This is a genomic window from Pseudomonas sp. LY-1 (genome assembly GCF_053502595.1).
Map to the genome: position 1 here is coordinate 4,911,270 of NZ_CP094353.1, position 461,373 is coordinate 5,372,642.

The following is a 461,373-nucleotide window of genomic DNA, read 5'->3' on the forward strand; positions in this document are numbered from 1 at the left end:
GCCCGCCGTGCCGCCGGGAAATGCCGGTACTGGAACGCGCCCAACGCCAACGCCCCGACGTGACCTTCCTGTTCGTCAACCAGGCCGAAAGCATGCAAAGCGTCAGCACCTACCTGGCCACCCAGGGCCTGACCCTGGACAACGTATTGTTCGACGCCAGCGGCCGCCTCGGCCAGGCCGTGGGCTCCATGGCCTTGCCGACCACGCTGTTCTACCAAGCCGATGGACGCCTGATCAACAGCCACCTCGGTGAACTGTCCCAGGCCAGCCTGGCCCGCGCCATGGAACCCTTCGACATCGCCACTGAAAGGAAACCGACATGCCTCGCCTCCGCCACTTGCTGACCCTGCTGCCACTCACGCTGGCCGCCACCCTGGCCCAGGCCGAAGACTGGCCGGCACCGATCAAACAGATCGAAGCCAAGGGCGCCAAGATCCTCGGCAAGTTCGACGCTCCCAGCGGCCTCACCGGCTACGCCGCGCAGTACCAGAACCGCGGCATGGCGCTGTACCTGAGCGCCGACGGCAAAAGCGTGCTCGCCGGCACCCTGTATGACGCCCAGGGTAATGACCTGAGCAACGCGCCCCTGGAAAAACTGGTGTACGCGCCGATGGCCAAGGAAGTCTGGGCCAAGATGGAAAAAAGCAGCTGGATCCAGGACGGCGACACCAACGCGCCGCGCACGGTCTACCTGTTCAGCGACCCCAACTGCCCGTACTGCAACATGTTCTGGGAACAGGCGCGGCCATGGGTCAAGGCCGGCAAGGTGCAGTTGCGTCATATCATGGTCGGCATCATCCGCGAAGACAGCCCAGGCAAATCCGCCGCCCTGCTGGCCAGCCAAGACCCGCAAAAAGCCCTGCAAGCACACGAAGCCGCCGGCAAGGGCAGCAAGTTGCAGGCGCTGGACAAAATCCCTGCCAATATTGAAGCCAAGCTCGATGCCAACATGAAGTTGATGGAGGAACTGGAGTTGTCGGCGACGCCGGCGATTTTCTATCTGGATGACAAGGGCGGGTTGCAGCAACAGCAAGGGGCGCCGTCGCCGGATAAGTTGGTGAAAATATTGGGTGTCAAAGAATAACGCATCGCCCTGTATTAAACGAATACCCGCAAAAATGCGGGTATTCACTTTGGGGATATTTAAACTTCCTCAACCAAAAAATCATCCATATAGTAGTCATTCCCTGACAGTTCTGCAGCGGCTTCATGGCTGTAAATATCCAGTAACACAGTCGCAGAGGCAGCCACGAAAGTGAAACTGAGCGTGTGCCATGCCTGATCGACCAACTCTGTGACGCCGGTTTTTTGCACAGAATCTTGACGCAAGGACAACTTCGGCCAAGGATTATTATGGTTAATTCGGCGGGCCTTGACTGAAAAACGATAGGCACGCCCCGTTTCAAGATCCCTAAACGTCCTTTGCAAGATAGGGCCGATATTATTCGTTGAATACGTGTAGTTTTTCACAACAAAGCCATTACCCGCCGGCTCCAGGCTAATATCCCTTGGGTCCGGAGCCCCTGTCCCGACTTCCCAACCGCGAAAATCTCTATCATTGAAGTCAGTTAAATCCCGGTACTCTCTCCCAACCCTAAGACTCAACGTTGGAAAAACCACCGCATCAGTCTCAAGTGAACCTTCATCTGTCGCCACTTTGAAAGTAATAGTCAACGTAGAATTTATAAGCAACTTCTCCAATTCAACGCGAGGCAAAATCCGCGATACTCCGTTCAAGTCGTCTCTTTTTATCGGTTCCCGGGTCATGACTTTTATTGTGTATGGCGAACCGTCCGTTTTGGTCCCCGAACACTGTAACCAGCCATTCTGCCCAAGCAGAATGAACCACCACGGATCGATAGTGATATCAACATCCCCAGGGAAATTACGCAGATCCAACATAGCGCCTTGAACGGCGGGAGGTGTAGCCTGCGGCACAACCGGCATCGGCAGACGCACCGGAACCGGAACGCTGACGTGCAAGTTCAAATCAGCCGAGGTCTGCATCTGGCAGACGCGGGTCACGGTGTAATTGATCTTCACCGTTTTGCCGATGCTCTCGATCACCGCTTCGCGCGGCACGAAGAAGATGACCGCGCCCGCCGTGCTGCCAGGCTCGGCGGCCAACGGCCAGCGACTGCCGTCGGGTCGGGTCCAGTCCACGCTGATGCTCTGGCTGGGGTGGCTGCCGACATAATCCACCGCCACATGTACACCGTCGCGTCCGTTCCAGGCGGTCAAGTCGCTGCCCACCGCCTCGATGACGGTGGGCGCCAGCAACACCATGTATTCCGGAACAAGCTTGAAAGACTTCGGTGTAAATTCGAGGGCCGTCGCCCGATTGCACACGCCATCAAAGCTCGCGGCAAAGTGCAGGACGAACTCGCCGCAGTCCGCCAGTTTTTTCAGTTCTGCCCGTGGGATGGACGCATCAACCCCACCCCTGAGCCACTGCGCCGTCAGGGGTTCATCCCTCAGGATGTCGAACTGGTAAGGACTGTCGTCGGCACTCATACCGCTCACCCACATCCAGCAACATTGCCCCTGCACGGCATAATCCCAGATCGGCACCAGCCCCGTGGCGTTACCCTCAAACGTGGTGAGGTCGACTTCGCCCGCCGTTGCCTCTTCGATACTCGGGGTGGTCAGTTGAGGCGACAGTACTTTGATCGCACGGTCAGGAGAAAACCGAGGCAGGTTATTGTTGAATTGGACGCTGTAGTTCAGCGTCATCGTCTGATTGAACAGGGCTGCGATGATATCGGGAGCCAAATCAAATGACAGGCTCGAATCTTCCGCCGTCACGTCCTGGCAACCCAGGGATACAGGCCCATAACTCGGCCCATAAGCGTGAGCACAAACATGATCACCTTCGGTCATACCTTCATAGGTGATGAATACGTGCCCCCCACTGACCGTATTGATCGGATTGACCTGCCAGTCATCAGGATGCACCTCCACCGACTCGCGCAGGTGAGGCGCAGACAAATCGAGCTGCGGATCAACACGCAGCAACGTCGTCGAGCGCTGGTGGAAATCCTGAGCGTTTTCAGGCAACGGGTTATCAGTCGACACCGGGGCAGCCGGCCCGGTGCCGTCCCAGATAACCCCACAATGGCAGGTCAGGGACGAGTAATCTTCCAGGCGTGAGAGCCAGTCACGCAACAAACTGAACTCGAACACAAACCCCAGATGCGCTTCCGCCTCGGTCACAAGGTGGTCATAGGCCGCCCAGGTAAATCTGAACGGCACCTGATGCTGATTGCCGGCAACCACCACAAACAAACGCTGCCCGGCCTGGATCATCGGCCAGGCTTTGATCCGGATGGTTTCATCGCCCTCGAAGGTGAACATGTTCAGCCACAACGTACTCCACTCCAACTTGGCATGCGCAAACTCAGGCATTGACTCACGCAGATCCTCTTCGCGAACTTGCTGAATCTCAAGCTCAAGCACCAGCGATTCTTTGCGCACGCCACCGACGACGGCCTCGTACCAGATCAACACCGTATGCCCGATGCAGGTACTGATCCATTGCCAGGGAATTTCGGCCACGTCGCCGCTCGCCACATTGATCGGCGGGAATGTCGGGCTGGCCTGGTCTTTGATCGCGAAATGCACAACGACCTGTGTGCTGCCGGCCGGCAGCGTCAGCGTCGCGGTCGTACCTTGGGCCGCCTCCAGGGGATAAAGCACACTGTTGTTCTGGGCGAATTCGATTGTCGCAACGGGCAACTCCGCAGCGGCTGCGTTGGCTGTCGGAGGAGACGCAACCCTCGCCGTTTGCGCGGAAGGTGTAGTTTTAGGGATCGGTTTTTTAGCCACAATAAGACTCCTGTCCAGCGTTATATAAGCATCGGGGCCGGCCCTCGCGGGCCAGAAACTCTGTTTATCTAACGCTTGGATCAAGCACCTTGCCTACTGTCAGAATTGACAGTTGTGCCGCTGACCCACGGTCTTGCCGACAGACGGCTGCTTCAAAATCCCTCCAGCCCCACCATCAAATCACTCAACCAATCCGCTTATTGGATTAAATTCCCATTTGACAATAATTATCATTCATCATAATTTACTGCCCGATGTGTAGGAGGCCTCAGCAAGGACGCCCTCCCCTAAGCTCTTTTTGGCAAGGTGATTTCCATGACGGAACAAGTATCCACAGGCAGGTGCGACTCACCGCTGCTCCAGGCATTCGTCGATAATCGGCTGATTCTGGTGAAGATCGCAGCACGTATTACCGGCTGCCGCTCCCGGGCCGAAGACGTCGTGCAGGACGCCTACTTCCGGCTGCAAGCGGCGCCGACGATCACCTCATCGTTCAAGGCCCAATTGAGTTATCTGTTCCAGATCGTGCGCAACCTGGCGATCGATCACTATCGCAAACAGGCCCTGGAGCTCAAATATTCGGGGACAGAAGAGGAAGGCTTGAATGTGGTGATTCAGGGCGCGTCACCGGAAACTTCGCACATCAATTTCAACACCCTGGAGAACATCGCCGACGCCCTGACGGAACTGCCCCAGCGCACCCGCTATGCGTTCGAGATGTACCGCCTGCACGGCGTGCCGCAAAAGGACATCGCCAAGGAACTCGGCGTCTCACCGACCCTGGTCAACTTCATGATTCGCGATGCGCTGGTGCATTGCCGCAAGGTGTCGGGCAGTCACAGCGATACGTTTGCGCGGCGGATCTGAAGCGCGCCCTTGCACATTTTGATCGCCTGCAACCTCAGGGCACTGCGGTCACATCGATGCGGTAGGGCTCGAATATCTTCAGCAACTCGCCGTCATCGCGCAAACGTTTGAGTAATTCGGCAAACGCCGGCCCGCTGATCGGCGCCTTGGGCCGTAGCAAGGCGTAATGGTGGTACACCTGGTCGACGCGCTGCGAGATCAGGAACTGTGCAGCCATATCGGCGTTGCGCACCAGAAAATCACTCAGGTACGAGCGGGTCACCAGGGCGATATCGGCGCGGCCGCGAGCGACCATCAGCAGGTTGCTGTCATGGGAATAGGTCAACGTCGCGTTGAAGTGCTCGGCCATGAACTTGGGGTCGGCATTGAAGTGGGCGAAGGCGTAGTGATAACCGCTGAACACCGCCAGGCGCTTGCCGCCAAGGCTGGCGAAATAACTCTGGTCGCGATCGGGCTCCCGCTGGGCGACGAAGATTTCGGCATCTTCCAGGCCCATGTCGACCGCAGTGTGGGGGATTTTCTGCCAGCCCCAGTCGGGGTTTTCGAAAATCGCCACGTCGACCCGACCCTGCTCAAAATCGCGAAAGCGTCGTGGGATCGAGGTCGGCACCAGCACGAACTGATAGTCGGTTTGCGAGGCGTTCAAGGCTTCGACCAACTGCGGCAGCAACCCGGTGTCGGCGCCCTGTTCGGGGCGCACGGTGTAGGGTGGAAAATGCGCAGCGCCGATCCTCACCAATTGCGCAGCCGAAGCCGGCATCCACGCCGCCGTGCCCAGTGCCCATAAAGTAAGTCCTGCAGCCAATCGCAATGGCGAAAACATTAAGGCACACACCGTTTAACATGCTGATGGCAGTAAGCTAGGCGTTTTCGCCGGTCGAGACAACTTTCCACCGCCAAATTAACAGCCTGCGCCTCAATCAGCCTTCAAAACCATCAACAACGCCTCTTCGGCCAACTGTTCCAGGGTCAGGCTGCCCTCGGCGCGGAACCAAGTGGTGGTCCAGGACAAGGCGCCGGTGAGGAAGCGCCGGGTGATAAACACGTCCCCCTTGATGTAGCCGGCGGCCTTGGCCTCGCCCAGCACCTGCAGCCAGATCGTCTCATACACATCACGCAAGGCGAGCACCTGGGCCTGGCCTTCGGCCGACAGCGAACGCCACTCGTACACCAGCACCGCCATGGCTTCGCCGCTGCCGCCCATAATCGACTGCAATTCGCAGCGAATCAGCGCCAGCACCCGTTCGCGCACGGTGTTCGCTTCTTCCAGCGAAGCGCGCATCAGCGCGGTGTTGTAGTGGATGGTTTCTTCCATGACCGCACGCAGGATCTCGTCCTTGCTCTTGAAGTGATGAAAGATGCTGCCGGACTGGATGCCTACGGCGCCGGCCAGGTCGCGCACGGTGGTACGTTCGAAGCCCTTGTTGCGAAACAGGTGAGCCGCGGTTTGCAGCAACTTGCCCCGGGCACTCTCGGGGTCGGTCAATTGGCCGCCGTCGACCATGGTGCGCATCACCCGCAGGGCTTTTTGCTCATCCATGCTGCTCTCCTCTACTTCTACTGACGTCTTGGGCGGCAATTTAGGCCGTGACTGCCAGCCAAGCAAGCGCTTGGCCGAAAACTGTGCCTGGAGTTTACAAACCAAGCGCTTGCTTGGTAGTCTCGTCACCTGCCATTCGAGGAAGGATTTCTCATGAGCAAGACGGTTCGTATCGGCTGCGCCAGCGCCTTCTGGGGCGACACCTGCACCGCCGCCGCCCAGTTGGTGCATGGCGGCAAGCTGGACTACCTGGTGTTCGACTACCTGGCGGAAGTCACCATGTCGATCCTCGCCGCTGCGCGGATGAAAGATCCCCAGGCCGGCTACGCCACGGACTTTGTCGACGTGCTGACGCCGCTGCTGGCCGAGATCCAGCGCCAGGGCATCCGCGTGATCAGCAACGCGGGGGGCATCCACCCCCAGGCCTGCGCCGCCGCCCTGCAAGCGGCCTGCGATGCGGCGCAACTGCCGCTGAAAATCGCCGTGCTGCTGGGCGATGACCTGCAACCCCAACTCAAACACCTGCGCGGCACCGTCGACATGTTCAACGGCGCGCCGCTGCCGCCGCTGTGCGTGTCCGCCAATGCTTACCTCGGCGCGCCGGGCATTGTCCGCGCCCTTGAGCTGGGCGCCGATATCGTCATCACCGGGCGGGTGGTCGACAGCGCGGTGGTCAGCGCCGCGTTGGTACACGCATTCAACTGGTCGTGGCAGGACTACGACCGCCTCGCCCAGGCGGCCCTGGCCGGGCATATCATCGAATGCGGCGCGCAGTGTACCGGCGGCAACTTCACCGATTGGCGCGACGTGCCAGACTACGAACACATCGGGTTTCCCATCGTCGACGTCAGCGCCGACGGCCAGTTCAGCGTGAATAAAGTCGCGGGCAGCGGCGGGTTGATCAGCGAGCTGAGCGTGGCCGAACAACTGCTCTACGAAATCGGCGACCCGCGTGCCTACTTGCTGCCCGATGTGATCTGCGATTTCAGCCAGGTCAAATTGCAGCAGCAAGGCAAACACAGTGTGCGTCTGCACGGGGCCAAGGGTTTGCCGCCGACCGACCATTACAAGGTCAGTGCCACCTACCCGGATGGCTTTCGCTGCACCGCCAGTTGCCTGATTGCCGGGATCGATGCGGTGGCCAAGGCCGAGCGGGTCAGCCAGGCGATTATCAACAAGACCTCGGAACTGTTCAGCCTGCGCGGCTGGGCGCCCTACACCGAGGTGAATATCGAACAGCTCGGCAGCGAAGCCACCTACGGTGCCCATGCCCAACGCCAGGACTGCCGCGAGGTGGTGGTGAAGCTGGCGGTGCGCCACCCGAGCAAGCCGGCGCTGCTGCTGTTCGCCCGCGAAATCGCCCAGGCCGCGACCGGCATGGCGCCGGGGCTGACCGGTATCGTCGGCGGGCGGCCGACGGTGTATCCGTTGATTCGGCTGTTTTCGTTTCTGATCGATAAATCGTCTTGCGAGCTGGCGATTGATTTCCAGGGTGAGCGTCACCCTTGCGCCCTCCCGGCCACCCACGTACTGGGCACGCTGGCGGCCGCCATCGATCCGCCCAAACCCCAAGGCCGCGCCGACGCCAACGTGCCGCTGGTGAAACTCGCGGTGGCCCGCTCCGGCGACAAGGGCAACCACAGCAATATCGGGGTGATTGCCCGCGACCCGGCATACCTGCCGTGGATTGCCGAAGCCCTGACCCCTGAAGTGGTCGTCGACTGGATGCGCCACGTGCTCGATCCGATCCACGGTCGCGTCGAGCGCTGGTACCTGCCCGGCAGCCACAGCCTCAACTTCCTGCTGGAAAACGCCCTGGGCGGTGGCGGCATCGCCAGCCTGCGCATCGACCCGCAAGGCAAGGCCTTCGCCCAGCAGTTGCTGGAGATCCCTATCGCCGTGCCGCAACACATCGCCGATCAACTCACCTAAAGGAGCGTTGCCGTGGCCTTCGACTCGATCTTCAAAGCCGACCTGCCGGATGTCCTCAAAGGGGAGTCATAAACCATGCCGGTGATCGAAACCCTGATCGACGCCCACAGCCCCGACTTCGCCCGCAACCGCGACGCGCTGCTGGCGAGCCTGCAGCACCTGCGCCTGTTGGAGCAGAACCTGTTGAGCAAGGCGCAGCAAGCCAAACCCAAGTTCGACAAACGCGGGCAATTGCTGCCGCGCGAACGCCTCAACCTGCTGCTGGACCCTGGCGCACCGTTCCTGGAACTGGCCAGCCTGGCCGGCTACAAACTGCATGATGACAAGGACGGCAGCGCCGCCGGCGGCGGGTTGATCGCCGGCATCGGTTACGTCAGCGGCGTGCGCGTGCTGGTGGTGGCGAATAACAGCGCGATCAAGGGTGGCACCCTCTCCCCCACAGGCCTGAAAAAATCCCTGCGCCTGCAACAGATCGCCATGGAAAACCACCTGCCGGTGGTGACCCTCGCCGAAAGCGGTGGCGCGAACCTCAACTACGCGGCGGAGATTTTCGTCGAAGGCGCGCGCAGCTTCGCCAACCAGGCGCGCATGTCGGCCATGGGCTTGCCACAGATCACCGTGGTCCACGGTTCGGCCACGGCGGGCGGCGCGTATCAGCCGGGGCTGTCGGATTACGTGGTGGTGGTACGCGGCAAGGCCAAGCTGTTCCTGGCCGGCCCGCCGCTGCTCAAGGCCGCGACCGGCGAAGTCGCCACCGATGAAGCTCTGGGCGGCGCCGAGATGCACGCGCAAACCGCTGGCACCGCCGAATACCTGGCGGAAAACGACGCCGACGGGGTGCGCATCGTGCGCGAGATCCTCAGCCTGCTGCCGTGGAACGAGCGCCTGCCGCTCATCCCGAAACGCACGTATGCCGAGCCGCTGTACCCCATCGACGAACTGCTCGGGCTGATCCCCGACGACCCGAAAAAACCCTACGACGTCCGCGAAATCCTCGCGCGCCTGGCCGACGGTTCGAACGTCCTCGAGTTCAAGGGCGAGTTCGACGCGCATACCGTCTGCGGCCACCTGCACATCCAGGGCCGCGCCGTCGGCGTGATCGGCAATAACGGCCCGATCACGCCCAAGGGTGCGAGCAAGGCCGCGCAATTCATCCAACTGTGCGACCAGAGCCGCACGCCGCTGCTGTTCCTGCACAACACCACCGGCTTCATGGTCGGCACCGAGGCGGAACAGCAAGGCGTGATCAAGCACGGCGCGAAGATGATCCAGGCGGTGGCCAATGCCCGCGTGCCTAAACTCACCGTGGTGGTCGGCGGCTCCTACGGCGCCGGCAACTACGCCATGTGCGGCCGCGGCCTCGACCCGCGCTTCATCTTCGCCTGGCCCAACAGCCGCACCGCCGTGATGGGCGGCGCCCAGGCCGGCAAGGTGCTGCGCATCGTCACCGAAGCCAAACAACTGAAGGACGGCCTGGTACCCGACCCCAAGATGCTGGACATGCTGGAACAGGTCACCGCACAGAAACTCGACAGCCAATCCACCGCGCTGTACGGCAGTGCGAACCTATGGGATGACGGCCTGATCGACCCACGGGATACCCGCACATTGCTGGGATTCCTGCTGGATATCTGCCATGAAGCCGACATGCGCGCGTTGCAGCCGAACAGCTTTGGCGTAGCGCGGTTCTAAAGTAATCAAGACAACGAAACACTGCGTTTGCTCTGCTGTTGCTCTGCTTTTGATTTTGATCTTAGGCGCCCCGTTAAACCACGCTGGCCGAACGCAGGCTTGAATCCGTGGGCAACCCGGCAGGACGCCGGGTTAGCCGTCCTGGGCCAAGGATGGCCCATGACGGCGGCCCACGGATTCAAGCCGGAGTGAGGGCACACCGAGCACTAGCGAGGTGCCGAGTGGTGGGGCAAGAGCCCTAATGAGATGGTCAGCCCGGCGAGAACCTCAGGTCTACACTACTGAGGTTCTCACTTTTCCTGAGGAGGTTTTCTCATGAACAGCGTAACGCTTCTAGGCATCGACATTGGCAAGAACAGCTTCCACTTACACGGCCAGGACGCACAAGGCCATCAGGTACTGCGCAAGAAGCTCAATCGAAGCCAGTTGCTGCCATTACTTGCACAAATGCCCCCCCTGCAAAGTCGCCATGGAATCCTGTGGCGGGTCACAGTTTCTTGCCAGAGAAATCACCAAGCTCGGTCATCAGGTCCAACTGATAGCGCCGCAGCATGTGAAGGCTTACGTCACCGGCAACAAGAACGACTTCATTGATGCCGAGGCTATCTGTGAGGCCGCATCACGTCCCAGAACGCGCTCTGTACAGGTCAAGTCGGTTGATCAGCAGGTGTTGTCGACCGTGCATAAACTGCGTAAATCACTGGTGAGTCGGCGCACTGGAGTGATCAACCAGGTGCACGGGTTCTTACTGGAGTTTGGCGTTATCTTTCCCGCTGGCTATGCCGCGCTGGATCGGGTTCCTGCATTGATGGAAGAGCACAATCTACCGCTGCGCCTGCGGCAGGCTATTAGTCGGATGCTTGATGACATTCGTCAATTGACCAGCGAAATCAAAGCACTGGATATCGAGATCAAGCAGCAGGTGAACGGGAGTGACGCTGGCAAAAGATTACAGAGCATCCCCGGCATAGGCCCCCTCATCGCTAGCGCGCTGGTGGCCGATGTCGGGGACGCTTCGATATATAAATCGTCCCGAGATTTTTCGGCTTCGTTGGGGCTGGTGCCACGGCAATACTCAACCGGAGGGCAAACCACGCTCCTGGGTATCAGCAAGCGCGGGGATCGGTATTTGAGAACCTTGCTGATGCAGGGCGCCCAAACCCTGCTTTATCGAATCGATAAGCGAAACGACGCCCTTGGAGTCTGGGCCAGAAACCTACTGGCTCGGAAACCGCTTAACAAAGTTGCCTGTGCGCTGGCTAATAAAATGGCCAGGATTGTCTGGGCGCTGCTGACCAAAGGTGGCACCTACAACGGGCATTTCACCGTGTGACCCAGCTTTACCACCGGCTTTTGCGACGTCAGTAATTGATGGCGATAAACGGCAGATACCCTGGCTGAGAACCTGATAAGCAAAATAGCTTTCGAAGCTGAAGCGCTTTTAAGGACAGGCAGGAGCGAATACTCATCAAGGGCCGAACGCGTAACCGCGCTCACAAGGAGCCCGGATACATTAGCGCAAGCCTGATTTACCGTTCATCGTGACTGGATAGCAAAAGGTGGGCTGACCATACATTTGGTTACTTTTGGGGCTCTTTTCCAAAAGTGACCCGCTGTAAGAGCGGAACCTATAGCAGCCGTTACCGCAGCAATGGATATGTACTCAACTCAACCCAAAAAAATGGTTCTTCACGGAATCCCGGGAAACACAGAAACAAGAACGCCGATTTGATGGATGATGTTCGTGCGAGCAAACACATCTAAAAAACCGGCGTTCTTATGCGCAATATTAATACTTTCCTTCCTTTTTGGGAGGGCTTTTCTGTCGTTGCGATCAAACCTGACGGCGATGCCCTTCAAATCGATCTGATCCCCCAGGCCACGCGATTTCCCACCTGTGGTGGCTGCCAAAAGCTCTGTTCAACAACTCATGAGTACTGCGATCGAGTCGTGCGTGACTTGCCGATTCTCGGTCGTGCAGTCCGCCTCAACGTGCAGCTCAGGCGTGTTAGTTGCCGTGATTGTGGCAAGCGCATGGAGGTCGTCAGTTGGCTGGATCGCTATGCCCGCATGACGCGCCGGCTGGCAGAGGCCGTTATTCAAGCCTGCGAACGCCTTCCTACACTGCATGTTGCGCAAATGTTCGGGCTGCACTGGGACACCGTTCGGTTGCTGGAGCGGCGCGCTCTGCAAGCGGCGTTGAGTGCCTTACCCAAGGCCCAACCACGGCGCTTGATAATGGACGAGTTCGCGTTATTCAAAGGTCATCGCTACGCCAGCGTGGTGTTGGACGCTGATACTCGGCGAGTGCTTTGGATCGGCGAAGGCCGTAGCCGAGCGGCAGTCAGACCGTTTTTCGAAGAGCTGGGGCCAGAAGGGTGCGCCCGAATTGAAGCGGTAGCGATGGACATGAACACGGCTTATGACCTGGAGGTTCGCCAACACTGCCCAAAAGCACGGGTGATTTATGACCTTTTCCATGTGGTCGCCAAATATGGCCGAGAAGTGATTGATCGTGTTCGCGTTGACGAGGCGAACCGATTGCGCCATGACAAGCCCGCTCGAAAGATCATAAAGCAAGCGCGATGGTTGCTATTGCGTAACCCGGAGAACCTGAAAAAGCCGGAACAGCAGGTTCATTTACAGGATCTGCTGGCCGCTAACCAATCGTTAATGACGGTCTACTTGATGAAGGCCGAGCTCAAAATGCTCTGGGCGCCGAGCGATGCCTGGGACTGGAGATCAGCCTGGAAGCAGTGGCTGCGTCATGCTCAAGAAAGCGAAATACCCGCACTGATCCAGTTCGCAAAGCGACTAAAAGGCTACTGGCGGGGCATCGTGAGCCGGGTACGCTGGCCAATGCACACCGGTCAGTTGGAAGGAATAAACAATCGAATAAAGGTCATCAAACGAATGGCGTACGGTTACCGGGACAGCGAATTCTTTTTCATGAAGATCAAGAGCGTCTTTCCCGGCAATCCGTGAAGAACCAAAAAAATGGTCGGCCCAGAGGCCGCCATCGGGGGCAAGCCCCCTCCCACATTTGGAGCGAGGTGAGCCCAATTTCGAGCGAGGTGAGCCCATTGGATATCTACCCGCTGTAAGACCGTCAGCAAACCAGCTCCCGCAGATGGAGCCATGCACACCCGAAGAACGCCCACAGGGAGAACAATAAAAATGATCTTCACCCAAGAACACCAGGCACTGCGCCGCACCGTCCGCGCCTTCGTCGACCGCGAGATCAACCCCCACGTCGACGCATGGGAAAAAGCCGGCCGCTTCCCCATCCACGACCTCTTCCGCAAGGCCGGCGACCTCGGCCTACTGGGCATCTCCAAACCCGAACAATTCGGCGGTATGGGCCTGGACTACAGCTACTCAATCGTCGCCGCCGAAGAATTCGGCAGCATCCACTGCGGCGGCATCCCCATGTCCATCGGCGTACAGACCGACATGTGCACCCCCGCCCTCGCCCGCTTCGGCTGCGACGCACTGCGCGAAGAATTCCTGCGCCCGGCCATCAGCGGCGAGCAAGTCGGTTGCATCGGCGTCTCGGAAGCCGGCGCCGGGTCCGATGTGGCCGGGCTGAAAACCCAGGCACGCAAAAATGGCGACGACTACGTGATCAACGGCAGCAAAATGTGGATCACCAACTCGCCGAGCGCCGACTTCATGTGCCTGCTGGCCAACACCTCCGACGACAAGCCGCACATCAACAAGTCGCTGATCATGGTGCCGATGAACACGCCGGGGATCAGCGTCAGCCCGCCCTTGGAAAAACTCGGCATGCACAGCTCCGAGACCGCCCAGGTGTTCTTCGACGACGTGCGCGTGCCGCAACGCAACCGCATCGGCCACGAAGGCGCCGGTTTCATGATGCAGATGCTGCAATTCCAGGAAGAACGCCTGTTTGGCGCGGCCAATATGATCAAGGGCCTGGAGTCCTGCATCGACAGCACGATCGAATACTGCAAAGAGCGCCAGACCTTCGGCAAAGCACTGATCGACAATCAGGTGATTCACTTTCGCCTGGCCGAACTGGCCACCGAAATCGAATGCCTGCGCGCCCTAGTCTACCAGGCCACCGAGCAATACATCAAGGGCCAGGACGTCACGCGCCTGGCCTCCATGGCCAAGCTCAAGGCCGGGCGGCTGGGCCGCGAAGTCAGCGACAGTTGCCTGCAATACTGGGGCGGCATGGGCTTTATGTGGGACAACCCGGTGGCCCGCGCCTATCGCGATGTGCGCCTGGTGTCGATTGGCGGCGGCGCCGACGAAATCATGCTGGGCATTATCTGCAAACTGATGGGCACCCTGCCGGGGAAAAAACCATGAACACCCTGCTGCTCGAACCCCATAACGGTGTGCTGCACATCACCCTCAACCGGCCGCAAAGCCGCAACGCGATGAGCCTGGAGATGGTCAATGAACTGCGTGCGGTGCTGGCGCAGTTGGACGATCAGGTCCGCGCCCTGGTGATCAGCGGCGCGGCCGGGCATTTCTGTGCCGGGGCGGACGTCAAAGACCTGCTCAGCGCTGACGACAAGGCGCAATTGCAGGCGTTGAACCGCGCATTCGGCACCTTGCTGCAGGAAGTTGAAGCCGTGCCCCAAGTGGTGATCGTGGTGCTGCAAGGCGCGGTGCTGGGCGGCGGCTTTGGCTTGGCGTGCGTCAGTGATATCGCGCTGGCCGATCACCAGGCGCAGTTCGGTTTGCCGGAGACCAGCCTGGGCTTGCTGCCCGCGCAGATCGCGCCGTTTGTGGTCAAGCGCATCGGTTTGACGCACGCACGCCGGCTGGCGCTGACGGCGGCGCGGTTTGATGGGGTCGAGGCTGAACGGTTGGGGGTGGTGCATTTTGTCGAGCGCGATCCGCAGGCGTTGGCCGAACGCCTGGATGAAGTACTGGGCCAGGTGTTGCGCTGCGCGCCGGAGGCCAATGGGCGGACCAAGGCGTTGTTGCTGGCCAGCGTGGAGCAACCAACGGGGGCGTTGTTGGACCAGGCCGCCGCGTGGTTCGCTGAAGCGGTGATGGGCGAAGAAGGGCTCGAAGGCACCCAGGCCTTTGTGCAAAAGCGCAAGCCACGGTGGGCCGAATGAACAAGATCCTGATCGCCAACCGCGGCGAAATCGCCTGCCGCATCCAGCGCACCGCCCAGGCATTGGGCTACCGAACCGTGGCGGTCTACAGCGACGCCGACGCCCAGGCCGCGCACGTGCAGATGGCCGACGAAGCCGTGAATATCGGCCCGGCGCCGGTGCAGCAGTCCTACCTGAATATTCCAGCGATCCTCAGCGCGGCCCACCGCACGGGCGCCGACGCGGTCCACCCCGGCTACGGCTTTCTCTCTGAAAACCCCGATTTCGCCCGCGCCTGCACAAGCGCCGGGCTGACCTTTATCGGCCCCAGCGTCGAGGCCATTGAGCTGATGGGCAGCAAACGCCTGTCCAAACTCGCCATGCTCGAGGCCGGCGTCCCGTGCATCGCCGGCTATCAAGGCCGCGCCCAGGACGACGCCACGTTGCAAAATGAAGCCGAACGCATTGGCTACCCGCTGATGATCAAGGCCAGCGCCGGTGGCGGCGGTCGCGGAATGCGCCTGGTGCATCAGCGCGAACATTTGCATGAGCAACTGCGCACCGCCCGCTCCGAAGCCCTGAATGCGTTCGGCAGTGACGAACTGATCCTGGAACAGGCGCTGATCGAGCCGCGCCACGTCGAAATCCAGCTATTCGGCGACAGCCACGGCAACCTGATCTACCTCGGCGAACGCGACTGCTCGGTCCAGCGCCGCCATCAAAAAATCATTGAAGAAGCGCCCTGCCCGGTGATGACCTCAGCCCTGCGCCAGGCCATGGGCGACGCGGCGCTCAAGGCCGGGCGTGCGGTGAATTACGTCGGCGCCGGCACGGTGGAGTTCCTGCTCGACCGCGACGGCCGGTTCTACTTCCTGGAAATGAACACGCGCCTGCAAGTCGAACACCCGGTCACCGAGTTGATCAGCGGCCTCGACTTGGTCGACTGGCAACTGCAAATTGCCGCCGGGCAACCGCTGCCGTTAACGCAATCTGAGGTCAGCCTCAGCGGCCACGCCATGGAAGTGCGCCTGTACGCCGAAGACCCGGCCCAGGGCTTTTTACCGCAGACCGGCACGGTGTTGCGCTGGGAACCCGCCGCAGGTGTGCGGATTGACCATGGTGTTCTGGAAGGTCAGCGCATCAGCCCGTTCTATGACCCGATGCTCGGCAAGATCATCGCCCATGGCGCCACCCGCGAGGAGGCGCGGCGCAAGCTGCTGCGCGCCGTGGAGGACAGCGTGCTGCTGGGCGTGACGACCAACCAGCAGCTATTGGCCGACCTGCTCAAGCACCCGCAGTTTATCCAAGGCGATTTCAGCACCGCGTTGATCGCCGAGCACTTCAGCGACATTCGCCGCACGAACGCAACCGCCGAACAGTTGGCCCTGGCGGCCGCGCTGTTTTATCAACACAGCGCTCAGGCCCATGCCCCGGCTCTATCGGGGTGGCGTAACAGCGCTGACGTGCCGTGGACCTATCAGTTGGCCGTCGACGATGAGGTCCAGGACATCACGGTCAGCGTCCTGGCCGACCATCGTCTGCAAGCCAACGGCATCGAGATCCGCCACCTCAGCAGCGACGGCCGCTGGGCCACCGCGGTGATCGACGGCATCCGCCGCCGCAGCGCCTACCACCTCGACGGCGCCCAGCTGTGGCTACCCGGCGTGAGCGTGACCAACCGCACCCAACACGTCGCCAGCCGCCAGCCGCCGGCCAGCGGCGGCATGGTCAAGGCACCGATGGACGGGGCCATCGTCGAGGTGCGCGTGCGTGCCGGTGAACGCGTGACCCAGGGGCAACTGCTGCTGGTACTCGAAGCGATGAAAATGGAGCATCCGCTGAAGGCCGGCATCGACGGCGTGATCAAGGCCGTGCTGGTCATGACCGGCGATCAGGTGCGCAATCGCCAGGTGTTGCTGGAGATCGAATAAAGCCTGGGCGGAACTACACGGCCGGGCTACGCTCTATCCCCATCAGGACGGGAAGAGTACGGGAACCTGCACGATGCCTCATTGGCTGATTATTGACCTTGAAGCCACAACGGATGAAGGCGGCTGGCCCGTGACAGAGATGGAAGTCATCGAGATCGGCGCGAGCCTGGTCAACCGCCAGGGTCGCGAGCGCGATCATTTCCAGCGCTTTGTGCGGCCGCAGCGTCGGCCATTGCTGACGCCCTTTTGCCGCAAGCTGACCCATATCACCCAGGCGAATATGGACGGCGCTGCGCCCTTCAGCGAAGTGTGGGCGCTGTTCGAGCGCTGGCTGGGCCAGCATCAGGCGCGCCTGGAAGGCTGGGCCAGTTGGGGCGACTACGATCGCCAGCAGCTCGAACTGGAGTGGCAGCGCCATGGCCTGAGCAGCGCGCTGGCCCAAACCCCCCATGTCAACCTCAAGCAACGCTTCGCCAAGGCCCGGCGCCTGGACAAGCCACCGGGGCTCAATGGCGCCCTGCAATTGGCGGGGATGCAGTTCCAAGGCCAGCAACATCGGGCGCTGGAGGATGCGCGCAACACCGCACGCCTGTTGCCGCTGATTTTGCCGGTCTAGGCAGCTCCCCTGCCCTTGGGCATACTGGCTGACCTTTCCAGACCCTTTTCCGAGGATTCGCCCATGTTTAAAGTCAACGAGTACTTCGACGGCACCGTCAAGTCGATCGCTTTCGGCACCGCAGAAGGTCCGGCGACCATCGGCGTCATGGCCCCGGGCGAATACGAATTCGGCACCGCCCAGCGTGAAATCATGCACGTAGTGTCCGGCGCCCTGAGCGTCAAACTGCCCGACAGCAGCACCTGGGAAACCTTTGCCGCCGGCAGCCTGTTCCACGTTCCGGCCAACAGCAAGTTCCAGTTGAAGGTCGCCGTCGACACTGCTTACCTGTGCGAATACCGCGGCTAAGCGGTTCCCCCGCGAAAAAAAAATGCCCGTCTCCTGCGAGACGGGCATTTTTTTGGCAGGCGAATTACTCGAGGACAGTCACCGGCATGCCCACTTCGAGGCGGCCCACGCCATCGTTGACCAGGTTCTGGCCGAACATCGCGCCGTCTTCGGTCTTGCGATAGGCCTCCAGCGTCACGAAGGGTTCGCGGTCGGCACTGCGCTCGCCGGTGTGCGGGTCGATGGTGGTGAGAATGCAGCGTGAGCACGGTTTGACCACGCGAAACTCAACATCGCCGATACGCAGGCGTTTCCAGCCGTCTTCGGCGAACGCGTCGGCGCCGTCAATCACCAGGTTGGGGCGAAAACGCAGCATGTCCATAGGCCGGCCGACATGCCGGGACAGGTCGTCCAGGGAGGCCTGGCCGATCAACAGCAACGGGTAACCGTCGGCAAATGCGACCTGATCATCGTCCTTGCCATAACCGGCTTGTGTGGTGCGAGCGCGCTCCAGCGGGACGTGTACCAGCCGCGTCGGCTTGCCGATAAAGTCGCTGACCCAGGCGCCGGCTGCATCGCCCGCATCCGGCACGCGCAAGGTGTCGCGCCAGATGGTCACACCGCGCAGCTCGGCCTCGCTGCCGGGCAGCGCCACGTCCAGCGCCGCGTAGCCAGGCGAACTGAGGGTCAGGCCACCGCTGCGGTTCCACAGCGTCGACAACTGGCTCATCTTCGCCACGGCGCGCTGCGTCAAAAAGCGCCCGCTGGCCTCGTCCACCAGCATCCAGCGTCGATCACCGTCCAGGCCGAGTTTATCCAGGCCGATCTGCTGCAAGATTTCAGCCTTGCCGGATTTCAAGGGGTAACGGTACAGCGCGCTGAGACGAAGCATGGGCCTGCATTCCTGAGGGGGCAAAACCGTCACCCTAAGGTCAAGCCGATACGACGTCCAGCATCAGTCGCTCGCGCACCACATCTACCAGCTTGTCCGGCTGGAATTTGGACAGGAAATTGTCGCACCCGACCTTCTTCACCATCGACTCGTTGAAGCTGCCCGACAGCGAGGTGTGCAGCACCACGTACAGCCCACGCAGGCGCGCGTCGCTGCGGATTTCGGTGGTCAGGCGGTAGCCGTCCATCTCGGGCATTTCGGCGTCGGTGAAGATCATCAGCAATTTGTCGGTCATCACCTGGCCGGTGTCGGCCCAGGCCTTGAGCATGTTCAGCGCCTTGAGGCCGTCGCTGGCGATGTGCATTTTCACCCCCAACTGGCCCAGGGTGTCGCGTAACTGCGACAGCGCAACATTGGAGTCGTCCACCAGCAGCACTTCACGGCCACGGGCGCGTTCCAGTATCGGGTCATCGAGTTTTTCGCGGGAGACCTTGGCGTTGTACGGCACGATCTCGGCCAGGACTTTTTCCACGTCGATGATTTCCACCAACTGGTCATCGACCTTGCTGATGGCGGTGAGGTAGTGCTGGCGCCCGGCGCTGGTCGGCGGCGGCAGGATGGCTTCCCAGTTCATGTTGACGATGCGGTCGACGCCGCCCACCAGGAACGCCTGCACCGAGCGGTTGTACTCGGTGACGATGATGGTGCTGTTAGGCCCCGGCACCAACGGGCGCATGCCGATGGCCTGGGACAGGTCGATCACCGGCAGGGTCTGGCCTCGCAGGTTGACCACGCCGCACACAAACGGGTGGCGCTGGGGCATCAAGGTCAGCTTGGGCAGTTGCAAGACTTCCTGCACCTTGAATACGTTGATCGCGAACAGCTGCCGCCCGGCCAGGCGAAACATGAGAATCTCCAGGCGATTCTCACCCACCAGTTGCGTGCGTTGATCTACCGTGTCGAGAATGCCGGCCATTAAAAGCTCCTGATATGCGCGCAGGTCGCGCTAAGGGATTATGCGGTTCACTAAGCTTGTTATCGGCGGCAAGCGCCAGACCTTGACCCCTGTAAAGTGCCACGCAAATCGATTGATGTCACACTGACATCATGCTTTACTGCGCAGGCCTCATTATTTGGCAAAACGGCAATATTGCGCGACATTTAAATCGACGCGAGGTTCCGCCGTGTAAGGGATTCCCCTATGCGCAATCAGGTCCAACCTGATATTCGCGATATCTAATAGCCATTAATGTGACGCCATTCTCATTGCATGAATGGAGTCAGGCTTTTGTTTGCCATCGCAAGCCCACGGCCCACCGGTCTTACAGACACTCACGTGTCGGCAATCGAAGTTGTGCAATCGACCCGGATGACGAGGACGGTTCGCGCCTCGCACGATCATTCAAATAAACGTCCTACTAAAATCTCAGAAGCGACCTACAGATTTCAGTCATCTTTCAGCGGTAGTTTTACGCCATTCACGCGGTGCGACATCTCATCACCCGACCTTACGTTGTGGAGACTTGCCTGATGAATAGCGCGAACGAGTGGCAAACTGCACTTCCCGAGTTCCTGCTGGAGGCCGAAAAGCTGCTGAGCAAGTCGGAAGAGTGCCTGAGCCATCTGCATTTGATTCGTAATGACAGCGATGCCATCGACTGCATGAATTACAGCCTGACGAAGCTCGCCGAAAAAGCCGACGACCTCGCCTTGCAGGCGATCAGCGAGTTCTCGCGGCATATCCAGTACCTGATTGCCAACGCAGAGAGCCCTTTGCAACTGCACGACCAGGCTCTCGATGCCTTGCACAATTGCCTGACATTACTGGCGTGGCAACTGGAGCTGATCGACACCCGCACCGGTGAACTGCGTTTGGACGAAAGCGAACAAACCTCACTGATTGCGACGGTCACTCTCCAGATCCCGCAAAAGGACTTCGCCAATAAGCCACAGCAGCGCCTGCTCCATGTCCCATGAAAGGCTGCACCGTTAACCGCTAAGGTGTCGCTTTTATCCAGCGTCTTGCCCAAAAACGACAAGAATAACTAATGTGCCCTGCAATAAGTTGCAGGCAACCAAGTTGCCTGCGCTATAAAGACAATCGATACAAAACAACCGCCGATAGACAACTTTTCTGAATAGGCATGCGCCCCACACTGTACGAATGACGCCTGGCGACCAACGGTAAGCAAAGTGGTACCATGCCGCCCTCGAAGTGACCCAACTTCATGATGCATAAAACGTGAAAAGCATCCGCTATGTACGCCAGCCTCAAGTCACTCCTCGCCAAATCCGCCTCCCGCAGCAATGCCCGTCGACTGGTTCTCGTGTTGTGCCTGTGCTCGCTGTTGCTGGGGCTGTGGGCCTACGCCCGCTCCGCCCCCTTGCCGTTGACGGTGCTGCTACTCAACCTGGCCACCCTGGTGGTGTTGGGCCTGCGGCATTGGAATTCACGTAAATCGATCAAGTTCCAGCCCCAGGAACTGGCCGACCGCCTGTTGCAGGTCCAGGAAAACGAGCGGCACCGCCTCAGCCGTGAGCTACACGACGATATCGGCCAATTGCTCACCGCCGCCAAGCTGCAAAGCGAATGGCTCAAGCGCCGCCTGCCGGAAGACCTGCAGGGCCAATGCACGGTGCTGTGCAACACCCTGAACGAGACGCTGGCCAAGGTGCGCGACGTGTCCGCCATTCTCAACCCACGCCAGTTGGCCAGCCTGGGTCTGGAAGCCAGCCTGCGCGCGCACCTGCTCAAGACCCTGGAAAACACGCCGATTCACTGGAGCCTGGAATGTCAGCAGCGGCTGACCGGCATTCCCGAAGAAATGGCCGTGGCCGCTTTTCGCATCACCCAGGAAGCGGTAACCAACATGCTGCGCCATGCCCAGGCGCAAAACCTGCTGGTACGCCTGCAACGCCTGCCCCAGGGCCTGTCGCTGTTTATCAGTGATGACGGCCTGGGCTTTTCGCCCGCCATCAACCCAGGCCTGGAAGGCCAACGGGGCATGGCCGGCATGTCCGAGCGGATTGATCAACTGGGGGGCTCGTTGTCCGTCAGCAGCCAGCCAGGCAAAGGCACGCGGATCGAGGCGCTTTTCCCCTGGGCGCCGCGCGCCCTCGAACGGGCCAGTTCCCGGAAGGTTCTCGAGTGACCCGCACTTTACTCCTGGTGGATGACCACGCACTGATCAGGGCCGGCGTACGCGCACTGGTCCAGGATATTCCCGGCTACACCGTGATTGGCGAAGCCAGCGATGGTGCACAGGTGCTGGAAACATTCAGCGCCCTATTGCCGGATATCGTGCTGCTGGACCTGTCGATGAAACACACCGGTGGCCTGGATGCGTTGCGTCAACTCAAGACGGCCTATCCCAAGAGCAAGGTGCTGATCCTGTCGATGCACACCGACCCAGAGCTGATCATGCGTGCGCTGGAGTCCGGCGCCCACGGCTACCTGCTCAAGGACACCACCGCCAACGAGCTGGAGCAAGCACTGCTGGCGCTGAGCAACGACGAGCGCTACCTGAGCCCGGCGATTGCCCACACCGTGATCAAACAGGCGCTGGTGCGCAACCAGGCCCCGGCCTCTGCGGTCGCCCACAACCATAATCTCACCGCTCGCCAACTGGAAATCCTGCGCCTGATCGTGCGCGGCAAATCCACCCGGGAAATCGCCCACGGCCTGGGGCTGAGCATCAAGACCGTAGAAGCCCACCGCTCGCAAATCATGAAGCGCCTGCAGATTTTTGATGTGGCGGGCCTGGTGTTATTTGCCGTGCGCGAGCAGATCATCAGCCTGGACGACTAGCGGCGAGCCCGGCGGCAAGTGCACGCGCAGGGCCTTGGGCACGATCTCGAAGTGCAGGTCATCGCCCTCCAGCGGTTCGCCATCAAGGTTGATGTACAAGCCTTGCGCGACCTTGATGTTGACCCACGGCAGGCGCGCGCGGACAAACATGGTGTCCAGGCCCCAGCCATTGTTCATCAGTTCACGCAAGGTGCCGACCACTTCCTGGGGCGCCGGCAAAATGCTGATATCCAGCAACCCATCGTCCACCAGTGCGCCAGGGCACAGCACATGCCCACCGCCTGCCTGGCGGCCGTTGCCGATACCCAGCGCGAGCAGCTCGCCTTTCCAATGGAAACCCGGGCCTTCCAGCTCGCCATACGCCGCTTTCAACTCGCTGAAGCGCGACAAACCGGTGAACAAATAGGCCGCGCCGCCCAGCACTTTCTTCAGCTCTTCGGAGGTGTTGGCGGTGACCTGGCTGCCAAAACCACCGGTGGCCATGTTGAGGAAGACTTGCCCACCGACGCGGCCGAGGTCGATCGCCCTGGCCGGCACGTCCAGCAGCGCCAGGGCCTGGTCGGGCTGCAGCGGTACACCGGCGGCGCGCGCAAAATCATTGGCGGTGCCCAAAGGCATCAGCACCAGGCTGGCGTCGGTCTCGGCCTGGGCCATCGCCTCGGCCACATCACGCAAGGTGCCGTCACCACCGCCGGCAATGATGCGCGTGTACCCGCCGTCGAGGGCCTCTTTGACCAACCGCTGTGCGTCGCCGCCCTCCCACGTCACCCGCACCGCCAGCTCCCAGCCCTGCTCACGCCGAGCCAGCACGGCGGCGCGCACCTCCTCGTTGAGGGCTTGCTTGCCGTGGAGGATCAACAGGGCTTTGTGGGCGGTCATGGGGGAACTCTCCTGGGGTCAAAGGTACTTGAAGGATGTTGACCTTTGAGGAGATGAAAAAAGCCATCGGGTTTGGAATTTAATTGGCCGCGGGCAACACCCAGCGCCTACCGTTGGATAGGTATAAACCTGCCAGGCCGCAATCAGCTTTTGTGCAACTTGCTCATCAACTGCGCCTCAGCCTGGGTCAACCCACACGACTGCGTCAGTTCATCCACGGTCGCGCCCATGCCCACCAGCTTCGCCGCCTGGGCAAAAGACAGGTTCGCGGGATCACGCTGTTCCAACTGCTCCAACTTATCCGGCATGGGTGCGAGGATCGCGCGCAATTCATGCACCTCATCCCCGACCCGCACGGCACTTTGCTGGAAGTGATCAACGCGCTTGGCCAACTCGACCACGCGCCGATCACGCACGGCGTCGCGTTCGGCCTGTTGCGCCACCCACTCGCGTTGCTGGCGCACTGAGCGCAGCAAAAACGCCAATGTCCCGGCCCACAACAGGGCCAGGACGATCACCGCTGCTTCAAGGAACAATCAGATGCTCTCCAGATCCGACCATTCTTCTTCGCTCATCATCTTGTCCAGCTCGACCAGAATCAGCAGTTCGCCGTTCTTGTTGCAGACGCCCTGGATGAACTTGGCCGACTCTTCGTTACCCACGTTCGGCGCGGTTTCCACTTCCGATTGGCGCAGGTAAACCACTTCGGCCACGCTGTCGACCATGATCCCGACCACTTGCTTGTCGGCCTCGATGATGACGATACGGGTGTTGTCGTTGACTTCGGTCGGTATCAGGCCGAAACGCTGGCGGGTGTCGATCACGGTCACCACGTTGCCGCGCAGGTTGATGATGCCCAGCACGTAGCTTGGCGCCCCCGGAACCGGAGCGATTTCGGTGTAGCGCAGCACTTCCTGCACGCGCATGACGTTGATGCCGTAGGACTCGTTGTCCAGTTTGAAGGTAACCCATTGCAGGATCGGATCATCCAAACCTTGTGCGGACGCTGACTTATTCATACCCCTGACCCCTTCAAATGCCGTTGGACACGGCGTGTGTGCTTCTTCGCTGTGGCCGCACAACCGTGCGGCCGATCTTGTTCAATTAACTGCGTTGCTGGCCCGGCATCGACTTGACGGCGCCGCTGGCGATCAGCTCGGCCAGTTCGGCGACGTCGAGCAACGCGCACATGTGTTCGATCACGGTGCCCGCCAACCAGGGGCGCTGGCCCCGGTGGCTGCGCCATTTGATTTCATTCGGGTCCAGGCGCAACGAGCGGCTGACTTGATGCACCGCCAGCCCCCACTCGTAGCCCTGCACCGAGATCACGTATTGCAAGCCCTGGCGGAAGTCATCGCGGTAGCGATCGGGCATCACCCAGCGCGCGGTGTCCAGCACCTTGAGGTTGCCGGCCTGGCTGGGCAGGATGCCGAGGAACCATTCCGGTTGCCCGAACAGCGGCGTCAACTCCTGACCTTCCAGCGAGTAGATCGAGCCCAGGCACACCAGCGGCACCGCCAGGGTCAACCCGGCGACGTCAAACAGCAGGCATTCGAACGGCTCTGCGGCCCACGCCGGACGGCCGTCACCGGTGACCGGCGGCGGTGTGATGCTCGGCGGCATGTGAACTTCAACCACCGGCTCGACCACCACAGGCGCAACCACAACAGGTGCAATCGTCGGTACCACAACTTGCGCATCACGCGCCTGTTCTTCCAGCACCGCCAACTGGAATTCATCCAGTGTGCTTGGCGCTTCGACGACGGGTTCGAGAGCCAGGATCGGTTCCGGCAGGTCTTCGGCGGTCGCTTCCTGCAGCAAGGCATCCAGGTAGGATTCCAGTGCCAGTTGCGGCCGGGTCTTGACCTTGAGTTCGACGGGACGGTTCATCACGCCACCTGCGCCACAAGTTGTTGCGACAGCAGGTGCTTGAGCAGCGCGCGATACGCCAACACGCCGCGACTTTTACCGTCGAACTGCGAAGGGGTCAGGCCCGCACGGCTGGCGTCGCGCAGGCGCGTGTCCACCGGAATGTAGCCTTCCCAGATGGTGTCCGGGTAGGCATCGCGCAGTACGCGCAAGGTGCCGAGGGACGCCTGGGTGCGGCGGTCGAACAACGTCGGCACGATGCTGAACGGCAGCGCCTGTTTGCGTGAGCGATTGATCATCGCCAGGGTGCTGACCATACGCTCCAGGCCTTTGACCGCGAGGTGCTCGGTCTGTACCGGGATCACCAATTGCTGGCTGGCCGCCAAGGCGTTGACCATCAGCACACCGAGCAACGGCGGGCTGTCGATGATCGCGTAGTCGAAGTCCTGCCACAGTTGCGCCAGGGTCTTGGCGATCACCAGGCCCAGGCCGCTCTGCCCCGGCGACTGGCGTTCAAGGGTGGCCAGGGCGGTACTCGACGGCAGCAGGGAAATGCTTTCATTGCTGGTGGGCAGCAGCAGTTGCCCGGGCAGATCGCTCGGCACGTTGCCCTTGTGCAGGAACAAGTCATAGCTGCTGTGCTCCAGCGCGTCCGGGTCGTAGCCGAAATAGCTGGTCATCGAGCCGTGGGGATCCAGGTCGACCACGACCACGCGCTTGCCCGCATCAGCCAGCAAGCCGGCTAAGGCGATGGAGGTGGTGGTCTTGCCGACTCCACCTTTTTGATTGGCAACTGCCCAGACTCTCATTCGGTTGGTTCCTCCCGGTGGGCACAGGCGCGACCGAGACAGTGCATAAGTTATTGAGCCGGTGACGGAGAATTGACGGAGCTTTGCCGTACCGGCGGCGTTGCAGAGGCCGGTGCAGTTTGTGTGCCAGCCCGCTTCAATGCTGCGTCCGGGCTCGCATTTGCCGTGCCGGTGCCGGTCAGGCTGCGGCGGACATCCAGGTTGCGCGAGACCACCAGCACCACCCGGCGGTTGCGGGCGCGACCTTCGACCGTGGCGTTATTGGCCACCGGCTGGAACTCGCCGTAGCCGACCGACGCCAGGCGACTGGGGTTCACACCCTGCATCGCGAGCATCCGCACGATGCTCGCCGCCCGGGCCGACGACAGCTCCCAGTTGGTCGGGTACTGCGCGGTACTGATCGGGAAATTGTCGGTAAAGCCTTCCACGTGGATCGGGTTTTCAAACGGTTTGAGGATCGCCGCCACCTTGTCGATGATGGTGAACGCCTGGTCGCTGGGCATGGCATCGGCGCTGGCAAACAGCAGGCTCGAATTGAGCTCGATCTCCACCCACAACTCATTGCCGCGCACGGTCATCTGGTTGGAGCTGATCAGGTCGCCAAACGCGGCACTGATATCGTCGGCGATGCTTTTCAGCGGGTCGCCGGTGCCGCCCATGCCGGCGGAGGTCTCATCGCTGTCGTTGACCAGCGGCTTGGCCGGGGTCACGGTCTTGGGCCGCTCTTCGCCGATAGGGATCGGCTTGAGCGAACGGTCGGCGTCGTTGAACACGCCGATCAGGGCTTGGGAAATGACTTTGTACTTGCCTTCGTTGATCGACGAGATGGAGTACATCACCACGAAAAACGCAAACAGCAAGGTGATGAAGTCCGCGTAGGACACCAGCCAGCGTTCATGGTTGACGTGTTCTTCAGGCTCGCGACGGCGACGGCTCACAACCAATACCTCCCATCAGTCCATGAAGCCCTGGAGCTTCAATTCGATGGAGCGCGGGTTCTCGCCCTCGGCAATCGACAGGATGCCTTCGAGCAGCATTTCACGGTAACGCGACTGGCGCGTGGCAATCGACTTGAGCTTGCTGGCGACCGGCAACAACACCAGGTTGGCACTCGCCACACCGTAGATGGTGGCGACAAACGCCACAGCAATGCCGCTGCCCAGTTGCGACGGATCGGCCAGGTTGCCCATCACGTGGATCAGGCCCATCACCGCACCGATGATGCCGATGGTCGGCGCGTAGCCGCCCATGCTTTCAAAGACTTTGGCGGCATTGATATCGCGGCTTTCCTGGGTGTAGAAATCCACTTCCAGGATGCTGCGAATCGCCTCCGGCTCGGCGCCGTCCACCAGCAATTGCAGGCCTTTGCGCGCGTAGCTGTCGGGCTCGGCGTCGGCCACGCCTTCCAGGCCCAGCAGGCCTTCCTTGCGTGCGGTGAGGCTCCAGTTGACCACGCGGTCGATACCACCGGCCAGGTCGACACGCGGCGGGAAAATGATCCAGATCAGGATCTGCATGGCTCGCTTGAACGAACTCAAGGGCGACTGCAGCAACGCCGCGCCGACGGTGCCACCGATCACGATCAGCGCCGCCGGGCCGTTGGCCAGGGCACCGAGGTGCCCGCCTTCGAGGTAGTTGCCGCCGATGATCGCGACAAATGCCATGGTGATGCCGATCAGGCTCAGTACATCCATCAGAGGCAGGCCTCCACCAAATGCTTGCCGATATCGTCCAGGCTGTAGACGGCGTCGGCCAGGTCAGCCTTGACGATAGCCATCGGCATGCCATAGATCACGCAACTGGCTTCGTCCTGGGCCCAGATTGCACTGCCGCCCTGTTTGAGCAGGCGCGCGCCTTCACGACCGTCGGCGCCCATGCCGGTGAGCACCACCGCCAGAACTTTGTCGCCGTAGGACTTGGCTGCCGAACCGAAGGTGATGTCCACGCAGGGCTTGTAGTTGAGGCGCTCATCGCCTGGCAGGATTTTGATCGCACCACGGCCATCGACCATCATCTGCTTGCCCCCAGGGGCCAGCAGCGCCAGGCCTGGACGCAGAATGTCGCCATCCTCGGCTTCCTTGACGCTGATGCGGCACAGCTTGTCCAGGCGCTCGGCAAAGGCCTTGGTGAACGCGGCGGGCATGTGCTGGATCAGTACGATCGGCGCCGGAAAGTTGGCCGGCAGTTGGGTCAATACCCGTTGCAGGGCGACCGGGCCGCCGGTCGAGGTGCCGATGGCGACCAGTTTATACGCCTTGCGTTTCGGCGCCGGCGAATGGGCGCTGGGCGCAGGAGTGCGCGCAGGTGCTACGGCAGCCCGGGCCACAGGCGCCGGAGCCGTGCGACCAAACGCGGTGCCGGTGGGTGCGGCCGGGGCTGCGACCGGCGCGGGCGCCGGGGCGCTGAACAGGCTGCGACGGTTGCTGCGCGAAATGCTGTGGACCTTCTCGCACAGCATCTGCTTGACCTTCTCGGGGTTGCGCGAGATGTCTTCGAAATTCTTCGGCAGGAAGTCCACTGCGCCGGCGTCCAACGCATCCAGGGTGACCCGGGCGCCTTCATGGGTCAGCGAGGAGAACATCAACACCGGGGTCGGGCAGCGCTGCATGATGTGCCGGACTGCGGTGATGCCATCCATCATCGGCATCTCGTAGTCCATGGTGATCACGTCCGGCTTCAACGCTATGGCTTGATCAATCGCCTCTTTGCCGTTGGTGGCCGTACCGACCACCTGGATCGTTGGATCGGCGGAAAGAATTTCCGAGACGCGGCGGCGGAAGAAACCTGAATCGTCCACCACCAGGACCTTGACTACCATAAACACTCCGTTAGGCGGGGCGGGCAATACCGCCCTGCCCCACCAGAATCAAATACGCCGTGCGGCGTAACGCTTGAGCATGCTCGGAACATCGAGAATCAATGCGATGCGACCGTCACCGGTGATGGTCGCACCCGACATGCCCGGGGTTCCCTGCAGCATTTTGCCCAAAGGCTTGATGACGACCTCTTCCTGGCCGACCAGTTGATCGACGACAAAGCCGATGCGCTGGGTGCCCACGGAGAGAATCACCACATGGCCTTCGCGCTGCTCTTCATGGGCAGCCGAGGCGACCAGCCAGCGCTTGAGGTAGAACAGGGGCAACGCCTTGTCGCGCACGATCACCACTTCCTGGCCGTCCACCACGTTGGTGCGCGACAGGTCGAGGTGGAAGATTTCGTTGACGTTGACCAGCGGGAAGGCGAAGGCCTGGTTGCCCAGCATCACCATCAGGGTCGGCATGATCGCCAGGGTCAACGGCACCTTGATGACGATCTTCGAGCCCAGGCCCTTGGTCGAGTAGATATTGATCGAACCGTTGAGCTGGCTGATCTTGGTTTTCACCACGTCCATGCCCACGCCACGGCCCGACACGTCGGAAATCTCGGTCTTGGTCGAGAAGCCCGGGGCGAAGATCAGGTTGTAGCACTCGGTGTCGGTCAGGCGGTCGGCGGCGTCTTTGTCCATCACGCCACGCTTGACCGCGATACCCCGCAGGATCGCCGGGTCCATGCCTTTGCCGTCATCGGTGATCGACAGCAGGATATGGTCGCCCTCTTGCTCCGCCGCCAGAATCACCTTGCCGCCACGGGACTTGCCCGCGGCTTCGCGTTCTTCCGGGGTTTCTACGCCGTGGTCGACGGCGTTGCGCACCAAGTGGACCAGCGGGTCGGCCAGGGCCTCGACAAGGTTTTTGTCGAGGTCGGTTTCTTCACCCACCAGTTCCAGGTTGATCTCTTTCTTGAGCTGACGTGCCAGGTCGCGAACCAGGCGCGGGAAGCGGCCGAAGACTTTCTTGATCGGCTGCATCCGCGTCTTCATCACTGCGGTCTGCAGGTCGGCGGTGACCACATCGAGGTTCGACACGGCCTTCTGCATGGCTTCGTCGCCGCTGCTCAAGCCCAGGCGCACCAGGCGGTTACGCACCAGCACCAGTTCGCCGACCATGTTCATGATGTCGTCCAGCCGCGCGGTATCCACGCGCACGGTGGTTTCGGCTTCACTGGCGGGCTTGTCGGCCACGGCCGCCGCTGGGGCTCGCGCGGATGCGGGAGCAGCAGCTGGGGCCGGCGCCGGCTTGGCGGCAGCAGCAGGTGCTGCGGCTTTGGCCGGCGCTGGTTTGGCGGCTACCGGAGCGGCCGTCGCCGCTGCGGCCGGGGCCACTTCGGTGAACTTGCCCTTGCCGTGCAATTCGTCGAGCAACGCTTCGAATTCGTGATCGGAAATCAGCCCGTCGCCGGCAGGTGCTGCACTGGCAGCAGGTGCGGCGGCAGTCGCAGCGACTTCCGGCAAGGCATCGGCAGCAAAGGCGCCCTTGCCATGCAACTGGTCGAGCAAGGCTTCGAATTCGTCGTCGGTAATGTCGGTGCCGGCGGTGGCCGCCGGCGCTTGCGGCGCAGCGGTGGGGGCAACGGCGTCGGCGGCGAACTGGCCTTTGCCGTGCAACTGATCGAGCAGGGATTCAAATTCTGCGTCGGTAATATCTTCGCTGGTCGGCGCGGCGGGCGCAGCGACTGCTGCAACTGCTGCAACTGCTTGCGGCGCTTCGGCTTCGGCCTTGACCGCATTGAGGGAGTCGAGCAGTTGCTCGAACTCGCTGTCGGTGACATCCACTTCGGCTTCGACCACAGGCTCCGGAGCCGCTTCCACCACCGGCGCGGCCGAGGTGTCGGCAGGTTCAGCCAGGCGCGCCAGGGCGGCCAGCAGTTCCGGAGTGGCGGCGGTGATCGGGGCACGTTCGCGGACTTCGCTGAACATGCCGTTGACCGCATCCAGTGCTTCGAGAATCACGTCCATCAGCTCCGAATCAACGTGACGCTCACCCTTGCGCAGGATGTCGAACACGTTCTCGGCGATGTGGCAGCACTCCACCAGCTCATGGAGCTGGAGGAAGCCGGCGCCCCCTTTTACAGTGTGAAAACCGCGAAAAATTGCATTGAGCAGGTTCGCATCATCCGGGCGGCTTTCCAGCTCGACCAGTTGTTCGGACAGTTGCTCTAAAATTTCGCCGGCCTCTACAAGGAAATCCTGAAGGATTTCTTCATCGGCGCCGAAGCTCATGGGTGTGCTCCTTAGAAGCCTAAACTGGATAACAGGTCATCTACGTCATCCTGACCTGACATAACGTCTTCACGTTTATCGGCATGAATCTGCGGACCTTCACCCTTGGCGAGATGTTTTTGTGGATCTTTTTCCGAGAGGATCGCTTCGCGGTCATGTTCGATGCCGGCGAAACGATCGACTTGGCCTGCCATAAGCACCAATTTGAGCAAGTTGCTTTCCACTTCGGTGACCAATTGGGTCACGCGCTTGATCACCTGACCGGTGAGGTCCTGATAATCCTGGGCGAGCAGAATGTCATTGAGGTTGCTGGACACCGTGTGGTTGTCCTGTTCGCTGCGCGACAGGAAACCCTCGACCCGACGGGCCAACTCACGAAACTCCTCAGCCCCCACTTCCCGACGCATGAAGCGGCCCCAGTCAACGCTGAGGGCCTGGGCTTCATTGGCCATGCCGTTGACCAGGGGCGTGGCGTTTTCCACCAGATCCATGGTGCGGTTAGCCGCCGCTTCAGTCAGCCTGACCACATAGGACAGGCGTTCAGTAGCATCGGTGATTTGCGAAATCTCTTCGGCCTGGGGCATGTGCGGGTCAATCTGAAAATTGACGATCGCACTGTGCAGCTCGCGCGTGAGCTTGCCCACTTCCTGATACAGGCCGCGGTCACGGGTCTGGTTAAGCTCATGGATTAACTGCACCGCGTCGCCGAACTGGCCTTTTTCAAGGCTCTCGACGAGCTGGTGAGCATGCTTTTTCAGGGTCGACTCAAAGTCCCCCTGTGACGTTTCTTTATGCTCCATAGCTCCCCCGCGATGGCATTAGCCGTGGATGCGTTCGAAGATTTTTTCGATCTTCTCTTTCAAGGCCAATGCAGTGAATGGCTTGACCACGTAGCCGTTAACCCCGGCCTGGGCGGCTTCGATGATCTGCTCACGCTTGGCTTCGGCGGTCACCATCAACACGGGAAGAGTGCGCAGTTTTTCATCGGCGCGCACATGACGTAGCAAGTCGATACCGGTCATGCCGGGCATGTTCCAGTCGGTTACCAGAAAGTCGATGCTCCCGCTGTTGAGGATCGGAATCGCCGTAAGGCCGTCATCCGCCTCGACCGTGTTGGTGAACCCAAGGTCACGCAACAGGTTTTTTATGATCCGCCGCATCGTTGAGAAGTCATCAACGATGAGGATTTTCATGTTCTTGTCCAATTCGACCTCCAAGCAGTCTTAAACGCGCCCAGCACCTGGACGCGCCATTTCAATCAACAGGCGTTACACAAAAAGGACTGCCCAGGGCACCACGAAACTCACCCGCGAAGACCAGGGCCCTCACGGTAGTGTTTGCAGTGTCCCCACACTGCCTGTCAGCGCGCGCGCCATTCTCCCAGGCGTCCCCGCAAGCGGGCTGCGCACTGGCTGTGCAGTTGGCTGACACGCGATTCGCTGACCCCCAGGACCTCACCGATTTCCTTGAGGTTCAGCTCTTCGTCGTAGTACAGCGCCAACACCAGTCGCTCACGCTCCGGCAAATTGGCAATCGCGTCCGCCAGCGCCCCCTGAAAGCGTTCATCTTCCAGGTCACGCGACGGCTCGAGATGAGTACTCGCGCCATCCTCGTGCAGCCCTTCGTGTTCGCCGTCCTGCAACAGGTCGTCGAAACTGAACAGGCGGCTGCCCAAGGTATCGTTCAAAATCCCGTAATAATCGTCGAGACTCAATTGGAGTTCGGCCGCAACCTCGTGATCTTTAGCGTCGCGACCGGTTTTTGCTTCAATTGCACGAATTGCGTCACTGACCATGCGCGTATTGCGGTGTACCGAACGCGGCGCCCAATCCCCTTTACGCACTTCATCGAGCATCGCGCCACGGATACGGATACCCGCATACGTCTCGAAACTCGCACCTTTGCTCGCGTCGTATTTGGTCGACACTTCGAGCAGGCCGATCATGCCGGCCTGGATCAAGTCTTCGACCTGGACGCTGGCGGGCAGGCGTGCCAGCAAGTGATAAGCAATGCGCTTGACCAGGGGCGCATAGCGCTCGATCAATTCACCTTGGCAGTCACGTGCCGATTTCTTGTAAAGGTTATAGCCGCTGGCTGTCATAGCACCGGTCCTGCGCTCGTCTGATGCACCAATCGCTCGACGAAAAACTCCAGATGCCCCCGTGGGTTGGCGGGCAATGGCCAGGTATCGACCTTCTGAGCAATAGCCTTGAACGCCAAGGCGCATTTCGAACGAGGGAACGCTTCGTAGACTGCACGCTGCTTTTGCACAGCCTTGCGTACACACTCGTCATAGGGAACTGCGCCGACGTATTGTAAGGCGACATCGAGAAAGCGATCTGTGACCTTGGTCAACTTGGCGAACAGGTTGCGCCCTTCCTGCGGGCTCTGGGCCATATTGGCCAGCACGCGGAAGCGGTTCATGCCGTAGTCACGATTCAGTAGTTTGATCAGGGCGTAGGCGTCGGTGATCGAGGTGGGTTCATCGCAGACCACCAGCAGGACTTCTTGCGCGGCGCGCACGAAGCTGACCACGGACTCGCCGATCCCGGCGGCGGTGTCGATCACCAGCACGTCGAGGTTGTCGCCGATATCGCTGAACGCCTGAATCAGGCCGGCATGCTGCGCCGGGCTCAGGTGGACCATGCTCTGAGTGCCCGAGGCGGCCGGCACGATGCGGATGCCTCCAGGGCCCTGCAGCAGCACATCGCGCAGCTCACAGCGGCCCTCGATCACATCGGCGAGGGTATGTTTGGGCGTGAGCCCCAGCAAAACGTCGACGTTCGCCAATCCCAGGTCAGCATCCAGCAGCATGACACGACGGCCAAGCTCTGCCAGGGCCAGGGACAAATTCACTGACACGTTAGTTTTCCCGACGCCACCTTTGCCGCCGGTCACCGCGATCACCTGTACGGGATGCATGCTGCCCATTTTATTTCTTTACCTTGTCTTGCTTAGACGCAGGCTACATGGGTTGGCCGCGTGAATCGCTGCAGACCATCGATGTAGATACAATTCAGGGTGTTCATGCTGACCTCAACCCACCCGTTTTGCCGGGTTGTGGTAAAGGTCAGCGAACATATCGGCCATCGCTTCCTCGCTAGGCTCTTCTTGCATTTGCACGCTGACGGCACGGCTGACCAACTGATGACGGCGCGGCAGATGCAAATCATCTGGAATCCGCGGCCCGTCGGTCAGGTAGGCGACCGGAAGTTCATGACTGATCGCCAGGCTCAACACCTCACCCAGGCTCGCGGTTTCATCGAGCTTGGTGAGGATGCATCCGGCCAGGCCACAGCGCTTGTAGCTATGGTACGCAGCGGTAAGAACTTGTTTTTGGCTGGTGGTTGCAAGCACCAGGTAATTTTTCGACTTGATACCACGCCCGGCCAGGCTTTCCAGTTGCAGGCGCAACGCCGGGTCGCTGGCTTGCAGGCCGGCGGTATCGATCAACACCACACGCTTGCGCAGCAACGGATCGAGGGCGTTGGCCAGGGACTGGCCCGGGTCAACGTGGGTCACCGACACATTGAGGATACGGCCCAGGGTCTTGAGCTGCTCCTGGGCACCGATGCGGTAGCTGTCCATGCTCACCAGCGCGATATTCTGGGCGCCGTACTTGAGCACGTAACGCGCGGCCAGCTTGGCCAGGGTGGTGGTCTTGCCCATGCCGGCAGGGCCGACCATGGCGATCACGCCACCCTCTTCCAGGGGTTCGATTTCCGGGGTCACGATCATCCGCGCCAGGTGGGCCAGCAACATGCGCCAGGCCTGGCGAGGTTCTTCGATTTCGGTGGTCAGCGCCAGCAGGTCGCGGGACAACGGGCCGGACAGGCCGATGCGTTGCAGGCGACGCCACAGGTTGGCCTGTTGCGGTTTGCTGCCTTGCAGTTGGGTCCACGCCAGCGAACCAAGCTGCACTTCCAGCAGCTCACGCAGGCCGTTGAGTTCAAAACGCATCGAATCGAACACACGCTGGTCGACTGCGGCGGCCGGGGCTGGCGCGGCAGGACGCGGCGGTTCGATGAACGTCGGCTCGATCAACGGCTCGGCGGCGGTCAGCGGCAGGCCGGCGAACAACTGGCGATTGGTGGTCGCATCACTGTCGCCACGCATGCTCAGTTCGGCCTGGGCCGAGACAATGCGCGAGGCCGTCTTGCGCAGCTCGTCTTCAAGCTCCATGTTCGGGACACGCGGGGCCAGCGCCGAAGGGGTGTAATCCAGGGCAGCCGTCAGCTCGACACCGCCGGCAATACGACGGTTACCGATAATCGCAGCGTCGGCGCCCAGCTCGTCACGTACCAGTTTCATGGCCTGACGCATATCGGCGGCGAAAAAACGCTTTACTTGCATAACCCACTACCTCAGCCGTTGGGCCCTACTGTCGCGACGATAGTCACTTGCTTGTTGTCAGGGATTTCCTGATAAGCCAAAACGTGCAAATTCGGCACTGCCAGGCGTCCAAACCGCGACAACATCGCTCGGACCGGACCTGCCACCAGCAGAATCACCGGTTGGCCCTGCATTTCCTGGCGCTGTGCGGCGTCGATCAACGAACGCTGCAGTTTTTCAGCCATGCTTGGCTCCAGCAGAACGCCCTCTTCCTGACCTTGTCCTGCCTTCTGAATACTATTGAGCAATATTTGTTCCAACCTTGGCTCCAAGGTGATCACAGGCAGCTCAGACTCAACCCCTACAATGCTTTGCACGATAGCGCGGGACAATCCGACGCGCACCGCAGCCACCAGGGCGGCGGTATCTTGACTCTTGGCGGCATTGTTGGCGATGGCCTCGGCGATGCTGCGAATGTCGCGCACCGGCACTTGTTCGGACAGCAGCGCCTGCAACACTTTGAGCAATTGCGACAGCGACAGCACGCCCGGCACCAGCTCTTCGGCGAGTTTTGGCGACGCCTTGGCCAGCAAACCCATTAATTGCTGGACTTCTTCGTGGCCGATCAGCTCGTGGGAGTGCTTGTACAGAATCTGGTTGAGGTGCGTGGCGACCACGGTGCTGGCGTCCACCACGGTGTACCCGAGGGACTGCGCCTGGCTACGCTGGCTGACTTCGATCCAGACCGCCTCCAGACCAAAAGCCGGATCTTTGGCGGTTATACCGTTCAGCGTGCCGAACACCTGGCCTGGGTTGATCGCCAGCTCGCGGTCAGGGTAGATCTCGGCTTCGGCGAGGATCACGCCCATCAGGGTCAGGCGGTAGGCGCTGGGGGCCAGGTCGAGGTTGTCGCGGATATGCACGGTGGGCATCAGGAAGCCCAGGTCCTGGGACAGCTTCTTGCGCACACCCTTGATCCGCGCGAGCAATTGGCCGCCCTGGTTGCGGTCGACCAACGGAATCAGGCGGTAGCCGACTTCCAGGCCGATCATGTCGATCGGGGTCACATCGTCCCAGCCCAACTCCTTGGTTTCCTGGGCGCGGGCCGGCGACGGCAGCAGTTCCTGCTGGCGCGCGATTTCTTGCTGGGCAGTCACTTTGATCACGTTCTGCTTTTTCCAGAACAGGTAGGCGCCGCCGCCGGCCAAAGCCGCCATGCTCAAGAACGAGACGTGGGGCATGCCGGGCACAAGGCCCATGATCGCCATGATGCCTGCCGCCACGGCCAGGGCCTTGGGCGAGGCAAACATCTGCCGGCTGATCTGCTTGCCCATGTCTTCGGAGCCCGACGCACGGGTCACCATGATCGCCGCAGCTGTGGATAACAACAGTGATGGCAATTGCGCCACTAAACCGTCACCGATGGTCAGCAAGGCGTAGACCTTGCCCGCATCGCCAAAGGTCATGCCGTGCTGGAAGATCCCGACCGCCATGCCGCCGATCAGGTTGATGAACAGAATCAACAGGCCGGCGATGGCATCGCCGCGCACGAATTTGCTGGCACCGTCCATGGAACCGTAGAACTCGGCTTCCTGAGCCACTTCCAAGCGGCGCGACTTGGCCTGGTTCTGGTCGATCAGGCCGGCGTTGAGGTCGGCGTCGATGGCCATCTGTTTGCCGGGCATGGCATCGAGGGTAAAGCGCGCGCTCACCTCGGAAATCCGCCCGGCGCCCTTGGTCACCACCACGAAGTTGATGATCATCAGGATCGCGAACACCACGATACCGACCACGTAGTTACCGCCGATCACCACCTCACCGAAGGCCTGGATCACCTTACCCGCGGCGGCGTGACCGTCCTGGCCGTTGAGCATCACCACCCGCGTGGACGCCACGTTCAGCGCCAACCGCAGCAGCGTGGCGATCAGCAGGATGGTCGGAAAGACCGCAAAGTCGAGCGGCCGCAGGGCATAGACGCAGACCAGCAACACGACGACGGACAAGGCAATGTTGAAGGTGAAGAACACGTCGAGCAGGAACGGCGGTATTGGCAACATCATCATTGCCAGCATCACCAGCAACAACAACGGCACACCCAGATTGCCCCGCGACAAATCAGTCAGGGTGCCACGGGCCGTGTTGAGCATTTGAGAGCGATCTACCACCGGTATTCCTCGCGTTCCTTGAAGCAAAGTTTTGACGCCAGAGGGCGTCCTGAAGGCGGTATTGCAAGAAGCCTTCCAACTTTTGCGTGAGGTCGCAGATCCCTTATGACGAGGACTGACTGACGGACGAGCAGGTCGGGGATCAACTGATTCAAATGACCGAAGACCTGCTGGCAGGCCTCAGCGAAACACTTGCTTGAGCCAATGGATTGCTCAATGACTTTTCGTTTGAGCAGGAAGGGATTCGACGCGAGGGGGCACGAGGAATTGCACAATTAGTCGAACTGGCCCAGTTACTGGCAGAGCGGGCGCTCAATAGCACCACCGGTGGAACGATCGCGGGCACTTAACGACCTGATGGTGGATCGCTCCGACGCTCTGCGTGGGAACGATCAAACCAGCCGACGTTATTTAGAGAGGGTTTTCACGCTCGTGGCCTGATCGCCCTTAGGCCCTTTTTCGACGAGAAACTCCACTTTCTGGCCCTCTTCAAGAGACTTGAAACCCTCTGCCTGGATGGCGGAAAAATGGACGAACACATCGCCGCCGCCATCCTGGCTGATAAACCCAAACCCCTTCTCCGCGTTAAACCATTTCACAGTGCCCGTTGCCATGGCCGTTCTCCGTACACTTCAATCAAGGACTTACACAGGTGCCGTCAGATCAGTTCGATATCGCATGCATAGATGCCATCGGGTCGATGGATCATCCGGAAGGCCACTTTCTGGCCTTGCGAAAGCAGACGTCTATCCGAACTGCACAGATCTACCGACACCTCCTCTCCCCCACTATCCAGCGCAATCGAACCCAATCCGGTCTGCTGGTCATAAGACTTAACCCAGCCTGTGAATAGCTGCATCGCTCCACTCCCGGCATTTTGCTGCGCAGTACCTGAGGCAATAGAACCGCGAGCAAGCGATGCTGGCTACTGTCAAAGTTGACAGGTCAGGAAGGTTTTACGACGAATGGCACAGTGCCAATTTGAACGACCCGTCAAGAATCGCGGCGCAAGTCCGGCGGAATCGGCAGGTCTTTAAGCGGATCAGGCCGCTTGCCTTTGCCCGCACGGTACTGGCGAATCTGATAGACATACGCCAACACCTGCGCCACCGCCAGGTATAGCCCGGCAGGGATTTCCTGGTCGAGGTCGGTGGAGTAGAAGATCGACCGCGCCAGTTCCGGCGATTCCAGCAACAGAATGTCGTTGGCCACGGCGATTTCGCGGATCTTCAGCGCGGTGAAGTCGCTGCCCTTGGCCAGCAGCATCGGCGCGCCGCCCTTCTCCGGGTCGTACTTGAGGGCCACCGCGTAGTGGGTCGGGTTGGTGATCACCACGTCGGCGTCGGGCACCGAAGCCATCATCTTGCGCTGAGACATTTCGCGCTGCAGTTGGCGAATGCGCTGTTTGACCTCGGGGCGACCTTCCTGGTCCTTGTGTTCGTCGCGCACTTCCTGCTTGGTCATCAGCAGTTTCTTGTGGCTTTCCCACAGCTGGATCGGTGCATCCACGGCGGCGATCAGGATCAGCCCGGCAGCCAGCCATAACGCACTCCAGCCCACCACTTGCACGCTGTGGATGATCGCTGACTCCAGCGGTTCATGGGCGATGCGCAGCAGGTCATCGATGTCGGAGGACAATACCGCCAGCGCCACGAACAGAATCAGGATGAACTTGGCCAACGCCTTTAGCAGTTCCACCAACGCCTTGGCGGAAAACATGCGCTTGAGCCCGGCGGCGGGGTTCATGCGGCTGAATTTTGGCGCCATGCTGCTCGCAGCGAACAGCCATCCGCCAAGGGCGACGGGGCCGATCAGCGCAGCCAGGAGCAAGGTGATCAAAATCGGCTGCACCGCCAGTATGGCGATTTTTCCCGAATGCAGCAGGTACTGCCCCATGGCGCCGGGGTTGAGCAACACTTCGCGGGGCAAGGTGAAGTTGTGTTTCATCAACTCCATCAGGTCGAGCGCCAGGCCGCCGCCGTAGATCAGCAAGGCGCCGGAACCGGCCATCATTGTCGCAACGGTGTTGAGCTCTTTGGAGCGGGCAATCTCACCCTTTTCCCTGGAGTCCTTTTTACGCTTATCCGTGGGGTCTTCTGTTTTGTCCTGACCACTCTCGCTCTCGGCCATGGCTCAGCGCGCCCGTGCCAGATCACGTAGGAACTGCAAGGCGTCGGTCGCCAGCGGTTGATACTGATTGAGAATGTCGGCCATGCCGATCCAGAAAATCCCCATGCCCAACACCAGGGTCAACGGGAAACCGATAGAGAAGATATTCAGTTGCGGCGCCGCGCGGGTCATCACGCCAAAGGCGATGTTGACCACCAACAGCGCAGTGATCGCCGGCAGCACCAGCAACAGTGACGCGCCCAACACCCAACTGAGGCGCCCCACCAGTTCCCAGAAGTGATTGACCACCAGCCCCGAGCCGACCGGCAAGGTGGTGAAACTTTCGGTCAGCACCTCGAACACCACCAGGTGGCCGTTCATGGCCAGGAACAGCAAGGTCACCAGCATGGTCAGGAACTGTCCGATCACTGCTGCCGACACGCCGTTGGTGGGGTCGACCATGGACGCAAAGCCCATGCCCATCTGGATCGAGATGATTTGCCCGGCAATCACGAAGGCCTGAAAGAATAGCTGCAGGGAGAAGCCCAGCAGCGAGCCGATGAGGATCTGCTCGGCAATCAGCATCAGCGCACTGAGGTCCAGTGCGTTGACGGGCGGCATCGGCGGCAAGCCCGGCACCAGGACCACGGTGATCGCCACCGCGAAATACAGGCGGATGCGCCGTGGTACCAGGGTGGTGCCGAACACCGGCATGCTCATCAGCACCGCCGTGACCCGGAACAGCGGCAGGATAAACGAAGCCACCCAGGTACTGATCTGGGTGTCGGTCAACGCCAGCAGCGATTGCATGCGGTCAGCCGATCAACTGCGGAATACTGCCGTACAACTGCAGGATGTATTCCATGAAGGTCTGCACCAGCCACGGGCCGGCGACAATCAACGTGACCAGCATCACCAGCAGGCGCGGCAGGAAGCTCAGGGTTTGTTCGTTGATCTGGGTCGCGGCCTGGAACATCGCCACCAGCAGGCCGACCAACAGGCTCGGCACCACCAGCACGGCGACCATCATGGTGGTCAGCCACAACGCTTCACGGAACAGGTCGACGGCAACTTCTGGGGTCATAGCCCTACACTCCGCCGAAACTGCTGGCCAACGTGCCGATAATCAGCGCCCAACCGTCCACCAGCACAAACAGCATGATCTTGAACGGCAACGAGATGATCAGCGGCGACAGCATCATCATCCCCATGGCCATCAGCACGCTCGCCACCACCAGGTCGATGATCAGGAACGGGATAAAGATCATGAAACCGATCTGGAACGCCGTCTTCAATTCCGAGGTGACAAACGCCGGCACCAGGATCGTCAGCGGTGCCTGATCCGGGGTGGCAATGTCGGTGCGCTTGGACAGACGCACAAACAGCTCAAGGTCGCTGGAGCGGGTCTGCGACAGCATGAAGTCCTTGATCGGGCCCTGGGCCTTGTCGATGGCGTCTTGCGCCGTGAGCTTTTCCGCAAGGTAAGGCTGCAGGGCTTGCTGGTTCACCTTGTCGAATACCGGCGCCATGATGAACATCGTCAAGAACAGCGCCATGCCGGTGAGGATCTGGTTCGATGGTGTCTGTTGCAGGCCCAGGGCCTGACGCAGGATCGAGAATACGATGATGATCCGGGTGAAGCTGGTCATCAGCATGACAAACGCCGGGATAAAACTCAGCGCCGTCATGATCAGCAGGATCTGCAGGCTGACCGAATACTCCTGGGCCCCGGCCGCGTTGGTGCCCAGGGTAATCGCCGGGATCGACAACGGGTCGGCGGCGAACGCCAATGGCGCGGCCAGCCACAGCATGAGCGTCAATAAAACGCGCATTACTTCTTATCCTTCTGATCCTTGCCCAGCAACTCCATCAGGCGCTGGGCGAATTCTGGCGTGGCGGCCTGGGTCGGGGCGACGCTGACCGGGGTCTTGAGCACGTGCAGCGGGGTGATGCGGCCAGGCGTGATGCCCAGCAGGATCTGTTCCTCGCCGACCTGCACCAGCACCAGCCGATCACGCGGGCCGAGGGCGCGCGAACCGATCATCTCGATGACCTGGGCGTTGCCCGGACCGATGCTCTGCACACGGCGCATCAGCCAGGCCAGCACGAAAATCAGCCCGACCACCAGCAACAGGCCCAGCACCAACTGGGTCAGTTGGCCACCGATGCCGCTGCTCACCACGGGGGCGGCGGCCGCTTGCGCGACCGGCTCGGCCGCCAGGGCGCTCAATGGCAGCGCCAGATACAGTCCCGCCATCGAATACTTCATGTCAGCGCAGCTTCTTGATGCGTTCGCTCGGGCTGATCACGTCGGTCAGGCGAATGCCGAACTTTTCGTTGACCACCACCACTTCGCCATGGGCGATCAGCGTGCCGTTGACCAACACGTCCAGCGGCTCGCCAGCCAGGCGATCCAGCTCGATCACCGAGCCCTGGTTGAGCTGCAGCAGGTTGCGGATGTTGATGTCGGTGCTGCCGACTTCCATCGAGATCGACACCGGGATGTCGAGAATCACGTCCAGGTTCGGGCCGTCGAGGGTCACCGGGTCGTTGTTCTTCGGCACGCTGCCGAATTCTTCCAGAGGCAGGCGGTTACTGGCCGGCGCGGTGGAGGCATCGGCCGCCAGCAGCGCGTCGATATCGTCCTGGCCAACATCGCCGGTTTCTTCCAGGGCCGCAGCCCATTCGTCGGCCAGGGCCTGGTCTTCGGCGGAAGTGTTTTCGTGTTCGGTAGCCATTACATGTCCTCGGCGGAGCAAACATTCATAAATAGGGGTGCATCAATACGGGTGACTCAGCGCCGGTTGATCGGCTCCACCACTTGCAGTGCCAGGTTGCCCTTGTGCGAACCGAGCTTGACCTTGAACGACGGCACGCCGCTGGCGCGCATGATCAGTTCTTCCGGCAACTCGACGGGAATCACGTCGCCCGGCTGCATGTGCAAAATATCCCGCAGGCGCAACTGACGACGGGCCACGGTGGCGCTCAGGGGCACGTCGACGTCCAGCAGGTCTTCGCGCAGGGCCTTGACCCAGCGTTCGTCCTGATCGTCGAGGTCGGACTGGAAGCCGGCGTCGAGCATTTCGCGCACCGGTTCGATCATCGAGTACGGCATAGTCACGTGCAGGTCGCCGCCACCGCCATCGAGTTCGATGTGGAAGGTGGACACCACAATGGCTTCGCTGGGGCCGACGATGTTGGCCATGGCCGGGTTCACTTCCGAGTTGATGTACTCGAAATTGACCTCCATGATCGCCTGCCAGGCTTCCTTCAAGTCGATGAAGGCCTGCTCCAGCACCATGCGTACCACGCGCAGCTCAGTAGGGGTGAACTCGCGGCCTTCGATCTTGGCGTGACGGCCGTCGCCGCCGAAGAAGTTGTCCACCAGTTTGAACACCAGCTTGGCGTCGAGGATGAACAACGCAGTGCCGCGCAATGGCTTGATCTTGACCAGATTGAGGCTGGTAGGCACGTACAGCGAGTGTACATATTCGCCGAACTTCATCACCTGCACGCCGCCCACCGCCACGTCTGCCGAGCGGCGCAGCATGTTGAACATGCTGATGCGGGTGTAACGGGCAAAACGCTCATTGATCATTTCCAGGGTCGGCATGCGTCCACGGACGATGCGATCCTGGCTGGTCAGGTCATAACTTTTGACGCTGCCGGGCTCGGCAGCCATTTCGGTCTGTACCAGACCATCGTCCACGCCATGCAGCAGCGCATCGATTTCATCCTGGGACAGCAGGTCTTGCACGGCCATGTCGTGATCCTACTGCAATACGAAATTAGTGAAGAGCGCCTGCTCGACCACCACTTTGCCGAGCTCTTTCTGGGCCACTTCCTGCACGCTGGCAGTGACCTTCTGGCGCAACATTTCCTGGCCCACCGGGGTGGCCAGGCTGTCGAAACTTTGCGCGGAAAACAGCATCACCAGGTTGTTGCGGATCATCGGCATATGCACCTTGAGCGCCTCAAGGTCCGCCTGGTTGCGCGCCAGTAAGGTGATGCTCACCTGCAGGTAGCGTTGACGACCGTTCTGATTGAAGTTGGCGACAAAGGCCGGAAGCATCGGCTCGAAGATTGCCGGTTGCTTGACGTTACTGGCAGTTTCGGCGGCGGGTGCCGGTTTGCTCGCACTGCTGTGCATGATGTACCAAGTGCCGCCCACGGACGCGCCGATCGCCAGGACCAGGCCCAGGACAATCAACAGGATAAGCTTGAGCTTGCCCTTGCCCTTACCTGCGGGTGCTTGTGCTGCGTCTTCGCTCTTCGCCATGCCAATAATCCGTCACTATTTGGGGATTCATAGATCTACGGAAAGGCAAGAGCAAGTGTTATGCCAGAGTTGTCAGCCACAGCAGGACAGCGGCCACGCCACAGGTCCATTGTGGGAGGGGGCTTGCTCCCGATGGCGGTGTGCCCGTCAACGGATCGGTCGACTGGAACTCCGCTATCGGGGGCAAGCCCCCTCCCACACTCAGGCCGGTGTTGAGCCTGAATCAGGCGTAATAGTCGACGGCGCTGGAGCCGATCACGGTGGCCGTCACCGGCGCGACGGCCGCGGCCACTTCGGCATGATCGGCAACGTCGCCGCTGTCACCCCGACCGCCACGGCCACTGACACCGTTCGCCTGGCTCTGGTTCTGTTGCTGTTGGCCCTGGCCCTGCCAGCCACGGGACTGGTCGGACACATTGACGTCGACCTGCCCCATGCCCTGCTGGGCAAACATCTCGCGCAAACGGCCGGACTGGGTTTCCAGTGCTTCACGCACCACCGCGTGACCACTCATGAAGGTGACTTGGGCCTGCTGGTCGGCCGTCATGTTGACCTTGATATCCAGGCGCCCGAGTTCGGCCGGCTGTAGCTGGATCTCTGCCGACTTGAGGTTGGCGCTGGACAGGTACATCACGCGGTTGACGACTTCCTCGGTCCAGCCGCTCTGATGCATGGCCAGCGGTGCGTTGGTCACCGGCGGCAAAGCGTTGGCGGTTTTCGGCGTGGCGGCCTGGGTCAGTGCGGCCAGGCGGTTGGCAAAGTCATCGACACGGGTGTCGCTGCTCGCGCTCTTCAAATCCTTGAGGCCGTCTTCGATCAGCCCGCTGAAGGCTTTGTCACCACCCTGGTCGGTGCTGTCCTTGCTGGCTTGCTGGTCCACCATGTTAGCCATGCCGGTGGCGAAGTTCTGCGCGGCGGTCGGCTGGTCCTGGGACGTCGGTGCGGCGCTCTGCGGGGTCTGACTGCTGGCGGACACATGGCCGCCCTGCTCCATCGCCAGGCGTACCGCTGGCATGGCGTCCAGAGGGTCTGCCGTGGGATCGAAGGCCGGCTTGGCCACATCGGTCGCTGCCAGCGGTGCCGTGACCACCGGCTGGGCCTTGCTATCCTTGGTGGCGTCAGCCGAGGCTGGCGTTTCCACCGGCACCGGCACAGCAACCGGCGTGACCGTGACAATCAGCGCCGGATCAGCCACCGGGTCTGCCGCAGGCTGCTGCGCCAGGGCCGGGTCGGCGGGCGGGTTTTGATCACTGCTGGCGCTGTCGGCGGGGTTGGCCGGCGGGTCGGCAGGCAAGGGTTTGCCGCTATCGGCAACCGCTGGCGTACCGGCGGCAGGTTTATCGTTGTTCGCGACAGGCTTATCGTTGCCGGCAACAGGCTTGGCACTCGCGCCAGCAGGCTTGTCGCGCGTGGGTTTGGCCGCGTTGTCGTCGGCCTTGGCCGAGGGCTTCGAACCCTGGCTGGCGAACACCTGAGCAAAGCCAGGGCCCTTGTCCCGCGGCTCCGCGGCCGCCGCCGGTGGATTGGCGGCAGGTGCTTGAGGCTTGGCCGCAGGGGCAGCCTGAAGGAGCGAATTAGGGGCGACTGGCATAGGTAAGGTCTCCACTGCATGGGAATCGGGGATGCAGTATCAGGAGATAGAGCAAGAGTCGGGCCAGCTCTTCGGAAAAGCCCTGCCACGCCTGAAATTAAAGCTGGAAGCGCTGGCGCTCCGACTCATACAGCGGCTTGACCAGCGCAAACTCATGGTCGATCTGATCGACCAAGGCCCCCAGGTCCGCTGCAGCCTCGACGGACTCAGACTCCAAGCGCTGGCACAAGTGCGCCAACCGCACCGCACCGAGGTTACCACTGCTGCCCTTGAAACTATGGGCGATGCGCGCCAACGCCTTGGCATCGTCACGAGCCTTGCGCAGCGCTTCGACGCGCTTTTGCGAATCATCGAGAAAGGTATCGAGCAATTTGGGGTACTCGCCTTCCATGACTTCCTGCAAACCCGATAACACGTCCGGGTCCAGATGAACCTCAACCACTTGTTCGCTCCTTGATCAAGAATCGGCGGATTATGCCAGAGCCTCCCAGCAAAACTCCACGCAGACACTGCGCCCGCCGTCGGACCAGCGTACATCGCTGCTCAGTTGACGCACCAGGCCCAAGCCGCGACCAGACAGACGGTCAACATCCAGCGGGCGAGCCAGTACCCGTTCCACATCGAATCCGGGGCCGCTGTCTTCGATGCGCAAGGTCATCCTGCCGCCCGTAGCGGTGGGCTCTACCTGCACATGCACGCGCACATAACCGCTGTTGAGTTGCACCAGCCGCTCATTGCGCTGGCGGTAATATTGCGCAAAACCTTCAGCATTGCGCTTGAGCCGCGAGTCCAGGCCCAGCACGCCATGCTCCAGGGCGTTGGAATACAGTTCGGCCATCACGCTGTAGAGCGCCCCGCTCTGCTCGCGCAGGCCGTGGATCTCCAGCAGCAGTTGCAACAGATAGGGCAACGGGTTGTAACGCCTGAGGGTCTCGGCGCGAAATTCGAAACTCACCGACCAATCCAACGGGCACGACTGGCCGCTGTCGGCATACAGCGGCCCCGTGGCACGTATCGACTGGCCGGCCTGCAAGGTGATCTCAACCATGCTCACGTCATCCCGCGCCTCACCGCGAAACGCCGCCAGGGCCTGCTCGATATCCTCGAACAAGCGGTCAGGCTCACGATTGGCGGCAAACACCTGCTGCAAGCGCTCGGCGCCGAACAATTGTTCGTTGGCATCGGCGGTATCCAGCACGCCATCGGAGAGCAGAAATACGCGGTCGCCCAGGGCCATCGGCCAGACTTCCGTGCGATCATCGAACGCCTGCGCCGACAGCACGCCCAACGGCAAGTGCCGTGATATCAGCGGCGTGCGCTTAGCCGTGGCGACTTCATGCACATAGCCCTCGGGCATGCCGCCATTCCAGACTTCCACCGCACGCCGTTGCGCACTCAGGCACAACAGCGTCGCGCAGCAGAACATGTCCACCGGCAGGATGCGTTTGAGCTTGGCGTTCATCTCCCGCAGGATCTGCGTCAGCCCGTAGCCCTTGGCCGTCATGCCATAGAACACTTCGGCCAACGGCATGGCGCCGACCGCCGCTGGCAGGCCGTGCCCGGTGAAGTCACCGAGCAGCACATGCATGTCACCCGCCGGCGTGTAGGCCGCCAGCAACAAGTCGCCGTTGAACAGCGCATAGGGCGATTGCAGGTAGCGAATGTTCGGCGCCGCGTTGATGCAACCCGAATGGGCGACCTTGTCGAACACCGCTTTGGCCACGCGCTGCTCATGCAGCAGGTAGTCATGGTGCTTGGCGATCAGGTCACGCTGCTGCAACACCGTGGCCTGCAGGCGGCGCAGGCGGTCCATCGCATTGATCTTGGCCGCGAGGATCAGCGGGTTATAGGGTTTGGGCAAGAAGTCATCGCCACCGGCATCCAGGCATTGGGCCAGGGCTTCGCTTTGGCGCAGGGAGGTGAGGAAGATGATCGGCACCAGGGTCTCGCCCGCCAGTTGCTTGATCCGCCGCGCGGCCTCAAAGCCATCCATCACCGGCATCAGGGCGTCCATCAGCACCAGTTGCGGGCGTTCGCGGGCAAACAGCTCGACGGCTTGTGCGCCGTTGCTGGCAGTGAGCACCTGGTGGCCCTGGCGCCGGACGATGGTCGACAGCAACAGCAGGTCGGCGGCGCTGTCTTCGGCGATCAGGATGGTCAGCGGTTCGAGGACCGGGGCCAGCGCGCTCAATGGATATCGAACAGTTTGTCGAAGTTGGAAATCGCGAGGATCTTGCGCACATCGGCGCTGCTGTTGATCACCCGGACTTCCGCATCATCCCCCCCGGCATGATCGCGCAGCAGCAGGAGCATGCCCAGGGCGGAACTGTCCATGTAGGTGGCGTCTTTCAGGTCGACGATATAAACCTGCGGCACCTTGTAGAAACGCTCGTAGGCGTCGCGAAAGAGTTGATGGCTGCCGAAATCGAACCGACCCTTGATTGCGATCGTCAACTTCTTCCCATCCAGGGATACTTCTGACTCGATTGACATGTGACTGCTTCCTTGTCATAGGCCTAGATACAAGGTGTAGCAGGCTAACCGGATGTGGGCAACACATTGAGTAGAGGGCTTGGCGCTAGTAGGGATTCTGGCGCGGCAGGCGCTGGGACAACTCATCGAGCAGTTTTTGCTCGCGCTTATCCTCAAGCGCCCGCGCCTCGTCGATATAGCGCTGCACCAGCTTGCGCAACCCTTCGACCCGGGCATACGCCTGCTGCCAGCTCTCGCGGGCCTTGTCGAGGTTGTTCTGGTGCCAGGCCAGGCTCTCGCGCTGCTGGCCGACAGCGGTTTCAAGCTGGTTGAGAAAGCCCTGGTAGCCCATCAGCCACTGGCCGGACACGCCTTTGGTGCCGCGCTCGATCCACTGCTGCTGGTACTCGCCGCGAAAGCGCTCCAGGTCGCCGAGCTTACTTTGTGCCAGGCGCACCTGGCCCTGAAAGTAACCCAGGCGCTGGACCGCGGTTTTTTCGGCCTTTTCGGCCATGTCCACCACCGGGGCCAAGCGTGAGGAGCGGCTGCTGGCCATGGCTTAGCCGCCTGGCGCGGGGGCGAAGATGGACTGCAGGTGCGCTTCGCTTTCGCCCATGCTGATGTTGTCGTTGAGGCCTTGGCGCAGGTAGGTGACCAATTGCGGTTGCAGGGCAATCGCCAGGTCGGTCTCACGATCGCCGCCGGCCACATAGGCGCCAACGCTGATCAGGTCGCGACTTTGCTGGTAGCGCGACCACAACTGCTTGAACTGCTGGGCACGGGCCATGTGCTCCGGCGTGACCACCGACGGCATCACCCGGCTGATGGACGCTTCGATGTCGATCGCCGGGTAGTGCCCCTCTTCCGCCAGGCGCCGCGACAGCACGATGTGACCGTCGAGCACGCCCCGCGCCGAGTCGGCAATCGGGTCTTGCTGGTCATCGCCTTCAGACAACACGGTGTAGAACGCGGTGATCGAGCCGCCCCCCGCCTCGGCATTACCGGCGCGCTCCACCAGCTTGGGCAGCTTGGCGAACACCGACGGCGGATAGCCCTTGGTGGCCGGCGGCTCGCCGATGGCCAGGGCGATTTCCCGCTGGGCCTGGGCGAAACGCGTGAGGGAGTCCATCAGCAACAGGACGTTCTTGCCCTTGTCGCGAAAATATTCGGCGATGCGCGTGCAGTACATGGCGGCGCGCAAACGCATCAGCGGCGCATCGTCGGCCGGGGACGCAACGACGACCGAACGCTTGAGGCCTTCTTCACCGAGGCTGTGCTCGATGAACTCCTTCACTTCCCGGCCCCGTTCGCCGATCAGCCCCACCACAATGATGTCGGCCTCGGTAAAGCGGGTCATCATGCCCAGCAACACCGACTTACCCACGCCGGTACCGGCGAACAGGCCCAGCCGCTGACCGCGACCGACCGTCAATAAACCGTTGATGCTGCGAATGCCCACGTCCAGCGGCTGGCTGATGGGGTTGCGCTTGAGCGGGTTGATGGTGGGGCCATCCATCGGCACCCAGTCTTCGGCTTTCATGCCGCCCTTGCCGTCCAGCGCACGACCGGCACCGTCCAGCACGCGACCGAGCATGCTCATGCCCATGGGCAATCGGCCGGTATCGGCCAGCGGCACCACGCGGGCGCCGGGGGCGATGCCCGCCAGGCTGCCCACGGGCATCAGGAAAATCTTGCTGCCGGAAAAGCCCATGACCTCGGCTTCGACCTGCACCGGGTGGTAGCTGTCGTCGTTGATCACCAGGCAGCGACTGCCCATGGCGGCGCGCATGCCTTCGGCTTCGAGGGTCAGGCCAACCATGCGCAGCAAGCGCCCTTCGAGGATCGGCTGGCCGGGCAACTCGGTGGCCTCGACATACCCGCTCAGGCGCTTGGCGAAGCTGGTGCGATCAAGGCGCATCGGGGGCGTCCAGGTCCACGCTCATGTCAGGTTCGGCCGGGTTCAGGACCTGCTCGTGCACCTGATCCAGCAACTGCGCCATGATCTGGCTGATGCGGGTTTCCACCGTGGCATCGATGCGGCTGTATTCGGTCTCGACGCGGCAACCACCGGGCTGCAGCGCGGCATCTTCGACGATGCGCCAGGTTTCTTCATGGCGCTCGCGCAGGGCTTTGACCTGTTGGAAATCCTGCGGATTGATGTGCAGCCGCACATTGCCGACGCCCAGGGGCAGCAGCTTGAGGGCTTCACGCATGACGCTTTCGATCTGACTGGAGTCCAGCACCAGCTCGCGCTGGATCACCTGGCGGGCGATGTGCTCGACCAGCCCGACCATGGCTTTCTCGATCTGCGAGTCCTGCTCGGCGATGGGCTCGAACAGGCTGCCCATCAGGCGTTCGAGGCTGGCCAGCTTGACGTTCAAGGCGGCCTCGGCTTCCTGGCGCACCTTGAGCGTGGTGCTGCGAAAACCATCTTTTTCGCCGGCGGCGAAGCCTTCGTTGTAGGCCTCCTGGCGGATGCTTTCCAACTCTTCAAGGGTCAGCGGCTGGACTTCATCCAGCGGCACTTCTTCCATTTCCACCGGTGTTTCCACCACTGGCTCTGGCTCGGGTTCAGGCCGATGCGGGTCGAAGCTGGGCAACGACCAGATGTCGAACCCGCCCACGTCCCGCGCGCGAATCAGGTCGCTGGGCGTCTCATCTTTGTTCGACATGGAAAGCGCCTTAGATCATTTCTTCGCCGCCCTTCCCGCCGAGAACGATTTCTCCGGCTTCGGCCATACGGCGGGCAATCGTGAGGATTTCCTTCTGAGCGGTTTCCACGTCGCTGACGCGTACCGGGCCTTTGGCTTCCAGGTCGTCGCGCAACAGTTCGGAGGCGCGCTTGGACATGTTCTTGAAGATCTTCTCCTTGACGCCTTCGTCCGAACCCTTGAGGGCCAGTACCAGCACGTCGGAGGAAACTTCGCGCAGCAGCGCCTGGATGCCACGGTCGTCGACATCGGAGAGGTTGTTGAACACGAACATGAGGTCTTCGATCTGGCTGGACAGGCTATCGTCGATCTCGCGGATCGAGTCCATCAACTGGCCTTCGACCGAGCTGTCGAGGAAGTTCATGATATCGGCTGCGCGCTTGATACCGCCCAAGGTGGTGCGCGCAGCATTCGAGTTGCCCGAGAACTGCTTCTCGAGAATCGTGTTGAGTTCTTTCAGGGCCGCTGGCTGCACGGTGTTCAACGACGACACGCGCAAAATGATGTCCAGGCGCACTTTGTGGTCGAAGTGGCCGAGCACTTCGCCGGCCTGGTCGGGGTCGAGGTACGCCACCACGATCGCCTGGATCTGCGGGTGCTCGAAGCGGATCACGTCGGCGACGGCACGCGGCTCCATCCATTTCAGGCTGTCGAGGCCGCTGGTGTTGCCGCCCAGCAGGATGCGGTCGATCAGGCCGTTGGCTTTGTCTTCGCCGAGGGCCGAGGTGAGCATCTTGCGGATGTAGCTGTCGGAGCCGACGCCCAGACTGGTCTGGTCGCCGACGATCTCGACGAACTCGCTCATCACCTGCTCGACCTGCTCACGGTGAACGTTGCGCATCTGCGCCATGGCCACGCCCACGCGCTGGACCTCTTTGGGGCCCATGTGGCGCAGCACTTGTGCGGCGTCGGTTTCACCCAGGGACAGCAGCAGGACTGCGGCTTTGTCGACCTTGGTGAGTTTGGCAACAGCGGCTCGACTATCACTCATCTGCGTTAATCCACTCTTTCACGACCTGGGCCACACGGCCCGGGTCTTCTGCCACCAGACTCTTGATTGCGTTCAACTGAGCGTCATAGCCTTCGCTCGGGCTTGGCAACAGGATGCTTTGCGGGCCGCCGAGGCTGACGCGGTCGTTGGCCAGTTCGCCGTCCAGGCCGCCCATGCCACCCAACTCGACATCGCTGCCACCGAAGGTTGCCAGTTGTTTCTTGCCATTGCCGGTAATGTTGTTGAGCACCGGGCGCAGCACGCCGAACACCAGCACTACGATGAACAACACGCCCAGCACTTGCTTGACGATGTCCCAGAACCACGGCTGGGTGTAGAACGCCGCTTCAGCGATCACTTCGCCACGCTCGGCGGAGAACGGCATGTTGATCACGCTGACGCTGTCACCACGGCTGGCGTCGAAACCGACGGCATCCTGCACCAGGCGAGTGAAGCGCGCCAATTCGTCGGCGCTCCACGGGGCGCGTGTGACGGCGCCATCAGCGGCGGCGATCTTGACCTGATCATCGACCACCACCGACACCGACAGGCGATTGATCCGGCCCTGTTGCTGCTTGGTGTGGCTGATGGAGCGGTCGAGCTCGAAGTTCTTGGTCGACTGGTTACGCTTGTCCGCCGGGTAGGGGGCGAGCATCGGCTGGCCGGTGGCCGGGTCCATGATCTGCTGACCGTTGGCGTCCAGCAGTGGCTGGCCAGCGGCAATGGCGCCAGCGGTCGCGGCGGCACCGCCGGTGGTCTGCGGGGCTGAAGCCGGGGCTGGCGGCTGATTGCTCAGCGCACCCGGCACACCTTGCGGACCGCTGCTGGCGGTGCGTTGTTCGCTGGTCGATTGCTCGCTGCGCAGGGCCGGCTGGTCCGGGTTGAACTGCTCGGAGGTCGACTCGACGGCGCTGAAATCCACATCGGCGGACACTTCGGCCTTGTAGCGATCGCTACCCAACACCGGTTGCAGGATGTTGTGGACACGCTGGGTCAGCATGCTTTCCATGCGGCGGCTGTAGTCGAACTGCTTGCCGGCCTGGGTCAGCGCAGAGTTTTCCGCCATGTCGGACAGCAGGTTGCCCTTCTGGTCGACCACGGTAATTTGCGACTTGCTCAATTCGGGAACGCTGGTGGCCACCAGGTTGATGATCGCCAGCACTTGGCCAGGCTCCAGGGAGCGGCCGGAAAACAGTTCGACCAATACCGAGGCACTTGGCTTGCGCTCATCGCGCACAAACACCGAGCTCTTCGGAATCGCCAGGTGGACGCGGGCGCCCTTGACGTTGTTGAGGCTGGAGATGGTGCGCGCCAGTTCGCCTTCCAGGCCACGACGGTAGCGGGTGGCTTCCATGAACTGGCTGGTGCCCAGGCCCTGGTCCTTGTCGAGGATCTCAAAACCGATATTGCTGTCGGACGGGGTCACGCCGGCGGCGGCCAGCTTCATGCGGGCACGGGCGACATCATCGGCCTTGACCAGCAGCGCCCCGGAGTTGGGCTCCACGGTGTAGGCGATGTCGGCGGCGGCCAGGGTTTCCATGATCTGTTTGGAATCCATACCGGCCAGGCTGCCGTACAGCGGCCGGTAATCGGGTTGCTGCGACCACAGCACCACGGCAAAACCAATCGCCACGCTGGCAGCCAGGCCGACCATCAGGCCCACCTGACGCAGCATGGTCATTTCCGAGAGGTTTTCCAGGAACGACAGGCCAAACAGCGGCGGCTTGCCGTCTGTCTTGGCGGGTACGTTGTCCACGACTGCTTCTGCCATGACTTAAATCTCGCCCTTAAACCGGCATCTGCATGATGTCTTGATAAGCCTGAACCAGTTTGTTGCGCACCTGGGTCAAGGCTTGAAAGGACACCGTGGCTTTCTGCGAAGCGACCATTACGTCGGTCAGGTCCACGCCGCTCTTGCCGATCTCGAAGGCGGTCGCCAACTGGCTGGAGGCTTGTTGGGTGTCACTGACTTTGTTGACTGCCTGGCCGAGCATGTCGGCGAAACTGCTTTGGCCCAACTCCGGCGCTTGTGCGACGGATTTCGGTTGAGCCATGGCGTCCATTTGCATGGAGCGCATATCCAACATCAACCGATTGAACTCAATACCCTGGCTCATGACCTTCTCTCTCCGACGACCCGCAATTTTTTGACACTACGCAGCAGTTACTAGGGGAGGTAGCAACAAGGGTGCCAGCTCTGTAGCAACTTGTAAGAAAAGGCGACAAATCTTGTCGACCTTGTTACCGATCAGGTGGCGAAAAGGTAGCCTTCCACGTCCATCCCAGCGTCGCGCATCTGCGCCAGCTTGTAGCGCAAGGTGCGCGGGCTGATGCCCAGACGCTCGGCCGCTTCTTTGCGGCGGCCGCGTTCGGCGCGCAGGGTGTCGATGATCATCTGGAATTCGCGGCGGCGCAGGTCGTCGCCCAGGGCCCCTGCGGATTCGGCTTCTGCGACCAACGGCGCGGGCGCCAGGCTCGGTAACGGCGCGGCACCGCTGCCCATAGCCAGGCAGAAGTCCTGGGGCTGGATCAAGCCGCCCTGCTGCAAAATCAACGCGCGCTGAATCGCGTTGTCCAGTTCCCGCACGTTGCCGGGCCATGGGTAGCTGATCAGGCAGGCCTGGGCGTCGGCCGACAGCCGCGCCTGGGCGTGTTTCATTTTTTTGACGTGGTTGTTCAGCAGACGCTCGGCCAACGGGATGATGTCCGCCGGGCGCTCGCGCAGTGGGCGCCAGGCCAGGGGGAATACCGAGAGACGGTAGAACAAGTCTTCCCGAAAGCGCCCCGCCGCCACTTCGCCCGCCAGATCGCGGTTAGTGGTGGCGACCACGCGGATATCCAGTTGGATCGGCTTGCGCGCACCGACACGCTCCACTTCACGCTCCTGCAACACCCGCAGCAACTTGGCTTGCAGGCCCAAGGGCATTTCCGAAATTTCGTCAAGCAGGATGGTGCCGCCGTCGGCCTGTTCGAACTTGCCCGCCTGGGCCGCGATGGCGCCGGTGAACGAGCCCTTTTCGTGGCCGAACAACGTGGCTTCGAGCATGTTGTCGGGGATCGCCGCGCAATTGATCGCGATGAAGGGCTGTTGGGCGCGGCCCGACTGCTGGTGGATATAGCGCGCCAGCACTTCCTTGCCGGTGCCCGACTCGCCGGAAATCAACACGGTGGAGTCACTGCGCGCCACGCGGGCCGCAAGGTCCAGCAATTGTGCGCTGGCGGGCTCGAAGGCAATCGGGCCGTCGCCTTCACCGACCGGAATCACCCCCAGGGCATGCCGCGCCACCAGTTCGATCAACGCCTTGGGCTCGAACGGCTTGACCAGATAATCCGCCGCGCCCTGGCGCATCGCGTCCACCGCGCGCTCGACGGCGCCATGGGCGGTCATCAGCAATACCGGCAGTTGCGGCTGGCGCGCACGTAGCAGGCCGAGCAACTGGTGGCCGTCCATGCCCGGCATGTTCACGTCGCTGACCACCAGGCTGAAGGACTCCTGCTCCACTGCCTCCAAGGCTTCCTCGGCAGAACCGACCGCCCGATAGTCATGGCCCGCCAGCAACAGCGTGTCAGCCAATGCCTCACGCAGGGCACGATCGTCTTCCACCAACAAAACCTTGATAGCCATAGCCTTTTACTCCGCGCTTGCCGCGCATGAAAACAGCGGCAAGGTCATCAATGCACAGGTGCCACACCCCAAGCGGGAACGCAGTTGCAATTCGCCCTGATGGGCACGTGCCACTGCCTTGACCACCGTCAGGCCCAGGCCCGTACCGTTGGTCTTAGTGGTAAAAAACGGTTCGCCGAGGCGCTGCAGCACCCCCGGCTCGATGCCGCTGCCGCTATCGCTGATGCACAGGCGCAGGGTTTGCGCGCGGGCGTAAAGATGCACCTTGAGCTGCGCGCCGGGGCCGCTGGCCTGGGTCGCGTTTTCGATCAGGTTGAGCAGCGCGCCCACCAGCGTGTCACGGTTGCACAACAATTCGCCTTGGTGGCTGTCGCACTGCCAGCGCACATTGGCGTCCTGGACGTGGGTGGCGGCCGCCGCTTGCAGCGCCTGCATCAGGCCGGACGGCGTGAGGCGGTCGGTCAGCGGCAATTCGCCGCGAGCAAACACCAGCATGTCGCGCACCTGATGCTCCAACTCATGCAGACGCTCCTTGAGTCTGCCGGCAAAACGCTGCTGGGTTTCGGCGGGCAATTGCTCATCAGTCAAATGGCTGGCGTAGATCAACGCCGCCGACAACGGCGTGCGGATCTGATGCGCCAAAGAAGCGACCATCCTTCCCAACGACGACAAGCGTTCATGGCGCGCCAGTTGGTCTTGCAGGTGACGGGTTTCAGTCAGGTCGTTGAGCAGCACCAGTTGGCCGGGTTCGGCATCCAGGGAGCGCGTGGCGATAGACAGGCGGCGCCCGTCCTTGAGCGAGATTTCATGGCCATCATCGTCACGCGGTGCGAAGCAGCGGGTGATGACATGGCGCCATAGCTCGCCCTCCAACGGCAGCCCGAGCAGGTCGCAGGCGGCCGGGTTGGCTTCGCGCACGCGGCCCTGGTCGTCGATGACGATCACCCCGCCGGGCAACAGGTCGAGGAGGTTCTGCAGACGGTTGGCCAGGCGCTCTTTCTCGGCCAGCTCTTCCATGCGCTGGGCACTGACCACTGCCAGTTCGCCCTTGAGCTCGGAGACCCGCGCTTCCAACAGGCTATAGGAGTCAGTCAGTTGGCTGGACATCTGGCTGAACAGCGAGAACGCCTGCTCAAGACCGTGTCGGCTGAGCTGTTCGGCGGTCGGGACAGGCCCCTGGAGCTCAGGGGCCGAAGATAGTTGGGCGGCGTGGGGCATCATGCTCTCTCGCTTGGCTGACCGTCAGTTAAACGGAACGTTGCGAGGGCTGTAGCAATACCCGTGCCTAAAAAAAACTACCTATAAAACAGTGGCTTGAAAAACAGGCGTCAATCATCTGCCTGTTCATCACCCTCTCAACGACTCATCCCGTACTTGCGCATCTTCTCCACCAGGGTGGTTCGACGGATTCGCAGGCGCTCGGCCGCACGGGCGACAATGCCGTTGGCGTCGTCCAGGGCTTGCTGGATAAGCCCTTGTTCGAGGTTGCCGAGATAGTCTTTGAGGTCAAGGCCTTCCGGGGGCAGCATGGCGTTGGCACCGAAGTCCGGGGTATGGCCGTTGATGGCGATCCGCTCTTCCATGTCACTGCGCAGGCTGTCCACCAGATGCTCGTCTTCTTCATCGACGTAGCGGAATTTCTTCGGCAGCTCGACCACGCCGATCACACCGTAGGGATGCATGATCGCCATGCGCTCCACCAGGTTGGCCAGCTCGCGGACGTTGCCCGGCCAGGCGTGGCGGCACAGGGACATGATCGCCGCCGAATTGAAGCGAATCGAGCCGCGCTTTTCGTGCTCCATGCGTGAGATCAGTTCGTTCATCAGCAGCGGGATGTCTTCCACGCGCTCACGCAGCGGGGCCATCTCGATAGGGAACACGTTGAGGCGGTAGTAGAGGTCTTCGCGGAAGCTGCCGACCTCGATCATGCTTTCGAGGTTCTTGTGGGTCGCCGCAATGATGCGCACATCCACGCTCTGGGTTTTGTTGCTGCCCACGCGCTCGAAGGTGCGCTCCTGCAACACGCGCAGCAGCTTGACCTGCATCGGTAGCGGCATGTCGCCGATTTCGTCGAGGAACAGGGTGCCGCCGTTGGCCAGCTCGAAACGCCCGGCACGGCTGGTGATCGCCCCGGTAAAGGCGCCCTTCTCGTGGCCGAACAATTCGCTTTCCAGCAGCTCCGCCGGGATCGCCCCGCAGTTGACCGGCACAAACGGCCCGTCGCGGCGCTTGGAGTGATAGTGCAGGTTGCGCGCAACCACCTCCTTGCCGGTGCCCGACTCGCCAAGGATCAGCACGCTGGCGTCGGTATCGGCCACTTGCTGCATCATCTGGCGCACGTGCTGGATCGCCCGGCTGGTGCCGACGAGGCTGCGGAACAGGTTGGGTTCGCGGTGGCGGCCACGCTCGCGGGCCTGGTCGTACATTTCGCGATAGACCTGGGCGCGGTGCAGGGAGTCGAACAATTTGCTGTAGCTGGGCGGCATTTCCAGGGAGGACAACACGCGGCGGCGCTGGTCTTCCGGCAGGTCGAGCGAAGAAATATCGCCGATCAGCAACACCGGAAGGAACTCATCCCAAGTAGAGAGTGTCTTTAACAAGCCCAGAACTGCGCCAGGAGCGTTTACCGTCCCGATCAGCACACAAAGGATTTCACGGCTCGACGACAACGAGCTGACCGCCTGCTGCCAATCGTGGCTACCGCAGGGGAAATTTTCTTCGCCGAGAAAATTCAAAATCACCGCTAAATCGCGGCGGCGGACGCTATCGTCATCAATCAGCAGAATTTTGGTTTCACGCCACATGCAATAGCAACTTCCCTAGTAAAACGCTCCGCCCAGAGTGTGGGCTATCTAGATGCCTGTAAGACTTCTTACCTTACTAGACGTCTGAAATCTGAAAACAGCACTAGTTAAGTCAAAAATGCTGGCACAGTCAAATATATGACGCGCCATTCGGATTAACTGCGCCCGGTCAACCGAACAGATGGTAAACCTTTGACGCATTTTTCGCTTGGTTGATCTGCGACATCTCTTCGAAAATCGCCTGGCGCTCGCCCATCGTTACTTCGAGCAATTGCTGGTAAACCGCCAGCAGGCTCTCCAGCTTCTCCCGCAGCGCATCTTCGTCCACCGGCGCTTCGCTGAGCACTTCATCAATGACTGCGCGGCAACCCAGGTCCAGCTCGCCGACAGCCTCCCAGTTGCGCTCGGCCAGTGCGCCGATCAGAGCTTCGCGGGTTTCATCGATGCGTTGCAGTGCGTGGCTCATTGTGTGTACCTCAAGGCTATCGGCCTTATTGTGTTGCGATGGCATCCCAGCCTTCTTTTACGGTAATCAGCAGACGAGCGACTTCGTCGATGATTTCCGGGTCGCTGCTCACGTTGGCTTGCGCCAGGCGTGTATTCATATAGTCGTACAGGCTGGCGAGGCGCTGGATTGTGGCCGGGTCTTCAGCCTTCTCTTCATCCAGGCCCTGCCGCAGGCCGGTAATGATGTCGATGGCTTTGGAAATCAGTAGGCACTTTTGCGGGATATCGCCACGCGCCATTGCCCCCTTGGCCTGGGCCAGACGCTCCATGCCGCCTTCCATCAGCATCTGGATCAGGCGATGAGGACTGGCCTCAGACACTTGGGCATGGGAATTGACCTTCTGGTATTGGCGAAGGGCTCTCATAGGGTTCATTTTGCTACCTCGTTACAGGCCACAGTCGAATAGGTTTGCTTAACTAGTTTTTCGACTGCACCGCAAAAAACTTTAATCCAGACCTCAAGACCCGGACCACCGGCATATGCTTTTTCGGGGCGCTAAATGCCTCGAAAAATCAGCTCGACTTCGGATTGTTCAGCGAGTTGAGGGTGGTCATGATGCTGGAGCTGCTGGCGTTGATCTGGGCGATCATTGTGTCCATCGCCGTGTACTTGGCGGTCAGGGACTTCTGCAAGGCCTCCATGCGCCGATCCAGGTCGGCCTTCTGGGTAGTCAGGTCGGTTAGCTTGGTGTTGAGATCCGTTACCCGCGATGCCAGAGTGCCGGTGGTGCCGACATAGCTAGCAGTTGTCTTGCTCATACGGGAAATTAAACCGGTATCACCGGTAAACAGACTGGCAATATCGCCAGCACCCTTAACGACGGCCTTGTCCCAAGTTTTGTCTTCCAGGCTCAGCAACCCGGTTTTCTGGTCGGTAGTGATACCCATCTGGGCCAGACTGCTGATGCTGCCCGCCCCCGATCCGTTGACCAGCTCACTGCGCAGACTGGCAACCAGCTGACGCATCGACGCATCGCCAGTCAAGGCGCCCGCCGTGGTGGTGGCGGCATCGCCCGTGGCGGTGACCTTGGTCTGGGTGTTGATGGAGGTCATCAGCGCATTGTAAGCGGTGACGAACGACTGCACCGAAGTCTTCAGCGTGTCGGTGTTGCTGGCCACAGTGATGGTGGTCGGCTTGTCCTTTTCAACAGTCACCAGATCCAGGGTCACGCCACTGATGGCGGATGTCACCTTGTTGCTGGTGGACTCCATCGCGATGTCGTCAATGGTGTACTTGGCGTTCTGCGCCGGCTTACCCGCGTCGTAACCAGTGGCCAGGTCCGAGTCGCCGCTGAGGGTGATGTCGGTGCCTACGCCACTGGTGTTGGAACCGATGACCAGACGTGCGCCATTGGCGTCACTCAGCACGTTGGCGCTGATGCCCTGGGCGGAAAGCTGTGTATTGATGGATTCGCGCAACTGCTGCAGCGTCGCACCACCCGGAACCAGCACATCGTAACTTTTACCCGACTGGTTAATGGTCAGCGTCTGAGTTTCATCGCTGGCATTGGCCTTGCCCGAAGCACCACCCTCGACCATCTTGCTGGTGACTTTAGAAGAGGTCGCCAGATCCGTGACCTGCACGACATATTTACCGCTGGACGCGCCTTCACCCAGGGTGACCTTGACGTTTTTTTCTTCAGAGGTAGTAGCCGTCAGCCCGTTGAACGAGGCCACGTTGTTCAACTTGGTAATCGCCGCCCGGTACGTTTCCAGCGCGCTTTTCACCGAACCGACAGCCGACAGCTGGATGGTCGTGTCTTTTTGCTGAGCGGTGATCTGGGCCAGCTTGGGTGCCTGTTCAGCACCCACCAACGCCTTGACGATGGCTTGCGTATCGTAGCCCGAGCCTGGGCCGGAAATCGTTGAACTAGCCATTTGCTATTCTCCTTGCCATGCGGCTGCCGCTTTATTGGCGTACTAACGCCATAGCAGCAATCAGAAACATGTTTCGTGCCAACTCAAGCCTTTGCTTCAAACAGCAGGCTGCTGGCATCGCTCAGGTTCTGCGCCAGCTTCAGCGCGGTCTCCGATGGAATCTGTCGAATTACTTCGCCACTGTCGGTGGCAATCACCTTGACGACCACTTTGCCGGTGGTGTCATCGATGGAGAAGTCCAGGTTACGTTGGGTCGCCTGCACAAACTCACGAATATCGGTTACAGCCTTTTCCAGTGCCATGCGCTGCGGCTCCTCGACGGAGGCCGGCTCCGTCTCAACTGCAGTCTTGGCCTGAGCAGTAGAGACACTATTGGCCTGACTGGCCTGGGTTGCGCCAGCCGGGTAAGACGCGTTCAGCTTGATGCTCATGTCCATTTCATCACCTCCAAACTGAAAAAACGGAAGGGCACGTATACGCGCCCTTCCGTTAGTTAACCGCTAGCCGATATTACTGAAGCAGCTTCAGAACAGCGGATGGCAGTTGGTTGGCCTGGGACAGGATCGCGGTGGAAGCCTGTTGCAGGGTTTGTTGCTTGGTCAGTTCAGCGGCTTCAGAAGCGAAGTCAGCGTCTTCTACGCGGCCTTTGGCGGCAGTGGAGTTCTGCGAAATGCTCTGCAGGTTGGCCACGGTGCTGGCAAAACGGTTTTGCACCGCACCCAGCTGCGAACGCTGGCTGTCAATCTGCTGCATGGCATCGTCCAGAGCCTGAACTGCTTGCTGCGAAGTGGCAGCCGACAGGATGCTCAAGTCAGAAACGGTGGTTTCCATGGTCACAGCAGCTTTGGTGCCAGCAGCGGAGACAACTTTCAAGCCCAATGCTTCTAGACCGGTACCAGCGCTGCCGTCCTTGACGGTGATGTCTTTGTCAGCGAACAGGTTCAGAGTACCGTCAGCGTTTTTGCTGGCGTTTACACCGGTGCTGGCGCTGTTGATCGAAGCCACGATCGCATCGGAGGTATCGCCCTTCTTGAACTTGACTTCAACACCGTTGACATCAATGGAGGTGTCGTCTTTCAACTTGGCTTGGGAAGTGCCAGCCGACAGGCCCAGCTGAGACAGCGAGCCGCTGGAAGTGTTGGCCAGCTTGATGTCTTTACCGTCGCCCGAAGTGAGGGTCACACGACCTTCTTTAACGCTTGCAGTAGCGCCTGTGCCTGCTGAAGCCGCGAGATCAGACAGTACGGTTTTCATTGTGGAAGTTGCAGTCCACGATACATCCTTGCCGTTAACAGTGATGGCACCGATGCTTCCCATTACCTCTTTATCCCATGTACCAGTGGTCGAAGCCGTCAAGCCAACCTTAGTAGCTACGTCAGCGCCACCAATGGTGATGTCTTTCGCCGAGGTCAGGGTCAGAACACCTGCAGAATCGGTTGAAGCTTTAACGCCGGTCTGAGCCGATTTGCTGTTGATCGCGACAGCTGCTGCTAAACCGGCAGCAGCACCAGCACCAGCAGTAGTCAGAGTGATGTCTGTGCCGTTGATGTTGATGATTTCGCCAGCAGTTGTCGCCAAAGCGGCAGTGCCGGTTACTGTAGCTTTTGGTTCAGCAGCAACAGCAGCAGTAGTGCCCGCGGTCAAGCCCGCTTTGGCCAGACTACCAGCAACGTTGTCCCCTAAAACGATGTCGTTGCTCGAAGACAGGGTTAGAGCACCGGTTGTAGGATCGGAAAGTGCAGTAACCTTAGTAATCGCGGTTTGAGCGTTGATCGCTGCTGCAGCGGAGATACCAGAAGCGCTACCTGCAGCAGCGACACCAAAGGTGATTACTGTTCCGTTGATAGTAATCTTGTCGGCAGCGGTAGTCGCAAGTGCCGCACCACCCGTTACGCTAGCCCCTTTAGGCAGAGGGAGAGTCGAACCAGTCGCCGTAGCGCTCAAACCAGCCAACGCAGTGCTGTTGACAGTAGCTTCGCTGAAGTTACCCTTCAGGCCAGTAGCGCTGATGTCAGTCATACCGAACGAGATGGTTTCGTTGGCGTTGGCGCCGATCTGGAAGCCAACGTTGTTGAACGAGCCATCCAGCAGGTTACGACCACCGAAAGTAGTGGTGTTGGAGATACGGGTCAACTCACCCACTTTAGCGGTGAATTCCTGCTGCAGGGAAGTACGGTCAGCGTCGCTTTTATCACCGTTCGCAGACTGCAGGGCGAGTTCACGCAGACGTTGCAGCAGGTTGGTGGATTCTTGCATCGCGCCTTCAGCGGTCTGCGCGATGGAAACACCGTTGTTGGCGTTGGCGATGGCTACGTTCAAGCCTTTGACCTGGTTGCCCAGACGGTTGGCGATCTGCATGCCGGCGGCGTCGTCTTTGGCGCTGTTAATTTTCAGGCCGGAGGACAGACGGTTCATCGAAGTGCTCAGAGCGTCGGAAGCTTTGTTCAGGTTCTTCTGGACACCCAAGGAAGTGATGTTGGTGTTTACTGATAATGCCATGACGAAATCCTCGTTGATTGGATACTGCGGCTTCCGGCCCTGGCAACCGCCGGGTGTGGCCTAGAGAACCTACGTAATAGTTATCGTCGTGGTAGCCAGTTGCTTGAGGAGTTTTTTGAAATTTTTTACTAGCACCGTGCCACCCCTTGTAATTCAAGGGCTTATGCAGGCAAAAAGGCCCGACTTCATTGGCTTTTCTGGCGCCAAATAAAAAACGCCGATGATCGTTCGATCATCGGCGTCTTCATGTTTGAAGCGCGTGCAGCCTATCTAAGTGTCACGGCCGATAGAGAATCGCCGAGCCCCAGGACAGACCTACACCAAAACCGCTAATTGCCACGCGTTTCCAGGTGGAGTCCATCGCGTGCTTTTCCAGCAGCAACGGAATGCTCGATGACACGGTGTTGCCGGTCTCGACCATGTCCTTGATGAACTTGTCCACCGGCGCATCTTCAAAACGCCGCGCTACGGCGTCGACAATCGCCGCACTGCCCTGGTGAATGCAGAAGGCATCGATGTCGTCGGCCTTGAGGTCCGACTCATCGAGCAGCGCGTGCAAGTGCGCCGGCACTTTGAGCAAGGCGAAGTTGAACACCTGGCGGCCATTCATGAAGAACACGCCGTTGCTGACCTTCAAGTGCGGTGCGCCGGAGCCGTCGGTGCCGAACTTGGCTTTGCCGAGCAGCCATGGGGCATCTTCGCCCATCCAGGTCGCAGTGGCGGCATCGCCGAACAGCATGGTGGTGTTGCGGTCTTCCGGGTCGACGATCTTCGAATACGGGTCGGAGGTGATCAGCAGGCCGTTTTTCAGACCGGCAGCCTCCATGAAGCCCTTCATCGCGTAGATGCCGTAGACGTAACCCGAGCAGCCCAGGGAGAGGTCAAAGGCGGCGACGTGAGTCGGCAGGCCCAGCTTGTCCTGGACGATGGCGGCGGTGTGGGGCAGGCCCTCTTCATCGCCGTTCTGGGTGACGACGATCAGCGCGTCGATGGACTCGCGCTTCAACTGCGGGTTGTTGGCAAACAACGCGTTGGCCGCTTCGACACACAGATCAGAGGTTTCCTGCGTGGTTTCCTTGCGCGGCAGGAATGCCGACCCGATCTTGCCAATGATGAACTCTTCATCCTTGGCAAATTTGGCACCCTGGGCGTAGTTATCGATCCCGTCGGCCGGCACGTAACTGGCGATGCTTTTTATGCCAATCATTGTGGCTTCCCAATACTAAATAGCTGGAGAACACCCCGCGAACTGCCTCGCCGGGTGCTGACAATAAAGGGGATAACCCCGCAAAAACTCGCTGAAAGCCGCCACGCAAAGACCCTGCGACGACTTATCCTTTTCACACGATACAGTGAAGATGCGCTTTATGACTCACAGGTCACTCAATTTTCTGTGGTTTGTGCAAAACCTTTGAACAATTGAGTGCCAAAAACGGCAACGGCCCAGCCTGTTTCCAGGGTGAGCCGCTGCGTGACCGCCAGCTGATTACATCTTATTGAACAGACTCAACTGGGAGATTTTCACGAACGCCAGTTGCGATGCCTGCAACATGGTTTGCTGCAAGCTCAGATTGATCGCGGCGTCAGCGAAGTCAACGTTACCCAACGCGTTCATGGTCGTGGAATTTGCCAGGCTCAGGCTGGTGTTCTCCTGAGTCTGGATATCCAGACCGTTCAGACGTGCGCCAATGGAACCACGCACTTGGTCAACCTGGCCGTAGGCATTGGCCAGGTTGCCGATGGAGCGGGCGACCACATCCTTGAGTTCCTTCTGCGCAGCCGGATTACCGTCCGACGGTGCTTCAAGGGTTCTGCGCAAATGGCTGAGGGTGTCGAGCACGTTTTCGTTCTTGTTGCTGGTGGCCCCGATCGTAAACTGGTCGCCATCATCTGGCGCCGGCGCGGTGGTCACGTCAAACGTCACGCCTGCGGCCGTAATCGAGGTATCGCCAACGGCCAAGGTGCCGCTGGCGATGGACTTGCTGTCCGCCGTATACGGTTGTGCATAGACATCGTAGGCACCTGCCGCACCAAACTTGACGACCGCACCAGCGTTGGGAAAGGTGCTGGCGTAAGCCGTCTGGTTGGTCACCTGGCCGCCGCTCAATTGCGCCGTGGTCGGATTGCTTGGGGTACGCGAAACACTGAAGGTGTCCGGTTTGACCGACAGGCTGAACTCGCGATCCTTGACCAGCGCATCCGAGGGCGCACCCGGCGCCACGCCTTTGCCCAGGTCCAAGCCGATGTCGAACTTGACCCCGCGCAAGTTGATGGTCGAAGCACCTTCCTTGGTCGAGTCAAAAGTACCGTTGCCCGGAATCTCGGAGGTGATGTCGTTACCGGCGCTGTCGCTCACGGTGTACTGGGTGCTGCTGGTGAACGTCAGCTTATATGGCTGGCCATCGGCAAAGCTGCTGTTGTAGGTGGCCCCGGAAGCAACCAGACCCGCCGACACCGTCACCTTGTTGTCATCGACCGCAGGCGGCACAAGCACGCGCGTCGACTGGGTACGACCGGTGTTCGCCGAGCTTTCGAGCATGGTTTTCGCGGTATCCCCCATCGATATCGACAGGTTTTCCGCCACTTTCAGGCTCAAGGGCGTGTCATCACCCTGGTAACTGTAGGTGCCATCGTTGTTGCGCAAATAAGGCGGCGTATCGGTCTTGCTCCCGGAAAACATGTAGTTACCGTTGGCATCCTTGGTATTGAGCAGACCCAGCACCTGGTCTTCAATCGAGCCAACCTCGGCGGCAATCGATTTGCGGTCGGCATCACTGATCCCGACGTTACCGGCCTTCAGCGCCAACTCACTGGCCTTTTGCAGCGCAGTGTTAATATTTTCCAGTACGCCGTCTTCAGTGTTCAGCGAATTCTTCAACGTATCGATATTGCCATTGAACTGCCCCAGCATGTCTTTCTGCTGCTGCAGCATCAACAGCCGCGCCGCTGCCACCGGATCATCCGCTGCCGTTTGCACACGCACGCCGGAGCTTGCCTGGTCCTGCGCCTTGACCACACTGGAATAGTTATCCTGGTACTTGGCGGAGCTGGTCTCAAAATATTGCTGTGTAGAAATACGCATCGTCCCAGCCTCCTTTAAATGGCATTAATCAGTGTGGTAAAGGTCTCTTGCGCAACCTTGATGATCTGCGACGACGCGGTGTAGTACTGCTGAAACCTGATCATGTCGCCGGCCTCATCATCCAGGTTAACCCCGGACACCGAGTTGCGCGCTTCCTTGTTGGCACTGAGCAACGCGCCGGTGGCCGTTGTGTCGACGCCAGCCTGGCTCGCTTTGGAACCGACCTGCGACACGAGGCGACTGTTCGCCGCGACCAGACTCACGCCCGTGTTTCCGTCACCCATACCGACACTGGCCTTGGTCTGCAGGTCGAGCAGGGCCTGGGCGTTACGGCCGTCGGACTTACCACCACTGTTGAAGGCAAAGGTGGTGCTATCACCCTCAGCCGGAGAACCGTTGACCGTCGTGTCGAACTTGAAGCTCTTGCCCGGGATCGCAGCACCGGCGGCGTCACGCATCGGCACATCCACGGTGATCTTGTTACCCTGCCCCGGAATGATGATGCCGGTGCCAATTGAATTGCCCTGCGCGTCATTCAGGGTATAAGGCTGAGTGCCATCGGCGGCCGCCTTGCCGAAGACCATTTTCACCGGCATCGAGTTCTCGATACCTGCACGCAACTGCGCCGTGTCGGCGCCGCCATGAATATCCAGCGGTACGGTCAAGGCGGGCTGGGTAAACGTACCCGTGCCGCTGTTGGTGTTGCTGCTGGTGCCCGCCAGTGGCCCGGCAAAGGCCAGCTTGTTCGCGTCGGTGAGCGCCACGCCAATGCCGCTTGCGCCAGTGGCGGTCGGGCTGACCTTGAAACTGTCTCCCAATGCCATCGGGCCCTTGCCGTCCAGCGACAGGGTGAAACCATCGATCGGTGTCGGCGGCGTGGCGGTGAGATCGACGACCCCCATGGACTTGCCATCCGAGCGCAGCACCGTCACCTTGTTGAGGTTGGTGCTGTCGCTGAAGGTGACCTTGTAATCGAAGGTCGAGAGCTTGCTGCTGTCGCTGATCGACACATTCAGGTTACCTGAACCCGCACTATTCCCCGCAGCGCCCTGGCTGCGCGAAGCAACGGCGACTGCGCTGTTGACGTCATTGAACAATGACACCCCAAAGTCACCGTTCAAATCCAGGCCTTGGCCCAGTTGATTGTTGAGGGTGTCCGCAGTCGCGATGGCGATACGTCCCAGGTCATTGATGGCCGGCATCAAGGCATCACTGCGATACCGCAGCAGGCCACCGATGCTTCCGCCGCTGACCACTGAACCCAGGTCCATGGCGGTGCCGCTCACATTCAGCTGGATGGTGTACTGACTGTTATCAGTGCTACTCGGCACAGCCGAAATAGTGTTGGAAATCCCCCCCTCCACCAACGACTGGCCGCTGCCGGTGGTCACGCTGAACTGGCCGTTCTTCTCGGTGACCGTTACCCCGATCAACTCATTCAGCGAGCGAACCGCCTCGTTGCGCGAATCCAGCAGGTTGGCCGGCGCATTACCCGACGCACCCTGAACCTGGAAGATCTGTTTGTTGAGCGAGGCAATCGATGAGGTCAGTTGATTGACCTGATCACTCATGGTGCTCAACTGGCTGTTGATGGTTTCTTTCTGCTGAGTCAACTGGGTAGAGATTGAGTTGAAGCGATTGCTCAAGGTCTGGGCATTGCTGACCAGCAGTTGCCGGGCGGAAAGATCGTTGGGGTTGGACGATGCCGTCTGCAGGGTCGCAAAAAAGGAGCTGAGCACCGACGACAGGCCAGTGCTTTTGTCCGACAGGACCTTATCCACGGCACCGATCTGGTCCTGATAAGCCTTGGCGTCATTATTCAGCGCAGTACTGTTCTGGTAAGCCGTGTCCAGGTACTCGTTGTACACGCGCCGCACATCCGCCAGCGTGGTACCACTGCCGATGAATACGCCGCCAAACGCGTTCGAGGCGCTGGAGTTCTGAAGGGTCTGCTGACGTGAGTAGCCCGCGGTGTTAGCGTTGGCGATGTTGTTACTTAAGACCGACAACGATCCCTGAGCGGCGTTCAGCCCCGACATCCCGATATTGAGCAAACTCATGGTTCAGACCTTATAAATGTATGGTTGCGCCCGCGACAGCGTAGTTCTGGTAGCTGTTCATCGTTTTGGCAATCTGCGAAATCTTGCTGGCGTAATCCGGATCGGTGGCATAACCGGCTTTTTGCAACTCGCGCACAAACTGTTCCGGGTTGTCGGCTGACTTCACAACTTCTTTATAGCGATCATTGCTTTGCAACAACGTCACCAGGTCATGGAAGCTGTCCTGGTAGGAATCGTAGGAACGGAACTGCGCCGTTTCCTTGACCATCGCCCCATCGCGAAACTCGCTGGTGATCGCGCGGGCCTGGCCGCCCTGCCAGCTCTGGCCGGCCTTGATACCGAACAGGTTGTGACTGCTGCTACCATCGCCGGCGCGCATTACCGATTTGCCCCAACCGGTTTCCAGGGCGGCCTGGGCCACCAGGTACTTCGGATCGACACCGATACGCGCCGCTGCGGCCTTGGCCATCGGCAACATGGTGGCGACAAATTCATCCTGGGAGCTGAAGGCTTTCTTCGCCGGCGCCAGCGGCGGCTGGGCCACGGCGCGGCCGTAGACCTGCATGCGGCCGCTGGACACGGCCAAGCTGCGTGCGCTGCTGTTGATCACGCCGTCATCCGCGGCGCTGTTACGCAGTGGCGCGCGGTTGGCATCGATAGCGACCGGCGCAGTCGGCACGATGCCGGCGAGCAGTCGATCGGTCAGCTTGCTCGGCAAGGCGATACGGCGCTGGTTCATCAGCGCCACGTCGTTGGTGTGAGCGCTGGCGCCTTCGGCGACGGCCACACGGTAGGCCCACAGCGGTCGCTGGCCATTGGAGCGGCCCAACGGCCCAGCCGCTTGAGTGCCGGCGGCGATTTCAGTCGGCACATCGACTTTTTTCACCGGCTCAGCCGCCGCCGGCCCCTGCAAGGTGGCCGCCTGGGCGTCCACCGGCTTGTTCTTCTGCATCTGGCGCATCAGCACGTCGGCCAGGCCGATACCACCGCCTTCGCGGGACATCGAGACGGCCAACTGCTGGTCGTACATTTCCTGGTACTGCTTGGCGGCCGGGGTGTTCAGCGGGTTGTCCTTGCCCAGGGCATCGGTGGCCGAGCGCATGGACTTGAGCATCTCGCTCAGAAACAGCGACTCGAACTCCTGCGCCACTTTGCGCATGTTGCCGTCGCTGTTCTTGTCGGCACCGACCTTGAGCTGGTTAAGCCGGTTCAAGTCGGAATAAGACCCCGAGTCCGCCGTGCTGCTGATCCCGCTGTTGCGCATATCCATGGCCATGACCTCAGATCACGATCAGGTCGGCTTGCAAGGCGCCGGCCTGTTTCAAGGCTTCGAGGATCGCCATCAAGTCGCCGGGCGCTGCGCCCACCTGGTTCACCGCGCGGACAATCTCGTCCAGGGTGGTGCCGGGGCCGAACTTGAACATCGGCTTGGCTTCTTGCTGGGCATTCACCCGCGAACGCGGCACCACGGCGGTCTGGCCATTGGACAACGGCCCAGGCTGGCTGACGATCGGGTCTTCGGTGATGGTCACGGTCAGGCTGCCGTGAGTCACAGCGGCTGGCGAGACCTTGACGTTCTGGCCGATCACAATGGTGCCGGTGCGCGAGTTGATGATGACCTTGGCCACCGCCTGGCCTGGGTCGACTTCGAGGTTTTCCAGGATCGACAGGTAGTCCACACGCTGGCTCGGGTCCAGCGGCGCGGTAACCCGGATCGAGCCGCCGTCGATGGCCTGGGCCACGCCAGGGCCGAGCATGTCGTTGATCTTGTCGACCACACGCTTGGCGGTGGTGAAGTCGGAACGGTTGAGGTTCAGGGTCAGGCTGTTGCCCTGGTTGAAGCCGCTGGGCACGGTGCGTTCAACCGTGGCGCCGCCGGGGATGCGACCGGCCGAGGGCACGTTCACCGTAATCTTCGAACCGTCGCGACCTTCGGCATCAAACCCGCCCACCACCAGGTTGCCCTGGGCGATGGCGTAGACGTTGCCGTCGATACCTTTGAGCGGCGTCATCAACAGGGTGCCGCCGCGCAGGCTTTTCGAGTTACCGATGGACGACACGGTAATGTCCACCACCTGACCCGGCTTGGAGAACGCCGGCAAGTCGGCACTGATGGACACGGCCGCGACGTTTTTCAGCTGCACGGTGCCCGAGCCCGACGGCACCTTGATGCCGAACTGCGAGAGCATGTTGTTGAAGGTCTGCAGGGTGAACGGGGTCTGGGTGGTCTGGTCACCCGTACCGTTGAGCCCGACCACCAGGCCATAGCCGATCAACTGGTTGGAACGCACGCCGGAAATGCTGGCGATGTCTTTCAGGCGTTCGGCCTGGGCGACTGCGCTCAGGGACAGCAACAGTGCCGCCGCCATCAGCTGTTTGAATTTCAAAGTGGCCACCTAGAAAGGGAACAGCGGGCTAAGGAAGAAACGGTCGAACCAGCCCGGCTGACTCGCATCAGCAAACGAACCCGTACCCGAGTAGGTAATGCGCGCATCGGCAATGCGCGTCGACGATACGGTGTTGTCGGTGGCAATGTCGTCGGCACGGACCATGCCGGCGATGCGCACCAGTTCATCACCACTGTTGAGGGTCATCCACTTCTCACCGCGCACGGCGATGATGCCGTTGGGCAATACATCGGCCACCGTCACGGTGATCGAACCGGTCAGGCTGTTGTTCTGTCCAGCGGAGCTCTTGCCGTTGGTGGCACGGTCACCGCTGTAGCCTGCGCTCAAGCTCAAGTCACCACTGCCCAAGGGGTTGTTGGTGTTCGGCACGGCACCAAACAACGAGGTCAGGCCAATACCGGTCTTGCTGGTCTTGTCCACTTGGGAGTTGGCGTTCTTGCTGGCCGTGGTTTTCTCGTTGAGGGTGATGGTGATGATGTCACCGACCCGGAACGCCTTGCGGTCGCTGTACAGGTTCTGTTCGAAACCGGCCTGATAGATCGAGCCATTGTTGGCCGCCGCCGGCAACGGCGTGCGCGGCAACACCGGCGCGTAGTACGGGTCATTGGGTTTTGGCGTCGGGGCGACACAGCCCGCGAGCACGGCAATCCCACTCAATGCCAGAACGGAAACATAGCGATTCATGACCCTAACCTCACGGTGTTGCAGGCGCCCTAAGGAGCGCCCCATAGACTTGATTACAGATTCTGCGTAACGAACGAAAGCATCTGATCGGCAGTGGAAATCACCTTGGAGTTCATCTCGTAGGCGCGCTGAGTGGTGATCATGTTGACCATCTCTTCCACGGTGCTGACGTTGGAGGTTTCCAGGGTGCTTTGCAGCGTGGTGCCGAAGCCGTTCAGGCCAGGGGTGCCGATTTGCGGTGCACCACTGGAGGCGGTTTCCAGGAACAGGTTGCCACCTATGGCTTGCAGGCCGGCCGGGTTGATGAAGTCGGCGGTTTGCAGGTTGCCGATCACTTGCGACGCCGGGTTGCCAGCCACGGTGATGGACACGGTGCCATCGTTGCCGACGGTGAAGGTCTGGGCATTGGCAGGCACGATGATGGCCGGCTCCAGGGCAAAACCGCTGGCCGTGACGACCTGGCCGTTGGAGTCCAGGTGGAAAGTTCCATCACGACTGTAAGACGTAGTCCCGTCTGGTTGCAGGATCTGGAAGAACCCTTTGCCGTTGATCGCCATGTCCAGAGGCTGACCGGTTTGCTGCAGGTTACCGGCCGTGAAATTTTTCTGGGTACCGACGATCTGCACACCGGTACCCAATTGCAGGCCCGACGGCAGTTCGCTGTCCTGGGTCGACTGGGCACCTGGCTGGCGCTTGATCTGATAGAGCAAGTCCTGGAACTCGGCGCGATCACGTTTGAAACCCGTGGTCGAAACGTTCGCCAGGTTGTTGGAAATAGTGGTCAGGTTGGTGTCCTGGGCGGACAGACCTGTTTTGGCAACCCATAGAGCCGGAAGCATGCTGTTCTCCTTCGTGCGCCTGTTTGTTGGCGCTGCGCCGCAAAATTAGTATTCAGTGAAACCGCAATCAGCTCATCGCCAGAACGCGGGTCATGGCCTGGTCGTCTTCTTTAGCGCTGTTCATCATCTTGATGTGCAGCTCGAACTGCTTGGAAAGCGCCAGCACCGCGGTCATTTCTTCCACCGCATTGACGTTGCTCGCCTGCAGGAAACCCGAGGTCAGCTTGACGTTCGCGTCGACCTGGGCCGGCTGGCCGTCCTTGGTATGGATGGTGCCGTCCAGGCCTTTGGTCATGTTCTTGAGGTCGGGCTGGACCAGCTTGATCCGATCCACTTCAGCCATCACCCGTGGGCCTTCACCCATCGCACGGATGCTGACGGTGCCGTCGGCGCCCACCTCGATCTTCTGCTGCGGCGGCACGGCGATCGGGCCACCGTTGCCCATGATCGGCATACCATTGCCGGCCCGCAGCACGCCGAGCGCATCCACATTCATACTGGCGCTGCGCACGTAGGCTTCGCCGCCATCTGGGGTTTGCACGGCCATCCAGCCGTCACCGCTGACCGCCACATCGAGGTCACGACCGGTTTCGATCATGGCGCCCGGAGAGAAATCGGTGGCGGGCCGCTCGGTCAGGGCAAAGGCCCGCGCCGGAAAGCTGTCGCCGAACACCGGCATCGAGCGCGCCTGCTCCAGATCGCGCTGGAAGCCGTTGGTGGAAATGTTCGCCAGATTGTTGGCATGGGCCTTCTGCGCCAGAGCATTCTGGCTGGCGCCGGTCATTGCCACGTAAAGGTACTTGTCCACGCTCTATCCTCTTTCTGACGGACGCTTGCCGCCCACCGCTGTACTGATGAGACTTAAGCAATTTGCGAACCAACTTTCCAAAAGCGCAGAAAGTCCAGGCGGGGCAAGGGTTTGCGCCAAGGCGTCGAAAAAGGCCGGCCCAGGAGGAGTCGAAAAAACGGCGGAGTTATGCCGCTGACGGCAAAGGTTGGAATCCTGCGGTCGTTTCCAAGCGCTCAAGCGCTACGGCATTGGATGGTCGCGGACGAAGCCGAACCGCTGAAACACTTGGCAAGCCACTGGGCACTTGCCCTCCCCCTTGGCCATCTCGAAACGACTGGCCCGAAGTTTTATTGTCCACTCATTACAACCCCCAAAAAAGCCGCATACCTGACGGCACCGCAAATGAGTGAGCGCATATGTAATTCTCTTGTTTTTTATAACCATCAGACAAACCCAACCCCAAACAAGAATACTCCGATAGCCTTTTACATTTACTGATCAAAACCCGCTTGGCGATTGAATGCAGCCCTCGTAACTTCACTCCATCGCAAAGCAGTCATGACTACTTTCCGATCATTCGTGCCCTACCAACTAATTAACGCTTAAGGATATTTAAATGTCTGGCATTTGTAACTCTCCCTGCATGCAAGAAGCGACAAACTGGCAAGCACACTTTTCTTATAACAACCTTCTCGATATATTTGAGCCGCTAAGCGCCCGTCCTTCCGAACAACGGCGCCAATTTGAGACGGCCCCAGACTTAACCCCAAACAATTACGCGAAAAACACGGATTGGGAAAATAAGTTTGGCGCACAACTGCCCTGCTGCGACGTCAACCCAACGGTCTTCGCACTACAAAAACTGCTGCAGAGCCTCCCGAGCAGGACCTTTGAGATCGACTTTGGCGTGTCCGCTAATGATGTGCGCAGCGGCAAGTTCGGCCCCTTGTCGCGCAGCGCACTCAATGAACTGGAAAAACTGGATAAAAACCAGGATTACCGAATGGTCTCAATCTCTAAAGAAGAGAATGAAATGATGAGTGGCGGAGTATTTTGGGTCCCGCAAAAAGGTGGCGCCGCCATCGAAATCGAAAGTCGCAAAGAAGGTAGATTATTTCCACCCCATGGTGCGGCGTTGCTCGAACACATCGACCTGTTAATGCTCGAACCCAAAAGCACCAATGAAGGGATATCTACCGACGAACTGAGATCCGGAAAGTACGGAGCGCTGTCCCCTGACATTACTAAGAGCCTTGAGGGACTGCCGAAAAACAAGAACTACAACCTGGGCGTACTCTTCCCCGAGACTCCGAATCAAGAACCTAATCTGGCCTGGATAGAAAAGGAGACGGGTAGCTCCGTCGTCATAGGTCCGGACAGGGGTTTCCTGGTGTTTTAACGCTGTCGGCCACCGCAGAACAACCTGAACATAGCGCCTTTCAAGTGCCGTGTTCAGGACTTTTGCCAGCACTTTCCTTGCTCATGCCATAGTCCCGCAGCTTATTCGCAATCGTTGTATGGGAAACGCCCAGGCGCTTACCCAACTGCCGACTGCTGGGATGTTCGGCATACAGACTTTCCAGCACGGCCTTTTCAAAACGGCCGACGATGGCTTCCAGGCCGCCCTCCAGGGAAAAATCGCCAAGGGGCTGACGCACGCCATAGTCCGGCAGGCGAATGTGTTCAGCCTTGACCGTCCCGCCCTCACATAACGACACCGCCTGAAACAGCACGTTTTCCAATTGCCGTACATTGCCCGGCCAGTGGTAATGGCTGAGCCGATCCATCGCCGCCGGGGCCAGTTTGGGCAACGGGCAACCGATCTGTCGGCTGGCCTGGTCGAGAAAGTGCTCCACCAGTGGCCCCAGACCATCGAGGCATTCGCGCAGAGGCGGGATATGCAGCGACAGCACGTTCAGGCGGTGATAAAGGTCCTGGCGGAATTCACCCCGCGCGCAGAGTTCCGAAAGGTCCACCTGGGTTGCGCAGATCACCCGCACGTCCAGGTACACCTCTTCATCACTGCCGACTCGGCGAAAGCAACCGTCTTGCAGGAAGCGCAGCAACTTCACCTGCAACCGCGCGCTCATTTCCCCGACACCATCAAGAAACAACGTACCGCCCGCTGTCAGCTCCAGCAGCCCCAGCTTGCCTTCGGCCCGCGCGCCCTCAAAGGCGCCGGGGCCGTAGCCAAACAGTTCGGTCTCGGCCATCGACTCCGGCAGGCCGGCACAATTGAGGGCCATCAACGGTGATTGGCCACGGGGGCTGGCCAGGTGACAGGCGCGGGCAAGCAGCTCCTTGCCGGTGCCGGTTTCGCCTTCTATTAATAGCGGCGCATCCAATGGCGCCATGCGCCGCGCTTCACGAACCACCGCAGCCATGACCTTGGAACTCTGGAAGATACTGTCGAAGCCACGCAGTTCCTGCTTGCGCACATTATAAATACGCTCACCGACGCGGTCGGCACGGTGCAAGGTCAACACCGCGCCGGCCATGGCTTCACTGTCGTCGTGTTCGGCCGACTGCAGCGGCGCGATGTCCGCCAGGAACACGTCACCCTTGACCTTGACCCGCAGGCCATTGATCCGCGATTTGCTCGCGCGCACCAGCTCCGGCAAGTCAAAATCCTCGGCGTAGCGCGACAGCGGAATGCCCGGCACCTCGTCCACCCGCACCCCGAGCAACTGCGCGGCCGCGCGGTTGGCGGCGACGATCGAGCCGCCCATATCAATGGACAGCACCGGAAACTCCAGGGCACCGAGCAGCGCATTGAGCTCCATGTGCCGACGCTCGCTTGGCATCAGCCCTACACGCTTTACACCAAACACCCCGGCAATCGCCTCGAACTGCGGGCGCAACGCCTGGAATTGCATGTTCACCAGGTTCGGGCAAAACAGGTAAATGGCGTTGCCATGCTCACCGCCGACCTCGCCCCTGGCGACGTTGACGCCGTACTCCACCAACAGGTTGAGAATGTCCCGCAGGATGCCAATGCGGTTCTGGCAATGCACTTTGATACGCATGAAAAGGCCCGAAGAAGGGTAGGCGCCGCGTCTTTTTGTCGCTGGCCGCAGATAGTCGTCAAGATTATGTGACACCTGGCGACCTTTTCACAGCCCAACCCATCGATTAGCGGCCCATCCGTAACGAATACTTTACGAATAGCAGTAAATTTTCCTACAACCTCCTCGCGTAGGCGGATGGAATCTCGCTCCAGCCGGGTTATCAATACGTACATCGCAGGACATAACAAGAACGAATGCCTAGCAGGAGAGCCGTATGAAGCAGACGCACTACGTGGCCCGCGAGCCCGATGCGCAAGGTTTTATCCACTACCCGCCGGAAGAACATGCGGTGTGGAACACCCTGATCACGCGCCAGTTGAAAGTGCTTGAGGGACGCGCCTGCCAGGAATACCTGGACGGCATCGACAAGCTCGGCCTGCCCCTGGATCGCATCCCGCAACTCAGCGAAATCAACACGGTGCTGGCCGAGACCACCGGCTGGCAAGTCACCCGCGTGCCAGCGCTGATTCCCTTCCAGACGTTTTTCGAATTACTCGCCAACAAGCAGTTTCCGGTGGCGACTTTTATTCGCACCCACGAAGAACTGGACTACCTGCAAGAGCCGGATATTTTCCACGAGATCTTCGGCCACTGCCCGCTGCTGACCAATCCCTGGTTCGCCGAATTCACCCACATCTACGGCAAGCTCGGCCTCGCGGCCACCAAGGAGCAGCGGGTGTACCTGGCGCGCCTGTATTGGATGACCATCGAATTTGGCCTGGTGGACACGCCCGCCGGTCGGCGCATCTATGGTGGCGGTATTTTGTCGTCGCCCAAGGAGACGGTGTACAGCCTGTCGTCCGAGCCCAAACATCAAGCCTTCGATCCGCTGGAAGCGATGCGCACGCCGTATCGCATCGACATCCTGCAACCGCTATATTTTGTCTTGCCCGAGCTCAAGCGCCTGTTCGACGTAGCGCAGGAAGACATCATGGGCATGGTCGAGCGTGGGATGCAGCTGGGTCTGCACGCACCGCTCTTCGCCCCCAAACCCAAAGCGGCGTGAACCGTAGGTTTTGATACCAGGTGAATCTGTTCCCTGGTCCCGCGTTGCTTTAGGGTGACGCCACTGACGACCGTTTTCCAAACACTCGAATTCAGGACACCCCACATGACGACCTTGAACCAAGCCCACTGCGAAGCCTGCCGCGCCGATGCCCCGCAAGTCAGCGATGAGGAACTACCGGTGCTGCTCAAACAGATCCCCGACTGGAACATTGAAGTGCGCGATGGCGTCATGCAGTTGGAGAAGGTTTTCCTGTTCAAGAACTTCAGGTTCGCCCTGGCCTTTACCAATTCCATGGGGGCAATCTCCGAAGCTGAAGGCCACCACCCAGGCCTGCTCACCGAGTGGGGCAAGGTCACGGTGACCTGGTGGAGCCACTCCATCAAAGGCCTGCACCGCAACGACTTCATCATGGCCGCGCGCACCGACGAAGTGGCCAAGGATGCCGAGGGCCGCAAGTAATGCATTTCGATGCGATTGGCCGCGTGCCCGGCGACCCGATCCTCGGGCTGATGGACCTGTATGCCCAGGATGCCAACCCGAACAAGTTCGACCTCGGCGTGGGCGTATACAAGGACGACCAGGGGCTGACACCGATTCCGCCTTCCGTGAAGCGCGCCGAGCAGCGCCTGGTGGAACGGCAAACCACCAAGACCTACATTGGCGGCCACGGCGACGCCGCGTTCGGCAGGTTGATCAGCGAGCTGGTGCTCGGCGCCGAGTCCGCGCTGCTGCGTGAACACCGCGCCGGCGCGACCCAGACCCCAGGCGGCACCGGGGCCCTGCGCCTGAGCGCCGACTTTATCGCCCACAGCCTGCCTGGCCGTGGCGTATGGCTGAGCAACCCAACCTGGCCGATCCACGAAAGCATCTTCGCCAAGGCCGGGATCAAGGTCAGTCACTACCCTTACGTCGGCGCGGACAATCGGCTGGATGTGAGCGCAATGCTGGCGACCTTGTCCACGGTGCCCGAGGGCGACGTGGTGCTGCTGCATGCCTGCTGCCATAACCCGACCGGTTTCGACCTGTCCCAGGAGGACTGGCGCCAGGTCTTGCAGATCGTGCGCGAGCGCCACCTGCTGCCGCTGATCGACTTCGCCTACCAGGGCTTTGGCGACGGCCTGGAGCAGGACGCCTGGGCGGTGCGGCTGTTCGCGGCCGAGCTACCGGAAGTGCTGATCACCAGCTCCTGCTCGAAGAACTTCGGCCTGTATAGCGACCGTGTCGGCGCGCTGATCGTGTGTGCGGCGAATGCCGAGAAACTCACGGATGTACGCAGCCAGTTGGCGAATATCGCGCGCAACCTGTGGTCAACCCCACCGGATCACGGCGCGGCAGTCGTCGCGACGATCCTCGGTGACGCCGAGCTGAAGGCACAGTGGAGCGGCGAAGTCGAAGCGATGCGCGCGCGCATTGCGCAGTTGCGCTCCGGACTGGTCGAGGCCCTCGCGCCACACGGGCTGGCCGAGCAGTTTGCGCATATCGGCGCGCAACGTGGGATGTTTTCCTATACCGGCTTGAGTGCCGAGCAGGTCAAGCAACTGCGCGAGACGCACAGCGTGTATATGGTCAGCTCGGGGCGGGCGAATGTGGCGGGGATCGACGCAACGCGATTGACCCTGCTGGCGCAAGCGATTGCCGATGTCTGCAAAGACTGACTGACGAAATCGGCCCCCCATGTGAGAGCGGGCTTGCTCGCGCCCACTTGTTGGGCCGAGCAAGGCCTTAACCCGCGACCCTCTCCAATTTCAGCTGCGCCTCTTTGGCCTGCGCATCCGCCAACCGATACAACTCGATACTCCCATCCCAGTGCTCGATCAACGCCGTACACGACTCCACCCAATCCCCGCAGTTGAGGTAGTCCACCTCGCCTACCTTGCGAATCTCCGCGTGGTGAATATGCCCGCACACCACCCCATGCAATTCGCGCCGGGTCACTTCATGGGCGATGGCTTCTTCGAAATCGCTGATAAAGCTCACCGCGGTCTTCACCTTGTGCTTCAGATACGCCGAGAGCGACCAGTAGCCGTAGCCATACCGCGCACGCCAGTGATTCAACCAACGGTTCAACGTCAGGGTGAACTCGTAGGCCGAGTCACCGAGGAACGCCAACCAACGGTGATAGCGCGTGATCACATCGAACTGGTCGCCGTGGATCACCAGGAGATGGCGACCATCGGCGGTGACGTGAATGGCTTCGTCCACCAACTGGATGTTGCCCAGGATCAGCTTGGAGTAGCGGCGCAGGAATTCGTCGTGGTTGCCGGTGACGTAGATCACCTCCGTGCCGCGCTTGGCCATGGTCAACAGGCGGCGGATCACATTGGTGTGGGCCTGGGGCCAATACATGCCGCCGCGCAGTTTCCAGCCATCGATGATGTCGCCGACCAAGTACACCTTATCGGCGTGGTAGCCCTTGAGGAATTGCGACAAGTGTTCGGCCTGGCAATCCCGGGTGCCCAGATGCACATCGGAAATCCACAGGGTACGAACCCGTTGCTTGCGGCTGGGTGTGGCGAATTCGGCACGGGTCATGGGCATCCCTCGACGGTGTTTTCGCGAGCTTGCGCCCTGGCGATTAATAGCCCATGACAGCTATGCGTCAGTCTGATGACAGCGCCCGCCGACGGCGAAGCGTTGTAGACTGGCAACCTGCTGCCCAGGAGAACGCAATGAGCGCGTCCCTCACGCTACGCCATTACATCGAAGCGCCGATTGCCCACAGCCATGACCATGCGCAGTTGGTCTTCGGCCTGTCCGGGCACCTGGACCTTGAAGTGGATGGGCACGGCAGCCAGGTCCGCGAGAGCAGTGTGATGGTGCTGCCCTTCTCGGCCCACCACACCTGCGGCAGTCGCGACGGCAGCCGATGCCTGGTGCTGGATGTGCCCACCGAACACTGGGTGCTGCAATCGTTGGGCGAGCATGCCGATGCCAGCCGCCGTCTGCTCGACCAACCGACGCGTCTGGCCCTGGATTCGCGGCAAAACCAGTTGGTGCAATGGCTGGCGCACAGCCCGGTGGATGACCCGCTGATCGTCCAGCAAGGCGCGGTGCTGCTGCTGGCCAGCCTCAATCATCCGCTGGCCCCCAGCGTGCCGGGCCGCCGCCTGCCCTACACCGCGTTCAATGCGCATATCGAACAGCATGTCGCCCACCCCCTGCAAGTCGCTGACCTGGCACGCATCGCCGACTTGTCCGTCGCACGCCTGCATGCGCGGTTTGTTGCCGAGTGTGGGCAGACGCCCATGGACTACATCCGCAGTCGCCGCCTGCATAAGGCCTTGGGCCTGTTGCGGGAAACGCCACTGCCCATCGGCGAGATTGCCGAGCGCGTCGGCTATGCCTCGCAAAGTGCGTTTGCCGCTGCAATGCTGCGCGAATTCGGCGCCGCGCCGAGCGCCCTGCGGCGCACGACAAAATAGCGAGTCCTGCGCTAAAAATCGCGAGCCAGGCGACAGACACTCACGCACCCAGTCTCTAGACTGCAAGCCTGTCACCCCGTTGGTACAAGGATCGCAATGACTCCCCGCTCAGCCCTCGGCGCCCTGCATATCGGCGCATTGATGTTTGGCCTCACCGGCGTATTCGGCAAGCTGGCGGCCGCCTCACCGGCCATCATCGTGTTCGGCCGCGCCGCGTTTGCGGTGATTGCCCTGGCGATCTTTGCGCGCTTCGCCAGCAACGCCCCCTGGAAACCGCTGCAAATGCGCGACTGGCGTCGGCTGGTGATCAGCGGCGTGTTGCTGGCGGCGCATTGGGTCACATTCTTCATTGCGGTCAAAGTCGCCGGCGTGGCCGTCGCCACCCTGGGGTTTACCGCGTTCCCGGCATTTACCGTGATCCTCGAAGGCTTGATCTTCCGCGAGCGCATTCGCGCCAATGAAGTGTTGCTGGTGGCTCTGGTCACGGTCGGCCTGGTGCTGGTGACACCGGACTTCAACCTCGCCAGCCAAGCCACGGGCGGCCTGCTCTGGGGCATCGCCTCGGGGTTGCTGTTCTCCCTGCTGTCACTGAATAACCGCGCCAGCTCCGGGCGGATTCCAGCAGTGCAGGCGGCGTTGTGCCAGAACGTGGTGGTCGCGCTGTGCCTGTTGCCCGTGGCCGCGCCGGGGCTGGCGGACGTGCGCGCGCTCGACTGGCTGTGGATCGGCCTGCTCGGCGTGTTCTGTACCGGCCTGGCCCACAGCCTGTTTGTCGCCAGCCTCGCAGTGATCAAGGCCCGCACCGCTTCGGTGGTGTTCGCCATGGAACCGGTCTACGGCATCAGCGTCGCCTGGCTGTTGTTTGCCGAAACCCCAACCTTGCGCATGCTGCTGGGCGGCGCGCTGATCATCGTCGCCATCGTGCTGTCCGGCCTGATGGGCAGCGCCAGCCAGGCCAAACAGCCGGCTGCAGCGGCCTGATCTATACTCTGCCCATCCGCAACAGTGTGTCGTCGTCTACGGATAAAGACTCCTCGACGACAGCCAGGATGTATGAAGTTGCTGCAAGCGAGTGGTCACTCCATTAACGCTATGCAGGAGTTGCATCATGGAAATGTTTATCAGCTTGCTCGTTCAGATCATCAGCGGTGCCGTCGGCGGTAATTTGGCGGGGATGACCAAACAGAGCCTGGGCACCGGGCTCAATACCCTCCTCGGCGGCGTCGGTGGCCTGGTGTTGGGCCAGCTCGTCTCGGCGCTGACGGGCACGCCCGGTGGCGAAGCGCTGGATGTCGCGACGGTCGGCAGCAATATTGTCGGCGGTGGCGTCGGCGGCCTGGTGCTGACGTGGGTCATCGGCTTCATCAAGAGCAAGATGGCCGCCAAGTAAGCACGCACCAACCGGTCACCGCCCTTGTGCGGCGGTGGCCTTCATTACTTACGATCGTTGTGCCCCAGGTCGCGCTGCGGGTCGATCTGGTCGCGCACACGTTGCTTGAGCACTTTGGCCTCCGGGAAACCGCCATCAGCCTTGCGCTCCCAGATCTGCACGCCGTCGCAGGTAATGCGAAAAGCGCCGCCGGTAGCCGGTTCCAGCGCCACTTTGCCCAGGTCTTCAGCGAAGGTACTCAACAGTTCCTGGGCCAGCCACGCGGCGCGCAACAGCCACTGGCACTGCGTGCAATAGGTGATGACGATCTCGGGTTTATTCGGCGACATAATTTGACAGGTTCCTGGCGTAACGGGCTGGGAGGGTCGGGTGGCTATAATACCGGCCTTTATCGTCCAGCCCCGAGATTCATGATGCACCGCCTGCTGTCCTGCCTGTTGCTCTGCCTGCTGCCCCTCCTTGCCGAGGCGGTTGAAACGCCACGCCCGAAAATCGGCCTGGTGCTGTCTGGCGGCGCCGCGCGCGGGCTGGCCCACATCGGCGTGCTCAAGGCCCTGGAGGAACAGGGGATTCATATCGATGCGATTGCCGGCACCAGCATGGGCGCGGTGATCGGCGGGTTGTACGCGTCGGGCTACAAGATCGATGAGTTGGAAAAGCTCGCGCTGGGTATCGATTGGCAGCGGGCGCTCTCCGATGCGCCTCCTCGGGAAGATGTGCCGTTTCGACGCAAGCAGGATGACCGCGATTTCCTGGTCAAGCAGAAACTCAGTATCCGCGACGATGGCAGCCTCGGCCTGCCGCTGGGCGTCATCCAGGGCCAGAACCTGGCGCTGCTGCTGGAAAGCATGTTCGCCCACAGCAGCAACACGCGAAATTTCGACAAGCTGCCGATCCCCTTTCGCGCCGTCGCAACCGATATCACCACCGGCGAAAAAGTAGTCTTCAGCAAAGGCCACCTGCCCCAGGTAATCCGCGCGAGCATGTCGATCCCTGCCGTATTCGCGCCGGTGGAACTCGACGGCCGGCTGCTGGTGGACGGCGGGATGACCGATAACATCCCGCTGGACGTGGCGCGGGAGATGGGTGTCGACATTGCCATCGTGGTGGACATCGGCACGCCGCTGCGCTCACGCAAGCAACTGGCCACGGTGGTGGACGTGCTCAACCAGTCCATCACCCTGATGACCCGGCGCAATTCCGAAGAACAACTCAAGGCCCTGAACCCTAAAGATGTGCTGATCCAGCCGCCGCTGGCCGCCTATGGCGTCACGGACTTCGGCCGCGCCAAGGACATGATCGACGCCGGCTACCGCGCCACCCGCGCCCTCGACGTGCGCCTGGCCCACTTGCGCCCCGCCGAACCGATCGACCCGGAACTGGTGGCCGCGCGCACCCCGGGCGAACGGACCCCGATCATTACCGCGATCAGCGTGGAGAACGACTCGAAAGTCAGCGACGACGTGATCCGCTACTACATCCGCCAAACCCTGGGCGAGCCGCTGAACCTGGATCGCCTGCAAGTGGACATGGGCACCTTGTATGGCCTGGATTACTTCGAACAGGTGCAATACCGCGTGGTGAAAAAAGGCCACGACAACACCCTGGTGATCAGTGCCCGCGGCAAACGCAGCGGCACCGACTACCTGCGCCTGGGCCTGAACCTGTCGGACGATATGCGTGGCGACAGCGCCTTCAACCTCGGCGCGAGCTACCGCATGAATGGCATCAACCGCCTCGGCGCGGAATGGCTGACGCGGGTGCAGATCGGCGATCGGCAGGAGCTGTACAGCGAGTTCTACCAACCGATGGACACCGGCTCGCGCTACTTCGTCGCACCTTACCTCAAGGCCCAGGCGCAGAATGTGGAACTGATTCTGGACAACGACCCCATCTCCGAATACCGCCTGGAACGCTACGGTTTCGGCCTGAACGTGGGGCGCCAGATCGGCACCAGCGGCGAGATCCGCTTCGGCGTCGGCGAGGCCTGGGGCAAGGCCGATGTGCGCATCGGCGACCGTGACCTGCCAAGCGTGAGCTTCAGCGAAGGCTTCTACGAACTGAAGTACTCCTTCGACTCCCTGGACAACGTGTACTTCCCCCACACAGGCGAAGACATCGGCCTGGCTTTGCGCGAATTCGAACCGGGGTTGGGTTCGGATCAACGCTACCGACAATGGGAGTTCAAGCTGGACAAGGCCATGAGCCACGGTCCGGACACGCTCGTACTGGGCGGCCGTTACGGGCGCACCATGGATAATTCGGACGTGGTGATATCCAGCTTCCTGCTGGGCGGCGCACGGCAGCTGTCGGGTTTTCGCCAGGATGCGATCTCGGGGCAGAACGTCAGCTTGATGCGCGCCGTGTACTACCGCCGGCTGACGCCACGCTCGTACCTGCCATTGGATTTCCCGCTGTACCTGGGCGCGTCATTGGAACGCGGACGGGCGTGGAACAACGACAATGAGTTCCACAGCGGCTATATCAACGCCGCGAGCATTTTCCTGGGGTTTGACACACCGTTGGGACCGCTGAATTTCAGCTATGGGTTCAATGATGACAATCAGCAAGCGGTGTACCTGAACCTCGGCCAGACCTTCTAAAACGCCGACCGTAAAACCCAATGTGGGAGCTGGCTTGCAGTGGCAAGCCGGCTCCCACATGTTGATCTGCCGTGTACTTGAGGTCAGGACTTTTCCAGATTCGCCAGAATGTGCCCATGCACACGCATGCACACCCGCAGGTCCTCTTCATCCACGCCCACGAACAACTCATGGCGCAACGCAGTGGCGATGGTTTCAATCTGCTCGATCAACGGTCGGGCGGTGTCGCACAGCAGGATGCGCTTGGCCCGGCGATCTTCCACCACGGCCTGACGTTGAACCAGTCCTTGGCCTTCCAGGCTGTCGAGCAACCGCGCCAGGGTCGGCCCTTCAACGCCGACACTTTGTGCCAGTTCGCGCTGAGTCGGCGCTTCTTCGAAACGAGCCAGGTGCAGCAGCACCAGCCAGCGTGCCTGGGACAAGCCTAGCCCCGCCAAACGGCGGTCCAGTTCGGCGCGCCAACCTCGGGACATTTGCGCCAACTGCATGCCAAAACGGTGTTGATCGGTTAACGGCATAAAAAACTCATGGTTTAGACTGAAAACAAAGTATGGCTAATTATTAGTCAGCTAAGCATGAGCCATGTCAGTAGGCAAGCGCTCGTCTGTACTGATTCGTTACATTGTCGCAATTGGCACACTAAATTTCGAACTCAGACTGCAACGCAGCACGCACGCAATACAAAACCCCCTCGGGAACCCGCCCGGTGAACAGCGGTGCGATCTCCGCAACTGGTGGCAATTCGCCCTCACCGTCCAGGAAGGCATCCTGGATTTCGCTGAGCAAATCTTCCGGTAAATCAAGAGCCTGCTCTAACGACAACTGTTGCTGACCGATGGATTCGGCCAACAGCGTATAGACGTTTTTCTCCGAGCATTGCAACTGGCCGGCGATCTGGATCGGGGTCATGCCGGCCCGCGCCAGGCTGATCAATTCGTGGCGAATATCGGCGATCTCCTTCGGCGCTTCGGCCTGGCCACCGAGCACTTCGAGGAAGGCCTGGCCATAACGCTCCAGCTTGCGCGCCCCCACACCACTGACCCGGCCCATTTCGGCCAGGGTGGTCGGCTGCTCGCGCAACATCTCCAGCAAGGTCGAGTCGGGAAAAATAACGTAAGGCGGCACGCTGTGTTCCTGCGCCAGTTTGCGCCGCAGGGTACGCAGGGCTTCCCACTGTTCACGCTCCTCAAAGCGCACCAGTTGGCTGGCCTGGCTGGTACTGCTCTTGGCGGTGGTCTGCGGCTTGAGGTCGCGGCGCAGTTCCAGGCTGACTTCGCCCTTGAGCAACGGCCGGCAACTGTCGTTCAGGCGCAGGCCACCGTAGCCTTCAATGTCGATGTCTACCAAGCCGCGCGCGACCATCTGGCGGAACAGCGATCGCCATTCGCCTTCGGCACGGGCCTTGCCCACCCCGTAGACCGAGAGTTTCTCGTGGCCGAAGCTGCGCACCTTCTCGTTGTCCTTGCCCAGCAACACATCCACCAGATGGCCGACGCCATAACGCTGACCGGTGCGGTAGATCGCAGACAAGCCCTGGCGCGCCGGCTCAGTGGCATCCCAGGTTTGCACGCCGTCCACGCAGTTGTCGCAATGGCCGCAGGGTTCGGGCATGTCTTCGTCGAAATACGCCAGCAGGGTCTGGCGGCGGCAACGCGTCTCTTCGCAGAGTGACAGCATGGCGTCGAGCTTGTGCTGCTCCAGGCGTTTATGGCGCTCGTCACCTTCGGAGTTCTGCAGCATTTGCTTGAGCATCACCACGTCTTGCAGGCCGTAGACCATCCACGCATCGGCCGGCAGGCCATCACGGCCGGCACGCCCGGTTTCCTGGTAATAAGCCTCGAGGGACTTGGGCAGGTCCATATGAGCCACGAAGCGCACGTTGGACTTGTCGATGCCCATGCCGAACGCGATGGTTGCCACCATGATCAGGCCTTCCTCGTTGAGGAAGCGCTTCTGATGATAAGCACGCAATTCGTTGGGCAAGCCCGCGTGATAGGGCAACGCCGGATAACCCTGCTCGCACAGGAAGGCGGCCACTTCGTCGACCTTCTTGCGCGACAGGCAATAGACGATGCCTGCATCGCTGCGCCGCTCGGACAGGAACGCCAGCAACTGCTTGCGCGGCTGTTCTTTAGGCACGATGCGGTAAAAAATATTCGGCCGGTCAAAGCTCGACAGGAAGCGCTCGGCGTTCTGCAAATGCAGGCGCTCGACGATTTCTTCGCGGGTACGCTTGTCGGCGGTGGCCGTCAGGGCGATACGCGGAACGTCGGGGAACAGTTCCGCCAACTGCCCCAACTGCAGGTATTCACGGCGGAAATCGTGACCCCATTGCGATACACAGTGAGCTTCATCGATGGCGAACAGGGCGATTTCCAGGCTCTGCAGGAAGGCCAGCATGCGCGGCTGCACCAGGCGCTCGGGGGCCAGGTAGAGCATTTTCACTTCGCCGCGCTTGATACGCGCGGCCAGGTCGCGCTGCTGTTCGGCGCTGAGCGTGGAGTTCAACGCGGCGGCGGCAACACCAAGCTCTTCGAGGGTCGCCACCTGGTCGTCCATCAGCGCGATCAACGGCGACACCACCACGGCGAGACCGTTACGCAGCAACGCCGGCACCTGGAAACACAACGACTTGCCACCACCGGTGGGCATCAGGACGAGGGCATCACCGCCATTGGCCACGCGCTCAATGATCGCACCCTGGCGGCCACGAAAACTGTCGTAGCCGAAGATGTCCTTGAGGACGCGTTGAGCCTGCTCGAGCATGTAAAACTCCAAATATCGCCGAAATCCCTCTCTACAGGCTGGCCGAAAAAACGCTGTTCTACGGAAAATAATCCGTAAGCGAAGTTTTCTCGGGTTGGCACTGGCCTGCAGGGGCATCACAAAACGCGGCAGTATACCCGAGCGTCGGCCGGCAAAGGGCGCGGCTGACGAACAGCGGCCGCTATCGAAAACCGGCCAAATATGCAGTGTGGCTGGCCGGGGCGCTCAAGAAAGCCTAGAATTCAGCATCGTTTATTCCCAAGGTAGTCCTTCAATGTCCTTCGCTGAGCAACTAACCCGCCTGCAAGCCTTCCTCGACGCCGATGAGCTGCATGACGAGGCGCTGGACTACGTGGCCGCCCACGGCTACCTGACCGCCCTGTCGATTTCTTCCGACATCGTGCCGGACCGTGAGTGGATCGACGCCTTGTTCGCCGAAGAACCTCACTACGCTGACGCCGCCCAGCGCGAAGAGATCGAAGCCACCCTGCTCGCCCTCAAGGCCCACATCGGTCGCCAACTGGCCTCCGATGAGGAGTTCGAGCTGCCGTGCGACCTGGACCTGGGCGAAGATCCGGACGACTCCGACCTGCGCGGCTGGTGCATCGGCTTCATGGAAGGCGTGTTCCTGCGCGAAGCCGCCTGGTTCGAAACCGCCGAAGAAGAAGTCAGCGAAATGCTGCTGCCAATCATGGTCGGTTCAGGCCTGTTCGACGACCAGCCGGAGTTCTCCGACATCGCCACCGACGCCAACCTGATGGACGACATGATCGTACAGATCCCGGAAGCCCTGACCGCCCTGTACCTGCTGTGCAACGCCCCTGACGAAAAACCGGCGCTCCTCAAGCCCCGTCACCACTGAGTCGCCTGCCCGTGATACCCATGGGCAAGCGCTCGCCGCTCCTGCGTTATGCACTACTGGCCATCGGCTGGCTGAGCGTAGCGCTGGGAGTGATCGGTATTTTCCTGCCGGTATTGCCTACCACCCCCTTCCTGCTTCTTGCCGCCGCCTGCTTCGCGCGAAGCTCCCCACGTTTCTACGACTGGCTGGTGGAACATCCGCGCCTGGGCCCATGGATTCGTGACTACCTGGACGGCAATGGCATCCCGCTCAAGGGCAAGGTCTACGCCATCGGCCTGATGTGGCTGAGCATCGGTTTTTCCTGCTACCTGGTGCCTCTACCCTGGGCGCGGGGCTTCATGCTGACCAGTGCGGTGCTGGTGACGATCTACATCCTGCGCCAGAAAACCCTGCCGCCGCGCTGAGCCTCTTTAACACCAGCCCCTGCGACATTAGTGCTCACGAGACCTTGGTCGACACTGACTAATCCCCAGGCATCATGCGAGACTGTCCGACCGGGCTCGAAACGCCTGGGTGTGTTTATGTCCGGAGTTACCATGACGCTGTCCAGCGGGCTGATCGCCGCCGTTGCCTTGGCCTATATGGCCACTATGTTTGCCATCGCCTTTTACGGTGACCGCCGCCATGCGCCGCTGCCGCCGCGTATGCGTGCCTGGGTGTACAGCCTGTCGCTGGCCGTTTATTGCACCAGTTGGACCTTCTTCGGCGCCGTAGGCCAGGCGGCCGAACAACTGTGGGCGTTTATACCGATCTACCTGGGACCGGTGCTGTTGCTGGTATTGGCCCCTTGGGTCCTGCAAAAGATGATTCTGATCAGCAAGCAGGAAAACATCACCTCTATCGCTGACTTTATCGCCGCACGCTACGGCAAATCCCAATCGTTGGCGGTGGTGGTCGCGCTGATCTGCATGGTCGGCGTGCTGCCTTACATCGCCCTGCAACTCAAGGGCATCGTACTTGGGGTGAACCTGCTGATCGGCGCTGGCGCGGATGCTACCGGCACCCGAGCTCAGGACACGGCGCTGATCGTGTCGCTGGTGCTGGCGTTGTTCACCATTGTCTTCGGTACGCGCAACCTCGACGCCACCGAACACCACCGCGGCATGGTGCTGGCGATTGCCTTTGAATCGATCGTCAAGCTGTTCGCGTTTCTCGCGGTCGGTGCGTTTGTGACCTACGGCCTCTACGACGGTTTCGGCGATTTGTTCAGCCAGGCGATGCTGGCGCCACGGCTGGAGGAATACTGGAAAGAAACCGTCAACTGGCCAACGATGGTGGTACAGACCGGCGTCGCGATGATGGCGATCATCTGCCTGCCCCGGCAGTTTCACGTCACCGTCGTGGAAAACATCGACCCCCAGGATTTGCGCCTGGCCAAATGGGTGTTCCCTGCGTACCTGATCCTCGCAGCACTGTTTGTCGTGCCGATCGCCCTCGGCGGCAAAATGCTCTTGCCCGGCTCGGTGCCGCCCGATTCCTACGTGATCAGCCTGCCCTTGGCCGAGGCCCATCCGGCCCTCGCCTTGCTGGCGTTCATTGGTGGCGCATCGGCCGCCACCGGCATGGTGATTGTTGCGAGCATTGCGTTGTCGACCATGGTTTCCAACGACATGGTGCTGCCTTGGTTGTTGCGCCGTTCCAGCGCGGAACGGCCGTTTGAAGTGTTCCGCCATTGGTTGCTGTCGGTACGCCGCGTCAGCATCGTGATCATCCTGCTGCTGGCTTATGTCAGCTACCGATTGCTGGGCTCCAGCGCGAGCCTGGCGACTATCGGCCAGATCGCTTTCGCCGCAGTGACCCAACTGGCACCCGCCATGCTTGGCGCGCTGTATTGGAAACCGGCGAATCGGCGCGGCGTGTTTGCCGGCTTGGCGGCGGGCACGTTCCTGTGGTTCTACACCTTGGTCCTACCGGTTACCGCGAAAAGCCTGGGCTGGTCGCTCAGCCTTTTCCCGGGCCTGACCTGGTTGCATTCCCACCCGCTCGGCTTGCCCCTCACCTCGCTGACCCTGGGCACCGTGTTCTCCCTGGCGGGCAACTTCACGCTGTTCGTCTGGGTTTCGATGCTCTCGCGTACCCGGGTGTCCGAACACTGGCAGGCCGGGCGCTTCATCGGCCAGGAAACCAGCCAACGCGCCAGCACTCGCTCCATGTTGTCGGTCCAGATCAGCGACCTGCTGAGCCTGGCCGCGCGCTTTGTCGGGGAAGAACGCGCCCAGCAAAGTTTTATCCGCTTCGCCTATCGCCAAGGCAAAGGCTTCAACCCCAACCAGAATGCCGATAACGATTGGATCGCGCATACCGAACGCCTGCTGGCGGGCGTACTCGGCGCCTCCTCGACTCGCGCCGTCGTAAAGGCCGCGATTGAAGGTAGGGACATGCTGCTGGAGGACGTAGTACGGATCGCCGACGAAGCCTCCGAAGTGCTGCAATTCAATCGAGCCCTGCTACAAGGCGCCATCGAAAACATCACCCAGGGCATCAGCGTGGTGGATCAGTCTCTCAAGTTAGTGGCGTGGAACCGCCGTTACCTGGAGCTGTTCAACTACCCCGAAGGCTTGATCAGCGTCGGCCGGCCGATTGCCGACATCATTCGCTACAACGCCGAGCGCGGCTTGTGCGGTCCGGGCGAGGCCGAAGTGCATGTGGCGCGACGCCTGCACTGGATGCGCCAAGGCCGCGCGCACACCTCCGAACGCCTGTTCCCGAATGGACGGGTGATCGAACTGATCGGCAACCCGATGCCCGGCGGCGGTTTCGTCATGAGCTTCACCGACATCACCGCGTTCCGCGAGGCCGAACACGCACTGACCGAGGCGAACGAGGGCTTGGAACGACGGGTCACCGAGCGTACACACGAGCTGTCGCAGCTCAACGTGGCGCTCACCGATGCCAAGGGCGTGGCCGAGTCCGCGAACCAATCGAAGACCCGCTTTCTCGCAGCGGTCAGCCATGACCTGATGCAACCGCTGAACGCTGCACGCCTGTTCTCCGCCGCCCTCTCCCACCAGAACGATGGCCTGTCGAGCGAAGCCCGGCAACTGGTGCAACACCTGGACAGCTCGCTGCGTTCCGCCGAAGACCTGATCAGCGACCTGCTGGACATCTCGCGCCTGGAAAACGGCAAGATCAACCCGCAACGCCAGCCGTTCGTGCTCAACGAACTGTTCGACACACTCGGTGCCGAATTCAAGGCACTGGCCCAGGAACAAGGCTTGCGCTTCCGCTTGCGCGGCAGTCATTTGCGGGTCGACAGTGACATCAAGTTGCTGCGGCGCATTTTGCAGAACTTTCTGACGAATGCATTCCGCTATGCCGACGGCCCGGTGCTGCTGGGCGTACGCCGACACGAGGGCGAGCTGAGCCTGGAAGTATGGGATCGCGGTCCTGGCATCCCGCAGGATAAACAGAAGGTGATTTTCGAGGAGTTCAAGCGTCTGGACAGCCACCAGACCCGCGCTGAAAAAGGCCTCGGCCTCGGCCTGGCGATCGCCGATGGCCTGTGCCGCGTATTGGACCATCACCTGAGCGTGCGTTCATGGCCGGGCAAGGGCAGCGTGTTCAGCGTGCGCGTGCCGCTGGCTCGCAACCAGACCAGCCCGCCGATCAAGACCGTGCAGGAAAATGGTCTGCCCCTGAGTGGCGCGCAGGTGCTGTGTGTGGATAACGAAGAAAGCATCCTGATAGGCATGCGCAGCCTGCTGACGCGTTGGGGCTGCGAAGTATGGACCGCCACCGACCAGGCGCAGTGCGCCGCGCTGCTGGCCGACGGCGTGCGCCCACAACTGGCGCTGGTGGATTACCACCTGGACCACGGCGAAACCGGCACGGAGCTGATGGCTTGGCTGCGCACGCAGTTGGCTGAGCCGATCCCCGGCGTGGTCATCAGCGCCGACGGCCGTCCGGAGATGGTGGCGCAAGTGCATGCCGCGGGGCTGGATTATCTGGCCAAGCCGGTTAAGCCGGCGGCGTTGCGGGCGTTGCTCAGTCGGCATCTACCGCTTTAATCAGGCTGAACTCAATCCATTGCCGAGGCTCGATAGCTCCGACATTGACCCGACTCTATTCGGGTAAGTGCGCCACACCGTCGGCATCGGTCATTGCCCGCTCCAGCAGATCGGCGGGCAGGCTCTTGCTGGCGCGGGCGCCGAGCAACCTTAATTGTTCGGTGCGGCTGACCAGATTACCGCGACCATCTGTCAGCTTATTCCGCGCGGCGCTGTAAGCCTTATCCAACTGCTGCAGACGGTTGCCCACTTCATCCAGATCCTGGATAAACAGCACGAACTTGTCGTACAGCCAGCCGGCGCGCTCGGCGATTTCCCGGGCGTTCTGGCTCTGACGCTCCTGTTTCCAAAGACTGTCGATGACCCGCAGGGTGGCGAGCAAGGTGGTGGGGCTGACAATGACGATATGGCGGTCGAACGCTTCCTGGAACAGATTGGGCTCGGCCTGCAAGGCTGCGGAAAAAGCGGCTTCAATCGGCACGAACAGCAACACGAAATCCAGGCTGTGCAAGCCCTCCAGGCGCTTGTAGTCCTTACCGGCCAGGCCCTTGACGTGATTGCGCAGGGACAGCACGTGCTGTTTGAGCGCGGCCTGGCCGATCACATCATCGTCCGCCGCCACATACTGTTGATAGGCGGTCAGGCTGACTTTGGAGTCCACCACCACCTGTTTGTCATCGGGCAACATAATCAGCACGTCCGGCTGGAAGCGCTCACCGTCCGGGCCTTTCAGGCTGACCTGGGTTTGGTACTCGCGGCCCTTCTCCAGGCCGGCGTGTTCCAGCACACGCTCAAGGATCAGCTCGCCCCAGTTGCCCTGGGTCTTCTGGCCCTTGAGCGCGCGGGTCAAGTTCGTGGCTTCGTCCGACAGACGCAGGTTCAGTTGCTGCAGGCGTTCAAGCTCCTTGCCCAGGGAAAAGCGTTCGCGGGCTTCGTTCTGATAGCTTTCTTCGACACGCTTTTCAAAAGACTGGATGCGTTCTTTCAAGGGATCAAGCAACTGCCCGAGGCGCTCCTGGCTGGTTTCGGCAAAGCGCTGTTCGCGCTCGTCGAAAATCTTCCCGGCCAGTTCGGCGAACTGCGCCCGCAACTCGTCCCGCGCGCCCTGCAGGTCAGCGAGGCGTTGTTGATGGCTTTCCTGTTGCTCGCGCAGCTCCGCACGCAAGGCCGCCGACAACGCGTCAAGGCGGCGCAGTTCGGCTTCCTTGGCGCTGCGGTCGAGGTTCCAGGCGTGGGCCGCGTCGCGGGCGTTGTCGCGATCGATCTGCAGCAATTCGACTTCGCGACGCACGGCGGCCAAGTCAGCCTGCTTGGCGGCATTGGCCTGGCTGAGGTCGCTGATCTCGTCACGACTGGCGTCCAGTTGGGCAGCCAAACCTTCCTGGGCCAGTTGCGCAGTGGCCAGGCGCTCTTCAAGCAACTCCCAGCCGGCCATGCGCGCGGCCAAGCGCCGCTGAAGCTGCCAGCACACGGCCAATAACGGCACTGCCGCGCCAGCAAGTCCCAGGGCAATACTGGTCCAGTCAAAAGCCATAGCCATGTCTGCCATCACCGAAAAAGAGCAAGGTTAACCAAGCAAGGGAGTTGAGGACAGCTCAGTCTTCGACCTGGCCCAATTCACGCTGGGCGCGACGGTCGCCAGCGCGAGCGGCCAGGCGCAGGAGGTCGTGGCCGATGCGGCGGTCGCGGGCATTACCACATTCGCGGCACATCAATTGGCCAAGTCGGCTTTGCGCGGCGACGACGCCGTCACGGGCCGGCTGTTTGAGCAAGCACCCGGCAAAATGTTTGACGCTGGTGCTGTGGCCTAGGCGCGGGCTGTCGAGCAACCACAATGCGACTTTCAAGGAGAAGCGCTTGGGTGGGGTAACAGCCGGAGGGGTGTCGGTAGCAGAAGGTGACACTGAGCGAAACTTCATAAAGCACTGCGGGACAGAACGGAAGGCGCGCCACTCTACTCTTTTTTTCGTACAGGTAAAGCCGAAAAAAACCTGCACGCCCGTGCTAGAGCAAGCGCTTGGGACAATCCACAGAAGCTGTGGATAACTCAGTGGACAACCCACCTTTAACTCGCGCAAAGCCCCATGGAATGGGGGCCGCAGTCAAACTGACGATTTTTTCACCAATAAAAAAAAGCGATATTTTTCATTGACTTAAATTTTCATTGCAGGCAAACGGAGCCAGTTCGAAACACTTGACAGGCCGGTGACACATACTGTGAACAATGTGTACAAGCCCCTCTTCCCTGGTTATATCGCCGGTGTTTTTTGATCCGACACTGCTTGAATATGTTACCGGCACGGCCAGGCAGGGACTTTTCAAATTCAGTACAGGTCGCCACACTGCCCCACCTACAACGCAACCATGTGCGGGTCGATGAAAGGAATTCTGTTATTCACTGTGTTGCTGCTGGCTATCTGCGCGACCTCCCTGGGAATCAATGCCGCACTACCCTCACCCGACGGCGCATTGTTCGCCATCGCGATCCTGCTTTCTGCGGCATTCACCGCCATCAGCCTGAGCATTGAGTTGGGCGAAGGCAGGATCAACGACATGGGCGATGTGATGAAAGTGGTCGAGACCGGCCAGTCCCTGCGACTGACCCTGGCCGCGTATGCACTGGGCTGTTCATTGGCGGCAGCCGTCACGGTACTGGTGTATCACGGGCTGCTGGACGGCTGATTGAAGTTTTTTTGTTAGCACGCTTTCATTCATCGCTTCAATCCGTTATCATCGGCAGTGTTAGTACCAAGCTGAAAGTCAATTCTGGTCGAACAACTCCCCTGAACAACACGGGATCGACCACCTCGATGGTTTCCAGGTATCACTTGCGACGACACAGCCTTTGAACAAGCAAAGGGTGTCGCGAAGTATCAATACTCTGACCGAACCAACCTGCCAATTGATCAGGATCTTCACCCTGGGCCCAGAACCTTTGCCCCTGTTGTGTTGCCTGCCCTCCTAAGTACCTACCTGCCAGCCCAAGCGCGCCTAAACTATTAGCGCTTCAAACTGGCTGCTTTGTTCCAGTCGGGTTCTTCGTTCGATCAATGGTGATCAACGTCACTGGAACGTTTTAACGTTGCGCGGTTCTTAACCGTGTTATTTGTAGGAACACCAATAATATGTCCACTCAAATCCATACTCAGGATGCCATTCGCACCCTCACCAACGCTTTTGCACCAATGAACTGTCTGATCATGGCCGCTCGCAAAGGCTGCTTCAGCTTCACCCTGGTCAACGAACACGGTATCGCTCGTCACAGCGAACGCCTGTACCCCGATCAATACTCCAGCGCAGAACCGCTGCAGGCCGTGATCGAGCGTACCCGTCAGGCACTGGTTGCCTGATCGACCCGAGCTGCTGAAACACAAAAACCCTGTTTAAAACGCAGGGTTTTTTATTGCCTGACATTCAGGATTTGAATGTTTTCACTCAGCACAAATAGATATAAACGTTATAACTGATTAAAGAAGATGTTTTAAAAACAGTCCTTTACACCACAAATATGACACTACACTTCAACTCAAGCGGCTTGATCCGCTTACGACGGGCCTGAGATCCGATCCACCGCTGCCAAGCCCCCACCCGCTCAGGCTTCGTCGACCACTTTCACGGATTGAGGCGAGTATGGGTATCGCTGCCAGCGAATTGTGTCGTTATGTGATCAAGCCGACGCTTATTTACCTCGGGCGCCACGACCAGACGGCTGAATCTCTGTTGCTGGGCATTGCCGCCAGCCAGTCGGAACTCGGCTCCGCCTTGCACGACCGTCGCGGCCACGGCCTGTATAGCATCACCGAACTACGCCACCGCGCCCTATGGGACACCTACCTGGCGCTGGACCCGGAACGCGCCAGCCTGGTGCGTGGCCTGGCCAGCCAGCATGCTTTCCTCAGCGCGCCCCAGCTTGAACTGACCGTTAACCTGCGTTACGCCACGGCCATCGCCTGGCTGCTGGTGGAACAACAGCGCCTCGTCTTGCCCGCACCGGGAGATGTATTGGCCATGGCGCGTATCTGGAAAGAAATATTTCACCCTCAAGGCCGCCTTCGCGATTTCACCCATGCCTGGAAATCCTGTATTTCATCCATGAATCAGGTGGCTTGCTGATCGGGAAATTTGCAATATTCGCTAAAAAGCCGCGATTTTGGTAGGATTGTCCTACAAAACCGCTCTATCTCCAGTGTTACAGCCTATAGCGTGATGTGTAATTTGTTGATACTTTCCGCTGCGGTGATCACACGGAGTTCTAATAATGAAAAAAGTAATGCTCAAGACCACACTTAGCCTCGCCGTTGCCATGGCATCCTCCCAACTGTTCGCAAGCGGTTTTGCACTCAACGAACAGAGCGTCAGCGGGATGGGTACGGGTTTCGCAGGTCGCTCCTCCTCTGCCGATGATGCAAGCACTGTCTACGGTAACCCTGCCGGCATGTCTCGCCTGAACGGCCAGCAAATCACTGGTGGCGTTGCAGCCATTGATGCATCGACCGATATCAAAGACACCAGCGGCACCGCGCGCGGAACCAACAAAGGCGACATGGTTCCATTTATCGCCGTTCCGTTCGGCTTCTACACCAACAAACTCAACGATCAGTGGTCAGTCGGCTTCGGTGTCTACGCACCGTTCGGCCTGGTGACCGATTATGAACGCGGCTATCAGGGCAAGGGCTACGGCAGCAAAAGCGAAGTCAAGGTCATGACCTTCCAGCCGACTGTCAGCTATGCGTTCAATGACAAGGTGTCCATCGGTTTCGGCCCGACCATCAACCGGATTTCCGGTGTGCTTGAGTCGGACAAAACCCTCAACCCGAATGTTGCAGACACCAACGTCAAGATCAAGGGTGACGACACCGCGCTGGGCTTCAACGTCGGCGTGTTGGTCCAGGCGACCGATACCACCCGAGTCGGCTTGACCTACCACTCGAAGGTCAACTACAAGCTCGAAGGCCACACCACAATCAGCGGCCCGGCCCAGACCCAAGCGGTCCTGCGCAACAACCGTTACGACGCTTCGCTGAAGATCGAGACGCCTGAGTCCTACGACCTGTCGGTGACTCAGGACCTGACCGATGCCTGGAAACTCTACGGCGGTGCCACCTGGACACGCTGGAGTCGCCTGAAAGAAATCACCGTCAACAACCAAGGCGTGACCAGTGCCGGCGGCATCGCCGCGCCGAGCCAACTCACCAGCATCAGCGAGCCGCAAAACTGGCACGACACCTGGGCTTACGCTGTGGGCACCTCGTATCAGTTGACCAAGCAGGTCGTGCTGCGTACCGGCCTGTCCTTCGACCAGTCGCCGACCAACAACACCGATCGTTCGCCACGTATCCCGACCGGTGACCGCACGATCTTCAGTATGGGCTTGGGCTACAAAGTCATGGATAACATGACCGTCGACCTGGCTTACTCCTACCTGAAGGAAGAGAAGGTCAATATTGATCGCAGCACCGCGCCGAGCTACCACGCCAAATACGACAACAGTGCCAACGGTTTCGGCCTGGGCATGACTTACACCTTCTGATTCAGACCGGTGAAAAAAAGCCCCGCTCTCCTGCAAAGGAGGCGGGGCTTTTCAATGGGTAACGATCAGGGTTTCGACGCTAACGCCTCTTCCACCGCTTTGAGCAAGTCCGGGCTGTCCGGCTTGGTCAGGCTGGAAAAATTGGCGATCACCTTGCCCTGGCGATCCACCACGTACTTGTAGAAATTCCACTTTGGCGCGCTGCTCTGCTGCGCCAGTATCTTGAACAGATGCACGGCATCCGGCCCCTTGACCGTCTGCGGCTCGGTCATGGTGAAGGTAACGCCATAATTCACGTAGCAAACCTTGGCGGTTTCCTCACCGGTCTTGGCTTCCTGCTTGAAGTCATCGGAAGGCACGCCAATCACTTCCAGGCCCTGGCCCTTGTAGCGCTGGTATAACGCCTCGAGGCCTTTGAATTGCGGCGCAAACCCACAGAAGCTGGCGGTATTGACGATCACCAGAGGCTTACCGGCAAAGCGCTGGCACAGGTCGATGGATTCCTTGGCGCGCAACTTGGGCAACTGCCCCTCCAGCAACGGCGGGCAACTGGCGGCCATGGCCGCACCGCCAAAAGCAGCCATCAGGACGGGTACTGCAAGCCAGCGCATCTGCATATCGTGTGTCCTTCAAAGGAGTCAGACCACGAACTTAACAGATCGACATACCCAGTTGCATCAACGCCAGCCCACCGCGCTGCCAGCCCCACCACGCCAGAAGCAGCAGAAGCGTTGCCGCCCCTGCCCCAACCAGCCAATAGCCATTGGAACTCATGCTACCTCCATCTGCGTCTGCAACCGCGCCACCGGCCGCTCACGCACCGGCCAGTTCAGGGCGGCGGCGAGCAGGCTCAAGAGAATCGCCACTTGCCAGATCAAATCGTAGTTGCCGGTTCGATCATAGACCACCCCACCCAACCAGCCGCCGAGGAACGAACCGAGCTGGTGGAACAGGAACACGATCCCACCGAGCATCGAGAGGTTTCGCACACCAAACAGCGTCGCGACCGTACCATTGGTCAGCGGTACTGTGGACAACCACAAGAAGCCCATCGCCATACCGAACAGGTAGGCCGAGACTTCAGTCACCGGCGCCCACAGGAACAGCCCGATCACCACCGCCCGCAACAGGTACAGGCCGGTCAGCAGGCGCGGCTTGGACATGCGCCCGCCGAGCCAGCCGGCGGTGTAGGTGCCGGCGATATTAAACAGGCCAATCAAGGCCAAGACGGTGGTGCCGGTAGTCGCCGGCAAATGCTGATCGATCAGGTAAGCCGGCAGATGCACGCCGATAAACACCACTTGGAAACCGCAGACGAAAAAACCGAACGCCAGTAGCCAGAACCCGGAGTGGGAGCAGGCTTCCTTCAGCGCTTCACGTAAGGTTTGCTGCCCGGCCATGACAGGCAGCGGCCGATCCTTGAGCATGCTCACCAGCGGCAGAATCAACGCCACCATCAAGCCCAGCGCCAGCAGTGCCGCCGACCAACCCAGCCAACTGATCAAGCCCAGGGTGCCCGGCACCATGGCGAACTGGCCGAAAGAACCAGCGGCACTCGCAATGCCCATGGCGATGCTGCGTTTTTCCGGCGGCACGGCACGGCCGACCACGCCCAGAATCACCGAAAACGAGGTGCCGGACAGGCCAATACCAATCAGCAAACCGGCGCTCAACGATAACGACCACGCCGAATCGGACATCCCCATCAGCACCAGGCCGACGGCGTACAACACACCGCCAACCAACACCGCCTTGCTCGCCCCAAAGCGGTCGGCCAGGGCGCCGGTGAACGGCTGCGCCAGGCCCCAGATCAGGTTCTGCAAAGCAATGGCAAAGGCAAACGTCTCACGTCCCCAGCCGAATTCGGCGCTCATCGGCGCCAGGAACAGCCCGAAGCCATGCCGCACACCCAGGGACAACGCCAGGATCAGCGCACTCCCCACAAGAATCCAGCCACTGGTGCGCCACATCGAGGTCATTTCTTATTCTCCATTTACGGGTATATACCCGCTTGTAGTCGAACAAACCCCCGTTCAGGCGAGTTCATCCAGCAAGGCCAACAGGGTTTCGCGTTTTTCCGCGCCCAACCGATCAATCAATTTCTGCTGCGCCGCCTCCCAGGCCGGCAAGGCCGCTGCCAATCGCGCCGCGCCGGCTTCGGTCAACAGCACCAGGCGGTTGCGCAGATCGTCGCCCTCGACCAACCGCACCAGGCCTTCGCCTTCCAGTACACGCAGGTTGCGCCCCAACGTACTGCGATCCAGCCCCATGGCGTCGGCCAGGCTGGAAATACTCGGCTGATCGAGACGCTGCAGATTGCACAGCAAAGAATACTGGGCGACGTTGATCCCGAAGCCGTCGAGAGCGCCGTCGTAATGCCTGCTGACGCCACGGGCGGCGCGTCGCAGGTTGGTGCATAAACATTGGGAGGCAAGCATGGAACGTGTATATACCCGCGATTCAGCAAATGCAAGCAAGTGTTACAGCGCCAGCCCGACCAGAACCGCCACTTCCAGCAGCTCCAGCAGCGCGCCGGCGGTGTCGCCCGTGGTGCCGCCGAGGCGCTTGACCATCAGGTGGCGCAGGCCGATAAAGCACAGCGCCGCGAGCAGGACCGCGATCCCGCCGCTGAAACCAGCGATCAGGAGGCAGGCCAGGCCGCTGAGGATCAGCACCTGCTGGCCGACAATCCTCGGTAAGTGATCCGACAATGCCTGGCCCAATCCTCCGGCACGCACATAGCGCGTGGTAAGAAACAGCGCGAGCATCGACGCACGCCCGATCAGCGGCGCGAGGATCAGCGCCACGTTATTGTGCTGCTCGATCAGCGCCACCAGCGCGGTGAACTTGAGCAGCAATACCAGGCCGAGGGTGACCACGGCGATCGGCCCGCTACGTGGGTCTTTCATGATGGTCAGGGTGCGCTCACGATCGCCAAAACCACCAAGCCAGGCGTCCGCGCTGTCCGCCAGCCCGTCCAGGTGCAAACCGCCACTGAGCAACACCCAGGCCGTCAGCAACAGCGCGGCGTGCAGCAACAGCGGCGCGCCCGCCAACGCGAGGTTCAGGCCCCACAACAGCAGGCCGAACAACAGGCCCACCAGCGGATAAAACAGCAGTGAGCGCCCCAGTTCCTGCGGTTGCGGCATGCCCGGCAGACGAATCGGCAGGCTGCTCAGGAACTGCAGGGCGATCCAGAACGGCAGCATGTTCAGCGCCCTTCCTTCAACACGCCGTCGGCCGCGACCTGCAGGCTGAACAGCGCGCCATGGCCGACTTCGACATTCAGCAATTGCGCTCGAGGCAAACCGCGCGCCCGGGCCAGCAGCAGACGCATCACGCCACCGTGGCTGATCAACAACACACGCTGGCCGGCATAAGCCTGATGCAAGCGTGAGACCGCGCCGAGGACCCGATCGGAAAAGTCGCTGACACGTTCGCCGTCTGGTGGCGTGAAGCTATAGGGGTCGGCCCAGAACGCGCCCAGCCCGTCGGCATCGGTCTCCATCAACGCCGCTGCGTTCTGCCCTTCCCAGGCACCGAAGTGCAATTCCTGCAGAGCCTTTTCCAGGCTCACTGGCACGTTGAGTGTTGTGCCCAGCTCTTGCGCAAACCGCGCGCACCGTTGCAGCGGCGAACTGATCAGGCGATCCCACGGGCCCTGCTCCGCTACGGCAGCGCGCATTTGCGCCCAGCCGTTTTCGGTGAGCGCATCGTCGAGGCTGCCGCGCAGGCCACCACCCAATTCGGTTTCGCCGTGGCGCAGCAGGTCCAGGTGCAAGGTCATGCCGGGCGGTCCGCCACGGCGGCTTCAGCAAATGTGGCCATCTGCCCGTGCAGCGCACAGGCCAGGCGCAGCAGCGGCACCGCCAGGGCCGCGCCGCTGCCTTCGCCGAGTCGCAGGCCGAGTTCGAGCAACGGTTGTGCGTCGAGGCTGTGCAATACATGGCGATGGCCCGGCTCGGCGCCGCGATGGCCGAACACCAGCCACTCACGGCATGCCGGGTTCAGCCGCGTGGCGACCAACGCCGCGACGCTGCAGATAAAGCCGTCCACCAGCACCACAATGCCATCCTGGGCGCAGGCCAGATAGGCACCGACCAACGCTGCAATCTCCAACCCGCCGAGGTTGAACAGGGTTTGCAGCGCGTCACCGCGTTGCGCGGCGTGCACGGCCAGCGCGCGTTCGATGACCGCGACTTTGTGGCTGACGCCCTGGGCATCCAAGCCGGTGCCCGGCCCGGTCAAATCACTGACCGGGCAATCGAGCAAAGCACACGCCAACGCGCTGGCGGCGGTGGTGTTGCCGATCCCCATCTCGCCGCCGATAAACAACTGCGCGCCGCTCGCCAACGCACGGCGCGCGCTGTCGCGACCGGCCTGCAGCGCCAGCCGCCCTTGTGCCTCGGTCATCGCCGGGGCGTTGACGAAGTTGGCGGTGCCGGCTGCGATATTCAGGTGACGCACACCGGGCAGGTTCAGCGACGGCGTCACCGTGCCGAGGTCGATCACTTCCAACTGCGCCGTCAGTTGCTGCGCCAATACGCTGATGGCCGCACCGCCGGAGACAAAGTTATGCAACATCTGCGCGGTGACTGCCTGGGGATACGCCGACACGCCTTCGGCCACCACGCCGTGGTCGCCGGCAAAGATGGCGATCCACACCTGCTCCAGCGTAGGTTTGACCCGGCCTTGCAAGCCGGCCAACTGCACCGCCAACGCTTCCAACTGGCCGAGGGAGCCGGCCGGTTTGGTCAATTGCTGTTGGCGCGCCAAGGCCTGTTGATACGCCAAAGCGTCGCTGGCCTTGCACGGGTTGAGCCACCAGGTTTCCGTCATAACGCAGTACCTTTCAAAGTCAGGGGCAGGCCGGCAACGGTCAGGACAACACGCTGACACCGTTCGGCCAAGGCTTGATGCAGCCAACCGGCTTCATCCACATAGCGGCGAGTCAATTCGCCCAGCGGCACGACACCCAAACCGGTCTCGTTGCTGACAAACAGGATTTCACCGGGCAATGAGGCCAGGCTTTCCAGTAATTGGTCACGCTCAAAAGCCAGGCGCTCGGGGTTATCGAGCAGCAGCAGATTGGTCAGCCAGAGCGTGAGGCAATCCACCAGCAGGCAGCGCTCGGGCGCGGCGTTTTCACGCAGCACCCGTGCCAGTTCGATCGGTTCTTCGATCAGGCCCCAGTGTTCCGGGCGACGCTGGCGATGCAGGGCGACGCGCTGGTTCATCTCGCCGTCCAGCGGTTGGCTGGTGGCGATATAAATGACGGGCAACGCGCTGTCGCCGGCAAGTTTTTCGGCGAGGCGGCTTTTGCCGGAACGGGCGCCGCCGAGGATCAGTTGGAGCATGGGATGGCACCTCGCTGCCCCAGGGAAATCCGATTGATACCATCGCAGGCAAGCCAGCTCCCACACTTCGAGCGCATGTACACCGTCAAACCCCACACAACGTGCGCAACAGCGCGGTATCCAGATGGTTGTCCACCAGGTCGGCCAAGCGCTCGATATCGCGCTCACGCAGGGCGTGGTAATCCACCTCCTGTACCGCCTGCAAACCGGCCCAGCGCAACAAGGCGCTGCACGCAGCAGGGGTTTCGAACAAGCCGTGCAGGTAGGTGCCGAAGATCTGCCCGTCGGGGCTCTGCGCGCCATCGCTGCGGCCGTCGTCCAGCAACACGGCCGCGTTCGACAAGGCCGCGCCGGACGTCACCCCTGCGTGGATCTCATAACCACTGACCTCGGCGTCCTCCAGCAGCAGGCGCCCACGCACATTGCGCAGTTGCTTGTGCTCCTCCAGCGTCGTACTGAACGCCAGCCAGCCCAGGCCTGCACTCGACCCGGCCGGCCCCTCGAGCCCGAGCGGGTCATGCACCTGCTCGCCGAGCATCTGCAACCCGCCGCAAATCCCCAGCACCTTGCCGCCGTAGCGCAAGTGCCGCGCCACCGCCGTGTCCCAGCCATTGGCACGCAGGTACGCGAGGTCACTGCGCACGCTTTTCGAGCCCGGCAAGATAATCAGGTCGGCGCCAGGAATCGGCTGACCCGGGCCGATGAACTGCAAGTCCACCTGGGGATGCAGGCGCAGCGGGTCGAAGTCGGTGTGATTGCTGATGCGCGGCAATACCGGGACGACCACCTTGAGCACCTGGGCAGCCTTGTCGATCTGGCGCTGGTCGATGCCGTCTTCGGCTTCCAGATGCAGGTCCATCACGTAGGGCAATACGCCGACCACCGGCTTGCCGGTGCGTGCTTCCAGCCAATCCAGCCCCGGCTGCAACAAAGCGATATCACCGCGAAAACGGTTGATGATGAAGCCCTTGACCCGCGCCTGCTCGCTCGCCGAAAGCAATTCGAGGGTGCCGACCAGATGCGCGAACACGCCGCCGCGATTGATGTCGGCGATCAGCAGCACCGGGCAGTCCACGGCTTCGGCGAAGCCCATGTTGGCAATGTCATTGGCGCGCAGGTTGATCTCCGCCGGGGAGCCCGCGCCTTCCACCATCACCACCGGGTAGGCTTCGCTCAAGCGCGCGTGGGACGCCAGCACCGCGTGCATCGCGATGGCTTTGTAGTCGTGATAGGCCACTGCGTTCATGCTGGTCACGGCACGGCCATGGATGATCACTTGGGAGCCGGTATCGCTGTTGGGTTTGAGCAGCACCGGGTTCATGTCGGTGTGCGGCGCCAGGTTGGCGGCCTGGGCCTGCACTGCCTGGGCGCGGCCAATTTCGCCGCCTTCGGCCGTTACCGCGCTGTTGAGCGCCATGTTCTGCGGTTTGAACGGCACCACCGCCACGCCCTGGCGCACCAGCCAGCGACACAGGGCGGTGACCAGGGTGCTTTTACCGGCATCGGACGTCGTGCCTTGCACCATCAGCGTACTCATGGCGCTTCCTTGTAGGCGATCAGCGCCTGTTCGAGGCGCAGCCAGTCGGCATCGGTGTCGGGCAGGCCGAAACGCAGGCTGCTGTCGTGGACAAACAGGCGCAGCAGAATGCCGCGCTGGGCCATGAAGTTGTGCATGCGTTCGGCGTGAGGGGTGATCAGCCATTGGAACAGGGCGCAGCCGCCCTGGGGTTGAAAGCCTTGGCGTTCCAGCAATTCGAACAAGCGCTGGCCGGCTTCCAGGCAACGATTACGTTGCCGGGTGTGCCCGGCGGTATCGCGCAGACACACTTGGCCGATCACCCGCGTCGGCCCGCTGACCGCCCATGGCCCAACCTGTTCGGCCAACAGCTTGAGCAACCGGCGCTCCGCCAACACAAATCCCAGGCGCACACCGGCCAGGCCGAAGAACTTGCCGAACGAACGCAGCACGATCAGGCCGACCTGATGGGCCTGGCCGGCCAGGCTCAGGTGCGGCGTGACGTCCATGAACGCTTCGTCCACCACCAGCCAGCCACCGCGCTGGGCCAGCCGCGCGTGCCAATCCAGCAGGCGTTGCGGGGTCAGGCTCAGGCCGGTCGGGTTATTCGGGTTGACCACCACCAGCACGTCCAGGCTGTCGAGAAAGAAGTCGACTTCCTGCTCCTGCACTTCGCGCACCACGTAGCCGGCGCGGCGCCAAGCCTCGGCGTGCTCGGCGTAACAAGGTGACAGCACACCGACCTTGCCACCCCGACGCAGACGCGGCAGCAGTTGGATCGCTGCCTGGGAACCGGGCACCGGCAATAAATGCGCGGTGCCGTAATACTCGCTGGCGGCTTGTTCGAGGCCGTCGTCGGTTTCCGGCAGGCGCGCCCAGGCGCGCAACGGAATCTCGGGGACCGGCCACGGCCAGGGCGCCAGGCCGCTGGACAGGTCGAGCCATTCGGCTTCGGCAATCCCGTATTCAATCGCCGCCTTGCGCAGGCGGCCACCGTGCTCAAGCATACAATTGCCCCCCGATGCATAAAATCAGCAGCCACAACCATACGCCGCGCTGCACCAGTTGCCAGCCGCGGTCGATGGCGTCTGCATCCGCCGCCGGGCCTTCGCCCAGTGGCGGGCGCTGGTGCAGCTCACCGTGGTAGATCGCGGGACCGCCCAACTCGACGCCCAAGGCACCTGCCCCCGCCGCCATCACCGGACCGGCGTTGGGGCTATCCCAGGTCGAGCCCTGGCGGCGCCAGCATTTGATCGCCAGCCTGGTTTTACCGAGTATGGCGTAGGTCAACGCCACCAGGCGTGCCGGAATATAGTTCAGTACGTCGTCGATCTTGGCCGCCGCCCAACCGAAGCGCTCAAAGCGTGCGTTGCGATAGCCCCACATCGCGTCGAGGGTGTTGCTCAAGCGGTAAAGCACCACGCCCGGCACACCCGCGACGACAAACCAGAACAGTGCGGCAAAGACCGCGTCACTGCCGTTCTCCAGCACCGATTCAGTGGCGGCGCGGGCCACTTCAGTGCGATCCAGCTCACTGGTCTGGCGACTCACCAGGTAACTCACGCGTCGACGGGCTTCGTCCAGGTCATCGCTGCGCAAGGCCTGGGCCACCGGGATCACATGTTCGCCGAGACTGCGCATGCCGAGGGCACAGTACAACGCGAGGATCTCCAGCACCCAACCGATATAAGGCGCCCACGACAACGCAGTGGCCAGCAGCGTCAGCGGCACCACCGCAATAAACCACGCGGTCACACCATGGCTGCGCCAGCCACGGCCACCGCTGTTGAAACGCTGCTCGATACGCGCGGCAAAATTGCCGAACGCCACCAGCGGATGCCCGCGCCTGGGCTCGCCCAGCAGCGCATCCAGCGCCACCGCAGCGACACACAGCAAGGCCACACTCATTGACGCACTCCCCACGCATTCTCATACAACATGTCACTCAGCGGCCGCGGTTCGGCCCAGCCTTCGAGCTGCAACATCGGTGCCGGGTAGAACGCCTCGACCGGCCCCAGGCACAGCACCGCCAGGGGTTTCGCACCGGGCGGCAAGCCCAGCAGGTCGGCCAGGGCTTGCGGCTCGAACAGCGAGACCCAGCCCATGCCCAAGCCTTCGACACGCGCCGCCAGCCACAGATTCTGGATCGCGCAGGACAACGAGGCCATGTCCATTTCCGGCAAGGTGCGTCGGCCGAAGATATGCCGCTCGCGGTCATCCATCAGCGCCGCCACCAGCACTTCGGCGCAGTCGTGGATGCCTTCGACCTTGAGCTTCATAAATGTATCGGAACGCTCGCCCAACGCCTCGGCGGTGCGTATGCGTTCTTCCTCCACCAACTGTTGAATCCGGCTACGCAGTTGGCGGTCGCTGATGCGGATAAACCGCCACGGTTGCATCAAGCCAACGCTCGGCGCCTGGTGTGCGGCCTGGAGCAAACGGTGCAGCAGTTCGGGAGCCACATCGCCGCCGCTGAAGTGACGCATGTCGCGGCGCTCGGCGATGGCGCGGTAGACGGCCTGGCGCTCGGCTTCGGGGAAGGCGTTGTCGGTCATGAGCCTATCGCGGGCAAGCCCGCTCCCGCAGTGGATTCGTGGTGTTTAGCCGAGTGCGATTTGCCTTCGCCGGGCGCAAACAGCGCAGCAACGGCGCGGGGGTTGGAAGGGAAATAGAAGTGGACGTAGGACGCGGTCAGCCGCCCCTGCCGATACACCGCCTCGGCCCCGCGCCCACCATTGGGGCTCACGCCACGGGCAACGGGCTGCCATTCGGTGCTGGTCAGCGAGTGGTGATAGGTATGACCGCGCAACACACCCTCGGGCAATTCGACGCTTTGCAGGGCCAGGGCCGCGAGCTTCTTTTGCATCACCGCATCGCCCTGTAGCAGGCCGACCAGTTCGGCGCGGATGCCGTCGACATCGGTGAGCGAGTCCAACAGATAAAGCATCCCGCCACACTCGGCGAGCAGCGGTTTGCCGGCAGCGTGATGGGCACGGATCGCATCCAGCATCGCGGTGTTTTCCGACAGCGCCTGGTGATGCAGTTCGGGGTAACCGCCCGGCAGATAGAGGCTGTCGGCATCGGGCAATTGGCGATCATGGATCGGCGAGAAGAAGCTCAACTCAGCGCCCATCGCCCGCAGCAGATCGAGGCTCGCACCGTAGGTGAAGGCGAAGGCTTCGTCACGGGCGATGGCAATACGCACGCCGGCCAGCAACGGTTCGGCGCGGATCACGGGCGGTGCGGCAAAGGTCACCGGCGGCGGCAACGCGACCTCGCAACTGCTGCCCAACGCCTGGGCGGCAGCGTCCAGGCGCAGGTCGAGGTCATTCAGTTCGCTGGCTTGCACCAGGCCCAGGTGGCGACTGGGCAATTCGATAGCGGTCTCGCGGGACAGCGCGCCATACCAGCGCAGGCCTTCGGTGAGGCTGCCTTCAAGCAGTTGTGCATGGCGCAGGGTGCCGACGCGGTTGGCCAGCACCCCGGCGAACGGCAAGTCCGGCTGGTAGCGTGCCAGGCCGAGGGCCAGGGCGCCGAAGGTTTGCGCCATCGCAGTGCCATCGATCACGCCGAGCACCGGGACACCGAAGTGTCGCGCCAGGTCAGCGCTGGAAGGCGTGCCGTCGAACAGGCCCATCACGCCTTCGATCAGGATCAGGTCCGCCTCCCCCGCTGCTTCCCACAGCAAGCGACGACTTTCCTGCTCGCCCACCATCCACATATCCAATTGATACACCGGCGCACCGCTGGCGCGCTCGTGAATCATCGGGTCGAGGAAGTCCGGGCCGCATTTGAACACGCGCACCTTACGCCCCAGGTTGCGGTGCAAACGGGCCAGCGCGGCGGTGACCGTGGTTTTGCCCTGGCCGGACGCCGGTGCGGCGATCAAGACGGCCGGGCAATGACGGGGCTGATTCAAAGTTCGACGCCTTTCTGTGCCTTGATACCGGCCTGGAACGCGTGCTTGAGCATGCCCATCTCGGTGACGGTGTCGCCCATTTCGATCAGCTCGGGCTTGGCGCCACGGCCGGTGACGACCACGTGCTGCATCGGCGGGCGGGCCTGCAGATCGCCAAGGACTTGATCCAGGTCGAGATAGCCGTGCTTGAGCGCGATGTTCAGCTCATCCAGCACCACCAGACCGATGGACGGGTCTTGCAGCAATTGGCGGGACACCGCCCAGGCGGCTTCAGCGGCCGCGATGTCGCGCTGGCGGTCCTGGGTTTCCCAGGTAAAACCCTCGCCCATCACATGGAAACGCACTTGCTCGGGGAAGCGGCGGAAGAACAGTTCTTCGCCGGTGCTGTTGCGCCCCTTGATGAACTGCACCACACCGCACTGCATGCCATGGCCCATGGCACGGGCCAGCATGCCAAATGCCGAGCTGCTCTTGCCTTTGCCGTTGCCGGTCAGCACCAGCAGCAAGCCGCATTCGTTCGGGGAATTGGCGATGCGTTCATCGATCACGGCTTTTTTACGCAGCATGCGCGCCAGGTGGCGTTCGTCGCGCTCGGGGGAATCGGTCATGGCAGCTCTCCGTTGGGGCTGGACAAAAACGGCGGGCAGGAAAAATCAAAAACAGACAGCCAAGCATCGCCCACCGTGATGCTGTTGGATGATCCGGGCCGGTCTCCGGGCTCATGAGTGGCGCGCTAGAGCGCACGCCGACGGCGCGCCTTCCCATATCGCGAGCGATACAGTGGCAAACAGCACCGTTTTGACTCATTTACCGTTGCGGGGGCAGCGCCGGAATCGCGGCAGCACTGTGTACAAGTGCGCTCACTCACCGGCTTCCCTGTTTCACTCAGTCGACCCGTAGGTCACAGAGCACCTGGAACAAGCCGCGAAGGTTAGTGGGTTGGGGGTGGAGCGTCAATTAAAGCTGGCCTTGTACTTGAACCATCGCCGCAACGCACACCTCTACCCTTACAGGCATCCAGGAGAAAACCATGCATAAAACAAGACTCGCCTTACTGATCATGCTCGCGGGCAGCCTTGCCGCCTGCGGCGAAAGCTCGACCCTGAAGGTATCCGACGGCACCGGGCCTTCACCGCAACTGCCGGAACCGAACAAGACGCTGATCCCCACGGTGAACATCGCTCCGGCCATCGGCTGGCCCGCAGGCACCACGCCGACGGCCGCCGCCGGCACCCAGGTGGCGGCCTTCGCCGAAGGCCTGGACCACCCGCGCTGGCTGTACGTATTACCCAACGGCGATGTGCTGGTGGCGCAAACCAACGCGCCGCCCAAGCCGGATGACTCCAAAGGCATTCGTGGCTGGGTGATGGAGAAAGTCATGGGCCGCGCCGGCGCCGGTGTGCCGAGCCCAAACCGCATCACCCTGCTGCGCGATGCCGACCACGATGGGGTCGCGGAGACCCGCACGGTATTCCTGGAAAACCTCAACTCGCCCTTCGGCATGACGCTGGTCGGCAATGACCTGTACGTGGCCGATTCGGACAAGCTGCTGCGCTTTGCCTATCAGACCGGCGAAACCGTGATCAAGACCGCCGGCAGCAAGGTCATCGACCTGCCAGCGGGCAGCATCAACCATCACTGGACGAAAAACGTGGTGGCCAGCAAGGACGGCAGCAAGTTGTATGTGAGCGTCGGTTCCAACAGCAACGTCGCCGAGAACGGCCTGGAAGCGGAACAAGGCCGCGCGGCGATCTGGGAAGTCGACCGCGCCAGCGGCCAACACCGCATCTTCGCCTCCGGCCTGCGCAACCCCAACGGCATGGCCTGGGAACCGCAGAGCGGCAAGCTGTGGACGGCGGTGAACGAGCGCGATGAGATCGGCAGCGACCTGGTGCCGGACTACATCACCTCGGTCCAGGATGGCGCCTTTTATGGCTGGCCCTTCAGCTACTACGGGCAGCACGTGGATGTACGCGTCACGCCGCAAAACCTGGATCTGGTGGCCAAAGCCATTGCGCCGGACTACGCCGTAGGCCCACACACCGCCTCGCTAGGCCTGACCTTCGCCGAGGGCAGCAAACTGCCAGCTCCCTTTATCAACGGCGCGTTTATCGGCCAGCACGGTTCGTGGAACCGCAAGCCGCACAGCGGCTACAAGGTGATCTTCGTACCGTTCGAGGGCGGCAAGCCGAAGGGGCCGCCGGTCGACGTGCTGACCGGGTTCCTCAACAGCGACGGGCAAGCCATGGGCCGACCGGTTGGCGTGGTCATCGACAAGCAAGGCGGTTTGCTGGTGGCGGATGATGTGGGGAATAAAGTGTGGCGGGTTTCTGCGGCTAAGTAACTATTCTCAAGACCGCCACAAAACAAATGTGGGAGGGAGCTTGCTCCCTCCCACATTGGGATCCTGGCTTGACTTAAGGGTTACGCGCCAGATTTTCAGCCGGCAACACACGCTTGGCACTCAGGTAGGCATTCTGCCAATAGGCTTTGGACAAGGTATCCAGCTTCACCGTACCGCCCGTCTGCGGCGCATGCACAAAGCGCCCTTCGCCGACATAGATCCCGGCGTGGCTGACCTGTGAGCCACCGCCCGTGGCGAAGAACAACAGGTCACCGGTTTGCAGGTTCTGCTCGCTGACGTCCTGGCCACGCATCACGATCAGTTCGCGCGTGGTGCGCGGCAGGGAGATGCCGGCGGCATCACGGTAGACAAACCCGATCAGCCCGCTGCAATCGAACCCCGAGTCTGGCGTGTTGCCACCCCAACGATAAGGCGTACCGACCAGGCCCAGCGCTCGGAAGAGCACGTCTTCGGCGGCTGGCGAGAAACTCTGGCTGGTGTTGAACACCGGTTTAGGCTTGGCCGCTACGGGCGCAGGCTGCGGTCGGCTTGCGCAGGCGCTGAGCAGCGCGGCGCAAACAATAAGAATCAGGCGGGCCGAGGTCGACATGTGCAGAACAATCCTGGTCTGGATGCGGCTTTCGCTGCCGAACGCTGAAAACCAGAACGCGCAAGCAAGGCTTGCGCGAACGGATTACAACAATATTCAAGGATTCTAGCGCTTACACGTCAAACTTCAAGTATCACTTTAACTTTACTTGCTGGCGGTAATCGTCGTCGGGGCCATGGCGAGTGCGCGTTTGGCTTCGATGAAGGTTTTGCTCCAGTAGCTGTCGCCCAGGCTGTCGACTCGAACACCACCGCTGCGGCGGCTGCTGGAGTGGATAAACTGGTTATCGCCCAGGTAGATACCGGCGTGACTGACGCGACCACGACCACTGGTACTGAAGAAAAGCAGATCACCCGGCTTGAGGTTGTTACGCGCGACCAACGGTGCATTCACGTTGATCATTTCGCGAGTGGAGCGTGGCAGGTTCATGCCAGCTTCTTCACGAAACAGGTAACCGATAAAACCGCTGCAATCGAAACCGGCTTCGGAAGTACCGCCGAAACGGTAACGGGTACCGATCAGGGACATGCCGCGCTCGAGAATGCTGTCGGCCAGAACGGGAAGCTGATAAGGCTTGTTGCCAGCGAAGGCGGCCAGTTCTTTTTCGGTTGCCAGCTCTTCCTCATAAACAGTGGAAGACTGCGCAGCAACGAATTTTGCCTGATTTTTATACTGTTGAGCGTGCTGCTCGGCCACTTGTTGAGGGTGGGAGGCGCAACCAAACAACAGAGCTACAAGTGCGAGAGGCACGAGGGGTGCGAAGCGATTTAGCATGGGCACGACCGTGGCAAATGTGTAAAGAAGTCGAGACTATGCCTTCTATCACATCGATTTGCAAATTCAATCGTGACCTATGTGACTTATTGTTTGCGCTATGACATCTAAGCCCTTAATACCCTATGCACGTGTTTTGCGTGGCCAAGCCGGCCCAAACGCAGGTTTTCTGGCGCCTGAAATCTGCTGAAGCCCTACGAAATACAAGGGTTTGCTACCAGCCAAGGGTTTCCTTGAGGAAGGGAATCGTCAGCTTGCGCTGGGCCTGCAAAGAGGCCTGATCGAGCTGTTCGAGCAAATCAAACAACGCGCTCATGCTGCGGGTGCCACGGGTGAGAATAAAGTGCCCGACTTCGTCGGTGAGGTGCAGGCCGCGACGGGACGCACGCAATTGCAGGGCACGCAATTTGTCCTCGTCGGACAATGGGCGCATCTGGAAGATCAGCGCCAGGGTCAGGCGCGACTTGAGGTCGGCCAGCTTGACCGGCAACTCACGGGGCGAGGTCGAGGCCGCGATCAACAGGCGGCGGCCGCTGTCGCGCAGGCGGTTGAACAGATGAAACAGCGCCTCTTCCCAATCTGCCTTGCCGGCGATGGCCTGCAGATCATCCAGGCACACCAGTTCGTATTGTTCGAGGTTGTCGAAAATCCCGATCCCGCGATCCATCAACTCGGCCAACGGCAGGTAAACCGCCGGTTCGCCCATTTGTTCGAAGCGCAGGCACGCGGCCTGCAACAGGTGGGTGCGCCCCACGCCCTGCTTGCCCCACAGATAGATCAGGCTTTCAGTCCACCCGGCGTCGGCTTCGCAGAGCCGCTCGACATAGCCGAGTGCAGCGGCATTGGCGCCTGGGTAGTAATTGATAAAGGTGGCGTCGTCACGCAGACGCACACCTAAGGGCAGCTGAATCGGTTTCATGCTGACTGAACGGCTCCGATCGAACCGTTAGTGGCCTCTGTGAAAAGTTTGCAAAGTTTATACCCGTGACGCTGGGCGCACAATGCAGCAGACCACAAGCAAAATCAAAGGTTTGCGTTAACTTGCTGGATTTACGCGAATTGTTTGACGCGACAGTGCCAGAAACAACAAACCCGGCCTGAGCCGGGTTTGTGACACCGCGATTACAAGTCGGGGTCTTCGACACCCGTATACACATCCGAATCCTTGTACAGATCGTGTACATGACGCACCAGCACCATGATCACCGCCGCCACCGGCAGCGCAAGCAGGATGCCGGTAAAGCCGAACAACTCACCGCCGGCCAGGATCGCAAAGATCACCGCGACCGGGTGCAGGCCGATGCGGTCGCCCACCAGCAGCGGGGTCAGCACCATGCCTTCGAGGGCCTGGCCGACCATAAACACCGCGACAATCCCAAGCATCGGGTACAGGTCACCGCCAAACTGGAACAGCCCGGCGACCAGCGCAGCACCGATGCCAATCACAAAGCCCATGTACGGCACGATGGCTGCCAGGCCGGCAATCAAGCCAATCAACAGGCCCAACTCCAGACCGATCGCCATCAAGCCGGCGGCATAGATAATCCCCAGGGCCAGCATCACCAGTAATTGGCCACGCACGAACGCCCCCAGCACCTCGTGACACTCCCCGGCCAGGGACACAATGCGCGCCTCACGGGCGCGCGGCAGCAGGCTGCGAATCTTGGCCATCATGATGTCCCAGTCCCGCAACAGGTAGAACGCCACCACCGGGATCAACACCAGGTTAGTCAGCCAGCCGATCAGCGCCAGGCTGGATGCCGTCGCCTGACTGAGAACCACGCCGATAATATCGCTGGTCTGGCCCATATGCTCGCTGATCGCGGCCTTGACCTTGTCGAACTTCCAGAAGCCATCCGCCAGCCCCAGCTTGGCCTGGGCCCACGGCATCGCCGTATGCTGCAGCCAGTCGAGCATTTGCGGCGCCAACTCATACAGACGGAACAATTGCTTGGCCAGCATCGGCACCAGCACCAGCACCAGCGCCGTGATGATGAGCGTAAACAGCGCAAACACCGTGACCACGCCCAAGGTCCGTGACAAGCCGGCTTTCTCCAGACGATCCACCACGGGATCGAACAGATAGGCGAGCAACAGCGCTATCAGGAACGGCGTCAGGATCGAATGCAGCAAGAACACAAAAATGCACAGCAGGGCGATCCCGCCAAGCCAAACCCAACGACGCGTATCCGCCATAAACCACTCCATCTTTTATCGGCTGCTATATAAAGCAGAACATTTACCAACGAAAACGCAGTTGCGCCTGCGGCTCAGGGGCGGCGACCGGCTGCGTGCCGTCCACTGGCGGTTGCGCAGCCAGTGCTTCACCCGCGGGAATCTCCTGCAACCTGGCCAGGCTCAGTTGAGTCCGCAACTGATCGGCGCTGCCATTGACGCGATACACAATACGATTGCCATCCACACGCTGCGGCTGGCCGCCAAACGGCTCGAGCAAGTGGCCCAGCGCCGCGTAGCGTTCCAGGGTCATGCCCTGCACTTCGAGCAATTGCTCGGTGCTCACGCCCGGCTTGACGGCAAAGCGGGGCGCCAGTTTTTGGCTGACGGCCAGCATCACGGCATCGGCCACGGCGGAGGTGTCGGCCCCTTGCGCGGTGCCCTGCTCGCTCTTGTCGCCCAGCCACAGGCGCCATTTGGCCTGCCATTGGCTGCCTTCCTGGCGCGCATGCACCGCGAGCATGGCATCGGCGCCGTAGCGTTCCGAGGCCGCACGCAACGGCGTGGCGTCCGCGCTTTCCAGATTCGGCGCAGTGGCGACCACCTGTTCATCCAGATCCCCCAACGGCAGGCGCAGCGGCAAGCCACGGTGTTGCGCCGCACGGCGCAGCGCCTGGGCGACGGCCTGGCCATCCCCTACCAGGTTGCTGCCGTCGGTGGAGTCGTTCAGCCACCAACCGAGGATCGACGGCCGATTGCTGCCCCAGATCGACAAGCCCGCCCCACGCAAAGCGCGATCGGTGCTGACCGGATCGAAATCCACTTGCAGACTTTCCGGTGGCCCGGCGTCGTAGCCGTATTGGCTGATGATTTGTTGCGGGTCCTTGCGCACCGCCGCCAGGCCAAGGCCATCGGCGGCCTTGGCGTCGCCAGTCAGGCGGAGCACCAGGGTTTGAACGGCGCGCTGGGTCGCCTGGTCGCGTTCTTGCGGGGACTGGCTGCTGACCGGTTCGAGTACTTGATAAAGACCATTGAGGGTTTCGGCATGACTCGCCAGGCTGACCAACGACAAGCAGCCTACAAAAAAGACATTACACAGACGCATGGAAGATTCCCGAACGACAAAATTAGCGACTGGAACAGACCGCGTGATCTCGGTTTGCCAAGGCTGTGACCCCAGCTACCGGTAAAACATTCACGGAGTCTCGGTAAGTTTTCCTACTGTCATAACGATAGCGGCTTCAAGGCTATACCTTAATACGCACCGAAGCAGACCCGATTAGCATTTTTTTAATCGGCTTTTTTAATCTATATGGCCCTGCCCGTCGGCCCGAGGATGGCCGCTGCCCCTCAAGCCTGATAAAATCGCGCGCCTTCGCAGACCGTCAGCGGCTGGGCCTTTTCACAAGCGCCCTTGCCCACTCGGTCGTTACCCCTGAATCCCCCCTAAAGGCCTGGATCATGAGCAAGCAACCCTCCCTGAGCTACAAGGACGCCGGTGTAGACATCGACGCCGGTGAAGCATTGGTCGAACGCATCAAGAGCGTCGCCAAGCGCACTGCGCGCCCCGAAGTCATGGGCGGCCTGGGCGGTTTTGGCGCCCTCTGCGAAATCCCGGCCGGCTACAAACAGCCGGTGCTGGTCTCCGGCACCGACGGCGTGGGCACCAAGCTGCGCCTGGCACTGAACCTGAACAAACACGACAGCATCGGCATCGACCTGGTCGCCATGTGCGTCAACGACCTGGTGGTGTGCGGCGCCGAGCCGTTGTTCTTCCTTGACTACTACGCCACCGGCAAGCTCAACGTCGAAACCGCCACCCAGGTGGTCACCGGTATCGGCGCCGGCTGTGAATTGTCGGGTTGCTCCCTGGTTGGCGGCGAAACCGCTGAAATGCCGGGCATGTACGAAGGCGAAGACTACGACCTGGCCGGTTTCTGCGTCGGCGTAGTCGAAAAAGCCGAGATCATCGACGGCTCCAAAGTCGCTGCCGGCGACGCCCTGCTTGCCCTGCCATCGTCCGGCCCGCACTCCAACGGTTACTCGCTGATCCGCAAGATCATCGAAGTGTCCGGCGCCGATATCGAAAACATCCAGCTCGACGGCAAGCCACTGACCGACCTGCTGATGGCCCCGACGCGCATCTACGTCAAGCCACTGCTCAAGCTGATCAAGGACACGGGCGCGGTCAAAGCCATGGCCCACATCACCGGCGGCGGCCTGCTGGACAACATCCCGCGCGTCCTGCCCAAAGGCGCCCAGGCGATTGTCGACGTGGCCAGTTGGCAGCGTCCTGCGGTATTCGACTGGCTGCAAGAGAAAGGCAACGTCAACGAAACCGAAATGCACCGCGTGCTGAACTGCGGCGTGGGCATGGTGATCTGCGTGGCGCAAGAGCACGTGGAAACTGCGTTGAACGTACTGCGCGAAGCCGGCGAGCAGCCTTGGGTCATCGGCCAGATCGCCGCCGCTGCTGAAGGCGCGGCTCAGGTTGAACTGAAGAACCTTAAGGCGCACTGATGCCTGCAACCTGTGATGTCGTGGTGCTGCTCTCCGGCACCGGCAGTAATTTGCAGGCCCTGATCGACAGCACGCGCACCGGCGACAGCCCGGCGCGCATCGCTGCGGTGATCTCCAACCGCAGCGACGCCTATGGCCTGCAACGCGCCAGGGACGCTGGCATTGCCACGCGCACCCTGGATCACAAGGCTTTCGAAGGTCGCGAGGCCTTCGACAGCGCCTTGATCGAACTGATCGATACCTTTAACCCCAAACTCGTGGTACTGGCCGGCTTCATGCGCATCCTCAGCGCGGATTTCGTGCGGCACTACGCAGGGCGGCTGCTGAATATCCACCCTTCCCTGCTGCCCAAGTACAAAGGCATGCACACCCATCAGCGCGCCCTCGACGCGGGCGACAGCGAGCATGGCTGCAGCGTGCATTTTGTGACGGAGGAACTCGATGGCGGGCCTCTGGTCGTACAGGCAGTGGTTCCGGTAGAGTCTGACGACTCGGCGCAGACGCTTGCGCAACGGGTTCATACCCAGGAACACAGGATTTACCCGCTGGCTGTTCGCTGGTTTGCCGAGGGACGGTTGATTCTTGGTAAACAGGGTGCATTATTGGACGGCCAGTTACTCGCGGCCAGCGGCCACTTGATTCGAACCTAGGAGTTTTTATGCGTCGCGCCTTGCTCTTCGCTTTTGCGCTGTTCGCCTTGCCTGCGGTGCAAGCAGCAGATTTACATCCTTTCTCCGCCAGCTATACCGCCGACTGGAAACAGTTGCCCATGAGCGGCTCGGCCGAACGCAGCCTGACCCACAATGGCGACGGCACCTGGACCTTGAATTTCAAGGCGTCCATGATGATCGCTAGCCTCACCGAAACCAGCGTGCTCCACTTCGACAAGGACGCCCTGCAACCGAAGAGCTACACCTTCGAACGCGGCGGCCTAGGCAAGGCGAAGAAGATCAACCTGGACTTCGACCAGACGGCCAAGAAAGTCACCGGCTTTGAAAACAAAGATCCGGTCAACGTTGCCCTGCAAAGCGGCATGCTCGACAAGTCGACCTACCAGTTGGCGCTGCAGCGCGATGTCGCGGCTGGCAAGAAGAGCATGAGCTACAACGTGGTTGAAGGCACCGACGTCGACACCTACGACTTCCGCGTGATCGGCCCGGAAAAGGTCCAGACCAAAGCCGGCTCCATCGACGCGATCAAGGTCGAGCGCGTGCGCGATCCGACTCAAAGCAAGCGCATCACCCAGATGTGGTTTGCCAAGGACTGGGGCGGCATCCTGGTTGCTCTGCGTCAGGTGGAAACCGACGGCAAGGAATACAACATCATGCTGCAAGACGGTACGGTTGACGGTCAGTCTGTCAAAGGTAGCTGATAGCGCCGATGAGTTAAAAAGAGCCTCGCGCAATGCGGGGCTTTTTTTCGCCTGGGATTTTTTAGGCAAGGCCACTATCGCCATCGCGAACAACGCCAATCCAATGCCAAAGCCTTACGCCAAGATGAAACTTTTGTCATAAAACTCAGCAGCCTGCGGCGCAATGTCGCGGCTTACGCGGCCTGCGGGATTGTTGCGAATACTGCAAAGAACTGTTGCAGGAAAAATCAGTTTACCTAGCAAGCTAACAAAACATATAACAAAAGCCTGCGACGACTTGCCGCAGATCAACCAGAGATTGGAGCAAGCAGATGACTGTAAAAGTAACTGAACGCGACGACGAACATATGTCCCACGAAGCATTGGGCCATGGGATTCACATCTGGGATGTACACCAACAAGACCTGCTGGTCGGCATGTTTCATAACGAGAGCGACGCTCATAATTATAAGAACGAGCTCGAAAGCCTTGAGATGAAACGCCAGGCACAAAGCGTCTGAATATTCGCAAGACTCAGGCGCCAGGCCTACGCAGCTTGGTTGCCTGAAAACAAAAACCCGCCTTTGAGCGGGTTTTGTTGGCTCTACAGCCTCACCACATCAGATCATCCGGGATCTGGTAGGCGGCGTATGGATCATCCTCATCCGGCACCTGGCTTTCCGTCAGGATATTGAGCTGGACGATACGCTCCGGCGCACGCTCCTGGATCTTCAGCGCCGCTTCGCGCGGGATCACCTCGTAACTGCCAGCGTGATGCACGATCGCCAGGGAGCCGTTGCTCAGCTTGTTACGCATCAGCGTATTGACCGACAGGCGCTTGACCTTCTTGTCATCCACGAAGTTGTAGTAGTCCTCGGTGGTCAGCTTGGGCAGGCGCGAGGTCTCGATCAGTTGCTTGACCTGGGCTGTGCGGGCCTTGGCCTCGGCTTTTTCCTGCTGCTGGCGGTTCAGCTCCTGGTCGCGCTTGACCTTCTCGGCCATCGCTTCCTGGGCCAGGCGTGCCTGGGTGTCATCGGCCTCGGCCTGGCCCTTGTGGACCAGACGTTGCTGTTTCTGTTTGTCTTTGCCGACCTGCTTGGCCTGCTTTTGGTTGACCAGACCTGCTTTGAGCAACTGGTCGCGAAGGGAAAGGCTCATGGTGCTTACTCACTTAGGCAACTGCTCAACCGCAGTTGGACACATTCTTTTCCTGGCGTTTGGCTTCGCCCCACAGGGCGTCCAACTCTTCGAGGGTGCAATCTTCCATGGATTGGCGCGTATCGCGCAATGCCTGTTCGATAAATCGGAAACGTCGCTCGAACTTGGCATTGGCACCGCGCAAGGCAGTTTCCGGGTCGACCTTGAGATGCCGGGCCAAGTTGACCGCGGCAAACAGCAGGTCACCGACTTCATCGGCGATGGCCACGGCATCGTTATCGGCCATGGCTTCGAGCACTTCATCCAGCTCTTCGCGGACGTTATCCACCACCGGCAAAGCAGCGGGCCAGTCGAAACCGACCTGGCTGGCGCGCTTTTGCAATTTGGCGGCACGGGACAGGGACGGTAAAGCGGTGGGCACATCGTCAAGTAGGGAAAGCTGCTCGGGGGCATCGGACTTTTCCGCACGCTCCTCGGCCTTGATCTGCTCCCAGCGCGCCTTGACCTGCTCCTCGCTCAGTTGCGGGACATCCAGCGGCGCGTACAGATCGCCGGTGGGGAATACATGGGGATGACGTCGAATCAGCTTGCGGGTGATGCTGTCGATCACTCCCGCGAACTCGAAGCGCCCTTCTTCGCGCGCCAGTTGGCTGTAATACACCACTTGAAACAGCAGGTCGCCCAGCTCGCCTTGCAGGTGATCGAAGTCGCCGCGCTCGATGGCGTCGGCGACTTCGTAGGCCTCTTCCAGGGTGTGCGGGACGATGCTCGCGTAGGTTTGCTTGATGTCCCACGGGCACCCGTACTTCGGGTCGCGCAGGCGGCTCATCAGGTGCAGCAGGTCTTCAAGTGAATACATCGATCTCTATCCGATCAGTTCAGAACGCCGCCGATCTAATGTGGGAGGGGGCTTGCCCCCGATTGCGGTGGGTCAACCAAGAATCTGGTACCTGACACTCCGCTTTCGGGGCCAAGCCGCCTCCCACCTTTCAGACTGTGTTTATCCAGATGTTCATGGCGTGCGGTTGCGCCGGGTTTCGATGATGTTCGGCAACTGGGAAATCCGCCCCAGCAACCGCCCCAACGCGTCCAGCCCCGGAATCTCGATGGTCAGGGACATCAACGCGGTGTTGTCCTCCTTGTTCGAGCGGGTATTGACGGCCAGCACGTTGATCCGCTCATTGAGCAGCACTTGCGACACGTCACGCAGCAGGCCGGAACGGTCGTAGGCACGGATGATGATGTCCACCGGATAGGTGAGCACCGGCACCGGCCCCCAACTGACCTGGATGATCCGCTCCGGCTCGCGCCCGCCCAACTGCAGCACCGAGGCGCAGTCCTGGCGGTGAATGCTCACGCCACGGCCCTGGGTGATGTAGCCGACGATGGCGTCGCCCGGCAGCGGCTGGCAGCAACCGGCAATTTGCGTCATCAGGTTGCCGACGCCCTGGATCTGGATATCGCCACGCTTGCCAGGCTTGTAGCCGGTGGCTTTGCGCGGGATCAGCTCCAGTTGTTCGTTGCCCCGCTCCGGCTCCACCAGTTGCTGGGCCAGGTTGACCAGTTGCGCCAGACGCAGGTCGCCGGCACCGAGGGCGGCGAACATGTCTTCGGCGATCTTCATGTTGGCCTTTTCGGCCAACTTGTCGAAATCCACCTGGGGCAGGCCCAGGCGCGCCAGTTCGCGTTCGAGCAGGGTTTTGCCGGCGGCGACGTTCTGATCACGCGCCTGCAGCTTGAACCAGTGGACGATCTTCGCCCGCGCCCGCGACGTGGTGATGTAACCCAGGTTCGGGTTCAGCCAGTCGCGGCTCGGCGTGCCGTGCTTGCTGGTGATGATCTCGACCTGTTCGCCGGTCTGCAGGCTGTAGTTGAGCGGCACGATGCGCCCGTTGATCTTGGCGCCCCGGCAGTTGTGGCCGATTTCGGTGTGGACGCGGTAGGCAAAGTCCAGCGGTGTGGCGCCCTTGGGCAAGTCGATAGCGTGGCCGTCGGGGGTGAAGATGTAGACCCGGTCCGGTTCGATATCCACCCGCAGTTGTTCGGCCAGGCCGCCGATGTCGCCGAGTTCTTCGTGCCATTCCAGCACTTGGCGCAGCCAGGAGATTTTCTCTTCGTACTGGTTGGACCCGGCCTTGACGTCGGTGCCCTTGTAGCGCCAGTGCGCACACACCCCCAACTCCGCCTCTTCGTGCATCGCGTGGGTGCGGATCTGCACTTCCAACACCTTGCCCTCGGGGCCGATCACCGCAGTGTGCAGCGAGCGATAGCCGTTTTCCTTGGGGTTGGCGATGTAGTCGTCGAATTCCTTGGGGATGTGCCGCCACAGGGTGTGGACGATACCCAGCGCGGTGTAGCAGTCGCGCACTTCCGGCACCAGCACCCGCACGGCGCGCACGTCGTAGATCTGGCTGAACGCCAGGCCTTTGCGCTGCATTTTGCGCCAGATCGAATAGATGTGCTTGGCGCGGCCGCTGATGTCGGCATCGACGCCGGTGGCCTGCAGCTCGGCACGCAACTGGCCCATCACGTCGGTGATGAAACGCTCACGGTCGAGCCGGCGCTCATGCAGCAGCGTGGCAATCTGTTTGTATTGGTCGGGTTCGAGGTAGCGGAAGGACAAGTCCTCCAGCTCCCACTTGATATGGCCGATACCCAGGCGGTGCGCCAGGGGTGCGTAGATGTCGAAGACTTCGCGGGCGACGCGGTTGCGCTTTTCGTCGTCGGCGGTCTTCACCGCACGGATCGCGCAGGTGCGTTCGGCCAGTTTGATCAAGGCGACGCGCACGTCGTCGACCATCGCCACCAGCATCTTGCGCAGGTTTTCCACCTGGCCCTGGGTGCCCAGTACCATGGACTGGCGCGGGCTGAGGCTGGCGCTGATGGCGGCCATGCGCAGCACGCCGTCGATCAGCTTGGCCACCAGCGTGCCAAAACGCTGGCTGACCAGCGGCAAGGCAATATGCCCTTCCCGCACGCCGCGATAGAGCACGGCGGCGATCAGTGAATCCTGGTCCAGCTTGAGATCCGCGAGGATCTCAGCGATTTCCAACCCGGTACGAAAGCTTGAAGTGCCCTCCGCCCACAGGTTCTTGGCCGCATTGTCTTGCTGTTCAGACTCACGAGCGAACTCGCAGGCTGCTTTCAAGGCTTCACGGTCCAGTGCCGGGTCGACACTGACGGCATGATCCAGCCATGCCTCGAGATTGATACTACCGTCGGTGTTGATCGGCTGGTGTGCTCTCACCTGTACCATCTTGCTTACCTTCCCTACGACGCACCTTCGATGCGCCAAAAATCATCGCTGACCTGCTTTATCACTAAAGCTCACACACTCCCAGGCAGATCACGGCCCAGGAGAATGCAGGCCAGTCGGATTAAACGGGCATCCTAGCCCGCTTCAAATAACGCCATCGCCTCGACATGCGCAGTTTGCGGAAACATGTCGAGAATCCCGGCACGTTTTAGCCGGTAGCCCTGCTTGACCAGCTCAACCGTGTCCCGCGCCAGCGTTGCCGGGTTGCAGGACACGTACACCAGGCGCTTGGCTCCCAGAGTGGCGAGCTTGCGCACAACCTCCAGGGCACCATCGCGGGGTGGGTCCAAGAGTACCGCAGAAAAGCCCTGTTTGGCCCATTCCGCGTCAGTCAACGACTGGGTTAAATCGGCCTGAAAAAACTGCACATTATGCAAATTATTGCTGATGGCATTGAGCCCCGCGCGCTCGACCATGGTCTGTACACCTTCCACCGCCACCACTTCACGCACCTGGCGAGCGAGTGGCAGCGCAAAGTTGCCCAGGCCGCAAAACAGGTCCAGCACCCGCTCATCGGCTTGCGGCGCCAGCCATTCGAGGGCCTGGGCGACCATCGCCGCGTTGACCCCGGCGTTGACCTGGACAAAATCGCCCGGCCGATAAGCCAGTTCCAGATCCCACTGTTCCAACCGATAACCGAGGGCCTGGTCAGGCGCGACCGGTTCGGGCTGGCCCTCGCCATGCAGCCACAACTGGGCCTCATGGAAGGCGCAAAATTCGTTGAGGATCTGCAGGTCGGCGTCCGACAACGGCGCCATATGCCGCAACAACACGGCGATGGACGACCCGCTGAACAGCTCCACATGCCCCAATGCCTGCGGTTTGCTCAAGCGCCGCAGCATGCCGGGCAAGCGCTGCATGATCGGTTGCAAGGCCTGTACCAGCACCGGGCAATCGTCGATGGCGACAATGTCCTGACTGGCCACGGCGCGGAAACCGACTTCCAGTTTCTTGGCCTTGGCATCCCAGCGCACGGCCACACGGGCGCGACGCCGATAGCCAAACTCCGGCCCGCTCAACGGCGCGGCCCACGCTTGCGGTTCGACCCCCGCCACACGCGACAACTGCTCGGCGAGCATGCGCTGTTTCAGGGCAAGTTGTTCAGCATGGGGCAGATGCTGCACGCTGCAACCGCCGCAACGGCCGAAGTGCGCGCACGGTGCCGGGCGGCGCAGCTCGCTGGCCTTGAACACCCGCTCGGTGCGCGCCTCGACCACTTTGCCGTGGGCGCCCAACACCCGTGCTTCCACCTCTTCGCCGGCCAGCGCACCGTTGACGAACCAGGTGCGGCCTTCGAAGAACACGATGCCTCGACCGTCATTGGCCAGGCGCTCGATGGTCAGGCGTTGCTTCTTGCCCACCGGAATCTGTGGGGTACGGCTGCCGCCCGTCGGCTGGAAGCGCAGGCCTCTCTCGTGCTTGGCCATCAGTTGGGTTCGTCGAAAATGCCGGTCGACAAGTAACGGTCGCCACGGTCACAGATGATCGCGACGATCACTGCGTTTTCCACTTCCTTGGACAATCGCAACATGCCGGCCACGGCGCCGCCGGAGGACACGCCGCAGAAGATGCCTTCTTCACGGGCCAGGCGGCGCGTGGTGTCTTCGGCTTCACGCTGGGCCATGTCGATGATGCGATCCACACGCGTGGCGTTGTAGATCTTCGGCAAATACTCTTCAGGCCAGCGGCGAATCCCGGGGATCGACGCGCCTTCCATTGGTTGCAGGCCGACGATCTGGATCGCCGGGTTCTGCTCCTTGAGGTAGCGCGAGTTGCCCATGATGGTGCCGGTGGTGCCCATGGAGCTGACGAAATGGGTAATCGTGCCCTGGGTCTGGCGCCAGATTTCCGGGCCGGTGGTGGTGTAGTGCGCCTCGGGGTTGTCGCCGTTGGCGAACTGATCCAGCACCTGGCCACGGCCTTCGGCGGCCATGCGCTCGGCGAGGTCGCGGGCGCCTTCCATGCCTTCTTCCTGGGTGACCAGGACCAATTCGGCACCGTAGGCGGTCATCGCGGCCTTGCGCTCGGCACTGCCATTGTCGGGCATGATCAGCACCATCTTGTAACCCTTGATCGCCGCAGCCATGGCCAGGGCGATCCCGGTGTTGCCGGAGGTGGCTTCGATCAGGGTGTCGCCGGGCTTGATCTGCCCGCGCAGCTCGGCGCGGGTGATCATCGACAGCGCCGGACGGTCCTTCACGGAACCGGCCGGGTTGTTCCCTTCGAGCTTGAGCAACAGGGTATTGCTGGTTTCACCCGCCATGCGTTGCAAGCGGACCAGGGGCGTGTTGCCGACGCAATCGGCGATTGTAGGGTACTGCAAGGTCATGGCGTATTCGCAATCCAGACTGCGGGGGCGAACATCATACCGGGAAAGCCTGGCGCGCCATATCACGCAAAGTGCGGTGCTTATGGCTTAAAGGCATAAGCACGCAATCAGCCGGTCACGAAGCGGGTCCATTCCTCGCGTGTCAGTTGCTCAATCAATTGCTCCTCGTCGCGTGTCCTCATGACTTGAATCTGACGCACCCGCCGCAGATACGCGCCTTCGCTCATCTCCCCGCTTTCGACGCCCTCCTGCGCACGCTCCATTTCTCGATCGTAACGCCCAAGTTGCGCGTCGAACCGCGCGTGGTATTTACGCATGAGAAATTGCCTCCAGTAGTCCTCTTGCGCGAATAAAGCCGGCCAGTCGACATCCGCCTCGGCGGCCACGATGAAGCCGTGCGTCGTGGCGATGAAGTCTGCGTTGGGGCCTGGCATTGTCCTGGCCAAACGCTCGTCGAATCCCAGGGGTAAATCCAGGCTGTACGCCAACGCGATGCGGCAGGCAAGAATAATGCTGCTCTGCGCCTCCGGCTCTGGAGTGACGTGGGAACGCTCCACAATCACATCAATGATCCGGAACCGGTGCATCGCTCGAAAATAGTTCAGGAGTGGCGCGGCATCCCCGTCCGCGTCGCGGGCGAGCAGTTCGATCGGTAGGAACTTAAGCTCCAGCGCGTTGAGTGATAACAGCCAGCCATCCACCCCGCGATTGAGCTCGAAGCGGTGCTGAAACAGGATCACGGCCAGTTGCTCGTTATGGATCGCACTCTCGATCAACTGCCACACACGGTACGTCAGATCGTTCCGTAGCGCCCGAAAGCCGGGAGCGACGAGCGGAGGATAGGCAGCGATACGTTCCAGCAGCGCAAAAAAATCTTCCGCCATCTGGCGTTTCTGCAGTTGTTTCCAGAGTTCTTTATAGCGGGGAACCTCATCGAAAGGCAGCACCACCAACCATCTGTCGGAGCCCGTGGGGGCCGCTGTGGGCTGGGTGTCCAGGCCAAAATCGATATCCGATTGGCCTGGGACCTCACGGTAGCGGCGTATCACTTGCAAGGAGCCCTGTGAAAGCGGGTTACCTTGCAAATTCATCGCGCGATAGACGTTCGGAAAAATAAACAAATCGAGGCTGGTCAAGACCGATATTCGATTGTCACGCAAATCAAAGCGCTCCAGCGATCGCAAGCTGGTGGCGCCAAGGGGCAAGCTTTCAATTTGCGTATTGCGCAGGTTAAGCACACGCAACTTCTTCAACTGATGCAGCTTCAAGCGTTGCCCCTGCCGCAATGGGTTTACCGATAAATCCAGCTTGACCAGGCTGGTCATGTCCGCGAGCCGCTCCACGTCCCCCAGTCGAAACCTGAGCTGATTGTTCGAGAGGTTGAGCAGCGATAAATAGCCCAGCTGTGTCAACCCGACGGGAAAGCGCTGCAGATGATTGCCATTGAAAAAAGCCCAGCGCACTTGCGGGAAACACCTGAGGAAACTCGCGGGAACGGCCTGCAGCCGATTATTTTTCAGGCTCAACACTTCGACATGGCCGAAATAGGCGCCCAGCGTCGGCAAGTCACTCAATGCCAAGTCATCCAGGACGAGTTCATACGGTATCCCGCGAATGGAGTCTTCTTTAGCCCAGCAACGCCGAATGCGCGCAGCCGCCTCACGTTGTGCGGACAAGTGCTCGGGCTTCCCCAGCAGGCACCATCGGTCAAGGTTGTCATTCAAGACGGCGCGCTCTTTGAACATGAAGTTGATCGAGGCTTCCCGCTCCTGAACGGAATCACTCAGGTTATTGAGCAGCTCGAAGGCCTGCTCATCGGTTTTCGTTGGAAACAACTGCCGCAGCCGGGCGACCTGTTCACGGTCCACCGGTCCCCAATGCTCACCGCCGCTCAGCGGGTAACCCACGCGCCCATCCGCCAGGCGCTGCGGCGGGATGTACCAGGGGCGTCGCTGTGGGTCGAACCGGCTGAGCGTGTGTTGCGAACGCTGTTCGATCTCCTGGCGCAGCGCATCGTGGGTGTAGTGCAGGGCGTCACGTTCAATCGACGGTAATGCGTCCAGCAGCACAGCCAGGAACGCCCCAGGACGCCCCGTCGGTTGCCGCTCACCGTTCGCGAGAAGAATGTAGGCCTGATAATCCACGTCGACCGGTTCCAGTATCCGTCTGAGCGCAGCGTCGACCGGGCCGATCCTATCGATCAGGCGACCGCGCTCCCACACCTCGACCCGCAGGTGGCTCGGCCATCCGTCGATGTCCGGCAATGTTTGCAGGATCAGTCTTGAGGTCTCTTCACTTGCTGCAGCCGGCAGATACAATCCCTGCAGCGCCCTGATCTTGCGCGCCGCACTCACCCGCCAACGCACGGCCGACATCAGGCTCAAGGGGATGCGGCCGGCCTGCAGGCTGAGGCGCTCCTGCGCGGTGATGTCGCGCACCAGTTCTTCGGCCAGTGCCGCCGTCAAACTAGGAAAATCGCGCTGCAGCACCTGCGCCAACGGATCGCTCGATGGCGCCTGTTTTGGGCTCAGCGCCTTGAAAAACAGGCGCTCCATGTGGGGCCGGTCGCGCGCCACCTTGGCCTCGATCAGCGCGACTTGCTCGACACGGCTGCCCCCCGCCTGCCCCACCAACGCCTCGGCGCTTTCGTTGCCGACCTCACCGAGCACCCTGTCGAAAAAGTCCCGCCCCGCGTCCACGCCGCTGCTGACCCGTTGATGAAGCGTGAACCGCTCAAGGGTTTCCAGCACGGCCACCGGCGGGCGTTCATTGCCTGTATGTATCCGGCGCAGGATGTCCGCTGTCACCCCGCTGATCCGCTGAATCTGCTCGATGGCATCCGCCGGCAACGCGCGGGCAAACGGGCCAAGACGCTGGAACGCCTTGTGCCCGTCCCACGTCAGCGGGTTTTCCCATTCATGCCGCCAGGCGCCGGCGCCGTTGTGGCTCAACAACGGGGAATACGCATCGTTCAGGGACGGGTGTACGATGCGCCATGGCTGCTCCGCCACCTTGAAATAGGCATCGTCCAGCCGCAGGTAGCGCTCCGTCCCCTGACGGTAAAGGCCAAGGGCATCGGGCTCTGCGGCGATATGGGCCGTATCGACGTGACTGACGTAGTGCGCGATGTCGCGCCGGTCGGGATAAAACGAGCCGTCCGGCGCACGATGGCGCAACAGGGCGCGAGCGACCTGATTGCGAAAATCGGCGACGCGGTGCTGCGCATCCAACCCGAGTCGACGCTGCTCATCGTCGGACAACTGACGCATGATCGCCAGATAGAAAGCGTTGGCGCCGCTCAGCATGGCGCCGGTGCGCGACTCACGGTGGTAATACGGTGAAAATCGTCCTTGGTCCTGATCAATGATCACCACGCTGCGGTCTTGCGCCCCCTGCGAAACATAGGGCACCGCTCGCGTGGCCGGGCTGACGAGCAACGCCTGGGCGCTGCCGTCGCGCAGCACGCTGTGGGCGAAATGCGCGGCCCAGTCCTGGGTTTGCCGGGCATACCGGCGCGGATGAAACAGACCATCGACGATGGCTTCGCGGCGCGCCACCTGGCGCGCGGCGCGCAATGCGTCGTAAAGTGCCTCGGGTTGCAGTTGCGACTGCAGCAATTGGGTCTGCTGATGCGCCGATAACGGGTGTTCGCGCAACACCTCCAGCAGCCGCGCCAGGCTCAATTCGGGGTGCAAGGTCCGTAGTTGGGCAATCACCGCCGGTACGGGCTGATCGAGGTTGACACGGTCGGGCAACAAGCTGAGCACCGACGCACTCGCGCCCGCTGCGTCAGTACGCCGGGTCTGGGCAAACCGCGTGAGCGCGTCAAACAGGTCGATCCTCAAGGCCCTGGCTTTAGTCGCCAATTGCTGGCACAGCACCTGCACGCCCCCTGAAACAAGCGTCGGCAACAACGCCACGATAGCCTGTGCCGGATGGGCGGTGAAGCGGCGCGGCGTGGCATAGGCGAACGCATGGTTTTCCAGCGCGGTCAGCGTGACCACCGCGGTTGTCGCGCGCGTTGCCTGTTTGCTGTAGCGACGCACCTCCAGGCCCTGATGGTTTTCAATGCTCAAGCAGGTCTCCACCGGCCAACCCTGCAGTTGGGTGAGCAGCGGCGCCATGACGTCCAGCGCGTCGATCGGCGCGGGGCGTTCGGGGTCGGCCGTGGCCACCCAATCGATCAGCCGGTCGGCGCGCAACCGATGCACCGCGTCGACCAGGGACGCCGACGCGGGCGCGCCCTCCCATACCTGGCTCAAGGTCTGCGCCGAGGTAGCGCTCGTTTCGAGGACAACCTCAATGTCCCGTAGCGGTACGTCCTGACTGCCGAGCATTCTTTCGAGCACCTGCGGGCTCGTCAGCTGCCGATGCTCTGGCCCTGCACCGTGCTGCCGGGACAAGCGTTGATACAAGTGCTGATGGCGACGCTGCACGCTGCGCGCCAAACGAGTATGCAATCGGCCACTGATCAGCAAATCGGCAAGGTCGGCAAACCCCTGGACCAACTCGACCGGCTCACCCAGCAGCGCCCGCTGCCCACCTTCGACCAGCGCTTGCTCCATCGCCACGAACATCGCAAAGGCCCTTACCCGCCCCAACCCTTTCAACGCCCCCGGCACCGGGATCAACAGCACATCGAGAATTTCACTGATGAGGGTCTGGAACAGCTCAAGCATCGTGGACATAAACCCGGGCGTCTGGTGGGCCAGTTCTTGCAGATTGGCGCGACTGCGCTTGAGATAGAAATCGTTCAAGCTCACCGGCGGGACCTTTTGCACGGCGTTGCGCACATAGCCGACCTTGTCGACGATATCGACTTTCGGAATCGCTCGGGCCAGCCAGTCGACCAGCTTTTCCAAGCCCTCAAGGTCGCGACGCGGCTGCGCGGTCTGGGCGATTTGCTTGAGCCGCGCACAGTCACTCAGACACATGATCTGGTACAGCCAACCGGTCTGCCCCTCGCGGTAGGCCGAATGAAACTGCGCATGAAACACCTCGCAGGCTTCCCGATGGCTGTCGTGATGACGCAGGGACCCGCCGGGGCGATTCGGGATAAAACTGAAGGCCCCCTTGCAACCGCTGACGGAAAACACGATGTGGGGAATGCTCAAGCTGTCGCCGGGAGGCTTGCCGACGTACTGCCCGACAAAGCCGATCGATTGTGGCAGCCAACTGACGTTGTCCGTCCCATGGGGCACGAACAACAGCATTTCCTCTACGTGCTCCCAGCGCGCCTCTCCCGCCAACGCACGTTTCACCTGCTGGTATTTGTCCCGGTCGACGCGGCTGGCTTTGGTGTCTCTCAAGGCGTCGATGAGGGCAAACGCAAACTCGGCATTGGCTAACCGCATGATGCCGCTGCCCAGCGAAGCGTTGGCCTGCAACGCCTGGTCGAGATGGTCGCGCAGTTGCCCGCCGAGATCGAGCCGGCGCACCAGCGCAATGAAATCGCTGGCGGTCGCATTGACGCCCTGGTCGAGGTAACTGGCATCGGCCAGGCCGGTGCGGCCGGGGTAGCTCCAACCGGTCAGGCCGTCATAGTTCATACAGGCGGCGTCCCATAGGGTCACGTGCGAGACCAGGATCTCATCGCCTTTAAATTCGCGCCGGACTCGACCGGACGGCTTGAGGTAACGGGTATGGATCTTCGCTACCGTAGGGTCGATGTCCTGGCCGGTCAGGGCTTTCAATTCACTGCGCAACGACGCCATGGCGTGTTCTTCGAACGCAACGGTGAATTGTCGAATGTCGCGCTCCAGGGTGTGCTGAGCATCGATCCAGGCCCTTTGCAGGCTCACGTACTCGCGTTGTTCTGCGAGGTTTAGCACGCCCAGAAGGCCGTCGAACTCGGTTCTCAAGGCATCCAGGGCTTGCAAGGCCGACCACTCCGGGCCAGCCATCAAGGGCGCGCGCTGCTGCGCGATAAAATCGGTCAGTTCGTTCTGCGGCGCGGGGTTAATCGGCTCGCCCATGGTGTCGCTCCTGAAAAGCTCAGCCTAGCGCCTCGCCGTCAGCCTCTCAGGTAGCTATGTAGCGCCATGGATCAGCTGTGGTTCTTGTCGAAAACCGCCGGCCCCATCGCCGCGATCTGGCCCTCGATCAACGCATCGAAGGGGTTGAGCAACGGCTCGAACGATGTCGGCGCCTCCAACACCTGCAACGCCTGCACAATCGCCTCTACCGTCGACAACGCACCGGGGCCCGGCGCCTTGCGCAGCCGGTAGCGCGAGACGGCGCCCGCGGCCAGCGTCACCCTGGGCAGCGCCGCCAGCAGCGGGTTGAGGTGCAACAGCTTGCGCGCCTTGCGCCAGGTGCCGTCGGGGACCACCAACAACAACGGCTCGTCACCCGGCCCATACGCCTGCAGCGGTTGGGCATCGTCAGCGGGAAACAACAGGCGCGCCTGATAACCAGGCGGGTTCAACAAGCTCGGCAGATCATCGAATACCTCGCCCACCACCAACTGCGCATTCTTCAAGCCCAACGCCGCCAGCCGCGCGGTATTGAGCGCATGGTTGACCTCGCTCGGGTGCTGCAGCAGTAACACGCGGGTGCGGCTGTCGAGGCTGGGGATCAGCGCGCACAGGCAATGGCTGGCGGGCCGCAGGCAACGGGAGCATTGGGGTCTGGACATGGTTTTTCAGGCCTGGTTGAGCTGGGTTTTGAGCAAGTCGCGAAAGGTCTGGATCAGCGGTTCACGGCTACGGCCACGGCGCATGATCATCGAGAACGGCGCCTGGTAGCCGAAGGTCGCCGGCAGCAGCACCCGCAGGTCGCCCTTGTCGGCCCACGCCTGGGCGTAGTGCTCGGGCAGGTAGCCGATGTAGGCGCCGGACAACACCAGGATCAGTTGCGCCTCCATACTTTCCACGGTGGCGGCGCTGTGCTTGAAGCCATGGCGTGCCAGCTCCGCCTGGCTCCAGTAGCCGCGTCCGACCATGCGTTGTTGGGTGATCACCTGTTCAGGGATGCGCCGCTCATTGAACAGCGGGTGCCGGGTGCTGCAATACAACCAGTGTTGTTCACGGTACAGCGGCATGTAGATCAGCCCGCTCATGCGGTTGGAAAACGCGCCGATGGCCAGGTCCAGGCGGTTGTCCTGCACGCCCAGTTGCAGTTCGTAAGGGCTCAGCACCGACAAATGCAGGTGCACCGCCGGGTGTTCCAGGCTGTAGGCGCCGATCACCTCGGCGAACGGCAGGGCCTTGTCGCTGACGGTGGAATCGAGCACGCCGAGCTTGAGCGTGCCACGCAGTTCGCCTTTGAGCGCGGCGGCGTATTGCTCGAAGCCTTCGAGCTCGCCCAGTAGCCGCAGGGTTTCCTGATGGAACAGCTCGCCCTTGCTGGTCAGGCTGAACCCGCCCCGGCCGCGATGGCACAGCACCAGGCCCAACGCCGATTCGAGCTGGCTCATATAGGTGCTGATCGCCGAGGTCGAGAGGTTGAGTTCGTGCTGCGCATTGGCGAACCCCTGGTGGCGCACGATGCTGACGAAGATGCGCAGGAGTTTCAGGTCGGGCAAGGCGTTGGCCATGGTCGGCTCCGGGGAGGTGATCGCAGCAGTCTACCTGCCGGCATTAGTTTAGAAAAATCTGAACTAAGTATTTACCCCTAGCGATTCTTCCTACCCCGGGCTTTTCGCAGAATCGGCCACTAATAAACACAACACGATGAGGCAATCCCGTGGACAAGATTTTCCACCAACCACTGGGCGGCAACGAAATGCCGCGCTTCGCCGGCATCGCCACCATGATGCGTCTTCCCCATTTGCAATCGGCCAAGGGCCTGGACGCGGCCTTTATCGGCGTGCCGCTGGACATCGGCACCTCGCTGCGCGCCGGCACCCGCTTCGGCCCGCGGGAAATCCGCGCCGAATCGGTGATGATCCGCCCGTACAACATGGCCACCGGTGCCGCACCGTTCGACTCGCTGTCGGTGGCCGACATCGGCGACGTGGCGATCAACACCTTCAACCTGCTCGACGCCGTGCGCATCATTGAAGAAGCCTACGACGAGATCCTCGAGCACAACGTGATCCCCATGACCCTGGGCGGCGACCACACCATCACCCTGCCGATCCTGCGGGCGATCCACAAAAAGCACGGCAAGGTCGGGCTGGTACACATCGATGCCCATGCCGACGTCAACGACCATATGTTCGGCGAGAAAATCGCCCATGGCACCACCTTCCGCCGTGCGGTGGAAGAAGGCTTGCTCGATTGCGACCGCGTGGTACAGATCGGCCTGCGCGCCCAGGGCTATACCGCCGAAGACTTCAACTGGAGCCGCAAGCAGGGCTTTCGCGTGGTGCAGGCCGAAGAATGCTGGCACCACTCCCTCGCGCCGTTGATGGCCGAAGTACGCGAAAAAGTCGGGGGTGGCCCGGTGTACCTGAGTTTTGATATCGACGGTATCGACCCCGCCTGGGCGCCCGGCACCGGCACCCCGGAAATCGGCGGGCTGACCACCATCCAGGCGATCGAAATCATCCGTGGCTGCCAGGGCCTCGACCTGATTGGTTGCGACCTGGTAGAAGTTTCGCCGCCTTACGACACCACCGGCAACACCTCGCTGCTGGGCGCCAACCTGCTGTACGAAATGCTTTGCGTACTGCCCGGTGTGGTGCACCGCTGATGAGCACCCATGAGGTGTTGAAAGCGGCGGCCGACCTAGTGTCGGCCTTCGCACGCAACGACCGCGAGGCTTACTTCGGCGCATTCAGCGCCGACGCCAGCTTCGTGTTCTACACCCTGCCCCAGCCGCTGCTCAGTCGCGATGCCTACCAGGCGTTGTGGGACAGCTGGCGCCGGGACGAGGGGTTCGAGGTGCTGTCCTGCATCTCGAGCAACGCCGTTGTCAGCCTGCAGGGTGATGTGGCGATTTTTATGCATGACGTGGCCACCGAGCTGCGCATGAACGGGGAGCAATTCAATAGCCAGGAACGCGAGACCATTGTCTTCACACGACAAGGGTTGGACGTACAACAAAAACAAGGCCTGTGGCTGGCCTGTCACGAACATTTGTCCGCTATGCCGGAAGGGCTGCCGCCCCCTTAGCCAATGTGATCGGAGCTGATCATGAATAATAAAAACAACGAAAACAGTATTCGCAAGATAGAAACCAACGGGGTCGAACAGATCCCGGACCACGAACGTAGCGCCGGGCCCAAGGATCTGTTTCGCCTGATCTTCGGCGGTGCCAACACCTTTGCCACGGCGGTGCTGGGCGCCTTTCCGGTGCTATTCGGCCTGTCGTTCCAGGCCGGTGTCTGGGCGATTGTGCTGGGCGTGCTGGTGGGTGCGCTGATCCTGGCGCCCATGGGCCTGTTCGGGCCGATCAATGGCACCAATAATGCCGTGTCGTCCGGGGCGCACTTCGGTGTGCATGGGCGGATTGTCGGCTCGTTTCTGTCATTGCTGACGGCGATTGCCTTCTTCTCACTGTCGGTGTGGAGTTCGGGCGATGCACTGGTCGGCGGTGCGAAGCGGCTGATCGGCCTGCCGGAAACCGACCTGGCCCTGGGCCTGGCCTACGGCGTGTTTGCCATCCTGGTGCTGACGGTGTGTATCTACGGCTTTCGCTTCATGCTGTGGGTCAACCGCATCGCGGTATGGGCGGCGAGCCTGCTGTTTCTGTTGGGGATCTTCGCGTTCGCGCCGACCTTCGACAGCCACTTCGCCGGCAGCGTAGCCCTCGGCCAGAGCGGCTTCTGGGCCGCGTTTATCGGCGCGGCGCTGGTGGCGATGAGTAACCCGATCTCCTTCGGCGCGTTTCTCGGTGACTGGTCGCGCTATATCCCGCGTGAAACACCGAAAATGCGCATCATGCTGGCGGTGGTCGCGGCACAGATCGCCACCTTGATCCCGTTCCTGTTCGGCCTGGCCACCGCGACCATCGTCGCGGTCAAGGCACCGGACTACATCGCGGCCAACAACTACGTCGGCGGTCTGCTGGCGGTGGCGCCGAGCTGGTTCTTCCTGCCGGTGTGCCTGATCGCGGTGATCGGCGGCATGTCCACCGGCACCACGTCGCTGTATGGCACGGGGTTGGACATGTCCAGCGTGTTCCCGCGTCTGCTGTCGCGGGTCAAGGCCACGCTGCTGATCGGGCTGATGTCGATTGCCTTCATCTTTATCGGACGTTTCGCCGCCAACCTGGTGCAGAGCGTGTCGACCTTCGCGGTGCTGATCATCACCTGCACCACCCCGTGGATGGTGATGATGATCATCGGTCTGATCGTGCGTCGCGGCTTCTACTGTCCGGACGACCTGCAAGTATTTACCCGCGGCGAACGCGGCGGGCGCTACTGGTTCAGCCACGGCTGGAACTGGCGCGGCCTGGGGGCCTGGATTCCGAGCGCGTTGGTGGGGCTGTGCTTCGTCAACCTGCCGGGGCAGTTTGTCGGGCCATTGGGCAACCTCGCCGAGGGCATCGATATCAGCCTGCCGGTGACCTTGGGGCTGGCCTCGGTGGTGTACCTGAGCTTGCTGCGCCTGTTCCCGGAACCGGCTGCCGTGTACGGCCCTACCGATCCGCGCAGCGAACGCACGGACGTGCGCGCTGAACCGGCGCTGCAAAAAGCCGCCTGATTTCCATAAAAAAGATAATCGGAGACCCGCCATCATGGCTTTGGATTTATTCGTCGTACTCCTCTACGCCGCCGGCATGCTCGTGCTCGGCTATTACGGCATGCGCCGCGCCAAGACCCACGAAGACTACCTGGTCGCCGGGCGCAATCTCGGCCCGTCGCTGTACATGGGCACCATGGCCGCCACGGTATTGGGCGGCGCGTCCACCGTCGGCACCGTGCGCCTGGGTTATGTGCACGGCATCTCCGGCTTCTGGCTGTGCGCAGCGCTGGGCATGGGGATCATTGCGCTGAACCTGTTCCTGGCCAAACCGTTGCTGAAGCTGAAAATCTTCACCGTCACCCAGGTCCTGGAAAAACGCTACAACCCCATGGCCCGCCAGGCGAGTGCGGTGATCATGCTGGCCTACGCGCTGATGATCGGCGTGACCTCGATCCTGGCCATCGGCACCGTGCTGCAGGTGCTGTTCGGCCTGCCCTTCTGGATTTCGGTGCTGCTCGGCGGTGGCGTGGTGGTGGTGTACTCGACCATCGGCGGCATGTGGTCGCTGACCCTGACCGACATCGTGCAGTTCGTGATCAAGACCGTCGGCCTGATGTTTATCCTGCTGCCGATCTGCCTGTACCGTGTCGGCGGCTGGGACGAACTGGTGGCCAAGCTGCCAGCGTCGAGCTTCAGCTTCACCGCGATCGGCTGGGACACGATCATCACCTACTTCATGATCTACTTTTTCGGCATCCTGATCGGCCAGGACATCTGGCAACGGGTGTTCACCGCCCGTGACGAAAAAGTCGCCCAGTACGCAGGCACCTTCGCCGGCTTCTACTGCATTCTCTACGGCCTGGCCTGTGCGTTGATCGGCATGGCGGCCCATGTGCTGATCCCCGATCTGGATAACGTCAACAACGCGTTTGCCGCGATCGTTAAAATGTCGCTGCCCGATGGCATTCGTGGGTTGGTGATTGCGGCAGCGTTGGCGGCGATGATGTCGACGGCCAGCGCCGGCTTGCTGGCGGCGTCCACCGTGTTGACCGAAGACCTGCTGCCACGTTTGCGCGGCGGCAAGCAGTCGAGCCTGAACATCAACCGCCTGTTCACGATGCTGACTGGTATCGCGGTACTGGGCATCGCCCTGGTGGTGAACGATGTGATCAGCGCCCTGACCCTGGCTTACAACCTGTTGGTGGGGGGCATGCTGATCCCGCTGATCGGGGCGATTTTCTGGAAGCGCGCGACGACCTCAGGGGCGATTACGTCCATGACCCTGGGCTTTGTGACCGCGTTGGTGTTCATGTTCAAGGATGGCTTGGACGCGAACACGCCGATCTACTACAGTCTGGCGGTGGCGTTGGTGAGTTTTGTCGGGGTGAGCCTGTTGTCGCGCCGGCCTGAAACGGTGCCAGCTCGGGCGGCCTGAACAAACACCTGGCCTATCACGTTTTCTTCAGCGGGTGCGACGTCGGATGTCGCACCCGTTTTTTTTGCGTGGCGTACAAGACAGGGTGGGGGCGGGTTTGCTCGCTCCTACACAAGCCCGCGCCTACATTAATTCTGCGGCATTCCAGCGGCTGCGGTTTACCGCCGACGTGGACGACGTTGCTCATCATCCGTGCGAATGGGCACCGGCTGCAGCGGGGGCTCGATCAGACCCAGCGCAACGCCAAGGTCGTGGAGCCAGTTTTGGATTTTCTCTTTCATGATTGCCCCCTTTGAGGGTAGTGCCGGTCGGCGGGAATTCGTTCGCCTCTTCCTACAGATAGTAGCCCTAACTCCTACGTATTGCTTCAACGAAACCACAACGAACTATTACTGAATTGATTCAAATGCCGACGGATCGTTCAGGCAATCGCACAGGCATCTTGCGGCGACTCTGCCTGACCTTCGCGCTGCAGTTCGATCCATGCGTTGAGATTAGCGCCGAGCATACCCTTTCGCCACATCAGCCAGGTGGTCGCAGTGGCAAAAGGCCCAGATAGGGGATGAACGGACACACTGTCCTTGCCTGGCAGGCTGTCGAGCATGGATTCGGACATCAGGGCCACGCCGGAACCGGCGATCACACAGGCGAGCATGCCCTGATAAGACTCAATCTCAATGGCGCGGCCCATGGCCACGCGCTCGTGGGAAAACCACGTCTCCAAACGCCGGCGATAGGAACAACTGCGTCGGAAGGTGAACACCGCACGGCCGGCCACATCCTGAGGACCGTGTACCGGTGGGTGGTCGGCTTCGCAAATCAGCACCAGCTTTTCGTCGCACAAGGGCACACCGTCCAGCGTCGCGAGGGTCAGCGGGCCGTCGACCAGCGCAGCGTCAAGACGCCCGGTGATCAAGCCTTCCAGCAGCTCCCCGCTGGGCGCCGACTGCACCTGCAAATTCACCAGCGGATACGCCTTGTGGTAGCGCGCCAACAGTTTCGGTAAGTGAATCGCGGCGGTGCTGTACATGCTGCCCAGCACAAAGTCGCCGGCCGGTTGCCCGCCTTGCACGGCACCGTGGGCTTCGTCGTGCAGCGCCAGCAGACGGGTGCTGTAGTCCAGCAACACTTTGCCCGCCGGGGAAAGCTGCAGGCGTTGACGTTCACGGACGAACAACTCGACGCCCAGTTGTTCCTCCATCTGCTTGAGCCGGGTCGACAGGTTCGACGGCACGCGGTGCAAACGCTCGGCAGCGCGGGTGATGGAGCCCTCTTCCGCCACGGCCTGGAAAATGCGCAATTGACTGAACTCCATACCTTTCTCCAAAACTGAACAAGTTGATCACTATTATTCAATTTTACAGAACATCAATCCACCTTAGCCTGCACGTCATTCGCTTTCCCGCAGGAAACCTTGCACATGTCGCCGTTGACTCGCCTCCTCGCCAGCTTTATCGCCCTGATGATGGCCATGGGCATTGGCCGCTTCGCCCTCACCCCGCAAATGCCGCATTTGCTGAGCGAAGGACAGATCGACCTGACAGGTGCCGGGCTGATCGCTGCCGCCAACTACCTGGGCTACTTCGTCGGTGCGGTGGATTCAACTTTTGCCCGCAGCCATCGCCATGTGCGCGCCCGTTTGTACGGCGGGTTGTGGTTGTGCGTGCTGCTGACCCTGGCGTCGTACTGGGCCCATGGGTTCTGGCCGCACCTGTTGTTGCGCTTCGGCACCGGCGTGGCCAGCGCCTGGGCACTGGTGATGATCACCAGCCTCAGCCAACCGCTGGCGATTGCCGCCGGGCGGCCACGCTTGGGCGCCCTGGTGTTTGCCGGGCCGGGCCTGGGGATTCTGTTGACCGGCCTGCTGGCGCTAGGCTCGAACCTGCTACGGCAAAGCTCCGCAACACTGTGGCTGGTCTATGGCGGGGTGGCGCTGCTGATGCTGTTGGCGATCCTGCCTTTCCTGCCTCGACCGAGCCTCACTGACGCGCCCATCAGCGGCGCGGACAGCAATGCGAGCATCGCGCACCTGGGCTGGATTTATTTTCTGTTCGGCCTTGGCTACATCATTCCGGCGACCTTTCTGTCACAGATGGCCAGCGCGCAGTTCAAGGGCGCCTGGCAGGCAGACCTGTTCTGGCCATGCTTTGGCCTGGCGGCTGCGCTCGGCGTGGTCGTGGCGAGCCTGCGCCGCAAGGCCGCGAACATAACCCGTCGCTGGCTGATGACAACCTTATGGCTGCAAGCGGCGGGCGTGTTTGCCTGCTTGCTCGGCAACGGCTGGGGTCTGGCGCTGGGCGTGTTGCTGTGCGGCGGGCCTTTTCTGGCCTGTATGCAGTTGGTGATGGCGCGCTTGCGGGAGGTGGCGCCTCACGGCTATCAGCGCAGCACCGGGGTGCTGACTGCCTGCTTTGCCATCGGTCAACTGAGCGGCCCGTTGCTCGCATCGGTGAGCAATCACCTGAGCGACGGCCTGCAACCGGCGCTGGTGATTGCCGGTTGCGGGCTGCTAATGGCGGGCGCGGTGTTGCTGCGCCCCGCTACGACGGTCAGCCAGCAATCAGCGGCGTTGGCACGCGAACTTGTTCGCGTCGAGCGAGCACCAGCAAAAACAGCCCACCCAGGAAACAGCCGGTAAACCAGGCGAAGTTGGCCATGCCCTGCAATGCCGGGGTGAAAGTGATCGCGACGCCCACCAGCGTCGCCGGCACCAGAGCCTTGACCGCCGTCCAGTTCACGCCACCGTCGAAGTAGTAGCGCCCGCTCGGGCTGTCGTCGAACAGCGCGTCCACGTCGATCTGCTGTTTTTTGATCAGGTAGAAGTCCACCAGCAGAATCCCGAACAACGGCCCGATAAACGCGGCGAGTATGTCCAGGGTGTAGTGGATCATCAGCGGGTTGTTGAACAGGTTCCACGGGGTGATAAAGATTGAAGCCACAGCAGCAATCATGCCGCCGGCGCGCCAACTGATTCTGCTCGGCGCAACGTTGGCGAAGTCGAACGCCGGGGACACGAAGTTGGCGACGATATTGATGCCGATCGTGGCCGTGACAAAGGCAAAGGCACCCAGCAACACGGCCACGCTGTTGTCGATACGCGAAACGGTGGCGATCGGGTCGTGGAGCATTTCGCCGAATACCGGCAAGGTGCCCGAGACGATCACCACAGTCACCAAAGAGAACGCCAGAAAATTCACCGGCAGCCCCCAGAAATTACCGCGACGCACGTCCTGCATACTGCGGCAGTAGCGGCTGAAATCACCGAAATTCAGCGTCGGTCCGGAGAAGTAAGACACCACCAACGCCGTCGCCACGATCACCTGGCCAAAAGCCTGCCAGCCCGACAGGGATTTTTCCGCCAGGGTAAAGCTGATATTCGCCCAACCCGCCTTCCACACGATCCAGCCGGCCAGGGCGAACATCACCGCATAGACCACCGGCCCGGCCCAGTCGATAAAGCGCCGGATAGACTCCATGCCCGCCCAGAATACGGCCGCCTGCAACACCCACAAGCTGAGGAAACCAAACCAGCCCAGATAGGACAGACCCGCGAAGTGCGGCTCTGCATACACGGCCATCTGTGGGAAAAAGCGCAGCACCACGATGATCAGCGCACTCGACGCCAGATACGTCTGAATCCCGTACCACGCCACCGCGATCAAGCCACGTATCACCGCCGGAATATTCGCACCGAACACACCAAACGCCAGTCGGCAGATCACCGGGTACGGTACAGCCGCTTGCTGGCTCGGCTTGGCCACCAGGTTGGCGATCAATTGCACGATGCAAATGCCCGCGAGCAATGCAATCAGCACCTGCCAACTGGCCAGCCCGAGGGCGAACAGGCTGGCAGCGAAGACGTAACCGCCGACGCTGTGGACGTCGCTCATCCAGAAGGCAAAGATGTTGTACCAGGTCCACTTCTGCGGCAGTGGGCCCAGGTCCTGGTTGTACAGGCGCGGGCTGTAGCCTTTAGGCAATTGTTCGGTCATCGCTGGGCTCCTCGAAATACCCGCCTGCGCTGCCGTAACGGGATGCATACGGAAGGCGGCACGGTTTGTATACGAGAGAGTCAGCAGAATGCGTGCCAATGGCACACAATCCCCACGGGCCGGGGTGCCAAAGGATGTATCGAGAGTTAGATCGGTGTATACCGCTCAGCAACGGTGCACGCCTTAATCCTGTACACAATCACTTGCACATCCGTTGTGCACACAGGTGCCTGACTGTGCACTAGGCGGCGCTGAGGAATGTGGCCACGTTGCTCAGGTCATCTGCGCCGTAGGCCGACAGAACAAGGATTTACGGGTCATCGGCACAGCTTCTGTAGGAGCGATTTGCGCCTACAGAAGAGCAAACCGCACTCAGCTCAGTTCAATGCGATCGGCATGAATCACAATCTGACCCTGCTTGTAGAGCGCACCAATGGCCTTCTTGAAGTTGCCTTTGCTGACGCCGAACAAGTTGCTGATCACCGCCGGGTCGCTTTTATCGCTGACCGGCAAGCTGCCGTTGTTTTCACGCAACTTGGCGAGGATCTTCGAGTTGAGGCTGGAGGCCGCTTCCTGGCCGACCGGCTGCAGGCTCAGGCTGATATTGCCGTCGGCGCGGATTTCCTTGATAAAGCCTTTCTCTTCCTTGCCCGGGCGCAGGAACTTGAACACTTCGTTCTTGTGGATCAGGCCCCAGTGCTTGTTGTTGATGATCGCCTTGAAGCCCATGTCCGTGGCCTCGGCCACCAGCAGGTCGACTTCCTGGCCCACCTCGTAGTTGGCGGGCGTCTTGTCGAGGTAGCGGTCAAGACGCGCGGTGGCGGTGATGCGCTTGGTGTGTTTGTCGAGATAGACATGCACCACGCAATATTCACCAGCGGTCAATTGACGTTTTTCTTCCGAATACGGCAGCAACAGATCCTTGGGCAAACCCCAATCGAGGAAAACACCAATGCTGTTGACTTCGACGACTTTCAAACTGGCAAATTCGCCAACTTGAACTTTGGGTTTTTCAGTGGTGGCGATAAGTTTGTCATCGCTGTCCAAGTAAATGAATACGTTAAGCCAGTCTTCATCTTCACTGGGAATATCTTTGGGGATATACCGATTAGGCAAGAGGATTTCACCGTCTTGCGCACCATCCAGGTACAAACCAAAGTTAGTGTGTTTAACCACTTGCAAGCTGTTGTAGCGCCCGACTAAAGCCATTTCCAATACCCTCATTGCGTGGGCGGCATTCTACCCGAGTTGCGCCCTGCACGCGCGCGCGCCTGAAAAATCGCGGGCTCGCATGGCGTTCTACTGGCTGCGCCCCGCTCGTCTGATCAGTCGGCTGAATTTTGCAGCGCTTGCGGCGCCCGGCAGGCCGCGTGGTTTCGAGTTAAAACAGCAAGTTAGGGGCTTATTTCGACGACAAACTTTGCGTGTTTCGGCCATCACAGTAAATACCAGAGGATATTTACCAAGCAATTGTCAAGCATTTCCTGTACTATGCCTGGCCAAGTTAATTTTCTACAGGTTAGTGGCCGCCATGCGCGTAAAAGCATCCAATAGCAAAGCAAAGCCAGCTCCCGCCGTCGAAACCAGCGAGTCGATCAACAGCCAGATCGCTGCGTTCCTCAAGTCCGGTGGCGAAATCCAGCAGATTGCCAAGGGCGTGAGCGGCCAGACTTTCGGCCCGTCCAAGCAGATCAGCCTGGGCAAGAAGTAAGCTGACGGCGCAATACACCTGGTCCCTAAGCGTCTTGCCAGCAAGGCGCTAGGACTAGAGTCCGAAACACCCTCTTGCTTCACCCCCTGCTCCACAAAATCGACGAACGGGCCTCAGCGCCTGGCATTCGCCGGTATGCTTGCACGCGTCTAGCACGGGCATCCGCCTGATTTCTTCCGTTACTGCTCCTCGCTTTTCATGGAGTGAAGCATGCTCAAACCGATTATTTTCCTGCTCAGTGCCCTCGCCGCGAGCCCACTGGCCGAAGCGCAAATTTTCCAGCGCGAATTGGGCGACTTCGATCTGAAATTGGGCACCACGCCCAGCCGCAGCATGGCCCAGGGCCTGGTCAAGCCGACCTCGCCGGGCAGCGACGCCTTCCACGGCGGCCTCGACCTGAGCCACGACAGCGGCCTGTACGTCGGCCAGTTCTCACCGAACATGGGCCTGTCTTCGGCGAGCAACCTTGAAATCGACTCGTACCTGGGGTTCAAACACCCCTTCGACCAGACGCTGGGCTACGAAGTGGGACTGATCCACTACAGCTACCCCTCGCTCAGCCCCCTCGACAGCCAGGAGTTCTATGGCGGCCTGAACCTGCTGGGCAATCGCTTCGGCGCGTCCTTCAGCAATGACCCCGACCGCCAGGACAGCACCCTGTTCGCCGACCTTGGCGGTACACAACCGTTCGGCATCGGCGTCAGCATGAAGTACACCACGCATCAACTGGGCAGCCCGGTCTCGGTGGACGGCGGTTCGATCCGCAGTTTCAGCGACTGGTCGGTGCAATTCTCGAGGGCGTGGATGGGCGTTGACCTTGACCTGATCTACAGCGACTCCAGCCTCAATGGCGGCGACTGCTCGGCCTACTCCGGACACAATTCGCAATGCGATGGGTTGTTGACCCTGAAGGCTGCGCGGACGTTTTATTGATGGGCTGAACTGTCGCACCCAGCGCGGGTTCACATGCATCAACCCCTCTGCGCAAGGACCTGCCCATGTTGCATCGGCTCACATTTCTGCTGGTATTCGTGATCGCGAGCCTGGTGCTTGGCGGCTGCAACCGTGTGGGTTTGGCCTATCGCAATCTCGATGTGATCATCCCGTGGACCCTCAATGATTACCTGGACATGAACGCCGGGCAGAAGCGCTGGTTCAACGACACACTCCAGCAACACCTGGCCTGGCATTGCACCACGCAGTTGCCAGGCTATCTGGACTGGCTCGACCGTCTGCAACAGATGGTCGACAACCATCAGGTCAGCGACAGCGCCTTGCAGAGCCGTACCGGCGAAGCCAAACAGGCGGTTAACGAGATCGCACGCGCGATCACCCCGTCGGCGGTCCACTTGCTGCGCGGGCTGGACGACCAGCAGGTCAAGGACATGAACGACGCCCTGGCCAAAGACCTGCGCAAGCGCCAGGACGAATACCTGAAACCGCCCCTGCCGCGACAAATCCAGGCGCGTGCCGAGCGTATGAGCAAGCGCCTCGATACGTGGATCGGGCCGCTCAGCGCCAGCCAGCAGCAACGCGTGGCGGCCTGGTCTGCGGAGCTGGGTGACCAGAACCAACAGTGGATCGACAACCGCGCCCGCTGGCAGGCGCAGTTCATCGACGCCGTGCAACAACGCCACGACGCTGACTTTACGCAGAAAATGCAACAATTGTTGGTGGACCGGGAACGTGCATGGACCCCGGAATACAGGGAGGCTGATGCCCAGACAGAAACAGCAGCGCGCAGCCTGATCGTGGATCTAATGGCGCAAAGCAGCGTACAACAACGCCAGAAATTGACGCACAAAATCGCGGGCGTGCGCAGCGATTTCAAGGCGCTCAAATGCCTCAACGCCGCCGCTGACTAGAACGTGGGAGCAAGACTGCTCCCACATGCTCTTCAGGCAATCGCCGCCTTGGACGCCACGTCATCAAACGTCACCGGTTCCAGCGCATCCACCTGCTCATCCAGCACCTCACGCGGGTGAGCGTTGCCCGGTATTGAGCTGTCGATCAAGGCCAGCAATTGGGCACCTCGCGGCGTCAGAACAAAGTTCTCACCACTGCCACCCTCGTCCTCTGGCCGCGACTCGATAAACCCGCGCTTGAACAACAGCGCTTCGTAATCCGCAGCGGTCTTTTTCAGCGCATCCAGATTGCCGGTGGACTCGCCCGCCGTGGCCTTATCAGCGGCTTCCTCCTCGGCGTATTTGCGCGGGGCAAAGCTGCCCTCGCCATTCTGCACTTCATGCAGCAGACGCTCGATCAGATCCCAGTTGTAAGTCGTCATCCTGATTCCTCCTGCGGGCCAAAGGAAAGTAACCCGTCTAGAGGTGTGACACGCGACGTCACTGGCCGTTCAGCCGAATGGACAGGCGTCACTTCTGTGTACTTTCCAGACGTTCGCCGCCTCAACTGGGCGGAAAGAAGCTGCGACCAATGCAAAAACCGAAGGCAATAAAAAACCGGACAACGTCCGGTTTTTTTGTAGCGGCCCAGCCTTACTCGGCAGCTGGTGCTTCCGGCTTGCGGCGCTTGAGTGGCGCCATGCCGTCCTTGCTGACCAACGACAGGTTGTCGGTCTTCGGCCGGTTGGCGATCTTGCGCTTGGTCGGCGACTTGGCGCCGGCCTTCTTCTTGTCACCCTTGCCGTCGACTTTTTTCTTCTTCACGCCCACGGCCTTGCCCGACGCCTTGACCTTCTTCGGCCCGGTGTAGGTGCCTTTGACTTCCTTGATGGTGCGGCGCTCGAACGACTGCTTGAGGTAGCGCTCGATGCTCGACATCAGGTTCCAGTCGCCGTGGCAGATCAGTGAGATCGCCAGGCCATCGTTGCCGGCACGCCCGGTGCGGCCGATACGGTGGACGTATTCGTCGCCGCTGCGGGGCATGTCGAAGTTGATGACCATGTCCAGGCCGTCGACATCCAGGCCGCGCGCGGCGACGTCGGTGGCGACCAGGATCTTCACCCCGCCTTGCTTGAGGCGGTCGATCGCCAGCTTGCGGTCCTTCTGGTCTTTCTCGCCGTGCAGGACGAACGCTTTGTAATCCTGCGCCACCAGGCGGCCGTAGATGCGATCGGCCGCAGCGCGGGTGTTGGTGAACACGATGGCCTTCTGATAGGTCTCGTTGGCCAACAGCCAGTTGAGGATCTGTTCTTTGTGGACGTTATGGTCAGCGGTGATGATCTGCTGGCGCGTGGTCGCGTTCAGGTCGCTGACGTTGTTGACCTGCAGGTGCTCGGGGTTGTTCAGGACCTTGGCAACCATGTCGCGCAGGGTCGAACCGCCGGTGGTGGCGGAGAACAGCATGGTCTGCTGGCGATTCACACATTCAGCCACCAGGCGCTGCACGTCATCGGCAAAGCCCATGTCGAGCATGCGGTCGGCTTCGTCGAGCACCAGCACTTCGACTTCCTTGAGGTCGAGGTTGCCGGCGTTGAGTTGCTCGATCATGCGGCCCGGGGTGCCGATGAGGATGTCCGGGACCTTGCGCAGCATGGCGGCCTGGACCTTGAAGTCTTCGCCGCCAGTGATCAGGCCGGACTTGATGAAGGTGAACTGCGAAAAACGTTCGACTTCCTTCAGGGTCTGCTGGGCCAGCTCGCGGGTCGGCAGCAGGATCAGGGTCTTGATGCTGACGCGGACTTTGGCCGGGCCGATCAGGCGGTTAAGAATCGGCAGGACGAAAGCGGCCGTCTTGCCACTCCCGGTTTGAGCCGTCACCCGCAGGTCACGCCCTTCGAGCGCGAGCGGGATGGCCGCTGCCTGCACAGGCGTAGGCTCGACAAATTTAAGCTCGGCCACGGCTTTGAGCAGGCGTTCGTGCAGGGCGAATTGGGAAAACACGGGTGCTACCTCGAAGAATTACAAAATATCAGCTGCATAGGGTAACGGTTTCGGGCGTCCAAACCGAGTTTCTTTACGCGAACAGGGCTAATCAGCTGCTTTTTTGTTAAGGCGTTTGTCCGTAACGCCAATGTTGCGGCACTTAAATGCTCTAATCGCCCGGTCTTGTCTTACAGAAGAATCGGTTTCACCCATGGATATCAAACAGCTCTGGCTCAACGTCAAAGACCTTTGGAGCGCCCTCGACGAACATCCCCTGCTGCATTCCAGCCTGGGCTTGCTGGTGCTGCTGGTGGTGGCCCTGTTGCTCGGACGGGCGGCGCGTTACCTCATCCTGCATGCGGTCAAGTTGCTCGGGCGGCAACCGGCCCTGCACTGGCTCAATGACCTGCGCCACAACAAAGTCTTCCACCGCCTGGCGCAGATAACGCCGTCGCTGGTGATCCAGTTCGGCCTGCACCTGGTGCCGGACCTGAGCAAGACCGCAACGCTGTTCATCGGCAACGTGGCGTTGGCGTTCACCATCCTGTTCGTGGTGCTGGCCATGAGCGCGCTGCTCAACGCCCTGCTCGACATCTATGCGCGCACCGAACACGCGCGTACCCGCTCGATCAAGGGTTATGTGCAGTTGGCGAAGATGGTGCTGTTCGTGTTTGGCGCGATCATCATCGTCGCCACCCTGATCGACCGCTCGCCACTGTTGCTGCTGTCCGGCCTGGGTGCGATGTCGGCGGTGATCTTGTTGGTGTACAAGGACACCCTGCTGTCGTTCGTCGCCAGCGTGCAGTTGACCAGCAACGACATGCTGCGGGTGGGCGACTGGATCGAAATGCCCCAGGTCGGCGCCGACGGTGACGTGGTGGACATCACCTTGCACACGGTCAAGGTGCAGAACTTCGACAAGACCATCGTCTCGATTCCGACTTGGCGCCTGATGTCCGAGTCGTTCAAGAACTGGCGCGGCATGCAGGCGTCCGGCGGGCGTCGGATCAAGCGCAGCCTGTTCATCGACGCCAGCGCCGTGCGCTTTCTGCGCGACGATGAAGAAGTCCGCATGACCCAGGTCCACCTGCTCACCGACTACATCAGCCGCAAGCAAGCCGAACTCAAGGCCTGGAACGAAGCCCAGGGCCAAAGCGCGCAGTTGTCGGCCAACCGCCGGCGCATGACCAACCTCGGCACCTTCCGCGCGTATGCCCTGGCTTACCTGACAAGCCACCCGGACATCCAGCCGAACATGACCTGCATGGTGCGTCAGATGCAAACCACCGCCCAGGGCGTGCCGCTGGAAATCTACTGCTTCATCCGCACCACGGCGTGGTCGGATTACGAGCGGATTCAAGGGGATATCTTCGATTACCTGCTGGCGGTGCTGCCGGAATTCGGTTTGAGCCTGTACCAACAGCCAAGCGGCACTGACCTGCGCAGCGGGCTGTTTGCAATGACGCAGAACGCCACCGCCGCGCAAGCGCTGGAGAACTGACACCGCGCACGGTGAGGGGCTCGCTTGCCCCTTGCCTGTTGGATCGCCCCCCCAGCGCCAAATCAGGCCTTGCGCTACAGGCCAAGCCTGCCCGGCAAATAGCTGACGAACATGTTTAGTTGCCACCCTCCGCAAAATCAAACCCACGTAGCAACAAAGAAAACTTCACCTATACATTTAGTGAATTTCACTATCCAGGCGCCCGATTTTTAATCTGTTTTTAGAAAAACCAAAGCTATAGCATCTGGCCATCGAACAACTCTGTGAGAAGGCGTTACTTATGTTATGGACAACTAAGCTTTCAGATGATGCGGCACACTTTGTATTAAGTTCGGATGCGGAAGCACTGACTCACTACTGCAGTGCAACTGGCTTTTCTCAACCTCGCGACTTTTATACCGACAGCCCTTACCAGCGACCTTCAAGGCCGCAGGACGTGACCGATGCAATTATCAGCACCCGCCTGACAAGCGACCAACTTTCACACAGCCAGCATCTTTTGGCGCAACGCTTGTTATTGAACATCTATGAACAAGACTTGGTCTTTTTACCCAAGCCGCCCATGGCACTGGATCTCAAGGCATTCAAGAATTTTTATGATCCGCAGCATGCCGCGTCCGGTAAAAAGATTCGTCCGCTACTCGAGCAATACCTCTACAACTGGCTCAAGGAAGAGGTTCACATCAACGGTCCCTGGTGCCTGGACTCCTTCGTCGCCCACACCGACAAGGTATTGGACGATGTGGCCCGGTCCGACTCCAAGCTCCATGAAGTCCTGACCACCAGCCGCCATCCCGAACGTGCTGCGCGGTTTTTCATGACGCAATGCGCCGGCGACTTCCTCAGTGAAGCCTCGGCCATGGCGCGCAATGTGCTGGGTAACTGCGGCGTGTACACCAGTGAGCTGTTCAAGATCCTGATCGACGAATACGGCTACGGCATCGACAAGAAGAAGCACAGCACCATTTTTGAAGACATGCTCAAGGACATGAACATGTCCCATCACGTGCATCACTACTGGCAGTTCTATACCCCCGCCTCGCTGTCGCTCACCAACTACTTCCACTACGTGTCGGCCAACCATGGCGAGCTGTTCCGCTATATCGGCGCCATGTACTACACCGAAGCCACACTGGCCCTGACCACCCAGCATCAGTCACGCGCTATCAAGACGATCTTCAACGGCGCGGTCTCCACCGAATACTTCGATGAGCACTCACACATCGATGTGCATCACGGAAGAATGGCCCTGCAACGCCTGATCCTGCCGATGATCAAACAATTCGGCAACGCGATCATCCCCGACCTTATCCGTGGGTTTGAGGAGTTCCGGTTACTGCAGGACATCGCCGACGATGAGCTTTATGCCCATATCAAGTGGCATGACGAGATGGATGAACACCGCGCCCACGCCGGCACCCTCCATGGCCGCAAGCCGGTGGACCTGACGATCACCGAGCCTGAACACGAGCTTTCGGTGCTGCACACCCACCCCAACGACGAGCTGTTCTGGGTCGAATCCGGCGAGCTGGATTTTGTCGCCAGCCCCGAACTGACCGTGCGGCTCAAGGCCGGGGAAGGCGTGGTGATTCCCAAGGGCATGCTGCATGGCACCTGCATCGTCAGCCCCTCCTGCACCTACACCGTCACGGCCATTTGAGGACCCCGCCCCATGAAAGCCATCAGCCTGAACCTCAGCCATACCCACTATGTGGCGGTGGACGGGAAAACCTACTTTCTCAAGCGTCATGCGCATTCGACTCAACTGCTGCCGACAGCCTGCCCCCATCGCGGCGGCCCGCTGCACATGGGGGAAGTGACGGGTGACGGGCAAAGCGTGATCTGCCCCTGGCACGACAACGCCTACAAGGTCTGCAACCTGGAAAAGAAGTCGCTGCCCACCGTTCGCGTCAGAAACCAGATCAGTACCGTCATCGGTGACACCGAGCGATGCGTACCTCTCCTTAAACTCTCTCGTTACGACTGATGGTGCCCATGAATAATAAATCGACCCTTGCTGCGTTTTATTCGATCGTGACCCTCTTCACCGGCCTGGACATGGCGATTGTGATCGCTATGGTCTGGTTCGGGCTGGAGACCACCGGCTCGACGTTCCTGGTGGGCGCCACCTTATGCGTAGCGACCGTAGTGCCGTATTTGTGCGAACAGTACATCGGCAAGTTCTTCACCATTGAACTGAGCATGAAACGACTGCTGTACATTCGCCTGACCGCGTTCGCCGCCGTGCTGGGGCTGTCGTTTACCGACGCGGCGCTGTTGCCGATCGGCTTCCTGGCGATTGCCTTCGTGGTGGGGGTCACCGACTACTTCACCATCAGTACCCTGGAATCGAAAAACACCAAGCTGGTGCTGGCCGGGCTGACCAACAGCGACACCTCGGCGCGCTTGATGCAAACCTCCATCCAGATCGGGGCCTTTGGCGGTGCGCTGCTGGGCGGCGTGATTGTGGATGTGTTCAGCGTCAACCAGACCCTGCAGATCATCAGCCTGGGGGCGATCCTGTCATTGGCGGCGATTCTTTTTGTGGCGCCAACCCCCGTCGCCGATACCCCCGAGCAGGCCGCCGACGGCCACACGGCGCAGCCTCTGCACCTGCCGCGCAACCTGTACATCCTGATCATCGTGTTGAGCATGATCGGCTTCCATATCGGCGCCTTCAACAGCCTGGTGCCCATCGTGTTCCAGAAGCTCAACGAATGGAACGCCACCCTGTTTGGCGTCGCCAGCGGCCTGGCCGGCCTGGGTGCCTTCAGCGCCGCAGTGCTGCCACGGATCAAGCTCAACAGCTACAGCGCGATCCTGCTGGTGATACTGGCCGACGTGGCAATCGTCTATTTCCATAACCTCTACGTGATGATGGGCGCCGCCTTCCTGCTGGGTTTCTGCATCAACAGCCTGCGCATCCAATTGCGTAAAACCCTGATTGAGTCGGCATCCAACGCACGGATCGCCGACGTGATCGCCGCCAAAAGCTCGCTCTACTACCTGCTGGTCAGTGGCTCGGCGCCGATGATCCTGACGTTTTTCACCACCGCTGCCTTCCTCGGGCTCGAAGGTGCGCGCGTGCTGATGATCGTCTCCGCCGCGCTGTTGGCCGCTGCCGTACTGGCGTGGAACCTCACCCCTGCCGTCGCGGCCACCGCCACCACCGAATAGGAGTACCTGCTTTGGAAACCGTACTGATCGTTGACCCGTTCTCCACAGGCAAACTCTACGCGCCCTTGCTCAAGGCTCAGGGCGTAAGGTGCATTGCCGTGATTTCCACCGACAGCTTGCCCAAGCATTTCACCGATGACCTGATCAGAGAAAACTTCGACGCGGTCTACCACTGGGAAGAGGGTTTGCTGGAGATCCTCGAACCGCTGTCGCTGAGCGCCGTGATCGCGGGTTGCGAAACCGCGATCTACCTGACCGACTACCTCACCGAAGTCCTGCGTATTCCCGGCAATAGCCGCATCACCAGCGACCTGCGTCGCAACAAGTTCTCGATGCAGCATGCCCTGAAAAAACACGGGCTGGCGAACATTGAGTCGCAACTGCTGAGCTCGCCGACGCGCATCGCAGAGGTGGTTGCCACGCTGAAGGACACCGCCACCTATGTAGTCAAGCCGCTCAATTCCGCCGCCACCGAAGGCGTGGTGTTTGCCCAAGGCCGGGCGGGCGTCGAAAGTGCCTTGAAGAATGCGGCCTGGCAGCGCAAAAACGACCTGGGGGAAATCAACCTCGGCTTCATCGTGCAGCCGTTCGTCTCAGGCCCGGAATATGTGGTGGATATGGTCGCCTTTGACGGCGTGTACATCATTGCCTCGGTGTGCAGATACACCAAGGTCCAGAAAAACGGCAGCATGTTTGTCTACGAAAGCCTGGACACCCTCGATCCCCGCGCCGAGGAACTGCAGCCGCTGACCGACTACGCCCGCCAGGCCGCCGCGGCGCTGAGCATCGAGGTCGGCCCGATTCATATGGAAATCATCTGGTCTGCAGACGGCCCGGTGATGATTGAAGCCGGCGGCCGCTTGCATGGCGGCATCGCACCGCTGTTGTTTCAACAGGTGTACCACCCCGACTTGCTGTCGCTGGCCATCGACAGCTACCTCGGCCGCCCACGCCCCCGCGCCGATGCGGTCAGCCAGATCAGCCACGGCCGGATCGGGTTCTTCTGCTCCGATGAACAACGCACCTTCGCCACCCCCTCGTCGCAGGCCTTGCAGAGCGTGATGGAGGACGAGGCCTATTGCGGCCACCGCTACTTCATCGACGCCGGCGATACCACGCCGATCACGATCGACTTCGCCACCTGTCCGGGGCTGTTCTGGCTGCAACACCTTTCGGCACCGCAACTGGACATCAGTACCGCCAATCTACGTAAAAAACTGTGGTGTTAAGGCAATGAAAAGTCGTTTGATCATCCGAAAATCAGCCAGTGATCTGGGCATCAACAATGCGTGCGCGGCGGTTATCGAAGACATTACCGTGTCGGACGACCAGAGCTTCGTCAGCGTCCTGCAAAGTAACCTCAATCACGTTGCGTCCCACCTCAACGAGCTGGACTCCAACGTCATTTACGACGGCTTTGCCAAGCAACTCAAAAAGCTGGGCTACGAAAACACCGTCAGCGCCAACGAGAAACTGTTGCGGCGCTTCATCGCCAAAGGCGTCCACCCCATCAACAACATCGTCGATGCCTATAACGCCGTGGCGATCCGGCATGGGGTCAGCATCGGCGTACACACCTATCATCAGCGGGATGATATTTACGTCATGCGCTCGCAGGCCCCCAGGGCTTTCCGACCATTGTTCGCGAAGAAGGACATTACGATTCCGGCGGGCGACATCGTCTATACCTGCGGTGACGTGCCCCTGGCGAGCATCGGCAAGGTCGACGCCGACGCCCATGACTTCAGGCTGACGAAGGACTCGTCCAGCCTGCTGGTGGTGGTGCTGGGGCACGACGACACGACGTTTGCCTTCAACCAGGCCGTCATCGAAGAGTTCGTCGACACCCTGCGCCAGCGAATGCCGGCCTTGAGTCATCACTTTCTCGAGACCGTACACGATCACGCCTGAGGCTGATGCCGCGTAGCCGTTGCCGAAACAGCAGCGGCTAGCGCCAGGCCTTGAGCACCGGGTTGACCACCACCTCGCGCACATGCTCGATCTTCAGCAGGTTGTCCTTGAACACCATCAGCTCTTCGAAGTTGCGGTATTTGACCTCGAGCATCATGTCGACGTCGCCGAACAGCGAGTAAGCCTGAACCACTTCGCGAAACTGGTAGATCTTCGGAAACACCAGGTGACAGTTGCTGCCATTGAGCATGAGCATCAGAAACGCCGACTGCTGGGCTTCTTCATCTTCAGCGACGTTGATGGTGAAGCCGAGGATAATGCCCTTTTCGATCAGTTTTTGAACCCGCGATTCGACGGCGGTTCGAGACTTGTGAACTTGTCGCGCCAACTGCGCCAGGCTGACCCGGGAGTCGTCCTTCAAGGCCGCAATGATCTGTTCGTCAACCTTGTCCACTCTGCCGCCCCCACACTTTTCTTTTCGATAACAGACTTTCATTCCCGCTCACGCATGCCCAGGGCCTATCACCCCGCAGACTGTACGCCTGCTTCGGGTTTTATGCCCAACCGACTGATCCACACCGCGCCCAGAATCACCAAGCCGCCCAGCGCCAGGCGGCCCAGCGGCTCGTGCTGGTTCCAGATCAACAGGTTCAATAGCAGCCCCACCGGCACATGCAGGTTGTTCATCACCGCCAGGGTGCCGCCGTTGACCAGGCATGCGCCCTTGTTCCACCAGTACATGCCCAGGGCCGTGCTGACCAGCCCGAGGAACACCAGCACGCCCCACTGCAGCGGCGCTTCGGGCAGGAAATCGGCCTTGCCGAACACCAGGAACGCCGGCAACACCACCAGCAGCGCGCCGAGGTAGAAGTAGCCGAAGCGCCGGTAGTGCGGCAGATCACTGGGGTAGCGCGCCACCAGATGTTTGTACATCACTTGCCCGGCGGCGTAGGTGAAGTTGGCCAGTTGCAGCAGCAGGAAGCCCATGAGGAAGTGCGGGGTGATTTGATCGAAACGAATGAGCGCCGCGCCCGCCACCGCGACCAGGGCGGCGACCAGTGCCCAGGGGTTGAAGCGCCGGTTGAGGGCGTCTTCGATCAGGGTCACATGCAACGGCGTAAGGATGGTGAACAGCAGCACCTCCGGCACCGTAAGCACGCGAAAGCTCAGGTACAGGCACACGTAGGTCACACCGAATTGCAGCGCACCGATGACCAGCATGCCGCGCATGAAGGTCGGCTCCACCGAGCGCCAGCGCGTCAGCGGAATGAACACCAGCCCGGCCAACAGCACGCGCACCAGCACCGCGAAGTAGCTGTCGACGTGACCGGCAAGGTATTCGCCGATCAAGCTGAAGGAAAATGCCTGTATCAGGGTGACAACCAGTAAGTAGCCCATGCGCGCCTCGTATCGAATGGGCGGGACATTAAAGGTTTTCGGCGGTTCACGAAACTCGGGGCAAAAAAAACCCGACCTCGCTAGAGCGGCAGTCGGGCAGGAGCACTCAGGAGCAACAAGTGCAAAGGGAGGTTCTTACGCGTACTTGAAGGGTTTGCGTGGGGAGATATAAACACCCCGCGATTATCTGACGATTAAAGGATCACGCGACCTGCGCCAGCAACGCCTTGGCGTGGTTGATGCCTTTTTCCTGGAAGTCGCCGCTCAGGTTCACCCCTTCGGCGTGAATGAACGTCACGTCATGAATCCCGATAAACGCCATCACCTGACGCAGGTAAGGTTCCTGGTGATCGGAGCTCGCGCCCGTGTGAATCCCGCCACGGGCGGTGAGCACGATGGCCCGCTTACCGATCAACAAACCCTGGGGGCCGGTGGCGGTGTACTTGAAGGTCACACCCGCGCGCAACACATGATCCAGCCAGGCTTTGAGGGTGCTGGGGATGGCGAAGTTGTACATCGGCGCCGCCATCACCAGCACGTCGGCGGCGAGCAATTCGTCGGTCAATTCGTTGGAGCGATCCAGAGAGGCCTGCTCGCTGGCGTTGCGCTGATCCGCCGGTTTCATCCAGCCGCCGAGCAGGTTGGCGTCCAGGTGCGGGAGCGGGTTGAGCGCCACGTCGCGCACAGTGATCTGATCCGCCGGGTGAGCCGCCTGCCACTGGCTGATGAACTGCCGAGTCAGTTGGCGGGAGATCGAATCCTGCTGGCGGGCGCTGCTTTCGATGATCAGAACGTTGGACATGGCTGCGTAGGCTCCATCTGTAATTGCTGTAAGTCGATGGAGGAAAGATTAACCAGAGCCAATTCGATAAAAAAGCGCAAAAAACCGCTACAACCCATCTAGAAATTTGTTTATAAGCGGAGTATTCCTGTAGACATGCTCCGCTGCTGCTTTATTTCGGGGCACAGGCCAGGGCGATACGCATCTTGATGATTGCGCGGTTGAACTTGGCGGTGGTGTTGGTGCTCTTGCCCGCCGGCACGCTGACAGTACGGCGACGTGGCGCTTCCGGGCCATTGGTGAAGGTGACGGAACACACCGCGTCGTTGGTCCCGTAGTTGTTCAGTTGGATCGAACTGATGTCACCGTCCACGTCGGACGCGGTGTAATCCACGCTCACGCCGTCGATTTTTTTTGTCACGTCGATCGGGTAGGCAAACGCGCTTAACGGCAGCAGCGCCAGCAACACACAACATAATTTTCTCATTCGGCAGTCTCCAATAAGGACTGTCAGCTTAGGACAAGAGGAGCTCATCTTGAAAGCGCCCCGCGTTACCCTCGATCAATGGCGCACACTGCAAGCCGTGGTCGACCATGGCGGCTTCGCCCAGGCGGCCGAAGCGTTGCACCGTTCACAGTCCTCGGTGAGCTACACCGTGGCCCGCATGCAAGACCAGCTCGGGGTGCCGCTGCTGCGCATCGACGGGCGCAAGGCCGTGCTCACCGAAGCCGGCGAAGTGCTGTTGCGCCGCTCCCGGCAACTGGTGAAAAACGCCAGCCAACTCGAAGACCTCGCCCATCATATGGAACAAGGCTGGGAAGCCGAGGTGCGCCTGGTGGTCGATGCCGCCTACCCGAATGCGCGCCTGGTGCGCGCCCTGACCGCCTTTATGCCGCAGAGCCGCGGCTGTCGCGTGCGCCTGCGCGAGGAGGTGCTGTCGGGCGTTGAAGAGCTGTTGATCGAAGGCGTGGCCGACCTGGCGATCAGCGGCTTCAGCATCCCCGGTTACCTCGGCACGGAGATGAGCAACGTGGAATTTGTCGCCGTCGCTCACCCCGAGCATGCCCTGCACCGTATGAATCGCGAACTGAGCTTCCAGGACCTGGAAAGCCAGATGCAAGTGGTGATCCGCGACTCCGGGCGCCAGCAGCCGCGCGATGTCGGCTGGCTCGGCGCGGAACAGCGCTGGACCGTCGGCAGCCTCGCCACGGCGAGCAGTTTCGTCGGCAGCGGCCTGGGCTTTGCCTGGTTGCCGCGGCACATGATCGAGCGCGAACTCGCCGAGGGCGTGCTCAAACAGCTACCCTTGGAACAGGGCGGCAGCCGCCACCCCACGTTCTACCTGTACTCGAACAAGGACAAACCCTTGGGGCCGGCGACGCAGATCCTCGTGGAGCTGCTGCGCACATTTGACACCGCGCCCCTGGATGCGCCTTTCGCCGCCCCGCAGCAAGCCTGAAACGGAGTTCATGCATGGCCTGGTTCGAACATGAAGGGTGCAGCCTGCATTACGAGGAATATGGCCACGGCGCCCCACTGATTTTGATCCACGGCCTGGGCTCCAGCAGCCAGGATTGGGAGTTGCAGATTCCGGTGCTGGCCCGGCATTACCGGCTGATCGTGGTGGATGTGCGCGGCCACGGGCGCTCGGACAAACCCCGGGAGCGCTACAGCATCAAAGGTTTCACCTTCGACCTGATCGCCCTGATCGAACACCTGGACCTGCCTCCCGCCCATGTGGTGGGCTTGTCCATGGGCGGCATGATCGCGTTTCAACTGGCGGTGGACGAACCGGCGCGGGTCAAGAGCCTGTGCATCGTCAACAGCGCGCCCGAGGTCAAGGTGCGCAGCGCCGACGATTACTGGCAGTGGGCCAAGCGCTGGACCCTGGCACGCGTCCTCAGCCTGGGCACCATCGGCAAGGCCCTGGGCGACCGCCTGTTTCCCAAACCGCAGCAGGCCGACCTGCGCCGCAAGATGGCCGAGCGCTGGGCAAAAAACGACAAACGTGCTTATCTCGCCAGCTTCGATGCGATTGTGGGCTGGGGCGTGCAGGAACAACTTTGCAGAATTACCTGTCCAACCCTGGTCATCAGCGCCGACCATGACTACACCCCTGTGGCACAGAAAGAAATCTATGTAAAACTGCTGCCCGATGCGCGGCTGGTGGTGATCGAAGATTCCCGCCATGCCACGCCCTTGGATCAACCCGAAGTCTTTAACGCTACCCTTCTCGATTTTCTAAAGACAGTCGAAATCACTACCCAGGATCACTGACCCATGCTGAAAAAAATCGCCTTCTTTGCCGGTTCCGTGCTGTTCGCTGCCAACCTGATGGCGGCCGAGCCTGCCAAGGCGCCCCACGTATTGATCTCCACCACCAACGGCGACATTGAAATCGAACTGGACCCGGTCAAGGCGCCGATCAGTACCAAGAACTTCCTGGCCTACGTCGACAAGGGCTTCTACACCAACACGATTTTCCACCGTGTGATCCCGGGCTTCATGGTCCAGGGCGGCGGGTTCACCGCGCAGATGGCGCAAAAAGACACCAATCCGCCGATCAAAAACGAAGCCAGCAACGGCCTGCATAACGTGCGGGGCACGCTGTCGATGGCGCGCACCTCGAACCCGGATTCGGCCACCAGCCAATTCTTCATCAACGTCGCGGACAATGCCTTCCTCGACCCAGGTCGCGATGCCGGTTATGCCGTGTTCGCCAAAGTGGTCAAGGGCATGGACGTGGTCGACATCATCGTCAACTCGCAGACCACCACCAAACAAGGCATGCAAAACGTGCCCATCGATCCTGTCCTGATCAAGTCGGCCAAGCGCATCGACTGAGGTCCGCAGGTAGTTCCGCGCGGCGCTCACAAGGCGCCGTGCGCCTTTGAACAGGAGAGCCCGCCGGGCGGGCGTCAACCCTAATGCTCTATCGTCGTTTCGAACAACTGATCGATATTTTCCGCGACGCGCCCAGCGCCGCCCCTCCCGACAAAGTCCTGCCCTTCTACCTCTACTACTTGCGTCAGGTGTGGCCGTGTTTTGCCGCCCTGTTGGTGGTGGGCCTGATCGGCGCACTGATCGAAGTCGCGCTGTTCAGCTACCTGAGCCGCATCATCGACCTGGCCCAAGGCACTCCGCCGGCGAATTTCTTCCAGGTTCACAGCACCGAGCTGATCTGGATGGCCGTGGTCGCCCTGCTGCTGCGTCCGATCTTCGGCGCCCTGCATGACCTGCTGGTCCACCAGACCATCAGCCCCGGCATGACCAGCCTGATCCGTTGGCAGAACCACAGCTACGTGCTCAAGCAGAGCCTGAATTTCTTCCAGAACGACTTCGCCGGGCGCATCGCCCAGCGCATCATGCAAACCGGCAACTCCCTGCGCGACTCCGCCGTGGCGGCCGTGGATGCGATCTGGCACGTGGCGATCTACGCCATCAGTTCCCTGGTGCTGTTTGCCGAAGCCGACTGGCGCCTGATGATCCCGTTGGTGACCTGGATCGTCTGCTACAGCCTGGCATTGGGCTACTTCGTGCCACGGGTGAAAGCGCGTTCGGTGATTTCCTCCGAGGCGCGCTCCAAGTTGATGGGGCGCATCGTCGATGGCTACACCAACATCACCACCTTGAAGCTGTTCGCCCATACCCAGTCCGAGCAGGAATACGCCAAGGAAGCGATCATCGAGCAGACCGAAAAAACCCAGTTGGCCAGCCGCGTGGTGACCAGCATGGACGTGGTGATCACCACCATGAACGGCCTGCTGATCGTCACCACCACCGGCCTGGCCCTGTGGCTGTGGACCCACTCGCTGATTTCCGTGGGCGCGATTGCCCTGGCGACCGGCCTGGTGATTCGCATCGTCAACATGTCCGGTTGGATCATGTGGGTGGTCAATGGCATTTTCGAAAACATCGGCATGGTGCAGGACGGCCTGAAAACCATCGCCCAGCCGCTGGCCGTGGTCGACCGCGACAACGCTCCACGCCTGACCGTACCCCATGGCGAAGTACGCTTCGAGCAGGTGGATTTCCACTACGGCAAGAAGAGCGGGATCATTGGCGGCCTGAACCTGAACATCAAGGCCGGTGAAAAAATCGGCCTGATCGGCCCCTCCGGCGCGGGCAAATCGACCCTGGTCAACCTGCTGCTGCGCCTGTACGACCTGCAAGGCGGGCGCATCCTGATCGACGGCCAGAACATCGCCGAGGTCGCCCAGGAAAGCCTGCGCGAACAGATCGGCATGATCACCCAGGACACCTCGCTGCTGCACCGCTCGATCCGCGAGAACCTGTTGTATGGCAAGCCGGACGCCAGCGACGAAGAACTCTGGGCCGCCATACACAAGGCGCGTGCCGATGAGTTCATCCCGCTGCTGTCAGACGCTGAAGGCCGCACCGGGCTGGATGCCCATGTGGGCGAGCGCGGGGTCAAACTGTCCGGCGGGCAACGCCAGCGCATCGCCATCGCGCGGGTGCTGCTCAAGGATGCGCCGATCCTGATCATGGACGAAGCCACCTCGGCGCTGGACTCGGAAGTCGAAGCGGCGATCCAGGAAAGCCTGGAAACCCTGATGCAAGGCAAAACGGTGATTGCGATTGCGCACCGGTTGTCGACCATTGCGCGGATGGACCGCCTGGTGGTGCTGGAGAAAGGCCAGATCGCCGAGACGGGCAGCCATGCCCAGTTGCTCGCCCACGGCGGGCTGTATGCGCGGCTGTGGCAGCACCAGACCGGAGGTTTTGTCGGCATCGACTGAACAACTCAACATGTGGGAGGGGTGGCCTGGATTTGTGCCACAACCCTGCTGTAATCAGTGCAGTGCCCAGACGGGCGCTGAAGTAAATCGCAGGGAGCATCATTGATTTACTGATTCGGTAGAGCGATCTATCAAGGACGGGTGCATGTCTTTGTTCAAGCGTTCAGTCACAGAGGGTTTAGGTACGTTTTGGCTGGTGCTGGGCGGCTGCGGGAGTGCGGTGTTGGCCGCGGCGTTTCCCGCAGTCGGTATCGGGTTGTTGGGGGTAGCCCTGGCGTTCGGGCTCACGGTGCTGACCATGGCGGTCGCCATCGGGCGCATCAGCGGTTGTCACCTCAACCCGGCGGTATCGGTGGGGCTGGTCGTGGGCGGCAGGTTTCCGGCCAGGGAGTTACCGGCGTACATCGTGGCCCAGGTCATTGGTGGCATTGTCGCGGCTGCGCTGCTGTATGTGATAGCCAGCGGCAAACCGGGGTTTGAACTGGCGTCAGGCCTGGCGTCCAACGGCTATGGCGAGCATTCGCCTGGCGGTTATTCATTGGCAGCGGGGTTCGTCTGTGAGCTGGTGATGACGGCGATGTTCGTGCTGATCATCCTCGGCGCCACCGACCACCGTGCCCCGAAGGGCCTCGCGCCCATCGCCATCGGCCTGGCCCTGACGTTGATCCACCTGATCTCGATTCCCGTGACCAACACCTCGGTCAACCCGGCCCGCAGTACGGGACCGGCGCTGATCGTGGGCGGGTGGGCGATCCAGCAATTGTGGATGTTCTGGCTCGCGCCGATCCTTGGCGCGGTGATCGGCGGCGTGGTCTATCGATGGCTGGGCAAGGAGGAGCCGGCCTGAGGCAACACGGGGTCAGCCCTGCCGATACGGCAGGGCTGCCCTCGCCTCTTCGGCATACGCCAGAATCCCCACCCGCTCGCGCGCCAGGAAATCCTCAACCGCATTCTTCAACCCCGGATGGCGCAGGTAGTGCCACGACCGGGTGATCACCGGTTCAAACCCGCGAATCAATTTATGCTCGCCCTGGGCGCCAGCATCGAAGCGTTGCAAGCCGTGGGCAATGGCGTAATCCATGCCTTGGTAGAAGCAGGTTTCGAAATGCAGGCGGTCGAATTCCGCCAGGCAGCCCCAGTAACGACCATAGAAGCTGTCGCCGCCGATCAGGCTGAACGCCATGGCCACCGGGCGTGTGCCTTGCTTAGCCAGCACCACGCGGATCGCTTCGGGCATACGTTCGGCCAGCAGGCTGAAAAACGCGCGGGTCAGGTACGGCGCTTGGCGGCGCACCGCGTAGGTGTTGGCGTAACAGGCGTAGACAAAATCCCACTGCGCCTCGCTGAGTTCATGGCCTTGCAACCATTCGAACTCGATGCCCTGCCCCGCCACCTGTTCGCGTTCCTTGCGCATCTGTTTACGCTTGCGCGAACTCAAGGCGTCGAGGAAGTCCTGAAAGTCTCGGTAGCCACGGTTCTGCCAGTGAAACTGACAGCCCAGGCGCTGCAACCAACCCGGCTGTTGGGCCAGGGCGTCATCCGCCAGCGGATCGGTGAAGTTGATGTGCGCACTGGAGAGCCCTTCGATTTCCAGGTAACCCGGCAGGCTGTTGAGCAGCTCGAAACCGTCTTCAGCGCTGGCGGCCAGCAAGCGCGGGCCGCTGACCGGGCTGAACGGCACGGCGACCAACAGCTTGGGGTAGTAATCGATACCCGCCCGCTGGCAGGCATCCGCCCAACCGTGGTCGAAGACGTACTCGCCGGAGGAATGCCACTTGCGATAACCGGGCAAAGCCGCCACCAGCCGATCACCTTCCCAGTGCAGTAAATGCTCGGGCTGCCAGCCCGAATGCGGGCCCAGGCTGGCGCTGTCTTCCAGTGCGCTCAGGAACGCGTGTCGCACAAAGGGCTGGGCCTGCGGCACCAGGGCGTCCCAGACCTGCGGGGCGATTTCGGACAGGCTGTCCAGGCGTTGCAGCGGCATCGGCATCCTCACTACTTCAGGGCGTGAAAGCCTCGCGAGTATCGCTTATCGCCGCCCCCGACACACCCTCGAATCGCCAGACAAGGCTCTAAATCAATAGTTCCATTCTAAATAAATTGTCATCTACCTGACATCATTTCGCCACTGCGCAGTCATAAACGATCGCGATACTGACGCCTGTTTTTAGCGCGCCTGGTTCTACCCCGGCGGTTATTTTCCGTCCGTCATCGGTCGGTTGTGTCCTGGATGGTTTGCCATCCCTCCTCACTTTCGGAGATTGATATGCGTCTTGCTTCCACTAAAACTGCGGCGGCCCTCTGTGGCGGCTTGTTGCTGGCCCTGAGCGTTCCGGCCAGCGCTGCAGTCGACGCTAAATTGCTCGACATGCTCAAGGCCAACGGTCAGATCACCGGTTCGCAGTACACTGAACTGCAAGCTGAGCTGGCCAAGGATCAGAAAGAAAAGCAGATCGCACAGCAAGCTCAACAAGAGACCAACGAACAGATCGCGGCCACCGCGAAAAAAACCAACGACCTGAGCGTGTTCGACCAGAAACTCGCCTGGGCCGCCAAGACCCAGTTCAAGGGTGACGTACGTTTCCGCCAGGAAACCGTGAAGATCCAGGGCGAATCCAACAACGGTGGCCGTGACAAGGACCGTCAACGCATCCGTGCCCGCCTGGGTGCCTACACCGAGATCAACAACCAGGTCGACACCGGCATTCGTATCTCCACCGGCAGCAGCGACGACGCACGCTCCACCAACCAGGACCAAGACAACTACTTCGACAAGAAGTCGATCTGGCTGGACCTTGGCTACATCGACTACCACCCGGACCAGATCAAGAACCTGCACGTCATCGGCGGCAAGATGCTCCAGCCGTGGGTGAGCATGGGCGACGTGATCTGGGATGGCGATATCAACCCGGAAGGTCTGGCTCTGACCTACAAGTACCCGCTGGGTAGCAGCGCCGAGTTGTTCGGCAGCCTCGGTAACTACAACCTCAAGGACAACGTCGACGGCGACGGCGTGCAATTTCGCAACGACCTGCGCCTGACTTCCGGCCAGTTGGGTACACGTTTCTCGGTGACCGACAACCTGAAAATGACCCTGGGCGGCAGCATCTACGCCTACCAGAACGACGAAAACAGCACCTGTACGAGCAGCACCACGCCTTGCGCACTGGCGGTCAACGGCAACTCGGCGAACGAAGAATTCCGTCTGTACGAGGGTTTTGCCCAAGCTGACATCGGTGGCCTGGCCGTGCCGCTGGCGTTCTACGGTCAATACGTGAAGAACAACGATGCGTCCAACGACCAGGACACCGCCTGGTTGCTGGGTGCCAAGTCCAAGGTGTTCGGTTTCAACCTGGACTACAACTACCGCGATACGCAACGTAACGCTGTAGTCGGCGCCTTCACCGATTCGGACTTCGCCAACGGCACCACCGGTTCGCGCGGCCATAAGATGAAGGTCAGCTACGACATCGACAAGAACTTCGCCGTCGGCGCCACGTACTACCTGACCAAGGCTGACTATGCCAGCCGCACGCAGCGTGATGCCAACACCAACACCCTGCAGTTGGATGCTGAAGCCAAGTTCTAAATGTAAGTGCGACACGCCTTGGGCCAGGACGGCCCAGGGTGGCTTTAACAGCCTGGCGTGGGTGAATCGGTGCCCATCATCCGTCCGATTCCCCTACGCGAGTCTGCCTTCCCCCCGCCGTTACTGATCCTTGCGCCGCTCGGCGGCCAGCCGTTCAGCCAAGGCATCCACATCCTGTACCGGCTCCTGCGGCATGATCCGCAATGTGGCCTGCATCAGGCGCATCTGACGGATAAAACGCCGGCAATTGGGGCAGAACATCAAGTGATGACGCATCAGCAGCCGCTCGCGAAAGGTCAACAGACCATCGAGAAAGTCACTGGAACGCGCCACTTGCTCTTTACACGTCAACATTCGCCGGTCTCCTCAAAATGCTCCACCGTGGCGAAGACTTTAAGCCGCGCACGATGCAACAGCACCCGCACATTGGAGAGCGAAAGCGTCAAAAGATTACAAATTTCCTCCAACTCCAGGCCCTGGCGTTCACGCAGCACCAGGACGCTGCTTTGCAATTCCGACAAATTCAGCAACGTATGCTCCAGGCATTTGCGCAGTTCATCCTCAGTGAGCAGGGCTTCCGGGGTGTCCTGGTGCCAGGCAAAGGGGGCGACCGCCCAGTGGCCATCATCCGGCGTGAAACGATCATCCCCGATCGTGCCGTGGGGCGAGGGCAAATCATCGAGCAATACTTCGCGACGATTCTGCTTGTAGCGGCCCTTGGCGGCATTGGCGGTGATGGTCAGCAGCCAGGTCTTGAGGCTGGAGCGCCCTTCGAACTTGGCCAGGTTGCGTACCACTGACAGCCAGGCGTCCTGCACCACCTCATCGGCATGGCGCTGGCCGACAATCGCATAAGCCACCGCGCGCATGGCGCTTTGGTATTGCGTGACCAATTCCTTGTAGGCCCGCTGCTCGCCCTTGAGCAAGCGTTCAAGCAGGTGCGCGTCGTCCGCTGCTGCCATTCGAGACCTCGGTTTCCAAGTGAGAACGCGATCTGTGTGGGGGCTGGCTTGCCAGCGCCCACATTTGACCGCGGCGCGCCGCAGAATCAGCGTTTGCGCAGGATCACGCTGCCGATCGAGTAGCCCGCGCCGAACGAGCTGAGTACCGCGACGGCGCCTTTGGGCAAGTCGTCCTGGTAAGTGTGGAACGCAATCACCGAACCCGCCGAGCTGGTGTTGGCGTAGGTGTCGAGAATCACCGGCGCTTCTTCCAGCGTGGCTTCACGCCCCAGCAGCTTCTTCACGATCAGGTGGTTCATGCTCAGGTTGGCCTGGTGCAGCCAGAAGCGCTTCACGTCGTCGACGTTCAACTGGTTTTCCGCCAAATGCGCGCCGATCAACTCAGCGACCATCGGGCAGACATCACGGAAGACTTTGCGGCCTTCCTGCACGAACAGTTTGTCGGGCGCGCCGATGCCCTCTTCCGCCGCGCGATTGAGGAAGCCGAAGTTGTTGCGGATGGTATTCGAGAACTTGGTCAGCAGCTTGGTGCTCACCACGTCGAACTGGTGCTCGGAGGTCGCCAGGTCAGCGCGTTCGAGGATCACCGCAGTGGCCGCGTCACCGAAAATGAAGTGGCTGTCGCGGTCGCGGAAGTTCAAGTGGCCGGTGCAGACTTCCGGGTTGACCATCAGTATCGCCCGCGCCTGGCCCAGCTTGATGCTGTTGGCGGCGTTCTGGATGCCGAAGGTTGCCGAGGAACACGCCACGTTCATGTCGAAACCGAAACCTGCGATGCCGAGGGCTTCCTGGACTTCGATGGCGATGGCCGGGTAGGCACGTTGCAGGTTGGAGCAGGCGACGATCACCCCGTCGATGTCGGCGGCGGTCTTGCCGGCGCGCTGCAGCGCCTGTTCGGCGGCGCCGACGGCCATCTGGCAGAGCACCGACCATTCGTCGTTGCTGCGCTCGGGCAGGCGCGGGGTCATGCGCTGCGGGTCAAGGATGCCGTCCTTGTCCATCACAAATCGGCTCTTGATGCCCGACGCCTTCTCGATGAAGGCCGCGCTGGACTCGGTCAGCGCCTGCACGTCACCGCGTTCGATGGCAGCGGCGTTCTCCGTGTTGAACTGCTGCACGTAGGTATTGAAAGACTGCACCAGCTCTTCGTTGGAGATGCTGTTGGCCGGGGTGTACAGGCCAGTGCCGCTGATGACGACGTTATGCACGGTCGTTCCTCTAAATCTGTCAGGCAGAAGATATTGGTACCGTCGTACCAAACTGTAGGTCGTTTGATGCCATCCAGCGGGCATCAAACTGGCAACGCTTTATTCCATCGCGCCGCGGCTGCACACCAGCCCATCACGACGATCCCGGCATTTATAACCGCGAAGTTTGCCACAACCCTGGGGATTTGGCGCCATATCCCGGATAAGCACCATTGCCCATTAGTGTGATCAAGCCTCCACCAGGCTCCATTGCTTGCTCAGGCGCTTGTCCGAAATCGGTACCTTGGTGCCCAACTGCTGGGCAAACAACGACACCCGATATTCCTCCAACCACCAGCGGTAGAGCGTTAGCTGGGGGTCGCGCTTGCCTTCCTGGGCGTGCTTGTTCATGCGGTTCTGGTACTGCGCCCACAGGCCGCCCAGCTCGCCGCTCCACACCCGGTCTTTTTGCACCTGGCTGGGCAGTTTTTCCAGGCGCAGTTCGATGGCCTTGAGCAAACGCGGCAATTCTTTTAACCACAGCGCCGGAGTTTCACGCACAAAGCCGGGATAAACCAGATTGCTCAGTTGCTGCTTGATATCGTTCAAGGCCACCGCCTGGGCCAGGTCGATCTTGCCTTTGAAGCGCTTTTGCAGGCCGTGCCAGAGTTTCAGCACGTCCAGGGTCAAGCGCGCCAGGCGCTCGGCGTGTTCGGTCCAACTGCCACGCTTGCGCTCGGCCAACGCCGCCAGCCCGGCACCGTCACGCGGCAGGTTGGCTTCGCCGTCCAGCACGCAAGTGTCGAGGCTGGCCAGCAGGATGTCTTCCACCAGTGCGTCGATGCGTCCCAGCTCGCGGTACATCAGGCCCAGTTCGGTCAGGCCGGGCAATTTGCCACGCAGGAATTTTGCCGGCTCGGCCAATTGCTGCATCAGCAGGCGCTGCAAGGCGCGCCGGTGCTGGAATTCGGCCTCGGCGGCGGTGGAGAATCGGCCTTCCTTGACCGTGCCGTTTTCTTCCACCAGCGCCGGATACACCGTCATCGACAACCCGGCGATCTTTTGTTGGGTCTTCTCGGCTACCGCCGCAAACCCCTTGGCCTCCACCGGCTGTTGGCTTTTCGCCGTTTGCGGCACGGCCAACGCGGCCTGGCTGGCCTCGGCAAAGCGTGCGGTCAGCTCGGCCAGGTCGCGGCCTTCGCCGAGAAACTTGCCCTGGCCGTCGACCACTTCCAGGTTCATCTTCAGGTGGCTTTCCACCTGCTGCGCGGCCTCAGCCCAGGCTTCATCGCTGACGCGTGCGCCGGTCATGCGCAGCAACTCGCGCCCCAGCGCCTGGGGCAGCGAACCCTGGGCGAATTCGATACGTTGCAGGGCGGCCCTGACGAAGTCCGGCACCGGCACGAAATTCTTGCGCAGGGCCTTGGGCAGGTTACGCACCAGGGCGATGCACTTGGCTTCGATCACCCCCGGCACCAGCCATTCCAGGCGTTCTGCGGGCAAGGCCGGCAGCAGCGGCGCCGGTACGCGCAGGGTCACGCCGTCACGCGGATGGTTGGGTTCGAAGTGGTAACTCAAAGCCAGCGCCAGGTCGCCCAGGTGCAGGGTGTCCGGGTAATGCGCAGCGGTGACTTCGCTGGCGTCGCGGGCCAGTACGTCTTCCTCGCGCATGATCAGCAATTGCGGGTCTTTCTGGCTGTTGACCTTGTACCAACTGTCGAACGTCGCGGTCTGGTGGATCTCCGCCGGCAAGCGCGCATCGTAGAACGCATACAGCGTCTCTTCGTCGGCCAGGATGTCGCGCCGACGCGCCTTGGCTTCCAGTTCGTCGAGCTGCTCCAGCAACTGCTGATTGGCGGTCAGGCACTTGGCCCGGGACTGGATTTCGCCGCGCACCAGGCCTTCGCGGATAAACAGCTCACGCGACACCACCGGGTCAATCGGCCCGTAATGCACGGGCCGGCGCCCGACCACGATCAGCCCGAACAGGGTGATCTGCTCGAACGCCACCACTTGGCCGCGCTTCTTCTCCCAGTGCGGTTCGAAGTGGTTTTTCTTGATCAGGTGCCCGGCCAACGGCTCGATCCAGTCGGCATCGATCTTCGCCACCATGCGCGCATACAGCTTGGTGGTCTCCACCAGTTCGGCGGCCATCAGCCATTGCGGACGTTTCTTGCCGATGCCCGACGACGGGTGAATCCAGAAGCGCCGCTGACGTGCGCCAAGGTAATCGCCGTCTTCGGTTTTCTGCCCGATCTGGCTGAGCAGGCCGGACAGCACGGCTTTGTGCAATTTGGCGAAGTCGGCCGGTTCCTTGTTGAGGCTCAACTGCATGTCGCGGCAGATCAGGCTCAACTGGCGATGGGAATCGCGCCACTCACGCAGGCGCAGGTAGTTGAGGAAGTTCTTGCGACACCAGTTGCGCAGCGGGCTGGCGGTCAATGCCTGGCGCTGCTCTTCAAAGCCGCGCCACAGATTGACCAGCCCGGCGAAGTCCGAATCGACGTCCTTCCATTGCGCGTGGGCCTGGTCGGCGGCTTGTTGACGCTCCGGCGGGCGCTCGCGCGGGTCCTGGATCGACATGGCGCTGGCCACGATCAGCACTTCCTGCAGGCTGCCCAGCTTGGCGGCTTCGAGCAGCATGCGGCCCATGCGCGGGTCCACCGGCAGACGCGCCAACTGGCGGCCCAGCGGCGTCAGCTGGCTGTTGCGGTCGACCGCCGATAGCTCTTGCAGCAGGTTGAAACCGTCGCTGATGGCCTTGCCATCCGGCGGTTCGATAAACGGGAAATCGGTGATTTCGCCCAGGCGCAGGTGCAGCATCTGCAGGATCACGGCGGCCAGGTTGGTGCGCAGGATCTCCGGGTCGGTAAATTCCGGGCGACCGATAAAGTCTTCTTCGCTGTACAGGCGGATGCAAATCCCCGGCTCGACCCGGCCGCACCGGCCTTTACGCTGGTTGGCGCTGGCCTGGGAGATCGCCTCGATGGGCAGTCGCTGCACCTTGGCGCGGTAGCTGTAGCGGCTGATGCGCGCGGTGCCGCTGTCGATCACATAGCGAATACCCGGTACGGTCAGCGAGGTTTCCGCGACGTTGGTCGCCAGCACCACGCGCCGGCCGGGGTGGGACTGGAAAATGCGCTGCTGTTCGGCCGGTGACAGGCGCGCGTACAGCGGCAAAATCTCGGTGTGCTTGAGCTGGGCCTTGCGCAGCATGTCGGCGGCGTCGCGAATCTCGCGCTCGCCCGGCAGGAACACCAGCACGTCGCCAGGGCTGCGCCGTTCGCTGCGTTCATAGGCGGCGATTTCATCGAGGGTGGCGAGGATCGCCTGGTCGACGGTCAAGTCGTCCTCGACGCGGTTGCCCTCCTCGTCCTGTTCCAGGGTCAGCGGGCGGTACCAGGTGTCCACCGGGAAGGTACGCCCCGACACCTCGACAATCGGCGCATCGTCGAAATGCTTGGAGAAGCGTTCCAGGTCGATGGTCGCCGAGGTGATGATGACTTTCAGGTCCGGGCGACGCGGCAGCAGGGTTTTCAGGTAGCCGAGCAGGAAGTCGATGTTCAGGCTGCGTTCGTGGGCTTCGTCGACGATGATCGTGTCGTAGCGTTCGAGGTAGCGGTCGTTCTGGGTTTCCGCCAGCAGAATGCCGTCGGTCATCAGCTTGATCAGGGTGTTGGAATCGCTCTGGTCTTCGAAGCGCACCTGGTAACCGACCAGCGCGCCGAGCGGCGTGGCCAACTCTTCGGCGACCCGGCTGGCGACGCTGCGCGCCGCGATCCGGCGCGGCTGGGTATGACCGATCAGGCCGTATTGGCCACGACCGATTTCCAGGCAGATTTTCGGCAACTGGGTGGTCTTACCCGAGCCGGTCTCGCCGGCAATGATCAGCACCTGATGCTTGAGCAGCGCCGCCTTGATTTCGTCACGCTTGGCGGCAATCGGCAGGCTGTCGTCATAGCGGATCAGCGGCAGACTGGCGCGCCGCGCCGTGACCTGGGCGCAGGACGCCTGCATGCGCGTCACCCACTGCGCCAGCTTCTCCTCATCGGGCTTCTTGCGCAGCTCGAGCAACTGCCGCCGCAAACGGTGGCGGTCGGCGAGCATGGCGTGATCGAGATTTTTCAGCAGTTGGTCGATAGCAGGCGCTTGGTCAGTCATCAGGTGCGTTTTGGTCGTCTATTTATGCAGGGGGCGGATTGTCGCAGAAAACCGCCGGCACGCGCGCCCCTCATTCGTTATCGCGTTCCTTGCGCCGATACGGAAACACGTCGATCACCTTTCCGGCACGAATCGCGTCCTGCAGGCCTTTCCAATAGTCGGCGTTGTACAACTCGCCGTGCAGTTGATCGAACAACTTGCGCTGGCCGGCGTCGGCGAACAGGAACGGTGGGAACTCTTCGGGGAACACATCCAGCGGGCCGATGGAGTACCAGGGCTCCGAGGCCATTTCATCCTCTGGCGTGCGGGGTGCGGGGATGTGGCGGAAGTTGGCTTCGGTGAGGTAGCAGATCTCGTCGTAGTCGTAGAACACCACGCGGCCATGGCGGGTGACGCCGAAGTTTTTCAGCAGCATGTCGCCGGGGAAAATGTTCGCCGCCGCCAGTTGCTTGATCGCCAGGCCATAGTCTTCCAGGGCTTCGCGCTCCTGGGCGGGGTTGGCGTTTTCAAGGTAGAGGTTGAGCGGGGTCATGCGCCGTTCGGTCCAGCAGTGGCGGATCAGCACGCTGTCGCCTTCGACTTGAACCGTGCTGGCCGCCACGTCGAGCAATTCGGCCAGGCACTCGGGTTCGAACTTGCTCAACGGAAAGCGAAAATCAGCGAACTCCTGGGTATCGGCCATGCGCCCGACGCGGTCGACGCTTTTGACCAGGCGGTACTTCTCGATCACAGTGGCGCGGCTGACGTTTTTCGACGGCGAGAAGCGGTCCTTGATGATCTTGAACACCGTGTTGAAACCCGGCAACGTAAACACGCTCATGACCATGCCGCGTATGCCGGGCGCCATGATGAACTGATCGTCGGTGGTGGCCAGGTGGTTGATCAGGGCGCGATAGAATTCCGACTTGCCGTGCTTGTAGAAGCCGATCGAGGTGTACAGCTCGGCAATGTGCTTGCCCGGCAGGATGCGCTTGAGGAAGCCGATGAACTCCGCCGGCACCGGCACGTCGACCATGAAGTAGGAGCGGGTAAAAGAAAAAATGATCGACACATCGGCTTCGTCGGTGATCAGTGCGTCGATCTGGATACCCTGCCCTTCGCGGTGCAGCAGCGGGACGACCAGCGGCCACTGCTCGTCGTGGGTGTAGATACGCCCGACAAGGTAGGCGCCCTTGTTGCGGTAGAGCACCGAGGAAAACAGCTCGACCTTCAGCTCAGGGTCCTTGCACACCCAGTCCGGCAGGTTCTCGCGCAGTTGCACTTCGAGGCGGCGCAGGTCGGCCGGCAGATCCGCGTAGGGCTCGCTGAAGCTGTAATCCGCGAAAATCTGCGCCAGCATGTCGGAGATTTTCCCGACAGGCGTGTAGATCCGGGTTTGCGCCGCCCTCGCCCGGCGCAGGCTCGGCCGGGTGGTATGGACGAACATGCAGCCGTCGCTGATCAGGTCATGGCTGAACAGGCCGCAGAAGATCGAGTTGTACCAGGTCTCGGACAGCTCATCGTCAAAGCGCAGGTCGATCAGGCCGATGTAGGCGCTTTTCACCAACGGCCAGGCCTCGATGTCCATCAGGGTGGCGTCATCGAAGCTCGCCCGCAGGCGGGTCGTCACTTCGCTGACTTTCTCCTCATACAGGTTGATACGCGCCGCCGAGGCTGCCTGGCCCTGCTGCCACTGGGCCTTTTCGAAACGTTCACGGGCGCCATCGGTGATCTGGCGGAAGTGCTCGCGGTAATCGTCAAAGCCATCAAGGATCATCTGGGCGATAGCGAGGGCGGGTGTGCGCTGCGACATGCGGGAAACCTCGAACGGGCATCTGGAAGCCCAGAGCTTAGCCAGTCAAGGGAGCCAGGAGAAGCAGTCATTTAGCATGCTTGTTTGTGGACTTTCGTTCATTTCGCAGATTTATGGGCGTTATTGGAAACATTCACTGCGGCCAATGCGCAATCGGCCAGCACAGGCCGGTGACGCGGGTTGCCCTGTAATCAGTGATTGTGTCGAGCCAGTCGCTGGGCAACACTCGCCGCCTTATTGATCTAGGAGTTTTCTGTGAGACCTGTCGACACCCTGTACCTGCTGGGGCTGGCCGCGATCTGGGGCGCGAGTTTTCTGTTCATGCGCATTATCGCGCCGGAAATCGGCACGCTGCCGACCTCGTTTTTTCGCGTGTCGATTGCCGCCGCCGGCTTGCTGGTGATGCTGGCAGTGATGCGTGTGAACTGGGACTTCCAGGGCAAGTTCAAGACCATCCTGCTGCTAGGCGTGATCAACTCCGGCATACCCGCGACCCTGTACGCCGTGGCCGCCCAGGTGCTGCCGGCGGGTTACTCGGCGATCTTCAATGCAACCACGCCGTTAATGGGCGTGCTGATTGGCGGGTTGTTCTTCAGCGAGCGCCTGACGCCATCGAAAGTCGCCGGGGTGTGCCTGGGCCTGTTTGGCGTGGGCGTACTGACCCGCGCCGGGCCGGTGGCGTTTGACCTGGAATTGTTGATGGGCGCGTTGGCCTGCTTGTTGGCCACCACTTGCTATGGCTTTGCCGGTTTTCTCGCACGGCGCTGGCTGGATCAGCGCGGTGGGCTCGACAGTCGGCTCGCGGCCCTGGGCAGCATGCTCGGCGCGACCTTGTTCCTGCTGCCGCTGTTTGCCTACAGCGCCATCCGCCATCCGCCGGCAAGCTGGGGCGGCTGGCACGTGTGGTTGTCGCTGCTCGGGTTGGGGCTGATGTGTACGGCGTTTGCCTACGTCCTGTACTTTCGCCTGCTGACGGCCATTGGCCCGGTAAAGTCGATGACCACCACCTTCCTGATTCCGCCGTTCGGGGTACTGTGGGGCGCGTTGCTGCTGGATGAGCCATTGTCGATGGCACATCTGTATGGCGGGGTGTTGATTGCGGGGGCGTTGTGGTTGGTGTTGCGGCCGGGGAAATTGGCCAAAACAACGCAGAAAACACCCTGAACGCAAAATGTTTTCGCTGCGCCAGGGCGTTGGTTATCCAGCAGTAAGCTTTTTAAGGTTTCAGCCCCGCCTGTTTCATTGCCGGAGCTTCCGCCCGCACCAACGCCCCTTGTGTCAGCCGACAGCGTAAAGCGCCAACAACGCGAAGGTGCGTCCGCGTGGGAACGCAATGTTTTGGCCAAGATAAACGCCAACCCACTATCGATTGACTGCCCCCGCCGCCCGTCGCTATTTGCAATAAATAAAAAATACGATCACAAAAACAGAAAAAATACTGTAATTTACGAAACTCAATAGATTAACTCGCGAAATGCGACAAAGGTCACAATGCCTAACCCAGACTTTTTCGGCTTGGATGCCCCCGTTGTATGGGATACGCATTCAGCCTACCAACACCTTCAAGCACTCGAACAAGCGGACACCAAGCGCACAGCCGAACGACGACTGCACGAGCTGGGCTTGTTGCCCGACGAGCTGACGGCGCATAACCTGAAGGATGAACTGGGACGCCCACCGACCCACTCTGTCCTGACCTGGGATATAGAGCGGGCTCGCGCCAAGCGCAGGTTGGTGGTGTTTACGCAACTGTTCCGCACGGCTGACGGGCAAGACTTTTTGCACGCCAACGACGCCCGAGGGGCACGCTACTGGATGCCACTCGGAACCGTACAGCTAGATCCTCAGGCACTGTCCAACGCCCTGCAACGCCTGCAGGCACACATCGCCAAGTTCATCGTCATCTTTCCCTGCGGGCGCCTCACCGCTATTTGCAGGCAGACCTGCGCGCCGGACAACGTAGAGTTTGGGCTGTTAAGTTATGCGCCTGTGTTGGAAGAAAGCACACTTAGCGCGCTGCACTCCCCTGCAAAATCCCTTGCCCCTCATCTCAAACGGCTTGAATCCGAAAGTGTGCAAATCATCCGCGAAGCCGTGGCCGAGTCCGACAACCCGGCCATGCTTTATTCCATGGGCAAAGACAGTGCCGTCATGCTTCATCTCGCCCGCAAAGCTTTTTATCCCTCACTGCCGCCCTTCCCGCTGCTGCATGTCGACACGCGCTGGAAGTTTCAGGAAATGTATATGTTCCGCGACTTCATGGCACGTGAGAGCGGCATGGACCTGCTCGTACACATCAACCCCGAAGCGATCAACAAGAACATCAACCCCTTCGACCATGGTTCTGCGCTGCACACCGATCTGACCAAGACCGAAGGCCTGAAGCAAGCACTGGACAAGTACAAGTTTGACCTGGTCTTTGGTGGCGCCCGCCGCGACGAAGAGAAATCCCGCGCCAAGGAGCGCATTTTTTCGTTCCGCAGCCAAACCCATCAATGGGATCCAAAAAACCAGCGCCCCGAGGTGTGGAACCTATACAACACCCATAAAAATCCTGGCGAGAGCATTCGCGTATTTCCGTTGTCCAACTGGACAGAACTCGACATCTGGCAATATATCCACCAGGAAAACATCCCATTGGTTCCTCTGTATTTTGCAAAACAAAGGCCTGTCGTCATCCGTAACGGAGTGGCACTCATGGTGAATGACTCACGCATGAAGTTGCTGCCAGACGAAAAGATTGAAACGCGCAACGTCCGCTTCCGCACGCTGGGCTGCTACCCACTCACCGGCGCGGTGGAATCGAACGCTCTCACCGCCGCCGATGTAATACTGGAACTACTCGGGTCCACCCGCTCGGAGCGCGAAGGTCGAGCAATTGACAACGACTGCGCTTCCAGCATGGAAAAAAAGAAAAAGGAGGGCTATTTCTGATGGCACTCAAATCACTCACACACAGCACTGATCAAACTATCGAAGCCTATCTCGCGCGACAGCGTGACCAGGATCTGTTGCGCTTCATCACCTGCGGCAGCGTGGACGACGGCAAAAGCACGCTGATCGGGCGCTTGCTGTGGGATGCCCAACAACTGACTGACGACCAGTTGACGGCCCTGCAAACCGACTCGAAAAAACATGGTACCCAGGGCAAGGACCTCGACTTTGCGCTCCTCGTCGATGGCCTGTCCGCGGAACGTGAGCAAGGCATTACCATTGATGTGGCCTACCGCTTCTTCTCCACCACCAAACGGAAATTTATCGTGGCCGACACTCCCGGCCATGAACAGTACACGCGCAATATGGTGACTGGTGCATCAACCGCCGATGTCGCGGTGATTCTGATCGATGCCCGTCAGGGCGTGATGACGCAAACTCGCCGACATGCCTACTTGGTATCACTGATGGGCATTCGCCAGGTCGTCTTAGCCGTGAACAAAATGGACTTGATCGACTTCGACGAGACGGTTTTTCGCCAAATTACCGACGAATTCCGTGAATTTTCGCAAAGCCTGGGTTTCGAGAAAATAATCCCGATCCCACTCAGCGCGCTCAAGGGTGACAACATCGCCCAACGCTCCACCCACACACCTTGGTACAACGGCCCGACCTTGATGGGTTGCCTTGAAACACTAGAAATTCCTTCGTCCGAGTCCGAACGCTTGGTATTCCCGGTGCAATGGGTCAATCGACCGGACGCATCGTTCCGAGGGTTCAGCGGCTATGTGGCCGAAGGACAGGTCAGTGTCGGTGACGAGGTGCGCGCCAGCCTTTCTGGCCAGACCGCGACGATCACCGACATTATCGGCATGAACGGCTCGACGCAGACCGCCACTGACGCAGATGCCATTACCCTTAAACTGAGCAAAGAAATCGACGTCTCGCGCGGCGACATACTTTCCCTGAGCCATAACCCGCTGGAAGTCACCGACCAGTTTGAAGCAGTGCTGATCTGGATGAACGAAGACGCCGGGCTGAACGGGCGCAGCTATGACATCAAACTGGCGACACAATGGGCGTCGGCTTCAATCACCAACATTAAATATCGCATCGACACCAACACCCTTGCCCATGACGCCAGCAAACACCTTTCGCTGAACGACATCAGCGTCTGCACCCTCGCTACCAGCAAGCCCTTGGTATTCGATAGCTATCAACAGTCGAAAACACTGGGAAGCTTCATCCTGGTCGATCGCGTTACCCACGCCACCGTCGCCGCAGGGCTGATCAATCACAGCCTGCGCCGTGCGCAAAACGTACACCGGCAGGCGCTCTCGATTACACGGGAAGACCGCGAAAAGCTCAATGGCCACACAGGCAAAGTTATCTGGTTTACAGGGCTGTCCGGGTCGGGCAAGTCGACACTGGCCAATGCGCTGGAACTGGAGCTGCATGCCAGAGGCCATCGCACCTATATTCTGGACGGCGATAACGTGCGCCAAGGCCTGAACAGAGACCTAGGCTTTACTGACGCGGATCGCGTGGAAAACATCCGACGTATTGCCGAAGTGGCCAAACTGATGATGGATGCAGGGCTTATTGTCTTGACGGCTTTTATTTCGCCGTTTGAGAGAGAGCGGCAAATGGCGAAGGAACTGATTGGCGAGGATCGGTTTATTGAGGTGTATGTGAGTACATCACTTGAAGTGTGTGAAGAGCGGGATGTGAAGGGGCTGTATAAAAAGGCCAGGGCTGGTCAATTGCCTAATCTTTCTGGTGTGGGTAGTCCTTATGAAGCGCCCGTCAATGCGCTTATTGAAATAAATACAGCACATACCGATATCGAAGTGGCGATTAAGCGTCTGTTGGATATCAGTAAGTAATCGGTGTGACCGTGTTCAAAACATCGTAGGCGCTCCCTAAATCTCACCGAATTCAAGGTGGATGGCGCGCTCAGCGGTCGCGGTAGGAATGGCAGTCACCTGCCACCCCCGCACAGATCCGTACGTGCAGAATTACCGCATACGGCTCCTGCCTTGGGTTTTGACGCCGAAGCGGGTTATGGGATACGGATGCATAGTTAGCTCGCGTGGATATCGTCATGCACACCGTGGCCTTCCGCTTCGCATAACAGCGTCGGCGCCCCAAACTGATGATTTCGCGGCTCAATGGCTGGCCTGCTGGTTTCCCCTGCCAACGCTTCGCCATACACCTCACGGTGCATAACGCATGACTTGGGGTCGAGGTGTTCCGCCATAACTTCTCTCGTAGGGACTTTCACCCTTTATCAACTGCCAGCTTTGCTGGCGCATTAAGCGATCCATAAACCCCACCTACCCAAAGATAGGGCAGCGATCTACCTTGGCATTTCCGGCGAGCAGTTCCATGGCAGCAAGGCTTCGTAGTCTTCGACCGACGAGGCATGTGGCAACCGCTCCAGTACGTGGCGCAGCCACGTATAAGGCTCCTGGCCGTTGAGCTTGGCGGTCTCGACCAAGCTGTAGATCTGGGCGCTGGCGGTGGCACCCTTGAGCGTATCGCTGAACAGCCACGCCTTGCGTCCTATTACAAACGGCTTGATTGCTCTTTCTGCCGCATTGTTGTGTACGATGGGTAAAAAACCTGCTTCAACGTAGCGCTCCGGCTGGCTCCAGTTGTTCGCCAGATAATGCACAGCCTTGCCCTGTGCACTTTGCGCCGTGACTTGCGGTTGGCTCTTATCCAGCCAGCTTTTCAGTTGGACCAAGATCGGCAAGCTCTTTTCCTGACGAACGATAAACCGTTGTTCATCGCTGGCGTCTTTGGATTCTCGCTCGATGCCGTACAGTTTGTTGATCATCGTCAGCGCGATATCTGCCCGCCCGGTTTTACCCTTGGGCTGCACTTTTTGCGCATCCACGAACTTGCGTCGTGCATGGGCCATGCACGCCAGTCGCTCCACGCCCGACTGCAACGCCAAGGCGTTATAGCCGGCGTAATCATCGGTCATCACATAGCCGCGATAACTGTCCAGCAAGCGCAACGGCACGTCCTGCGCGCGACTGGAGGTGTAGTCGAACAGCACGACTTTCTTGTCCGGGGGGCCGCTGGCCTGCACCCACATCCAGGATTGACTGGTCGGGTCGCGATCCGGCTCCTTCAACACTTGGACGCGGGTTTCATCGCAGTGGATCACCGGGCTTTCCAGCAAGCGGTCGCGCATCAAATTCAGAAGTGGCTGGAAGTGTTCGCTGCACTGGATCACCCAGCGTGCCAGAGTCTGGCGCGCAATCTCGATGCCGTGTCGGCTCAACGGCAAGCCATCAACCTACTTGGTGGTCAACAGCATCGCCAATACGCTGGGGCTGGCCATGCTCTTTTCGATCAACTGAGCCGGTTTGTCGGCGGTGACCGGGGCTGTTTCGCAGCCACGGCAGCCGTAAACCTCGCGGATATGTTTGATCACCCGGATCTGCATCGGCACGATATCCAGCTGTTCGCTGGTTTCTTCGCCGATGACGTGTTTGAGGCAACCGCAGGCACAGGTCAGTTCGTGTTCGGGTAGTTCGTGGATAACTTCGATACGTGGCAGATCGGCCGACAATGGCTTGCGTTTGCCACGGCGGGGTGTCGGCGCAACGGCTTCTTCGTCAGCGTCATCAACGAGCGGCATCGGCTCGCTTTCGGGCTCGTTGAACAGCGCCAGTTGCGGCGTGTTGGGCTCGACCGTTTGTTCGGATTTACGCCCGAACAAACGGTCGCGCAGCAACTTGATTTGTTCTTTCAAGTCGACGATGTGAGTTTGATAAGCCTGGGCAACTTCTTCCTGACGGCTGAGCGCCTCAAGCAGCAGTTACTTGAGCAAAACAGGATCATCAGGAAGGTCGTCGGGCAGGGAAATCATGGCCCGGATTATACCGGGTCAGGCCACGTAGCGTGGGGTCAAAACCTGATGAGGGCGGTTGCGCCAAAGGTCAAAACCATCGAGTAACCAGTTGAGTTCCCGAACCGTCAGGATGATCGCCTCGTCGCTGACATCGGGCGATGTTTTAAAGCGTTCGGATTCGAGGCGCTTGAGCCAAAGGCAGAAGCCGTTGCGCTCCCAATACAATATCTTCACTCGGTTGCGTGGCTTGTTGAGGAAGACGAAAAGCACGGGGTCGAACACCGCCACTTTGATGTCCAGCTCGACCAGAGCGGCGAGGCCATCGATGGATTTTCGGAAGTCCACGGGTTTGGGGTAGAGAGACACTAATGAGACTTTGGCGTCGGGACGCATCATGACGGACTGGCTCCAGAAAGGATCGGGAGCACCGCATCAGATTTCAACTGGAGGCTTTGAATGTGTAGGTGATGGATCGCTTACGAAATATCAGCACGGCGCTCTGGCCGATTGGGTGCGCTCAATGCTCTGTCGTCGCCACTCGAACGTCGTGGCCTGCGCTTTGGCCAACAAGCTGGCACGAATCGCATGGGCGATAGCGGCTCACCATACGCAATTTGAAACCGGGCCAGAGGCTTTAGCTGCCTGAAGCTGATGTTGTGCTGTGCTAAGAATCACCACCTAGGTTTTGCGATGACTGAACAATCGATGACGTGAACGGCCCACCGGCCTGGCAAAGAACCTGTGTCGAAAATCGGCTTTTGAAGCCGGTACACTTTTAAGGATTGCCAGGCGCGACTCTCATTGTGGCGCGGAGCGTGCTCCAACCAGACGCCGGATAGATTTAGGCAAGCCAACTAACCATCACTGATCAGCATTGCAAAAAAGGGGGTGACCATAGATTTTCGATCTTTGGCATCGGGTCGCATCATGGCGGTTGGGCTCCAGAAAGAAATCGGGAGCACAGCATCCGGGATCAGCTAAGCGCTTTGAATGTGGGGTTTATGGAGCGCTTACTTTACTGCCACCGCAAACGCTCACATATAAAACAGGCGCGCGCCGCAGTGGTGCAGCCCCCTATTGTAGCTTCGCGGTTACACGATTTTACTGCGCTGCGTCAGAATTGAACTAGAAATGGAATTGAGCGTCTAACTAGCATCAGCTACACTTGCCGCCCAGCCTGAGTGCAGCATTCGACATTAACGTCAATGTCTCGATTAAAGTCATGGGCATGAAAATTAAGCAACAAAAAATATACAATTATTATTTATATGCTGTTGCACAAGAGATCACATGACTAAGAATCTAACTCCCCCCCCCACAAGCCGTTACCGCAGAACGCAGGACGGCCCTTAAGGGACAGCGACCAATGGTGGTATGGCTCACAGGTCTCAGCGGCGCTGGCAAATCAACAATCGCCAATGCACTCGAAGTCGCACTTACCGACCGCGGCCGTCATACCTATTTACTGGACGGCGATAATGTCAGATTAGGGCTGTGCCAGGACCTCGGTTTTAGCGACGCTGACCGAGAAGAAAACATTAGAAGAGTTTCAGAAGTGGCGCGACTGTTTTTAGACGCCGGGCTGATTGTCATTTCCGCCTTTATATCCCCCTTTCTTCGAGACAGAGCGCTGGCGAAGAGTGTCATTGGCGATAAAAACTTTATTGAAGTATTTATCGACACGCCCCTGACTGAGTGTGAACGACGCGACCCCAAAGGTTTGTATAAAAAAGCCAGGGAGGGATTAATAAATAACTTTACAGGAATTGATTCCGCGTATGAATCACCTGTCAATCCACACGTAAGAGTCAACACACTGGAAGAAGATCTGGACTCCACTGTTGCGCGCATCATTGACATTCTGATTGCGAAACCAACCAACTAACTAACGCTGCCTTTTTATAGAGCAACTGCACAGCATACTCAATATTACAGGGGAGGGTGATCACTCGATCACCCTCCCCCTTACACTAAGACGCCTTAGCGTTTGCCGGTGTCAATCCAGTTGCACAAAATGTGCACACCTTCTGCAACCATTACGTTTGGAGCCCACTCAAGTACCTGCTTGCTCTCCTCAATCGTGCACGAAGCGTGACGAACGTCACCGTGGCGATACGCCGCAGTGATATGAGGTGCAGGAGCGCCGTAGTGATCAGCAATGATCTGAGCCAACTTGGCGACGCTAGTGGCTTCACCCGAACCTACATCATAAGGTTCACGTGTACCTTGAGCGTGCAGGGTCGCTGCGAAGATTGCGTTCGCCACATCGTCGATAAATACGAAGTCACGAATGATTTCACCGTCTTCATACACTGGAATGCTTTTGCCATCTTTCGCCATCTGAGCGAAAAGCGAGACGATGCCGGTGTAAGGGTTGGACAGTGATTGGCCTGGACCATACACATTCTGCAATCGCAGCATGACTGGGGTTACGCCTAATGCCAAACACCAAGAGCTAAGAATATGTTCTTGCGCAAGTTTGGTAGAACCATACACGCTGGTAGGGTCTGGGCGAGTAGTGTGCGAGTTGAAAGGCAGCGTTTTCAGGCCCTCAAAATCCCACTCCGCACGTTCCAGTTGCTCACGTGAACGCTGGCCTGGGTAAACCAGCGAGCCATCGGCGGCCGTCCATGCGCCTTCACCGTAAACAGCACGGCTGGAGGTCAACACGATACGTTTCGGCAGAGCGTCATGACGCACTAACGCGTCAAGCATCTGGGTAGTCCCGGTTACGTTAACGTGCGCGTGGCGGCTCGCTTCCATCAGCGACTGACCAGTACCTGTCTCAGCCGCCAAGTGAATGACTACGTCAGGAGCAAAATCTTTTAAAACAACATCCCAGTCTTCAGGGGAGGTGACGTCACCTTTGACAAACTCCACACGCGAGTCCAACGCCGCTGGACGCTCGGCGGTAGGGTGGACCTGAGGGTGGAGGTTGTCGAAGGCAACAACTCGGCTGAATGCCTCGGCCAACAAGGGAGACAGCGCGCAGCCGATGAAGCCCGCACCGCCAGTCACTAGACATGTTTTGCTCATTAGAAACTCCGGATCTTGATTCAAAAAATTACTTCGCACCCAGTGCAGACGGACTTTTTCCGCTCAGCGTGAAGTGAATAGAGCCATCGAGACTCAAAAAATCAATCTTATCGACATTTACAGTGGATGGCAGGCTGAAATAAAGCTGATTATCGCCCTTCGCATAGCGCTCAGAGTACTCTACCGGATGACCGTCACTTGTTGATTGGACCTTGAGCATCCCCGGCGTTTTAGCAGTTAGCACTACACGCAGGATTCGCTCTCCTTTCGCATTCTTCACCCACGAGATACTTGGTGCCTCACTGCCAGAAACGACACTTAACGCGCTGCCGGCAGACTCTATCGTTCCCCCCTCCGAGACGGCCAGATCATATGCATTTGCAGAATGCCATAGATAACCTTCGCTCAGAATGTTATCAAGATGGCGCTCGGTCATGACGTAAAGGACGACATCCGGCTTGTACTTTTCTACCAGAGCTGGCACGTTCGGGGCGTTATTTTGATCATCAATATTATGACGAACCTGAATAGTCTCGTAGAAAGCAGCCTGGAGATAAGGCGACAAAGAATCACCCATAGAATCACGCATCACCAGCGCTTTCAATTTATTATTTGCAGACTCACTTCTCGTATTTCTAGGTAATTCAAGCAACCCTGTATGCGTTTCACCTGACGCTGGAACATTGACCCCATCGCTGCCCAAAATTAGAAAATCAGGCAGCGGGGACTTAAACTTTGGTACCGTCCAGGGGTTGGGTGCTGGCAAACTGATCATGGCCGCAAACTCACTCGCATAATTTGGCTTCACGTCAACTCCGTCAATCTCCGGGACGTAGAGATTTTGGAGTTTAGGGTCGAGCGATGCCAGTGAGTGAGTGGTTTCCTTCCATGCGGCCCAGGCACCAAAATCCGTCCAATGACTGTTAAATGGTGAATAAGTGTCAGCAGTAGAGCGCGCTTGACGTAACGCAGGCCTTACATCAACAAGCGGGAGAGGCTCTTTTACACTTAACAACTGATCAAATATATGCAGACCTATATGCCCTTGCGACCACTTAGGCATTTTTTCCGGATAAATCGACCACTTGGCCGGTGCAATCAAAAACAACATGGGTATATTCCGATGCGCAAGCCATTGTTGCTGGCCACCAATCGTGCTGGTCCATGCATCAATGTCATTAGCATTGTAATAACGACGCCCAAGCGCTTGAGCCATATTATTATTGAAAATATCACCCAAAAAAATCCATCCATCACTACCTACAACGGCGACAGCCTTGTTGTTAGTAGTTCCCAGGGAATAGAGAAAACTGGAGTAACCTTCCACAGCCTTGTTCCAAAGCGGCGTGGTACGCCGAATACCATCCCTTTGATTACCCCACTCGCTGGGGTTCTTCATGACCACCTTCATAGCGGGTACAAATTGAGGGGATAAAACAACCGCTATGCCAGGTACGCATAGCGCGATGAAAAATAATCCAATGATGACCTTGGGAGAAAATATTGAACGCATATATTAAAACCGAAAGTAAAGGAAAGGACTGTACGCACCTGATAGCACTTTCATACTAGCCAGTACAAACAGTGCGCTCAGGCCAAGCAAACCTGCGCATAACTGTTGGTTCGAAGACAAGCGATCACGCAACCACCTATAGATAGGAAAGCTCAGTAGTGCCCCGATGCCTAACGCCAATCCCAACGCTGGACTCATGTATTCAGCCAGCACATAATTTTCTGGGCCAGTTCGCAAGCCTAACATCAGCGCCATCATATGGAATGCGTGGTCAAACGTTTCGGATCGAAACAGCACCCAACCAAAAACTACTACTGCCAGGGTATAAATCCAACGCATCAGACTGGGAATATCGCGACTTTCCATATTGGTAAAGCGCTCTATGACAATAAAGAATCCATGCCACAACCCCCACGCCACAAACGTCCAAGACGCGCCATGCCATAAACCGGTTAGAATAAAAACGGCTAACAAATTAACATAGGTACCTACCGCCCCCGTACGGTTCCCCCCCAGAGGAACATATACATAGTCGCGAAACCAACCTGACAACGTCATGTGCCAGCGTCGCCAGAAATCACGTATTGACGTTGATTTATAGGGATAATTAAAGTTTTCCGGAAAACGGAAGCCCATCATCAAGCCCATTCCGATCGCCATATCAGAGTAAGCTGAAAAATCAAAATATATTTGCAATGTATAGCTGGCAGCGCCCAACCAAGCTGTTCCAAAGTTTAACTCGGAAGCAGGGAGCGAGAAAATTGCATCCGCAGTCACCGCAAAGGTATCTGCAAGTAATACTTTTTTCGCGAAGCCGATAACGAATCGAGTAATCCCTTCTACAACCATATCAGGATTAACCGAACGATCTGGAAGCTCCGCAGCAATATCTCTATACCGAACAATGGGACCAGCAATTAGCTGAGGGAACAGGGATTTAAAAGTACCGAATATAAGCAGACTTTTAGTGGCCTGAATCGTCCCTCTGTACACATCAACCAGGTAACTAATACCCTGGAAAACAAAAAAACTAATACCTAATGGCAGCAGGACAGAAACTACTGGCACAACCGAAGGATGACCAAATTTCGCTGAAATCAAGTTTATATTTTCAGTAATAAACCCGACATACTTAAAGTAGCCAAGCACGGACAGATTGAAAAACAACCCTATGATAAGTAGACGTCTGGCCATTGCACTTACTTGCTTTCCATCCTCCACCTCACGAAAACGATCAATCAAATAACCTATCGCAAAATTGCCCACAATTGCAGCGATAAGAATCCATAGACCTTTCGCATCACCGAGATAGTAGAAATATAAACTCGCGGTGAGTATGAGAATATTTCTGAAACGGTGGCCCACCAACTTATACGCAATTAAAAATGCGGGCAGAAAAAGAAAAATGAACAGATATGAGCTGAAAACCATATATCTACTTCCAATTAGCAATGGCCAGCGGGCCAAACCAGTTTATTATTAAAACCATACTTCCCAACGCTTTATCGCTGGTTTGACGCCCACCTATACGCTCTTCTTAACACAGTTCCCAATCGTGGGTACCTGAACATAATTGAACGTTTCAACGACATAATGACACCTGTCGCAATGTAAGTTATCTGAGACGTTTTAGACAGCTGCATTGTTTGCATCTGTTCGCGCAAACTCCCTGTCGAAAAACAGCTGGATAGCGCCTGCAACTTATACTCCAGTTTTACATAATTTTTTGACGCTTGCTTAGGCGTCAAAATGCATCGACTAAGAAAGCCAGCATCTTGGGCACAATAGGTAATCAATCGCTCCAATACATGTGGGAGATCACCATCGCCATAGTGTGCTTCGTCAAAATCCTTCCAGCTCCATTCATGCTGGAATAATTTTTTGAGGGCCTCTGGGCGAAACCAATACATTGAACCATACGTCGCTATCGGTGTTTCATGATCTATAGGCACTTTGAAGTCGAGTTCGCGAGCCAAATTGATTGCTCGTTCTCTGTTCAGAAACCAGCCATGCCCTAGCGTCGGGTAACCGATATGCACAACCGGAGGCATGGCTACACCTACCCACGGCTGACTTTCAAACATATCGATGACATTCTGCACATAGGCAGGACTTGCCAGCAAATTTTCACATAAATGCCGCTTAAACATGGAACTTTTTGAATAACCATCTTGTGGCGACTTCTTGCTATGCAACCTGCAAATAAGATCATAGCCACCTGCCAGGACAATTTCACGACACGTAATCAGCAGCGCTGATGTGTCCCGACCAAAGTTCGATTCGCAAACCAACACAATGCATTTAAGATCAGGAAAATCAGAGAAAATCGTGTCTATCTCTACTTTTTTCTCTGCGGTGTCAGTTGTGATATAAATCGAGAACGGTGCTGGTATATTTTTAATATATCCGAGCATCTCATCCAGCATGTCGACATAATAGACATGGGCAATAACAGCTATTTTTTTAGAAACACTAACGTGCTTTTCCGACTCTACCTGAAACTCCGACAGAACACTTAGTACTTCAAGGTTCGAGTAAAGCGTCCTTAACGGTGTGGTCCGTATCAAGTTCTTCCAGATTAGACTCACATCATAATCGGACTTTTCACTTATCAAATCCAGCGCACGTTTTACGTCAATCGCTTCGCTCTCAATGAAAACAGGGTCATGAAAAAAAGGACGCCGTTTTAAAATGGGAGAACGACGCTCGATCGCCAAGTCCATCTCGGAGAAAATAGGATGATCTGTATTGTATGTTTCAGGACCGATAGAAACCGCATAATTAAAACCTAGATCACTGAAGTACTTAGTAAACCTGGCCTCATGTTTTAATATGGAGTCTTCATAAGAATTTATCATTGGCATATCAGTCCAATACCGATAAAATCCGTCCGAATTCAGCATATTTTTACGTACAGCAATGAAATGCGACTGTATGTGATAATGGAGAGTGCCGGTGCCGTTGAACGGGTTGGGAGTGATTTCCTGATGTGACGATATCCCCCAGAAATCTATGCCCGGCTTATTCATCTCTTCAAACAATTCAGCAAAGGGAAAAATGGGGCCAAAGAAGGTATAGTTTAAAAAGATTGCCTCGTCATATTGTCGAATCTGATCCCAACCAAAAGTCTCAATAGCCTCTTTATAGGCCCACACATCAAAGCCTTTATTGACACGACAATGCACAACATCGACTAAGGAGTTTATTTTTATTAGCGAATCTGGTGAAATGCTAGAGTTCGAAACAAAAAATATTGTTTCAACATGCGCGCGAAGCATACGAAGTTTATAGATAATATAGTCATCTACAATCCCATCATTATCATAAAACAGGTAAAACGCAACTCTACGCATTATTAGTCAAGCTCCATAAATTTTACTTATTTAAATGCACTAACTTTCCCACTAGCAGACGCCAGCTTCAAAAGCGACGCCCCCTCCCCTAAGCGAAAGAGTTCCACATAACACCTAAACAATACTCAAATAAAACCAATCAAAGTCATTTAACGCCGAGATCTTTCATAAATCCCTATAGCGATTTTTAGACATTCTATAGGCAGCGAACAAAAAAGAAAACCAAACACTCAGCCGTGCCTGGGGACTCCCTTTCAATCGTATTCGCAGCCATATGAACATCATCTCGTAAACGTTTATCGGTACTATTCATTTTTTACAATCCTGCTTAAAAAAGCCTTAATCAGCCACGCTTTCTGACTCGTAAGACTTTTTAGCTCAGCATAATTGCCCTGCGTCTCTAGCAAAATCTGATGAGCGCTTTCCTCCCGAGCCTGCAACGCGCTCAAGTCAGCAAAAAGCTTACCCGTCGTACTCTCAAGCTCTGCCAATTCTCGCTTAAGCCTCGAAAGTTCAGCTTCCTGCATACCAATTAAGTCATGCTGCTTGCTCAACTCGCTTTCTTGAGAGAATTGCAAGGCGTTGTAGTACCCCTTAAGCTCATCTAACTCTGCCTGATGAGAGAGGCATACGCTTTCATTGTGTCTGCGCAAATCTTCCAACTGAACCTGCTGAGCGATTTGCAAGCTGTCATTTTTAACTTTAAGCTCATCCAACTCGAATTGCTTGGCCTGCAAGGCGTTTTTACTGTCGTTGCTTAGTTCGTCGAACTGAATTTTCTGCGCTAAAGCAATATTTGAATAATGTTCGGCAACTCTACGAACAAGATCATGCATTGGCCGATGAAAAAAAGCCAGCATCGCCGAGAAAGATGAGTTCATAGCCTCAAGCGCTGTCCAATAGCCCTCTTTCATCTCATGGCAAATCATATATGTTTTTTCAGCCAAAGAAAATTCGCCTATCCCTTCATCATATGAAAGAAAGTAATCATGGTGGCGATTTTCCGAATTTAAGTAGAGGTCCACCTCTGACCTAATAGAATCAGATGAATTAGGCCAAACAATATCTAGTTCAGCCGCAATTCGATTAACGTGAGCTTCCCAATCAGTTAAAAGATGATCATATGTTATGAGCGCACGCGGTATCTGACGGCTTGCCTTCTCCGCCTCGAAAAAATACTCAAGCCACAAAATTTTCGTGTGATCCGAAGACCACTGCCCATCACCTACCATTGCCGCGATGGAGTTGACGACCTCATCTGGATGACGTGTAACAAGTACAGCTTTTGGATTAATGCACAATCCCTCTAAGACTCTAAGCCATAAAGGTAAAAAGCGGCACATCCTGGGTTCTTTAACTATCCAAATTGTTTCGCCACGATAATCTCGTTGAATTAACGCCTCTAGCTCTCGATGCGCTTGTTGAGTCTCGGAAAAGTCAACCCACCCATCAGGCATTTCGCCAATATCAAACCAGCTTCGTCCCAGCGAAGACAACAAGCGCTCGTGAATGGCTAATGCATCTGCACTTTCAAAAAACCCTTTGGGATTCGCGTCAGCTGCTGGCAAAAGATTCTCAGACAGCACTGCACCATGCAAATTTAATACGCGCGTCACAGCAGAGGTGCCGCTGCGAGGCATTCCGAGCACTAAAATAGCCGTAGAGTTATGCATTTCCGTCGCCCGACACCGTACTCAAAGTTACTTTCAAATCGGGCGAAGAAACTATTTCTACAAGCCCGGTGGACAATCGATCGGGGCCTGAAAAGACTCTAAACATCTCAGCATCTATTTGCCGATCCAAAAACTGCTCTTGCCCGTCTACGACCCCGAGCACACCCGCATTCAAAAAGTAAGTAGCCGGCGGGAGCCTGCATTCAAAATCAAATTTTACTTTAACACGAGCGCCCACCGGTATTGTTTCGATGGTGTCTCGCGGCGCAGCGCTCACAGCACCACTTAACTCCAATCCGGATGTTGTCTTAATCATCATGCCAAATCTCACTTGAAAAGCGAGAGCGGTAAAATCGACAGTATAGACATACTTATAGGATTCACCCGACCTAAGCACATTAACCTTTCGACCTTCGGATGTTTCAATATGAACATCAAGAATTGAAGCGCCATAAGAATTGTAACTAATCTTACTCAGGGATTTCATACCCTCTTCATAGAACGCTTCTTCCCGCGGAGGAAGGCTACTTTTGGCACTGGCCACTAAGGCCGAATCTGCCTTGTCCGCCTCGGTAACAAATGCGTCTTCAGCAACATCGTCTTCAGCTAACTGTTTTTTTAGATCTTCGCGCAATACGGCTACAGTCTCGGCTGGCGAGTAAATTAACTTATGATATTTTGAAACCACCGATTTTGGAGAGCCCTGAGCAATCAGTTCTCCCTGATCAAGAAGAATCGCACGATCACACAACTCAGTCACGATACCTGCAGAGTGTGAAACAAATAATATAGTTGACCCATTATCACGTAAATTCTGAATACGGGCGAAACATTTTCGCTGGAAAGCCTCGTCTCCAACAGCCAAAGCTTCATCGATAATCAGCAAATCGGGGGTCACATTAATGGCCACAGAAAATGCTAGCCTAATGTACATACCGCTGGAATAACTTTTTACCGGCTGATTTATGAAATCGCCTATGCTGGCAAACTCTGTGATGGATTCGAAACGTGCATCTATCTCTTCTCGACTCAGGCCAAGGACGGAGCCATTTAGGTAAATATTTTCTCGCCCGGTAAAATCAGGATTGAAACCTGCTCCCAACTCAAGCAGCGCGGCGATTCTCCCGTTGACCTGCACCGTTCCGGAAGTGGGAAATAAAGTCCCACAAATAAGCTGCAGCAATGTTGATTTGCCCGACCCGTTGCGCCCTACGATCCCAAATGTTTCTCCGCGCTTCACTTCAAAACTTACATCCCTGAGTGCGCGAAACTCTCGATACCACTTATCCTTTTCAGCGGATGGCGTCAGCATTTGGAGCAGACGGTGGTGGGGCTTCTCGTATACCGGGAAAAACTTGCTGAGCCCCTTAACACTTACTATCAAGTCAGAGCACATCGCCGAAGCCTCTACGTGTTGCTGAAAACCATGCATACCCAACCAGTGCGAACACCACACTAACAAGTGTATATATCAACAATCCCGACCAATTGGGCATTGCGCCCCACAGCGCGACCGCACGCGCCTGATCTATAACGAACGTCAATGGATTAATAGAAAAAACAAACTGATATTTCTCAGGCACAGCACTGGGAGGAACTACTGCCGAAGATGTAAATAATAATGCAGTAGAAAGAACACCCGTAACCTGACTTATGTCCCTAACATAAACACCCAGCGCAGAGAGAAACCAACCTAATCCCACCATTAGAATTACCAACGGCAGCAAAATCAAAGGCAGGAATATAAAACCCAGTGAAAACGACTGATCAACCACCAACCTCAACACAATCAACACTACTATATTCATCAAAGTATGAAACAGCGCAGATATAATTAACGGCCAAGGGAGAATTTCGACAGGGAAAATTACTTTCTTTACATAACTAGCATTATTGGTTACCAATGTGGGGGCGCGCGTAAAACACTCGGCGAAAAAACCATGAACAATCAGCCCCACAAACAAAATGATCGCAAAGCTATCTCTTGTATCCGCTGGTTGTGGCCAACGACTATTCAGTATGCTTCCAAATGCAAAGGCGTACACCAATAGCATTAGGAAAGGACTGATGATCGACCAGAACAGACCAAAACTTGCTCCTCGATACCGACCCAACACTTCGCGTTTGCTCAGTTCAGCTATTAGAGCTCGGTTCCGCATTATTGAAATTACAGGCGCCACCAGAAAATTTACTAGCCTTTTCATAAATTCGACCATGACGACAACGTGAAACTTCTGAATAAATTTGTTTTCATCCGACCTCCAGCGCTCATATCAAAACTTCAAAATGATCAAAATGCTAATAAATCACATACTACAAAAGCAAGAGGCCCAAACAATACAAACTTAGGCCTTTCACTTATCACTCTGTCACTTGAACGTTTTCGCGTCTTTCAGCAAGAGGCCTTCCAAATCTTTTTTTGACAACTGAGGTTCAAAACCTTCTGGCCATTTTATGCTGATCTGCGGATCATCCCAAGCGATACAACCCTCACACTCGGGAGCATAGTAATTAGTAGTTTTATATAAAAACTCCGCGGTATCACTCAACGTCAAAAAACCATGAGCAAATCCAGCAGGTATCCATAATTGCCGTTTATTCTCGGCTGACAGTATCTCACCCACCCACTGCCCAAACGTTGGCGAGTGTTCACGAATATCAACTGCCACATCAAATACAGCGCCTTCAACTACCCTAACAAGTTTACCTTGAGCTTTAGGTTCAAGCTGATAATGAAGGCCTCGCAAGACATGCTTAATCGATCGACTATGGTTATCTTGAACAAAAACGTTATTCAGTCCCGTGGCGTCCATGAATGCGTTGGCATTGAAGCTTTCAAAGAAAAAACCCCTGTCATCACCAAACACCTTGGGTTCGAATAAAACCACGTCTGGAATTGCAAGTTTGGTTGATTTCATAAAGATCCTGTGATTCCGCTTACGACGCTTGGCTGGCAGATGGCGATTACTCACGCTGCCGTTTTTTTACGACTCGCGAGACTGCTGGCATCATCAAAAACCGCTAGCCCTAATTATAAAAAAGAACCCGAAGACTCTCATGAAAGCCCTGGGTTCAGAGATATGCTCTACCTTTAGATAGAAACTTTATTCCCATCAATAGATTTTTTCATGCAGCAAGCGTATGAGATATTGACCATACCCATTTTTCAACAAAGGTGCGGCAAGCCTTTCCAACTGCTCAGCATCAATCCACTTCTGACGGAACGCAATCTCCTCAGGGCAGGCAACTTTCAGGCCCTGGCGGTGCTCCAGCGTTGCTATAAAATGACTTGCCTCAAGCAGCGAATCGTGTGTGCCAGTGTCGAGCCACGCGTAGCCTCGCCCCATGATTTCAACAGAGAGCTGACCTTGCTCCATATAGACACGGTTGAGGTCGGTAATCTCCAACTCGCCACGCAGGGACGGCTTAATACTCTTCGCTATGTCGACAACCTGCTGATCATAGAAATAAAGCCCGGTGACGGCATAGTTAGACTTAGCATGAACCGGCTTTTCTTCGAGACTGATCGCTTTACCTTGACCATCAAACTCAACAACGCCATAACGCTCCGGATCATTGACATGATAGGCAAACACGCTCGCGCCTTCTTGCCGTACCATGGCACTCAGCAACAGTTCGTTGAAATGATGGCCGTGGTAGATGTTATCGCCCAGCACCAACGCCGATGGGTCATTACCGATAAAATCTTCGCCAATAATGAACGCTTGGGCCAAACCATCCGGAGAGGCCTGAACAGCATAAGAAATGTTCACCCCCCAGTTGCTGCCATCGCCCAGCAACTGTTCGAAACGCGGAGTATCCTGAGGTGTAGAGATGATCAGAATATCGCGAATACCTGCCAACATCAGCGTCGTCAGCGGGTAGTAAATCATTGGCTTGTCATACACCGGCAACAGCTGCTTGGAGATAGCCAGCGTTGCAGGGTGAAGACGCGTGCCCGAGCCGCCGGCCAGGATGATACCTTTACGTTTAAGCATGTTCATTTCTCTAGTGTTTCCATCAGCATCCGTGCCACACCGGATTGCCATTCAGGCAAGCACAATGAGAAGGCATTTTGCAGTTTTTGGGTGTTCAATCTGGAGTTGTTGGGACGTTTGGCGGGAGTAGGGTAAGCCTCAGTCGCTATCGCGCCAACTTGGGCAGGATGCACTTTAAGTTCCACGCCTGCTGCTTGGGCCTGTTCAAGCACAAAGCGAGCATAACGGCACCATGTAGTCTCTCCTCCAGCCGCAAGATGATAAATCCCACCAAGTTCTGGTTGAAGACTCATTGCACGAATGCTATGCGCCGTCACATCAGCCAACAGATCAGCACCGGTCGGTGTGCCGAATTGATCGTCGATCACGTTCAGGCTGTCACGCTCCGTGGCCAGGCGCAGCATCGTCTTGGCGAAGTTATTACCTCGAGCTGCATATACCCAACTGGTGCGGAAAATCAGGTGTGCGCAACCGCTGTCCTGAATCGCCTGCTCGCCCTGAAGCTTGGTAGTGCCATAGACACTCAGCGGCCCCACTGAGTCGCTTTCCTGCCAAGGCGTATCACCATTGCCAGCGAATACATAGTCAGTGGAATAGTGCACCAACAAGGCATTGAGCTTGAGGGCTTCGGCTGCCAATACCGCGGGAGCTTCTGCGTTGACGCGCAGTGCCTGGGTGGGCTCACTTTCTGCCTTGTCGACGGCAGTGTAAGCCGCCGCGTTGACGATGATGTCAGGCGCAAACCGCTGCACGGTCGCCGCCAGGCCTTCAAGATCGTGCAGGTCACCACAGTAGTCCTTACTTTTGGAATCCAGCGCCAGGACTTGGCCCAATGGCGCCAGACTGCGCTGAAGTTCCCAGCCGACCTGACCATTTTTACCCAACAGTAGAATCTTCATGCCGAACGCTCAGAGTAGTTTTTCTCAACCCATTCACGGTAAGCGCCGGACTGGATGTTGCTCACCCAGTCTTGATTATCCAGGTACCACTCAACGGTTTTACGAATACCCGTCTCAAAGGTTTCCGCCGGCTTCCAGCCCAATTCGCGCTCAAGCTTGCGAGCGTCGATGGCGTAACGACGGTCGTGGCCAGGACGATCCGTCACATACGCGATTTGTTCGTTGTACGGTTTGCCATCCGCGCGAGGGCGCAACTCATCAAGCAAGGCGCAAACGATGTGCACGATGTCGAGGTTAGGCTTTTCGTTCCAGCCGCCCACGTTATAGACCTCACCCACAGTACCGGCTTCCAGCACTCGGCGGATGGCGCTGCAGTGGTCTTTCACGTACAGCCAGTCACGAATTTGCTGGCCGTCGCCGTACACCGGCAGCGCTTTGCCAGCCAGTGCGTTGACGATCATCAGCGGAATCAGTTTTTCCGGGAAATGGTAAGGACCATAGTTGTTCGAGCAATTGGTCGTCAGCACCGGCAGACCATAGGTATGGTGATAGGCACGGACCAAATGGTCGCTCGCGGCCTTGCTCGCCGAGTAAGGGCTGTTTGGCTCGTACTGGTGAGTTTCGGTGAACGCCGGATCGTCCTTGGCCAGGGAGCCGTAGACTTCGTCAGTCGAAACATGCAGGAAGCGGAAGGATTGCTGGGCATCGGCATCCAGACCTTTCCAGTAGGTACGCACTGCTTCCAGCAGACGGAAGGTACCGACGACGTTCGTCTCGATGAAGTCTTCCGGGCCATGAATGGAGCGGTCGACGTGCGACTCGGCAGCGAAGTTCAGGATCGCGCGCGGCCGGTACTCTGCGAGCAAGCGCTGGACCAGTTGAGTATCGGCGATATCGCCCTGTACGAATACATGGCGCTTGTCACCCTCGATCGAGCTGAGGTTCTCCAGATTGCCGGCATACGTCAGCTTATCCAGGTTAATGACCGGCTCATCCGCCTGGGCTACCCAGTCCAATACAAAGTTTGCACCGATAAAGCCCGCACCGCCGGTTACTAAGATAGTCATTGAGTCAGATCTTTTTCAGTAGTGTTGCAAAAATTAGCCCGAGGTTCCCCATGAACGTCTGCCGATACAAACCAGCAGACCAAAACCCCAGCACTCGTCTAAATAACGTTTGACTCCGTGCACCTTTAAAGCGCGCAAGGGTCGTTCGATGCTCTTCACAAAGACGATGCTCCATGGCTTCGAGGGCACGAATGTTCTGTTCGTTCCACTCGTAAAAACGTCCTTGAAAGATCATCCGTAGCCGAACCAGGCGAGCTGCCCAGCTGGAGTTGCTGCCAATCAGATTTTCATCATGCTGGCGGTACTGCATTCTAGGTTTGGGATCGTAGTGTACGACGCCTCCCGCTCCCGTAACGAGTTGATACGCCCACCAATCATGGGACGGAACTACTAAATCCGGGCCAGCCTCGATGATGAGCTCGCGAGCAGCCTGATTGAAAACCATAGTATTTCCGCCCGCGATGCTTTGAACGAGCGCATTCGAGAAGTGTGGAGGCAGAGAAAAAAGTGGTGAAAAACCGAGTGCAACCCCCGACTCACTGACCAACTGCGTGCGACCACAGTAGAGTGCAGGCACATCCGAAGGCTGGCTCTGCAACCAATCAACCGCCACCTGCAGCTTTTCATCATTCCAGATATCGTCTTGATCGCACCACGCAAAATAATCAGCCTGGATATCGGTCCGACAAGTCAACGAGAGGAAATTGGCGACGAAGCCTTTTTGAGGGCCGGATACCACGCTTAGCCGGTGACTGCCCCAACGACTACAGTATTGCTGAAAAATCGCCAACGAGCTGTCTTTGGAACCGTCGTCCGAAATGACTAACGTCCAGTCACGATGCATCTGCCGCTCAATAGAGTCGAGCTGTTCCGCAAGAAACGTCTCACCATTGTACGAACACATCAAAATCGCGATTTTTGCAACGCAAACGTCGTTAGGTAGAGCCTTGGAAAGGCTGCGCGATACGAAAATAGACACAATATCCCTTGGGAGCGCACTACATATCCTGCTGGGAGGTAGGATATAGGCCGACAATAAGGTGGGAATTATTACAGTATTAGTTTGTAAGGGCAATCTTACTTGTGACCGGCGGTCAACCACCGGGAACCCGTCACGCGCCCTACGATGAGGCATTGCACCTCTAGCCCGCAGCTCCTTGCCTGAGCCTCCAGATCGTATCAAGCCCCGCTTCCAAAACCGTGGCGCGCCGATGCTGCCACGCTAGCAGCGCTTCGACCGAATGAGGAGCAATCTTACAAACAACCACCCGAAAAACCTCTTCCGCCCGCCCCCATAGGTCGGTAAACGCCGCGAAAGGCATGACTCATATTCAGTTATGATGCGTCGAAAACTCCAACCCCGAGTGCCGACTGATCTATATCAACGAACGCGGAATCGCCGAAGCTGCGCACTGGATGAGCAACTCGATCCACTTCATTATCAAGTTCACGACAAACCTTCGGCAAACTCTACAAAACAATTACCGACCCTCATTCAGAAAGTGCAACAAGACGACTTTGTCAAATGAAACATGAGCGACGTTGAAACTGGAGCTGGAATGAATACCAAGACCATCGCGATTATCGGCGCAGGCTTCTGCGGCTCGACGCTGGCAGTGCAGTTGTTACGCCACCCGCCGGTCACCCCTCTGAAAATTCTGTTGATCAGCCGGCCGGGCAGTATGGCCCGAGGTATCGCTTACAGCACCCAAGCGCCTGCGCATGTACTCAATGTCCCGGCAGGCAGAATGAATGCTCTGGCCGGCGAAGACGACAGCTTTTACGAGTATGTAAAACGCAACAACGCCACCGCTACCCCAGGCTCCTTTGTAGAGCGGCGCCTCTACGGTGACTATTTGGAAGCGTTGCTTCAACACGCGTCACGCAACGCAACACCGGGCTGCGAGTTGCACGAAGTGATTGGGGAAGTGGTCAAGATAATCCCCCAGCCAAATGCCGCTGGCGCACTTCTCTTGATGGATAACGGGGAACACTTTCGGGCCGACAGTATTGTTTTAAGCATTGGCAGTTGCGCACGCCAGGCGCCTTCGATTGCACCCGAATATCGGCAGTTCTACGAGAACCCGGGCTACGTGCATGACCCATGGCAACCGGGCGCACTCGACAGTATTGGCGCAAACGACCCGGTCTTCCTGATAGGCAGCGGGCTGACAATGCTCGACGTCGTACTTGATTTGCGTGACCGGGGACACACCGGCACTATCCAGGCCGTTTCGCGCCGGGGCCTGCTCCCGCAGCCTCACCGCGAATTGAACGCGCACCCCGCCTATGATGAAGGGCTGGCACAGCACATGCTGACCGATTGCACGGTGCGCCACTATGTACGTGCCGTCCGTGACGCGGTTCGCCAGCACGCGCAAACCGGCGGAGACTGGCGCGACATCATTGGTGGCCTGAGATCCGCGACCCAGCAGCTGTGGCATACATTACCGCTTGATGAACGCCGGCGATTCCTGCGACATGTACGCCCTTACTGGGATGCCCATCGCCATCGCTGCGCTCCACAACCAGGCGCACGCATGCACACCGAGCTTGCCCGCGGCACACTGAAGCTGGCGGCCGGACGCATCGTCAGCTACACGTCCAACCCTCACAATGTGAGCGTTGCTGTACGCCGACGTGGCGCCAGCACCGTGGAACAGTTGGAGGTCAAAGCGGTGATAAATTGCACGACGCCAGCACTGGACCTGCGCCAATTGGACGACCCGTTGCTCAAGTCCCTGCGCGCAGATGGCCTGTTGGTACCTGATGCACTTGGGACAGGCATGGACATCGCACCGTCGGGCGCACTGCTCAATTGCAATGCAGTGCCGTCAGACTGGTTGTATTACGTCGGCCCTTTCCTCCAGGCCCGGGACTGGGAAGCCACCGCAGTACCTGAACTGCGTGAATACGTGCAACGCTTGGCGCTCGAGCTGAACACTGCACTTACCCAGCACTGAATCACACATCGACGGACGCCCGTTTTAGAGGGCGCCCGTCAGCGCTGACTCAGTGATCATTCAACCTTTACGAAACACAAACCCCAACCCAACAACGATCAACCCCATCCCCAGCAGGCTCAATAACGCGAGCCGGTTGCCGAAGATCAGGTAGTCCATCACCGCCGTCACCGCAGGCACCAGGTAGAACAGGCTGGTGACATTGACCAGGTTGCCCCGGGCGATCAGGCGGTACAGCAACAACGTCGCCAGCAGCGACACCACCAGGCCCATCCACAGCACCGGCAGGTAAAAGCTGGCGCTGTGCTCAAAGTGGAACGGCTGGAACGGCACAAACACCGAGCACAGCAGCAGCCCCGCCAGGTACTGCACGGGCAGCGTGCCCAACGGGTTGTCGGTGATGCGCTTCTGCATGATCGAGCCGAAGGTCATGCTTGCCAGGGCCAACAAACCGAAGAGCATCCCGGCGAGGGACATCCCCGACAATCCGATGCCTTGGTAGACCACCATGATCAACCCCGCCAACCCCAACCCCAGACCGAACATCCGGCGCAAGGACCGTTGGCGCTCCATCAGCACCACGGTGAGAATCGGCTGCACCCCCATGATGGTTGCCATCACCCCTGGGGTGACTTTGAGGTCCAGGGCCAGCAGATAGAAAATCTGGTACGCCCCCAACAACACCAGCCCCGTCGCCGCCGCATACCACAGCGGCTTGCCGGGTTGCGGCAGTTTCAGCTTGAGGATCGGTACCAGCATCACCAACCCCGCCAGGGCGATGGCAAAACGGATCAGCAAAAAGGCGAAGGGCGACGCATGGGCCAGGCCCAACTTGGAGAAAATCGCCCCGCTGCTCCATAGCAATACAAACAGGCTCGTCGAGGCCGCCGCGGCCACTGATTGTTTCGAAATAACAGACATGGTTACCACCTGTAATCAGGCAAAAAGCCGATTCAGCAAAAGCTAAAACGCGTAGGTTCAGCTCAGTAGGTTTTTTTCAGGCGGGCATACGGGAACAGCAATCATCTGATCAGCCCGAAATACCAACACCCGGCGGTGATACGACTGCGTACACCGGCGTGCTACTGACAGGTGGGGGGTAGTGACTGATCTGCGCAGGCTGCAGGTTCCCGCACGGCACGACCACAGCGCTGGACGCTGAATCGACTACCGCTATGCACAGGAATGCAGGCATGGGCTGATCTTTTGAGGAGATGAAGACGCGATGACTATAACCAGCCACCGACATATTTTGCAATCGCTCCAGCAGAACCGCTTTCGCGTGATGGCTTTTTCATCTTGCCGCGCAGGCCGCCCGTTATACTACCGCCCAGTTTTTTCCAAGGATTTCACATGGCCGCTTTGCCTTGGCTGCACCTCGCCCTCCTGTCCATCGGCTATGCCATGGCCTTGGTCTACGGCCAACTGGGAGTGCTGGCGGCAATCTCCGTGGCCCTGCTGCTGATCGCCGGGTATGCGGTACGCCAGCAACGGACCCCTTGGGGGCGTTACGTCGGCCACGGGTTGTTCATCGTATTGGCCTTGGGCCTTGCAATGCACTGGCTGCCGGGGTTCTACAACGGGCGCGGTATCGCACCCCAGCGTTTCAGCGCCGATGCCGTGCCCTTCTCGATGTACCTCAACCAGGACAAACCGCTGATCGGTTTCTGGCTGCTGCTGGCCTGCCCGTGGATTGTGGCGCGGCGTTCATTGCGCCTGTCGATCTGCGTCACCGCCCTGGCGCTGGCGCTGACGGCCATCGCAGCTCTGGGCGGCGCGGCGTTGCTGGGGATCATCAGTTGGGCACCGAAGTGGCCGGAACAGGCATGGTTGTGGGTGCTGAATAACCTGTTGCTGGTGACGCTGGTGGAAGAAGCGCTATTCCGCGGCTACATTCAGGGCGGCCTGAGCCGACGCTTCAAACACTTGCCCTACGGCGAAAACCTCGCATTGCTGCTGGCCGCTCTGCTATTCGGCCTTGTACACCTGAGCGCGGGCTGGCAGTGGGTGCTGCTGGCCAGCATCGCCGGCGTCGGCTATGGCCTTGCTTATCGTTTTGGCGGCCTGGGCGCGGCGATTGCTACGCATTTCGGCCTTAATTTGCTGCATTTCGGACTGTTTTCCTACCCAATGCTCGCCGGCTGATTATTGCAAAAATAAGTTAAATAAATGATCGCCATCGCCGATACCCATTGAAAGCCTTGCGGATTGAATAACCATGCGTAATAACCAACCCGTTACCCAGCGTGAACGTACTTTCCCCGCTCAGCAACGGTTGATCTCCACCACAGATGCCAAGGGTGTCATCACTTACTGCAACGACGCTTTCGTCGAAATCAGTGGTTTCTCCCGCGACGAACTGGTGCGCGCCCCGCACAACCTGGTTCGCCACCCGGACGTTCCGGGGGCTGTGTTCGCACACATGTGGTCCACGCTCAAGCAAGGCTTGCCATGGATGGGCATCGTCAAGAACCGCTGCAAGACCGGCGATCACTACTGGGTTAACGCCTATGTGACGCCGATGTTCGACGGCAACCAAGTGGTCGGCTATGAATCGGTGCGCATCAAGCCCACCGCCGAGCAGATCCGCCGGGCCGAAGCGCTCTATCAACGCATCAATAAGGGCAAGTCCGCCATTCCCCAGCGGGACAAGTGGCTACCGGTGCTGCAGGACTGGCTGCCGTTTATCCTGGTCAGCCAGTTGAGCTTCATGATTGGCGCGTCGCTCAATTCCCACTGGGGCTTTGCCCTCGCGGCGGGGTTGTCGGTGCCGTTGGGCCTGCTGGGCCTGAGCTGGCAACAGCGCGGCCTCAAGCGTTTGCTGCGCCTGGCCGAACAGACCACCTCCGATCCGTTGATCGCGCAGATGTACACCGACAGCCGTGGCGCCCAGGCGCGCCTGGAAATGTCGATCCTCAGCCAGGAGGCACGTCTGAAGACCTGTCTCACGCGCTTGCAGGACACCGCCGAACACCTCAACGAGCAGGCGGCGCAATCCAACACCTTGGCGCACAACAGCTCCAGCGGCCTGGAACGCCAGCGCGTGGAAACCGAACAGGTGGCCACCGCAGTCAACCAGATGGCGGCGACGACCCAGGAAGTCGCCAGCCATGTGCAGCGCACGGCTGATGCCACCCAGGAAGCCAATCGCCTGACCGGGCGCGGCCGCGATATCGCCGGGGAAACCCGCGCGGCAATTCAGCGGCTGTCGGCCGCGGTTGGCGAGACCGGCGTGACGGTCACCCAACTGGCCAAGGACAGCGATGAAATCGGCGGCGTGGTCGACGTGATCAAAGGCATTGCCGACCAGACCAACCTGCTGGCCTTGAACGCCGCGATCGAAGCCGCGCGTGCCGGTGAGATGGGCCGTGGTTTTGCGGTGGTTGCCGACGAAGTCCGCCAACTGGCGCAACGCACGGCTGAATCGACCGGGCAGATCCATACCCTGATCGCCAAGCTGCAGCAAACCGCTGCCGCTGCCGTACAAACCATGGACGCCGGGCATCGCCAGGCCGAAGAAGGCGTAGCGCGGGTGATGGAGGCGGATCAGGCGTTGGTGGGCATCAGCGAAGCGGTGGCCAACATCACCGACATGACCACCCAAATCGCCGCCGCCACGGAAGAGCAAAGCTCGGTTGCCGAAGAGATCAGCCGCAATATCAGCACCATCGCGCTGCTGGCCGATCAGACGTCGGAACAGGCGTTGAACTCGGCGCAGTTGAGTGAAGAGCTTACTGTTACCGCCAATACCCAGTATTCGCTGGTAGAGCGTTTTAACCGTTAAACCGTTATCGGGGGCAAGCCCCCTCCCACATTTAACCGCATACACCCCTTGGAATGCGGTCGAATGTGGGAGGGGCGGTGCGACGATTCGACTTGCCCCCGATAGGGCCCTAACAGGCGCCGAGAAACCGAGCCACTTGCACCGCCGCCGCCTCCAAATGCTGCTCATGACTGCACCCCGACGCCTTCAACGGCTTCAAATCATGATCCCCCGCCGCCAGCCACATCACCTCGATGCTCGGCGACAAGTCATACCCCTGCACCGCCGCTCGATTGCCCAACGCATCGCGCTCGCCCTGCACAATCAATGTCGGCGTCTTCAACCCGGCCAAATGCGCGACTCGCGGCTTTTCCGGCTTGCCCACCGCATAGAACGGATAGCCCAGGCACACCAGCCCATCGGCACCCAATTCATCGGCGAGCAAACTGGCCATGCGCCCGCCCATGGACTTGCCACCAATGGCCAGTTTCCCAGCGACATGGCGTCGCACCTCGGTATAGACCTCGCGCCAGCTCTGCAGCAGTTTCGGCGCCGGGTTGGGCGGGCGCTTGCCCCCGTCCACGCGGCGCTGGGCCATGTAGGGAAACTCGAAACGCAAGACGCTCACCCCCTGCCCGGCAAGGCGCGCAGCCATGTCGTCCATGAAGGATGAGTCCATCGGCGCGCCGGCGCCGTGGGCCAGGATCAACGTCACCGGCGTATGCGTTGGAGCGCCCGAGGCAACATCCCATCGCCAGCCATGTTCCTGCACACACCGTGCCCATTGATCCCCGTCAATACTGGCCTTGTGCTCTTTGCCCATGCTTACCTCGCTTTTTAGTCTGCCTATAACTCCAGCCCAAGTGTCGCATCTGCTTGGGTTGAACCGTGGATGGGGAACCATGAACACTACTTTAAGTACCGCCTATAACTACAAGGTGGTCCGCCAATTCGCGATTATGACGGTGGTGTGGGGCATCGTCGGCATGGGGCTCGGGGTTTTTCTCGCAGCCCAATTGGTGTGGCCTGCACTCAACTTTGACTTGCCTTGGACCAGCTTCGGCCGCTTGCGCCCGCTGCACACCAACGCGGTGATCTTCGCCTTCGGGGGTTGTGCGCTGTTTGCCAGCTCCTTCTACTCGGTGCAGCGCACCTGCCAGACCCAGCTGTTCGCACCAAAAGTCGCTCAGTTCTGCTTTTGGGGCTGGCAACTGGTCATTGTCCTGGCAGCGATCACCTTGCCGCTGGGTTACACCAGCTCCAAGGAATACGCCGAGCTGGAATGGCCGATCGACATCCTGATCACGATTGTCTGGGTGGCTTATGCCATCGTGTTTTTCGGCACTGTGGCCAAGCGCAACACCAAGCACATCTATGTCGGCAACTGGTTCTTCGGTGCATTCATCATCACCGTGGCCATCTTGCATATCGTCAACAACATGGAAATCCCGGTCAGCCTGACCAAGTCCTACTCGCTGTACGGCGGTGCGACGGATGCCATGGTGCAGTGGTGGTATGGGCATAACGCAGTAGGCTTCTTCCTGACTGCCGGCTTCCTGGGGATGATGTACTACTTCGTACCCAAGCAAGCCGAACGTCCGGTGTATTCCTATCGCCTGTCGATCGTCCACTTCTGGGCACTGATCACCCTGTACATCTGGGCCGGTCCGCACCACCTGCACTACACCGCTCTGCCAGACTGGGCACAGTCGTTGGGCATGGTGATGTCCCTGGTGCTGCTGGCGCCAAGCTGGGGCGGCATGATCAACGGCATGATGACCCTCTCGGGCGCCTGGCATAAATTGCGCAGCGACCCGATCCTGCGCTTCCTGGTCGTCTCGCTGGCGTTCTACGGCATGTCGACGTTCGAAGGGCCGATGATGGCCATCAAGACCGTCAACTCGCTGTCCCACTACACCGACTGGACCATCGGCCACGTACACGCCGGCGCTCTCGGCTGGGTAGCGATGATCTCCATCGGCGCGCTGTACCACATGATCCCGAAAGTCTTCGGTCGCGAGCGGATGTACAGCGTCGGCCTGATCAACGCGCACTTCTGGCTGGCCACCATCGGCACCGTGCTCTACATCGCCTCGATGTGGGTCAACGGTATCGCCCAGGGCCTGATGTGGCGTGCGATCAACGACGACGGCACCCTCACCTACTCCTTCGTCGAAGCGCTGCAAGCCAGCCACCCGGGCTACGTCGTGCGACTGGTAGGCGGTGCGGTGTTCCTCAGCGGCATGTTGCTGATGGCTTACAACACATGGCGCACCGTGCGCTCGGCACAACCTGTCGAAGCCACCCCTGCCACGCAGATGGCCTGAGGAGTCAGTGATGAAACACGAAACGATTGAAAAGAACGTCGGCCTGCTGATGCTGCTGATGGTGCTTGCCGTGAGCATCGGCGGCCTGACCCAGATCGTCCCGCTGTTCTTCCAGGACGTGACCAACAAACCGGTGGAAGGCATGAAGCCCTACACCGCGCTGCAACTGGAAGGCCGCGACATCTACATCCGCGAAGGCTGCGTACAGTGCCACTCGCAGATGATCCGTCCGTTCCGCGCCGAGACCGAGCGCTACGGCCACTACTCGGTAGCGGGCGAAAGCGTCTGGGACCATCCGTTCCTGTGGGGCTCCAAGCGTACCGGGCCAGACCTGGCTCGCGTCGGCGCACGCTACTCGGACGACTGGCACCGCGCGCACTTGTACAACCCGCGCAACGTGGTGCCTGAGTCGAAAATGCCGGCTTACCCATGGCTGGTGACGGCGCCGGTCGACAGCAGCCATACCGAGACCAAGCTCAAAGTGATGCGTACCCTCGGCGTGCCTTACACCGACGACGACATCAACGGTGCAGTGGCCAGCCTCAAGGGCAAGACCGAGATCGACGCGCTGGTTTCGTACCTGCAAGTCCTCGGCACCGCCATCAAGAGCAAGAGGTGAGCCATGGGATTTGAATTCGATGCGGGCACCATCCGCGGCCTCGGCACGCTAGTCGTCGCCATCGCCTTTATCGGCCTCTCGCTGTGGGTATTCAACAACCGACGCAATGAAGAATTCGAGCAGGCACGCCTGCTGCCGTTTGCCGACGAACCCACCGCCACCCCATCCGACGCTCAAGAAGCGCCTGCAACAAGGAGCAATCGGCCATGACTACCTTCTGGAGTACATGGATCTGCGTACTGACCCTCGGCAGCCTGATCGGCCTGACCTGGCTGTTGTTCGGCACCCGCAAGGGCGAGACCAAGGGCAGTGTCGACCAGACCATGGGCCACGCCTTCGACGGCATTGAGGAATACGACAACCCGCTGCCCCAGTGGTGGTTCATGCTGTTCGCCGGCACGCTGGTGTTTGCCGTCGGCTACTTGATCCTCTACCCGGGCCTGGGCAACTGGAAAGGCGTACTGCCGGGCTATGAAGGCGGCTGGACCTCGGCCAAGGAATGGGACAAGGAAATGGCCAAGGCCGACACCAAGTTCGGGCCGATCTTCGCCAAATTCTCGGCCATGCCGGTGGAAGAAGTCGCCAAAGACCCGCAAGCGCTGAAAATGGGCGGTCGCCTGTTTGCCTCCAACTGCGCGGTGTGCCACGGCTCGGATGCCAAGGGCGCGTATGGCTTCCCGAACCTGGCGGACAATAACTGGCGCTGGGGCGGTTCCGCCGACGCGATCAAGACCACCATCATGGGCGGTCGCCATGCGGCAATGCCGGCCTGGGGTGAAGTGCTGGGCGAGGACGGTGTGAAAAACGTCGCGGCCTATGTGCGTCACGACCTGGCCAAGCTGCCACTGCCAGCCGACAGCGGCGCCGACCTGGTCGCCGGCCAAGCCACGTTCAACACCACCTGCGTGGCCTGCCACGGCCCGCAAGGCCACGGTGTCGAAGCCATGGGCGCGCCGAACCTGACCGCGCCAAGCGGCTTTATCTACGGCACCAGCCTGGCGCAGTTGCAGCAAACCATTCGCCACGGCCGCCAAGGCCAGATGCCGGCGCAGGAAGTGCTGCAAGGCAATGACAAGGTTCACCTGCTGGCCGCTTATGTTTACAGCCTGTCCCACAACGCTGACGGCGCAACGCCGCAACGCCAGGCACAGTAACGCTTCACCCCTGAACTGCCGCCCCTGATCCAGGGGCGGTAGCTCTACCCTTCTACGCGACCAAGTGTCGCACCCTTCCAAAGCACTGCTTTCCCCTCCTGCCATTCGGGTCTACGCTTGTCTGCACAGTGGATCGGTACGGACCGGTCGACGGTCGACTTGCACTCAATGGGTTGAACGCTTCTGCAGGGATGACAGGCGCAAAGGCAGGCAGTGACCGGCTGTCGCGCCACTGACCACTCATCACCTCTGCCGCGTGCTGACACACAGCCAGTCATCCGTCGGCGTGCCCCGAAAAAATTCCTGTCCGATCGATCAGCTTTTGATTTCTGATTTTGTCCTTACATCAAACATGGAAAGGGCGCAGAATCTGGCGTGGAACGTATTGACACAGGTCACCCTTGCGTTGCAATGGCACCTCGGTTTCTACATACTTGCGACCGATTTTTATCTATAAAAAAACCTAAACCGTGGAACCTTAGAATGAGCACAGCAATCAGTCCGACTGCTTATAACTATAAGGTAGTCCGCCAGTTCGCCATCATGACGGTGGTCTGGGGGATCCTTGGCATGGGGCTCGGGGTCTTCATCGCCTCGCAACTGGTTTGGCCGGAATTGAATTTCGGCCTGCCATGGACGACCTTTGGCCGCCTACGCCCGCTGCACACTAACCTGGTGATTTTCGCCTTCGGCGGATGTGCACTGTTTGCCACCTCCTACTATGTCGTGCAGCGAACCTGCCAGACGCGACTGATCTCCGACAGCCTCGCCGCCTTCACCTTCTGGGGATGGCAAGCCGTGATCGTCGGGGCCGGTATCTCGTTGCCGCTGGGCTACACCACCACCAAGGAATACGCCGAGCTGGAATGGCCCATCGCCATTTTGCTCGCGATTGTCTGGGTGACCTACGCGGTGGTGTTCTTCGGCACCATCACCAAGCGCAAGACCAAGCACATCTATGTGGGTAACTGGTTCTACGGTGCCTTCATCCTGGTGACGGCGATGCTGCACATCGTCAACCATGCGTCGCTGCCGGTCAGCCTGTTCAAGTCCTATTCGGCCTACGCCGGGGCGACGGATGCGATGATCCAGTGGTGGTACGGCCACAACGCCGTAGGGTTCTTCCTCACCACCGGTTTCCTGGGGATGATGTACTACTTCGTGCCGAAACAGGCCGAACGTCCCATCTACTCTTATCGCCTGTCCATCGTGCACTTCTGGGCGTTGATCACCCTGTACATCTGGGCCGGTCCGCACCACCTGCACTACACCGCGCTGCCGGACTGGGCACAGTCGTTGGGCATGGCGATGTCGATCATCCTGCTGGCCCCGAGCTGGGGCGGCATGATCAACGGCATGATGACCCTGTCGGGCGCCTGGCATAAGCTGCGCACCGACCCGATCCTGCGCTTCCTGGTCGTGTCCCTGGCGTTCTACGGCATGTCGACCTTCGAAGGGCCGATGATGGCGATCAAGACCGTCAACTCCCTGTCCCACTACACCGACTGGACCATCGGCCACGTACACGCCGGCGCTCTCGGCTGGGTAGCGATGATCTCCATCGGCGCGCTGTACCACATGATCCCGAAAATCTTCGGGCGTGCGCAGATGCACAGCGTCGGGTTGATCAACACGCACTTCTGGCTGGCCACCATCGGCACCGTGCTCTACATCGCCTCGATGTGGGTCAACGGCATTACCCAAGGCCTGATGTGGCGTGCGATCAACGATGACGGCACCCTCACCTACTCCTTCGTCGAAGCGCTGCAAGCCAGCCACCCGGGCTACATCGTCCGTGCCCTGGGCGGCGCGTTCTTTGCCTCCGGCATGCTGTTCATGGCCTACAACGTCTGGCGCACCGTGCGTGCCTCCGACCCTGCAGAAGCCGAAGCCGCCGCCAAGATCGCCGTTGTGGGAGCCCACTGATGAAGCATGAAGTAATCGAGAAGAATATCGGCCTACTGGCCTTCTTCATGGTTATCGCCGTGAGTATCGGCGGCCTGACCCAGATCGTTCCGCTGTTCTTCCAGGACGTGACCAACAAGCCGGTCGAAGGCATGAAGCCGCGTACCGCCCTTGAACTGGAAGGCCGCGACATCTACATCGCCAACGGCTGTGTCGGCTGCCACTCGCAGATGATCCGGCCGTTCCGCGCCGAAACCGAACGTTATGGCCACTACTCGGTGGCCGGTGAAAGCGTGTGGGACCACCCGTTCCTGTGGGGTTCCAAGCGCACCGGGCCGGACCTGGCCCGTGTGGGCGGGCGTTACTCCGATGACTGGCAACGCGCGCACTTGTACAACCCGCGCAACGTGGTGCCGGAATCGAAAATGCCGGCGTACCCGTTCCTCGTGGAAAACAAGCTCGACGGCAAGGACACCGCGAAGAAAATGGAAGTCTTGCGCACCCTGGGCGTGCCCTACACCGACGAAGACATCGCCGGTGCATCCGCAGCCGTGAAGGGCAAGACCGAAATGGACGCATTGGTGGCCTACCTGCAAGGCCTTGGCACCATCATCAAAAGCAAACGGTGATTCTTCATGGATATCGGGATGATTCGTGGCCTGGGCACCGTTGTGGTGATGGTGGCCTTTATCGGCCTGGCATTGTGGGTGTTCAGCCCCAAGCGCAAGTCGGAGTTTGACGACGCAACCATGCTGCCCTTTGCGGATGACCCCGAAGCCATCAAGCACGTCGAGCAAGCTTCTAGGAGTAACAAAGAATGACTACGTTCTGGAGTCTGTACGTCACAGTCCTCAGTCTGGGTACCATTTTCGCCCTGACCTGGCTGCTGCTGTCGACCCGCAAGGGCCAGCGCGCCGAGCAAACGGACGAGACCGTCGGCCACTCGTTCGACGGTATCGAGGAGTACGACAACCCGCTGCCGAAATGGTGGTTCATGCTGTTCGTCGGCACCATCGTCTTCGCCCTGGGCTACCTGGTGCTGTACCCCGGCCTGGGCAATTGGAAAGGCCTGCTGCCGGGCTACAACTACCTCGACAACGACAAGCAGACCGCCTTCGCCAACGGCCAGACCGGCTGGACCGGCGTGCATGAGTGGGAAAAGGAAATGGCCAAGTCGGACGCCAAGTTCGGGCCGATCTTCGCCAAATTCGCCGCAATGCCGATTGAAGACGTCGCCAAAGACCCGCAAGCCCTGAAGATGGGGGGCCGTCTGTTTGCCTCCAACTGCTCGGTGTGCCACGGTTCCGACGCCAAGGGTGCCTACGGCTTCCCCAACCTGACCGACGCCGACTGGCGCTGGGGCGGCGAGCCCGCCACCATCAAGGAAACCATCATGAAAGGCCGCCACGCGGTGATGCCGGCCTGGGCCGAAGTCATCGGCGAACAAGGCGTGGCCGACGTGGCGGGCTTCGTGGTGACCAACCTTGACGGCCGCAAGCTGCCGGAAGGCGCCAAGGCCGACGTGGCCAACGGCGGGAAACTCTTCGCCGCCAACTGCGTCGCCTGCCACGGCCCGGCCGGTAAAGGCACGCCTGCCATGGGCGCACCTGACCTGACTCACCCGGGTGCGTTCATCTACGGTTCAAGTTTCGCCCAACTGCAGCAGACCATTCGCTACGGCCGCCAGGGCCAGATGCCTGCGCAGGAACAACTGCAAGGGAACGACAAGGTGCACTTGCTCGCGGCGTATGTTTACAGCTTGTCCCATGGGGATAAAAAGGCTCAAGAGCAGTAAGTCTGAGCAGCAACCAAAAGGCCCATTCATTGAAAAATGATGGGCCTTTTTTTGTTGCACATATTCTGAAAACACCGAAGGTTCAATGTGGGAGCAAGCCCCCTTCCACATTGGATCGTCCGTGTTTTGAAGACTGAGCCCGCAAAAACCGTCCATACTTCACAAGTCAATTGATCCACGTCACCTACACCATCAATTGATTTCCCCCAACGCGACCAAAGGTCGCACCCTTTGCGCGTCATCGGGGGCGTATCATTACGCCACTGCAAGACCCTTCATTTGACCCCGACCGGCACGTACTGGCCGAGGCAAATCTCCACCGCCGTGGGATGCAATGATGAGCAACCAAATACCGGTACAAGACGTTACTCCACCTGCCAAAAACTCCAACAACGGTGTCGACCTCTACGCGTCGCGAGAGAAAATCTACACCCGCGCCTTCACGGGCCTGTTCCGCAACCTGCGCATGCTTGGCGGCGCCGGTCTGTTCCTGCTCTACTTCGGCACGGTGTGGCTGAACTGGGGTGGCCACCAGGCCGTATGGTGGAACCTGCCGGAACGTAAGTTCTTTATCTTCGGTGCAACCTTCTGGCCCCAGGACTTCATCCTCCTCTCGGGCATCCTGATCGTCGCGGCCTTTGGCCTGTTCTTCATCACGGTGTACGCCGGACGCATCTGGTGCGGGTATACCTGCCCGCAAAGCGTGTGGACGTGGATCTTCATGTGGTGCGAAAAAGTCACCGAAGGCGACCGTAACCAGCGTATCAAGCTGGACAAGGCGCCGATGGGGGCCAACAAGTTCCTGCGCAAATTCAGCAAGCACACGCTGTGGCTGCTGATCGGCTTTGTCACCGGCATGACCTTCGTCGGTTACTTCTCACCGATCCGCGAACTGGTGTTTGACTTCTTCACCGGCCAGGCCGATGGCTGGTCGTATTTCTGGGTCGGCTTCTTCACCCTCGCCACCTACGGCAACGCCGGCTGGCTGCGCGAACAGGTGTGCATCTACATGTGCCCCTACGCGCGCTTCCAAAGCGTGATGTTCGACAAAGACACCCTGATCGTCTCCTACGACCCGCGTCGCGGCGAAGTACGTGGCCCGCGCAAAAAAGGCAGCGACTACAAGGCCCAAGGCCTGGGCGATTGCATCGAGTGTACGATGTGCGTACAGGTGTGCCCGACCGGCATCGACATCCGTGATGGCCTGCAAATCGAGTGCATCGGCTGTGCCGCGTGCATCGACGCCTGCGACAACATCATGGACAAGATGGACTACCCGCGCGGCCTGATCAGCTACACCACCGAACACAACCTGTCCGGGCAGAAAACCCACAAGCTGCGTCCGCGCCTGATCGGCTATGCGCTGGTGTTGCTGGCAATGATGAGCCTGTTGGCCACGGCATTCTTCATGCGTTCGCTGGTGGGTTTCGACGTAAGCAAAGACCGCGTGCTGTACCGCGAAAACGCCGAAGGGCGGATCGAAAACGTCTACAGCCTGAAGATCATGAACAAGGATCAGCGCGACCACACCTACGTGCTTGACGCTGCCGGCCTGCCGGACCTCAAGCTGCAAGGCCGCCGCGAAATCAAGGTGGCTGCCGGCGACATCGTCAGCATGCCGGTAGAACTGTCGAGCGCGCCGGAACAACTGCCATCGAGCACCAACGAGGTGATGTTTATCCTCAAGGATGCCGATGACACCAGCATTCATATTGAAGCCAAGAGCCGATTCATCGGCCCACAAGTTCGTTAACGAGAGAGCAGAACAATGCCCGTAACCACTGCCGCAAGTCCCTGGTACAAGCACCTCTGGCCCTGGATCATCATCGCAATCCTGGCCTGCTCGGTGACCTTGACCTTGTCCATGGTGACCATTGCAGTGAACAACCCGGACAACCTGGTCAACGACAACTATTACGAGGCTGGCAAAGGCATCAACCGCTCCCTGGACCGCGAACGCCTGGCCCAGACCCTGCAACTGCGCGCCAAGGTGCATCTGGATGAGCTGACCGGCGAAGTCGAACTGCACCTCACCGGCTACAGCAACCCGACGAGCCTGCAACTGAACCTGATTTCGCCGACCCAGCCGGAGAAAGACCGCAAGATCAACCTGGCCCGCAGCGACAGCGAACCCGGTCGCTACATCGGTCAGGTCACCGACAAGGTCGAAGGCCGGCGCTTCGTCGAACTGCTCGGTGTGGAAGGCGACAGGACCTGGCGCTTGTTCGAAGAAGAACAGGTCAACCACGACAAGGACTTGCTGCTGGGGGATGAACCGCTGCAGGGTGCTGAAGACCTGAAGAAGTAAACAGGCTGCGCTTCGCGCATCGCGGGCAAGCCCGCTCCCATATGGACACCGCGATCCACTGTGGGAGCGGGCTTGCCCGCGATGAGGCCCTACCCGCCACCAAAGATCTAACGCCATGACCACCCCAACCCCCTGTTACCACTGCGCCCTGCCCGTTCCACCCGGTAGCCGCTTCACCGCCGTGATCCTCGGCGAGCGCCGCGAACTCTGCTGCCCGGGCTGCCAGGCAGTAGCCGAAGCAATCGTGGCGGGCGGGTTGGAAAGCTATTACCAGCACCGCAGCGAAGCCTCGGCCAACCCCGAGGCGTTGCCGGTGCAACTGGTGGACGAATTGGCGCTGTATGACCGCGCCGACGTACAAAAACCCTTCGTGCGCCACGACGGCGAACTGGCCGAAGCCACGCTGCTGATGGAAGGCATCAGCTGCGCAGCCTGTGGCTGGCTGATCGAAAAACACCTGCGCAGCCTGCCCGCCGTGGCCGAGGCGCGCCTGAACCTGTCCAACCATCGCCTGCAAGTGCGCTGGGCCGACGGGCAACTGCCGTTGAGCCAACTGCTCAGTGAGCTGCGCCATATCGGCTACGCCGCCCACCCCTATCAGGCAGACCGCGCCGCCGAGCAATTGGCCGGCGAAAACCGCCTGGCCTTGCGCCAACTCGGCGTTGCCGGCTTGCTGTGGTTCCAGGCGATGATGGCGACCATGGCCACCTGGCCGGAATTCAATATCGACCTGAGCCCGGAGCTGCATGTCATCCTGCGTTGGGTCGCGATGTTTCTGACCACGCCCATTGTGTTCTACAGCTGTGCGCCGTTTTTCAAGGGTGCCATGCGCGACCTGCGCACCCGCCACCTGACCATGGACGTGTCGGTCTCCCTGGCCATTGGCGGGGCTTACCTGGCCGGGATCTGGACTGCGATCACCGGCGTCGGTGAACTGTATTTCGACGCGGTGGGCATGTTCGCGCTGTTCCTGCTGGCCGGCCGCTACCTGGAGCGGCGTGCCCGCGAACGCACGGCCGCCGCGACCGCGCAGTTGGTCAACCTGCTGCCCGCCTCGTGCCTGCGCTTGAATGCTGAAGGTCAGAGCGAACGCATCCTGCTCCCCGAACTGGCCCTGGGCGACCGCGTGCTGGTGCATCCCGGCGCCGTGCTGCCGGCAGACGGGGTGATCCTCGACGGCCAGTCCAGCATCGATGAATCCCTGCTCACCGGCGAATACCTGCCGCAACCGCGTCAAGTCGGCGATGCGGTAACGGCCGGCACCCTCAACGTCGAGGGCGCGCTGACCGTCGAAGTCCGCGCCTTGGGCCATGACACGCGCCTGTCCGCCATCGTGCGCCTGCTGGAGCGGGCCCAGGCGGAAAAACCGCGCCTGGCACAAATCGCCGATCGCGCCGCGCAGTGGTTCCTGCTGTGCTCGCTGATCGCCGCCGTGCTGATCGGCCTGCTGTGGTGGCAGTTGGACGCATCGCGGGCGTTCTGGATCGTACTGGCAATGCTCGTGGCGACCTGTCCGTGCGCGCTCTCGCTGGCCACGCCGACTGCCCTGACCGCCGCCACCGGCACCCTGCACAAACTCGGTCTGCTGCTGACCCGTGGCCATGTGTTGGAAGGCCTGAACCAGATCGACACGGTGATTTTCGACAAGACCGGCACCCTCACCGAGGGGCGCCTGGCGCTGCGTGCGATCCGCCCCCTGGGCGCGTTGAACAGCGACCAGTGCCTGGGCCTCGCCGCCGCCCTGGAGAATCGCTCCGAACACCCGATCGCCCGCGCCTTCGGCCGCGCGCCCCTGGCCGCCGACGAAGTGCTCAGTTCCCCCGGCCTCGGCCTGGAAGGCTGGGTGGGCGAGCGCCAACTGCGCATCGGCCAGCCTGGCTATGTGTGCGAACTCAGCGGTTGCCCGATCCCTGCCGCGCCGGATGAAGCCGGGCAATGGCTGCTGTTGGGCGACCGTGACGGCGCCCTCGCCTGGTTCGTTTTGGATGACCGCCTGCGCAGCGACGCCCCTGCCCTGCTCGCGGCCTGCAAGGCGCGCGGCTGGCGCACGCTGCTGCTGTCGGGCGACAGTTCACCGATGGTCGCCAGCGTCGCCGCCGAACTGGGCATCGACGAAGCCCACGGCGGCCTGCGCCCCGATGACAAGCTACAAGTGCTGCAACAATTGCACAAAGAAGGGCGCAAAGTGCTGATGCTCGGCGACGGGGTGAACGATGTGCCGGTGCTGGCCGCTGCCGATATCAGCGTGGCCATGGGCTCGGCCACCGACCTGGCAAAAACCAGCGCGGATGCGGTGTTGCTGTCCAACCGCCTGGACGCCCTGGTACAAGCGTTTACCCTGGCGCGACGCACCCGTCGGGTCATCACGGAGAACCTGCTGTGGGCTGGGCTGTACAATGGCCTTATGCTGCCGTTTGCGGCCCTCGGTTGGATCACGCCGATCTGGGCGGCGGTCGGCATGTCCCTCAGTTCGTTGACCGTGGTGCTCAACGCCCTGCGCCTGACTCGCCTGCCGAGCGCGCCGGCCGTCGGCGCCCCCTCAGTAACCCGTCCGCTACCGGCTTGAGCCACGCGGGCATGGAGTGCAGATGCCAGCTTTATACATAATGATTCCAGCGGCGCTGCTGATTGTGGCCATCGCCATCTATATCTTCTTCTGGGCAGTGGACAGCGGCCAGTACGACGACCTCGATGGCCCGGCCCACAGCGTGCTGTTCGACGATCAGGACCCAAACCACCTGGCCGCCATCGACGAGGCCAATAGCCCCGAGCCCCGCGCCGACCCCAAAGATCCGCCCCATGCTTGATTTGGCGCCACTGCTGGTCTCCGCGCTGATCCTTGGCCTGCTGGGTGGCGGCCATTGCCTGGGCATGTGCGGCGGCCTGATGGGCGCGCTGACCCTGGCGATCCCCAAAGAGCAACGCAGCCGCAGGTTCCGCCTGCTGCTCGCGTACAACCTGGGGCGTATCCTCAGCTATGCCACCGCCGGCCTGCTGATCGGCCTGGCCGGCTGGGCCGTGGCCAACAGCCCTGCGGCGATGTTCATGCGCGTGCTGGCCGGCCTGCTGCTGATCAGCATGGGCCTGTACCTGGCCGGCTGGTGGAGCGGCCTCACCCGCATCGAAAGCCTCGGTCGCGGCCTGTGGCGGCACATCCAGCCGTTCGCCAACCGTTTGCTGCCGGTATCCAGCCTGCCCCGCGCCCTGCTGTTGGGCGCGCTGTGGGGCTGGTTGCCGTGCGGGTTGGTCTACAGCACCCTGCTGTGGGCCGCCAGCCAAGGCAATGCGCTGGACAGTGCGGTGCTGATGCTCGCGTTCGGCCTGGGCACCTGGCCAGTGCTGCTGGCGACCGGGCTGGCCGCCGAACGCGTCACGGCACTATTGCGCAAGCGCAGTGTACGCATGGCCGGCGGCGTGCTGGTGATGCTGTTCGGGATTTGGACCTTGCCCGGCCCCCATCAGCACTGGCTAATGGGCCACTAAAAGGCCATGTGGCATAGCGCCGCTCCCCGTTGATGCAAATCAAGATGCCATATCCGCCACGCCCCTAGACTCGACCAATTAGTCTATCCGGGGGAACGCCCGCATGCTCGACGCCATTCGTTGGGACAGCAATCTGATTCATCGCTACGACTTGGCGGGGCCACGCTACACGTCCTACCCCACCGCCGTGCAATTCGACAGCCAGGTCGGCTCCTTCGACCTGCTCCACGCCCTGCGCGACAGCCGCAAGGCTGCACGGCCATTGTCGCTGTATGTACACGTGCCGTTCTGCGCAAACATCTGCTACTACTGCGCCTGCAACAAAGTCATCACCAAGGACCGCGGCCGCGCCCAGCCCTACCTGCAGCGCCTGGAACAGGAGATCCAACTGATCGCCTGCCACCTCGACCCGAAACAGACCGTGGAACAGCTGCATTTCGGCGGCGGCACCCCGACCTTTCTCAGCCATGACGAGTTGCGCCAGGTGATGACCTCCCTGCGTAAGCATTTCAACCTGCTCGATGATGATTCCGGCGACTACAGCATCGAAATCGACCCGCGCGAAGCCGACTGGGCAACCATGGGGCTGCTGCGCGAGTTGGGCTTCAACCGCGTCAGTATCGGCCTGCAAGACCTCGACCCCGAAGTGCAACGCGCGGTTAACCGCCTGCAAAGCCTGGAAGAGACCCGCGCCGTGATCGATGCGGCGCGCACCCTGCAGTACCGCTCGATCAACATCGACCTGATCTACGGCCTGCCCAAGCAAACCCCGATCAACTTCGCGCGCACCGTGGAAGAGGTGATCAAGCTGCAACCGGATCGCCTGTCAGTGTTCAACTATGCGCATTTGCCGGAACGTTTCATGCCTCAGCGGCGGATCAACGCCGATGACCTGCCGTCCCCGGCGGCAAAACTGCTGATGCTGCAAACCACCATCGAACAGCTGACCAACGCTGGCTACCGCTATATCGGCATGGACCACTTCGCGCTACCGGACGACGAATTGGCCATCGCCCAGGAAGAAGGCACCCTGCAACGCAACTTCCAGGGCTATACCACCCACGGTCATTGCGACCTGATCGGGCTCGGGGTCTCGGCCATCAGCCAGATCGGCGATCTGTATTGCCAGAACACCAGCGACATCAATAGCTACCAGCACGCCCTGGCCGATGCGCAACTGGCGACCAACCGCGGCCTGGTCTGCACCACGGACGATCGGTTGCGGCGGGAAGTGATTCAGCAATTGATCTGCAATTTCAGCCTGACCTTCGAGCAGATCGAACAGGCGTTCAATATCGATTTTCGCGGCTATTTCGACGAGATTTGGTCACAACTTGAGACGATGGCCGAAGACGGCCTGATCGAACTCGACGCACAAGGCATTCGCGTCCTCCCCGCCGGACGGCTGCTGGTGCGCTCGGTGTGCATGGTGTTCGATGCCTATCTGGAGCATCAGAACCGGCAGCGCTTTTCGCGGGTGATCTGAAGGTTCTATGCCATCGCCAGGGAGGCCGCCTTCATGGCGTCTTCGCCGCTCAGGCCTTTCATGGCTTTGGCCAGTGAGGCTTGTGCGGTCACCAGGCTCGCCTGCAGTGCGCTGAGTGAGGCCTGCAGGTTGCTGGCCTTGACCCGCGCCTGGTCAGGCGTCAGGTTCGTGTCCGCCATCACGGCGGCCAGCTCGGCCTGTTTCTTGGCGATCTGCTCTTTGATCTGACGGATCATTTTCAGCGTCTGCTGAATGTTATCCGGCAGGCCACTCTCTTCGATATCGCTGTTGGCTTTCTTCGCGGCACCCGCAGCCTTCAATGCCGCGCCGGAAATAGTCACGGTCACGCCCTCGACCGCCTTGGCCGGACTCAGCGGCGCTGATGTGGCGTCCTCAAGTGCTTTGGCGGCCTTGGCTTCTTTAGCCTCCGCCACCAGGTCCTTGGGCTCGCGAACCGCCGGAACCGGCAGCTTGGCAGCAGAGTTTTCACCGATGGAAAGCATGATGTGAGCCTCCAGGCTCTAAGGGACACTGACTTGTATCGGCATCGATACAATAATCTTTATCCCGGCATCGGTTTTTCGTCCATGCTGGCCTCTTCTACCCACAGTGCGTTACCCTTATGTCTTATGTGTGTTTTCCCACAAGGATTTAAGAAATGTCCGAGCCCGTTAAGCTGCGCGCTAACAGCCAGGCCCATTGCAAGGATTGCAGCCTGGCGCCCCTCTGCTTACCACTTTCATTGAATCTGGAAGACATGGATGCGCTGGACGAAATCGTTAAACGCGGGCGCCCACTGAAAAAAGGCGAGTTTCTATATCGCCAGGGCGACAAGTTCGATTCTGTCTATGCAGTACGTTCGGGTGCATTGAAGACCTTCAGCCTGAGCGACAGCGGCGAAGAGCAGATCACCGGCTTCCACCTGCCGAGCGAGCTGGTCGGGCTGTCGGGGATGGACACCGAGATTCATCCGGTGTCGGCTCAGGCACTGGAGACCACATCGGTGTGCGAAATTCCTTTCGAACGCCTGGACGAACTGGCCCTGCAATTGCCGCAGCTGCGCCGCCAACTGATGCGTGTCATGAGCCGCGAGATCCGGGACGACCAGCAAATGATGCTGCTGTTGTCGAAGAAAACCGCCGACGAGCGTATCGCCACCTTCCTGGTCAACCTGTCAGCGCGATTCCGTGCCCGTGGTTTCTCGGCCAACCAGTTCCGCCTGAGCATGTCGCGCAATGAAATCGGCAATTACCTGGGCCTGGCGGTAGAAACCGTGTCCCGGGTCTTTACCCGTTTCCAGCAGAACGAGCTGCTTGCCGCCGAAGGCAAGGAAGTGCATATCCTCGACCCGATCCAACTGTGTGCGTTGGCGGGCGGCTCCCTGGAGGGCTGATCCAGACACTTGCGGCCGCGCCAATCGGCAAGGCCGCAAGGTATACTTCGAGTCCGTTTTCCGCCCCAGGACTCTGCGACGATGACCTTCGATTCGTTCGACATCAAATCCCTGATCCGCCCTGTCATCGACTTCCCCAAGCCTGGGGTGATCTTTCGCGACATCACGCCGCTGTTCCAGTCGCCCAAGGCCCTGCGCCTGGTGGCCGACACCTTTGTCCACCGCTACGTCGAAGCCGATTTCAGCCATATCGGTGCGATGGATGCCCGGGGTTTCCTGATCGGCTCGATCATTGCCTACCAATTGAACAAACCGCTGATCCTGTTCCGCAAACAGGGCAAGCTGCCGGCCGACGTGTTGGCCGAGGGTTACCAGACCGAATACGGCGAAGCCTTCCTCGAAGTGCATGCCGACAGCCTGTGTGAAGGCGACTCGGTGCTGATCTTCGATGACCTGATTGCCACTGGCGGCACGCTGATCGCCGCAGCGAACCTGGTGCGGCGCATGGGCGCGAAGGTGTTCGAAGCGGCGGCGATTATCGACCTACCGGAGCTGGGTGGCTCGCAACGCCTGGAAGATATGGGGATTGCGACGTTTTGCCTGACGCAGTTTGCGTTGAGCGAGCGCTGAGGATTATCACCGACACCACACAGCCCCCTCCCACACTTTGTCCTGCCGCGTGGCTTAAAGCGCGATGGGTTTGCGACCGGCAAACGAATGCGCCAGGGTGCCGCCGTCCACCAACTCCAGCTCGCCACCCAGCGGTACGCCGTGGGCGATACGTGAGGTGACCAAGCCTTTGTTGCTCAGCAGTTGGGCGATGTAATGCGCGGTCGCTTCACCCTCCACGGTTGGGTTGGTGGCCAGAATCACCTCGGTAAAGGTGCCCTGCGCTTCAATCCGCGCCACCAGTTGCGGAATGCCGATGGCTTCCGGCCCCAGACCGTCCAGCGGCGACAGATGGCCTTTGAGCACGAAGTAGCGCCCGCGATAACCGGTCTGTTCCACCGCGTACACGTCCATCGGCCCTTCCACCACGCACAGCAGCGTGTCATCGCGGCGCGGGTCGGCGCATTGCGGGCAGAGTTCTTCCTCGGTGAGGGTACGGCACTGGCGACAGTGGCCAACGCCTTCCATGGCCTGGCTCAAGGCCTGGGCCAACCGGGTGCCGCCGCTGCGATCACGCTCCAGCAGTTGCAGCGCCATGCGCTGGGCGGTTTTCTGGCCGACACCGGGCAAAGTGCGCAGGGCGTCGATCAGTTGGCGAATCAGGGGGCTGAAGCTCATGGGCGAAGGGTCCGACAAAACAACGAGACGCGGTTTATACCCGCGCCTCGGATTAGCGTCAAATGCTCAATCCTGCGCGACGCGCACCACCAACTTGCCGAAGTTGCGTCCTTCGAGCAAACCGATAAACGCTTCGGGCGCCTGTTCCAGGCCATCGACCACGTCTTCGCGGAACTTGATCTTGCCGTCACGTACCCACGGCGCCATGGCACTGAGGAATTCCGGCTGGCGATCGCCGTAGTCATCGAACACGATAAAGCCCTGGATACGCACGCGCTTGGTCAGCAAGGTGCGTTGCAGCGCCGGCAGTCGATCAGGGCCACTGGGCGCTTCATGGTCGTTATAGCCGGCGATCAGCCCGCACAGCGGAATCCGTGCCTTGGGGTTGAGCAGCGGTACCACGGCATCGAACACCTTGCCACCGACGTTTTCAAAGTAGATATCCACGCCCTTGAAACAGGCATGGGCCAATTCATCGGCGAAGTGCTCGCTTTTGTGGTCAATGCAGGCATCAAAGCCCAGCTCATCCACCACGTAACGGCACTTCTCGGCCCCACCCGCAACCCCCACCACGCGCAGACCCTTGAGCTTGGCCACCTGGCCCACCACCGAGCCCACCGCACCGGACGCTGCCGCCACCACCAGGGTTTCCCCGGCTTTGGGCTGGCCGATGTCCATCAGGCCCATGTAGGCGGTCATGCCCGGCATGCCCAGCACACCCAATGCCATCGACGGACTGGCCAGGCCGTTGGGCACCGGTATCAGGTTGCGACCGTCGCAAACGCTGTGGCTTTGCCAGCCGATGGAGCCGACCACCAGGTCGCCCACTTCAAATTTCGGGTTGCGCGACTGCTCGATACGGCTGACAGCGCCACCCGTCATCACTTCGTCGATTTCTACCGGAGCGGCGTAGGACGGAGCATCACTCATGCGCCCACGCATGTAGGGGTCGAGGGACAGGTACAGCGTCTTCAACAAGACTTGGCCGTCTGCCAGTTCCGGCAGCGTCACGCGCTCAAGGCGGAAGTTTTCCGGGGTTGGCGCGCCGTGAGGGCGCGAGACCAGAACAATGCGCTGGTTAAGAATCGGTGCTTGAGGCATCGAGGGACTCCTTTATCGATGAGCGAATTCAATGGCATTAAGTGCAGACACTGGCCAAGGCGCCGAGGTTCGACATAGTTGCCGCCCGGTAGCAAATGCAGAGGGGTGAGCAGCCAAAAAAATGCCAGGCGCGATGCCTGGCATTTCAGTCTAGCTAAGACTGGCCGATCAGAACGGCAGTTTCATGCCCGGAGGCAGTTGCATGCCAGCGGTCACACCGGACATTTTGTCCTGGCTGTTGGCTTCGATCTTGCGCACAGCGTCATTGACGGCCGCGGCGAACAGATCTTCCAGCACTTCACGGTCGTCATCGCTGACGCCTTCGAGCAGGCTCGGGTCGATGCTCACGCGCTTGATGTCGTGACGACCGGTCATCACCACGCTGACCATATCGCCACCGGCTTTACCGGTGACTTCGGCGTTGGCCAGCTCTTCCTGCATCTTGGCCATTTTTTCCTGCATCTGCTGCGCCTGCTTCATCAGGCCGGCCATGCCACCTTTCATCATGGGAATCACCTCAAAAGTACGTGGATCAATAAGTAGCCCGGTGTTATGACGCCTGGGGCACCGGGGCTTCGACAGGTTCAATAGTATCGTGACGGACGACCGCACCGAACTGTTGCATCAATTGCTGGATGAGCGGGTCGCCGTGGATCGACTCCTCGGCCTCGCGCTGGCGATTGAGGCGCCGGCGGGTCGCGGCCTGGGCCGGGGTTTCCTGCTCGGGCTTGATCAACTCGATGGCGATGGTCAGCGTGCGCTCGTGGTACTGGTTGAGGGCATCGTTGAGCCGGCGCTGCTGGGTCGCATTGAACAGGGCGCTGTGGGCCGGGTCCAGGTGCAGCACCCAGTGGTCGCCCTCGATGGCGATCAGGGTGCAGTTGGCGGCGATGCTACCGGTCATGCCGGAAATCGGCAGTTTCGGGAACAGCTCCAGCCATTGCAGGGCCAGGCCGGTGGCCGGCGCCGCAGCGGGTTCCGCTTCGGGTTCGGGGGCCGGCTCGGCAGCGTGCTCACTGGCCAGTTCGTCCAGGTAGCTGTAGGCCGAATCGATATCCGGCTCGATGTAGTCTTCGTCCAGCGGCGGTTCGTCGTCGAGGTCGATGCCGTGCGTTGCGGCGTCCACCTGGGCGACGGTCGGCTCGGGGGCGGGCGCGCTGACCCACTCCGGCGCGTCCGGCACCACGCTGTCCGGGGTCGGTGTGGGCATCGGCGTCAGCTCGGGCTGCTCGCTGGCGGTTTCCAGCATGGGCTCCACGGCGGGCTCAGCCTCCACCGGGGCATTCCAGGGCAAGTCGACCACCGGGGCCGGGGTTGGCTCGACCACCGGCTCAGGCGCGACCACAGGCGCGACAACCACAGGCTCAGGTACCGGCACAACCGGTGCAGGTGCAGGTGCAGCAACCACTGGCGCGACCACCGCTGCGCCAGCCACGGGTTTGGCGGAATCAACTGTGGCCTGGCTGATCCCCACTGGCTTTAGCGGCTGTCTCGGCGCGTCTGTCGAATCGGCGGGCCGGAAGGCCAGCATGCGCAGCAGGACCATTTCGAAGCCGCCGCGCGGGTCCGGCGCGAGGGGCAAGTCCCGGCGACCGATCAGGCCCATCTGGTAGTAGAACTGCACGTCTTCGGCCGGCAACGCCTGGGCCAGGGCCAACACGCGGTCGCGGTCGCCGTGACCGTTGTCGACACCTTCCGGCAGGGCCTGGGCGATGGCGACGCGGTGCAGCACGTTGAGGATTTCCGAGAGCACGCCGTTCCAGTCCGGACCTTGCTCCGACAAGTGGCGCACAGCTTCGAGCAATGCCTTGGCGTCGCCTTCGATCAGCGCGTGCAGCACGTCGAATACCTGGCCGTGGTCGAGGGTGCCGAGCATCGCTCGCACATCGGCGGCCATGACCTTGCCTTCACCAAAGGCGATGGCCTGATCGGTGAGGCTCATGGCATCACGCATCGAACCATCGGCGGCGCGGCCGAGCAGCCACAGTGCGTCGTCTTCGAACGGCACGTTCTCGACACCCAGCACGTGGGTCAAGTGCTCGACCACACGCTCCGGGGTCATGTTTTTAAGGGAAAACTGCAGGCACCGCGACAAAATCGTTGCAGGAAGTTTCTGCGGATCGGTGGTGGCCAGGATGAATTTGACGTAGGGCGGCGGCTCTTCCAGGGTTTTCAACAAGGCGTTGAACGAGTGGCTGGAGAGCATGTGGACTTCGTCGATCAGGTAGACCTTGAAGCGGCCGCGGCTCGGCGCGTACTGCACGTTATCGAGCAACTCGCGAGTGTCTTCGACCTTGGTGCGGCTCGCGGCATCGATCTCGATCAGGTCGACGAAACGCCCTTCGTCGATCTCGCGGCACACCGAGCAGGTGCCGCAGGGCGTCGAGGTGATACCCGTTTCGCAGTTCAGGCATTTGGCAATGATTCGGGCAATGGTAGTCTTGCCGACACCGCGAGTACCGGTAAACAGGTAGGCGTGGTGTAGCCGTTGGCTGTCCAAGGCATTGATCAGAGCCTTGAGCACATGGGTCTGGCCGACCATTTCGCGGAACGAGCGCGGGCGCCATTTACGTGCAAGAACCTGATAACTCATCGAAAACCGTCGCAACTGAGAAGCGGAGCCGGTAATGCTAGCGGAGCAAGGGGGAAATTGCATCCGGCACGCTTGCCTAATCTGACTAAGATTGCCTGATTGGCCTTGAAAAGGCCTGAACCCGGAGAGTGTATGCGCGTAGTCCTGGGCGCTTTATGGATAATCACCACGGCCTGCCTGGCGGCGCCCGCACCGTTGCGCTTCTCGGTTTCCGACAGTTGGGCGATGCCCATGGTGCAGGTGGAGGACGGCCGACCCACCCAGGGCATTTTGTATGACCTGATGTTGAGCCTGGCCACCCAGGTCGGCCGCCCGGTCGAGTTCCACGTACTGTCCCGCGCACGCATTGCCAACGCGATGGCCCACGGCGACATCGATGTGCGCTGTTATGTCACCCAGGCCTGGCTCGACAATTTGTCTGACGACTACATCTGGAGCCTACCGCTGCTGGTCCAGCGCAACGTATTGGTCAGCGCTCACAGCCATCCGGTGCAAGTGACCCGGCTGGCGCCGCAGTCGATCGGAACAGTGCTCAATTACCGCTACTCCACACTCGACCCGCTGTTCGCCAACGGCCAATTGAGGCGCGACGACGCCCGCAGCGAAGAGCAGGTGCTGCACAAACTGGTGGCCGGACGCTTCAAGTATGCGGTGGCCAATGAATGGATCGTCGACCGCTTCAACCAGAACCTGCCGATGGATCAGCGACTGCACAAAGTTGCCATGATCGAGGAGCAAAGCCTGGGCTGCGTCGTGCGCAACGACCCGGACCTGCCGGTGCAACAAATCCTGCGCACCCTGCTGCAGATGAAGACGTCAGGCGAAATCGACGACATCATCAAGCTGTACACCGGCGAAAACGCAGTGCCCTTGCACGCTCCTGACAAGAACTGACAGAGCCACCTTATAGACTGGGCTCAACCAACCCCCGTTCTCAAGGAGCCCCCATGAACACCGCTGCTCATTACTTCCTGCTGTATGTCGACAGCCCCGCCACCAGCGCCAACTTCTACAGCCGCCTGCTGGACAAAGCACCGGTTGAATTGAACCCGACCTTTGCCCTGTTCATTCTCAATAATGGTGTAAAGCTGGGCCTGTGGTCGCGCCACACCGTGGAACCGGCGGCCCAAGCCACGGGCGGCGGCGGCGAAGTGGGTTTCGCCCTGCCCGACCAAGCCGCCGTGGACACCCTGCACGACCAATGGCTGGAACGTGGCGCCACGATCATTCAGTCACCGACCGTCGTGGACTTTGGCTACACCTTTGTCGCCCAGGACCTCGACGGCCATCGGTTGCGGGCGTTCTGCATGAGCGACTGAGCAGCGCCGCCAGCGTCCTTCCAGGCTGATGGCCGCCACACTGGCAAGCACAATCACCGCGCCGAGCATCACCTGCCCGGCAAGGTGCTCGCCCAGCAGTGTCGCCGCCATCGCCATGGCCACCGGGGGAACCAGGTACATCGCGACCGATGCACGGCTGACCTCGACATGCTTCAACACGTAGGCCCAGGCAAGGTACGCCAGGGCGCTGGGGAAAATGCCCAGGACCAGCACCGCCAGGTTTTCCGGCCAGGGCGCCTGCGCCATGGCGGCGGGCAGGCCGGGCAGGTTCACGCAGAGCATCAGGGTGCCCGACCACACCATGTAGCACGCCAGGGTCAACGGGCTGTAGCGGTGGGCATAGTGCTTCTGGATGGCGAAATACACGCTCCACGACACCGCCGCCAGCAGGATCAACAGACCACGTGGATCGATGTCACCCACCCCCTGCTCACCCCAGATCACCACCAGCACGCCGAGCAACCCCAGCAATACGCAGCTCCAGCGCCAGGCGCTGATCCGCTCCTTCAAGCCAAAAAACGCAATCAGCACACTGAACAGCGGTGCCGACTGCGCCAATACACTGGATGCCGCCGCTGTCACCCATTGCTGCCCGTAGTTGAGGCAGGTGTGATGCAGGAACACCCCGAAAAATCCCAGCACCAGCAACCATGGCACATCCCGCAGGCGCGGCTGGCTGATGCCCTGCACCAACGCCACACCCCCCATGAACACCGATGCGACCAGAAACCGCAACAACGCCAACTGGCCGGGGCTATAACTGTGCAGCCCCACGTGTACGCCAATCGGCGAATAGGCCCAACAGAGGATCACGCTGGCGATGACTAGCGTAAGCTTTGCGGGTGACGGGGCATTCATCGACGGCATCCAGAAACAGAAAAGGAGTGCCGCCAGTCTTGGCCGGGTCATGCGGCAGGACAATTAAGCGTTTCTGACTTCTGAAATCAGTGGAACTGAGCGATGGAAATGGCCCAACTGAAGATGGTGCGAGCCGTGGCGCAAACCGGCAGCGTGGCCCAAGCCGCGCTGCAATTGCATTGCGTGCCGTCGAACATCACCACGCGCATCAAACAGCTGGAAAGCGAATTGGGCACGCCGCTGTTCATCCGTGCCGGACGCGGGCTGGCGATCAGTGCCGCCGGTGAAATCTTCCTCGATTACTGCGAGCGCATCCTGGCACTGGTGGACGAATCCAAACGAGCGGTGGACGCCAACGCGATCCCGCGGGGCACCTTGCGTATCGGCGCGGTGGAGTCCAGTGCCAGCGGCCGCCTGCCACCGCTGCTGGCGGAATACCATCGACGCTACCCCGACGTCAGCCTGGAACTGGTGACGGGTGCCTGGGGCCAACTGCTCGACGACCTGCAACACCATCGCCTGGACGTGGCGCTGGTAGCCGCCGGTAACACACGCACCAAGCTCGAACACAGCGTGGTCTACAGCGAACGCCTGGTGCTGATCGCCAGCCCCTCCAGCGCGCCGATCAACGGCGCCGAGGACCTGGCAGGACGCACCCTGCTGGTCTGGCCACCCGGCTGCCCTTATCGCGCCGCCCTGGAAAACTGGGTCAAACCCCACGACCTCAAGCCGGCCATCGCCAGCTACGCCAGTTGGGGCACGATCATCGGCTGCGTCAGCGCGGGGATTGGCGTGGCATTGGCGCCGGAGGGCATTCTGGCGCGCTATGAACAGACCAGTCAGTTGGCCTCGTATCGATTCGAAGAACTGGCGGCCGTGGATAACCTGTTGTTCTGGCACAAGGACACGCAGCGACATCTGGCCAGGGATGCATTCGCTGGGCTGCTGCGCGAAACCTTCGGCCAACACTGATCGAACATCAGCTTTTCGGAGTAGCCAATCGCGCGTACTGATCCAGCCGAGGAACGACCGATCCGGAGCATTGACGAACTCGACCTGGGCCCAGCCATCCTTGAAGGCCAGCACGCCGACCACATCATAGGCTGCGCAATAAAATACTGGCAGACGACTGAAAAGAAGACAAAGGGGGTTGAAACAGAAGGGCTACTACAAGGAGGAGCGTTATGGAGGCAACCCCACCAGCCACACCCCGGCACACAATGTTCCCGCTGTGGCTGCTGCCTTCCGGCTCTGACCAGGTGGCATGCAAGCATGTTCGGTAATCGTTGCGGGCCATATAGGGTAAGGGTTTCAGGCTGATGTGGTAGCAATACGTCTACCGTGCGGACACGCAGCACGCGCAGTCAAAATTCCGGAGTGTAGCCAGCATTGTCACACTTTGCTGTCACACATCGGTGTCACACACATGGCATATCTGATCCGTCGCGGAGCCTTCTACTACCTGAATCTCCGACTGCCCAAGCACCTCTTCCCAAGGTGTCACACTTTGCGTTTGAGCTTGAATCTGACCACTCGCCAAGCAGCAACTTTCGTTGCTGCCTCACTTGCTCAGCAGGTCCATCAACACTTGGCAAAACACCCCACAGAGCCTGTGGAAACGCTTCATAAGCTGTGCATGAAATGGCGTAGTGCTATACCTGCCCCACCATCACTACACACGCCAAATCGCACCGTAGAGCGCTTGCCGACGCAAGCCTCTCAAGGCCCAACGCTAGCCGAGCTGTCAAAAAAATACATCGCTGAAGGCAAAGCCGGAGGAACATGGCGAGAGGTGAGCGCGCACGAAGTTGAACGGGCGTTACGTGACCTTTTTGAGCTGATGGGCGACATGTCAGCTTCCGCGTTCGATGTGCAACAAGCTCGCATGCTGAAAGACCGTCTGAACCGTTGCCCTCAGTACTTCGCCCTCCTGCCACAGTTCAAGGGCAAGACATTAGCTGAAGTCATTGAATCAGGCGGCACGTACAAAACCATCACCGCCGTAACCGTTAACAACCGTCTACGCAAGCTCTCGGCATTCATGAATTGGTGCAAGAGCAACGGCTACATCACGGTCAATCCACTGGAGGGACTGAAAGCAATGACAGGATCAGCCAAAGAAGCTCGGTTGTCATTTGAATCAGTAGACCTGATAACGCTGCTTAATCTAGATGCACTCAAGGCTGAGGCTCGCAAGCATCCATGGCGTTACTGGATACCATTGCTGGGCCGCTTCACAGGGGCAAGGCTGGAAGAGCTGTGCCAGTTACATACAGATGATTTTATCGAGCAACAGGGTATCCGGTGCATCCGTATCGATGACAGTCACTCAACACAAAGCTTGAAGAACAGCAGCAGCCGTCGCACTCTCCCGATACACCCGACACTGATCCAGCTTGGATTGCTCGACTTCGTTAAGCAGGTGCGAGCTAGCAATTCTGAACGCCTGTTCGCAGAACTTGAGCCAGTTCGTGGAAAGCTGGGCCATGCACCCAGTAAGTGGTTTAGCCGATTCAAGACGAAGATGGGTATTACCAATCCCCGTAAAACGTTCCACAGTTTCCGTCACACGTTTATTGACGATCTTCGTGATGCTGGCGTGCAAGACTCGCTTATTAAACGAATGGTCGGACATGAGGACAGTTCAGTCACGTTCGGCATCTACGGCAGCAGGACCCCCTTGAAAGCGATGGCTGAGGCGCTGACGCACATACTTTAACCTCAGAAAAGGTATCGAAAACCTCAATGAAACCCAACACTCCAATTGACGTTATCCTGACGTCCTTTAGGCCAAGCCCAATGTTTACGGGTTTACATGGCCATCTAGACTAAGCAAGACGCTTTCTCTCCCACCGGAAACCAGTTCTTTACAGCATTGCTCTCGCAGGAAAGGTGGAACGCACAGAAGCACTCAAGCGACCTTTTCTAGATCAGTAGTTTTGCACCACGTCAACAGCCGGATTGACAAGAGCAGTATAAAAGTGCATTATGCTCTCCTGTCTCAACGGACAGACCGACACCTCGAAGAGCCTCACACGGACACTGTTCATACAGCGTTTTAGATGGGGCTTTTTTGTGGGTGTCATTTAACCAACACAGCCGGCAATACCCGAGGTAACGCCAATGACGTGAACTTAAATAGGAGAAATGATGATGACCTGTTTCGCCCCCAATAAAGTGATCTACACCGCTGTATCCGCTCCAGGCGCGGGTAAGACTCAAGCATTAATTAACCAGATTCCATCTCTACTTTCAGCGGGACGATCCATCGTTCTTGCACTCCCAACCCTCAACCTCACCGATAGCTTTATTAGCCGCTTGCCTGCTGACCTTTCTTACCGCGTCATCAATTCCACCACCTGTGATCACGTTGGCTCAGAACTAGAGTCTGCTTTGAAAAAGAAAGAAAGCCATCTGATTATCACGACACATCACAGCATCTTTTCCATACAATCCAATTTGCTTTTTGGCTGGATGCTAGTCATCGATGAACTACCGACTGCGGTTGATTTTCCAGCATTTCCTTTCGAACCGTCAGAACTAGATCAGCTACTGGTGAATGCGATGGAGCACGACGGGCGCCTATACATTCGAGAGGGTTGCTCTGAAGCGGTTGAAACAACACTCGCGACCTTCAAGGCTGTGTCAGCAGGTGCGGAACGCACATCGATGCTGAGTAAGGAAGGGGCTCGCATATACGAATGCCTAAAAGATGGGCATCCGGTCTTTATTGATTCGCCTATTCCTAATGGCAACAGGTATGTTCGAGCAGTTATTGAGTCCAGTTGCTGGGATACACTAGCAGCGGCAGAAGAGGTGCATATTCTTGCGGCAAGTGTCGCCGGTAGCCAGTTCGATGATTTTGCTCAGGTACATGGATTCACATACGCACGGTCGGAATTCACACCAACGTTTGATGGCTACACCTCTGCTGTCACGATCTACCCTGTCATGCCCAAGGGACGTAATTACAGTAAATCCGCAGTGACTGAGACGGCTCATAACAGCAGCACTACTGATCACCAGAAGCAGGGGGAGAATCTGGTGATTGACCACATTCTGGAGGTAGTTCTTAAGCGGGCTACTGGAACTCCACTGCTATTCTGCAACGGTTGGGCTAGTTTCAGATGGTTGCCAAGGGGGGCCGTTCACCGCTGCTCAATCGATAGTCGGGGCCTGAACGAGTACCAGGGCGAAACTGATGCCATTCTCTTGTTTGGTGGGAACCCATCGCCATCCGATCAGCTCGCGTTAGAGTTTCTGGCAGCCAAGTATGGTCGCGTATTTCGCCAAGGATTCATCGTCACCAGATTTTTGGAACCCAGCTTACAGGCAGCTACAAGGACAGCATTACGAGACAGAAGCAATACCAAGCCGATACAACTGTTTGTGCAAGATGGGCGAGTAGCTGAGTATCTTATATCCACCTATATGCCGGATGCAGTGATCGATTGGAGTCTGTCTGAAATGTGTCCAGTGAGTGAAGACCGTAGGATGACTCTGGATCCACGCAGAGTTGAAGTCTACAAGCTGTTCGCACAAGGAAAGAGGAATGCTGAGATAGTTCGCCTAACCGGCGTGCATCGAAACACCCTACCAAGTTGGAGAGAAGATTGGCGACTTCAGGTCGCCTGAAATAAAGCAATGCACATTGCAACCTTAGTAAAAGATTTCAAGATAAAATCTGCACATCAATCCTAAGAAGTCTAATAGGAAAGGTGTGCAGTCTCATCCCCCCCAACAAAAAACCACCATCACCAGAAAACAATCAGACAAATAATCCCACCCAATGTAAAAGCGCCTACTTAAACTCAAAACACTTGAGCATATACCTCAAGACATCAGGAGCCACCATTTCAATCGGAGCCGTCATTAAAGTACCATTACTCTGAAATTCACTTCTTTTTAGATAGCCTATCAAACCACGCTGGTAAGTATCATAGTCAGGATAACTAGGCACCACACAAGATTTACTTTGCTCCCTGACAACCTCTACAGCCCTAATAATTTGTTTACGACAGCCACTTTCGCGAAGATATTGATTTAGATCACCAACACCGTCGACAAGTGGATTTTTTTTAGAATTCTCATATACCTCTTCATAGTCCGGATTGTAATTAGCACATGTTCGGTAATATCCCATGGTAGTTTGAGCCCAAGCATCCGCACAAAAAAAATACGCAATTAAAAAAAACTTAACACTCGTTGAACGCATCGACCACACCTCTGAACAGTGATTACATTTTATTTTCAGTCGCCACCTAGCAATTCAATGACTCGTACCCTTCGGCATTGCTGGTGAATGCAGATTTTCTTGCTCGCGCGCCCCTCCGATTTGCTCGCTTGTATAGACGGTTAGGATAGCAATGTATCATCTGGTGTGTCATCAGTTGGTGTGTTCACGATTGGAGTGCATCCGACCATCATTCAGACATGCAACCAAATCAGAATCTTAGAAAGGGCTTCGGCCAACGAATCCGAGAGCTACGCACCAGTCAGGGCTTCAGTCAGGAAGCTTTTGCTGATCGGTGTGGCTTCGTTCGAACGTACATGTCACGAATTGAAACGGGCACAGCCAACCCCAGCTTAGATGCTGCCAAGGTGCTTGCTGAAGGGTTGGGCGTATCCCTTTCTGAGCTGCTTGAGGGGTTGTAGCTGAAAGCAGGTATTGACGATTATCTTGTTTTGCATCCTAGGAGGATGTGGCATGGCGGATGTTCAAGGCGAATCAAAAAGCATTGGAGATGGTTGCCAAAACGATCAATATGGCTCTGTCCCCTGTGGGCCTTATGATCTGGGGCTACGAACAGATTCAAGAGTTCGTTTCAGGAAAAGTTGCGGAACGATTGAAGAACGTACCGCCAGAAGCAATCATTCAACCTGAGCTCAACATTATTGCAAGCCCTGCTCTAGAGGCACTCAGATATACAGGGCACAGAGGTGTGATGGCTTTTCTCTGACAGTGGTTCAGGCGAACGGCGTCATTGTTCCAAATCCCATCCTCTGATTCTGCTGTTATCAATAGCTAGACCTCCCGTGGTTTTTTCTCCTCTCCAGTATTTCCACAATTGCAAGCAAGGCTACCGTAAAAACTCAGGGCATTGAGCTGTATGCGGCCTTCGCGTACAACCTACGTACAGGCGACCGGTGATGCACTTGTGCCGCAGTTACCTTCTGCAATGCTATTGCTCACTGGACGGCCGTCACCCCTCAATGCTATAGATGCGTAGCTGAGAGTATCTGCGATGAGAAAGGCAGATATTTAGGATTCCTTTGAGCATAGGGACATGACCGTAATGAGCGAGATAGAAAAACTTTTTAGATCAAGGCCGTTCAAAACGCGCAATGCGGACGAGTTTGAGCTTTCAGACATTCTCAATCTATATGTAAATCCGTTATCTGGTTTAACAACCCCCTTCGACTATGAAAACTCAATAATAAAAGGTCGCATGGGATCAGGCAAAACCATGTATCTCAGGGCAAACTACGCCTTTTATTTATATGGAATCGTTCCAAGTCTACTGGAGGGTAACGGCGATGTAATTCTACCTGTATTCGTTAGACTGAGCGACTTCCAACACATACAAAACCCGGCCGACATATATAAAGCAATAGTCATAAAAATCATTGAAGAGCTTACAAGCATATACCTTCACTTAGAAGACAGCAAAGAGCTGGCACGACTACACTCGGGATTCCAAGTCCTTAAAGATGAGATGTACTCGGCTCACAAGCTATCGAAAAGCTTAAAGCAGTTAGCTAAGATGGGGAGCGAAGAATATGTGGATAGAATTACGACAGAGCTCGGACTCAAAGGCGGGATCAAACCTAGCTTTTTTGAGTTGTCTGCCAAGTGGAAAAGCTCGCTTTTAACTGAAATAAAAAACAAGCCAAACCCAGGTATAAAGGATATCGCAGAGTGCTACCGCACGCTCCTTGAGGGACAGTCTGGCAAAATACTTTTGCTTATCGATGAAGCCGGATCATTGGATAAAAAGTTTTTCCATAACGACGACGGACCGGCCTTCTTTGAAGTCCTCATGAATCAGTTCAGGACAGCTGAGTTTATCAGGACGAAAATCGCAGTGTATCCACACTCATACTCTGACATGTTGACCGAAACCCGTTACGGGGATGCTGTTAGGCTCGAGGACGCTTTTGAGGCACCTAGAGAGTATCTGAAATTTCGTAAAAAGGTTATATCTCTCATTGAGAACTATCTAAACCCTGAGTCACATATTGAAACGCAATTCACTGCTTCGGACGTATTCGATTTAAGCCCAAACCATTACGGGGATTGCCTAGAGCAACTAATTTATGCATCGGAAGGAAACATGCGTAGATTGATGCAACTCTTAGATATTTCTATGAGTGTAGCTTTTCGGGATGACAGCGAAAACCCTACCGTTAACAAGGAGCATGTATTTGAAGCGCTTAGGGAGCATGCAGACAGCACGGAGTCGCTTTTCAGCAACCTAGAGAAAGACTTTCTAGAAACACTAGTCAATATATGCAAAGCACGAAGAGCATATAAGTTTACATTTCCAAGCATGTCGCCCATGTTGTACAGATACACAAACAAATCAAAGGAATATAACATCCTCAATGTAGAGGAGCTGGGTGCTGGACGACGAGGCACCATTTACTCCTTCGACTACGCCTACTCGGTATTAAAAGACCTGCCTACCCACTACGTCTTAGGTACGGAAAAGATAAACAAGGATAGAACACTCAATGATGGACAGTGGATCGCTAGGGTCGCTCAAATAAGCAGCGATTTAATAGAGCAAGCTTCCTTTCCTGGAAAAATAGAAGGAGTAATCACATACATTACAGATAATCGAGACGCAGGTTTTATCGTTTGCGACAAGGACACAAAGCACTTCTTTTTTGTCAAAAATATTGTAGAGTCGGATAGAAAAAAGGCTTTTATGCTAAATACTAGAGTCCGATTCTATCCAATTTTAAGCGGAGAGACGTTAATGGCAATAAACGTGGAAGTCCTGATCTAACGAAATGCAGCCCTTCCAAGTTAATCCAATTGGTAGAAAAAGACTTAGACTGCCAACCCAAGCTTTGACGCGGCCAAGGAGCTTTGTTGATGGGTGGGAATGACTTTATCCCAACTGTTTGAAGGTCTTTGAACTGATCAAGCCAACTCATGGCCATCCAAGTATCAAGCCCCACAGAAGGTGCAGACCTTGGACGATCAACGGAAGCTCCAACTCCCCCTGTTAAAGAAGATTGCTGCTGGTGCAATGACCATTTCGAGACCCGAAGATGTCATCCTCATGAACGAGTTCCTGCGGCAGGGCCATGTCGCGGCATTAGAAGGTGAGTCTTTTGGCAGCGTCATTTCTTGGACGTTCAGATCATGCCATCAGGCGAGGCTTACCTTCGTTGTCTTTTGACCGAGACGTTCGAAAGTGATCAATCCGGTTCTCCTGTCGAACCTGCCAGCAGGAGGTGACGACTCTCCTGGTCTACTCTGTGAGCTACACACTCAAGGACGCCCTCTATGCCAGACAACGCAGATGCCCGAATAGCAACAGCAGACGTGTTAACCCTCCTGCTGCACAACCAGTACGCGCTAGCCGCTGCAATCGAAGAAGTAGCTCTATGGGCTAGAGCCAGTGGTTCAAGCGAGGCCCATGAGCACGCCGTCGCTGCATTGGAAACCCTCGATGCGAACGCGTCCGCTATCACCGCTGGAATTCTCAAACTCCGTCAATAACCCCTTTCTCGCCCCTGATCAAGTTGAAGACTTGGTTTTTTTGACTGCCTGACGTGGAGCCTCGCTGACACTCCTGAATACGACTGTCGAGCCGGGGACATCGGGAGACTCATGGATTTCCATCTGTAAATTCAGGCCCAGCACCTCCAGCGGTTCAAACATCCGCAATCGAGAGATCGTTTCGCCTGTTGGGCTGCGGGAGTACTCGCCTGAAAACACCAAGGGTTTATGCTCCTCAAGCCATTGAATGCTGCCTGTACACCTTAGTAGGGCCACAGGCACTGGACCCTCGCACGTATACAAAGCATGAGGTTCATTCAATGTGACATTGAAATGCACTGGTAATGCTGGACCATTCGGCGTTAAGCCACTCAGTAGCTCTGGATGGTTCCCGAGCGTATTTGTAAAGACTTCACGCGGGGTGATGGTCATGCCGGTATTCAAATTGCGAAGCATCAGGTTTGCTTGATCGCCTTGTAACGCCTCGTTCAAGCTCTCCAAGCTGACTGTTGGCGGCAGTGACTCTATGTCGAATTCAACTCGATCAAGGTAGCGTATCTCTGTTCGATGAGGCATGCCGATCAGCTCTGGCCAGCTCTCGAATTCAGACGGGGACAGTTCTTTGAATTCTCGAGTGTCAATTTCAAAACGTTCTGCCTCCTCCAATGCACCAGCACTGAAACCGGTTGTAGACACTGCCGTTACGCGGGAAAGGTTGAATCTCTGTCTTCTGCCAATGAGCTGTTCGATCCACGAGGCTGGGGCGGGTCCCTCTGACGGGCGGTCTCGGCACTCAATGAGCCATTTAAAGTCGATCGTACCGACCTTACCCTCAACCATAATGTCGAGCTCCGCTCCTGGCCTTCCCTTAGCAGTACTGCTGAGCATTCGGGGCGTGATCGTCCAATCCCGCGGGAGCCGTAAGCTCTCGATGTACGTCACGACGTTTTCTAACTGCTTGCCGTCCTTCTTCTTCTGTGCCATGGGCCATTCGCCTACCGGTGACGTGATCTCTTCGGAGTATACGTGCTGGGTAGCGGAGATATCGATCGTATTCATATGGGTATACCCCATCGAGTACCGTCCGTCGCCTGCTAAAACCGTACCGAATAAGGCTCGTTGACCACCCTACCGAGTACATTTATAATCGGTACATCTAAAACGGTGCAGAGAGACTTTGACATGTACATTCGCGGATACCTTCGTGCATCCACCACTGAACAAGACGCTACCCGTGCAAAAGATCAGTTGAAGGCTTTCGCCGCTGAGAGCGGTCAACGTGTAGCGTCGTGGTATACCGAGAACGAAAGTGGTAGCACGCTGCAACGTCCTGAGTTGTTCCGCCTCTTGGGTGACTGCGAAGCTGGCGACATCCTCCTGATTGAACAGGTAGACCGCCTGTCACGCTTGAATGAGGCTGATTGGCAGAAGCTACGTGCAGAACTCAAAGCCAAGGGCGTATTGGTTGTGGCACTCGACCTGCCAACCTCGCACCAGTCGATGCAGCCAGCCCGTAAAGGTGATGACTTCACCGGGCGTATGCTCACCGCCATCAATGACATGTTGTTGGATATGCTGGCAGCAGTAGCACGAAAGGACTATGAAGACCGTCGCCGCCGTCAAGCTGAAGGAATCAAAACCGCCAAAGTTGGTGGCGTCTACACAGGCCGCAAGACCGACAAAGCTTTGCACGACCGGATCAAGGCTTGTCTCGCCTCTAACATGTCATTGCGTATGACTGCCAAGACCGTTGGTTGTGCTGTATCCACTGTTCAGCGTGTCGCCAAACCAGACTGATTCAGGCGCGGCACATCACTCGTTGAACCTGGCCCCAGCCCGATCTTGAGGAGGTGCAAGACAGCACCAGTAGTAGACATTCTAACGGAATGGATTCGCCTACAGACCACGTATATCAAGGCTTACAGCCATTTTTCACTGACGCGCTTCAATGTCAGTGGCGAGCGAATTCACCCGGTAACTAACACATAGCCCGCCATTGAACGGGTATCGTCATGCCCTCAGTTCGTACAGTCACAGCACGTTGTCACAGAGCGTCATACAGCCTATACAAGCCACGCTGATACAGCACCAAGCCTCGCCCAACACAACCCGACCACACGTCACCGAAAGCGTCACAGCCAGCCACAGAAGACAGGCCGTGCGTAGGGTGTCCGTCACTTATTTTAGAATCACTCAGCTTTTAAAACAGGGTGGCCGTGTTCGCGTTAAGTAGCTCAGGTGATAACCCCGGTTTCGGGATGTCTCGCTCCATTATTTTTCCCTGAGCTAAATCGAAGAACGCCTTCAAGTGCGTGACTCTCGCGGCGCGGGGGATAGATATTGGTGTGGAAAGACGCTCTGAGTTATGAGACAGGAGCATTGGTTTGCATCAGTCTAAAAGCTTTGGCTCTGACTCATGTCCGATCATTGGATTCTCGGCATCTGATTGCAACTGCTCTGCACGAGCCTGCGACTTCCAGCCAATATCAACTATCTCTTTGATCCTATCCACAAATGGCTTGGCGCCTTCGCCCAGCTTGCCTAGAGCCACACCAGCATCCCCCATCAATTCGTAGAAGCGACTGATGTCGGACATTTTCTTGTGTAACTCCGACTGCATCTTCTCAAGGCGCTTGAGCATGCGTTGCTTGTGGCCTTCATCCAACTCGGTGTTTGCACTCACCATCTCACGCAACTCATTTATCAGTTGCTGGATACGCTTCAAGTCACCATCGGTGAACTCGTATCCAAATCCATTCGTCAAGGTAACGGCGAATTGCTTCTTCAAGCTATCAAGCTTGCTAGCGGAGGTTTGCCCAATCAGTTCGTGCTGTACATCCTGCAAAAACTTCCGCAGGTTGCCGCATACGTACTCCATGCCGCTATCCACATCAGGAGGGGCAACGAGGTGCGAAATCAGAGATTGCTCCTCTAGATGCAGAATAATCGCAGCGCCCTCCATCAAGACGCCATGATCCTCCTCACTCCAACGGCCGTCGTAATTTCTGTCCGAATCCGCTGTTTTCAACGCGAAACGGCAGACGCTGATGCCCCCTTCGGTTGGGTTGTCACGCACCTGCTGAAGCACTTCGTTAGGGATTGCCATAACTCATCCGTAGTTTTGGTTGATGGGTATCAATTTGCCACACGTTCGAAGCCTTTAGAACTGAGGCATGGCGAGAGTCAGAAAACGGTCTTCCAAATCTCGAAAGCAAAGTACCCCAACAGCAGCAGCCCGGCCCCTATCCCAAATATGAGAGTCGGAACCAAGAACCACAGCCAAAGCTTGTTGATCCTGACATTGTGCAAGGACGAAGCCGCATCGATGATTTGCAGGACATTCGGCCCGCGTACCGTCTTGATAATCATCTTGTTGATACGGTTCAGATGCACTGTGCCCCAAGTCATTTTGATCACTTCCCAAGAGATGAAAAGCAGGAGGGACAGCAGAGCAAGCAGGCCGCTCAGTGCGTACAGCCAGCTTGGAAGCTTTGTCACCAGGGTCGACCAAAACGCAAAATACCCAGCGTACCCGGCAACCAAAATGAGGTTTGTGTAGCTGGTTGAGTGCGTCATCTGCTTTTCAGCCATCTGCATCATCATCGCGATATTTTTGTCGCGCTCGCAGTCCTGCTGAAATCTCTTGATGTCGTTGATCTCAGTCACCACCGACTCCACGGCATTCTCCATGGCCTCGTGCCAATTACCCTCTCCTCGCCTCATAACGCCCCCTTAACGGCTATCGTCCATGTGTAGTTTCTTGAGGTTATCCGCAAGCATTGCAAACCGCCATCAGTTGCCCGAATAGCACAGAAAATACTGCTACATTGAAGGCTCATTCACAGGGGAGTATGGGAAAAATGCCTATCCGTCGTAGCGGCAATTTTGACCTCAACGCTGGCATCGTGCAGCTTACACAAAAGAAGCTTGCAGGCTTCCTTGACGAGACGGAGCTTGCTCAGACTGAGGTCAAGCTTGAGGGAGGGAAGATCAGTTTTGCGGCCCCCGAATCCGTACTGGAGAAAATAACTCAGCACTTAGGGCAGCCAGCGGGCAGATTGAGTAGTACAAACGAATAGTACAACCCAAAAAGAAAAACCCCCGTAACTCATTGAATTAAAGGGGTTTTCTGAATATGGCGGAGAGATAGGGATTCGAACCCCCTCCAGACAGACACCTGAAACCTTGATCACATCCTCAATCGCGAGGCTTGGTGCCATATTTTCCGGTGTACGGATTCACATTCCCCTTCGTACTGTAGTTATTATTCCTAGTGGTATCCGGATTTGTAGCATGGGAAGGTCGGACATACGTTCCATTGCTTCGCGTATATCCACTGATAGCATGATCAGAACGACTCCCATAAGAATAACTAGATTTGTACGAAGTATGACCGCCGGAACTGCTTCCGCGAGCAAAAACATTCCCTGAAAGCGCCAATGCCGCCACAGCCGCCAGAATCAGTACCCTTTTCATGCAACCTCCCTTGCCAGATCAATGATGGCTTAACGATACCACCACCAAAGCGCAGACAACACACGCTTCTAGCTTACTTCAGGGAAAGCACGGCATGGGGTAAGGGTGATGATGAGCGCAAACTATGAATGGAAGCACTTGGATCGCGAGGACGTGGCAAGCTATGATCGTCAGTGAAGTGCATCACTTAGGTGTACCAGAACGCTGTCACACTTCGAGATTTTTGCCTGAGAAATCCTTGAGAATTCAAGGACTTGCGTTATGGAGGCAACCCCACCAGCCACACCCCGGCACACAATGTTCCCGCTGTGGCTGCTGCCTTCCGGCTCTGACCAGGTTCACGGGTAATCGTTGCGGGGGGACCGATGGGGTCACCATAACGACGCTCGCCTCTCGGCAAGCCGCGCCATTGTACCGATCTCATCGGAAGTTACAACCATTGGTGTTGGATTAAAAATTCAAGAGGTTCAAGCACTTGCCATGGCCGTCAGCATTGCCCCTGCCACACTGGCTCATGACTGTGCCTGCAGGACCTCGTCCGCCCTGCCGCCCTCTTCCTGGATCACCAGGTGAATGAAGTGCAGCTTGGCGATCACCGCCGGTGGCAATACGAAGGGGTAGAAATCCGGCTGGCCCATGGCGCGGGACAGTTCGTTGAGCATGCCGGCCAATTCGATCCAGGCATTGACGAACGAGAGGAACGCCGCGCCGCCAGGGTGTTCGGGGTCATAGAGGCTGGCGCGGGGGAACGGCTGGTAATCCAGGTCCATCTCGCGGGCGCTCATGCCGAAACCCAGGGCGGTGTCGACGGCGTCCATCATGTGCAGGTAATGCGCCCAGGTTTCGGCCCAGTCTTCCCAGGGGTGCATGGTGGCGTAGGCGCTGACGCAGGTGTGTTGCCAGTCCGGGCGCGGGCCGTTCTGGTAGTGTTGGTCGAGGGCGTCGGCGTAACTGGCGCGTTCGTCGCCGAACAGGTTGCGAAACGGCTGCAACCAGTGGCTGTTAGCGATCAGCCGATCCCAATAGTAGTGGCCGACTTCATGGCGAAAATGGCCGAGTAAGGTGCGGTACGGTTCCCGCATCTGCACGCGGATTTTTTCGCGGTGGGCGTCGTCGGCTTCCTTGATGTCGAGGGTGATCAGGCCGTTGGCATGGCCGGTGGTCGGCGCGTTGCCTTCCAGGTCGATGCCGACGAAGTCGAAGGCCAGGCCGTTGTCTTCGTCGACGCTTTTGGGCACGACGCGCAGGCCCAGGCTGATCAGTTGCGCCACCAGCCGGCGCTTGGCGGTTTCGACCTTGCACCAGCGCTCGGGGTTTTCCGCGATCGACAGGTCGGGAATGGTGCGGTTCAGGCTGCACGCCACGCACAGCGAGCTGGTGCTGTGGGCGCGAATCAGCCAGTTGCAGGCGGCCGGGCTGTCGAGGTTGGCGCAGCGGCGAAAAGCGCCGGCATCGAGGTTGTCATCCAGCAGCCAGGTGTCAGCGACCGGACCCGGTTGCAGCGAGGACAGACGGCTTTGTTGCGGCTGGTAGCCCAGCAGCGCCGAGCAGGCCAGGCACTGGCTGTTGCGAAAGAACAACGACTGGCCACACCGACACTGCCAGACCTTGCTGTTGCGCGAGGATTCGGCCACGAACGGTGCGGCGATGCGCGAACTGAGTTGTTCGAAGAAGCGGTACATGGCGATCTCTCCCGGGGCGACCAAGACTAGATCATTTCGCGCCCGGGATCGTTCCCCTTTCTTCGAAGGGCTGCTTGGCAGCCCAATGGGAACAAGAAGTCGTCAGACAGTGATGTTGTGCCGGGCTAGAAAATCCACGAAAGCGGCTTCGTCCAATACCTTCAGGCCCAACTCACTCGCCTTGGCCAGTTTTGAACCGGCACCCGGCCCGGCCACCACACAATACGTCTTCGCCGACACCGAACCGGCCACCTTGGCGCCGAGGCTTTCGAGCTTGTCCTTGGCCACGTCACGGCTCATCAGCTCCAGGGAGCCGGTCAGCACCCAGGTGTGCCCCGCTTCCGGCAAGCCTTCGATCACTTTCTTCTCGCTCTGCCAGTGCATGCCGAAGTCCTTGAGCTGCTGCTCGATGGCCAGGGCAAGGTTGGCGTGGTCGGGGTTATCGAAGAACTCGCGCACGGCCTTGGCCTGCTTCTCGGGCAGCGCCTGGCGCATATCGAGCCAATCGGCCTTGATCACGCCGTCGAGGGAGCCGAACTTGTCCGCCAGTTTCTGCGCAGCGCCGGGGCCAACGCTGGGCACGTTGAGTTTGTCGAGCAAACCGCCGAGGGTGGTGCTGGCGGCGAACTCGGCGCTCAGGTCGCCTTGTTCCTGCAGTTGCAGGCCGCATTTGTCCGGCGCCAACAGCGCGCCGATCACGTCCTGGTTGTGGCGGTCTTCAAAGAAGCTGTGGATCTCGTGCGCCACTTCCAGGCCCACGTCCGGCAAGTACGTCAGCACTTGCGGCAACGCGCGCTGCACGCGCTCCAGGGACGCCAGGGAGCGCGCCAGCACCTTGGCGGTCTCCTCGCCCACGTCGGGGATGCCCAGGGCGTAGATGAAACGCGCCAGGGTCGGCGTCTTGCTGTGTTCGATGGCGCTGATCAGCTTCTTGCTGGAAACATCGGCGAAGCCTTCCAGGTCGATGATCTGTTCGTACTTGAGCGTGTAGAGGTCGGCCGGCGAGGCGATGAGTTTTTCATCCACCAATTGCTCGATGGTCTTGTCGCCCAGGCCGTCGATGTCCATCGCCCGGCGCGAGACGAAATGGATGATCGCCTGCTTGAGCTGCGCCCCGCAGGCCAGGCGACCGACGCAGCGGTACACCGCGCCTTCGCTGACGGTTTCCTTGCCCTTGCTGCGCTTGACCAGTTGCGTGCGCTCGACATGGGAGCCGCACACCGGGCAGTTTTCCGGGATATGGACCGCGCGGGCGTGTTCCGGGCGGCGCTCGGTGACCACCGAGACGACCTGCGGGATCACGTCCCCGGCGCGGCGGATGATCACGGTGTCGCCGATCATCAGGCCCAGGCGCGCCACTTCATCCATGTTGTGCAGGGTGGCATTGGACACGGTCACACCCGCGACCTTGACCGGTTTCAGACGCGCCACCGGGGTGACGGCGCCGGTGCGGCCGACCTGGAACTCCACATCGAGCAGTTCGGTCAGCTCTTCCATGGCCGGAAATTTGTGCGCGATCGCCCAACGCGGCTCACGGGCGCGGAAACCCAGCTCGCGCTGGGAGGCAATGCTGTTGACCTTGAACACCACGCCGTCGATTTCATAGGGCAGGCTGTTACGCCGCTCGCCGATATCGCGGTAGTAGTCCAGGCATTCCTGGATGCCCTTGGCCAACTTCAGCTCATGACTGATCGGCATGCCCCACTTGCGCAACTGCTGCAAATTGCCGACGTGGGTGTCGCTGATGTCCGCCGTCACCTGGCCAATGCCGTAGCAGCAGAATTCCAGCGGGCGGCTGGCGGTGATTTTCGAATCCAACTGGCGCAGGCTGCCGGCGGCGGCGTTGCGCGGGTTGGCGAAGGTCTTGCCGCCGACTTCCAGTTGCGAGGCGTTCAGGCGCTCGAAACCGGCCTTGGACATGAACACCTCGCCGCGCACTTCCAGGGTCGCCGGCCAGCCGCTGCCGTGCAGTTTCAACGGGATATTGCGCACGGTGCGCACATTCACGCTGATGTCTTCGCCGGTGGTGCCATCGCCCCGGGTGGCGCCGCGCACCAGTTCGCCGTTCAGATACAGCAGGCTGACCGCCAGGCCATCCAACTTCGGCTCGCAGCTGTATTCCACCGCGGCACCGCCGCCAAACAGGTCGCCGGCCGGCAGGTCGAGGCCTTCGGTCACCCGGCGATCGAACTCGAGCATGGTGGTTTCATCGAAGGCGTTGCCCAGACTGAGCATGGGAATCTCATGCTTGACCTGGGTGAACGCCGACAACGCCGCACTGCCGACCCGCTGCGTCGGTGAATCACGCGTGACCAGCTCCGGATGCTCGGCCTCCAGGGCCTTGAGCGCTTGGAACAAGCGGTCGTACTCGGCGTCCGGAATGCTCGGTTCGTCGAGGACGTGATAACGGTAGTTGTGCTGATCCAGTTCAGCGCGCAGTTCGAGGATGCGGGTGTGGGCGGCGGTCATGGGTGTTCTCTCATAAAGCAAAAGAGCAGCCGAAGCTGCTCAAATGTTGGTGCGCTTGATTCTATCGACAACGCTTGAGGCCAGACCTCAGCGTTTCTGTGTCAGGGCGCGACGCTCGAACTCGACGATGCGCTGACGGTAGTGTTCGATGGTCTGGGCGGTCAGGACGCTGCGCTGGTCGTCCTTCAGTTCGCCGTTGAGCTCCTGGGACAGCTTGCGCGCTGCGGCGACCATCACGTCGAACGCTTGTTTCGGATGACGCGGACCTGGCAGGCCGAGGAAGAAACTCACCGCCGGCGTGCTGAACAGGTCGATATCGTCCAGGTCGAAGGTGCCTGGCTTGACCGCGTTGGCCATGGAAAACAACACTTCGCCATTACCGGCCATGCTTTCGTGGCGGTGGAAGATATCCATCTCGCCAAAACGCAGGCCGCTTTCCAGGATGTTCTGCAACAGTGCCGGGCCCTTGAAGCCGGCGGCGTCGCGGCAGATCACGCTGATCACCAGGACTTCTTCGGCGGCCGGCTGATCGTTCACCGACTGGCGCGGCACACTCTTGGTCGGGCTCTCGTCAGGGAAATCGTCATCGCGACTGCTGAAGCTCGGGCCGTCATCCACGCCCAGGTTCAGGTCGCCCTGATGCGGCTCGGCGGCGGCAGCACTGCCGCGCTTGCCACGCTTGGAGGACGGTTCGCGGGCTTCGCGCAAAGGGGCGCTCATGGACGGCAAGTCGTGCTCGTCCAACTGCGGTTCCTTATGGGTATCCAGCACACGGGGCGGCCCCAGCAGCTCCGCACCGGCGTCGTCGTCGGGCAAGTTGGACAGGTTGCGGTCCAGACGGAACTTGAGCTTACCCTTGCCACCGCGCATACGGCGCCAGCCATCAAAAAGAATACCGGCAATGACAATAATGCCGATGACGATCAGCCACTCGCGCAGACCGATTTCCATGTAATCCCGTGCCTCTAATAAAAAATGCTGAAAAATAAGGGGTTTAGCACCGTGCAAACCGCTTTAAAACGTGGCGCCAACTCTATGTTCTGACTGACGTTTTGCCCACGCATACGAAAAATTGACATTAAACTAGCACGACCAAAGATAACTTTACACCGTCTGTCAAAATGCCTTGAACAAATATGTCCATTTGCCACTTTCGTCAGACCGGTAAACCGCCCTACATCGAGCTGAAAATCTTCGCTGCTGGCGTGGATCAGGATTCCACCATCGCCATCGCTTCTTCGACATCCACCGCCACCAATCGCGAACAACCCGGCTCGTGCATCGTCACCCCCATCAACTGATCAGCCATTTCCATGGCGATCTTGTTGTGGGTGATATAGATGAACTGCACGGTCTGGGACATCTCTTTAACCAGGCGTGCGTAACGTCCTACGTTAGCGTCATCCAGTGGCGCGTCAACTTCGTCGAGCATACAGAACGGCGCCGGGTTCAACTTGAAGATGGCAAACACCAGGGCCAAAGCGGTCAGGGCTTTTTCGCCACCGGACAACAAATGGATGGTGCTGTTCTTCTTGCCCGGAGGCCGCGCCATGATCGTTACCCCTGTATCGAGTAGATCTTCGCCCGTCAGTTCCAAGTAAGCGCTGCCACCACCGAAAACTTTTGGGAATAACGCCTGTAAACCGCCGTTAATCTGATCAAAGGTATCTTTGAAGCGGTTGCGGGTTTCCTTGTCGATCTTGCGGATTACGTTTTCCAGGGTGTCCAGCGCCTCCACCAGATCGGCGTTCTGGGCGTCCAGATAACGTTTACGCTCGGACTGTTGCTGATATTCGTCGATGGCGGCGAGGTTGATCGCGCCGAGTCGCTGGATACGCGCGGCAATCCGCTCAAGTTCTTCTTCGGCGTCTTTCTCGTTGGCCTGGGCGGTCAGGGTATTGAGTACGCCGTGCAGGTCGTAGCCGTCTTCGAGCAGTTGGTCCTGCAGGGTTTTGCGGCGCACGGTCAGGGCCTGCCATTCCATGCGCTGTTGTTCGAGCTGGCCGCGAATCAGCTGGGATTGCTGCTCGGCCTGGGTCCGGCGTTTTTCCGCTTCGCGCAGTTCGCGGTCGGCGTCTTCCAGGGCGATTTGCGCGGTCTTGAGCTCTTCGTCGACGGTCATGCGCTTGTCGAGCAGTTCTTCGAGCTTGAGCCGCAACTCTTCCAGGGGCGCTTCGCCCTCCTCCAGGTTGAGGCTCAGTTGCTCGCGCTTTTCGGTCAGGCGCTCGGATTGCATCTCCAGGCGCTCCAGGGCCTGGCGCGTGGAGTCGTGCTGGGCGCGCAGGGAGCCGAGGCGCACCGCCAACTGGTGGGCATGGTCCTTGTGCTGGCGTGCTTCCTGGCGGACCCGGTCGAGGCGTTCGCGCAGGCTGTCACGCTGGGCCAGCAGCAGTTCGCGCTGCTCGGTGTCGAGGGCCATGCTGTCGAGGGCTTCCTGCAATTGCAGGCGCGCTTCGCCGATCTGTTCGTGTTCGAGGGCGCGCTGCTCGCCCATCTCGGCCACTTCTTCGTCGAGGCGAGTGCGGCGCAGGGTCAGTTGCTCGGCCTTGGCCTTGCTCGCGGAGAGTTGGGCTTTCAATTCGCCCTGCTGGCGCGCTTCGTCCTGCAACAGGCGGCGCAGGTGTTCGCGGCCGGTCTCTTGCTGGCGCTGGGTGGCGCGCAGGGTTTGCAGTTCGGTTTCCAGGCTTTCCAGGGTGGCTTCGCGCTCTTCACGCTCGGCGATCAGCTTGACGATTTCCTGGCCACGGGCCAATACGCCGCTCTGCGCTTCACTGGCGCGGCACACCCGCAGGAAGTGGCGGCCAACCCAATAGCCGTCGCGGCTGATCAGGCTTTCGCCGGCGCCCAACTGACCGCGTTGGGCCAAGGCCTGCTCCAGGGACTCCACCGGCTTGACCTGGCCCAGCCACGGCGACAGGTCAATCGCGGCCTCGACTTTATCCAGCAAACTGCCCGGCACACGGGTGCCATCGGCGGCGGGGCTGAGCAAGCGCAGATCGCCCTGGGCAAAGCCGGCCAGGTCGAAGCCGGCAAAATCATCCACCAGCACCGCTTGCAGGTCGGCGCCGAGCACGGTTTCCACCGCCAACTCCCAACCCGCCTCGACCTTCAAGCCCTCCGCCAGGCGCGGGCGCTCGGCCAAGTGCTGGTCGCGCAGCCATTCGGCGGTGCCGGTGCCGGGGTCCAGCGCCGCTTGCTGCAAGGCTTCGAGGGACGCCAAGCGCCCGTTGAGCCGCTGCAAATCGCCCTGGGCCTGTTGCTGGGCCTGGGTCGCCTGTTGCAGTTGCTGACGCAATTGCTCCAGGCGTTCCACTTGCTGTTCTTCGCTGGCTTCCAGCTCTTCGAGGGTCATTTCGCTTTCGGCGAGTTGCTCGCTCAGCGTCATGATCGCCGCGTCTTCCGGGTCGGCGGCCAGCAACACGCGCTCTTCCTGCAAGCGACGCTGGCGCTCGGCCAGGCGTTCCATGCTGGTTTCCAGTTGCTGGATGCGTGACTGCTGCACCTCGGCCTGCCGGCGCGGCTCGGCGGAGCGCAGGTTGAAGGTGTCCCACTGCTCCTGCCAACCGTGCATGGTGGTCTCGGATTCTTCCAGGGTGGCGGCGGCTTCTTCGGCGGCGGCGCTGGTGATTTCCTGTTCGGGGGTGAGCATGTCCAGCTCTTCGCCGAGGGTCAGCAGCAAGGTGCGGTCGTGGCCGAGGTGAGACTCGGTCTCCAGGCGCGCACGCTCGGCTTCCTTCAGATCATCCTGCAACTGGCGCAGACGCTGCTGGCCGTGCTGGATGCTCTGCTCGACCCGGGCGATGTCGCCGCCCACCGAATAGAAGCGGCCCTGCACCAGATTGAAGCGCTCGGACAGGTCATGATGACCGTCGCGCAGGCGCTCGATGCTGGCGTCGGCGTTGCGTTGTTCGGCCACCAGGGCTTCGAAGCTAATTTCCTGGGTGCCGATAATCGCTTCGCGCTGGCCGACCTGATCGTTCAGCGCCTGCCAGCGCAGGGCCGACAGTTGCGCCTTGAGCTGGCGTTCTTCGCCCTTGTATTCCTGATACTTCTCGGCGGCCTGGGCCTGGCGGTGCAGGCGCTCCAACTGGCGCTCCAGCTCGTCGCGCAGGTCGGTCAGGCGGGCGAGGTTTTCATGGGTGCGGCGGATGCGGTTTTCAGTCTCGCGGCGGCGCTCCTTGTACTTGGAGATGCCGGCGGCTTCTTCGATAAAGTTACGCAGGTCTTCGGGCTTGGCTTCGATCAGCTTGGAGATCATGCCCTGCTCGATGATCGAGTAGCTGCGCGGGCCGAGGCCGGTGCCGAGGAAGATATCGGTGATGTCCCGACGGCGACACTTGGTGCCGTTGAGGAAGTAACTGTTCTGGCTGTCGCGCGTCACTTTGCGGCGGATGGAGATTTCCGCGTAGGCCGCGTATTCGCCGACCAGGGTGCCGTCGGAGTTGTCGAACACCAGTTCGATGCTGGCCTGGCTCACCGGCTTGCGGCTGGTGGAGCCGTTGAAGATGACGTCGGTCATCGACTCGCCACGCAGGTTTTTCGCCGAGCTCTCGCCCATCACCCAGCGCACGGCGTCGATGATGTTCGACTTGCCGCAGCCATTGGGCCCGACCACCGCCGCCATGTTACTGGGGAAGTTCACCGTGGTCGGGTCGACGAAGGATTTGAACCCCGCCAGTTTGATGCACTTGAGCCGCACGCTTAGGCGTCCGCCAACGCAGCGATCACCAGCGAGCAACTGCGCTGGCCGTAGGCCGACAGCACCTGGCGAATCTGCGGCAAGTCACGGGCGAGCACGGCGGCGAGCAGTTGCTCGAACAGCGCGAGGTATTCGCTCATGGAGGCCTTGCGTTGATCCAGGGCCAGGTAGTAGGCGCGGTTCATCGCCGGCTGCAGGTTCTCGACGGTTTCCTGCAAATACGGGTTGTTGGCGAAGGGGTACGCGGCACGCATCACGCTGAAGCATTCTTCGACAAACGCGCGGATGTCCTGGCGTTCGAAATTGCTCACCAGGCGCTGCTGGATCTGCACGAACGGCGCCATGTCGGCCTGGGTCTGCCAGCCCTGCGCCACCGCATTGCCGAGCAGGATGTACAGCTCGGCCATCAGCGTACACAGGCTCTGCACCTTGTGCGCCGTGAGTTCGGTGACGTGGGCGCCACGGCGCGGCAAGATCGCGATCAGGTGGCGACGTTCAAGGATCAGCAAGGCTTCACGCACGGAACCACGGCTGACGTTGAGTGCCAGCGTAACCTTCTGTTCCTGTATCCGCTCCCCAGGCTTGAGATCGCCGCGAATGATACGTTCGGCGAGGTGGTGAGCGATTTGCTCGGCGAGACTGTCCGGCGCCTTGAACGTCATGTTTTTCCTTCAAAATCTTCTATCGATACAAGCGCGGCAGTGTAGCGCAAATGCCCGCTGATGGCGCTCGGCCCACGCTCAACAATTTGGCATGAAATAAGCAGCAGTGAACAGCCAGAAGCCCCAAAAAACGCCGGTTCCAGAAGACTGAACCATAATTGAACGTGTTGCGGCCGCACTTTCTTGACCTTCAGGTCAGAAAATCGTTGACCGAAAAGTCAGACATGACTAGATTCGGCGCAAAGCGGTTAACAACAATAATGTGTCTGCGAGGCCTTCCGTGATCCAGTTTTTACTTAACCAGGAACTCCGTAGCGAGCACGCCCTGGACCCCAACCTGACCGTGCTCAACTACCTGCGCGAGCATGTGGGCAAACCCGGCACCAAGGAAGGCTGCGCCAGCGGCGATTGCGGCGCCTGCACCGTGGTGGTCGGTGAACTGCACCGCGATGAGCAAGGCGCCGAGCGCATTCGCTATCGCAGCCTCAACGCCTGCCTGACGTTTGTGGCGTCGTTGCATGGCAAACAACTGATCAGCGTCGAAGACCTCAAGCACCAGGGCCAACTGCACAGCGTGCAACAGGCCATGGTGGAGTGCCACGGTTCGCAATGCGGCTTTTGCACGCCCGGTTTTGTGATGTCGTTGTTCGCCCTGCAAAAGAACAGCGACGCTCCCGACCGCGAGAAAGCCCATGAAGCCCTGGCCGGTAACCTCTGCCGTTGCACCGGTTATCGCCCGATCCTCGCCGCCGCCGAACAGGCCTGCGGCAACAAACCCCAGGATCAGTTCGACAGCCGTGAGGTCCAGACCATCGCCCGTCTCAAGGCCATCACACCAACGCAAACCGCTGAACTCAACAGCGGCGACAAACGCTGCCTGGTGCCGCTGACCGTCGCCGACCTGGCCGACCTCTACGACGCCTACCCCCAGGCCCGCCTGCTGGCCGGCGGCACCGACCTGGCGCTGGAAGTCACGCAGTTCCACCGCACGCTGCCGGTGATGATCTACGTCGGCAATATCGACGAGATGAAGCGCATCGAGACGTTCGACGATCGCCTGGAAATCGGCGCCGCCACCGCCCTTTCCGATTGCTACAGCGCGCTGCACCACGAATACCCGGACTTCGGCGAGCTGCTGCAGCGCTTCGCCTCCCTGCAAATCCGCAACCAGGGCACCTTGGGCGGCAACATCGGCAATGCCTCGCCGATCGGTGATTCGCCGCCGCTGCTGATCGCCCTCGGCGCGCAGATCGTGCTGTGCAAGGGCAATGTCCGGCGCACCCTGGCGCTGGAAGATTACTTCATCGACTACCGCGTCACCGCGCGCCAGGACAGCGAGTTCATCGAGAAGATCATCGTGCCCAAGGGCCACGCGCGGTTCCGGGCGTACAAGGTATCCAAGCGTCTGGACGATGACATTTCCGCGGTGTGCGCGGCCTTCAACCTGAAGATCGATAACGCTGTGATCAGCGACGCCCGCGTTGCCTTCGGAGGCATGGCCGCCACGCCAAAACGCGCCAAACACTGCGAGACCGTGCTGATCGGCGCCCCCTGGAATGCCGCCACCGTGGAGCACGCCTGCGCCGCCCTGGCCGAGGATTTCACCCCGCTGTCGGACTTTCGCGCCAGCAAGGAATACCGTCTGCTCAGCGCGCAGAACCTGCTGCGCAAATACTTCATCGAGCTGCAAACGCCGCACATCGAAACTCGGGTGACCGCCTATGTCTAACCATCACGCCGTGGCAAAAACCCAGGCCGAACTGGCCGAGCTGTTTTCTCAGGACCTGACCTCCGGCGTCGGCCGCAGCGTCAAGCACGACAGCGCCGCCAAGCACGTATCCGGCGAAGCGCAGTACATCGATGACCGCCTGGAATTCCCCAACCAGTTGCACCTGTATGCGCGCCTGTCCGACCGCGCCCACGCCAAAATCCTCAGCATCGATACCGCGCCCTGCTACGCCTTCGACGGCGTGCGCATCGTCATCACCCACGAAGACGTGCCAGGGCTCAAAGACATCGGCCCGCTGCTACCGGGTGATCCGTTGCTGGCCATCGACACCGTGCAGTTCGTCGGCCAGGTGGTGCTCGCCGTGGCCGCACGCGACCTGGAAACCGCGCGTAAAGCGGCGTTGGCCGCAGTGATCGAATACGAAGACCTGGAGCCGGTGCTGGACGTGGTCGAGGCCTATCGCAACCAGCACTTCGTGCTGGACAGCCACACCCATCAACGCGGTGATTCTGCGGTGGCGTTGGCGGCCGCGAAGCATCGCATCAAGGGCACGCTGCATATCGGCGGCCAGGAACACTTCTACCTGGAAACCCAGATTTCTTCGGTCATGCCCACTGAAGACGGCGGCATGATCGTCTACTGCTCCACGCAAAACCCCACCGAGGTGCAGAAGCTGGTGGCCGAAGTGCTCGACGTGTCGATGAACAAGATCGTTGTCGATATGCGCCGCATGGGTGGCGGTTTCGGCGGCAAGGAAACCCAGGCCGCCAGCCCGGCGTGCCTGTGTGCGGTGGTCGCGCACCTGACCGGGCAGCCGACCAAGATGCGCCTGCCGCGCGTCGAAGACATGCTGATGACCGGCAAGCGCCACCCCTTCTATATCGAATACGACGTCGGCTTCGACGACAGCGGGCGCTTGCACGGCATCCAGTTGGAGCTGGCGGGTAACTGCGGCTGCTCGCCGGACCTGTCGAACTCGATTGTCGACCGCGCCATGTTCCACGCCGACAACGCGTATTACCTGGGCGATGCCACGGTCAACGGCCATCGCTGCAAGACCAACACCGCGTCCAACACCGCCTATCGCGGCTTCGGCGGTCCGCAAGGCATGGTCGCCATCGAAGAAGTGATGGACGCCATCGCTCGCCATCTGGCCCTCGACCCGCTGGCGGTGCGCAAGGCCAATTATTACGGCAAGACCGAGCGCAACGTCACGCACTACTATCAGACCGTCGAGCACAACCTGCTCGAAGAGATGACTGCCGAGCTTGAGGCCAGCAGCCAATACGCCGAGCGCCGCGAAGCGATCCGCCGCTACAACGCCCACAGCCCGATCCTGAAAAAAGGCCTGGCGCTGACCCCGGTGAAATTCGGCATCTCCTTCACCGCCAGCTTCCTCAACCAGGCCGGTGCGCTGATCCATATCTACACCGATGGCAGCATCCACCTGAACCACGGCGGCACCGAGATGGGCCAGGGCTTGAACACCAAGGTTGCGCAAGTGGTGGCCGAGGTGTTCCAGGTGCACATCGACCGCGTGCAGATCACCGCCACCAACACCGACAAGGTGCCCAACACCTCGCCGACCGCAGCCTCCAGCGGTGCCGACCTGAACGGCAAGGCCGCACAGAACGCCGCCGAAACCATCAAGCAACGCCTGGTGGAATTTGCCGCGCGTAAATTCGAGGTGAGCGAAGCGGACGTGGCATTCCACAACGGCCATGTGCGCGTGCGCGAGCAGATCCTGACCTTTGAGAACCTGATCCAGCAGGCGTATTTCGCCCAGGTGTCGTTGTCGAGCACCGGCTTCTACAAGACCCCGAAAATCTTCTATGACCGCAGCCAGGCGCGCGGTCGGCCGTTCTACTACTTCGCGTTCGGCGCGGCCTGTTGCGAAGTGATCGTCGACACCCTGACCGGCGAATACAAGATGCTGCGCACCGACATCCTCCACGACGTCGGCGCTTCGCTGAACCCGGCCATCGACATCGGGCAGGTGGAAGGCGGTTTTATCCAGGGCATGGGCTGGCTGACCATGGAAGAACTGGTATGGAACGACAAGGGCAAGCTGATGACGAACGGCCCGGCCAGCTACAAGATCCCAGCCGTGGCCGACATGCCGTTGGATCTGCGCGTGAAGCTGGTGGAAAACCGCAAGAACCCGGAAGACACAGTGTTCCATTCCAAAGCCGTGGGCGAGCCGCCCTTCATGCTCGGCATTGCTTCGTGGTGCGCGATCAAGGATGCGGTGGCGAGCCTGGGTGACTATCGCCACCAGCCGAACATCGATGCGCCGGCGACGCCGGAGCGGGTGTTGTGGGGGTGTGAACAGATGCGGCAGTTGGCTGCTGCGAAGGCGGTTGAGGCTGAAACCGAGATGGCTTCGCTTTGAATCGAGGTGCTGCCATCGGGGGCAAGTCGAATCGTCGCACCGCCCCTCCCACATTTTTCACCTGTGAATACATTCAAGTGTGGGAGGGAGCTTGCTCCCGATGACGGTAGAACTGACAACAGAAATGTTGAGGTAGACATGAACAACTGGATCAGCGCCCTCGCCAACCTGCAAAACCAGGGCGAGCCCTGCGTACTGGTGACCATCATCGAAGAGCTCGGCTCCACGCCGCGCAATGCCGGTTCGAAGATGGTCATCAGTGCCGCACACACGTTCGACACCATCGGCGGCGGGCACCTGGAATACAAAGCGATGCAGCTCGCCCGCGACATGCTCGCCCGCGGCCAGCAACACACCCATCTGGAGCGCTTCAGCCTCGGCGCGAGCCTGGGCCAGTGCTGTGGCGGCGCGACCGTGCTGCTGTTCGAACCCATGGGCCAGGTGCAGGCACAGATCGCCGTATTTGGCGCCGGCCACGTCGGCCGCGCCCTGGTGCCGTTGCTGGCGAGCCTGCCGTGTCGGGTGCGCTGGATCGATTCGCGCGAGCAAGAGTTCCCGGAACACATCCCACAGGGCGTGCGTAAAATCGTCAGCGAAGAACCGGTCGACGAAATTGCCGACCTACCCGTGGGCAGTTACTGCATCGTGATGACCCACAATCACGCGCTGGACCTGGAACTCAGCGCCGCCCTGCTCAAGCGCAATGACTTTGCCTACTTCGGCCTGATCGGTTCGAAGACCAAGCGCGTCAAGTTCGAACACCGCCTGCGGGATCGCGGCGTCGACGCCGCACAACTGCAACGCATGCGCTGCCCCATGGGCCTTAGCGAAGTGAAGGGCAAATTGCCGGTGGAAATCGCCATCTCCATCGCCGGGGAAATCATCGCCACCTATAACGCCCATTTCGGCCAGCACACCGCGAACGCCGAACCGATTGCCCAACTGCTGCCGGCTTCACGTCGCAGCCAAGCTATCTAAATTGAGATCACCATGCCTTCGACCCGCAAAGCCTACCGCGCCGCGATCCTGCACAGCCTCGCCGACCCCGCTGAAGTGGGGATCGAGGCGTCCTATGAGTATTTCGAAGACGGCCTGCTGGTCATCGACAACGGCCGGATCAGCGCCCTGGGCCACGCCCGCGACCTGCTGCCGCACCTGCCCGCCGAGGTCGAAATCACCCACTACCAGGACGCGCTGATCACCCCCGGGCTGATCGATACGCATATCCACCTGCCGCAAACCGGCATGGTCGGCGCTTATGGCGAACAGCTGCTGGACTGGCTCAACACCTACACCTTCCCCTGCGAACGCCAGTTCGCCGACAAGGCCCATGCCGAGGACGTCGCAGAGATTTTCATCAAGGAACTGCTGCGCAACGGCACCACCACCGCGCTGGTGTTCGGCAGCGTGCATCCGCAATCGGTGCAGGCATTCTTCGAGGCCGCCGAAAAACTCGACCTGCGCATGATCGCCGGCAAGGTGATGATGGACCGCAACGCCCCCGACTACCTGACCGACACCGCCGAATCCGGCTACCAGGAGAGCAAGGCGCTGATCGAACGCTGGCACGGCAAGGGCCGCCTGCACTATGCGGTGACGCCGCGCTTCGCACCCACCAGCACGCCGCAGCAATTGGCGCTGGCCGGGCAACTGCTGGGCGAATACCCCGACCTGTACATGCAGACGCACATCAGTGAGAACAAGCAGGAAGTCGAGTGGGTCAACGAGCTGTTCCCCGAGCGCAGCGGCTACCTGGATGTGTACGACCACTACCAGCTATTGGGCGAACGCTCGGTGTTTGCCCACGGCGTGCATCTGTGCGATGACGAATGCGCGCGGTTGGCGCAGACCGGCTCGGCAGTCGCATTCTGCCCGACCTCGAACCTGTTCCTCGGCAGCGGGCTGTTCAACCTGCCGATGGCCGAGAAGCACAAACTCAACGTGGGCCTGGGCACTGACGTCGGCGGCGGCACCAGCTTCTCGTTGCTGCAGACGTTGAACGAAGCCTACAAGGTCATGCAACTGCAAGGCGCGCGACTGAGCCCGTTCAAGTCGCTGTACCTGGCCACCCTGGGCGGTGCGCGGGCGTTGCGGTTGGAGGACAAGATCGGCACGTTGCAGCCGGGTACCGATGCGGACTTCCTGGTGCTGGATTACAACGCCACGCCACTGCTCAGCTATCGCATGAAGCAGGCCAAGGACATTGCCGAGAGGTTGTTTGTATTGATGACGTTGGGGGATGACCGGGCGGTGTTGCAGACCTATGCGGCCGGTAATCTGGTCCACCAACGCTAATTTCAGATATGCCACAAACCCAAATGTGGGAGGGGGCTTGCCCCCGATTGCAGTGGTTCAGTCAAAGCATCCAGTGACTGATACACCGCAATCGGGGGCAAGCCCCCTCCCACATTTTTGATCGGGTTTACAGTTTGACCGACGAACGCCCCGGCTTCTTGCTCTGCAACAAATGCGAGAACACCGCATGCAAATCATCCGACGCGCTTTCCTCGTCGAGGTTGAGCTTGCTGTCGATATGATCCATATGATGCATCATCAAATTCACTGCCAGCGCCGCGTCTCGGGCTTCGATCGCATCGATCAACTGGCTGTGTTCATCGTAGGAACAGTGCGAGCGGTTGCCGCTTTCGTACTGCGCGATGATCAATGAGGTCTGGGACACCAGGCTGCGCTGGAAGCTGATCAGCGGCGCGTTTTTTGCCGCTTCGGCCAGCTTCAGATGGAACTCGCCGGAAAGGCGGATACCGGCACCGCGATCGCCGCGGGAGAAGCTGTCGCGTTCGTCGTTGACCATCTGCCGCAGCTCGGCCAACTGCTCCGCCGTGGCGTGCTGCACCGCCAGTTCCGTGATCGCCCGCTCGACCAGGCGCCGGGCCAGGAACACCTGGCGCGCTTCTTCGACACTCGGGCTGGCCACCACCGCGCCGCGATTGGGCCGCAGCAGTACCACGCCTTCATGGGCCAGGCGCGACAGCGCGCGGCGAATGATGGTGCGGCTCACGCCAAAGATTTCGCCGAGTGCCTCTTCGCTCAATTTGGTACCGGGTGCCAGGCGTTGTTCGAGAATCGCCTCGAAGATATGCGCGTAGACGATATCGTCCTGGGTTCCGCTGCGGCCGGTCTTGCTGGCTCGCGGTTGTTTCTTGAGAGGTTGCAACTGTTCGTTCATGGGCACTCGGATCGGGAGAACGGCGGCGAATTAACGGTAATACGGCAACAAAGAGGCGCTGGCAAGTATCAGCTAAAATCAGCGCACATTGTACACAACCCCATGCGCCAACACACTGTACGGCTGTTTGCGAGCCCGGCTGTATTGCAATGAGTCGTTACGTTTGAGTTTAGGCTTGAATCTGCGCCTTCACTGGCAAACTCCCAGGTAAAAGGAACACCTCGCCATGACCGACGCCACCCAAGCGCCCTTGCGCCCACTGGCCGACACTTCTCCCTCGGCCATCGTCGCCGGTTTCATCGCCATGATGACCGGCTATACCAGCTCCCTGGTGCTCATGTTCCAGGCCGGCCAAGCCGCCGGTTTGACCAGTGCGCAGATTTCCTCGTGGATCTGGGCGATTTCCATCGGCATGGCGGTGTGCAGCATCGGCCTGTCCCTGCGCTACCGCACACCGATCACCATTGCCTGGTCGACACCCGGCGCAGCGCTGTTGATCACCAGCCTCGGCGGCGTCAGTTACGGCGAAGCCATCGGCGCCTACATCACCTGCGCGGTGTTGGTGACGCTCTGCGGGCTGACCGGCAGCTTCGAAAAACTGGTCAGACGCATCCCGGCGTCGCTGGCGGCGGCCTTGCTGGCGGGGATTCTGTTCAAGATCGGCAGCGAGATTTTCGTCGCCGCGCAGCATCGCACCGGCCTGGTGCTGGGGATGTTTTTCACCTACCTGCTCATCAAACGCCTGTCGCCGCGGTATGCGGTGCTCGCCGCGCTGGTGATCGGCAGCGTGCTGTCCGGGCTGATGGGGCTCCTGGATTTCAGCGGTTTTCACCTGGAAGTGGCAACCCCGGTCTGGACCACGCCGCACTTCTCGCTGGCGGCGACCATCAGCATCGGCATCCCGCTGTTCGTGGTGGCGATGACCTCGCAGAACATGCCGGGCGTCGCAGTGTTGCGCGCCGATGGCTACAACGTGCCAGCATCGCCGCTGATCACCGCCACCGGCCTGGCCTCGCTGGTGCTGGCGCCGTTCGGCTCCCACGGCATCAACCTGGCGGCGATCAGTGCGGCGATCTGCACCGGGCCCCACGCCCATGAAGACCGTAACAAGCGCTACACGGCGGCAGTCTGGTGTGGCGTGTTCTACGGCATTGCCGGGGTGTTCGGCGCCACATTGGCGGCCTTGTTCGCAGCGCTGCCCAAGGAACTGGTGCTGTCGATTGCGGCGTTGGCGTTGTTTGGCTCGATCATCAATGGCTTGAGCATCGCCATGAATGAGCCGAAGGAACGGGAAGCGGCGCTGATCACCTTTATGGTCACCGCGTCAGGCTTGACGTTGTTTTCCATCGGGTCGGCGTTCTGGGGGATCGTGGCGGGGGTGTTGACGCTGCTGATTCTGAACTGGCGCAAGGCATAAAAAAACGGCGACCCTCAGGTCGCCGTTTTGTTTAGTATCACTTAGCCGCGTTGATCGGCTTTTCCGGATACCACACGTCCATCAACGGGCTGACTTCAGCCTTGGTCAGCTCGGAACGGGTTTTCAGCCAGGCGTCAACGGCAGCACGCTGCTCTTCGGAGACCGAGCCACGCTTCTGCAGGCAAACCAGACCGTAGTCATCGCCGCCGACATAGCCCAGACCGTTGGCTTCCATGGCTTCTTTGATGAACGCTTCGAGGAAAGCGTCGATAGCTTCTTCACTCAGGCCTTCGTTGAAGTCCAGGTTCAGTTCGAAACCCAGCTCTTGAAATTCATCAACGCACAGTTTTTTGCGCAGACGCTGGGAACGGTTAGTCGCCATTGGAACAATCCTCATAAGTAATAACGGGCGGCACTTTAGCAGCTTAAGGCAGCGATTGCCCGACTCTCTGGGACAGGCGGCGAAATGCCTGGAAAAAAAAACCCGATTAGCAGCTATCGTTCAGCTACAAGTGGTTCCAGCTTGGGGCATAATGCCGACACTTTCATGACTACTGAGGGATTTTCTTACATACCCCTCGCCTTTTTCACCCTCCTCAGCAGTAGGGTTTTATTCCTTATGATCAAATCTTTGCGTCCATTGCTCCTTGCCGGCGTTCTCCTGCCGCTGGCTTTTTCCGCCACCGCCGCCCCGATCAATAACACCCTGCCACCCAACGTTGCACAGGCCCTGCAGAAGGCCAAGTTGCAGAACACCGCATTGTCCCTGGTGATGCTGCCGTTGAACGGCCCCGGCACCCCCACCGTCTTCAATGCCGACGTCTCGGTGAACCCGGCCTCCACCATGAAGCTGGTCACCACCTACGCAGCCCTGGAAATGCTCGGCCCCAACCACCAGTGGAAGACCGAGTTCTACACCGACGGCACCCTCAGCGGTGGTGTATTGCGCGGCAACCTGTACCTCAAGGGCGGCGGCGATCCCAAGCTGAACATGGAAAAACTCTGGCTGCTGATGCGCGACCTGCGGGCCAATGGCGTGCAGCAAGTCACCGGCGATCTGGTGCTGGACCGTGGCTTCTTTATTCCGCCGCAACTGCCGGAGTTCAATGACGACGGCAATGACGAGAACAAACCGTTCCTGGTCAAGCCCGATGCCTTGCTGGTCAACCTCAAGGCCCTGCGCTTCGTGACCCGCAACGATTCCGGACGCGTGATCGTGTCGGTCGAGCCGCCGATCGCCAGCATTCGCATCGACAATCAGGTCAAGGCGTCCAACGCCAAGCAATGTACCGGCGACGTGCGCTACAACCCGGTGACGGCGGCGGATGGCAGCATCACCGTGACCGTCAGCGGCCAGTTGGGCGATGGCTGCAGCTCGCAGACCTACTTGTCGTTGCTCGACCACGCCACGTACACCGCCGGCGCCGTGCGGGCGATCTGGCAGGAATTGGGCGGCACCATCCAGGGCCGTGACATCCAGGCACCGGTGCCCAAGGACGCCAAGGTACTGGCGCGGGCCTTCTCGCCGGACCTGGCGGAAATCATCCGCGACATCAACAAATACAGTAACAACACCATGGCCCAGCAGTTGTTCCTGAGCCTGGGCGCGCAGTTCCGCAACGACGCCGACGCCGACGGCGACGATGCCAAGGCCGCGCAACGCGTGGTACGCCAGTGGCTGGCGAAAAAAGGCATCACCTCACCGCACCTGGTGATGGAGAACGGTTCGGGCCTGTCCCGTGCCGAACGCGTCAGCGCGCGTGAGATGGCGGCCATGTTGCAAGCCGCGTGGAGAAGCCCCTACGCCGCGGAATACATCAGCTCGATGCCAATCGCCGGCACCGACGGCACCATGCGTAAACGCCTGAAGACCACCGCCATGCGCGGTGAAGCCCACGTCAAGACCGGCACCTTGAACACCGTGCGCGCCATCGCCGGGTTCAGCCGCGACAACAACGGCAATACCTGGGTGGTGGTGGCGATCCTCAACGATCCGAAGCCGTGGGGTGCGTCGTCGGTGCTCGACCAGGTGCTGCTGGACCTGTACCGCCAGCCGAAGCTGGCGGCAGCGGCGCCAGTCCTCTAGACACCGCCACAACCTGTGGGCAAGCCCGCGCCCACAGGTTGTGTACGACGTCGACATTCACACCGGCAAGCGTTCCGCTTCGACCCGATCCCTGCCCGCCTGCTTGGCTACGTACACCGCCGAATCCGCGCGCAGCAGTAACCCGTCGATCCCCTCATCGACCCGCCAACTGGCCACCCCGAAGCTGGCGGTGACGACTCCCACCGTCCCCATCGGCGCATCGCGCAGCGCCCGCCAAAGCTCCATCGCCAAACCGTAGGCCTGGGCGCCGTCGGTGTTGGGGCACAACACCATGAACTCCTCGCCACCCAGGCGACAGAACACATCGGTGCGGCGCAAGCGCTGGCTGATGCGCTTGCACAGTTCCTGCAACACCGCGTCGCCAACCGCATGGCCGTACTGGTCGTTGATACGCTTGAAGTGATCGATATCCAGCATGATCACCGACAACGCCCCCGAGGTGCGATTGAGGCGGACCATCTCAGCCTTGAGACGATCCTGGAAATACCGACGGTTATGGATTCCGGTGAGGGCATCGGTGATGGACAGCGCGCGCAGTTCTTCTTCCACGCGCTTGAGATCGGAAATGTCCGACACATAGCCATGCCACAGCGTACCGCCGCCCGGCAGTTCTTCCGGCGTGGCCTCACCGCGAATCCAGCGCAGGCCCCGTTGCGGCAGTTGCACGCGGTACTCTTCGCGCCAGTGGCTCAATTGCAGCGCGGATAAGCGGATCGACGCACGCACCCGCTCGACATCCAGCGGGTGGATGCGCTCCAAGACCTGCGTTGCATCCCGTTGCAGCACCCCTGTGTCGATCTCATAGATATCGCGCATGCCATCGCTGGCGTAGACAAACCGCCACTTGTCCTGGGGTTCCAGAGTGAATTGGAAGATCCCGCCCGGGACATGGGCGCTGAGCTTTTTCAGCAGACGGTCGCGCACGGCCAGGGCCTCATAGGCGCGTTTTTGCTCGGTGACATCCAGGTACATCGCCAGGTGCCCGACCCATAAGCCATGGTCATCCAGCAACACGGTGCCCAACATATTCACCGTCAAACGGCTGCCATCCTCACGCACCAAGGTCCACTCGCGCGCCTCGTGCGGGCTGCCCGGGCTCTCCACCAGCATCGCCTGGCTCGGCGGGATTCGCCGGCCCAACGCAATGCTCAGACTCGCCGCACGCACATCCAGCTCCGCCGCCACATGCAGGCTCTCCAGGGTCGAGCGGCCGAGTATGTGCTCGGCCTTGAACCCCAGCATCTGCTCGGCACCGGCGTTGAAGGTGTTGATCACGCCGTGCAAGTCGGTGGCAATGATCGCAACCTGCGTCGCGGCGTTCAGCACACTGCGTAACTGGCCATGGGCGCTGCGCAGTTCCTGCTCGCGCAGGCGTAGCTGCACGGTACGCTGCTCCACCAGTTTCAAGGCGCGCTGACGCTGGCTGACCAACATATAGAGCAAGACACTGAGCAACAGGCTGAAGAGCCCGCCCACGGCCAGGATCGGGACCAACGACGAGCCGTTGCCCTGTTCGAACACCTGGCTGGGGCGCAGGTTCAGGGCGTAGACATGATCGCCGAGGGTGAGGCGGCGCGCGGCGACCAGATCGCTGTCGGCCAGGGCATTGCTGGATTCGTACAACAGGCGCCCTTGCTGGTCGGAAGTGTCGACGATCTGCGTCACCAGATTATCGCGGTCCGACTTGGGCAAGCCGTCGGCCATCAACTGGCGCATGCTGATCACGGCCATCACAAAGCCGTAGGGTTCTGTTCCGCCCGGGGAGACGACCGGCGCGACCAATAACACGCCGGTGGCATAGGCCGGTTCCACCCCCACCAACTGCATGGGCTGGGACACGGCCAGCTTGCCGCTCGCTTGTGCGCGCTCCAGGGTCGAGCGCCGCAACGGCTGGGCCAGCAGGTCAAAGCCCAGCGGCGAACCGAGCAGGCTTCGGGTCTGGCTGTACAGGACCGGCACGTATTCATCGCGCTCCACCGCCGGGGCCAACTCACCGTGTGAATTCAGTTCCCGTATGCTGAACGGCAGACCGCGCTGACGCGATACGTCCTGTTCAAACTGAGCGCGCTGATCACGCATAACCCGCGGCGCCCAGGCATAGGCCCGGGAACGCAGCAGCAAAGGCTGGGCGAAACCGTCGAACTCGTCGCGGGACACATTATTGGAATTGACGAAGAAGCGTTGCAGGCTGGTCAGGCGTTGCTCCTGATCCTCGAAACGCTCCTGCAGACGGGTGAATCGCTCATTGACCAACAGCTGGAAACGCTAGCGCCCCTGCTGTTGATAGAGATCGGATGTCGCCCAGGCGACGATGATCGTCAAGGCGCTACCGCCCAGAAACACCACCAATGCCATCAACCAAGCCGATACCTGCTCATTGATAAAACCTAGGATCTTCGGGCGAACGGCTTGCAACGGCATAGGCAACACTCACAACGCCAGCGTGTGGGGGGATCACTTTGGCCGGACATTTAGTTATAGCGAGCGGCCCTCCGTTTGACCAGCGTAAAAAAGCCGCAAGACCGGATAATTCCAGGCTTGCGGCTGATGGGTGGAGCAATCAGCGAGCAGTGATTTTCCAGGCCCGATGGATCTTCGCGTTACGCGCAAAATCCGGGTCGAGGGTCTTGTCGCTGATCTCCTCGACCGCGTAGCGTTCGCTGAGGTTGTCCTCAAGCACGAACTTGCGGAAGTTGTTCGAGAAGTACAGCACGCCGCCCGGTGCCAGGCGCGCCATGGCGAGGTCGAGCAGTTGCACGTGGTCGCGCTGCACGTCGAAGATCCCTTCCATGCGCTTGGAGTTGGAGAAGGTCGGCGGGTCGATGAAGATCAGGTCGAACTCATCGCGACTAGCTTCCAACCACGCCATCACATCACCCTGCTCCAGGCGGTTCTTGTCGGAGAAACCGTTGAGGGAGAAGTTGCGGCGCGCCCAGTCCAGGTAGGTCTTGGACAGGTCGACGCTGGTCGTGGTGCGCGCGCCGCCCTTGGCCGCATGCACGCTGGCGGTGGCGGTGTAGCAATACAGGTTGAGGAAACGCTTGCCGGCCGCCTCTTTCTGGATACGCATACGCATCGGCCGGTGGTCGAGGAACAGGCCGGTGTCAAGGTAGTCGGTGAGGTTGACCAGCAGCTTCACGCCGCCTTCGCTGACCTCGGTGAACTTGCCCTGGGCGCTCTGGCGTTCGTACTGCTTGGTGCCGCTCTGACGCTCGCGGCGCTTGACCACCACGCGGCTCTTGTCGATGTTCAGCGCCTGGGGAATGGCCGCCAATGCGTCGAACATGCGCGCGGAGGCTTTTTCCGGGTCGATGGATTTCGGCGCGGCGTATTCCTGCACGTGGACCCAATCGTGATACAGGTCGATGGCCATGGAATATTCCGGCATGTCGGCATCGTAGACGCGGTAGCAATCCACGCCCTCACGCTTGGCCCACTTGCCCAGTTGCTTGAGGTTCTTTTGCAGGCGGTTGGCAAACATCTGCCCGCCTTCGCTCAGGCGCGCCTGTTCGACCACGGGGGCCGGCGCCGGTGCAGGTTTGATCGGGTTGCCGTTCTTGTTGTACTGACGCTCTTGCGGCTCGGTCGGGGCCTGGTCGTAGGCCGCTTGTTCACGTTCGGCCTGGCGCTGCTCCGGGGTGCGGCGCTCGCCGGTGACGAACTGGTCCGGGTTGACCTTGATCAGCAGCAATTTGCACGGCAAGGCGCCGTTCCAGAATGAATACTGCTTGTGACTGCGGATGCCCATGCGCTTGCCCAGGTCCGGCGCGCCGGTGAACACCGCCGCCTCCCAGCCCATGCACGCCTGGCGCAGACGCTCGCCGAGGTTCTGGTAGAGGTACAACAGGCTCGCTTCGTCGCCCAGGCGCTCGCCGTAGGGCGGGTTGCAGATCACCAGGCCTTTCTGATTCTGGTCCGGACGCGGCTCGAACGTGCCGACTTCGCCCTGGTACACCTTGATCCAATGGCTGAGACCGGCACGCTCGATGTTGTTGCGAGCAGGCTGGATCAAGCGCGGATCGGCTTCGTAGCCACGAATCCACAACGGCGGCTTGTTCATGCCGATGGCAGCGCGCTCGCTGGCCTCGGTGTGCAGTTTCTTCCACAACGCCGGGACGTGACCGAGCCAGGTGGTGAAACCCCACAGTTCGCGATTGAGGTTGGGCGCCATATCGGCGGCGATCATCGCGCCTTCCACCAGGAAGGTGCCGACGCCGCACATCGGGTCGGTCAACGCGCCGCCTTCCGCGGCGATGCGCGGCCAGCCGGCACGGATCAGGATGGCTGCAGCGAGGTTTTCCTTCAATGGTGCGGCGCCCTGCTGCAGGCGGTAACCGCGCTGGTGCAGGCTGTGGCCGGACAGGTCGAGGGAGAGAATCGCTTCGCCACGGTCCAGGCGCAGGTGGATGCGCAGGTCCGGGTTGATCTTGTCGATGGACGGACGCTCGCCGGTCGGGGTGCGCAGCTTGTCGACAATCGCATCCTTGACCTTCAGCGCGCCGAAGTGGGTGTTGTCGATGCCCGAGCCGTGACCGCTGAACTCCACCGCCAGGCTGCCGTCCGGGACCATGTGATCGGCCCAGTCGATATCCAGCACGCCATGGTAGAGGTCTTCGGCGTCCTTCATCGGGAAGCGCTTGAGGACCAGCAACACGCGGTTGGCCAGGCGCGACCAGAGGCACAGGCGGTAGGCGGTTTCCATGTCGGCCATGCCGCGCACGGCCGAGGTGTGCTCGCGGGCTTCCTCAAGGCCAAGCCCGACGGCTTCCTCGATCAGCAGGCCTTCGAGGCCCTTGGGGCAGGTGAGGAAGAGTTCAAAACGGTCCGACATGGGCAATCCAGGCTTTTCAGCAATAAATGAACGGGCGACGCATCGCCGGCTCGGTTTTCAATCAAGCACTTTTCTTGAAGAGTGCCCGCGTGGCACGAATGTGCCGTCCCACCCCGTCTGGCGGGCCTGTGGGCCTTGATTGACGGGGCAGAGAGATAAGTGATGCAACAAAAAGAAATATTCAGACCCTTCGTCGAATAATAACCGACTGCAACGGGCGGGCTTTTTCAGCAAGGGATTAAGCCATTCTCTTCGTAAGGCACATCATAGCCGGCTTTGCCCAATAAAAGGGGCGAAAAGCCATCCCAGCTTATGGCTATAACATCGTTATTGTTACGTGCTTATGACAAAACGATCATTGAATCCATGTGACCTATTGGTTAGAACTCAACACAGGTCAGCGCCACAACGACGCTGGCACATTGGCTCGCCACGCCGGCAGCGGGCCGCACCAACGGCAGAAAAACTCTGCCCGGCCTCAGACGAGGCCGAAGGATATCAAGACAGTCAACAAGTGAGGGAAACACCCTATGAGAAGACTTAAGCGTGATCCGTTGGAAAGAGCATTTTTACGCGGATATCAATACGGCGTTCATGGCAAATCCCGTGAGCTTTGCCCATTTACTCTACCGTCGGTACGCCAAGCCTGGATCAACGGCTGGCGAGAAGGACGCGGCGACAACTGGGACGGTATGACAGGCACTGCGGGCATCCACAGACTCAACGAACTTCACGCGGTCGGCTAATCAAGGGCATTCAATTCCGACACCAGCACGAATATAGCTAACGACTTAACCACGCACGCCCTATCCAGGCGGCGGGCTTCGGCCCAGGGGCTCCTCTTGAGGAGCCCTTTTTATTGGACGTGTGTCAGGCCTTTTTGGGCAATGCCGCGATCGCGTCCACCGCCTCGCGAATCAGCGCCGGGCCTTTGTAGATAAAGCCGGAATACAGCTGCACCAGGCTCGCGCCAGCGGCGATCTTCTCGGCCGCGTGCTTGCCTTCGGTGATACCGCCGACCGCGATGATCGGCAAGCGCCCGGCCAGCTCGGCGGCCAGCACCTTGACGATGTGCGTGCTTTTGTCACGCACCGGAGCGCCCGACAAGCCGCCCGTTTCGTCACCATGGGCCAGGCCTTCAACACCGACACGGCTGAGGGTGGTGTTGGTGGCAATCACCGCATCCATGCCTGACTCCACCAGGGCCTGGGCGACCAGCACGGTTTCTTCATCCGTCATGTCCGGGGCGATCTTGATCGCCAACGGCACACGCTTGCCATGGCGCACGGCGAGGTCTTCTTGGCGCAAGCGCAAGGCTTCGAGCAATTGCTTGAGGGAATCACCGAACTGCAGGCTGCGCAGACCCGGGGTGTTGGGCGAGCTGACGTTCACCGTGACGTAGCTGGCGTGGGCGTAGACCTTGTCCAGGCAGATCAGGTAGTCATCCACCGCGCGCTCCACCGGCGTGTCGAAATTCTTGCCGATATTGATCCCGAGGACGCCCTTGTACTTCGCCGCCTGGACCCGCGACAGCAGGTGATCGACACCGAGGTTGTTGAAGCCCATGCGGTTGATGATCGCCTCAGCCTCCGGCAGGCGAAAGATGCGCGGCTTGGGGTTGCCCGGTTGAGGGCGCGGGGTCACGGTGCCGATTTCGACGAAACCAAAACCCAACTGCGCAAAGCCATCGATGGCCGTACCGTTCTTGTCCAGGCCGGCAGCCAGCCCGACTGGGTTGGGAAAGTCGAGCCCCATCACCGAAACCGGCATTTTCGCCGGTGCCTTGCATACCAGGCCATTGAGCCCCAGGCGGCCACCGGCACCGATCAGGTCCAGGGACAGATCATGGGAAGTCTCCGGGGAGAGTTTGAACAACAGCTGGCGGGCCAGGGTATACATGGGCGGGCTAGACTCGGATGGCGGCGATAAGTGGCGGCGATTATAGCCGGGCTGGCGGCCTGCGTGCGAGGCGTGCCGCCCAATCGTCAGTAGCGATGCGCGACCAACGCTTCGTAACGGGCCCAGACCTTCTGTGCGTACTGCAAGCGCAACGCCTCACGCTGTGGACCAGGCCCCGGGCCTGCGTTGTAGGCGCCGATGGCCGTCCAGTTATAGCCGAAGCGCTGAACGAACTCGGCAAGAATCGAGGCCCCGACCTCTACTGACAGGCACGGCTCACTCAACAGCCGGTCTTCGGTGATGCCTAATTTGAGCAAGCGGGGCAAGTGAATGCTGTTGATCTGCATCAGACCGATATCGCGGGTGCCGTTGCGATTGTTGTAATTCATCGCACCCGCACGGTAACCCGACTCTACGGCGGCAATGGCCTGCAGCAATTCCGGCTCAAGATCGTAGCGACTGGCCACCTCATCCCAACAATACGCCAGCGCCTTATTGCTGCCCATCAGCACTGCCAGTAACAGGCCCTTGCGCCACGCATTGCGCATCCCGGGGCTACCTGCCACAGGCCGAACAAACGGCGATGGGCGGCAATGAGGCGCGCTCGGCTGGCCGCACCGGGCATGTAAAGCGATAGCCCCTGCCATAGATCGTCTTGATAAACCCTTTGTCGGCGCGCAGATGTTTACGCAACGAATAAATGCAGCGCGTCAGCGACTCCTCCGACACCTCTCCCTGGCGCCAAGCCATTTCAAGCAAACAGTCTTTGGTCATCAGCGCACCACCGGACACCAACAACAAGCGCAGCACTTGCCATTCCTTGGGCGGCAACTGGATATCCACGCCCTCGCCGGTCAAGCGTCCATCGCCATGCAGGGTCCAGCGGCCAAAGACCAGGGAAATCGTCATCCCTCCATCATTCACCACGGCCATACACACCTCTGCATCCAACCACTGACATTGAAATCCTGATTTCCAGAAATGGCGCATACGCCGACCGCACGACTATAAAAAAGGCCTCCCCGAGCCACCCTAGGAGAAAGCCCATATCAGCAGGGCTTTCCGGAAGCGCCTTGTAAGAAATCTCACTGGAACTGATAACTAAGGCGATACCCACTCCTGGTAGACCTCAAGCAGCTCAACCCCCAGGCGGTCTTCCAACTGCACCAATTCGCCCAGAGCCAGTAACTGGCCGTTGACGCGCACTTCCACGCAATGGATGACCTCCGGTGCCAGCGGCAGCACTTTCCCCGGTGCAAACAACGCCAGCCGCTTGCGCGTGATCAGTTGTTCCTGCAAAAGAATTTCCAGATGCATGACGAGCGCCTACCTCATTGATCGACATCGCGAATCGACCGCACAAACGCACGTTGCACCCGTTCGTATTGCGGCTGAGTCAGCGGTGGCGGCCCGACGGTGCCATCCAGGGTCTTGAGCTCGTTGCCCACGGCCCGGGCCTGAATCACAAACAGCCGTACTTCGGCACGCTGGCCACGCGCAGTGGCACGCCCCTGCGCATCAACATCCCGGCGAAACCCGCCCAACCACAGGCGTTTCCCCTGCGGCATCCGAACGACACTGCTGACGCTGACCCTCCCGACCGCGGTCATTTTCTGACGCCGCCCCGCCTCGCCCATCTGGCGGTCATCCTCAAGGCTCAGCAGCATCTCGATCTCGTTCGCCTCGGCAAACCGCGGCAACGCGCTGACCTGGGTGCCATAGCGTATGGGTTTCCAGTCGGTGCGAGCGACGGCGGGCCCCGGCACGTAGAGTGTGTGGTTATCCTGGAACACCGCAGGAACGTTCTCCTGGGTGAGAATCACCGGCAGTGTCACCACCCGCGCGCGCCGTCGTCGCTCCAGCACGGCGATCTGCGCCATCAGGCGATTGTCCTCCAACGGCTCCAGCACCCGGGTCGCCGAAGTTGATGTGTGGGTTTCCTCGGCCCAGGCCTGATCGATTTTCTTCAGTTCGTCACGGTCCACGTCCACCAGCCACAGCGAAACCTCGATCGCGCGCTTGGGCACATCCAGCTCCGCCACCAATTGCTCGATAAAACGCACCTGGGCAGGCTTGCCCTTGATCAGCAGGCTGTTGGTATCCGGGTAAGGAATCACGGCCAGGCTCTTGTCGGCCAGCAAGCCGGGCGGCCGTTGCGCGGGGGCCTGTTGTTCGCGGGAAAGCACGGTCTCGATCAGCGACGCCATGCCCGGCACATTGACCTTTTCATCGCCCATGACGTACTCGCGGTCCGCCACATGGGTATTGAGCACCTGCACCACGCCAAACGCCTGCTGGCCCACACGGAGCGCGGCCCGCTGGCGGTCCATCAATTGCGTAAGGTGCAGCACCTGGTCGACATAGTTCGCCGGCCCGGACACATAGAACATCCGGCCCCCGCTCTCCCGCAGCGGGTAGCGGGACTCATCGAGCCCCGAGCGACGCATGAACTCGCGCAGCCTTGAGACGGAAATATGCCGCAGCGTCACCGCCGAGCTCTTCGCTTCATCTGCTGCGTAGAGGTAGAGCACCTGCCCGTCGCTGTACCAGATCAGGTGATGCTGCTCGGCTACCGCCTCCAGCACCTGCTGTGCCCGGCTGAAATCGTAGGTTCCGTCAACGCGTTGCCGAGCCGCCGACCGGCTGACAACGACCGGCAGGCCGAGAGGCAGCGACAACGCGCTGAAAAACGTGTGCAGGCTTTCGTCCCGCGCCTGGTAAGTCTCACCCCGGGCAGACGCACAGCCCAGCATCAACACCGCGTAAAACAGCCAGCGGCACAGCCGATGGGCGGCCATCGTTGTCGGAGAATCAGCGTACACCGTGGGGTTTCCTGGGCAGTCTGGCATAGGGAAGCGGCCATACTGAAAGCCTGTGGCGTTTCAATCTTGATGGAAAGTTGACGGCGTAGCGCGCCGTTCCGCCCGTGGCATGTGCCTTGCTATGCACTCTGTATCAGAGCGCGCGCCAACGTCGGAGCGGGCTTACGGACAAAGGCGTCGTTACCCGCAATGGCTCGCGCCGCCATCTGAGGGAGCGACGCTTTTTTTTGAACGAAAAGGTAGGTGTTGATGAACGATTCGGACGGCAACAGCCCGATAAACGACCCGCTGGCTTGGGTCAACGGCAGTGACGCCCCGGAAAAGAGCAGCCTCGACCTGGGCTTCATGGCCTTGAGCGATTGCGCCTCGCTGGTGGTCGCGGCCACCCAGGGCTTCGCGCAACCCTATGGCTTGACACTGAACCTCAAGCGTCAATCGTCGTGGGCCAACCTGCGCGACAAACTGGTCAGCGGCGAACTGGATGCCGCCCACAGCCTGTATGGGCTGATCTACGCCGTACACCTGGGCATCGGCGGCGTGGCCGCCACCGATATGGCGGTACTGATGGGGCTGAACCAGAACGGGCAGAGCATCAACCTGTCCCACGACCTGCAACAGCAAGGGGTGGTCACTCCTGAGGCACTGGATCGCCACGTGCACCAAAGCCGAACAAAACTGACCTTCGCCCAGACGTTTCCCACAGGCACCCACGCCATGTGGCTGTATTACTGGCTGGCGAGCCAAGGTATCCATCCATTGCAGGATGTGAACAGTGTGGTGGTACCGCCGCCGCAAATGGTGGCGCACCTATTGGCTGGGCGCATCGACGGTTTTTGTGTCGGCGAACCCTGGAGCGCCAGTGCGGTGAAGCAGAACCAGGGCTTCACCCTGGCGACCAGCCAGGCGATCTGGCCGGACCACCCGGAAAAGGTGCTCGGCTGCACCCAAGCGTTTGTCGACCAATACCCCAACACCGCCCGCGTACTGGTGATGGCGATTCTGGAGGCCAGCCGCTTTATCGAGGCGAGCCACGAAAACCGCCGTTCCACCGCGCAGCTGCTCAGCGCCCGCGAGTACCTCGACGCGCCACTCGACTGCATCGAGCCGCGTCTGCTCGGGACTTACGACGATGGGCTTGGCAACCAGTGGCAAGATCCCCACGCACTGCGCTTTTTCGCCGATGGCGAGGTGAACGTGCCCTACCTCTCCGACGGCATGTGGTTCATGACCCAGTTTCGCCGCTGGGGCCTGTTGCGCGAAGACCCGGACTACCTCGGCATTGCCCGCCAAGTGCAGCAACTGGAGCTGTATCGCCAGGCAGCCGATGCCGTCGGCGTCACCGCGAACGCCCAGGACATGCGCAGCAGCCAACTGATCGACGGCAAGATCTGGGATGGCTCCGCCCCCGCCACCTACGCCCGCAGCTTCCGCCTCCATGCCCTGGCTGACCACACCAGCCGCCACGCCTTGCGCTGACAGGAGGACCGATATGTTGCGAATCCTGTTGATCAACGACACACCGCGCAAGGTCGGGCGCCTCAAGGCGGCACTGACCGAGGCCGGGTTTGAGGTGATCGATGAGTCGGGCCTGACCATCGATCTGCCTGCGCGCGTCGAAACGGTGCGGCCGGACGTAATCCTGATCGATACCGAGTCACCCGGCCGCGATGTGATGGAGCAAGTGGTGCTGGTCAGCCGCGACCGACCGCGTCCGATCGTGATGTTTACCGACGAACACGACCCGGACGTCATGCGCCAGGCCATCAAATCCGGCGTCAGCGCCTACATTGTCGAAGGTATCCAGGCCCAACGCCTGCAGCCGATCCTCGACGTGGCCATGGCCCGCTTCGAAAGCGACCAGGCCCTGCGCGCCCAGCTGCAGGCCCGCGATCAACAGCTGGCCGAGCGCAAGCGCATCGAACTGGCCAAAGGCATGCTGATGAAAATGAAGAACTGCAACGAGGAAGAGGCCTACACCCTGATGCGCCGCCAGGCCATGAGCCGCCAGCAGAAACTGATCCAGGTGGCGGAGCAGATCATCGCCATGAGCGAGTTGCTGGGCTAACCCTCCTCGACAGCGGCTACGGCAGATTGGCCCAGGACTTGCTAAGTATTCAACACAGGTAACCAACGGCGGTTGCCCCTTCACGACAAAGACGTCGCACACCCGGTTTGCCCTCGCGGACCCGGTGGCGGCGTTTTTTTGTTTTGGCCCTTTGACACGGGGCCGGTGGGGCGGCCGTAGCCGGCTGTTCCATCACCAGGCCTTCTTACAAGACTCCCAACCGTTGAGGTGCGTGATGAAATCAAGCTTCTGGAAATCCGGGCACACCCCGACCCTGTTTGCCGCGTTCCTGTATTTCGACCTGAGCTTCATGGTCTGGTACCTACTGGGCCCGCTGGCGGTGCAGATCGCCGCCGACCTGCACCTGACCACTCAACAACGCGGCCTGGTGGTGGCGACCCCCATCCTGGCAGGCGCGGTGCTGCGTTTTCTGATGGGCATGCTGGCGGACAGACTCTCGCCCAAGACCGCCGGGCTGATCGGCCAGGTGATTGTGATCGCCGCACTCTTCGGCGCCTGGAAACTCGGCATCCACAGCTATGAACAAGCCCTGTTGCTGGGGTTGTGCCTGGGGATGGCCGGAGCGTCCTTCGCGGTCGCCCTACCGTTGGCGTCCCAGTGGTATCCCGCGGAGCACCAGGGCAAAGCCATGGGCATCGCCGGCGCCGGCAACTCGGGCACTGTGTTCGCAGCCATACTGGCACCGGTACTCGCAGCGGCGTTCGGCTGGAGCAATGTGTTCGGTTTCGCCCTGATTCCGTTGATCCTGACCCTGATCATCTTCGCCTGGCTTGCGCGCAATGCCCCCGAACGCCCGAAGGCCAAATCCATGGCCGACTACTTCAAGGCCCTCGGCGACCGTGACAGCTGGTGGTTCATGTTTTTCTACAGCGTGACCTTCGGCGGCTTCATCGGCCTGGCCAGCGCCCTGCCCGGCTACTTCAACGACCAATACGGCCTGAGCCCGGTGACCGCCGGCTACTACACCGCCGCCTGCGTGTTCGGCGGTAGCCTGATGCGCCCACTCGGCGGCGCCCTGGCCGACCGTTTCGGCGGGATTCGCACGTTGCTGGGCATGTACAGCGTGGCAGCGATCTGCATCGCTGCGGTGGGTTTCAACTTGCCCAGCTCCTACGCGGCCCTGGCACTGTTCGTCTGCACCATGCTCGGCCTTGGCGCCGGTAATGGTGCGGTGTTCCAGTTGGTGCCCCAGCGTTTCCGCCGTGAGATCGGCGTAATGACCGGCCTGATCGGCATGGCCGGCGGTATCGGTGGCTTCGCCCTGGCGGCGGGCATGGGTGCGATCAAACAAAGCACCGGCAGCTATCAACTGGCCCTGTGGTTGTTCGCCAGCCTTGGCGTACTGGCCTGGTTCGGCCTGCACGGCGTCAAGCGCCGCTGGAGAACCACCTGGGGCTCGGCTGCCGTGACCGCCGCGCGCGTCTGATGAGCCTGCACCTGAGCGTCGCCCAGGCCAGCACCATCGGCCCGCGCGCCGAGAACCAGGACGCCCTGCGCGTGGTCACGCCCCTGGCGGAGCTGGCCGCGAGCAAGGGTTACCTGTGCGCCATCGCCGACGGTGTCAGCCAATGCGCCGACGGCGGTCTGGCCGCACGCTCGACCTTGCAGGCGTTGGCCCTGGACTACTACGCCACACCGCAAACCTGGGGTGTGGCCCAGGCGCTCGAACGTCTATTGCTGGCGCAGAATCGCTGGCTGCGGGCCAATGGCGGTGGCCAGCCGTTGCTGACCACCCTCAGTGCCCTGGTGTTTCGCGGGCAACGCTTCACCTTGGCCCACGTCGGCGACTGCCGGGCGTATCGCTGGCTGGACGGCGAATTGCAGCGCATCAGCGAAGATCATGTATGGGAACAGCCGGGCATGCAGCATGTGCTCAAGCGCGCGCTCGGCCTGGATCAACACCTGGTGCTGGATTTTCTCGACGGCCAATTGCGCGAGGGCGAATGCTTCCTGCTGCTCAGCGATGGGGTGTGGGCGACTTTGGGTGATCACAGCATCAGTGCGATCCTGCGCGAGCAGACCGACCTCGATCTGGCGGTACACACCCTGGTCACCGCCGCACACCTGGCCGGCAGCCAGGACAACGCCAGTGCCCTGCTGGTACGCATCGATAAACTCGGCGCCGCGACCCTGGGCGACGCGCTGGTGCAATTGCAGCAATGGCCGCTGCCACCCGCGCTGAAAGCCGGGCAACAGTTCGAAGGCTGGCAGGTGGAAAGCGTATTGGCGCAAAGCCGCCAGTCGTTGCTGTACCGGGTCCGCGATGCCCAGCAGCAACCCTGGTTGCTGAAAACCCTGCCCCTCAGCCGTGACGACGACAACGACGCCGGTCAAGCCTTGCTGTCTGAGGAATGGTTTCTGCGGCGGGTGGCCGGGCGCGCGTTTCCTGAAGTACACGCGGCCAGCGGGCGTCAGCACTTGTACTACGTGATGCGTGAATATCCGGGGCAAACCCTGGCGCAGCTATTCCTGCAACAGGGCCCATTGCCCCTGGCGCAATGGCAATTCGTGGCCGAACGCTTGCTGCGGGCGGTGGGCCTGTTGCATCGTCGGCAAATACTGCACCGTGACATCAAACCGGAGAACCTGCTGCTAGGTGACGATGGTGAGTTGCGCGTACTGGATTTCGGCCTGGCCTACTGCCCGGGTCTCTCCGAGGATCGCGCGCATGTACTGCCCGGCACACCAAGCTTTATCGCGCCCGAAGCGTTCCAGGGCGACCGTCCCACAGCCCAACAAGACTTATACAGCGTAGGTGTCAGCCTGTATTACTTGCTGACTGGGCATTACCCCTACGGTGAAATTGAGGCTTTCCAACGGCCCAGATTCACCCAACCGGTCAGCGCCAGCCGCTACCGCCCCGACCTCCCGGACTGGTTACCACTCAGCCTCGAGCGCGCGGTGGCGGCTCAACCTGCACAACGCTATGAAACCGCCGAAGAATGGCTGCTGGTGCTGGAGCAGGCAGACCGACGGGAGCTGAGTGTCCGCCCCCGGCCGTTGCTGGAGCGGGAACCCTTGAAGGTCTGGCGCACCCTGGGGTTGCTCTCGATGCTGATCAATCTGGCGCTTCTTTACTTACTCTTTCACCGCTGACGTCATCTCTAGACGAGGGAAAACACATGAACGCAAAAGTCTGGCTGGTGGGCGCGGGCCCTGGCGACCCGGAGCTGTTGACCCTCAAGGCGGTTCGGGCGATGAACTGCGCCGATGTGGTGCTGATCGATGATCTGGTCAACCCGCAGGTACTGGAACACTGCACGGCAGCGCGGGTGATCACCGTCGGCAAGCGTGGGGGCTGCCGCTCAACGCCGCAGGACTTCATCCACCGCCTGATGTTGCGCTACGCCCGCCAGGGCAAGTGCGTGGTACGGCTCAAGGGCGGCGACCCGTGCATTTTCGGGCGCGGTGGCGAAGAGGCGATGTGGCTGCGCGAACGCGGCGTCGAAGTCGAGTTGGTCAACGGGATCACAGCCGGGCTGGCGGGCGCGACGAACTGCGCGATTCCACTGACCTTGCGTGGTGTCAGCCGCGGCGTGACGCTGGTCACAGCGCACACCCAGGACGACAGCAGCCTTAATTGGCGCGCGCTGGCGGAAGGCGGGACGACACTGGTGATCTATATGGGGGTGGCGAAGCTGGAAGAGCTTCGTCAGCAGTTGCTGGAAGGCGGGATGGCCGCGGATATGCCCGTGGCGATGATCGAAAATGCCTCATTGCCGCAGCAGCGGGAGTGCCGTAGCCATTTGTCGCAGATGCACGAGGATGCGCAGGCGTTCGCCCTGAAGAGCCCGGCGATCCTGGTGATCGGCAGTGTCGCCGCCGCCTCGCAAGCAGCGAGCGTCGCAGCGGCAGCCAGCGCCTGAGGCAAACTCCAGGCGAAAAAAAACCCGGCCGAAGCCGGGTTTTTTTCTACTACTCAGTAATTACTGAGCAGCTTGAGCTTCAACAGCAGCTTCTACGCGACGGTTGATAGCGCGACCAGCTTCAGTTGCGTTGTCAGCAACTGGGCGGGATTCGCCGTAACCTACCGAGGTGATGCGGCTAGGTGCTACGCCGTCTTTAACCAGAACTTGCTTAACAGCGTCAGCACGACGCTGGGACAGCTTCTGGTTGTAGGCGTCTGGACCCACGGAGTCAGTGTGACCAGCCACTTCTACGTGGGTAGCTGGGTACTGAGCCATGAAGTCAGCCAGGTTTTTCACGTCGCTGTAGCTGTTAGGCTTAACAACCGACTTGTCGAAGTCGAACTTAACGTCCAGCTCAACACGAACAACCTGAGCAACCGGAGCTTCTGGCTCTGCAACTGGCTCTGGAGCTGGTGCTGGGGTAGGAGCTGGAGCAACTGCGCCAGCGTTACCGCCGAAGTTCACACCCAGGCCGACCAGTGCGGAGTAATCCCACTTGCCGTTGTCCAGTGCGTAGTCAGCTTCAACACCGGCACGAGCGTACAGGTTGTTGGTGAAGTAGTACTTCACGCCAGTACCAGCGATGAGCTGGGTAGTTTGGTCGCGACCGCTGTGGCCATCAGCACGAACGTTGCCACGGCTCTGGTGACCGACACCGCCTTCTACGTATGGACGCAGGGAGTCGACGCCAGCTTGACCGAAGTGATACTGGGCCACGAGGCTGCTGGTATCGCCTTTGATCTTCTGGCTACCGGTACCGTCGTTCGAACGGGTGTGGTTGGTCTTGTCGTAGGACAAGTTCAACGACAGGTCGTCGGTCAGGAAATAACCAATGCGAGCGCCTGGGTTGAAGCCGTCTTCGATATGTTTGACGCTATCGTTGTACTGCTTCTTGTAGAACAGCTCGCCTTCAACTGCGCCTTGGCCTTGTGCCAGAACGCCGAAAGAAGTAGCGGCAATAAGAGAACCAATGGCCAAGCCCAAGGTGTTTTTCAGTTTCATCCGTTAAATCCCCATCTGGTGATTGTAAAGCAGTCCCACAAACCGGGGGACAACTCGGCGACAAGTCTAACAGAACTTGCCTACACGTAAGAGATATTTGCCACGCACTAAGTTTCAGTCTCGCCCGCAAATTTCTCACGTAATTTATCAAGAGCACGTTTGTAACGCATTTTTGTAGCACTCAAACCCATATGCATGATGTCAGCGATTTCCTGAAATTCCAGCTCTGCGACAAAACGTAGCACCAGAATTTCGCGGTCAATCGGGTTCACATGCACCAACCAGCGATCAAGTCCGCCCTTCTCCTCGGGTGCCGGCGTCTTTTCTTCAGACGCCTCCTCAAGGGGGTCCAGACTCAAGGCGTCCATCAAGCGACGCTTTCCCCGTTCCTTACGATACTGCGTGATGCACTCGTTGTACGTGATGCTGTAGAGCCATGTCTTGAACTTCGATTTGCCCTCGAAGTTCTTCAGGCCATACAACACCTTGAGCATCACTTCCTGACAGACATCATCCGCATCTCTATCGTTCCCTAAATACCTTGAACAAACGTTGAACAGAGTGCGTTGATATCTGCGCATCAATTCTTCGTACGCGCGTGTTACGTGAAACAGCTCCGTGTGTGCGCGCGCGACCAACTCCTCATCAGAGAGCTCACGGGGGTCATAGCGCGTGGACAGCGTTTGGGCTTTATTCAAAACAAGTCGTGCCGACAGTCAGGTCAATGTCCGCCACAGCCCGGTCACCCGGGTTCGCGGCGGCGTACATTAGCAGGGTTTGCCGGGTTAGCGGCTACTGACCTGCTGCTCCAGGAGAATCCGATTGGACAGCGACACCAGGTCGCCGTCATCGGTCAGCACAGTTGTCTTGACCGTACCGATCTCCTCGATTTGCCCCTCGACCTCGCCCACACGCACGTGCTGCCCTACCTGATACAACTCACGCACATAGATTCCCGCCAGAATCTGACCGGCAATTTCCCGACTTCCCAGCCCCATGGCCAGCGCAACGGCCAGACCAACGGTAATCAAAACAATCACAATCACGTGGTTGAGCAGGTCAGTCTTGACCTCCAACTGGCTGATCGCGACGGAAATACTGATGATGATCACCAGCCCCTGAGCGATTCGCCCCAGGCCTGCTGCGTAGTCCAGCCCGACGCCTTCAGCGGCCCCGCGTACCAGCCCGTTGGCCAATTGCGCAAGCAGAACGCCGACGAGAAGCACCAGCGCGCCGCCGAATACTTTCGGTAGATACAGTGCCAGCATGTCCAGCGTAGCTGAAACTCGCTCAAGGCCAAGGGATTGAGCCGCAGAAACCAGAAAAATCAACAAAACGAACCAGTAAACGATCTTGCCGATCAAGGTCGAGATCGGCACCTGCAGCCCGGCGCGGCCGAGCAGCTTGGTCAGGCCGGTGCCTGCCATCAAGCGGTCCAGACCGAGTTTGGCGAGCAGCTTGGACAGCAGGGTGTCGAGCAGCTTGGCCACGACAAAACCCAGCAATACCAGGACCAGCGCCCCAAACAGGTTGGGAATGAAATTCGCCACCTTGGTCCACAATGCGGTCATCGCGGTGACCAGGCTCTGGGTCCAGAGATCAAGTTCCATATTCAATCAGCCTTATCAGCAGTGCGAGCAAGAGGTTTACGACGGGAAACCGGCGAGACGTGGGCCGAACCATTGTTCAGGGCCATCATCAACGCCGGCAGCCAACGACCGAGCAGACCGAACAGATCTCCCGCCCCGACCTGACGGTTGGCGGTTTTCAACACGCGGCCCAGGCAGGCATCGTCATCCCGGTTGGATGGCGAAGCATTGAGCATGTCACGCAAAGACTGTTCGAACGGATCGTGCATAAAGACCTCTCGCAAGTGTTTTAAAAGACGAGGGTTAAATTCCTGAGGTCACATCGGCCCCTTCCTACGTTCAGGTCATATTCAGCTCAAACCCAGCGCAATCGTCGAAATAGCCACCATTGTCCGAGCGCCACCGAGACCATCAACAGGCAGGCAATCACAAATCCATAAGGACTGGCGGAGAACGGTATGCCCCCCACATTGATACCTAACAAGCCGGTCAGAAAACTCATCGGCAGGAAGATCCCGGTGATGATCCCGAAGCGGTACATTGTACGGTTCATGCGTACGCTCAAGCGCCGATCTTCGGCCTCCAGCACAAGCCCCACGCGCTCCCGGGTCAATTCGAGTTCTTCCAGGTAGCGGGTCAGGCTGTTGTTCAATTCGTTCCAATAGTCGGCATCGTCATCACAGAACCACGACAATTTGATCCGCGTCAGTTGGGCAAAGATATCCCGCTGCGGCGCCAGGAATCGCTTGAGCCCGGCCGCTCGCCGACGGATCTGCAAAATGCTGCCATGCTCCGGGGTATACCGTTCGTCGGTATCGAGTTTTTCTTCCTCTACGTCGACGATTTCAGACAGGTCGGACACCAGGTCCTGGACTTTGTGCGTCAGGTACTGCGCCATATACAGGATGAGTTCAGACGCGGTTTTTGGCCCCTTGCCATCCGCCAACTGCACCAGCAACTCATCGGTGGCGCGCAACGGGCGCAAGCGCAGGGAAATCACCCGGCTGGCAGCGGCGAAGATACGCACCGAAACCATGTCTTCCGGCTCAGCGCCAGGGTTGAGGTTGACCCCGCGCAGGAACAGCAGGAGTTCCGCGTCCGGCAACGGCAACAGGCGCGGGCGGGTGTTCTCCTCCAGCAGCAGGTCACAGGCGAACTCACTCAAGCCACTGGCCTTGCGCAGCCAGGTCTGGGTTTGCGGGTGGCTGCGATCCCAATGCAGCCACAGGCTTTCCTGGGGCTGCAGTTGCAATTGGTCAAGCTCAGTTCGGGCAATCGAACGCGCACCGCCTTTACCATCCAGCACCAGGGCATGCACCAGGCCCCACTGCGCGTTTTCTTCCTCGAACATCCTCACCCCTGTCGGTTATTGCGGTTTATTCGGGCATTTTCAGCGGGCTGGGCGACACGATCACGCCATTATTGTCGGCGTAGATGTATTCACCCGGACGGAATGTCACACCGGCAAAGGTCACTGCCACGTTCAAATCGCCAATGCCGCGCTTGTCAGTCTTCATCGGGTGGCTGGCCAACGCCTGCACGCCGAGGTCGGTCTGGGCGACGACGTCGACATCCCGGATGCAACCGTAGATCACCAGCCCTTCCCAACCGTTTTTCGCGGCTTTCTCGGCGATCATGTCGCCCAGCAGCGCGCGACGCAGGGAGCCACCACCGTCGACCACCAGCACCTTGCCGGCGCCTGGCTGGTCGGCCTGCTCCTTGACCAGGGAGTTATCTTCGAAGCATTTGATGGTGACGATCTCGCCGCCAAAGGAATCGCGGCCGCCGAAGTTGCTGAACATCGGCTCGGCCACCTGCACCAGTTCCGGGTAGGCGTCGCAAAGATCGGGAGTGACGTAGTGGTTCATTGAAAATTTCCTTTCTGTCAAAGACGTGTCTTTCGAAAGAGGCGCCGGCCGAAGCAGCGGCAAAACATCCCATCCGTTTCGCCGTTACGCAATAGCCACTGCGCGACTGAATATGACCAGAAGCATTTAACGCGTCATATCTTAGCCGCAACCAAAGACGAGCGAAACGCCCTTGGCAGAGCGCTGCGTCAAACTACGACCAATGCATCAGCCTGAGCACCCAACAATGGTGTCAGCGGATCTTTCAGCCATTGCTCCACCAGCGGCCAGACCTCGGCCTGGGCCGCTTTGCTGACCAACATCTCCACATGCCCGAAATCCCCGGTAAAACCTTGTTGGCGCCCCAGGCGCAGGTATTGCCGCGGTGCGGAGCCGACTTGTTCGTACAGCTTGCGGCAGGCCCAGTCCGGGTCCTGCTGGTCGCCGGCGGCACTGACGACCAGCAGCGGCACGTCGACTTCCGCCAGGCCTTTCCACCAATCACGGCCGGCCTCGCCAAACCGGCCGAAGAGGCCATGCCAGCGCATGCTCTCGATCATCACGCCCACCGGCTCGTCCTCGGGGCCGCGCTTGAGCCGCGGGCCGGACAACTGGCCAAAGCGCTTCAGGAGCAAGCGAGCGCCCCACTCCAGCGGTGGAATTTTCAACGGCCAGTAGGTGCGACTGACCTGGCTGCCGAACAGCGCCACTGAAGCCACCGCCGGCGCACCGAGGTACTGGCCACCCAAGGCCGCCGCCAGGGTGGTGCCGCCAAGGGAATGCCCGATCCAGTGGGGAATCTGCGCGCTCTGTTCGCGCACGAACGCACCGATGGCCGGCAAATCGTAGCGGGCGTAGTCCGCGACCCGATTGCGGGTGTAGTCCTGGTTGCGCTTGGACAGGCCGTGGCCGCGCATTTCCGGTATCCACACATCGAACCCCTGGCGTGCCAGGTAGGCGCCCAGGCCGACACCTTTGGGCGAGTACCAGAAGCGCCGGTTGGAAAAGCTGCCATGTAACAAAATCACAGGGATGCCGCGGTTTTGCGCGACATCGGCCAGGCCCAGACGCGTCACGGCCAGCTCGACGGTGCCGTCGGGGCTGTTGCCGGGTTTGAGCCGGTACACATCTTCACTCAGGTCGCCACGACGTTCAGCGCTGATCAGGGCGACGGGAAACAGGTTGCTGCTGCTTTGCATAATGCTCTTGCACAAAAAAGGGCGGCGTCCGGAAGGAGTTCCGCCCTGTACAGATAAGAATGCCGGCCAACCTGACGATTGACCGGCACTTTTGACGCGTCGACCTTAGGCGGACGCTTGGCCTTCCGCCAGGAAGAACCAGGTTTCCAGCACCGAATCGGGGTTCAGCGAGACGCTTTCGATGCCCTGCTCCATCAGCCATTTGGCCAGGTCAGGGTGATCGGAAGGGCCTTGGCCGCAAATGCCGATGTACTTGCCGGCCTTGTTACAGGCCTGAATGGCGTTGGCCAGCAGCTTCTTGACCGCAGGGTTACGCTCGTCGAACAAGTGCGCGATGATCCCCGAGTCGCGGTCCAGGCCCAGGGTCAGCTGGGTCAGGTCGTTGGAGCCGATGGAGAAACCGTCGAAGAACTCCAGGAACTCTTCGGCCAGAATGGCGTTGGATGGCAGCTCGCACATCATGATCACGCGCAGGCCGTTTTCACCACGGGACAAGCCGTTTTCGGCCAACAGGTCCACCACCTGGCTCGCTTCGCCCAGGGTACGGACGAACGGCACCATGATCTCGACGTTGGTCAGGCCCATCTCGTTGCGCACGCGCTTGAGGGCGCGGCACTCGAGCTCGAAGCAATCACGGAACGCTTCGCTGATGTAACGCGAGGCGCCACGGAAGCCCAGCATCGGGTTTTCTTCTTCCGGCTCGTAAAGCTTGCCGCCGATCAGGTTGGCATATTCGTTGGACTTGAAGTCCGACAGACGCACGATGACCTTTTTCGGGTAGAACGCCGCGGCCAGGGTGCTGATGCCTTCCACCAGCTTCTCGACATAGAAGCCCACCGGGTCGTTGTAGCCAGCGATGCGCTTGTCGACGCTGTCCTTGATTTCCGGCGGCAGGCCGTCGTAGTTCAACAGGGCCTTGGGGTGGACGCCGATCATGCGGTTGATGATGAATTCCAGGCGAGCCAGGCCCACACCAGCGTTCGGCAGTTGCGCGAAGTCGAAGGCACGGTCCGGGTTGCCGACGTTCATCATGATCTTGAACGGCAGGTCAGGCATCGCATCGATGGAGTTTTGCTTGATGTCGAAGCCCAGCTCGCCTTCGAAGATGAAGCCGGTATCGCCTTCGGCGCAGGACACGGTCACACCCTGGCCATCCTTGAGCAGTTGGGTGGCGTTGCCGCAACCGACTACCGCAGGAATCCCCAGTTCACGGGCGATGATCGCCGCGTGGCAGGTGCGCCCGCCACGGTTGGTGACGATGGCGCTGGCGCGCTTCATCACGGGTTCCCAGTCCGGGTCGGTCATGTCGGAGACCAGCACGTCACCGGGCTGGACCTTGTCCATCTCGGACACGTCCTTGATGATCCGCACCTTGCCGGCGCCGATGCGCTGACCGATGGCGCGGCCTTCCACCAGCACAGTGCCGGTTTCCTTGAGCAGGTAGCGCTCCATGACGTTGGCCGAAGTGCGGCTCTTCACGGTTTCCGGACGCGCCTGCACGATGTACAGCTTGCCGTCGTCGCCGTCTTTGGCCCACTCGATGTCCATCGGGCACTGGTAGTGCTTCTCGATGATCATCGCCTGTTTCGCCAGCTCGCTGACTTCAGCGTCGGTCAGGCAGAAGCGCGCGCGCTCGGCCTTATCCACGTCGACGGTTTTCACCGAGCGACCGGCCTTGGCCTCGTCGCCGTAAATCATCTTGATGGCCTTGCTGCCCAGGTTACGGCGCAGGATGGCCGGGCGACCCGCTGCGAGGGTGCCCTTGTGTACGTAGAATTCGTCCGGGTTCACCGCGCCTTGTACGACGGTTTCGCCGAGGCCGTAGGCGCCGGTGATGAACACTACGTCACGAAAGCCCGATTCGGTATCCAGGGTGAACATCACACCGGCGGTGCCGGTTTCCGAACGCACCATGCGCTGCACGCCGGCAGACAGGGCCACCAGCTTGTGGTCGAAACCTTGGTGTACGCGGTAGGAAATGGCGCGATCGTTGAACAGCGAAGCGAACACTTCCTTGGCTGCGCGGATCACGTTTTCCACGCCGCGGATGTTGAGGAAGGTCTCCTGCTGGCCCGCGAAAGAGGCATCGGGCAAGTCTTCGGCGGTGGCCGAGGAGCGCACGGCGACAGCCATGTCCGGGTTGCCGGCCGACAGCGTGGCGAACGCCGTGCGGATTTCTTCGTTGAGTTTCTCGGGGAACTCGGCTTCCATGATCCACTGACGGATCTGGGCGCCGGTCTTGGCCAGGGCGTTGACGTCATCGACGTCCAGAGCGTCCAGCGCGGCGTGGATCTGGGCGTTGAGGCCGCTCAGTTCGAGAAAATCACGGTAAGCCTGGGCGGTGGTGGCAAAACCACCTGGCACCGAGACGCCAGCGCCTGCAAGATTACTGATCATCTCGCCGAGGGATGCGTTCTTGCCCCCTACGTGCTCCACATCATGGACGCCGAGCTTATCGAGGGAAACTACGTACTCTACCAAGGTGATCTCTCCACTTTCTGTATTGGAAAAGCTCAGGACGCCGGCTGCTCAGTAGGAGCATTCGCCAGCGCTTGTGGCCTGGACCTGGAAAATAAGTGAGAATGCGGCCCACAGAGGGACGGCAAAATCGCGCCTATCATATCCAAGATTCGCCATCAGCTTAAGGCCCAGGGCTCAAATGAAACGATCTGCTTTCTTTATTTCCGACGGCACCGGCATCACAGCCGAAACACTGGGCCAAAGCCTGCTCGCGCAGTTCGAAAACGTTACTTTCGCCAAATTCACGCGGCCGTATATCGACAACGCGGATAAAGCGCGGGCCATGGTACAACAAATCAATCTGGCGGCAGAAAAAGACGGCTTTCGTCCGATCATTTTCGACACCATCGTCAATCAAGACATTCGTGAGATCCTTGCTACGTCCAATGGTTTCATGATCGACATTTTCTCGAGCTTCCTGGCGCCGCTGGAACAAGAGTTGAGTGAACATTCCTCCTATTCCGTCGGAAAGTCCCATTCCATTGGGCATAACTCCAACTACATGGAGCGTATCGAGGCGGTGAACTTCGCCCTCGACAACGACGACGGAGCCCGCACCCACTACTACGACAAGGCCGACATCATCCTGGTGGGCGTGTCGCGCTGCGGCAAGACCCCGACTTGTCTGTACATGGCCATGCAATTCGGCATCCGCGCGGCCAACTACCCGCTGACCGAAGACGACATGGAACACCTGACGCTGCCGACCGCCCTGCGCACGCATTCGCACAAGCTGTTCGGGCTGACCATAGACCCGGACCGCCTGACGGCCATCCGCAACGAGCGCAAGCCCAACAGCCGCTACTCCAGCTATGCCCAGTGCGAATTCGAAGTGCGCGAAGTGGAAAACCTGTTCCGTCGAGAGAACATTGCGCACATCAATTCCACGCATTTCTCGGTGGAAGAGATCTCGGCGAAAATTCTGGTGGAGAAAGGCGTCGAACGCCGCTTTAAATAATCTGCTTATCTGAACCGACGCCATCGCGAGCAAGCCCGCGCCCACAGGAGAATGCATTCCAAAGGTGGGAGCGGGCTTGCTCACGATGAACGATAATTCGGTGAACCCGCCTAAAGGTGGAAGCGCCCACCGCCCTGCCCCAACGCAGTGGCCAGCGCATCAAACCCCGCCCGCAACAACTGATCATCTCCCGACGTATTGCAGATACTCGCCCGGATAAACTGCGGCACTGCGGTCTGCCCCACGGCAAACGCCTCGGCGGTGGCGATCAGGTAATTATTCTGCTTGAGTTCGGCCTCGATTTCCGACGCTCGCCAAGGCTCCGGGACTTCAATCCAGAAGTGCGGGCTATTGAGGTGCGTGCGGTATTCCAGGCCGGCCAACAGGCCCTGCACCAACGCCTTGCGCCGGCTGATCTCGTTGATCTGCTGGCGCAGCAGGTATTCCGCCGTGCCGTTCTCGATCCACTGGGTCGCCAGCTCCAGGGTCACTGGCGTGGCCATCCAGCAGGTCGAACGCAGCGCCGCCGAAATACGGCTGACCAATGCCGGCGGCGCATGCACATAGCCGACACGCAGCCCCGCCGACACGGCCTTGCTCAAGCTGCTGATCAAAATCGTACGCTCGGGCGCGAAATAGCTCAGGGGCGGCGGCCGGTCTTCCACCAGCACACCATGGGCTTCATCCTCAAGAATCAGCAGGTTGTGCTCACGACAGACTTTGACCAGCGCCTCGCGGCGTGCGACCGATAACACTGCAGTGGTCGGGTTCTGGATGGTGGGCGTGCAGTACAACGCCGAAACCCGGTGATTGCGACAGACTTCATCGAGTGCCCCGGGCAGCACACCTTCGTCATCCATCTCCAGGCCGATCAGGCGCACACCGAGCATGCGCGCGGCGGTGATCAGCCCTGGATACGTCAGTTGCTCGGTGACCACCGTGTCGCCGGCGCGCAGCAGCGCCATCATCGCGCAGAGCAACCCGTGCTGGCCGCCGTTGACGCAAATGACCTGCTCGGGGATGGGATGAAAATCGCGCTGCACCAGCCACTGCGCGCCCGCTTCGCGGTAACGCGGCAGGCCGGCGTCCGGCGTGTAGGCACTGATGTCCTGGAGAAACTTGGCGTTGGTCGACAGGGTCTGGAAACTCTGCGCCAGGAACACCGTCTCCTGCCCCGGAATATGCATGTTGCGGCTCATGTCGAAGTATTGGCGCGGCTCCTCACTGAAGTTGCGGAAACCTTCATCCCGTTGGCGCTCCATCCCACGCTTGCGCACGAACGTGCCGTCACCTACCCGTGCCACCACCAACCCCAGGCGTTCCAGCTCGCCGTAGGCCCGGCTGATGGTGCCGATGGTCACCCCCAGATTGTCGGAAAGTACCCGATGGGGCGGCAGTTTCCGTCCCGGTTCAATCAAGCCCTCGAGGATGCCCCGTTCCATAACATCGGACAGGCGCTTGTACTTGACGCCCTGCCCATTGGACAACCCCTCACGCATAATTGACACCATGTCAATATTTGTTTTGACAGCCATCTTTAGCCCTAATAGTGTGCTTTTACGGGTTCAATCGCCGAAAAAAATAACTCATTACAAGTTCAATATAGAGTTCAATTCCGGCTCAGGGAAGCAATAAACGATGCCAATGTCCGCCGTTCTCGAAAACGCTGCAAAAACCAAAACTCAAAAACAGTGGTTGGCCGGCCTGGTGACCAGTGTGATGTTTCTCATCGTTTGCCTGAGTTGGGGTACCACTTGGCTCGGCATCAAAATCGCCGTGGAGAGCGTGCCGCCGCTGACCTCCGCCGGCTTGCGCTTCCTGATCGCGTTCCCGCTGTTCCTGTGTTTTGCCATGGTGCGCCGCGAGCCGATCCTGTTCCCCCGGGAAAGCCGTTGGTTCTTCGTGTTCGTGACCCTGTCCTACTTCAGCGTGCCCTATTACCTGCTCAACTACGGCGAAATGCATGTTTCGTCCGGCCTCACCGCGCTGCTGTTCAGTTGCATGCCGGTGTTCATCCTGATTTTCTCCGCGCTGTTCCTGCGCGAGCGCATCTACTTTTCCCAGGTGGTCGGCATCGGTATCGGCTTCGGCAGCCTTTACATGATCATCAGGAGCCAGGGCCTGCACCTGGACCACGCCGAGTTCTTCGGGGTACTGGCGATTCTGAGCGCCGCGATCATGCATGCCTTGTGCTACGTCATTACCAAGCAAAAAGGCAGCGCGATCAGCGTGATCACTTACAACACACTGCCCATCGGGATCGCCGGGCTGATGCTGTTCGTAGCCGGCCTGTGGTTTGAAACACCGACTTTCGAAGCCATCACCCTGCGTTCGTGGGGCGCCCTGTTCTACCTGGGCCTGGTCGCATCGGTGGGCGGGTTCATCGTGTATTTCATGCTGCTCAAGCGCCTGAGCCCGATCATCCTCTCGTTCGTGTTCATCATCTTCCCGGTGTTCGCGGTGATCATCGGCGCCTGGTACGAAGGCGTGGCGATTTCCCGCGACCTCATGCTGTATTCGGCCATTCTGCTGGCCGGTTTTGCGATCACCAAGTTGCCCATCGAAAAACTCATGGCCAAGAAAAATTGAGCCTCTTTGAACGCGAGAGAAACATGGACGTCCTCCGCCCAGAAGCCCTGGAACAGATCTATGCCCACGCCAGCCGCAGCTACCCCGAGGAATGCTGTGGCTTCGTCTTCGCCGACGGCAGCGTGTACCTGGGCCGCAATATCCAGAACGATCTGCACCGCAAGAACCCCGAGATGTACCCGCGCAGCGCGGCCAATGGCTACACCTTTTCCGTGGCCGACACGCTGCTGCTGAACAAGGCACTTCGCAGCGACAACCCGGTGGTGGTGATCTACCACTCCCACCCTGATGTCGGTGCCTATTTCAGCGACGAAGACCAGGACAAGGCGCTGTTCATGGGCGAGCCGATCTACCCCGTCAGCTACCTGGTGGTGGATGTTCGCCAGGGCCAGGCCCTGGGCTCGAAGCTGTTTGCCTGGGATGGCAAGCATTTCGCCCTTCAACCCTTCAACGACCTGCACCCGGAGTTGTCCATGAACGCTGTCTCTTTCCCCGACATTCTGGTTCGCGTGGCCAAGCTGCCGGAATCGACCCTTGAGGGCACCGGATCGACATTGCGCGAAGTCATTGAAAACCTCTGCGACAGCCACCCGCAGTTGCGTATGCACCTGTTCCACGAGAACAACAACCAGCTCAAGGAACACTTCCTGTTTACTGCTGAGGAAGCATTGATCGAGGCGGACGACCGGCTACCGGAAAAGGCCAGGATTGAAGTGTTGCTCGCCACCTCCGGCGGCATCGATGTCGACAGCCTGAGCAATGAAGAAGTGCAGCGTTACGTGCGCCATATCACCCTGCCCGGCGTCGGTCGCGAAGGCCAGTTGAACCTGAAAAAAGCCAAGGTGCTGATCATCGGCACCGGCGGCCTGGGCTCGCCCATCAGCCTGTACCTGGCGGCAGCCGGCATCGGCACCCTGGGGCTGGTGGATTTCGATGTGGTCGAGAGCAGCAACCTGCAACGCCAGATCGTCCACGGCAACAGCACCCTGGGCATGTCCAAGGTCGCGTCCGCCAAGCAACGCTTGCAAGACCTCAACAGCCACATCCAGATCAATGCCCACGACACCGCGCTGACCGCCGACAACGCTCTGGAATTGGTCGGCGCCTACGACTTGGTGATCGACGGCACCGACAATTTCGACACGCGCTACCTGGTCAACGACGCCTGCGTGCAGTTGGGCAAACCCCTGGTGTTCGGCGCCATCTACCGTTTCGACGGGCAGATCAGCGTGCTCAATTACAAAGGCGGGCCCTGCTACCGCTGCCTGTTCCCCAAGGCACCACCAGCGGAACTGGCGCCCAATTGCAGCGCCGGCGGAGTGATCGGCGTGCTGCCGGGGGTAGTCGGGATGATCCAGGCGACCGAGGCGATCAAGTTGCTGATCGGCATCGGCGAACCCTTGTCCGGCCGCTTGATGCGCTTCGATGCGCTGGCGATGAAATTCAGCGAGATCCGCTTCAAGCGCCGCGCCGACTGCCCATGCTGTTCGGAACTGCGCCACAGCGCCCCCCCCGCGCCGACAGTCTGCGCCGACGCCGTACCGAGCAAGCCCAGCCTGGCCGAAGAGCGCTACATCAAGCCGCGGGTACTCAAACAACTGCTCGAACGCCACAGCAGCGCCGACGTACTGTTGGACGTGCGCGACGCCAGCGAACTGGAGGTCTGCAAGTTGCCGGGCGTGGTGCATATCCCCCTCGCCGAACTGGACGGTCAGCTCGACAGCCTCAGCCGAGACAACACCCACTACCTGATCTGCTACGCCGGAACCCGCGCCGAGCAAGCGGCCAGCACCCTGCTGGCGGCCGGCTTCGCCAACACCAAAGTTCTGCAAGGCGGCATGAAACATTGGGTTCGCGACGTCGAACCCGATATGCCTTTGTACTGATCACGGCCCTGGGTAACGACCTGATGCTGCATAACTCAATTCTCGACGCCATCGGCCACACACCGATCGTGCGCCTGGCGCAGTTTTCCGAAGACCTCGGCATCGAGGTCTACGCCAAACTGGAATCGCTCAACCCCGGCGGCAGCCACAAGGCGCGCATCGCCTTGGGCATGATCCTCGACGCCGAGCGTCGCGGCGTGCTGATGCGCGACTCCGGGCAAACCATTATCGAACCCAGCGGCGGCAACACCGGCATTGGCCTGGTGATGGCTGGCAACGTGCTCGGCTACAAAGTGGTGCTGGTGATCCCGGATAACTACAGCCCCGAAAAGCAGAAACTGCTGCGCCTGTATGGCGCCAAGGTGGTGCTGTCGGACAGCCGCCTCGGCAACAATTCCCATGGCGAGAAATGCATGGAGTTGCAGTTGGAAAACCCCAGCTACGTGATGCTCAACCAGCAACGCAACGGCGCCAACCCGCAGACGCACCGCGACACCACCGCGCCGGAGATCCTCAGCGCCTTCGGTGAGCAGCGCGTGGACTACTTCGTCAGCGGCATCGGCACCGGCGGCCATATCACCGGCATCGGCGAAACCCTCAAGGCCGCCTGGCCGGCCCTGCGCGTGATGGGCGTGGAACCGGAGGAATGCGACCTGCTGAAAAACCAGCACGCACCCCACCATATCCAGGGCCTGTCGATCGGCTTGATCCCGAGCATCCTCAACCTGGACGTGCTGGACGGCATGCTCAAGGTGTCGCGCGTGGAATGCCTCGACATGATGAAACGCATCATGCGTACCGATGCCATCAGCCTGGGCCTGTCCTCGGCCGCCAATATGGTGGCCATCGCCAAGCTCGCCCCGGAGTTACCGCCCGAAACGGTGGTGTTGACCATGGTCTACGACAATGCCGACAGCTACCTGCCCAGTTTCGAATAACCGGTTATCCAACCATCCAGAATGCGGGGGTGCCTCCATGGGCGGCTTTATCGACATGCAACATCTGCACGATGAATTGCTTACCCACCTCATCAAGACCCTGACGCCCACGCAGATGAAGCAGCTGGAGCCGCACTTGGCGCCGTTGGTCCAGAGCGCCGCCCAGGCGGTGGCCGAGGACCTGATTGCCTACGCCTACCGCGACCCGGCGTCGCGCGGGCGCGGCGAGTTGATCCTGGAATCCTATGCCTCGTTCAAGGCGGTGCTGTTCTACCGGCTGGCGCACCGGGTGTGGCATTTTCCCGACCAGACCAACGGGATGTTTTCGCGCATTGCCCTCAAGCTCAGCAACCAGGGCAAGATCCTCTCCGGCGCGGAGATTCACCCGGCAGCACGCATCGGTCGGCGCTTTGTGCTCGACCATGGCTACGGCACGGTGATCGGTGAAACCTGCGAGATCGGCAACGACTGCTACATCCTCTGCGGCGTGACCCTCGGCGCTCGCGGCATCGCCAACAACCCCGACGGCAAGCGCCACCCGCGCCTGGGCAACAACGTCGAAATCGGCTCCGGCGCCCGCGTGCTGGGCTACGTGCAGATCGGCGACAACGTGTTCATCAGCCCAGCGTGCGTGATCACCCAGGACGTACCGGCGGGGACCAAGGTCAAGGTGGTCAACCAGATCCAATTGCAAAAGAACGACGAATCGGAGCACAGCAGCTACCTCGGCGCCTTCGCTCTCGATGAGCGCCTGCACGTGGTCGGCGAGATCAATGCCAGCCACAAGGTCACGGTGCTGGACGCCGACTTTCACCCGTTGCAGGGGCTGATGCTCGAACCCACGGTGAAAGAACGCCATCACCTGCAATTTCGCCTGCGCCACATCGAAATGGGCGACCGTCTGCCACGTCTGCCGCTGAACCTGAAAGTCTGCGGGCCGGAATTTGAAATCACCCTGCTCTCCCCCCCTGGCTTGAGCGCAATGGTGCGTCACCTGCTGCAAGCCAGCCCATTGATTGTCGGAGGTTGAACATGTCTGTGCACACCATGGAAACCCTGGCGCTGTTTGACAGCGCGCCCTACCAGAACGCCTTCAGCGCCCGGGTGATTGCCGTCAGCGAACACGGCATCGCCCTGGAGCACACGCTGTTCTACCCTACCGGCGGCGGGCAACCCGGCGACACCGGCCACTTCACTCTGGACGACGGCACGCGCGTGGACATCCTCGGCACGGTGCGCGACCCGGTGCAGCGCTCGATCATCTGGCACCAGGTGGAACACTGTCCCGAGCAGTTGAGCGCCGGGGTCCAGGTGGATGCCAGCCTCGATTGGGAGCGGCGCTACCAGCACATGAAAATGCACACCTGCCTGCACCTGCTGTGTTCACTCATCGACGCCCCGGTCACCGGCTGTAGCATCAGCGCCGACAAAGGGCGACTGGATTTCGACCTGCCGGAAATGACCCTGGACAAAGACAGCATCACCCGCGATATCAACGCGCTGATCGAACAGGCTCATCAGGTGAAAACCCTGTCGATGCCCGCCTCGGAGTACGCAACCCTGCTACAGATCACCCGCACCCAAGCAGTAGCTCCGCCCGTGATCCAGGGCTCGGTGCGCGTAATTGAAATTGCCGGAATCGATATCCAGCCATGCGGCGGCACCCATGTGATCAACACCGAAGAAATCGGCCGGGTGTTTTGCGAGAAGATCGAGAAGAAGAGCAAGCATAACCGTCGGGTTATTTTGCGCTTTGAATGAATGTTCAGCAGAACGGGGTCGATGCAGGTGCGGGCTTACCGCCCCACATTGACCCGTTTTTCTATCGCTGAACTTAACCCTTCAGCGCTTTGATCTGGTTATTCAACTGCTCGATTTGCTTCTGCAGCTCGGAAATCACCTTGGAAAATTCAGCCATCATCTGGTCGATGCGCGAGCGAAGTTGCTCATTGTCGCGTGCGAGATCCTCGAGGGTACGAGGCGCCTGGTTTGATTCATCGGACCGGGCCGACGGGTTGCTTTCGTTGGACTGCGCCGCGCCTTGCTTGCCTTGGCCCGAAGAAGCCCCCTGATTGGCCTGACCCTGACCCTGCGCCGCACCTTGCTTGCCTTGACCCGAAGAAGCACCTTGATTGGCCTGACCCTGACCCTGTCCCTGCGCTGCGCCTTGCTTGCCCTGGCCGGAAGAAGCACCCTGATTGGCCTGACCCTGACCCTGCGCTGCGCCTTGCTTGCCTTGACCGGAAGAAGCACCCTGATTGGCCTGCCCCTGACCCTGCGCCGCGCCTTGCTTGCCCTGACCGGAAGAAGCTCCCTGATTGGCCTGCCCCTGCCCCTGCGCTGCGGGAGGCATCCGGGTCTGGGGAGTATCCGCGCCCAACCTCTTACTCAAATCACCGATCTGGTCTTGAAGCCCTTTAACGACCGAATTGAAACCGGACTCCAACTTATTGAGCCTATCGCCCAGTTGCTTATTTTCGGCAGTCAAGCGCTCAAGGGAGGGAGGAGCATCCCGCCCGGCCCCTTGTGTATTGTCCATACGGCCGCGCGCTTCAGGCGACGTGCCGTTCTGCTTCGCCGCAGGATCACCACGAGTACTGGGGTTCGACGGTGCCGCCTCTTTTCCAGACGCTGCCTTCACCTTGGGGTGCTGCGCAAGCTGGTTCACTTGCTCCTGAAGCTTCATGATTTGCGGCGTTAACTTGGCGACCATCTGATCATATTTTTCGGCCAACTGTTTGTTCTGGCCAGAGAGGTGTTCCAGATGAGCGGGTACCGCGTTTTTTGCCGCAGACGACGCCTTGGCCAGAGGACTGTCAGGTACTCTGAGGCTCTCGTCGGCGCGACGGAGCCTGGCGTTCGGCGACATGTCATAGCCGACGGTGTTGGGCATTGGCGGGCGATTGTTTACGCTATTCATAAAAGGGCCTTTTCAGATTCAGGTGTTTGATCCACAAGCATCGCTTGCCAGATGACCCGCGCCTGCAGGGCATCTGACACCTGATTGGCTTCTATCTGAAAACGGTTCCGAAGATGTAGGACGCATCAATCGCAAAGTATGTCTGTGTCAAAACCTGCCCTTCGCGAGCGTGCGCAACCACGGCGCGGTCATATCACCCATAAATCCACAAAGCGATTCACCGGCGTGGCTTCAAGCCGCGCCTGATCCTTGCACAACGCAAAAATCTCGGCACTGCGCTGGGCCGTAAAGCGCGTCGCCAGGTTGGCCTTGAACTTGTCTTCCAGCAACGGAATACCGTCCACCCGGCGCCGACGATGCCCAATCGGGTACTCCACCGCGACCTGCTCGGTGTGGGTGCCATCGTTGAAGAACACCTGCACCGCGTTGGCGATGGAACGTTTGTCCGCCTCCAGGTATTCGCGGCTGTAGCGGGGCTCTTCGACGATCACCATCTTTTCGCGCAGCTCGTCGATGATCGGGTGCGCAGCGTGGAACTCATCTTCGTACTGCTCGGCCACCAGCGTGCCGAAGGCCAGCGGCACGGCGGTCATGTATTGCAGGCAGTGATCGCGGTCGGCCGCATTGGCCAATGGGCCGACCTTGGAAATGATCCGAATCGCCGACTCATGGGTGGTGATCACGATGCGTTCGATGTCGTGCAGGCGATCGACAACCTGCGGGTGCAAGGTCACCGCAGCTTCGCAGGCGGTTTGCGCGTGGAACTCGGCGGGAAAGCTGATCTTGAACAGCACGTTTTCCATCACATAGGTGCCGTAGGGTTGGGACAGGCTGAAGGTGCGCTTGTCTTCGGGCTTGAGCGCCAGGTCCTTGTTGGTGTGGCTGAACAGCACGTCGTAGAAGCCCCATTGCGGCGCGCTCAACACGCCGGGAATACCTATCTCGCCGCGCAGCGCGATGTCTGCCAGCCGCACACCGCGACTGGAGGCATCGCCCGCCGCCCAGGATTTGCGCGAACCGGCATTCGGTGCGTGCCGATAGGTGCGCAATGCCTGACCGTCGACAAAGGCGTGGGACAGCGCCGACAGCAGTTGCTCGCGGTTGGCGCCCATCAGCTTGGCGGTGACCGCCGTCGAGGCGACTTTCACCAGCAGCACATGATCGAGACCGACACGGTTGAAGGAGTTTTCCAGGGCAATCACACCCTGGATCTCGTGGGCCATGATCATCGCCTCCAGCACTGCGCGCACGGTCAGCGGCGCGTCGCCATTGGCCACGCGTCGTTGCGAGAGGTGATCGGCCACGGCGAGGATGCCGCCGAGGTTATCCGAGGGGTGGCCCCATTCGGCGGCGAGCCAAGTGTCGTTGTAGTCGAGCCAGCGCACGATGCAGCCAATGTCCCAGGCGGCCTTGACCGGGTCGAGCCGGAACGACGTGCCCGGCACCCGCGCGCCGAACGGCACCACCGTACCCTCGACCAGCGGCCCCAGGTGCTTGGTGCATTCCGGGAACCGCAGCGCCAGCAGGCCGCAACCGAGGGTGTCCATCAGGCAGTTGCGCGCAGTGTCCAGCGCGGCTGGGGAGTCGATCCGGTAGTTGAGGACGTAGTCAGCGATGTCCTGCAAAACCTGGTCGTAGTCGGGGCGGGTGTTCTGGTCGACGTTGGCGCTCATGGCTGTTCTCCAAAGTGGGTGGGGGGTCAGTCCTCGGGCTCACGGTTACTGGAAGCAGATCTTCGATGCCTGCCTTGGAATAGAGATCCCTTGTGGGAGGGGGCTTGCCCCCGATGACGGCGGGTCAGTCAATGAATGTGTCGACTGGTACACCGCTATCGGGGGCAAGCCCCCTCCCACAGGGGATTGGTGTTGGGTTTTAGAAGGCGTCGCCTGGGACGCGCACGAAGCCTTCCATCAACACCCGCGCGCTACGGCTCATGATGGCCTTCTTCACCACCCATTCGCCGTTGACCTGGGTGGCTTCAGCGCCGACCCGCAAGGTGCCGGACGGATGCCCGAAGCGCACCGCGTTGCGTTCCACGCCGCCCGCCGTCAGCGATGTCCTGCAAAACCTGGTCGTAGTCGGGGCGGGTGTTCTGGTCGACGTTGGCGCTCATGGTTGTTCTCCAAAGTGGGTGGGGGGTCAGTCCTCTGGCTCACGGTTACTGGAAGCAGATCTTCGATGCCTGCCTTGGAATAGAGATCCCTTGTGGGAGGGGGCTTGCCCCCGATGACGGCGGGTCAGTCAATGAATGTGTCGACTGGTACACCGCTATCGGGGGCAAGCCCCCTCCCACATTGGATGTGTATCGAGCCTTAGAACGCGTCGCCTGGGACGCGTACAAAGCCTTCCATCAACACCCGCGCACTACGGCTCATGATGGCCTTCTTCACCACCCATTCGCCGTTGACCTGGGTGGCTTCAGCGCCGACCCGCAAGGTGCCGGACGGATGCCCGAAGCGCACCGCGTTGCGTTCTACGCCGCCCGCCGCGAGGTTGACCAAGGTCCCGGAAATCGCCGCAGCCGTGCCGATCGCCACCGCTGCGGTGCCCATCATCGCGTGGTGCAACTTGCCCATGGACAAGGCACGCACCAGCAGGTCGATATCGCCGGCCTTGATCGCCTTGCCGCTGGAAGCCACGTAGTCCGCAGGCGGCGCCACGAAGGCCACCTTCGGCGTGTGCTGACGCTGGGCGGCTTCGTCCAGATGCTTGATCAGGCCCATGCGCAACGCGCCATAGGCCCGCACCGTCTCGAACATCGCCAGGGCTTTCGGGTCGCCGTTGATTGCGCCTTGCAGCTCGGTACCGGTATAACCCAGGTCTTGCGCGTTGATGAAGATTGTCGGGATACCCGCGTTGATCAGCGTGGCCTTGAAGGTGCCGACGCCCGGCACCTCCAGGTCATCGATCAGGTTGCCGGTGGGGAACATCGAACCGCCGCCGCCCTCTTCTTCAGCGGCCGGGTCCAGGAACTCCAACTGCACTTCGGCGGCCGGGAAGGTCACGCCGTCCAGTTCGAAGTCGCCGGTTTCCTGCACCGCGCCGTCGGTGATCGGTACGTGGGCGATGATGGTCTTGCCGATATTGGCCTGCCAGATCCGCACCACGGCCACGCCGTTGCGGGGCACGCGGGCCGGGTCGACCAGGCCCGCGCTGATGGCGAAGGAACCCACCGCCGCCGACAGGTTGCCGCAGTTGCCGCTCCAGTCGACGAACGGTTTGTCGATGGCGACCTGGCCGAACAGGTAGTCCACGTCATGCTCGGCGCGGCTGCTCTTGGCCAGGATCACGGTTTTGCTGGTGCTCGACGTGGCGCCGCCCATGCCGTCGATCTGCTTGTCGTAGGGATCGGGGCTGCCGATCACCCGCAACAGCAGGGCATCGCGTGCGGCCCCCGGGACCTGCGCCGACTCGGGCAGGTCCTGGACGCTGAAAAACACACCCTTGCTGGTGCCGCCACGCATGTAGGTGGCGGGGATCTTGATTTGCGGTACGTGTGACATGGTTATCCTCTTCAGGCGGTCGCCGCCGATTCCAGGAAGTCCTGGGCAAAACGTTGCAACACGCCGCCCGCCTCGTAGATCGACACTTCTTCGGCGGTGTCCAGGCGGCAGGTCACCGGCACTTCGACACGTTCGCCATTCTTGCGGTTGATCACCAGGGTCAACTGCGCGCGCGGGGTGCGTTCGCCGACCACGTCATAGGTTTCGCTGCCGTCGATCTTCAACGTATGACGGTCGGTGCCCGGCAGGAACTCCAGCGGCAACACGCCCATGCCCACCAGGTTGGTGCGGTGAATGCGTTCGAACCCTTCGGCGGCAATCGCTTCCACACCCGCCAGGCGCACGCCCTTGGCCGCCCAGTCGCGGGACGAACCCTGACCGTAGTCGGCGCCGGCGATGATGATCAGCGGCTGCTTGCGTTCCATGTAGGTTTCGATGGCTTCCCACATGCGTGTGACCTTGCCTTCCGGCTCGATGCGCGCCAGGGAACCCTGCTTGACCTTGCCGTTTTCGACGACCATTTCGTTGAACAGTTTCGGGTTGGCGAAGGTGGCGCGTTGCGCGGTCAGGTGGTCGCCGCGGTGGGTCGCGTAGGAGTTGAAGTCGACTTCCGGCAGGCCCATTTTCGCCAGGTATTCGCCGGCGGCGCTGTCGAGCATGATCGCGTTGGACGGCGACAGGTGGTCGGTGGTGATGTTGTCCGGCAGCACTGCCAGCGGGCGCATGCCCTTGAGCGGCCGCGCACCGGCCAGCGCGCCTTCCCAGTACGGCGGACGGCGGATATAGGTGCTTTGCGGGCGCCACTCATACAGCGGCGCGACTTTCGGGCCGGTGTCTTCGTGGATCGCGAACATCGGGATATACACTTTGCGGAACTGCTCCGGCTTGACCGACGCCTTGACCACCGCGTCGATTTCTTCGTCGCTCGGCCAGATGTCTTTCAGGCGGATTTCCTTGCCGTTGGCGTCGAGGCCCAGTACGTCCTTCTCGATGTCGAAACGGATGGTGCCGGCAATCGCATAGGCCACCACCAGCGGCGGCGAAGCCAGGAACGCTTGCTTGGCATACGGGTGGATACGCCCGTCGAAGTTGCGGTTACCCGACAACACGGCGGTGGCGTACAAGTCGCGGTCAATGATCTCTTGCTGGATCACCGGGTCGAGCGCACCGGACATGCCGTTGCAGGTGGTGCAGGCGAAGGCCACCACGCCGAAACCGAGTTTTTCCAGTTCGTGCCCAAGGCCGGCTTCTTCGAGGTACATGGCCACGGTTTTCGAACCGGGCGCCAGGGACGACTTGACCCACGGCTTGCGGCTCAGCCCCAGCTTGTTGGCGTTGCGCGCCAGGAGGCCGGCGGCGATCACGTTGCGCGGGTTGCTGGTGTTGGTGCAGCTGGTGATCGCGGCAATGATGACCGCACCGTCGGGCATTTGCCCCGGTACTTCTTCCCACTGGCCGGAGATGCCTTTGGCGGCGAGGTCGCTGGTGGCGACACGGGCGTGCGGGTTGCTCGGGCCGGCCATGTTGCGCACGACGCTGGACAGGTCGAAGGTCAGGCCGCGCTCGTATTTCGCGCCCTTGAGGTCGTCGGCCCATAGGCCGGTCTGGCGTGCGTATTGCTCGACCAGAGCGACTTGTGCGTCTTCACGGCCGGTGAGTTTCAGGTAGGCAATGGTCTGCGGGTCGATGTAGAACATCGCCGCGGTGGCGCCGTATTCCGGGGCCATGTTGGAGATGGTCGCGCGATCGCCCAGGGTCAGTGCCGATGCACCTTCACCGAAGAACTCGAGCCATGCGCCCACCACTTTCTGTTGACGCAGGAACTCGGTCAGCGCCAGCACCATGTCGGTGGCGGTGATGCCGGGTTGCAGCTTGCCCGTCAGCTCCACGCCGACGCTTTCCGGCAGGCGCATCCACGAAGCGCGGCCGAGCATCACGCTCTCGGCTTCGAGGCCGCCGACGCCGATGGCGATCACGCCGAGGGCATCCACGTGCGGGGTGTGGCTGTCGGTGCCGACGCAGGTGTCGGGGAACGCCACGCCGTCACGCACCTGGATCACCGGAGACATTTTCTCCAGGTTGATCTGGTGCATGATGCCGTTGCCCGGCGGGATCACGTCGACGTTCTTGAAGGCTTTTTTGGTCCACTCGATAAAGTGGAAGCGGTCTTCGTTGCGGCGGTCTTCGATAGCGCGGTTTTTCTCGAACGCGTCCGGGTCGAAACCACCGGCTTCGACGGCCAGGGAGTGGTCGACGATCAGTTGGGTCGGCACCACCGGGTTGACCTGGGCCGGGTCGCCGCCTTGCAGGGCGATGGCATCGCGCAGGCCGGCGAGGTCGACCAGGGCGGTCTGGCCGAGGATGTCATGACACACCACCCGCGCCGGGAACCAAGGGAAGTCGAGGTCGCGCTTGCGCTCAATCAGTTGGCTCAGGGAAGCGTTGAGGGTGGCCGGGTCGCAACGACGCACCAGGTTTTCCGCGAGTACGCGGGAGGTGTAAGGCAAGGTGGCGTAGGCGCCGGGGGTGATTGCATCGACAGCCGCGCGGGCGTCGAAGTAATCGAGGCGGCTGCCGGGGAGCGATTTGCGAAATTCAGTGTTCATCGTCAGGACTCGGTCACGGTGATTACAAAAGGAACCCACTGATCCAGATTTGAAATGCGATTCAAATGTGGGAGGGGGCTTGCCCCCTCCCACCTTTTGACCTCATTTCAATCCTGGAATCGTCGGCCTTCAGCGACGTTCGATTGGCACGAACTTGCGCTGTTCGACGCCGATGTACTCAGCGCTTGGACGGATGATGCGGTTGTTGGCGCGCTGTTCGAACACATGCGCGGCCCAGCCGGTGAGGCGCGAGCACACGAAGATCGGGGTGAACAGCTTGGTCGGGATGCCCATGAAGTGGTACGCCGAGGCATGGTAGAAGTCGGCGTTGGGGAACAACTTCTTCTGCTCCCACATGACCTTGTCGATGGCTTCGGAGACCGGGAACAACACTTTGTCGTCCACTTCTTCGGCGAGCAGTTTCGACCAGCCCTTGATCACTTCATTACGCGGGTCGCTGTCTTTGTAGATCGCGTGACCGAAGCCCATGATCTTGTCCTTGCGCGCCAGCATGGCGAGGGTGCCGTCGACGGCGTCCTCGGCCGACAAGAAGCGCTCGATCATTTCCATCGCCGCTTCGTTGGCGCCGCCGTGCAACGGGCCGCGCAGCGAGCCGATGGCGGCGGTGATGCACGAATACAAGTCAGACAGGGTCGACGCGCAGACACGCGCGGTAAAGGTCGACGCGTTGAATTCGTGCTCGGCGTACAGGATCAGCGACACGTTCATCACTTTGACGTGCAACTCGCTCGGCGTCTTGCCGTGCAGCAGGTGCAGGAAGTGACCGCCGATGGAAGGTTCGTCGGTCACACAGTCGATGCGTTTGCCGTCATGGCTGAAGCGGTACCAGTAGCACATGATCGCCGGGAAGGCAGCGAGCAGACGGTCGGTGACATCGCGCTGTACGCTGAAGTCCTGCTCCGGCTCGAGATTGCCGAGGAACGAGCAACCGGTACGCATCACGTCCATCGGGTGGGCGTCGGCCGGGATGCGCTCGAGCACTTCCTTGAGCGCCTGGGGCAGGTCACGCAGCTTGCTCAGCTTGGCGCTGTAGGCAGCCAGTTCGGTCTTGGTCGGCAATTCGCCGTACAGCAGCAGGTAGGCGACTTCTTCGAACTGCGCATCAGCGGCCAGTTCGCGCACGTCGTAGCCGCGATAGGTCAGGCCGGCACCGGCCTGGCCCACGGTGGACAGTGCGGTCTGCCCGGCCACCTGGCCACGCAGGCCAGCGCCGCTCAGTACTTTTGCTTCAGCCATGGTTACTCTCCAATTTTGTAGTTATCCGGGAGGCGCGTTCGTTACTTCTTGGCGGCGAACAGCGCGTCGAGCTTCTGCTCGAAGGTGTGGTAGTCGATGCGATCGTAAAGCTCCATGCGGGTTTGCATGGTGTCGATCACGTTCTGTTGGGTGCCGTCGCGACGGATCGCGGTGTAGACGTTTTCGGCGGCCTTGTTCATGGCGCGGAAGGCCGAGAGCGGGTACAGCACGATGGAAACATCGGCAGATTTCAGTTGATCGACGGTGTACAACGGGGTTGCACCGAACTCGGTAATGTTAGCCAGGATCGGCGCCTTTACCTTTGACGCGAACAGCTTGTACATGTCCAGCTCGGTGATGGCTTCCGGGAACACCATGTCGGCGCCGGCCTCGATGCAGGCAGCGGCGCGATCCAGGGCGGATTCCAGGCCTTCGACGGCCAGCGCATCGGTACGCGCCATGATCACGAAGCTGTCATCGGTGCGCGCATCCACGGCGGCCTTGATGCGGTCGACCATTTCCTGCTGGGACACGATTTCTTTGTTCGGGCGATGACCGCAGCGCTTGGCGCCGACCTGGTCTTCGATATGGATGGCAGCGGCGCCGAACTTGATCATCGACTTGACGGTGCGTGCCACGTTGAACGCCGAGGAGCCGAAACCGGTGTCCACGTCCACCAGCAGCGGCAGGTCGCACACGTCGGTGATGCGGCGCACGTCGGTCAGCACGTCATCAAGGCCGGTGATGCCCAGGTCCGGCACGCCGAGGGAGCCCGCGGCCACCCCGCCACCCGACAGGTAGATCGCCTTGAAACCGGCGCGCTTGGCCAGCAGTGCGTGGTTGGCATTGATCGTGCCGACCACCTGCAATGGGTGTTCGCTGGCGACCGCGTCACGGAAACGCTGGCCTGGAGTGCGGTTGTTATTGGAGCTCATGACTCACCTCGCTGAGTGGCTGTCTGGGGAGCACCGCCTGGGAAGTGGCGGGCGATATTGCGTTTGGAGGCGCCGATGTGACGACGCATCAACAACTCGGCCAGTTCACCGTCGCGATCGGCGATCGCGTCAAGAATACGGTGATGCTCGGCAAAGGCCTGGCGTGGACGATTGGGGGTCGCGGAGAACTGGATGCGGTACATACGCACCAACTGGTACAGCTCGCCGCAGAGCATTTGGGTCAAGGTGCGGTTGCCCGCGCCCTGGATGATCCGGTAATGAAAGTCGAAGTCGCCTTCCTGCTGGTAATAGCCGACACCCGCCTGGAACGCCGCATCCCGTTCGTGGGTGTGCAGCACCTGGCGCAGTTCTTCGATCTCCGCATCGGTCATGCGCTCGGCGGCCAGGCGGCACGCCATGCCTTCGAGGGATTCGCGGATTTCATAGAGTTCGATCAGTTCCGCGTGGCTCAACGACACCACGCGAGCGCCCACATGGGGCACGCGCACCAGCAGGCGCTGGCCTTCGAGACGGTGGATCGCCTCACGCAACGGGCCGCGGCTGATGCCGTAGGTGCGCGCCAGTTCCGGCTCGGAGATCTTGCTGCCGGGGGCGATCTCGCCTTTGACGATAGCGGCCTGTATACGCCTAAAGACATTCTCCGACATTGTCTGGGATTCTTCCGGGGAGACCACCGGAGCTTCCGATTGATCCAGCATATTGTCGACACCTTTAAAAGCAATGCCGCAAAAACTAGCCAATAAGCCCTACTTAGTCAAAGAATAAATCAACATTGTCGACAATCGTCTAATAACCGCCGTTGTAAGCAACAAGGACATGGCCGCCTGCCAGCGCTGGCGCCAAAAAAGCATCATGTTAGAATAGACGCCGCTTTTGCCTGACATCTCTTGATGAAACGGCGCACGAGGGAGCTTGCGCAGCAATGCCAGTCGCCTTGAATTGAACATCGCACTGCACCGCCTCAGGATTTATGAGACTCAAGCCCTTCCCCCGATTGTTTTGCCTACTGTTCATACCAGGACTTATGCCGGGGCTATGCGCTGCCGCCGAGAAGACCGTGTATGGCCTCAACGAATACGCCAAGCTGGCGGATATCGACCTGGAAGTGGCGGCCAAACTCGACACCGGCGCCAAGACCGCCTCGTTGAGCGCCCGCGATATCAAACGCTTCAAGCGCAACGGCGAATCCTGGGTACGCTTCTACCTGGCCATCGACACCGCCCATTCCCACCCCATCGAACGCCCACTGGCCCGCGTCAGCAAGATCAAGCGCCGCGCCGGTGACTACGACCCCGATGAGGACAAGAACTACACCGCCCGTCCGGTGATTGCCCTGGATATCTGCATGGGCAGCGCTTTACGCAGCATCGAAGTGAACTTGACTGACCGCAGCGCTTTCCAATACCCGCTGCTGATCGGCTCCGAAGCGCTGAAACGCTTTGATGCGCTGGTCGACCCCAGTCTTAAATACGCAGCGGGCAAACCTGCCTGCGCCGCCGACGCTCATACCGCCGAGTAAACCGAATGCGCTCTCTGACCCTGCACCTGAAAATCCTCATCACCCTCCTGGTGGTGCTGGGTATTTCGGTCACCGCCTACCAGATCTTCGTGCTGGGCATTCCCGTCACCGAGGACGCCACCGACGACTTGTGGAACATCGACGCCAAGGTCGAGTTCGTCGCCAACCCGAAAGACCCGGTGAAGATCCAGATGTTCGTGCCGCCCCTGAGCCGCGACTTCGTCAGCCTCAATGAGAGTTTCATCTCGAATAACTACGGGGTCAGCGTCAACCGCATCGATGGCAACCGCAAGGTCACCTGGTCGGCGCGCCGGGCCAAGGGCAAGCAGACCCTGTATTACCGCCTGGTGCTGACCAAGCGTTACAGCGGTGAAAAGGTCAAGATCAAGGGCCCGACCTTCCGCGACAGCATCGCCGTGGAAGGCCCGGAAAAAATCGCCGCCGAAGCCCTGCTCGCGCCGATCCGCCAGCACTCGGCCGATGTGGAAACCTTTATTACCGAAGCCATCAAGCGCACCAACAACCTCAACGACGACAACGTCAAGCTGCTGCTGGCGGGCGACCCCTCGACACCGCACAAGGCCAAGATCGTCGAACTGCTGCTGTCCATCGCCCACGTGCCGGTGGAAAAGGTCCACACCATCCGCCTCGTCGCCGACCAGCCGCAAACCCCGGAACTGTGGCTGCGCAGCTTCAATGGCAATGACTGGCTGTACTTCAACCCGGAAACCGGCGAACCAGGCCTGCCCGCCGACCGCCTGTTGTGGTGGACCGGCGATGAAAACCTGATCACCGTCGATGGCGGCAAGAAAGCCATGGTCACCTTCAGCCTGAACAACAGCGAAATGAACGCGATCCGCCTGGCCAAGCTGACTGACGAAAACACCGACGCCAACTTCCTCGAATACTCGCTGTACGGCCTGCCGCTGCAAACCCAGCAGACCTTCATGATCATGGTGATGATCCCGATCGGCGTGCTGGTGATCCTGATCCTACGCAACCTGATCGGCCTGCAGACCCTGGGCACGTTTACCCCGGTGCTGATCGCCCTGGCGTTCCGCGAGACTCAGCTGGGCTTCGGGATTGTGCTGTTTACGATCATCACCGCGCTGGGCTTGTCGCTGCGCTCGTACCTGGAACACCTGAAGTTGCAGATGCTGCCGAGGCTGTCGGTGGTGCTGACCTTCGTGGTGGTGCTGATCGCGGCCATCAGCCTGTTCAGCCATAAACTGGGGCTGGAGCGCGGGCTGTCGGTGGCGCTGTTCCCGATGGTGATTCTGACCATGACCATCGAACGCCTGTCGATCACCTGGGAAGAACGCGGCGCCAGCCATGCGCTGAAAGTGGCGATCGGCACGCTGTTCGCGGCGTCCCTGGCGCACCTGATCATGAGCGTACCGGAGCTGGTCTACTTTGTGTTCACCTTCCCGGCGATCCTGCTGATCCTGGTGGGCTTCATGCTGGCCATGGGGCGTTATCGCGGCTACCGCCTGACCGAGCTGGTGCGCTTCAAGGCCTTCCTCAAGGCTGACTCGTAATGTTCGGCTTCTGGAAGACCTGGAAGGCCCTGGAAGCACGGGGCATCATGGGCATCAACCGGCGTAATGCGGACTACGTGCTCAAGTACAACAAGCGCAGCCTGTACCCGATCGTGGATGACAAGATCATCACCAAGGAACGCGCGCTGGCGGCTGGCATCCATGTGCCGGAAATGTACGGGGTGATTTCCACCGAGAAGGAAATCGACAAGCTCGACGAGATCATCCAAGGGCGCAGCGACTTCGTGATCAAACCGGCCCAGGGCGCTGGCGGTGACGGCATCCTCGTCATCGCCGACCGCTTTGAGGAGCGTTATCGCACGGTCTCCGGCAAGATCATCAGCCATGAGGAAATCGAGCATCAGATTTCCAGCATCCTCACCGGCCTGTACTCCCTGGGCGGCCACCGCGACCGCGCGCTGATCGAGTACCGCGTGGTGCCCGACCAGATTTTCAAGAGCATCAGCTACGAAGGCGTGCCGGATATCCGCATCATCGTGCTGATGGGCTACCCGGTGATGGCCATGCTGCGCTTGCCGACCCGCCAGTCCGGCGGCAAGGCCAACCTGCACCAGGGCGCGATCGGCGTGGGCGTCGACCTGGCCACCGGCCTGACCCTGCGCGGCACCTGGCTGAACAACATCATCACCAAACACCCTGACACCACCAACGCGGTGGATGGCGTGCAACTGCCCAACTGGGACGGTTTCATGAAGCTCGCCGCCGGCTGCTATGAGCTGTGCGGGCTGGGCTACATCGGCGTGGACATGGTGCTGGACCAGGAAAAAGGCCCACTGATCCTCGAACTGAATGCGCGGCCGGGGCTGAATATCCAGATCGCCAACGACTGCGGCCTGACCCTGCGCACCCATGCGGTCGAGGCACGACTGGAAACCCTGAAAGCTGCTGGCGTGACGGAAACGCCGGAAGAACGGGTGAAATTCGTGCAGGCCATGTTCGGGCACATCCCCGCCGTCGAAGGCTGAGCCGGCCTTCGATCTGTCTATCCCCGACATCCCCCCTAGGACCAAATCCTACGGGGGTCTACAATCCCCTCCCCCACGCCATCAGCTGATCCACCCCGCATGTCGACCTGTTCCGTACACCCACTGCCCTACCGGGCCAACCCCGCCGAGTATTTTGCGGCGATTCGCCATGCCCCCGGCGCGGTGCTATTGGACAGCGGCCGCCCGACCGCCGAGCGGGGCCGTTATGACCTGCTCAGCGCCTGGCCCGAAGCGACGTTGGCGGTGCAGTCTGACGAGAGCGGCAGCGAGTTCCTGCAACGCCTGCGGGAAAACCTTACACAGTTGGGTGAGGCGGCATTGCCGGCCGGCTACGAGTTACCGTTCGTCGGCGGCCTGATCGGTTACCTGAGCTACGATTTCGGCCGGCACCTGGAACAGTTGCCGCACCGCGCGGTGGACGATCTGCACCTGCCGGACGCACGTTTTGGGCTGTACGCCTGGGCCCTGGTCAGCGATCACCAGGCGCAGACCAGCCAGTTGGTGTTTCACCCGACACTGGCCGATGGCGAGCGGCAGCGACTGATCAAGCTGTTCAGCCAGCCAGCCGCCGAGATAGCCGCCGACTTCAAGCTCCACGGCCCCATGACCCCCGACATCAGCGCCCAGACCTACGCCCAGGCCATCGCCCGCATCCACGACTATATCCGCGCGGGCGACTGCTACCAGGTCAACTTCACCCAGCGCTTTCGCGCAGCGTGCAGCGGCGATCCGTGGGCGGCCTACTGCGCCTTGCGCGAAGCCTGCCCGACGCCATTTTCCGGGTTCCAGAGCCTGCCGGATGACGGCGCGGTACTGAGCCTGTCGCCGGAACGTTTCGTCAGGATCAGCCAGCGCCAGGTCGAAACCCGCCCGATCAAAGGCACCCGCCCGCGCGGCCTGACGCCTGAAGAAGACGCCGCCAACGCCGCCGAACTGCTGGCCAGCCCCAAGGATCGTGCCGAGAACCTGATGATCGTCGATCTGTTGCGCAACGACCTCGGGCGCACCTGCCGCACCGGCTCGGTGAAAGTGCCGGAGTTGTTCAGCCTGGAAAGCTACCCCAACGTGCATCACTTGGTCAGCAGCGTCACCGGCGAATTGGCCGACGACAAGGACGCTCTGGATCTGATCGCCGGCAGCTTCCCTGGTGGCTCCATCACCGGCGCACCGAAGATCCGCGCAATGCAGATCATCGACGAACTGGAGCCAACCCGCCGCGGGCTGTACTGCGGCTCGCTGGTGTACCTGGACGTGCGTGGCGAGATGGACAGTTCCATCGCCATCCGCAGCCTGCTGGTCAAGGACGGCCAGGTGTGCTGCTGGGGCGGCGGCGGGATCGTCGCCGACTCGCAATGGCAGGCGGAATATCAGGAGTCGCTGACCAAGGTGCGGGTATTGTTACAAACCCTGGAAAGCCTGTAACGCAGCGCCCTTCCTGGCGTTGGGAGGCAACGCCCGGCCGCGGAAAAAACCTGAATCAGAACCGCTGTGGACGGCCTGTGAATCGGAGGATAGCGTCCGGTTTCGACCGTCCACCCGCCATCTGTGAAGGATCACATGAAGCGATTGCTTACTCGTCAGAAAATATTTCCAAGATTGCATCTGCACTTGCCAGAGCCTAACATCTCCCAAATTGGGAGGTTAGGATCATGCGGATAATCGCGTTCTCGACCTTACGTCTCTTCTGGGAGAGCCACCCAGCTTGTATCGACGCCAAAACACCGCTGGTCGAGTTGTATCGCCATATGGAGAAGGCTGCATACCCAACGCCGCAAGCGCTCAAGGCGGAGCTCGGAACCGCGAGCATCCTCAAAGGCAGCAGGGTTGTATTCAACGTGGGCGGCAACCGGTATCGAGTGATCATGGCGATCAATTATCAGCGTCAGCTTGGGTTCATACGTTTCGTGGGAACCCACGCACAGTACGATCAGATCAACGCGGAGACCGTGTGATGAACATCAAACCCATACATTCCCAAGAAGACCTCACCGCCGCGCTCGCACGCGTCGAACAGATATGGGAAGCGCCAATCGGCTCGCCTGAGGGCGATGAGCTGGAAATTCTTGCGGTCCTCATTGAAAAGTACGAGGCCGAACATTATCCGATGCCGCCGTCGGACCCGGTGGAAGCCATCCGCTTTCGCATGGAGCAACTCGGCATGACGGCGCGCGACCTGGAGGCCTTCATCGGCACCAGCGGCCGGGTGTCCGAAGTGCTCAACCGCAAGCGCAAGCTGAGCCTGTCGATGATCAAGCGCCTGCATGAAGGCTTGAGCATCCCGTATGAGCGGTTGCTGGCAGGGGCTTAAGAACTCAGGCGGCTGTAGGCCCGCGCCCACATTCGACCGCGCTTCCAGAGGATAAACGCGGTCGAATGTGGGAGCGGGCTTGCTCGCGATGGGGCCGCCAACTGCGCGGAACGACTTACAGGCTCAACGGCCGGTTCGAAGCCTTGATGAACTCGTTCTTCAGCTCTTCAAACGTATGCACCGCCGGGAACTGCGGGAACTCGCGGATCACATTTTCCGGCGCATGGAACAGAATCCCGCGGTCGGCCTCGCCCAGCATGCTGGTATCGTTGTACGAATCGCCGGCAGCGATCACGCGGTAGTACAGGCTCTTGAACGACAGCACCGACTGGCGCTTGGGGTCTTTCTGGCGCAGTTGGTAACTGACCACGCGGTCGGTTTCGTCAGTGATCAGGCGGTGGCACAACAGGGTCGGGAACCCCAGCTGACGCATCAGCGGCTGGGAGAATTCGTAGAAGGTGTCCGACAGAATCACCACCTGGAAGCGCTCGCGCAGCCAGTTGACGAACTCGATGGCACCGTCCAGCGGCTTGAGGGTAGCGATCACTTCCTGGATATCGGCGAGCTTGAGCCCGTGTTCGTCGAGGATGCGCAGGCGTTGCTTCATCAGCACATCGTAGTCGGGAATGTCCCGGGTGGTCGCCCGCAGGGATTCAATACCGGTTTTTTCGGCGAAGGCGATCCAGATTTCCGGAACCAATACCCCTTCCAGGTCGAGACAGGCAATTTCCACGAGACACTCCTATTTGTATTGTTCAAGTCGAGCGAGCAAAAAGACTGCCGAACTCTAGCGATTCAAGGCGGCGGCCGCAACGCAGGGCGGATTTTGATACCATCACTCTCCTATAGAGCGCTCAGCGCCACTGACCTGTAGGAACCGTCCTGATGAACCAAGCCTTCGATGTCGTTGAACTCGCCACGACCTATGCCAACAAATCTGCCCAGGACATTCTCAAGCTGGCGTTCAGCCAGTTCGGCGATGACCTGTGGATTTCCTTCAGCGGTGCAGAGGATGTGGTGCTGGTGGACATGGCCTGGAAGCTGAACAAGAACGTCAAGGTGTTCAGCCTCGACACCGGCCGCCTGCACCCGGAGACCTACCGTTTCATCGAACAGGTGCGCGAGTTCTACAAGATCGACATCGAGCTGATCTCGCCGGACCAGAGCAAACTGGAACCCTTCGTCAAAGAGAAAGGCTTGTTCAGCTTCTACAAAGACGGCCATGGCGAATGCTGCGGTGTGCGCAAGATCGAGCCGCTGCGCCGCAAGCTCTCCGGCGTGCGCGCCTGGGCTACCGGCCAGCGCCGCGATCAGAGCCCCGGCACCCGCAGCCAAGTGGCGGCGCTGGAAATCGACACGGCCTTCTCCACCCCGGAACGCACCCTGTACAAGTTCAACCCACTGGCGCAGATGACCAGTGAAGAGATCTGGAGTTACATCCGCATGCTGGAGCTGCCGTACAACAGCCTGCACGAGCGCGGTTTTATCAGCATCGGCTGCGAGCCCTGCACCCGCCCGGTGTTGCCAAACCAACACGAGCGCGAAGGCCGCTGGTGGTGGGAAGAAGCCACGCAGAAGGAATGCGGGCTGCATGCCGGGAATCTCATCAGCAAGGCCTAAGCGCTGACGCAGTCAACCATGTGGGAGGGGGGGAGCAAGCCCCCTCCCACATTTGTTTTGTGCCGAGCGTAAAAATGTACACACAAATGTAACCATCGGTGCCATTTATGTGTGCAATCCACCGACCTTCGCACCAAAACGTAACATCTCCTCTCTGCCGCTGTTTATCCTCTAAACAGAGGTTCTGCCCCGTCAAAAATAAATACCTGTTCAAACGGTCAATTTATATCGCTTTGAATTCAGTCAGTTATTTATAGAACCTATAAAAACGAAATTAACCAAGGTTTTCATAGATCGAAAACTGGCACGTATGTGGCTTAAGGTGAAGTACGCTTTGTATACAATAAATACAAAACATACATACACTTTCCCGCTGCGGCTTTGCTGCAGCAGTGCTGGAGCCTGCCGGAATGCGTACACGCCTCTCGAACACCCTCGCACTGGATCTGCCCTCCTCCGCCCTCAACCCCGAGGCCGCGAGCCCCGGCCCGCTGGTACTCAGCCCGCGCCTGCACAACCGGGACCTGGCGCCGACCAAGGTCGAAGGCCGACGCTGGGGGCGCTACAGCATCTTTGCGTTATGGACCAACGACGTACACAACATCGCCAATTACTCGTTCGCCATTGGCTTATATGCGCTGGGCCTGGGTGGCTGGCAGATTCTGTTATCCCTGGGGATCGGCGCGGCGCTGGTGTACTTCTTCATGAACTTGTCGGGTTATATGGGGCAGAAGACCGGGGTGCCGTTTCCGGTGATCAGCCGCATCAGCTTCGGCATTCACGGCGCCCAGATTCCGGCCTTGATCCGTGCGGTTATTGCGATTGCCTGGTTTGGTATCCAGACCTACCTGGCCTCGGTGGTGTTCCGAGTATTGCTGACGGCGATTCATCCGGGGTTTGCCGACTATGACCACAACTCGATCCTGGGCCTGTCGAGCCTGGGCTGGGCGTGCTTTGTGACGATCTGGTTCGTGCAACTGGTGATCCTGGCCTACGGCATGGAGACCGTGCGTCGCTACGAAGGCTTCGCCGGGCCGGTGATTTTGCTGACCGTCGCTTCGCTGGCCGGTTGGATGTACTTCCAGGCCGACGGCCACATCGCCTGGTCGATCCGCGAGCCGCTCACCGGTGGCGAGATGTGGCGCAATATCTTTGCCGGCGGCGCGCTGTGGCTGGCGATCTACGGTACGTTGATCCTCAACTTCTGCGACTTCGCGCGCTCTTCGCCGTGCCGCAGGACCATCCAGGTCGGCAACTTCTGGGGCCTGCCGGTGAACATCCTGGTGTTCGCCGCCATCACCGTGCTGCTCTGCGGCGGGCAGTTCCAGCTCAATGGCCGGATGATCGAAAGCCCGACCGAGATCATCGCGGCGATCCCCAATACGTTCTTCCTGGTACTCGGCTGCCTGGCGTTCCTGATCGTCACCGTGGCGGTGAACATCATGGCCAACTTCGTCGCCCCGGCCTTTGTGCTGAGCAACCTGGCGCCCAAGTACCTGAACTTCCGCCGCGCCGGGTTGATCAGCGCTGCCGTGGCGGTGCTGATCCTGCCGTGGAACCTCTACAACAGCCCGCTGGTGATCGTGTATTTCCTTTCCGGCCTGGGCGCGCTGCTCGGGCCGTTGTACGGGGTGATCATGGTCGATTACTGGCTGATCCGTAAAAGCCAGGTCGACGTGCCGCAACTGTACAGCGAAGACCCGAATGGCGTTTATTACTACAGCCGTGGCGTGAATATGCGCGCGGTGGCGGCATTTATTCCTGCGGCGGTGATCGCCATCCTGCTGGCGCTGTTGCCGGGGTTTGCCAGTGTCTCGCCGTTTTCCTGGTTGTTTGGCGCCGGTATTGCAGGGCTGTTGTACCGGCTGATCGCCAAGCGCCAAGCGTTCTACGCTGATGTCAGCGGTGAAAGCATTGCAGTCGATAACGTCAGTCATTAAAAAGGACATTCCATGCGTATCCTCGTGGTCAACGTCAACACCACCGAATCCATCACCCAGACCATCGCCGAGCAAGCGCGGTCCGTGGCCTCGCCGGGCACCGAGATTGTCGGGCTCACGCCGTACTTCGGCGCCGAATCGGTGGAAGGCAATTTTGAGAGCTACCTGGCGGCCATCGCGGTGATGGACCGCGTGATGGCCTACGACCAGCCGTTCGATGCGGTGATCCAGGCCGGGTATGGCGAACATGGGCGCGAAGGCCTACAGGAATTGTTGAATGTGCCGGTAGTGGACATCACCGAAGCGGCAGCCACCACCGCGATGTTCCTCGGCCACGCCTACTCGGTGGTGACCACCCTGGACCGCACGGTGCCGCTGATCGAGGACCGCCTGAAACTCGCCGGCCTGTATCAACGCTGCGCCTCGGTGCGCGCCAGCGGCATGGCGGTGCTGGAGCTGGAAGAACACCCGCTGGCGGCCATGGAAGCCATCGTGCGGCAGGCGGAACTGGCGATCCGCGAGGACAAGGCCGAGGTGATCTGCCTGGGATGCGGCGGCATGGCCGGGCTGGACGAACGCATTCGCCAGCGCACCGGGGTGCCGGTGGTGGACGGGGTAACGGCGGCGGTGACGATTGCCGAAGGGTTGGTGCGATTGGGGTTGTCGACGTCGAAGGTCAGGACCTACGCCACCCCGCGGCCGAAGACTGTCATCGGCTGGCCGCGCAGCCGATAGAACAGGTCGCGGCGATCAAATCGCGCTGAAGCGCTGCGCCAGTCCCGCGATTAAAAACTGCTCGAGGATGAAGTCGACAAACGCCCGGGTCTTGCCGGGCAGCAGTTTGTGTTCGGCGTAGTAGAGGGAGATGTTGCCGTCGTCGACGTACCAGTCGGGCAGCACCCGCACCACCGCGCCACTGTCGAGGAACGGCACTGCCATCGGCATGCTCACCAGCGCAATGCCCATCCCCTGGGCGCTCGCGCAACAGGCGGCCTCCGAGTCGCTCAGGGTCATGCGCGGCTTGAGCGCCAACGGACGCTGTTCGCGCTCGCGGCTGGTCAGTTGCCAGGAGCGCACGCGGCCGGTTTGCGGGGAGCGGATCAGGATGCCCAGGCAGCGCGCCAAATCCTCGGGCGCCAGTACCGGCGGGCGTTGCGCCAGGTAATCCGCTGACGCCACCAACACCCGGTGCGCGGGCGTCAGCTTGCGTGCAACCACGCCCTGGGGCAGCTCAAAACCACCGCCGATGGCCGCATCGAAGCCCTGGCCGATCAGGTCGACCTGGCGGTTGTCAAAATGCCAATCCGGGCTGATATCCGGAAAACGCCGGACGAATTCCCCCAGCAACGGCATGACATAACTATTACCGAACACCGTGCCCATGCTGACTTTGAGCGTCCCCACCGGACGCCCCTCGGCGCTGGCCAGGTTGGCCACGGCGTTCTGAATGGTGATCAGGCTGTCGCTGACTTCGGCGAGGAACCGCTTGCCGGCTTCGGTCAGGGTCAGGCGCCGGGTGCTGCGCTGGAACAGCCGCACCCCCAGGCGCGCTTCCAGCTTGGCGACACTTTTGCCCACCGCCGCCGGGGTCAGGCTCAAGCGCCGGGCCGCTTCGGCAAAGCTGCCGCCTTCGGCGCTGCGCACAAAGCATTCGATACTGCCGAAGCTCTCCATATCCGCCCACTCTAAACTTTTGGTTTACACAGACTATAGCAATCCGGGTCTACCGACAGCGGCGGGTGAGGTCGATACTCGGCTGCATCCACAAGGCATCCCGCCTTGAACAGTGAGGAGATCAACATGACTACCCAGAACCTCAGCGGCAAAGTCGCCTTGATTCAAGGCGGTTCACGCGGCATCGGCGCCGCCATCGTCAAGCGTCTTGCGGCGCAAGGTGCGGCCGTCGCCTTTACCTACGTCAGTTCCGCCGCCAAGGCCGCAGAACTGCAGAACAGCGTGATCAGCGCCGGCGGCAAAGCCCTGGCGATTCAGGCCGACAGCGCCGATGCCACGGCGATTCGCAACGCCGTCAACGCCACGGTCCAAGCCTTTGGGCGCCTGGATATCCTGGTGAACAACGCCGGCGTGCTGGCCATCGCGCCGCTGGAAGACTTCAAACTGGAGGACTTCGACCAGACCCTGGCAATCAACGTGCGCAGCGTATTCATCGCCACTCAGGAAGCGGCCAAGCACATGGGCGAAGGCGGCCGCGTGATCAACATCGGCAGCACCAACGCCGAACGCATGCCCTTTGGCGGCGGCGGGCCGTATGCGATGAGCAAGGCGGCGCTGGTCGGCCTGACCAAGGGCCTGGCGCGGGACCTGGGGCCGCGTGGCATCACCATTAACAACGTGCAGCCAGGGCCGGTGGACACCGACATGAACCCGGCGAACAGTGAGTTCGCCGAGAGCCTGATCGGGTTGATGGCGGTGGGCCGTTATGGCCATGTCGAGGAGATCGCCAGCTTTGTGGCCTACCTGGCCGGGCCGGAAGCGGGTTACATCACCGGGGCCAGCCTGACCATCGACGGTGGCTTCAGCGCATAACCGCCTGTAGGCGCCGGGTCAGGACATGGGCGGCAGGCCGTAGGCGGCGAGGTCGAAGTCCGCGAGTTTGCGGATGATCTGGTCGGCGTGGTGGTACTTGCTGTCGGCCATGGCTTCGTCGGGCACGGCGATGGCGGTCATCCGGGCCGCCTTTGCTGCGGTGACGCCGAACGGCGAGTCTTCAAACACCAGGCAATCTTGCGGCGCGATGCCCAGGCGCCGCGCGGCGGTGAGGAAGATGTCCGGCGCGGGCTTGGCGGCACCGACTTCCGGGTCGTCAGCCGTGACGATGGTGCCGAACAGGCCAAACCATTCGCGGTGCAGCGTGGTCTTGTGGCCAAAGGAGTTGCGCGACGAACTGGTGCCCACCGCAATCGGAATATTGTGCGCGTTCAGGTGCCGTACCAACGCTTCGGCGCCGGGCATGCCCAACGCCCTGGGGAAACGCTCGCTCATCAGCGGCTCACGGATTTCGAGGAACTCAGCCGCCGTGATCGGCAGGTCCAGCGCCTTGACCACGTAGTCGGCCAGGTCCTGGGCCCCGCGCCCGATGATGTGCTGTTTGATCCCCCAGTCATAGGTACGCCCGAAGCGTTCGGCGATGATCTGCGTCACTTCGGTGTAGATGCCTTCGGTATCCAGCAACAAGCCGTCCATATCGAAAATCACGGCCTTGATCGGACCGACTGCGCTACGCGGTGCATTCATCGTGACGAAACCCTGGAGGTAGGACTAAAAGGATTCAGCACAATAACGGCCCCGCTTGTCGGCAGGCAACCTTTTAGGCTGTGCGCCTGATCAGGCCGGCGTGGGCAGGCAGCCCAGGCGGGTCAATGCGGCCTCCACCGCGTGCTCCAACGGCGTATGGGGTTCGTGGCCCAGGGCCGCAAGCAAGCGTTGGTTATCCATACGCAACGGGGTTTGCCACAGATAACGCATCTCCTGTATCTCGCGAAAGGTCACGACAAACGGCGCAGCCAACTTCAACAGCCACCAGGGAAATACGCCTACACGCGGTTGCAGGCCCGTCCTGCGTAACACTACGCGCTGGATCGCCTGGCTCATCTGCGTGCCATCACTGTCCACGTGCCCGGCCATATGAAAGCAGGCAAAGGCGTCGAGGGCGGCGCGGCGCTCAATCAACTCGAGCATGGTGCGCGCCACATCTGGCAGGTAGGCCCATTGGTGGGCGACGCCTGGCGCACCTGGGGCGCTGACCGCGCGCACCGGTTTACCGGGTTTGACCAGGCCTTGGGAGAACCAGTTGTTGGCCGCTCCGGCGCCGAAAAAATCCCCGGCACGCACGATCACTACACGAGCGCCCTCGCGGGAAGACTGAAGCAAGCGCTGCTCCAGTTGCACACGTATCGCGCCCTTGCGGGTCAGCGGGTGCTGGGGTGAGTCTTCGGAAAGCACCGGGAACGCATCCGGCCCGAAGTTGTAGACCGTGCCGGGCAACACGATGGTCGCGCGCTCGGCGATGGCGGCTGCAATGGTGTTGTCGATCATCGGCAGCACCTGCTCGGCCCAATTGCGATAGCCCGGCGGATTCACCCCATGGACGATCACCGCGCAGCCACGGGCGGCAGCGATGACGTCCTGGCGATTGAGCGCATCGCCTTTGAGCCAGGTATAGGCGGCATTCTGGCTACGGGCCTTGGCGACATCCCGGGTCAACGCACACACCTGCCAGCCCGCCACGCTCAACTGTCGCGCCACTTCGCCGCCGATACCGCCGGTTGCACCCAATACCAGTACCTTGCTCATCACCCGCTCCCACATTGGTTGGAGCGGCCATTCTGTTCGTAGCCTGGCTATAGAGGAATTGCCGAAGACCATCCAGACGCTATACATTTACGCATGGCGTTGAACATTGGTTGGGAGCTTTACCGATCGTTTCTTGGCGTACTCAAGGAAGGATCGCTGTCGGGGGCCGCACGGCAGCTCGGCATCACACAGCCCACCGTCGGTCGGCACATTGCCGCGCTGGAAACGGCCCTGGGCGTGGTGCTGTTCACTCGCTCCCCCACCGGCCTGCTGCCGACGGCAGTGGCTCACACCATGAGGGCCCACGCCGAGACCATGGAGCGCATGGCCGCCGCCCTGGAACGCAGCGCCTCCTCCCAGGGCGACGAAGTGCGCGGCGTGGTGCGTGTCTCCGCCAGTGAAGTGGTCGGCGTGGAAGTACTGCCGCCGATCATCACGCGGTTGCGCCAACAGCATCCTCAGCTCAAGGTCGAACTGGTCCTGACCAACCGCCTGAGCGACCTGCTGCAATTGGAAGCCGACATCGCCGTGCGGATGGTCCGCCCCAGCCAGGAGCAATTGCTGGCACAGCGCATCGGCCTGATCGAAGTCGGCCTGCATGCCCGCGACGATTACCTGCACCAGCACGGTACGCCGCAAGAGTTGAAAGACCTGACCGACCACGCGGTGATCGGCTACGACCGGGAAAACGCGTTTATCCGCAGCCTGGCCGTCAAAGGCTTCGAGCGCGGCACCTTCGCCCTCAGCAGCGACAGCGACCTGGCGCAACTGGCGCTGATCCGTGCCGGCGCCGGCATCGGCGGATGCCAGGTCAAGCTGGCCCAACAAGACACGCGCCTGCGTCGGGTGCTGCCGGAGGCATTCGCGCTCAAACTCGACACCTGGGTCACCATGCACGAAGACCTGCGCAACAGCCCGCGCTGCCGGGCGACGTTCGATGCGCTGGTGGCGGGTTTGCAACGTTACATACAGGATTGAGACAGCTTCGCTGAGGAACAATGAAAATTCCTCAATCCCTTCACAGCCGCCGCCATGACCGAAGCCTTCGAAGTCCCCAGCCCCCACGAAAAACACATCGAACACACCACCGAACATGCCCACGCGCGCGGCGACAATTTCGCCAGCCGCATTGCCGTGATGACCGCGCTGATGGCCACCCTTGGCGCCATGCTCAGCTACCAGGCCGGCTCCACCGAAAGCGAAGCGGCGATGGACAAGAACAACGCTGCCATTTTCAAGACCGAAGCCGCCAACCAGTGGAACTACTACCAGGCCAAATCCAGCCGGCAAAACCTGGCGGAACTGGCTACCCATATTCCCGGTGTGGACGCCGCGCATTACAAGGATGAGAGCGAGCGCTACAAGGGCCAGAAGGAAGACGTGCGCAAACAGGCCGAAAAGCTGGAGGCAACCTCACGGGAATGGGATCAGAAATCCGAAGAAGCCCTGCACCAGCATCACCGCTGGGCCCAGGCAATGACGGCGATTCAGATCGCGATTTCGTTGGCGGCGATCACGTTGTTGACGCGCAAGGAATGGTTGAAGCGCCTGTCGTATACGGCAGGCGGTGTGGCCTTGGTGCTGGGTGGCCTGGCGGGGTTGCATTTCTGATAATTTCGCTTGGGCGCCCAACACCTGTCGCTATATAGTAAACTGCATAACGCTAGCCACCGCACAAGGAGATACCGGTGTCCGCACAACCCAAAGAAGCCGTGGGCGCCGCCTACAGCATCGAATCCATGCGCTATGCCCAGGCCATGACCTGGCAGGCCATCGAACAACTGGCCCAACGCATCCGCCCCGGCATGCTCGAATCCGAAGCGCGCGAGTTGGGCAAACACGTCCTCGCCGACCTCGACATGCAGCGCATCTGGCACCCGCTGCTGGTGCGCTTCGGCGCCAATACCCTCAAGACCTTCAAGCAACGCTCCGACGGCGACCCGGTACTGGGTGAAAACGACATTTTCTTCATCGACATGGGCGCCGTCTGGCAAGGTCACGAAGGCGACGCGGGGGCTACCTTCAGCACCGGCACCGACCCGGACATGATCGCCTGCGCCAACGCGGCCAAAGCGCTGTTCGACCGCGTGCAAGCGCGCTGGAAAAACGACCAGGTCATCGGCCTCGAACTCTACCGCTACGCCGAGGCACAAGCCCAGGCCATGGGCTGGCAGTTGAACATCGACATCAAGGGCCACCGCGTCAGCGACTTTCCCCACGCGATCCATCGTGGCGGCAACCTCGGCGACTTCGAGCACTACCCGAATGCAGGGTTGTGGATTCTGGAGATCCAGATCGCTCACCCGAGCAAGCCGTATGGCGCATTCTATGAAGACCTCCTCGCTTAATCGTTCAAAGGAACCAGAATGGAACGCTACGCCGAATTTCCCGTGCTGTTGTTTTCCTACGGCACCCTGCAGGACAAAGCCGTCCAACTCGCCAACTTCGGCCGAGAACTAGCAGGCCAGCACGATGCCATGTTGGGCTACTCGAAAAACTGGGTAGAAATTACCGACCCGCAAGTGCTGGCCACCAGTGGCAAGACCCACCACCCGATCGTCGCGCCGAGCACCGAACAAGGCGCCAGCGTTGAAGGCATGGTGTTTCAGATTAGCGAGCAGGAGTTGGCGGCGGCGGATGCGTATGAAGTGTCCGACTACAAGCGGGTCAGCGTGGCGCTGGCATCGGGCCTCACGGCTTGGGTGTATGTGCAAGCCTGAACGACGGGCGATTGATTTCAATCTGTTACAGGAGCGTTTAGAGTATCGCCCCCCGAGAATTGAATCTCGGGATTCAGTCCATGGAGTTACTCAGTGAAGTACGTCAGTAAAGTGGTTGCAGCAGCAGTTCTCGGTTTCACCCTCGCCGGCTGCACCGGCACCGCCATCAAATCCCCGCAATACGACAGCAGCCAATACACCGTGCTGGGTCACAGTGAAGCCAGCGCCACCGGCATCATGCTGTTCGGCGTTATCCCGATCGGCCAGAACAGCCGTTTCGTCCGCGCCCAGACGGCTGCCATCCAGGCAAAAGGTGGCGACGCGCTGATCAATACCGAAGTCCAGGAAAAATGGTTCTGGGCTTGGGTGCTGAGCGGTTACACCACCAAGATCTCCGGTGATGTGGTCAAGCTGAAAACTGCACACTAAGCCGGACGTTGCTCTATTTGCGCGGGATTTGACCTGAGCAAGCGACGTATCATGGGCCAACCTTTCGAGGATGGCCCATGAACCTCAGTATCCTTTACGCACTCGCCGCCGCCGCGCTGTTCGGCGCCAGCACCCCGCTCGCCAAAAGCCTCGGCCTGGGCCTCTCGCCCGTGCTGCTCGCAGGCCTGCTTTACCTCGGCAGCGGTGCCGGACTCGCCATCGTGCGCCTGATCCGCGATCGCGGCTGGACCCCCACCGGCTTGACCCCCTCCGAATGGCCCTGGCTGCTCGGCGCCATTGCGTTCGGCGGCATCCTCGGGCCCGTGGCCCTGATGTTCGGCCTGACCCGCACCTCGGGCGCCACCGCGTCGCTGATGCTCAACCTTGAATCGGTATTGACCGCGTTGATCGCCTGGCTCGTGTTCAGGGAAAACGCAGACCGTCGCATCGTCCTCGGGATGATTGCGATTGTGCTGGGTGGCGTGGCGTTGTCATGGCCCCAAGGCGGCGCCGACAGTCACGATTGGACCGGGCCGCTCGCCGTGGCGGTGGCCTGCCTGTGCTGGGGCATCGATAACAACCTGACACGTAAAGTGTCGGCCTCGGACGCATTGTTTATCGCCGGCGCCAAAGGCTTGATCGCGGGCGTGGTCAACTGCAGCCTGGCGCTGTATCTCGGCGCGCAGATCCCCGGCCTGGCGCAGCTCGCGCCGATCTTGCTGGTCGGGTTTCTCGGCTATGGCATCAGCCTGGTGCTGTTTGTGCTGGCCTTACGCGGGCTGGGCAGTGCGCGTACCGGCGCTTATTTCTCTACCGCGCCGTTCCTCGGCGCCGCGCTGGCCTTGCTGGTGCTGGGCGAGTCGGTGACCGGCGCGTTCTGGATTGCAGCCGCGCTGATGGCCGCCGGAGTGTGGCTGCACCTGACCGAGCGCCACGCCCATGCACATCAGCATGAGGCGACGGAACACGGGCATCGGCATGTCCACGATGAGCACCATCAACATGAACACCCGCTCGAGTGGGACCCGGCGATGCCGCACAGTCACCTGCATACCCATAGCCCGATCAAGCATAGCCATCCACATTTTCCGGATATTCATCATCGGCATCGGCATTAAAGGCTTGACCCGATAGCCACAGCCTCCCATCGAGCCTGCTCCGCGACCACCCGATTACGCCCGCTTTGCTTGGCCTGATACAAAAGCTGATCAGCCCTCTCCAGCACAGCGGATATCGAATCGCCACCGGGATGCCATAGCGCGACGCCCAGCGAAACGGTGATGTGCCCGACCGTTTCGATGTTGGCGGCATCGATCGAGGCACGCAGTCGCTCGGCGACATCCGTTGCAACCTGAAGCGAACTATTGGGTAACAACAACACGAACTCCTCGCCACCGACCCGACAAGGCAGGTCGTTGGACCGTGAATTCTGCTGCATGAGCCTCGCAATGGCGCGCAGCGTTTCATCGCCCACACCATGGCCAAATGTATCGTTCACGCGCTTGAAGTGATCGATGTCCATGGACACGACCGCGAACGCCTTGTAGGCATCCTGCCAGCGCAACAGAACGTCCTGCATCGCCCGGCGATTGGCCAGCCCGGTCAACGCGTCGGTTTGCGCTTGCTGGTTGAGTTTGCCGATCTTTTCCTGCAGCAGGGTGGCGCCGAGCAGCAGCGCTCGGCGAATCTGCCAGCTTTCGAAATAGCGCGTCGGGATTGCGCTGATACGTTCGTAGCTGTCCGGTGAATCCAGCCGTTTGGCGCAATCGGCAAGCCTGGACAACGGCACCGAAATTCGCGCGCCCAGCCACCAGATCAACACGATTCCGAACAGCGCCAGCGGCGCGATGCCCTGCGCCACCTTGGCCATGGTGTGTCGCAGGATGGCTTGGATGTTATCGAGCGGCTGCTGCGAGATCACCCCCCAACCGCTGATGGGCACCCTGGCGAAACCGGCGAGCATTTGCACGCCATCGGCATCTATCGCCTGCAATGTTCCCCCGTCGTGACTGAGCGCCGCGTCGTCGATCAACCCCTTTCCAGCGACTGTCCCGATGTGCTCGGGATCGGAGTGATAGAGCACCCGGCGGGCGCTGTCGACAAGATAGACATGCGCCCCGTCCTTGCGCACATTGGTGTCCATCAGCGCCTGGAGCGTATTCCTCTGCTCAAGTCGGACACTGCCCCCGATCAGCCCCAGGTACTCTCCTTTCGCGTCGAATATGGGGTGGCTGACAAAGACCACCAGATTGCCAGCCATGGACTTGAACGCGTTGCTGATTATCGGCACGCGAAGGCTGAGAGGCTCGCGGTGTTGCAGCGTGCGCCCATCGAGGTGGAGGTTTTCGGGAGCCGAGGCAATGATTGTCCCCGCCGCATCGGCGATCAACACGGAGTTGAAACTGGCGTCTTGCCCAAACAGTCGCTGGGCTTCCTCCGTCAAATTCTGCTTATCGCCAAACGCTTTGCCAATGACGAACGAACTGTATTTCAATTTATCGAGGTCGGAATTGAGTACCTGCTCCACACTCCGAGCGATCCGAGAGGCGTAGGCCTTGTTCACTTCCAGCGCATTCTCGATCAACTCCTGCTTCTGAATCGTGAACGTCACCCAAAAACTGTTGGCCAGGGTTGCGATTGCCGAAAGCATTACAAAGATAAGAATCAGAATACGAAGGTTGAGTTTCGGCTTCGGTCGGGTGGTCATATTACGCAGTCCGGATGGGCGGAAGAATTGCAAACGATTCGATGCAGGATGAATCGTCCTTGTTTTCGCAGGCACCTCTTCGACCATCGTTGACCGAAGCAGCCCGTTTAACCAGCCTGGAAGCCCACCTGCCAATTCTGAACGCGCCGAGCGGGCGTGTCCGAAGGCTGACGGAAAAAAACAGCGTCAGTCCCACATTGGGCCTATATGGCCTTTTTTTCAGCCGCAAGAAACCACAAACCCCCGACTTTCACTAGGAAAATCAGGGGTTTGTGTTTGCAGAATGTGGCGGTGAAGGAGAGATTCGAAACTACCCGCGAGCGGCATCCTATACACAACCCCCCCGGTTTACAAGGGCTGCAGCCCGGAAGTGTGCGCAGGATCTGTCCCATGGCTTAAATGCCCCAGGTTGGAGAAAACGGTCACAACAGGCGTTTTGAACGATATATATTGAGGCATGGGAAAAAGGTAATTTTTGTAATGAGCTGTGGAAAACCGGATAAATCCTAATAAAATCAGGTAGTTGATATCTCGTCTGAAAAATAGCCATGCGCTAACCTTCTTGGCGTTTTTTTCCACACGCTCTTGATGGGTACTGACAACCGGAAATTGATGGCAATGCTGTGCAATGTCTCAGAATGCCGGAAACCCTTAAAGGCTGGGCCTCACAGTCGTTTTTACGTAGGGCTCGACAGCGGTTGGTAGGCCCCTGATATGAGCGGTTCCGAAAACGAAAACACCGCCTGCAGCAGGTTTTCACAACCATAGCCCCCGTAAACCGGGCACCTCGTCTAAGTGACCACTCCCCTGCCGCCCCCTGACGCATGTGCAAAGCCACTGCACTTTTTTGCAAAGCCTTGCACTCTGTGCAATTGCGAAACATCCCGCAGACCCCGCAGCGGCCTTGGGCGGGAGCCTCGTTTGCACCCACTAGCCGTTTGCACAAAAAAGGGACACAAAGCCCGTCGGCGGGAGGGGGATAAGTGCTTTTTCCAATAGATTTTTCTTGATATCGGATGAAAAGCAACTCAGGCAGCAACTTGATAATGGCAACAGGACAGCCACTTGATTTATAGTCAACGCTTGCATATGCCTAGGGACAACAAATGACTTTTCAAATGACTAGAGAGGACTTTCTTATAAAGTCCGGTTATACGAAAAAGGATTGGGAACAGTCCACACTCGACTGGGATCAATTTGTTGGTATCGCAAATCAGCATGAGAAAATGCGATCTACCCTAGTGCTATACGGCGGTACAATTGCTAACCGAATTCAAGCTTTTGGTGGTGTTCACTCAGTAAGATGGCGAATTAAGGACACCTTCGCCGTCTTAAAAAAGATCTTAAGAAAAAATCTTGAAGTAAAACCAAAGGATAAATGGCAAACAATCACACCTGAAAACTACAGATCAGTTTTTTCTGACCTAATAGGCGTGAGAGCACTTCACTTACTGAAAGAAGAATGCATAGAAGTAGATAAACAGATACGCGACACGTGGAACGTAGACGATACCACCATCTTTAAAAGACATGGCGACCTAGAAATATCCGAGATCATTGAACGCGGCGCTACAGAAGAAATACATAGTGCAGGGTACAGATCTATTCACTACGGCATTTCTTACCAGCCGGAAAAAGAACCTATACTAGTTGAAATCCAGGTCAGAACTATATTTCAAGAAGGATGGAGTGAAATTGACCATAGAGTCAAATATCCTGACTTCTCTAACAATGAGATTTTAAAATACTTTTTAAACGTATTTAATGGCTTGTCTGGAACCGCTGACGAAATGGGATCATTTGTCATACTTTTAGACAATCTAATAAAGCAGCAAAGTGCATCCTTAATTGAAAGCGAACTAGCCATATCAGTTAGAGATGCCGAAGTCGAAAAACTTCAATTTGAAATCAATAAGCTACGATCTGACGGGAGAGCGCCAAATGATTCAATTGACTCGCTTCAAACTAGCGTCAACAAAATCAAGGACCGCAATACATCTTTCAAAAACAGCACATGGATCAACAGCATTTTAACTCCAAATATACACAACCTTAACTTGGCAGCGGAACAAGCACGTTCCATAATGTCTGGTCTATCCATAGATCCTGGTTTTACTGAAGCCATGAGAAACCAAAACGCCGCATACGCAAATGCTATTAAACAATCCAACTTCCCGAATCCTGCAATATTAGAGGCTATACAAAACCTCACTCGACCAAACGCAGCTATGCAGGATGCGATAAAGGGAATAAGCCTGCCTATGACGAGCATATCAGCAGTAATTTCACAAGAAGTAAGAGATAGCTCTCAACGCGACGCATTAGAGATGAATAAAAAAAGCACATCATTGCCCTCATCTACTTCTATAGATAACGAAAATCCGCCCGTCCTGCAAATGAATGAAGATAACAATTCGTTGAAAAGCAATGAAAACACCGAAGAGCTAGATAACGAAAAATAAAAACTGGAAAAATTTCGGCTTGCGCTCGCAGGAAAACAAATGGACATTGAAAACTTCAACCATTGTCTGAGCTATATACTTTTAGCACAAAACAACAAACCAACTATTGAATTACTACTACCCGCTAGCAACTACAGCGATTGGCATTTCATTGGCTTCAGATTCCATATAATTTGAGTACGTAAAGGCGCCTAGGGTATGAAGCCCGTGGATAGCGTAGACTCGGCCGTAGCGCCAATGTGGCTCGGGTGGATGTAGGCTGTCTCTGGCGGTGGATCCACTATCGCGCCTATTGGATGCTACTCTCGCGGGGATGGCGGTGACTGGCTTTGTGCTAAGTGGGATTGAGTATGTCGACGGGTGCACATATGCGCGGTCCTGGTGGTGTCGACTCGAATAAGCCAGCCTGCAATTGGAGTTCAGAAGAAAGCTTCGGCAGTAATTGAATCAGTCATTAGTCCGATGAAGTATTTTTTCGAAGCAGAGTTGTCACTTTAACTTCTACGCTCACCGTTAGAGCAATATAAAGGAGCAATGCAATGGATGTAGATAGCGACAGCAATGTTTCGAGTACAGGGTTGCTTCGAAGCGTGATTGATTCATTAGACTTAAGTTCAGTTGAAATAGACAAAATTACAGAGCTCTTCGAAAGCCACCATGAAGAGCTTAACGAACTTTTCTCACTTCACTTCTATCAAGCTTTAGACGCTGAAAAAGATGACCTAATGTCTGAACACTACGAGGTGCTTGGCGCATTCAGGGAGCGCCTCTTTGAAACTTGGAAAACCCCATTAATAAGGCTCAACAGCCTTCTATACATGTGCATGGAGATCGTAGACGAACTACGACAAGAAAAAACCAATTTCCCACCAATTCATACCAACAAATTTAATATTGCCACACGGCTGCAGGCGCGCTGCGTACAAATTGGAAACGAAATTTCCCATTTATTGCACGGCGGGTACGCGGATGGGGCGTTTGCAAGATGGAGAACGCTCCACGAAACGTCAGCAACAACCAAGTTTATTTGCGAAGGCGATGAAGACCTAGCATCCAGATTCCTCGACTTTCAAAACATCTCTCGCCTTAAAGCAGCAAAAAAATATAACGACAATAACGAACTTGAATTCGTCCCAATCCCTACTGAGCAACTGGTCCAATTCGAGAATGAAAAAACTAAAATCCTAAATAAATATGAACCACATTTCGAACAAGAATTTGGGTGGGCACGTAAAGCACTTGGTAACACTGTTGCCCCCAAGGGCAACTTACGGTTTACTGACTTGGAGAAATTTGTTGGATTAAGTTTTTTGCGAAACCACTTCAGCTTCGCAAATCAGTACATTCATGCAGGCATAGACAGTATCGGGTACAAGCTAGGCACATCAATGTCAAAAAAAGATATTCTATTGACAGGACCATCAAATGAAGGACTCATAGAACCGATACAATGTACTAGTTTGTCTTTAATCCATGCGACCGCTGCATTACTTAAAGCTTATCCAAATGATGACTCGCCGATCAAAATATCGGTTCTATGGCTCTGGCACGAAGTATTAAAACAAGAAGTAGATGAAGCAGATGCAGCACTTCAAGTTAAAGGCGATGCATGTAGCCAGCAAAACGAAGGTTGCTAGACCAAAGCATGGTGGATTTACGTCAGAGCTCAAAGCGTGATGGGCTTTAGTTTCGCGGCCATAAATCCAGCCCTCAAAGCTTTAGCAGAAAACTCTGCGACATCCGTCTGACTGGGCGCCGGTCCGGGTACGTGGGAGTGTGCGGCAAGTTGTGTGTTCATCTGCTGTACCAGATCAAGCAAATCACACAGCACCTGCAGTACGTTTACCCCTTCGGTCCCTAGCCAGGTCTTGGGCGCATGCAGTCGCTGACTCACCCCAGATACGCTTTTGCGCAATCCTTGAATCCTTTCCTCCATGTCGCCACCCACCGTGGCGTTGTGCTTCTGCCCCACCACGAGGTTCAAGTGTAAGCGCTCCATAAACCTCACATTCAAAGCCGCCACCTGACCCTCGATGATGTGCTCCCGATTCCTTTCCGGAGCCAGCACCTCATGATGCGTCCCGACGCAAAAGTCGAAAAAGTCTATCTGTACCCCAAGCCCGTCGACTTCCGAAAATCCATCGACGGCCTCGCCGCTCTGGTCGAACTGGACATCAAGGTCGCGGTGTTTGATCCGGTGCTTTTCGTCTTCCTCAACAAGCCTCGAAACCGAGTGAAGATTTTATATTGGGAACGCAACGGCTTTTGCCTTTGGCTGAAGCGCCTGGAGTCCGAGCGTTTCAAAACATCGCCGGATTTTGACAGCTGAATTCTCCCGTCCTAGATCAATTGTGCCCTGGCTGCAGGGGCCTCCCAGCGAGGACTATTCCCATGGATGTTCCCATATAGCTATTTTTTACACACCAAAAACCACAAACCCCCGACTTTCACTAGGAAAATCAGGGGTTTGTGTTTGCAGAATGTGGCGGTGAAGGAGAGATTCGAACTCTCGATACAATTTCTTGTATACACACTTTCCAGGCGTGCTCCTTAAGCCACTCGGACACTTCACCGTATCTCGTCAAACCAGTTCAGTCTGTCGAGGCGCGCTAATGTAGTCGAAAGACTTGCTGATGGCAAAGGTTTTTTTCAGAATTTTCATGCGGTTAGACCGGTATTCCGTGACGGGCCAGGCGAGGGCGATGATTCTGCCATTCTCAGGCATCGACGGCACGCGTCTGGGACGGTTGCTGCGCCCTGCCCCGGGCGGTTTACCGCCGGGTATAGAAGGAAAGCCTGACTGGCCAGTCAGTCACAGCGCTTTACCAGGCCGGGCGTGGTGAGTAACGTCTGCGCATGCACCTCTATAACAAATCCTACAAGGAACCACGTCATGAGTGAGTTGATCTCCTACCACCTGGAAGACGGTATCGCGACCCTGACCTTGAGCAACGGCAAGGTGAATGCCATTTCTCCGGCGGTGGTCAGTGCATTTAATGAAGCGCTGGATCAGGCCGAGAAGGATCGGGCGGTGGTGATCATCACCGGAACGCCGGGGATTCTGTCGGGTGGCTATGATTTGAAAGTGATGACCGCCGGTCCTAAAGAGGCGATCGGCCTGGTGACGTCGGGCTCGACGCTGGCGCGGCGCCTGTTGGCGCATCCGTTCCCGGTGATCGTCGCATGCCCTGGGCATGCGGTGGCCAAGGGCGCGTTCCTGCTGTTGTCGGCGGATTATCGGATCGGGGTCGAGGGCCCGTTCAGCATTGGCCTGAATGAAGTGGCGATCGGCATGACCATGCACCATGCAGGGATCGAATTGGCGCGCGATCGTCTGCGCAAGTCGGCGTTTCAGCGTTCGGTGATCAACGCCGAGATGTTTGACCCGCAAGGCGCATTGCAAGCCGGTTTCCTCGACAAGGTGGTGGCGCCAGAAGCGTTGCACACAGCGGCACTGGAAGCGGCGCGGCAGTTGAAGAAGCTCAATATGAACGCCCACAAGCAGACCAAATTGAAAGTGCGCAAAGCCCTGCTCGAAGCCTTGGATGAAGCAATCATCCAGGACCAGGGCCATATTTTGAGCTAAGCCGCCTACATGTGCCGTATCAAAGCCCGACCTTGAGTCGGGCTTTTTCTTACAAAAACAACCGACTAATCCTTGGCCGCTCTAGTCTGCCCCTGCTGGCACTTATTGAAACATGTACTTAAACATCGCCTATCTCCTACCTCTATCGGGGCAATTGCCGAATACAGTGTACATCCGTACACTGCGCCACCTTTTGTCTCGATGGTGCCGTGTCGATGCTGTTTCTGTTGCGTATGTCGTTGATGGGCCTGCACTTTATCCTCGCCGGCGGCTTGGGCGTGTTGCTGGGGATCTGTCGGCCGTTCAACCCGGACAACAGCCGTCTGTGCGCGCGCCTGTATGCGCTGCCGGCGATGCGAATACTGGGGCTGCGCGTCAAGGCCGATGTCGATTCGCTGCGCAACAAACCCGGCAGTTGTCTGATCATCGCCAACCACCAGTCCAACTATGACCTGTTTGTGCTGGGCACCGTGGTGCCGCACCGCACCGTGTGTATCGCCAAGAAAAGCCTGAAATGGGTGCCGTTGTTCGGCCAGCTGTTCTGGCTGGCGGGCAACGTGCTGATCGACCGCGGCAATGCGTACAAGGCACGCCGTGCGATGCTCACCACCACCCGGACGCTGCAGCATAAGGACACGTCGATCTGGGTCTTCCCGGAAGGCACGCGCAACCTGGGCAAGGGCCTGCTGCCGTTCAAGAAAGGCGCGTTCCACATGGCGATTGCCGCCGGCGTGCCCATCGTGCAGGTGTGCGTGAGCAATTACGTCACCCATATGCAACTCAATCGCTGGAACAGTGGCGATGTACACATACGCTCGCTGCCGCCGATTCCTACCACCGGCCTGACTGTGGATGACATCCCGGCGTTGATGCAAGCCTGCTACGCGCAGATGGATGAATGCATCAAGGCGATGGACCACGAACTGCAAAGTGCCATAACAATAGAACTCGCTTCCAGCTAAGCTGCCCAACATCTGTTCCCCTGATAAGAAGTGATCGGCACCATGGGTAGAGTTGTTGCGGCCGCTGTTTACAGCGCCGGAAAAAAAGTTACCGATATCACCCTCGACGAAGGCGCGGCCTGGGCCGCCAAACCCGGGCATTTTGTCTGGATCGGCCTGGAAGAGCCCGACGCTCGCGAGCTGGGCAACCTGCAACGCCAGTTCAACCTGCATGAACTGGCCATCGAAGACGCCCTGGAAAAACACAGCCGCCCCAAGCTGGAAACCTTCGGCGACGCGCTGTTTATCGTCACTTATTCTCCGGTGCGCGAGAACGGCAAGCTGGTGTTTATCGAAACCCATATCTTTGCCGGCAACGGCTACATCATCACGGCGCGCAACGGGCACTCGGCGTCCTACGGTTTGGTGCGCCAGCGCTGTGAGGCACGGCCATTGTTGCTGGAGCATGGGGAAGATTTCGTACTCTATGCACTGCTGGATTTCGTCACCGAAAACTATCAGCCGGTCAGCGAGGCGATCCACGCCGAGATCGATGAGCTGGAGCGCAACGTGCTGTGCAGCTCACTCAATGAGCACGATATCCAGAACCTCCACAGCCTGCGCCGTGACGTGCTGAGCCTGCGCCGCTACGTGGCACCGATGGTGGAGATCAGCGAAGAGCTGCAGAAGCTGAGTTTTCCATTCATCGACAAGAACATGCGCCCGTATTTTCGTGATGTACAAATCCACGTCACACGGCAGATGGAAGACCTGGCCACCCTGCGCGACATCGCCAGCCAGACCATCGAGATCGGTGTGTTGCTGGAGGCGTCGCGCCAGAGCGTGGTGCAGCGCAAGTTCGCCGCGTGGGCAGCGATCCTGGCGTTCCCCACGGCGGTGGCGGGGATTTACGGGATGAACTTCCAGAACATGCCCGAGCTGCAATGGCATTACGGTTATTTTGGCGTGCTGGGGTTCATCGCCGTAGGGTGCAGCGGCTTGTGGGCCAGCTTCAAGCGTTCGGGCTGGCTTTAACCTTGGCTTCAGGCTTGTGCGCGACGAAGCGCATCATCCACTCCGCCACGGTCACACCGTGGTGGTCGCGCTCGAGGCTAGCCACGCCATTCTTGTAGACCTTCTCGCCCAAGGTCGTCTGAAGAATCTCCAACAGCTCGCGGGAATAGTCGTGGATGAACTCGGGGTGCCCCTGGAAGCACAGCACCTGATCGCCGATGTGGTACGCCGCAAACGGGCAAAACTCGCTGGAAGCGATGACCGTGGCATTGTCCGGCAAGGTGGTCACCTGGTCCTGGTGGCTGATCAACAACGTCAGCTCCGGTACCTCAGGGCTCATCCACGGCGCCTTGGCATCGATTTTGTAATCGTGGATGCCCATGCCCCAGCCCTGGCCGGCGCGCTCGGTCTTGCCGCCTAGCAGCAACGCCAACAATTGGTGACCGAAACAGATGCCCAACAACTTGTCGCCGCGCTCATAGCGGTTGAGCAGGTAGGTTTTGAGCGTCTGAATCCAAGGGTCGGTGCCAAACGAATCGGCCTTGCTGCCGGTTACCAGATACGCGTCAAACACCTCATCATCCGACGGGTATTCACCCTGCACCACGTTGTACACGACAAACTCGGCCGGGATCGGCTGCTTGGAGAACAGGCGCTTGAACATCTGCCCGTAACCTTGGTACTGATCGATCAAGCCTGGACGCAGGATATCGGTTTCCAGGATGCAGACGCGTAGCGACATAAAAAATACCTGACACGGCGATGGGAATATTGAACACCTCCAGAGCCTGCCTTGAAATGTACCTGCAAAGCAAGCCCCGCATCGATCACCGAAATACTTCACCCTGTGCGGCTTTCTGCAGCAACAACGCCGGCGGCGAGAAGCGCTCGCCATACTGCTCGGCCAGGTAGCGCGCCCGTGCAATAAAGTCGTTCAAGCCGTACTGGTTGATAAATTGCAAAGCGCCACCACTCCACGCCGCAAAGCCGATACCGAAGATCGAGCCGACGTTGGCGTCTGCGGTGGACATCAACACGCCCTCCTCCACGCAGCGCACGGTTTCGATGGCCTGGATAAACAACAAACGGTCGCGCACGTCCTGCGCTGAAATGCGTTGGTCGGGGCGTTCGAAGCGGCTTTTCAGTTCCGGCCACAAATACTTCTGCCCACCTGCGGGGTACTCATAGAAACCGCCCCCCGCCGCCTTGCCCATGCGCTGGTATTCGTTGACCAACAGATCAATCACCTGCGTCGCCGGATGGGTTGGCGCGGCTTTACCTTCGGCCTGCAGATCCTTGGCTGTCTGCTGTCGGATATGGCTCATCAGGCTAAGCGACACTTCGTCGGACACCGCCAGCGGCCCCACCGGCATACCGGCCTTGCGCGCTTCGGTCTCGATCATCGGCGCAGCCACGCCTTCGCCGAGCATGGCGATGCCTTCGTTGGTGAACGTGCCGAACACCCGCGAGGTGAAGAAGCCGCGACTGTCGTTGACCACAATCGGGGTTTTCTTGATTTGCAGGACGAAGTCGAAACCACGGGCCAGGGTTTCGTCCGAGGTCTGTGTACCCTTGATGATTTCCACCAGGGGCATCTTGTCCACCGGGCTGAAGAAATGCAGGCCGATGAACTTGGCCTGATCCGGCACCGCCGTGGCCAGGCCGCTGATAGGCAAGGTGGACGTGTTGGAAGCGATCACCGCGTCCGGGCCGACCACGTTTTGCGCGGCCGCAGAGACTTTGGCCTTGAGCTCACGGTCTTCGAACACCGCTTCGATGATCAGGTCGCAGCCGGCCAGGTCGGCGTCAGACTGCGTAGGATGGATACGCGCCAGGGTGGCTTCGCGCTGCTCGGCGGTCAATTGCCCACGGCTGACCTTCTTGTCCAACAGTGTGGCCGAGTGCGCCTTGCCTTTCTCGGCGGCTGCGAGGTCGATGTCCTTGAGCACCACCTCAACGCCTGCACAGGCGCTGACATAGGCGATCCCCGCGCCCATCATCCCGGCACCGAGCACGCCGACCTTGCGCGTCAGGTAAGGCGCAAAACCCTCAGGGCGCGAACGCCCGGCGTTGATGTCATTGAGCTGGAACCAGAAGGTGCCGATCATGTTTTTCGCCACCTGCCCGGTGACCAATTCGGTGAAGTAGCGGGTTTCGATCAGGTGCGCGGTGTCGAAATCCACCTGGGCACCTTCCACCGCCGCGCAGAGAATTTTCTCCGGCGCCGGCAAGCAGCCATTGGTTTTGCTGCGCAGGATCGAGGGCGCGATGGCGAGCATCTGCGCGACTTTCGGGCTGGACGGCGTGCCTCCGGGGATCTGGTAAGCCTTGTTGTCCCACGGCTGCACGGCGTCGGGGTGGGCGAGAATCCAGGCGCGGGCCTTGGCCAGCAGTTCGTCGCGATCCGCTGCCAGCGCGTCGATCAAGCCCGCTTGCAGGGCCTGCCGTGGGCGGATCTTCTTACCTTCGAGCAAATACGGCAGGGCTTTTTCCAAGCCCAACAGGCGCACCATCCGCACCACGCCACCGCCGCCCGGCAGCAGGCCCAGGGTGACTTCCGGCAGCCCCAGTTGTAGCGACTGGTCGTCCAGCGCGACCCGGTAATGACACGCCAGGCAAATCTCCCAGCCACCGCCGAGGGCCGCGCCATTGATGGCGGCGACCACCGGTTTGCCAAGGGTTTCCAGGCTGCGCAGTTGCGCCTTCAGTACCCGCACACTGTCGGAAAATTCCTTGGCCTGGGCCTTGTCGACCTTGATCAGTTCATTGAGGTCGCCACCGGCAAAGAACGTCTTCTTCGCCGAGGTGATGACCACGCCGGCGATCCCGTCCTTTTCCGCTTGCAGCCGCGCCACGGTGGCCGCCATAGCCTCGCGGTACACGGCGTTCATGGTGTTGGCGCTCTGGCCGGGCATGTCGAGGGTCAGGACCACGATCTGGTCCTGGCCTTTTTCGTAACGAATGGCTTGGGTCATGACAATTCCTTGGGCTCAGAGGCGTTCGATAATGGTGGCGATGCCCATGCCACCGCCGACACACAAGGTGGCCAGGCCGTAGCGTTGTTGGCGCACTTCCAGTTCGTCGAGCAAGGTGCCGAGGATCGCGCAACCGGTAGCGCCCAGCGGGTGGCCCATGGCGATCGAGCCGCCGTTGACGTTGACCCGGGCGGCGTCGATGCCCATGTCCTTGATGAACTTGAGTACCACCGAGGCGAACGCCTCGTTGACCTCAAACAGGTCGATGTCCTCGACGCGCAACCCGGCCTTGGCCAACGCCTTGCGCGTAGCTGGCGCCGGGCCGGTGAGCATGATGGTAGGGTCGGTGCTGGTGACCGCCGTGGCGACAATCCGCGCCCGCGCTTGCAGGCCCAGCTCGCGGCCCTTGGCCTCGGAGCCGATCAACATCAACGCGGCACCGTCGACGATACCGGAGCTGTTGCCGGGGGTGTGGACATGGTTGATCCGCTCGACATGGCTATAGACCCGCAGCGCGGTGGCGTCGAAGCCCATCTGTCCGATCATCTCGAAGCTGGGCTTGAGCTTGCCCAGGCCTTCGAGGGTGGAGTCGGCACGGATAAATTCATCGTGGTCCAACAGCACAAGGCCGTTCTGGTCCTGCACCGCGATCAGCGACTTATTGAAGGAACCGTCTGCGCGTGCCCGGGCCGCTTTCTGCTGGGAATGCAGGGCGAAGGCGTCGACGTCCTGACGACTGAAGCCTTCCAGGGTCGCGATCAAATCCGCGCCGATGCCCTGGGGCGTGAAATGGCTGTGCAGATTGGTTTGCGGATCAAGCACCCAGGCGCCGCCATCGCTGCCCATGGGCACGCGGGACATCGACTCGACGCCACCGACCACCACCAGGTCTTCGAAGCCGGAACGCACTTTCATCGCGCCCAGGTTCACCGCCTCGAGGCCCGAAGCGCAGAAGCGGTTGACCTGGACACCGGCGACGCAGACGTCCCAGTCCGCCACCAGCGCGGCGGTCTTGGCGATGTCGGCGCCCTGGTCGCCCACGGGGGTGACGCAGCCGAGGACGATGTCATCGACCTGGCGGGTATCGAGGTCGCTGCGCCGGGCCAGCGCCGTCAATAAACCCGCCACCAGGTTTACCGGCTTGACGCTGTACAAGGCACCGTCGGCCTTGCCTTTGCCCCGGGGCGTGCGTATCGCATCAAAGATCAAAGCTTGGGTCATGACATCCTCGAACCGCTGTGCATGTGTGCCCTTACCTTAGGCCCGATTGACACGGTTTCAATGACGGATGCGCTCATTGCGTTTGACCCCCTCGCTCGGACGAACGGTAGCAGATGAGTGCAACCGTTTGATTAATCGTTTTAGCGGTCTAGCCAAGGCATTGGCGCCAAGATGGCGATAGGCCTCATACCTTTTTCAGTAAAAAATATAACAAGTTGATATGAAATGGATCTAAGCCACGCAGAACGAGGGCTCTAAGGTTCACTCAGTAGGAAGTTGCTGCCGGGTTTTGCTGGAGCAGCTGTAAGAAAAGCGACACGTCACGTTGCGATACTGAAATAAACCGGCACGCATTTGACGCTCAGGAATAACAACAAAAGGCAGTCAGCCATGTTCAAGCATTCGAAAATACGTCAGGCGGGACTTATTCTGTTCGCCACCACACTGATTCTGATCTTGCCCAACCTGACCAAGGTGCTTGGGTGACGAATCACACGCGCCATTCTGTACATCAGGCTTGCAGTTTTTGGCAGCTCCTGCGAGGACATTGCGTATAGCGGTCCTGTTGCAGGGGCTGCCGTTTTGCCTGGGAATTTTCCGGTATCTTAGGCGCCACTTCTTCTCGCACCGGGCCTCTCTCTTGAAATCGATCCTCGCCCTCTTCGCCTTGTTCCTCGCCCTGCCCGTTGCCGCCGCGCAGTTGACCATCGAGCTGGACCACACCAGCAAGACCTGGCAGACCGAAGACCTGCTCAAGCACCCCGATGCACAGACGGTGCATATCGTTGATGACGTTTCCTACAAGCGAAGCATGACGTATCGCGCAGTCCCGCTGGCGGTACTCCTACCGGGTCTGCAGACGGAAAACCATCTGCAGGCCATCGCGCTCGACGGGTTTGCCGCCGAACTGAGCGCCGCGCCTTTGCTGGAAACACACGGCGCCCGCGCCTGGCTGGCGGTGGAAGATCCCACCGATCCGTGGCCCGCGCTGGCGGCCGACAAGCCGAGTGCCGGGCCGTTCTACCTGGTGTGGACGAACCCTCAGGCCGGGCACATCAGCCCCGAGCAATGGCCGTTCCAGGTCTCCGGGATCAAGCAGTTGAAGACGGTTGCCGAGCGTTTTCCGGCGTTGCTGCCCGATCCGAAGCTGAGCGCGAATGATCCGGTCAACCAGGGTTTTGCGCTGTTCCAGAAAAACTGCCTGGCCTGTCACCGCCTCAATGGGGCTGGCGATGCACAGGTAGGGCCGGACCTGAACATTCCCTACAACCCCACCGAATATTTCAGCGGCGATTTTCTCAAGCGCTATATCCGCGACCCACAAAGCCTGCGGCGCTGGCCCCAAGCGAAAATGCCGGCCTTCGCCGCCGGCGTGTTGCCCGACAGCGAGCTGACGTTGCTGGTGGGGTATTTGAAGCATATGGCCGGGCGCAAGCAGCAGCCCTGAGCTATTGCTGCTGCACCGAAACCAGCGGCGTCGGCGCCACCGACACCTTGGCATGCATCTGCTCATGCCCGCCGCCGCGCCGCATGCCGCGTACCGGGCAGGCGTCCAGATAATCCAGGCCCACGGCCAGTTTCAGGTGCCGCTCCGGCCGCGCCAGTTGGTTGGTCACGTCAAAGCTGTACCAGGCGTCGTCCAGCCAGGCTTCGGCCCAGGCGTGACTGGCCAGGTGCGTGCTGTCCTCGGTGTACAAATACCCCGACACATACCGCGCTGGAATCCCCAGGCTGCGCGCGCAGGCCAGGAACGCGTGGGTGTGGTCCTGGCACACCCCCGCACGCCCCGCGAAGGCCTGCGCGGCGCTGGTGTCGACCTCCGTGGCGCCGGGCGTGTAGACCATCGAGTGGTTGAGCGCGTGCATCAGGTCGATCAAGGCGCCGCGGTCGCGGCGCTGATGGCAATGCTGCTCGGCAAAGCGGCGCAGGGCTTCGTCGGGCTCGGTCAGCCGCGTACTGCGCAGGAATGGGTAGGCCGACTGGCTCTCGTGCTCAGCCTCGCGCAACTCGTCGATATCGACCTGGCCCCGGGCGCCGATGATGATGGCGTCGTGGGGCTCGTCCAGGGTCAGCACATGCAGGATATTGCCGAACGGGTCGACCTGGGCGCGCACCGGACGCGGTAGATCCAGTTGCCAACTGAGTACGTGCTGGCGTTCGCTGTCGTGGGGCGTAAGGCGCAGGTACTGGATGCTGGCGCGCACCTGATCGTCGTAGTGGTAGGTGGTTTCGTGGCTGATGGAGAGTCTCATGCCGCCTCCAGGTAGGAACTGTAGATGGCGTCGCCCAACTGGCGGACCAAGGGAATAAAGTCGGTCAGCCAGGCATGCAGGCCTTCCTCGAGGATTTCGTCGATGGCGGTAAAGCGCAGGCGCGCATCCATTTCGGCGGCCAGTCGCTGGGCCGGGCGGCCGTTGAGGCCGGGCAGGCTGGCGAGGATCTGGTCGATCTCTTCGCTGCAGGCCCGCAGCGAACGCGGCACATCGGCGCGCAACAGCAACAGCTCCGCCACTTGCCGGGCGCCGGGGGCGTCGCGGTAGATCTCGGTGTAGGCCTCGAACGACGACAACGCACGCAACAAGGCACTCCACTGGTAGTACGCGTGGGCTGTGCCATCGCTGACCGCTTCGGCCTGGTCGCCAGCCATTTCATAGCGTGCGTCCAGCAGGCGCAGGGTGTTGTCGGCGCGCTCGATGAAAGTGCCCAGACGGATAAAGCGGAAAGCATCGTTGCGCATGATGGTGCCGTAGGTGGCGCCGCGAAACAGGTGCGAACGCTCCTTGACCCACTCACAGAACCGGCTCATGCCGTAGCGGCTCAAGCCTTGCTGGGCGATGTCGCGGATATCCAGCCAGGTGGCATTGATGTTTTCCCACATGTCGGCCGTGATTCGCCCACGCACCGCATGGGCGCTGGCCCGCGCAGCACCGAGGCAGCTGTAGATGCTGGCCGGGTTGGCCGCGTCCAGGGCGAAAAAGTGCAGCAGGCGTTCGGCGTGCAGCTCACCGTGTCGCGCGTGGTAGTCGTCCAGCGTGCCGGTTATCAGCAACGGCATGGCCAGTTCATGCAGGCCGTCGCCGCGCCCGTCTTGGGGCATCAGCGACAGCGAATAGCTGACGTCGAGCATGCGCGCGAGGTTTTCCGCGCGTTCAAGGTAGCGCGACATCCAGTACAGATCCGAGGCAGTTCTACTCAACATGGCATCAGTCCTCAACCACCCAAGTGTCTTTGGTGCCGCCGCCCTGGGACGAGTTGACCACCAGTGAACCTTCGCGCAGGGCCACGCGGGTCAGGCCGCCGGGCACCACGCGGGTTTCCTTGCCGGACAACACGAACGGGCGCAGGTCGATATGGCGCGGGGCGATACCGTTTTCGACGAAGGTCGGGCAGGTGGATAAACACAGGGTCGGCTGTGCGATATAGGCGTGGGGCTTGGCCTTGATACGCGCGCGGAAGGCTTCGATTTCCGCCGCCGTGGAAGCCGGACCGACGAGCATGCCGTAGCCGCCGGAGCCTTGGGTTTCCTTGACCACCAGGTGCGGCAGGTTAGCCAGTACGTGGGACAGTTCGTCGGGCTTACGGCATTGGAAGGTCGGAACGTTCTTCAAGATCGGTTCTTCATCCAGGTAAAAACGGATCATCTCGGTGACAAAGGGGTACACCGACTTGTCATCCGCCACCCCGGTGCCGATCGCGTTGGCCAACACCACATTGCCCGAACGATAGGCGGCAAGCAGGCCGGGGACGCCGAGCATGGAGTCCGGGTTGAAGGCCAGCGGGTCGAGAAACGCATCGTCGAGGCGGCGATAGATCACGTCCACGGCCTTGGGGCCGTCGGTGGTACGCATGAAAACGCGGTCATCGCGCACGAACAGGTCGGCGCCCTCCACCAGTTCCACGCCCATTTCCCGGGCGAGGAAGGCATGCTCAAAGAACGCACTGTTGAAACGCCCGGGGGTCAACACCACCACGCTGGGGTTATCCAGGGGGCTGGCGCTTTTCAGGGTGTCGAGCAGCAAGTTGGGGTAGTGGTCGATCGGCGCGATACGCTGGGCCGCGAACAGTTCGGGGAACAGGCGCATCATCATCTTGCGGTCTTCGAGCATGTAGCTGACGCCGCTGGGCGTGCGTAGGTTGTCCTCCAGCACGTAGTAAGTGCCGTCACCATCACGCACGAGATCGACACCGGAGATGTGGGAATACAGATCGCGGTGCAGATTCAAGCCCTGCATAGCCAACTGATACTGCTCGTTGGCCAGCACCTGTTCAGCGGGAATGATCCCGGCCTTGATGATGCGTTGTTCATGGTAGAGGTCGGCGAGAAACATGTTCAGCGCCTTGACCCGCTGAATGCAGCCACGTTCGACAATCCGCCATTCACTGGCGGGAATGCTGCGCGGGATGGTGTCGAAGGGAATCAGGCGCTCGGTGCCCTGCTCATCCCCGTAGAGGGTGAAGGTGATCCCGGCGCGGTGAAACAGCAAGTCAGCTTCACGCCGGCGCTGGGCCAGCAGTTCAGCGGGGGTTTCGGCCAACCAGCGGGCGAACTCGCGGTAATGAGGGCGAACCTGCCCTGCCCCATCGTACATTTCGTCGTAATAAGTGCGGATCATGCCGTACTCCTTGTCACCCGGACGCAAGAATCATCGCAAGGCCCGTGCCAGCGGCATAAACACTTAAGAATCAGTGAGTTAAATAATAGCGGGGAGTTAAGCGCACCATCCTGGTGCGCGGAATGCCCGGTGTCTTGTCGCGCGCTTCATCACAATGCGGGCTTTGACTATCAACAGCATAGCCAGTGTTGATTTCACTGCCCGCCCCCCCGGTGCGGATAATCACCGTCATCTGCTGAACAGGACTCGTCCTACAGCCTTACCCATCGAGCAATCGGTACCGTGTGATCTCGTGTATCGACCGACTCCTCCGGTCTTCCCTTTCGACCACCCCACTCGGGTGGTTTTTTTTGCCTGGAAATACAGCGCGAGTTGCGTCTGATTTCAGACGCCACAAACAAAATCGGCCGACCCAAAGGTCAGCCGATACGCTGTGTTTCTCATACTGCTACATGGGTAACCCACGCACCTCCTGCTTGACGCCCCATCCTTCGATGATCCCGCCCAGCGGCTCGACCACCGCTTCAAAGTCTTGCTCGAAGTCTCCTATGCCGTCGTAGGTTGCAAACATGATCTTGCTCAGTTCCAGGTACCAGGCGCCATCGTCGCGCGCGCTGACCTGGGCATTCAGGGATTCGCCACGAAACCGACCCGCAGCCCTGCGCGCCCGTTCCTCGTCCGGGAAAATGGCGTAGAACTCGATGGGGTGGAACCGTGAAAAATCGAAGCCGCCTTCTTTCATGCGGCGCAGAACGTTGGTGCTGATGTCTTCTTGATAGGCTGTGCTCATGAAACGTCCTCCTCAAACCGATGGATAGACTTTCCGTGCTTCCCGAAGCCCACGCCTTACTGGCGCGGGTACTACGGCAATGACATCACCGCTGGAAAACAAGCATGTAGCTGACAAGACCAGACCTTAGCGATTCATTCGCTGATCTCACTTGCAGAGTAGCGCGAAGCTATCACCTCCACCAGAGGCGCTTGAATGGCAGACAGGGAATGTTCAGACGACGGGAGAGATGTCGAGGATCTGGATACTGTTCTGGTCTTTGAGGATCTTGACCGTCGGTTCGGGTTTACGGCCTTCCAGGTCATTGAGGTCCAGTTCGGCGGCCACCGGCACCAGCTTGTCGCGAATCAAGTGTGCCGCATCTTCGAGGCTGGGCTTGCGCTCGCAGGTGAACTGCTCCACGGACTGCACACCGTGATCATCAACGAAGGTAATCTGCCACTTTTGCATCGGTGCCTCCTCGATAAAGCCCGCGTGTGGGCTTACCTCTATCTGGACCTTGAGGGCTCGCTAAACGTTCCACTCAAGGTCGCAGGCACCGGGTCTGCCGCGCTTACTTCTCGGCGCGTTCCCTGAGGGCTTTCAAGGTGTTGAACGGGGCGTCCACCACGAACTTGTTGGCCAACCACGAAGGCACGCTGCCGCCTGGCTCGGTGTGTACCTGGTAGGTCACTTCGGTTTCGTTGGCGCCTTTAGGCACCAGTTTCCAGTAGCCGTCGACCTGGGCCACGCGCACATAACCCTTCACTTCCGGCTGATAGGTCGGCACTTCCAGCAGGGTGCGGGTCACGCTGCCGTCGGCGGCCTTGGACGTGGTGATTTCCAGGATCGAATCGCGGTCGGTCACTGGGAACGGGGCCTTGAATTGGGTGTAGGTCCAGCTCTTGACGCCCTCCTGCTTGAGCAGTTTTTGCGACTTGCAATCATGAATCCAGGCGCAGGCACCGACCGCATCTTCCTGCAAGGCCTCGATCTTGGCCACGGGGGCCTTGATCACTGTCACACCGCGATACGCCTTGTACTTGGAACCGGCGACTTCGCTCAGCGACACCTTGATCCCGTCTTCATCCTTGGCGACTTGCCAATCCTCAGCCTGAGCAGTGGCAGCAAACAACACCGTAAAACCGCACAACACAGCCATTCGTTTCAGCGAAACCATTGTTGTATTCCTTATTGTTGAAGTTCCGATAGTAAAGCCATCAAGCCGCCGTCATCTGCTCCCACCAGCCGATCAACCTGATCGCATCGGCCTGGTCGGTGCCGCAGACCTCGATATCCGCCTTGAAATCACTGCACACCGCCGGCCGTTCCGGTTGCCCGAACAGCAGGCATAACTGTTCGACCGACAGGTGCAGGCAGCGTTCGCCCGCGGGTTTGCCGTGGGGCATTCCCGGCAGCGGTGAACTGATGGAGGGGGCGATGCAGCAAGCGCCACAGCCTTCACGGCATTTCATGAGCAACAGGTCCTCGACGGCTCAATAGGGACGGCCGGGCTAGAGTACGCCCTTAAACAGCCGTTTTAAAATGGTCTAACAGGGGTTTTTCGCAGAAAATAAAAGTGACTGACCAGTCTGCGACAGATGGTCGAGTATCGACGTCACCTTCGCCGGAAAAGTTTATTGCTTGAATTCGAAATCCAGCGCCGCGCCTTCCACCTCACGCCGTTCTTCGTTGCGCAGTTGCAGCTTCATCTCATTGCTGAGCAGGCGACCGTTGATCTGGAATGCACTGTTGTCAGTCGGCTTTTCGCCAAACATCGGCGGCAACAAAGGTACGTTTTTCGGCGCAGGCATACTGCCGATGGGCTGCAGGTGCCTGACCATGTCGGAAGGCAGGGACAAGTCCAACTGTGCCGGTGGCAAGTGGGTCTGGGCCACTTCGTGGGCGGACTCGGACTTGCTCGCAACCGGCGCGCGTTTTTTTGCCGATGCGTTTTTTTTGTTGGTCGCCGGGGCTTTTTTCGCCGGGGTCGGTTTTTTTGCGGGGGTTGTGCGCTCGGTACTCGCGGTCGGTGCGGGGTCCGCCACAGGCGTCGCCGCCAGCGTGACGCCGACGTGACTCAGGCTGAGCAGGCTAATCACTAAAACAGCGCGAAAAATAGAAGTCATATTGCCAACAGCATTAACGGCAGAAGGCCATATGCTCGCTTGTTGAGGGCAGCATGACAAGCGCGGTGATTGGCCAGCTATCAGAACTGGCTACTTGGCAAGCCTCACAAGCCGGCCGCTGTCTCCAGGCATAACTGACTGGCGAGCATCCCCAAAGTCATCAGCGCCCGCTCTGCCTCGCGATTCCACGGCGTGCCGCAGTTAAGACGAATACAGTGGTTGAACTGTTCCGTATTACTGAAGATCAACCCCGGTGCGATGCTGATGCCCTGCTGCAATGCACGCACGTGCAGTTCCTGGGTATTGACCCGCCCCGGCAAACTGACCCACAGGATAAAACCGCCGGTCGGACGGGTCATCTGGGTGCCTTCGGGAAAATACTGCTGAACCGCCAGTTGGAACGCGCTGAGGTTCTTGCGGTACTCCTGGCGGATGTAACGCAGGTGCCGATCGTAACCGCCGTTCTCCAGGTACGCGGCGACACCCATCTGGGTGACGCTGCACGCCGAATGGGTGCTGAACATCTGCAAACGCTGGATTTCCTGCTGATACTTGCCGGCGATCATCCAGCCGATACGCACGCCGGGTGACAGGGTTTTGGAAAAGCTCGAGCAATAAATCACGCGGTCGAGGCGATCGTAGGCTTTCAGGGCTTTGGTGCGCCCCAGTTCGAACATCAGTTCGCCGTAGATATCGTCTTCGACGATCTGGATATCGAAATCCGAGGCCAGGCGCAGCAAGTGTTTCTGCCGCTCCTCGGGCATGGTGCCGCCCAACGGATTGCTCAGGCGCGTGGTCAGCACCAGGGCTTTGATCGACCACTGGTTAGCGGCCAATTGCAGGGCTTCCAGGCTCATGCCGGTGGCAGGGTCGCTGGGGATTTCGATGACCTTGAGGCCCAGCAGATCCGCCAATTGCAGCAAGCCGTAATAGGTCGGCGACTCGGCGGCGATCAGGTCGCCCGGCCGCGTCAGCACCCGTAACGACATCTGCAGGGCATCGACGCAGCCGTGGGTGATCACCACTTCGGACGGGTCCACCACCACGCCGGCATCGCGCATGCGGATCGCCACCTGGCGGCGCAACGGCTCGAAGCCTGGGCTGAACATGTAACTGAACGCCCGCGGGCTCTGGAAGCGCGTGACCTTGGCCAACTGCTGGTGCAGTGCGCGTACCGGCAAGTAATCCACACTCGGCACGGCCGCGCCCAGCGGGAATACGCCTTCGCGACGCGACTCCACCAACACTTGCTGAATGATGCTGCTGCGCGTCACCAACCCCGGGCGCTCGACCCGGGCGATATCCGGCGTCGGCGCCGTCAGCGCCGGTGTCTGGTGTACGTAATACCCGGACTGCGGCCGCGCGCGAATCAAGCCCTGATCTTCCAGGTTGGCGTAGGCCTGCAACACCGTGGCATGGCTGACGTTGAGCTGGGAGCTCATCTTGCGCACCGAAGGCACGCGCTCACCCGGTTGATAGACACCGCGCCGGATATCCTCAGCCAGTTGCTGGGCGATACGTTGGTAGAGCAACAGATTGGTCATGACGCAGCACTCGATTTCACGGCTATTTTATTTTTGTGTGAAACATACCGGCACAGTTTAGAAGTGTACGGGGACAGTTGCCACAATAGTCGAGCGCGAGCGGCAGTGATAGAAAAAACTGTAAGGGTGGCCTGAGGCGTTTCGGGCCCCCCGAAAAAAATGTGGGAGGGGGCCCCCCTCCCATATTTTGCTTGCGCCAGGCTCCTAGCGGGCGGCGCCCAACTGGCCCTTCGCGTCGGAGAACACGATCTCTACCCGGCGGTTCTGCGCGCGGCCGCGCTCGGAAGCATTGGCCTCCACCGGGTACTGGTCGCCATAGCCTTCGACCTGGATGCGCTTTTCGTCGATCCCCAGGTCCACCAGCACATCCGCCACCGATTGCGCGCGGTCGCGGGACAGTTGGAGGTTTTCCTGCTCGCCGCCGGTGCTGTCGGTGTAACCCTCGATACGCACGATGCGCTTGGGGTTCAGTTGCAGGAACTGGACGATTTTCAGCACGGTGCGGTTGGCCGAGTTTTTCAGTTCGGCTTCACCGGTGTCGAACAACACGTCGCCCAAGGTCATCACCAGGCCGCGATCGGTCTGGGTGGTGGCCAGGCTGGCGATCTGTTCCTCGAGCCATTTGCCCTGCTGTTGCACGCTGACCAGCTTGCTCTCGCGCAGGGCCAGTTGCAGGCGCTGGCGTTCCAGTTCGAGTTTGGCGCCACGTTCCTGATTGAGCGCCTGCTCGGTGTGTTCGCGGGCGATCGCGCTGTAGCGCTGGCTGAGGTAGGCGTAATGCACCACGTCGGCACCGCTGCCCCAATAGCTGGACAAGCGATCGGCACGGGCCAGGGACTCTCCGGCGCGGATCACGTCCTTGGGCGCGAAGCGCAGCACGTTGGCGTCTTCCTTGACCTTCTGGAAGTCGCTGCCCGCCTGTTGCAGGGCCTGCTCGCCATTCGGGTGGCTGGCGCAACCGCCCAGGGCCGCGCTGCCCAGCAGCACGACACAACTCAAGCCACGGATCATCGGGCTCATTGGGCTTCTCCCAGCTGCAATTGCTTGCGCAGGCGGGTGATACGGGTATTGAGCACGTTCAGTTGTTCCTGGCTCTTGCGGGTCAACACTTGGGCTTCGGCGAGACGCGCATCCAGCTCGGCCTGTTCGGCCTGCATGCGCGCGTTCTTGTAGGACTGGTCGGCCATATCAGCCTGAGCCTGGGCGAATTTACCTTCAGCCAGTTTCAGTTCGGACGATTCATCGGAGTTGGCACCCACGGCGTTGGCTTGTTCCAACGCTTGCTGGGTGAGGCGTATTTGTTCATTCGGCGCAGGATCGGCTGCACATCCCGCCAGAGCAACGACGGCGAGGGCCGCTAAAAAAGGTCGAAAAATCACTGAAAATCCCTACTTTGTTGGGGTGCCGACGGGTTGTTGCAATTGCGCTTTCCAGCGCTCCAGATTGCGCTGCAGCGCAGCTTGCGCCACACCAGCCCCGGACAATTCTGTCATCTTTTTCGCCAGCTGTCCGCGCAGCCAGGGGTCATTGCACGCAGAGTTGTGGGAAATCGCCAGGTACAGGCCAGGCTGATCGACGGGCACGTCGCGGGCGAACAGGTCATTGCTCATGCCCAGGGTCTCGGCCATGGCCATGCCGGAGTAACGCCCGGCGAGTACGTAGTCCACTTCCCCCAGCAGCAGTTTCTGAAACGCTGGAGTCAAGGTGGGCAGGCGTTGCAGGGTCAATTGCTGGGCGGCGAAGGTTTCAAAGTCGTGGCTCAACCGCGCCCGTTCCGACACCGCGCCCTGATGGCCGTGCAGGTCGGCGGCCGTGGCATAGGCCAGCGCCGAATCCTTGCGGGTCCAGACCAGATAGTCGATCTGCACCAGCGCCGGGTGGAGGTAGTCGAGGGTTTCCAGCTCGCCGATATTCAACGGCGCATCTGCCAGCAGATCCATGCGCCCGCTGCGCACTTCATCCAAGGCCTGGGAACGCTTGCCGCCATAGAGCAGGTCGATTTTCAGCCCGAGGTCCTGGGCCACTTGCTGCAACATGTCGGCGGTGGCGCCGATCAAGTGCGTGGGGTCCTGGGGATCGCGCCAGAGCAAAGGCGGAGCGTCCGGGCTGCCGGTAGCCACCAGGCGCTCGCATTTGCCGGCCGCCAGCGACAGGGTCGGCAGCAACAGTGTGAAACCCAGCAGTGTGGCCCAGGGGCGCAATTCCATGGCGAGGTGCTCCGATAATAAAAAGCCCGGTCAAAAGACCGGGCTCTTTATAAGTGAAGCGACTGGATTAGACCAGCTTCTCCAATTCAGGTACGGCTTCGAACAAGTCCGCCACCAGGCCGTAATCAGCCACCTGGAAGATCGGTGCTTCTTCGTCCTTGTTGATCGCTACGATCACCTTGGAGTCTTTCATGCCGGCCAAATGCTGGATCGCGCCGGAGATACCGACGGCGATGTACAGCTGTGGCGCAACGATCTTGCCGGTCTGGCCGACCTGCATGTCGTTGGGCACGAAACCTGCGTCGACCGCAGCGCGGGAAGCGCCGACGGCAGCGCCCAGCTTGTCGGCCAGGGCGTACAGGTGCTTGAAGTTGTCGCCGTTCTGCATGCCACGCCCGCCGGAAACGACGATCTTGGCAGCGGTCAGCTCAGGACGATCCGACTTGGCCAGCTCTTCGCCGACGAAGCTGGAAATACCCGCGTCGTGGGCCGCGGAGACGGCTTCAACGGCGGCCGAACCGCCTTCGGCGGCAACCGGGTCGAAACCGGTGGCGCGCACGGTGATGACCTTGACCGCGGCGGTCGATTGCACGGTGGCAATGGCGTTGCCGGCGTAGATCGGACGCTTGAAGGTGTCGGCGCTTTCGACCGAGATGATCTCGGAGATCTGGTCAACGTCCAGTTGCGCGGCAACCCGCGGCAGGATGTTTTTGCCGTTGGAGGTGGCAGCGGCCAGGATGTGGCTGTAGCCAGCACCCAGCTCGGCGACCAGAGGCGCGACGTTTTCCGGCAGTTGGTGAGCGTAAGCGGCGTTGTCGGCCAGCAGTACTTTGCTCACGCCAGCGACTTTCGCCGCGGCTTCAGCCACGGCGCCAGCGCCCTGGCCTGCAACCAGCACGTGGATGTCACCACCGATTTTCGCCGCGGCGGCCACGGTGTTCAGGGTGGCCGGAGCCAGTACCTTGTTGTCGTGTTCAGCGATTACCAAGATAGTCATGATTAGATTACCTTCGCTTCGTTTTTCAGTTTCTCGACCAGTTCAGCCACCGACTTGACCTTGATGCCCGCGCTGCGTGCAGCCGGCGCTTCGACTTTGACGGTCTTGTTGGTAGAGGCGGTGGAAACGCCCAAAGCATCCGGAGTCAGCACTTCCAGAGGCTTCTTCTTGGCTTTCATGATGTTTGGCAGAGACGCGTAGCGCGGCTCGTTCAAACGCAGGTCGGTGGTGACGATGGCCGGCAGTTTCAACGAAACCGTCTGCGCGCCGCCGTCGATTTCGCGGGTCACGGCAACGCTGTCGCCGCTCACTTCGACTTTCGAGGCGAAGGTGCCCTGGCCGTAACCGGTCAGTGCAGCCAGCATCTGGCCAGTCTGGTTGTTGTCGCTGTCGATGGCCTGTTTGCCGAGGATCACCAGCGATGGCTGTTCCTTGTCGACAACGGCTTTGAGCAACTTGGCCACGGCCAGGGAGGTCAGTTCTTCAGCGGACTCGACCAGGATGGCGCGATCGGCGCCCAGGGCCAGAGCGGTACGCAGCTGCTCTTGAGCAGTGGTCGGGCCGATGGTAACCACGACGATTTCAGTCGCCACGCCTTTCTCTTTCAGGCGCACGGCTTCTTCCACGGCGATTTCGCAGAAAGGGTTCATCGACATCTTGACGTTAGCGAGGTCGACGCCGGAATTGTCCGCCTTGACGCGAACTTTCACGTTGTAATCGACAACGCGTTTGACAGCTACAAGAACCTTCATGGATTCCTCGTTACTCTCCGGTGAAAAGAAAGTCGCCTAGGCGAACCTGGCGGTTGATGCTCATCGGCACACAAGGGCACCTTCAAAACCTTCGGCAAGTGACGCAGCGATGGAGAGTGATGACCGTTCGTCAGTGGTGACTGGGAGGTCATTCATGATCGCGACGTGTAAACTGCGCGCCAGCATTGGGCACGCGTCACTCTTTTTCGCCTTCGCCTGTCTTTAAAGGTGCTCTTGAAACCTACAGTCAGCCTACGGCGAGCGCAAAACCGACCGTATCTTGACCGGAACGCCTATTCTGGTCAATACGGCAAAATGGCCAGTCATAAGCCCCGTTGCTTTGATTTACCTAGCTTCCAAGCAATTCAAACAAACGTTTGTATTGGACGCTGAGAGTGGTGTAGATATAATGCGCCACCTAGAGAGAAAGGTGGTCATCCGCCTGCCCAGTGAACGCAGCGATGACGCTTACGACACCCAACCTCCACCCATTAGAAAAAAAGCCTGTGAGCCTGAGTAGGAGATAGCCTGTGGAACGCGAATACATGGAATTCGACGTGGTCATCGTCGGCGCTGGCCCGGCGGGCCTGTCTGCCGCCTGCCGACTGAAGCAGAAGGCCGCCGAAGCCGGTAAGGAAATCAGCGTCTGCGTGGTCGAGAAAGGCTCCGAGGTCGGCGCACATATCCTTTCCGGTGCCGTGTTCGAACCACGCGCCCTGAACGAACTGTTCCCGGACTGGAAAGAACTCGGCGCTCCGCTCAACACCCCGGTGGTGCGCGATGACATCTATGTGCTGCGCAGCGCCGACACCTCGACCAAGGTGCCTGACTTCTTTGTGCCCAAGACCATGCACAACGAAGGCAACTACATTATCTCCCTGGGCAACCTGTGCCGCTGGCTGGCCCAGCAGGCCGAGAACCTCGGCGTGGAAGTCTACCCAGGCTTCGCCGCGCAGGAAGCGCTGTTCGACGAAAACGGCGTGGTGCGCGGGATCATCACCGGCGACCTCGGCGTCGACCGCGAAGGCAAGCCGAAGGAAGGCGTCTACACCCCCGGCATGGAACTGCGCGGCAAGTACACGCTGTTCGCCGAAGGCTGCCGTGGCCATATCGGCAAGCAACTGATCCAGCGCTTCAAGCTGGACAGCGACGCCGACGCCCAGCACTACGGCATCGGCCTGAAGGAAATCTGGGAAATCGACCCGGCCAAGCATCAACCCGGCCTGGTGGTCCACACCGCCGGTTGGCCGCTGGACATCATGAGCAACGAGAACACCGGTGGCTCGTTCCTCTATCACCTGGAAAACAACCAGGTGGTGGTCGGCCTGATCGTCGACCTGTCCTACAGCAACACTTTCCTGTCGCCGTTCGATGAGTTCCAGCGCCTCAAGCACCACCCGGTGCTGGCCCAGTATCTGGAAGGTGGCAAGCGCGTCAGCTACGGCGCGCGCGCGCTGGCCAAGGGCGGCATCAACTCGTTGCCGAAGATGGTGTTCAAGGGCGGCGCATTGATCGGCTGTGACCTGGGCACCATGAACGTGGCCAAGATCAAAGGCAGCCACACCGCGATGAAGTCCGGCATGCTCGCCGCCGACGCCGTGGCCGAGCGCCTGTTGGCCGACGCCGAAGGCGGCGACGAGCTGACCAACTACGTCAACGCGTTCAAAGCCAGCTGGCTCTACGAAGAACTGTTCGCCACCCGTAACTTCGGCCCGGCGATGCACAAGTTCGGCCCGATCATCGGTGCCGGCTTCAACTGGTTCGACCAGAACATCCTCGGCGGCAAGATGCCGTTCACCCTGCACGACACCAAGCCGGACTACGCCTGCCTCAAGCTGGCCAAGGACTGCCAGAAGATCGACTACCCCAAGCCCGACGGCAAGCTGAGCTTCGACAAACTGAGCTCGGTGTTCATCTCCGGCACCAACCACGAAGAAGAACAGCCGTGCCACTTGAAACTCAAAGACCCGAGCATCCCGATCGGCACCAACCTGCCGCTCTACGATGAACCGGCGCAGCGCTACTGCCCGGCCGGTGTGTATGAAGTGGTGACCAAGGAAGACGGCGAGAAGCGCTTCCAGATCAACGCCCAGAACTGCGTACACTGCAAGACCTGTGACATCAAGGACCCTTCGCAGAACATCACCTGGGTCACGCCGGAAGGCGCAGGTGGGCCGACTTACCCGAATATGTAAAAGGGTTGCATGACCCAGGAGGCTCCCAGATCGGGAGCCTTTTTTGTGGCTGGCATCAACTCAATGTGGGAGGGGGCTTGCCCCCGATAGCGGTGGAACAGTCAGCACATCGATGGCTGACCCACCGTCATCGGGGGCAAGCCCCCTCCCACATTTTTAATCCCGTTGAGCCAGGGAGAATCAGGCAGCGCGCTCTTCGCCCGGGTTGCGTTCGAAATAGCGCTTATATTCGCGGCTGAACTGCGACGTACTCTGATACCCCACCCGATGCGCCGCCTGTGCCACGCCCATGCCTTCCACCAGCAACAACTGCTGCGCCTTGAGCAAACGCAAACGCTTCAGATACTGCACCGGCGACAACAAGGTGCAGCGCTTGAAGTGTTCATGAAAGGTCGACGCACTCATGTGCGCGTAACCTGCCAACGTCTCGATATTCAGCGGCTCGGCGTAATGAGCATGCAGGTGATTCAACGAGGTGGCGATCCGCGAGAACTGCCCCTGCTGTTCCACCAACGCCCGCAACACATCGGCCTGGGGCCCGCGCAAGGCGGTGAAGAGTAATTCGCGCACACGCGCCGGGCCCATGATCCGGCTTTCCAACGGATCGTGCAGGCATTGCAACAGGCGCTCGACGCAACCGCGCATGGCGTCATCCAGCACCACCGAACTCATCGACTCCAAGGTCTGCGCCGTCGGCGGCGGCCCGGCCTGCATGCCCATGGCCATCACCAATTCGCCCAGCACCACCCGGTCAATGCCCACCGTCACCCCCAGCAGCGGTGCGGCGGGCGCCAGGGCGAACGTCTCGCACTCGAACGGCACCGGCATCGCCTGGATCAGGTAGTGCCCCGCGCCGTACTCCAGGGTACGCGGGCCCAGGTACGCGACTTTGCTGCCCTGGGCGACGAACATCAGGCTCGGCTCATAGATCTGCGGCCCGCGCGCGACGTCGCAACTGGCGCGCAGCACCTGCACGCCCGGCAGGTGGGTCGGGGAGAAACCGTCGCAGGGCGTCAGCCGCTCGATCAAGGAAACCAGGGTGGCGTTGGCGTCGAGATGGCGGGTCAACAACATGGCAAAAAACTTCGCGAATAAGGGATGAGAGCATCATCGCAGGTCTGGCGCGCCGTGCATCCAAACCAGGCGTACTCCCGGACGAATAGGCATGAGACTCGGAGCAATCGCCATGGCCGCCTCCGGGGTCGGCGCGGAAAATGGCCCACCTCACTTGTCACTGCTTCTGCGAGGTTCACTCATGTACACCGCTATCGGTTATGCCGCCCAGTCGGCCACCACTCCCCTCGCCCCCATGTCGTTTGAACGCCGCAGCCCGCGCGCCGATGACGTGGCGATCGAAATTCTGTACTGCGGCGTCTGCCACTCTGACATCCACCAGGCCCGCAACGAATGGGGCATCGCCGTGTATCCACTGATGCCGGGCCACGAGATTGTCGGCAAAGTCACCGCCGTCGGCGCCAGCGTCACCGCGCATAAGGTCGGTGACCTGGTCGGCGTCGGCTGCATGGTCGACTCGTGCCGCCATTGCGACGCCTGCCAAGCGGACCTGGAGCAATACTGCCTCGAAGGCCCGACCATGACCTACGCCACCCCGGACCGTGTGGACGGCAGCAACACCATGGGCGGCTACTCCGACAGCATCGTGGTCAGCGAACACTTTGTGGTGAAGATCCCGGCCAAGCTCGACCTGGCCAGCGCCGCACCGCTCCTCTGCGCCGGCATCACCACCTACTCGCCACTCAAGCACTACGGTGTGAAGGCCGGCGATAAAGTCGGGATTCTCGGCATGGGCGGCCTGGGCCATATGGGCATCAAGTTCGCCAAGGCGATGGGCGCCGAAGTCACGCTGTTCACCCGCTCCGCGAGCAAGGCCGAGGAAGGCCGCCGCCAGGGCGCGGATCATGTGATCGTGTCCACCGACGCCGCGCAAATGCACGCCGCCGCCGGACACTTCGACTTCCTGCTGGACACCATCCCGGTGCAGCACGACCTGAACCCCTACCTCGATGTGCTGCGCTTTGACGGCGTGCATATCCTCGTTGGCCTGATCGAGCCGGTGGACCCGCCCGTCAACGCCGCCAAGCTGGTGCTGGGGCGTAAAATGCTCGCCGGTTCGCTGATCGGCGGCATCGCCGAAACCCAGGAAGTCCTGGATTTCTGCGCCGAGCATGGCATCACCTGCGACATCGAAATGCTCGACATTCGTCAGATCAACGAGGCGTTCACGCGCATGATCGCCGGCGATGTGAAGTACCGCTTTGTCATCGACATGGCGACCTTGAAGGCCTGATCAGGCCTTCGCGCCCAACTCCGCAGACAGCCGCGCCGCAACCTGTTTGATCACAGGAATCAGCTCGGCCATTTTCTCCAGCGGCATGTAGGGCACGGTACTGGCGATGCTGATGCCGGCGACGATTCGCCGGCTGGCATCGCGCACCGGTGCCGCCACGCAGCGGATCGACGGTTCGTTGTCTTCCAGGTCGAACGCATACCCGCCCAGCACATACTCATGCATGCGCTGCTCGAACTGCGCCCAGGATTGCTCGGGGTGTTGCGGCCACTGCAGGTGTTTCCCTGCCGCCGGCTGGCTGACTTCGTACAGGCGCTGCCACTCTTCGACACTGTCATCCAACAGCAGCGCCTTGCCGATGCCGGTCCGCGCCAGCGGCATGCGATGGCCGACCCGCGAGCGCATTTCCGGACCGTTGCGCCCGGGGTTCTTGTGCAGGTAGAGCACGTCGTCGTCTTCGCGAATCGCCAGGTGGATGGTGTCACCGGTCAGCGCCGACAACTCGTCCAGGTACGGCACCGCCAGGGTCACCAACGGCAACTCTTCGCGCGCCTGAAACCCCAGCTCGATCAGCTTCGGCCCCAGCAGGTAACCGACTTGCGGCACCACGCGCAGGTAGCGCTCCTCCACCAGGCAACTGGCCAGGCGGTGCGTGGTGCTGCGGGTGGTGCCGATGCGCCGGGCGATCTCTTTCAGATCCCGCGCACCGGCCGCCACCGCCTGCACCACGCCCAAGCCACGCAGCAAGGTCTGGGTGCCAGTGGGGGCGGCGTCTTTGACGGGGGTGTGGGCGGTTTCCTGCATATCGGGCCTATGTGGTGGTACGAAAACGAGCGGCATTATGGCAAATACCGAACCTCAATACAGTTGAGATCCAAATGTGGGAGGGGGCTTGCCCTCGATAGCGGTGTGCCAGTCTGCACATCTGTTACTGATAGACCGCCATCGGGGGCAAGCCCCCTCCCACACTTAGATCTTCACATGGCATGAATTCAGCGTTGTTTCATGCGATCGATCACCACCGCCAGCAGCAGGATCGAGCCGCGGATCACGTACTGGTAGAAGGTGTCGATGTTCTTCAGGTTCATCGCATTCTCGATGATCGCCAGGATCAGCACCCCAGCGATCACATGGCGGATCATGCCGATGCCACCGCTGAGCGATACCCCGCCCAGCACGCAGGCGGAAATCACCGTCAGCTCGAAGCCCTGGCCGATCATCGGTTGGCCCGAGGTCATGCGTGACGCGAGGATCACCCCGGCCAACGCACCGATCAGGCCATGCACGGCAAAGATCAGGATCTTCGTGCGGTCCACGTTGACCCCGGCCAACAGCGCCGCTTCCGGGTTGCCGCCGATGGCCATGGTGTTGCGCCCGTAGGTGGTGTAATTGAGCAGCCAGCCGAAGAACACAAAGCAGACGATGGTGATCAGGATCGGCACCGGCACGCCCAATAACTGGCCGTTGCCGAACACGAAGAACTGATCCTGGGACACCCCCACCGCCTTGCCGTCGGCAAAGATATAGGCCAGGCCGCGCACGATCTGCATGGTCGCCAAGGTGGTGATCAGCGCATTGACCCGCAGCTTGGCGATGACGATGCCGTTGATCAGCCCGACAATCAGGCCCATCAGCAGCGCCGCGCCGATGCCCAGCATGACGCTGTCGGTGTCGCGCATCACAATCGCGGCCACCACCCCGGCGCAGGCGATCACCGAACCCACCGACAAGTCGAAGTGCCCCGACGCCAGGCAGAACAGCATGGTGCAGGCGGCGATGCCCACGGTGGAAATCGCCAGGCCCAGCCCGCGCATGTTCAGCGGCGAGAGGAAGTTGTCGATAAACAACGCGCTGAGCACAAAGATGCCCAACGCGGCGAGCAGCATCACCCAGTCATCGAGAAACTTGCGCTGGTTGAAACCCGGCCAGAAGCTTTTTGCAGTTTTTACTTGAGACATACCTGTGCCCTCGAATGCTTCAAACCCGCGACCGCGGGAGTGCCAGTTGCAGCAGCCGCGCTTCGTCCGCGTGATCGCGGCTCAATTCACCGGTCAGGGCGCCTTCGCTCAGCACCAGAATGCGATCGGAAACCCCCATCACCTCCATCAAGTCGCTGGACACCACAATCACCGCGATACCGCTGGCCGCCAGGTCATGGATGATCTGGTAGATCTCCGACTTGGCGCCGATGTCGATGCCCCGCGTCGGCTCGTCCAGCAGCAGCACCTTCATCGGCATCGACAGCCAGCGGCCGAGAATGGCCTTCTGCTGATTGCCGCCGGACAGGTACATGATTTTCTGCGCGGCGCTCGGCGTCTTGACCTTCATCCCGCGGATTTGCTGCTCGGCGTTACCCTGCTCCCAGCCCTCGCGCAGCAGCCAGCCGAACCGGGAATGGGCGCCGCGTGCGCTGATGTTGATGTTCTCGGCCACACTGGCCAGCGGGATGATGCCCTCCTTCTTGCGGTCCTCCGGGCACAGCAGTACGCCGGCGGCGATGGCGTCGCGCGGCGAGCGCAATTGCAGCGCTTGCCCGCACAGTTCCAACTGCCCCGCCGTGGCACGCTGCAAGCCGCTGAGCAGGCGAAACAGCTCGGTGCGCCCGGCGCCGACCAAGCCGAACAGGCCGAGGATCTCGCCCTTGCGCACCTCAAAGCTGACCGGTTCGCGCAAGCCCGGGCCGAGCAAACCGTCGACCTTGAGCGCCACCTCGCCGTGCTCGCGCGGCCGATAGTCGTAAATGTCCTGGATATCGCGACCGACCATGCAGGTGACCAACTGGTCGTGACTCAGCGCACGCATGTCGTCGAAGGTACGCACGTAGCGGCCGTCCTTGAACACCGTGACCGCGTCGCAAATGCGGAACACTTCTTCCATGCGATGGGACACGTACAGCACCACTTTGCCCTCGTCGCGCAGGCGCGTGATGATCGCCATCAGCCGGTCGATCTCGCGGGCCGACAGGCTGCTGGTGGGCTCATCGAAGGCAATCACATGCGCGCCACGCGACAGCGCCTTGGCGATTTCCACCAGTTGGCGCTGGCCCAGGGACAGGCGCCCGAGCTTTTCCTGCGGGTCGATTTCATCGGCCAGGCCCTTGAGGCACGCCAGCGCCCGCTGGCGCAGCTGGCTGCGGTTGACCACGCCGAAACGCGCCGGCAAATGCCCGAGGAACAGGTTCTCGGCGACGCTCATTTCCGGCACCAGATGCAGCTCCTGGTGGATCACCGCGACGCCGCTGGCAATGCTGTCGGCCGCGCATTTGAAGGCCATGGTCTGCGCGCCGATCTGCACGCTGCCGCTGCTCGGGATGTAGGCGCCGCCGAGGATCTTCAGCAGCGTCGACTTGCCCGCGCCGTTCTCGCCCATCAACGCGTGTACCTGCCCCGGGTGGGCAGTGAAACTGATGTTGTCCAGCGCCTTGACCCCGGGGAAGGTTTTGCCGATGCCGTCAAAGCGCAGTGCCGCTGCGGTCATTTCCACAGCCCGATCTTGGTCAGTTCTTCCTGGAAGTTGGCGCGGGTGATCAGCGTCACTTCGTCCATCGCGGTGTACTTCGGCGGTTCCTTACCGGTGGTGACCCACTCGTACATCATCAGCGCGGTGTTGTAGCCCTCGATGTGCGGGCTGGGCAGCATCGAACCGAAGAAACCGCTGTTGGCTTTCTTCAACTCGCCGATGGCGTCGGTGCCGTTGATGCCGATGCCGATCACGTTGGCGGCTTTGAAGCCGGCGCTTTCGGTGGCGCGCACGCCGCCGAGCACGGTGTTGTCGTTCATGCCGCCGATGATCAGGTTCTTCGCGCCGCTGGGCAGCTTGACCAGCGCCGAGTTGGTGGCGTCCATGCTGCCGGGCACATCGAGGGTCTTGAGCGCGGCGGTGAGGATATGGTCTTTAGGAATGCCGGCCTCTTCGAGGGATTTGATCGAACCGTCGGTGCGTTTTTTACCGGTGTCGAGCTCGTTGAAGGTGTTGATCACCGCGTAGGTATCCTTCCAGTCCCAACCGCGTTTCTTCGCCTCGGCGGCCATCGCCGCGCCTTGCTTCTGACCGACTTCGAACGCGGCCATGCCCAGGTACGGCACGTCTTCCATGAAATTGCCCTTGGCGTCGACGAAGCGATCATCCACGGCCATGACTTTCAAGCCGTTGACCTTGGCCTTGGCGACAATGGCCGGGCCGAGGGACACGTCCGGCGGGCAGATCACAAAACCCTTGGCGCCGTTGGCGGCCAGGCTGTCGATGGCCGAGAGGGTCTTCTCGCCGTCGGGCACGGCGATCTTGATCACAGTGAAACCATGTTCCTTGCCGGCTTTTTCGGCGAAGGCCCATTCGGTCTGGAACCAGGGTTCTTCGGCTTGTTTGACCAGGAAGCCGATTTTTACGGGTTCGGCAACGGCCAGACTGCTGAAGCCGCTTAACGCAATGGCGGCGGCGAGTACGCGGAGTGTTTTTTTCATGAACGGCACCTCTTGTTGTTATTGGAGAGTGACAAGTTCTAGTCGTGGTACATCACCGACCGTCCGCCATCGATCATCAAGCAGGTGGCGTTGATAAAGGGCGCCTCATCGGTGGCCAGAAACAGCGCGCTCATCGCCACCTCCACAGGCTGGCCGATGCGCGTGGGCGGGTGCAGGTCGAACGCGCGCTGGCGCTCGGCGTGGGGGTCGGGGAAAGTGTTCCAGTAGTCGACGTTGAGTTGGGTTTCGATATAACCCGGGGCGATGGCATTTACGCGGATGCCCTTGGGCGCGTATTCGATGCCGAGGGCGCGGGTCAGGCCGAGCAGGCCGTGTTTGGCGACGGGGTAGGGAAAACAGCCGGGAATGATGTGGCTGGAATGGGTCGAGGCGATGTTGATGATGTTGCCGATGCCCTGCTCGATCATGTGCGGCAACACCGTGCGGCAGCCATACCAGGCGCCGTCGAGGTCGATGGCGAAGCAGCGCCGCCAGTCTTCGTCGGTCATCTGCAACGGGTCGCGGAACACGTTGACCCCGGCGCAGTTGACCAGCACATCGACACGGCCGAAGCGCTCGATGGCCAGGTTGACCAGCGCCTGCCATTGCGCCTGGGACGTGATGTCGACCGGTTGCGCGTAGATCTCGGCGCCGCGTTCGCGCCAATGGGCGGCGACTTGCTCGACCTTTTCGCCCTGGATATCGGCGATCACCAAACGTGCCTGCTGCGCCTGGAAGCAGGCCACGATCGCCTCGCCAATGCCTTGGGCCGCGCCGGTGACGATCACCACCTTGTGCTTGAGCCGCTCGCCATAAGTCGGTTCGGGCACGGCGGGGAGTGACAGAGGTTGTGCCTGCATCGCTTCACCTGTTTTATTTTTGGTAGTGAGTGCTGATGCAGCCGACTATAAACCCAGACCTTTAAATATCTCAATATATAAATTTACATCCCATATAGTGAGAATGCATATAAAAAAACCGGCGTCGGGACGCCGGTTTTCACCGGGTACTTGATCAGCCTTGGGCGAAATCCCGCAGCGCATCGCCCTCCATGCGGTAGCGCACCCACTCTTCCTGGGGCTGGGCGCCGATGGATTTGTAGAAGGCAATCGCCGGTTCGTTCCAATCCAGCACGCTCCATTCGAACCGCCCGCAACCGTTGTCGCAGGCGATCTTCGCCAGGTGGCGCAGCAACTTCTTGCCGGCCCCGCCGCCGCGTTGCTCGGGGTTGATGTAGAGGTCTTCGAGGTACAGGCAGTTGCTGCCCAGCCAGGTGGAATAGCTGAAAAAGAACACCGCGAAGCCGATGGGCAAACCGTCGCGCAGGCAGATCAGCCCATGGGCGGTGGCGCCTTCGCTGAACAGGCTGCGCTCGATATCCGCCACACTGGCGATCACTTCATGACGGGCTTTTTCAAACTCGGCCAACTCGGTGATGAAAGTCAGGATCTGCGCAGCATCGCTGGGCACGGCGGGGCGAATCTCGATGGTCATGGGCGCGCCTTGGGCAAATTCAAAGGCCACATACTAAGACGGTTTGATGACAGATTGCAGTGCAATTTCGGGATCGCCAGGCCACCTTACTCCGTTGCGGGCTAAAGCAAGCACCAGCAACCACAGAACAATTCGCCCTGACACGCATGGTAGAACGTGGCCATAACTCCAATGATTCCAAGGCGTGCTCATGAACTCCACACCTCCGGTGGGCGGAAAACTATTCGCCCTGTTTTGCCTGGCCAGCTTCCTGTTGTCCTTGTCCTACGGCTCGACGTTTCTGCTGTCGTTGCTGATTCACTCGCGCGGTGGGAATGAGCATGACGCCGGCAGTGTGATTTCCACGGCGATGCTCAGTACCTTCGTCGCGGTAGTGCTCTCCGGGCATTTGGCCGATGCATTGGGCGCGGCACGGGCGATTGCGGGAATGGGCGTGTTGCTGGTGGTGGCCTGCCTCGGTTTTGCCCTGACGCCGGGGTTTGGCCAAGGCTTGATGCTGTTCGGGCTGGCCCTCGGCTTGGGTTGGGGCGTGTTCTACACGCTGGGCCCGATCATCGTGACCTTGCTGGTCGAGCCCAGGCAGCGGGCCAAGTACTTTGCGCTGCTGTCGGGCAGCATGTTGAGCGGGATCGGTTCCGGGCCCTTGCTCGGACGAGCCACCAGTGCGCTGGACCTGCCCCTGACGACCGCCTTCTATATCGCTGGGACGGCCAGCCTCGTTGGGGTGCTGATGTTCTGGCGACTGGGCGCACAACTCAAGCACCATGCGAATGCACCGACGTCGAGGATTTCCCTGGCCGCCAGCCGCCGGGTGCTGTCGTCCAGGGCGGCGTTCGCCATCCTCATGGTCGGCCTGGGCGGGTGCGTGTTTGGCGGGCTTTCATCGTTCCAGACCAGCTACGCGGCCGCGCATGGGTTGGATTATTCGCTGTTCTTCGCGGGGTTCCTGAGCGCCGCGATCACCAGCCGTCTGTTGATCGCCGGCTTCGTGGTCAAGCGTGATGCCTACCGGGCCGCCTGTGTATTGTCCGGGATCATGCTCGGCTCGATTGCACTGTTTGCTTTTGGTGTGAGCGGTAACCTCAGCTACCTGCTGGCGGCTGCCACGCTGGGGGTGGGTTACGGCCTGACGTACTCGGTGATCAATGGGCTGGTCGCCCACGAAGCGCCGTCCGGCACGACGTCCCAGGCGTTGCTGCTGTTCAGCCTGGCGTATTTTGTCGGCGTCTTCGGGTTTCCCTGGCTGGCGGGCAGGATCATCGTCGACTACGGCTTGTCGACATTGATGATGGGCGTACTGGCCATCGCTGCACTGAACTGGATGATCACCGTGGCACGCCTGATAGCGCGCCAGCTCTCGGCGCACAAAACCTTACAGGTGTCCTGATACCGCTCGTCGGCATCCAGGCACGAACCCCACATGTGGGCTGACCAATAAAGGGAAGGACATTAACCCTAATGGAGACACCCTCATGAAGCATTCCAAGTGTGCTGCCCTCGCCTTCACGGCGCTGCTGTCCGCTGCGTCGCTGAGCGCTTTGGCCGCGTCCTCGTCCACCGGCAAGACCGATCCGGTCGGCACCCCGCCGAGCCCGGCGACCCAGGAATCCCAGGACTCGATGGGCACTGGCCTCGACACCAATGGTGGCGCGATCATCGACAACGGCGCCGACCCGCGCACCCGAGGCAACGACACCCAGCGCCAGACACCCGCCGCCGTCGGTAACGGCAAGATGGGCCCGGGGGTCAATCAGCCCGGTATCAACAAGGGCGACGACTCGAACATCCCTGGCGCACCGAAACAGCCTGCGCCGTGAAGCATCGAAATAGCGGGTTAGTCGGCGCCAGCCTATGAGTCAGGGCAAGCCCTAGCGCCTATGCGGGGCTTATCCAGCGAGGAATGCGTCGACTTCCGCGGCGCCGGGAGCAGTCGCCGGCCCCCAGCGCGTCACCGCCAGGGCCGCCGCCGCATTGGCACGGCGCGCCGCGTCGAGCGGTATCAAACCATTGGCCAAACCGGCGATGAACACGCCGGCGTGGGCGTCTCCGGCGCCATTGCTGTCGACCGCCTGCACCTTGAAGCCGGGCACAGGCTCAAGCGCATTCGCCCGCCCGACCCAGCAACCGTTCGGCCCATCGCGCACCACCCGCAGTGTGTCGGCGGGCAGATACTGGTTGAGCTTGATCAGTGCCTCGGCCATATCCGCCGCGCCGGTGAACGCCAGGACTTCCGGGCCGTTGCTGGTCCAGATATCGATACGCGGCAGCAGCGCGCGCATCAACGCCGAATCGGGCGCCTGGACCAGCGGGCCCGGGTCGAACACCACCGTAATCGCCCGTGGCAGCGCCAGTAGCCAGTCGATCAGCGCCTGGGCCTTGCCGTCGAGAAGCAGGCTGTAGCCACTCACGTACACGTAGTCATCGGCACGTGGCGCAACGTTGGCCAAGTCCTCGGCGCTCAGCTCGCCCTCGGCGCCCAGATGGGAGATGAAGGTGCGCTCGCTGCTGGCTTCGGTCAGCGCCACGCACAGGCCGGTGTCCTTGCCGGCGCTGGCGGGCAGCGCGATGTCGATGCCTTCGGCGTGCATCGCCGCACGGGCCAGGTCGCCGAAACGGCCGCTGCCGTGGCGCCCCAGGTAGACCACCGGCAGCCCGTTGCGCCGCGCCGCCGCCATCACATTAAAACCGCCGCCGGCTTCGAAACGGGCCGATTGCGCCAGCACGTCGCCGCCGCTCGCCGGCAATTGATCGAGGGCCATGACCAGGTCGACGATGACCTGGCCGGTGTGCAGCAACCTAGGCATTGGCACGCTCGACCAATGCCGGACGCCGGTCAGCCGCGCCGCCGAGCAACGCATATATCCCGCCGGCCACCACGAAAGTCACGATCCAGCCCAGGCCGTTGTGGCCCAGCCAGGAATCGGACAACGGCCCGGCGAACCAGATGTTGTCGGCGGTGGTGCCGATGGTAGTGAAACTGAACCCCAGCCCGATCGCCACGGCCCACGCCCCCAACGCGCGCCATTCCACGCCGCCGCGATACCAGTAGGCGCTGCTTGGGCTGACGTTCAGCAGGTCGTCGGGGCTGTAGTAATGACGGTGAATCAGGTCGACCACGAAGATCCCCACCCATGCGGTGATCGGCACCGCCAGCAACGAGATGAAGGTGATGAACGGGCCGTAGAAACTGTCGGCGATCAGCATGAAGTAGATCGAACCGGCGAAGATCGCCACGATATCGACGATCACCGCGTACACGCGCTTGACCTTCAAACCGAGGGTCAAGGTAGTGAGGCCGGCCGAATACACCGACAGGTTATTCGACAGCAACAGCCCGCCAAACGCGGTGATCAGGTACGGCACGGCCATCCAGGTGGGCAGCATGTCGCGGATCGCGACGATCGGGTCGGTCGCCGCCGCCAGGTCGTTGTTGCCCACCGACAGCAGGCCGCCGAGGGTGATCAGCAGCACCAGTGGAATGCCCGCGCCAAACGCGGCAGACGCCACCAGGCGCACGGCCGTGACGCTGCGGTGTTGGTAGCGCGACATGTCGGCGCCGGCGTTGGCCCAGCCGATCCCGGTGCCGGCGGCCATGGTGCCGATGCCGATGAGCATCGCGCTCAAGGGCGCCGGGGTGGCGTTGAACACTGCGCTCCAGTCGATGGTGGCGCAGAGGAAGCCGCCGACCAGGAGATTCAAGGCGCCGAACACGTAGGTCGCCCACTTCTGGATCACCAGCAAAGTCGCATGGCCCAGGCCGGAAACGGCCAGGGTCAGCAGTACGAAAATGGCGATGAACAGCAGCGTCAGCAGCGGCGCACTTTTCGCCGCGACCGGGGTGTGGAACAGCAGCGTACACAACGACAGCAGCACGAACGCAGCGGTGGTGGTGTTGACGGTCTCCCAACCGAGCCGCGACATCAGCGACACCAACGTCGGCCCGATATTGCCGCGCACGCCGAAGATGGCGCGGGACAGCGTCAGGCTCGGCGCACGCCCGCGCCGCCCGGCGATCGAGATAATGCCCACCACCGCGAAGGAGCCGGCGGCACCGAGGATGGCGACGATGACCGCCTGCCAGATGGCCAGGCCGCGAAACGCAACCAGGGTGGCGCCCAGCGGCAACCCCAGGATGCTGATGTTCGCGGCGAACCACACCCAGAACAGTTGCAGCGGATGGCCGTGGCACTCGCCTTCGGGGACCGGTTCGATGCCGCGCGTTTCCAAGCGCCCGGCGCTTGGGCCGGAAGTGGACGTACTCATGTGCGGGTGCTCCTGGTGCCAGTATTGTTAGGGTTGTGGCAAATTCGCAAATCGCAATGTTGACTCGGTCAGTGCGCGAGCGCGCTGGCCGGTGGCGCCTGGCGCAAGCTGAGCAGGCCTTCAACCAACGGCTGCAACGCCAGCCCGTTGACCCGCTGGACCTGTTCGATCATCGCCGCCGGCCAGCATTGCATCCCCAGGCACGCGCCCAGCATCGCGCCGAGGATCGCGGCGATGGTGTCGGTGTCGCCGCCCAGGCTGGCGGCCACGCACAAGGCCTCGAAGGCGTTCATCTCGCCCACCGCCACTTGCTGCGCGAGGGCGAACGACACCACCACCGATTCCTGGGAAGCGACCGAGGTACCAATCAATTCATAGAGCAGGTCGGCGAACAGCGCCTTGTCGCCACTGGCGACGCTCAAGGTCCGCGCCCAACCGATGCGCGTGGCAATACGGCCGCCGGCCACCCAGTGTCCATGGCGTTCGGCCTGCTGGGCGATCTGGCTGCCGATGTTCAGCGCTGCGCCCAGGTCCGCGCCGTTGATCCCGGCCGAGACCACTGCCGCCACTGCCGCGGCACTGGAGATGCCCAGGCTGGTGTTGTGGGTCACCTGGCACGCCTGGATCACCGCGCGGATGAACGGCGCGGGGTCGCTGACATCGGCGGCAATCCCCACCGGCGCGATACGCATCGCCGCGCCGTTGGTGGTGCCGTAGCGCCCGGACTCTTCAGGCGTATGCCCGGCGAGGATCATGTCGATGGCGCGCTTGGTCGACGGGCCCAGCAGGTCCTGGGAGCCTTTGGCGCGCATTCGCGCTTCCCAGTCGATCAGGCGCCGCGCAAGTACGCTCGGCTCGATCGTGCCCTGGCCTTCCACCAGTAACTCGCCGACGAGGATCGCCTGCTCGGTGTCATCGGTGATGGAGCCGGCGGGCATGTTCGGTGCGATGGGTTGGTCGGCGTCGGCATCTTCCAGGCCGGTGATGGCACCGAAGCGCGCCCGGACCTGCTCGCGGCTCAAAGACTGGGTGGGCATGCCCAAGGCATCGCCCAACGCCAGACCGTAGAAGGCGCCGAGGGCACGATTGTGCGCGCTCATTTCGTCGCGCCAAACTGCAAGTGCAGACGAAAATGCAGCGGGTCGAGCAGACTCTCCACGTATTCCATGAAGCGTTCGCGCCGGTCGTAAGTGGTGCGCGACGCCTTGAGAAACACCGTGCCCACCGGGCGCTCGAGCAGCTCGGCATCTTCATCGGTCAGAGGCTCGGCGCCGATCCATTGATCGCCTTCGGCGCCGACGTAACCGTAGGCGGCCAGGGTGATGGTCAGGGAGTTGTCGATCAGCCCGACCCGGGGCAAGCCTTCCAGGCCTCCGGAGGCCGGCATCAGCGAGCGCTCCAAGGACACGGCGCGGCCATCGGCGGCGCGGCGGCGACGGTCGAGGGCGATGAATTGGTCGCTGCCGAAGCGGCTGAACAGGTCCGGGCGGGTCACGGCTTCGAAGCGCAGGATGTCGGTGCTGACCAGGGCGCCGGTGTCGGCCAGGGCCTGGGCCCAGCCATTGCGTTGGTCGAGCACCATGCCGTCATAGGTGACGATGGAGCCGACACCGCCCTGGGTGGCGATGTAGTTGCGGCGCTTGAGCTCGGCCAGGGCTTCGCGCAGCGTGCCGCGACTGACCGCAAACTCTTCGGCCAGTTGATGCTCACCCGGCAGCAGGAAACCGTCGGCCATCACCCCACCTTCGATACGGCGGATGAGTTCGTCGACGACGCGTTTTTTCTTATCGAATCGGACATGTCTAATCATGTACAAATTGATAACCGAAAGCAGCCGTTTACAGCAAGCGAATTATTTCAGGGAGAGGAAAAAACCTGCTCAGGGCTCCAGGCCAATCGGGAAGAACGTCCCGCCGCTCCACACGCCGAGCCAGTTCTGACCGTCGATCGGACGGCTCACCGCCAGCTCGACCAATTGGTAGAACACATTGCGATGCACCAGGGCTTCGAGGTTGGCGCGCACGCGCAGATAGGGCGAAGGCTCCTCGGTGTCGGGGTCGATCACCACCCGCAGCGGGTGTTCAAGATCGGCCTCGACCTGCTCGTCGACTTGCGTGGTGAAGCGCAACCGCTGGCTTTCGCCCTGCCCTTCGACTTCGAGGGTGACCGCGACAAACGGCGCATCCTCGACGGTGATGCCGACCTTTTCCACGGGGGTGACCAGAAAGTACTCATCGCCATCGCGGCGGATGATGTTGGAGAACAACTTGACCATCGGCTTGCGCCCGATCGGCGTGCCCTGGTAATACCAAGTGCCGTCGCGGGCAATGTGCATGTCGATGTTGCCGCAGAAGTCCGGGTTCCACAGATGCACCGGCGCCGGCCCCTTGCCCTTGGGCAGTTGGGCCAATAGATCATTGGCCTTGGCGGAATCGGTCATGGGCTTCTCCTCTGGCTTACTGATCGCTCATGCCCAGCAGGCCTCGGGCGTACTGCGCCAGCGGGCGGGCGATCAGATCTTGGGGCGTATTGTCGTGGAACGTCAGTAAACCGCCACGACTGCGAATCCGTGCAGTATCAATCAAATACTGGGTGCTGGTCTCGATCAACATGATCTGGATAACGCCGCTGTCCAGGCCGACACGGTCGAGGGCCTGCTGATCGGTCCACTCATCGGCGTTGCCGATGCGGTCATCCGCCTTGGCGAAGCGGCAGTACAGCAAGTAGTGAGCGCCAGCCGCACGGGCTTCGGCCATGGCTTGTTCGAGGCTTTCGGGCTGGCGGGCGCGGCGCACCATGGGGAAGTATTCGACGAAGCCATTGAAAGCTTCTTCGGCGACCACGTTCGGGCGCGGATAGGCGCTGCCGGGCGGCACGAAGGCGCCCTGGGCGATGAAGACAAAGGAGTCCGGCTGCACGCGAATCGACGCGGAGCGCCGGGTGTCGCTGTGGTCCAGCAACCCGGCGTCGCTCATCTGATAACGGGTGCCTTCGGCCATATCGCTGACGGTCATGCAACCACTCAGCGCCAACGACGCCAGCAACAAAACCAGACTACGCATCCTAATCCTCCAGAAGCCGGTGACGGAAAACCGGCGAATGGGCATGAGATGCAGAATCCGCGCCATTTGGGGAGGGGGCTTGCTCCCGATTGCGGCGAGTCGGTCAGATTATCTGGGACTGACACATTGCAATCGGGGGCTAGCCCCCTCCCACACTGGATTGTGCGCAATCTTGAAAACCGGGTTAGCCGCCGATGATTTTCATGATGGTCGCACCACCGGAGAACGCCACTTCCTGTTTGTCGCCCAGGGCCTTGATCAGCAAGCCTTGCAAGGCCGGCAGCGCCTGGTGGCGCGGTTTATCCAGCAGGTCGCCGACATAGTGACGATTGCTCGACGACAGGCAGCCATGCAACCAACCGGTGGACGACAGCCGCAACCGTGAACAGGTGCGGCAGAACGGCACGCTTTCGTTGGCGATCACCCCAAAGAAACCCTTGCCCGGCACTTCGTAGCGCACCGCCGTGGCGTCCACGGGAGCGTTGGCTTGCAGGTATTCGTGGTGTTCGCCGATCAGGCTCAGCAGTTGCTGAAGGCTGACGAATTGCTGCAGGAAGGCATTGGAGTCCTTGGCCAGGTGGCCCATTCGCATCAGTTCGATAAAGCGCAGCTCGTAGCCCCGTTCCAGGCAATAGTCGAGCAGCGGCATCACCTGATCGAGGTTCTGGCCGCGCAACGGCACCATATTCACCTTGATCTTGATCCCGGCCGCGCGCGCCTGGTCCATGCCATCGAGCACCGTGGCCAGGTCGCCGCCACGGGCGATGCTGCGGAAGGCCTCGGCGTTCAGCGTGTCGAGGGATACGTTGATGCGCCGAATGCCGGCGTCCACCAGCAGCGGCAGTTTGCGCGCCAGCAGTTGGCCGTTGGTGGTCAGGCTGATCTCACTGAGGCCCATCCCGCCCACGGCGCCCATGAAGGCTTCCAGCTTGGGGCTGACCAACGGCTCACCACCGGTGATGCGCAGGCGCTCGATACCGGCGGCTTCGATCAGGTAAGCCACGCCACGGGCCATGGCCTCGGCCGAGAGTTCGTCCTGGGCAGCCACCAGCCGCTTGCCGTTAGGCACGCAATAGGTACACGCGTAATTGCAGGCTGAGGTCAGGCTGATCCGCAAATTGCGAAAACGCCTGCCTTGACGATCAACGATCATGGATCACTCCGGCAGAGGATAATTCAGACGCAGCAAAAGCTGACTCATAAATCAGCTTTTGGCAATAGCCTTACCTGAGTATATTCCTGGGTTACTGCACCTGGCAGCAAATCATTACGCGGCAGGTGTGCCAGCAGGTGCAGCGTCAACGGGTGGCAGCTCGCTGCTGTGCTTGCGCTTGTTGCCCATACGCACACCGATGTCCATCAGAAACTGGAAGAAACCCTCCTGATCTTCCAATACATTGCTCCAGAACGGCGAGTGGTACAGCGCCACCGCGCCATGCACCAACGCCCAGGCGGCGCAGTAGTGGAAATACGGCGGCACGTCTTCCAACTTGCCTTCGCTGATGCGGCCCTTGATCAGCAGGGTCAGGCGTTCGAAGTTCGAGGCGCGGATCTTGTGCAACTCCTCGACCATTTCCGGCACCTGATGGCCCTTGACCACCTTCTCTTCCAGGCGGTCGAACAGGCGGTAGCGCTGCGGGTCACGCATGCGGAACTCGAAGTAGGCCCGCGACAGGGCTTCCTTGTCCTTGTCCACATCGGCCGAATGCAGCAGCTCGTTCAGGTCGCGCTCGTAGTCGAGCATCAGGCGCAGGTAGATCTCGGCCTTGGACTTGAAGTGCTTGTAGATGGTGCCTTTGCCGATACCTACGGCATCCGCGATCATCTCGACGGTAACGCTGTCTTCACCTTGTTCGAGGAACAACTTGAGGGCGGTGTCGAGAATTTCCTGCTCGCGGCGGCGAAACTCACGGACCTTACGGGGTTCTTTTTGCATGAGGAAAAGGTCTGCAGAGGTCGGTATAGGGAGGGTTGCGCAGGGCCAAGGAGACGTGGCAATACGATTTACCCGGTACGAGGGATTATCCCGACTGAACGGTCGTTGGGCAACGCTTATGTGAACCGTTCACACACATTACTTTCAGCATGCCGACGAATTCATGGTGTTCAGTCAGAAATAATACGTGACGTCTACGCCTGTACATCCGCTCAATGAGAACTCAAGCGAAGCGCGCGTATTCCAAATCTGTTTAAAAAACGACCAGACGCGACTGGACTGAATCGGATACTGATCAATACTTCAACTGTCGGCGCGACATCTCCCCCAAGTGAAGCGTCGACCTGGGTACCGACGGACTGCGTGCCCTTGTTTTACTCCTAATGGTCTTAACCCGGATTCCCCCCCCCAGAACCCGGGTTTTTTTTGCCTCGGATTTGGTCGCGTCAACCCGCGACGTGCGCCAGCGGGAACAGGCGCTTGAAGTTCTCGGTGGTCTGTTCGGCAAAGCGTTCGTAGGATTCACCGCGTAGCATCGCCAGGTAATCCGCCACGTCACGCACATACTCCGGCAGGTTCGGCTTGCCGCGATGGGGAATCGGCGCCAGGTACGGCGAGTCGGTTTCCACCAGCAGCCGGTCGGCCGGCACTTGTCGCGCCACGTCACGCAGGGCGTCGGCATTGCGAAAGGTGACGATGCCCGACAGGGAAATATAGAACCCCAGGTCGAGGGCCGCCTTGGCCATGTCCCAGTCTTCGGTGAAGCAATGCAGCACGCCGGCCTGGGGCAATGCGGCTTCGCGCAGCAGGCTCAGGGTGTCGGCGCGGGCGCCGCGGGTGTGGACGATGACCGGTTTGCCGGTCTGCTCGGCGGCGTGCAGGTGCAGGCGGAACGACGCTTGCTGCAATAGCGCGGCTTCGGGCTCGTAGTGATAGTCCAGGCCGGTTTCACCAATCGCCACCACCCGTGGGTGGTTGAGTTCGCCGAGCAACCAGTCGAGGGCCGGGGCTTCGCCGGGCTTGAGGTCCAGCGGGTGGATACCCACCGAGCAATCCACGTCCGCGTAGCGATCCGCGAGGGCTTTGACGTCGGCCGCATTGTCGGCGCTGACGCCGATGCACAGGAAGTGCCCGACCCCACGCTGGCGGGCCGCTTCCAGGGCGGCGTCGAGGGAACCGCCGTGTTGGGCGAGGTCGAGGCGATCAAGGTGGCAATGGGAATCTACGAGCATAGGAAATGACAACTTCAATCACGGGAAGGATCTGACCGACGATACACCCGTCGGCCACGGAAATTAACGCCGGCCGAGCAAACCGACCCACTGCACCAGCAGCGCTTCGAGCAACAGCACGCGGTTGAGGTTGGCCTTGCCGAGGACCTTCTGGCGCTGGGCGAGAATCCAGTCCTGGATATTCAGCACCTTGTCCTGTGCGCTTTTCTGCGCGAGGTATTGCACGACCTTGCGCATGTCCGGCAGGCCCAGGCCATTTTCATCCTGGGTCAACTGGTAGCGCAGGATCAGGCTCGACCAGTCGCAGAACCAGTCGAACAGCAGCAGCAAGGGGATATCCTTCCAGGCGGTTTCCGCCAACTGGGTGGCGGACAACTCCTGCTTGAGCAGCTTTTTCACCCCGTCCACCACCAGCGCGCGTTGCTCGCGCACGCCCTGGGCCTGCAGCTTCACGGCGGCCAGGGGGGAGCCGGCGGCCAGGGTCAGCAACTCGACGCGTTCGGCTTCGGAACAGTCCGGCAAAGCCTGTTCCAGCCATTGCAGGCTCATCGCCTCGCTGGGCAATGGGCACGCCTGCTGCACGCAACGGCTGCGAATGGTCGGCAACAAGCGGCTGGACTGGTGGCTGACCAACAACAGCACGGTATCGCCGGAAGGTTCTTCGAGGCTTTTGAGCAAGGCGTTGGCCGCGTTGATGTTCATCGCCTCCACCGGCTCGATCAGTACGACCTTGCGCCCGCCCATCTGCGCGGTTTGCACCACGAAGCTGACGAGGTCACGCACCTGGTCGACCTTGATCGCCTTGTCCGCTTCCTCAGGTTCCAGCAGGTAGTTGTCCGGGTGGCTGCCGGCCTTGAGCAGCAGGCAGGACTTGCATGCGCCGCAGGCTTCCAGGTTGACCGGGCGTTGGCACAGCAGGCTGGCCATCAGGCGCTCGGCGAGTGCGCGCTTACCGATACCCGCCGGGCCGTGCAACAAGTAGGCGTGGGCGTGCTGGGCACGCCCCGCCAGTTGCTGCCAGAGACTGTCCTGCCAAGGGTAGGCTTCAGCCACGGGCGCGCTCCAGCAATGTGGGTAGCAGCGCATCGATGGCCTGCTGCACCTGGGCCAGCGGCTGGGCGGCGTCCAACAGGTAGTAACGCGCCGGCTCGGCCTTGGCCCGGGCGAGGAATGCGCTGCGCACGGCGTTGAAAAACGCCTGGCCTTCCAGTTCGAAGCGGTCCAGGCGGCCACGCGCACTGGCACGGGCCAGGCCGACTTCCACCGGCAGGTCGAACACCAGGGTCAGGTCGGGACGCAAATCGCCCTGGACGAAGGTCTCCAGGGTGGCGATGCGCGCCTGGGACAGGCCGCGGCCACCGCCTTGATAGGCATAGGTGGAATCGGTGAAGCGGTCACAAATCACCACGGCGCCGCGGGCCAGCGCCGGGCGAATCACTTCGGCCAGGTGCTGGGCGCGTGCGGCGAACACCAGCAGCAGTTCGGTGTCCGGGTTCATCTGTTCTTCACCTGGGGCCAGCAGCACTTCACGGATGCGCTCGGCCAATGGCGTACCGCCGGGCTCGCGGGTCAGCACCACCTCGACGCCCGCAGCGCGCAAACGCTCGGCCAGGTAATCGCGGTTGGTGCTTTTGCCGGCGCCTTCCGGGCCTTCCAGGGTAATAAACAAGCCAGTCACAGGCAGTCCTTAGTCAGAGTCATTGCGGGCTTTGCGGTGCGGCGGCGTCCGGCGCAGGCTCGGCGGGTGCGTCGGGGGCATCGTTCGTCGGCGCGGGGTCTTCCAACGGCTTCACCTGCGGCGCCGGGCTGGAACGGTAATCGGCGCGACGCTTGAGCTGGAACTCACGCACCGCGGCATTATGTGCATCCAGGTCGTCCGAGAAAATATGACTGCCATCACCTCGGGCAACGAAATACAGGCTGCTACCCGGCACCGGGTTCAGCGCCGCATGAATCGCCTCGCGGCCGACCATCGCGATGGGTGTCGGCGGGAGCCCGGCAACCATGTAGGTGTTGTAGGGGTTGGCTTCCTTGAGATGGGCGCGCGTCAGCTTACCGTTGTAGCGCTCGCCCAGGCCGTAGATCACCGTCGGATCGGTCTGCAGCAGCATGCCGATCTTCATGCGACGCACGAATACCCCGGCGATCTGCCCGCGCTCCTCCGGCACACCGGTCTCTTTCTCCACCAGGGAGGCCATGATCAGCGCTTGGTAGGGGTCGGTGTACGGCGCGTCGGCGGCGCGTTTGCTCCACTCCTGGGCGAGCACGTCGTCCAGGCGGTTGTAGGCTTTCTTGAGGAACTCGACATCCGTCATGCCGCGCACAAAGCGATAGGTATCGGGGAAGAACCGCCCCTCGGGGAAAACCCCTGGGTGGCCGAGCTTGTCCATCACTTCGCTGTCACTCAGGCCGGCAAGGCTCTGCACGATCTTTTCATGCTTGGCCAGCGCCGAGCGCACTTGGCGGAAATTCCAGCCCTCCACCAGGGTCAGGCTGTATTGCACCACTTCGCCACGCTGCCACAGGCCGATCAAGCCTTGGGCGGTGAGGCCGGGAGTGAGGCGGTATTCGCCGCTGTGCAATGGCTGGCCTTCAAGGTTGAGGCGCCAGTACAGACGCAACCAGAAGGCGCCGTCGAGCACACCGTCGGCTTCCAGGCGATTGAAAGTGCCGGTCGGCGTGGCTCCGGCCGGGACGTCGAGCAGTTGCTCCTCGGTCAGGTGCAAGGGCTGCTTGAGGGTTGAGTCGAGCTTCCAGGCCGAAAACCCCAACAGCAACGCCGCCGCGAACAGACCGATCAGCAGCAGTAACAACAGTTTTCGTATCAACTCAAATATCCAATAGCGCGCGAACAATGCTCTGCAGTTTACGGGTGAGCGGCCCAACCGACCAGCTCATCGCAGCGCAGCCGCGCACCGGCCAAATGCCATAAACGCTGTTGCAGACAAAAACCTCGTCGGCCGACTGCAACTGCTCAAGGCTGATATCGGCCACGACCACCGGGGTGCCGAGCGCCTGCGCCTGGGCCAGCACCTCGGCACGCATGACGCCGGCCACGCCGCAACGATTCAGATCAGCGGTCAACAACACGCCGTGACGCACCAGGAACAGGTTGCTGAACACGCCTTCGATGACGCGCCCGGACATATCCAGCATCAAACCTTCGGCATGCTCGGTATCTTGCCACTCGGCGCGCGCGATCACTTGTTCGAGGCGATTGAGGTGCTTGAGACCGGCCAGCAGCGGCTGTTCGGACAAACGGGTGGCGCACGGAAACAGGCGGATACCGTCGTTGCCATGGGCCTGGGGATAAGCAGCAGGCGCACTGCCCTGCAGGATACGGCGCACCGGGGCGCCGGGGTTGATGCCATAACCGCGCAGGCTGTCGCCTCGGGTGAGGATCAATTTGAGTACGCCGTCGCCGAGGGCGCTGGCGTAAGCGAGCACTTCGCTGCGGACCAATGCCGGGTCCACAACCAATGCCAACCGCCTGCAACCCTCGGCCAGGCGTTGCAGGTGGCGGTCGAGCAACACGGGTTGCCCGGCCTTGACGGCGATGGTTTCGAACAGGCCATCGCCATACGCCAGGCCACGATCTTTCAGGGGCACGCTGTCCGCTGGCTGACCGTCGACCCAGCTGTGCATTACTCGGCGAACCGGCGGAACACCAGGGAACCGTTGGTGCCACCGAAACCGAACGAGTTGGACAACACCACGTCGATCGGCATTTTCTGCGCTTCATGAGGCACGAAGTTCAGGTCGCAGCCTTCATCCGGCTCATCGAGGTTGATGGTCGGCGGAGCGACCTGATCCCTGATGGCCAGCACGCTGAAGATCGCTTCGACCGCGCCCGCCGCACCCAACAGGTGGCCGGTCATGGACTTGGTGGAGCTGACTGCCAGCTTGTAGGCGTGCTCGCCGAACACTGACTTGATCGCTTCGGCTTCCGCCAGGTCGCCGGTCGCTGTCGAAGTGCCGTGGGCGTTGATGTACTGCACCAGGTCCGGGCTGATCTTCGCATCGCGCAGGGCGTTGGTGATGCAACGCGCAGCACCGGCGCCGTTGGCCGGTGGCGAAGTCATGTGGTAGGCGTCGCCACTCATACCAAAGCCGATCAGCTCGGCGTAGATCGTCGCGCCACGCGCCTTGGCGTGTTCCAGCTCTTCCAGCACCAGCGCACCGGCGCCGTCGGCCAGGACGAAACCGTCACGGCCCTTGTCCCACGGACGGCTGGCACGAGCCGGCTCGTCGTTGCGGGTCGACAGCGCACGCGACGCGCCGAAGCCGCCCATGCCCAGGCCGCAGGCCGCCATTTCAGCGCCGCCGGCAATCATCACGTCCGCTTCGTCATAGGCGATATTGCGCGCGGCCATGCCGATGCAATGCGTGCCTGTGGTGCAAGCCGTGGCAATGGCGTAGTTAGGTCCCTGTGCTCCCAGATGGATGGACAGGAAACCGGAAATCATATTGATGATCGAACCCGGCACGAAGAACGGTGAAATTCGACGCGGACCGGACTCGTGCAACGTGCGACTGGTTTCTTCGATATTGGTCAAACCGCCAATACCCGAACCCATGGCCACGCCGATGCGTTCACGGTTGGCGTCGGTGACTTCCAGACCAGCGTCACGCACTGCCTGAAAACCGGCTGCCAGGCCGTATTGAATGAACAGGTCGAGTTTGCGGGACTCTTTGATCGAGAGGTATTGCTCGACATTGAACCCCTTTACCGAGCCGCCAAAACGGGTGGAATAGGCAGAAAGGTCCGTGTGTTCGATCAGACCAATACCACTGCGGCCAGCCAGAATGCCCTGCCAACTGCTCGGCACATCCGTGCCCAGTGGCGACAACATACCCATACCGGTGACTACGACGCGTCTACGCGACACAGCACTCTCCTTTTTCTAATGACGACACTTTGCTTCAGAATCACTTTTCATCAGAGCTAAAGAAAAAACCGCACGCCGTTACAGCAGTGCGGTTTTTCCCTGACAGCAAGCGACGACTACAAACTATTACGCCTGGTGGCTGGTAACGTAGTCGATTGCAGCTTGAACGGTAGTGATTTTTTCAGCTTCTTCGTCCGGGATTTCGGTCTCGAATTCCTCTTCCAGAGCCATCACCAGCTCAACGGTGTCAAGGGAGTCGGCACCCAGGTCTTCAACGAAGGAAGCGGTGTTGACCACTTCTTCTTCTTTAACGCCCAGTTGCTCGGCAACGATTTTCTTGACGCGCTCTTCGATGGTGCTCATACCTTGTTTTCACTCCTAATGGACAAATTCAGGCAGCTGGCCAGTGGGTAAGTGTATAGAAAGCCATTTCAGCTTTTCAACTGAAAGGTTCACCCCGTACCCGGTCGGCCACCCGCGTATAAATTAAGTTGCAGCTTTATAACGGATTTTAGACAGCTCGTATGACATTTTTTTGAAGCGATCCGTCACAATTTAACTCATGTACATCCCGCCGTTAACCGGGATTGTAGCCCCAGTCACGTATGCCGCACCGTCGGATGCCAGGAAAGAGACCACATTCGCGATCTCTTGAGCCTGGCCCAGACGGCCCAGCGGAATCTGCGTCAGCAAGGCTTCACGCTGTGCTTCCGGCAGTTCGCGGGTCATATCGGTGTCGATGAACCCAGGGGCCACCGAGTTGACCGTAATCGACCGCGAGCCGACTTCACGCGCCAGTGCGCGGCTGAAACCTTCCAGACCGGCTTTCGCCGCGGCATAGTTTACTTGGCCTGCGTTGCCCATGGCACCCACTACGGAGCCAATATTGATAATTCGACCCCAACGCGCCTTGGTCATGCCGCGCAAAACGCCCTTGGACAGGCGAAACAGACTGTTCAAGTTGGTGTCGACGACGTCATGCCACTCGTCGTCTTTCATCCGCATCATCAGATTATCGCGGGTGATACCGGCATTATTCACCAGAATCGCCGGCGCGCCGAACTGTGCGGTGATCTCGGCCAGTACGGCAGCCACGGACTCATCGCTGGTCACATTCAGCTCAAGGCCGGTGCCCTGCACGCCGTTTTCCTTCAAGGTCGCGGCGATACGCTCGGCGCCCGCGGCGGAAGTGGCGGTGCCGATCACGACGGCGCCCTGACGGCCCAGTTCCAGGGCGATCGCCTGGCCAATGCCACGGCTTGCGCCGGTAACCAGTGCAACTTTACCTTGCAGACTCATGCAGGCTTCTCCTAAGTTCGGGGTTCAGGCCAGTGCCGCGCGAGCGGCCGCAAAGGCATCCGGGGTATTGAGGTTGGAGGTCGACACGCCGTCGGCGCAGCGCTTGTTCAGGCCGGCCAGGACTTTGCCCGGGCCGCACTCGACCAACTCGGTGGCGCCGTTGGCGGCCAGGGTCTGTACCGATTCAACCCAACGCACCGGCTTGTAGAGTTGTTCCAGCAGGTCGCGCTTGAGGGTGTCGAGATCCGCGGCAACCGCCGCGCTGACGTTCTGCACCAGCGGGATCTGCGGCGCCTGCCAGTTGATGGCGGCGATGGACTCGGCAAAACGCTCGGCCGCCGGGCGCATCAGCTCGCAGTGCGACGGCACGCTCACCGGCAACGGCAAGGCACGCTTGGCGCCACGGGCCTTGCAGCCTTCGATGGCGCGCTCAACGGCGGCCTTGGCACCGGCAATCACCACCTGGCCCGGCGAGTTGAAGTTCACCGCGCTGACCACTTCGCCCTGGGCCGCTTCGGCACAGGCTGCGATCACCACCGCATCATCCAGGCCGAGAATGGCAGCCATGCCCCCCTGCCCGGCCGGAACCGCTTCCTGCATCAACTGGCCACGACGCTCGACCAGCTTGACCGCTTCAGCGAGGGTCAGGCTGCCCGCAGCGACCAGGGCACTGTATTCGCCCAGGCTGTGACCGGCGACGAACGCCGGACGCGCGCCGCCTTCCGCCAGCCACAAGCGCCACAGGGCGATCGAAGCGGTGAGGATGGCCGGCTGGGTTTTATCGGTTTGATTGAGTTGCTCTTCCGGCCCTTGCTGGGTCAGCGCCCACAGGTCGTAACCCAGGGCATCGGAAGCTTCCTTGAAGGTTTCCAGGATCAGCGGATATTGCGCGCCCAGCTCGGCCAACATGCCGAGGGACTGCGAACCCTGCCCTGGAAAGACGAATGCGAGGGATGTAGACATGTAACAAGCCCCTAATGATCTGGTCGTCGGATATAGGCGCTCCTACGATGGGAGCGCACGAAACTGACAGATTGGATGGTCAATTGAACCGGCCGGTCACATTTAAGCATTCCCGGGCCGATTCGCCTAAGGCAACAGATCTTCCAGGCGGCCGTGCAAGCGTCGCGGCAGGTTTTCCTGGATCTCGATCAACGCCCGTGCAATCGCACTCTGAAAGCCTTCCACCCCCGCCGAGCCATGGCTTTTCACCACGATGCCCTGCAAGCCGAGAAAGCTTGCGCCATTATGCCGCGCCGGGGCCAGGTCCTCCTGCAGGCGGCGCATCAGCGGCAACGCCAGGGCGCCGACCAGGCGTGTCGCCAGGTTGCGCTTGAACAAGGCCTCGATCCGCGTGGCAATCATGGTCGCCAGACCTTCGCTGGATTTAAGCAGGATATTGCCGACAAACCCGTCGCACACCACCACATCCGCCTCGCCGCGATACAAACCGTCGCCTTCGACAAAGCCGATGTAGTTCAACCCCAGCGCACCTTGCAGCAAAGCGGCGGCGAGCTTGACCTGCTGGTTGCCCTTGATGTCTTCGATGCCGATATTCAGCAAGGCCACGCGCGGACGGGCCACACCCAGCGCCTCGGCAGCCACCGAGCCCATCACGGCGAACTGGAACAGATGCTCGGCACTGCAATCGACATTCGCGCCCAGGTCGAGCAACTGGCAATAGCCTGTCTGCGTCGGTATCGCCGCGACTATCGCCGGCCGGTCGATCCCCGGCAAGGTCTTGAGCACATGCCGCGACAACGCCATCAGCGCGCCCGTATTGCCGGCACTGACACAGGCTTGCACCTTGCCATCACGCAACAACTCAAGGGCGACCCGCATTGAAGAGTCAGGCTTGCCACGCAGGGCGACCGCTGGCTTTTCATCCATGCCGATGGCTTCGCTGGCGGGCGTAATCGTCAGGCGCGCGCGATCCACCGCCGGATGGCTGGCAATCAGTTCTTCAAGAAGGGAAGGTTGACCGACGAGGGTCAGGTGCAGCGAGGGCGTAGCAGACAGGCTGGCAATACAAGCCTGAACAATGCTGCGGGGACCGAAGTCCCCGCCCATTGCGTCAATCGCGATGACTTGAGCAGACAAGTGATTACTCGTCAGCGCCCTTGTCGATCACTTTACGGCCACGGTATACGCCTTCTGGCGATACGTGGTGACGCAGGTGAATTTCACCGGTGGTTTTTTCTACAGACAGAGTGCTTGCCGTCAGGGCGTCGTGCGAACGACGCATGTCACGGGCAGAGCGGGATTTTTTGTTCTGCTGAACAGCCATAATTGATTAACTCCTAAACGTTTGGGTCACGCTTTAACTGCGCCAATACACTGAACGGGTTGGACCGCGTTACCTCGTCCTCGCTCGGTTCGGACTCGTCATCGAGGCCCGCCGGCTGCTGGCATTCTTCCGGATGATGAGCAGGCACAATGGGCAAGGCGAGCAAAAGCTCCTCCTCGATCAGTGCATGCAGATCCAAAGGATCTTCGCCCAGTTCCAGCACGTCATAACCTTTCGGCAACGACTGGGTATTCGCACCCTCCTTTACCACAGCGTAACTGCATTCGCTGTGAATCGGCAGGGTGACCAGCTCAAGACAACGCTGGCAAACCATTTTGACCTCGGTGTCGATAAAGCTGTGAATAACCACAGATTTACGTTCATCTCGTTCAAAAATGAATTTGGCCTGCACCGTACCGACAGTGTCGGAAAGCGGGTCGCAGAGTCTCTCCAAATCGGCCAGCAGCAATTCACCTTGAAGGGAAGTGCCACGATCAGCCAATTTGCGCGGGTCAACGTGAGGTGGAATCGGGTCATTCAACATAGGCGCAGCATTATAGGGATGCCCCCAGCCATGTCAAAGGAAATTCAGCCCTGTGCGTCAGCCGGTCGTCCCGCTAGAATCGCCGGTCGCCCTGAGGAGACGCCCATGCTGCCTTTATTACTCGCATCCAGCTCGGTCTATCGCCGGGAATTGCTGAGCCGCCTGCACTTACCGTTCATCTGCAGCTCGCCGGATATCGATGAAAGCCACCGCGCAAATGAGTCAGCCGTCGAACTGGTCAAACGCCTGGCCGAAGAGAAAGCCCGCGCCCTCGCCGCCCGCCATCCAGGGCACCTGATCATCGGCTCCGATCAGGTCGCCGCACTCGAAGGCCGGATCATCGGCAAACCCCACACCTTCGAGAACGCCCGCGAGCAACTGCTGGCGGCCAGCGGCAAGCGTGTCAGTTTCCTCACCGGGCTGGCGCTGCTGAACAGCGAGACCGGGCATTGCCAGGTCGACTGCGTGCCGTTCACCGTGCACATGCGCGTGCTGGACGCGGAGCGGGTCGAGCGCTACCTGCGGATCGAGCAGCCCTATGACTGCGCGGGCAGCTTCAAGGCCGAAGGGCTGGGCGTGAGCCTGTTCCAAAGCACCGAAGGCCCGGATGCGACCAGCCTCGTCGGTCTACCTCTGATTCGCCTGGTGGATATGCTGCTGGCCGAGGGCGTGCAAATCCCTTAAAACCAGCGCAAAACCAAATGTGGGAGGGAGCTTGCTCCCGATTGCGGTGGGTCAGCTACAGATAAGCTGGCTGATCCACCGCAATCGGGAGCAAGCTCCCTCCCACATTTATCTACGCAGACCTTGGGATCTCAGCGCAGGGTCGGGCCCTGGAAGCCCATGTACAAGGCCAACTTCTCCGCCACGCTGGCGCCGAGTTTCTTGGAGAACCGGTCAAACGGCGACTCCTGAACGGTGAAGTCCACCAGTTCCTTTTCACCAATCACGTCCCGCGCCACCGAACTGGCACTGCCCAGGCCATCGATCAAGCCCAGCGGCAAGGCCTGCTCGCCAGACCAGACCAGCCCGGAGAACAGCTCCGGATGGTCCTTATCCTTCAGACGATCACCGCGCCCTTGCTTGACGCTGGCAATGAACTGGCGATGAGTGGTGTCGAGCACGCTCTGCCAGAACTGGGTTTCATCGGCCTTTTGCGGCTGGAACGGGTCGAGGAACGCCTTATGCTCGCCCGAGGTGTAGGTGCGACGCTCCACACCGAGCTTCTCCATGGTGCCGACAAAGCCGTAACCGGCCGCCGTGACGCCAATGGAACCCACCAGGCTGGCCTTGTCGGCGTAGATCTGGTCAGCGGCACTGGCGATGTAATACGCACCCGAGGCGCCCAGGTCGGAGATCACCGCGTACAGCTTGATCTGCGGATGCAGCGCGCGCAGGCGGCGAATCTCGTCATACACGTAGCCCGATTGCACCGGGCTGCCGCCTGGGCTGTTGATGCGCAGGATCACGCCCTTGACCTTGGGGTCTTCGAACGCGGTGCGCAGACTGGTGACGATATTGTCGGCGCTGGCGGACTCCTTGTCGGCAATCACCCCGCGCACTTCGATCAAGGCGGTATAGCTGGAGCCACGGGTCGCGGTTTTTTCCATGTCCACCAGCGGGCTGAACAGCACCAGCATGCCGAGCAGGTAAACAAAGGTCAGCAGCTTGAAGAAAATCCCCCAGCGCCGCGAACGACGCTGCTCTTGCACGCTGGCCAGAAGGGTCTTCTCCAGCAGCTTCCAACTCTTGTCGTCACTGCTGTCGGCCTTTTCGGGCGCTTTCCACTCATCACTCATGCCATCTACCCCAGCAAAGACTCAGTGGGCCCGGCTGAGCCAGGCCTGCAATTCAGAAAAATGATCGATCGTCAGCCTGGGCTCGTATGCCTGCAGCGCCTCGGCAGCCTGCGCACCGTAGCTGACCGCCACGCTGTCCATGCCGGCGTTGCGCGCCATCATCAGGTCGAAAGACGCGTCGCCGACCATCAACGCTTGGCGTGGCGACACGCCGCAATGGGCGAGGATCTGCTCAAGCATCAGCGGATGGGGCTTGCTGGCGGTTTCGTCCGCTGCGCGGGTAACGTCGAAATAGTCTTCCCAGCCGTGGGCCCTGAGCACCCGGTCCAGGCCGCGGCGGGCCTTGCCGGTGGCGACCGCCAGCTGATAACCCTCGGCGCGGAACGCTTCCAGGGACTGCACCACGCCATCAAACAGCGGCGAAGGCTCGGCCTCCAGCGCAATGTAGTGATCGGCATAATGCTCGCGGAACGCGACCAATTCAGCGTCAGCGATGTGCGGGTACAAAGTGCGAATCGCCTCAGGCAACCCCAGGCCGATAATGCCCTTGACCGCCAGATCGCTGCACAGCTCGAAGCCAGAACGCGTCGAGGCCATGTGCATGGCCTCGACGATACGGCCAATGGAGTTGGCCAGCGTGCCGTCCCAATCGAAAATCAGCAGTTTGTAGTCAAGGTGCGGCACTCAAACGCTCCACGGTCTTGGCCCACATCTCATCGACCGGCGCCTGCAATTTCAATTCGCCACCATCGGGCAGCGGTACGGTGAGCATGTAGGCGTGCAGGAACAGGCGTTTGCCGCCCAGGTCGCGAATCTCCTTGGAGAACGCCTCGTCGCCGTACTTGGTATCACCGGCAATGCAGTGGCCCGCATGCAGGGTGTGCACGCGAATCTGGTGAGTGCGCCCGGTGACCGGCTTGGCCTCGACCAGGGTGGCGAAGTCGCCGAAGCGGCGCAGCACCTTGAACAGGGTCAGGGCTTCTTTGCCCTCCTCGTCCACTTCGACCATGCGCTCGCCGGAGCGCAGGTTGCTCTTCTGCAACGGCGCGCGCACGCTCTTGATCGAGCTGGCCCAGTTGCCGCGCACCAGCGCCATGTAGCGCTTGTCCACGCCATCGCCGCGCAGGGCGGTGTGCAAGTGGCGCAACATGCTGCGCTTCTTGGCGATCATAAGCAGGCCGGAGGTGTCGCGGTCGAGGCGATGGACCAGCTCCAGCTCCTTGGCATCCGGACGCAACTGACGAAAGGCTTCGATCACGCCGAAACTCAGGCCGCTGCCGCCGTGAACCGCAATGCCGCAGGGCTTGTTGATCACGATCAGCTTGCTGTCTTCGTAGACAATCGACGCTTCAAGGCGCTGCAACAGGCCCTGAGCCAGCGGCACAGGTTCGTCGCGCTCAGGCACGCGCACCGGCGGCACCCGCACGATATCACCCGCCTGCAGCTTGTACTCGGGCTTGATGCGACCCTTGTTCACGCGCACTTCGCCTTTACGCAAAATGCGGTAGATCAAGGTCTTGGGCACGCCTTTGAGCCTGGCCAGGAGAAAATTGTCGATGCGTTGGCCGGCATATTCCGGCGAGACCTCGAGCAGCTGGACGCTGGGGGTCTGGGGGGCGGTAGTCGTCATGTCGGCGATGATAACAATTTTTTATGGAATTGAAGCACTTAATCATTACTGCTATAGTCGCGAACGCCGCCAAAAGCGGCCTGGACAGAGGACTTGCGGCAAATTGCCGGCCCTGACCTTCGCAATTCATCAGGACGCGAGGCCGTCCTACGGGGCTTTCGTTACCTTGGAAAGCCCGAGATTGTAACAAGCGCAGGTGACATGAGGCCTGAAGCGAGTGCAGAAAGCAGAGTGAATACTCGCATTTTGCGCCGATATTTACGGCCAGTTCACAAAGTGCAGTCAGTCTTGGGACACACCATGGCGAATGCTTCGGAAACAACGCCTGTTAAGAGCCGAGTGAGAGCGCAATCGCCCACACTTGGTCTTGTTTAGCCATGAGCGTGGACTCCCCATTGGAGAACACGGTAAATGCCAACCCGCTGCGGATTCTGCGCGCGGCAGCACCCGAATTATCAGGGATACGTGTAGGGTGGAGATGCACAACCGTCGGACCGTGTAGCACTAGGCTTATATATAGACGCTTCATCTCGTCCACAGTCGCCGGTTGATTCCTCCTCCTGACCTTAGCTTTTGTTGAAGTGGTGCCTTTGTCACCACCGCTAACAAGCAGGACGCGTCCGTCGCGATACCAGCCCAATTCGCCGGTTATTGCTGGACACTGGAGTGGCCAACCACTCTTGACGCACCTGACACCGACCGTGAGAAGTCGTGTGTGCCGAACGCCGTTTCCGGCAGCCCGGAAACCGACGGTACAACATGAAAAGAATGCTGATTAACGCAACTCAACCCGAAGAGTTGCGTGTTGCGCTGGTAGATGGCCAACGCCTTTACGACCTGGACATCGAGTCCGGCGCACGCGAGCAGAAGAAGGCCAACATCTATAAAGGCCGTATTACTCGCATCGAACCAAGCCTTGAGGCTGCCTTTGTCGATTTCGGCTCCGAGCGCCACGGCTTCCTGCCCCTCAAAGAAATCTCCCGCGAATACTTCAAGAAAGCCCCCGAAGGCCGCGTGAACATCAAGGACGTCCTGAGCGAAGGCCAGGAAGTCATCGTCCAGGTCGAAAAAGAAGAACGTGGCAACAAGGGCGCCGCCCTGACCACCTTCATCAGCCTGGCCGGTCGTTACCTCGTACTGATGCCGAACAACCCGCGTGCCGGCGGCATTTCCCGTCGCATCGAAGGCGAAGAACGCAACGAACTGCGTGAAGCGCTGAACGGCCTGGTCGCTCCAGCCGACATGGGCCTGATCGTCCGCACTGCCGGCCTGGGCCGCAGCAGCGAAGAAATGCAGTGGGACCTCGACTACCTGCTGCAACTGTGGACCGCCATCAAAGAAGCGTCCCTGGATCGTTCCGCGCCGTTCCTGATCTACCAGGAAAGTAACGTGATCATCCGCGCCATCCGCGATTACCTGCGCCAGGACATCGGCGAAGTGCTGATCGACAGCGTCGAAGCCCAGGACGAAGCCCTGACCTTCATCCGCCAGGTGATGCCGCAGTACGCCAGCAAGATCAAGCTGTACGAAGACAGCGTTCCGCTGTTCAACCGTTTCCAGATCGAAAGCCAGATCGAGACCGCCTTCCAGCGCGTGGTCGAACTGCCTTCCGGCGGCTCCATCGTGATCGACCCGACCGAAGCCCTGGTGTCCATCGACATCAACTCGGCGCGCGCCACGAAAGGTAGCGACATCGAAGAAACCGCCCTGCAGACCAACCTGGAAGCGGCTGAAGAAATCGCCCGCCAGCTGCGCCTGCGTGATATCGGCGGCCTGATCGTGATCGACTTCATCGACATGACCCCCGCCAAGAACCAGCGCGCCGTGGAAGAGAAAGTCCGCGAATGCCTGGAAGCTGACCGTGCCCGCGTGCAAGTCGGCCGCATCTCGCGCTTCGGCCTGCTGGAAATGTCCCGTCAGCGCCTGCGTCCGTCCCTGGGCGAGAGCAGCGGCATTGTCTGCCCACGTTGCAACGGCACCGGCATCATCCGTGACGTTGAATCGCTGTCCCTGGCGATCCTGCGCCTGATCGAAGAAGAAGCCCTGAAAGACCGCACCGCCGAAGTCCGCGCACAAGTGCCGATCCCGGTTGCCGCGTTCCTGCTCAACGAAAAACGCAACTCGATCACCAAGATCGAACTGCGCACCCGTGCCCGTATCGTCATCCTGCCGAACGATCACCTCGAAACGCCGCACTTCGAAGTGCAGCGCCTGCGTGATGACAGCCCGGAAGCCCACAGCGGCCAGTCCAGCTACGAAATCGCCGCTGCCGCTGCCGAAGTGGAAGAAGTCCAGCCAGCCGCCGCGACCCGCACCCTGGTTCGCCAGGAAGCCGCCGTGAAGACCGCTCCGGCGCGTGCCAACGCACCGGTTCCGGTTGAAGTGGCTGCCCCGGTCGCAGCCCCGGCCGCCCTGCCTGAGCCAAGCCTGTTCAAGGGCCTGGTGAAATCGCTGGTCAGCCTGTTCGCCAGCAAGGAAGAGCCTGCGGCACCGGTTGTGGTCGAAAAACCTGCCACCGAGCGTCCGGCGCGTAACGAAGAGCGTCGCAACGGTCGCCAGCAGAGCCGTAACCGCAACGGTCGCCGTGACGAAGAGCGCAAGCCGCGCGAAGAACGGGCCCCGCGTGAAGAGCGCGCACCCCGTGAAGAGCGTGCGCCTCGCGAAGCCCGTGAAGAGACCCCGGTCGTAGCCCGCGAAGAACGCGCACCGCGCGAAGAGCGCGCACCACGTCCACCACGCGCACCGCGTGAAGATCGCAAGCCGCGTGGCGAGCGTGAAGAACGTGTGCGTGAACTGCGCGAGCCGCTGGACGCTGCGCCAGCTGTTGCCGTTGCCGCCGCTGCTGTTGCCGCCCCTACCGAGGAAGAACGCCCGGCTCGCCCGCCGCGTGAAGAGCGTGCGCCACGTGAAGAGCGTCAACCGCGCCCACCGCGTGAAGAACGTCAACCACGTACCGAGCAGGCGGCTGCCGCCAGCGAAGAAGAAGTGCTGACCGGCGAAGAGCAACTGCAGGAAGACGGCCAGGACAACGCCGAAGGCGATCGTCCGCGCCGCCGCTCCCGTGGCCAGCGTCGTCGCAGCAACCGTCGCGAGCGTCAACGTGACGCCAACGGCAATGTGATCGAAGGTTCGGAAGAAGCCGGCGAGAACGCAGAAGCCGCTACCAGCGAACCGACCAGCACCGAACTGGCTGCCGGCCTGGCCGTTACCGCCGCTGTTGCCAGCTCGGTCATCAGCGCACCTGCCGAAGCCCAGGCTCACGAGCAGGCTGAACGCGCCACTGCCGCCGTCGAAGAAACCGTTGCGGTAGAAGCGCCAGTCGCCGAGACCCCAGTGGTTGAAGCACCGGTCGTAGAAGCAACCACCCCGATCGAAGCCCCCGCGGCTCCGGAAGTGGAAGTTGCGCCGGTTCGCGAAGCCCAGCCGCAAGAAGAAGTGACTGCCGCCGAGCCTGCCCCGGTGGTTGAGCCACAGCCAGTGGTTGAAGCTGTCGTGGAAGCTCCGGTTGTCGAAGCCGCAGCCCCGGCCGTGCGTGAAGTTCGCGAAGAACAGACCGCCTTCCAGTGGACTGCCGAACCTGCCGCCCCGGTTGAAGCGCCTGCCCCCGTGGTAGAAGCCGCACCGGCCCCGGTCGCCGAAGTGGTTGAAGCCGCTCCGGTAGTGGTTGCCGAGCCTGCGCCAGTGGTTGAAGCGCCCGTGGTTGCCGAAGCCGCCGCCCCGGTGGTTGAAGCCGCACCGGCCAGCGCCCTGACCGAAAACGGCCGTGCGCCGAACGACCCACGTGAAGTGCGCCGTCGTCGCAAGGAAGCCGAAGCGGCCGCCGCTGCTGCCGCTGCCGCACCGGCTGTCGCCGAAGTGGTCGAGCACGCTGCCCCTATCGTCGACGAGACCCCGCGTTCCGTTGAAGAAGTGGCAGAGCACCACCCAAAGGCCCTGGAAGAAGAGCACGAGCCTAAACCCCTCGTCTGATTCCATCAGCCACTGAAAAGCCCCGCCTGATCACTCAGGCGGGGCTTTTTTATGCCAAACAGATTCTGAAAACACCGAAGATTCAATGTGGGAGGGGGCTTGCCCCCGATGGCGGAGGGACAGGCACAGATGCTGAACCTGTCACTCCGCATTCGGGGGCAAGCCCCCTCCCACATTTCAGAGCGGTTTGAAATCCAACAGATGCGGCAGATCCACATCCCAGAGTACGCCAGGGTCGTTTACCTGGATCTCGCGCACCTGCCCCTGGGCAAACAGCGGCTTGGCCCCGCGATCGCCCGTCAACGCCATCAACGCCGGGCCGAACGCCCGCCCAAACGCGACCGGATGCCCATATTGGCCGGCATGCACCGGCACGTTGATGCTGTCCACGTGCTCCAGCACCCGTTCAATGCTGGACGGCAGGATGAACGGCATATCACCCAGCACCACCAGCCAGCCATCACTGGAAGCACTGGCCGCGACCGCTGCCGCAATGCTGTCGCCGATTCCGGCCGAGCACAGCTGCACTACCTCGCAGCCATGGACCTGCGCCAGACGAATGACTTCAAGCCGCTCGGGCGACGTCACCAGCACGCGCTTTAGCGCCCACGCCGGCAAATTCACCAGCACCTGCTCGATCACCGGCCGCACCACCCCGTCCCGGCCGACGCACTCAGCCAGCAATTTATCCCGATCTGCCCCGGCTTCAGCGCGAAAACGACTGCCCTGCCCCGCCGCCAGCACAATCACCGTGACGGTCATTCAACCTGCACCGACAGCGGCTTTTTCTGCAGTGGCGCCACGCCATTCTTGATCGCGACAATTTCCGCCAGCAACGACAGCGCGATCTCCGCCGGTGTATGGCTGCCGATATGCAAACCGATCGGCCCATGCAACCGCGCGATCGCCTGCGCAGACAACCCCAGCGCCGCCAGGTTTTCCCGGCGTTTACGCGTGTTGACCCGCGAACCCAGCGCGCCGATATAGAACGCATTGGAGTTCAGCGCCGTCAGCAACGCCATATCGTCCAGGCGCGGATCGTGGGTCAGGCAGACGATGGCCGTGCGTTCGTCGGTCTGGATGTTCAGCACCGCTTCATCAGGCATGCCGGGCACAAAGCGGCCGTGCGGTTCTTCCCAGCCATACGCGAACTCTTCACGCGGGTCGCAGATCAGCACTTCAAAATCCAGCAACCGCGCCATCTGCGCCACGTAGCGGGACAACTGCCCGGCGCCGATCAACAGCAGGCGCCAGCGCGGGCCATAAATGGCGCGCAGGCGCTCGCCGTCGAAGCTCACCACGTCGGTCTTGCTCGCGGGGCTCAAGCTCACGTCGCCGGTGGCCAGGTCCAGCTCCCGAGCGACGATTTCATGGGCGTCACAGCGCGCCAGCAACTCGGCCACCCACTGCCACTCCGTCACGCGCTCTTCGGTCAGGCGCAGGGTGCCGCCGCACGGCAGGCCGAAACGCGCCGCTTCATCGCGTGTCACGCCATAGGTCACCAACTGCACCGCGGGCCCGTCGTCCGCCAACCGACCATCCTGCAGACGCGCAATCAAGTCGTCTTCAATGCAACCGCCGGACACCGAGCCGATCACCACCCCGTCGCCGCGCAAGGCCAGCATGGCCCCGGGCGGACGCGGCGCGCTGCCCCAGGTCTGGACCACGCTGTACAACACCACCCGCTGCCCCGCGCGGCGCCATTCGAGCACGCTGCGCAGGACATTCAGATCCACGCTGTCCATCAAGCCTTCGCCTCCTGCCAGCCTTGCAACTGATAACGCACGGGCAGGTTGCGAATACGCTTGCCGGTGGCGGCAAAGATCGCGTTGCACAGCGCCGGCGCAATCGGCGGCACGCCGGGCTCACCGACACCGCCCAACGGCACCTCGCCCTGTGGCGTGACCAGGTGGACCGCGACGACCTTGGGCGCCAGGGACATGCGCGCCACTTCATACATATGGAAGTTGTCCTGCTGGACCTTGCCGTCCTTGAAGCTGATCTCGCCCAATACCGCGTTGCCCAGGCCCATCACGCAGGCGCCTTCGAATTGCGAGCGAATGCGTTCCGGGTTGATCTGCGGGCCGCAGTCCACAGCGATATCCGCCTTGTGGACGATCAGCGTGCCGTCGTCTTTGACTTCCACCTCGATCACCGCCGCCACATAGGTGACAAAACTGTAATGCACCGCCAGCCCCAGGCCTCGCCCCTTGGGTAGCGTGCGCCCCCAGCCGGCGGCTTTGGCGGCGGTTTCGAGGACGCCGCGCAGGCGGGCGGTATCGATCGGGTAGCGCTCCGGGGATTCGCCGTAGTTCCACTCATCGCTCAGGGTTTTCGGATCGATCTGACGGTCCGGCCCAAGCAGTTTGAGTTGGTACTGCAACGGGTCCTGACCGGCCTTGTGCGCCAGCTCATCGACAAAGCTCTGAATCGCAAAGCCATGCGGGATGTTCGATACCGAGCGGTACCAGCCAACCCGGGTGTGGGCGGCGGCTTCGGGGTTTTCCAGGCGCACGTTGGGAATCGCGTAGGCCATGTTGGTAAAGCCCATGCCCAGCTCGAACGCCGCCTCGTGGTTCATCCCCGGCGCAAACAACGCGGTGATGCTCGGCGCGACGGTGCGGTGCAGCCAGGCGGAAGGCAGGCCGTCCTTGTTCAGGCCGGCCTTGAGGTACTCGGCGGAAACCGTGTGGAAGTAGGAGTTGTGGATGTCATCTTCACGGGTCCACTGCACGCGCACGGCCTTGCCGGGGAATTCCTTGGCGAGGATGGCCGCCTCGACCACAAAGTCCGGCTTGGACTTGCGACCGAAACCGCCGCCCAGCAGCGTGACATTGATCGTCACGTTATCGAAAGGCACGCCCAGGCGCTCGGCGACGCGCTCACGGGTCACTTGGGGCGCCTGGCTAGGGGCCCAGGCTTCGCACTGGCCCTTGTCGAAACGGGCAACGGCAACCATCGGTTCCATCGGTGACTGGGCCAGATGCGGCAAATAATAAGCGGCGTCCAAAGTACTGTCGGCCTCGTTCATCGCCTGCTCGAGGGTGCCGGTGTTGCGCACCACTTTGCCCGGTTGCCGCGCGGCCGCTTCCAGTTCCTTGCGGTAATCGATCGAGTTGTAGCCGGCGTTGACGCCGTCATCCCAGACAATCGCCAGCGCATCGCGGCCCTTGATCGCCGCCCATGTGTTGCTGGCCACCACGGCCACGCCGCCCAGTGGCTGGAACTCCGAGGGCAGAGGCCGGCTTTCGATTTCGAGGACCCTGATCACCCCCGGCACCTTCAACGCCGCACTGGCATCGAAGGATTTGACCTTGCCGCCATACACCGTCGGCCGTGCAATGGTGGCGTAGAGCATGCCGTCGAAATGCACGTCCGCGCCGTAGACCGCGCGACCGTTGACGATATCGGCGCCGTCGATGGCCTTGACGCCCTCTTTGCCGATGTAGCGGAACTCCGACGGCTGCTTGAGGCGCAGCGTGTCGCGCGCCGGCACCGCCAATGCTCCGGCAGCGGTGGCCAGCTCGCCATAGCCCAAGGTGCGACCGCTGGGCTGGTGAACCACCTTATGCAGCTGCGCACGGCACTCGCCCAGCGGCACCTTCCACTGTTCGGCAGCCGCCTGTTCCAGCATCGCGCGCACACTCGCGCCGCAACGCCGCATCGGTTCGAACCAGTGGCGCATGCTGCGCGAGCCATCGGTGTCCTGGTTGCCGTAACGCACCTCGTCAGCCGGCGCCTGCTGGACGCGCACGTGGGCCCAATCGGCGTCCAACTCATCGGCGACTACCAGGCTCAGGCTGGTACGCACGCCCTGGCCCATTTCCGAACGGTTGCAGATCACGGTCACGGTGCCGTCGGTGGCAATGCTGACGTAGACCTTGGGGTCATCGATCAGCCCATGGGGCATGGCATCGCCGCCATACTTCTTGGCGGCATCGGCGGCAAACGCTGCGGGCAGGCCCCAACTGGCGGCGATCACCAGCGCGCCGGTGGCGCCGACGCCCTTGAGGAAACCGCGACGGCTGAGGTTATCGAGGACGAAATCAGCGGGTAAGCGGTTCATGCCTTGGCCCCCTGCAGGTGCGTCGAGGCCTGGCGGATCGCGGTCTTGATGCGGTTGTAGGTGCCGCAGCGGCAGATATTGCCGACCATCGCCTCCTCGATCTGCTCGTCGCTGGGGTTGGGGTTGGTTTTCAGCAGCGCGGTGGCCGACATGATTTGCCCGCCCTGGCAGTAACCGCACTGGGCCACGGCACTGTCCAGCCAGGCTTGCTGCACGACCTGGCCGATGGGGTCGGTGTGCAGGTTGTCGATGGTGCTCACGGCCTGGCCCTTGACCGCGCCGATCGGAGTGATGCAACTGCGCGCCGGGGCGCCGTCGATATGAATGGTGCATGCGCCGCACAGGCCCATGCCGCAGCCGAATTTGGTGCCGTTGTAACCCGCCACATCGCGAATCGCCCACAACAGCGGCATATCCTCGGTGACGTCCAGTTGATGGTCTTGACCATTGAGTTTCAGGGTAATCATTGGGCACGCCCGCCTATTTTTTGCATTTAGGGGCGAGCCATCTGCCGCGAAAGGTATCGCTGGTTCGGGTGCGCGCAGATGGGCTCAGGCTGAGGAGGCTCTCTTGCGAAGACGGATCTTCACCGGGCCTTTGATGGAGCATTGACTAACTGTAAACCAAAAAATTCGAATTTGGCCGCGCAGAAACGCAAACGCCCCGAACCAGTCGGGGCGTTTGCGGATTGCTGTGGGCGTCAGTTCACGCCATCAGCGGGTTACTTGATCGCCGGCGCAGGGCCTTCGGCCACGCCCAGGTCATCTTCTTCACGGGTGTCGGAGATCCCACGACCACCGGAAGCCAGCTCGACTTGCAGCTTATCTTCGTCCAGTTCGTTGACCCACTTGGCTACCACCAGAGTCGCCACGGCGTTACCGACCAGGTTGGTCAGCGCACGGGCTTCGGACATGAAGCGGTCGATACCCAGGATCAGCGCCAGGCCGGCAACCGGCAGGTGGCCTACGGCCGACAGGGTCGCGGCGAGTACGATGAAACCACTGCCGGTCACGCCTGCAGCACCTTTGGAGGACAGCAGCAGCACCAGCAACAACGTGATCTGATGGGTGATGTCCATGTGCGTGTCAGTCGCCTGGGCGATGAACACGGCAGCCATGGTCAGGTAGATCGAGGTACCGTCGAGGTTGAACGAGTAGCCGGTCGGGATCACCAGGCCAACCACGGATTTCTTCGCGCCCAGACGCTCCATCTTGATCAGCATGCGTGGCAGTGCCGATTCAGACGAGGACGTACCCAGAACGATCAGCAGCTCTTCACGGATGTAGCGGATCAGTTTCAGCACGCTGAAGCCGTGCGCGCGGCAGATGGCGCCGAGCACCACCACCACGAACAGGACGCAGGTGATGTAGAAGCAGATCATCAACTGGCCCAATTGCACCAGGGAGCCGACACCGTAGGCACCGATGGTGAATGCCATGGCACCCAGCGCACCGAGCGGCGCGAGCTTCATGATCATGTTGATGATGTTGAACATCACGTGGGCGAAGCGATCGATGAAGTCCAGCACCGGCTTGCCGTAGGCACCCAGGCGATGCAGGGCGAAACCGAAGATCACCGAGAACATCAGCACTTGCAGGATGTCACCGTTGGCGAATGCGCCGACGATGGTGTTCGGGATCACGTTGAGCAGGAAGCCAACGATGCTCTGGTTCGCACCGGCCGTGGCATAGGCCGCGATTTTCGAAGCGTCCAGGGTGGCCACGTCGATGTGCATGCCGGCGCCCGGCTGCACGACGTTCACCACGAACAGGCCGATCAGCAGGGCGATGGAGGACACGACTTCGAAGTACAGCAGCGCGTAGCCGCCGGTTTTGCCGACCGATTTCATGCTCTGCATGCCAGCGATGCCGCTGACAACGGTGCAGAAGATGATCGGGGCGATGACCATTTTGATCAGTTTGATGAACCCGTCACCCAGCGGCTTGAGCTCCACACCGGTCTGCGGGTAGAAGTGACCGAGCAAAATACCGATAACGATGGCAACGATCACCTGGAAATACAGGGATTTGTACAGTGGCTGACGAGTCGTCATTGCAAAGTTCCTCAATCGTCCCGTGTGGCAAATATCCGCCATTGCCCACGGCACTTGAATTGCGAACCCTCCTGCACTGGAGGGATTTGTTGTTTGCGAGACCTGTAGGACCAAGCCTGCGCTGTAATCCTTATCGCAAACGTCGTGCCACTTTGCTGAAACGGCCTGAAGCCCCCTAGACATCAGGGCTGGAGGGATCAAGGCGCGCCTGAGCGCCGTCCATTGCATGGCGGGTTTCCGCCAACTCGCCGTATCTCGTCCTACAATTTGGCGGATATCCGCCTTGTCGCTGTAGCGGGTGATGGCTACCATCCGCCCTTCCATGGACGAGGCCCTTGCATGCGCGAACGTACCATCGCCAGTCACTACGCCCGAGCGGCCCTCGGCGGTGCGCGCCGGGCCGGCTACGACTACTCGGGCCTGTTGCAGCAGGTGGGCATCACCCCGGAACTGCTGAACGAACCCCGCGCCCGCATCGCCCCGGAACAATTTACCCGGCTGTTGCAAATGCTCTGGCTCGCGCTGGACGACGAATACCTGGGCTTTGCCGAAGGTCCGAGCAAGCGCGGCACGTTCGCCATGATGTGCCACGCGCTGATCCATTGCCGCACCCTGGAGAAGGCACTCGAACGCGGCCTGTTGTTTTACAGCCTATTCCCACAAGGTCCGCGTTGGCAGCTGACACGGGAAGGCGAAATGGCCCGCTTGAGCCTGGACGACTCCCAGCTCGGGGACCCGGATCACTTTCTCAGCGAATCCCTGCTGCTGATCTGGCATCGCCTCGGCAGTTGGTTGATCGGCCAGCGCATCCGCCTGCAGCAGGCCACGTTCAGCTACCCGATGCCGGCCCACGCCAGCGAATACGACCTGTTGTTTCCCTGCCCGCAGGTGTTCGACGCACCGAACAGCAGCCTGGTGTTTCCTGCGCGTTACTTGAGCCTGCCGCTGCTGCAGGACGAGCGCACCCTCAAGCATTTCCTGCAGCGCTCCCCCGCCGACTTGTTGTCGCGGCCCGATGAGGGCGACAGTTTGAGCAGCCAGATCCGCCGCCAGCTCAGCCGTGACCGCACACCCTGGCCGGACCTGGACGCCGTTGCCCAGCACTTGCACATCAGCCCGCAGACCCTGCGCCGACATCTGCGTGAAGAAGGCAGCAGTTTTCAAGCGCTCAAGGATGAGCTGCGGCGGGACATCGCCATTTACCACCTGGGACGCGCGGATCTGTCATTGCAGGAAATTGCCGAGCAGCTCGGGTTCTCCGAGCCGTCGGCGTTTCATCGGGCGTTCAAGAAGTGGACGGGATTGACGCCGGGGGCTTATCGGGCACAGGAGAGTTAGGCAGGCGCCGCTCAAGGAAGGTCAAACGGTCGGAAAGTGGATCTTGAACGCCGCGCCCCCCAAAGGCGAGTCGCCCAGGGTCAGGCGCGCGCCGTAGCTTTCAATGATGTCCTTGACCACCGCCAGGCCGATCCCCTGCCCCGGGTGCTGGCGGTCCAGCCGCTCGCCCCGTTGCAGAATCCGCGCGCGCTGGTCGGGCGGCACACCGGGGCCGTCATCTTCGATGCACAGTTCGATGCCATCCAGACTTTCCACCAGGCTGATACGCACTTCGCTCAGGCACAGGCGGTAGGCGTTTTCCAGCAGGTTGCCGAGCAGTTCCAGCAAAGCGCCTTTTTCGATGGGCACATCGCACGCGTCCGGCAACGCGAAGCTCACTTTGACGTGCTTGTCGCGGTAGACCTTGTCCAGCGTGTCGCACAGGCTTTGCAGTACCGGCTGCAGGCGTACCTGATGGCGTACCAGGCCGCTTTTACGCAGGCTGGCGCGCTGCAACTGGTAGCTGATCTGCTGGCTCATGCGTTCGATCTGCGATTGCAGCACCCAGGCCTGGTCGCGGTCTTCGGGGCGCTGGGCCATGTCTTCGCTCACGCCCTGCAACACCGCCAGCGGGGTTTTCAGGCTGTGGGCCAAGTCGTCGAGGGAATCGCGGTAGCGGGTACGCTGCTCGCGTTCACTGTGCAGCAAGCGGTTGAGAGACCCGGTGAGGCGCAGCAGTTCGCGCGGGTGTTCTTCGCTGAGGCTTTCGCGGGTGCCGCCTTCGATCTGGTCCAGCTCCTGGCTCAGGCGCCGCAACGCTTGCAGGCCCCAGGTCAGGCCCAGCCAGAGCAACGTCAGCAACACCAGCAACGCCGCGCCGAAGCCCAGGTAGAGGTTTTCGCGCAGGCCTTCGAGGGTCAACTGGTATTCGCGCACCGGTTGCAGCGCGACGATGCTGAACGCCGCACTCTTGCCGCCGAGCAGCTTGACCTCGACGTCATACACGAAGAATTCCTGGCCATTGCCCTCGCGAATCCGCGCAAACTCATTACCGCGCCCGTCATAGCGCGGCCTGTAGTTGATGTTTTCTTCCTGGGTCGCCCGCGAGCGCCACACCAGATGGCCTTCGCGGTCGTAGATATAACCGAGCAACCGGCTATCGGTGAGGTTGAAGCGTTCGTCCGGCAACTGCGCCGGCATCTGCAGGCGGTTGTTTTCGACCCGCGCCGCCGAAATCAAGGTGGTGACGTCCGACGCCAGGCGCTGCTCGATCGAGTCCTGCAGGGCCAGGCTGAACGCGCCCTGCATGGCCGGCAACAAACCCAGCATAAACAGCACGGCCAGGGTGGCGGCCGCCAGCATCAAGCGCACACGTAACGAGCGAATCAACGACAGCGCTCATTGAACAGATAGCCCAGGCCACGCACGGTGTCGATCGGCTTGAACCCGCCCGGGCCTTCCAGTTTACGGCGCAGGCGGCCGACCAGCACTTCGATGACATTCGGGTCGCGCTCGTCGTCATCGGGGTAGAGCTGCTCCATCAAGCGATCCTTGGGCACTACCTGCTGATGGTGACGCATCAGGTACTCGAGAATCCGGTACTCGTAGGCGGTCAGCGCCAGGGGCTGCTCGTCCAACGAGGCCTGCTTGCGGTTGAGGTCCAGCAGCAAGGGGCCGGCGACGATGGTCGATTGGGTAAAGCCGCTGGAACGACGCAGCAACGCGTTCATCCGCGCTTCCAGTTCTTCGAACTGGAACGGCTTGACCACGTAGTCGTCGGCGCCGGCGGCCAGGCCTTCGACCTTGTCCTGCCAGTTGCCGCGAGCGGTGAGGATCAGGATCGGGAAGGTCTTGTCCTGGGCGCGCAGTTGGCGGATCAGATCAAGACCGCCCATGCCGGGCAGGCCGAGGTCGATGATCGCCAGGTCATGGTTGAATTGGCCAGTCTGGTACAAGGCCTCCTCCGCGTTGGCCACGGCTTCGACCACGTGCCCGCTGTCGGTCAGGCGGGTATACAGGTGATGACGCAACAGAGCCTCATCTTCCACGACCAGCAATTTCATAAGGCTCTCCAATGCAAATCAACTGTCCGACAGAGGGATATCATAGCGGCCCTGCAGGTCTTGCGGGCGCAGTTTAATGCCATTGTATTGGCCACCAAGATGCTCATAACCGGCACGATACGTCGCCTGCGGGCTGCTCGAGCCCAGCGACTGGCCCCAAGGCGCGGCCTGGCTGCGCACCGCCTCGAAGCTCACACGCTGCATCAGCGTGCTGGATTTCTTGGTTCTCTCGCTACCGAATGCCGCAAAGGCGCCATCGCTGGCCTGCGCCCCGGCGGTGGCAGTGAACATGGTCAACGCCAACATCAGCTTCTTGATTGCAGTCATGGTACTTACCTCCACGTAGGCTGTAGGCCCACATTACGCAAGCGCCCCTGAACTCCCCCTGAACAGGCTCTGAACCTGGCCTGAACCGCTACGGACTATCCACTGACGCGCCAACTCGGCAAAATACCGCCCATGACGCCCCTACCCGCTTGCTGCACCCCACTCGACGCCCATTGGCCACTGCCCGATCCCTTGCCGGGCACGGTGTTGCTCAGTACGCGCTTTGATCCGGCCCTGTTGATCGCCGGTGATTTCCAACGCAGCGCGGTGCCGCCGCCGGCGAGCATCCAGCGTTCGGTGGCCAAGCGCCAGGCGGAGTTTCTCGCCGGGCGGTTATGCGCCCGCGCCGCCTTGCAACAACTCGATAACCTGGACTGCGTGCCGGCAATCGGCGAAGACCGGGCGCCGGTGTGGCCGCCGCACATCAGCGGCTCCATCACTCACAGCAGCGGGCACGCGGCGGCAATCGTCGGGCACAAGGCGCAATGGCGCGGGCTGGGGATGGACCTGGAAAATGTCCTGAGCCTGGAGCGCGCGGAACGCCTGGCGGGAGAAATTCTCACCGCCGATGAGTTGCAGCGCATGGCCAGGTTGCCGCGTGAGCAACATGCGCGGCTGGTGACACTGACGTTTTCGGCCAAGGAGAGCCTGTTCAAGGCGCTCTACCCGATCGTGCAGAAGCGCTTCTACTTTGAGCATGCCGAAGTGGTGGAATGGTCCGAGCACGGCCAGATGCGGTTGCGGCTGCTGACGGAGTTGTCCGGCGAGTGGTGCCACGGCACGGAACTGGTTGGGCAATTTGCGGTGGATGGGGAACAGTTGTTGAGCCTTGTAGCAATCAGCGTCTGATCGAGCGTCATCGGGGGCAAGCCCCCTCCCACACTGGAATGCATTCCAAGAGGGGCGGTGCGAGGGTTCGGCTTGCTCCCGATAGCAGTATCAGGATTTATCCTGGTCCCGTGGCCAACTCAGGCTGAAGCACGCCCCTCCCAGGTTGTTGCTCTTGCTGATCAATGCCCGCCCGCCATGCCAATGAATAATCCGCCGCACAATCGACAAGCCCAGGCCATGCCCGCCCGAGGCGCGGGTGCGGCTGTCGTCCAGGCGCAGGAACGGCGTGAAGATGCGTTCCCAGGCGCTTTCCGGTACGCCGGGGCCATCGTCTTCCACATCGATGCGGCAGCGCACCTGGCCGACCTGGTAACTGATCAGCACCCGGCCCTGGGCATGGCGCATGGCGTTGCTCACCAGGTTCTGCAGGGCGCGGTGCAGGTAGCGCGGTTCGGCATCGACCCAGGCATCGTCCCAATGCACCGATGACAGGCAGATACCACGGCTCACGCTGACCTGCGGGCGCAGTGGCGATAATTCGCCGATCACCTGGTCGAGCAACGCATTGAGGTCGACCCGCTGGAAATTCAGCTCCGGCGCGCCCTGCTCCAGGCGCGCGTAGGTGAGCATTTCGTCGACCAGGCCGTCGAGGTCCTGAATATCGCTGTCCATACCTTCGAGGTATTTGCGCCGGGCCTGCGGGGTGGCGGCCTCGCCGATCATCTCCAGGCCGAAACGCAGGCGCGCCACCGGGGTGCGCAACTCGTGGGACACCGCGCGCACCAGTTCGCGCTGGATCGCGAGCAACTGCTGCAGGTGCTCGGCCATGCCATTGAAGGCGGCGGCCAGGCGCCCCACCGAGTCGGCGCCGCGCGCGGGCACGCGCACTTCCAGGTTGCCTTTGGCAATACGCGTGGCAGCGGCCTCAAGGCCTCTGAGCCGGCGCTCGAGCTGACGCACCAACAGATAGACGATCAGGCCAATCAGGGTCAGGCCGATCAATGCGATCAGGATCAACCATTGCGCCGGGTACGGGTTCATTTGATACAACGGGCCGATTTCAAGCACCCAAGGCGTGCCGACCATGCCGGCAAACACCCGAATCGAGTCGCCGCCCTTGCCCAGCGCCATCACCGTATCGCCCTCCGACACGCGGCGGCGCTGGTCGTCGTCCATATCGGCCTGATCGAGGGCCATCAGGTGCATCTCGAAGCCAAACCCTTTGGCTTCCTTTATATCCGCCAGGCGTTGCGGTTGCTCGGCCACCGGAAAACGCACCAACTCGTCGGCCAACAGGTAGATCGTCGCCCGAGCCAATTGCTCGCTGATCTGTTGCACTTCACCTTCCAGCACCAACTGATCCTGCTCGCTGACCAAACGCAGGACCCGCGCCGCATGGGGGCCGGTCTGTTGCACCAGCACCTGGCCATGCTGCAGGCGGGTGCGTTGGCCGAGGTCCAGTTGGGCATCGGTGTACGTGCGCAGCATCAGGGGAATGCCCAACAGGCGCTCCCACACCGCCAGCGCGCGCTGGCGCTCGATCGCGCTCATGGGTTGCAGGTTGTCGCCCATCAAGGCAAAGGTGCCGTGGGCCAGACGTTCACGGTACTGCCCGCTGCGCACGTCGTTGAGCAGGTGCAACGCCAGCACGCCCAGCAGCGCCACCAGGATCAGCGCCGCGCACATGCCGCCGTAGATGCGCAGGAAGATCGAGTTCACAGCGGTATGTCGGCAGCGGCTTCGGGGACGAACAGATAGCCTTTGCTGCGCACGGTCTTGATCAGGCGCGGGTGGATCGGATCGTCGCCGATTTTCGGGCGGATGCGCGAGATACGCACGTCGATCGAGCGGTCCTGGCCGTCGTAGCCGATGCCGCGCAGGGCGATGAAGATTTCTTCGCGCGACAGGATGCGCCCGGCATTCGCCACCAGCAGCCACAGCAGGTCGAACTCGGCGCTGGTCAGTTCGATGCCCTCGCCCTGCAGCCAGGCTTCGCGCAGGGCGTTATCCACGAGCAGCGGGCCGAATTGCAGGCGGCGCTGGTTTTGCGCGACGGCCGGTTCCGCCGGCTCGCTGCGGCGCAACAGGGCCTGGATACGCGCCAGCAGCAGGCGCGGGCGCACGGGTTTGCACACGTAGTCGTCGGCGCCCATGTCCAGGCCCAATACCTGGTCCATGTCGTCGGTACGCGCGGTGAGCATGAGGATCACCCCGTCGTAGCGCTCGCGCACCTTGCGGCAGATGCTCAGGCCATCTTCGCCGGGCAGCATCAGGTCGAGGATCACCAGGTCCGGCTGTTCGGCGATGATCCGCGCCGCAGCCTGGGCGCCGTCGCTTTCCACCGACACGCGTAGGCCGTTGCTCTCCAGGTAATCACGGGTCAACTCGGCCAATCGCACGTCATCCTCGACGATCAGGATTTGCCAGGCTTCATGCTCCACAGGTAATCCTCGTTGTTATTAGGGGATTGGTTGGTCTGCTCGATCAAATGTGGGAGGGGGCTTGCTCCCTCCCACATGTTGATCTTCGCCAGCCACACCTTATTTGTAATGTTGTGAGGGCATAACAATGATCGATTGTAGCCATGCCCCAACCCTCGAACACAAGCCAGGAAATGCATTCGGTGATGAGGTTTTTTTGTGATAGGGTTCGCGCCCTCAAAAATCCAAAGAGCCGTTTTTTTCTTGGAATATTCAGTGACAAACGGCGCGGTCCAGCAGTACTGCGGCCTACGCGGGCATTCTACGTTTCATACACATTTTACTCACAGCGTTATCCACAACCCCTGGATTGCTAAGCCTCCAAAAACGCATTATCTTGTACCTCGGCGCCAAAAAAACCCTACATGTAGGGTTTTGAACTAAAAGACCAAACACAAATCAGACAAGAAACTCAAGCCCTTTCTTGCTCCTGTTTGGTCCAACTCCAGCATTTTTTGAAAGCCCAAACCGCTCATGCGGATGGCAACCGTTTTAGCGCTCCAACAGCGCAAAACGGTACGGGTGTTGCAGTGCTTGAACCGGGCAACTGTCACCCACCAGGAATACGGCGAGGCGCTTTTGAGCGCCAAACCGAAGACTTCGGCATGGAAGCGGCGCGATAAGCCCCCCTTCCTCCTGTCCCGAAGTTGTTATGCCAGGCCAAGGCCTGCTGTAAGTGCTTCAGGACGGAACGGTGGGCACCGTGATGGTGCCCAAATAAATATAGAATGTGGAGACAACCCCCCATGCAAACCGACACAACTCGCGAGAACCCGCAGGGCTCCGTGCCGCAGGCCGCTGATTCGAATATGGATCTGTCCGCCACTGCACCCGGCCAACTGCGCGTGATCAAGCGTAACGGCACTGTCGTTCCTTACACCGATGACAAAATCACCGTCGCCATCACCAAAGCGTTTCTTGCAGTTGAAGGCGGCAACGCTGCCGCCTCGTCGCGCATCCACGACACCGTTGCCCGCCTGACCGAACAAGTCACCGCGACCTTCAAGCGTCGCATGCCTTCGGGCGGCACCATCCACATCGAAGAAATCCAGGACCAGGTCGAACTGGCCCTGATGCGTGCCGGCGAGCAGAAAGTCGCCCGCGACTACGTGATCTACCGTGATTCGCGCGCCAAGGAACGTGCCGTTCGCTCCCCGGCCGACGAAGCCGCCATACAGGCGCACCCATCGATCCGCATCACCCTGGCCGACGGCACCTTCGCGCCGCTGGACCTGGGCCGCCTGAACACCATCATCACCGAGGCCTGCGAAGGCCTGGAAGAAGTCGACGGCGACCTGATCCAGCGCGAAACCCTGAAGAACCTGTACGACGGCGTGGCCCTGACCGACGTCAACACCGCCCTGGTGATGACCGCACGTACCCTGGTTGAACGCGAGCCGAACTACTCGTTCGTCACCGCGCGCCTGCTGATGGACACCCTGCGCGCCGAAGGCCTGGGCTTCCTTGGCGTGGCCGACAGCGCCACCCACCACGAGATGGCCGACCTGTACGCCAAGGCCCTGCCGGCCTACATCGCCAAGGGTATCGAATACGAATTGCTGAACCCGGTCCTGGCCACCTTCGACCTGGAAAAACTCGGCAAAGCGATCAACCACGAGCGCGATCAGCAGTTCACCTACCTGGGCCTGCAAACCCTGTACGACCGTTACTTCATCCACAAGGACGGTATCCGCTTCGAACTGCCGCAAGTGTTCTTCATGCGCGTGGCCATGGGCCTGGCGATTGAAGAGAAGCACAAAGAAGACCGCGCCATCGAGTTCTACAACCTGTTGTCGTCCTTCGACTACATGTCGTCCACGCCGACCCTGTTCAACGCCGGTACCCTGCGTCCACAGCTGTCGAGCTGCTACCTGACCACCGTGCCGGACGACCTGTCGGGCATCTACCACGCGATCCACGACAACGCCATGTTGTCCAAATTCGCCGGCGGCCTGGGCAACGACTGGACGCCGGTGCGCGCACTGGGTTCGTACATCAAGGGCACCAACGGCAAGTCCCAGGGCGTCGTACCGTTCCTGAAAGTCGTCAACGACACCGCCGTAGCGGTCAACCAGGGTGGCAAGCGCAAAGGCGCTGTATGTGCCTACCTGGAAACCTGGCACATGGACATTGAAGAGTTCATCGAGCTGCGCAAGAACACCGGCGATGACCGTCGTCGTACCCACGACATGAACACCGCCAACTGGATTCCTGACCTGTTCATGAAGCGTGTCTTCGACGACGGCAAGTGGACCCTGTTCTCGCCATCCGAAGTGCCGGACCTGCACGACCTGACCGGCAAGGCCTTCGAAGAGCGCTACGAGTACTACGAAGCCCTCACCGAGTACCCAGGCAAGGTCAAGCTGTTCAAGACCATCCAGGCCAAAGACCTGTGGCGTAAAATGCTGTCCATGCTGTTTGAAACCGGCCACCCATGGCTGACCTTCAAAGACCCGTGCAACCTGCGCAGCCCGCAGCAGCACGTAGGCGTGGTCCACAGCTCGAACCTGTGCACCGAGATCACCTTGAACACCAACAAGGACGAGATCGCCGTCTGCAACCTGGGCTCGATCAACCTGCCGAACCACATCGTCAACGGCAAGCTGGACACCGCCAAGCTGGAGCGCACTGTCAACACCGCTGTTCGCATGCTCGATAACGTGATCGACATCAACTACTACTCGGTGCCACAAGCGCAGAACTCCAACTTCAAGCACCGTCCAGTCGGCCTGGGGATCATGGGCTTCCAGGACGCTTTGTACCTGCAGCACATTCCTTACGGTTCGGACGCCGCGGTCGAGTTCGCCGACAAGTCCATGGAAGCGGTCAGCTACTACGCGATCCAGGCTTCCTGCGACCTGGCCGACGAGCGCGGCGCCTACGAGACGTTCCAGGGTTCGCTGTGGTCCAAAGGCATCCTGCCGCTGGATTCGCAACAGATCCTGATTGCGCAACGTGGCCAGAAGTACATCGACGTTGACCTGAACGAATCCCTGGACTGGGCGCCGGTACGTGCCCGTGTGCAGAAAGGTATCCGTAACTCCAACATCATGGCCATCGCACCGACCGCGACCATCGCCAACATCACTGGCGTGTCGCAGTCGATCGAACCGACCTACCAGAACCTGTATGTGAAATCGAACCTGTCGGGCGAATTCACCGTGATCAACCCGTACCTGGTTCGCGACCTGAAAGCCCGCGGCCTGTGGGACTCGGTCATGATCAACGACCTGAAGTACTACGACGGTTCGGTGCAGCAGATCGAGCGCATCCCGCAAGAACTCAAAGAGCTCTACGCGACTGCCTTCGAAGTGGACACCAAATGGATCGTTGACGCCGCCAGCCGTCGCCAGAAGTGGATCGACCAGGCGCAGTCGCTGAACCTGTACATCGCCGGCGCTTCGGGCAAGAAGCTCGACGTGACCTACCGCATGGCTTGGTACCGTGGCCTGAAAACCACTTACTACCTCCGTGCCCTGGCCGCGACCAGCACCGAGAAGTCGACCATCAACACCGGCAAGCTGAACGCGGTTTCCAGCGGCAACCACGGTGATGACTCGGTGCTCGCCGCACCGGCCGGCCCGGCCCCCGTGCCGAAAGCCTGCGCGATCGACGAGCCGGATTGCGAAGCCTGCCAATGACAGCCAGGTTGAAATAACCGTATACATTAGACTGTAGAACACCATCAACCCCCTGATAACACAGGGGGTTTTTGGTTTACAGAGAAAAAACTGCTACCTATACTCCCCGCCCTGATATCACAGGTTCAGGGAACGTATACATTGCAAGCCATCCGAATCAGATCTTTCACCGCCACTGACGGCCTACCTATGGCTGTGCTGGTGGATGAGGACGGCTCCCCTCCTTTCCTGCCTAACGTCTATGCAACTGTCAGATACCGCGACAGAGGTGCGGCCCTGGCAACCACCGAGAAAGTCCTGCGCACCATCGGGATGGCGTATCTCTGGGCTCACGCCCGCAAGATCGACATCCACACGGCGCTTACCTCAGAAACGTTTCTGACGCTTGAGCAGTGCGAAGATCTGGCTAACTTCCTGAGGATGAGTCGAGCGGGGCAGGATGCTGATCTGAAAGCGTCGATCACTACGAAACCGCAGAAGATCATTCGACTTGAACAAGCGCGCGGGAGGATGGCAGCTGCCCAATCTCACGATCATGCCTCTGCTGCTGAAGGTGGCTATAGGATCCAGGTGCTTGCCAGGTTCCTTGAGCACCATCACGAGCGCATCTGCAATCAGGTGGTGTCAGAAGACCGGGAGGGGCTTAAAGACGCCCGTCAGAAGGCGATACGCCGACTCCGCTCCCTCGCCCCTAGAACGGGCAGCCCGCCTCAGGGAGACCCCGTGGAGGGCCTTCCTGAAGCAACGATGATCCACGTCGAGGAGATCTTCTCTAAAGAGTCGCCAAAAAACCCATTTAAAAAGGGGTTCATACAGGCGAGGAATCTCCTGATGTTCAGGATTCTTTCTGACAATGGCATGCGCAGAGATGAACTAAGGCATGTTCGGATTGACGACGTCGACTATGCTCGAAAACGCGTCAAGGTGCGAGTTTCGAAGACGCGTCCCCGAAACCTAGTCATCTCGCAAAAAACCGCAGATCTCTTTCGCGAGTTCGTGAAAGACCATTGGAGCAATGTTCCGCCACGTAAGCGAGCGCATGGCTACCTGTTCATCACTCGATCTGGAAATCAGATATCTCTTTCGGCTCTGAATCTTATCTTCCAAGTTGCTAGGGAGAGCTCAGAACTCACCCCAAATTATTTCACCCCGCACACCATGCGAAGGACTTGGAATGATCGACTGAGTCGAAAAATTGATGCGATGCCGCCTGAAAAACGCATGTCAATAGAAGAAGAAGAGAAAATTCGCAATCATAACAACGGATGGTCATTCAAATCTGACATGGCCCCCAGGTATTCCGCGAGGTCAATCAGAGAGAAAGCGGACAGGATTGCAGAAGAATTAGCGAATGAAATTGCGGACAAAGTCTAACATGGCCATCAATTCAGCACAAAAAACCAGCTTGCTCAGCGGCAGAGCCGAAGGCAACCAAAATAAGAAAACCATACTACAAGACGGTAGAAGCGTTGAAATTTCTTTAGGCGAAAAACTGGCAATTCACGATAGAGATGGCAAATCAACGCCTGTCCATTTCGATACACTGCAGAAGAACAATACGTTCCATGCAAGCTTGTTTGAGTGCTTCTCAATGACTCTTGCCACGCACAGCCTCAGTTACAATTCTACAGTTAGCAAGGCTGTGCGTGCCTGGCTCGAACATGAAAAGCTCTCCGACTGTGAGCTTATCACACTTAAAGAAATTTCGTGCATCATGGAAATTCAGCCCTCGTACAGGGCTTTCATTATCCCGATACTTCGCAGAATTAAAGAACACTCATTACCAGGGCTTTCCGACGAAGTATCGGACTTCCTTGAGAACGAGCATAAATGGGAGCAAAAAGGTGGTGGGTCTTACTATACTCTAATCACTAACGACCCTGAAAAAGGCGCGCTGACCAATCAAGAGCTTCATAGTATCCACCTTTGCCTCAATGAAGGTTATGCAAATCGCCGTGTCTCACAGCACGACTTTACACTTTGTTGGTTTTTTATCGGCACGGGGGTAAGACCTGTACAAGTAGCCAGGATGACTCGTGGAGATGTAATAATTCACGACAGAGCGGGTATGGAGGTGACGCTAAGAATCCCACTAGCCAAAGGTGAGGGCGTAGTCACCGAAGAGTATTGGATCAGGAAGGCCCCTACAGTGCTTGCTGAGTGCCTAATCACCTACCTGGATACTTATACCAACACGAATACTTCAAGCTCCGACAAGCTGTTTAGGGGCACGCCAGGGGATCTTGGCATAAAAGTAACCAGTACATTAGCTGCACTGCCTACCTATTCAGAGCGACTGGAAGGGCCTATTCACATTACCGCCTACCGCTTCCGTTACACCATGGCTACTCGCGCTCTGGCACAGGGAGCATCCGACGCTGAAGTGGCAAGGCTGCTCACACACCGAAGCACCTCTTGCATTCAGTTTTACCGAGCGTCGATGCCACAACTTCAGAAGCCTATCAGGCAGGCTCTAGGCAAAGAGATGGATTACTTTGCCAGCGCCTTTCAAGGCCGCCTGATCGAGCATCTGGATGAGGCCAGTCGTGCAGGGGACGATGACTGCGTCATTGCTGATTACCTACGACTGACAGGTGAGACTTTGGGGGCTTGTGGCACACGTGCTGAATGCCATCAACACGCTCCCATTGCCTGCCTATCTTGCCCATATTTCGAACCTTTGATCGATGCGCCTTGGGAAACTCTGATGGTCACCCTGATTGAGGATCAGGAAATCGAAACTGACCCTCGAATTCAGCAGATTAATGTCAATGCAATGGCAGCCATACAACAGATCATGGTTGTGCGAGATAGCAGGATTCATGAGGTAGTCGCATAACATGGGCGAGATAGTACATTTCGTAGGTAAGGCAGGCTTAGCTGCAAGCGCTAATCTTGAAAGCTTTATTCTTCACGCGAAAGTGAACATACCATTCACCAATATCAACTGGGATGACGATAGCTGGAACATTACCAGCTTCAAAATTGGCAAAAATCAAGGACGAACAAAAAAGATAGCTCACTTCAAATCACTGAGAGACCCATCAGGAAGCAAATCAACTGTCGAGATACCATTCGATCTGCCATTTCTCGACTTCGCGAAAGCGGCTTTCAGTGAGATCATGCGTCGCTTTCAACTTCAGGAGTTCAAGCGATACCTATATTCAATGCAGGCCATAGAGCAGGCACTCCTTAATGCTGGGCGACCCGCGTGCATCACTGCATTGGATGCGACTATTCTGGATGACGCAGCACAACTACTTCAAGAGCGCTTTAAAGATGCATGGGCTGCAGGTCGGTGCCTGGAGCGTTTGCTCACCCAGATTATTGCGCCGGCCAAAATTACGCCTGCGCCTATTGAATGGGTTTCTCCAATTCCTTATAAGCAGCCAGTCCGGACTGATCGTGTTGCGCCTAAAAACAACGACAAGGTTGTTAGCCGACTCCCAAGCGTTCAGACAATTCTTGATCTTGCTGAAATCCACCACACTAGCAAGCATATCCCCGACCGAGTCGTTACTGCGTTCGTGACACTGGCAATGTTCGCCCCTAGCCGAGCATCGGAAATATTATCACTGCCAGTCAACTGCATACGACATGTGGAAGGCGATGAAGGTTTGATGATGGGGCTAGCATGGGATCCCGCAAAAGGTGGGATGCCTCTGACAAAGTTTGCTGCATCAGAGACTTTCGAAAGGCTTGCGACCGAGACTGTCGATTTCCTACTTAGCCTTGGAGAACCTGCTAGGAAGGCTGCGCTATGGTATGCACAGAACCCTGGCCAGCTGTACCTGCCAGCAGAGTTCAAACACCTGAGAGGGAAGCCCATTACCCTCTATGAAGCATCTAAAATCATGGGGAAGGAAACAGCGATCCACTCCAGCCATGCTTCTCGCTATGGCCTAGTCAAAACAGGCGAGAAGACTAGCGATCCTGCCCGCCGCAGTGATCCGAACGGAAGTTGGGCAGGACTTTTCGAGTTTGCTTCGCTTGAGAAATATGTGCTCGACAAACTCCCGGAGATCTTTCCTACGCTGGACGGAACAACCGGACTGCAATGGCATGACGCGTTGTTCGTACTACCGGAGAACACGCTGAGCCCAACGGCGGAGTCGCTCTTAAACGTTCCTGCGGTTTTTAGCATAAATCAGATCAACAACCAGTTAGGTGCCAACCCTGGCGGTGTGACGATTTTCTCTCGAAATGGGAAAACGAACCGTGACGGCAGCCCAACAGCTATTACCACGCATGGTTTCAGGCATCTTCTGAACACCCTCGCTCAGAGTAAGCATCTGAGCGAATCTCTCATTGCATTTTGGTCTGGTCGTAAGAACGTCAAACAGAATGAATGGTACGACCATGTGCCCCAAGAGGCATTCATTGAGGCCTATCTGAAGCTTGGCGACAATGTAGGCGGCATATCTTCAGGAGAAGCGCTGAGCGAGAAGATTCAGGGGCTTATCGCGAGCCATGGGCTGACCCAGCAGGAAGCCATGGGAGTCGAGCTCGGCGCTCTCAGCGTAACGCGCTTCGGGCTCTGCAAGCATAACTACGCCCTGACGCCTTGCCCTCTCGACAAGGATTGCTCGAACTGCTCTGAGCACGTGTTTGTGAAGGGGGACAAACGCCACCAGAGAGAAGCTGAGTTTCAGTATGAGATTCATGCCAAGGCCGTTGCCGCTGCAACAGCTGCTCTAGAGGAAGGTGAGGCAGGCGCGGCCCGATGGCTGAAGCAGAACCAGCCACGTATGGAGCGTTGGGCTCTCATGCTGGAAAAGATGAATGACCCGTCCATCCCTGAGGGAACCATGATCACTTTGCCTCCGCCCGAGAATACCCAGTCCAAGACAGGGCTCGCTCACGCCGTTCGAATGATCGCCACAGACGCAGAGCCGGCTAAGCAGGACGACTTTGCTGATGAAGCCGAAGAAGCCCTCATGGCCATGGAGTTCTTCTGATGGGTGCGCCTAAGATGACCGACCAAACCATCAATCAGTCGGTATTGATGCTGGACGGATGGGCAGGAAAGCTGACCTGGGATCTCTATCTGGAGGCCCTAGCGGTAGAGGTAGGCCATCGCTACACAAAAGCTGCAATGCTGAGGCATGACCGGATCAAAGACGCTTGGGATCACGCGAAAGAGCGATGCCGTGGGACTGATGAAGCCTCAGGAAAGGCGCCAGAGATGGCACTCATGGATAGCCGCCAGCGCGAGCTCGAAGCACGTGTAGAACGCCTCACACGCGAAAACAACAGGCTCCTAGAGCAATTCGTCCGCTGGGCGCACAACGCCTCTCGGAGAGGTATGAGCCTAGAGGATCTAGATCGGCCTCTCCCGTATGTGAAAACTAAAGACCTCTCGTGAAGCATCGGCCACCTGCAAGGGTGGCCTTGTCACCCTGCTGAAGACCGGGACTGGCTCCTTCAGAGGGCTAACCTGCGATCAAACGAATCAGAATCGAGCAAAATTATGCCTCGAATTTTTGGGCAGATTGCGTATACTTTCGAGCCTCGGAAGGGGCTAACCCCTCAGAAGTATACGTTTTTTTGTAAAGCCAAGGCCTAAAAGCGCTGAAGCCCCCTACTGGTAAGGATTTGAAGAATGTATATGAATCCTACCTGGGCACTCTGCCAATAAGCTGAGCACGTTCCGGGCTTGATGGCCCGGGATTTGAAAAGCCCCGATAACCCCTTGCTGCAGTTGGGTTTATCGGGGTTTTCTTTTGCCTGGGCAAAGGCTCGTCAGTCGTCGAACAATATGGTCGCAATCCCCGCCCGGGGCACCCCGCCCCGCTTGCCCCACAGTTCAATCCGACCATCGATCACCGCCATCGAATGACCGCCATACTCCACCGTCCCCACCTTGCTGCTTCGCAAGTCGGCATCCGTGGCCTGCCGGTAATTTTTGCGCAAGCCCAGACGGTCCAACCCTTCCCGAGTGTACTCGCCATCATTGAGGGTACGTATGCCATCCAGAAAGCTGCGCCCGGCAGTGCCATCGTTGTTTTCCAATTGCGCCCGTTTTGCGCTGACGGCAAACATGAAATTGGCGTTGGTCATCATTTTCGGGTCATCGCCCTGGAAACGTGCATGGGTGGCAGCCAGCCGCACTTCATCCTTGGTCAGGTCAACCTTGACACCATCGCGCATGGTCACAGAGTAGCCATTACCCATTTCCTTGACCTCTTTGAAGACGTCGGTGGGCTTCTCGCCAAATTGCATCATGGCGGCTTTAATCGCCGAAACCGTCACGCAATTGCCGTCCGGCCCCTGTCTGAAGCCGCTCCAGATATTCTCCGGTTTTTTCCCCGGCTCGCTGTCATCGGGCTTGTAGTCGAAATGCTTCGCGCCTTCGGTAATCGGCTTGTTGCTCATGGACTCGCTGGGGCCGAAACCACCGCCACCGCCTCCACCGCCGCCACCCCCGCCACCCCCGCCCCCACCGCCGTCCGGAGAGGGGGATGGAGACGGTGCTGGTGACGGCGGCGCATCCGGGCCATCCGGAAACTCCTCCGGGAAGGCTCTCTTCATGAACGCCTGAAAGCCCTCAGGCGCGTCTTTCTTCACCTCTTCGAGGATCTCCTTGAACTTCTCTTCGCCGAGCTCCTTTCGCTTTTCATTCAGCTTGTCCCGCAGCTCCTGGGCCGTCTGGTTCTTGGAGGTTTTTTCGGCATCTTCAAGCTCCTTGATCAGCTTCGTGATACTGTCCTTGACGGCCCCCTTGTCGTCCTTGGTGCCATCAGACTGGTTGACCCCCTTCTGGTACTGTCCTCCCCACCCCCCCTCGTAACGCATCCCCCCAGCCCCTTGGCCGGATATCGATGAATTCCACATACCGCCTCTCCCAGGTAATGAAACAACCCAACGCTTCTCGGCTTGATAGGTGGAAAGACAGGTGTGGTGCGTTCCAACAAAGGCGTGTCACCTCGTAACCGCATCGGGGGTGGGAAAAGGTCCTGATGCCAAATAAAACGCAAAAAAAAGGTTCTTCACGGATTGCCGGGAAAGACGCTCTTGATCTTCATGAAAAAGAATTCGCTGTCCCGGTAACCGTACGCCATTCGTTTGATGACCTTTATTCGATTGTTTATTCCTTCCAACTGACCAGTGTGCATTGGCCAGCGTACCCGGCTCACGATGCCCCGCCAGTAGCCCTTTAGTCGCTTTGCGAACTGGATCAGTGCGGGTATTTCGCTTTCTTGAGCATGACGCAGCCACTGCTTCCAGGCTGATCTCCAGTCCCAGGCATCGCTCGGCGCCCAGAGCATTTTGAGCTCGGCCTTCATCAAGTAGACCGTCATTAACGATTGGTTAGCGGCCAGCAGATCCTGTAAATGAACCTGCTGTTCCGGCTTTTTCAGGTTCTCCGGGTTACGCAATAGCAACCATCGCGCTTGCTTTATGATCTTTCGAGCGGGCTTGTCATGGCGCAATCGGTTCGCCTCGTCAACGCGAACACGATCAATCACTTCTCGGCCATATTTGGCGACCACATGGAAAAGGTCATAAATCACCCGTGCTTTTGGGCAGTGTTGGCGAACCTCCAGGTCATAAGCCGTGTTCATGTCCATCGCTACCGCTTCAATTCGGGCGCACCCTTCTGGCCCCAGCTCTTCGAAAAACGGTCTGACTGCCGCTCGGCTACGGCCTTCGCCGATCCAAAGCACTCGCCGAGTATCAGCGTCCAACACCACGCTGGCGTAGCGATGACCTTTGAATAACGCGAACTCGTCCATTATCAAGCGCCGTGGTTGGGCCTTGGGTAAGGCACTCAACGCCGCTTGCAGAGCGCGCCGCTCCAGCAACCGAACGGTGTCCCAGTGCAGCCCGAACATTTGCGCAACATGCAGTGTAGGAAGGCGTTCGCAGGCTTGAATAACGGCCTCTGCCAGCCGGCGCGTCATGCGGGCATAGCGATCCAGCCAACTGACGACCTCCATGCGCTTGCCACAATCACGGCAACTAACACGCCTGAGCTGCACGTTGAGGCGGACTGCACGACCGAGAATCGGCAAGTCACGCACGACTCGATCGCAGTACTCATGAGTTGTTGAACAGAGCTTTTGGCAGCCACCACAGGTGGGAAATCGCGTGGCCTGGGGGATCAGATCGATTTGAAGGGCATCGCCGTCAGGTTTGATCGCAACGACAGAAAAGCCCTCCCAAAAAGGAAGGAAAGTATTAATATTGCGCATAAGAACGCCGGTTTTTTAGATGTGTTTGCTCGCACGAACATCATCCATCAAATCGGCGTTCTTGTTTCTGTGTTTCCCGGGATTCCGTGAAGAACCAAAAAAAAGCCCCTCGATCGAGGGGCTTCTTGTGCAGCGTTAGCGCATCAGGTCATCTGGATGATGGTCTGCATGATGGTGCTCTGGGTGGAGATGGTCTTGGCGTTCGCCTGGTAGTTGCTCTGGGCCTTGATCAGGTCCACCAGCTCGTTGGTCAGGTTGACGTTGGAGTTCTCCAGGGAGTTGGCCACGATCGAACCGAGGGTGCCGGCTTGAGGGGTGTCGTATCCCGGTTGGCCCGAGGCAAAGGTCTCTCTCCAGGCCGTGCCGCCTGCCGGTTGCAGGCCTTGTTCGTTGTTGAAGCTGGCCAGGGAGATCTGGCCAATGGCCTTGCTCTGCTGGTTGCTGAAGGTGGCGAACAGTACACCGCTGCCGTCGATTTTCAGCCCGGTGATCTGGCCGGTGGCATAGCCATCGGTGACCGGCGGGTTGCGATAGCTGGCCGAATTGTACTGGGTGATATTCGCCATGTTGACCGCAATACCGCCGGTGTTGGCCGCGGCGCCGTTAGCCGTCCATACACCGTTGGTCACGGTGCCCGGTTTCCAGTTGGAAATGGTCAGAGTGGTGTTGGAGACTATGCTGGGCGGGGTGACCACGCCAGCGAGCTTACCGGCCGTGTCGAACGTCAGGGTCGACGCGACAGGTGCCACCGCGCCTGCGCCACTGATCGGGGTACCGTCAGGGTTACGCCCATCGATCAAGGTGTAGGACTTCCATTGGTTGGAGTCCGTCTTCACCAGGTACTGCACCATCGGGTGAGCGTTGCCTTGGGTGTCGTACAAGGTGGTGCTGTACTGGGTGGTGAAGGTCTTGGTGTCGGTTGGGTTGAATGGCTTGGCCACCTGGTCGATCACCGGCTCCGAGGAGTTCAGGTTACTGCTGGAATCGACGGTGCTGGAGGCTTTTGGCGGCAGGTTCGACAAGTTGAGTTGCAGGTCGACCAAGCCGCCCTTGACGATCTTGCCGTTGTCATCCGCCGCGTAGCCTTGCAGGCGCGAAGTACCGGTGTTGTTGGTGATGTAGCCGTCTTTGTCCGCACGGAAAGCACCGCTACGGGTGTATTCCAGCGAACCGTCGCTGCCCTTCTGTACGAAGAAGCCACCGCCCTGGATCGCCATGTCCAGGATGCCGCCACTGTTGTTGACGTCGCCCTGGGTGAATTGCTGGGACACGGCCGCCAGGTTCACACCGTTACCGATGCTGTTCTGGCCGGTGCCCAGCTTGGACGCCGCGTAGATGTCCGCGAATTCCGCACGAGACGATTTGAAGCCAGTGGTCGCGACGTTGGCGATGTTGTTGCCGGTCACGTCCAGTTGTTTGTTGGCTGCATAGAGGCCGCTCAGGCCGATGTTAAAAGACATGTTTCTCTCCCTCTGCCGTATTTAGCCGGCTCTATGTACCGATAGTCTGAATTTGCGACAGCTTGACGCTGCCCATGCCGCCCGCAAGGTTGAGCAGCATTTCGCCGCCGGTCTTGCTCAGGGTCACGCTGGTGACCGTCGCCGGCAGCGAAGTGGCCAGAGCCACTGCGTCGCCCGCGTCATTCTTGGTGGTGGCCGTAAAGGTGTAAGTACCTGCCGGGGCGACCTCACCGTTGGCGTTCTTGCCATCCCAGATGAAGTCGGAACTGCCCGCGCTCTGTGCGCCCATATCGAGGGTACGCACCACGACACCGTCTTTGTCGGTAATCTTGACCGAGACGTTGCCCGTTGCCGCCGTCACCGCGACCGAGCCGGTCATGCTCTTGCTGGTGTCCACCAGCGCCTTGTCGGTCTGGGTAATGATCGAGCGACCGACCAGCGACGAAGCCTGCAATGCTTGCGACGAGCTGAAGTTGCTGGAGATGCTGTTTACCGAGTCGTTCAGGGTGTTGATGCCTTCCAGGCTACTGAACTGCGCCAACTGAGCCACGAACGCACCGTTGTCCTGAGGCGACAGCGGGTTCTGGTTCTTCAGTTGGGTCACCAACAGTTGCAGGAACGCATCCTTGCCCAGCGACTGGTTGCCCGTTGCCGTCTTGGTGGCGGTGCTGAGGCTGCTGTTGTCCGTCGCAGTCTTGACCTTGCTGTTGAACAGGTCCTGGACTGCCGAGTTGTTCGTCGTATCAACAATGGCCATTGTTTGGCGCCCCTTATCACTGACCCAGGGTCAGGACCTTCTGCATCATGGTTTTGGCGGTGTTCATCATTTCCGCATTGGTCTGGAACGAGCGACTGGCAGAGATCATGTCAGCCATTTCCTCGACCACGTTGACGTTCGGGTAGTACACGTAGCCTTTTTCGTTCGCCGCAGGGTGATTAGGCTCATAGCGCGCTTCCAGATTGCTCTGGTCTTCAACCACGCCGAGTACCTGCACGCCTTGCCCGGCAGCGTCCTGATTCTGGAACAGCGAATCGCCGCCGCTGCTCTGGCCGCCCTGAAACATGGTGGCGAACACCGGGTGACGGGCGCGGTAGGTCTGGTCGATGCTCGAAGACACCGTCTCGGCGTTGGCGATGTTACTGGCGACGGTATTCAGGCGCGTGGTCTGCGCGCTCATGCCACTACCGGCAATATTGAAAACACTGGCTAAGGACATGGCTTACTCTCCACGCAGGGCTGACATCAGCCCTTTGAATTTGCTGTTGAGCAGGGTGAAGCTGGCCTGGAAGTTCACCGAGTTCTCGGCGTAGGCCGATTGCTCCAACTGCGCGTCGACGGTGTTCTGGTCGATCGACGGCTGCATCGGCGTGCGATACAGCAGCGATTCGTCGCCACTGCTCAGGCCTTGCGCTTCGATATGACGGCTGTTGGTCATGTTCAAGGCGAAGGTGCCGTTCTTGGTCTTGTCCTGCTGTGCGGCGAGCACGGCGGAGAAGTCCAGGTCCCGAGCCTTGTAGTTCGGGGTGTCGGCGTTGGCAATGTTGTTGGCCAGGACTTCGGCACGCTGGGCGCGAAAGCCGAGGGCTTGTTCGTGGATACCGAGCGCTTTATCGAAGCTGATGCTCATGGCGGAAACCTTTAGGCTGACCTGCTGTTCGTTAACAGGGTTATAGCAAGGTGCATGCCAATCTGGCTAAAGCCCATATATCAAGGGGTTACGCAGAGATTGCCGGCGGCAATGCCAGAAAAGCGGCAAGCGGCTTCCGCGTAGCGCCAGTAAAGCGGCAATCGGGAGTTGCCGCTTTTACCTTGCCGCAAAACAAATGTGGGAGGGGGCTTGCCCCCTCCCACACCTTGACTGCGTGCGACTTACTTGGCCTGGTAAATGATCCCAGGACTGCACTGCACCATCTGGAAATGATCCGGCAGGCCGTTCAGCGCCTCGGATGCACCGAGGAACAGATACCCCCCACGCTTGAGCGTGCCGTGGATGCGCAGCAGGATGTCTTTCTTCACTTCGGCCGAGAAGTAGATCAGCACGTTACGGCAGAACACCATGTCGAACTTGCCCAGGCTGGCGTAGCTGTCGAGCAGGTTGAACGAGCGAAACTCCACCCGGTTCTTGATCGGCGCCTTGACCGCCCAACGCCCCGCCCCTTTCGGGTCGAAGTAACGCTGCAGGCGTTCCGGGGACAAACCGCGGCCCAGGGCCAGGCTGTCGTACTCGCCGGTCTTGCAGTTGGTGAGCATGGTGCCCGACAGATCGGTGGCGACAATTTGCGCGCCGGCCTTCAACTGGCCCATGTTCGTCCGTTCGAACTCGTCGATCGCCATCGAAATCGAGTACGGTTCCTGCCCCGAGGAACAGGCTGCCGACCAGATCCGCAAACGCTGACCCGGGCTGGCCTTGATCGCCTCGGGCAACACCTTGCTCTTGAGTACCTCAAAGGGGTAGGTATCGCGAAACCATAGGGTTTCGTTGGTGGTCATGGCATCGACCACCATTTCCTTGAGCCCGCTGCGCGGCTGGCTCTGAATCCGCTGGACCAACTCACCGAGGGACTTGATGCCCTGCTGTTCCATCAGTTTGTTGAGACGGCTGGATACCAGATACTGCTTGTTTTCACCGAGCAATATGCCACAGGCTTTTTCCAGGAAGACCCGGAACTGTTCGAAATCCAAATTACCCGTAGACAATGATACCGCCTCTTAAATCGTGTGACCGCCAGGGAAATTCCCCTAGCCGTGATCTGCTGCCTTGATCCGGTCGACTACCCGGGATGCCAGGTCATCAGGGCGGAACTTAGCCAGGAAGTCGTCAGCACCGACCTTCTTGACCATCGCCTGATTGAATACGCCCGACAACGAAGTATGCAGGATGATATGCAATTTTTGCATGCGTGGATCGTTGCGTATTTCAGCCGTGAGGGTATAGCCGTCCATTTCCGGCATCTCGATGTCGGAAATCATCATCAAGAATTCTTCTTCCGGCTTCTTGCCTTCATCCACCAGTTTGCGCAAGTAATCCAGCGCCTGGCGGCCATCGTTGAGCGCCACCACCTCAACGCCGATGGTTTGCAGGCAACGGGTCACCTGTTTACGCGCCACCGAGGAGTCGTCCACCGTCAGCACCCGCAGCGAAACCGCCTTGTGCGCCGTTTCGGCATCGACGACGCCAACCGAAATCGCTTCGGAAGTCGGTGCGACTTCGGCGAGGATTTTCTCCACGTCGATGATTTCGACCAACTGGTTGTCTACTCGCGTCACCGCCGTGAGGTAGTGATCGCGACCGGTGCCCTTGGGCGGCGGATGGATCTCTTCCCAGTTCATGTTGACGATACGTTCCACCGAGCGCACCAGGAAACCCTGGGTCTTGGTGTTGTATTCGGTAATGATCACAAACGGGTTCTCGCGGTCTTGCAGGCCGGCCGAACTCGTGGCCAATGCCAGGTCGAGAATCGGGATGGTCGCGCCACGGATGTTGGCTACGCCACACACCACCGGGCTCGACTTGGGCATGATCGTCAGCTTGGGACACTGCAGCACTTCCCGCACTTTGAACACGTTGATGCCATAGAGCTGCTTGCCGTCCAGGCGAAAAAGCAACAACTCCAGGCGATTCTGCCCTACCAGCTGTGTACGCTGGTTTACTGAATCCATTACACCTGCCATGCCCAGACTCCTACGCTAAAACCTTTGGGGGTACGACGCGCACCCAACACTAAACGGCACGAGCTTTGCTTTTTATTGGCTATGGATATGAAAACGACAGTTTCCCGACGCACCCGCCACTCACGGTATCGCAGATTGCTCTGCGCCTGGATGGCGTTGTTTGCCGTGGGCGCAGGCATCACTGCCCGCGCCGCCGACGTCACCTTGCCTGATCTACTTATCGGCGTCACCCAAGGCTTTCTTGAATTCACTGTAGAAGATTATCTGGCAACCACCCAGACGCCAGGACGCTATGAAATCCAGGTCAACCAATTGGATCCGCGCCTGCGCATGCCGATGTGCGACAAGGAATTGACAGCCAGCCTGGAAAGCCCGGCCCAGCCCATTGGTCGCGTGACGGTCAAGGTGCGCTGTGAAGGGACCTCGCCCTGGACCGTGTTCGTGCCCGCCCAGGTCAAACTGTTCCGCGATGTCGTCGTGGTGTCGCGGCCGCTCAAACGCAGCGGAATCATCGGCTATGAGGATGTCATCTTGCGCGAGCGGGACATCAGCCTGATCAACCAGGGTTACCTGACGTCAGTGGACCAGGCTGTCGGGCAACGATTGACCCGACCAATGGTCGCCGACCAGGTCATCACCCTGGTCCATCTTGAACAGGCAGAAGTCATTCGCAAGGGCGACCAGGTCATCATTTCCGCCAGCAGCGGCGGGCTGAATGTGAAAATGCCGGGCGAAGCGCTGTCCAACGGCGGCATGAGCGAACAGATCCGGGTCAAGAACCTCAATTCCAACCGCGTCATCAAGGCACGGGTCACCGCGCCGGGCCAAGTCGAGGTGGCTTTATAGATCACTGGAATAGGACGCCAGCTTTTCCTACACTGTACGCCTGACGTTCGTGCATGCAGGTTTATTGTCAATCGCGCCTAAAGTTTGTCCGGGTATGGCCGAAACCATGGCAAGCGTCCAAATACCCAGAGGTTTTTTATCATGGTCATCGATTTCAGCCGTTTGAATAACGCCCCGGCTTTGCCAGGCACTACGCGCACCAGCGGCACCAAGGACAGCGTAGACGCCAAGGCCCAGCCTCTGCCCGCCAAAGCGGAACAGGCCGGCGCCAGCCAAAGCGGGGAATCCGTACACCTGAGCAATGAGGCTCAACAGTTGCAGAAGGTCACTGACTCGCTGCGCGATCAACCCGTCGTCAATCAAGCCCGTGTGGCCGAATTGAAACAGGCAATCGCCGATGGCAGCTATAAAGTCGACAGCAACCGTGTAGCCAGCAAGCTGCTTAACTTCGAAGCCGAGCGCTAGGCAAAGGCCTGCGCCAGGCTTTTGGACGCTTAAAACCCAAGGCCAGCCATGCACCACGACGAAAATCTGCTTCAACTGATCATTGATGATCTGGCGCCGACGCAACAATTGCTCGAGCTGCTCAAAGAAGAATCCCTGGCCCTCTATGGCCGGGATATGCCGCTGCTGGAAGAAATCCTGGCGCGCAAGCAGTCGCTGATTGTCCTGCTGGAACAGCACGGCAAGAAGCGTAGCCAGATTCTCGTCAACCTCGGCCTACCGGCAGATCAAGACGGCCTCGCTCAGTTGGCCAGTCATTCCTCGGTCGGCGATCGGTTGCTGGCCCAGAGCAAAGAACTCAATCAATTACTCACCCAGTGTCAGGAAGCCAACCTGCTCAACGGTCAGTCGATCCAGCTTCAGCAAGCCACGACCGCCAATCAGTTGCGCATACTCCATGGCGGCGAACCTCCGGCCCTGTATAACGCCCAAGGCTCTACCTCGCGCCTGGTCAAGCCAAGCACCCGCAGCCAAGCCTGACGTCGGTTTAACGTGCGCCCTATCCAAGGCGTGCGACATACTGGCAAAATGATGGTTCTTGCGTGTAGTCGTATTTTGTCAGGAGATGGAAGAACCGTGTTCAACGCCCTTAATGCGGAAGAAGCTCCGCAGCCACCCAAGGTGTTCACCACGCCTCTGGAAATCGCTGGCACCTTGCGCATGCTGCAAGAAAGCCATGACCCGCTGATCATCACCTTCCATGAACGCAGCCAGCGCTTTCAAAGCTACCTGGTCGACGTCGACCGGGACAGCAAGACCCTGGCCCTGGACGAAATGATCCCCCGCGATGGCGAACGCTACCTTGAGAATGGCGAACCCTTCCGCATCGAAGGCTTTCACGACGGCGTGCGCGTTGCCTGGGAAAGCAACGGCACCCTGAGCATCAGCGAAAAAGGCGGCCACCGTATCTACAGCGGCAACATGCCGGACGAAGTGGTCTACCATCAGCGCCGCAATGCGTTCCGCGCCGCGCTGAAACTCGCGCAATTGGTGAATATCGAGTTGGGCGGCGAGAAACTCAAGGCGCCGGTCAGCGGCAAGCTGCTGGATATCTCCGCCACCGGCTGCAAATTGCGCTTTGAAGGCGATATTTCCGAGCGCCTGCAGTTGGGCCAGGTCTACGACCGTTTTATCGCCGCACTGCCCTTTGGCAGCATGACCACCTCGGTCGAACTGCGTTACCTGCACTTCGAAGAGAAGATCAACACCACCTTCGCCGGCGTGCGCTTCCACAACATGAGCGGCCTGGTGCAGCGCCAGGTCGAGCGTTTTGTGTACCAGTTGCAACGCGAAGCACGACGCTTCGACAAAGACGACGATTTTTAAGCATTCAGATCGCGATAAAAAACGGGCAGACCCTTTGGGGATCTGCCCGTTTTTGCATTCAGGGGCGCGCCCTGCTCAGGCCGTGGGGATGCTCATCCGGGCCCGGTGGTTCCGGCGGCCCTTCGAAGAGCGGCTCATCCGCTGGTGATTCCGCGTCGGTTTCAGGCTCGGGCTCGACAACCGCCGTCTGCATCTGCTCCTGCACCATCTGCTCATCGACCCGCGGATCGAGGGCCGCCACCAGCGGCGAGCTGGACATGCTGTCAGGCATTGCCACGTGCTGCAGCGGTGCATCGTCGACCTGATGCAGGTTGGTCACCGCTTTAGGCCGGATACGCCACACCAGGATCAGCGCGCACAGGCTGAAAAACGCGTACAGCATCTGGCTGCCAAACAGCTTCATCACCACACCGGCCAGCAACGGCCCGATACTGGCGCCCACGCCATAGGTCACCAGCAGCATGGCCGTCAGCGATACCCGACGATCGCCTTCGACGTGGTCGTTGGAAAACGCCACGGCCAGCGGGTACAGGCAGAACTGCACCAGCGAACACAGGAACCCGGCCACGAACAGCACTTCCAGCGGCACCTTGCTCAGGATCGCCAACGGCAATGCCGCCACCGCCAGGCACAGGGCGAAGCAGCGAATCAACAGTGCGCGATCGTAACGGTCCGACAGCCAGCCCAACGGCCACTGCACCACCAACCCGGCAAAAATGCAGCTACCCATGAAGAGACCGACCTGCTCGGTACTCAGCCCCTGCTGGGACGCATAGAGCGGCGCCAAACCGTAGAACGAACCAACGATCAACCCCGCCCCCAGCACCGTGCTCAACGACTGCGGCACGCGCTGGATAAAGAAACGCGGCTCCATCGGCGCCGGACGCAGGGGCGCCGGGTGAATGCGCCGGGTCATCGCCACCGGCACCAGGCACAGGGCGAAGCACAGCGCGACCAGCATCAGCAACTCGGGGCCGAGTTGGGGATGCATCACCAGGATCAACTGCCCCAGCACCAGGCCAAGGTAGGACGCAATCATATAGCCGCTGAACACTACGCCACGCTGCTTGGCATCCGCCTGCTCGTTAAGCCAGCTTTCGATGACCATGTACTGGCACATCATCCCCAGGCCCACGATGACCCGCAGCACGATCCAGGCCGGCAGCCAGTCGATCAGGCCATGGCCCAACACCGCCGCGCCGACGATCCCGGCACAGGTGGCATACGCGCGGATATGCCCGACCCGGGCGATCAGGCGGTGGCCGATCTTGCCGCCCAGTACCAGGCCGGAATAGTTGGCCGCCATCAGCGCACCGACCCACAGGCTGTCGACGTTGTCGGCCGCCAGGCGCAAGGCCAGGTACGTACTGAGCAGGCCGGAGCCGATCAGCATCATCAAGGAGGCGAAATAAAGGGCTCGAAAAGATTTCCAGATCTGGCGCATCGGCGTTCCGAGCGGCTCCTTGCAGTGAGGGTCAGGGCTACCGGCATGATAGTCCCGGGGGTCGGGTCCGGACAGGCACCAGGCGCTGTTTCCGGGGAATATTTTGTGTGAAAACGATGGACTACAGCTCAGACGCTACTGGGTGACACACAAGGTACAAGGTTGCGCGAAATACTCGCCGCACCACCTGTGAACCTCGATCACGCGCAAGGTTCGACCGAGTGTTGAAAAGACCGAGCACGCCCCAAAAGCCCCCCCGCCGCGCCTGCACATGATTACCCGCACGCCGGCGTCGCCGATGCGTATCGCCGCTAATTGTTACTGTTTTATCAACATTGTTTTCCAGTCTTATGGATTTATCCAAAAAACCAGCGCTATAGACTGGTCTACGCGTTAATCCACCGCGATTAACCGGCGAATCAGTCGGAGTAAAGCATGTAACCCGAACAAGGCCGACAGAGCCTTCGGAACGATTCACTCGCGACTGAGCACGTGGACAGTCGTCAAGCGGGCGTAATACAGCCGCCAACGTTTTCGTTATCCCTCCTGCCGAAACTCAATCAGCCTCTATTAAGCATCCAGTTCGTTATCGAACGGCGCTTTCAACGTGGAGGGCTGGGGCGAAAGAGTGTCGGCATCCAGACCATGAATACGGGGATGGCCAATTATTACGCTGATTTCCAAAGCTCGCTTGCCGTCGGCAAGCCAGCCTATCGGGATCATGGAAGAACCGCACCCGGCCAACTAAAGGCCGAACTCAATATTCGGCCAAGTTGTTGGTAAATAGCGCAAACCGTTACGTATTTCCCCAACTGAGCATATACAAATATGACAGACGATCATCGATCTCACTCTGGAAGATCCTCAATGAGCACTATTGCAAGGGGACTGTTTTCCCTGCTTGTTTTTGCCGTGGCACTGGCGTTGATTTATGGCGGATTCAAGCTGGTAGCACTCGACGGGTCGAGTTATTACTTGCTGGCTGGCCTCGCCTATCTGTTGTTGGCGGCACTGTTTGTCTTGCGTAAACCTATCAGCATCGCCCTCTCCGTCGTCATATTCCTCGCCACCTGTGTGTGGGCGTTCTACGAAGTGGGTCAGTTCAGCTACTGGCAACTGCTGCCGCGCCTGGTGGTGCCGGCGATCATCCTGACCCTCAGCTTGTGGGTCGGTGCCGCATTCCCGGAAACAGCCTTGAGCACCCGGCGCACGGCGAACCGATTCGGCTTCGCCGTATTCCTGGCCTTGATCGCCACCTTCATTGCGGCGTTCTACCCGCACGGCGGGATCTCGAACCCTGTGGCCGCGACTGACTCGAGCAAGGCCACGAGCCCCGCCAGCGCACCTGAAAACTGGGAGTTCTTCGGGCGCAATGCGTCAGGGACGCGGTTTGCGCCTTACACGCAGATCACGCCGGGAAACGTCAAGGACCTGCAAGTAGCCTGGACCTACAGAACCGGACGTAGGACCACCGGCGCCGGCGCTGGCGTTGATGAAAACACCCCGCTGCAGATCGGCAACGTGCTGTATTCGTGCACCCCGGAAAACCTGATCACCGCGCTGGATGGCGATACGGGCAAGGCGATCTGGACGTTCGACCCTCACGCCAAAAGCGAAGAGCATGTGACGTGCCGTGGCGTGGGCTATTACGACATCGATAAAGACGACAGCCTGAGCGCGGCGGTCAAGGCCTCGTATACCGATCAGCAGCAATGTCGCCAGCGTATTCTGGTGTCGTCGGTAGATGCCCGCCTGTTTGCACTTGACGCGCACACCGGCGACCTGTGCCAGAGTTTTGGTGACAACGGTTACGTCGATCTCAAGAAAGGCATGGGCCCGACCGAGAACAGCAAGCGCTATCACCCGACCTCCCTGCCTGTGGTCATGGGCCACCTCACGGTGGTGGGCGGTTGGGTACGCGACATTGTGGCAGGCGAGCCTTCCGGCGCCGTGCGTGCCTTCGACGTGCTGAGCGGTGCGCTGGTGTGGGCATGGGACGTCGGCGCGCCCGAAGGCAGCGACCCGACCGCGGCCGATCACCCGTTCACGCTGGAAACACCTAACGTATGGACGATCCCGACCTACGATAAAGAGCTGAACCTGGTCTACTTGCCGACCGGCAATGGCCCGCCCGACTATTGGGGCGGTGATCGCAACGCCGTCAAAGAAAAATTTGGTTCGGCCGTCGTGGCAGTCGATGCCTCGACCGGCAAAGCCAAATGGGTCTACCAGCTCATTCACCATGATGTATGGGATTACGATCTGCCATCGCAGCCGGTTCTCTATGACATCAAGAATGCCCAAGGCGTGAAAACCCCCGTCTTGATCCAGACCACCAAGACCGGCCAGATTTTTGTGCTGGATCGTCGTACTGGCCAGCCGGTCACCGAGGTGCAGGAGCGTGCCGTTCCGACTTCTCCTGCGGCAGAAGGCGAACACTTGTCGCCGACGCAACCGTACTCGGCCGGCATGCCGGTGATCGGGGCCGACCCACTGACTGAAAAGTCGATGTGGGGCGTGTCGACATTCGACCAACTGTATTGCCGGATCATGTTCAAAGATTCGGTTTACGCGGGGCCGTTTACGCCGCCAACCGAAAAGCCGTACATCGAATGGCCTGGCTTGCTGGGCGGGATGAACTGGGGTGGCATCTCCATCGATGAGAACACCGGCACGATGTTCGTCAACGACATGCGGATGCCGCTGCGGATGTCATTGGTGACCAAGGAAGAAACCAAGAAGTTCAAGGTGTCGACCGATGAAGTGCCGGGTTTCATGGGCACCATTCGCCCGCAAGTCGCCGGTATCTATGGCGGCGTGAAAATCGACATTCTCCAGTCGCCACTGGGCGTGCCGTGCAACTCCCCGCCCTTCGGCAGCATGAGTGCGATTGATCTCAATACGCAGAAACTGCTCTGGCAGGTTCCCATGGGCACCGTGCAGGACACCGGCCCGCTGGGGATCAAGACGCACCTGCAGATTCCGCTGGGCATGCCGACGCTCGGCGGTCCGACGTCGACAGCCTCTGGCCTGGTGTTCTTTGCGGGCACCCAGGACTACTACCTGCGCGCGCTCGATTCGGCCACCGGCAAAGAAGTCTGGAAAGCCCGCCTGCCGGTTGGCGCAGTTGCCGCCCCACTGATCTATCAGTCGCCCACCACCGGGAAGCAGTACGTGGTCATCTCCGCCGGTGGCATGAGCCATTCGCCTGACGTTGGTGATTACATCATTGCTTATGCATTGCCGGACAACATCAAGCCGTAATGCGTTAGTTGCCACTGCATGAAAATAACCCCCGTTTACGGGGGTTATTTTTCCAAGTCACAAAAGAACGGTGCAACCGATAAACAACGCGGGCCGTTGAGCTATTCCCCTACTTTCTCTGTAACGGAGCACATCCAAATGCTTTTTTCTTTCCGCGCCATGCTGACCAGCAGCCTGTGCAGCGGTTTGTCCCTATGCCTTTTCGCCCCATCCCCGGCACTGGCCGACGATCTGATGAACCGCTCTACACTCACTGGCGACTGGGGCGGTGAACGCCAAAAGTTGACCGACAAGGGCATCAAACTGACCGGTGACTACAGTTCCGAAACGATTTCCAACTTGCATGGCGGGATCAAGCGCGGCACCCGCTATTCGCAACAAATACGCATAGGCGCCCAGTTTGATCTGAGTAAGTTGCTCGACAGCCCCGATGCGGGACGCGTGCAACTGCTGGTTAACGACCGTCGCGGCCACAGCGCCACGGAAGATTTGCTTGGAAACCGCCTGTCGTCCCAAGAAAACTATGGCGGCGAATACACCCGGCTGACCGAGTTCAGTTATCAACGCAACCTGTTTTCGCCGGCCCTGTCCACCAAACTCGGCTTCATGGTGATGGGCACCGATTTCGGTGGTATGCCCATCTTGACCAACTTTGTGAGTGCCGGTTTTTGTGCACACCCACTGACCATGTCGAGCGGCAGTGGCTGGGGCAACTACCCGACGGCGCATTGGGGCGGCGAGTTGCGTTACGACGTCAACCCGTCGCTGACACTGCAAACCGCCGTATTCCAAGTCAACCCGGAATACAACACGCGCTCGTCCAAAGCGTTCTCCATGCCCAGCAACGGCACTACGGGAGCGATTTTGCCACTGGAGGCGATCTTCAATAACAACGCCTTCCTGAACGGCCAATACAAAGTCGGTTGGTACTACGACACCTCCAACGCCCCCAAGATCGGCAGTACGCAAAAGAGCAACAACCGTACCGGCGCCTATGTGTTGATTGACCAAGCCATCTGGCGGGATGAGCAAGACCCGCAAAGCGTACTGCGCCTCTTCGGCCAAGCGGCCAGCAGCAACGCGGCGACCTCGCCGATGCGCCGCTGGTACTCGGTGGGCCTGGTCAAACAAAAGCCTTTCGCGAGCCGCCCGAACGACTCCATCTCTTTTGGCTATGGGCGCGCCGTGCTCAACTCGCGCACACGAGATGTGCAAGAAGCCAAGGCGACCAACCTCGAAGACGCCGAGATGATCGCCAACCTCGACAACGGCGAGCAGATGCTTGAGCTCAACTACGGCGCACAGGTCACACCTTGGCTGCTGCTGCGCCCCGATCTGCAGTACTACATCGAGCCCGGCGCGTTTTCCGGCAAAAAACGTGACAACGCACTGGCGGCGGGGTTACAGGTCAAGGCGACGTTTTAAAAGCGTCGTCTGCACAGGGGGCATCCACTCGGTGCCCTCTTGCAATCGCACACGCAGGCGGTATCACACCAAACTGTCGGGCGTCCCCACTGCCTGGAACAACGTGCGGTCGGATAGCTTGGTCTGCAGCCCAATCAATATTTGCTCAAGCTCTACCCGGGCCTCTGCCTGGAGCCCCAGGCACATACCGATTCCGTCCGCATCCGTACTGAGTCGGGATGACATCGAGATCTTATAGTCGCCAGCACCTGCATTATCCATTTTATAGGCATGAAGATGCATTGAGTCGCCAATCAATGCCGGTGTTTCAAGATGGTCGAATTTAAATTCCTTGGTCATGTAGCTCAGCAGCTTGTCCTGGACCACCAACACCAGCTTCTTGTTGAGGTGTTCAAATGTCTGCACTTTGTGGTGCATTTGAACCAAGATGGTTTTTGCGGTCATTTTCCAGTTCATGCCGAAGGTTTTATTGGACTCTTCAGCACTGTCCGACCTGGAAATCCCTAGCGTTTCCAGCATTCTCTGGCGTTCTGGCCAGACCGTTCCGGTCGTATCGAGGGTCTGCAGCTCGATGCCAACGAAGTCCTTCACCTTTCCATCTTTTACCGACACCAAGAAATAATCGACACTTCCCCCCGGGATCGACACTTCGGGGATGATGTGAAGCTCGTTCCCCGGTTCATGGGTCGTCAATAGATGAAAACAGTCGGTAAAAATCTGCCTGCGCTCGATTAGCCGGACAGGACAGATGATTACCGGTTCCGGCACTTTTCCGTACAGCACGCTGCACGTACCGATAGAAATGTCGGGGTTGGACTTCCTGACTTTGTAGCAACGCTTGTTGGTATAGGCGCAGCGTTGAGCGCCAATCACGCCTTGCCAGTCGACGGAGCGATTATGCGTACCCTTCCCGAACAACTCTATTATTTTGCTCATAACAGCGTATTGCACCTGTCTTTGGTCATCTCAAGATACTGCTCGGAGATATCTATCCCGATCGACTTCAAGCCTAAGCGTTGCGCCGCGACCATCGTTGTTCCCGTACCGCAGAAAGGGTCGATTGCAATACCGCCTGGTGGGCAGGTCGCCAATAAAGGTATACGGCACAGGTCGACCGGATAGGGGGCAAAGTGGGTTTCCCGGCCCTGCGAATCTTCCGGGAGAATGTCCCAGACGTCAGACGGTTTACTCCCCTTCGGGTGGTATTTAAGAAAGTAATAACCTTTATCCCTGAGTTCCTTCGCTCGTCCCGATACTTTTTCACTGTCGGAGTGCGTCGCTCTTTGCTGGCCACGAATGATCATCCGGAAGTCTGATACTTTACCGCAAGACAAATCTGCGAGGATGCCGGCCAGGGCGGCATGTGCGGATAATTTTTCTGCGTCGCTCAACGAGGTCGACAACTCGATCTGGCGCTTGTAACGCACGCCCGAAACGCCCGTGGCGGAAACTATCGAGCCATTTACCACTTTGGATTCTCTGGGCTTGGACCGGACGGCATCAGCATTGTAATAATAGTTTTTTGACTGCTTCACAAAGTGAAACAAGTTCTCATGAACATTGCCAAGCCGGTCTTTGGTGTTGTCCATGCCGCCTTTCAGTTTGTTCCATATGATGCTGTTTCGAAGTATCCAGCCTTGATTGTCGGTAAGCTCGAAAACCACTCGCCAAGGAATCCCGAGCAGCCCCTTACCGCTATAAGAATCACCGAGATTGAGCCAGAACGACCCCGTCGACTTCAGCACGCGCTTGAGTTCCAGAAACACAGCGCAAAGATCTGCTACGAAATCCCGATAGTCTTTTTCCAGGCCTATCCCGCCGTTTTGATATTCCCGCTTCCCCCAGTACGGCGGCGACGTCATTGCAAAATCAACCGACTCGTCCGGCAGCGACTTCAATACGTCGAGGCAATCCCCGTTCAGAAGGAGGGGGCGTGTAGAAGATGACTGGCCGTACTTCAGAAGTGCAGAAGAAAAATCATTCTGGACGATGGTCGAAGGTTCAAACGCGTCTTTCTCCTGCGCAGAAAATAGTGCGGGGTCGTTAAGTTCTGTGTAGGTCATGAGGTGTCCAAACGGGAACGGCGGTAATGGCTACAGGATGGCCTTCTAACGCTGTCCTGATCAGACCCGGATGGTACAGAGCCTGAGGAAAGCCGGGCAAGCCAAACCGTACTGAAGGGACAGACGTTGAGCCACGGGGTGTCGACTCCCAGGGCTCGGTCAATTCGGTCGCCTTGCGATGGCGCAGAGCGACCTCATCGGATCAGCAAAGCTGCACCACTCTCTTTCGCTTCGCCTTTAGCCACCGACCTCTCCTGCTAGCGACGAACGCAGATCGGTGCTGACATACACTTATTGTTTTTATATACTATAATTTAACAAACTGACCAGTTAGTGATCAATCGTATGCTCGAATCAGATCTCCAGCGGCTTCACGCCAACGCCGATGCTGCCAGCCAATTCCTCAAGGCTCTGGCCAATCCGGATCGCTTGATCCTGCTCTGCCAGCTATCCCAAGGCGAGCGCAATGTCGGCGATCTGGAGTCGCTGCTCGGGATACAACAACCGACGCTTTCTCAGCAGTTGGCGGTGCTGCGCCGCGAAGGCCTGGTGGATACGCGCCGAGAAGGAAAGCAGGTGTTCTATCGCATCAGCAGCCCGGCGGCATTGGCAGTCATCCAAACCTTGTATCAACAATTTTGCGCTGGAGAAGCCTCATGAATATCGACTGGCTCAACTTCACTCCCTGGTCATCCCTTGCAGGCGGCGCATTGATTGGCCTGGCGGCCAGCCTTTTCGTCGTCGCCAACGGGCGTATCGCCGGCATCAGCGGTTTGATCGGCAGTCTTTTACAACGGGGCAGCGAAGGTGCGGGTGAGAAAGCGCTGTTTCTCCTCGGCCTGCTCGTCGCGCCGCTTCTATGGGGCTTGTTCGCCGCGCTGCCGCCGATTGAATTCCAGAGCGGCGGGGTCGGGCTGATCGTCGCCGGGGTATTGGTGGGTATCGGTACACGCTACGGTTCAGGTTGCACCAGCGGCCACGGCGTGTGCGGCATATCGCGCCTTTCGCCGCGATCGATGGTCGCCACTGCCTGCTTTATGTTCAGCGGTTTCCTTAGCGTATTTGTCCTGCGTCATCTGCTGGGAGCCTGGATATGAACAAACTGACCGCATTCATTGCTGGCCTGCTGTTCGGCCTGGGACTGCTGCTGGCAGGCATGGCCAACCCGAGCAAAGTATTGGCTTTCCTGGATCTGGCCGGTGCTTGGGACCCTTCCCTCGCGCTGGTCATGATCGGGGCGATTGGCGTCGCCATTGGCCCGCTGACCTGGGCGCGCCACCAATCCCGCTCGCTGCTGGGAAGGCCGATGCAACTGCCGACCAAGCGTGAGTTGGACCCGCGCCTGATCGGCGGCAGCCTGCTGTTCGGCATCGGCTGGGGAATAGCGGGCATCTGTCCAGGCCCTGCGGTGGCAATTCTGCTGACAGGACGCTGGCAAGCAATCGTGTTCATGTTGGCCATGCTGGTCGGCATGTTGTTGTTTACTGCGCTGGAGACCCGGCGCAACCACTGATCGGGAGATCGTCATGAAAGCGAACCTTGGAACCATTGACCGTAGCCTGCGCATTGTCGTCGGCCTGGTTCTCATTGGCCTCAGTCTGTCGGGCGTGATCGGCTGGTGGGGCTGGATCGGCTTAGTGCCACTGGCTACCGGTATTTTCCGTTTCTGCCCTTTGTACAGGTTGCTGGGCATCCAAACCTGTAACCGTTGCTGAGCAAAAAAACCCATAGCGTTCACGTGTACGAGGGCATTGGCGCAGCCGATTTTGTGGCTATGCGCCAAGCACGGGACGCTACGCTTGGCATATGTGCGTTGATCCCAACAGCTGGATCTATCAACGGACACGTCGAGTGGTTTCGTTTAAAGCTATTCTGCGCGGCGTCGTTTCAAAAGCTGTGTGAACAAGGAAATCTCAATGTCCGACCTGAACGATCCGCGCGTGTTCTTTGCCGCCGAGCGCACGTTGCTGGCATGGAACCGAACCAGCCTTTCGCTGATGGCATTTGGCTTTGTGATTGAACGATCCGGGCTACTGCTCCAGATGCTGAAACCGGACGCTCCGGGCTCTCCCGGAAAACATTTTTCATTCTGGATCGGGCTGACCTTTCTGATGCTGGGCTCCTGGGTTGCCTGCTGGTCATCCTGGCAATACAAAAAGGTGGTCAAGACCCTCAAACCCGTTGAGATCCCCCTTGGCTACAGCGTCAATACCGGCCCTGGCATCAATGTCATCACTGCAATTCTTGGCGTTTTGCTCATGGCCTATTTGTTCATGATGTGAGCAAGACTGGCCTGCATGACTTCACTCGACCTCCCCGATGGGCGGTAGACGGGTGCAGTCGAGCATCTCTCGACGAGCAAACGAACGAGTGTAACCCTGGCTCACCTTTGGACCCTGATTAAGTGAGTCGCCCATTCAAAAACAAAAAAGCCCCGCCGGAGCAATACCCGGCGGGGCTTTTTTGTTGGCCTTGTCTGTTGCACACCGCTGTCACGGGAAAAAATGAGCTGGCAGTGGATCGGCGCGAGAGGCTTTATTTGTATGGTGTCCCAGGGCCGGTTCGAACTGTAATCGGGACACAACACCCCATGAAAAACTAACGCCCCCTTATTTTTCAATGAGATGCAATACGCAGCTGCTGCATATTAGAGCCAGTCCATAGCTATCCTCAATCTCACTAGAATCTGCACAAAATCTATTCAACCATCGATTCCGGTAAAATCCGCCGCCATCACTACCAGGAGGTCACGATGGAAAAACAGCATGAAATCCAGATGCTGCCTGGGACGTGGTTGCAGATTCTTCATTGGAGCCCGCCGTGACAGACGTCAGCGCGCTGATGATCGGGTGATGCTCAGTCGCGGTGGAGGAACACGCAAGAACGCTTTGGCCCTTGGTCAACGGTGTATCAGCGATTCCGCGACTGGCGCAATCGCGGATTCTTCGACCGGCTGCACATCCGATAAGCGAACGGCGCTAGATTGATCTGGAAAGCTGGCTGATCGACTCCACGGCTCTACGTGCAACCCGGGCCTCATCAGGCGCCCGGAAAAAAGAGGCCCAAAGCACCGCAAGACTACGCGCTCGCGCGGAGCCGGGGTCGGTATGACAAACAATATTTACATGCTGTGCGATGCCGACGGATTGCCTCTGCCCTTTCTGTTGTCCGTCGGACAAGCAAGCGATATCGCTTACGCCCACCCTCTACTGGATGCGACTCACTTTCCGAGGCTGCGCGGGCGTCCTCGCAAACGCTGCCGGTGCTTGCTGGCCGGCAAGGGGTACTACGCCGACGTGTTGCGCCGGTACCGGGATCGCGACTGAATGCGGGCAGCCATCCCTCTACGCAGCATGAAACGCAAACCCAAGCCGAGCTTGCCCAGGTTGTTTGACAGCCGGCAATATCATCGAACGCATGTTTGGGTGGCTAAAAGAGAATAACCGCATCGTGACGCGTTTCTACAAGCTCTTTAAAAGCTCTGCCGCCGTGGTCTCCTTGGCCTGTGCGCTGCGGTGTTTGTAAAAACACACTTCATTCAAAGCCAAGATCCATGGGCACAATGAACCCAATCGTACATGAACCTTCATGCTTTCCTAGCATTGCGCGCCCTTCAGACTGTCTGGTGAAGGGGTTTCGCCAAAGCGACCGCACATTAAATGAATAGCTATATAACTAGCTTTCTGATGGAGCACGATAGCGCCAATTTAGATACACCGCGATATCTGAGGCCGGCAAAAGCACTCGACGCGCTCTTCCAACGGCTAGCACATCCCCTGTGCCCTCATCAAATTTGCAATAATCTGTACTTAAAAGCAGATCAAAAAATATAGATGCAACCTTGCCCATCGCATTTAGCTGATCCCACCCGTTATGGCCATTAGGAATAATATTAGCGACAGAATTCAAGGCCGCTTTATCCGCCTCCAGCTGACTAACTTTTTCTTGCAAACGTTTAACCAATACACTTGACTGTTTCAGTCGTACCTTGTGAGACTCTAGTACATTCCCGACAACAGGATCAATATTTCGCAGCGCGTAATTTTCGACCCCCTCTCGCTGAAGCATATAGGAATCTATTATTGGGCGATACTTCCCTTCCCTCTTCAACAAAGTGGTAAAATCCAGCACACATGGCTCCGACGCATCGGATTTAGAACCTTCTAGATCCTTGGCCATTTTGCCAGATATGAATTTAGCCAAATCTGTGACTTTCATCACAGGAGTATTAAACTCGCTCATATCCTTGAGGATTGAAATTACTTTTTTAGTTTTTTCATCAACGCAAGTCTCTTGCCATGAAGAAAAATTAGATCTGAGCATTAACCCTACTCCTTAGCCACCGCAATAACTGGGACATAATCATTAATCAACTTATTAGTACGACTGTCTTGAGCCTGCCAAATTGAAGCCAAATCTTCTATACCAATACCACTTGTCTTGAGCATTGATCGGATTATTGAAACTACCTCAACTGGAGAGTCAGAGATCGTGCCCTTAAAAATATCAAGTACGCTTACCTTCCCTGAAAGCAACGAAAGTTTTAGTGCCTTATATCTTGCTCGGGCGACCTCCGAGACCAAGTCAGGAAACTGGCTATCTTGATGAAGGCGAGATAAAATATAGAAAGCTGAATCTTCGTCAGCGTTGAATTGACGAAAATCCCGCTCCAGGATTTCCGGGCGATATGAATACAACTTATCTGAATCAGATTTGAATTTTTCAGCAGCCGCTACCAAATGGTCTCTACACCAAATCCAAGCCAAAAGGTCACCAACCACAATGTCGAGACGGTTATCTACCTTGATTAATTCATGTTGATTTTCCCCTGGAATTCGGTCGGCATAATCATGCAATGACCGGACTTCATCTGTTAAATTAATCACCTTAACTTCTATTGCCTCAAGGTTATCGATACCTTTGACAGCATAAATACAAAAGCCACACCTATCTTCAATTCCAGCCGCTTTCATCTCGTCTGTACAGTCACCGTTTCTAGTGCAAATATGAGTGGAATAGTGCGCTAGCCCGGAGTGATGCCCTTGCGCAATGCGCTGCACTCCATCAAGTTGTTTATCGCTTCCCGTCGCGGAGATTGAAATACATCCAAAATCGTGAACAGCTTTTCGGGGGTCTGCGGAAAGTGACTTACGAAAAGTTGACCCCTCAAGTGCGGGGTCTATCGATGCGCCGCCCCATATCTGGTGAACCCCAAGTGCGAGTTTCTGTGATATTTGTGCTTTATCCTCATCATCCAGCTTCCTGTAATACCTTACGACTGCTTCAGATTTATGCGCGGTCTTAAATCTGCCAACATCTTTAGCAGACAAGAATTTTGACCAACTGTTAACGGTACTAGAACGAGTATGATGAGGGGTCATATCGGTGACTAAGCTTAGTGGACAAAACAAATCACCAGCTTTTGTGCGATTTTCTTGACCTGCAGTGACCGTAGCACCATAAGCAAAACCTTTAGCTTTGAGCTCAAATAACTTACAAGTAAGGTCATGCTCATTGAGAAAAAAATTAAAATCAACAAGAAATTTAACATACATCTCATTGTAAGCGCCCTCCGTCCTAGGAAGCCCTGAGGTAAAGCTACTTGAAAATAAAGGTTTGAATTTTGCTTTTTGCGTATCAACATTGCCACGATAGAAAACATCCACCTTAAAACTTTCAAGATCCACTAGAGATCTTATTTCACGTTGATACCGCAAAGCCTCGAGTGTCTGTAGTGCAACGTAGGATTTCACTGGAACTTTTGATACTTTATCTACTGCAACGTGTAGTTGAAAAGCAACCGAACCGGTGCCTTCAACAACATTTTTATCAAAGTTCATGCACAGCCAGCGTACACTTTGGTGTCTAAGACCACTATCTACTGCGGTTAAAACATGTACAACGTAGTGAGGATATAGCAAAGTGACAAAATTATTGTTCTTAAGTGGTACATTCCACCGCTCTAAAAAAACGCTTGGTATTTTCGAAATTCTGAATTGACGCCCACTCCAATAAAATGAGTTATCCCAGCCCAGCCTCATTGCAAGCGCGGTGAAATCTTTTTCATCCTTTATAGAAATATCACCAGAAGTGACATTATAATTAATTAATTTTATTGCATTAACTATGACTGCCAAATAATTTAAAGCTATTGAATATTGCCATTTCGTAAAAGGCCTTGCTTTGCTTTCATTTCTATTATTTGAGGGGGGCAAATCCATTTCGTGAATAGGATTTACAAAGCCTTCATACCCATGAACATGTTGATACTTAGCCTCTACCCAAGAAAAGAAATTTTTCAGCTGCAGCATTGCGGCGTAGGGTGCCGTCTCGGCATTTTTATCAAACATTTGTGTAAGAAAGGTTTTGAAAGATGGAGGAGCTCCAGTTACAGGCTCAACCGGTGAAATAAAAATATTGGATATGTCCTTCGGATGATATGGATAGTTATAGCTCCAGGTAATTCCTTCTATGGAGTACCATCGAGGCAAGAACTCAAAAAGATACAGATTAAATCGTGCTATCCCTAAAGCACTAACCTCCTCGCGCTCATAGGCTTTCTCTCCTAGATACTTAATTTGACTCTTCAGCCAGATATCTAGAGTATCCCTCAAGGATTCACACCAAGGGGCAAATAGATCAACCGTAGACATTCTCTTTGGAAGATAATCTCGTTTAACCCAGACTTTTACAAAATTGTATAACTCATCCACCGAGGCTACCGAGTCCTGAGAGCCAGTAATTTTTCTCTCTCTTATTTCTGAAGGGGTAGAGCCATTGCGTCGAAAGCGTATCGCCTGCTCTAGACGAGGCAAAAACTCATCCAGCGTAAAAGGAACTCGATCACCGTAGTAGTGGCATACATACTGCATAATAGCCCTGGTAGGAATTTCGGCAGTGAGTAATCGCTCTCCCATTGTATAGGTCAAGTGAATCTCAATAACTTCGTCTATATCTATTTGCTCCGGATTGGTAACTCCGCACATCCAAAATAGACGAGTCCCATACTGCGCAATTCTTTCACAAACCTTTTTGGGTATTCCTGACCAAAAATCACTTGCAGCGAGCTTGTATCTAGAGGAAATCAAAAACCTCATAAGCTCTGGATATGTTTCAAAAGCAAAATCCGTCCTAGTTCCAGCAGCCCCACTGCCTGAATTGGAGGATAATGCGCTAAAATTCGCTGGAATCGAAATAAAACCATTTTTATAAAGCATTACAAGCGTCAGCCACAGTCCGCGCTTGACCCAGGTATACACAGACTTCTTGTAGTCTTTTTTGGATGGGCCCAATATCATACCCATGTCTAAACTTTCTTGATCACTGCCTGCCGCAACATATTTAAACACCTCGAGTACCCAATCAAATGTATAATTAGCCTCCTCCAGTCCTGGCGCATAAACAAAATACTTAACAAAGCTAACTTGGCATGATTCCGGCCCGGCTGTGATAGTATCGTACGACCAGTGCTTCCCTTTCCCATATTCACTCTTTATAAACTTCGCTGCTTCTGCAATGCTAGCTTTGATAGCAGAGTCAACATCTGCATCGCCACCGATCCAGATGGGCATATCAGTATGATTAATCATGGCTTTAACATCTCCGGGTGATAGCCTATTTTTTTGTAACCATCTTCAATATCAGCGTGAGCTGTGCTTCTATCTAGATGGTCATAAACCAGAGTGCTTTCGAGTTTGACATGCGATACCAAGTCACTTGCGACTTCCACTCCGAGTCCGCGCCCATCACCTACAGGTACCTCATGGATAAGAAAAGTGACATAGCAGTGCCTGATATCGTGAGGCGACACATTAATAATGTTGTACTTCTTAAGTAAACGCTTGAACATCTTACGAACAACGCCTTCAGATGCCAAAGCTAATGGCTGCCCACGTGTTTTACCTTTTAGTACACGAAAAACAAACTTATGAGTTACCCAGCGTCTACCAGCATCAAAAACAGGATACTTATCTGAAACAAGTAACTCCGCGTACGAATCCCAAAAAATCTTGTCGAATGGTGGTATAAGAAAAACCGAATTATTTTTTCTTCCCTTCCAGCGCAGGCTCGTTACTTGAGACACCGACAACCCCATTTCATAGTAAAGGCTTGGCCTATTACTCGGATCTATAGCCAGTACGCTACTCGCATCCGAGTCAATGTCTATTGTGAGAGTCTGAAGTGCTTCTGAAATCCTCTCCCCCCCTGCCGCAAGCAATGCCAAAAGGCAGCGGTCTCGGACGTTTTTTATTTCGGGTAAGATCTCCAATAGTTTATGGAAGTCAAGTCGTAATTCTCCGATATAATGTCGCGCAGACCCACGATAATATTTAGGTAGCAAATTGACATAACTAGCCTTTATACCACCAGATATGCAACCAGCAAGAAATGACGTCTGATATATTCGCTGGGAATTTGATCGAGTAAATGTCATGTAAGACTTGTATGGAAATCCAATTCCTGGTTTATTACCGCCCTGCCCCAAAAGAATCATTTTCGGATTTGCACTCTGTACAAACTTATCTGACACCTCAAATGCAAACTTCAAAGCAGATCTATATACATTGACAGTACGCCTTTTTACCAAGCGGCGATTTAGTCTCACGCACACCATCCTGACTATTTCATCATCTGAATTGCAACCTACAGTCAAAGACTCGAAAAAAACATGCACGACATCCTCATACATCATCTCACCCGCTACTTTACCTAGCAGCAAAGAGCAAATTACGTACTCCACGACGAAATCTAAGTATCGAGCTAATGCTCCAACATAAGAATTCACTGTTAGTCTTGCCCGCCCCATAGCAATAAGGGCGCTACAGTATTGCTCCACCCCTGACACTACGATTCTGTCAGGAACAGACTCAATAACATATGTTTTCACACTATTTAATACTGCAGGAATCATTTTAAAATTTTTCATAGCGCCTCCACAGTCGGCTAAAGCTACTACGAAAAAAACCAACACCACAAGAACTTTTCTCCTCAAAAAACATGAAAAACCAACAAACAAACTCTTCTTTTAATGGCAATATCTTTTAATTATTTTCTGCAAGAATATATATACAAACCCAGACCACGACACCTTGGCATCCGACGCAGCTCAGGCAGATCAAGGTCTACGGCCAAACTTCACAAAAATCATTAACATGTCAATACTACTAATATTATCAATATATGAAATCCAAACATTACTTCTTGATCGAAATGATTTTTTTAATCTTAGTTAAAAAATTATGCATGGTCTTCGACACATTAAGAAATGCGGCTGGGAATCGGTACAACGAACTGCTTTGGTTCTTGCGGGCGACCTTTACCCCGCCCGCGTTTCCGGCGACGAGCTGGCATTGCGCCACATATGTGACCTTTCCACTGTAGGCACTGTCCCTCGCTTACCTGTACAGCGTGTGGATCGGTCGCCTTCCTTTTCCAACAGCTAGGTGTTCATCTTCGGAAATACTGATCGTAAACCAATCCACGGCAGTCACGGTTTGGGTATACGAGCGTAGCTTCTTAAGCTCTTCGACTACTCAGGTATGAGCTCTACGCTTGTCACGCAGCGCTCACCATGTGCCAATTTCAGTTAAGGGTATGCTCGTAAGATACTGATTCAAATGAAAATTATAATAGAGATTTCGTTTTTTTCCCTTGACCACTTCAGCCACATGGTCTTCAGTTCTCACTACCGTCCAAGAGAGAAATCACCATGAGATTTTCAGCTCTGTTCCACCCGGAATGCGCTCCCGTAGCTCTCGAAGGTGTTTTCCAATACGTGGTGTTCAGCGCCCTGCAGTGGAAGACCCCGAATCTTGATCTGATGGCAACCGCTAACAAACAGCGCTTCGCCGTCCTCTACAACCAGCCGCTAGAGGACAGGTTCGCAATCGAGACTCTCGAACAGGCACACATCCGAGGCGCAATGTCCGGGGTGAAGCTGGTTGCCGTTCACAAAGACGTGCTTCGTATCTTTTTGAGTGACGAAGTGGCGGGTTCCACTTTTTCTGCCATCGAAGCCCTATGGGAGCCGATCAAAGAACTGGAGCTCAATCGAAAGTTGGAAGTGGATTTTTCGTGTGAGCACGAGGCCTATTCAGGCCGTTCTGATTACTTGTTTTGGCGTGAAGTCAAGGAAGTCCTTGAGTCGAATAGCTTGGGGATTGAGCGCTATAACATACCGGTTCTCCATGACTGCGCTGAGGAAATATTAAACGGCGACGACCCAGTATCTCACCAGCTCCACGTTGACCTCCTCCAGACCGTTACCCGCCAGTCAGAAGCCCCCTCGGGGCTCCCCCCGAGGGTAGTGGACTCTGTAGCGTCGATGATGGGCCACTGTCGCTGTTCAATGACGGATTATTACGTCGGCGCGGGAAGCAAAAGTCCAGATGCCTAATAAAGCAATCGGATAGGTACTCAGTCTATCGTTGAGTGCCCGACGCAGGTACGGCTCACACATTCCTTCGCCACACGGTGCCCACCATGATCTATTCCCGCTTGCTTTATACCGAGCATGAGCAACCTCACAACGATGATGGTGAGGGCGCATATACGATTTTTTCTACACAACAGTTGTTTGGCCCTGACTGCGTTCCACTCGATGTTACGGGGATTCAGAAATTCGCTGTGCTCTGGGAGGATCAACCTGATACGAGAGTGATCGATTTGATCGAACAGTCGATCATCTTGAACCTTCTCTCCCCGGTGAAGCTGCTGAATGCCTCCAAAGGTATGCTCGTCGTCGTGTATGACGACGTATTAGTCGGTGAGAGTTTTGAGCTGTTTCATCTCGGTTGGGAAGAAATCGCTGCTGGTGTCATGTATGACGATTGGACTGTCCTACTTATCAAAGATGTCGCTGCAGGTTTAGGCTTTGATGGGGGCAGGATTTTCAGAAAGTTCGTTCGCGACATTCTTGACGACAACGAAATCGGAATCTTCGAGTTCACGCCTAAAATGTTCCTGTTTAAGGATGACTGGGCGCCTGAAAAAGTCTTCGGGCCACCAACTGATGAGGAACCCGAAGAAGAGCCGGAACAGCTGCGAGACGGGCCGGATCTCTTTGACGAGGACTTGGATTCGTGGCGAGAGTCGGCTACCGGTTCCAAGCCTATCCCATAGACACTGATGCTGGCCTGCGAAGTGGAGAATGCAGCTTTTGCGTGCCCTGCCGGGACGGCTGTCGTGAACCAGGCCCGGCGATACTCGCCGCCGTCCTGGCCCTACCGGGCTTCCATCCTCACGTCTGCGCGCTCCGCTTGCTTTTAGTGATCAGCCTTTGGCCCGGATGGCCCCTCGCCTACGAAAAAATTTCGCATCAGGCTCAAGGTTTTGCAAAACCAACCGTTTGTCATAGGTATGTACTCCCTTTGAGCGAACCGCTTTGATCCCACCAATCGATGATTACGCACTGCGTTTGAGTGCCGCCATTCCGTTTTTCAAGACGATCCTGGGCAACCGCCAGCACGATGCCTGGCAACGTCTGATCAGCTTCATCATGTCTTCAGAAACCCTTTCTGCATTTGATAAAGCAGCAGCCTATGTAGAGGGCTACGCACATGCGCTGGTCGACAGCGACCAGATCGACATTTCCATCGAACGAGATGTGTTGATCATCGAGACTGTCGACGCATGGCGATGCGCCCGTGTTGGCTCCAGCACCTCCACCTATTTGTAGCCACCAGTGAGTACCATGACTTCTATTTTTCAACGCTATGCCGACGACGAACCGTCTGAATTACGCATCCAGATGCCGCAGCGGGTTCTGGCTACAACCGTCAGTCATTACCCAATTGATGTTCTGGTAGGTCAGTGGGAAAAGTATCTGGTAGACCCCTCCTCCGCTCGTGAGCATTTTCCATGGGCAGCGCGATTCGTTATGGGCATGCCCGTGCCAACCTGGGCGCGCGGACTGGAATGGAACCTCGGTCAGAAGTCTCGTTTCATCTCAGCAATATGGTCAGGTGGGGATCTGGGCAGCTACCTCACGAATGACTGGTACGAGCCAGAAAGCGGTAGCAGGGCATTGGCCGAAAACAGTGAAATTTTGATTGATGGCCAACAACGTCTGCACAGCCTGGAAGAGTATCTCCTCGACCGGCTGGCGATTCCTGATGCACAAGGACAGCCAAGGATTTGGTCTGAGCTCGGCAACAGCGAAAGGAGACGTTTTCTGTCGACGATCTTTACCCATGCGCGGGTGTCTTCTGGCGACGAGGTAGCATTGCGCAGGACATACGATCTTTGCGCGCTGGGCGTAGTGCCTCGGTCATTTGATCAACGAGCTGTTCGGTAACGTTTAATCAAGGCGGTCGGGCGTATCCCTTCGGGATCGGCTGTCGTAAACCGAGCCCCGCTACGCTGGGTCTCGGCCCTTCGGGCTTCCATCCTTACGCTCTTCGACTATCCTGGTCTGCGCGCTCCGCTTGCGGAGCGATCCGACTCACCTTCTTGCTTGGACATTGGCTACCGCTCCCACATACTGCTAAACATCCGATCAAAGATGAGGCCGGGCAAATGGGTTGGCTCTTTTGGAAAGACAAGCGCCCCGCGTGGGTTCAGGCGGAAGAACGGGAATTCATCATGGCTGCGAACAACCTAAAATCGCTCCAGATAACGCCTCGCGGCGGCATGCGCATAGACCCCGAGGAGATCAGGGATCAGATCCTTGAGGCCCGAGAGTTATACAAAGATCTGGTTCAGAAACAACGGTAGCGAATAGGTAACCTGCTTGCAGCCACAGCCCTTTAGCATGATTTCAGAACTGCAAAACAAAGGTGTTCATTGGAGTTCTATTCACTGACACCATGGGCCCCAGGATGGTGGGTTCTCGATGATATCAATAGAGGTGCTCAGCTCGTGCTGCATGTGCTCGAAGACTTTATCGAGGCCGGGATGTGCTTTCGACTCTCGCAGTGCGCTCACTAGCTCCAGTAGCTCTCTTCCCTGTGACAAAGGCATTTGAACGTCGCAGTACACAGTGTCGTCATCGTCTGTCATACCCATAGGATTTTCTCCACATCACCCTGTTGTTCAGCTTCGCATCCCACAGAGGCGCCATTGCGTGCCCCTGCGGGGAAAGGCTGTCGTGAACCGAGCCTTGGCGACGCCTGCGTCTCGGCCCTTCGGGCTTCCATCCTACACGCCTGCGCGCTCCGCTTACCCAAGCCAGCCTGACTAAGCGACCTGCCAGGTGCTTGATTACACCCCACTTGACCACCCGGTTGCCTTGCCATTGCACAGCCAATCGCATTCAAGCTGGCCAGGCGTTGGCACTGCACTTATCCCACCTGTTGGCATCCGGCCTGCCAGCTATTGGCATCCCTTTGGTCAACTCGATTTGTGGCGATGGTCGGCGGATATAGCCCCAATATAGTCGTTCGGTAGCGGCAGAGATCGGCCCAGAGTGTGTAAAAACGTTTTTCAACGCGATTGGTGTCCAAAGTAGAACTGAAAATCGCGTCTCTACGCAAAATCCAGGTCGCCAACCAGCCGATAAATTTCAGATTTGGCATAGAAGCGCAGACTTCAATTTTGACTCAGCGTTTTTACACACTTTCGGCCAAAAGGGGGCATTCGTCTCGACAGTCAGTGGCCAAAGTGCTGAAATCAGCCCGAGCAGACGTGTGCCCATGATTCCATTCATGGGCGTGGCGATCTCCAGAACTGTTTAATTTTGAACTAGCGGACATTCAACACATGGATTTTGAAATGTTTAATTTTTTCAAAAAAAAGAAGGCCAAGGATGCGTCGTCACCGTTCGATACAAGACCAGCGCCAGTCTCTACGATGGTTTCGAAACCAATGCACGCTTTAAATAAAATGACCGGAGCTGAGCTTGCCGAGGAAGGTTTGCGGCAGATTGCCGTAGCTATCAAGAACAACGCTATCAAGATTGAGCCGGGGCGAGTCTATCCAGACGTCTATGCCCATGGCGACAAACCTGAAGGCGTGGCGCGGTTCACATACGTTATGTTCAGCCCTACCGTTCAGAACGAGGTGATGGCTCGTTGCACCATCATTTTTGACTCTGTGCGAGAAGGCGTCGCTACATGGCAGGTTGACTGGGCCGTTGCTAAAAATTATCGCAACAACAATTGGGGCAAGACTATTGCACTTAAAGCTCTGACCGAGTTTTGCAATGGGATGCAAGGCAAGCTTTCCGATGGATTTGCCATCGAAGCAGTGGTAGATGAAGGCAATGAAGCGTCTATCAAAATCGCAGACGGCTTGATTGGCAATGAAGACGTTATTTTTAACAAAGACACTGGAAAGAATGTTCATACATTCTTACGCCATTTCGAGCTGTAAATCACACCGCCAAATACAAAAGAGGGCCACCCGGCCCTTTTTCATTCTGGGAAATTTTAGAATAAGCGACTCGATCTGACTTCATAGACAATTCTCCAGCGGCAGAATTTTGCCGTTTTCTGCCGGTCGCGACATGCAGACAACGGCCAAAAGCGGTCATGGGGGATCTTTGAAACCGGAGGCGATTCAGTCTTGACAGTTTTTCTCGCTAGAATAGCTTGGGCGTTCAAGGTTGAAGGCCCTCTTCAATGTGGTGATTTTTGGTCGTCAGCCTATCGCGGTTGAACCGACCGTTGCCGGTCTCAGAAAGCTTGCGCTCTGATGCCCGGTACGTGCTAGGCCAAAAGTAGTGAAACCAAATGTCACATGACTCTCGCCTAGGGCGGCGTTCTGTGTCCTGCTGCAAGCTTGACCTGCTTCTACAAAACAGGAGGAGCCCATCCCTTGACGTTCTTGGTGGCGCCAGACACGGTCATGCGGGTCGTCGGTCGCGCCCATTTACACCTTCTCTGTCGTCGGGCTCCGGCCACCCCCTACTGGCTTGGGCGCATGATGGCCGCATTATGCATAGCCAACAAATTCCTTTTTGGCAGCTGTCGCCTACCGTCCTAGTCCCAGAGACACAGCTTAACTGTGGGCATGGCCGTCACCAATGCCCTATTGACACCGTACGCGCTCCGGCTGAAGCTCAGAAACCTACGCAAATCTAAAACCAAGGAAGACAATGCTAATTACCAAAGTAGTTTTGAAAGGTTTTCGGAACTTCGCGGATGCCACTATAAATCTTGAACGTAACACTTTAATTATTGGTGCGAACAATGTTGGAAAGACGAATTTGGTTTATTCTTTGCGATTGCTTTTAGATAAAAGCCTTTCTGATGCAGAGATTGAGCCCGTTGAGTCCGATTTCCACATCTCGGCTGCTGGGAAAATTTCTGACACATTGTCTGTGACGGTATATTTCTCTGAAATTACAGAGGATGCTGTACTTGCAAGTCTGAAAGGAAATATCACAGATGATTTATGCTCTGTTCTTCAATACACTGCCGATAGACGTACTCTGACCTATCAAATTCGAATCGGCGCCACGAAGTCTTCGCTTGTAGAAATCCCCTCAAGATATTACTTAAAGCATATAAATATGAGGTACGTGAAGTCTCGCAGAGATCTTGAAAAATATATTAACTCTGAAAAGAGACAGCTTCTAAAGTTATCCTTAGAGAATCGTAGCGAGACAGAGTCGAAGTCCGACCATCGGCAGATGGCTAGAATTGGAAAAGCGTTAGAAGCGATTAATGATAGAATCCGAAACTTGCATTATGTAAAAGGAGCGACTGATTCTGTAAATGAGGAGTTGCAAAAGCTTGCTCACGACTTCAGTGAGTATGAAGTAAAGCTCGACTCAGGCGCAATTCAGGTTCAGCAGTTTATTGATAGCTTACGTTTAGGCGCGTCTACGTCCGGAGCATCTGTAATGCTTGGGGGCGACGGGCGGAACAATCAAATTTTGATGGCCTTGTGGAAGGCTAAGAGCCAGCGTGAGCACGACCCGGATAGTGAGGTAGTATTTTATTGCGTCGAGGAACCTGAGGCGCACTTGCATCCCCATCAACAAAGAAAATTGGCTGACTATTTGATTAATCATCTCCCTGGGCAAACGTTTATTACTAGCCACTCACCACAGATTACGGCTCGCTACACGCCTTCTTCAATTGTCCATCTCAAAGTTAAAGGTGGGAGGACTAAAGCAGCAAGCAATGGTTGTAGCAACTGCATCAGTAAAGCATGGGATCACTTAGGGTATAGGATGAGCATTCTGCCCGCTGAAGCTTTCTTTGCTAAATGTGTTTTCCTTGTAGAGGGCCCGTCGGAGATTTTGTTTTATAGCGAACTTGCAAAACGCTTATCAGTGGACTTGGATTTTTACAATATTTCCATTTTGTCTGTAGACGGAATTCAATTTAGCGTTTACGTAAAAATCTTGGACGCCATGGAAATCCCTTGGGTGATGAGAACAGATAATGATGTCTCGGATATCACGGTAAAAAGAGTAAAGCAGCGTCATTTGGCGGGGATTAACCGTTGCTGCGCAGCGGTGGCTTTAGCCGCTATGCCACATTCCCCACTCGGTACGACCACTCAATCATTGCTGGCTGATGGTACTTGGAAGAAGGTTTCGAAGGAAACTAACCCAAAAGGCGCCTATCTGTCTCGCGTCGATCTTGAGCATGATTTGACAGAGGAAATGGAATCTGAAGTGATTGCTTATGCGTGTAAAAAACTGAGGAAACGCACTTTAGACGCCGCTATTGCGATCAAGTATTTGCAGGGTAAGAAAGCTATCCGCATGAGAGAGTTACTGGCGCAAATTTCAGATAGCCTTCCTCTCATCAAAGGTGGGAATTTGGCAAAGCCGCTACTCCATGCTAAAACTTTGGCTGAGGGCTAGGTATGCCTTCTCAATTCACTTACAGTGACGCTCAGAAAGCGGCTATTGACTGTCCCGGGAGTATGGTTATCACGGCCTGCCCTGGCAGTGGCAAGACAACAGTCATGGTAGAGAAGATCCGCCAAGAGTTTGATACGCTCAAGCCATACCAAGGAATCATCGGCATATCCTTCACTATCAAATCCAGCAAAGAACTCGACGATAAATGTAGAAAAAATGGAGCCAATATTAGAGCGAGTTTTTTCGGAACAATCGACAATTTCTGTCTTGCGGAGATTATATTCCCATTTCTAGCCAGGCTTTATGGATTTAGTGGTAACGAACTAACATGTGTGCAATATAGCAAACTGGAAGACGAGCATAAAGACTATCTTCCTGATCTTTCAAAGCCAGATGAAAATTTAGTCGCAAGCGACTACGATTTGTATGAGCCGGCATTTAAAGAGCACTACCGAGCGGGGTTCGTTCTTCTAGAGGCTGTCACGGTAATTGCCTGCAAGATTTTAGAGAGATCAGAGGCATGCAGGCGTTATATTAAAGCAAAGTATCGTACGGTTTACATAGATGAGTATCAGGATACATCGGAGCCTCAGCATGTACTTTTTTGCGCTCTGCACTCATTGGGTTTGAGAGCTGTAGCTGTTGGAGACACGCAACAATCTATATTTGCGTTCCGAGGGAGTGATCCTCGTCATCTGTTGTCACTCACGGCTAATGTAAGGGATTTTGAACATTACGTAATTGACATCAATCACCGCAGTCATCCCTCAATTATTAATTACTCTAAACGGTTGTATTCTCCTCATTGCCAACTGATCCCTGTTGCCGCTGCCGATATCCAGGTCTATCACCGTAGCTTTGATGGAACGCAAGAGGATGTAGCTAGGAGTCTTAGTAGTTGGATAGAGAGAGCAGTTCGTATATTTAAAATTGAGGATTTAAGTGAGGTCGCAATTTTAGTTAGATGGAACGTTTCAATAGACCGTCTTCAAAGACATCTTACCCTCCCAGCCAGATTCTACAGAGACGATTCGTTGTCAAAAATTTCCAGTCCGCTGGGGCGTTTTTTCTCTGCGCTGCTTTACTTTTATTTTGATAAACGCAAGCTCGTAGAGCAAGTTCTTGATGATTTTCCGCTGCTCAAAAGTACACCTGCTAGACTGAGAGCGCTTAGAAAGTCGATCCATGATCTGCGAGATTTTCAATTAGTTAAACTTCCAGGTGCATTTCTAGAGATCGCGCAGTCGTTCAATTTTCACAAGGAAAATCAAGTTGAAGTTGAGGCGCTTCAAAAAACCATCTCGTCTTCCGAGGAAATTTTACACTATGAGAGTGCGCATCCTGGCGAAGTTCAAGTGATGACACTTCATAAGTCGAAAGGCCTAGAGTTTGATTTTGTCGTGCATTTAGATCTTTATGATTGGGTGTTTCCCACTCGCAAGTACACGGGAAACTTCAACGATGAAGTTTTTCCGGACTGGGATCAAGAATTAAACCTTCATTTTGTAGGGATTACTAGGGCTAGGAAATGGTGTGTATTGATTACAAGTGATAAGAGAATAAACTCTGAGAATAATATTAAAAAAGGCAGTCCTTCTCAATTTCTTAGCTTGCCAGGGATTGCAGGGCTATACCGATAGAGTGATTGAGTTGCTTGAGCCACTGGATCGTCTAACCAAGAGTTAGGAGTATGATGGGAACTACCTATGAACGCTGGGAACGCTTGAGAAACTGGCCAAAATAGATTTCACGACCGTTAACAAACAGTGGTCTCACCTGACAACTCTGAACCTCATCAGGAACTGCATCGTACATGCAGATGGCGATGCAAATCCGTTCAAGAACTCCACAAAGCTCATACGCATAATTAATAGTTCTAAAAATTTGAGCTTTATCGAAGAGCAGCTCATCATGATAGATGCTTCTTATATATACTCATCAGTCGATACCATCCAGAGCTTCCTGCTCCATCTATTCGAAGCAGGCCATTGATGTAGCCTCCCTTTGGTACGCCAGAAATCATCTCCGCCTGAAACTAATGATTCTCACAAAAGGCTTCAGGTACTGGACTAAATAGGCAACAATGTGGCCTTTATGGACAAAATAAGCTCCGTAGAGGCCCGGCGAGCGGTGCGTCCACCATTCCTGCAGCCGGAAGTAATGGGCAAAGAAGGGAACCGCTATCTCGTATGGCCAGCAACCTGAAGACCGTTAGTCATGCGAGTATCCAGAATCCGTCGGAGTAGAGAATGACTTATCAGCCTGTTGAGCGGATCGGTGTCGCCAAGATAGATCTCGCGGTTACGACTTTATTTGGATGGATTTTTAGAGAAACCCCAATTGTCGATTACGGTATAGATGGGCAGATCGAATATGTTTTGAATGGCTGCCCTCAAGGACGTTTGATTGCGGTTCAAATCAAAGCTGGAGAGTCACACCTCACCCAAACTAAGCGTGGCCTTATATTCTACGGTGAGCTTAGACATCTTAATTACTGGCTCAATCACTCGATTCCGGTCTTGTTGGTAGTGTACACCCCCAGAAACGACACACTGCGCTGGGTACACATTACTGAAAACGCCGTAATAAAAACCGACAAAAGCTGGAACATAGTCTTTCCGACAGACCAGTTTTTCGACAAAAATTCGGCAGTTGAAATTTCGCAGCTTTTTTATAGTTCGCCTCGACCACCTGAACTTCAGACTTTTAGCGACACAGGCCCTGGCCCAATTCCTGGGCACTCGCAACACATCAAAGAATTGGTATACACAGTAGCAAAAAAAATCCAGCTCCCTCAATGGCATGCTTGGATCTGCTATGCCTGCTGTGATCACCTTCCTAAGTTATCTGAAGATTTCATCGACGGAGTGAGATACTCGGCAGCAGCTACCGTTGGTGCTATCTATCCGAGTGACGAATTGGGAAACATCCAACGAGCCATTCAAAACATGCTCAAAAGCGCTGACTCCGCTATTGATATCCTTCTGGAGCGCGCTGAATATCTTGCCAAATGGCGCTCATGGTGGGGGATTCGAGCTTATGAACGTGACTACACGAATAAAAACTTTAACGACGCAAAAGCTGAACATGAAGCTTGGCTGACTCGATATCTATCAGCGATGCAAAACTTCGTAAAGTCAGTCAATCTTTTTGCGGACTCAGTTCGGGAAAGCCTTGACCCAGATTTTTTCCTGGCAACAGGTAAATTCCTCTATTACGACGATGAGTTCGCTCGACTTTCGGATCTAAAGCCTCTTGAATATAGCAACGAAGAACGAAGGAGCATACTGATGAAGCGACTCGCCTAGACTGATTAGCACACTCCTCCAGAGAGTCGACCGCACTAGGGACGGCTCCGTGGCCAAGCCTATTTGCTCTTGCGGCGCAATCGAGACAAGATTTCCTCCATTTGAACCAGCGATACAACTAGCGACTCCAGCATCACGCGACCCTTCACTACGTCCAAGTCAGCATGCTGATCGATACCGACCAGACCGTAAGCTTTGCCAAATTCAAAGGACGGTAGATGAGCATCCGCTTGCCTGAGTTCGTTGATCCCTACCAGTACCTTGGTCATCGCCCTGGCCTCATCCTGGCTCACCTCCTTTTGCAACACCGCCTCCAGGTGCTTGACCGACCCGGCTTTCATTTTGCCTGGCGGAGTAGCCAGCACCGAAAGTGCTACCCCGTCCAACGACTCAACGGTGACCCGGGCCAAGTCCTTGGCCAATTCGAGCACACCGGTTTTCTCTAGCGCACGGAACCGGTGAATTCGATCAAAGATGTCGCTAATAGCATGGTGCGGTGCGAACAAGGGTTTTCCTGTCAGCTTTTCAAACGCCTCATTGAGCGCATTGTAAGCTGGCCTCAAACGCGTCTCGGGAGCTTGAGTATCGGCGGGCTCGGCTTTAGCTTGCGATGCCAGTAGTTCTTCCGAAACGCCCCCATCTGGCGCTACGTTGGCACCTGCCCACACCCGCTGCTGCCACAGCGGAAGCTGTCCAATGTCCTTGCCGTACACATTGATAAGGCCAAGATCATTCAGCCCGAAATGCACGCTGTAGCCTCGCGAGATACCGATGAAGCCTGTGTCGCGGGTACACCAGCTTAATGAGAAACCTCGGTAACTGCTAAGCAATGTCGTGACGCTCGGGCGGAACCACAGCCAGCAGCCACGATCCACCAGTCCAGCACCATCGACGCGCTCTCCAGAGCCATCAACCGCAAAATCCACCCTATTAGGTGGCTGCTCACCCAACACCCGCTCGCTGACCCGGCCTGGTTCGACCAATTCGGTTTTCCAGAGCGAGCCCCTCAAACTGAAGAGTTTCTTCCCTTGGTGCTGCACCGTCCACGACTTGGACACAACAGAGTCGTCGTTTGGAAAACCAAGCACGGGCACCTCATCATCCGCATCGATATCAGTGCGAGATGCGTGGAAAACAGCAGTCGAGGAGCCGTACTGGCTACCGCCTTCGTGTATAGGCTGCTTGAGCCCCTCCCACTTGTCAGCATCCATCTCCTCTTCCACCAGTTCTTCAGCCCAGTCGATGTGAGCAGCATCCGACACGATTTGGTGTCGGCTTCTGAAGCTAGACATCAGAAGGTACATCCCCCGAGCCTTCAGATAGTCGCGAAGGTGTTCCGAGCGCACCTCCAAAAGAACCGGCTCGCCGGCATCGTTGCGCGACAACCGCACGACCTCCTGGAATCCCTCAGCGGGACGCAGCCAAACGTCACCTTGCCGCTGCAATCCCAAAGAGATGACAAAATCTTGATGCAAATGCCATTCACTGGTGGCTACACCGTCAAACGACTGATCGATCACGAGCCCGGTGCCTACAGCATCGCCATGATGACTGCCCCAATCACCAGCCCAGTAGTAAGTGGAAATGCGCTGCGGTTCTGCGGGTGTGCCAGATTCAGGCGGGCTCGCTGTAAGAGCCGGCGTAGCGGCTTCCGCCTGGGTCGACCGGACATTGAGGTTCAGATTGAGATTGATAAAAGGCACTCGGAAGGATGCAAGCAGTTTCCCCTGCTCTGCCTTGTTGCTCCCGGGTTTCTCCTTAGGCTGATCAGCATCGCCATCGGTGGTTGAGTGGGCGCGGTCTGGCCAGACGTAGGTAGTCTCTAAACCGCCTGTAAAAGAGTTCCCGCCGATGTCGCTCCAGCCCAGTTCGTTTATCTGCTCACGATGTTCAAGCTCAAACATGACTGAGCCGACCCCGAAATACTCTTCGAGGAAGCCCTCATAGCCATACTCCCCTTCCCTACAGATCATTGATTCGGCACGAAGCGGTATCCAGACTTTCTGGGTAACCGAGGTCTTCCGGATCTTGCCCATCTCAAACCAGGCCTGAGGCTGGCACTCGGCGGTCTTGGGTATCACCGCAACTGCGGCTCGTGCCCCCGCTCCTTCCCTCAACACCAGCACAATAGACATCTCGCGCGCATGGTCGATAACGTCCATGTGCTTACGCACCATCTCCCGTACTTCCTCGGGTGGAATCAGTTGATCAATTGCATCGGCAGAGAAAAAGGCGCCCGGATTCTCAAAGCCATTCACGTTGGAATCCCAAAACGCGAAGCTAGGGCCTTGCGCAACCACCGCCTCAGTTCGACTGAGGTCAGTCCAGGCACTGCGCCAGTGTTCCAGAATTACCATGACCTGATCATCCTGATCAAGCTGCGCCCCATCAACCCGATGCCCATCCTCGGAGGCATCCGTAATCATTTCCATTTCTGGATCCTTATCCATCAGCCCCTCGCGCGTGCGCTGCCTATTGCCAAGGTGTGGATTAAACCACGAGCCGAGATCGGGCAGCAGGACGATGATCGCCATGCATTATCAATGCGATGCGAAGAGAGAGCCAAATTCGAGTGACGACATTTTGCCACCATCAGCTGTAGAATCTTCGCTCCCAGCGATCCCTGGTTGGTGTGGTTTAGTCATGCCAGCTGTCATTGACGCAAGTTCTCAGCTGGCAGTATCAACCATTCTCAAGGAAGCAGTCTGGCATGTCCGAAACGCTGAAAATCAAAATCGACTTCGCCGAGAAGCGTCAGCGTCCGGCAGAAGTCTTCCAGGCTATGAGCGGCTACATTGAGGCCTACCAAGCACTTGGTCAGGTCTTGGTCAATGCGCTAGGCGACCCAGAGGACTTCGAGCTTCAACTCGAGTGCATTGAGGCAGGGTCTGTTGCCAGCTTCATCAAAGCCGTCCCTGGTCGGTTCAAAGAATGGATGTCCTCCGCAATCATTGAATCGGGCTTCAGACTTGCGGATACCCTTTCAGGGGTAGAGAGTACGGCCACTGAAGGCGAGGTCGATGCAATCGCTTCTGTACTTGAAAGCGAACTGACCAAATCCGACACCCCGCACATGATTCACCCGAAAATCGACAGGAAAGAGCTCGCGTTTGCTCTTCAGAAATTTTCTGAGGCCAACAAAAAGCTACAACCGGACGAAACCGTCCTGACGTCCCTAGCGGACACAGAAAATGTCACTCCCATCAACACCCATTGGCGCTTCAACGCCAATCCGAAAAACATGTTTCTTGGAATCACAACAAGTTTCAACGGCACCGATAGACTCTACGTGCGCGCCCCAGTGAACATTGGCAAAGGTGCATGGTCGATGGTCAGTGTTACAACAGGCAGCCGGTACAACGCGAACATCATCGATGTGAAGTGGCTTGACGACTATCAAAATGGCCTAGTACGAGCAATCGGGCCCAAGGATGTCATGGAAGCCGAGGTCTCGTTCCAGCTCTACACTCCTCCTCCTGGCCAAGGCAAACCGTATATATCAAATGCCAAAGTTGTGAAGGTTATAGATATCCACCGGAACGTGGGGTTGCAACATGAAACAATACCCCTGTTCTAAAGAGCAGAAGGCGATTTTGGCGGAGCTCTGCTCTGAATACCTGTTCATCGTTACTCCGTTCGTTTTTTTGGTCGCAATCAAGCTCTACGCCTACTCATGGAGAGACATATTTTTAGCGGCTGACTGGTCACTGGTCTCGTGCATTATATTTGGACAAATCGCTGTGAGGACGTCCCGGGCCGCAATTAAAAACCGATCAGTGGATGACCGTCACTTCTCATGGTACTCATCTAAGCGATTCTTCTTGGTAGCCATGTCTCTTTTATTTTACTTCGGCATGATCGCCAAACCGACTCTATGCCTTGGACTCGCACAACTTGGCCTGTTCGCATTAGCCAGCTTTTTTCATTTCAAAGATGGTATTGCTGCCAAAGCTATCGAACACAGAACTGTCACTTCCCAGTGATACAGGCTGCAACACCTCTAGGCAGCAGAGCAGTGACCAGGCACACAGCTTGCTGCCACCAACGAAACGGAAAGGATGCCTAATCATGGCCGTAGAGTTTGATCTCAATCAGAACGAGAGGGATGCCCTGCTTCGCCACTGCCAATCGTTCCGCCCTGATTGAGGACGCACGAAAGCTCCCCCACCCAGCGCAGCAATCCTGACCAAGTCAGAAAACCAGCGCGACCTAACACCTCACTTCAATTTGGTAAAACAGACTTTCAATCACCAGACGGCGCCGGCCGGACATCACTGTGTAGGCTGCTGCACGACAAGGTCAGATCTGTCGGCGCTCATAAAGGAATGCTGTTCACCACATCAGGATTTCAATCAGGAGCGATAAAGTACGCGACAGCGCACGGTATTGCGCTTGTATCGATAATCGACGGTTTAGCTACCTATGAAACTCGCTCGGCGTATCCAGTTGCGCCGAAGCCTCCGACTTGGCTCAACCTTCCGAAATTTGCACTCTGGCACGTTGGCGAAAATGACGCTGGAAGCATCTCGATGAAGTCGCTAGGCCGTGCTGATACGGAAATCAACGAGATGTTCGGTGACTAGACCTATCTCGATCAAGGATTCTTGGGATGCAGAGCTCTGAAGGCTCTACTGATGTCCTTATTGGCACCAAGGGCCCCAAGATGGTGGATTCTCGATGATGTCAATGGATGTACTGAGTTCGTGCTGCATGTGCTGGAAGACCCTACCGAGACTTGGGTGAGCTTTCGACTCTCGCAGTGCGTTCACTAGCTCCAGCAGCTCTCGGCCTTGGGCCACCGGCATTTGAATGTCGCAGTACACAGTGTAATCGTCGTCTTCTGCCATGCCCGTCGACTCCTCAATCTGCTCCAGGTTTGTTTCTCACAGCCCTATGCTGCTCCAAGTGGCGCATCTCTGCTTCCCACCTGACCAGGAATTTATCCCAGTCCGTGGCGTAAGGCCCCTCGACCACCCGTGTCGAACCGATGCTCGCCTGCTGGAAACGCTCCCTCCATGGCTGAGGAATGGTTAGTTCCAAGACTATGTCGATGCCGCAGTTGTGATGCTGCACTGGGACAGAGTCACGAACCTCTTTCAGCTCGAGTGGTTCAGCGGTTGAAGGCATCCCGGTTCGCTCTTGGGCGTCGAGGTCGTCAAGGATGGCCAAGGTATCGGCTGCCTTTGGGTCACCTGGAAGGAGTCTGGCAATTTCCCAGAGGGCACTCCGTCTGGTGCGCTCAAGCTTTCGGAGTTCAACGTGGGTCATTCCAGCCTCTTTCAGGTTGGTTGAAGCTGGCCTACGGTCGTGGCGTGCCGCCGCTGGCGGAGGGCTGTCGTGAACCGAGCCGTAGCAAGTCAAGTCTCGGCCCTTCGGGCTGACATCCTGCACGCCCGCGCGCTTCGCTTGCTTGGTGCTCGCATGGACAGGGTAGTCTGGCGCAGCGAATTTGGATTCGCGCTGCGCTTTCTAGTGGGTGGGGCAAGCTGCACTCAGGTCGCAGGAAGCCCACTTTTGCTACAATCTGATGCGTTAGATCCAGTCTTCTTCACGTAGACACATGTGCTCTCTCCAGTGAACGCAGTCGTTGGTACTAACTTAGCGCAAGGGTGTGTCCCAATCCAGCCCTTGAAGGACTGCCAACACCATAACTGACGTAGTGTCGTCCGACGAGACGCGGTTGACGATCACAGGAATCATTCCGACGCATTCAGCAAGAGCGCGCGGATATACTGCGCTTTACGTTTGATAGGGCCATGTTATGAATCTGACTGATGCCTCGCTCGTACTGCTCCTCGCGGCACGCATCCATGGAACAGACGAAGCCATCAGAGCATCGGCGAAAAGTGTGGTAAAGAAATTGCCACGCGGTAAGCGTGACCTGATCTACAAGGTGATCGACAGCCGGACTCCGCTAGACTTGGTTAACTAATTTGGCGCAGCACCTGGATGACTGACCCAGAATCCACTGGTAGGTCGCCTGCCCTCTGCCACTCGTCGATAGTAGCTTGCGACAGGAGCGCTGAGAAACTCCTTTGCGTTCAGGGCGTGCCCCCCTTGGGGTCGGCTGTCGTAAACCCAGCCCGAGCGGTGCCCGCTGCTGTCTGGGCCCTCCGGGCTTCCATCCTCACGCCTGCGCGCTCCGCTTGCTGGAGCAGCCTCACGAAGCGCACCTAGATTCCTGCTGCGCTCAGGTCTCAGCGACTTGGTGGCTGACGCCCCAGGTTTTCCACGCTCTCAAAGGACTGCTCGACTGTTAGAATTAGGTCAGCTCCACATCATCCACCGGAAATCGAATGAACCCAGAATTGAATGAAGAAGAGATGCGCCGAGCTCTCTTTGGCAACCCCACGCCAGTAGAACAGGTGAGCGTCACTCCGGTACAGGCACCTGTTCCGGAGATCGGGCCTGCTCAACCGGTGAAGCCCGCGCAGAAAAAGAAAATCGCAAAGGCGTTCACTCCGAGGCTGAGGGTGACGCTGCGGGTGGGCAATGAATTTGAAGGCAAAACGTACGAGCTGATTCATGAGGCCGACACGCTGAGCACTCTCCTGGCAGAGCAGGAAGCTGTTAAAGCAGCCAAGAAAAAATACAGGTATGTAGAAGTGGTTTCGGTCAAATCGATGTAGCGCAGCGAGCTTGTGACTGATCCATCGCCCCGAAACACTTTGAACCAGGGCCATGTTAACTCGGCCTTACCAGTCAGGCTCCGGTTCTGTACCTAAATGGATCGACTTCACCAGCCCTCTCCGGTAATGCAAAGGGGTCGCGTATAGCTCCAGCGACAGAAGCCTTTCGGCTGCGACGATCAATGAGCTCATACGCTCACGGGGCACAGATACGAAGACAGCCAGCCGCCTCCCGCTTGCTGTCATGGATCCGATGCCTCTGGGAGCTTCCGCGTCTTGAAATAGACGCGCGTCAGCATAGAGCTGACACTCGGCCTCTGGGTATTTGAAATGCTCTGGGTACACCACTACGCCTTTGAGGGTGAGGATCATGTGCTCACTGAAATGGCCTTCATTTGCCCTGGAAAAGTCGGAACGCGCCAGGTTGAGCGACCAAGACATATCCCAACCCGAGACCTTGATTTGATAAAGCACCTGCTGCGACTCAAGCTTCGGACGGCCTCGTCGAGATTTGGGCTTCGGCTTCGCGGTGTTGGTCATAGTGACCTCTATCTGAAATCGGGCTTTGCGCTGAACACCATCCCGGCTGACCTCAGACCCTAAACTTACAGTCGGGCGGTGCTGATTCAGCTCGCGTAGGCTTGTAGCGGTATGCCAAGCTCGTAGCGCCAGTTCTTCCCTCTTTTTCACCAGGAGCCGCTCGGCTTTCATCGAATTTCAGCCTCAGACTCAGCGAAGCGCTGCCGTTGCAGCATAATGCCGCCAAATCTTTTCAATCGTGCGGGTACCGTCACAACAACTGCACAGCATCGCAAGGAAATTCAACGAATGTCGCAAGCCTCCAACAACCTAGCAGCCTACATCTGGTCTTTAGCCGACTTACTCCGTGGTGAATTTAAGCAAAGCCAGTACGGTCGCATCATTCTGCCGTTCACCTTGTTGCGTCGCCTCGAGTGCGTATTGGAGGCAAGCAAAGCGGCGGTTCTGGTGGAGCATGCACGCGTCCAGCAACTCAATATCTCCGAAGAAGCCCAGGAAAAACTACTCCTGCGCGCTAGCGGTGGTCTGTCCTTTTTCAATTCCTCGAAAATGGATCTATCCAAGCTCGGTGAATCCGGTATTAAGGCTAACCTTGAGTCCTATCTGCAGGGCTTTTCCAAAGACGCACGGGAAATCTTCGAACACTTCAAATTCACCGAGTTTCTCGGGCAACTGAACGATGCCAACCTGCTCTACAAGGTTGTGCAGAAGGTACGGAAGACGGACTTAAGCCCTGCGGCTGTTTCCAACCACGACATGGGCCTAGTGTTTGAAGAGTTGATTCGCCGATTTGCGGAAAGCTCGAATGACACCGCTGGGGAGCACTTTACCCCGCGTGACATCGTGCGCCTTACCACTTCCCTGGTGTTTATGGAAGACGATGATGCATTGACCAATCCCGGCATCATTCGCACCATTTACGACCCAACAGCCGGCACTGGCGGCTTTCTCTCATCGGGCATGGAGTACGTGCATGAGCTCAACCCACAGGCCGTAATGCGCGCCTATGGCCAGGAGCTCAACCCCGAGAGTTACGCCATCTGCAAAGCCGACATGCTGATCAAGGGCCAAGACGTCAGCAACATAAAGCTCGGTAACACCCTGTCGAATGATCAGCTGTACTCAACTGAATTTGACTACATGCTCTCCAACCCACCCTTTGGCGTGGACTGGAAAAAGATCGAGCACGACATCAATGACGAGCACACGCAAAAAGGCTTCAACGGCCGTTTTGGTGCGGGCTTGCCACGGGTCAGCGATGGCTCGTTATTGTTTTTAATGCACCTGATCAGCAAGCTTCGAGACGGCTCTCACGGCGGCGGACGCATTGGCATCATCCTCAATGGTTCGCCATTGTTTACCGGCGGTGCTGGCTCGGGTGAATCAGAAATTCGCCGCCACATTCTAGAAACCGACTTGCTCGAAGCCATCGTCGCGCTGCCCACCGATATGTTCTACAACACCGGTATCTCGACGTATATCTGGGTGCTGTCGAATAAAAAAACTGCAGAGCGCAGGGGCAAGGTACAGCTAATCAATGGCGTCAACTTGTGCGGAAAGATGCGCAAATCACTTGGCTCCAAACGTAATGAAATGGATGAAAGCGATATCGCCACGGTGATCCGAGCCTTTGGCAGTTTTGCTGCAATCGATGCCTATGAGCTGGACAAACAAGCCGCACAGAAAAGCAATCGCGGCCGTCAAGCGGCCAACCCGAAAGCTGAGGCAGCCAAGACATTCGCTAGCAAGATCTTCAACAGCTATGAGTTCGGCTATCGTCGCATCAGCATTGAGCGGCCCTTGCGTCTGTCCTACCAGTTCAGTGACACACGCATCGCTGAATGTCGCTTCGCCCCCGGCTCCCTCAACAGTGCCATGAAATGGCTCTACCAAGAGTACAGCGCCGTAGAGGGTGAGGACTGGAGCGATGATGACACCTGTAAGCGTTACGGTGACCTGAGCGCACATGAAGACGCCATTCGCCGTTATTTCAAACTGCACTTCGCCGACCTGAAAGAGAAGCACATCAAGGATTTGCTCAACAGAACAACATGGCTGGATCAGAAGCGGCTTTTAGCCAAGGCGCAAGGCCTGCAGGCCAGCATCGGCACTGCCCAGCACGACGACATGAACACGTTTGATGACGCGATCAAGGCCGCCTGCAAGCAACAAGGTATTACTCTGGATGCCAAAGACAAAAAGCAGATTATCGATGCGGTGAGCTGGAAGAACCCATCCGCCGCCAAGGTCATCAAGAAAGTTCACAAGGCGAAAGCCAATCCCCTATATGGCTTGTTCGCCGTCGACGGCGAGGTGCTGGAGTACCAAACCGATAGCGATCTACGCGACAACGAAAACGTCGCACTTGACCCGAGCCAGAGCGTTAACGCCATTAATGAGGCCTACTTCCTTAAAGAGGTGCAGCCACACGTGCCCGATGCCTGGATCGATGCGAGTAAAAAAGACGCTAAGGATCAGGAAATCGGTATCGTTGGATATGAAATTCCCTTTAACCGGCATTTTTACCAGTACCAATCGCCACGGAGCTTGCTGGAGATCGATGCGGATCTGGATGCGGTATCAGCTGAGATTATGCAGTTGCTACAAGAGGTGCACTCGTAATGGCAGGGCGATATAAGCAGTACCCTGAATATGGGAGTTCGGATATTGAGTGGCTGGGAGAGATCCCAACCACATGGAAATTTTCACGCTTAAAGTTCATGGCGAAAATCAAGAACGGTCAAGATTATAAAAGTGTAGAGGTTGACGAGGGCTATCCTGTCATAGGTTCAGGCGGGCAATTCACTTACGCTTCTCAGTTCACATATGATCAAGAATCTGTTCTTCTCGGCCGCAAAGGCACAATCGATAGACCGCTATACATTAATGAGCCGTTCTGGACGGTTGACACAATGTATTACACGGTAATAAACAAAGACATACTTCCGAAATATCTTTATTACTTAGCGCTGACCATTCAGTTTGGAAGGTATTCTACAAATACAGCCTTGCCGAGTATGACTCAGGAGAATCTGGGCAATTACATATTTGCAATACCTAAAGACAAGAGTGATCAAGATACAATCGCGAGCTTCCTCGATCATGAAACCGCCAAAATCGACACCCTAATCGAAAAGCAACAACAACTCATCCAGCTGCTAAAAGAAAAACGTCAGGCCGTGATTAGCCATGCCGTTACCAAAGGTTTGAACCCAAGCGCAAAAATGCGGGATTCGGGTGTTGAATGGTTGGGGGAAGTGCCGGAGCATTGGAGGGTTCTGTCGCTAGGTAAAATCACTGTGAGCAAATGTGACGGGCCATTCGGGTCAGGCTTGAAATCAGAACACTACTCAGACTTTGGCGTTCGTGTAATACGTCTGCAAAATATAAAAACAGATGGCTATTACGAGGGTGAGGGAGCATTTATTGATGAAGAATACTATAAAAACAATCTCTCAAACCATGATGTAATTGCAGGCGATCTATTAATTGCTGGACTTGGCGACCCCAACAATCCAGTAGGAAGAGCATGTGTTGCACCTAATGATATATCACCAGCCATGGTAAAGGCTGATTGTTTTAGATTTCGACTGGATGGTGAAAAAGTTCTGCCTGCCTTTGTTGCAAGGCAACTATCTTTTAGTGCCTGGTCGGATGCTGGCAGGCTGTCGAATGGCTCGACCAGAGCAAGAATACCTCTTTCCCTCATGGCAACTCGGATAGTTGCAATATGCCCAATGAATGAGCAGGCCAAAATACTAGAGCACATAGAGACCCTAGTAGAAAAATACGACAAGCTGGAGCAAAAAGCCGTAGATGCAAGTTTGCTATTGGCTGAGCGCCGCACCGCACTAATCTCCGCTGCAGTTACCGGCAAAATCGACGTAAGAGACTGGGTCGTGCCGCAATCCAGTCAAACCGACAAGGAAGTAGCCGCATGAGTGCATGGGGTGGCGGTAAGGGCATGGGCGTATTCTGCACGGCCTCCGAACTTGATCTCTGCGAGCCTGCAAAGGCGGCCGTAACAGTTGCCACTCTCAGGCTACGGGAGTTAGTCGAGCGACCTTTGGCCATCCCTGATTACCAGCGACGCTATTGTTGGGGGCCAGAGCAAGTGGCGTCGTTGTTGGCTGATATCCAGCAGCAGTTCCAGCCAGCCGAGGCAACCTCCCCTCTAGCGCCGTTGTTTCTCGGCACGATAATCCTGCACCAAGAACCCGCAGAGATTACAGGCACTAAAGACCATCTGGTCGATGGCCAGCAACGCTGTTTGACCTTGGTGTTGCTGTTGCACGCGCTGGGGAAAAATGAACCACTAGCAGTCAAACAATTGCTGCAAGCGGAATTCCCCGACAGTCAATCGCAGCAAAACCTGGCGGCCAACTTTCAGCAAATTGGGCGCTACCTGACTACTGAGCCCGGTAAAGGGTTGCAGATCGATAAGCTGTTGGACAAGCTCCAGTTCGTGGTGATCAGCATCTCCTCGATTGACCAAGCTTTTGCCTTTTTCGATAGCCAAAATACCTCCGGCAAGCGCCTGAGCGATTTTGACCTGCTCAAGGCCCGGCATCTTCGCGCCGTGGTCTCGGACGCCAGTGTGGGTATTGGCTGCTCTAACCTGTGGGAGGCGTATGAGCGGCAAAAGGTCGGTAACGGCCAACGCCTGGCCTATTTCTTGACCGAGCAGATTCTGGCGCGCACGCGTTTTCGCCAACGTGGTAATAAAGTGGACGACTTGCAACTGGTGAAGGAGTTTGCCGTACAGGCACCGAAACCCACAGCCGACGGCCCTAAGACCATCCAGCTATCGCCGCCGACGGCCGTGAGTTTTTATCGCGACTGGAATGTTAGCCATGACGCTAACCACGCTGAGGCCGATGTGTTCACATTCACAACGTTGGTCAATGTGAATGGCTCGCAGGTTGCCGTCGAAGAGCGCAGCGTCTCGCGTCTACCGTTACAGCTGAATCAGCCGCTATTGGGCGGCGAGCAGTTCTTTTTTTATATCGCCAAATACACCGAGCTGTATAAACAGCATTTCCCGCTGGACATTACGTCAGGCAATTCAACGCTCGTTGAACCAGAGCAGCAGAATGCAACCCTACACGGGCGATTGCTGAAGCTCCATCGTGCGGTTGAGCAAGGGCAGGATGCCGGCTATTCACGGTTAATCGAAATATGGCTGGCGATGCTAGTGTTTTATCTGGATCGCTTTGCTGAGGATGAACGCTTTGCCTCCTTTGCGACCTTGGCAGATCAATACGTGTTCAGCCTGCGCATTACCGAAGGCTCGTTACGCCGCAGTACCGTAGAAAATCATTTTGCAACAAATGAAATTTTTGCCGACCTGTTGCAATGCCCATCCTCACTGCAGGCCGTGGCTCTGATCGAAAAACTGAGTGGCAAACAGGCACAAGCGCTACTGAAATTTGAGCCAGCGCAGGTGGAAAAAACCAAAAAAAGGCCAGTGATACGACGTTATCTCAAGGCGTTCGCAAGCACCTACGCAGCGGGTAATAGCCCGCATTTGAATAGCCACACGTCTTTAGCGACTGTCTTGCACGCCAAGTTCTTCAAGGATGAGCAACATGCCTAATCGCGCCCATGAGCTTACGGCGAATAAATACAGTGCACAGCGTATGGTCAGCGGCAGTGAAGAGCACGCAGGACACATTCCTGCGCTGGACACACCCTTTCTGATTCCCATCTACCAGCGCCTGTACACGTGGGAGACGCAGCACGTCGAGTGCTTGCTCCAGGACGTCTGGGAGGCTTACCAGCAGCAGTCAGACACCGAATATTTTATCGGCGCGGTGGTCGTCAGCCCAATTGCTGATGGCCGTCTTGAACTCATTGACGGCCAGCAGCGCATGACCACCTTATGGCTTATTGCCTCCGTGCTGGTGACTGCACCGCTCGGTTTAAGCCTTGACTCGTTACTCAAGTGGCGAAGCTTTATGGCTGTCGGTACCAAGCAACCACCAGTCGCCCGGTTGGATTTCTCTGGTCGCGAGCAAGACAAGCACGCATTGGCGGGTTTCATGCGCAACTGGGGATGCGACTGTGGTTGCGCATCGAGCACTGAATGCAATGGCTGGTTAAAAAACGAAGCTATGGTTGTTGCCCGCAAAACGATAATCAACTTCTTCAACAGACTGGCCAACCAGCCTCAGCAAGAGGAAGGTATGACAGGCGCTGGTCGAGTGCAGGCATTCAGTGACTATCTATGGGCCAAGGCCACCTTCGTCGTTACCAAGCTGCATCAAGAGACCGATAAGAATCGATTTTTTGACAGCATGAATAGCCGTGGCGTGCAGCTCGAAAAACATGAAATTCTCAAGGCGCGATTGCTCAACCAACTGCCAGAGATAGAGCGACGGGTTTATGCTTGGGCGTGGGATCTGTGCGCCGACATTGATGGGTATGTTAAAAACAGCTTACAGGCCGAGCTCGACTATGGGCGAAGCGCACACCACATTGGAACTCACTTGCTGAGTAAGGTAACTACCCGAAGTGAGGGCGGTACAGACTCTTTAGTAGAGGGTACACGGACATTAGCGCACATACTCAATACCCCAAATGCAAAAACAAACACTGTAGACACTGACGAAGAATTATCCACGAAGTATAAAAGCTTCGTTTCATTTCCAGTTTTTTTGCTGCATGTGTTGAGATTGTTTGTTGGTGACTCTACACCTAACAGTGACCATGCGGGTGTTTCGGTCGATCATAAAAAACTGCTTGCTGAGTTTGACAAGCATTTTCCGAGTAACCTCGAGCATCAGCACAAACCGTTTGGTGACAAGACGCAGTGCAAGGCGTTTATCCATTGCTTGCTGCGCTGTCGGCTACTCATGGACAATTTTATGATTAAAGGCCATGTTCATGAGAGCAGTCACGTGGCGACGCGCTGGGAGATTGCCTCACCATTAGCAGAAGCTTCCAAAAACAATCAGCGAACCAAGCGTACCGGCCAACACTGGGACTCCATCAGCATGTTGCAAAGCATGATGTATTTCAGTCAAGACTTGACCCGTGTGCCTTGGTTGACGGAAGCGCTGAAAGCATTATATGAGCCAGGTGCCCAACTTGATGACGCCAAGAACCTGCTGAATGGGCTAACACAGCAAGATGCACGTTATGCGCAAACGGTCGCCAGAGGCAAAAGCCTGCAGGAGATTTTGGGCGTGGGTGATACCTTTGCACTGTGTGACGGCCTAGGCACAGATACTCCGCATTATTGGTTTTACAAGCTTGAGTATTTACTCTGGGAGTGCTGGTTCAATGCTGACGATCCCGACAACAAACCTGTGAGACCAGAGATTTTGAAGGGTAGCACCACTATTTTTCGTATGCGCCATGTTACCTCAGTAGAACATGTCAGCCCTCAAAGTAAAAACACAGGTGAAATCACTCAGTTGGATCGCTTTGGTAATCTTGCGTTGTTGTCCGTTGGCGAGAACTCGACCTATAGCGATAAAGACCCCGTTGAGAAAAAAGGAATGTTCAGGGCGGGCCTTAACAAAGGCATAATTCAATCATTGAAATTGGCGGATATATTTTCTTCTATAAATGACGATAGCGACTGGTGCGATACAGCCATGAAGAAGCACGAAACCGCCATGGCTGCGGTCTTGCTTGATGCACATCCAGAATTAGCGCAAGGAGCGACGCAATGAGCAAAGCCGGCGAACTGATGTTTCAAAACGACATGCTCAAGCATCTGGTCAGTACCGGCTGGTTGCTTGGCAAAGCCGAACACTACAACCGTGAACTGGCCTTGTACCCAGAAGACCTGCTGGGGTTTGTGCAAGATACCCAGCCCGAGCAGTGGCAAAGATTCTGCGCGCTATACCCCTCCCAACCTGGGCAGCACTTTCTTGAGCGGGTCGCCAGCCAGCTGAATAAAACCGACCCCAACGCCGCCAGTAAAGAGATGCGCACCTTCGGCACTTTAGGCGTGTTGCGTCACGAACTACGCCACCGTGGTACTCGTTTCAGCCTGTGCCAGTTCAAGCCTGAGCACGAGCTAAACCCTGACACCTTGATGCGTTATGCCAAGAACCGCTGCCGGGTGGTGCCGGAGCTGGTGTATTCACCTTGGGCCACACAAGAACACCTCGAACAAACCGGCAGCAAGGCCAAAGCCTGGCGAATCGACCTGGTGTTGTTTGTGAACGGTTTACCAGTAGCCACACTGGAACTGAAATCCGAATTCAAGCAGGCCGTCCACAACGCCATTAAGCAATACAAAACCACCCGGCTTGCCACCGACCCGGTGACCAAAAAGCCCGAACCGCTGCTGACCTTCAAGCGGGGCGCCCTGGTGCATTTTGCCGTGAGCCAGTACGAGGTCTATATGACCACACGACTGGAGGGGGCAGACACCTTCTTCCTGCCGTTTAACAAAGGCACCTCGGTCGGCGGTGCTGGTAATGACGCGCCGGCAGACATTAACCAGTACGCCACCGATTACCTGTGGAACGAGGTGTTGCTACCCAGTAACTTGCTGGCGATTCTCGGGCACTTTGTGCACCTACAAATTGAAGAGAAGGAAGACTGGCAGGGCCGTAAATACAAAAAAGAAAGCCTGATTTTCCCGCGTTATCACCAGTGGGATGTGGTGAATAAATTGGTCACTGACGCCCGCAATGAAGGCCCTGGGCATAAATATTTGATCCAGCACAGCGCCGGTTCCGGTAAGTCCAACTCGATTGCCTGGGTCGCACATCAACTATCTGCGCTCTACGACGAGCAGGGCTGCAAGCAATTCAACTCAGTGATTGTGGTGACGGATCGCACCGTACTGGATGATCAGCTACAAGACACCATCAACCAGTTTGAACACGTCGATGGTGCCGTTGGCCGCATCAATAATCAGGAAGGTGACGGCTCCAAATCGGAGAAGCTCGCGGCCGCGCTGGAAAACTCACAGCCGATTATTATCGTCACCATCCAGACCTTTCCTTATGTGCTGCGCGCCATCGAAAACAGCGTCAGCTTGAAAGAGCGCAGCTACGCGATCATTGCCGACGAAGCACACTCCTCGCAAACTGGCTCTACAGCGCGGCAGCTGAAAGAAGTGCTGATGATTGAGGCTAAGGCTGATGGTGAGGACGAGCTCAGCTCTGAGGACATTCTCGATGCCGCCGTGGCGTCACGCCGCGCGTCAAAAAACCTCAGTTATTTTGCGTTCACCGCCACGCCAAAAACCAAGACGCTGGAGCTGTTTGGCCGTTTGCCTAAACCCGCCGAACTACCCTCTAAAACCAACAAGCCTGAGGCCTACCATGTGTACAGCATGCGCCAGGCTATTGAAGAGGGCTTTATTCTCGATGTGCTGAAGAACTACACCAACTACAAGGTGGCGTACAACCTGGCGCAAAAAATCGACAAGGCGGATCAGGAGGTTGAAAGCAAAAAAGCCAAGGTCAAACTCAACCAGTGGGTGCGCCTGCACGAGTACAACATCGCGCAAAAGGTACAGGTAATCGTCGAGCACTTCCGTAGCAACGTAATGGGCCTATTGGGTGGACAAGCCAAGGCCATGGTAGTGACCAGCTCACGCAAAGAAGCCGTGCGATATAAGCTGTGCTTTGACAAATACATCATCGACAAGGGTTACCAAAAAATCCATGCCATGGTCGCGTTCTCCGGTGAGGTAGAGTTCAACGAGAAAGACCCGAACGCCGTGGCCCTAATCGGTAACAAATACACCGAGAGCAACATGAATCCCTTCCTCAAAGGCCGTGACATGCGCAAAGCCTTTGATAGCGATGATTATCAGGTGATGATCGTTGCCAACAAATTTCAGACCGGGTTTGACCAGCCCAAGCTCTGCGCCATGTACGTGGACAAAAAGCTCGGCGGCGTCGAGTGCGTACAGACCCTGTCACGCTTGAACCGGACGTATCCTGGCAAAGCAGCAGTAGGCACTTTTATCCTGGATTTCTTCAACGATCCACAAGACATCCTCGACTCGTTCCAGCCGTATTTTCAGACAGCAGAACTGGCCGACGTGTCCAATCCAGACTTGATCTTCGATCTGTTTGAAAAGCTCAATGCGGCGGGAATTTACAAGTCGAACGAGGTTGAGCAGTTCTGCGAAGCCTTCTTCGTCAAAAACAAAAGCAACGCGGCGATTGCCAACATTTGTAAGCCAGCAGTCGAGCGATGGACGAAAAGCTACAAGTTGGCGGTTGACGCCTACGCGCACTCGAAGGACATTTTTGAGCGAATTAAAAAGACGCAGGATGCAGTGTTGATCGCCAACGCGGAAAACGACCTGAAGGAATGCAAGCAAGCCAAGGATGCCTTGGACATTTTCAAAAAGGATCTCGGCACTTTCGTGCGCTTCTATGAGTTCATGTCGCAGATCGTCGACTACGATGACAAGCAGCTGGAAAAGCTCAGCCTATATGCGCGCAATCTAAGCCCAATGTTGCGCGAAACCGCCGTGGACGAGGATGATATTGACTTGGACAGTATCCTGCTCAGTCATTACCGGGTCTCAAAGATCAGCCAGCAAGACCTTAAGCTAATCGAGGACTCAGCAGACCATAAGCTTGTGCCTGGTGAGGGACTTGGTTCAGCTAAGGCGAAGGATAAAAAGGAAGAGCTGCTTTCTCAGATTCTAGACCGGCTCAACGAGCTATTTGTGACAGATCAGCTTACTGACAAAGACATGGTGAATTACGCCTACACCATCCGGGACAAGGTCAGTGAGAATCAGTTGGTGATGCAGCAACTGGCCAACAATACCGCCGAGCAAGCGTTACTGGGCAACTTTGCCAACGCGGTCGATGACGCAATTATGGACAGTGGAGAGGCTCACCAAAATCAAATGATGCAGTTGTTATCTGACCCAGCTAAGGCCAGTAAATTTGCCAAGGTTATATTTGACTTGCTTAACTTGAAGGCGTAAGCGGCCGCCTAAGAGTAATGGGTAAACTTAAACATGGATTACTACCATTTAACGCAGCACACCGAGTCAGCCTGCCAGCGTACACTTAGTCAAATCGCCCCCCACTTTATACCTAAAGAATAGATGCATATGCCTAAACTCAAAGCGGAGCTAAAATTTAACCTCATAGGCAGCATGCTAGGTAAAAGCTGTATAT

414 protein-coding genes, 1 tRNA gene, 1 other RNA gene, 8 pseudogenes and 1 riboswitch (2 of these 425 running past the window's edge) are annotated in these 461,373 nt (G+C 59.2%); of the genes and pseudogenes, 176 read left to right on the plus strand and 248 right to left on the minus strand.

Annotated features, from left to right (window positions below; translation table 11 throughout):
* Nucleotides 1-344, plus strand: the final stretch of a protein-coding gene (locus MOQ67_RS22450) for a TlpA disulfide reductase family protein (RefSeq protein ID WP_198718007.1). Its footprint begins 502 nt before the window's first position; only the last 344 of its 846 coding nucleotides appear in the window; its start codon lies off the left edge, out of view; it ends in the stop codon at nt 342-344.
* Nucleotides 320-1,084, plus strand: coding sequence for a thiol:disulfide interchange protein DsbG (gene dsbG, locus MOQ67_RS22455; RefSeq protein ID WP_198718008.1), 765 nt, complete (start codon nt 320-322; stop codon nt 1,082-1,084). Before MOQ67_RS22450 ends, dsbG begins: the two co-directional genes overlap by 25 nt.
* Before the next feature lie 59 nt (nt 1,085-1,143).
* Here the strand turns inward: dsbG and MOQ67_RS22460 are convergent, their stop codons facing one another.
* Entirely contained in the window at nt 1,144-3,825 is a 2,682-nt protein-coding gene (locus MOQ67_RS22460) for a hypothetical protein (protein WP_253397671.1), read from the minus strand.
* Nucleotides 3,826-4,140: 315 nt separating this feature from the next.
* Here MOQ67_RS22460 and MOQ67_RS22465 point away from each other — a divergent pair, with 315 nt between their 5' ends.
* The gene (locus tag MOQ67_RS22465) at nt 4,141-4,692 is read left to right on the plus strand and encodes an RNA polymerase factor sigma-70 (RefSeq protein ID WP_198718010.1); all 552 of its coding nucleotides are present in this window, start codon (nt 4,141-4,143) and stop codon (nt 4,690-4,692) included.
* A 34-nt stretch (nt 4,693-4,726) separates the two neighbouring features.
* Here MOQ67_RS22465 and MOQ67_RS22470 read toward each other — a convergent pair whose 3' ends face one another.
* Nucleotides 4,727-5,515 carry a substrate-binding periplasmic protein gene (locus tag MOQ67_RS22470; RefSeq protein ID WP_198718011.1) on the minus strand — a complete coding sequence of 263 codons (789 nt, stop codon included), beginning with the start codon at nt 5,513-5,515 and terminating at the stop codon, nt 4,727-4,729.
* A gap of 93 nt (nt 5,516-5,608) precedes the next feature.
* Nucleotides 5,609-6,232 (minus strand): TetR/AcrR family transcriptional regulator, encoded by a 624-nt coding sequence (locus tag MOQ67_RS22475; RefSeq protein WP_198718012.1) that lies wholly within the window; start codon nt 6,230-6,232, stop codon nt 5,609-5,611.
* Nucleotides 6,233-6,385: 153 nt separating this feature from the next.
* Here MOQ67_RS22475 and MOQ67_RS22480 point away from each other — a divergent pair, with 153 nt between their 5' ends.
* The 9 genes and pseudogenes from MOQ67_RS22480 (at nt 6,386) to ppnP (ending at nt 17,829) form a co-directional block, all read left to right on the plus strand.
* Complete coding sequence (locus MOQ67_RS22480) at nt 6,386-8,164, plus strand: acyclic terpene utilization AtuA family protein (RefSeq protein ID WP_198718013.1); 1,779 nt, start codon at nt 6,386-6,388, stop codon at nt 8,162-8,164.
* 75 nt (nt 8,165-8,239) lie between these two features.
* The gene (locus MOQ67_RS22485) at nt 8,240-9,856 is read left to right on the plus strand and encodes an acyl-CoA carboxylase subunit beta (RefSeq protein ID WP_198718014.1); all 1,617 of its coding nucleotides are present in this window, start codon (nt 8,240-8,242) and stop codon (nt 9,854-9,856) included.
* A gap of 315 nt (nt 9,857-10,171) precedes the next feature.
* Nucleotides 10,172-11,189, plus strand: a pseudogene (locus MOQ67_RS22490) (IS110 family transposase).
* A 446-nt stretch (nt 11,190-11,635) separates the two neighbouring features.
* On the plus strand, nt 11,636-12,841 hold the full coding sequence (locus MOQ67_RS22495) for an ISL3 family transposase (protein ID WP_026139890.1): 1,206 nt from the start codon (nt 11,636-11,638) through the stop codon (nt 12,839-12,841).
* 192 nt (nt 12,842-13,033) lie between these two features.
* Nucleotides 13,034-14,191, plus strand: coding sequence for a citronellyl-CoA dehydrogenase (gene atuD, locus MOQ67_RS22500; protein ID WP_198717114.1), 1,158 nt, complete (start codon nt 13,034-13,036; stop codon nt 14,189-14,191).
* Nucleotides 14,188-14,955, plus strand: a complete 768-nt coding sequence (locus MOQ67_RS22505; RefSeq protein ID WP_198717115.1) for an enoyl-CoA hydratase/isomerase family protein — start codon at nt 14,188-14,190, stop codon at nt 14,953-14,955. The genes atuD and MOQ67_RS22505 overlap by 4 nt, the downstream gene beginning before the upstream one ends.
* Entirely contained in the window at nt 14,952-16,865 is a 1,914-nt protein-coding gene (locus tag MOQ67_RS22510) for an acetyl/propionyl/methylcrotonyl-CoA carboxylase subunit alpha (RefSeq protein ID WP_232925489.1), read from the plus strand. The genes MOQ67_RS22505 and MOQ67_RS22510 overlap by 4 nt, the downstream gene beginning before the upstream one ends.
* Nucleotides 16,866-16,938: 73 nt before the next feature.
* On the plus strand, nt 16,939-17,481 hold the full coding sequence (locus tag MOQ67_RS22515; protein WP_198717117.1) for an exonuclease domain-containing protein: 543 nt from the start codon (nt 16,939-16,941) through the stop codon (nt 17,479-17,481).
* Nucleotides 17,482-17,544: 63 nt separating this feature from the next.
* The gene (gene ppnP, locus MOQ67_RS22520) at nt 17,545-17,829 is read left to right on the plus strand and encodes a pyrimidine/purine nucleoside phosphorylase (RefSeq protein WP_198717118.1); all 285 of its coding nucleotides are present in this window, start codon (nt 17,545-17,547) and stop codon (nt 17,827-17,829) included.
* Between the two features lie 64 nt (nt 17,830-17,893).
* Here ppnP and MOQ67_RS22525 read toward each other — a convergent pair whose 3' ends face one another.
* Nucleotides 17,894-18,700, minus strand: coding sequence for an MOSC domain-containing protein (locus tag MOQ67_RS22525; RefSeq protein ID WP_198717119.1), 807 nt, complete (start codon nt 18,698-18,700; stop codon nt 17,894-17,896).
* 40 nt (nt 18,701-18,740) lie between these two features.
* On the minus strand, nt 18,741-19,676 hold the full coding sequence (locus tag MOQ67_RS22530; RefSeq protein WP_198717120.1) for a chemotaxis protein CheV: 936 nt from the start codon (nt 19,674-19,676) through the stop codon (nt 18,741-18,743).
* A gap of 554 nt (nt 19,677-20,230) precedes the next feature.
* On the opposite strand from MOQ67_RS22530, the gene MOQ67_RS22535 reads away from it, so the two are divergent.
* From MOQ67_RS22535 to MOQ67_RS22545, 3 genes are all read left to right on the plus strand, one after another.
* Nucleotides 20,231-20,677 (plus strand): hypothetical protein, encoded by a 447-nt coding sequence (locus MOQ67_RS22535; RefSeq protein ID WP_198717121.1) that lies wholly within the window; start codon nt 20,231-20,233, stop codon nt 20,675-20,677.
* Between the two features lie 281 nt (nt 20,678-20,958).
* A complete protein-coding gene (locus MOQ67_RS22540; protein WP_198717122.1) occupies nt 20,959-21,852 on the plus strand; it encodes a sensor histidine kinase in 894 nt (297 codons plus the stop codon).
* Nucleotides 21,849-22,508, plus strand: a complete 660-nt coding sequence (locus MOQ67_RS22545; RefSeq protein ID WP_198717123.1) for a response regulator — start codon at nt 21,849-21,851, stop codon at nt 22,506-22,508. Before MOQ67_RS22540 ends, MOQ67_RS22545 begins: the two co-directional genes overlap by 4 nt.
* Here MOQ67_RS22545 and yegS read toward each other — a convergent pair.
* From yegS to flhA, 15 genes are all read right to left on the minus strand, one after another.
* A complete protein-coding gene (gene yegS, locus MOQ67_RS22550) occupies nt 22,467-23,387 on the minus strand; it encodes a lipid kinase YegS (RefSeq protein ID WP_198717124.1) in 921 nt (306 codons plus the stop codon). The two genes, MOQ67_RS22545 and yegS, sit on opposite strands and share 42 nt — an antisense overlap.
* 143 nt (nt 23,388-23,530) lie before the next feature.
* Nucleotides 23,531-23,923, minus strand: coding sequence for a DUF2802 domain-containing protein (locus tag MOQ67_RS22555; protein ID WP_198717125.1), 393 nt, complete (start codon nt 23,921-23,923; stop codon nt 23,531-23,533).
* On the minus strand, nt 23,924-24,406 hold the full coding sequence (locus MOQ67_RS22560) for a chemotaxis protein CheW (RefSeq protein WP_198717126.1): 483 nt from the start codon (nt 24,404-24,406) through the stop codon (nt 23,924-23,926).
* Between the two features lie 85 nt (nt 24,407-24,491).
* Entirely contained in the window at nt 24,492-25,277 is a 786-nt protein-coding gene (locus tag MOQ67_RS22565; RefSeq protein WP_198717127.1) for a CheW domain-containing protein, read from the minus strand.
* Nucleotides 25,277-26,065 (minus strand): ParA family protein, encoded by a 789-nt coding sequence (locus tag MOQ67_RS22570; RefSeq protein WP_198717128.1) that lies wholly within the window; start codon nt 26,063-26,065, stop codon nt 25,277-25,279. Before MOQ67_RS22570 ends, MOQ67_RS22565 begins: the two co-directional genes overlap by 1 nt.
* A 50-nt stretch (nt 26,066-26,115) precedes the next feature.
* Nucleotides 26,116-27,003: a flagellar motor protein MotD gene (motD, locus tag MOQ67_RS22575; protein WP_198717129.1), complete on the minus strand. Its 888-nt coding sequence runs from the start codon at nt 27,001-27,003 to the stop codon at nt 26,116-26,118.
* A gap of 15 nt (nt 27,004-27,018) precedes the next feature.
* On the minus strand, nt 27,019-27,759 hold the full coding sequence (locus MOQ67_RS22580) for a flagellar motor protein (RefSeq protein ID WP_198717130.1): 741 nt from the start codon (nt 27,757-27,759) through the stop codon (nt 27,019-27,021).
* Nucleotides 27,759-28,883, minus strand: coding sequence for a protein-glutamate methylesterase/protein-glutamine glutaminase (locus MOQ67_RS22585; protein WP_198717131.1), 1,125 nt, complete (start codon nt 28,881-28,883; stop codon nt 27,759-27,761). The genes MOQ67_RS22580 and MOQ67_RS22585 overlap by 1 nt, the downstream gene beginning before the upstream one ends.
* A gap of 48 nt (nt 28,884-28,931) precedes the next feature.
* Nucleotides 28,932-31,163: a chemotaxis protein CheA gene (locus tag MOQ67_RS22590; protein ID WP_198717132.1), complete on the minus strand. Its 2,232-nt coding sequence runs from the start codon at nt 31,161-31,163 to the stop codon at nt 28,932-28,934.
* Between the two features lie 11 nt (nt 31,164-31,174).
* Nucleotides 31,175-31,963 carry a protein phosphatase CheZ gene (locus MOQ67_RS22595; protein WP_017845401.1) on the minus strand — a complete coding sequence of 263 codons (789 nt, stop codon included), beginning with the start codon at nt 31,961-31,963 and terminating at the stop codon, nt 31,175-31,177.
* Between the two features lie 18 nt (nt 31,964-31,981).
* The gene (locus tag MOQ67_RS22600; RefSeq protein ID WP_198717133.1) at nt 31,982-32,356 is read right to left on the minus strand and encodes a chemotaxis response regulator CheY; all 375 of its coding nucleotides are present in this window, start codon (nt 32,354-32,356) and stop codon (nt 31,982-31,984) included.
* 167 nt (nt 32,357-32,523) lie between these two features.
* Nucleotides 32,524-33,264, minus strand: a complete 741-nt coding sequence (gene fliA, locus MOQ67_RS22605) for an RNA polymerase sigma factor FliA (protein WP_198717134.1) — start codon at nt 33,262-33,264, stop codon at nt 32,524-32,526.
* Entirely contained in the window at nt 33,261-34,094 is an 834-nt protein-coding gene (gene fleN, locus MOQ67_RS22610; RefSeq protein ID WP_003192912.1) for a flagellar synthesis regulator FleN, read from the minus strand. The genes fliA and fleN overlap by 4 nt, the downstream gene beginning before the upstream one ends.
* A 105-nt stretch (nt 34,095-34,199) precedes the next feature.
* Entirely contained in the window at nt 34,200-35,516 is a 1,317-nt protein-coding gene (gene flhF, locus MOQ67_RS22615) for a flagellar biosynthesis protein FlhF (protein ID WP_198717135.1), read from the minus strand.
* 11 nt (nt 35,517-35,527) lie between these two features.
* On the minus strand, nt 35,528-37,642 hold the full coding sequence (gene flhA / locus MOQ67_RS22620; RefSeq protein WP_198717170.1) for a flagellar biosynthesis protein FlhA: 2,115 nt from the start codon (nt 37,640-37,642) through the stop codon (nt 35,528-35,530).
* 227 nt (nt 37,643-37,869) lie between these two features.
* Between flhA and MOQ67_RS22625 the strand changes: the two genes are divergently transcribed.
* Complete coding sequence (locus tag MOQ67_RS22625; protein ID WP_372436518.1) at nt 37,870-38,010, plus strand: DUF6124 family protein; 141 nt, start codon at nt 37,870-37,872, stop codon at nt 38,008-38,010.
* Nucleotides 38,011-38,067: 57 nt separating this feature from the next.
* On the opposite strand, the gene MOQ67_RS22630 is transcribed toward MOQ67_RS22625, so the two are convergent.
* The 36 genes from MOQ67_RS22630 to MOQ67_RS22805 all read right to left on the minus strand — a co-directional run bounded on the left by MOQ67_RS22630 (nt 38,068) and on the right by MOQ67_RS22805 (nt 73,007).
* Nucleotides 38,068-38,274: a cold-shock protein gene (locus tag MOQ67_RS22630; protein ID WP_198717136.1), complete on the minus strand. Its 207-nt coding sequence runs from the start codon at nt 38,272-38,274 to the stop codon at nt 38,068-38,070.
* Between the two features lie 44 nt (nt 38,275-38,318).
* Nucleotides 38,319-38,519: a cold shock domain-containing protein gene (locus tag MOQ67_RS22635; protein WP_198717137.1), complete on the minus strand. Its 201-nt coding sequence runs from the start codon at nt 38,517-38,519 to the stop codon at nt 38,319-38,321.
* 134 nt (nt 38,520-38,653) lie between these two features.
* Nucleotides 38,654-39,790 carry a flagellar biosynthesis protein FlhB gene (gene flhB / locus MOQ67_RS22640; RefSeq protein ID WP_198717138.1) on the minus strand — a complete coding sequence of 379 codons (1,137 nt, stop codon included), beginning with the start codon at nt 39,788-39,790 and terminating at the stop codon, nt 38,654-38,656.
* Between the two features lie 3 nt (nt 39,791-39,793).
* A complete protein-coding gene (fliR, locus tag MOQ67_RS22645; protein WP_198717139.1) occupies nt 39,794-40,579 on the minus strand; it encodes a flagellar biosynthetic protein FliR in 786 nt (261 codons plus the stop codon).
* 4 nt (nt 40,580-40,583) lie between these two features.
* Nucleotides 40,584-40,853 (minus strand): flagellar biosynthesis protein FliQ, encoded by a 270-nt coding sequence (gene fliQ, locus MOQ67_RS22650; RefSeq protein ID WP_003175300.1) that lies wholly within the window; start codon nt 40,851-40,853, stop codon nt 40,584-40,586.
* A gap of 4 nt (nt 40,854-40,857) precedes the next feature.
* On the minus strand, nt 40,858-41,601 hold the full coding sequence (fliP, locus tag MOQ67_RS22655; protein WP_198717140.1) for a flagellar type III secretion system pore protein FliP: 744 nt from the start codon (nt 41,599-41,601) through the stop codon (nt 40,858-40,860).
* The gene (gene fliO / locus MOQ67_RS22660) at nt 41,601-42,038 is read right to left on the minus strand and encodes a flagellar biosynthetic protein FliO (RefSeq protein ID WP_198717141.1); all 438 of its coding nucleotides are present in this window, start codon (nt 42,036-42,038) and stop codon (nt 41,601-41,603) included. Before fliO ends, fliP begins: the two co-directional genes overlap by 1 nt.
* A 1-nt stretch (nt 42,039) precedes the next feature.
* On the minus strand, nt 42,040-42,507 hold the full coding sequence (gene fliN / locus MOQ67_RS22665; protein WP_198717142.1) for a flagellar motor switch protein FliN: 468 nt from the start codon (nt 42,505-42,507) through the stop codon (nt 42,040-42,042).
* Between the two features lie 56 nt (nt 42,508-42,563).
* Nucleotides 42,564-43,532, minus strand: a complete 969-nt coding sequence (gene fliM / locus MOQ67_RS22670) for a flagellar motor switch protein FliM (RefSeq protein WP_198717143.1) — start codon at nt 43,530-43,532, stop codon at nt 42,564-42,566.
* A 9-nt stretch (nt 43,533-43,541) separates the two neighbouring features.
* Nucleotides 43,542-44,048, minus strand: coding sequence for a flagellar basal body-associated protein FliL (gene fliL, locus MOQ67_RS22675; RefSeq protein WP_198717144.1), 507 nt, complete (start codon nt 44,046-44,048; stop codon nt 43,542-43,544).
* A gap of 223 nt (nt 44,049-44,271) precedes the next feature.
* Nucleotides 44,272-45,639: a flagellar hook-length control protein FliK gene (locus MOQ67_RS22680; protein ID WP_198717145.1), complete on the minus strand. Its 1,368-nt coding sequence runs from the start codon at nt 45,637-45,639 to the stop codon at nt 44,272-44,274.
* 97 nt (nt 45,640-45,736) lie between these two features.
* Nucleotides 45,737-46,081 carry an Hpt domain-containing protein gene (locus MOQ67_RS22685; protein WP_198717146.1) on the minus strand — a complete coding sequence of 115 codons (345 nt, stop codon included), beginning with the start codon at nt 46,079-46,081 and terminating at the stop codon, nt 45,737-45,739.
* A 30-nt stretch (nt 46,082-46,111) separates the two neighbouring features.
* Nucleotides 46,112-47,830 (minus strand): fused response regulator/phosphatase, encoded by a 1,719-nt coding sequence (locus MOQ67_RS22690; RefSeq protein ID WP_198717147.1) that lies wholly within the window; start codon nt 47,828-47,830, stop codon nt 46,112-46,114.
* Nucleotides 47,827-48,132, minus strand: a complete 306-nt coding sequence (locus tag MOQ67_RS22695; RefSeq protein WP_198717148.1) for an STAS domain-containing protein — start codon at nt 48,130-48,132, stop codon at nt 47,827-47,829. Before MOQ67_RS22695 ends, MOQ67_RS22690 begins: the two co-directional genes overlap by 4 nt.
* 85 nt (nt 48,133-48,217) lie before the next feature.
* On the minus strand, nt 48,218-48,667 hold the full coding sequence (fliJ, locus tag MOQ67_RS22700) for a flagellar export protein FliJ (protein WP_198717149.1): 450 nt from the start codon (nt 48,665-48,667) through the stop codon (nt 48,218-48,220).
* Between the two features lie 3 nt (nt 48,668-48,670).
* The gene (gene fliI, locus MOQ67_RS22705) at nt 48,671-50,029 is read right to left on the minus strand and encodes a flagellar protein export ATPase FliI (protein WP_198717150.1); all 1,359 of its coding nucleotides are present in this window, start codon (nt 50,027-50,029) and stop codon (nt 48,671-48,673) included.
* Nucleotides 50,019-50,783 carry a flagellar assembly protein FliH gene (gene fliH / locus MOQ67_RS22710; RefSeq protein WP_198717151.1) on the minus strand — a complete coding sequence of 255 codons (765 nt, stop codon included), beginning with the start codon at nt 50,781-50,783 and terminating at the stop codon, nt 50,019-50,021. The genes fliI and fliH overlap by 11 nt, the downstream gene beginning before the upstream one ends.
* Nucleotides 50,784-50,793: 10 nt before the next feature.
* Nucleotides 50,794-51,813 carry a flagellar motor switch protein FliG gene (gene fliG / locus MOQ67_RS22715; protein WP_198717152.1) on the minus strand — a complete coding sequence of 340 codons (1,020 nt, stop codon included), beginning with the start codon at nt 51,811-51,813 and terminating at the stop codon, nt 50,794-50,796.
* A complete protein-coding gene (fliF, locus tag MOQ67_RS22720; protein ID WP_198717153.1) occupies nt 51,806-53,584 on the minus strand; it encodes a flagellar basal-body MS-ring/collar protein FliF in 1,779 nt (592 codons plus the stop codon). The genes fliG and fliF overlap by 8 nt, the downstream gene beginning before the upstream one ends.
* 16 nt (nt 53,585-53,600) lie before the next feature.
* Entirely contained in the window at nt 53,601-53,930 is a 330-nt protein-coding gene (gene fliE / locus MOQ67_RS22725) for a flagellar hook-basal body complex protein FliE (protein WP_198717154.1), read from the minus strand.
* A 131-nt stretch (nt 53,931-54,061) separates the two neighbouring features.
* Nucleotides 54,062-55,438 carry a sigma-54-dependent transcriptional regulator gene (locus tag MOQ67_RS22730; protein ID WP_198717155.1) on the minus strand — a complete coding sequence of 459 codons (1,377 nt, stop codon included), beginning with the start codon at nt 55,436-55,438 and terminating at the stop codon, nt 54,062-54,064.
* 6 nt (nt 55,439-55,444) lie between these two features.
* Entirely contained in the window at nt 55,445-56,656 is a 1,212-nt protein-coding gene (locus tag MOQ67_RS22735) for a sensor histidine kinase (protein WP_198717171.1), read from the minus strand.
* Nucleotides 56,657-56,793: 137 nt separating this feature from the next.
* Nucleotides 56,794-58,242 (minus strand): sigma-54 dependent transcriptional regulator, encoded by a 1,449-nt coding sequence (locus tag MOQ67_RS22740; protein WP_448675563.1) that lies wholly within the window; start codon nt 58,240-58,242, stop codon nt 56,794-56,796.
* 169 nt (nt 58,243-58,411) lie between these two features.
* Nucleotides 58,412-58,708 (minus strand): flagellar protein FliT, encoded by a 297-nt coding sequence (gene fliT, locus MOQ67_RS22745; RefSeq protein ID WP_198717157.1) that lies wholly within the window; start codon nt 58,706-58,708, stop codon nt 58,412-58,414.
* Between the two features lie 25 nt (nt 58,709-58,733).
* The gene (fliS, locus tag MOQ67_RS22750) at nt 58,734-59,123 is read right to left on the minus strand and encodes a flagellar export chaperone FliS (protein WP_198717158.1); all 390 of its coding nucleotides are present in this window, start codon (nt 59,121-59,123) and stop codon (nt 58,734-58,736) included.
* Nucleotides 59,124-59,262: 139 nt separating this feature from the next.
* A complete protein-coding gene (fliD, locus tag MOQ67_RS22755) occupies nt 59,263-60,627 on the minus strand; it encodes a flagellar filament capping protein FliD (RefSeq protein WP_198717159.1) in 1,365 nt (454 codons plus the stop codon).
* 83 nt (nt 60,628-60,710) lie between these two features.
* Nucleotides 60,711-61,064, minus strand: coding sequence for a flagellar protein FlaG (locus MOQ67_RS22760; RefSeq protein ID WP_198717160.1), 354 nt, complete (start codon nt 61,062-61,064; stop codon nt 60,711-60,713).
* Between the two features lie 73 nt (nt 61,065-61,137).
* Nucleotides 61,138-63,126, minus strand: coding sequence for a flagellin N-terminal helical domain-containing protein (locus tag MOQ67_RS22765; protein ID WP_448675564.1), 1,989 nt, complete (start codon nt 63,124-63,126; stop codon nt 61,138-61,140).
* Nucleotides 63,127-63,403: 277 nt separating this feature from the next.
* Nucleotides 63,404-64,333, minus strand: a complete 930-nt coding sequence (locus MOQ67_RS22770; protein WP_198717162.1) for a ketoacyl-ACP synthase III — start codon at nt 64,331-64,333, stop codon at nt 63,404-63,406.
* 279 nt (nt 64,334-64,612) lie between these two features.
* Complete coding sequence (locus MOQ67_RS22775) at nt 64,613-66,208, minus strand: flagellar hook-associated protein 3 (protein ID WP_198717163.1); 1,596 nt, start codon at nt 66,206-66,208, stop codon at nt 64,613-64,615.
* A 14-nt stretch (nt 66,209-66,222) separates the two neighbouring features.
* Complete coding sequence (flgK, locus tag MOQ67_RS22780; protein ID WP_198717164.1) at nt 66,223-68,268, minus strand: flagellar hook-associated protein FlgK; 2,046 nt, start codon at nt 68,266-68,268, stop codon at nt 66,223-66,225.
* A gap of 10 nt (nt 68,269-68,278) precedes the next feature.
* Entirely contained in the window at nt 68,279-69,544 is a 1,266-nt protein-coding gene (gene flgJ, locus MOQ67_RS22785; protein WP_198717165.1) for a flagellar assembly peptidoglycan hydrolase FlgJ, read from the minus strand.
* A 4-nt stretch (nt 69,545-69,548) separates the two neighbouring features.
* On the minus strand, nt 69,549-70,637 hold the full coding sequence (locus MOQ67_RS22790) for a flagellar basal body P-ring protein FlgI (RefSeq protein ID WP_164887039.1): 1,089 nt from the start codon (nt 70,635-70,637) through the stop codon (nt 69,549-69,551).
* A 27-nt stretch (nt 70,638-70,664) separates the two neighbouring features.
* Nucleotides 70,665-71,360 carry a flagellar basal body L-ring protein FlgH gene (flgH, locus tag MOQ67_RS22795; RefSeq protein ID WP_198717166.1) on the minus strand — a complete coding sequence of 232 codons (696 nt, stop codon included), beginning with the start codon at nt 71,358-71,360 and terminating at the stop codon, nt 70,665-70,667.
* A gap of 53 nt (nt 71,361-71,413) precedes the next feature.
* Nucleotides 71,414-72,199, minus strand: coding sequence for a flagellar basal-body rod protein FlgG (gene flgG, locus MOQ67_RS22800; RefSeq protein WP_198717167.1), 786 nt, complete (start codon nt 72,197-72,199; stop codon nt 71,414-71,416).
* Between the two features lie 67 nt (nt 72,200-72,266).
* Nucleotides 72,267-73,007 carry a flagellar basal body rod protein FlgF gene (locus tag MOQ67_RS22805; RefSeq protein WP_198717168.1) on the minus strand — a complete coding sequence of 247 codons (741 nt, stop codon included), beginning with the start codon at nt 73,005-73,007 and terminating at the stop codon, nt 72,267-72,269.
* Nucleotides 73,008-73,605: 598 nt separating this feature from the next.
* Here MOQ67_RS22805 and MOQ67_RS22810 point away from each other — a divergent pair.
* A complete protein-coding gene (locus tag MOQ67_RS22810; protein WP_448675565.1) occupies nt 73,606-74,388 on the plus strand; it encodes a hypothetical protein in 783 nt (260 codons plus the stop codon).
* Nucleotides 74,389-74,428: 40 nt separating this feature from the next.
* On the opposite strand, the gene MOQ67_RS22815 is transcribed toward MOQ67_RS22810, so the two are convergent.
* Nucleotides 74,429-76,015 carry a sigma-54-dependent transcriptional regulator gene (locus MOQ67_RS22815; protein ID WP_198718040.1) on the minus strand — a complete coding sequence of 529 codons (1,587 nt, stop codon included), beginning with the start codon at nt 76,013-76,015 and terminating at the stop codon, nt 74,429-74,431.
* A 256-nt stretch (nt 76,016-76,271) separates the two neighbouring features.
* Between MOQ67_RS22815 and phhA the strand changes: the two genes are divergently transcribed.
* The 3 genes from phhA (at nt 76,272) to MOQ67_RS22830 (ending at nt 78,721) form a co-directional block, all read left to right on the plus strand.
* Nucleotides 76,272-77,063: a phenylalanine 4-monooxygenase gene (gene phhA / locus MOQ67_RS22820; RefSeq protein WP_198718041.1), complete on the plus strand. Its 792-nt coding sequence runs from the start codon at nt 76,272-76,274 to the stop codon at nt 77,061-77,063.
* Between the two features lie 105 nt (nt 77,064-77,168).
* Nucleotides 77,169-77,525: a 4a-hydroxytetrahydrobiopterin dehydratase gene (locus MOQ67_RS22825; RefSeq protein ID WP_198718042.1), complete on the plus strand. Its 357-nt coding sequence runs from the start codon at nt 77,169-77,171 to the stop codon at nt 77,523-77,525.
* On the plus strand, nt 77,525-78,721 hold the full coding sequence (locus MOQ67_RS22830) for an amino acid aminotransferase (protein WP_198718043.1): 1,197 nt from the start codon (nt 77,525-77,527) through the stop codon (nt 78,719-78,721). The genes MOQ67_RS22825 and MOQ67_RS22830 overlap by 1 nt, the downstream gene beginning before the upstream one ends.
* Nucleotides 78,722-78,788: 67 nt before the next feature.
* Here the strand turns inward: MOQ67_RS22830 and MOQ67_RS22835 are convergent, their stop codons facing one another.
* Entirely contained in the window at nt 78,789-79,598 is an 810-nt protein-coding gene (locus MOQ67_RS22835) for a UDP-2,3-diacylglucosamine diphosphatase (RefSeq protein ID WP_198718044.1), read from the minus strand.
* A gap of 137 nt (nt 79,599-79,735) precedes the next feature.
* Here MOQ67_RS22835 and MOQ67_RS22840 point away from each other — a divergent pair, with 137 nt between their 5' ends.
* From MOQ67_RS22840 to MOQ67_RS22850, 3 genes are all read left to right on the plus strand, one after another.
* Nucleotides 79,736-80,488, plus strand: a complete 753-nt coding sequence (locus MOQ67_RS22840) for an AraC family transcriptional regulator (protein ID WP_198718045.1) — start codon at nt 79,736-79,738, stop codon at nt 80,486-80,488.
* A 96-nt stretch (nt 80,489-80,584) separates the two neighbouring features.
* On the plus strand, nt 80,585-81,469 hold the full coding sequence (locus MOQ67_RS22845) for a DMT family transporter (RefSeq protein WP_198718046.1): 885 nt from the start codon (nt 80,585-80,587) through the stop codon (nt 81,467-81,469).
* 127 nt (nt 81,470-81,596) lie between these two features.
* Nucleotides 81,597-81,878: a hypothetical protein gene (locus tag MOQ67_RS22850; protein ID WP_198718047.1), complete on the plus strand. Its 282-nt coding sequence runs from the start codon at nt 81,597-81,599 to the stop codon at nt 81,876-81,878.
* A 44-nt stretch (nt 81,879-81,922) separates the two neighbouring features.
* Here the strand turns inward: MOQ67_RS22850 and MOQ67_RS22855 are convergent, their stop codons facing one another.
* The gene (locus MOQ67_RS22855) at nt 81,923-82,207 is read right to left on the minus strand and encodes a SelT/SelW/SelH family protein (RefSeq protein WP_198718048.1); all 285 of its coding nucleotides are present in this window, start codon (nt 82,205-82,207) and stop codon (nt 81,923-81,925) included.
* Between the two features lie 84 nt (nt 82,208-82,291).
* Between MOQ67_RS22855 and MOQ67_RS22860 the strand changes: the two genes are divergently transcribed.
* Nucleotides 82,292-84,481, plus strand: a complete 2,190-nt coding sequence (locus tag MOQ67_RS22860; protein ID WP_198718049.1) for a patatin-like phospholipase family protein — start codon at nt 82,292-82,294, stop codon at nt 84,479-84,481.
* A gap of 83 nt (nt 84,482-84,564) precedes the next feature.
* Here MOQ67_RS22860 and MOQ67_RS22865 read toward each other — a convergent pair whose 3' ends face one another.
* Nucleotides 84,565-84,999 carry a MarR family transcriptional regulator gene (locus tag MOQ67_RS22865; protein ID WP_198718050.1) on the minus strand — a complete coding sequence of 145 codons (435 nt, stop codon included), beginning with the start codon at nt 84,997-84,999 and terminating at the stop codon, nt 84,565-84,567.
* A 121-nt stretch (nt 85,000-85,120) separates the two neighbouring features.
* The gene (gene recQ / locus MOQ67_RS22870) at nt 85,121-87,247 is read right to left on the minus strand and encodes a DNA helicase RecQ (RefSeq protein WP_198718051.1); all 2,127 of its coding nucleotides are present in this window, start codon (nt 87,245-87,247) and stop codon (nt 85,121-85,123) included.
* Nucleotides 87,248-87,521: 274 nt separating this feature from the next.
* On the opposite strand from recQ, the gene MOQ67_RS22875 reads away from it, so the two are divergent.
* The 3 genes from MOQ67_RS22875 to MOQ67_RS22885 all read left to right on the plus strand — a co-directional run bounded on the left by MOQ67_RS22875 (nt 87,522) and on the right by MOQ67_RS22885 (nt 92,116).
* Nucleotides 87,522-88,109, plus strand: a complete 588-nt coding sequence (locus MOQ67_RS22875; protein ID WP_198718052.1) for a UPF0149 family protein — start codon at nt 87,522-87,524, stop codon at nt 88,107-88,109.
* Nucleotides 88,110-88,129: 20 nt separating this feature from the next.
* Entirely contained in the window at nt 88,130-88,513 is a 384-nt protein-coding gene (locus tag MOQ67_RS22880) for a YbaN family protein (RefSeq protein WP_198718053.1), read from the plus strand.
* Nucleotides 88,514-88,645: 132 nt separating this feature from the next.
* Nucleotides 88,646-92,116, plus strand: coding sequence for a hybrid sensor histidine kinase/response regulator (locus MOQ67_RS22885; protein ID WP_198718054.1), 3,471 nt, complete (start codon nt 88,646-88,648; stop codon nt 92,114-92,116).
* Nucleotides 92,117-92,171: 55 nt separating this feature from the next.
* On the opposite strand, the gene rmuC is transcribed toward MOQ67_RS22885, so the two are convergent.
* Together rmuC and MOQ67_RS22895 are read right to left on the minus strand one after the other, a co-directional pair.
* Nucleotides 92,172-93,536 carry a DNA recombination protein RmuC gene (rmuC, locus tag MOQ67_RS22890; RefSeq protein ID WP_198718061.1) on the minus strand — a complete coding sequence of 455 codons (1,365 nt, stop codon included), beginning with the start codon at nt 93,534-93,536 and terminating at the stop codon, nt 92,172-92,174.
* Nucleotides 93,537-93,711: 175 nt separating this feature from the next.
* Nucleotides 93,712-94,035: a sel1 repeat family protein gene (locus MOQ67_RS22895; RefSeq protein WP_198718055.1), complete on the minus strand. Its 324-nt coding sequence runs from the start codon at nt 94,033-94,035 to the stop codon at nt 93,712-93,714.
* 457 nt (nt 94,036-94,492) lie between these two features.
* On the opposite strand from MOQ67_RS22895, the gene MOQ67_RS22900 reads away from it, so the two are divergent.
* From MOQ67_RS22900 to MOQ67_RS22915, 4 genes are all read left to right on the plus strand, one after another.
* On the plus strand, nt 94,493-94,798 hold the full coding sequence (locus MOQ67_RS22900; RefSeq protein WP_198718056.1) for a hypothetical protein: 306 nt from the start codon (nt 94,493-94,495) through the stop codon (nt 94,796-94,798).
* A gap of 443 nt (nt 94,799-95,241) precedes the next feature.
* Nucleotides 95,242-95,466, plus strand: a complete 225-nt coding sequence (locus MOQ67_RS22905; RefSeq protein ID WP_007898912.1) for a hypothetical protein — start codon at nt 95,242-95,244, stop codon at nt 95,464-95,466.
* A gap of 280 nt (nt 95,467-95,746) precedes the next feature.
* A complete protein-coding gene (locus MOQ67_RS22910; protein ID WP_198718057.1) occupies nt 95,747-96,229 on the plus strand; it encodes a hypothetical protein in 483 nt (160 codons plus the stop codon).
* Nucleotides 96,230-96,374: 145 nt separating this feature from the next.
* Nucleotides 96,375-97,646 carry an OmpP1/FadL family transporter gene (locus tag MOQ67_RS22915; RefSeq protein ID WP_253397739.1) on the plus strand — a complete coding sequence of 424 codons (1,272 nt, stop codon included), beginning with the start codon at nt 96,375-96,377 and terminating at the stop codon, nt 97,644-97,646.
* Between the two features lie 65 nt (nt 97,647-97,711).
* Here MOQ67_RS22915 and MOQ67_RS22920 read toward each other — a convergent pair whose 3' ends face one another.
* From MOQ67_RS22920 to cobO, 14 genes are all read right to left on the minus strand, one after another.
* Nucleotides 97,712-98,263: a glutathione peroxidase gene (locus tag MOQ67_RS22920; protein WP_198718059.1), complete on the minus strand. Its 552-nt coding sequence runs from the start codon at nt 98,261-98,263 to the stop codon at nt 97,712-97,714.
* 34 nt (nt 98,264-98,297) lie between these two features.
* Nucleotides 98,298-98,420: a hypothetical protein gene (locus MOQ67_RS22925; RefSeq protein ID WP_269816499.1), complete on the minus strand. Its 123-nt coding sequence runs from the start codon at nt 98,418-98,420 to the stop codon at nt 98,298-98,300.
* Complete coding sequence (locus MOQ67_RS22930) at nt 98,417-99,616, minus strand: MFS transporter (RefSeq protein ID WP_253400424.1); 1,200 nt, start codon at nt 99,614-99,616, stop codon at nt 98,417-98,419. Before MOQ67_RS22930 ends, MOQ67_RS22925 begins: the two co-directional genes overlap by 4 nt.
* Before the next feature lie 63 nt (nt 99,617-99,679).
* Nucleotides 99,680-100,084 carry a MarR family winged helix-turn-helix transcriptional regulator gene (locus MOQ67_RS22935; RefSeq protein WP_247405041.1) on the minus strand — a complete coding sequence of 135 codons (405 nt, stop codon included), beginning with the start codon at nt 100,082-100,084 and terminating at the stop codon, nt 99,680-99,682.
* A gap of 42 nt (nt 100,085-100,126) precedes the next feature.
* Complete coding sequence (locus tag MOQ67_RS22940; RefSeq protein WP_448675566.1) at nt 100,127-100,855, minus strand: adenosylcobinamide-GDP ribazoletransferase; 729 nt, start codon at nt 100,853-100,855, stop codon at nt 100,127-100,129.
* A 2-nt stretch (nt 100,856-100,857) separates the two neighbouring features.
* Entirely contained in the window at nt 100,858-101,433 is a 576-nt protein-coding gene (cobC, locus tag MOQ67_RS22945; protein WP_448675567.1) for an alpha-ribazole phosphatase family protein, read from the minus strand.
* A complete protein-coding gene (cobT, locus tag MOQ67_RS22950) occupies nt 101,430-102,485 on the minus strand; it encodes a nicotinate-nucleotide--dimethylbenzimidazole phosphoribosyltransferase (RefSeq protein WP_253397745.1) in 1,056 nt (351 codons plus the stop codon). Before cobT ends, cobC begins: the two co-directional genes overlap by 4 nt.
* Entirely contained in the window at nt 102,482-103,003 is a 522-nt protein-coding gene (gene cobU, locus MOQ67_RS22955) for a bifunctional adenosylcobinamide kinase/adenosylcobinamide-phosphate guanylyltransferase (RefSeq protein ID WP_448675568.1), read from the minus strand. The genes cobT and cobU overlap by 4 nt, the downstream gene beginning before the upstream one ends.
* Before the next feature lie 85 nt (nt 103,004-103,088).
* Complete coding sequence (locus MOQ67_RS22960; RefSeq protein ID WP_253397749.1) at nt 103,089-104,540, minus strand: cobyric acid synthase; 1,452 nt, start codon at nt 104,538-104,540, stop codon at nt 103,089-103,091.
* Entirely contained in the window at nt 104,537-105,526 is a 990-nt protein-coding gene (gene cobD, locus MOQ67_RS22965; protein WP_253397751.1) for a threonine-phosphate decarboxylase CobD, read from the minus strand. Before cobD ends, MOQ67_RS22960 begins: the two co-directional genes overlap by 4 nt.
* Entirely contained in the window at nt 105,519-106,427 is a 909-nt protein-coding gene (gene cbiB, locus MOQ67_RS22970) for an adenosylcobinamide-phosphate synthase CbiB (RefSeq protein ID WP_448675569.1), read from the minus strand. The genes cobD and cbiB overlap by 8 nt, the downstream gene beginning before the upstream one ends.
* Nucleotides 106,424-107,074, minus strand: coding sequence for a 5,6-dimethylbenzimidazole synthase (gene bluB, locus MOQ67_RS22975; protein ID WP_448675570.1), 651 nt, complete (start codon nt 107,072-107,074; stop codon nt 106,424-106,426). The genes cbiB and bluB overlap by 4 nt, the downstream gene beginning before the upstream one ends.
* Nucleotides 107,071-108,438 carry a cobyrinate a,c-diamide synthase gene (locus MOQ67_RS22980; protein ID WP_448675571.1) on the minus strand — a complete coding sequence of 456 codons (1,368 nt, stop codon included), beginning with the start codon at nt 108,436-108,438 and terminating at the stop codon, nt 107,071-107,073. The genes bluB and MOQ67_RS22980 overlap by 4 nt, the downstream gene beginning before the upstream one ends.
* Nucleotides 108,435-109,046: a cob(I)yrinic acid a,c-diamide adenosyltransferase gene (gene cobO / locus MOQ67_RS22985; RefSeq protein WP_253397759.1), complete on the minus strand. Its 612-nt coding sequence runs from the start codon at nt 109,044-109,046 to the stop codon at nt 108,435-108,437. The genes MOQ67_RS22980 and cobO overlap by 4 nt, the downstream gene beginning before the upstream one ends.
* 79 nt (nt 109,047-109,125) lie before the next feature.
* Nucleotides 109,126-109,369: riboswitch (cobalamin riboswitch) on the minus strand.
* Nucleotides 109,370-109,468: 99 nt separating this feature from the next.
* Here cobO and MOQ67_RS22990 point away from each other — a divergent pair.
* Nucleotides 109,469-110,782, plus strand: a complete 1,314-nt coding sequence (locus tag MOQ67_RS22990) for a PQQ-dependent sugar dehydrogenase (protein WP_448675572.1) — start codon at nt 109,469-109,471, stop codon at nt 110,780-110,782.
* 73 nt (nt 110,783-110,855) lie between these two features.
* On the opposite strand, the gene MOQ67_RS22995 is transcribed toward MOQ67_RS22990, so the two are convergent.
* The 5 genes from MOQ67_RS22995 to MOQ67_RS23015 form a co-directional block, all read right to left on the minus strand.
* The gene (locus MOQ67_RS22995; protein WP_321863326.1) at nt 110,856-111,392 is read right to left on the minus strand and encodes a C40 family peptidase; all 537 of its coding nucleotides are present in this window, start codon (nt 111,390-111,392) and stop codon (nt 110,856-110,858) included.
* A gap of 144 nt (nt 111,393-111,536) precedes the next feature.
* Entirely contained in the window at nt 111,537-112,166 is a 630-nt protein-coding gene (locus MOQ67_RS23000) for a C40 family peptidase (RefSeq protein ID WP_253397765.1), read from the minus strand.
* Nucleotides 112,167-112,380: 214 nt separating this feature from the next.
* Nucleotides 112,381-113,085: a DnaA regulatory inactivator Hda gene (gene hda / locus MOQ67_RS23005; RefSeq protein WP_247406650.1), complete on the minus strand. Its 705-nt coding sequence runs from the start codon at nt 113,083-113,085 to the stop codon at nt 112,381-112,383.
* A 203-nt stretch (nt 113,086-113,288) separates the two neighbouring features.
* Nucleotides 113,289-114,362, minus strand: a complete 1,074-nt coding sequence (locus tag MOQ67_RS23010; protein WP_448675573.1) for an AI-2E family transporter — start codon at nt 114,360-114,362, stop codon at nt 113,289-113,291.
* A 43-nt stretch (nt 114,363-114,405) separates the two neighbouring features.
* Nucleotides 114,406-115,446 carry a DUF2066 domain-containing protein gene (locus tag MOQ67_RS23015; protein ID WP_448675574.1) on the minus strand — a complete coding sequence of 347 codons (1,041 nt, stop codon included), beginning with the start codon at nt 115,444-115,446 and terminating at the stop codon, nt 114,406-114,408.
* 356 nt (nt 115,447-115,802) lie between these two features.
* Here MOQ67_RS23015 and purM point away from each other — a divergent pair, with 356 nt between their 5' ends.
* The 4 genes from purM to MOQ67_RS23035 all read left to right on the plus strand — a co-directional run bounded on the left by purM (nt 115,803) and on the right by MOQ67_RS23035 (nt 118,733).
* Entirely contained in the window at nt 115,803-116,861 is a 1,059-nt protein-coding gene (purM, locus tag MOQ67_RS23020) for a phosphoribosylformylglycinamidine cyclo-ligase (RefSeq protein WP_247397040.1), read from the plus strand.
* Nucleotides 116,861-117,511 (plus strand): phosphoribosylglycinamide formyltransferase, encoded by a 651-nt coding sequence (purN, locus tag MOQ67_RS23025; protein WP_253397771.1) that lies wholly within the window; start codon nt 116,861-116,863, stop codon nt 117,509-117,511. The genes purM and purN overlap by 1 nt, the downstream gene beginning before the upstream one ends.
* A gap of 8 nt (nt 117,512-117,519) precedes the next feature.
* The gene (locus MOQ67_RS23030) at nt 117,520-118,233 is read left to right on the plus strand and encodes a DUF3108 domain-containing protein (protein ID WP_253397773.1); all 714 of its coding nucleotides are present in this window, start codon (nt 117,520-117,522) and stop codon (nt 118,231-118,233) included.
* 311 nt (nt 118,234-118,544) lie between these two features.
* Nucleotides 118,545-118,733 carry a hypothetical protein gene (locus tag MOQ67_RS23035; protein WP_247397035.1) on the plus strand — a complete coding sequence of 63 codons (189 nt, stop codon included), beginning with the start codon at nt 118,545-118,547 and terminating at the stop codon, nt 118,731-118,733.
* Between the two features lie 91 nt (nt 118,734-118,824).
* Here MOQ67_RS23035 and MOQ67_RS23040 read toward each other — a convergent pair whose 3' ends face one another.
* The 8 genes from MOQ67_RS23040 to MOQ67_RS23075 all read right to left on the minus strand — a co-directional run bounded on the left by MOQ67_RS23040 (nt 118,825) and on the right by MOQ67_RS23075 (nt 132,552).
* Nucleotides 118,825-119,370, minus strand: a complete 546-nt coding sequence (locus MOQ67_RS23040; protein WP_247397034.1) for a DUF2058 domain-containing protein — start codon at nt 119,368-119,370, stop codon at nt 118,825-118,827.
* Between the two features lie 25 nt (nt 119,371-119,395).
* Nucleotides 119,396-120,229: a nucleoside triphosphate pyrophosphohydrolase gene (mazG, locus tag MOQ67_RS23045; RefSeq protein ID WP_448675575.1), complete on the minus strand. Its 834-nt coding sequence runs from the start codon at nt 120,227-120,229 to the stop codon at nt 119,396-119,398.
* A 153-nt stretch (nt 120,230-120,382) separates the two neighbouring features.
* The gene (gene relA, locus MOQ67_RS23050) at nt 120,383-122,626 is read right to left on the minus strand and encodes a GTP diphosphokinase (RefSeq protein WP_253397777.1); all 2,244 of its coding nucleotides are present in this window, start codon (nt 122,624-122,626) and stop codon (nt 120,383-120,385) included.
* Nucleotides 122,627-122,760: 134 nt separating this feature from the next.
* Nucleotides 122,761-124,113 carry a 23S rRNA (uracil(1939)-C(5))-methyltransferase RlmD gene (gene rlmD, locus MOQ67_RS23055; RefSeq protein WP_253397779.1) on the minus strand — a complete coding sequence of 451 codons (1,353 nt, stop codon included), beginning with the start codon at nt 124,111-124,113 and terminating at the stop codon, nt 122,761-122,763.
* A complete protein-coding gene (gene cysM, locus MOQ67_RS23060; RefSeq protein WP_253397781.1) occupies nt 124,113-125,015 on the minus strand; it encodes a cysteine synthase CysM in 903 nt (300 codons plus the stop codon). The genes rlmD and cysM overlap by 1 nt, the downstream gene beginning before the upstream one ends.
* Nucleotides 125,016-125,122: 107 nt before the next feature.
* On the minus strand, nt 125,123-130,990 hold the full coding sequence (locus MOQ67_RS23065; RefSeq protein ID WP_448675576.1) for an NEL-type E3 ubiquitin ligase domain-containing protein: 5,868 nt from the start codon (nt 130,988-130,990) through the stop codon (nt 125,123-125,125).
* Nucleotides 130,991-131,061: 71 nt separating this feature from the next.
* Nucleotides 131,062-131,652, minus strand: coding sequence for a tRNA-uridine aminocarboxypropyltransferase (locus MOQ67_RS23070; RefSeq protein ID WP_448675577.1), 591 nt, complete (start codon nt 131,650-131,652; stop codon nt 131,062-131,064).
* Between the two features lie 6 nt (nt 131,653-131,658).
* On the minus strand, nt 131,659-132,552 hold the full coding sequence (locus tag MOQ67_RS23075; RefSeq protein ID WP_253397787.1) for a LysR family transcriptional regulator: 894 nt from the start codon (nt 132,550-132,552) through the stop codon (nt 131,659-131,661).
* A 149-nt stretch (nt 132,553-132,701) separates the two neighbouring features.
* Here MOQ67_RS23075 and speB point away from each other — a divergent pair, with 149 nt between their 5' ends.
* Genes speB through MOQ67_RS23095 form a run of 4 tightly spaced genes read left to right on the plus strand, consistent with a single transcriptional unit; the run spans nt 132,702 to nt 137,024 of the window.
* Nucleotides 132,702-133,652: an agmatinase gene (gene speB / locus MOQ67_RS23080; RefSeq protein ID WP_253397789.1), complete on the plus strand. Its 951-nt coding sequence runs from the start codon at nt 132,702-132,704 to the stop codon at nt 133,650-133,652.
* Nucleotides 133,652-134,074: a YybH family protein gene (locus MOQ67_RS23085; RefSeq protein WP_253397791.1), complete on the plus strand. Its 423-nt coding sequence runs from the start codon at nt 133,652-133,654 to the stop codon at nt 134,072-134,074. Before speB ends, MOQ67_RS23085 begins: the two co-directional genes overlap by 1 nt.
* 21 nt (nt 134,075-134,095) lie before the next feature.
* Complete coding sequence (locus MOQ67_RS23090; protein ID WP_448675578.1) at nt 134,096-135,607, plus strand: purine-cytosine permease family protein; 1,512 nt, start codon at nt 134,096-134,098, stop codon at nt 135,605-135,607.
* Between the two features lie 34 nt (nt 135,608-135,641).
* Nucleotides 135,642-137,024 carry a sodium:solute symporter gene (locus MOQ67_RS23095; RefSeq protein ID WP_253397794.1) on the plus strand — a complete coding sequence of 461 codons (1,383 nt, stop codon included), beginning with the start codon at nt 135,642-135,644 and terminating at the stop codon, nt 137,022-137,024.
* A gap of 158 nt (nt 137,025-137,182) precedes the next feature.
* Here MOQ67_RS23095 and MOQ67_RS23100 read toward each other — a convergent pair whose 3' ends face one another.
* Together MOQ67_RS23100 and ptrR are read right to left on the minus strand one after the other, a co-directional pair.
* Entirely contained in the window at nt 137,183-137,305 is a 123-nt protein-coding gene (locus MOQ67_RS23100) for a PA1414 family protein (protein WP_003193089.1), read from the minus strand.
* Nucleotides 137,306-137,445: 140 nt separating this feature from the next.
* Complete coding sequence (ptrR, locus tag MOQ67_RS23105) at nt 137,446-138,339, minus strand: putrescine utilization regulator PtrR (RefSeq protein WP_253397796.1); 894 nt, start codon at nt 138,337-138,339, stop codon at nt 137,446-137,448.
* Nucleotides 138,340-138,444: 105 nt separating this feature from the next.
* Here ptrR and MOQ67_RS23110 point away from each other — a divergent pair, with 105 nt between their 5' ends.
* Complete coding sequence (locus tag MOQ67_RS23110) at nt 138,445-139,662, plus strand: YbfB/YjiJ family MFS transporter (protein ID WP_448675579.1); 1,218 nt, start codon at nt 138,445-138,447, stop codon at nt 139,660-139,662.
* On the opposite strand, the gene MOQ67_RS23115 is transcribed toward MOQ67_RS23110, so the two are convergent.
* Together MOQ67_RS23115 and MOQ67_RS23120 are read right to left on the minus strand one after the other, a co-directional pair.
* Nucleotides 139,574-141,016: an NCS1 family nucleobase:cation symporter-1 gene (locus MOQ67_RS23115; RefSeq protein ID WP_448675580.1), complete on the minus strand. Its 1,443-nt coding sequence runs from the start codon at nt 141,014-141,016 to the stop codon at nt 139,574-139,576. The genes MOQ67_RS23110 and MOQ67_RS23115 overlap by 89 nt on opposite strands.
* A gap of 372 nt (nt 141,017-141,388) precedes the next feature.
* A complete protein-coding gene (locus MOQ67_RS23120) occupies nt 141,389-142,225 on the minus strand; it encodes a CvfB family protein (RefSeq protein ID WP_253397801.1) in 837 nt (278 codons plus the stop codon).
* A gap of 322 nt (nt 142,226-142,547) precedes the next feature.
* Between MOQ67_RS23120 and MOQ67_RS23125 the strand changes: the two genes are divergently transcribed.
* The 3 genes from MOQ67_RS23125 to MOQ67_RS23135 all read left to right on the plus strand — a co-directional run bounded on the left by MOQ67_RS23125 (nt 142,548) and on the right by MOQ67_RS23135 (nt 144,592).
* Nucleotides 142,548-142,727, plus strand: coding sequence for a hypothetical protein (locus tag MOQ67_RS23125; protein WP_003193095.1), 180 nt, complete (start codon nt 142,548-142,550; stop codon nt 142,725-142,727).
* 210 nt (nt 142,728-142,937) lie between these two features.
* Nucleotides 142,938-143,660, plus strand: a complete 723-nt coding sequence (locus MOQ67_RS23130) for a TorF family putative porin (RefSeq protein ID WP_253397803.1) — start codon at nt 142,938-142,940, stop codon at nt 143,658-143,660.
* 65 nt (nt 143,661-143,725) lie between these two features.
* Nucleotides 143,726-144,592, plus strand: coding sequence for a DUF6279 family lipoprotein (locus MOQ67_RS23135; protein ID WP_321863224.1), 867 nt, complete (start codon nt 143,726-143,728; stop codon nt 144,590-144,592).
* 32 nt (nt 144,593-144,624) lie between these two features.
* Here the strand turns inward: MOQ67_RS23135 and MOQ67_RS23140 are convergent, their stop codons facing one another.
* Both MOQ67_RS23140 and MOQ67_RS23145 read right to left on the minus strand, forming a co-directional pair.
* Nucleotides 144,625-145,014 carry a transcriptional regulator gene (locus tag MOQ67_RS23140; protein WP_253397807.1) on the minus strand — a complete coding sequence of 130 codons (390 nt, stop codon included), beginning with the start codon at nt 145,012-145,014 and terminating at the stop codon, nt 144,625-144,627.
* Between the two features lie 211 nt (nt 145,015-145,225).
* Nucleotides 145,226-146,572 carry a DEAD/DEAH box helicase gene (locus tag MOQ67_RS23145; RefSeq protein WP_017845291.1) on the minus strand — a complete coding sequence of 449 codons (1,347 nt, stop codon included), beginning with the start codon at nt 146,570-146,572 and terminating at the stop codon, nt 145,226-145,228.
* 193 nt (nt 146,573-146,765) lie between these two features.
* Here MOQ67_RS23145 and MOQ67_RS23150 point away from each other — a divergent pair, with 193 nt between their 5' ends.
* The 6 genes from MOQ67_RS23150 to MOQ67_RS23175 all read left to right on the plus strand — a co-directional run bounded on the left by MOQ67_RS23150 (nt 146,766) and on the right by MOQ67_RS23175 (nt 153,143).
* Nucleotides 146,766-148,055: a mechanosensitive ion channel family protein gene (locus MOQ67_RS23150; RefSeq protein ID WP_448675581.1), complete on the plus strand. Its 1,290-nt coding sequence runs from the start codon at nt 146,766-146,768 to the stop codon at nt 148,053-148,055.
* A 436-nt stretch (nt 148,056-148,491) separates the two neighbouring features.
* Entirely contained in the window at nt 148,492-149,715 is a 1,224-nt protein-coding gene (locus MOQ67_RS23155; RefSeq protein WP_448675582.1) for an iron-containing redox enzyme family protein, read from the plus strand.
* Between the two features lie 12 nt (nt 149,716-149,727).
* Nucleotides 149,728-150,042, plus strand: coding sequence for a Rieske 2Fe-2S domain-containing protein (locus MOQ67_RS23160; protein WP_247397386.1), 315 nt, complete (start codon nt 149,728-149,730; stop codon nt 150,040-150,042).
* An 8-nt stretch (nt 150,043-150,050) separates the two neighbouring features.
* Nucleotides 150,051-151,232: a hypothetical protein gene (locus tag MOQ67_RS23165; protein WP_253397813.1), complete on the plus strand. Its 1,182-nt coding sequence runs from the start codon at nt 150,051-150,053 to the stop codon at nt 151,230-151,232.
* Nucleotides 151,233-151,243: 11 nt separating this feature from the next.
* On the plus strand, nt 151,244-152,461 hold the full coding sequence (locus MOQ67_RS23170) for an ATP-grasp domain-containing protein (protein ID WP_448675583.1): 1,218 nt from the start codon (nt 151,244-151,246) through the stop codon (nt 152,459-152,461).
* Between the two features lie 4 nt (nt 152,462-152,465).
* Nucleotides 152,466-153,143 carry a phenylalanine--tRNA ligase beta subunit-related protein gene (locus MOQ67_RS23175; protein WP_253397816.1) on the plus strand — a complete coding sequence of 226 codons (678 nt, stop codon included), beginning with the start codon at nt 152,466-152,468 and terminating at the stop codon, nt 153,141-153,143.
* Nucleotides 153,144-153,180: 37 nt separating this feature from the next.
* Here MOQ67_RS23175 and MOQ67_RS23180 read toward each other — a convergent pair whose 3' ends face one another.
* The 4 genes from MOQ67_RS23180 to MOQ67_RS23195 form a co-directional block, all read right to left on the minus strand.
* Nucleotides 153,181-153,597: an Lrp/AsnC family transcriptional regulator gene (locus tag MOQ67_RS23180; RefSeq protein WP_247397381.1), complete on the minus strand. Its 417-nt coding sequence runs from the start codon at nt 153,595-153,597 to the stop codon at nt 153,181-153,183.
* A gap of 68 nt (nt 153,598-153,665) precedes the next feature.
* Nucleotides 153,666-154,541 (minus strand): carboxylate/amino acid/amine transporter, encoded by an 876-nt coding sequence (locus MOQ67_RS23185; RefSeq protein ID WP_247397379.1) that lies wholly within the window; start codon nt 154,539-154,541, stop codon nt 153,666-153,668.
* A gap of 202 nt (nt 154,542-154,743) precedes the next feature.
* Nucleotides 154,744-155,343, minus strand: coding sequence for an FMN-dependent NADH-azoreductase (locus MOQ67_RS23190; protein WP_253397822.1), 600 nt, complete (start codon nt 155,341-155,343; stop codon nt 154,744-154,746).
* 151 nt (nt 155,344-155,494) lie between these two features.
* The gene (locus MOQ67_RS23195) at nt 155,495-155,809 is read right to left on the minus strand and encodes a 3-phosphoglycerate kinase (protein WP_247397373.1); all 315 of its coding nucleotides are present in this window, start codon (nt 155,807-155,809) and stop codon (nt 155,495-155,497) included.
* Between the two features lie 49 nt (nt 155,810-155,858).
* Between MOQ67_RS23195 and MOQ67_RS23200 the strand changes: the two genes are divergently transcribed.
* From MOQ67_RS23200 to aqpZ, 5 genes are all read left to right on the plus strand, one after another.
* Nucleotides 155,859-156,782, plus strand: coding sequence for a LysR family transcriptional regulator (locus MOQ67_RS23200; RefSeq protein WP_448675584.1), 924 nt, complete (start codon nt 155,859-155,861; stop codon nt 156,780-156,782).
* Between the two features lie 14 nt (nt 156,783-156,796).
* Nucleotides 156,797-157,600 carry an alpha/beta fold hydrolase gene (locus MOQ67_RS23205; RefSeq protein WP_253397825.1) on the plus strand — a complete coding sequence of 268 codons (804 nt, stop codon included), beginning with the start codon at nt 156,797-156,799 and terminating at the stop codon, nt 157,598-157,600.
* 3 nt (nt 157,601-157,603) lie between these two features.
* Entirely contained in the window at nt 157,604-158,167 is a 564-nt protein-coding gene (locus MOQ67_RS23210; RefSeq protein WP_448675585.1) for a peptidylprolyl isomerase, read from the plus strand.
* Between the two features lie 83 nt (nt 158,168-158,250).
* The gene (locus tag MOQ67_RS23215) at nt 158,251-160,083 is read left to right on the plus strand and encodes an ABC transporter ATP-binding protein (protein WP_253397829.1); all 1,833 of its coding nucleotides are present in this window, start codon (nt 158,251-158,253) and stop codon (nt 160,081-160,083) included.
* Between the two features lie 145 nt (nt 160,084-160,228).
* Nucleotides 160,229-160,930 (plus strand): aquaporin Z, encoded by a 702-nt coding sequence (aqpZ, locus tag MOQ67_RS23220; RefSeq protein ID WP_448675586.1) that lies wholly within the window; start codon nt 160,229-160,231, stop codon nt 160,928-160,930.
* A gap of 12 nt (nt 160,931-160,942) precedes the next feature.
* Here aqpZ and MOQ67_RS23225 read toward each other — a convergent pair whose 3' ends face one another.
* Complete coding sequence (locus tag MOQ67_RS23225) at nt 160,943-162,067, minus strand: GNAT family N-acetyltransferase (protein ID WP_321863213.1); 1,125 nt, start codon at nt 162,065-162,067, stop codon at nt 160,943-160,945.
* A gap of 282 nt (nt 162,068-162,349) precedes the next feature.
* Between MOQ67_RS23225 and MOQ67_RS23230 the strand changes: the two genes are divergently transcribed.
* Nucleotides 162,350-163,672, plus strand: coding sequence for a putative porin (locus MOQ67_RS23230; RefSeq protein WP_253397835.1), 1,323 nt, complete (start codon nt 162,350-162,352; stop codon nt 163,670-163,672).
* A gap of 120 nt (nt 163,673-163,792) precedes the next feature.
* Here the strand turns inward: MOQ67_RS23230 and MOQ67_RS23235 are convergent, their stop codons facing one another.
* From MOQ67_RS23235 to aceK, 5 genes are all read right to left on the minus strand, one after another.
* Nucleotides 163,793-164,026, minus strand: a complete 234-nt coding sequence (locus MOQ67_RS23235; RefSeq protein ID WP_448675587.1) for a zf-HC2 domain-containing protein — start codon at nt 164,024-164,026, stop codon at nt 163,793-163,795.
* Nucleotides 164,020-164,634: an RNA polymerase sigma factor gene (locus MOQ67_RS23240; RefSeq protein ID WP_321848525.1), complete on the minus strand. Its 615-nt coding sequence runs from the start codon at nt 164,632-164,634 to the stop codon at nt 164,020-164,022. The genes MOQ67_RS23235 and MOQ67_RS23240 overlap by 7 nt, the downstream gene beginning before the upstream one ends.
* Nucleotides 164,635-164,720: 86 nt before the next feature.
* Nucleotides 164,721-165,842 carry a beta-ketoacyl-ACP synthase III gene (locus tag MOQ67_RS23245; protein WP_253397841.1) on the minus strand — a complete coding sequence of 374 codons (1,122 nt, stop codon included), beginning with the start codon at nt 165,840-165,842 and terminating at the stop codon, nt 164,721-164,723.
* A 228-nt stretch (nt 165,843-166,070) separates the two neighbouring features.
* On the minus strand, nt 166,071-169,982 hold the full coding sequence (gene hrpA / locus MOQ67_RS23250) for an ATP-dependent RNA helicase HrpA (RefSeq protein WP_448675588.1): 3,912 nt from the start codon (nt 169,980-169,982) through the stop codon (nt 166,071-166,073).
* 70 nt (nt 169,983-170,052) lie between these two features.
* Entirely contained in the window at nt 170,053-171,774 is a 1,722-nt protein-coding gene (aceK, locus tag MOQ67_RS23255; protein WP_253397845.1) for a bifunctional isocitrate dehydrogenase kinase/phosphatase, read from the minus strand.
* Nucleotides 171,775-172,029: 255 nt separating this feature from the next.
* Between aceK and MOQ67_RS23260 the strand changes: the two genes are divergently transcribed.
* The 3 genes from MOQ67_RS23260 (at nt 172,030) to cysN (ending at nt 176,594) form a co-directional block, all read left to right on the plus strand.
* Entirely contained in the window at nt 172,030-172,938 is a 909-nt protein-coding gene (locus MOQ67_RS23260) for a DMT family transporter (RefSeq protein ID WP_448675589.1), read from the plus strand.
* 651 nt (nt 172,939-173,589) lie between these two features.
* Nucleotides 173,590-174,708 carry a sulfate adenylyltransferase subunit CysD gene (cysD, locus tag MOQ67_RS23265; protein ID WP_448675955.1) on the plus strand — a complete coding sequence of 373 codons (1,119 nt, stop codon included), beginning with the start codon at nt 173,590-173,592 and terminating at the stop codon, nt 174,706-174,708.
* Nucleotides 174,708-176,594, plus strand: a complete 1,887-nt coding sequence (gene cysN, locus MOQ67_RS23270) for a sulfate adenylyltransferase subunit CysN (protein ID WP_448675590.1) — start codon at nt 174,708-174,710, stop codon at nt 176,592-176,594. The genes cysD and cysN overlap by 1 nt, the downstream gene beginning before the upstream one ends.
* Before the next feature lie 473 nt (nt 176,595-177,067).
* On the opposite strand, the pseudogene tnpC reads toward cysN, so the two are convergent.
* Nucleotides 177,068-178,543, minus strand: a pseudogene (gene tnpC / locus MOQ67_RS23275) (IS66 family transposase).
* 69 nt (nt 178,544-178,612) lie between these two features.
* Nucleotides 178,613-178,972 carry an IS66 family insertion sequence element accessory protein TnpB gene (gene tnpB / locus MOQ67_RS23280; protein WP_448675591.1) on the minus strand — a complete coding sequence of 120 codons (360 nt, stop codon included), beginning with the start codon at nt 178,970-178,972 and terminating at the stop codon, nt 178,613-178,615.
* A 97-nt stretch (nt 178,973-179,069) separates the two neighbouring features.
* Here tnpB (MOQ67_RS23280) and MOQ67_RS23285 point away from each other — a divergent pair.
* Together MOQ67_RS23285 and cysC are read left to right on the plus strand one after the other, a co-directional pair.
* Nucleotides 179,070-179,222, plus strand: a pseudogene (locus MOQ67_RS23285) (IS110 family transposase); the annotation flags it as partial.
* A 720-nt stretch (nt 179,223-179,942) separates the two neighbouring features.
* Complete coding sequence (cysC, locus tag MOQ67_RS23290; RefSeq protein WP_448675592.1) at nt 179,943-180,461, plus strand: adenylyl-sulfate kinase; 519 nt, start codon at nt 179,943-179,945, stop codon at nt 180,459-180,461.
* A gap of 95 nt (nt 180,462-180,556) precedes the next feature.
* Here the strand turns inward: cysC and MOQ67_RS23295 are convergent, their stop codons facing one another.
* From MOQ67_RS23295 to MOQ67_RS23350, 12 genes are all read right to left on the minus strand, one after another.
* Complete coding sequence (locus MOQ67_RS23295; RefSeq protein WP_448675593.1) at nt 180,557-181,612, minus strand: NAD-dependent epimerase/dehydratase family protein; 1,056 nt, start codon at nt 181,610-181,612, stop codon at nt 180,557-180,559.
* Between the two features lie 28 nt (nt 181,613-181,640).
* Nucleotides 181,641-183,011 carry an alginate O-acetyltransferase AlgX-related protein gene (locus tag MOQ67_RS23300; RefSeq protein WP_448675594.1) on the minus strand — a complete coding sequence of 457 codons (1,371 nt, stop codon included), beginning with the start codon at nt 183,009-183,011 and terminating at the stop codon, nt 181,641-181,643.
* Between the two features lie 117 nt (nt 183,012-183,128).
* On the minus strand, nt 183,129-184,556 hold the full coding sequence (locus MOQ67_RS23305) for an MBOAT family O-acyltransferase (protein ID WP_448675595.1): 1,428 nt from the start codon (nt 184,554-184,556) through the stop codon (nt 183,129-183,131).
* A gap of 71 nt (nt 184,557-184,627) precedes the next feature.
* Complete coding sequence (locus tag MOQ67_RS23310; RefSeq protein WP_448675596.1) at nt 184,628-186,478, minus strand: rhamnan synthesis F family protein; 1,851 nt, start codon at nt 186,476-186,478, stop codon at nt 184,628-184,630.
* A gap of 305 nt (nt 186,479-186,783) precedes the next feature.
* On the minus strand, nt 186,784-188,151 hold the full coding sequence (locus MOQ67_RS23315; protein WP_448675597.1) for a sulfotransferase: 1,368 nt from the start codon (nt 188,149-188,151) through the stop codon (nt 186,784-186,786).
* Nucleotides 188,144-189,463, minus strand: coding sequence for an ABC transporter ATP-binding protein (locus tag MOQ67_RS23320; protein ID WP_448675598.1), 1,320 nt, complete (start codon nt 189,461-189,463; stop codon nt 188,144-188,146). Before MOQ67_RS23320 ends, MOQ67_RS23315 begins: the two co-directional genes overlap by 8 nt.
* Nucleotides 189,464-189,536: 73 nt before the next feature.
* Nucleotides 189,537-190,367 carry an ABC transporter permease gene (locus MOQ67_RS23325; protein ID WP_448675599.1) on the minus strand — a complete coding sequence of 277 codons (831 nt, stop codon included), beginning with the start codon at nt 190,365-190,367 and terminating at the stop codon, nt 189,537-189,539.
* Nucleotides 190,368-190,520: 153 nt separating this feature from the next.
* Complete coding sequence (rfbC, locus tag MOQ67_RS23330; protein WP_448675600.1) at nt 190,521-191,069, minus strand: dTDP-4-dehydrorhamnose 3,5-epimerase; 549 nt, start codon at nt 191,067-191,069, stop codon at nt 190,521-190,523.
* Between the two features lie 195 nt (nt 191,070-191,264).
* Entirely contained in the window at nt 191,265-192,149 is an 885-nt protein-coding gene (rfbA, locus tag MOQ67_RS23335; protein ID WP_448675601.1) for a glucose-1-phosphate thymidylyltransferase RfbA, read from the minus strand.
* Nucleotides 192,150-192,151: 2 nt separating this feature from the next.
* Nucleotides 192,152-193,048: a dTDP-4-dehydrorhamnose reductase gene (rfbD, locus tag MOQ67_RS23340; protein WP_448675602.1), complete on the minus strand. Its 897-nt coding sequence runs from the start codon at nt 193,046-193,048 to the stop codon at nt 192,152-192,154.
* Nucleotides 193,045-194,115, minus strand: a complete 1,071-nt coding sequence (gene rfbB / locus MOQ67_RS23345; RefSeq protein ID WP_448675603.1) for a dTDP-glucose 4,6-dehydratase — start codon at nt 194,113-194,115, stop codon at nt 193,045-193,047. Before rfbB ends, rfbD begins: the two co-directional genes overlap by 4 nt.
* Before the next feature lie 4 nt (nt 194,116-194,119).
* Nucleotides 194,120-195,094 carry a glycosyltransferase family 2 protein gene (locus MOQ67_RS23350; protein WP_448675604.1) on the minus strand — a complete coding sequence of 325 codons (975 nt, stop codon included), beginning with the start codon at nt 195,092-195,094 and terminating at the stop codon, nt 194,120-194,122.
* Between the two features lie 580 nt (nt 195,095-195,674).
* Here MOQ67_RS23350 and MOQ67_RS23355 point away from each other — a divergent pair.
* Complete coding sequence (locus MOQ67_RS23355) at nt 195,675-197,078, plus strand: FAD/NAD(P)-binding protein (protein WP_448675605.1); 1,404 nt, start codon at nt 195,675-195,677, stop codon at nt 197,076-197,078.
* A 60-nt stretch (nt 197,079-197,138) separates the two neighbouring features.
* On the opposite strand, the gene MOQ67_RS23360 is transcribed toward MOQ67_RS23355, so the two are convergent.
* A complete protein-coding gene (locus MOQ67_RS23360; RefSeq protein ID WP_448675606.1) occupies nt 197,139-197,999 on the minus strand; it encodes a DMT family transporter in 861 nt (286 codons plus the stop codon).
* Between the two features lie 432 nt (nt 198,000-198,431).
* Here MOQ67_RS23360 and MOQ67_RS23365 point away from each other — a divergent pair, with 432 nt between their 5' ends.
* Both MOQ67_RS23365 and MOQ67_RS23370 read left to right on the plus strand, forming a co-directional pair.
* The gene (locus MOQ67_RS23365) at nt 198,432-199,223 is read left to right on the plus strand and encodes a CPBP family intramembrane glutamic endopeptidase (protein WP_448675607.1); all 792 of its coding nucleotides are present in this window, start codon (nt 198,432-198,434) and stop codon (nt 199,221-199,223) included.
* A 73-nt stretch (nt 199,224-199,296) separates the two neighbouring features.
* On the plus strand, nt 199,297-200,862 hold the full coding sequence (locus tag MOQ67_RS23370) for a methyl-accepting chemotaxis protein (protein WP_253397853.1): 1,566 nt from the start codon (nt 199,297-199,299) through the stop codon (nt 200,860-200,862).
* Between the two features lie 109 nt (nt 200,863-200,971).
* On the opposite strand, the gene MOQ67_RS23375 is transcribed toward MOQ67_RS23370, so the two are convergent.
* Complete coding sequence (locus tag MOQ67_RS23375) at nt 200,972-201,664, minus strand: alpha/beta family hydrolase (RefSeq protein WP_448675608.1); 693 nt, start codon at nt 201,662-201,664, stop codon at nt 200,972-200,974.
* 79 nt (nt 201,665-201,743) lie between these two features.
* Here MOQ67_RS23375 and ccoN (MOQ67_RS23380) point away from each other — a divergent pair, with 79 nt between their 5' ends.
* The 14 genes from ccoN (MOQ67_RS23380) (at nt 201,744) to hemN (ending at nt 215,918) form a co-directional block, all read left to right on the plus strand.
* Nucleotides 201,744-203,168: a cytochrome-c oxidase, cbb3-type subunit I gene (gene ccoN / locus MOQ67_RS23380; RefSeq protein ID WP_253397857.1), complete on the plus strand. Its 1,425-nt coding sequence runs from the start codon at nt 201,744-201,746 to the stop codon at nt 203,166-203,168.
* 10 nt (nt 203,169-203,178) lie between these two features.
* Nucleotides 203,179-203,787, plus strand: coding sequence for a cytochrome-c oxidase, cbb3-type subunit II (gene ccoO / locus MOQ67_RS23385; protein ID WP_253397860.1), 609 nt, complete (start codon nt 203,179-203,181; stop codon nt 203,785-203,787).
* A gap of 3 nt (nt 203,788-203,790) precedes the next feature.
* Nucleotides 203,791-203,997 carry a cbb3-type cytochrome oxidase subunit 3 gene (locus MOQ67_RS23390; RefSeq protein ID WP_247401676.1) on the plus strand — a complete coding sequence of 69 codons (207 nt, stop codon included), beginning with the start codon at nt 203,791-203,793 and terminating at the stop codon, nt 203,995-203,997.
* The gene (gene ccoP, locus MOQ67_RS23395; protein ID WP_247401677.1) at nt 203,994-204,941 is read left to right on the plus strand and encodes a cytochrome-c oxidase, cbb3-type subunit III; all 948 of its coding nucleotides are present in this window, start codon (nt 203,994-203,996) and stop codon (nt 204,939-204,941) included. The genes MOQ67_RS23390 and ccoP (MOQ67_RS23395) overlap by 4 nt, the downstream gene beginning before the upstream one ends.
* Before the next feature lie 483 nt (nt 204,942-205,424).
* Nucleotides 205,425-206,867 (plus strand): cytochrome-c oxidase, cbb3-type subunit I, encoded by a 1,443-nt coding sequence (ccoN, locus tag MOQ67_RS23400; RefSeq protein ID WP_247401678.1) that lies wholly within the window; start codon nt 205,425-205,427, stop codon nt 206,865-206,867.
* Nucleotides 206,867-207,475, plus strand: coding sequence for a cytochrome-c oxidase, cbb3-type subunit II (gene ccoO / locus MOQ67_RS23405; RefSeq protein WP_247401679.1), 609 nt, complete (start codon nt 206,867-206,869; stop codon nt 207,473-207,475). The genes ccoN (MOQ67_RS23400) and ccoO (MOQ67_RS23405) overlap by 1 nt, the downstream gene beginning before the upstream one ends.
* Before the next feature lie 6 nt (nt 207,476-207,481).
* The gene (locus MOQ67_RS23410) at nt 207,482-207,667 is read left to right on the plus strand and encodes a CcoQ/FixQ family Cbb3-type cytochrome c oxidase assembly chaperone (protein ID WP_016775513.1); all 186 of its coding nucleotides are present in this window, start codon (nt 207,482-207,484) and stop codon (nt 207,665-207,667) included.
* Nucleotides 207,664-208,641: a cytochrome-c oxidase, cbb3-type subunit III gene (gene ccoP, locus MOQ67_RS23415; protein WP_253397864.1), complete on the plus strand. Its 978-nt coding sequence runs from the start codon at nt 207,664-207,666 to the stop codon at nt 208,639-208,641. The genes MOQ67_RS23410 and ccoP (MOQ67_RS23415) overlap by 4 nt, the downstream gene beginning before the upstream one ends.
* 337 nt (nt 208,642-208,978) lie before the next feature.
* Complete coding sequence (gene ccoG / locus MOQ67_RS23420) at nt 208,979-210,394, plus strand: cytochrome c oxidase accessory protein CcoG (protein ID WP_253397866.1); 1,416 nt, start codon at nt 208,979-208,981, stop codon at nt 210,392-210,394.
* A 15-nt stretch (nt 210,395-210,409) separates the two neighbouring features.
* Nucleotides 210,410-210,949 (plus strand): FixH family protein, encoded by a 540-nt coding sequence (locus MOQ67_RS23425; protein ID WP_253397868.1) that lies wholly within the window; start codon nt 210,410-210,412, stop codon nt 210,947-210,949.
* A 115-nt stretch (nt 210,950-211,064) separates the two neighbouring features.
* Nucleotides 211,065-213,515 carry a heavy metal translocating P-type ATPase gene (locus tag MOQ67_RS23430; protein WP_253397870.1) on the plus strand — a complete coding sequence of 817 codons (2,451 nt, stop codon included), beginning with the start codon at nt 211,065-211,067 and terminating at the stop codon, nt 213,513-213,515.
* 22 nt (nt 213,516-213,537) lie between these two features.
* The gene (gene ccoS, locus MOQ67_RS23435) at nt 213,538-213,756 is read left to right on the plus strand and encodes a cbb3-type cytochrome oxidase assembly protein CcoS (protein ID WP_321863732.1); all 219 of its coding nucleotides are present in this window, start codon (nt 213,538-213,540) and stop codon (nt 213,754-213,756) included.
* Nucleotides 213,749-214,432: a sulfite exporter TauE/SafE family protein gene (locus tag MOQ67_RS23440; protein ID WP_321848554.1), complete on the plus strand. Its 684-nt coding sequence runs from the start codon at nt 213,749-213,751 to the stop codon at nt 214,430-214,432. The genes ccoS and MOQ67_RS23440 overlap by 8 nt, the downstream gene beginning before the upstream one ends.
* 103 nt (nt 214,433-214,535) lie before the next feature.
* Nucleotides 214,536-215,918, plus strand: a complete 1,383-nt coding sequence (gene hemN, locus MOQ67_RS23445; RefSeq protein ID WP_253397876.1) for an oxygen-independent coproporphyrinogen III oxidase — start codon at nt 214,536-214,538, stop codon at nt 215,916-215,918.
* A gap of 5 nt (nt 215,919-215,923) precedes the next feature.
* Here the strand turns inward: hemN and MOQ67_RS23450 are convergent, their stop codons facing one another.
* Nucleotides 215,924-216,421 (minus strand): hypothetical protein, encoded by a 498-nt coding sequence (locus MOQ67_RS23450; protein ID WP_448675609.1) that lies wholly within the window; start codon nt 216,419-216,421, stop codon nt 215,924-215,926.
* A 155-nt stretch (nt 216,422-216,576) separates the two neighbouring features.
* Here MOQ67_RS23450 and fnr point away from each other — a divergent pair, with 155 nt between their 5' ends.
* Nucleotides 216,577-217,311 (plus strand): fumarate/nitrate reduction transcriptional regulator Fnr, encoded by a 735-nt coding sequence (fnr, locus tag MOQ67_RS23455; RefSeq protein ID WP_017845249.1) that lies wholly within the window; start codon nt 216,577-216,579, stop codon nt 217,309-217,311.
* A gap of 81 nt (nt 217,312-217,392) precedes the next feature.
* Nucleotides 217,393-217,941, plus strand: coding sequence for an adenine phosphoribosyltransferase (locus MOQ67_RS23460; RefSeq protein ID WP_253397880.1), 549 nt, complete (start codon nt 217,393-217,395; stop codon nt 217,939-217,941).
* Between the two features lie 54 nt (nt 217,942-217,995).
* Here the strand turns inward: MOQ67_RS23460 and recR are convergent, their stop codons facing one another.
* The 4 genes from recR to dnaX form a co-directional block, all read right to left on the minus strand.
* Entirely contained in the window at nt 217,996-218,598 is a 603-nt protein-coding gene (gene recR, locus MOQ67_RS23465; protein ID WP_017845247.1) for a recombination mediator RecR, read from the minus strand.
* Nucleotides 218,599-218,664: 66 nt separating this feature from the next.
* The gene (locus MOQ67_RS23470; protein ID WP_448675610.1) at nt 218,665-219,699 is read right to left on the minus strand and encodes an NADP-dependent oxidoreductase; all 1,035 of its coding nucleotides are present in this window, start codon (nt 219,697-219,699) and stop codon (nt 218,665-218,667) included.
* A 168-nt stretch (nt 219,700-219,867) separates the two neighbouring features.
* The gene (locus tag MOQ67_RS23475) at nt 219,868-220,206 is read right to left on the minus strand and encodes a YbaB/EbfC family nucleoid-associated protein (protein WP_017527493.1); all 339 of its coding nucleotides are present in this window, start codon (nt 220,204-220,206) and stop codon (nt 219,868-219,870) included.
* Nucleotides 220,207-220,249: 43 nt separating this feature from the next.
* The gene (gene dnaX / locus MOQ67_RS23480) at nt 220,250-222,292 is read right to left on the minus strand and encodes a DNA polymerase III subunit gamma/tau (protein WP_321848559.1); all 2,043 of its coding nucleotides are present in this window, start codon (nt 222,290-222,292) and stop codon (nt 220,250-220,252) included.
* 132 nt (nt 222,293-222,424) lie between these two features.
* Between dnaX and MOQ67_RS23485 the strand changes: the two genes are divergently transcribed.
* Both MOQ67_RS23485 and MOQ67_RS23490 read left to right on the plus strand, forming a co-directional pair.
* Entirely contained in the window at nt 222,425-223,186 is a 762-nt protein-coding gene (locus MOQ67_RS23485; RefSeq protein WP_253397886.1) for a substrate-binding periplasmic protein, read from the plus strand.
* 53 nt (nt 223,187-223,239) lie between these two features.
* The gene (locus MOQ67_RS23490; RefSeq protein ID WP_448675611.1) at nt 223,240-223,611 is read left to right on the plus strand and encodes a VOC family protein; all 372 of its coding nucleotides are present in this window, start codon (nt 223,240-223,242) and stop codon (nt 223,609-223,611) included.
* Here MOQ67_RS23490 and MOQ67_RS23495 read toward each other — a convergent pair.
* A complete protein-coding gene (locus MOQ67_RS23495; RefSeq protein WP_321848563.1) occupies nt 223,525-224,490 on the minus strand; it encodes a DMT family transporter in 966 nt (321 codons plus the stop codon). The two genes, MOQ67_RS23490 and MOQ67_RS23495, sit on opposite strands and share 87 nt — an antisense overlap.
* A gap of 102 nt (nt 224,491-224,592) precedes the next feature.
* Between MOQ67_RS23495 and MOQ67_RS23500 the strand changes: the two genes are divergently transcribed.
* The 3 genes from MOQ67_RS23500 to MOQ67_RS23510 all read left to right on the plus strand — a co-directional run bounded on the left by MOQ67_RS23500 (nt 224,593) and on the right by MOQ67_RS23510 (nt 229,125).
* Nucleotides 224,593-225,462 carry a LysR family transcriptional regulator gene (locus tag MOQ67_RS23500; RefSeq protein ID WP_253397892.1) on the plus strand — a complete coding sequence of 290 codons (870 nt, stop codon included), beginning with the start codon at nt 224,593-224,595 and terminating at the stop codon, nt 225,460-225,462.
* Nucleotides 225,463-225,916: 454 nt separating this feature from the next.
* Nucleotides 225,917-227,209 carry a site-specific integrase gene (locus tag MOQ67_RS23505; protein ID WP_448675612.1) on the plus strand — a complete coding sequence of 431 codons (1,293 nt, stop codon included), beginning with the start codon at nt 225,917-225,919 and terminating at the stop codon, nt 227,207-227,209.
* A gap of 431 nt (nt 227,210-227,640) precedes the next feature.
* The gene (locus MOQ67_RS23510) at nt 227,641-229,125 is read left to right on the plus strand and encodes a hypothetical protein (protein ID WP_448675613.1); all 1,485 of its coding nucleotides are present in this window, start codon (nt 227,641-227,643) and stop codon (nt 229,123-229,125) included.
* A gap of 166 nt (nt 229,126-229,291) precedes the next feature.
* On the opposite strand, the gene MOQ67_RS23515 is transcribed toward MOQ67_RS23510, so the two are convergent.
* Nucleotides 229,292-229,705, minus strand: a complete 414-nt coding sequence (locus MOQ67_RS23515; RefSeq protein WP_141123250.1) for a hypothetical protein — start codon at nt 229,703-229,705, stop codon at nt 229,292-229,294.
* A 218-nt stretch (nt 229,706-229,923) separates the two neighbouring features.
* Between MOQ67_RS23515 and MOQ67_RS23520 the strand changes: the two genes are divergently transcribed.
* The 5 genes from MOQ67_RS23520 to MOQ67_RS23540 all read left to right on the plus strand — a co-directional run bounded on the left by MOQ67_RS23520 (nt 229,924) and on the right by MOQ67_RS23540 (nt 233,224).
* Complete coding sequence (locus MOQ67_RS23520; protein ID WP_448675614.1) at nt 229,924-230,145, plus strand: helix-turn-helix domain-containing protein; 222 nt, start codon at nt 229,924-229,926, stop codon at nt 230,143-230,145.
* A 59-nt stretch (nt 230,146-230,204) separates the two neighbouring features.
* Entirely contained in the window at nt 230,205-230,450 is a 246-nt protein-coding gene (locus MOQ67_RS23525; protein ID WP_448675615.1) for a hypothetical protein, read from the plus strand.
* 336 nt (nt 230,451-230,786) lie between these two features.
* Nucleotides 230,787-232,502 carry a hypothetical protein gene (locus tag MOQ67_RS23530; RefSeq protein WP_448675616.1) on the plus strand — a complete coding sequence of 572 codons (1,716 nt, stop codon included), beginning with the start codon at nt 230,787-230,789 and terminating at the stop codon, nt 232,500-232,502.
* Nucleotides 232,503-232,691: 189 nt separating this feature from the next.
* On the plus strand, nt 232,692-232,901 hold the full coding sequence (locus MOQ67_RS23535; protein WP_448675617.1) for a hypothetical protein: 210 nt from the start codon (nt 232,692-232,694) through the stop codon (nt 232,899-232,901).
* A 107-nt stretch (nt 232,902-233,008) separates the two neighbouring features.
* Nucleotides 233,009-233,224 (plus strand): hypothetical protein, encoded by a 216-nt coding sequence (locus tag MOQ67_RS23540; RefSeq protein WP_448675618.1) that lies wholly within the window; start codon nt 233,009-233,011, stop codon nt 233,222-233,224.
* An 18-nt stretch (nt 233,225-233,242) separates the two neighbouring features.
* Here MOQ67_RS23540 and MOQ67_RS23545 read toward each other — a convergent pair whose 3' ends face one another.
* Nucleotides 233,243-234,208, minus strand: a complete 966-nt coding sequence (locus tag MOQ67_RS23545) for a hypothetical protein (RefSeq protein ID WP_448675619.1) — start codon at nt 234,206-234,208, stop codon at nt 233,243-233,245.
* 198 nt (nt 234,209-234,406) lie between these two features.
* Between MOQ67_RS23545 and MOQ67_RS23550 the strand changes: the two genes are divergently transcribed.
* Nucleotides 234,407-235,021: a recombinase family protein gene (locus MOQ67_RS23550; protein ID WP_448675620.1), complete on the plus strand. Its 615-nt coding sequence runs from the start codon at nt 234,407-234,409 to the stop codon at nt 235,019-235,021.
* A 592-nt stretch (nt 235,022-235,613) separates the two neighbouring features.
* Here MOQ67_RS23550 and MOQ67_RS23555 read toward each other — a convergent pair.
* On the minus strand, nt 235,614-236,330 hold the full coding sequence (locus tag MOQ67_RS23555; RefSeq protein ID WP_448675621.1) for a hypothetical protein: 717 nt from the start codon (nt 236,328-236,330) through the stop codon (nt 235,614-235,616).
* Nucleotides 236,331-236,407: 77 nt separating this feature from the next.
* Nucleotides 236,408-236,890: a hypothetical protein gene (locus MOQ67_RS23560; RefSeq protein WP_448675622.1), complete on the minus strand. Its 483-nt coding sequence runs from the start codon at nt 236,888-236,890 to the stop codon at nt 236,408-236,410.
* A gap of 194 nt (nt 236,891-237,084) precedes the next feature.
* Between MOQ67_RS23560 and MOQ67_RS23565 the strand changes: the two genes are divergently transcribed.
* Nucleotides 237,085-237,303, plus strand: coding sequence for a hypothetical protein (locus MOQ67_RS23565; protein ID WP_448675623.1), 219 nt, complete (start codon nt 237,085-237,087; stop codon nt 237,301-237,303).
* A gap of 668 nt (nt 237,304-237,971) precedes the next feature.
* On the opposite strand, the gene ffs is transcribed toward MOQ67_RS23565, so the two are convergent.
* The 6 genes from ffs to MOQ67_RS23595 form a co-directional block, all read right to left on the minus strand.
* Nucleotides 237,972-238,068, minus strand: an RNA gene (gene ffs / locus MOQ67_RS23570) — signal recognition particle sRNA small type.
* 144 nt (nt 238,069-238,212) lie between these two features.
* Nucleotides 238,213-239,382: a zinc-binding metallopeptidase family protein gene (locus MOQ67_RS23575; RefSeq protein ID WP_253397894.1), complete on the minus strand. Its 1,170-nt coding sequence runs from the start codon at nt 239,380-239,382 to the stop codon at nt 238,213-238,215.
* A 102-nt stretch (nt 239,383-239,484) separates the two neighbouring features.
* Entirely contained in the window at nt 239,485-241,851 is a 2,367-nt protein-coding gene (gene ligA / locus MOQ67_RS23580) for an NAD-dependent DNA ligase LigA (protein ID WP_448675624.1), read from the minus strand.
* 87 nt (nt 241,852-241,938) lie between these two features.
* Nucleotides 241,939-242,802 carry a cell division protein ZipA gene (gene zipA / locus MOQ67_RS23585; RefSeq protein ID WP_253397898.1) on the minus strand — a complete coding sequence of 288 codons (864 nt, stop codon included), beginning with the start codon at nt 242,800-242,802 and terminating at the stop codon, nt 241,939-241,941.
* Nucleotides 242,803-243,061: 259 nt separating this feature from the next.
* The gene (gene smc / locus MOQ67_RS23590) at nt 243,062-246,550 is read right to left on the minus strand and encodes a chromosome segregation protein SMC (RefSeq protein ID WP_448675625.1); all 3,489 of its coding nucleotides are present in this window, start codon (nt 246,548-246,550) and stop codon (nt 243,062-243,064) included.
* 2 nt (nt 246,551-246,552) lie between these two features.
* Nucleotides 246,553-247,212, minus strand: coding sequence for a GntR family transcriptional regulator (locus MOQ67_RS23595; RefSeq protein WP_321848571.1), 660 nt, complete (start codon nt 247,210-247,212; stop codon nt 246,553-246,555).
* Between the two features lie 280 nt (nt 247,213-247,492).
* Here MOQ67_RS23595 and xdhA point away from each other — a divergent pair, with 280 nt between their 5' ends.
* The 4 genes from xdhA (at nt 247,493) to guaD (ending at nt 253,628) form a co-directional block, all read left to right on the plus strand.
* Complete coding sequence (gene xdhA, locus MOQ67_RS23600; RefSeq protein WP_448675626.1) at nt 247,493-248,941, plus strand: xanthine dehydrogenase small subunit; 1,449 nt, start codon at nt 247,493-247,495, stop codon at nt 248,939-248,941.
* Nucleotides 248,934-251,333: a xanthine dehydrogenase molybdopterin binding subunit gene (gene xdhB, locus MOQ67_RS23605; protein WP_448675627.1), complete on the plus strand. Its 2,400-nt coding sequence runs from the start codon at nt 248,934-248,936 to the stop codon at nt 251,331-251,333. The genes xdhA and xdhB overlap by 8 nt, the downstream gene beginning before the upstream one ends.
* Nucleotides 251,334-251,471: 138 nt before the next feature.
* Nucleotides 251,472-252,311, plus strand: a complete 840-nt coding sequence (gene xdhC / locus MOQ67_RS23610) for a xanthine dehydrogenase accessory protein XdhC (RefSeq protein ID WP_448675628.1) — start codon at nt 251,472-251,474, stop codon at nt 252,309-252,311.
* 12 nt (nt 252,312-252,323) lie between these two features.
* Nucleotides 252,324-253,628, plus strand: a complete 1,305-nt coding sequence (gene guaD, locus MOQ67_RS23615) for a guanine deaminase (RefSeq protein WP_046489411.1) — start codon at nt 252,324-252,326, stop codon at nt 253,626-253,628.
* A gap of 127 nt (nt 253,629-253,755) precedes the next feature.
* Here the strand turns inward: guaD and MOQ67_RS23620 are convergent, their stop codons facing one another.
* The gene (locus MOQ67_RS23620) at nt 253,756-254,520 is read right to left on the minus strand and encodes a GntR family transcriptional regulator (RefSeq protein WP_046382440.1); all 765 of its coding nucleotides are present in this window, start codon (nt 254,518-254,520) and stop codon (nt 253,756-253,758) included.
* 226 nt (nt 254,521-254,746) lie between these two features.
* Here MOQ67_RS23620 and MOQ67_RS23625 point away from each other — a divergent pair, with 226 nt between their 5' ends.
* The gene (locus tag MOQ67_RS23625; RefSeq protein ID WP_046489409.1) at nt 254,747-255,937 is read left to right on the plus strand and encodes a benzoate/H(+) symporter BenE family transporter; all 1,191 of its coding nucleotides are present in this window, start codon (nt 254,747-254,749) and stop codon (nt 255,935-255,937) included.
* Nucleotides 255,938-255,974: 37 nt separating this feature from the next.
* Here the strand turns inward: MOQ67_RS23625 and MOQ67_RS23630 are convergent, their stop codons facing one another.
* The gene (locus MOQ67_RS23630) at nt 255,975-256,319 is read right to left on the minus strand and encodes a YggL family protein (RefSeq protein WP_017845225.1); all 345 of its coding nucleotides are present in this window, start codon (nt 256,317-256,319) and stop codon (nt 255,975-255,977) included.
* A 237-nt stretch (nt 256,320-256,556) separates the two neighbouring features.
* On the opposite strand from MOQ67_RS23630, the gene dacB reads away from it, so the two are divergent.
* Complete coding sequence (gene dacB, locus MOQ67_RS23635) at nt 256,557-258,023, plus strand: D-alanyl-D-alanine carboxypeptidase/D-alanyl-D-alanine endopeptidase (RefSeq protein WP_198717629.1); 1,467 nt, start codon at nt 256,557-256,559, stop codon at nt 258,021-258,023.
* A gap of 57 nt (nt 258,024-258,080) precedes the next feature.
* Here dacB and MOQ67_RS23640 read toward each other — a convergent pair.
* Together MOQ67_RS23640 and rlmKL are read right to left on the minus strand one after the other, a co-directional pair.
* Nucleotides 258,081-260,465 (minus strand): annotated as a pseudogene (locus MOQ67_RS23640) (sensor domain-containing diguanylate cyclase).
* Between the two features lie 139 nt (nt 260,466-260,604).
* Nucleotides 260,605-262,875 (minus strand): bifunctional 23S rRNA (guanine(2069)-N(7))-methyltransferase RlmK/23S rRNA (guanine(2445)-N(2))-methyltransferase RlmL, encoded by a 2,271-nt coding sequence (gene rlmKL / locus MOQ67_RS23645; RefSeq protein WP_017845222.1) that lies wholly within the window; start codon nt 262,873-262,875, stop codon nt 260,605-260,607.
* 530 nt (nt 262,876-263,405) lie between these two features.
* Between rlmKL and rmf the strand changes: the two genes are divergently transcribed.
* A complete protein-coding gene (rmf, locus tag MOQ67_RS23650; protein ID WP_002553055.1) occupies nt 263,406-263,621 on the plus strand; it encodes a ribosome modulation factor in 216 nt (71 codons plus the stop codon).
* A gap of 124 nt (nt 263,622-263,745) precedes the next feature.
* Here rmf and MOQ67_RS23655 read toward each other — a convergent pair whose 3' ends face one another.
* The 5 genes from MOQ67_RS23655 to sctC form a co-directional block, all read right to left on the minus strand.
* Nucleotides 263,746-264,774, minus strand: coding sequence for a quinone-dependent dihydroorotate dehydrogenase (locus MOQ67_RS23655; RefSeq protein ID WP_017845221.1), 1,029 nt, complete (start codon nt 264,772-264,774; stop codon nt 263,746-263,748).
* 86 nt (nt 264,775-264,860) lie between these two features.
* Nucleotides 264,861-265,322, minus strand: a complete 462-nt coding sequence (locus tag MOQ67_RS23660; RefSeq protein ID WP_046489398.1) for a transglycosylase SLT domain-containing protein — start codon at nt 265,320-265,322, stop codon at nt 264,861-264,863.
* A gap of 7 nt (nt 265,323-265,329) precedes the next feature.
* Complete coding sequence (locus MOQ67_RS23665) at nt 265,330-265,707, minus strand: winged helix-turn-helix domain-containing protein (RefSeq protein ID WP_026139810.1); 378 nt, start codon at nt 265,705-265,707, stop codon at nt 265,330-265,332.
* Nucleotides 265,708-265,875: 168 nt separating this feature from the next.
* On the minus strand, nt 265,876-266,091 hold the full coding sequence (locus MOQ67_RS23670; protein WP_017845218.1) for a FliM/FliN family flagellar motor switch protein: 216 nt from the start codon (nt 266,089-266,091) through the stop codon (nt 265,876-265,878).
* A gap of 14 nt (nt 266,092-266,105) precedes the next feature.
* A complete protein-coding gene (gene sctC / locus MOQ67_RS23675; protein WP_198717642.1) occupies nt 266,106-267,572 on the minus strand; it encodes a type III secretion system outer membrane ring subunit SctC in 1,467 nt (488 codons plus the stop codon).
* 273 nt (nt 267,573-267,845) lie between these two features.
* Between sctC and MOQ67_RS23680 the strand changes: the two genes are divergently transcribed.
* The 5 genes from MOQ67_RS23680 to cobA all read left to right on the plus strand — a co-directional run bounded on the left by MOQ67_RS23680 (nt 267,846) and on the right by cobA (nt 273,548).
* Complete coding sequence (locus MOQ67_RS23680; RefSeq protein WP_046382430.1) at nt 267,846-269,072, plus strand: CmpA/NrtA family ABC transporter substrate-binding protein; 1,227 nt, start codon at nt 267,846-267,848, stop codon at nt 269,070-269,072.
* 13 nt (nt 269,073-269,085) lie between these two features.
* The gene (locus tag MOQ67_RS23685; RefSeq protein ID WP_017845215.1) at nt 269,086-269,661 is read left to right on the plus strand and encodes an ANTAR domain-containing response regulator; all 576 of its coding nucleotides are present in this window, start codon (nt 269,086-269,088) and stop codon (nt 269,659-269,661) included.
* Between the two features lie 235 nt (nt 269,662-269,896).
* Complete coding sequence (locus MOQ67_RS23690; protein WP_017845214.1) at nt 269,897-271,108, plus strand: nitrate/nitrite transporter; 1,212 nt, start codon at nt 269,897-269,899, stop codon at nt 271,106-271,108.
* Nucleotides 271,108-272,778, plus strand: a complete 1,671-nt coding sequence (locus MOQ67_RS23695; protein WP_126585501.1) for a bifunctional protein-serine/threonine kinase/phosphatase — start codon at nt 271,108-271,110, stop codon at nt 272,776-272,778. Before MOQ67_RS23690 ends, MOQ67_RS23695 begins: the two co-directional genes overlap by 1 nt.
* A 26-nt stretch (nt 272,779-272,804) precedes the next feature.
* Nucleotides 272,805-273,548, plus strand: a complete 744-nt coding sequence (gene cobA, locus MOQ67_RS23700; RefSeq protein WP_198717630.1) for a uroporphyrinogen-III C-methyltransferase — start codon at nt 272,805-272,807, stop codon at nt 273,546-273,548.
* Nucleotides 273,549-273,608: 60 nt separating this feature from the next.
* On the opposite strand, the gene MOQ67_RS23705 is transcribed toward cobA, so the two are convergent.
* The 8 genes from MOQ67_RS23705 to ppsA all read right to left on the minus strand — a co-directional run bounded on the left by MOQ67_RS23705 (nt 273,609) and on the right by ppsA (nt 281,708).
* Nucleotides 273,609-274,592 (minus strand): OmpA family protein, encoded by a 984-nt coding sequence (locus MOQ67_RS23705; RefSeq protein WP_017845211.1) that lies wholly within the window; start codon nt 274,590-274,592, stop codon nt 273,609-273,611.
* A 107-nt stretch (nt 274,593-274,699) separates the two neighbouring features.
* Nucleotides 274,700-275,290: an RNA polymerase sigma factor SigX gene (gene sigX / locus MOQ67_RS23710; RefSeq protein WP_448675629.1), complete on the minus strand. Its 591-nt coding sequence runs from the start codon at nt 275,288-275,290 to the stop codon at nt 274,700-274,702.
* Between the two features lie 87 nt (nt 275,291-275,377).
* A complete protein-coding gene (locus MOQ67_RS23715; protein WP_017845209.1) occupies nt 275,378-276,202 on the minus strand; it encodes a mechanosensitive ion channel family protein in 825 nt (274 codons plus the stop codon).
* Between the two features lie 2 nt (nt 276,203-276,204).
* Nucleotides 276,205-276,450, minus strand: coding sequence for a hypothetical protein (locus tag MOQ67_RS23720; RefSeq protein WP_005790375.1), 246 nt, complete (start codon nt 276,448-276,450; stop codon nt 276,205-276,207).
* 86 nt (nt 276,451-276,536) lie between these two features.
* The gene (locus tag MOQ67_RS23725; RefSeq protein WP_017845208.1) at nt 276,537-277,532 is read right to left on the minus strand and encodes a zinc transporter ZntB; all 996 of its coding nucleotides are present in this window, start codon (nt 277,530-277,532) and stop codon (nt 276,537-276,539) included.
* A gap of 25 nt (nt 277,533-277,557) precedes the next feature.
* Nucleotides 277,558-278,049, minus strand: a complete 492-nt coding sequence (gene rraA / locus MOQ67_RS23730) for a ribonuclease E activity regulator RraA (RefSeq protein WP_017845207.1) — start codon at nt 278,047-278,049, stop codon at nt 277,558-277,560.
* Nucleotides 278,050-278,237: 188 nt separating this feature from the next.
* Nucleotides 278,238-279,227 carry an alpha/beta fold hydrolase gene (locus MOQ67_RS23735; RefSeq protein WP_141123233.1) on the minus strand — a complete coding sequence of 330 codons (990 nt, stop codon included), beginning with the start codon at nt 279,225-279,227 and terminating at the stop codon, nt 278,238-278,240.
* Between the two features lie 105 nt (nt 279,228-279,332).
* Entirely contained in the window at nt 279,333-281,708 is a 2,376-nt protein-coding gene (ppsA, locus tag MOQ67_RS23740; protein WP_026139809.1) for a phosphoenolpyruvate synthase, read from the minus strand.
* Nucleotides 281,709-281,886: 178 nt separating this feature from the next.
* Here ppsA and ppsR point away from each other — a divergent pair, with 178 nt between their 5' ends.
* Nucleotides 281,887-282,705, plus strand: a complete 819-nt coding sequence (gene ppsR / locus MOQ67_RS23745) for a posphoenolpyruvate synthetase regulatory kinase/phosphorylase PpsR (RefSeq protein WP_017845204.1) — start codon at nt 281,887-281,889, stop codon at nt 282,703-282,705.
* Nucleotides 282,706-282,815: 110 nt separating this feature from the next.
* Here ppsR and MOQ67_RS23750 read toward each other — a convergent pair whose 3' ends face one another.
* Nucleotides 282,816-284,240, minus strand: coding sequence for an aminotransferase-like domain-containing protein (locus tag MOQ67_RS23750; RefSeq protein WP_026139808.1), 1,425 nt, complete (start codon nt 284,238-284,240; stop codon nt 282,816-282,818).
* A gap of 160 nt (nt 284,241-284,400) precedes the next feature.
* On the opposite strand from MOQ67_RS23750, the gene MOQ67_RS23755 reads away from it, so the two are divergent.
* The 5 genes from MOQ67_RS23755 to MOQ67_RS23775 are packed head-to-tail and all read left to right on the plus strand — an operon-like array spanning nt 284,401 to nt 289,879.
* Nucleotides 284,401-285,294, plus strand: a complete 894-nt coding sequence (locus MOQ67_RS23755) for a DMT family transporter (RefSeq protein WP_162231523.1) — start codon at nt 284,401-284,403, stop codon at nt 285,292-285,294.
* Nucleotides 285,295-285,317: 23 nt separating this feature from the next.
* Nucleotides 285,318-287,180 carry a molybdopterin-synthase adenylyltransferase MoeB gene (gene moeB / locus MOQ67_RS23760; protein ID WP_198717631.1) on the plus strand — a complete coding sequence of 621 codons (1,863 nt, stop codon included), beginning with the start codon at nt 285,318-285,320 and terminating at the stop codon, nt 287,178-287,180.
* 23 nt (nt 287,181-287,203) lie between these two features.
* On the plus strand, nt 287,204-288,118 hold the full coding sequence (locus MOQ67_RS23765; protein ID WP_017845200.1) for a PLP-dependent cysteine synthase family protein: 915 nt from the start codon (nt 287,204-287,206) through the stop codon (nt 288,116-288,118).
* Nucleotides 288,119-288,155: 37 nt separating this feature from the next.
* Nucleotides 288,156-289,148 carry a serine O-acetyltransferase gene (locus tag MOQ67_RS23770; protein WP_017845199.1) on the plus strand — a complete coding sequence of 331 codons (993 nt, stop codon included), beginning with the start codon at nt 288,156-288,158 and terminating at the stop codon, nt 289,146-289,148.
* Between the two features lie 2 nt (nt 289,149-289,150).
* Nucleotides 289,151-289,879, plus strand: coding sequence for an alanyl-tRNA editing protein (locus MOQ67_RS23775; protein WP_017845198.1), 729 nt, complete (start codon nt 289,151-289,153; stop codon nt 289,877-289,879).
* Between the two features lie 73 nt (nt 289,880-289,952).
* Here the strand turns inward: MOQ67_RS23775 and MOQ67_RS23780 are convergent, their stop codons facing one another.
* From MOQ67_RS23780 to MOQ67_RS23815, 8 genes and pseudogenes are all read right to left on the minus strand, one after another.
* Nucleotides 289,953-291,038 (minus strand): DUF4200 domain-containing protein, encoded by a 1,086-nt coding sequence (locus tag MOQ67_RS23780; RefSeq protein ID WP_198717632.1) that lies wholly within the window; start codon nt 291,036-291,038, stop codon nt 289,953-289,955.
* Nucleotides 291,039-291,226: 188 nt separating this feature from the next.
* Nucleotides 291,227-292,711: a 2-methylcitrate dehydratase gene (gene prpD, locus MOQ67_RS23785; RefSeq protein WP_198717633.1), complete on the minus strand. Its 1,485-nt coding sequence runs from the start codon at nt 292,709-292,711 to the stop codon at nt 291,227-291,229.
* A 199-nt stretch (nt 292,712-292,910) separates the two neighbouring features.
* Nucleotides 292,911-293,093: pseudogene (locus tag MOQ67_RS23790) on the minus strand (PrpF domain-containing protein); the annotation flags it as partial.
* A 257-nt stretch (nt 293,094-293,350) separates the two neighbouring features.
* Nucleotides 293,351-294,541, minus strand: a complete 1,191-nt coding sequence (prpF, locus tag MOQ67_RS23795; protein WP_017848471.1) for a 2-methylaconitate cis-trans isomerase PrpF — start codon at nt 294,539-294,541, stop codon at nt 293,351-293,353.
* An 11-nt stretch (nt 294,542-294,552) separates the two neighbouring features.
* Nucleotides 294,553-297,147: a Fe/S-dependent 2-methylisocitrate dehydratase AcnD gene (gene acnD / locus MOQ67_RS23800; protein ID WP_046382417.1), complete on the minus strand. Its 2,595-nt coding sequence runs from the start codon at nt 297,145-297,147 to the stop codon at nt 294,553-294,555.
* A gap of 129 nt (nt 297,148-297,276) precedes the next feature.
* Nucleotides 297,277-298,404 (minus strand): bifunctional 2-methylcitrate synthase/citrate synthase, encoded by a 1,128-nt coding sequence (gene prpC, locus MOQ67_RS23805; protein WP_017848473.1) that lies wholly within the window; start codon nt 298,402-298,404, stop codon nt 297,277-297,279.
* 41 nt (nt 298,405-298,445) lie between these two features.
* A complete protein-coding gene (gene prpB, locus MOQ67_RS23810; protein ID WP_017848474.1) occupies nt 298,446-299,339 on the minus strand; it encodes a methylisocitrate lyase in 894 nt (297 codons plus the stop codon).
* On the minus strand, nt 299,336-300,058 hold the full coding sequence (locus MOQ67_RS23815) for a GntR family transcriptional regulator (protein ID WP_046382415.1): 723 nt from the start codon (nt 300,056-300,058) through the stop codon (nt 299,336-299,338). The genes prpB and MOQ67_RS23815 overlap by 4 nt, the downstream gene beginning before the upstream one ends.
* A 272-nt stretch (nt 300,059-300,330) precedes the next feature.
* On the opposite strand from MOQ67_RS23815, the gene rloA reads away from it, so the two are divergent.
* From rloA to MOQ67_RS23845, 6 genes are all read left to right on the plus strand, one after another.
* Entirely contained in the window at nt 300,331-300,879 is a 549-nt protein-coding gene (rloA, locus tag MOQ67_RS23820; RefSeq protein ID WP_026140213.1) for a retropepsin-like aspartic peptidase RloA, read from the plus strand.
* Nucleotides 300,880-300,884: 5 nt separating this feature from the next.
* Nucleotides 300,885-302,417 (plus strand): osmotic stress tolerance membrane protein RloB, encoded by a 1,533-nt coding sequence (gene rloB, locus MOQ67_RS23825; RefSeq protein WP_046382414.1) that lies wholly within the window; start codon nt 300,885-300,887, stop codon nt 302,415-302,417.
* Nucleotides 302,417-303,403 carry an alpha-L-glutamate ligase-like protein gene (locus MOQ67_RS23830; protein ID WP_017848478.1) on the plus strand — a complete coding sequence of 329 codons (987 nt, stop codon included), beginning with the start codon at nt 302,417-302,419 and terminating at the stop codon, nt 303,401-303,403. The genes rloB and MOQ67_RS23830 overlap by 1 nt, the downstream gene beginning before the upstream one ends.
* Before the next feature lie 99 nt (nt 303,404-303,502).
* On the plus strand, nt 303,503-304,846 hold the full coding sequence (pabB, locus tag MOQ67_RS23835) for an aminodeoxychorismate synthase component I (protein WP_198717634.1): 1,344 nt from the start codon (nt 303,503-303,505) through the stop codon (nt 304,844-304,846).
* Between the two features lie 227 nt (nt 304,847-305,073).
* On the plus strand, nt 305,074-305,376 hold the full coding sequence (locus MOQ67_RS23840; RefSeq protein WP_046382411.1) for a type II toxin-antitoxin system HigB family toxin: 303 nt from the start codon (nt 305,074-305,076) through the stop codon (nt 305,374-305,376).
* Nucleotides 305,376-305,732 carry a helix-turn-helix domain-containing protein gene (locus tag MOQ67_RS23845; RefSeq protein WP_017848481.1) on the plus strand — a complete coding sequence of 119 codons (357 nt, stop codon included), beginning with the start codon at nt 305,376-305,378 and terminating at the stop codon, nt 305,730-305,732. The genes MOQ67_RS23840 and MOQ67_RS23845 overlap by 1 nt, the downstream gene beginning before the upstream one ends.
* Before the next feature lie 115 nt (nt 305,733-305,847).
* Here MOQ67_RS23845 and thrH read toward each other — a convergent pair whose 3' ends face one another.
* Nucleotides 305,848-306,465, minus strand: a complete 618-nt coding sequence (thrH, locus tag MOQ67_RS23850; protein ID WP_017848482.1) for a bifunctional phosphoserine phosphatase/homoserine phosphotransferase ThrH — start codon at nt 306,463-306,465, stop codon at nt 305,848-305,850.
* Between the two features lie 152 nt (nt 306,466-306,617).
* On the opposite strand from thrH, the gene MOQ67_RS23855 reads away from it, so the two are divergent.
* From MOQ67_RS23855 to MOQ67_RS23865, 3 genes are all read left to right on the plus strand, one after another.
* Entirely contained in the window at nt 306,618-307,352 is a 735-nt protein-coding gene (locus MOQ67_RS23855) for a phosphoadenylyl-sulfate reductase (protein WP_017848483.1), read from the plus strand.
* Nucleotides 307,353-307,762: 410 nt separating this feature from the next.
* A complete protein-coding gene (locus tag MOQ67_RS23860; RefSeq protein WP_198717635.1) occupies nt 307,763-309,292 on the plus strand; it encodes an NCS1 family nucleobase:cation symporter-1 in 1,530 nt (509 codons plus the stop codon).
* Between the two features lie 12 nt (nt 309,293-309,304).
* Nucleotides 309,305-310,027 (plus strand): aspartate/glutamate racemase family protein, encoded by a 723-nt coding sequence (locus tag MOQ67_RS23865; RefSeq protein ID WP_017848485.1) that lies wholly within the window; start codon nt 309,305-309,307, stop codon nt 310,025-310,027.
* Nucleotides 310,028-310,042: 15 nt separating this feature from the next.
* On the opposite strand, the gene MOQ67_RS23870 is transcribed toward MOQ67_RS23865, so the two are convergent.
* Nucleotides 310,043-310,966 (minus strand): LysR family transcriptional regulator, encoded by a 924-nt coding sequence (locus MOQ67_RS23870; protein ID WP_198717636.1) that lies wholly within the window; start codon nt 310,964-310,966, stop codon nt 310,043-310,045.
* A gap of 126 nt (nt 310,967-311,092) precedes the next feature.
* On the opposite strand from MOQ67_RS23870, the gene MOQ67_RS23875 reads away from it, so the two are divergent.
* On the plus strand, nt 311,093-311,839 hold the full coding sequence (locus tag MOQ67_RS23875) for a 3-oxoacyl-ACP reductase family protein (protein WP_017848487.1): 747 nt from the start codon (nt 311,093-311,095) through the stop codon (nt 311,837-311,839).
* Between the two features lie 18 nt (nt 311,840-311,857).
* Here MOQ67_RS23875 and MOQ67_RS23880 read toward each other — a convergent pair whose 3' ends face one another.
* Both MOQ67_RS23880 and MOQ67_RS23885 read right to left on the minus strand, forming a co-directional pair.
* Nucleotides 311,858-312,547 (minus strand): HAD-IA family hydrolase, encoded by a 690-nt coding sequence (locus MOQ67_RS23880; RefSeq protein ID WP_017848488.1) that lies wholly within the window; start codon nt 312,545-312,547, stop codon nt 311,858-311,860.
* 90 nt (nt 312,548-312,637) lie between these two features.
* The gene (locus tag MOQ67_RS23885) at nt 312,638-313,606 is read right to left on the minus strand and encodes an NAD-dependent epimerase/dehydratase family protein (protein WP_198717637.1); all 969 of its coding nucleotides are present in this window, start codon (nt 313,604-313,606) and stop codon (nt 312,638-312,640) included.
* Nucleotides 313,607-313,699: 93 nt separating this feature from the next.
* On the opposite strand from MOQ67_RS23885, the gene MOQ67_RS23890 reads away from it, so the two are divergent.
* From MOQ67_RS23890 to MOQ67_RS23915, 6 genes are all read left to right on the plus strand, one after another.
* Nucleotides 313,700-314,584, plus strand: coding sequence for a LysR family transcriptional regulator (locus MOQ67_RS23890; RefSeq protein ID WP_046489356.1), 885 nt, complete (start codon nt 313,700-313,702; stop codon nt 314,582-314,584).
* A 54-nt stretch (nt 314,585-314,638) separates the two neighbouring features.
* The gene (locus tag MOQ67_RS23895; protein WP_017848491.1) at nt 314,639-315,217 is read left to right on the plus strand and encodes a DUF4337 domain-containing protein; all 579 of its coding nucleotides are present in this window, start codon (nt 314,639-314,641) and stop codon (nt 315,215-315,217) included.
* Between the two features lie 77 nt (nt 315,218-315,294).
* Nucleotides 315,295-315,954 carry a M24 family metallopeptidase gene (locus MOQ67_RS23900; RefSeq protein WP_198717638.1) on the plus strand — a complete coding sequence of 220 codons (660 nt, stop codon included), beginning with the start codon at nt 315,295-315,297 and terminating at the stop codon, nt 315,952-315,954.
* 18 nt (nt 315,955-315,972) lie between these two features.
* A complete protein-coding gene (locus MOQ67_RS23905) occupies nt 315,973-316,326 on the plus strand; it encodes a gamma-glutamylcyclotransferase family protein (protein ID WP_046382402.1) in 354 nt (117 codons plus the stop codon).
* A 93-nt stretch (nt 316,327-316,419) separates the two neighbouring features.
* On the plus strand, nt 316,420-316,755 hold the full coding sequence (locus MOQ67_RS23910) for a hypothetical protein (RefSeq protein ID WP_046382401.1): 336 nt from the start codon (nt 316,420-316,422) through the stop codon (nt 316,753-316,755).
* Nucleotides 316,756-316,832: 77 nt separating this feature from the next.
* Nucleotides 316,833-317,873, plus strand: coding sequence for a DMT family transporter (locus MOQ67_RS23915; RefSeq protein WP_198717639.1), 1,041 nt, complete (start codon nt 316,833-316,835; stop codon nt 317,871-317,873).
* On the opposite strand, the gene MOQ67_RS23920 is transcribed toward MOQ67_RS23915, so the two are convergent.
* Nucleotides 317,870-319,462, minus strand: coding sequence for a sensor domain-containing diguanylate cyclase (locus tag MOQ67_RS23920; RefSeq protein ID WP_198717640.1), 1,593 nt, complete (start codon nt 319,460-319,462; stop codon nt 317,870-317,872). The two genes, MOQ67_RS23915 and MOQ67_RS23920, sit on opposite strands and share 4 nt — an antisense overlap.
* 1,106 nt (nt 319,463-320,568) lie before the next feature.
* Here MOQ67_RS23920 and MOQ67_RS23925 point away from each other — a divergent pair.
* Complete coding sequence (locus MOQ67_RS23925; RefSeq protein WP_198717641.1) at nt 320,569-321,924, plus strand: RelA/SpoT domain-containing protein; 1,356 nt, start codon at nt 320,569-320,571, stop codon at nt 321,922-321,924.
* 539 nt (nt 321,925-322,463) lie between these two features.
* A complete protein-coding gene (locus MOQ67_RS23930; RefSeq protein WP_017848497.1) occupies nt 322,464-323,561 on the plus strand; it encodes a DUF5677 domain-containing protein in 1,098 nt (365 codons plus the stop codon).
* 29 nt (nt 323,562-323,590) lie between these two features.
* Here the strand turns inward: MOQ67_RS23930 and MOQ67_RS23935 are convergent.
* Nucleotides 323,591-323,908 (minus strand): annotated as a pseudogene (locus MOQ67_RS23935) (hypothetical protein); the annotation flags it as partial.
* Nucleotides 323,909-323,995: 87 nt separating this feature from the next.
* Between MOQ67_RS23935 and tnpB (MOQ67_RS23940) the strand changes: the two are divergent.
* Entirely contained in the window at nt 323,996-324,253 is a 258-nt protein-coding gene (gene tnpB, locus MOQ67_RS23940; protein WP_017848499.1) for an IS66 family insertion sequence element accessory protein TnpB, read from the plus strand.
* Between the two features lie 154 nt (nt 324,254-324,407).
* Here the strand turns inward: tnpB (MOQ67_RS23940) and MOQ67_RS23945 are convergent.
* Nucleotides 324,408-324,497 (minus strand) — tRNA-Ser (locus MOQ67_RS23945).
* Between the two features lie 320 nt (nt 324,498-324,817).
* Between MOQ67_RS23945 and MOQ67_RS23950 the strand changes: the two genes are divergently transcribed.
* The 3 genes from MOQ67_RS23950 (at nt 324,818) to MOQ67_RS23960 (ending at nt 327,486) form a co-directional block, all read left to right on the plus strand.
* Nucleotides 324,818-325,510 (plus strand): crotonase/enoyl-CoA hydratase family protein, encoded by a 693-nt coding sequence (locus MOQ67_RS23950; RefSeq protein WP_017848500.1) that lies wholly within the window; start codon nt 324,818-324,820, stop codon nt 325,508-325,510.
* Nucleotides 325,511-325,725: 215 nt separating this feature from the next.
* Entirely contained in the window at nt 325,726-326,472 is a 747-nt protein-coding gene (locus MOQ67_RS23955; protein ID WP_017848501.1) for a lysophospholipid acyltransferase family protein, read from the plus strand.
* 42 nt (nt 326,473-326,514) lie between these two features.
* Nucleotides 326,515-327,486: a magnesium and cobalt transport protein CorA gene (locus MOQ67_RS23960; RefSeq protein WP_026140214.1), complete on the plus strand. Its 972-nt coding sequence runs from the start codon at nt 326,515-326,517 to the stop codon at nt 327,484-327,486.
* Here MOQ67_RS23960 and MOQ67_RS23965 read toward each other — a convergent pair.
* The 3 genes from MOQ67_RS23965 to MOQ67_RS23975 all read right to left on the minus strand — a co-directional run bounded on the left by MOQ67_RS23965 (nt 327,464) and on the right by MOQ67_RS23975 (nt 331,661).
* A complete protein-coding gene (locus tag MOQ67_RS23965) occupies nt 327,464-328,207 on the minus strand; it encodes an amidotransferase (RefSeq protein ID WP_104902632.1) in 744 nt (247 codons plus the stop codon). The genes MOQ67_RS23960 and MOQ67_RS23965 overlap by 23 nt on opposite strands.
* Nucleotides 328,208-328,292: 85 nt before the next feature.
* Nucleotides 328,293-330,440 (minus strand): 3-hydroxyacyl-CoA dehydrogenase NAD-binding domain-containing protein, encoded by a 2,148-nt coding sequence (locus tag MOQ67_RS23970; RefSeq protein ID WP_198718802.1) that lies wholly within the window; start codon nt 330,438-330,440, stop codon nt 328,293-328,295.
* A gap of 15 nt (nt 330,441-330,455) precedes the next feature.
* Nucleotides 330,456-331,661, minus strand: coding sequence for an acetyl-CoA C-acetyltransferase (locus tag MOQ67_RS23975; RefSeq protein ID WP_017848505.1), 1,206 nt, complete (start codon nt 331,659-331,661; stop codon nt 330,456-330,458).
* Between the two features lie 640 nt (nt 331,662-332,301).
* Between MOQ67_RS23975 and MOQ67_RS23980 the strand changes: the two genes are divergently transcribed.
* Complete coding sequence (locus MOQ67_RS23980) at nt 332,302-333,108, plus strand: c-type cytochrome (RefSeq protein ID WP_046489333.1); 807 nt, start codon at nt 332,302-332,304, stop codon at nt 333,106-333,108.
* A 1-nt stretch (nt 333,109) separates the two neighbouring features.
* On the opposite strand, the gene MOQ67_RS23985 is transcribed toward MOQ67_RS23980, so the two are convergent.
* From MOQ67_RS23985 to MOQ67_RS24055, 15 genes are all read right to left on the minus strand, one after another.
* Nucleotides 333,110-333,913 (minus strand): transglutaminase family protein, encoded by an 804-nt coding sequence (locus MOQ67_RS23985; protein ID WP_046489331.1) that lies wholly within the window; start codon nt 333,911-333,913, stop codon nt 333,110-333,112.
* The gene (locus tag MOQ67_RS23990) at nt 333,910-334,860 is read right to left on the minus strand and encodes an alpha-E domain-containing protein (protein WP_026140215.1); all 951 of its coding nucleotides are present in this window, start codon (nt 334,858-334,860) and stop codon (nt 333,910-333,912) included. The genes MOQ67_RS23985 and MOQ67_RS23990 overlap by 4 nt, the downstream gene beginning before the upstream one ends.
* Nucleotides 334,861-334,864: 4 nt before the next feature.
* Nucleotides 334,865-336,274, minus strand: coding sequence for a circularly permuted type 2 ATP-grasp protein (locus MOQ67_RS23995; protein ID WP_046382394.1), 1,410 nt, complete (start codon nt 336,272-336,274; stop codon nt 334,865-334,867).
* Between the two features lie 70 nt (nt 336,275-336,344).
* Nucleotides 336,345-336,506, minus strand: coding sequence for a hypothetical protein (locus MOQ67_RS24000; RefSeq protein WP_198718803.1), 162 nt, complete (start codon nt 336,504-336,506; stop codon nt 336,345-336,347).
* Nucleotides 336,507-336,722: 216 nt separating this feature from the next.
* Nucleotides 336,723-337,064, minus strand: coding sequence for a ribonuclease E inhibitor RraB (locus MOQ67_RS24005; protein ID WP_003193463.1), 342 nt, complete (start codon nt 337,062-337,064; stop codon nt 336,723-336,725).
* A 213-nt stretch (nt 337,065-337,277) separates the two neighbouring features.
* Nucleotides 337,278-337,514, minus strand: a complete 237-nt coding sequence (locus tag MOQ67_RS24010) for a hypothetical protein (RefSeq protein ID WP_046382393.1) — start codon at nt 337,512-337,514, stop codon at nt 337,278-337,280.
* A gap of 103 nt (nt 337,515-337,617) precedes the next feature.
* Complete coding sequence (locus MOQ67_RS24015) at nt 337,618-338,223, minus strand: START domain-containing protein (RefSeq protein ID WP_198718804.1); 606 nt, start codon at nt 338,221-338,223, stop codon at nt 337,618-337,620.
* A gap of 40 nt (nt 338,224-338,263) precedes the next feature.
* Nucleotides 338,264-338,518, minus strand: coding sequence for a YkgJ family cysteine cluster protein (locus MOQ67_RS24020; RefSeq protein ID WP_017848513.1), 255 nt, complete (start codon nt 338,516-338,518; stop codon nt 338,264-338,266).
* Nucleotides 338,519-338,680: 162 nt separating this feature from the next.
* The gene (locus tag MOQ67_RS24025) at nt 338,681-339,172 is read right to left on the minus strand and encodes a translation initiation factor 2 (protein ID WP_198718805.1); all 492 of its coding nucleotides are present in this window, start codon (nt 339,170-339,172) and stop codon (nt 338,681-338,683) included.
* A 104-nt stretch (nt 339,173-339,276) separates the two neighbouring features.
* Nucleotides 339,277-340,716, minus strand: a complete 1,440-nt coding sequence (locus MOQ67_RS24030) for an aminotransferase-like domain-containing protein (protein ID WP_017848515.1) — start codon at nt 340,714-340,716, stop codon at nt 339,277-339,279.
* Between the two features lie 204 nt (nt 340,717-340,920).
* Nucleotides 340,921-341,736 carry an OmpA family protein gene (locus MOQ67_RS24035; RefSeq protein WP_046489324.1) on the minus strand — a complete coding sequence of 272 codons (816 nt, stop codon included), beginning with the start codon at nt 341,734-341,736 and terminating at the stop codon, nt 340,921-340,923.
* The gene (locus MOQ67_RS24040; RefSeq protein WP_026140217.1) at nt 341,733-342,095 is read right to left on the minus strand and encodes a DUF4398 domain-containing protein; all 363 of its coding nucleotides are present in this window, start codon (nt 342,093-342,095) and stop codon (nt 341,733-341,735) included. Before MOQ67_RS24040 ends, MOQ67_RS24035 begins: the two co-directional genes overlap by 4 nt.
* A gap of 9 nt (nt 342,096-342,104) precedes the next feature.
* Nucleotides 342,105-342,923 (minus strand): substrate-binding periplasmic protein, encoded by an 819-nt coding sequence (locus tag MOQ67_RS24045; RefSeq protein WP_198718806.1) that lies wholly within the window; start codon nt 342,921-342,923, stop codon nt 342,105-342,107.
* 67 nt (nt 342,924-342,990) lie between these two features.
* The gene (locus MOQ67_RS24050; protein ID WP_017848519.1) at nt 342,991-343,920 is read right to left on the minus strand and encodes an electron transfer flavoprotein subunit alpha/FixB family protein; all 930 of its coding nucleotides are present in this window, start codon (nt 343,918-343,920) and stop codon (nt 342,991-342,993) included.
* 2 nt (nt 343,921-343,922) lie between these two features.
* Entirely contained in the window at nt 343,923-344,672 is a 750-nt protein-coding gene (locus MOQ67_RS24055; protein ID WP_017848520.1) for an electron transfer flavoprotein subunit beta/FixA family protein, read from the minus strand.
* A gap of 530 nt (nt 344,673-345,202) precedes the next feature.
* On the opposite strand from MOQ67_RS24055, the gene MOQ67_RS24060 reads away from it, so the two are divergent.
* A complete protein-coding gene (locus tag MOQ67_RS24060; RefSeq protein ID WP_448675630.1) occupies nt 345,203-346,867 on the plus strand; it encodes an electron transfer flavoprotein-ubiquinone oxidoreductase in 1,665 nt (554 codons plus the stop codon).
* Between the two features lie 180 nt (nt 346,868-347,047).
* On the opposite strand, the gene MOQ67_RS24065 is transcribed toward MOQ67_RS24060, so the two are convergent.
* The gene (locus tag MOQ67_RS24065) at nt 347,048-347,941 is read right to left on the minus strand and encodes an AraC family transcriptional regulator (protein ID WP_198718807.1); all 894 of its coding nucleotides are present in this window, start codon (nt 347,939-347,941) and stop codon (nt 347,048-347,050) included.
* A gap of 181 nt (nt 347,942-348,122) precedes the next feature.
* Here MOQ67_RS24065 and MOQ67_RS24070 point away from each other — a divergent pair, with 181 nt between their 5' ends.
* The gene (locus MOQ67_RS24070) at nt 348,123-349,175 is read left to right on the plus strand and encodes an NAD(P)-dependent alcohol dehydrogenase (RefSeq protein ID WP_102618467.1); all 1,053 of its coding nucleotides are present in this window, start codon (nt 348,123-348,125) and stop codon (nt 349,173-349,175) included.
* On the opposite strand, the gene MOQ67_RS24075 is transcribed toward MOQ67_RS24070, so the two are convergent.
* The 6 genes from MOQ67_RS24075 to MOQ67_RS24100 all read right to left on the minus strand — a co-directional run bounded on the left by MOQ67_RS24075 (nt 349,176) and on the right by MOQ67_RS24100 (nt 355,129).
* Entirely contained in the window at nt 349,176-349,979 is an 804-nt protein-coding gene (locus MOQ67_RS24075; RefSeq protein WP_046489321.1) for an IclR family transcriptional regulator, read from the minus strand.
* A gap of 188 nt (nt 349,980-350,167) precedes the next feature.
* Nucleotides 350,168-351,133, minus strand: coding sequence for an L-arabinose ABC transporter permease AraH (araH, locus tag MOQ67_RS24080; protein ID WP_198718808.1), 966 nt, complete (start codon nt 351,131-351,133; stop codon nt 350,168-350,170).
* A gap of 19 nt (nt 351,134-351,152) precedes the next feature.
* Nucleotides 351,153-352,652, minus strand: coding sequence for an L-arabinose ABC transporter ATP-binding protein AraG (gene araG / locus MOQ67_RS24085; protein ID WP_198718809.1), 1,500 nt, complete (start codon nt 352,650-352,652; stop codon nt 351,153-351,155).
* Complete coding sequence (locus MOQ67_RS24090; protein WP_046489315.1) at nt 352,649-353,635, minus strand: substrate-binding domain-containing protein; 987 nt, start codon at nt 353,633-353,635, stop codon at nt 352,649-352,651. Before MOQ67_RS24090 ends, araG begins: the two co-directional genes overlap by 4 nt.
* Nucleotides 353,636-353,673: 38 nt before the next feature.
* A complete protein-coding gene (locus MOQ67_RS24095) occupies nt 353,674-354,495 on the minus strand; it encodes an SDR family oxidoreductase (RefSeq protein ID WP_198717499.1) in 822 nt (273 codons plus the stop codon).
* A 154-nt stretch (nt 354,496-354,649) separates the two neighbouring features.
* Complete coding sequence (locus tag MOQ67_RS24100; RefSeq protein ID WP_057005494.1) at nt 354,650-355,129, minus strand: GNAT family N-acetyltransferase; 480 nt, start codon at nt 355,127-355,129, stop codon at nt 354,650-354,652.
* Between the two features lie 190 nt (nt 355,130-355,319).
* Between MOQ67_RS24100 and MOQ67_RS24105 the strand changes: the two genes are divergently transcribed.
* Together MOQ67_RS24105 and MOQ67_RS24110 are read left to right on the plus strand one after the other, a co-directional pair.
* The gene (locus MOQ67_RS24105) at nt 355,320-356,516 is read left to right on the plus strand and encodes an MFS transporter (RefSeq protein ID WP_198717498.1); all 1,197 of its coding nucleotides are present in this window, start codon (nt 355,320-355,322) and stop codon (nt 356,514-356,516) included.
* A gap of 85 nt (nt 356,517-356,601) precedes the next feature.
* Nucleotides 356,602-356,946 (plus strand): hypothetical protein, encoded by a 345-nt coding sequence (locus tag MOQ67_RS24110; protein WP_046382380.1) that lies wholly within the window; start codon nt 356,602-356,604, stop codon nt 356,944-356,946.
* A gap of 69 nt (nt 356,947-357,015) precedes the next feature.
* On the opposite strand, the gene MOQ67_RS24115 is transcribed toward MOQ67_RS24110, so the two are convergent.
* From MOQ67_RS24115 to MOQ67_RS24210, 20 genes are all read right to left on the minus strand, one after another.
* On the minus strand, nt 357,016-357,933 hold the full coding sequence (locus tag MOQ67_RS24115; RefSeq protein WP_198717497.1) for a PfkB family carbohydrate kinase: 918 nt from the start codon (nt 357,931-357,933) through the stop codon (nt 357,016-357,018).
* Complete coding sequence (locus tag MOQ67_RS24120; RefSeq protein WP_046489304.1) at nt 357,926-359,392, minus strand: purine-cytosine permease family protein; 1,467 nt, start codon at nt 359,390-359,392, stop codon at nt 357,926-357,928. The genes MOQ67_RS24115 and MOQ67_RS24120 overlap by 8 nt, the downstream gene beginning before the upstream one ends.
* A gap of 68 nt (nt 359,393-359,460) precedes the next feature.
* Nucleotides 359,461-360,492, minus strand: coding sequence for an ADP-ribosylglycohydrolase family protein (locus MOQ67_RS24125; protein WP_104902621.1), 1,032 nt, complete (start codon nt 360,490-360,492; stop codon nt 359,461-359,463).
* Nucleotides 360,489-361,202 (minus strand): GntR family transcriptional regulator, encoded by a 714-nt coding sequence (locus tag MOQ67_RS24130; RefSeq protein WP_046382376.1) that lies wholly within the window; start codon nt 361,200-361,202, stop codon nt 360,489-360,491. Before MOQ67_RS24130 ends, MOQ67_RS24125 begins: the two co-directional genes overlap by 4 nt.
* Nucleotides 361,203-361,271: 69 nt before the next feature.
* The gene (locus MOQ67_RS24135; protein ID WP_046489303.1) at nt 361,272-361,832 is read right to left on the minus strand and encodes a DUF1285 domain-containing protein; all 561 of its coding nucleotides are present in this window, start codon (nt 361,830-361,832) and stop codon (nt 361,272-361,274) included.
* 16 nt (nt 361,833-361,848) lie between these two features.
* Nucleotides 361,849-362,454 (minus strand): DUF4823 domain-containing protein, encoded by a 606-nt coding sequence (locus MOQ67_RS24140; protein ID WP_198717496.1) that lies wholly within the window; start codon nt 362,452-362,454, stop codon nt 361,849-361,851.
* Nucleotides 362,455-362,638: 184 nt separating this feature from the next.
* Nucleotides 362,639-363,607: a GTP 3',8-cyclase MoaA gene (locus tag MOQ67_RS24145; RefSeq protein ID WP_102618412.1), complete on the minus strand. Its 969-nt coding sequence runs from the start codon at nt 363,605-363,607 to the stop codon at nt 362,639-362,641.
* Between the two features lie 114 nt (nt 363,608-363,721).
* Entirely contained in the window at nt 363,722-364,390 is a 669-nt protein-coding gene (locus MOQ67_RS24150; RefSeq protein WP_046382372.1) for a TetR/AcrR family transcriptional regulator, read from the minus strand.
* Nucleotides 364,391-364,836: 446 nt separating this feature from the next.
* The gene (locus MOQ67_RS24155) at nt 364,837-365,622 is read right to left on the minus strand and encodes a TatD family hydrolase (RefSeq protein ID WP_046382371.1); all 786 of its coding nucleotides are present in this window, start codon (nt 365,620-365,622) and stop codon (nt 364,837-364,839) included.
* 63 nt (nt 365,623-365,685) lie between these two features.
* Nucleotides 365,686-366,675 (minus strand): DNA polymerase III subunit delta', encoded by a 990-nt coding sequence (locus MOQ67_RS24160; RefSeq protein WP_448125389.1) that lies wholly within the window; start codon nt 366,673-366,675, stop codon nt 365,686-365,688.
* Entirely contained in the window at nt 366,668-367,300 is a 633-nt protein-coding gene (gene tmk, locus MOQ67_RS24165) for a dTMP kinase (RefSeq protein WP_046382369.1), read from the minus strand. Before tmk ends, MOQ67_RS24160 begins: the two co-directional genes overlap by 8 nt.
* A gap of 19 nt (nt 367,301-367,319) precedes the next feature.
* Nucleotides 367,320-368,450, minus strand: coding sequence for an endolytic transglycosylase MltG (mltG, locus tag MOQ67_RS24170; RefSeq protein WP_198717495.1), 1,131 nt, complete (start codon nt 368,448-368,450; stop codon nt 367,320-367,322).
* A 1-nt stretch (nt 368,451) separates the two neighbouring features.
* Nucleotides 368,452-369,267 carry an aminodeoxychorismate lyase gene (pabC, locus tag MOQ67_RS24175; protein ID WP_079444531.1) on the minus strand — a complete coding sequence of 272 codons (816 nt, stop codon included), beginning with the start codon at nt 369,265-369,267 and terminating at the stop codon, nt 368,452-368,454.
* A complete protein-coding gene (gene fabF / locus MOQ67_RS24180) occupies nt 369,267-370,511 on the minus strand; it encodes a beta-ketoacyl-ACP synthase II (protein WP_046382366.1) in 1,245 nt (414 codons plus the stop codon). The genes pabC and fabF overlap by 1 nt, the downstream gene beginning before the upstream one ends.
* Before the next feature lie 126 nt (nt 370,512-370,637).
* Entirely contained in the window at nt 370,638-370,874 is a 237-nt protein-coding gene (acpP, locus tag MOQ67_RS24185; protein WP_003175607.1) for an acyl carrier protein, read from the minus strand.
* Between the two features lie 192 nt (nt 370,875-371,066).
* A complete protein-coding gene (fabG, locus tag MOQ67_RS24190; RefSeq protein ID WP_046382365.1) occupies nt 371,067-371,810 on the minus strand; it encodes a 3-oxoacyl-ACP reductase FabG in 744 nt (247 codons plus the stop codon).
* 24 nt (nt 371,811-371,834) lie between these two features.
* Nucleotides 371,835-372,773: an ACP S-malonyltransferase gene (fabD, locus tag MOQ67_RS24195; RefSeq protein WP_046489281.1), complete on the minus strand. Its 939-nt coding sequence runs from the start codon at nt 372,771-372,773 to the stop codon at nt 371,835-371,837.
* A 126-nt stretch (nt 372,774-372,899) separates the two neighbouring features.
* Nucleotides 372,900-373,910 carry a phosphate acyltransferase PlsX gene (gene plsX, locus MOQ67_RS24200; protein ID WP_082118866.1) on the minus strand — a complete coding sequence of 337 codons (1,011 nt, stop codon included), beginning with the start codon at nt 373,908-373,910 and terminating at the stop codon, nt 372,900-372,902.
* A gap of 4 nt (nt 373,911-373,914) precedes the next feature.
* Nucleotides 373,915-374,097, minus strand: a complete 183-nt coding sequence (rpmF, locus tag MOQ67_RS24205; protein WP_008152339.1) for a 50S ribosomal protein L32 — start codon at nt 374,095-374,097, stop codon at nt 373,915-373,917.
* 13 nt (nt 374,098-374,110) lie between these two features.
* Nucleotides 374,111-374,641, minus strand: coding sequence for a YceD family protein (locus tag MOQ67_RS24210; RefSeq protein WP_198717494.1), 531 nt, complete (start codon nt 374,639-374,641; stop codon nt 374,111-374,113).
* Nucleotides 374,642-374,746: 105 nt separating this feature from the next.
* Between MOQ67_RS24210 and MOQ67_RS24215 the strand changes: the two genes are divergently transcribed.
* Entirely contained in the window at nt 374,747-375,325 is a 579-nt protein-coding gene (locus MOQ67_RS24215; protein ID WP_046382362.1) for a Maf family protein, read from the plus strand.
* 131 nt (nt 375,326-375,456) lie between these two features.
* Here MOQ67_RS24215 and sppA read toward each other — a convergent pair whose 3' ends face one another.
* The 3 genes from sppA to rluC are packed head-to-tail and all read right to left on the minus strand — an operon-like array spanning nt 375,457 to nt 378,070.
* Nucleotides 375,457-376,440, minus strand: a complete 984-nt coding sequence (gene sppA / locus MOQ67_RS24220; protein ID WP_046382361.1) for a signal peptide peptidase SppA — start codon at nt 376,438-376,440, stop codon at nt 375,457-375,459.
* A gap of 21 nt (nt 376,441-376,461) precedes the next feature.
* Nucleotides 376,462-377,124: an HAD-IA family hydrolase gene (locus MOQ67_RS24225; protein WP_046489270.1), complete on the minus strand. Its 663-nt coding sequence runs from the start codon at nt 377,122-377,124 to the stop codon at nt 376,462-376,464.
* Complete coding sequence (gene rluC, locus MOQ67_RS24230; protein ID WP_046382359.1) at nt 377,111-378,070, minus strand: 23S rRNA pseudouridine(955/2504/2580) synthase RluC; 960 nt, start codon at nt 378,068-378,070, stop codon at nt 377,111-377,113. The genes MOQ67_RS24225 and rluC overlap by 14 nt, the downstream gene beginning before the upstream one ends.
* A 768-nt stretch (nt 378,071-378,838) precedes the next feature.
* Between rluC and rne the strand changes: the two genes are divergently transcribed.
* Entirely contained in the window at nt 378,839-382,039 is a 3,201-nt protein-coding gene (gene rne / locus MOQ67_RS24235) for a ribonuclease E (RefSeq protein WP_198717493.1), read from the plus strand.
* Between the two features lie 177 nt (nt 382,040-382,216).
* Here the strand turns inward: rne and MOQ67_RS24240 are convergent, their stop codons facing one another.
* The 5 genes from MOQ67_RS24240 to MOQ67_RS24260 form a co-directional block, all read right to left on the minus strand.
* Nucleotides 382,217-382,801 (minus strand): nucleotidyltransferase family protein, encoded by a 585-nt coding sequence (locus MOQ67_RS24240; RefSeq protein ID WP_198717492.1) that lies wholly within the window; start codon nt 382,799-382,801, stop codon nt 382,217-382,219.
* A complete protein-coding gene (locus tag MOQ67_RS24245) occupies nt 382,798-383,784 on the minus strand; it encodes an XdhC family protein (protein ID WP_057005502.1) in 987 nt (328 codons plus the stop codon). Before MOQ67_RS24245 ends, MOQ67_RS24240 begins: the two co-directional genes overlap by 4 nt.
* A complete protein-coding gene (locus MOQ67_RS24250) occupies nt 383,784-386,105 on the minus strand; it encodes a xanthine dehydrogenase family protein molybdopterin-binding subunit (RefSeq protein WP_198717491.1) in 2,322 nt (773 codons plus the stop codon). The genes MOQ67_RS24245 and MOQ67_RS24250 overlap by 1 nt, the downstream gene beginning before the upstream one ends.
* The gene (locus MOQ67_RS24255) at nt 386,102-386,572 is read right to left on the minus strand and encodes a (2Fe-2S)-binding protein (protein WP_046382354.1); all 471 of its coding nucleotides are present in this window, start codon (nt 386,570-386,572) and stop codon (nt 386,102-386,104) included. Before MOQ67_RS24255 ends, MOQ67_RS24250 begins: the two co-directional genes overlap by 4 nt.
* A 254-nt stretch (nt 386,573-386,826) precedes the next feature.
* Entirely contained in the window at nt 386,827-388,158 is a 1,332-nt protein-coding gene (locus MOQ67_RS24260; protein ID WP_198717490.1) for a dicarboxylate/amino acid:cation symporter, read from the minus strand.
* Nucleotides 388,159-388,497: 339 nt separating this feature from the next.
* Here MOQ67_RS24260 and MOQ67_RS24265 point away from each other — a divergent pair, with 339 nt between their 5' ends.
* Nucleotides 388,498-389,496, plus strand: coding sequence for an AraC family transcriptional regulator (locus tag MOQ67_RS24265; protein ID WP_198717489.1), 999 nt, complete (start codon nt 388,498-388,500; stop codon nt 389,494-389,496).
* 21 nt (nt 389,497-389,517) lie between these two features.
* On the opposite strand, the gene MOQ67_RS24270 is transcribed toward MOQ67_RS24265, so the two are convergent.
* From MOQ67_RS24270 to MOQ67_RS24280, 3 genes are read right to left on the minus strand one after another with little or no spacing between them, the layout of a single operon-like run.
* The gene (locus MOQ67_RS24270) at nt 389,518-390,864 is read right to left on the minus strand and encodes an ATP-binding protein (protein ID WP_126587164.1); all 1,347 of its coding nucleotides are present in this window, start codon (nt 390,862-390,864) and stop codon (nt 389,518-389,520) included.
* Nucleotides 390,861-391,538, minus strand: a complete 678-nt coding sequence (locus tag MOQ67_RS24275) for a response regulator (RefSeq protein WP_046382350.1) — start codon at nt 391,536-391,538, stop codon at nt 390,861-390,863. Before MOQ67_RS24275 ends, MOQ67_RS24270 begins: the two co-directional genes overlap by 4 nt.
* Before the next feature lie 18 nt (nt 391,539-391,556).
* Complete coding sequence (locus tag MOQ67_RS24280) at nt 391,557-391,865, minus strand: hypothetical protein (protein ID WP_102618402.1); 309 nt, start codon at nt 391,863-391,865, stop codon at nt 391,557-391,559.
* A gap of 132 nt (nt 391,866-391,997) precedes the next feature.
* Here MOQ67_RS24280 and MOQ67_RS24285 point away from each other — a divergent pair, with 132 nt between their 5' ends.
* The gene (locus MOQ67_RS24285) at nt 391,998-392,714 is read left to right on the plus strand and encodes a 4'-phosphopantetheinyl transferase family protein (protein ID WP_198717488.1); all 717 of its coding nucleotides are present in this window, start codon (nt 391,998-392,000) and stop codon (nt 392,712-392,714) included.
* Nucleotides 392,715-392,804: 90 nt separating this feature from the next.
* Here the strand turns inward: MOQ67_RS24285 and MOQ67_RS24290 are convergent, their stop codons facing one another.
* Nucleotides 392,805-394,415 (minus strand): ATP-binding protein, encoded by a 1,611-nt coding sequence (locus MOQ67_RS24290; RefSeq protein ID WP_046489255.1) that lies wholly within the window; start codon nt 394,413-394,415, stop codon nt 392,805-392,807.
* A complete protein-coding gene (locus MOQ67_RS24295) occupies nt 394,412-395,137 on the minus strand; it encodes a response regulator (RefSeq protein WP_198717487.1) in 726 nt (241 codons plus the stop codon). Before MOQ67_RS24295 ends, MOQ67_RS24290 begins: the two co-directional genes overlap by 4 nt.
* A 785-nt stretch (nt 395,138-395,922) precedes the next feature.
* Here MOQ67_RS24295 and MOQ67_RS24300 point away from each other — a divergent pair.
* The 5 genes from MOQ67_RS24300 (at nt 395,923) to MOQ67_RS24320 (ending at nt 404,182) form a co-directional block, all read left to right on the plus strand.
* Entirely contained in the window at nt 395,923-398,817 is a 2,895-nt protein-coding gene (locus MOQ67_RS24300; RefSeq protein ID WP_046489252.1) for a ribonucleoside-diphosphate reductase subunit alpha, read from the plus strand.
* Nucleotides 398,818-399,006: 189 nt separating this feature from the next.
* Entirely contained in the window at nt 399,007-400,191 is a 1,185-nt protein-coding gene (locus tag MOQ67_RS24305; RefSeq protein WP_280046310.1) for a tyrosine-type recombinase/integrase, read from the plus strand.
* A gap of 1 nt (nt 400,192) precedes the next feature.
* Complete coding sequence (locus MOQ67_RS24310; protein WP_280046312.1) at nt 400,193-401,656, plus strand: hypothetical protein; 1,464 nt, start codon at nt 400,193-400,195, stop codon at nt 401,654-401,656.
* A gap of 1 nt (nt 401,657) precedes the next feature.
* Nucleotides 401,658-403,775, plus strand: a complete 2,118-nt coding sequence (locus MOQ67_RS24315; protein ID WP_280046314.1) for a hypothetical protein — start codon at nt 401,658-401,660, stop codon at nt 403,773-403,775.
* 14 nt (nt 403,776-403,789) lie between these two features.
* A complete protein-coding gene (locus MOQ67_RS24320) occupies nt 403,790-404,182 on the plus strand; it encodes a hypothetical protein (RefSeq protein ID WP_280046316.1) in 393 nt (130 codons plus the stop codon).
* A 377-nt stretch (nt 404,183-404,559) separates the two neighbouring features.
* Here the strand turns inward: MOQ67_RS24320 and MOQ67_RS24325 are convergent, their stop codons facing one another.
* The 8 genes from MOQ67_RS24325 to MOQ67_RS24360 form a co-directional block, all read right to left on the minus strand.
* On the minus strand, nt 404,560-405,612 hold the full coding sequence (locus MOQ67_RS24325; RefSeq protein ID WP_258537526.1) for a hypothetical protein: 1,053 nt from the start codon (nt 405,610-405,612) through the stop codon (nt 404,560-404,562).
* Nucleotides 405,613-405,806: 194 nt separating this feature from the next.
* Nucleotides 405,807-407,012 (minus strand): ISL3 family transposase, encoded by a 1,206-nt coding sequence (locus MOQ67_RS24330; protein ID WP_026139890.1) that lies wholly within the window; start codon nt 407,010-407,012, stop codon nt 405,807-405,809.
* Nucleotides 407,013-407,155: 143 nt separating this feature from the next.
* On the minus strand, nt 407,156-408,472 hold the full coding sequence (flgE, locus tag MOQ67_RS24335) for a flagellar hook protein FlgE (RefSeq protein ID WP_104902609.1): 1,317 nt from the start codon (nt 408,470-408,472) through the stop codon (nt 407,156-407,158).
* Nucleotides 408,473-408,503: 31 nt separating this feature from the next.
* Entirely contained in the window at nt 408,504-409,229 is a 726-nt protein-coding gene (flgD, locus tag MOQ67_RS24340; protein ID WP_046482146.1) for a flagellar hook assembly protein FlgD, read from the minus strand.
* A gap of 16 nt (nt 409,230-409,245) precedes the next feature.
* Nucleotides 409,246-409,689: a flagellar basal body rod protein FlgC gene (gene flgC / locus MOQ67_RS24345; RefSeq protein ID WP_046382341.1), complete on the minus strand. Its 444-nt coding sequence runs from the start codon at nt 409,687-409,689 to the stop codon at nt 409,246-409,248.
* 3 nt (nt 409,690-409,692) lie between these two features.
* On the minus strand, nt 409,693-410,100 hold the full coding sequence (gene flgB, locus MOQ67_RS24350) for a flagellar basal body rod protein FlgB (protein ID WP_003175633.1): 408 nt from the start codon (nt 410,098-410,100) through the stop codon (nt 409,693-409,695).
* Nucleotides 410,101-410,342: 242 nt separating this feature from the next.
* Entirely contained in the window at nt 410,343-411,170 is an 828-nt protein-coding gene (cheR, locus tag MOQ67_RS24355; RefSeq protein WP_026140309.1) for a protein-glutamate O-methyltransferase CheR, read from the minus strand.
* A 42-nt stretch (nt 411,171-411,212) separates the two neighbouring features.
* Nucleotides 411,213-412,145 carry a chemotaxis protein CheV gene (locus MOQ67_RS24360; RefSeq protein ID WP_026140310.1) on the minus strand — a complete coding sequence of 311 codons (933 nt, stop codon included), beginning with the start codon at nt 412,143-412,145 and terminating at the stop codon, nt 411,213-411,215.
* Between the two features lie 81 nt (nt 412,146-412,226).
* On the opposite strand from MOQ67_RS24360, the gene flgA reads away from it, so the two are divergent.
* The 4 genes from flgA to MOQ67_RS24380 all read left to right on the plus strand — a co-directional run bounded on the left by flgA (nt 412,227) and on the right by MOQ67_RS24380 (nt 414,821).
* Nucleotides 412,227-412,991, plus strand: a complete 765-nt coding sequence (flgA, locus tag MOQ67_RS24365; protein WP_032804943.1) for a flagellar basal body P-ring formation chaperone FlgA — start codon at nt 412,227-412,229, stop codon at nt 412,989-412,991.
* 141 nt (nt 412,992-413,132) lie between these two features.
* Complete coding sequence (flgM, locus tag MOQ67_RS24370; RefSeq protein WP_017849175.1) at nt 413,133-413,456, plus strand: flagellar biosynthesis anti-sigma factor FlgM; 324 nt, start codon at nt 413,133-413,135, stop codon at nt 413,454-413,456.
* Nucleotides 413,457-413,504: 48 nt separating this feature from the next.
* On the plus strand, nt 413,505-413,975 hold the full coding sequence (locus MOQ67_RS24375) for a flagella synthesis protein FlgN (RefSeq protein ID WP_198718215.1): 471 nt from the start codon (nt 413,505-413,507) through the stop codon (nt 413,973-413,975).
* 96 nt (nt 413,976-414,071) lie between these two features.
* The gene (locus tag MOQ67_RS24380) at nt 414,072-414,821 is read left to right on the plus strand and encodes a flagellar brake protein (protein ID WP_017849177.1); all 750 of its coding nucleotides are present in this window, start codon (nt 414,072-414,074) and stop codon (nt 414,819-414,821) included.
* Between the two features lie 58 nt (nt 414,822-414,879).
* Here MOQ67_RS24380 and MOQ67_RS24385 read toward each other — a convergent pair whose 3' ends face one another.
* Nucleotides 414,880-416,265, minus strand: coding sequence for an MFS transporter (locus MOQ67_RS24385; RefSeq protein ID WP_046382338.1), 1,386 nt, complete (start codon nt 416,263-416,265; stop codon nt 414,880-414,882).
* A gap of 867 nt (nt 416,266-417,132) precedes the next feature.
* On the opposite strand from MOQ67_RS24385, the gene MOQ67_RS24390 reads away from it, so the two are divergent.
* Both MOQ67_RS24390 and MOQ67_RS24395 read left to right on the plus strand, forming a co-directional pair.
* Nucleotides 417,133-419,529, plus strand: a complete 2,397-nt coding sequence (locus tag MOQ67_RS24390; protein ID WP_232590494.1) for a membrane-bound PQQ-dependent dehydrogenase, glucose/quinate/shikimate family — start codon at nt 417,133-417,135, stop codon at nt 419,527-419,529.
* Nucleotides 419,530-419,667: 138 nt separating this feature from the next.
* Nucleotides 419,668-420,954, plus strand: a complete 1,287-nt coding sequence (locus MOQ67_RS24395) for a carbohydrate porin (RefSeq protein WP_017849181.1) — start codon at nt 419,668-419,670, stop codon at nt 420,952-420,954.
* 63 nt (nt 420,955-421,017) lie between these two features.
* Here the strand turns inward: MOQ67_RS24395 and MOQ67_RS24400 are convergent, their stop codons facing one another.
* Nucleotides 421,018-421,890, minus strand: a complete 873-nt coding sequence (locus MOQ67_RS24400; RefSeq protein ID WP_017849182.1) for a NotI family restriction endonuclease — start codon at nt 421,888-421,890, stop codon at nt 421,018-421,020.
* On the minus strand, nt 421,887-423,017 hold the full coding sequence (locus tag MOQ67_RS24405; RefSeq protein WP_126587260.1) for a DNA-methyltransferase: 1,131 nt from the start codon (nt 423,015-423,017) through the stop codon (nt 421,887-421,889). Before MOQ67_RS24405 ends, MOQ67_RS24400 begins: the two co-directional genes overlap by 4 nt.
* A 345-nt stretch (nt 423,018-423,362) precedes the next feature.
* Between MOQ67_RS24405 and MOQ67_RS24410 the strand changes: the two genes are divergently transcribed.
* From MOQ67_RS24410 to MOQ67_RS24435, 6 genes and pseudogenes are all read left to right on the plus strand, one after another.
* On the plus strand, nt 423,363-423,677 hold the full coding sequence (locus tag MOQ67_RS24410) for an ArsR/SmtB family transcription factor (protein WP_017849184.1): 315 nt from the start codon (nt 423,363-423,365) through the stop codon (nt 423,675-423,677).
* On the plus strand, nt 423,674-424,114 hold the full coding sequence (locus tag MOQ67_RS24415; RefSeq protein ID WP_017849185.1) for a YeeE/YedE family protein: 441 nt from the start codon (nt 423,674-423,676) through the stop codon (nt 424,112-424,114). The genes MOQ67_RS24410 and MOQ67_RS24415 overlap by 4 nt, the downstream gene beginning before the upstream one ends.
* Nucleotides 424,111-424,530: a YeeE/YedE family protein gene (locus MOQ67_RS24420; RefSeq protein WP_198718214.1), complete on the plus strand. Its 420-nt coding sequence runs from the start codon at nt 424,111-424,113 to the stop codon at nt 424,528-424,530. Before MOQ67_RS24415 ends, MOQ67_RS24420 begins: the two co-directional genes overlap by 4 nt.
* Nucleotides 424,531-424,543: 13 nt before the next feature.
* Complete coding sequence (locus MOQ67_RS24425; RefSeq protein WP_017849187.1) at nt 424,544-424,732, plus strand: YgaP family membrane protein; 189 nt, start codon at nt 424,544-424,546, stop codon at nt 424,730-424,732.
* Nucleotides 424,733-424,933: 201 nt separating this feature from the next.
* Nucleotides 424,934-425,299, plus strand: coding sequence for a YidH family protein (locus MOQ67_RS24430; protein ID WP_198718213.1), 366 nt, complete (start codon nt 424,934-424,936; stop codon nt 425,297-425,299).
* 508 nt (nt 425,300-425,807) lie between these two features.
* Nucleotides 425,808-426,542: pseudogene (locus MOQ67_RS24435) on the plus strand (IS5 family transposase).
* Nucleotides 426,543-426,692: 150 nt separating this feature from the next.
* On the opposite strand, the gene MOQ67_RS24440 reads toward MOQ67_RS24435, so the two are convergent.
* The 3 genes from MOQ67_RS24440 to MOQ67_RS24450 are packed head-to-tail and all read right to left on the minus strand — an operon-like array spanning nt 426,693 to nt 431,943.
* Nucleotides 426,693-427,340, minus strand: a complete 648-nt coding sequence (locus MOQ67_RS24440) for a hypothetical protein (protein WP_236456646.1) — start codon at nt 427,338-427,340, stop codon at nt 426,693-426,695.
* 5 nt (nt 427,341-427,345) lie between these two features.
* Entirely contained in the window at nt 427,346-430,606 is a 3,261-nt protein-coding gene (locus tag MOQ67_RS24445; protein ID WP_448675631.1) for a hypothetical protein, read from the minus strand.
* Nucleotides 430,603-431,943 carry a tyrosine-type recombinase/integrase gene (locus tag MOQ67_RS24450; protein ID WP_448675632.1) on the minus strand — a complete coding sequence of 447 codons (1,341 nt, stop codon included), beginning with the start codon at nt 431,941-431,943 and terminating at the stop codon, nt 430,603-430,605. Before MOQ67_RS24450 ends, MOQ67_RS24445 begins: the two co-directional genes overlap by 4 nt.
* 783 nt (nt 431,944-432,726) lie before the next feature.
* On the opposite strand from MOQ67_RS24450, the gene MOQ67_RS24455 reads away from it, so the two are divergent.
* The 4 genes from MOQ67_RS24455 to MOQ67_RS24470 all read left to right on the plus strand — a co-directional run bounded on the left by MOQ67_RS24455 (nt 432,727) and on the right by MOQ67_RS24470 (nt 435,312).
* Nucleotides 432,727-433,413, plus strand: a complete 687-nt coding sequence (locus MOQ67_RS24455; RefSeq protein WP_448675633.1) for a hypothetical protein — start codon at nt 432,727-432,729, stop codon at nt 433,411-433,413.
* 86 nt (nt 433,414-433,499) lie between these two features.
* Nucleotides 433,500-434,138: a hypothetical protein gene (locus MOQ67_RS24460; protein ID WP_236456158.1), complete on the plus strand. Its 639-nt coding sequence runs from the start codon at nt 433,500-433,502 to the stop codon at nt 434,136-434,138.
* 262 nt (nt 434,139-434,400) lie between these two features.
* Nucleotides 434,401-434,694, plus strand: a complete 294-nt coding sequence (locus MOQ67_RS24465; RefSeq protein ID WP_448675634.1) for a hypothetical protein — start codon at nt 434,401-434,403, stop codon at nt 434,692-434,694.
* 15 nt (nt 434,695-434,709) lie between these two features.
* Nucleotides 434,710-435,312 (plus strand): hypothetical protein, encoded by a 603-nt coding sequence (locus MOQ67_RS24470; protein ID WP_448675635.1) that lies wholly within the window; start codon nt 434,710-434,712, stop codon nt 435,310-435,312.
* Nucleotides 435,313-435,812: 500 nt separating this feature from the next.
* Here the strand turns inward: MOQ67_RS24470 and MOQ67_RS24475 are convergent, their stop codons facing one another.
* The gene (locus tag MOQ67_RS24475; protein WP_236456152.1) at nt 435,813-436,022 is read right to left on the minus strand and encodes a hypothetical protein; all 210 of its coding nucleotides are present in this window, start codon (nt 436,020-436,022) and stop codon (nt 435,813-435,815) included.
* Between the two features lie 693 nt (nt 436,023-436,715).
* Here MOQ67_RS24475 and MOQ67_RS24480 point away from each other — a divergent pair.
* From MOQ67_RS24480 to MOQ67_RS24495, 4 genes are all read left to right on the plus strand, one after another.
* Nucleotides 436,716-437,327 carry a hypothetical protein gene (locus MOQ67_RS24480; protein WP_236456150.1) on the plus strand — a complete coding sequence of 204 codons (612 nt, stop codon included), beginning with the start codon at nt 436,716-436,718 and terminating at the stop codon, nt 437,325-437,327.
* 724 nt (nt 437,328-438,051) lie between these two features.
* Nucleotides 438,052-439,776, plus strand: a complete 1,725-nt coding sequence (locus MOQ67_RS24485; RefSeq protein WP_448675636.1) for an ATP-dependent nuclease — start codon at nt 438,052-438,054, stop codon at nt 439,774-439,776.
* 2 nt (nt 439,777-439,778) lie between these two features.
* The gene (locus MOQ67_RS24490) at nt 439,779-441,416 is read left to right on the plus strand and encodes a UvrD-helicase domain-containing protein (protein WP_448675637.1); all 1,638 of its coding nucleotides are present in this window, start codon (nt 439,779-439,781) and stop codon (nt 441,414-441,416) included.
* Nucleotides 441,417-442,025: 609 nt separating this feature from the next.
* On the plus strand, nt 442,026-443,084 hold the full coding sequence (locus tag MOQ67_RS24495; protein ID WP_448675638.1) for a DUF4365 domain-containing protein: 1,059 nt from the start codon (nt 442,026-442,028) through the stop codon (nt 443,082-443,084).
* Between the two features lie 59 nt (nt 443,085-443,143).
* Here the strand turns inward: MOQ67_RS24495 and MOQ67_RS24500 are convergent, their stop codons facing one another.
* On the minus strand, nt 443,144-445,618 hold the full coding sequence (locus MOQ67_RS24500) for a hypothetical protein (RefSeq protein WP_236456459.1): 2,475 nt from the start codon (nt 445,616-445,618) through the stop codon (nt 443,144-443,146).
* A gap of 176 nt (nt 445,619-445,794) precedes the next feature.
* Between MOQ67_RS24500 and MOQ67_RS24505 the strand changes: the two genes are divergently transcribed.
* Nucleotides 445,795-446,661, plus strand: a complete 867-nt coding sequence (locus tag MOQ67_RS24505) for a hypothetical protein (protein WP_236456450.1) — start codon at nt 445,795-445,797, stop codon at nt 446,659-446,661.
* The gene (locus MOQ67_RS24510) at nt 446,639-447,067 is read left to right on the plus strand and encodes a hypothetical protein (protein WP_236456441.1); all 429 of its coding nucleotides are present in this window, start codon (nt 446,639-446,641) and stop codon (nt 447,065-447,067) included. Before MOQ67_RS24505 ends, MOQ67_RS24510 begins: the two co-directional genes overlap by 23 nt.
* A 657-nt stretch (nt 447,068-447,724) precedes the next feature.
* Here the strand turns inward: MOQ67_RS24510 and MOQ67_RS24515 are convergent.
* Entirely contained in the window at nt 447,725-447,931 is a 207-nt protein-coding gene (locus MOQ67_RS24515) for a hypothetical protein (RefSeq protein WP_236455996.1), read from the minus strand.
* A gap of 13 nt (nt 447,932-447,944) precedes the next feature.
* A complete protein-coding gene (locus MOQ67_RS24520) occupies nt 447,945-448,352 on the minus strand; it encodes a hypothetical protein (RefSeq protein WP_236455994.1) in 408 nt (135 codons plus the stop codon).
* Nucleotides 448,353-448,845: 493 nt separating this feature from the next.
* Between MOQ67_RS24520 and MOQ67_RS24525 the strand changes: the two are divergent.
* Both MOQ67_RS24525 and MOQ67_RS24530 read left to right on the plus strand, forming a co-directional pair.
* Nucleotides 448,846-449,041: pseudogene (locus tag MOQ67_RS24525) on the plus strand (DUF7740 domain-containing protein).
* 339 nt (nt 449,042-449,380) lie between these two features.
* Nucleotides 449,381-449,713 carry a hypothetical protein gene (locus tag MOQ67_RS24530; protein WP_448675639.1) on the plus strand — a complete coding sequence of 111 codons (333 nt, stop codon included), beginning with the start codon at nt 449,381-449,383 and terminating at the stop codon, nt 449,711-449,713.
* 66 nt (nt 449,714-449,779) lie between these two features.
* Here MOQ67_RS24530 and MOQ67_RS24535 read toward each other — a convergent pair whose 3' ends face one another.
* Nucleotides 449,780-450,253: a hypothetical protein gene (locus tag MOQ67_RS24535; RefSeq protein ID WP_448675640.1), complete on the minus strand. Its 474-nt coding sequence runs from the start codon at nt 450,251-450,253 to the stop codon at nt 449,780-449,782.
* Between the two features lie 288 nt (nt 450,254-450,541).
* On the opposite strand from MOQ67_RS24535, the gene MOQ67_RS24540 reads away from it, so the two are divergent.
* From MOQ67_RS24540 to MOQ67_RS24565, 6 genes are all read left to right on the plus strand, one after another.
* Nucleotides 450,542-452,875, plus strand: a complete 2,334-nt coding sequence (locus MOQ67_RS24540; protein WP_448675641.1) for a type I restriction-modification system subunit M — start codon at nt 450,542-450,544, stop codon at nt 452,873-452,875.
* Nucleotides 452,875-454,194 carry a restriction endonuclease subunit S gene (locus tag MOQ67_RS24545; RefSeq protein WP_448675642.1) on the plus strand — a complete coding sequence of 440 codons (1,320 nt, stop codon included), beginning with the start codon at nt 452,875-452,877 and terminating at the stop codon, nt 454,192-454,194. Before MOQ67_RS24540 ends, MOQ67_RS24545 begins: the two co-directional genes overlap by 1 nt.
* Nucleotides 454,191-455,849 carry a DUF262 domain-containing protein gene (locus MOQ67_RS24550; RefSeq protein WP_448675643.1) on the plus strand — a complete coding sequence of 553 codons (1,659 nt, stop codon included), beginning with the start codon at nt 454,191-454,193 and terminating at the stop codon, nt 455,847-455,849. Before MOQ67_RS24545 ends, MOQ67_RS24550 begins: the two co-directional genes overlap by 4 nt.
* Nucleotides 455,842-457,932, plus strand: coding sequence for a DUF262 domain-containing protein (locus MOQ67_RS24555; protein ID WP_448675644.1), 2,091 nt, complete (start codon nt 455,842-455,844; stop codon nt 457,930-457,932). Before MOQ67_RS24550 ends, MOQ67_RS24555 begins: the two co-directional genes overlap by 8 nt.
* Complete coding sequence (locus MOQ67_RS24560) at nt 457,929-461,177, plus strand: type I restriction endonuclease subunit R (protein ID WP_448675645.1); 3,249 nt, start codon at nt 457,929-457,931, stop codon at nt 461,175-461,177. The genes MOQ67_RS24555 and MOQ67_RS24560 overlap by 4 nt, the downstream gene beginning before the upstream one ends.
* A gap of 129 nt (nt 461,178-461,306) precedes the next feature.
* Nucleotides 461,307-461,373 carry the 5' portion of a UvrD-helicase domain-containing protein gene (locus tag MOQ67_RS24565; RefSeq protein WP_448675646.1) on the plus strand. It continues 2,783 nt past the right edge of the window, so the window shows 67 of its 2,850 coding nt (coding positions 1-67); its start codon is at nt 461,307-461,309; its stop codon lies beyond the right edge, outside the window.

Coding starts and splice junctions, on each gene's coding strand:
- dsbG (WP_198718008.1), top strand. CDS start 320: ATGCCTCGCCTCCGCCACTTGCTGACCCTGCTGCCACTCACGCTGGCC.
- MOQ67_RS22465 (WP_198718010.1), top strand. CDS start 4,141: ATGACGGAACAAGTATCCACAGGCAGGTGCGACTCACCGCTGCTCCAG.
- MOQ67_RS22470 (WP_198718011.1), bottom strand. CDS start 5,515: ATGTTTTCGCCATTGCGATTGGCTGCAGGACTTACTTTATGGGCACTG.
- MOQ67_RS22475 (WP_198718012.1), bottom strand. CDS start 6,232: ATGGATGAGCAAAAAGCCCTGCGGGTGATGCGCACCATGGTCGACGGC.
- MOQ67_RS22480 (WP_198718013.1), top strand. CDS start 6,386: ATGAGCAAGACGGTTCGTATCGGCTGCGCCAGCGCCTTCTGGGGCGAC.
- MOQ67_RS22485 (WP_198718014.1), top strand. CDS start 8,240: ATGCCGGTGATCGAAACCCTGATCGACGCCCACAGCCCCGACTTCGCC.
- MOQ67_RS22495 (WP_026139890.1), top strand. CDS start 11,636: ATGCGCAATATTAATACTTTCCTTCCTTTTTGGGAGGGCTTTTCTGTC.
- atuD (WP_198717114.1), top strand. CDS start 13,034: ATGATCTTCACCCAAGAACACCAGGCACTGCGCCGCACCGTCCGCGCC.
- MOQ67_RS22505 (WP_198717115.1), top strand. CDS start 14,188: ATGAACACCCTGCTGCTCGAACCCCATAACGGTGTGCTGCACATCACC.
- MOQ67_RS22510 (WP_232925489.1), top strand. CDS start 14,952: ATGAACAAGATCCTGATCGCCAACCGCGGCGAAATCGCCTGCCGCATC.
- MOQ67_RS22515 (WP_198717117.1), top strand. CDS start 16,939: ATGCCTCATTGGCTGATTATTGACCTTGAAGCCACAACGGATGAAGGC.
- ppnP (WP_198717118.1), top strand. CDS start 17,545: ATGTTTAAAGTCAACGAGTACTTCGACGGCACCGTCAAGTCGATCGCT.
- MOQ67_RS22525 (WP_198717119.1), bottom strand. CDS start 18,700: ATGCTTCGTCTCAGCGCGCTGTACCGTTACCCCTTGAAATCCGGCAAG.
- MOQ67_RS22530 (WP_198717120.1), bottom strand. CDS start 19,676: ATGGCCGGCATTCTCGACACGGTAGATCAACGCACGCAACTGGTGGGT.
- MOQ67_RS22535 (WP_198717121.1), top strand. CDS start 20,231: ATGAATAGCGCGAACGAGTGGCAAACTGCACTTCCCGAGTTCCTGCTG.
- MOQ67_RS22540 (WP_198717122.1), top strand. CDS start 20,959: ATGTACGCCAGCCTCAAGTCACTCCTCGCCAAATCCGCCTCCCGCAGC.
- yegS (WP_198717124.1), bottom strand. CDS start 23,387: ATGACCGCCCACAAAGCCCTGTTGATCCTCCACGGCAAGCAAGCCCTC.
- MOQ67_RS22560 (WP_198717126.1), bottom strand. CDS start 24,406: ATGAATAAGTCAGCGTCCGCACAAGGTTTGGATGATCCGATCCTGCAA.
- MOQ67_RS22565 (WP_198717127.1), bottom strand. CDS start 25,277: ATGAACCGTCCCGTCGAACTCAAGGTCAAGACCCGGCCGCAACTGGCA.
- MOQ67_RS22570 (WP_198717128.1), bottom strand. CDS start 26,065: ATGAGAGTCTGGGCAGTTGCCAATCAAAAAGGTGGAGTCGGCAAGACC.
- MOQ67_RS22580 (WP_198717130.1), bottom strand. CDS start 27,759: ATGGATGTACTGAGCCTGATCGGCATCACCATGGCATTTGTCGCGATC.
- MOQ67_RS22585 (WP_198717131.1), bottom strand. CDS start 28,883: ATGGTAGTCAAGGTCCTGGTGGTGGACGATTCAGGTTTCTTCCGCCGC.
- MOQ67_RS22590 (WP_198717132.1), bottom strand. CDS start 31,163: ATGAGCTTCGGCGCCGATGAAGAAATCCTTCAGGATTTCCTTGTAGAG.
- MOQ67_RS22595 (WP_017845401.1), bottom strand. CDS start 31,963: ATGGAGCATAAAGAAACGTCACAGGGGGACTTTGAGTCGACCCTGAAA.
- MOQ67_RS22600 (WP_198717133.1), bottom strand. CDS start 32,356: ATGAAAATCCTCATCGTTGATGACTTCTCAACGATGCGGCGGATCATA.
- fliA (WP_198717134.1), bottom strand. CDS start 33,264: ATGACAGCCAGCGGCTATAACCTTTACAAGAAATCGGCACGTGACTGC.
- fleN (WP_003192912.1), bottom strand. CDS start 34,094: ATGGGCAGCATGCATCCCGTACAGGTGATCGCGGTGACCGGCGGCAAA.
- flhF (WP_198717135.1), bottom strand. CDS start 35,516: ATGCAAGTAAAGCGTTTTTTCGCCGCCGATATGCGTCAGGCCATGAAA.
- flhA (WP_198717170.1), bottom strand. CDS start 37,642: ATGCTCAACACGGCCCGTGGCACCCTGACTGATTTGTCGCGGGGCAAT.
- MOQ67_RS22630 (WP_198717136.1), bottom strand. CDS start 38,274: ATGGCAACGGGCACTGTGAAATGGTTTAACGCGGAGAAGGGGTTTGGG.
- MOQ67_RS22635 (WP_198717137.1), bottom strand. CDS start 38,519: ATGCAGCTATTCACAGGCTGGGTTAAGTCTTATGACCAGCAGACCGGA.
- flhB (WP_198717138.1), bottom strand. CDS start 39,790: ATGGCCGAGAGCGAGAGTGGTCAGGACAAAACAGAAGACCCCACGGAT.
- fliR (WP_198717139.1), bottom strand. CDS start 40,579: ATGCAATCGCTGCTGGCGTTGACCGACACCCAGATCAGTACCTGGGTG.
- fliQ (WP_003175300.1), bottom strand. CDS start 40,853: ATGACCCCAGAAGTTGCCGTCGACCTGTTCCGTGAAGCGTTGTGGCTG.
- fliP (WP_198717140.1), bottom strand. CDS start 41,601: ATGCGCGTTTTATTGACGCTCATGCTGTGGCTGGCCGCGCCATTGGCG.
- fliO (WP_198717141.1), bottom strand. CDS start 42,038: ATGAAGTATTCGATGGCGGGACTGTATCTGGCGCTGCCATTGAGCGCC.
- fliN (WP_198717142.1), bottom strand. CDS start 42,507: ATGGCTACCGAACACGAAAACACTTCCGCCGAAGACCAGGCCCTGGCC.
- fliM (WP_198717143.1), bottom strand. CDS start 43,532: ATGGCCGTGCAAGACCTGCTGTCCCAGGATGAAATCGATGCGCTGCTG.
- fliL (WP_198717144.1), bottom strand. CDS start 44,048: ATGGCGAAGAGCGAAGACGCAGCACAAGCACCCGCAGGTAAGGGCAAG.
- MOQ67_RS22680 (WP_198717145.1), bottom strand. CDS start 45,639: ATGCCAGTCGCCCCTAATTCGCTCCTTCAGGCTGCCCCTGCGGCCAAG.
- MOQ67_RS22695 (WP_198717148.1), bottom strand. CDS start 48,132: ATGTCAATCGAGTCAGAAGTATCCCTGGATGGGAAGAAGTTGACGATC.
- fliJ (WP_198717149.1), bottom strand. CDS start 48,667: ATGGCCAGCAGCCGCTCCTCACGCTTGGCCCCGGTGGTGGACATGGCC.
- fliI (WP_198717150.1), bottom strand. CDS start 50,029: ATGCGCCTTGATCGCACCAGCTTCGCCAAGCGCCTGAGCGGGTATGTC.
- fliH (WP_198717151.1), bottom strand. CDS start 50,783: ATGTCGAACAAAGATGAGACGCCCAGCGACCTGATTCGCGCGCGGGAC.
- fliG (WP_198717152.1), bottom strand. CDS start 51,813: ATGAGTGATAGTCGAGCCGCTGTTGCCAAACTCACCAAGGTCGACAAA.
- fliF (WP_198717153.1), bottom strand. CDS start 53,584: ATGGCAGAAGCAGTCGTGGACAACGTACCCGCCAAGACAGACGGCAAG.
- fliE (WP_198717154.1), bottom strand. CDS start 53,930: ATGAGCCAGGGTATTGAGTTCAATCGGTTGATGTTGGATATGCGCTCC.
- MOQ67_RS22730 (WP_198717155.1), bottom strand. CDS start 55,438: ATGGCTATCAAGGTTTTGTTGGTGGAAGACGATCGTGCCCTGCGTGAG.
- MOQ67_RS22735 (WP_198717171.1), bottom strand. CDS start 56,656: ATGCCCCACGCCGCCCAACTATCTTCGGCCCCTGAGCTCCAGGGGCCT.
- MOQ67_RS22740 (WP_448675563.1), bottom strand. CDS start 58,242: ATGTGGCGTGAAACCAAAATTCTGCTGATTGATGACGATAGCGTCCGC.
- fliT (WP_198717157.1), bottom strand. CDS start 58,708: ATGAGCCACGCACTGCAACGCATCGATGAAACCCGCGAAGCTCTGATC.
- fliS (WP_198717158.1), bottom strand. CDS start 59,123: ATGAACCCTATGAGAGCCCTTCGCCAATACCAGAAGGTCAATTCCCAT.
- fliD (WP_198717159.1), bottom strand. CDS start 60,627: ATGGCTAGTTCAACGATTTCCGGCCCAGGCTCGGGCTACGATACGCAA.
- MOQ67_RS22760 (WP_198717160.1), bottom strand. CDS start 61,064: ATGGACATGAGCATCAAGCTGAACGCGTCTTACCCGGCTGGCGCAACC.
- MOQ67_RS22765 (WP_448675564.1), bottom strand. CDS start 63,126: ATGGCATTATCAGTAAACACCAACATCACTTCCTTGGGTGTCCAGAAG.
- MOQ67_RS22770 (WP_198717162.1), bottom strand. CDS start 64,333: ATGATTGGCATAAAAAGCATCGCCAGTTACGTGCCGGCCGACGGGATC.
- MOQ67_RS22775 (WP_198717163.1), bottom strand. CDS start 66,208: ATGCGTATTTCTACACAGCAATATTTTGAGACCAGCTCCGCCAAGTAC.
- flgK (WP_198717164.1), bottom strand. CDS start 68,268: ATGAGTTTGCTCAATATCGGGATGTCGGGGCTGAACGCCGCTCAGGGA.
- flgJ (WP_198717165.1), bottom strand. CDS start 69,544: ATGGCCATGGATATGCGCAACAGCGGGATCAGCAGCACGGCGGACTCG.
- MOQ67_RS22790 (WP_164887039.1), bottom strand. CDS start 70,637: ATGGCGGCGGCACTGTTGCTGTCCCTGAGCGCAGTCGCCCAGGCCGAA.
- flgH (WP_198717166.1), bottom strand. CDS start 71,360: ATGAATCGCTATGTTTCCGTTCTGGCATTGAGTGGGATTGCCGTGCTC.
- flgG (WP_198717167.1), bottom strand. CDS start 72,199: ATGCTTCCGGCTCTATGGGTTGCCAAAACAGGTCTGTCCGCCCAGGAC.
- MOQ67_RS22810 (WP_448675565.1), top strand. CDS start 73,606: ATGTCTGGCATTTGTAACTCTCCCTGCATGCAAGAAGCGACAAACTGG.
- MOQ67_RS22815 (WP_198718040.1), bottom strand. CDS start 76,015: ATGCGTATCAAAGTGCATTGCCAGAACCGCATTGGCATCCTGCGGGAC.
- phhA (WP_198718041.1), top strand. CDS start 76,272: ATGAAGCAGACGCACTACGTGGCCCGCGAGCCCGATGCGCAAGGTTTT.
- MOQ67_RS22825 (WP_198718042.1), top strand. CDS start 77,169: ATGACGACCTTGAACCAAGCCCACTGCGAAGCCTGCCGCGCCGATGCC.
- MOQ67_RS22830 (WP_198718043.1), top strand. CDS start 77,525: ATGCATTTCGATGCGATTGGCCGCGTGCCCGGCGACCCGATCCTCGGG.
- MOQ67_RS22835 (WP_198718044.1), bottom strand. CDS start 79,598: ATGACCCGTGCCGAATTCGCCACACCCAGCCGCAAGCAACGGGTTCGT.
- MOQ67_RS22840 (WP_198718045.1), top strand. CDS start 79,736: ATGAGCGCGTCCCTCACGCTACGCCATTACATCGAAGCGCCGATTGCC.
- MOQ67_RS22845 (WP_198718046.1), top strand. CDS start 80,585: ATGACTCCCCGCTCAGCCCTCGGCGCCCTGCATATCGGCGCATTGATG.
- MOQ67_RS22850 (WP_198718047.1), top strand. CDS start 81,597: ATGGAAATGTTTATCAGCTTGCTCGTTCAGATCATCAGCGGTGCCGTC.
- MOQ67_RS22855 (WP_198718048.1), bottom strand. CDS start 82,207: ATGTCGCCGAATAAACCCGAGATCGTCATCACCTATTGCACGCAGTGC.
- MOQ67_RS22860 (WP_198718049.1), top strand. CDS start 82,292: ATGCACCGCCTGCTGTCCTGCCTGTTGCTCTGCCTGCTGCCCCTCCTT.
- MOQ67_RS22865 (WP_198718050.1), bottom strand. CDS start 84,999: ATGCCGTTAACCGATCAACACCGTTTTGGCATGCAGTTGGCGCAAATG.
- recQ (WP_198718051.1), bottom strand. CDS start 87,247: ATGCTCGAGCAGGCTCAACGCGTCCTCAAGGACATCTTCGGCTACGAC.
- MOQ67_RS22875 (WP_198718052.1), top strand. CDS start 87,522: ATGTCCTTCGCTGAGCAACTAACCCGCCTGCAAGCCTTCCTCGACGCC.
- MOQ67_RS22880 (WP_198718053.1), top strand. CDS start 88,130: ATGGGCAAGCGCTCGCCGCTCCTGCGTTATGCACTACTGGCCATCGGC.
- MOQ67_RS22885 (WP_198718054.1), top strand. CDS start 88,646: ATGACGCTGTCCAGCGGGCTGATCGCCGCCGTTGCCTTGGCCTATATG.
- MOQ67_RS22895 (WP_198718055.1), bottom strand. CDS start 94,035: ATGAAGTTTCGCTCAGTGTCACCTTCTGCTACCGACACCCCTCCGGCT.
- MOQ67_RS22900 (WP_198718056.1), top strand. CDS start 94,493: ATGAAAGGAATTCTGTTATTCACTGTGTTGCTGCTGGCTATCTGCGCG.
- MOQ67_RS22905 (WP_007898912.1), top strand. CDS start 95,242: ATGTCCACTCAAATCCATACTCAGGATGCCATTCGCACCCTCACCAAC.
- MOQ67_RS22910 (WP_198718057.1), top strand. CDS start 95,747: ATGGGTATCGCTGCCAGCGAATTGTGTCGTTATGTGATCAAGCCGACG.
- MOQ67_RS22915 (WP_253397739.1), top strand. CDS start 96,375: ATGAAAAAAGTAATGCTCAAGACCACACTTAGCCTCGCCGTTGCCATG.
- MOQ67_RS22920 (WP_198718059.1), bottom strand. CDS start 98,263: ATGCAGATGCGCTGGCTTGCAGTACCCGTCCTGATGGCTGCTTTTGGC.
- MOQ67_RS22925 (WP_269816499.1), bottom strand. CDS start 98,420: ATGAGTTCCAATGGCTATTGGCTGGTTGGGGCAGGGGCGGCAACGCTT.
- MOQ67_RS22930 (WP_253400424.1), bottom strand. CDS start 99,616: ATGTGGCGCACCAGTGGCTGGATTCTTGTGGGGAGTGCGCTGATCCTG.
- MOQ67_RS22935 (WP_247405041.1), bottom strand. CDS start 100,084: ATGCTTGCCTCCCAATGTTTATGCACCAACCTGCGACGCGCCGCCCGT.
- MOQ67_RS22940 (WP_448675566.1), bottom strand. CDS start 100,855: ATGCTGCCGTTCTGGATCGCCCTGCAGTTCCTGAGCAGCCTGCCGATT.
- cobC (WP_448675567.1), bottom strand. CDS start 101,433: ATGACCTTGCACCTGGACCTGCTGCGCCACGGCGAAACCGAATTGGGT.
- cobT (WP_253397745.1), bottom strand. CDS start 102,485: ATGACGGAAACCTGGTGGCTCAACCCGTGCAAGGCCAGCGACGCTTTG.
- cobU (WP_448675568.1), bottom strand. CDS start 103,003: ATGCTCCAACTGATCCTCGGCGGCGCCCGTTCCGGCAAAAGCCGCCTC.
- MOQ67_RS22960 (WP_253397749.1), bottom strand. CDS start 104,540: ATGAGTACGCTGATGGTGCAAGGCACGACGTCCGATGCCGGTAAAAGC.
- cobD (WP_253397751.1), bottom strand. CDS start 105,526: ATGCTTGAGCACGGTGGCCGCCTGCGCAAGGCGGCGATTGAATACGGG.
- cbiB (WP_448675569.1), bottom strand. CDS start 106,427: ATGAGTGTGGCCTTGCTGTGTGTCGCTGCGGTGGCGCTGGATGCGCTG.
- bluB (WP_448675570.1), bottom strand. CDS start 107,074: ATGACCGACAACGCCTTCCCCGAAGCCGAGCGCCAGGCCGTCTACCGC.
- cobO (WP_253397759.1), bottom strand. CDS start 109,046: ATGACCGATTCCCCCGAGCGCGACGAACGCCACCTGGCGCGCATGCTG.
- MOQ67_RS22990 (WP_448675572.1), top strand. CDS start 109,469: ATGCATAAAACAAGACTCGCCTTACTGATCATGCTCGCGGGCAGCCTT.
- MOQ67_RS22995 (WP_321863326.1), bottom strand. CDS start 111,392: ATGTCGACCTCGGCCCGCCTGATTCTTATTGTTTGCGCCGCGCTGCTC.
- MOQ67_RS23000 (WP_253397765.1), bottom strand. CDS start 112,166: ATGCTAAATCGCTTCGCACCCCTCGTGCCTCTCGCACTTGTAGCTCTG.
- hda (WP_247406650.1), bottom strand. CDS start 113,085: ATGAAACCGATTCAGCTGCCCTTAGGTGTGCGTCTGCGTGACGACGCC.
- MOQ67_RS23010 (WP_448675573.1), bottom strand. CDS start 114,362: ATGGCGGATACGCGTCGTTGGGTTTGGCTTGGCGGGATCGCCCTGCTG.
- MOQ67_RS23015 (WP_448675574.1), bottom strand. CDS start 115,446: ATGCGTCTGTGTAATGTCTTTTTTGTAGGCTGCTTGTCGTTGGTCAGC.
- purM (WP_247397040.1), top strand. CDS start 115,803: ATGAGCAAGCAACCCTCCCTGAGCTACAAGGACGCCGGTGTAGACATC.
- purN (WP_253397771.1), top strand. CDS start 116,861: ATGCCTGCAACCTGTGATGTCGTGGTGCTGCTCTCCGGCACCGGCAGT.
- MOQ67_RS23030 (WP_253397773.1), top strand. CDS start 117,520: ATGCGTCGCGCCTTGCTCTTCGCTTTTGCGCTGTTCGCCTTGCCTGCG.
- MOQ67_RS23035 (WP_247397035.1), top strand. CDS start 118,545: ATGACTGTAAAAGTAACTGAACGCGACGACGAACATATGTCCCACGAA.
- MOQ67_RS23040 (WP_247397034.1), bottom strand. CDS start 119,370: ATGAGCCTTTCCCTTCGCGACCAGTTGCTCAAAGCAGGTCTGGTCAAC.
- mazG (WP_448675575.1), bottom strand. CDS start 120,229: ATGTATTCACTTGAAGACCTGCTGCACCTGATGAGCCGCCTGCGCGAC.
- relA (WP_253397777.1), bottom strand. CDS start 122,626: ATGGTACAGGTGAGAGCACACCAGCCGATCAACACCGACGGTAGTATC.
- rlmD (WP_253397779.1), bottom strand. CDS start 124,113: ATGGCCAAGCACGAGAGAGGCCTGCGCTTCCAGCCGACGGGCGGCAGC.
- cysM (WP_253397781.1), bottom strand. CDS start 125,015: ATGACCTTGCAGTACCCTACAATCGCCGATTGCGTCGGCAACACGCCC.
- MOQ67_RS23065 (WP_448675576.1), bottom strand. CDS start 130,990: ATGGGCGAGCCGATTAACCCCGCGCCGCAGAACGAACTGACCGATTTT.
- MOQ67_RS23070 (WP_448675577.1), bottom strand. CDS start 131,652: ATGTCCAGACCCCAATGCTCCCGTTGCCTGCGGCCCGCCAGCCATTGC.
- MOQ67_RS23075 (WP_253397787.1), bottom strand. CDS start 132,552: ATGGCCAACGCCTTGCCCGACCTGAAACTCCTGCGCATCTTCGTCAGC.
- MOQ67_RS23085 (WP_253397791.1), top strand. CDS start 133,652: ATGAGCACCCATGAGGTGTTGAAAGCGGCGGCCGACCTAGTGTCGGCC.
- MOQ67_RS23090 (WP_448675578.1), top strand. CDS start 134,096: ATGAATAATAAAAACAACGAAAACAGTATTCGCAAGATAGAAACCAAC.
- MOQ67_RS23095 (WP_253397794.1), top strand. CDS start 135,642: ATGGCTTTGGATTTATTCGTCGTACTCCTCTACGCCGCCGGCATGCTC.
- MOQ67_RS23100 (WP_003193089.1), bottom strand. CDS start 137,305: ATGAAAGAGAAAATCCAAAACTGGCTCCACGACCTTGGCGTTGCGCTG.
- ptrR (WP_253397796.1), bottom strand. CDS start 138,339: ATGGAGTTCAGTCAATTGCGCATTTTCCAGGCCGTGGCGGAAGAGGGC.
- MOQ67_RS23110 (WP_448675579.1), top strand. CDS start 138,445: ATGTCGCCGTTGACTCGCCTCCTCGCCAGCTTTATCGCCCTGATGATG.
- MOQ67_RS23115 (WP_448675580.1), bottom strand. CDS start 141,016: ATGACCGAACAATTGCCTAAAGGCTACAGCCCGCGCCTGTACAACCAG.
- MOQ67_RS23120 (WP_253397801.1), bottom strand. CDS start 142,225: ATGGCTTTAGTCGGGCGCTACAACAGCTTGCAAGTGGTTAAACACACT.
- MOQ67_RS23125 (WP_003193095.1), top strand. CDS start 142,548: ATGCGCGTAAAAGCATCCAATAGCAAAGCAAAGCCAGCTCCCGCCGTC.
- MOQ67_RS23130 (WP_253397803.1), top strand. CDS start 142,938: ATGCTCAAACCGATTATTTTCCTGCTCAGTGCCCTCGCCGCGAGCCCA.
- MOQ67_RS23135 (WP_321863224.1), top strand. CDS start 143,726: ATGTTGCATCGGCTCACATTTCTGCTGGTATTCGTGATCGCGAGCCTG.
- MOQ67_RS23140 (WP_253397807.1), bottom strand. CDS start 145,014: ATGACGACTTACAACTGGGATCTGATCGAGCGTCTGCTGCATGAAGTG.
- MOQ67_RS23150 (WP_448675581.1), top strand. CDS start 146,766: ATGGATATCAAACAGCTCTGGCTCAACGTCAAAGACCTTTGGAGCGCC.
- MOQ67_RS23160 (WP_247397386.1), top strand. CDS start 149,728: ATGAAAGCCATCAGCCTGAACCTCAGCCATACCCACTATGTGGCGGTG.
- MOQ67_RS23165 (WP_253397813.1), top strand. CDS start 150,051: ATGAATAATAAATCGACCCTTGCTGCGTTTTATTCGATCGTGACCCTC.
- MOQ67_RS23175 (WP_253397816.1), top strand. CDS start 152,466: ATGAAAAGTCGTTTGATCATCCGAAAATCAGCCAGTGATCTGGGCATC.
- MOQ67_RS23185 (WP_247397379.1), bottom strand. CDS start 154,541: ATGGGCTACTTACTGGTTGTCACCCTGATACAGGCATTTTCCTTCAGC.
- MOQ67_RS23190 (WP_253397822.1), bottom strand. CDS start 155,343: ATGTCCAACGTTCTGATCATCGAAAGCAGCGCCCGCCAGCAGGATTCG.
- MOQ67_RS23195 (WP_247397373.1), bottom strand. CDS start 155,809: ATGAGAAAATTATGTTGTGTGTTGCTGGCGCTGCTGCCGTTAAGCGCG.
- MOQ67_RS23205 (WP_253397825.1), top strand. CDS start 156,797: ATGGCCTGGTTCGAACATGAAGGGTGCAGCCTGCATTACGAGGAATAT.
- MOQ67_RS23210 (WP_448675585.1), top strand. CDS start 157,604: ATGCTGAAAAAAATCGCCTTCTTTGCCGGTTCCGTGCTGTTCGCTGCC.
- MOQ67_RS23215 (WP_253397829.1), top strand. CDS start 158,251: ATGCTCTATCGTCGTTTCGAACAACTGATCGATATTTTCCGCGACGCG.
- aqpZ (WP_448675586.1), top strand. CDS start 160,229: ATGTCTTTGTTCAAGCGTTCAGTCACAGAGGGTTTAGGTACGTTTTGG.
- MOQ67_RS23225 (WP_321863213.1), bottom strand. CDS start 162,067: ATGCCGCTGCAACGCCTGGACAGCCTGTCCGAAATCGCCCCGCAGGTC.
- MOQ67_RS23230 (WP_253397835.1), top strand. CDS start 162,350: ATGCGTCTTGCTTCCACTAAAACTGCGGCGGCCCTCTGTGGCGGCTTG.
- MOQ67_RS23235 (WP_448675587.1), bottom strand. CDS start 164,026: ATGTTGACGTGTAAAGAGCAAGTGGCGCGTTCCAGTGACTTTCTCGAT.
- MOQ67_RS23240 (WP_321848525.1), bottom strand. CDS start 164,634: ATGGCAGCAGCGGACGACGCGCACCTGCTTGAACGCTTGCTCAAGGGC.
- hrpA (WP_448675588.1), bottom strand. CDS start 169,982: ATGACTGACCAAGCGCCTGCTATCGACCAACTGCTGAAAAATCTCGAT.
- aceK (WP_253397845.1), bottom strand. CDS start 171,774: ATGTCGCAGCGCACACCCGCCCTCGCTATCGCCCAGATGATCCTTGAT.
- cysD (WP_448675955.1), top strand. CDS start 173,590: ATGCCACTCGGAACCGTACAGCTAGATCCTCAGGCACTGTCCAACGCC.
- cysN (WP_448675590.1), top strand. CDS start 174,708: ATGGCACTCAAATCACTCACACACAGCACTGATCAAACTATCGAAGCC.
- tnpB (WP_448675591.1), bottom strand. CDS start 178,972: ATGATGCGTCCCGACGCCAAAGTCTCATTAGTGTCTCTCTACCCCAAA.
- cysC (WP_448675592.1), top strand. CDS start 179,943: ATGGTGGTATGGCTCACAGGTCTCAGCGGCGCTGGCAAATCAACAATC.
- MOQ67_RS23295 (WP_448675593.1), bottom strand. CDS start 181,612: ATGAGCAAAACATGTCTAGTGACTGGCGGTGCGGGCTTCATCGGCTGC.
- MOQ67_RS23300 (WP_448675594.1), bottom strand. CDS start 183,011: ATGAAGAACCCCAGCGAGTGGGGTAATCAAAGGGATGGTATTCGGCGT.
- MOQ67_RS23305 (WP_448675595.1), bottom strand. CDS start 184,556: ATGGTTTTCAGCTCATATCTGTTCATTTTTCTTTTTCTGCCCGCATTT.
- MOQ67_RS23310 (WP_448675596.1), bottom strand. CDS start 186,478: ATGCGTAGAGTTGCGTTTTACCTGTTTTATGATAATGATGGGATTGTA.
- MOQ67_RS23315 (WP_448675597.1), bottom strand. CDS start 188,151: ATGCATAACTCTACGGCTATTTTAGTGCTCGGAATGCCTCGCAGCGGC.
- MOQ67_RS23320 (WP_448675598.1), bottom strand. CDS start 189,463: ATGCTGACGCCATCCGCTGAAAAGGATAAGTGGTATCGAGAGTTTCGC.
- MOQ67_RS23325 (WP_448675599.1), bottom strand. CDS start 190,367: ATGGTCGAATTTATGAAAAGGCTAGTAAATTTTCTGGTGGCGCCTGTA.
- rfbC (WP_448675600.1), bottom strand. CDS start 191,069: ATGAAATCAACCAAACTTGCAATTCCAGACGTGGTTTTATTCGAACCC.
- rfbA (WP_448675601.1), bottom strand. CDS start 192,149: ATGCTTAAACGTAAAGGTATCATCCTGGCCGGCGGCTCGGGCACGCGT.
- rfbD (WP_448675602.1), bottom strand. CDS start 193,048: ATGAAGATTCTACTGTTGGGTAAAAATGGTCAGGTCGGCTGGGAACTT.
- rfbB (WP_448675603.1), bottom strand. CDS start 194,115: ATGACTATCTTAGTAACCGGCGGTGCGGGCTTTATCGGTGCAAACTTT.
- MOQ67_RS23355 (WP_448675605.1), top strand. CDS start 195,675: ATGAATACCAAGACCATCGCGATTATCGGCGCAGGCTTCTGCGGCTCG.
- MOQ67_RS23360 (WP_448675606.1), bottom strand. CDS start 197,999: ATGTCTGTTATTTCGAAACAATCAGTGGCCGCGGCGGCCTCGACGAGC.
- MOQ67_RS23365 (WP_448675607.1), top strand. CDS start 198,432: ATGGCCGCTTTGCCTTGGCTGCACCTCGCCCTCCTGTCCATCGGCTAT.
- MOQ67_RS23370 (WP_253397853.1), top strand. CDS start 199,297: ATGCGTAATAACCAACCCGTTACCCAGCGTGAACGTACTTTCCCCGCT.
- MOQ67_RS23375 (WP_448675608.1), bottom strand. CDS start 201,664: ATGGGCAAAGAGCACAAGGCCAGTATTGACGGGGATCAATGGGCACGG.
- ccoN (WP_253397857.1), top strand. CDS start 201,744: ATGAACACTACTTTAAGTACCGCCTATAACTACAAGGTGGTCCGCCAA.
- ccoO (WP_253397860.1), top strand. CDS start 203,179: ATGAAACACGAAACGATTGAAAAGAACGTCGGCCTGCTGATGCTGCTG.
- MOQ67_RS23390 (WP_247401676.1), top strand. CDS start 203,791: ATGGGATTTGAATTCGATGCGGGCACCATCCGCGGCCTCGGCACGCTA.
- ccoP (WP_247401677.1), top strand. CDS start 203,994: ATGACTACCTTCTGGAGTACATGGATCTGCGTACTGACCCTCGGCAGC.
- ccoN (WP_247401678.1), top strand. CDS start 205,425: ATGAGCACAGCAATCAGTCCGACTGCTTATAACTATAAGGTAGTCCGC.
- ccoO (WP_247401679.1), top strand. CDS start 206,867: ATGAAGCATGAAGTAATCGAGAAGAATATCGGCCTACTGGCCTTCTTC.
- MOQ67_RS23410 (WP_016775513.1), top strand. CDS start 207,482: ATGGATATCGGGATGATTCGTGGCCTGGGCACCGTTGTGGTGATGGTG.
- ccoP (WP_253397864.1), top strand. CDS start 207,664: ATGACTACGTTCTGGAGTCTGTACGTCACAGTCCTCAGTCTGGGTACC.
- ccoG (WP_253397866.1), top strand. CDS start 208,979: ATGAGCAACCAAATACCGGTACAAGACGTTACTCCACCTGCCAAAAAC.
- MOQ67_RS23425 (WP_253397868.1), top strand. CDS start 210,410: ATGCCCGTAACCACTGCCGCAAGTCCCTGGTACAAGCACCTCTGGCCC.
- MOQ67_RS23430 (WP_253397870.1), top strand. CDS start 211,065: ATGACCACCCCAACCCCCTGTTACCACTGCGCCCTGCCCGTTCCACCC.
- ccoS (WP_321863732.1), top strand. CDS start 213,538: ATGCCAGCTTTATACATAATGATTCCAGCGGCGCTGCTGATTGTGGCC.
- MOQ67_RS23440 (WP_321848554.1), top strand. CDS start 213,749: ATGCTTGATTTGGCGCCACTGCTGGTCTCCGCGCTGATCCTTGGCCTG.
- hemN (WP_253397876.1), top strand. CDS start 214,536: ATGCTCGACGCCATTCGTTGGGACAGCAATCTGATTCATCGCTACGAC.
- MOQ67_RS23450 (WP_448675609.1), bottom strand. CDS start 216,421: ATGCTTTCCATCGGTGAAAACTCTGCTGCCAAGCTGCCGGTTCCGGCG.
- fnr (WP_017845249.1), top strand. CDS start 216,577: ATGTCCGAGCCCGTTAAGCTGCGCGCTAACAGCCAGGCCCATTGCAAG.
- MOQ67_RS23460 (WP_253397880.1), top strand. CDS start 217,393: ATGACCTTCGATTCGTTCGACATCAAATCCCTGATCCGCCCTGTCATC.
- recR (WP_017845247.1), bottom strand. CDS start 218,598: ATGAGCTTCAGCCCCCTGATTCGCCAACTGATCGACGCCCTGCGCACT.
- MOQ67_RS23470 (WP_448675610.1), bottom strand. CDS start 219,699: ATGCCTCAAGCACCGATTCTTAACCAGCGCATTGTTCTGGTCTCGCGC.
- MOQ67_RS23475 (WP_017527493.1), bottom strand. CDS start 220,206: ATGATGAAAGGTGGCATGGCCGGCCTGATGAAGCAGGCGCAGCAGATG.
- dnaX (WP_321848559.1), bottom strand. CDS start 222,292: ATGAGTTATCAGGTTCTTGCACGTAAATGGCGCCCGCGCTCGTTCCGC.
- MOQ67_RS23485 (WP_253397886.1), top strand. CDS start 222,425: ATGCGCGTAGTCCTGGGCGCTTTATGGATAATCACCACGGCCTGCCTG.
- MOQ67_RS23490 (WP_448675611.1), top strand. CDS start 223,240: ATGAACACCGCTGCTCATTACTTCCTGCTGTATGTCGACAGCCCCGCC.
- MOQ67_RS23495 (WP_321848563.1), bottom strand. CDS start 224,490: ATGAATGCCCCGTCACCCGCAAAGCTTACGCTAGTCATCGCCAGCGTG.
- MOQ67_RS23500 (WP_253397892.1), top strand. CDS start 224,593: ATGGAAATGGCCCAACTGAAGATGGTGCGAGCCGTGGCGCAAACCGGC.
- MOQ67_RS23505 (WP_448675612.1), top strand. CDS start 225,917: ATGGCATATCTGATCCGTCGCGGAGCCTTCTACTACCTGAATCTCCGA.
- MOQ67_RS23510 (WP_448675613.1), top strand. CDS start 227,641: ATGATGACCTGTTTCGCCCCCAATAAAGTGATCTACACCGCTGTATCC.
- MOQ67_RS23515 (WP_141123250.1), bottom strand. CDS start 229,705: ATGCGTTCAACGAGTGTTAAGTTTTTTTTAATTGCGTATTTTTTTTGT.
- MOQ67_RS23520 (WP_448675614.1), top strand. CDS start 229,924: ATGCAACCAAATCAGAATCTTAGAAAGGGCTTCGGCCAACGAATCCGA.
- MOQ67_RS23525 (WP_448675615.1), top strand. CDS start 230,205: ATGTTCAAGGCGAATCAAAAAGCATTGGAGATGGTTGCCAAAACGATC.
- MOQ67_RS23530 (WP_448675616.1), top strand. CDS start 230,787: ATGAGCGAGATAGAAAAACTTTTTAGATCAAGGCCGTTCAAAACGCGC.
- MOQ67_RS23540 (WP_448675618.1), top strand. CDS start 233,009: ATGCCAGACAACGCAGATGCCCGAATAGCAACAGCAGACGTGTTAACC.
- MOQ67_RS23545 (WP_448675619.1), bottom strand. CDS start 234,208: ATGGCACAGAAGAAGAAGGACGGCAAGCAGTTAGAAAACGTCGTGACG.
- MOQ67_RS23550 (WP_448675620.1), top strand. CDS start 234,407: ATGTACATTCGCGGATACCTTCGTGCATCCACCACTGAACAAGACGCT.
- MOQ67_RS23555 (WP_448675621.1), bottom strand. CDS start 236,330: ATGGCAATCCCTAACGAAGTGCTTCAGCAGGTGCGTGACAACCCAACC.
- MOQ67_RS23565 (WP_448675623.1), top strand. CDS start 237,085: ATGCCTATCCGTCGTAGCGGCAATTTTGACCTCAACGCTGGCATCGTG.
- MOQ67_RS23575 (WP_253397894.1), bottom strand. CDS start 239,382: ATGTACCGCTTCTTCGAACAACTCAGTTCGCGCATCGCCGCACCGTTC.
- ligA (WP_448675624.1), bottom strand. CDS start 241,851: ATGACCGCCGCCCACACCCGCATCCTCGAACTGCGCGCTGAACTGGAT.
- zipA (WP_253397898.1), bottom strand. CDS start 242,802: ATGGAAATCGGTCTGCGCGAGTGGCTGATCGTCATCGGCATTATTGTC.
- MOQ67_RS23595 (WP_321848571.1), bottom strand. CDS start 247,212: ATGACGTTCAAGGCGCCGGACAGTCTCGCCGAGCAAATCGCTCACCAC.
- xdhB (WP_448675627.1), top strand. CDS start 248,934: ATGTCTAACCATCACGCCGTGGCAAAAACCCAGGCCGAACTGGCCGAG.
- xdhC (WP_448675628.1), top strand. CDS start 251,472: ATGAACAACTGGATCAGCGCCCTCGCCAACCTGCAAAACCAGGGCGAG.
- guaD (WP_046489411.1), top strand. CDS start 252,324: ATGCCTTCGACCCGCAAAGCCTACCGCGCCGCGATCCTGCACAGCCTC.
- MOQ67_RS23620 (WP_046382440.1), bottom strand. CDS start 254,520: ATGAACGAACAGTTGCAACCTCTCAAGAAACAACCGCGAGCCAGCAAG.
- MOQ67_RS23625 (WP_046489409.1), top strand. CDS start 254,747: ATGACCGACGCCACCCAAGCGCCCTTGCGCCCACTGGCCGACACTTCT.
- MOQ67_RS23630 (WP_017845225.1), bottom strand. CDS start 256,319: ATGGCGACTAACCGTTCCCAGCGTCTGCGCAAAAAACTGTGCGTTGAT.
- dacB (WP_198717629.1), top strand. CDS start 256,557: ATGATCAAATCTTTGCGTCCATTGCTCCTTGCCGGCGTTCTCCTGCCG.
- rlmKL (WP_017845222.1), bottom strand. CDS start 262,875: ATGTCGGACCGTTTTGAACTCTTCCTCACCTGCCCCAAGGGCCTCGAA.
- rmf (WP_002553055.1), top strand. CDS start 263,406: ATGAGAAGACTTAAGCGTGATCCGTTGGAAAGAGCATTTTTACGCGGA.
- MOQ67_RS23655 (WP_017845221.1), bottom strand. CDS start 264,774: ATGTATACCCTGGCCCGCCAGCTGTTGTTCAAACTCTCCCCGGAGACT.
- MOQ67_RS23660 (WP_046489398.1), bottom strand. CDS start 265,322: ATGCGCAATGCGTGGCGCAAGGGCCTGTTACTGGCAGTGCTGATGGGC.
- MOQ67_RS23665 (WP_026139810.1), bottom strand. CDS start 265,707: ATGGCCGTGGTGAATGATGGAGGGATGACGATTTCCCTGGTCTTTGGC.
- MOQ67_RS23670 (WP_017845218.1), bottom strand. CDS start 266,091: ATGCATCTGGAAATTCTTTTGCAGGAACAACTGATCACGCGCAAGCGG.
- sctC (WP_198717642.1), bottom strand. CDS start 267,572: ATGGCCGCCCATCGGCTGTGCCGCTGGCTGTTTTACGCGGTGTTGATG.
- MOQ67_RS23680 (WP_046382430.1), top strand. CDS start 267,846: ATGAACGATTCGGACGGCAACAGCCCGATAAACGACCCGCTGGCTTGG.
- MOQ67_RS23685 (WP_017845215.1), top strand. CDS start 269,086: ATGTTGCGAATCCTGTTGATCAACGACACACCGCGCAAGGTCGGGCGC.
- MOQ67_RS23690 (WP_017845214.1), top strand. CDS start 269,897: ATGAAATCAAGCTTCTGGAAATCCGGGCACACCCCGACCCTGTTTGCC.
- MOQ67_RS23695 (WP_126585501.1), top strand. CDS start 271,108: ATGAGCCTGCACCTGAGCGTCGCCCAGGCCAGCACCATCGGCCCGCGC.
- cobA (WP_198717630.1), top strand. CDS start 272,805: ATGAACGCAAAAGTCTGGCTGGTGGGCGCGGGCCCTGGCGACCCGGAG.
- MOQ67_RS23705 (WP_017845211.1), bottom strand. CDS start 274,592: ATGAAACTGAAAAACACCTTGGGCTTGGCCATTGGTTCTCTTATTGCC.
- MOQ67_RS23715 (WP_017845209.1), bottom strand. CDS start 276,202: ATGGAACTTGATCTCTGGACCCAGAGCCTGGTCACCGCGATGACCGCA.
- MOQ67_RS23720 (WP_005790375.1), bottom strand. CDS start 276,450: ATGCACGATCCGTTCGAACAGTCTTTGCGTGACATGCTCAATGCTTCG.
- MOQ67_RS23725 (WP_017845208.1), bottom strand. CDS start 277,532: ATGTTCGAGGAAGAAAACGCGCAGTGGGGCCTGGTGCATGCCCTGGTG.
- rraA (WP_017845207.1), bottom strand. CDS start 278,049: ATGAACCACTACGTCACTCCCGATCTTTGCGACGCCTACCCGGAACTG.
- MOQ67_RS23735 (WP_141123233.1), bottom strand. CDS start 279,227: ATGCAAAGCAGCAGCAACCTGTTTCCCGTCGCCCTGATCAGCGCTGAA.
- ppsR (WP_017845204.1), top strand. CDS start 281,887: ATGAAACGATCTGCTTTCTTTATTTCCGACGGCACCGGCATCACAGCC.
- MOQ67_RS23750 (WP_026139808.1), bottom strand. CDS start 284,240: ATGGCTGTCAAAACAAATATTGACATGGTGTCAATTATGCGTGAGGGG.
- moeB (WP_198717631.1), top strand. CDS start 285,318: ATGGACGTCCTCCGCCCAGAAGCCCTGGAACAGATCTATGCCCACGCC.
- MOQ67_RS23765 (WP_017845200.1), top strand. CDS start 287,204: ATGCTGCATAACTCAATTCTCGACGCCATCGGCCACACACCGATCGTG.
- MOQ67_RS23770 (WP_017845199.1), top strand. CDS start 288,156: ATGGGCGGCTTTATCGACATGCAACATCTGCACGATGAATTGCTTACC.
- MOQ67_RS23775 (WP_017845198.1), top strand. CDS start 289,151: ATGTCTGTGCACACCATGGAAACCCTGGCGCTGTTTGACAGCGCGCCC.
- MOQ67_RS23780 (WP_198717632.1), bottom strand. CDS start 291,038: ATGAATAGCGTAAACAATCGCCCGCCAATGCCCAACACCGTCGGCTAT.
- prpD (WP_198717633.1), bottom strand. CDS start 292,711: ATGAGCGCCAACGTCGACCAGAACACCCGCCCCGACTACGACCAGGTT.
- prpF (WP_017848471.1), bottom strand. CDS start 294,541: ATGTCACACGTACCGCAAATCAAGATCCCCGCCACCTACATGCGTGGC.
- acnD (WP_046382417.1), bottom strand. CDS start 297,147: ATGAACACTGAATTTCGCAAATCGCTCCCCGGCAGCCGCCTCGATTAC.
- prpC (WP_017848473.1), bottom strand. CDS start 298,404: ATGGCTGAAGCAAAAGTACTGAGCGGCGCTGGCCTGCGTGGCCAGGTG.
- prpB (WP_017848474.1), bottom strand. CDS start 299,339: ATGAGCTCCAATAACAACCGCACTCCAGGCCAGCGTTTCCGTGACGCG.
- MOQ67_RS23815 (WP_046382415.1), bottom strand. CDS start 300,058: ATGCTGGATCAATCGGAAGCTCCGGTGGTCTCCCCGGAAGAATCCCAG.
- rloA (WP_026140213.1), top strand. CDS start 300,331: ATGAGACTCAAGCCCTTCCCCCGATTGTTTTGCCTACTGTTCATACCA.
- rloB (WP_046382414.1), top strand. CDS start 300,885: ATGCGCTCTCTGACCCTGCACCTGAAAATCCTCATCACCCTCCTGGTG.
- MOQ67_RS23830 (WP_017848478.1), top strand. CDS start 302,417: ATGTTCGGCTTCTGGAAGACCTGGAAGGCCCTGGAAGCACGGGGCATC.
- pabB (WP_198717634.1), top strand. CDS start 303,503: ATGTCGACCTGTTCCGTACACCCACTGCCCTACCGGGCCAACCCCGCC.
- MOQ67_RS23840 (WP_046382411.1), top strand. CDS start 305,074: ATGCGGATAATCGCGTTCTCGACCTTACGTCTCTTCTGGGAGAGCCAC.
- MOQ67_RS23845 (WP_017848481.1), top strand. CDS start 305,376: ATGAACATCAAACCCATACATTCCCAAGAAGACCTCACCGCCGCGCTC.
- MOQ67_RS23855 (WP_017848483.1), top strand. CDS start 306,618: ATGAACCAAGCCTTCGATGTCGTTGAACTCGCCACGACCTATGCCAAC.
- MOQ67_RS23860 (WP_198717635.1), top strand. CDS start 307,763: ATGCGTACACGCCTCTCGAACACCCTCGCACTGGATCTGCCCTCCTCC.
- MOQ67_RS23865 (WP_017848485.1), top strand. CDS start 309,305: ATGCGTATCCTCGTGGTCAACGTCAACACCACCGAATCCATCACCCAG.
- MOQ67_RS23870 (WP_198717636.1), bottom strand. CDS start 310,966: ATGGAGAGCTTCGGCAGTATCGAATGCTTTGTGCGCAGCGCCGAAGGC.
- MOQ67_RS23875 (WP_017848487.1), top strand. CDS start 311,093: ATGACTACCCAGAACCTCAGCGGCAAAGTCGCCTTGATTCAAGGCGGT.
- MOQ67_RS23880 (WP_017848488.1), bottom strand. CDS start 312,547: ATGAATGCACCGCGTAGCGCAGTCGGTCCGATCAAGGCCGTGATTTTC.
- MOQ67_RS23885 (WP_198717637.1), bottom strand. CDS start 313,606: ATGAGCAAGGTACTGGTATTGGGTGCAACCGGCGGTATCGGCGGCGAA.
- MOQ67_RS23890 (WP_046489356.1), top strand. CDS start 313,700: ATGGCGTTGAACATTGGTTGGGAGCTTTACCGATCGTTTCTTGGCGTA.
- MOQ67_RS23895 (WP_017848491.1), top strand. CDS start 314,639: ATGACCGAAGCCTTCGAAGTCCCCAGCCCCCACGAAAAACACATCGAA.
- MOQ67_RS23905 (WP_046382402.1), top strand. CDS start 315,973: ATGGAACGCTACGCCGAATTTCCCGTGCTGTTGTTTTCCTACGGCACC.
- MOQ67_RS23915 (WP_198717639.1), top strand. CDS start 316,833: ATGAACCTCAGTATCCTTTACGCACTCGCCGCCGCCGCGCTGTTCGGC.
- MOQ67_RS23920 (WP_198717640.1), bottom strand. CDS start 319,462: ATGACCACCCGACCGAAGCCGAAACTCAACCTTCGTATTCTGATTCTT.
- MOQ67_RS23925 (WP_198717641.1), top strand. CDS start 320,569: ATGACTTTTCAAATGACTAGAGAGGACTTTCTTATAAAGTCCGGTTAT.
- MOQ67_RS23930 (WP_017848497.1), top strand. CDS start 322,464: ATGGATGTAGATAGCGACAGCAATGTTTCGAGTACAGGGTTGCTTCGA.
- tnpB (WP_017848499.1), top strand. CDS start 323,996: ATGATGCGTCCCGACGCAAAAGTCGAAAAAGTCTATCTGTACCCCAAG.
- MOQ67_RS23950 (WP_017848500.1), top strand. CDS start 324,818: ATGAGTGAGTTGATCTCCTACCACCTGGAAGACGGTATCGCGACCCTG.
- MOQ67_RS23955 (WP_017848501.1), top strand. CDS start 325,726: ATGCTGTTTCTGTTGCGTATGTCGTTGATGGGCCTGCACTTTATCCTC.
- MOQ67_RS23960 (WP_026140214.1), top strand. CDS start 326,515: ATGGGTAGAGTTGTTGCGGCCGCTGTTTACAGCGCCGGAAAAAAAGTT.
- MOQ67_RS23965 (WP_104902632.1), bottom strand. CDS start 328,207: ATGTCGCTACGCGTCTGCATCCTGGAAACCGATATCCTGCGTCCAGGC.
- MOQ67_RS23970 (WP_198718802.1), bottom strand. CDS start 330,440: ATGACCCAAGCCATTCGTTACGAAAAAGGCCAGGACCAGATCGTGGTC.
- MOQ67_RS23975 (WP_017848505.1), bottom strand. CDS start 331,661: ATGACCCAAGCTTTGATCTTTGATGCGATACGCACGCCCCGGGGCAAA.
- MOQ67_RS23985 (WP_046489331.1), bottom strand. CDS start 333,913: ATGAGACTCTCCATCAGCCACGAAACCACCTACCACTACGACGATCAG.
- MOQ67_RS23990 (WP_026140215.1), bottom strand. CDS start 334,860: ATGTTGAGTAGAACTGCCTCGGATCTGTACTGGATGTCGCGCTACCTT.
- MOQ67_RS23995 (WP_046382394.1), bottom strand. CDS start 336,274: ATGATCCGCACTTATTACGACGAAATGTACGATGGGGCAGGGCAGGTT.
- MOQ67_RS24000 (WP_198718803.1), bottom strand. CDS start 336,506: ATGACGGTGATTATCCGCACCGGGGGGGCGGGCAGTGAAATCAACACT.
- MOQ67_RS24005 (WP_003193463.1), bottom strand. CDS start 337,064: ATGAGCACAGCCTATCAAGAAGACATCAGCACCAACGTTCTGCGCCGC.
- MOQ67_RS24010 (WP_046382393.1), bottom strand. CDS start 337,514: ATGCAAAAGTGGCAGATTACCTTCGTTGATGATCACGGTGTGCAGTCC.
- MOQ67_RS24015 (WP_198718804.1), bottom strand. CDS start 338,223: ATGGTTTCGCTGAAACGAATGGCTGTGTTGTGCGGTTTTACGGTGTTG.
- MOQ67_RS24020 (WP_017848513.1), bottom strand. CDS start 338,518: ATGAAATGCCGTGAAGGCTGTGGCGCTTGCTGCATCGCCCCCTCCATC.
- MOQ67_RS24025 (WP_198718805.1), bottom strand. CDS start 339,172: ATGACTTCTATTTTTCGCGCTGTTTTAGTGATTAGCCTGCTCAGCCTG.
- MOQ67_RS24030 (WP_017848515.1), bottom strand. CDS start 340,716: ATGACCAATCTGTTGCTCTACCAACGTATCGCCCAGCAACTGGCTGAG.
- MOQ67_RS24035 (WP_046489324.1), bottom strand. CDS start 341,736: ATGAGCCCGATGATCCGTGGCTTGAGTTGTGTCGTGCTGCTGGGCAGC.
- MOQ67_RS24045 (WP_198718806.1), bottom strand. CDS start 342,923: ATGGAATTGCGCCCCTGGGCCACACTGCTGGGTTTCACACTGTTGCTG.
- MOQ67_RS24050 (WP_017848519.1), bottom strand. CDS start 343,920: ATGACTATCTTGGTAATCGCTGAACACGACAACAAGGTACTGGCTCCG.
- MOQ67_RS24055 (WP_017848520.1), bottom strand. CDS start 344,672: ATGAAGGTTCTTGTAGCTGTCAAACGCGTTGTCGATTACAACGTGAAA.
- MOQ67_RS24065 (WP_198718807.1), bottom strand. CDS start 347,941: ATGTTGTTGACCCGCCATCTCGACGCCAACGCCACCCTGGTTTCCTTG.
- MOQ67_RS24070 (WP_102618467.1), top strand. CDS start 348,123: ATGTACACCGCTATCGGTTATGCCGCCCAGTCGGCCACCACTCCCCTC.
- MOQ67_RS24075 (WP_046489321.1), bottom strand. CDS start 349,979: ATGCAGGAAACCGCCCACACCCCCGTCAAAGACGCCGCCCCCACTGGC.
- araH (WP_198718808.1), bottom strand. CDS start 351,133: ATGTCTCAAGTAAAAACTGCAAAAAGCTTCTGGCCGGGTTTCAACCAG.
- araG (WP_198718809.1), bottom strand. CDS start 352,652: ATGACCGCAGCGGCACTGCGCTTTGACGGCATCGGCAAAACCTTCCCC.
- MOQ67_RS24090 (WP_046489315.1), bottom strand. CDS start 353,635: ATGAAAAAAACACTCCGCGTACTCGCCGCCGCCATTGCGTTAAGCGGC.
- MOQ67_RS24095 (WP_198717499.1), bottom strand. CDS start 354,495: ATGCAGGCACAACCTCTGTCACTCCCCGCCGTGCCCGAACCGACTTAT.
- MOQ67_RS24100 (WP_057005494.1), bottom strand. CDS start 355,129: ATGACCATCGAGATTCGCCCCGCCGTGCCCAGCGATGCTGCGCAGATC.
- MOQ67_RS24105 (WP_198717498.1), top strand. CDS start 355,320: ATGAACTCCACACCTCCGGTGGGCGGAAAACTATTCGCCCTGTTTTGC.
- MOQ67_RS24110 (WP_046382380.1), top strand. CDS start 356,602: ATGAAGCATTCCAAGTGTGCTGCCCTCGCCTTCACGGCGCTGCTGTCC.
- MOQ67_RS24115 (WP_198717497.1), bottom strand. CDS start 357,933: ATGCCTAGGTTGCTGCACACCGGCCAGGTCATCGTCGACCTGGTCATG.
- MOQ67_RS24120 (WP_046489304.1), bottom strand. CDS start 359,392: ATGAGTACGTCCACTTCCGGCCCAAGCGCCGGGCGCTTGGAAACGCGC.
- MOQ67_RS24125 (WP_104902621.1), bottom strand. CDS start 360,492: ATGAGCGCGCACAATCGTGCCCTCGGCGCCTTCTACGGTCTGGCGTTG.
- MOQ67_RS24130 (WP_046382376.1), bottom strand. CDS start 361,202: ATGATTAGACATGTCCGATTCGATAAGAAAAAACGCGTCGTCGACGAA.
- MOQ67_RS24135 (WP_046489303.1), bottom strand. CDS start 361,832: ATGACCGATTCCGCCAAGGCCAATGATCTATTGGCCCAACTGCCCAAG.
- MOQ67_RS24140 (WP_198717496.1), bottom strand. CDS start 362,454: ATGCGTAGTCTGGTTTTGTTGCTGGCGTCGTTGGCGCTGAGTGGTTGC.
- MOQ67_RS24145 (WP_102618412.1), bottom strand. CDS start 363,607: ATGATCGTTGATCGTCAAGGCAGGCGTTTTCGCAATTTGCGGATCAGC.
- MOQ67_RS24150 (WP_046382372.1), bottom strand. CDS start 364,390: ATGCAAAAAGAACCCCGTAAGGTCCGTGAGTTTCGCCGCCGCGAGCAG.
- MOQ67_RS24155 (WP_046382371.1), bottom strand. CDS start 365,622: ATGCTCGTAGATTCCCATTGCCACCTTGATCGCCTCGACCTCGCCCAA.
- pabC (WP_079444531.1), bottom strand. CDS start 369,267: ATGCACAGCTGGGTCGACGGTCAGCCAGCGGACAGCGTGCCCCTGAAA.
- acpP (WP_003175607.1), bottom strand. CDS start 370,874: ATGAGCACCATCGAAGAGCGCGTCAAGAAAATCGTTGCCGAGCAACTG.
- fabG (WP_046382365.1), bottom strand. CDS start 371,810: ATGAGTCTGCAAGGTAAAGTTGCACTGGTTACCGGCGCAAGCCGTGGC.
- fabD (WP_046489281.1), bottom strand. CDS start 372,773: ATGTCTACATCCCTCGCATTCGTCTTTCCAGGGCAGGGTTCGCAGTCC.
- rpmF (WP_008152339.1), bottom strand. CDS start 374,097: ATGGCTGTTCAGCAGAACAAAAAATCCCGCTCTGCCCGTGACATGCGT.
- MOQ67_RS24210 (WP_198717494.1), bottom strand. CDS start 374,641: ATGTTGAATGACCCGATTCCACCTCACGTTGACCCGCGCAAATTGGCT.
- MOQ67_RS24215 (WP_046382362.1), top strand. CDS start 374,747: ATGCTGCCTTTATTACTCGCATCCAGCTCGGTCTATCGCCGGGAATTG.
- sppA (WP_046382361.1), bottom strand. CDS start 376,440: ATGAGTGATGAGTGGAAAGCGCCCGAAAAGGCCGACAGCAGTGACGAC.
- rluC (WP_046382359.1), bottom strand. CDS start 378,070: ATGACGACTACCGCCCCCCAGACCCCCAGCGTCCAGCTGCTCGAGGTC.
- rne (WP_198717493.1), top strand. CDS start 378,839: ATGCTGATTAACGCAACTCAACCCGAAGAGTTGCGTGTTGCGCTGGTA.
- MOQ67_RS24240 (WP_198717492.1), bottom strand. CDS start 382,801: ATGACCGTCACGGTGATTGTGCTGGCGGCGGGGCAGGGCAGTCGTTTT.
- MOQ67_RS24245 (WP_057005502.1), bottom strand. CDS start 383,784: ATGGACAGCGTGGATCTGAATGTCCTGCGCAGCGTGCTCGAATGGCGC.
- MOQ67_RS24250 (WP_198717491.1), bottom strand. CDS start 386,105: ATGAACCGCTTACCCGCTGATTTCGTCCTCGATAACCTCAGCCGTCGC.
- MOQ67_RS24255 (WP_046382354.1), bottom strand. CDS start 386,572: ATGATTACCCTGAAACTCAATGGTCAAGACCATCAACTGGACGTCACC.
- MOQ67_RS24260 (WP_198717490.1), bottom strand. CDS start 388,158: ATGACGACTCGTCAGCCACTGTACAAATCCCTGTATTTCCAGGTGATC.
- MOQ67_RS24265 (WP_198717489.1), top strand. CDS start 388,498: ATGCGCGAACGTACCATCGCCAGTCACTACGCCCGAGCGGCCCTCGGC.
- MOQ67_RS24275 (WP_046382350.1), bottom strand. CDS start 391,538: ATGAAATTGCTGGTCGTGGAAGATGAGGCTCTGTTGCGTCATCACCTG.
- MOQ67_RS24280 (WP_102618402.1), bottom strand. CDS start 391,865: ATGACTGCAATCAAGAAGCTGATGTTGGCGTTGACCATGTTCACTGCC.
- MOQ67_RS24285 (WP_198717488.1), top strand. CDS start 391,998: ATGACGCCCCTACCCGCTTGCTGCACCCCACTCGACGCCCATTGGCCA.
- MOQ67_RS24300 (WP_046489252.1), top strand. CDS start 395,923: ATGCAAACCGACACAACTCGCGAGAACCCGCAGGGCTCCGTGCCGCAG.
- MOQ67_RS24305 (WP_280046310.1), top strand. CDS start 399,007: ATGGCTGTGCTGGTGGATGAGGACGGCTCCCCTCCTTTCCTGCCTAAC.
- MOQ67_RS24310 (WP_280046312.1), top strand. CDS start 400,193: ATGGCCATCAATTCAGCACAAAAAACCAGCTTGCTCAGCGGCAGAGCC.
- MOQ67_RS24315 (WP_280046314.1), top strand. CDS start 401,658: ATGGGCGAGATAGTACATTTCGTAGGTAAGGCAGGCTTAGCTGCAAGC.
- MOQ67_RS24320 (WP_280046316.1), top strand. CDS start 403,790: ATGACCGACCAAACCATCAATCAGTCGGTATTGATGCTGGACGGATGG.
- MOQ67_RS24325 (WP_258537526.1), bottom strand. CDS start 405,612: ATGCGTTACGAGGGGGGGTGGGGAGGACAGTACCAGAAGGGGGTCAAC.
- MOQ67_RS24330 (WP_026139890.1), bottom strand. CDS start 407,012: ATGCGCAATATTAATACTTTCCTTCCTTTTTGGGAGGGCTTTTCTGTC.
- flgE (WP_104902609.1), bottom strand. CDS start 408,472: ATGTCTTTTAACATCGGCCTGAGCGGCCTCTATGCAGCCAACAAACAA.
- flgD (WP_046482146.1), bottom strand. CDS start 409,229: ATGGCCATTGTTGATACGACGAACAACTCGGCAGTCCAGGACCTGTTC.
- flgC (WP_046382341.1), bottom strand. CDS start 409,689: ATGTCCTTAGCCAGTGTTTTCAATATTGCCGGTAGTGGCATGAGCGCG.
- flgB (WP_003175633.1), bottom strand. CDS start 410,100: ATGAGCATCAGCTTCGATAAAGCGCTCGGTATCCACGAACAAGCCCTC.
- MOQ67_RS24360 (WP_026140310.1), bottom strand. CDS start 412,145: ATGGCAGGTGTAATGGATTCAGTAAACCAGCGTACACAGCTGGTAGGG.
- flgA (WP_032804943.1), top strand. CDS start 412,227: ATGGATATGAAAACGACAGTTTCCCGACGCACCCGCCACTCACGGTAT.
- flgM (WP_017849175.1), top strand. CDS start 413,133: ATGGTCATCGATTTCAGCCGTTTGAATAACGCCCCGGCTTTGCCAGGC.
- MOQ67_RS24375 (WP_198718215.1), top strand. CDS start 413,505: ATGCACCACGACGAAAATCTGCTTCAACTGATCATTGATGATCTGGCG.
- MOQ67_RS24385 (WP_046382338.1), bottom strand. CDS start 416,265: ATGCGCCAGATCTGGAAATCTTTTCGAGCCCTTTATTTCGCCTCCTTG.
- MOQ67_RS24390 (WP_232590494.1), top strand. CDS start 417,133: ATGAGCACTATTGCAAGGGGACTGTTTTCCCTGCTTGTTTTTGCCGTG.
- MOQ67_RS24395 (WP_017849181.1), top strand. CDS start 419,668: ATGCTTTTTTCTTTCCGCGCCATGCTGACCAGCAGCCTGTGCAGCGGT.
- MOQ67_RS24400 (WP_017849182.1), bottom strand. CDS start 421,890: ATGAGCAAAATAATAGAGTTGTTCGGGAAGGGTACGCATAATCGCTCC.
- MOQ67_RS24405 (WP_126587260.1), bottom strand. CDS start 423,017: ATGACCTACACAGAACTTAACGACCCCGCACTATTTTCTGCGCAGGAG.
- MOQ67_RS24410 (WP_017849184.1), top strand. CDS start 423,363: ATGCTCGAATCAGATCTCCAGCGGCTTCACGCCAACGCCGATGCTGCC.
- MOQ67_RS24415 (WP_017849185.1), top strand. CDS start 423,674: ATGAATATCGACTGGCTCAACTTCACTCCCTGGTCATCCCTTGCAGGC.
- MOQ67_RS24420 (WP_198718214.1), top strand. CDS start 424,111: ATGAACAAACTGACCGCATTCATTGCTGGCCTGCTGTTCGGCCTGGGA.
- MOQ67_RS24425 (WP_017849187.1), top strand. CDS start 424,544: ATGAAAGCGAACCTTGGAACCATTGACCGTAGCCTGCGCATTGTCGTC.
- MOQ67_RS24430 (WP_198718213.1), top strand. CDS start 424,934: ATGTCCGACCTGAACGATCCGCGCGTGTTCTTTGCCGCCGAGCGCACG.
- MOQ67_RS24440 (WP_236456646.1), bottom strand. CDS start 427,340: ATGCTCAGATCTAATTTTTCTTCATGGCAAGAGACTTGCGTTGATGAA.
- MOQ67_RS24445 (WP_448675631.1), bottom strand. CDS start 430,606: ATGATTAATCATACTGATATGCCCATCTGGATCGGTGGCGATGCAGAT.
- MOQ67_RS24450 (WP_448675632.1), bottom strand. CDS start 431,943: ATGAAAAATTTTAAAATGATTCCTGCAGTATTAAATAGTGTGAAAACA.
- MOQ67_RS24455 (WP_448675633.1), top strand. CDS start 432,727: ATGAGATTTTCAGCTCTGTTCCACCCGGAATGCGCTCCCGTAGCTCTC.
- MOQ67_RS24460 (WP_236456158.1), top strand. CDS start 433,500: ATGATCTATTCCCGCTTGCTTTATACCGAGCATGAGCAACCTCACAAC.
- MOQ67_RS24470 (WP_448675635.1), top strand. CDS start 434,710: ATGACTTCTATTTTTCAACGCTATGCCGACGACGAACCGTCTGAATTA.
- MOQ67_RS24475 (WP_236456152.1), bottom strand. CDS start 436,022: ATGGGTATGACAGACGATGACGACACTGTGTACTGCGACGTTCAAATG.
- MOQ67_RS24480 (WP_236456150.1), top strand. CDS start 436,716: ATGGATTTTGAAATGTTTAATTTTTTCAAAAAAAAGAAGGCCAAGGAT.
- MOQ67_RS24485 (WP_448675636.1), top strand. CDS start 438,052: ATGCTAATTACCAAAGTAGTTTTGAAAGGTTTTCGGAACTTCGCGGAT.
- MOQ67_RS24490 (WP_448675637.1), top strand. CDS start 439,779: ATGCCTTCTCAATTCACTTACAGTGACGCTCAGAAAGCGGCTATTGAC.
- MOQ67_RS24495 (WP_448675638.1), top strand. CDS start 442,026: ATGACTTATCAGCCTGTTGAGCGGATCGGTGTCGCCAAGATAGATCTC.
- MOQ67_RS24500 (WP_236456459.1), bottom strand. CDS start 445,618: ATGGCGATCATCGTCCTGCTGCCCGATCTCGGCTCGTGGTTTAATCCA.
- MOQ67_RS24505 (WP_236456450.1), top strand. CDS start 445,795: ATGTCCGAAACGCTGAAAATCAAAATCGACTTCGCCGAGAAGCGTCAG.
- MOQ67_RS24510 (WP_236456441.1), top strand. CDS start 446,639: ATGAAACAATACCCCTGTTCTAAAGAGCAGAAGGCGATTTTGGCGGAG.
- MOQ67_RS24515 (WP_236455996.1), bottom strand. CDS start 447,931: ATGGCAGAAGACGACGATTACACTGTGTACTGCGACATTCAAATGCCG.
- MOQ67_RS24520 (WP_236455994.1), bottom strand. CDS start 448,352: ATGACCCACGTTGAACTCCGAAAGCTTGAGCGCACCAGACGGAGTGCC.
- MOQ67_RS24530 (WP_448675639.1), top strand. CDS start 449,381: ATGAACCCAGAATTGAATGAAGAAGAGATGCGCCGAGCTCTCTTTGGC.
- MOQ67_RS24535 (WP_448675640.1), bottom strand. CDS start 450,253: ATGACCAACACCGCGAAGCCGAAGCCCAAATCTCGACGAGGCCGTCCG.
- MOQ67_RS24540 (WP_448675641.1), top strand. CDS start 450,542: ATGTCGCAAGCCTCCAACAACCTAGCAGCCTACATCTGGTCTTTAGCC.
- MOQ67_RS24545 (WP_448675642.1), top strand. CDS start 452,875: ATGGCAGGGCGATATAAGCAGTACCCTGAATATGGGAGTTCGGATATT.
- MOQ67_RS24550 (WP_448675643.1), top strand. CDS start 454,191: ATGAGTGCATGGGGTGGCGGTAAGGGCATGGGCGTATTCTGCACGGCC.
- MOQ67_RS24555 (WP_448675644.1), top strand. CDS start 455,842: ATGCCTAATCGCGCCCATGAGCTTACGGCGAATAAATACAGTGCACAG.
- MOQ67_RS24560 (WP_448675645.1), top strand. CDS start 457,929: ATGAGCAAAGCCGGCGAACTGATGTTTCAAAACGACATGCTCAAGCAT.